The sequence below is a fragment of the Caballeronia sp. Sq4a genome, assembly GCF_023170545.1.
Classification (GTDB): domain Bacteria; phylum Pseudomonadota; class Gammaproteobacteria; order Burkholderiales; family Burkholderiaceae; genus Caballeronia.
Genome location: NZ_CP084252.1, coordinates 172611 through 629546 on the forward strand (window position 1 = coordinate 172611; position 456936 = coordinate 629546).

A 456936-nucleotide genomic window follows, 5' to 3' on the forward strand; every position below is an offset into this window, starting at 1 on the left:
CCTCGGCCACTCGACGGCCGAGGCGCGTTCCGGCGAAGAAGCGCTGGAGCTCTTGCGCGGGCGCGCGGCGCCCGCCTGCATCTTTCTCGACTTCCGCTTGCCGGGCGCGGACGGCGTCGCCGTGCTGGAGACGCTGCGCGCGACGCCCGGTTTGCAGACCGTGCCGGTGGTGATGCTCACCGCGCACGCAACGAGCGACAACACCATCAGCGCCATGCGTCTCGGCGCGTTCGAGCATCTCGCCAAGCCGGTCGGACGCGACCAGATCGCCGCGCTGCTCGATCGCGTCCTGTCGGCGCAGATGGACGCGCCGGCCACGCGCGCGTTCGCGGACGAAGTCACGTCCGACGAGCCGCAATTGCTCGGCGTGAGCGAGGCCATGCGCGAGGTGCAGAAGCGCCTCGGCCGCGCCGCCGGCACGAACTCGACCGTGCTGATCACCGGCGAAACGGGAACCGGTAAGGAAATCGCCGCTCGCGTGCTGCATCGCGCGTCGGCTCGCGCGAGCGGTCCGTTCGTCGCCGTGAACTGCGCGGCCATTCCCGAAGATCTGCTCGAAAGCGAATTGTTCGGACACGGGAAGGGCGCGTTCACCGGCGCGCAGCGCGACAGGCGCGGGCGAGTCGAAGAGGCGCATGGCGGCACGCTCTTTCTCGACGAAGTCGGCGACATGCCGCTCGCCATGCAGGCCAAGCTGCTGCGCGTGCTGCAGGAAAGGCAGGTCACGCCGCTCGGCACGAACCGCGTCGTCACGGTCGATGTACGCGTGGTCGCCGCCACGCATCGCAACCTCGCTTCGATGGTCGAGGCGGGCACGTTCCGGCAGGACTTGCTGTTTCGTCTGAACGTGATTCCGTTGCACATGCCGCCGCTGCGCGAGCGCGTGGCCGATATCCTGCCGCTCGCCGAACACTTCCTCGCGGCGGCATCGAAGAATGTCGCGCGCAAGCATCTGTCAGCCGATGCTCAACGCCTGCTCGCCACGTTCGCCTGGCCGGGCAATGTGCGCGAGCTTGCCAACGCGATCGAACGGGCGAGCGCGCTCGGCGCCGGACAGGTGCTCACGCGCGACGACTTCGCGTTTCTGACCGCGACCGCGCCGCGAAACAACGCGGACGACGCGATTCCGCAGGCTTTGCTCGAGCTTCCGCTGCCGCAAGCGGTCGCGCAACTGGAGCGCGCACTGATCGTCCACGCGTTGTCGGCGTCGGGCGGCAATCGCGCCGAGGCGGCGAGGCGGCTCGGCATCAGCCGGCAGTCGCTCTATACGCGCATGTCGGCGCTCGGCATGTCCGAGGCTTCGGCTGGCGTCTGAAGTCGTCAAGGAACCGGACATGCGCTGTCGGGTTCCTTGACACATCGAGCCGCTTATTGGCCGCAGCGCATTGAATTCTCGGCGTTTGTCGATTGGCATAGGCCTTGCAGATCTCTCCTCGTCAAGCGTAAGGAGTGAATCATGCAATCGACTCGATACCCCAGCCCGAGAAGCGCCGTGCTCGCGGTCTTGCTCGCGGCGAGCGCCGGCTGCGCAGCGCAAGTTCCGCCGCCGTCCGCGGGAATGCCGGCGCCGCGACCGGTAGCGTCCGACGCTCCGCCGCCTCCTGTCGCCGGCGCGCCGATGCCTCCGCCTCCGCCTGCGCCGCCACGTCCGGGCGCAGCGCCGGTTCCGCTTGCCGACGCCGCTTCGATGGCGACCACGCAAGGCACGGTCGCGCGCTTCCTGACCAATCCTGACGGCGATGCCGACGGCTTCTTGACCGACGACGGGACACTGGTGCGCTTTCCTCCGCATATGAGCACGCAACTGACTTCGGCCGTTCGCCGAGGCGATGCCGTACAGGTGACCGGCCGGCGCGACGAAGACGGCAGCTTCGCGGCGCAACGCATCGTCGATACACGGAGCGGCCGGCAAGTGATTGACGAGCCGCCGATGCGCGGCGCGCCGGCGTGGCCCCGCGACGCACGCGCGGAAGGACTGTCGCGCCTGAGCGCGCAAGGACAGGTGGCGCGCGTCACGAGCGCGCCGCGCGGCGAACCCGATGGCGTAATCCTGTCCGACGGCACGGTCATCAAACTCACGCCACCCGTGGCTCAACGGTTCCCGGCGCTGGTTCGCGCCGGCGCGACCGTATCGGCGCAAGGCTACGGCACGCGCAATCAATACGGCACCGCGCTTCAGGCGACGGCATTCGGCACGCCGGGCAATCTGACGCCGCTCTACGACCGCGCGTCGCCCATGCCTTGACGCGGGCTATCGCAAGCGCCTATCACTCATACACATTAAGGACAACGAACATGCATTGGATCGACCCAGCAAGCCTTCCCGAAACACGCGGACACGTCACGCACTTTCTATTGAATGCTCACGGTGAAATCGACGGCCTCGTCATAGGCTCACGTCAGGTTCACTTTCCTCCGCATTTGTCGAAGCAACTCGCGCGGCATGTCGCGCTGGGCGATGAAGTGCGCGTGCGCGGCGTCAAGCCTCGCCATGCAGACATGATCGCCGCCGTTTCGCTGACGACGCGCCGCGGCGTGGTGATTCTCGACGACAGTCCGCATGCGGGCGGCGAGACGCATCACAAACCACACGTCGAACGCAAACCGATGGAAGCCTTCGGCGAAGTGGTGCTTTCCCTGTTCGGTCCGAAAGGCGAATTACGCGGGGCCTTGCTGGACGATGGCACGTCGCTGCGCATGCCGCCTCATGCCGCAGCGGAGCTGGCGGCTTACCTGAGTCCGGGCGCGCACGTTCACGCCTGGGGACTCGGCGTGAAGAACCGGCGCGGCCGCACGATCGAAGTCGATGAAATAGCCGAACTCATCGACGCGCCCGAAGCGGCCTGACGAGCTTTCCATTCGTTCAAGGAGCATGTGTCATGTTGAGCTGGGTGCACTTCGGGGACCTTCATGCCTCGGGCGACGACCAGTACGAGAGTCTCGATCATCTGAAGTCGATGATCCGCGTGATCAACCGCCACTTGTCCGACCGGGTGGACTTCGCGTTTCTTCCGGGCGACAACGCGAACAACGGCACGCCCGAACAGTACCGCAAGATAGCCGACGAAGTGGCCCGCCTGACGCTGCCGCTTCATGCGATACCCGGCGATCACGATTACGAGCCCGGCCACCTCGACGCCTTCAACGCCTTTGCGAACGCCGCGTTGCCGATGTCGCGCATCGTGAAGGGCCACCGGTGCGTCTTTCTGGACGTCGTATCCGCCGGACGCGGCGGGCCGGACTTCAGGCTGTCGGGTCCTGATTTTCAGTGGCTCGAGCAAGAACTCGCGCTATCCGCTCGCGACCCGGAGCCGCCCGTCGTCTTCATGCACGCCTATCCCGGCGATATCGCCGATGGACACGCGCTGGCTTCGGCGTTCGCGCGCGCGAACGTCGCGATGGTCGACACCGGGCACACCCACTACAACGAGTTGCTAAACGACGGCTGGGTCGTCTACGCGGCGACCCGTTCGACCGGACAGGTCGAAGAAGACGATGGTCGCCCGGGATTCTCGGTCGCGGCGGTGGATAGCGGTGTCGTCAGCTGGAAGTTCCACCCGCTCGATGCCTCGTGGCCCTTCGTCATGATCACGCGTCCGTCCGACAGGAGGCTGCATCGCAGCCGCTCCGCGCCGAGAAACGTGGACGCGACGCGCGTGCGCGTGCTGGTTTCCAATGACGACGTCGTGTCCGTCACCGGCCATCTCGACGGCATGCCGATTCCGTTCTCCCGGAGCGCCGACGAAACCGGCATCTGGCAAGCGGTTCTTCCGGCTGCCGCAACAGGTTACCGAGCGCGCCTGACGGTGACTGCCCGCACCGCTGACGGGCGAAGCGGCGAGGACGCGATCACGCTGCAACCGGCAGGGCATGCGGAGAAGCACCTCAGGCACTACGCCGCGCTCGGCACGGATGCGCACGCCGTGGAACCCTGGCCCGAGCACGGCATCCTCGGCTCGCAGCTCGGCCCCAACAAGAACGGTCGTCATTGGTGAACCATGAATCCCCAGTACGCGCTCGAAGGACTGAACTTCTTCATGGCCGATGTGCAGGCGGGCATCGGGCCGTTTCTCGGCGTCTTTCTGCAGGCGCAGGGCTGGCATCCCGAGGCCATCGGCACGGTCATGACGCTCGGCGGCATCGCGGGCATGCTCGCGACCTCGCCAGCCGGCGCGCTCGTCGATGCCACGCATCACAAGCGCGGCATCATCGTGGTCGCCGGGGTGATGACCACGCTCGCGTCGCTCGTGCTGTGGCTGTCGCATGGTTACTGGATCGTGGCGGCCTCGCAGATTTGCACGGCCGTGACGGGGGCCGCGCTCGGTCCGGCCGTGGCCGGCGTGACCTTGGGCATCGTGCGCGAAAAGGGCTTCGACCGGCAGTTCGGCCGCAATCAGGTGGCCAATCATGCGGGCAACGTGGTGGGCGCCGCGCTCTCGGGCTGGCTCGGATGGCGATACGGCTTCGGCGCGGTGTTCGTGCTTGCCGGCGTGTTCGGCATCCTGACGATCATCGCGACGCTGCTCATTCGACGCGACGCGATCGATCACGACAGCGCACGTGGTCTCGGCGGCGCGGCATCGAACGAGCATGAACGCGCGCATCAGCATGAGCATGCAAGCGGCTTTCGCGTCTTGTTGACCTGCCGGCCCTTGCTGCTGCTCGCGGCGGCGCTCGCCATGTTCCATCTGGGCAATGCCGCGATGCTGCCGCTCTACGGCCTCGCGGTCGTCGCGGCGCATCAGGGCGATCCGAGCGCGTTCACCGCGCAGACCATCGTCGTCGCTCAGCTCGTGATGGTGGCCGCCGCGTATTTCGCGAACCGCCTGATCCAGAGAATCGGCTACTGGGGCGTGATGCTCATCACGTTTCTCGCGCTGCCGGTGCGCGGCGTGGTCGCCGCGATGTTCATCACCGCGTGGGGCGTCTGGCCGGTGCAGGCGCTCGACGGCATCGGCGCGGGGCTGCAAAGCGTCGCGGTGCCCGCGCTGGTCGTGCGGCTCTTGCAGGGCACGGGACGGGTGAATGTCGGGCAGGGCGTCGTGATGACGGTGCAGGGTCTCGGTGCCGCGCTGAGTCCCGCGCTCGGCGGCGTGCTCGCGCAACACTTCGGCTACGCGAGCGCTTTTCTGGTGCTGGGCGCGGTATCGACGGGATCGCTCGCGCTGTGGCTCCTCTTCAGCAAAACGCTCAAGAAAGCGTGCGGCGTTCGCCGCGACGTCACTCACGAATCTCGTCTCGCCATATGAATCCGACCTTTCTCTCCTGGGGCATTGCGTTCGCCGCCACTGCCGGCGTGATCTTGCGGCCTTTCCGCTGGCCCGAGGCGATCTGGGCGGTGGCGGGCGCCGTCGTGCTCGTCGCGCTCGGGCTGCTTCCCGCGCAGCTCGCGTGGCAAGCGGTCGGCAAGGGCTCGGACGTTTATCTGTTTCTCATCGGCATGATGCTGCTGTCGGAACTCGGCCGTCGCGAAGGCCTTTTCGACTGGGTTGCGGCGCATGCCGTGAACTATGCCCACGGATCGCCTCGTAAGCTCTTCCTGCTCGTCTATCTCGTCGGTGTCGTGGTGACGACGTTCCTCTCGAACGACGCGGCCGCCGTCGTGCTCACGCCCGCCGTGTTCGCCGCCGCGAAGAAAGCGCGATCGAAGCCGCTTCCGATGCTCTATGTCTGCGCGTTCATCGCCAACGCAGCGAGCTTCGTCTTGCCGATCTCGAACCCAGCCAACCTCGTGCTCTATGCGAACCACACACCGGCGCTCGGTCTCTGGGTGGCGCGCTTCGCGTTGCCGTCGGTGATGTCGATCGTCGCCACGTTCGTCATGTTGCGCTGGACGCAGCGTAAGGCCCTGAACGGAGAATGCGCGCGCGACCTGCCCGTCGAAAGACTCAGCGCGAACGGCAAGGTCACGCTGGCGAGCATCGGCGTGACGGCGGTCGCGCTGCTCATCGTGTCGGCGTTCGACCTGCAACTCGGTTTGCCGACGGCGATTCTCGGCGTCCTGACGGCGCTCATCGTGCTGATCAAAGAGCGCGAGTCACCGGTCAAGCTCGTCAGCGACCTATCGTGGAGCGTGTTGCCGCTCGTCGCGGGCCTTTTCGTGCTGGTCGAAGTGCTCGATCACACGGGCGTCATACGCGAGATCTCGGCGCTGCTGAGACAGTCGACGCAACACGATCAGTCGATGACAGCGGCGGTATCGGGACTCGTCATCGCCTTCGGCAGCAACGCGATCAACAACCTGCCCGCCGGGCTCATCGCGAGCGCGACGGCCTTGCAGGCGCACAGTCCGGAGCGCGTCATCGATGCCCTGCTGATCGGCGTGGACCTCGGCCCGAATCTCTCGATCACCGGCTCGCTCGCGACAATTCTCTGGCTGTCGTCGATTCGGCGCGAAGGCGAGGAAGTGAGCTTCATGCAGTTTCTGAAAGTCGGCATCGTCGTCATGCCTCCCGCGCTCGTGCTGGCGCTGGGCTGCCGCCTGCTGACCGGGCATTGATCTTCACAGACGGAGGACGAGAATGAGCAGCGCGTGGATCTATCCCTTCATCATCGTGGGCGGCATTCTTCAGGCTGCGGGCGCGCCGATCAATGGCGAGCTCAAGGCCGCGCTCGTCAATCCGTGGCTTGCGTCGAGCGTGTCGTTCCTGCTCGTCACGTTCCTCGCCATCGCCCTGTTCTGCATCCAGCCGACGCCGTTGCCGACGCTCGACGCGTTGCGCGGCATGAAGTGGTGGGCGCCGCTCGGGGGCATCGTAGGCGCCGTCGCGGTGTTTGCCGGTCTGACGCTCGTGCAGAAAGTGGGCGTCGGCACGCTCAATGGCCTGACCATCTGCGCGAATCTGGTCGCATCTGTCGCGATCGACCACTTCGGATGGATCGGCGTGGCCGAGCATCCGCTGAGCGGGCTGCGCGCGCTCGGCACCGTGTTGATGATCGCGGGCGTCGCGCTCGTCATGCGATTCTGAGGCTTCTCGACTGGCCGCTTCCTGGATGGTGCCAGCGCGCGCGCTCGTACTGCGCATTCGCTTCATGAAGCGTTCGAAAGGCGACCGCCTGCGGCGCGTTCAGCGGGACCGGGCGGCGCGCACCTGCTCTCGTTTCACTAGGTGGCGAGGACGGCGCTCTCGATCGCGCGGTTGAGTTGACCTACATCCACTGGTTTCGTGAAGTGGAAATCGAATCCGGCGTCCGCGGTGCTTGCCCGGTCTTGCGGCTGACCCCATCCGGTGATGGCGATGAGCGTCACGTCGTTCGTCGAAGGCGTTGCCCGGATGTGGCGAGCCACGTCGATTCCGCTGATGCCGGGCAAGCCGAGGTCGAGCAGAATCACCTTCGGGCTGTAGTGGCCGAGAAGCGCGACGGCTTCCTCGCCGGAATAGGCGGTCCGTACTTCGTGCCCCTCCATTTGCAGGAATGCCGTCATTGCGTCTGCTGCGTCGACATTGTCGTCGACGACCAGAATGCGATGCGTCGGAACCGACGAACGATCGGCAGCCGGGACGCGCGGCGAAGCCGGCGGTGACAACACCCGCGACGCGGCCGGAAGATGAATGGAGAAGCGGCTCCCCCGATCTTTTCCACCGCTCGACGCGGTCAGTCGGCCTCCATGCAGCTCGATCAGCGATTTCGACAGCGCCAGCCCGATACCAAGACCGCCCTGGCGGTGCTGATCGCGATTCACCTGCGAGAACATGGCGAAGATGGCGGACAACTTGTCCGGCTCGATACCGATGCCGTTATCCTCGACCGACAGGACGATTTCCGCGTCGTTTGCCGTCGCCGTGAGTTCGACGCGCCCGCCCGGCGGCGTGTATTTCGCGGCGTTCGTCAGCAGGTTGGCGAGCACCTGCGCGAGTCGAAGGCGGTCCGCCTTGATATGCAATGGCCGGGCGGGAGGCTTGATAACGAGCTCGTGCCCTTTGCCCGCGAGAATCGGCCGCGCGACCTCGAGCGCTTCGTCGACCACCTCCCGCAGCGCAACCGTTTCTCGGCGCAATTCCAGCGCCCCGCGCGTGATGCGCGACACGTCCAGCAGGTCGTCGAGTAAAAGCGCCATGGCGGCCGACTGGCGGCGCAGCACGTCGATGCACCAGCTTCTTCGTTCTTCGCTTAAGCTCGGCTGTTCGAGGATCTCGGCAACCTGCCTGATCGGCGCCAATGGATTGCGCAACTCATGCGCGAGCGTCGCAAGAAACTCGTCCTTGCGGCGGTCGGCCTCCGAAAGCGCCCGTTCGGCGCGCACGCGCGGCGTCACGTCGACAAACCAGGCGACGACGGAACCTTCCAGCGACGCCGCGACCACATGAAACCACTGCTCGCCGTTTTCACCCTCAACGCGTACGTCGAAGGCCTCGCGTCCCGGACGCTCGGCAAGCGGCGCGAGTCGCTCGAGCAGAACATCGGCGTCCCAGCCAGCCGGACGCACGAACGAAGTCGAACTGCCGATCACCACCGCAGTGTTCTGATTGAATAGCGCTGCGGCCGCCTCGTTGAGGTAGTCCCATCGAAGTTCGGCGATACGGCGTTCGCGCACGACGGGCGTGAGGATGCAAAACGGCACGCCGGCGCTGTCCAGCGCCACGTCGAACCGGTGCCGGGCGTCGCGCTCGACTTGCAAGAGGCGATTGGCGGCATCGCGGGTCGCTGCTTCTGCTTTTCCTGCGCGCCGGGCCACCTTGGCCAATTGCTGCCCGGCCGTGACCAGAAATGCGCCGACCACCGAGTACGCGAGCAGCACGATCTGATCGTCCTGCTGCGGGACCGCGAAACTGCCGAGAGGTTGCATCCAGAGCGCGCCGAACGCGATGCCGCTTACGAGAAGCAGCAGCCCCGACAACGCCCCGAACAGCACCGTGATGAGCGGAAGGGTGGCGCTGATGAAGAGGAAAGTCAGCCGTCCGTGCGCCACGAGCGTCAGCGCCTGCTGAGCCAGCAACACGACGGCAGTGGATGCAGCGCCGAACAAGAGGCGCTGCTTCAGGGGATGCTGTGCGATGCGAACGATCATCGCTTCGACTCCGGTTGTTTCAAGGTCTTTCGTTTCATGCTGGATGTCGTCGTCATACCTGTCGGTATCGTGCTGAGCGATGCTGATCGCTACGTTCGGACTCCGTGGAGTGATGACCGCTTGGTCATCCGCGCGGCAGACAAAAAAAAGCGCCGACTCCGTTGCGGGAGCAGCGCGGAAAGTTCGTCAAAAATCCGAGGGCCGTTGACGAACCTGAGAGAAATGCAATTGTAAGGACAACCCGGATTGAGGTCTAATACGGTGTGCTGATGCGTGCGATCACTGATTCTTATAGGCGGATCTTCTTACTACCCGCGTTCGATCCGGGTCTTTTACCAGTTCGCTCTGCGCATCCGACAAGACGATTCCGGCTTACCATGACGGGCATGAGCGAGTCAGGCGGGACGCTCGGAAAGGAAGGATCACTCATCATGCAGACACGAAACGCGGGTCAAGGCCGGCGCAATTTTCTTCGCAACTCTGCGGCGCTGCCGTCGACGTTCCTGCTGCTGGCGCTCGGCGATGCCTATGGACGGCCCGGCGAAGTCCCGGCGACGCCCGCCTGCGCAGGCGAAGACGCGCCGACGCGGCAGCAGACGGCAGGTCCGTTTTTCCTGCCGCACTCGCCGCAACGGGCATCGCTGCTCGAACCGGGCATCGATGGAACGAGGATCGTCCTCACTGGACGGGTGGTTTCGACGCAGTGCAGGGCAGTTTCCGGGGCTTTGCTCGATTTCTGGCATGCCGACGACGCCGGCGAGTACGACGTCAAAGGGTTCCGGCTCCGCGGCCATCAATTCGCGGACAGCGAAGGGCGCTACCGGCTGGAGACGATTCTTCCCGGGCTATACCCCGGACGAACACGACATATCCATGTGACGGTGCAACCGCGCAACGGGGCCATTCTGACCACGCAACTGTACTTTCCCGGCGAGCAGCGCAACGCGCAGGATTCCCTGTTCGATCGCCGGCTATTGGTGACGATTGACAAGGCCGGCGAGCGAAAAGCGGCCCGCTTCGATTTCGTCCTCGCTTAAGTAACGCGTGCGGCTTGCGAAGGCGCGGCGGTCCGCGCATGCACGCGTCACTGCGAGGCCCCGGAACGCTCGATGCGCCACAGTTGCGTCTGGAGGCGCGGGCCGTTTTCGGGCTTGAACCAGCTCATGTCCTGTATGTGGGAGCTCGTGATATAGACCGTGCCGTCGGGTCCTTCGGAAAACGTGTCGGGCCAGCGTAGCCGCTTGTCCTGAACGACGGTTGCGATGCGATCCCCGTCACGAACCTTGACCGCGTCCTGTTCGATAGCGCTCAAGTAGATCCGCCCATGGGCATCCATCCAGAGACCGTCCGTCGGCTCCGTCTGCGCGACAGGCTCCACGCGAGCTTCGAGGTCCTTCTCCGCGAGACGCGGGTTCTGCAATGCGTTCGTCGCGATCCGATAAAGCGTGCGGCCGGTCAAGGCTTTCCAGTAGAGCGTGCCGCCATCGGGCGAAAGCGCAAGGCTGTCGGCGGCGAATTCGACGCCACGTCCGTCGGGCCGGCGCAACTCGTGCCCATCGGTGCGTACCACGACGTCTTTCTCCGGCTGCGTGCTCGGGTGGCCGTCCAGAACCCGTCGAGCTTTGCCGCTCTGCAAGTCCACGACGACGAGCGCTCCCTTGGCCCCGGCATCGGTCAGATAGGCATACCGTCCGTCCGACGAGAAACGCACATCGTTCAGATAGCTCCCCTGAGGCGCGACGGTCTCGTCGAAGCGAATCACCTGCGCGACCTTGTTCGCCTTCAAATCGATCTTCACCAGCTTGGGGCCGCCCTTCACGACCAGTGCCGTCGCTGGCGCAGCCGGGTCGACGACCCAAAGATTCCCGCGCGCATCCGCCACGACGCTCTGAACGCACACGAAGTGATCACCGGCTGACACCTGGTTCTTCTTGGCGTTGCGCCACGAATTCCATTCTTCGTCCGGGTAAGGCTTGATCTGGCCGTCGGGCGTCAGTTCGGCAACCGAGATCGGCGCATCTTCTGTCCAGCGTGGGAAATTGACGAAGATGCGCCCATCCTTGGAAACGGTCACGCCTGTGACCTGATGCTCGAAGCTGGCGACCTGTTGCAGCCGGGCCGTGTCTGGCGAAGCGCCAGATTGCTCCTGAGCGAAGGATGCGTTCGCAACAAGTGTTATCGCCAGAATGGCGGATGCGGCTGTGAATCGGGTCATGGTTTATCTCCTCGGGCGGCACTTATGACAAGCGTCGAACTCACGGCGCGAACACGGCACGGACGCAGCCGTCGGTCTTGTGCTTGAACATGTCGTAGCCGCGTGGCGCATCTTCCAGCGAGAAGCGGTGCGTGGCGAGATATGCGGGATTCAATTCGCCTTTCTGTGCGTGCGAGAGCAGGCGATCCATATAGGCCTGCCCGTGCTGCTGGGCGCTGCGCACCGTCATGCCCTTGTTCATGATGGCGCCCATCGGAAACTTGTCGATCAGCCCGTAGACGCCGAGCACCGACAGCGTGCCGCCTTTGCGGCAGGCCATCACGGCCTCGCGCAACGCCTGGCCTCGGTCCGTTTCCAGACGCAAAGCCTGCTTGACGCGGTCATACGCGTATTGCGGCCCGGTGCCGTGCGCCTCCATCCCTACGGCGTCGATGCAAGCGTCGGGTCCGCGGCCGCCCGTCATTTCCATGAGCGTGTCGAGAACGCTGTCGACTTGCGTATAGTCGATCGTTTCCGAGCCGGCATGCTCGCGCGCCATCTGCAAGCGCTCGGGGAAGCGGTCGATCGCGATGACCCGCTCGGCGCCCATCAGACGCGCGCTTTGCTGCGCCATCAGCCCGACGCCGCCGCAGCCCCACACCGCGACGGTATCGCCCGGCTGGATGTTGCAGAAGTCGGCGCCCATGTAGCCGGTCGGGGCGGCATCCGAAAGAAACAGCGCGGTCTCGTCCGCGACGCCGTCGGGGATCTCGAAGCAGTCGTTGTCGGCAAACGGCACCCGCACGTATTGCGCGTGCGCGCCCGCATAGCCGCCGAAGGCGTGGGTGTAGCCGTAGATGCCGGCCGTCGTATGTCCGCCCAAAAGCGGTGCCTGTAGTTCGGGCTTCGGGTGCGTGTTGTCGCACAACGAGTAGAGCGAATGCTGGCAATACCAGCACTGTCCGCACACGATGAAGGAAGGCACCACGACGCGGTCGCCCTTCGCGACACGCTTCACCTCGGAGCCGATGTCCTCGATCACGCCCATGAACTCGTGGCCGATGACATCGCCGGACTTCATCGTCGGGATGTAGCCATCGATGAAGTGGAGATCCGAGCCGCAGGTGGTCGACAAGCTGACGCGCAGGATCGCGTCGTGAGGGTTGATGATCTCCGGGTCCTTGACCGTCCCGACGCGCAAGTCATTGACCCCGTTCCAGTACAGTGCTCGCATGCTCGTTCTCCTTAGCGCTTCGTTGCGCGAGCAGCGGGCTGCCGCTCAGTGGTAGGAATCTCGCCGGTTTCGACGAGGCTCTTGAAGCGCCGCAGCGCGTTGTCGGCGATCATGTTCAGCGGCGTGTCGCCCAACAGTTGGATCAGGCCTTGGCCGAGCGCGCCGCCGGGCGGATCGAAGCGAACATGCAGTGTCGCTACCGTGCCGCGGTCGTTCGGGGCGGCGTCGAAGCGGATGGAGCCCTCGTTCGGAATGGCGGCGCCGGGCAGCGAGCGCCAGCCGATGCTCCCGCCGGGTTCATCGACGATCTCCGATTCCCATTCATAGAGGCGACCGAGGGGCGTCTTTATCTCCCAGCGCATGCGGTTCTCGCCGATCGGGCGCAACGTCGCGAAGCCTGACAGGAGTTGCGGGAGCGTGCGGGGATCGAGCCAGCGTTGACGGAGCGCGTCCGCCGGCTTGCCGATGGTGATGGCACGCCTGGCCTCGGGCTCGGCGCGAGCACGCCCACTTTTCGCCTCGTCATGTGCTCTGCCGCGTTGGAGCGGGACACCGCGCCCCGCGCTCCACACGGCCGTGCCCGCGCAAGCCGTGAGCGCGAGAGCCACGGCACTGTTCTTCCGGCCTGCGAGTCCTGAAACGATGAGCGCCGCGCCTAGCGCCACCGGAATCCAACCCATGCTTTGCATGAGCTCGCCGGGCGAGACGCCCGACGAAATGTGGCCGCGCCCCGACGATCCGTGCGATCGGATAGCAACGATGTTGCTTGCCATGACTAATGCTCCTGGGAGTTCACTGCCTCGCTACGCGGAAGGGCTCCGTGCAGCGAGATCGCTGACAGGTAGCGCGACGTGCGTGCTCACGCCACGCGTGGCCATGAATCGCGGAACTGCGCCGTGGGCTGCATCGCCCAAGGTGTAGCGGGCCGGTTCGCGGTTTCATGGACCTCGACAAGTGCTTTTACTCCGTCGCCGCTACGATCGCGGCGGCGCTTGGCTAGCCTCCGGGATGCAGGACAACCTTGGTCCAGCCATGCTCGCGCACGTCGAAGTGTTGATAGGCGTCGGGCGCCTGGTCGAGCTTCAACTCATGGGAAACGATGAACGACGGCTTCGCGCGTCCCACCGAGATGAGGTCGCGCAATTGCCGGTTGTACGCCTTGACGTTGCATTGGCCCGTGGCGATGTGCTGGCCTTTGAACCAGCACTTGCCCCAATCGAACGCGATCTTCCCCTGCTTCGCCAGTTCGTCCTGCGCGCCCGGGTCCTCGGGAACGAACACGCCCACCACGCCGATCCCGCCAGTGAATTTGACCGACGACACCAGATTGTTCATCGTCAGATTGGGATGCTCATGGCGTTGCGGAGCCGGATCGTGACACTGGTAGCCGACGCATTCGCAACCCACATCCGCACCGATTCCGTGCGTCAGGTCCATGACGCGCTGCACCGGGTCTTCCTTGGAATAATCGATTGCAATGGCGCCGATCGATTCGGCCAGCTTCAGCCGGTCGGGATGGCAGTCCACCACCATGACGCTGCGCGCGCCCTTGATCATGGCCGAGTGCGCGGCCATGAGACCCACTGGTCCCGAGCCATAGATCACGACCGAATCGCCGGGCCGCATGCCGGCTAGTTCAGTGGCGTGCCAGCCGGTGGGGAAGATGTCGGAGCACATCACGTAGTCGGTCTGTTTCTCCTCGGCGCCCGGCGGCAGCTTCAAAGACATGAAATCCGCCCACGGCACTCTGAGATACTCGGCTTGTCCGCCCGGCCACGGTCCCATGTCCGCGAAGCCGAACGCACCGCCTGCGATACCCGGCCCGTTCGCGTGCAGGCAGAACGCGGTGAGGCCGCGCTCGCAGTTCACGCAGTGGCCGCAACTCACATTGAATGGCAGGCACACCCAGTCGCCGGGCTTGATGCGCTCCACGGCCGGTCCTACTTCTTCGACGACGCCCAGATTCTCGTGACCGAAGATGCGCCCTTGCTCGAAGTCGGTTCGGCCTTCGTACATGTGCAGGTCGGACCCGCAGATGTTGGTACTGGTAATTCTGACGATGGCATCGGTCGGGCGCTCGATCTTCGGGTCAGGCACGTCTTCTACGGCGACCTGGCGAGGACCGCGATATACAACTGCTTTCATAGTTATCTCCTGAAAAGGCGACTGCAAAGAGCCTGAGCCGCACAGAACTTGTGCGGCTACCGGCGTCGAACACCCGCAGGCGTACCTGTCGGACGGTTGGTCTCCTGATTCATCGGCACGTTGCTTTCGGCACTAACGTCCCTGTGGGCGAGCACATGAAGAAGTCTTTCGGACAGTACGGCAGCTCCATTTAAATTGTTCAATAGGAGTACTAAGTGCATAACGAAGCGCTATCTGATCGATGTCGCCTGTGCGAATAGGGCAGCGATCCGCGTGCCCGCCGGCTATCCGTGCCTTGTTGACTCACTAGTTCGGTACCATTGACTTCGGCAACTTACATCGAAGTTAGGCCTTGCCGCAGAATTACTGCGTCGGTCAATTGACGTGGTCGCGCGTGGTTAAAGTTTCCGTTACGGACCCGCCATGCACGGCTTGCCTTTAAGCGCGTGACGAAGCGTCGTGCCGCGTGGAGAATTGATGCGCCGGTCGCTTTGCAGGTTTTGCTAGACTGCTTGAAGGAAGTGGTTCGCGGACACGCCGTGCTTGCGTGGTGCGCGATCATTCTCGGCGACGCGAGGCATCTCGTCGCTCAGTAGTGCCGAATAATGAATGCGTGTGATGTCGACGGCGGCCCGGCTTGCTTGCCCTGCGGGCTGCCGCTGATGCGCCAATGGCGGTTCGGCGCATGGCCGCCGCTGCGCTATGGGCGCTTGCAAGCGACTCGTGAACGAGGGTTCTAATCAATCGCCAAGCAGTGCATGACGCAGCGCCGGTCGTCAGTGAACCCGAAATCTCGATCGAAAGATGTGTTGGCTGTGCAGTGCTTCTCTCGATCGCTTCAATGCGATGAGGCTGGATTGATAACTGGACAATAGCTTCTGGGAGTGTGTCGGGTCGTTGCCGGCCTCTATCTGCCTCAACAAGCGGTCCGCTTGCAATCGGACCTGTTCTTCGCAGTGTGCGATCGCCTTCTCGATTGCGCTGAGGCCAGGGGTTTCGCTATGTCGCAGGGCCGGCGCGCGCGCTTCGTTCTGTTCGTCGTTCGATTCGCGGACCGTTGGCGTGGCGCCGAGCTCGTTGATGGTTGGCTTTGCATCGAGTTCGGACGTCGCTTCGCCGTGAAAGTCAATCATGGCAATCTCTCAGGTATGCACGGACCAGCGCTCATGGGCGCCAGCCTTATTGGTAGTCGTCACGCCTCCGCCGCGTAAAAAGCGCTTGGCGAGAGGGGGCGCCGGTCAGTTCTTCGTCTGATATCGAGCCGCCGCTTACATTTGAATGATGTTAGCCGCCGAACTTTTGTCTGCGCAGACATTTAACATCTTTTACAAATCTTCAGGAGGCGCTTAAGCGCGGACGGCCTGTGTGCGACATCGCGTGGACTCGACAAGTGGCGAGCAGTCGGGCGGTCGCTTGCCCGTGGTTGATCAGAACGGTCGGCCTCGTTCACGGCATGCTGTCTGTCTATGCACGCCCGCGCCGCAAACCGCGAACGCAGTGTCCACGCAATGGAACTAGCGTTCGCCACTTCTCCCGAAGGGCGAACGATCATGCGGCGTCGACAGGACGTGCAGCCGACGCATGACGCTTGCGCCGGGCGCGTCCGTTCCGATGCCGGGTCGTCGGCTTCGCAGATCGATACGAGCAACGACGCGCTGGCGACCTGCGTTCGCAGCTTTCAATAGCGGCGAGCATCGGATTGCTGGCGGATGCCTTCAACGCCCCTTCCACGGCACGAGCCGCCGCTCCAGCGTGCGCATGCCGTAGTCGAAGATCCACGCAATCGCTCCGATCAGCATGATCCCCATGACGACCACGTCCGTGCGCAGAAAGCTCGACGCGTTGAGCACCATCTGGCCGAGGCCGGCCGTCGCGGCGACCATCTCGGCCGCGACGAGCGTCGTCCAGCCGAAGCCCACGGCGATGCGCAAGCCCGTCAGTATCTCAGGCAGCGCCGCGGGCAATACGACGTGCCACACCACCTGCCGGAAGTTCGCGCCGAGCGACCAGGCCGCGTTCACCTGCTCGGCGCTCGCGCTGCGCACGCCGGCACGGGCGGCCATCGCGATGGGCGCGAAGCACGCGAGCCAGATGACGACGATCTTCGCGGTCTCGTCGATGCCGAACCAGATGACGACGAGCGGCAGATACGCGAGCGGCGGCAGCGGCCGATAAAACTCCAGCGGCGGGTCCAGCACCCCGCGCGCAATGCGGCTCACGCCCATCGCGATGCCGACGGGCACGGCGGTGACGACCGCCAGCGCGAATGCGCCGAACACGCGGATCGCGCTCCAGAGCAGATGGTCGGAGAGCGGCAGGCCGCCCTGAAGACGGCCATGCCAGGCGTCGACGAATGCGCGCCATACCGCTTCCGGGGAAGGCAAAAAGAGCGGCGGCAACCACCCGAAATGCGTGGCGGACCACCAGAGCAGCGCGAGCGCAGCGACGCACAGCGTGCTCGGCACCGCTGTCGGTCCCGCGCCGGGCATGCCTCGATAGCGCGCGCGGCGTCTTGCGCGGGCGGCGCGCCGCGCCGGGTGCGACGCGGCCGTTGCGCCGGAGAACGACGCATCCGAAGCGGGCCGGTTCACGCCGCCTCCTTTTCCGTTCGATGCAAGCGACGCGTCAGCCGCTCGCGCCATTCGATGAACGCGGGCGACGACTTCACCGCGCGCGCATCGCGACTGCGAACGTACTCGCGCGCGAAAGGAAGCTCGTGCACCTCTTCGATGCGTCCCGGGCCGGGCGTCATCAGCACGAGCCGCGTCGCGAGAAAGAGCGCCTCTTCGACGCTGTGCGTGATGAAGAACACGGTCTTGCCGGTGCGCGCCCACACGTCGAGTATCAGCTCCTGCACGCTTTCGCGCGTGAGCGCGTCGAGCGCGCCCATCGGTTCATCCATCAGCAGCACTTCGGGATCGCTTGCGAGCGCGCGCGCGATGCCGACGCGTTGCTGCATGCCGCCCGACAGCGCATACACCTTCGCGTGTTCATGCTGCGCGAGGCCGACGAGCGCGAGCGTGCGCCGCGCGATCTCGTGGCGCTCGGCGCGCTTCATGCCGCGAAAACGCAGGCCGAGCGCCACGTTGTCGAGCACGTCGAGCCACGGCATCAACGCATGCTTCTGGAACACCACGCCGCGGTCCGCGCCCGGTCCGGTGATCGGCTCGCCATTGAGCGATGCCTCGCCTTCGGTCGGATCGAGAAAGCCGGCCAGGCAGTTGAGCAGCGTGGTCTTGCCGCAGCCGGACGCGCCGAGCGCCACGACGAACTCGCCGCTGCCGATGTGCAGATCGACGCCCATGAGCGCCGGCGTGCTCGCGCCTTCGTAAGTGACGCCGAGGTTGCGGATGGCGAGCGCCGTCATTTCGCGGCCTGTTGCGCGTAGCGTGGATCGACGCCGGCGGAGTAGTCGGCCAGCACGTTCTGGATGGTGCCCTGCTGCTTGAGGAACTGCGCGGTCGCGGCGAGCGACTTCGCTGCGCCGGACTGTTGCCCGCCGCCGAGCCAGGTCGGCGACGCCTGCTCGCTCGCGGTCGGGAACGCGTAGAGCGCGAGGCTCGCGGGCACGTCCGCCGCGTTCGCGCCGGACTCCTCGGCCACGGCCTTCACCTGTGCGGAGCCCGCGCTCCAGTCGGCTTTGTGATCGCGATATTGGGCGTCGGTATCGGCGAGCACTTTGACGAGGCCGGTCATGAACGCGGCGTTGTCCTGTGCGAACTTGCGCGACGCGACGAAGCCGTCGAAGGTCGCCTTGCCGGTCTCCTTTGCCACTTCGCCCGACGTGACGAGCACCTTGCCGTTCTGCTTGACGCGGGCGAGCACCGGGTCCCAGATGTAGGTCGCGTCGATGTTGCCACGCTCCCACGCGGCCGCCACTTCGGGCGGACGCAGGTTGACGATCTTCACCGCCGACGGATCGACGCCCGCCTGCTGCAATGCGACGAGCGCATGGAAATGCGAGGTCGACACGTACGGCACGCCGAGCGTCTTGCCCTTGAGATCGGCAAGCTTGCTCACGCCCGAGCCGTTGCGCGCGACGAGCGCCTCGGCGTCGTTGATGTTGTCGAGAATCCAGAAGAGCGACAGGTCGACGCCTTGCGAAAGCCCGGCCGCGATGGGACTCGATCCCGCCTCGCCGAGCTGTATGGAACCCGAAGCCAGCGCGCGGATAACGTCCGCGCCGCTGCCGAGCTTGCGATAGGTCACCTTGTAGCCCGTCGCCTTCTCCACGGCGCCGCTTGCCTGCGCATAGCGCCACGGCACGACCATATCCTGATAGCCGATAACGACTTCGCGTGTCTCGGCTCGCGTCGAAAGGGGCGAGAGGGCGGCAGCGGAGAGCAGAAAAGAAAGGGCGGTCGCGATCAGCCGGCGACGATGGAGCGTGTGTGTCATGGAGCGGGGAAGTGAAGTGATGTGATCGAGCCATCGACTATAGGCACTTCCCGTACCGCGGCTACCAATCTTTCATGCATAGGAAGGAAGCGCCGACGGCATAAGCGTTGTCCCGTTCTCGTGCTAGCCATATTCGTTGCGGGTTGAAGAGCAAAGTAGCAGCCGGTCCGAGCACGTTTTCGTGAGTTGCAGTACCGTGGCGCGAATTCACTTTCTGCCGAACCACGCGATGCCGCACTCAAGACAACTCCATCTCGGCGCGTTCATGCGCCCGGTCAGCCTGCATACCGGCGCGTGGCGCTACCCCGGCGCTTTCCCCGACGCCAACTTCAACTTCCGTCACTTGAAGCGCTTCGTACAGACGCTCGAGGCGGCCTGCTTCGACGCGTTCTTCATGGCCGATCATCTGGCCGTGCTCAACATGCCGGTGGATGCGTTGAAGCGCAGCCATACCGCCACTTCGTTCGAACCGTTCACGCTGCTTTCCGCGCTCGCCGCCGTGACCGAACGCATCGGGCTGGTGGCGACGGCATCGACCACGTTCGACGAGCCCTATCACATCGCGCGCCGTTTCGCGTCCCTCGATCACTTGAGCGATGGCCGCGCCGGGTGGAATCTCGTCACCACGTCCAATCCCGATGCAGCGCGCAACTTCGGCCGCGAGGAGCACATGGAACATGACGAGCGCTATCGGCGCGCGCGCGAGTTCTACGATGTCGTCACGGGCCTCTGGGATAGCTGGGCCGACGACGCCTTCGTGCGCGATACCGAAAGCGGCCTCTTCTTCGACCCGGAGAAGTTGCACGTGCTCGACCACAAGGGACCGTATCTGTCGGTGCGCGGGCCGCTCAACATCGCGCGGCCGGTGCAGGGCTGGCCGGTCGTGGTGCAGGCGGGATCGTCGGAAGCCGGCAAGCAGCTGGCCGCCGAAACCGCCGACGCCGTGTTCACCGCGCAGCCGAGCCTCGCAGCGGGCAAGCGGTTCTATGCCGATGTGAAGGGCCGCGTGGAGCGCGCCGGCCGCGCGCGCGAGCATCTGAAGATTCTGCCGGGCGCGTTCGTCGTCGTCGGCGACTCGCGGGACGAAGCGCAGGAGAAGCGCGCGTTGCTCGATACCTTCGTGCACGACGACAGCGGCTTCGCTTCGCTATCGATCGCGCTGGGACACGATGTCTCGTCGTTCGATCCCGATGGCCCTTTGCCCGAGATACCCGAGACCAACGCGAGCCGGAGCGCGCGGGAACGCGTCATCGACATGGCGCGCGCGGAAGGGCTGACTGTTCGCGAACTCGCGCGGCGCGTGGGCGGCTATTCGGGCTTGCAGATGGTCGGCACCGCGACGGATATCGCCGACGAAATGGAGCAGTGGCTCGTCGAGGAGGGCAGCGACGGCTTCAACGTCATGTTCCCGACCTTGCCCGCCGGACTCGATGACTTCGTCACGAAGGTCGTGCCGGAGTTGCAGCGGCGGGGCATCTTCCGGCGCGCCTACGAAGGAACGACCCTGCGAGAGCATCTGGGGCTGCCGAGGCCGGGGAATCGGTTCTTCGAGGCGCGGTGATTGGGCGAGGCTTCGGGGCGGGACGGCGGATGTTCGCCGCGTTGGTGCGGGCATCGGGCGGATGTCGGTTTCAAGGAACCGCAACGAGTTCATACGCCGACGGTTATTCAGCACCGTCGCTCGGAACGTCCGTCGTACTGCCGCGCGTGACTGACCATCCAGCGCCGCCATGCGCTTCGCTCTGAAGATCCTCCGCAATGAAGTCGACGAACGCGCGAATGCGATTCGACAGCTGATGCCGTTGCGAATACACCGCGAAGATATCGGCGTTCGGCGTATCGTGATCGGGAAGGACGGCGATTAATGAACCATCGGCAAGATACTGCCTGATGTCCCACTCGGCCCGCATCAGAATGCCGTGTCCCTCCAGTGCCCACTTCACGGCGATCTCGCCGTCGTTCGTCGTGAGCGTGCCTTTGATCCGCACGGCCTCGGTCTTGCGCGACGCGCCCCGGCCGGAAGTCAGACGCCACACGCCATACGCTTCGTCCCCCTGCCGAATCCCGATGCAGTTGTGGCGCGTCAGATCGTGCGCGGTAGTCGGCAGTCCGTGCTTCGCGATGTACGACGGCGCGGCACACAGCAAGCGTCGATTGCCAGCGAGACGCCGCGCGACCACTCTCGTGTCGGGCGGCTCGCCGAAGCGGATACAGACATCGAAGGTGTCGTCGGTCAGCGGCGGAGGCGTGACCGATAGCTGAAGCTGCACCGAGACCTGCGGATATTTCCCGACGAACCGCGAAATCGCCGGCGCGACATGACTGCGCCCGAAGCCGAGCGTCGCGTTCACTCGCAGCAAGCCTCTCGGGTGATGTTTAGCCGTGCCAAGCAATTCGGCGAGCTCGTCGATCTCATCGAGGATCCGGCGCGCATGTTCGAGATAGAGCTCGCCCTCCGGGGTCAGCATCATCCGGCGAGTCGTGCGATTGATCAGCGCCACGCCCGACCGGTTCTCCATCTGCGTGAGGCGCTTGCTGATTGCCGCTGGCGTCAGCCCTAATTCGCGAGCCGCGGCGCTTAAGCTGCCCGAGGCGGCGAGTGTCGCGAAGAAGCTCAGATCGGACGGCTGGACGGCGTCGCTCAAGCGTTCACCTGTGAATGCACGTTAAAGATGCTTTGAGTTTAGCACCGGTTTTTGCGTCCCGAGCGGGGTAAAGTTCAGCTACACACGACACCTGAAGGACGCAGACATGAAGACGTATCGCATCGCGACCATCCCCGGCGACGGCATCGGCAAGGAGGTCGTACCCGCTGGCGCAGAAGTGCTCGAAGCGCTTGCCAGGACCACGAAGTCATTCGCGTTCGAGTTCGAAAACTTCGACTGGGGCGGCGACTACTACCGCAAGCACGGCGTCATGATGCCGGCGGACGGTCTCGATGCGATCCGCGACAAAGATGCGATTCTGTTCGGCTCGGCGGGCGACCCGCACATTCCCGATCACATCACGCTGTGGGGCCTGCGCCTGAAAATCTGTCAGGGCTTCGATCAGTACGCCAACGTGCGTCCAACCCGCATTCTGCCGGGCATCGACGCGCCGCTGAAACGCTGCAAGCCGGAAGACCTCGACTGGGTCATCGTGCGCGAGAACTCGGAAGGCGAATATTCCGGCGTCGGCGGGCGTGTGCATCACGGTCATCCGATCGAGGCTGCGACGGACGTGTCGATCATGACACGCGCGGGCGTCGAGCGAATCATGCGTTTCGCGTTCCGCCTCGCGCAATCCCGTCCGCGCAAGCTGCTGACCGTCATCACCAAGAGCAACGCGCAGCGTCACGCGATGGTGATGTGGGACGAGATCGCACTCGAAGTCTCGAAGGAGTTTCCGGACGTGAAATGGGACAAGGAACTGGTCGACGCAGCGACGGCCCGCATGGTCAACCGCCCGGCGTCGCTCGACACGATCGTGGCCACGAATCTGCACGCCGACATTCTCAGCGATCTCGCCGCCGCGCTCGCCGGCAGTCTGGGCATCGCGCCGACGGGCAACATCGATCCTGAGCGCCGCTATCCGTCGATGTTCGAGCCCATCCACGGTTCCGCGTTCGACATCATGGGCAAGGGTCTCGCCAATCCGGTCGGCACGTTCTGGTCGGTCGTCATGATGCTGGAACATCTCGGCGAATTCGAGGCCGCGCAGCGCGTAATGCAGGCGATCGAAGCGGTGACCGCGGACACGTCGCTGCATACCGGCGACCTCGGCGGCACGGCAACGACCGCGCAGGTGACGGCAGCCGTCTGCGCCTTCATCGAGAACGCGGCCGCGCCGGCGGCCAATGCGGCGTAGATCGCGGCAGCGGCTTCGGCAAAAGCCTGTCCTCGTCTTCGCCCGACTGGCGGCGGTGGCCGTCAGACATCGCGGCGGTGAAAGTGACTGTCCAGCAGATCCGTCACGCGCCATACCGAACAGGGCCGCCGCACGTGGCCATCGAAACCGGCTTCTTTCAAGGTCGAGATCGAATCCAGCGGAAAGATGTTGCTCATCGCGAGAATGAGCAGTCTGCCGGCATGATCGTCCCTGCGCACGCTGCGAACGAACGCATAGTGAGAATCCGCGTCCAGCCGGGTGTCCAGAATGAGCGCATGCGGGCGCCAACTCTCCATGTAGCGCCGTAACTCGGTGATTCTGCTCGCGTGAACGACCTGATACTTCTTCAGTGCCAGCAGCAACGTGAGCGATGCACCGATCGTTTCATCCCGGTGACCGATGAGGATCCGCCAATCCTCGGTCGGCCCATCGGTTTGCGCACCTGTTCTCCAGAACGCACACTCCTGCTCATCCTCCAACGGTACGCGGCGCGTCATAAGTCCCCCTGCCTGCTTCGCCCTGTCCTAGTGCTTGCGCAATCCGCGCACCACGACCGGGCTGTGAGCGTCACGCTCGTTGGCTTGGGACCCGGGGTACCAGTTCGGCATGCAGCCAGCACGCGAACTGCAAAAAGCACTCCAATCGGAGACCGCTGAGTCGGTGATGTAGACACTCGTTTGCCATGCGATCGTCGCGTTCGACTGTGGCTGACAGAGTCGTTTCCTGCGGACGTCCGTGCGGCTTCTTTGGGCGTGGTTTGCAATGCCACGAGCGACTGAGCGTTTTGCGAGCGTTTGAGAGCGCGCGATTGGCGGGCTCGCGAACGGTCATTACCTCGGCGAAGTCGGAGCGGTGCCAATAAGATCTATCGCGTGTCACGTGCCTTCGTCGTGGACAATAGCGCCGACTATTAGACGACGAGAGGCGCAGTGACAAGACCGAAGCCGACGCTTCAGCGAGCCACGCATTCATCGATCACGGTCGAGAGCAGCGTGCGCCGTCCCGTAGCCTGCATCGAAAAGCGGTGTGAAAGACTTGCAGCTCTTGCAAACGCGGCAGCCAGCGTGATTCTGCGCGCGTCCAGCCGATAACCGGCATGAACGTTGCGGAGCAAGTCCGCATCTGAAGACCAGTCCACGTATGAGGAAACGGATGAGCGAACTTACGTTGAACGACCTTGCAACCAGAATGGCCGAGATCGATTTCGCGATGCTGTCGACCCGTTCGCTGAACGGCAAGATCGCCGCGAGGCCGATGAGCAACAACCGGGACGTGAAGTTCGACGGAGACAGCTACTACTTCACGCTCGAAAAGACGCATATGGTCCAGGAGATCGAGGCCGATCCTGTCGTTGCACTGACCTTCACCGGCAGTTCGAAGCCGGACGGTGCGCCGCCGTTCTTCGTGGCCGCGGAGGGCCGCGCTGAACTCATCCGCGAGAAGCCGGCAATGAAAAGCCACTGGAACGAAGATATCGAGAAGTGGTTCGCAGAGGGCTTTCAGACGCCCGGTATCGTTCTCATCAAGGTGAGCGCCGAGCGCATCCACTATCGGGCGGGCGAAGACGAGGGCGAACTCACTCTCTGATGTGAGCGCATGGCTGCCTCCCGTAACGCATAAAGCCGGACCGAACTACGGGCCACCGTTGCGCGCGGCGGCTCGTGCTCGACGTGGGAGTTGGATCCGTTCTCCAGTGTTAGCGCATCGAATGCGAACTCGCTCTCGAGTCCTGATCGAGCCGGATAAACACCCGCGCACGAGTCTCTTCGAACCGGCCGTCTAGTGCCGCGTCATGTCCCTTGATGATCGCATTGGCGATATACAGACCCAGTCCCAGCCCTCCTCGATTGTTGGCTTTATCGATGGACCCGCTCTTGAAAGGATCGAGCAGCTTTTCGAACGAGACGCTGGGACGTTCGCGCAGGCAATTGCTCACCTCGACGACCTGAGTGGTCCCGTGCACCGACGTGGTCACTTCGATCGGCTGCGAGATGTCCCCGTGCTGGCGGGCATTGCTGATGAGATTGGTAAGTGCCTGGCTGAATCGGTCCGGATCGATAAAGGCGTCGCCGCCAATGTCGGTCAGCCGGGTCGATATCGTCACGCCCGGATGAGCCAACTGGTTCTGCTCCACGGTGGTCTCGATCACGTCGCGCAAGGAGACGAACTGTCGTTTGAGTCCGAGCCCAAGACCGGAGCGAATGCGGCTCACATCCAGAATGTAGTTGATGAGGGATTGCATCCGTTGCGTCGAGCCTTCGACACGACGGGCCGTATCGACCGATGACGCCAGGCCACGGCCCATCAGCAACATGGCCATGTTGATTGCCTGCAAGGGATTGCGCAAATCGTGGCCGAGCGTCGCAAGCAAGGTGGTCTTGGCGCGTTCGGCTTCTCGCATGCGCTGCAGCGCGACGTCCTGAAGAATCGCCCGCAATTCACGCGCAGCACGCAGATTCGATTCGGTCCAGGGGCGGCAGGAGCCTGTGACGACCTGCTTCCATACTTCGAAGGAACCGCGAGGCGTGAGCCTCGGTCCGTTCGGACCCTGCGCCACGACCTTCTCGGTCGGGCCGGCCCAATTGATGGTCTCGACGAGTTCGTGGCGAACCCACACGATCGCCACCGGAACGTCGCCTCCGACGTGGATGACGAGGCATCCGGCGGCCGCGCCGCCTTCTGTGCGAATGGGTTCGAGGTCGTTCAGATCGCGCGTCCAGGAGGCTGTCGCGAGCATGTCCTGTCGGGCGTCGACGACGCGCGCGACGAGCGACACGATCGACTCGCGATGCGCGACTTCCATTCCTTTGAGCGGTACGACTTCCTGATCGACGACGGCGAAGGCATCGTCACAATCCACGAGCGCGACAATCGCGGGCGCGGCCGCGGTGAGACCGGCGATGAGATCGTCGGCTCGCGTCAGATCGAAGGCGACGCGCTGCCCCAACTCCTGCGTCTGGTGGTCGTGCGAAAGGCGCAAGCGCGCTTGCGTCTGCGAGACGAGGATCGAGACGACCTGCGTGAGGACCGTGCATGAGAGCCGTACTGCGTGCGAAGCCCTGTACGGTCGCATATGGTGACACGCGAACAATCCCCACAGCTTGCCGTCGACAATGATCGAGACGCTCATGGACGCGCAGACGCCCATGTTGCGAAGATACTCGATGTGAATCGTCGACACGCTCCTGAGCACGGAATGGCTCAGATCGAAAGGCGCGTTGGTGTCCGGATTGACACCCGGAACGATAGGAACGGGCTTGGCTGCGACTGACGCGATCTGCCGGATCGGATTGAGCGTATAGAGACGACGCGCTTGTGCTGGAATGTCGCTCGCGGGATAACGTTGGTGCAAGTAGGGCGTCAGGTCCTCGCGCTTGGCTTCTGCAATCACTTCTCCGCTTCCGTCATCCATGAAGCGATAGCCCATGACGCGGTCGAAGCCGGTCATCGCACGAATAGCCTGCGCCGTCTCTTGAAGCAGGTCCGCGACATCGTCGTACTGTTTGGCCTGCAGGCGCTGGATCGCCCTCTGGCAATAAAGCGCGAACTGCGAGGCGCTCGGGGTGTCCGGGGGCACTCGCTCGAACTCGACCACCAGCACGCCGGCCGAGCAATGAATGACGAGGTCGAAGCAATCGCCGAGCGGAGACTGCCATTGCGAACTCTCTGCTGCAAGAGGCGGGTGCTCGAGTGCGTTTCGAATGGCTTCACGTGCGCCATCGTCGAGATGCGTTGCGGTCAAAGCGCATCCCACAGCGGGAAGCGGACCGAGGAGCGACGGCGCGTTCTCGCTCAAAGCGACGAGCTTGCCGTCTTTCCCGAAGCACAGAAGGGCGCCGTGCGGCTGGATATGGCCTAGGGCGTGAATAGGTTCTTGATCGCAGTTCGCAACGTTCTCTGGAAGCGTCGCGTTTTCCAACGGAAGGGATGTTGTCATTGGACATTGAAAGGGGCGAACGAATGGCCATTCGTTCGTCAGCGCTCAGCTGATCGCTTTTCGAAAAGGTCGGCATCGCAACTTTTGTTCCGCATCTAAAGATATCGTGAATGCTTTCAGAGAACGGCGGGATGAAGTGCGTTCGAAAGCTACCAGCATTGTTCCGTCGCATTTTTGTCGACAGGCTGATGACGCCGCCAACCAAAGAATCTGCTCGCGAAACCGTTTGCGCTCAATGAACGCAACCCGACCAGTCCCGAACGAAGTGTTATTTCCCTTTCCAATAGACGCTTAGTGCAACTGCTTCAGGGCGAGTACGTTCGTGCCGTTATGAGAGGTTAGAAAACATTTCTCTCTCATGATTCAGTGCTTGCCAATGATTTTTAGCGACCAGCGGCTTGTTCGCACCACGCGCATAGCCGTTTTCGGCTTAAGCATGCTGGCTTCGTTGCCCGCTTGCGCCGACGACTCACGCAGCATGTTTACGCTGAGCGGCTTCGGCACGCTCGGCATGGCGCATTCGACGCTCGACACGGCCGATTACATCGACAGCTCGCTTCAGCCGAACGGCGCTGGCGCCACGCGGAAGTACGATTTCCAGAGCGATTCGAAGCTGGGCGTGCAACTGTCCGCGCATTTCACCGACAAGCTGTCCGCTGTCATTCAGGTGCTCGCGCAGCACGAGTACGACAACTCATTCAAGCCGCGTCTGGAATGGGCGAACGTCAAATACGCCTTCACGCCGGACTTCAGCGTGCGCGTGGGGCGCATCGAGCTGCCGACTTTCCTCAACTCGGAGTATCGCAACGTCGGCTATGCGTTTCCCTGGGTCCGCCTGCCGGTCGAGCTGTACAACACGCAGCCGCTCACCAACAGCGACGGCGCGGACGTTTCGTACCGCTTCGGCGCGCGCGGCGTGTCGAATACCGTGCGCGTGGCGTACGGCTACACGGTCTTGCATGTGAATCCCGGAGCATCCCGGACTGAGGGAAAGGGCATTCTGAGTCTCGACGACACCGTGGAGTTCGGCAACTTCACCGGACACGCGGGCTACCAGCACGCGACCGTCAAGTTGTCGGTGCTGCCCGACGAGCCGGTCAACGTCTACACAGTCGCCGCAAGCTACGACCCCGGCCGATGGTTCATGCAGGCAGAGCTTGCCCGCGTGACGACCGCGCAGGTCACTCCCGGCTACGTCAGCGGGTATTTGACGGGCGGCGTGCGCTATGCGAAAGCGACGTTCTACGCGACCTACGCCGAGGAACACAGCCTCGATCACACGGTCGCGATTCCGAATTACAACAACGGTCAGCGCGACGTCTCCGTCGGCGTGCGCTGGGACTTCGTCAAGAACGTGGACCTGAAGGTGCAGTTCGACCATGTCTGGCTGCCCTCGAACTCGACGGGCACTTACATCAACCAGCAGCCGGGCTACACACTGGGAAGCGGAAGCAACGTGTTCTCAGCCGCGCTCGACTTTGTGTTCTGAGGAGCCGACATGTCGCTGCTCGCACACGCTAAGTCAACCGCGATGGCCGTCGTGCTCGGTCTGTCCGCGTCTGCCGCAATGGCCGATGTGGTCGTCGTCGTTTCGGCGAAAAACGCGGTGACGTCGCTCACCGAGAACCAGGTCGCCGATATCTTCCTGGGCCGCACCGGCTACTTTCCATCGGGCGAGGAAGCCGTCCCGCTCGACCAGCCGGAAGATTCGGCGTTGCGGGCGGACTTCTATCGCGACTGCACGGGCAAGTCGGCATCGCAACTGCGCGCTTACTGGTCGAAGCTGATCTTCACCGGACGCGCGCAGCCGCCGCGCGAACTCGCCGATGCCGCCGCGATCAAGCGCTACCTTCAATCGCGACCGCAAGCCATCGCGTACATCGACAAGAAAGATGTCGATGCGAGCGTGAAGGTCGTGCTGGCTCCGCGTCCCTGAGCCGCCGTTCATGATCGATCTCGACAAGACCCGCGTAGTTGCATCGCTCGTCGAAGGCGTCGGCGGACGGGCTTCGTTCGCTCCGTCGCCCGGTCCCACGGGTCGCGGCGAACGCAAGCCGCGCCGCGCGCTCGAAGCGCACGTGCTGATCCCGGTCTTCGCAGGCTTCCTGCTCGCGATCATCTGGACGCTCGTGCTGCAATTCCTCCACACGCAGCATCAGGCCGCCGAAGTGGCGGCAGCCGAGTTGAGCCGCGAACTCGCCGATACGTACGAGGCGCAGCTCGTGCGCAACCTCGCGACCATCGACCAGACGCTGCGCACCGTGCAGTTCGCGTACGGCGCGAACGGCGCGAGCAGTCTCGCGCGGCTGGAAGAGCAGGGGCTGCTGCCGTCGTCGATCGTATTTCGCATCGCCATCGCCGATGCCAACGGGCGGCTCGTCGCGACGAATCGGCCAGGCATGCCGAGCGATGCATCGAACGAAGCGTGGTTCTCCGCCCAGCGCGATCGCCCGTACGACGCCCGCGCGCCGTTCATGAGCCGCGTGGCGCAATCGGGCAAGGACGGCGCGCCCGAAGTGACGTTCAGCCGGCGCCTGCGCGACACGAGCGGCCGCTTCGGCGGGGCGGTCATGCTGTCGTTCGATCCGGCGTATCTGACGAGCAACTACGATGCGGCGCGCATGGGCAAGCGCGGGCTGCTCGCCGTGCTCGGCGCGGACGGTGTCGCGCGCGCGGAGCAGATCGGCGAATCGTCGTCGTGGGGCACGGCCTATGCGGGCGACGCGCTCGCCACGGTGCGCGACGCGTCGCAGCAGGCTATCGCGCGTCCGTGGGACCGGGGCGCACGCCGCTATACGAGCGTGCGCGAGTTGCCCGGCTATGCGCTCACCGCCGTGGTCGGTCTCGATCAGAACGAGCAACTCGCCGAATTCGGCCAACGGCGGCGCGCAGACTTTCTATGGACGGGCGCGCTGACTCTCGCCGTGATCGCGATTGCCGCCGCACTCAGCCGGTCGAGCTGGCAACTGGCGTTGAGCCGGCGGCGCGAACGGCAAGCCCAGCAGACGTACTTCGCGGCCTCCGAGGCGAGCATCGACGCGTTCCTCGTGTTCAGCGCGGTGCAAGGTCAGGGCGACGTCATCGACGATTTCGTCTTGCAGGCGACCAACCGGCGTGGCGTCGAAATTCTCGGCGTGCCGCGCGAGAAGCTGATCGGCAGCGCGCTCGACGAAGCCTTCGCCGGCGCGCGCGCCGATGGCGTGCTGGACGAGTTCGTCGCGGTGGCGAGCACGCTCGAAGTGCGCGAGCACGAGTGGCAGCAGCGCCGCGCCGACGGGCAGACGCTGTGGCTGTATCGGCAGGTCGTGCCGGTCGACGGCGGCGTGGTGGCGATCGTGCGCGATGTCAGTGCTCGCAAGTCGTCCGAGGCGCGGCGCGTCGAGCAGAGCCGCATTCTGGAGATGATCGCGAAGAGCGTGCCGCTCGATGAAGTGCTGGATCGCATCGTGCGCGGGCTTGAATCGCAGATTCCGGGCGCGCGCTGCGCGGTGTTGCTGCGCGAAGGCGGCAGCCATCTGCTGCGCGTCGGGGCGGCGCCGAGTCTGCCCGAGACGTTCCACGAGGCCGTGGGACAAACGCGCATCAACGCCGACGCGCGTCTGAGCGGCAAGGCAATCTACACGCGTCAGCCGGTGTGCGTGGTGGACGTCGCGCGCGATGCTGCCGTGGCGAGCGAACTGGCGATCGCCGGTCTCGCGGACGTGCGTTCGAGCTGGGCGTTCCCGGTGCTGTCGGCGGACGGCGCGGCCGTCGGCGAGGTGACGGTCTACACGCACGGCATGCTTCGCCCGAGCGAAGCCGAATCGCAGGCCATCGCGCTCGCCACGCGCATCGCGGGCATCGCCATTCAGCGAAGCCTGGCCGAGGAGCGCATCCGCCACATGGCGAACCACGACTCGCTGACCGGACTGCCGAACCGCACGCTGCTGTCGGATCGGTTGAAACAGGCGCTCTTGCAGGCGCAGCGCTACGGGCGCGGCGTGACGACGATCTTCATCGATCTCGACAACTTCAAGCTCATCAACGACAGCCTCGGACATCGCGCAGGCGATGAACTGCTGCAGACGGTCGCCGAGCGCATGTCTCAGACGGTGCGCAGCACGGATACCGTCGTGCGGCTCGGAGGCGACGAGTTCGTGATCGTTCTGCTCGAAGACGATCAGAGCGGCACGGGCGTCGTCGAAACCGTCGAGCGGCTGCGCGAGGCGATTCTTCAGCCCGCGAAGCTGCAAGGGCAGAACTATCAGGTCAGCTGCAGCGTCGGCTATGCGAGCTACCCGAACGACGGTCGGGACGCCGACACGTTGCTGATGAACGCCGACGCCGCGATGTATCACGCGAAGGAACAGGGGCGCAACAACTGCCAGGCATACACCGCCGACATGAACCAGAAGGTTCACGAGCGCCTGCGATATCAGGAACAGTTGCGTCACGCGCTCAGCAATGGCGAGTTCCGTCTCGTCTATCAGCCGCAGGTCGATCTGGACTTGCGCGTGATCAACGGCATCGAGACCTTGCTGCGCTGGGATCATCCGACCGATGGCGTCGTCTCGCCCACGACGTTCATTCCGATCGCGGAGGAAACGGGGCTGATCCTGCCCATCGGCGACTGGGTGCTGCGCGAGGCGTGCCGGCAGAACAAGGCGTGGCAGGACGAAGGACTGCCGCCCGTGACCGTGGCCGTCAACGTGTCGGCGCGACAGTTTCTGCAAAAGGGACTCGCGCAGCAGGTGCAACATGCGCTCGATGAAAGCGGCCTCGCGCCTGAATATCTGGAACTGGAGATCACCGAGAGCGTCATCATGCAGGACCTCGACGGCGCGATAGGGACGATGTGCGATCTCCAGGCGATGGGCGTGAAGCTTTCCATCGACGACTTCGGCACGGGCTATTCGAGCCTCTCGGCGCTCAAGCACTTTCCGATCGCGCGCCTGAAGATCGACCAGTCGTTCGTGCGCGAACTGCCGGGCAGGGCCGACGACCAGGCAATCGTCATGGCGGTGATTTCGCTCGGGCGTCAGCTCGATCTCAAGGTCATTGCCGAAGGCGTCGAAAGCGATCAGCAGCTCGCGTTCCTTCGCGAGAGTGCCTGCACGGAAATACAGGGCTACCGATACAGTCGCCCGCTCACGCCCGATGCGATGAAAGCGCTGTTGCAGCAGCCGTTCTCGTGGCCGGAAGCGCAGCCGGAATCTCAGTCAGAAATATGCGAAGCAGCGACGGTTGCGCATTCATAGCCGTTATAAGCGAAAGACTCGCGATCGGTTCGCTTCGCGCAGCGACGCACGGTGATCGCGCAGTCTTTCGATGACCGTCATCGCTGAGCACACGGGCGTGCAATCAAAGTCGGGCGAGTTCAACGAGTCGCGGCCCTTGCAGCGCAACGTATGCCCGATCTCGAAGCGACGACGGAGAGCACGGCGGAAACGGCCAGACTGCCGCCGATGCACATCATGGCGACGACGAGCGCCCTCGCCAGGGTCGACGAATCCGGCGAATTCCCCGCGACACTGAAGAACACGCCGCCGATGACCGCGACGCCCAGTGCCGCGCTGATTTGCAACGCCGAATTCGTGATGCCCGCGATCATCCCGGAACCGGTCGCCGGCGCGCGATTGATGACCGAGCGCACGAGCGTCGGCAGCGCCCAGCCTTGACCGAATCCCAGCAGCGCGACCGCCGCGATCAGCGGAACCTGAGCCGGCATCTGTCCGGGCGCGCCGCCCACGAGCGCGGCAAGGAGCAGGCACCCGGCGACTTCGAGCATCATGCCGATGGCAGGGACGCGGTCGCCGAAGAGGCGAATGGCGAGCGGGGTCGTGAGCGGCCCGATGAACGCGCCGACCCCGAACGGCAGGAAAACCAGCCCGGTCTCGAATGGGCTCATGCCGAGTCCGGCCTGAAGGTAGACGGAGAACGTCAGAAAGAAGGCCGAGACGACGTAGAAGAAGAGCACGCCTGTGAGCCCGCTCATCAGGCCCGGTCTGCGGACGAGCTCCATGCTCACGAGGGGCACGCCGCCTCGACGGGCGTAAGTCACCTCATACCGGCAGAAGCCTGCCCCGGCCACGGGGCACGCGATCAACATTGCGCAGGCCCACCACGGCCAATTCAGCTCGCGCCCTTCGACCAGCGGCACGATAAGCAAGCCCAGGGTGAGCGCGCAAAGCAGCACGCCGATGCGGTCGACAGGTGCGGGGCTGTCACCGCGGACGTCGGGGAGCAAGGGCAATCCAAAGAACAGGACGGCGACGACGACGGGCAAGTTGATCAAAAAGACGACGCGCCATTCCAGGTGAAAGACGTTCGCGGAGATCAACGCACCGCCGAGCGCCTGCGCGGCGACGGCAGCGAGTCCCACCGCCGCGCCGTAGAGGCCCAGCGCGCGCGGGCGTTCTTTCTCCGGGAACAGGGCGTGAATGGAGGCCAGTCCTTGCGGCGCCATCGCGGCGGCGCTCAGGCCCTGCGCCACGCGGCCGAGGATCAGCATGGCGGGCGACGATGCGAGGCCGCAGATCACCGATGTTAGCCCGAAGCCCAAGACGCCGATCAGGAAGATGCGCCGTCGGCCGAAGAGATCGCCTAGCCGTCCTCCGGTGATCAGGAAGACCGCGTAGGCCGCGGCGTATCCGGAGATGACGAGTTGCAGTTCAGCAGCGTTCGTGTGGAGCGTGCTTTGAATGGAGGGCAGCGCGACGTTCACGATGAAGAAATCGAGCGGAGGCAGAAACGCGCCCACCAGCAAGACCGCGAACGCCGACCATCGACGCGTGGAGGAGGTTGTCGTATGCATGAAGTTGGCTCCGCGGACCGCGTCAGGCCGGACGGCCGAAGCGTTCCGTTCCCATGACCGGATGCCAGTTCTGAAGCGGCGTGGCGTAGTGCATGGTGAAGGTGCGTTCGAGAAATGCCCAGCGGCCTTCGCGCCGTTGATAGACGTCGCGGTACTGGCCGCTCACCTGGAGCGGGCCCTGATCGACGTCATAGAAAAGACAGTCCGCCGCTACCACGCCGTGGCCGTTGTCACCGTCTACCGTAATCAGGGCGTTCGCCATCCAGTGATGCATGTGAGGCATGCGCTTCATGTTGATGCGTGCTTGCGCCAGGATCGCCTCCAGGCCCTCGGAGTTGCCGTTCGCGCCCAGGAGCAGTTTGGAATCGGGATGCCAGAGCGTGGCCAGCAGGTCGATGTTCATGGTGTCGAACGCCTCGGCGTAGCTGGCGATCAGCGCGTCGATGGCAAAGCGGCTTTCGATGGCGTCAAGGCGTGCTTCGAGTTCTTTGGACATGGGATAATTTAGATACCGAGTGGTATAAAAATAAAGAAAAAAATGCGGGGTTCGTGTGGTGACCCCGCGCTGCTTCGGATTAGATACCGAGTGGTACAAATATAGAGGCGCGCCGAAGGGCGTGTCAACCGCATTTTTTTCGGCGCTGCCATGCTCAAGCGCTCTCAAGCCGCGACTTGATCGAACATTGTGTATCGACTAGTATGTATATTTTCACTCACGGGGATGTTCATGGTTCAGCGGGGCCGGCCACGCACGTTCGACCGCGATGCGGCGATCATTTCGGCGATGCACCTGTTCTGGGAACATGGCTATGAATCGACGTCTTTATCGCAATTGAAGGCGGCGATGGGCGGGGGCATCTCGGCTCCGAGCTTCTATGCGGCCTTCGAGTCCAAGGAGGCGCTGTACAAGGAGGCGCTGGAGCGATACATGGAGATTTACGGCAAGGTGACCCGGAGTCTCCATGACACGTCGCTTCCGCCACGGGAGGCCGTGTTCCTGGCGCTGCTCCGGTCGGCAAAGATGCAGACTGAAAGCGGCCACCCGAAAGGCTGCATGGTCGCGCTGGGTGTCGTCGGAGCCAGCTCCGTCGGCAGCGAAGCCGTCACCCAGTTGCTTCGCGAGGTGCGCAGTCGCACGCGCGCCGGCTTTCGCGCCTGCGTGGCGCGCGGCATCAAGAGCGGGGAACTGCGCAGCAGCACCGATGCGGCATCGCTGTCCATCGCGTTCGACTGCTTTTTCCAGGGACTCTCTGTGCTCGCCCGCGATCGCGTTCGGTACGCCGTCATCGAGAAGGCCGTGAACGACGCGATGGGAATGTGGGATGCCGCACGCGACCGGCCGATGCCTAAGGACATCGGCGCAACGTAGTACGGACCCATTGTGCCTGAGCCCCCCGCCTTGCAAGCCCTCACGTCGTCACGCGGGAGACTGACAGGACTCCGCCGCGAGCAGGCTCAGCACGAGCAGAATGGCGTTCTGATTGTCCGCGCTGATCGCAATGCCCAGCACGCCGCATATCCATCGTCCGATCTTGGTCTGCGCGAAGTCTTCGCTGTGCGCGGACTTCTTCAGCGTGACGCCGAGCTTCACCGCACGATAGTGGTACGAAGGAATGTGATGCCGCGATGCGATGCCGAACAGGCCGCCCTTGCCGCCCGAACACCAGCCGAGCGTGCCCGCGAGCACGAGCTGTTCGTACTTGTCCAGTCCGCCGATGAACTGGCGCGCAAGCTGCCGCACGCGCGCTTCGTCGAGCCCGTGCTGCATCAGTACTGACTGAACGGGATCGTCGACTGCGTGCGCGTGCTCGTCCACCTGCTCGCCGATGCCTTCCACTTCCATCGACACATCGCGCTGATTGCTCGCGCTGCGCAGGCAGTCGATCAGAAAGCGCCTGAAGTAGGCACACACCGCATAGCCGCTCGACGGCGCGCTCTGGTCGCTCGCGTGCGATTCGGTATGGCCGGGTTCGAGGCGCAGCACTTTCGAATAGATGAATTGCGCAATGAGTTCTTCCTTGTCCTCGCGCAGCGCTTGCAGCTCGGGCGGGTAATAAGAGCGCAACGCGCTCTTCACGAGGGTGTAGATCGACACCATCTCATCGTGGGAGAGATGCGTGCGCCGCCGCCACAGGTCGGTGAGCATCGAGCTTGCGCCGCTCTCCTGGACGGCGTTCATGGTCAGAGTCTCCATCTCGTCAATCCCCCAATAACGGTGGCAACGTGATGAGTATGGTTTTCTCCGGCAAAGCGACCAATATGTATTAAGTAATAGCCGTCGTCTAAACCCTCGGGTAAACCGGTTCAGCCAGCGGACCAGCCGGATCATGCGTGTGGCCACGCCATCGCAAACTTCGGATCGTCCGCCCGCTTTTCGATGTCACCCGGGACGGCAACGTGAGAAGGGGATGACAGAATGCATGGCGATCAACAGCAACGCGAGATCGACAACGATCTCGCCAGGGCGCTCTATGCTGCCGACCCCGTCTCCTTCCTCACGCACGGTTGCGCGATCGCGCTTCTCGGCGCGGTGTATCTCGCTCGACCCGACGCCGGGCGGCTGCCCGCGCTTTGCATCCTGTTCTACGGGATGGCGAACTGTCTCGCGATCGGCCTCTGGGCGATGCGGCGCTACCGGCCGTCGTTCTGCGACGCGCGCCGTTGGATCGACCTGCACGCGCTGAGGAACGTCGCGCTGCACGTCGCGCCGGGCTTGTCCATATGGTTCGCATTCCATGACGATTCGGTCGAGCTTGCCGCCGCTCACACGGTGCTGCTCGTCGCGCTCGCGGCGCTCGCCTTCGTGGCGAACGGCCTCAGCCGGCTCAACCTCTTGAGCGCCGTGCCGATACTGCTGGTGCCCGCCGCCGCGCTTCATCTCGCGCAGCCGTCTTCCGGCCGGCCCGAACTGGCGGCCGTGCTGCTTGTCTTCATGTTTGCGTTGCATCTGTTCGCCGCGCAGTACCGCGCGTTCTTCCGCGGCATCGTCGAGGCGCGCGTCGATCAGCAGCGCCTCGCGGAAACGATCGCCCGCCAGAAAGGCGTGATCGAGGAAGCGAGCCTCGCCAAGACGCGCTTCTTCGCGGCGGCGAGCCATGACTTGCGCCAACCGCTTCATGCGATCGGACTGCTCGCGCAAGCGCTCGCCGATGGCCACGCGAGCGAAGCGGAGCGCGATGAAACGGCGCAGCACATTATTTGCAATGTCGAAGCGCTGAATCAGCTCTTCAATCAGGTACTGGACCTCGCGCGCATCGAAAGCGGCGTAACGCAGATGATTTCCCAGCACTTTCGCATGGACGAACTGCTCGCGCGCATCGAGCGGCAGTTCCGCCCGGCCGCCGCCGCGAAGGGCCTGTCGTTGCGCATCGCGCCGACCACGCGCATCGCGTTCACGGATCCCGTGCTGCTCGAACGCGTGATTGCGAATCTCGTGTCGAACGCGGTGCGCTACACGGAGCGCGGGTCCGTCTGGATCGGCGTGCGCAACGGCGCGAGCCGCGAACGTTGCTTCGTCGAGGTGCGCGATTCGGGCATCGGCATCGCGCCGCATGAGCACGAACTCGTATTCGAGGACTTCTATCAGGTGCCGCAGCCGCATCACGTCTTGCGTCAGGGTCATGGCCTCGGGCTTGCCACCGTGCGGCGGCTCACGCGTCTTCTGGGCGAGGAGTTGACATTGCGGTCGGACCTCGGCCGCGGAACGACGGTTCGGGTGCCCGTCAGGACCGGAGATGCGGCTCTCGTGAACGTGAGCCTCGCTGCGCCGCTCGCGACCAGCGCGTTCGTCGAGGGTCGCCGCGTGCTGTGCGTCGACGACGATCCCGCCAATCTCGACGCGCTCGGCACCTTGCTCACGCGCTGGGGCTGCGTCGTGCGCGGTTGCCGCGACGAACTCGCCGCGGTGCGCGCGATTTCCGACGGTTTCGTGCCGGAACTGCTCCTGTGCGATTACCAGATCGGCCGCTTGCAAACCGGCGTCGGCGTGCTGCAGGCCGTGCGCGAGGCATTGCGCCGGCGCGGACACGAGGAGCCCGCATGCGTCGTCATCACCGGCGACATGGCGTCTCCCGAACTCGTGGCGCTGGCGGCCGGTGGCTTGCCGGTGCTGCACAAGCCCGTCACGCCGACGCGCCTGCGCCGCACGCTCGAGGCGATGCTGCAGCCGCGCGGCCGCGAGAACGAGGCGGCGTGAAGCGCGTGCGCGAGCCTGCGCCGGAGCGTGCGTGCCGAGTCGTCAGCCGAGGTTGCCGCGCATGCCGAGCGCGCGCAGATATTGACCGGCGACCTCGGACGCACCGTAGTGCACGACCGTCTGGTCGACCAGCGCCCACACGGAACCGCCGCCGAGCCGCACGCGCCGGCAGAAAGAGAGGTCTTCGGACAAATAGGCCCCGTGTTCTTCGATGGTGTCGAAGAAGCCGTAGAAGCGGCCGTCGGGCAGCGCGCCGCGATACTGTTCGGGCGGCGCATAACATCGCGTGAACGGCAGGGCGATGTCGAAAGCATCCCGCCGCGCGAGGAAGATGCCCGTGCCCACGTGCTCCGCCTCGACGAAGCCGTCCGTCACCCGCGCGCGGCCATCGTCCGTCGTCTTGATCCGCACCGTGTAGTCGGCGTGCTTTTCGAGGAACTCGCGCAGCGACAAGCCCTGGTCCGTTTCGCCGATCCGCTTGTCCAGATTCACGCGCCGGTACGGATACGCGACGCCCGCCACGCACTTGCCCGCGTCAAGCAGCTTCATGACGGCTTGCGGCGGAAACTGCATGTCGGTGTCGAGGAAGAGCAGATGCGAGAACTCCGCGTGCGCGACGAAGTAGCTCGCGAACAAGTTGCGCGCGCGAATGATGTGCGACGAGCCGACGTGCATCGTCTGAAAGCCGCAGCCGGCATCGGTCAGCGCGCGGGCCGCTTGCATCAGCGAGAAGGCGAAGTTGACGTGAACCTCGTCGTGATGCGTCGGCAGCGCAATGAGCACATTCGGCGCGCTCACAGGTCGCGCCCCGTCTGCAGCCAGCCGTTGATGAGCGCGATCGCCGAAGAGCGGTTGCGCACGCCGAGCGCCCGGAAAATCACCGAGAGGTGCACTTTGACCGTGCCTTCGGCCACCTGCAATTCCCTCGCGATCATCTTGTTCGTGCAGCCGCGATGCACGAGCCGCATGATCTCGCGCTGGCGCGGCGAGAGGTTTTCCATCAGATGCACGTGATGCGGCTCCAGCGGCGCGGCGGGCGTGCTCCGGATGGGCCGCGACGTCTCGGCGGGCGCGGGCCGCGCCGCGCCGGAACCGTTCGGCGCGCCGGTGTTGATGAGGCTCAGCGCTTCGATGGGCACATACGCGCCGCCCGAGAGGACGAGCTCGATGGCCTTGACCATCACATTGGCCGGCTCGCGCTTGGGCACGAACCCGAGCGCGCCCGCGGCGAGCACCGCGCGCATTTCATCGACCGACTCTTCCGCCGACAGCACGACGAGCGGCAGCGCGGGATTGGCCTTCAGGAGCGCCGCCAGCGACGACGCGCTCGCCATGCCGGACATATGCAGGTCGACGATCGCCAGATCGTGATTCGCCTCCGGGTGAGCGGCGGCGGCGAGCGTCTCCCAGTTGTCGGCCTCGTCGAACTGCGCATCCGGGTCGATGCTGCGCAACAGCGACTTGACGGCCTGGCGGATCAGCTCATGGTCGTCGGCGACGAGAAACCTCATGTTTTCTCCCGCGAATGTCGTGTTTCAGGGTGAATCGTCGACACACAGATCAGGATCGCTGACCACGCAATCGGCGCCCGGCATGGCCGGGCCGCCGCGCACGCGCACCGCCGACTCCCTCGCGGAGATGCGCAGGCCTTTGGGCAGCAGCACCCACATCTGCGTCGCCTGCTTCATTGTGCTCGCCTTCTGCTGCGCCTTCTCGCCTGTGCCGAAGAAATAATCGGCACGCACCGCGCCGCGTATCGCGCCGCCCGCGTCCTGCGCCATCAGAAGCCGCGCGAGCGGCGACGCGCCCTCGCTCGCGTCGATGAAAACCGGCGCGCCGAGCGGCGTCGTGCGCGGATCGACGGCCGCCGACCGTTCCGGCGACAGCGGCACGCCGAGCGCGCCGATCGGCCCGGCGGACGAATCGGGGATGGTCCGAAAGAACACGTAGCTCGGGTCCGAGGACGCGAAGGCATAGCCGAGCGGAGCCGCGCCCGATAGCGGCGGCGCTGCGGGCACGGTCGGCAGATTGGCCGTATGAGCGGATAAGGTCTCGGCGTGCGCTGAACCGGCCGCCGTCATTACAGGCGAAGTGCTCACGCGCGCCGGCCGGACCGCGGGCGTCGCGCTCTTAGCCAGATTGAAGCCGCGCAAGAGCGGCGAATCGGGCGGGTTGTCGGCGCGGGCGGCGTCGGGTGGATCGGCATAGGCATCGGCATCGGCGGCGCCACGCAGCAGTTGCGACTGCGGCGCGTCGTCGGAGGCGAGGGCATCGACGTGATCCGGCGCGTTCTGCATGCTCACGCTCCCTTCGTCCAGGTCGATTTCGACGCCGCGCACCAGCACCTTGCGGCCCTTGGTCGACGCACTCGCCACGGGCGGATTGAACGCGAAGCCGTTCTGCTCGGCATAGGCGAGCCGGATGACGCTCACGCCGTCCGGCAGCACGATCTTGCCGGCGCCCTGCAATTGCATCGCGTAGAGCATCGCCGGATCGGCGACATAGGCGAGCACCGGCGCGTCGATCCTGCCACGCTCGATCTGCGCGCGCGAGTAATACGGCACGATGCGGTTTCCTTCGAGACGCAGCCGCAGCTTCTTGTCGCGGATATCGGGCACGCTGTTGCCGAGCTGGAGCGCATAGACGCCTTTCGCGTTGCCGGGCGAGACGGCCGCGAGCGGCACGACCGTGCGCCCCTCGATGCGCGCCATGACCGGCTCGGTGCGCGCATTGGGCGGCAGACGACGCGAATCGAGGAACAGCATGTCGCGCGGCACGCCATAGACCGGATACACATACGGCGCGCCGTACTTGCGGCTGCCGCGCAGCACAGGCTCGTAGTAGCCCGTCAGCACGCCGCGCGAGGACTTGTCGACGTTGCGGATCTGATAAACCGTGAAGTTGTCTTCGAAGAAGCGGCGCACCGCGGCGGTGTTCTTCGAATCGACGCTGCGCGAAGCCGAGCATGGCGCGGCCCACGCCGGCTTGCCGCTCAGCACCGCGCAGCCGCGGCGGAATGCATCCCAGGATTGCGCGACGTCATCGCTCGTCCAGCCCGGCACGCTGGCGAACGGCACCGGCGTGTAGAGCGCGTTTCTCGTGGCGAAGGGCGCGGCGGCGGCGGAATACGATGCCGACGGACTCGCGGGAAGCGGATTCACGATGCCCGGCTCCGGCCCCGATCCCGCCGCGCTGACGATGCGTGTCTCCTCCGCCGGCCCGGCAAGCGCGGGCGCGCGGTCGCGGGCCTCCAGAATTTGCTCGGACTGCGTAGCTTGCGGCCGGGGCGGGTTCGCGCATCCCGCCAGAACGCCCGCGATCATCGCGATGAAGACCGGCAGGCTCGCGCGCGATCCCGCGCCTGCATCGACAGCGGAACGCTCAGGCGCGGCTTCGGGAGATGCGCCGGGCGCGCCGCCCGACTCCGCGGCCGCGCCGCGCGCTCTTGATGTCATGATGCCCTCGTCCTGCCGTGAACGGCTTTCGCATGCCGCGCCGCGCGTCATCGGGCGGGCGGCGCGAATCGCTATTTAGACGAACGGACGACATCGATTTTGAAGGCTGCGGCGCCATACGCGACAGGACACGACGGCGCCGCGCTGCCGCATGACGGCACGCCCGCGAACGGCGAGGCGGTGATGGTGCGCTGCGCCGCCGCAGCCTGCTGCGCTTCCGTTGAGAGACTCGCGAACACGGAATCGTGCGTCAGGTTGAGCGCGGAAAAATCTCGCGGCGCGGCCGACACGATGACGACGAAGTGATTCGCGCCGACGGGCTCGCCCGCTTCCATCGGCCAGCTCGGGCGCGGCAGCGTGAGGCGCTTTCCCGCGTTGATGCGGTTGTCGCGGTCCAGTTCGTTGGGGAAGAGCTGCAAGTACTGATTCCCCGGATCGACGACGAACACGTAGACATAGCCGTCGCGGCTGCTGGTAAGCGAGAAGCGCAGCCGGTCACGGCCGATGACGGCGCGCGCGAGCGGCACGTCGACCTTCACGGCTATCGACGGATCGGCGAGCGACACGATGCGAGCGAACTCGCCGGCGGGCGAGTACGGCGGAACGGCTGGCGGCGGCGCGGGGGGATTCGGCGCGGCGCGCCCGCCCCCGTCTTCGGCGGATCGAGCCGCTACGACTGTCGATGCGGGCGGCGGCGCGTTCGCCGAAGCCGGAGCGGAGGCCGGCGCAGCCGCGCCGCTCGCGATGCGACCCGCGCCGCCCGCACCGGCGCCAAACGGCGCGTGCGCAGGCGGCTTGAGCGCCAGAAAACCCAGCACGGCTGCCGCCACCAACCCGATCCCGCCGAGCGCCCAGCCGATGCGCCTGCGCACGCCGCCCCGCGCGAGAGCCTTGCCGCTGGCCGTCTGCCTGACCGAAGAATCATCCAGCGTGATGCCGAGCTCGGCGGCGAACTGCCGGTCCGTCTGCGGCCGGTTGCCCGGCTGGACGGCGAGAGCATGATCGATCGCCTTCAGGAAAGCGGGCGAGTAGCGCCCGGCGGCGATGCGCGCGAGCGGCTGGTAGCTGTCCTTCACCATGCGGCCGACGGACGGCGGCGGCGTCCTGCCGGTGATCGCAAAGTAGACGAGCGCGGCGAGCGCGTAGTGATCGGTCCACGGTCCCTGCCTGAGCGACGGTATTTCGGCGTACTGTTCGATCGGCGCGTAGCCCGGCTTGAGAATCACCGTGAGCGCCTGCGTCATGTCGCCGATCACGCGCCGCGCCGCGCCGAAGTCGAGCAGCACGGGCCGGTTGCTCTCTTCGAGCAGGATGATGTTGTCGGGGGCGATGTCGCGGTGAAAGCAGTCGGCTGCGTGGAGCACCGCGAGCGCATCGAGGAGCGGCGTGAGCAGCGCGCGCAGCCACGCCTCGTCGGGCGGCTGCTTCATGGCCTGAAGCGCCGCTTTGAGCGTCACGCCCTTGTAGTACGGCATGACCATGTAAGCCGTGCCGTTCGCTTCCCAGAAGCGGTACACCTTCACGAGCGACTGATGATCGAAGCGCGCGAGCAGCCGCGCCTCGTCGTTGATGAAGCTCTTGAGCCCCGCGCGGAACATGCTTTCGTGACGCTCGGACTTCACCTTCACCTGCGTCGAGCCGACGCGCGCGGCGAGCGCGGACGGCATGTATTCCTTCAGCGCGACATGGCGGCCGAGCGAGGTGTCGAACGCCAGATAGACGATGCCGAAGCCGCCTTCGCCGATCAGCCCGACGATCTCGAACTCGCCGAGCCGCGTGCCGGGCGGCAGGACGTTGTGGGTGGCCCGCGCATCCGGCGCATTCGACGCATTCGGCGCATTCGGCGCGCCCGAGAACGACGCGCGCGCGCCGCCGACGATCACCGTCTTGTCGTCCTCGTCGTTGCGTTCGGTCTTGCTGCCGTTTTGCTCGTCGTCCGGAAGCCTGCCGGTCGCATTCATGGTCCGCAGTCCCGCAACATCGTGGTGAAAAGCGCCGTGTCCGGCAGGCCGTACACCGGCCACACGGTGAACGGGCGCGGCGGGCGGTCCGGGGCTTCGGGGGCTTCGGGCGCATCGTCCGGTTCGCCTTGCGCCGAGGTCCACATGCTCATGCCGTAGACCTCGGTTTCCCAGACCGACGCGAAGATGCGGGCGAGCGCGTCGGGCAACGCCTGCGCCGACTGCACGGTCCACGGCTCGTTCAGGACGGCGGCGCGCGAGGCCGGGCGCGGCGGCGATGTCACCGGCACGGGCAAGAGAGCGAGTTGTTCGTCGAGATGCTCGATGCTGTGGTCGAAATCGAGCGCCGCGAGCGCCACGCGCTCGATCGCCGAGAGCCATTGCCAGAGCGCGGCGATTTCGGCGCCCGTCGCGGGCGCGGAAGGCAGCGGCGTCGCGATCGTCAGCGGGAAATGCCGCCCGACGCGGTCCACCGACGCCATCACCACGCCCGTCCAGCACGACGGAAGCGTCGGCGCGATGGCGCCCGGCATCGCGAAGAAGCGCCACACCGGGCACGTCAGATAGAGATCGAGCCAGTCCTGCCCGAGCGCGAGCTGCGTTTCGGCGACGCGCTGCGCGAGCCACGCGTCCCACGGCGCGACGAACGCGTCGGAGAGGCGGCGCGCGGTGAAATCGCCGAGCGAGGGCAGCTTGCCGTACCAGCCGGCGATGTTCGCGGCGGCGTCCGGGAGCGCATTGCCGAGATCGTTGCTCATAGGCGTTCGGGACAGGAAAAGGCGCGCAGGTCCGCGAACCGGAACGGATTCTCGACGCTGTTGGCCGTCACCTCGAAGCGCGCCTTGCGGCCTTCGACATCGAAGGTCACGATGAACCGCTCGGGCTGCCCGGTCGGCTGGACGTCGAGCCGGTCGAACATGCGAAAGAGCGCCCACGGGCCCTCGAACATCAGGTTGCCGGCACCGCTCGAAGGCGGCGGCGTCAGTTGCAGGCTCACGCGGCCGGAGCCGCGCGCGCCGGGCCACTGGATCGTCGTCGCGATCTGCGGGCCGTGGGCGTACGTGAGCACTTGCCCGTCGACGTCGAGCGTGAAGGAGAGAATCGTCGGGTCCATGTCGAGCGGCTTGAACTGCAGCGCGAGCGCGGGCGTCTTGCCGCCCGCGCGGAAAAAGACGCTGCGGATGGTCGCGGCGCGCTCGAACTGCGCGAGCCCGGCGGGGCTGATCTGCATCGCCGACGAATCGGATTTCTTGAACGCCCACGGTTTCGCGGAGACGTCGACGTCCTGCGCGAGGTTCTTCTGAAAGAAGTCGTCGAACTTGCCGCCCGGCGCGAAAAGCGCGCCGAAGTCTTCCGGCAGCACGTCGTTGGCGGAACCGGGGTTGAACGGATAGCGCCCGCCCACCGCGCGGGTGCAGAAGGCCGAGATCGACTCCTTCAGGTCTGCCGACAGATTCACGCGGCGCGCCTGCTGCGTCTGCGCCGCGCCCTGGCTGCCGAGATCGAGCAGCGCCGTGCGGATGGGCTCGGGCAGGCGCGCGGCCTGCGTGCGCAGCTTCGCGGGCGCGTCCGAGGGCGGCGGCGCGGTCTTCTGCTGCAACGCTTCGTCGGTCGTCGCGAGGTAGGTGTAGACGTCGTTGATCAGGGCGAGCGTCTGCGTGATGGGCGCGGGCTGCCCGGCGCCCGGGCTCGTCACCAGCGCGCGCAGGCCGGCGAAGCGGTCATCGACGATGCTCTCCAGCCGCGTGCCCGGCGCGACCGGCGCGATGCGCGTCGGGTCCGGGCCGCCGATGATCTTGAGCAACTGCTCGCGGGCGGCCGTGATCTTGTCGTTGGCCTTGTCGACGACGGTCGTTTCGCCCTCCGGCCTCGCCCCGAGCGTCGTTTCGCGCGATGCGGCCTTCACCAGCATCGCGAGCGGCGAATCCGCCGCGGACAGGATGCGCGCGATCTGCACCGACTGCGAGAGATTGTCCGAGCGGACGATGCGCACGTCGTTCAGAAACTCGGTCCAGGTCCGGGCGTAGTCTTCCAGATAGAGCAGCCGCACGTCTTCCGTCAGGCGCTGCATCGCCGCGGGATCGCCGCGCGGCAGGCCGCTCTCGTCGCGGATGCCGAGCACCCACGGCTGCTCCGCGGCGAGCTGCGCCGAGACCTGATCGACGGCCTTGAGAAACGCCTTGTGATAGCCGTCGAACGAATACAGGCCCGGCACGCCGCTCGTGAGCGGCTTGCCGCTCGCGCGCACGAACACGAGCGAAGCGTTCGGGCCGCCCGCGCGCGCCACGGTGAATTCGGGATAGTCCGCGCCGACGCCCTGCTGCTTCACGCGCCCGTACACGCGCTGCGCGAGCGTGCTGGTGGCGAGCATCGCGCGCAGGTGCGCGACGAGGCGCTCGTCGAACGGCAGATTGGGATGCACCACGCCGCGCGCGAACAGGGTGTCGAGATGCGCGGCGAGCGCCGCGCGCTGCGCGTTGCCGACCTCGCGGGGCAGCGTGCGGTCCCAGTCGGTGACGATCCACGTCTTGAGTGCATCGGCATCCTGATGATCGGGCTGGTTGAGCATCAGATACGCCTTCAGCGACTCGTACGCGTAGCCGGGGTTCGACGGACTCGCGCCGCGCGCCTGTTCCTCGATGCGCGCCGCGAGCTTCGGCAGGAACAGGTCGGTCAGCAGCCGTTCGTAGGCGCTGTTCGCGGCGGCGTCGAGCTTCGCGCCTTGCCACAGGCCGAGTTGCATCGCGAGCGGCGGGTGCGCCGCGTCGACCTGCGGCGTCGAAGCGAGATTGTGCACCGCCGTAAGCAACGGCAGCAGCGCGACGAGACTTTCGTTTGCCGCCGACGTGCCCGCCGCCGCCTGTTTTGCCGCATGCGCGGCCTGATCGACATAGGCGACGTACGCCCGGTTGCGCAGATAGCTCGCGCCCCAGAACGCGAGCACGCACGCGCACACGGCGGCGATCGCCGCATAGGCCGTGAGCCGCAGCACGTGCCGCCGCCGCGCCCATTGCAGGTTCGATCCGGCGAGGCCCTGTTCCGCGAACACGACCTGCGTGAGCAGCCGTTCGATGAAATAGCTGCGCCCGCTCGACGGACGCGGCGGCTGCACGCCGCGCTCGATGCCGAACGCGCGCGCGAGCGAGCCCATCACGCGGTCGATGGGCGTGCCTTCCTGCGTGCCGCTCGTGAAATAGACGCCGCGCGCGAGCGGAAACTCGCCGTGCTTCGACTGAAGGAAGATCGCGCGCAGGGCGTCGGCCAGAACCGGCTTCAGCGCCGCGAACTGCTGCGGAAAGCCCATGATCGCCGCGCGCTGCGCGAGGCCGGTTTCGGCGTTCAGCCGCTCGGGCAGGCGAGCGACGAGGCGCGCTTCGAGCGCGTTGAGTTCGGCGTCGACGTGCGCGGAAAAGCCGGCCACGCCTTCCGGGTGCTTGGCATCGTATGGAAACGTGAAGCCGAAAACCTGCGCGCGCTCGTCCTTCGTCAGGTCCGCGAAGAACTCCGTGAAGCCCGCGAGCAGGTCCGTCTTGGTGACGAGCACGTACACCGGAAAGCGCGTGCCGAGCGCCTGCATCAGCTCGCGCATGCGCGCCCTTAAAGTCGCGGCCATGTCCTCGATGCCCGCGGGCGTCGCGGCGAGCAAATCGGGCACGGCGAGCGTGAGCAGCACGCCGTTGATCGGCTGACGCGGGCGCGTCTTGCGCAAGAGCGCGAGAAAGCCTTGCCACGCCGTCTGATCCGTCTCGCGGTCGCTTTCGTGCGTCGTGTAGCGGCCGGCCGTGTCGATCAGCACCGCGTCGTCGGTGAACCACCAGTCGCAGTTGCGCGTGCCGCCCACGCCGCGAATCTTGTCGGTGCCGAAGCGCTCGGCGAGCGGAAAGCGCAGGCCCGAGTGCAGCAGCGCGGTCGTCTTGCCCGCGCCCGGCGCGCCGATGAACATGTACCACGGCAACTGATACAGATACTGCCGGCCCGAGAGCGTGATCCAGTCGCGCCAGCCCGGCTTGCCGCCCGATGCCGCGACGCGCGCCTCGCGCAGCGCGGCGAGCGCCTCGTCGAAGCGCGCCGCGAGCGTCGCGACTTCTGCTTCGCCCGGCGTCGGCGCGGCGGCGGACGCGCGCGGCGGCTCGGGCCGCGCGGCCAGTCCCGAGACGAGCGCCGCCTGCGTGCGGCGCGCGCGCCATGCCGCCCACGCGTGCCGCAGCACGAGCAGCAACGCCACGCCGCCGATCGCGATGAAGCGCGCCTCGCGCGATTCGAGCGGATAGCTGCCCGCGAACGACACGAGCGGTCCGGCAATCCAGATCGCGCCGCTCACGAGCAGCAGGCCGACCGCGAGCAGCACCAGCGGATGGAAGATGATCGAGAAGAGCTTTTTCATGTCAGGCCCCGGGCTTCGCGAACAGCGTCACCTCGACGCGCCGGTTGCGCGCGCGGCCGGCCGGCGAATCGTTGGGCGCGACGGGATCGGCGTCGCCCTTGCCTTCGGCCTTGAGTCGCGTCGCGGGCACGGTGGACGCGAGCAGGTCGCGGACGTTCGCGGCGCGCTCCTGCGAAAGCTCCCAGTTCGACGGATAGCGCGCCGAGCGGATCGGGCGGTCGTCCGTATGGCCCGTGACGAGCACGTTTCCCGGCACGGCGTTCAGGGCCGCCGCGATGCGTCCGATGAGCGGCCGCACCTGCGCCGACACTTCCGCGCTGCCGGGCTGAAAGACGTTGTCGCCGCGCAGCGTCACCACCGACCGATCGACGCGGTCATCGACGGAAACGAGTCCGTCGCGGATTTCCGGCGCGAGCAGTTCGGCGAGACGCGGCCTGGCGGCCTGCGTGACCACAAGCGGCCGCTGCGCGCCTGCCCGGATCGACGAGATGGTGTCGAACGCGGGATCGGAGAGGCGGCCGAGGCGGAAGCTCATCGTCAGATACGCGGCCGCGAGCACCAGCAGCGCGAACGCGCCGACCACCCACACCGGCAGCACGTCGGTGGCGCGCCGCCGCGCGGTCGGCACGCCTTCCCAGTGCGGCGAGAGCGCGCGCTCCGGCTCCCCGCGCTCCTTGCGAATGAGCTGATAGAGCCGCGCGCGGATCGCATCGAGCGTCTGCTTGCCTTGCGCCGCCACGCGATAGCGTCCCTCGAAGCCGAGCGCGAGGATCATGCTCGCCAGTTCCAGCAAATGCAGATGCTGCGCCGGTTTCTGCGCGAGCCGGCCGAGCAGTTGAAAGACCTTCTCGCCGCCCCACGCCTCGTTATGGAATGTCACGAGCAGGCTCTGGCGCGCCCATACGCCGGCGCCCCACGGCGTGCCCGAGGCGGCTTCGTCGAGCATCGTGCAGACCATGTAGCGCGCCGCCGTCAGTTGCTCGGTCGTGACGCCGTTGGCGCGGGCCTGCGCCTCGAAGCGCCGCACGCCCTCCGCGAGCGAATCGCGCAGCGCGGCGGGATCGGCGCACGCGCTCATCGCGCGAATGCGCGGCGCGAGTTGCAGCAGCGGCGCGCAAGCGGCGACCAGCGGATTGACCGCGCCGCCCTGCGCGAACGCGGCATCGAAGGCATGCGTGCCCATATCGGGCGCGGCGCTCGCCGTGAACGGCCCTTGCGTGCTCCCGCTCGTTCCCGCGCGGCGGCGCGCGCCGGGATTGGGCTTGATCTTCGTCTGGTCGGACTCGAATCCGGCGAAGGGGTCGTCGTCGTTCGTCATGTCGTTCGTCATGTCGCGCGTCATGTCGCTCGATCGCCTCCGTGATCGCGTTGACCTCGGCTCGGTCAGTGGCGGATCGCCCAGAACTCCAGCTCCAGCGCCGGAAACTCGCCCGCGATGTACATCGCCAGATTGCCGGTCTGCTCCAGCTCCTTCCACAGCTCGCCGCCGCGATCCAGTTCGAAGTACGAATAACCGGCGTGAAACGGAATCTGGCGCGGCGCGACCGGCATCGCGCGCAGTCCGATGCCGGGCAGCGCCAGATTCACGAGATCGCGCAGCTTTTCGGCCGGCGCGACCTTGACCTGCGTCGGGAACCGCGTGCGCAGCGCCTCGCCCGGCATCTGCGCGCTGGCGGCGAGCACGAAGCCGGCCGTGCGCACCAGATCGAGGTCGTTGATGACCGCGACGCGCACGCCCGGCTTGCGGCTCTGCAACTCGATGGCGATGGCGTTCGGCTCCGGCACTTGCGCGAGCAGCTGGCGCAGGTCGCGCATGAGCGGCTCGAAGGAACTGGCGAGATCGTCGTGCCGGTACGGCGGATAGGCGAGCACGCGGCGGCGCTCGTCGAACGCGGCGAGATCGCCCGCCATCGCGAGCATCGTCTGATACAACCGCTCGGGATGCAGCAGCGGCACCTGAAGCAGATGCGCGAACTGCGGCTCGAAACGGTTCAGCGTCTGCAAGAGCAGGAAGTCGGCGATTTCGGAGACGCCGCCTCGTCCCGGATTCGCGATATGTCGCGCGAGCCGGTCCGCATGCTGATGCAGCAGCCCCGCGATTTCCTGCGCGTAGCCGAGGAGACGGGCGTCGGCGAGCGCGTGCAGCATCGGCGGGATGTAGCTCGGGTCGAGCATCACGCGGTTGTCCGCGCGCCGCTCCAGCACGCGCGCGACGCCGATGGTCACGAACGCGTCGGTGCGGTCGCGCGCCAGCATGAGCCGCACGTTCGGCGCGCCGACGCGGATCTGCGCCACGCGGTCGGTGCTGGTCGTGACGTCGGCGACGGAGGTGTCGGTCGTGCGGTAGCGCAGCGCGTCGGCGTGGCCGTTCACGAGCGAGGCCGTCCCGTCCGGGTCGAACTCCTTTGCGCCGGCGCGCGCCACCGGCAGCGCGAGCAGCACCGTTTCGTCGCGCGCGCCGGGCGGAATGTCGAGCGGCAGCGGCGCGCTGGCATCGTCGGGAAAGGAGAACGCCGTGCCGTCGGGCAGCACGCCGAACGCGGAGGCGAGCGCGACCTTGCCGAGCCCGAGCGCGACTTCATCGAGCATCATCGACGCCCAGCCCCACGACCACGCTTCGGTCGCGCGCGCGTGCGAGCGAATGAGATGCTCGACGAAGCGGTCGTGCTGCTGAAAGTGCTGAGGTTCGAGGAACAGCCCCTCGGACCAGATCGTGCGTTGATGCCAGGTCATGGTGGCTCGTGTCCGCTTCGCTGGTTTCGATGCCGCGCCGCCGCCGACGTCCGCCCGGAACACCCGGCGGCCGGCGGCCGGCGCAGACGCGACAGCTCTCTTCGGAGAACGATCGAGCGGTGCGGATTTGCAAGTGGCGCGCGGCCAGAATCATTTGCCGGGCTTGGGCGCAGGCGCGCTGGCTTGCTGCGCGGCGACCGAGACATCGGCGCGGTCTACGCGCACGCTGACCACCGTCGTCTGGTTCGGCGGCACGGGAACGGTCGCCCGCCAGCGCGAGTGCTCGATGTCGCGATAGGCCGACATGACCGCCACGAACTTCGTGCCCGGCTGCACCGCCAGTTCGACGCTTTGGCGCTCGCCGGGCTTGAGCAGAAATTCGTTCTTCGCGTTGAGATCGGCGCCGAGCGTCGCCTGATCCTTGCCGTAGAGCGTGAAGAAGTCGGCGCTGTCGAAGGCGGCCGTCGCCTTGAGTTCGTAGACGCGAACCAGCACCGGCGATGGCCGCCCCGTGTGGTCCGGGTTGACCTGGTCGAGGGCATGCACGTCGACGCGCACGACAGTCGGCGGCGGGGGAGCCGGCGGTGGCGACTTGCACGCCGCGACGCCGAGCGCGCACAGCGCGGCAATGCCGAGTAAAAGCATGCCGCGCGTGCTCGCGAGGACGGCGAGGCGCGCGCATCGGTCCCGGCCTTCGTCGCGCGAAATCGGATCGACGTTTCGCATGAGTCGCTCTGTGTGCCTGCAAACACAGCACCAGACGAACCATGCCGCCGCTTTTTTCAAATCGGGCGCGGTGGTTCGTCTAGTCGTGGCATCGCGGCGGCTGCCTGCCGCTTCTCGCCGGTGCCACGTCAGGGTCGCGGAGGAGCGCATTCGTGATAGCGATCGATGAAAACGCGTCGGCTCGTGTCGAGGCCGATGCAGGCGCGCCCGCACGCGGCACGCCACAGCGGGCTTGCGTCGCGCTCGCGTTCTTCGCGGCGCTCGCGCTGGCATCGCTCGCCGCGCACGCGCAACGCGCGCCGGGCGCTCGGGATTCTGGCTGCGCGCCGGATGCGGCGGGCATGCAACTCGCCTTCAACGATTTGCGCGAGCCGGGCGTGCAGATCGCGCAGGGCATCTCGACGCGGACGGACGCGCCGGCTGCGCCGGCGTCGGTCGCCGCGCGCGAACCCGCAAAGAGCGGCGCGGGCGATGCGATCAGTACAGCGAATCAGGCGCCCGACGCGCCGGCCGCCAGCGGCGCGCGCAAGGCGCCGGCGCCGGCCGCCGCGCGCAAAACCACCAAGAACGACGCGGGCGCTACGCTCAGTACAGCGAATCAGGCGCCGGACGCGCCGCTCACGCCCGCCGCCCGCGCCGCCGAAGCCCGCGTGCGCGACGCCGAAACCATCGCCACGCTGTCGCAGGAAGGGCAACTGCTGCTCGCGCGCGATCAGGTGAAACTCGACGGCTATGCGTACTGCAGCATGTCGGTCGCGGCCGCCGAGCGCGGCGATTTCCGCGAGAGCATCGAGGCGGCTTCGCGGGCGCTCGTCGTCGCGCGGCAGACGGACAACGCGAATCTCGCCGCGCTTTCGCGGCGCGACCTCGCTATCGCCTACAGCTACGCCGGCGATCTCGACGATGCCGAGCGCTACGCGAAAGAAGCCATCGCTGCCGGCGCGAAGAATCCCGAACAGGTGCTCGCGCCCGCTCACAAGGTGCTCGGCGACATCGCGGCGCGGCGCGGCGATCCGCAAGCCGCGCTTGTGGAGTATCGCGCGGCGCTTGCGACGGCATCGCCCCGTTATCGGCCGATGGTGCTGCTCTCGATCACCAACGGGCAGATCGCCGCGGGCGATCCGACAGGCGCGCGGGCCACGTTCGAACAGACGGCCGCGGTCAGCGGCACCTTGCTCGGGCCGTTGCGCAAGCGCATCGAAGGCAATCTGCTGCTGGCCGAAAACAAGCCCGAAGCGGCGCTCGCCGCATTTGCCGCGAGCGCGACGAAGACCGGCACCGACGCCAACTACGACAACCTGTGGGCGCACGAAGGCATGGGCCGGGCGTATCTCGCGCTCGGCCAGCGCAAGGCGGCGCGCGCCGCGTGGCTCGCCGCGCTCGACGATTCGGAATCGATCCGCGCCCGCTTTCGCAGCGACGAGTTCAAGACCGGACTCTTTTCCGACACGCAGACGGTGTTCGAGGAAACCATCGCGCTCGTGGTCGACGACGGCGACTATCCGCTCGCGTGGACGCTCTCGGAACGGAGCCGCGGGCGGGCGCTGCTCGATGTCGTTCGCAACCGGCTCGCCAGCCAGGTCGATGAGACCCAGTTGAACGGCCGCACGCTCTCGCTCGACGAGGTGCGCGGCGCGCTGCATCCCGGCGAGGCGATCGTCGAATATCACGGCCTGCCGGATCGGCTGATCGCGTGGGTCGTGCGCGCGGACGGCATACAGGGTTTTACGCTGCCGATCCCGCGCAACGACATGTCGCTCGCCGTCGGCGACTTCCGCAACGCGATCATCCGCGGGCGGCCGCAAGCGATCACCTACGGCACGAAGCTCGACGCGCTGCTGATCCGGCCACTCGGCCTGCGAGGGGACGAGCGGCTCGTCATCGTGCCCAACGGCGCGCTGCACTACATGCCGTTTCAGGCGCTGAAGAACGAGCAGGGCTTTCTGATTCAGCGTCACGCGATGGCGCTCGCGCCGTCGGCGAGCATCGCGGTGCAACTCGTGCGGCGTCAGCAGCGAGTCGCGAGCAACCTCGTCGCGTTCGGCAATCCGCGCATCTCGCCGCAATTCGACCTGCCGGGCGCCGAGGCCGAAGTCCGCGCGATCGGGCCGCTTTTCGCAGAGCGCGACACCTTCCTGCAAAGCGACGTCACGCGCAAGACGTTCAGCGAGAACGCGCCGGGAGGCCGCATCGTCCATGTGGCGACGCACGCTCAGGCCGACACCATCGATCCGCTGCATTCGCGGGTGCTGCTCGCGCCCTCGACACAGCCCGCCGACGGCCCCGATCCGCTGCTCGCCGCCGACATCTACAACCTCAGGTTCGATTCGGTCGCGCTCGTCACGCTGTCCGCGTGCGAGACGGCGCTCGGGCGCATCGAGCGCGGCGACGAGATCATGGGCTTCACGCGCGCGTTCTTCTATGCGGGCGCGTCCGCGCTGCTCGTCTCGATGTGGCCGGTCGCCGACGAATCGACGGCGCTCACGATGAGCACGTTCTACGGCGCCCTCACGAAAGGCGAGCAGGCGATCGACGCGATGCGCGCCGCGCAGCTCGCGGTGCTGGCCGACAGCCGGTTCGCCCATCCGTTCTATTGGGCGCCCTTCGACCTGATGGGCGACTGGCGGCTTTCGGTCGCCCGCTGACCTGCCGTTGGCGGGCAAGACATGCCGGCGCCGCGCGCGGTGCCGGTCCGACAAGGATGCTGTGGTCAACGACGCTATGAAGAACCAACTTCTCGCATCGGGCCGGCGCTACCGGCCGCGCCTGCATTCGCCGCGTGCATGCGCACTCGCACGCGCGGCCGGCGTGAGTCTCGCCTGCGCGGGCGCCGTGTCAGCATGGGCGCAGCAAGTGCCGCTGCCGGGCACGGGACAGGTGCCCAGCGCGGGCACGCTGCTCAACGAGCAGCCGCGTCCGCCGGTGGCCGCTCCCGCGCCCGGCGGCGCGAGCGCGTTGCCCGCGCCGGTCACGGCGCCGCCCGGCGTGCCCGAGGGCAGAAAGTTCACGCTCGCAAGCATCCGGCTGGCGGGCAACGAGACGCTGCCCTCGGATCTGCTGCTTCCGCTCGTGTCCGACAAGATCGGCCAGGAAGTGTCGATCAACGACCTGAACGCGATGGCCGCGCGCATCGCGCAGGCTTACCGCGATCGCGGTTATCCGCTCGCGCAGGTGGTGATTCCGCCGCAGGACGTGACCCATGGCGATGTCACCTTCACCGTGCTCGAAGGCAAGATCGGGCGGGTGCGGCTCAACCTCGCGCCCGGCGCGCCGATCAAGGAATCGCTCGTGCGCGCCCGGCTCGCCGCGATCGAGCCCGGCAAGCCGCTCCGGCAAGGCGAGCTCGAACGCACCATGCTGCTGCTCTCGGACGTGCCCGGCATTCGCGTGAGCTCGGCGCTGGAGTCGGGCAGCGCGCCGGGCACCGTCGATCTGGCGGTGAACGTCGAGGCCGCGCGCCGCTGGGATTTCGCGCTCGCCACGGACAACTACGGCGCCGCGCCCGCCGGACGCTGGCGGCTCGGCGCAGTGGGGCGGCTCGCGTCGCCGTTCGGCATCGGCGACAACCTCGACATCAACCTGCTTGCCGCCGAGCGCGCCGACACGCTGTACGGGCGCATCGGCTACGACGCGCCGGTCAACGCTTACGGCACGCGGGCGGGGATCGCGTATTCGCATCTGTACTACTACCTCGGGCAGAACTTCTCGTCGCTGCACGCGCACGGCGATGCCGATGTCGTTACCGCGTCGGTTTCGCATCCGCTCATCCGCTCGCGCGACCAGAACCTGCTGTTGCGCGGCGCGCTGGAGTATCGGTCGCTCACGGACAAGATCGACACGGTGAGCTTCGACAACCCGCAGAAGCTGTATCTCGCGAGCCTCGGGCTGTCGTACGAGAGCCGCGACAGTTTTCTCGGCGGCGGCTTCAATAGCGCCGACGTTCAGCTTGCATTCGGGCACCTGAACATCGACTCGGCGCTCGCCAGGAGCATCGATCAGGGGCCGGCGGGCCGCAACACGCAGGGCAACAGCCTGCGCCTGACGTTCCAGGCGAACCGCCTCAACGCGATCACCGAAAAGACGAGCGTGTTCGTCGGCATGTCGGGGCAGTGGGCCAATCAGAACCTGGACAGTTCGTCACGCATCACGCTCGGCGGGCCGCGCGCGGTGCGCGCTTATTCGCCGTCGGAGGCGGTCGTCGACGAAGGGCTGATCGCGACGGCTTCGTTGCGCTACGCGGTCCTCCCGAAGCTGACGGTCTCCGCGTTCTTCGATATCGGCGTCGGGCGGTACAACGCCCGCTCGATTCCCGGGCAGGGTGCCAACACCGTGACGCGCAGCGGCGCGGGGCTCGGCGTGTTCTGGAGCGGGCCGTACGGCATCACGGTGGACGGCAGCATCGCGTGGCGCACGACCGGCCCCGACACCACCGGCGACGACAAGGTTCCGCGCGTGTACGTGCAAGTGTCGAAGTCGTTCTAGCGCGGGCCGCATCCGCGCAGTGAAGAAAGGAGTTCCAAATGAGCGACATCACCAGTTTTCGGACCCGCAGGCATCGCCGGGCATGGGAGCGCGCGATCAGGCGTCTCGCGAAGCGCGCCGCGCGGCATGCCGGCATCGAGCTTAAGCCGGCCGCGCTGCTGCCGCTGCTCGCGCTCGTCGTCGCGCCGGGCGCGCTCGCGCTGCCGGCGGGCGGACAGGTCGTCAACGGCAACGTGAGCATCAACACGCCCGCGCCGAACACGATGTCGATCAACCAGGGTTCGCAGAAGGGCATCGTCAACTGGAACTCGTTTTCGATCGGCGCGGGCGAGGCGGTCAACATCTCGCAGCCGTCGGCGCAGGCGGTGCTGCTCAATCGCGTGGTGGGCAGTCAGGCGAGCAGCATCGCCGGACAGATCAATGCCAACGGACAGGTGTTTCTGGTCAACCCGGCGGGCGTGCTGTTCGCGCGCGGCGCGTCGGTGAACGTGGGGTCGCTCGTCGCGTCGACGCTCGGCATCTCGGATGCGGACTTCCTCGCCGGCAAATATCGCTTCATGAGCGCCGCGCCGAACGCGGGCGGGCGAGTCGTCAATCAAGGCGCCATCACGGCGGGCGAGCGCGGCACGGTCGCGTTGCTCGGCGCGCAGGTCGACAACAGCGGCACGGTGAGCGCGAAGCTCGGCACGGTCGCGATCGGCGCGGGCAGCGACATCACGCTCGATTTCGCGGGCGACGGCCTCACGATGATCAAGGTCGACGGCGCGGCGGCGCAGGCGCTCGCGAGCAATTCGGGCGTGCTGGCGGCGGACGGCGGGCAGGTGCTGATGTCGGTGCAGACCGCCGACGCGCTCGCCGGAACCGTGCTCAATCAGACCGGCACGGTGCGGGCGCGGAGCGTGGTGGAGCGCAACGGGCGCATCGTGCTGGATGGCGGCGCGGCGGGCGTCACCTCCGTCGCCGGAAACGTCGATGTGACCGGCGGCGCGGGTCTCGCGGGCGGGCAGGCGGATGTGACCGGCTATCACGTCGCGGTGAACGACGGCGCGCGCATCGACGCGAGCGGCGCGACAGGCGGCGGGCGGGTGCGCGTGGGCGGCGGCGCGGCCGGCCGGGAGACCGACATCCACAATGCCGATGCCGTGTGGATGGGCCCGGCCGCGCAGGCGCGCGCGGATGCGCTGGTGAACGGCGACGGCGGCAACGTCGTGATCTATGGCGCCAACGCGGCGCGCGTGTACGGCACGCTGACGGCGAAGGGCGGCGCGAACTCGGGCAACGGCGGGTTGATCGAGACGTCGGCGCGCTTTTTGGACGTGGCCGGCGCGAACATCGATGCGTCGGCGCTGCACGGGGTGGGCGGGACGTGGGTGCTCGATCCGTTCAATGTGACGATCACGAACAGCACGAGCGTCGACAGCGTCGGCGGGCCGAATTTCGTCGCCTCGACGGACAACACCGTCATCTCGGCGGGCACGATCAACGACCGGCTGAACGCGGGCACCTCGGTCTCGGTCGATACCGGCGCGGGCGGCACGCAGGACGGCGACATCAGTCTGCAAGGCCAGATCAGCAAGACCGGCGGCGCTGCAACGACGCTCACGCTGCAAGCCGCGCGCTCGATCGTCGCCGACCGGACGCTCGACGGCGGCGGCGCGGCGGCGATCGTCGCGTCGCAGTTGACCGGCGCTCCGGCCAGTCCGCTGTCCGTGGTGCTGATCGCAAACACGGCCGGACACACCGACGGCACCGCCGAAATCCGGCTGCGCGGATCGCCCGGAAACGCGCAGTTACCGTTTTTCACCAATGGCGGGGACGTCAGGATCGGCGGGCCTGCGAACGGCGTCGCGCCGCGCGTGGTGATCGACAGCGTGAACATGGATACGCGCACGCGCACCGGCCCGGCGGGAACGATCCCGACTTTCGACGCGAACGCGCCAAGCGGCGCGATCACGATCAACGGCCACGGGCCGGTCGATGTGATCGGCGGCGTCGCGGGCCTGGGCTTCGGCGTCGACGTTCAGAACGGCTCTGTCCTGCAAACGACGACCGGCGCGCTCTCGATAACCGGTGACGGCGTGACGGGCGGCGTGCGCATCGGCGGCGGGGGTGGCGTGGGCTCGAACAGCGTTTCCTCGACTTCGGGCGGGATTACGCTGAACGGCACGTCGTCGGGGGGAACCGGCCTCCGCATCGTCGCCGCGACACTCAGCACGACCGCCGGCGCGACGATCAGCACGACCGCCGGCGCGCTTTCGCTGACCGGCGACGGCGCGCAGGGCGGCGTGGCGGCCGTCGGCGCCAGCCTGAGCACCGTGTCCGGCAATATGTCGCTCAGCGGCACATCTTCAGGCGGAGTCGGCCTCTCGCTGAGCACGAGCGTGTTGCGCTCGGACAGCGGTGCGCTCACGTTGACCGGCGAAGGCGGAGGCGGCGGCGTGTCGTCGGATTTCGGCAGCATCGCGGCGGGCACCGGCAACATCACGGTGGACGGCACTGCGCGCGCGACCGGCTCGGGCTCGCGCGCCGACGGCGTCGCGATCACCGCGACGCCTTTCACGACTTCGGGCGGCATCACCATTCGAGGCCAGGCCGCATTGAACGGCGTGCAAGGCGGCGGCGTGACCATCGCGGCAGCGGGCGAGGGCACGGTCACGCTGACTGCGGGCCTGCCGGGCATCCGGGTCTACGGCAGTGGCAACGGCTACGAAGGCGTGCTGACCACGTCGATTGCATCGGATACCGGACGGAGCGTGTCGTTCGTCGCTTCCGACGAAGCCGGGTCCGGCCCGATCGAGATTCTCGGCGTGACCAACGGCGCACCCGTTACCGCATCCGGTGCCGATACGGGCTTTCATTCCGGCCTGAAGCTCGGCAACGCCAGCGTCGACGGCTCGAACATCACGCTCGCCGGCTCCATTGCGGGCGGCGGCACGGTGGACCAGGCCGGGTTGCAGATCACCGATTCGACCGTGACGGCGTCTCCCGGCAGCACGCTCACGCTGCGCGCGTCGAACACCAGCGCCAACACGTCGTCCGTTGCGCTCGACGCGGGATCGACCTCGCTCGACACGCGCTCGGCTTTGAACGCGTCGGGCGGGGCGCTCGTGCTTGCACCGGGCATCGTCACGCCGGGCACCACGTTCACAGTCGCAGCCGATGATTCCGCGCCGATCAGCATCGGCGTGACCGGCGCGACCGGCCCCGGCTTGGTGCTCGACAGCACCTTCGGGCAACGGTTCACATCGAGCATCGACACGGTCTATATCGGCTCGAACACGCACACCGGCCCGATCACCCTCGGCCCGATGACATGCCTTGCCGCGCCCTGCGCGGGCCTGCCATTCTTCCGTAACCTGAGCGCAGCCAACGGCGGCCCGAACAGCAAGGGCATCGCGCTGACGTCCGACATCTCCACGGTCGGCCAGATCACGCTCGATTCCGCCGGACCCGTGACGCAGGGCGCGGCCAGCCTGTTCGCGGGGAACCTGCTTCTGGCGGGCCCGGGCGCCTTCACGCTGACGAACGCGGCGAACGACTTCGGCGCTGTGTCGCTGGCCGGCATCGGCAACAGCGCGCTCACCGCGCAGTCGCTGCCGATCGGCTCATTCAACGGCCGCGTGTTCGATACCGCGAGCAACGCGCTCGCGACGATCGGCGGCGGAGGCGACGCCACGCTCGCGGGCAATCTGACGCTGACGGCCACGGACGGCAACGTAAGCAGCAGCGTGCCGATCGTCAACACGTCGGGCCACGACATCACGCTCGGCATGCACGCGGCGGGCAGCATCCGCATCGGAGCGGACGTGCGATCCCCGAGCGGCGCGATCAATATCGACGGCGACGCGACGAGCCAGGTCATCGTCGGCGGCGTCGCGAATCAAAGCGGCAATCCGCGCATCGCAGTCTCGACCAACGGCGGCCGCGTGAACTTGAGCGCGGCGGGGCGCGACGTGTTCGGCTCGTCGGAATCGACCGGCGTGACCGGCCCGGCGATCTCGATCGACGCCGCCGACATCGATACGCGCGGGCGCGCGCCGAACGGCGCGTTGTCGGGCACGGACGGCGCCGTCACGCTTCAGGGGCTCACGCCCGCCACGACGAGCTTCGCGGAGACGGGCACGGGAACGCCCGTCGCCATCGAGGTGAACAGCGCAACGATTTCCACCGGAAGCGGCGCCATTACGCTCGTCGGGCAGAGCCTGAATCCGGTGGCGAATCCGGGCAACGGCGTCATCCTGCGCGGCACGCCGGCGAACCCGACGCAACTCACGACCACCACCGGACCCGTGCGCATTCACGGCACAGGCAGCGGCTTCGGCGCATACGGCGTGGCGCTCGTCGACGGCTCGCAGATCAGCACTTCAGGCGGCCCGATCGAATTGCTCGGCGCCATCGCCGGCACGGGAACAGGCGCGCCTTCGCCGACCTACGGTTTGTTGCTCTTGAGCGGCTCCATCAACGCGAGCGCCCCGGGCGGCGCCATATCGCTTGCCGGCTCGACCACCACCGCCGATGCCGGCATCGCCTACGGCGCCGTGCCGCCCGCGAACTCGGAGTTTGCCGCCGGGCCGCTTACGGTCAGTACGGGCGCAGGCGGCTTCATCAAGATGAATGCGTCGAACAACGGCACCGCCACGAGCCTGCTCGGGCGCACCACACCGAATTCGATCTCGCCGAACGGCGGTTCGCTCTACGTTTTCCCCGGATCAGTCGATCCGACGACTTTCGCCGTCACCGCACAGAATTCCGTGCCCATCACGCTGTTCGGCACGAGCGCGACGCCGGGCCTCTCCATCGACAGCGAAACGTACGCGACCTTCGCGACGAACCTGCATACGCTCGTGCTCGGCTCATCGACGCAGACCGGCAAGATCACCGTCGACGGTCCGTGCGCGGGCGGCGCGAACTGCGCGTCGCGGCCGAGTGTGTCGACCAGTCTCACGCTGGAGAACACCGGCGCGGGCAGTCAGGGCATCGACCTGCCCTCGGGCATCGCGATGCCGGCCAACGCCACGCTCGCGCTCGACTCCGCCGGGACCGTGACCGACCCCGGCGGCATCCAGGCGGGCGCGCTGCTGTTGGCCGGCGGCGGCGACTTCGCCCTGACCGATCCGAAGAACGACGTGACGACGCTCGCCATCGCCGGGGCGCGCAACGTGAACTTTGCCAACGCGCATGGCTTCACCATCGGCCCTGTCTCTGCGACCGCCTACGATGCGTCGAGCGGAGCAGGCGCCGCCATCGACGGCTCGCAGTCGACCCTGAGCGGCAGGCTGGTCGCCGTCGCGCTGACCGGCGGCGTCACGCTGGGCGCGGCAGGCACGCCGACCAGCGTGAGCGCGGGCGGCAGCATCGATCTCGCGATGGACAACGGCGTGTTCACCAACGCCGGCGGCGGCAGGCTGAACACGAACGATGTCTGGCGCGTATGGGCATCGACGTGGCAGGGCGAGAACCGCAACGGCATCGATCCGGGCAACAAATGGCCGAACTTCTATGGCTGCGCCTTTGGCGGCCTCTGTAGCTGGAACGGCCAGTCGTCGATGCAGACGGTGTCGGGCAACGGCAATCACTTCGTCTACGCGCAGCAGCCGACGCTCACGGTGACGCTGGGCAAGCACAAGCGTCCTGTCGGGACTGCCAACGGGCCGCTCGACCCCACGGTGACCGGCCTGCAAAACGGCGATCAGCGCGGCAACGTGCTCGCCGGGACGGTCAGCACGCCGGCCCGCCCGGACTCGCCGCCCGGAACCTATCCGCTCACGGGCAGCTTCACGTCGTCGGTGGGTTATCGAGTCGAGGTGATTCCGGGAACGATCACGGTCACGCCGCAGGACCTCACGTCGGTGCAGGGCGCCGTCTTCAACCGCAGCGGCCTGCAGCCGCTCTTTACCGCGCAGGAAGACAGCTTCGTGTACGAAAGCAATCTCGGCGGCATCAATGTCTGCGTGGGCACGAACGAGCCGATACTCGCGCTGCAACAGTCCGAAGGCCCGGCCGACCAGCTCGCGTCCGAGTGGAAACGCGTGCGCTCGCGGCCGAACCTGAACAACTGTCTCGTAGTGAACGGCCAGCATGGCTGCGGCGAGTTCTAAGGAGGCCAAATGATCGACGTCGAACCGCTGCTGGAGCCGACTCGTACGATGCCGCCCGCCGGCGTCGATCTCGAATACGACCCGGCGTTCCTCGCATTCGAGGCGCTCTCGCGCGGCAATCCCGAGCGCCAGTTCGATTCGCTCTCCGAGCCGACGGCGTGGCCCGACGTGCTCGAAGAAGCGCAGGCGCTGCTCGCGACCTCGAAAGACCTGCGCATCGCGGTGGTCTACACGCGCGCGGCGGCGCGGGTCCACGGCCTCGCCGGGTTTCATGCGGGCGTGCGTCTGCTCACCGGCCTGTTCGAGCGCTACTGGGACACGCTCTACCCGCCGCTCGACGCCGACGACGACAACGACAACGGCAACGACAACGATGCCGCGCTGCGCGTCAACGCGCTGGCCCCGCTCGCCGATGCCTACACGCCGTTCGCCGAGGCCGACACGCTGTTGCACGACCTGCGCGAATCGGAAGTGTGTCGCGCGCGCGGCGAACGTCTCACGGTGCGCGACATGCTGATCGCGCAGGGCAGGCTGACGGCAGCCGAGGGCGAGAGCCCCGCGACGCCCGCGCGCGTCGAAGGCATGCTCGCCGATGCGCTCGCCGAGAACCCCGATCTTCTCGCGGAAGGCCTCGATCTTCCGCGCGCCGTGCAGGCGCTCGGCGAGGCGATGATCGCGAGGCTCGGCGCAGAGCGGGCGCCGCTCATCGACAAGCTGATGGAAACCGCGCGCTTCGTGGCGGCGCAATTCCGCGCGGCGATGCCGTCCGCGCCGGTGGCGCAGGCATCGGCGGAGCAGGCTGCGCAGGCGCGCGCGGGCGCGTCCGTCGCGCAGCGCGTGGCCGCGCGCCCCGGCGAGATCGCGACGCGCGAGGACGCCATCGCCTTGCTCGACGCCGTCTGCGCGTTCCTCGAACGCACCGAGCCGGCTCATCCCGCGCCGCTCCTGATACGCCGCGCCCGCGGGCTGCTGGGCAAGGACTTCCTGGCGGTGATGCAGGACCTCGCGCCCGACAGCCTCGCGCAGATTCATCTGATCGCCGGAACGAAGCCGCAGTGAGGCGTTGAAAACGCTGTCGCGTCGTTCGTCTTTGAAGCGTCAGGCCAGGGAGGGCGCGATGAGCGGACGAGATCTTCTGCAACCGGCGGCGACGCCGGTCATCGATGGCGTGCGCATCGGCGAATTGATCGGATTCACGGGCGATGGCGCGCGTCCGCTCGTCGTCTACGTGGGGCAGCCGGGCGGGGCGGCGTTGCCTGCGAGGACGATTCCGGATGTGCGCGGCGCGCATATCGGCTGTGAAGTGCTGCTGATGTTCGATAGCGGCGATCCTGCGCGGCCGGTCATCATCGGCTGTCTGCGCGAAGACCGCGCCTGGCCGCTCGACGAAGCGCCGGCACAGGTCGAAGCCGATGCGGATGGCGAGCGGCTCGTCGTCACGGCGAAGGAGGAAATCGTGCTGCGCTGCGGGCAGGCGAGCATCACGCTGACGAAGGCGGGCAAGGTGCTGATACGCGGAACGTACGTGTCGAGCCGGTCATCGGGCGTGAACCGCATCAAGGGCGGATCGGTGCAACTCAACTAACGGTCACCGAGACATGCAACTGATCAACGCTACGCGCATGACCGCAGGCTACACGATGGGCACCGAGCCGAGCGGCCGAGAATCGCTCGTGGTCGTCGTCAAGGGCACGTTTCGTTTGCCCGCGACGGGCGGCACGGCGCAACTCGCCGATGAGCAACTGCCGCTCGTCATGGCCGACACGTTCACGGGCCAGCCCGGCTTTTCCGCGCCGTACCACGAGGTGGACTACGCGCCGCACAAGCCGCGCTGCGACGTGCTGCTGCTCGGAAGCGCGCACGCGCCGGGCGGCGCGCCGGCGACGCGCGTGCCGGTCGGGCTGCGCGTCGGAAGCATGACGAAGCAGTTCGCGGTCGTCGGCGATCGCGTGTGGCAGGCGGGCGCGACGCGCATCGAGCCGAGCGCACCGGTGCCGTTCGTGACGAAGCCGATTACCTACGATGTCGCGTTCGGCGGCGTTGATCAGGAGCACGACGATCCGATGCAGCATGCGGCGTTCATGGCGAATCCGGTCGGGCGCGGGTTTCGGCGGCATCTGCGGCGGGAGTGGGTCGATGGGCGTTTGCTGCCGAATACCGAGGAGCTGGATCGACCGGTCACGCGTCCGGACGAGACGTATCGGCCGATGTCGTTCGGCGTGCTCGGGCGCGGGTGGGCGCCGCGACTGTCGTACGCGGGCACCTATGACGACGAGTGGCTCGACAAGCACTTTCCGTTTTTGCCGCCGGATTTCGATGAGCGGTATTACCAGGCGGCGCCTGAGGATCAGCAACTGGCGATGCCGGTGGGCGGCGCGGAGGTCACGCTGATCAACCTGACGCCGGACGGGAAGCGCAGTTTCGTGCTGCCGGATTTCGAAGCGCCGGTGCTCGTGGTGCCGAAGCACGGAGAGCCGGAGGATTACCGGGCGGGCGTGGATACGATCGTGTTCGAGCCGGATCAGGAGAGATTCACGATGAGCTGGCGGGTGAGGCGACCGCTCCGGAAGAACATGTTCGAGATCGCGCGGGTGCTGGTGGGGCGGAAGGGAAGGGAGTGGTGGCAGCAACGCGAGGCGGTGGCGTTCCCGATTCCGGTTGTCATGGTGCCGATGAACGGGAGATGAGCGAGCCATGAACGATCGGTCCATCGCGATTCTCAGCACCGGGCTCGTGACGAGCGTGGGCTTGTCGGCGCCGGCGTCGTGCGCGGCGATACGCGCGAAGATCAGTAGTCCGACGGAGACCCGGTTCATCGATTCGAACGGCGAGTGGATCATGGCGCATCAGGTGCAACTGGACAAGCCGTGGAGAGGACGCGCGAAGCTCGCGAAGATGGCGGCGATGGCGATCGAGGAATGTCTCGAGGGGGTCGAGCGGAGCGAGTGGAGCAGGATTCCGCTGCTCTTGTGTGTCGCGGAGAAGGACAGGCCGGGGAGGATGGAGGGGCTGGATGATCGGTTGTTGGGGGAGGTGGAAGAAGCGCTGGAAGTGCGGTTGGGCGCGGGGTCGGCCGTGATCGCGTGGGGGCGAGTCAGCGTGTTGGTCGCGCACGTTGCAGGTCAAAAGATCGTTTCTGATAATCGGTCTCCATCCGTGCTGATCGTTGCGACCGACAGCCTTTCGAACTGGTCAACGCTCAGCGCCTATGTCGAAGATGACAGGCTGCTGACGTCGCAGCAATCAAATGGCTTCTTGCCCGGCGAGGCTAGCGGCGCGCTCCTTATCGGACAGTCGAACGAGTCCGCGAGCATCGTTTGCGAGGCTGTTGACTTCGGCGCGGAGCCAGCGAATGTGCATGCCGAGTTGCCGTTGCGGGCACAAGGACTAACGACCGCGATCAAACGAGCTCTCGCCAAGAGCGGTCGCGGGATGCAAGATATTTCCTTCGGCATGGCCGACGCTTCGGGTGAGTCATATTACTTCAAGGAGGCCGCCCTTGCCCTGACTCGCACGCTTAGGCAACGCAGAGAATCGTTCGACATCTGGCACCCGGCGGAGTGTGTCGGTGAGACCGGCGCTGCCATTGGTGCCGTCGTGATCGCAGTCGCCTTCGCCGCCACCGAAAAAAGCTACGCGCCGGGTGATGTGGTTCTCGCTCACCTGAGCAACGACGCAGGTCAGCGTGCTGCGACGGTCTTGTATCGCCAAGGAAGACGCCAGTGAGTAACGGAGTCTACGCAAACTCGAATGAGGTATCTTGCAAAGCGGGTTCCGGAAAGTCCATCTGCGCCGCTCCCGATGTGTGCTTCACCCCTCCGCAAACGCCCGCAACGCCACCGGGCGTTCCGGTTCCCTACCCGAACAGCGGTTCATCGTCTGACTGTTCGGATGGCACCCGCAGCGTCGCCATCTCGCAGGAGGAGGTGATGTTGCGCGACAAGTCCTTCTTCAGGAAAAGCAGCGGCGATGAGGCCGGAAACGCCCCGAAAAAGAATGTTATTACCTCGACGAACCGGGGCGAGATCTACTTCTGTGCGTGGTCCATGGATGTAAAGTTCGAGGGCGAGAATGCCGTTCGACATCTCGACCTGACCACGAACAATCACGCGTCGGCTCCCGGAGCAACACCGCCTCACCCGGAGAGCGAGGCTGCTAGCTCGGGCGTCGTCGTCATTCACTGCGACAAGACTTGGTCCGATTGCCAGAAAAAGCAGGCACGGGCTAAGGTCGATGCAATGAACAAAATGTGCCCATTGACGCGCCGTCCGGGCGTGTCGAAACCAGACGGCCTTGCATCTAGCTGGCGTGAACTTGGAAACGCAGGAGCCAAAGCATTCAAGGACCTGGTGAAAGCAAGAGTTGATGGGAAAACCATTAAGCGAGATTGGCTTCCAGCGAAGTCCGTCCCTAAGGGTAATGCGTCCGACCTGATGCATCCATGCATGGAGAAGCAACTCGCCGAGAAGCCCGATATTGTTAAGGACTGGAGCGCAGATCACGTGCAGGACCTGCAGTTCGGAGGAGCCTGGCACGGGCCGCTAAAAATGTTGGACAAGAACGTGAATGAGTCCCTCGGCAGGCAGATGAGCAACGGACCAAGCGTGGTGACCCGGTTCGACTTGCAAGGGTGCGATTGAGGACGTTGTTGAGTGAGCTTGGCGGAGCGCTCCCATGCGAGAACTGATAGCTACGCTTGTGGCCCAGCAGGGTCGGATCTTCGAGATGTTGCAGTTCGACGAACGACCACGGCTTCGCCGCCCGGTCCACCCGACGCGCTTGTCGAAACTCGAAGCGTGGTTTGCTAGTCTCGACTGCGAATTGCCACAGTCCTACCGAGCGTTCCTCAGCGAGTGCGATGGAATCGAAAACTTCTGTTTGTCGTACCACTTGTTCGGTTCGCCCGAGCTTCTGGCGCCGGACTACCCAGAGACTTGCAGACGGGCCGCAAGAGCGTTTCCGCGCGACGATGCGGGCGCAAATAACGCACTCGTTCTAATAGGCAGCGACCCGGAAACAACGAACCGACTGTTTTTCGATACCCAGCATGAACTTCTGCTACCGAACGAACTGGTTGTATTCGACGGACAACCTGGACAGTGGGAATTCCATACGTCTTTTGAGTCGTTCCTCGAGTTCCGAGTAACAGTCAACGAAATCACCATCGCGCGCATCGCCCATTTGCGGGACGGGACGCAGAGCGAATAAGAGAGGCTATCACCGTTGAAGTCCGCAGGCAGTCTCCTCCCCATCCTCACCCAACACCTCGAAGACGCCGCCTGCCTTCGCACCACGCGCTCGTACCTCGTCCGCGCGCCTCACGTGAAGCTCAAGCACCTTGCCCGTCTCGACGAGCGCATTGCCGCGCATCTCGACGGCATCGCGGTAGCGGGTCGCGTCGGCGCGCAGATGAGCATGCAGGCGCTCGACCGCACCGGCAAGGGCGAGCTCTTCACCGCTGCGGTCGGCTGCATCGAGGCGCACTCGGAGCCGGGCCTCATGCAACTGATCGCGCTCGGACAGGCGGTTCCCGCAGCGCGCCGGGGCCTGCATTCCGCTTTCGGCTGGGTTTCCGCGAACCGCCTTCAGGACACCGCCGCCATGTTGCTCGGCCACACGGATCCCGCCGCGCAACTCGCCGGTCTCGCAGCCTGCGCCCAGCATCGCGTCGACCCGAAGCGCTTCCTCGATACGGCCATCGATTCCCCCGACCCCGCCGTCCGCGCCCGCGCCCTGCAATGCGCCGGCGAAATCGGCCGCGTCGATCTGCTCGCATCTTGCCTCGCGCACATCGAAGACGAAGACGCCGCCTGTCGCTTTCATGCCGCACAAGCCGCGCTGCTGTTAGGCGATCGAACCGCCTCGCTGAATGCGCTCGCGGAACTCGCCCTTAGCGATACCGATATCGATGCCGATGCCGCCGCGCTAACCGCAAGCGCGCTGCCGCCGGCCGAAGCCCGGGGCCTGCTCGAAGTCATCGCCGCGCGGCCGAAAAGCAGACGCCTGCTGATTCGCACGATCGCTCACGCGGGCGATCCGCGCTACATCCCCTGGCTCATCAGCCAGATGTCCGACGATACAACCGCCCGCATCGCCGGCGAGAGCTTCAGCTTTATCACGGGCGCCGATCTCGCGTGGCTCGATCTCGACCGCAAGCCGCCGGAGCACCCGCCCGCCGGCCCGACCGACGACCCGGACGATGACGACGTCGCCATGGACGAAGACGACGGCGCCCCGTGGCCCGATGCGGAAAAGATCGCGCGCTGGTGGCATGAGAACGGCACGCGGTTTCGCTCCGGCGAACGCTACCTGTGCGGCGCGCCGCCGTCGAAGCAGCATTGCATCGGCATACTGAAGGACGGCTATCAGCGTCAGCGCATGGCCGCGGCGCGTCATCTGTGTCTGCTCGATCCGGGCGCGGCGCTCTTCAACTGCGCCGCGCCGTCATGGCGACAGCAACGCCATCTCGCGATGCTTTGAATCTGCGCGCGCTGGATCGTCTTCATAACGTGATCTCATGCTCACGCGAAGGAGGCGTCATGGCAACCAGCAGTCAGAAGTTCATCGGCCGCAATCGCGCGCCGCGCGTGCAGATCGAATACGACGTCGAAACCTACGGCAGCGAAAAGAAAATCCAGCTTCCGTTCGTGATGGGCGTCATGGCCGATCTTTCCGGCAAGCCCGCCGAACCGCTGCCGCCCGCCGATCAACGCAAGTTCCAGGAGATCGACATCGACAACTTCGACAGCCGCATGAAGGCGATGCATCCGCGCGTCGCGTTTCAGGTGCCCAACAAGCTGACGGGCGAAGGCAACTTGAGCGTCGACATCACGTTCGACAACATGGGCGATTTCTCGCCCGCCGCCGTCGCGCGCAAGGTCGATGCCCTCGCCAGGCTGCTCGAGGCGCGCACGCAGCTCGCCAACCTCGTCATCTTCATGGACGGCAAGACGGGCGCCGAGGAACTGATCGCCCGCGTGCTCGACGATCCCACGCTGCTCAAGACGCTCGCCACCGCGTCAACCGAACAGCCCGCGCCCGCCGCTGAATAAACGCCGAACGAGCGACGCGCGAGCAAAAGCGAATGAGCCCTGAAAGGAAACGACCATGTCCGATATTCCTCAATCGTCCGAAGCGAAGCCCGAGATGCAGGGCGCGATCTTCGAAGGCAGCGATCTCGCGTCGCTGCTGAACAAGGAGTTCCGCCCGAAAAGCGACGAAGCCAAGACGGCGGTGCAGACGGCGGTGCAGACGCTCGCCCAGCAGGCGCTCTCGCAGACGAAGATCATCTCCGGCGACGCCATCCGCTCGATTCAGGCGATGATCGCCGAGATCGACGCGAAGCTCACCGAGCAGGTGAACGAGATCATGCATCACCCGGACTTCCAGAAGCTGGAGGGCTCGTGGCGCGGATTGCACTATCTCATCAACAACACCGAAACCGACGAGATGCTCAAGATTCGCGTGATGAACGTCTCGAAGAAGGAACTCGGCAAGACGCTCAAGCGCTTCAAGGGCGTCGCGTGGGACCAGAGTCCACTATTCAAGCAGATCTACGAGCACGAATATGGGCAGCTTGGCGGCGAGCCCTTCGGTTGTCTGATCGGTGATTACTATTTCAACCAGACGCCGCCCGATGTCGAGTTGCTCGGCGAGATGTCGAAGATCGCGGCGGCTGCGCATGCGCCGTTCATCGCCGCCGCCGACCCGAGCCTTCTGCAGATGGACTCGTGGCAGGAACTCGCCAATCCGCGCGATCTCACCAAGATCTTCGGCACGCCCGAATACGCGAGCTGGCGCTCGCTGCGTGAATCGGAGGATGCGCGCTATCTGGCTCTCGCGATGCCGCGCTTTCTCGCGCGCGTGCCGTACGGCGCGCGCACGGAACCGGTCGACGAGTTCGACTTCGAGGAAGACACCGGCTCGGCCGATCATTCCAAGTACACGTGGGCCAATTCCGCGTACGCGATGGCCGTGAACATCAACCGCTCGTTCAAGCTGTATAGCTGGTGCTCGCGCATTCGCGGCGTGGAGTCGGGCGGCGCGGTCGAAGGCTTGCCCGTGCACAGCTTCCCGACCGACGACGGCGGCGTCGACATGAAGTGCCCGACGGAGATCGCGATCTCCGACCGCCGCGAGGCCGAACTGGCGAAGAACGGCTTCATGCCGCTGATTCATCGCAAGAACTCGGATTTCGCGGCGTTCATCGGCGCGCAGTCGTTGCAAAAGCCCTTCGAATACGAAGACCCCGACGCCACGGCCAATGCCGCGCTCGCCGCGCGCCTGCCGTATCTGTTCGCGTGCAACCGCTTCGCGCATTATCTGAAGTGCATCGTGCGCGACAAGGTAGGCAGCTTCAAGGAACGCTCCGACATGGAGACGTGGCTCAACAAGTGGATCACGCAATATGTGGACGGTGATCCGGCCAATTCATCCGAGTACACGAAAGCGCAGAAGCCGCTCGCGGCCGCCGAGGTGAAGGTGCAGGAAGTGCCGGGCGCGCCGGGCTACTACACGTCGACGTTCTATCTGCGTCCGCATTATCAATTGGAAGGCCTGACCGTCTCGCTGCGGCTCGTGTCGAGATTGCCGTCGGCGAAACAGGCGGCGTGAGCGTGTAGGCGTTTGCGCGCGATTCGCTCGCGCGACGGATGCCCGCATCAGGGCGCGGGCATCCGCAACACCGTCGCCTGCGAGGCGTCCCCGATCCATACCGCGCTCGCCGTGAAGTTGTCCTGATTCGGCCGCGCCGCCTCCCGCAAGTGCGCCACCATCAGATCGAGCCATGCGGCGGGCGTCGGCGCGTGGCCGATCGCCTCGATCATCGCGCATTCGTCGAGATGCTCCCAGAAGCCGTCGGTGCAGAGCAGAAACGCATCGCCGTCGGCGATCGGGAACGGCTCCGTGGACGCCGCGATCGCCAGATCCTCCGCCGTGCCGAGCGCCGAGAAGAGGATGTTGCGGCGCGGATAGCTGCGCACGTCGCGTGCTTCGAGCAGGTTCGCGTCGATCATGCTTTGCACGAGGCTGTGATCCTGCGTCTGCACGACCGTCGCGCCGCGCCGGAAACAGTAAAGGCGCGTGTCGCCGCAATGCGCCCATGCCGCGAGCCCCGTCGCTTCGTCGATGCCGAGCACCACGGCCGTCGAACGCATCTGCGCGAGTTCGCGGTCGTGCTCCTGCGCATCGATGATGGCGTCGTTCGCGCGCAGAAGCACGCGCAGCAGGTTCGGCCCGGTCAGCGCGACACCCGCTTGCGCCACCCGCGACAACTCCGCGAGCACGGTATCGACCGCGATGCGCGATGCGATATCGCCGCCGCCATGCCCGCCCGCGCCGTCCGCCACCACGCTCGCGAAAAGCGAGGCCTGCCGCCATTCGCCGAGCGCATCCTCGTTGCGCGAGCGGCCGCCGACCTCACTCACGCTTGCGGTTTGCAGTTGCATGTCGTGTCTCCGGCGCGGCTCAGGTGCGACGGCTGCGCTTCAGTGCGTCGACCTGCGCTTCGTAGGCGGCGACGAACGCGCGGCCGAACAGCATGTGGAAGTCATCCGCCGCCTCGCTGGATAGCTGGCCGTAGATCTCATTGAAGAGGTCCCAGCAGCGCGCGCGGCGGTTTGCCGCGATGAGGCCGTCGAGCATGGAGCGCCCGGACAGCCGCGCCTCGATGCGGCGTGGCTCGAAGCGCTCGAACACGCCGTCGAGCGCCGCGCGCATGCCCGCGACCATGCCGACCTGATGCGCCCGCAGGTCGGCGTAGGCGTCGGCGAGGGCGGCGGCCGGCGGCATGAAGCCGCGCACCGGCGGGCTCAGCAGATGCGCGAGCGCCGCGTCCGCGTTCGGCGAGAACTTCAGCGGATTGTTGTCCGCCGCCGCGATGATGGTCGCGTCCGTGCGCATCTCGCGCTTGAACGCGGCGCGCGCGGCGAGCAGATCGAGCGTGCCTTGCGTGGCTTCGCGCAGCAGTTCGCCGAGAAGCTGCATCAGCGCGGGCGTGAGCGCGTCGAGCCGCACCCCGGGCGCGGCGAGTCCGCGCAGGAAGGCGTCGATCAGCGCGCGGTCGTCGTTCGCGGGCGCGGACGGCGCGGGCTTCGCTGCTGGCTTGGTCGCGGGCGAGGGCGAAGGCGTCGGCGCGGCGCGCGGCTTCGGCGGCGTGAAGGCGCTGTGCAGCTCCGATCCGGCGTCGGACAGCGTGGCGGGCGGCGCGGCGGACCGCGCGTTGCCGGTCAGGCTCGCGAACGGATCGGCGTCTTGCGCGGTGTTGGGCTGCGTGAGGGGATCGATAAGAGGATCAATGAGCGGATCAATGAGCGGACCCATCGGCTGATTTATCGAAGGTCCAATGCCCGGCGCGAGATCGAACAGCTCGTCGATGGAAGGCTTCGCGGCCGGATCGTCGAAGCCGAAGTCGAAGTCGTCGCGCGGCGCGGCAGCGGGCGCGGACGCCGGCGGCCGAGCGCCGAGAAGGTCGTCGAATTGCGCGTCGGAATCGGACGCCTGCGGCGCGGGTGCTTCGAAGAGGCCGGCGAACGGATCGTCGGGCGCCGAGATGAACGTGCGGTCCGGCGTCACGGTGTCGTCCTCGGCGGATGGTTCGCCAGATACTTCGGCTCGCAGCTGATACCCGCCGATCTGCACCTCGTCGCCGTTTCCGAGCGGCACTTCCTGGCCCGGATCGAGCGGCGCGCCGTTGACGAGCGCGGGATTGCTGCCGCGGTCGATCAGCCAGTACCTGCCGTCGCGCCAGACGATCTGCGCATGCAGGCGCGACACGGTGCGCTCGGCATCGTCCAGCACGAGCCGGTTCGTGACCGCGCGCCCGATGGTGCCGCCCTCGGCGTCGAAGTTCGCCGCGAGCGGCGCGCGCGGCGGCTCTCCGTTGTGACATGTCACCGTGAGTTTCAGCATCGGCTGCGGCTCCGCTCTCGCGCGTGCGTTCAGTCGAACGCGTAGATGAAGTCGTCCGCGCTCGCCGACAGACGAATACGCCCGAGCGCGCCGCCTTCGGTAAGCCGCGTCAGATACTCCGTGGAAATGCGCGGCAGCACGGTGTTGGTCAGCAGCGCATCGATCACGCGCCCGCCCGACTCCGCCTCCGTGCAGCGCGACACGATCAGCCGCACGGCGTCGTCGTCGTAATCGAACGGAATGCCGTGATTGTCCGCGACGCGCCTACGAATGCGCTCCAGCTGCAGGCGCACGATGTCGGCCATCATCGCGTCGGAGAGCGGGTAGTACGGCACCGTGACGAGCCGTCCGAGCAGCGCGGCGGGAAAGACGTCGAGCAACGGTCCGCGCAACGCGGCCGTGAGCGCTTCGGGCGAGGGCGCCGCCGCAGAGTCGCGGCACATCGACATGATGACATCCGAGCCGACGTTCGAAGTCAGCAGAATGATCGTGTTCTTGAAGTCGATGTAGCGTCCCTCGCCGTCCTCCATCCAGCCCTTGTCGAACACCTGAAAGAAGATCTCGTGCACGTCGGGATGCGCCTTCTCCACTTCGTCGAGCAGCACGACGCTGTACGGCCGGCGGCGCACCGCCTCCGTGAGGATGCCGCCCTCGCCGTAGCCCACATAGCCGGGCGGCGCGCCCTTGAGCGTGGAGACGGTATGCGCTTCCTGGAATTCGCTCATGTTGATGGTGATGACGTTCTGCTCGCCGCCATACAGCGTTTCCGCGAGCGCGAGTGCGGTCTCCGTCTTGCCGACGCCCGAGGTGCCCGCGAGCAGGAACACGCCGATCGGCTTGTCCGGATTGTCGAGGCGCGCGCGCGACGTTTGAATGCGCTTGGCGATCATGTCGAGCGCATGGCGCTGGCCGATCACGCGGCGCTCCAGCGAGTCGGCGAGCCCGAGCACGGCGGCCAGTTCGTTTCTCATCATCTTGCCGACGGGAATGCCGGTCCAGTCCGCGACCACGCCCGCGACCACGCCCGCATCGACGCTCGGCAGAATGAGCGGCGCGTCGCCTTGCAGTTCGGCGAGACGCGCGTTGAGCTGCGAAAGACGCGCGAGCCGATCGTTGCGTGTCGACAGCGGCGTATCGACGGCTTCGCCTTCTTCGCGCAACGACGCGCGCAGCGCGAGCAGTTCATCGACGATGCGCTTCTCTTCGTTCCAGCGCGCCTCCAGTCCGCCGAGCGCATCGCGTTCGCGGGCGAGCGCCGCCTCGACATCCGCCGCGCGCGTGCCGACATCCACGCCGACAGTCGCCTCGCGCGCGATGATCTGCGCCTCCACTTCGAGCGATTCGATGCGGCGGCGGCAATCGTCCACTTGCGGCGGCGTCGCGTGCTGGCTGACCGCGACGCGCGCGCACGCGGTGTCGAGCAGCGACACGGCCTTGTCGGGCAACTGGCGGGCCGGAATATAGCGATGCGACAGCCGCACGGCCGCCTCGATGGCTTCGTCGAGCAACTGCACGCGATGATGCCCTTCGAGCACGGCCGCCACGCCGCGCAGCATGCGCACGGCTTTGTGCTCGTCGGGTTCGAGCACCTGCACGACCTGAAAGCGCCGCGTGAGCGCCGGATCTTTCTCGATGTGCTTCTTGTACTCCGCCCACGTCGTCGCGCCGATGGTGCGCAAGTCGCCGCGCGCGAGCGCCGGTTTGAGCAGATTGGCCGCGTCGCCAGTGCCGGCCGCGCCGCCCGCACCGACGATCGTATGCACTTCGTCGATGAAGAGAATCACCGGCTTCGGACTCGCCTGTACGTCCTCGACGACCTGGCGCAGCCGCTGCTCGAACTCGCCCCTCATGCTCGCGCCCGCCTGCAAGAGACCGAGATCGAGCGACCAGAGCGCGACCTCGCGCAAGGGCGGCGGCACGTCGCCGCGCGCGAGGCGTTGCGCGAAGCCTTCCACTACGGCGGTCTTGCCCACGCCGGCCTCGCCCGTGAGAAGCGGATTGTTCTGCCGCCGTCGCATCAGGATATCGACGAGCTGGCGGATCTCCTCGTCGCGGCCGGTGACCGGATCGAGCTCGCCCTGACGCGCCTTCGCGGTGAGATCGGTGGCGTACTTGTGCAAGGCTTCCTGACGGCCCATGCTCGCGGGCGCGGTCTCGTCGCCGGCTGCGGGCGCCTGCGCATGCGGCTCGTCTTCCGCTTCCTCGACCGAATCCGCGACGATGCGCGCGAAGTTGTCCGACAGATCTTCCGGCTTGATGCGCTCGAACTGCCGGGAGATGCCGATGAGCACATTGCGCAGCCGCTGTGTCTTGAGCATGCCGACGAGCAGATGGCCGGTGCGCACTTTCGTCGCGCCGTAGAGCAGCGTGCCGTACACCCAGCCGCGCTCGATCGCGTCGGTGATGTGCTCGGAGAGATCGGAGATCGCGGTGGCGCCGCGCGGCAGGCGATCGAGCGACGCGGTGAGATCGCGCGCGAGCGTGGCCGCGTCCACGCCGTAATGCGCGACGATGCGTTCCATGTCCGACCGCGGCGTTTCCAGTATCTGCATGAGCCAGTGCGAAAGCTCGACATACGGGTTGCCGCGCATCTTGCAGTAGACCGTCGCGCTTTCCACGGTCTTGTAGCCGAGCCTGTCCAGCTTGCCGAACAGCGCCACACGACTGATTTCCGCCATCGTCCGACTCCCTATTCAACGGGCGCGCGCCGACCGCAGGCGCGTCTTCATGCTCATTCGATAAGACGGCGCTCGCGCGAGGTTTTTTCAAAGCGCTTGCTCGAAGGAAGCTCACGCGCAATGCGTGTCCGCGTCGAGCGCGAGGTCGGCGCGATTGGCGCCATGCGTGGCGAGACCCAGCCACGCCGAATAGCCGAGACGTCCGTAGCGGCCGGGTTGCGCGGTCGGCACTTCATCGGCGACGAGCACGAGTTGCGCATCCCACGCAAGCTCGCCGTTCAGATGCTGGCGCACCAGCGCGAGGAGGGTCGGCAGCGCGGCGCCGCCCGGCAGCAGCGCTTCGTATTGCGCGAGCGTGAGCGGCCCGATCACGAGCCGGAACGCATGCTGGCGGTCCCACACGCGCGCGCCGAGCAGCGCGCCGCGTCCGAGTTGCGCCGCGCTCGCGGCGCGCGCGGAGAATCGCGCCGACAGCGAACGCAGAGCGGTGCGCTCGTCGAGCGGCAGCGTCATCCAGTGGCCGCGAAACGGTTCGAGCCGCACCGGCACGCGCAAGAGCGCCGACGCAATGCTTTCGAGCACGTCCGCAGGGCGCGTCTGCATGTTCCAGAGGCCCGCGAAATGCAGCTTGGCGTGACCGGAGACGGCATCGCGCGCGCGGCTCGTCCGGTCGGCGAGACCCATCAGCGCGCCGGTATAGAACGCGAAACGGTCGTCGTCCGGCCGGTCGAGCGCGTTGACCGGCCGCCCCTGCGCCCACGCGCGATAGAACAGCAGCACGAAGCGATGCAGCAACGCATCGAGCAGGCGCGCGAAGCACGTGTCGCCATGATGCAGCGCGCGCTGCCGGGCGAAGTCGGTCAGATGCAGCGGCATCGGGCCGTTCGGACCGAGAAAGCCGAAGAAGCGTTGTTCGAGACGGGGCGCATGGCCGCCCGGTTCGCGCGTGAGCGCGGCGAGCGGCGCGGGCGCGAAGGCGAGCGAGACGTCCTGCGCGAGCCGCACGGCTTCGTCCGCCGGACGCGCGCCTGTGCCGAGACGCGGCAGGTCGGGCGTGAGCGCCTCGATGCGCCGCATCACCTGATAGAAGTCGAAGCGATGCGGCTCGGCGGCGACGGCGTCGAACAGTTCGATGAGCGCGTGCATCCGTTCGCCCGGCGCTTGCTCGATGCGCGCGGCCACCGGCGCTTGCCGCGCCGCGCCTAGAAGATCGCTCTCGTGCCGCATCGCGGTTCGAGGCGCAGGATTTCGCCGCGCGCGCTGGTGCGCAGCGTCGTCTGCACGAAAGAATTGATCGACACGTAGCGCGCGAAAAAGCGGTCCAGCACGCAGCCGAAGAGCCACGCGCTGCCGCCCTGAAACGCGAGGTCGTCGACGAGAACGTCGATCGCGAGGCCGCGTCCGAAAGCGATCGGGCCGGGCATCGGCAGGCGTCGCGCGACGGGTTTCGCATCGACGGAGGCGACGCCCGCGACTTGCGCCCGGCCGGCGTGGTCCGCGGGCGCGACGTGCAGCATCAGCAGCGCGCGCAACGCAGCGGCAGCCTCGCGCGGGCCGTTGCACAGCGACAGATAGTGCAGCGATAACTGGTCGATGAGCCGCCAGCTCTGCGCGGCGTCGAGGGTCGCGGGCGCGGGCCGCGACGGGCCGCTCACGCATCGCGCGGTGGCGACGGGCGCGGCGATGTCGAGCGAGAAGTCGCTGCCCGTCGCGTCTCGCGCCATCATCAGCGGCAAGTCGCGGTTGCTGCACAGCGTGGCGAACGACAACTGCCGCAGCGAGCCGCGATAGGGCGCGGCACGCGGATCGACGATCGACACGTAGGTTTCGCTGCCGATGTATTCGGTGCGCGCGCCGCTCTTGCGCCGGGCAGCGGGCACGAGGCGCGGCTCGCGCTCCGTGGTGAAGAACGCGGCGTCGCCGGGCCGGTCGGCAAGGAAGTCGGCGTAGAACGGATGAAACACCTGCTCGCTGTCGTCGTTCGCGCCGTAGCCCGCCACGCCCGTGACCGAATGGACCTCGAAATCGAGCGGACGCGTGCGATCGGGCACGACGTGAAAGCGCGCGGTGGCGTCGGTGACGAGCGCGCGGTCGGCCTGCTTCGGAAAGAGATTGATGGCGGGCACGCAGTCGAGCAGCACATGGTCTTTCGTGACGATGCGCTCGAGCGACGCATCGCCCGCCGCGAGCAGGAACGTCAGTTCGATCTCGCGCGCGGCGAATGCGGGCAGCACGCGCGCGAGTCCTTCGACACGCGCAAAGCGAAAGCGCTCGGGCAACGCGAAGTACTCACGCAGCACGCGATAGCCCTGAAACGCGTTGGGCGTGACCGGCAGCAGCGCCTCGTCGTCGCCGAAGCCTGCGGGCGAAACCGCATCGCCGGGCAAGGCGGCGAGCGCTCGGCTCGGGCGATCGGGCGTCGACACGACGATGGCGAGTGTGCCGCCCATCACGAGTTCGTAGAGCCGGTACGCCGTTTCGTCGCCTCCCGCGAAGAAGAGGCTTAGGGCGTCGAGCCGCAACGCGTCGAACGAAAGGCCCTCCGGCGTCGCGAGCCGGATGCGCAGCGCGCCGTTCACGCGATGCGCGAGCGCCCGGGTTTCCGGCAGCGTGGCGAGCGGCAGGTCCGGCGCCTGCGCGAGATAGCGCGCCTCGGTCATCTCGATGGGCCAGAGCGTGAGCGCCGCGCTCGTGCGGAACTCGCAGGGCGTCGTCTGCGCGGGCGCGCGCGTCGAGAAAAGCTCGGTATCGCGCGGGACCGTGAAGCCGTCCGCGAGATTCGGATTGGCGAGATCGGGCGCGAGACGCGCGATCAGCATGGCCGGCGTCGGACAGGCGGACTGCGGCAGCACGACGTGCGTGAGCTGCTGCGTGAAGCGCGGAAACTCTTCTTCGAGCGTCAGCTGAACCCGCGCGGCGAGAAACGCCGTGCCTTCGAGCAGCCGCTCGACATACGGATCGGCCACGTCGATGCCGCTCATGCCGAGACGCGCCGCGATCTTCGGGAACTGCTCGGCGAACTCCGCGCCCATCTCGCGAAGATGGCCGAGCTCGGTGTTGTAGTGACGCAAGAGGCGCGGGTCCATGTTGTCCGTATGCGATGTCAGCGCGGCAGTTCCATGACCGTGATGCCGCCTTCTTCCAGATCGATTTGCGTGCGCAGCGCGAATTCGAGCGGCACCGGCTGCGCCCACAGCAGGCCGCGGATCACGAGCGCGATCTGGTTGTGCATGTCGAGCACCGCGCGGTCGAGCACCGGCTCGATCTCGAGCGTCGACGGATCGATGCGCGGCTCGAAGCGCTCCACCGCCTGACGGATCGCCTGTTCCAGCAGCACCGTGTCGATGGTCGATGCGTAGCGACCCGAGAGGCACGGCAGGCCGTAATTGAGCACCGACGTGAAGGCGTGGGCGAAGCGTTCCTCGGAGATCGCATCGCCGAGGTTCGTCGTGTTGAAGAGCCACGACAGATCGCGCAGGACCGCCGCGCGCAGGCTGCGATGCGACATGAAGCGCTCGCCGGCAGCTTCGGCGCGCGAGGCGGGATTGTCGTCGATCAGGCGATCGAGCAGGGAAGGCTGCAGACGGTCGCTGGCGCTGGGCTCGTTCATCGCTTCCTTCGAAGGTCAGCCGCCGCGCCGCGCGGATACGTCGAGCGCGAAGGTCACTTCCGCGCCGCGGCTGCCGGTCGCGGATTGCGGCGCGCAGGTCATCGTGAATTGCTGCGCCGACAGCTCGAAGATCTCGCACGGCCGCGCGAGACGCGGGCTCGTGTAGATCTGATAGTTGCGGATATACGCCTGCTCCAGTTTCATGGACAGGAATTCGATCTGCACGCCGTGATCGCTGCCGGCCGACTTGTAGCAGCGAATGTGCGCGAGCGTGAGGAGTTCCGCCTGAGCGCATAGCTTCGCGAGCACGGGCGACGCCGAATCCACCGATTTGATGACGCCGAGCGCCGTCACGCGCATGTCGTTGGCGTTGAGCGCGGCGGCGAGCGGCGCGGCTTCGTAGCCTTGCGCCCAGCGCCAGCCGTGGATCTGCATCGGCGTGTCCCAGTCGCCGCGCTTCGCGGCTTCCCCTTTCACGGGCGCGTTGCTGCGCTTGGGCACCACTTGCAGGAACATGTCGCCGGAATCGGCGAGCGCGAGCGAATCGAACTGGCGCGCGGCGTCGATCGTGAGCATGCTTTCCGGGCGCATATCGCGCAAGTCCTGAGTGGGCATCGGGCTGATCCATTTAATGGCCTGTCGGATGTAAAACGGCGCGCGTCGCGCGATTTTGAAGTTCAAAAACTGGCAGCGTGGTTCGTTTAACCGGTGGATTGCATTGCGCGGGGCGCGCGCAACGATGCAACGGATGCCGATCACGACGGAGGATCACATGGCTACGACCGACTGCTATCTGAAGATCGACGGAATCGACGGCGAGTCGAAGCACAAAGGGGCGGAAGGACAGATCGAAGTGCAGAGCTTCAACTGGGGCGTGACCAACGCCAGCAATCCGATGACGGGAAGCGGCAGCGGCATCGGCAAGGCGTGTCCGGGCGTGTTCCAGTTCGTGCATCAATACGACAAGTCCGCGCCGACGCTAAAGAAGAGTTGCGCGAGCGGCAAGCACATCCCGACCGCGAAGCTCACCGTCAGCAAGGCGGGCGAAGGGCAAAAGGAATTTCTCACCGTGACGATGAAGCAGGTGACGGTGACGAAGGTTGCGCTGGTGTGCGAGCCGGGCGGCCATCCCGAGCAGACTGTCGATCTGAGCTACGCGGACATCGAGTTCGAATACAAGCCGCAGGACGACAAGGGCGCGCTCGGCGGCGCGGTGAAATTCGGCTGGGACGTGCGCAGCACCGAAGTTCGCTGACCGACGACACGGTGCGCCCATGCCCAACGATGCCGCCGCGCAAGCGCCGCTCGTCAACGTCGATACACCGCTCGGCGACGACTTGCGCATACTGGCCGTGCGCGCGCACGCGGAACTCGGGCGCATGCCGCGCGTCGAGTTGACGCTGGTATCTAAGCGCGCCGATATCGACTTCGGGCGCATTCTCGGCAAGCGCGCGAGCGTATCGCTCGCGGTGCCCGGCGCGAAGCCGCGCGTCTTTGGCGGCTATGTCGTCGGCTTCCGGCAGACGGGCATGCGCGGACGGCTGCACGTCTATGAAGCCGCGGTGCGGCCGTGGCTCTGGCTGCTCGCGCGGCGCAGCAACTGTCGCATCTTCCAGAACAAGACGGTCGAAGAGATCGTCAAAACCGTATTCGCCGATCCGCTCTATAAAGGTCTGGAAACCGGCGAGATCAAGTGGAAGGCCAATGCGCGCGCGCACCCGCCGCGCGAGTATTGCGTGCAGTACCGCGAGTCGGATTTCAACTTCGTGAGCCGCCTGCTGGAAGACGAAGGCATCTACTATTGGTTTCAGGACAGGGACGGCAAGGAATCGCTGATTCTGACCGATACGCTCGCCGCGCACGAAAGCGTCGCGGGCTGCGAGTCGCTGCCGTATGGCGCGGTCATGGCCGCCGGGGCGGGCATCGAATATGTCAGCGAATGGCGCACGAATCACGCGATCGAAACGCGCAACTGGCTCCTCACCGATTACGACTTCAAGCATCCATCGCGGCCGCTGCAAAAGCAGGCCGTGAAGCACATGCAAGGCTTCGACGCGTTCACCTCGCTCGAAAACTTCGATTATCCCGGCGGCTATGTCGACGGCGATCACGGCGAGAGCCGCGCGAAGGCGCGCGCGGCCGAGTGGCGCGTGGAAGGCAGCGTGCCCGACGATTTCGACATCAACTGGCATCAGGTCGACGCGCGCACCAACAGCCGCAGCGTGCGCGCGGGGGCGCTCATCAAGCTGACTCGGCATCCGCGCGCGGATCAGAACGCGCAGTATCTCGTCACGCGCACGCGCTATGAAATCGATATTGCGGACTACGAAGCATTCGATGGCGCGCAAGAAAACCGCTGCGAATGCTGGTTTTCCGCCATCGAAGCGAAGCAGGCCTTCGCGCCCGCGCGCAGCGCGCGCAAGCCGTTCGTGCAAGGGCCGCAGACGGCGGTCGTCGTCGGTCCGGGCGGCGACGAGATCTACACGGACCAATACGGCCGCGTCAAAGTGCAGTTCTTCTGGGACCGGCAAGGCAAGCGCGACGAAAACAGTTCGTGCTGGATGCGCGTGTCGCAGCCGTGGGCGGGCAAGGGCTGGGGCGCGATTGCGATACCGCGCGTGGGGCAGGAAGTAATCGTCGATTTTCTGGAAGGCGATCCCGACCGGCCGATCATCACGGGTCGCGTGTACAACGCCGAGCAGATGCCGCCTTACGACCTGCCGGCGAACATGACGCAGACCGGCATCAAGAGCCGCTCGACCAAGGGCGGCAGCGGCGCGAACTGCAACGAACTGCGCTTCGAGGACAAGAAGGGCGCCGAGCAGGTGTTGATTCATGCCGAGCGCAATCAGGACATCGAGGTCGAAAAGGACGAGACGCACTGGGTCGGACACGACCGGAAGAAGAATATCGACCACGACGAGACGACTGTCGTCAAGCATGACCGCACGGAAACGGTCGGCAACAACGAGACCATTTCGATCGGCGTCGATCGGAAAGAAACAGTCGGCAACAACGAGACCATTGCGATCGTCGCGAACCGCACGGAAACCGTCGGCGGGCACGAGAACATCACGATCGACAAGACGCGCACGATCCTCGTCAAGATGATGGAGACCGCGAGCGTGCTGTTGCAGCGCACGCATATGGTGGGCCTTAACGAGACGATCACGGTCGGGCTCGCGCAGGAAATCGCGATCGGCGCGTACCAGCTCGTGAAGATCGTCGCGTACCAGAAAGTGAGCGTGGGCGCGAATCAGAGCATCGATGTCACCGGCAATCAGGCGACCACGGTCGGCGGCGATCAGACGCTCGGCGTCACTGGCGCGCAAACCGTCACGGTCGGCAAGGACATGGGCGAGACCATCGACGGCGCGCAGTCGAGCACCGTCAAGAAGGCGCGCACGACATCGATCACGGAAGACGACACGTTGACGGTCGGAAAGAACCTCAAGGTGAGCGCGACGGATTCGATCTCTCTCGTTACCGGCGACGCGAGCATCACGATGAAGAAGGACGGCACGATCCAGATCAAGGGCAAGGACATCAGCGTGACGGGCAGCGGCAAGATCAACGTCAAGGCCGACAGCGACATCGTGATGAAAGGCTCGAAGATCTTGCAGAACTGAAGTCTGATTCCGATCGATCGACACCATGCACGCCCGGACCATTGCCATCGAACGCACCGGCCTCGTTACCAGCGTCGGACTCAGTGCGCCGGCCGCTTGCGCTGCCATTCGCGCAAAGATCAGCAACCCTTCTCGAACGTGCTTCATGGATTCAGGCGGCGCCTGGATCATGGCGCATCAGGTGCCGCTGGAAAAGCCGTGGCGTGGCCTGCCGAGGCTCGCGAAGCTGGCTGCGATGGCAGTCGCCGAATGCCTCGAATGCGTTCCGCGCGCGGACTGGGCAAGCATTCCGCTGTTACTCTGCGTGGCCGAGCGCGAGCGCCCCGGTCGGCTCGACGGCCTCGACGAGCAATTGCTTCACGACGTTGAAAGGGAACTCGGCGTGCGCTTCGCGGCCGAATCCGCCGTCATCGCGCAGGGCCGCGTGAGCGCGATGTTGGCGCTGACCGTTGCGCGCGAGCTCATTTACGAGGCGCAATGCCGCCATGTGCTGATTGCCGCGACCGACAGCCTGCTCACCTGGCCCACGCTCAGCGCATACGAGCATGAAGACAGGCTGCTCACGCCGCGTCATTCCGACGGCTTCATGCCGGGCGAGGCGGCCGGCGGGCTGCTCGTCGGCAAACCGGGTGACGATGATGCGCTGCTGTGCACGGGCATCGGCTTTGGCGTGGAGAAGGCTCACATCGACTCCGGCGAGCCACTGCGCGCGGACGGCCTGACTTGCGCGATCAGGAGCGCGCTCTCGGATGCCGGTTGCGAACTCCATGATCTCGATTACCGCATTACCGATCTCGCAGGAGAGCAGTACTATTTCAAGGAAGCGACGCTTGCGCTGTCACGCATCCTGCGCGCTCGCAAGGAGGTATTCGATATCTGGCACCCGGCCGAGTCTCTGGGCCGCACCGGCGCGGCAGACGGAATTGCCCTCTTCGCCGTCGCGGACGCGGCTTGCCGCAAGGGTTACACCGCAGGCCTCGACATCCTCGCTCACTGCGCGAACGACGCCGGCGCGCGCACCGCCGCCGTGCTGCGCTACGGAGTCGCGCGATGAGCAACGAGGTCTATGCCAACACAAGGGAAGTGTCGTGCAAGCAGGGCGCTGGCAAGTCGATCTGCGCATTTCCGGATGTGTGCTTCACGCCTCCGCAGACGCCCGCGACGCCGCCCGGCGTGCCGGTTCCGTACCCGAATACCGGGGTCGACGGTGACACCGCTGACGGATCGACAACCGTGGCCATTTCCGGCCAGGAGGTCATGCTCAAGAACAAGAGTTACTTCAAGAAGAGCACGGGCGACGAAGCCGGCAGCGCGCCGAAGAAAGGCGTCGTGACCAGCACCAATCAGGGCAAGGTCTATTTCAACGCATGGTCGATGGATGTCAAGGTGGAGGGCGAGAACGTCGTTCGTCATCTCGACCTGACGACCCACAACCACAATCCACCGCCCGGCCAAACGCCGCCGTGGCCGTTCGCCGATTCGATGGCCGTCGGATCGGGCGATCCCTGCGAGGACGAAAAAAAAGCCGAGCGCGGCGCTTGCGCCAAACATGGGACGGATCGCGACGCGCAGTGCGCCGACGACAAGTGCCAGAAGGCTCAGGTCTGCATGCTGGTGCGCTATGGCGGCAGCGGGTCGCCGAATTGTTGCGAGGGAGTGACCGGCGATCACCTGGTGGAGGCGTCGTCTTTTGCGACCGGGCGACAGGGCGGCGTCCCCATCGCGGGCTGCGAGAAATACAACCTTAATCGGGCGCCTGTGTGTTGTGCGAAAGGCGGCGCCTATTCGAAAGATCATGGCTTCATGAGCGCCCTGCGAGGCGACGCGGCGTCGCGGTGCCCCGACAACCAGACTCTCCACCTGTCCGACGGAAGCAAGCTCGAAGGGCAGCGGGCGACCACCTATGGCGAGGCCAAGGAGAACGGGGCGCGCTCGGTGCGCAGCGTGTTCACGCAGTGCGACGAGAAGTGCATTCGTGCTCAACTCGATGCTTACGACAACGAGTGCGGAATCAGCGACACGACCAAAATACGGGCCATTACTTACGGTGACCCGATGAAGTGGATACTACGGCTGATGTATTGATTGGAGAGTGAGGTGATCGCACCATGAACTTCCTCGAAAATTGCTCGATTCTCCGCGGTGCGGCCGTCTCAGACGAAGCGTGCCTGATCGTCGCGCTGAATGACCGGCTTGCCGAGGAGCGCACGCAGCATTCGATTCCCCTTTCGTGCAAGGGGCGCGCATGGTCGGCGATCGCGGATGAACCGATCCTGCCCTGGATTGCCGCGGACATTGCTCGAACGGACGATGCCTCCGGCGCACTGGTGATTGCGGGATGGGGCGGTCAGGTGCTCGTCATCGAGGGTCGCGCCTGTCGCCGGGAGGCCATGTCGAGACGCGACGCGCTCGCTGTTTCCGTTATCCGATCGCTCTGCTCGATCGGGAACGCGGTCTATGCGGCCGGAATGAGTCGTCAGGTGTACGAAAGAACCGACGCGGATGGCTGGCGCCAGCTCGATGACAACATGGTGAACGACTCCGGCGCGTTCGGCGTCGGCTTCAACGCCATAGACGGATTCGACCGGACGGAGATCTACGCCGCTGGTCTGGACGGCGAGATCTGGAGCTACGACGGCACGACGTGGCGCAAGATCGATGCACCGACGAATGTGCACTTGCATTGCATCTGCTGTGCGGCGGATGGCGTCGCGCATATCGGAGGGAGAGGCGGGATTCTCGTTTCCGGGCGGCACGACCATTGGGACGCCTCGCACATCGGCACGGATGCGACCATTTGGGACGTGCATTGGTTCAAAGGCGTCCTGTACCTGATTCTGGATGATGGCATCTGGAGCTATGTCGATGGAGCAGCCGAGCAGATCGAAGGCAAGCTTTGCCAGGGCGACTTCCTGAACTTCTCTTCCGCGGGGAACAGACTGTGGGCCTTCGGCCGAAAGAAGATCGCGTGTTTCGACGGTTCGACGTGGACCGGGCAGCGAACGGATATCGCACGGGATGGAGTGCAGAAGAGCGTGCTCGATGTGTTGGACACGCGCGCGTGAGAGCAGTCGCCCGCTTCGGCATCGACAGCGGTGCTTCGGCGCGCTCGCCTGTCGCCGACCGCCGGGCAGACGGTCGGCGAAGACTTCGACGGTTTTTCGATGACTATCGTCGACGCGCGATGCCTACTCTGGCCGGAGCCGCATGCGCAATCGCGGCGGTTCGGCGCGCGGCATCTGCCTGCATTCGACATGCATGCCTTTGGCGGGCGCATCGGCAATGAACTTGTCGATGATCTCGCGCACGTCCCCATCGACATGATCGGCGCGCGTGGCATCGATGATGACTGTCGCGCCATTCGGAATCGCGCGCAGATGGTGCTTCAGCGTCACCTTGCTCAGAAACGACACATCCTTGCGGAACGACAGAAGATAGTGATCGTCGTGCTGCGCCATCGTGATGGGCCGTCTGAGATTCGCGCGCAACGCGAGCAGCAGGCTGCATGCTATGCCGAGCAGGATGCCCATCAGCAAGTCGGTCAGTAACACGCCTGCAATCGTGACGATGAACGGCAGGAAGCGCTCCATGCCTTGTCGGGCTATGGCGGCAAACAACGAAGGCTTCGCCAGTTTGAGGCCCGTGAAGATCAGAATCGCTGCGAGACACGCGAGAGGAATCAGGTTGATGACGCTCGTGAGCGCAAACACGCTCACCAGCAGCAGCGCGCCATGAATGAACGATGCCCAGCGGCTTTGCGCGCCCGCATGCACGTTGGCCGAACTGCGCACGATGACCGATGTGATCGGCAACGCGCCTATCGCGCCCGCCATCATGTTGCCGATGCCCTGCGCCTTCAACTCGCGGTCGGGATGCGCGGCGCGCTTCTTCGGATCCAGTTGCTCAACGGCTTCGAGGCTGAGCAAGGTCTCCAGACTCGCGACGATGGCAAGCGTCACTGCGAGACGCCATACGTTCGGATTGACGAGCTCGGCGAAGTTGGGGAGTTCGAGCGCAGCGGCGAACGCGCCGAACGATTCGAGCGCGGGCAACGCAACGCGATGCTGCGCGGGCGGCGCAAAGCCGGGCGCGAACATATCCAGCAGCAAGGTCATGCCGATGCCCAGTGCCACCACTGCGAGCGGCGCCGGGACCGCGCGCACCATCGCAAAGCGGCGCCACGCGCGCGTTTCCCAGGCCGCGAGCATGGCAAGCGACACGATGGCGACGACACTCGCGGCAATCGATACAGGACCGAACGGCGTGTTCAGCATGCCGGCACCGCTTGCTGCCGGCGCGCCTTCATTGGCGAGACCTGCGGCCAGCGGGATCTGCTTGATGACGAGCAAGAGGCCGATGGCCGCCAGCATGCCCTTGATGACCGAGGACGGCACATAGGCCGCAAAGCGCCCCGCCTTCAGCAGGCCGAAGCCGAACTGGATCGCGCCCGACAGCAATACCGCAAGCAGGAATGCAGAAAAGCTGCCGAGGCCCGCGATGCCATCTACGACGATGACGATGAGTCCCGCTGCGGGCCCGCTCACGCTGAGTTGCGAACCGCTCAGCAACGCGACGACGAGCCCGCCGATGATCCCCGACAGGAGCCCCGCAAACGGCTCGACGCCCGACGCATTGGCGATGCCTAGACATAGCGGCATCGCGACCAGAAAAACGACTGTGCCCGCGAACAGATCGCGCGGGAAGTCGGCTAAACGATTGGCTGGTTTCATGTTCTCGAATGACTTTTAGGGCGAAGTTGTGGTCTGCGGCGTCGCGAAACGCTCAGCGGACGGCGAGTTCCGCTGTCCTGAGCGCTTCGGAAGCCGCGTGTTCTACGCGTCGCGTTGCATCATCGTCATAAGCGGATGCGAGCTCCTTGATGAGGCCGTCGTGCAGGCCGAAGATCCAGCCGTGCACGAGGGGCGGCGTCTCGCGCGTGCGAACGACAGGCTCGGCACGCAGCAGGCGCACTTGTTCGAGCACGTTGAGTTCGGCGAGCCGGTTCGTGCGCGCATCGAGATCGGAGAGAGCTTCGAGTTCATGCCGATGCGCATCGGCGAGGGCGCACAGCGGCGCGATGCGTCGGTTCACATGCGGCAGATCGCGCGAAAGCGGCAGCAAGGACGCGCGCACGCCGCCGCAGCCGTAGTGCCCGCAGACGATGATGTGATCGACCTTCAGCACTTTGACCGCGTATTCGATGACGCTCATGGTGTTGTCATCGGAAGGATTGAACACATTCGCGATGTTGCGATGGACGAACAGATCGCCGGGATTGCACTGCGTGACAGTCTCGGCGGGCACGCGGCTGTCCGCGCAGCCGATCCACAAAACCTTCGGACTTTGCCCTTGCGCGAGTTGGGGGAAGAATTGCGGATCGGTTTCGGCCGTTTCACGGGCCCAGGCAACGTTTGCTACCAACATCCGTTTCGGTCGGTTCATACATTTCCTCCGGAGTGCACGACATAAGATATTACGAAATGCTTTCAGGAGAAAAGTTTCGAAAGGTAAGAAAATAATTCGGGGCTTGCGGCATCTTTCGTTTCGAGGTCTGCGCCGTTCATTGGCTAAACACTCAAGTAATCGGTAATCTTGCCGTAAACGAGGGTTTTCCCTAAGTATCGAATAATGAAAAATATTCCGTTACGCGTCCGCATGTGGATTCCCCTCGCGATCAGCCTCGTTTGCCTCACCGCACTTTCGATCTTCGATGCCTTCGAAATGCGCGCCATCCGATTCGAGGAACGTCGCGCCACGCTCGGCGCGGTCACGGATGCGGCTCTGAATACGATCAAAGACTACGCGGCGAAAGTGCAGGCGGGGCAGCTCACGGACGCCGAAGCGCGCAAGCAGGCAGCCGAGCGCGTGCGCGTGATGCGTTACAGCGGCGATGGCTATTTCGCCATCATCGATCCCGATGTCACGCTGGTGATGCACTCCACGAAGCCGGAGATGGAAGGCAAGAGTGCCAAAGACGTTCAGGACAAGGACGGCATTCACATGTGGTCCGATGCGGTAGCGCTCGCGCAGCGCGACGGGCAGGGCTTTCTTCGGTACAGCTGGCCGAAGCCGGGCGCGAGCAAGAGCGTGCCCAAGCTCAGCCGCGTTGTCGCCTATGCGCCGTGGCAATGGACGATCTTGACGGGCGTCTACCTCGATGACCTTCAGGCGGACTTCATGCGGTCGGTCTATCGCGCGCTTCTGGTCTTCGCTGGCATGGCTGCGCTGCTTGCATTGACGACAGTTCTGTTGAACCGTTCCCTGCGACGCACGCTCGGCGGCGAGCCCGAATATGCGGTTCGAATCGCAGACGGGATCGCGAGCAACGACTTATCGACGTCGGTCGTGACCGAAGCGGGTGATCGCACGAGCCTTCTCTATTCCATCAGCCGCATGCAGGACCAACTCAAGCAGACCGTCACGGCCATCAAGACGTCCGCGGATTCGATCGCCACTGCGTCCAAGCAAATCGCGGCCGGCAACCTCGATCTTTCCCAGCGTACGGAAGAACAGGCTGCATCGCTCCAGCAGACTGCAGCGAGCATGGAAGAATTGACGTCGACGGTGACTAACAATGCGACTTACGCGCACGAAGGGAATCGTCTCGCTTCCGCAGCGGCAGACGTCGCGCACCGTGGCGCAAGTGTGGTCTCCGATGTCGTGGCGACGATGGAAGCGATCAACGGCGACTCCAGGCAGATCGCGGAGATCGCCGGCATCATCGAGGGCATAGCGTTTCAGACGAACATCCTGGCGCTGAATGCTGCCGTCGAAGCCGCGCGCGCGGGCGAGCACGGCCGCGGCTTTGCCGTGGTGGCTTCGGAAGTGCGCTCCCTCGCGCAACGGTCGTCAGCGGCATCGAAAGAAGTGCGGGAACTGATCGACAGGTCCGTCGAACGCGTGCGCGCTGGAACGACGCACGTCGAGGACGCTGGCGCGACGATGACGGAGATGACAGAAGCCATCAAGCGAGTCACTGTGCTGATGAGCCAGATCGCCGCAGCATCTGAAGAGCAAAGCAAAGGCATCGGACAGGTCAACCAGGCGGTATCGCAGATGGACCAGGTGACGCAACAGAACGCGGCGCTCGTTGAAGAAGCCGCGGCTGCGACGAATGCGCTCGAAGCCCAAGCCGGCGAGTTGCGCGCGTCGACGGCGGTTTTCGTCGTCTGACGCATGACTGCCGCTCGCTATCGCACCGCGACTTCATATTCCGGCACGACGGTCACTGCGGTGAGCTCGGCGATCTGCCCTTCGACGCATGGCCGCGGATCGAACCGCGAGTCGAGATAGATCGGGGCGTCGGCGCGAAGCGGGAGTATCGTGAGCACGAGCGGTGCATGCGGATCAATGGCCACATGGCGCGCGCTCACGCGCCACGGCAAGCCGTTATAGAAGTGATCGTCGATGAGATGGTTAGCGGAGAACAGCCTGCTGATATCGCCCAGATAGTCATCGAAGATCGGATTCCAGATTCTCTCGAAACCAAGGGCGGCATCGCGCAATTCCATGACCGCGACATGACCAAGGAAATGGCCGACGACGGCAGATCAACGCGAGACGCCGATAACATCCGACTTCCAACGCCAGTCACCAAGCAGGCGCTACGAAACCCGGCACGACGGTTGCGCGTTCACTGGATCCAGTTCAGGACGAAAGACGGTCATGGGAACGCGATCCGGCCGCAAGGCGTCGGGCACGCCGCGCGCGGTCTATTACGCGCTGGCCTCGAACATCGTCGTCGCAGCGTGCAAGTACGGCGTCGCCCTTTTTACCAATTCCGGCGCCGCACTCGCGGAAGCTGTTCATTCGAGCGCGGACTCTCTCAATCAGATCGTCCTGCTGGTCGGCTATCGCTCCGCGCGCGCGAAGCCCGATGAGCAGCATCCGTTCGGCTTCGGGCGCGAGACCTATGTGTACAGCATGCTCGTCGCCATGCAGTTGTTCGTCCTGGGCGGCGTCGCATCGGCTGCGCTCGGGACGTATCGCGTGGTGCACGGCTCGTCGCTGGATCATCCGTGGCTCGCGATCGCGGTGATGTGCGTGTCCGGCGTCGTCGAGGGCATGGCGTTGCGCGCATCCATACGCAGCATCGAGCCTCGGCATCGCGCGCGCGGACTCTTGCACTGGTTCCGCGAAAGCGGGCGTCCTGCAGTGATGCTCGCGGTCAGCGAGGACCTCGCCGCGCTCGCCGGCGTCATCGTGTCGCTGATCGCCGTCGGCCTGTCGATGTTCACCGACGATCCCGTCTACGATTCGCTCGGCAGCATCGGTGTCGGCATCGTGTTGATGGCAACCGCGCTATTTTCGATGCGCGAAATCAAGTCGCTGCTGGTGGGCGAGTCGGCGCACCGGCAAACGCGCGAAGCGATGCGTCAGTGGCTCGAAGCGCGGCCGGAACTGCGGCGCATCGTGAGTCTCATCGTGCTGAAATGGTCGGACGATCTGGTCGTCGCCGTTCAGGCGGAACTGGGACCGCACGAGAGCGCGGATGAGCTCGTACGGACCATCGACCGCCTGGAGAATGAACTGCGGGCTCAATTCCCGGCCGCGCGCTGGATTTTCTTCGAGCCTGAATTGCGGGAGCACGGGCGAGATCCGCTTTAGCGTACGCAAGCGGGGACCTTCCACGACGCGTCCTTCTCCCGTGCCAATGATTGCAGTCGGCGCGACGGCCGCGACTCGCGCCAAAAAGTCAACTCCCGACAGTGCACCCGCAGAGGGATCGCACGCACCATCGCTGGCCGCAGCGTGACCCCGAATGGGTCGGCTGGCGTCGGCGTCATCCGCTTCATTGGATCAAGTCTCTGAAACCAAAGCAGAAATCTCGCTTGGCATGGACAGTGCATTGCGAGTTCCAACTTGTATTCAAGATTGAACTCATGGAAGCACCTGTGGCTGATATGCCCATCGCTGTCCGTTCGCTCGTCGAAGGCTTGGCCTGCCGCGCGCTACGCCGCGCGCGGCGATGTTCGCGCCGCTCGGCATCGGCACGATCACGACACGACCTCACTTCATTCGGCGGCTGGCGCGCGTACCGGCACAGCGTCGCATCCCCACACTGACCATCCATTCACACAGGAAGCCACACCATGACCAATCGCCGCCAGTTCATCAAAGGCGCGGGCGCGCTCGCGCTCGGCAGCGCCTTGCCGTTCGATCTCGCATTCGGCGCGAGCAACCTCACCGTCGGCGTGATCTACGTCGGCGCCAAGGGCGATTACGGGTACAACCAGGCGCAGGCGCAGGCCACGGCGGTCATCCGCAAAATGCCGGGCGTGAAGGTGGTCGAGGAAGAGAACGTGCCCGAGACCGTCGCCGTGCAAAAGACGATGGAAGCGATGATCGAGCAGGACGGCGCGACGCTGATCTTCGCGACCTCGTTCGGCTATTTCGACCCGCACGTGCTCAAGATGGCCGCGAAGTATCCGAAGGTCCGGTTCGCGCATTGCGGCGGTCTGTGGAAGCAGGGCGACCCGGCGAATATCGCGAGTTACTTCGGCTATATCGATGAGTGCCAGTACCTCAACGGCGTCGTGGCCGGTCACGCGAGCAAGAGCAAGAAGCTCGGCTTCGTCGCCGCCAAGCCGATTCCTCAAGTACTGCGAAACATCAACGCGTTCACGCTCGGCGCGCAATCGGTCGATCCGTCGATCACGACGCATGTCATCTTCACCGGCGACTGGTCGATGCCGGTCAAGGAGGCCGAAGCGGCCAACAGTCTCGTCGATCAGGGGTGCGACGTGCTCACCTGTCACGTCGATGGCCCGAAGGTCGTCATCGAAACAGCGGAGAAACGCGGCGCGATGAGCTGCGGTTATCACGCGAGCCAGGCCGCGCTTGCGCCGAAAGGTTATCTGACCGGAGCGGAGTGGGACTGGCAGACGCCGTTCAAGGAAATTGTTACTGATGCGCAGACCGGCAAGCCGCAACCGAACATCCTGCGTGGCGGCCTCAAGCAAGGCTTCGTGAAGATGTCGCCGTATGGCGCGAAGGTCACGCCGGACGCCAGAGCCAACGCCGATGCGATCAAGTCGAAGATGGCGGCGGGCGAATACGTCATCTTCAAAGGCCCGTTGAAGGACAACAAGGGCGGCAGCGCCATCGCGTCCGGCACCGCTTACGCGCAGACGGATATCAAGCTGGAGAGCATGAACTATCTCGTCTCGGGCGTCGTCGGGCAGATCTGACTGGATTCGCTAAGCGGAGCTGAGATGCCATCCTCTTCCTTGTTATCGCGCGCTGCCGTCGGCGCATTGCCCGCGTTGCCGACGCTGAGCGCGCTCGCCGGCACGCTGGCGCTGTTCTCGTTGTTTCTGCTCGTGCAGGGCCAACCCGCTTACGATGCGCTTCTGCTCATCGGACAGGGCGCGTTCGGCTCGTCGTTCGCATGGCAGAGCACGTTATTGCGCGCCGCTCCGTTGATGCTCACGGCGTTGTGCGTCGCGTTGCCCGCGCAGGTCGGGCTGATCGTGATCGGCGGCGAAGGCGCGCTCGCGCTGGGCGGACTGGCGTCGGCCGTCGTGGCGGCGCACGTGCCGGCCGCGATGCCGTGGTTCGCCGCCGCGCCGCTGATGGCGCTCGCCGGCATGCTCGCGGGCGGCGTGTGGATCGGCGCGGTCGGCGCGATGCGGCAGCTGCGCGGCGTCAACGAGACCATCAGCAGCCTGTTGATGTCGTATATCGCGATTGCCTTGTTCAAACATCTCGTCGAAGGCCCGTTGCGCGATCCCGCGAGCCTCAACAAGCCATCGACGCCACCGGTCCCCGATGCGCTCGCGATCGGTTCGCTGCCCGGCCTCGACGTGCACTGGGGCCTGCTGTGGGGCGCGCTCGCGTGCATCGCGGCATGGGTCTTCGTGCGTCACAGCACCCGGGGCTTCGCGATGCGCGTCGCGGGCGGCAACAATCATGCGGCGAAGCTCGTCGGCCTGCCGGTGAACCGGCTCGCCATCGCCGCATGCGCGATGGGCGGCGCAGCGGCGGGCCTCGCCGGCATGTTCGAAGTCGCGGCGGTGCAGGGCAGCGCGAACGCCTCGCTGCTCGCGGGCTATGGCTATGCAGGCATCCTCGTCGCGTTCGCGGCGCGCCAGAATCCGCTCGCCATCGTGTTGTGCGCGGTCCTCGTCGGCGGCATCGAAGCGAGTGGCTCGCTCTTGCAGCGCCGTCTGGGCTTGCCCGACGCCACCACGCTCGTCTTGCAGGGCCTTCTGTTCGCCAATCTGCTCGCGTGGGAAGCAATGGGCGGCCGTCTCGCGGCATGGCGCATCCGCTTGCAGGCGATGTCGGCAGCGCGTTCTGCCGCAGGACTGGAGGGCACGCATGTTTGATGCACAATCACCCGTCGCCGTGCTCTTGCTGTCGCTCTTCGCGGGCGCTATTCGCGTCAGCACGCCGTATCTGTTCGTGAGCATCGGCGAATGCCTGACGGAGAAGGGCGGCCGCGTCAATCTCGGGCTCGAAGGCATTCTCGTTTCCGGCGCGATGACCGGTTACGCCGCCGCGTACCTGTCCGGTTCGCCGTGGCTCGGCGTGCTCGCCGCCGGATGCGCGGGACTGCTGCTCGGCTGCCTGCACGGTCTCGTGTGCTCGCTGCCGCGCGTGTCCGATATTGCCTTCGGCATTGCGCTGATGCTCGCCGGCACCGGCCTCGCGTTCTACCTCGGCAAGCCGTTCATCGAGCCGCAGGCGCCGATGTTGCCGTCGATCGACCTCGGCGCATGGGCGTCGTCGCCGCAGTTGCACAACGCGCTGCATGTGAATCCGCTGTTCATCGCCGGGGTGCTGCTGGCGTTCGCCTTGCAATGGGGCTTGCGTCATACGCGCTGGGGTTTGGCCCTGCGTCTCGTCGGCGAGAACGCGGAAAGCGCCCGCGCGATGGGCTATCCGATCACGCGCGTGCGCATTCTCGCGACGACCGCCGGCGGCTTCTTCGCGGGTGTCGGCGGCGCGTATCTGTCGCTGGTGTATCCCGGCAGCTGGAACGAAGGGCTGTCGAGCGGACAAGGCCTGATGGCCGTCGCGCTCGTCATCTTCGCGCGCTGGCAGCCGTTGCGGTGCCTGTGGGCCGCGTTGATCTTCGGGGCCGCGGGCGCGCTCGGTCCGGCGCTTCAGGCTATCGGCGTCACGACCGGCTATTACCTCTTCAACGCCGCGCCGTATGTGCTGACGCTCGCGATCATGCTCGTCAACTGCCGACCGGACCGCACGCTCGCCGGCGCGCCCGGCGAACTCAGCCTTACTCGTTGATTCACTCGTCGATTTAATCCCGGAGCGAACCCAATGACCCGCTTCATCGAAGCACGGCCCTATCCGTGGCCTTACGACGGCAACCTGCTCCCTGAGAACACCGCGCTCGTCATCATCGACATGCAGACGGATTTCTGCGGCGTCGGCGGTTATGTCGACAAGATGGGCTACGACCTCTCGATGACGCGCGCGCCCATCGAGCCGATCAGGAACGTCCTCACGCTGATGCGCGAGCAGGGCTTCACGATCATCCATACGCGCGAAGGGCATCGGCCCGATCTCTCGGACCTGCCCGCCAACAAGCGATGGAGAAGCCGCCGCGCGGGAACGCAGGGCGTGGGCATCGGCGATGAAGGACCGTGCGGCAGGATTCTCGTGCGCGGGGAGCCGGGCTGGGAAATCATCGACGAACTGAAGCCGCTAGATGGCGAGATCGTCATCGACAAGCCGGGCAAAGGCTCGTTCTGCGCCACCGACCTCGAGATGGTGCTGCGCACGCGCGGCATCGTCAATCTGGTGCTGACGGGCATCACGACAGACGTCTGCGTCCACACGACGATGCGCGAAGCGAACGACCGCGGCTTCGAGTGCACCATTCTCGCGGACTGCTGCGGCGCGACCGACCGCGGCAACCACGACGCTGCGCTCAACATGGTGCTGATGCAGGGCGGCGTGTTCGGCACGGTGTCCGATTCGAAGGCGCTGCTCGCCGCGCTGGGAAGCCGGCCATGAATGCTTCGATCAAGGCGATGAGCGTCGAAGTGCTCGGCGCGACCAAACGCTTCGGCGCCTTTACCGCGCTCGACGGCGTGACGCTCAGGGTGCGCGCGGGCACCGTCCATGCGCTGCTCGGCGAGAACGGCGCGGGCAAGAGCACGCTCGTGAAAGGGCTCGTCGGCTATGGCGTGCTCGACGACGGCGAGATCATCGCGGATGCGCGGCAGGTCAGGATCGCGTCGCCGCGCGATGCGCAGGCGCTCGGCATCGGCATGGTCTATCAGCATTTCACGCTGGCGGCGGGCTTGTCGGTGGAAGAGAATCTGCTGCTCGCGCGAGGACGTCTGCCGTGGAAGATCGACTGGACAAAGGAACGCGCCGCGCTTCGAGCCTTCATGCGGTCGATGCCCTTCCGTCTGCCGCTCGACGCCCCTGTCGCCGGCCTTGCCGCCGGCGAAAAGCAGAAGCTCGAAATCCTGAAGCAGCTGTATCTACAGCAGCGTTTTCTGATTCTCGACGAACCGACTTCCGTGCTGACGCCGCAGGAAGCAGACGAAGTGCTCGGCCTGATGCGCGATCTCGCCGCGCGCGGCGAACTGACGGTGCTGATGATCACGCACAAGTTCCGGGAAGTGATGGCCTATGCCGATGATGTCACGGTGCTGCGCAAAGGCAGGCTCGTCGGCACCAGCGCCGTGGCGGACACGACCCGCGACCGGCTCGCCGCATGGATGATGGGCGGCCAAGCGCCATCGGACGATCCGGAACTGGCGCAAACGCGCCCTGCGCGCAGGCCTTGTCCGTCGGATGCGCCGGTGCGCCTCGCGTTGCGAAACCTGAGCGTGATCGACGATCGCGGGCATGCGGCCGTGCGCGAAGTCTCGCTCGCGGTGAAGTCGGGCGAGATCCTCGGTATCGCGGGCGTATCGGGCAACGGACAGAAGGAACTGATCGAGGCGCTCGTCGGACAGCGGCGCGTCGAGGCGGGCGAGATGCGCATGCACGGCGAGCCGTATCGCGCGACGCGGGAGGAAATGACGCGGCTGCGCGTGTTCGCGCTGCCCGAGGAACCGTTGCGCAACGCATGCGTCGCGAACATGAGCATTGCCGAGAACCTCGCGTTGCGCGACTTCGATCGCCCGCCGATGAAGCGCCACGGCTGGCGGCTCGATCGCCGCGCGATGCGCGAGCGGGCCGAACGGCTCATCGCCGAATTCAACGTCAGGCCGCCGGTGCCTGCTCGCGCCATCGGCACGCTGTCGGGCGGCAACGTGCAACGCGCGGTGCTCGCGCGCGAACTCGGCCAGGCGGTCGATGTGCTGATCGTCGCAAATCCGGTGTTCGGGCTGGACTTCGCATCGGTGGCGGACATTCATGCGCGCATCCTCGCCGCACGCGATAGCGGCGCGGCCGTGCTGCTCGTCAGCGAGGACCTCGATGAACTACTGGAACTGGCAGACCGCATCGCGGTGATCGCGGAAGGCCGGATCGTCCATGAAACGGCTGCGAGCGGCGCGGATCGCGTCGCGTTGGGAAGACATATGGCGGGCCACGTCGAAAGCGCCACGCGCGATACGTCCGAGCCGGTCACCGTCCACGCATAAAGAAAGGAGCAAGGAAGAATGAGTTCGAGCGGTCTCGGTGGGTTGAACAAGTCGCCGCAAGGCATCGTCGTGGGACTCGTGCAGTTGCAGAATCCGGATGTGACGACGCCGGAGCAGCTCGCCGCGCAGACGCGCCGCATTGTCGACATGGTGGGCAAGGCGCGCCGCAACAATCCGGCGATGGATCTCGTCGTGTTCCCGGAATACATGCTGCACGGCCTGTCGATGAGTACCGACGACGCCATCATGTGCTCGCTCGACGGCCCCGAAGTGGCGGCATTCAAGGCGGCCTGCATCGAGCATCGCATCTGGGGATGCTTCTCCATCATGGAGCGCAATCCGGGCGGCAATCCGTACAACAGCGGCATCATCATCGACGATCGGGGCGAGATTGCGCTCTACTACCGCAAGATGCATCCCTGGGTGCCGGTCGAGCCGTGGGAGCCGGGCAATGTCGGGGTGCCGGTGTGCATCGGGCCGAAGGGCGCGAAGCTCTCGCTCATCATCTGTCACGACGGCATGTTTCCGGAGATGGCGCGCGAAGCCGCCTACAAGGGCGCGGAGATCATCCTGCGCACGGCCGGTTATACCGCGCCGATCCGGCATGCATGGAAGATCACCAATCAGTCGAACGCGTTCCAGAATCTCGCGCAGACCGCGAGCGTGTGTCTCTGCGGCAGCGACGGCACGTTCGACTCGATGGGCGAGGGCATGTTCTGCGACTTCGACGGCGCGGTGATGGTGGAAGGCAGCCATCGTCCCGACGAAATCATCACCTGCGAAATGCGGCCCGATCTCGTGCGCGAAGCGCGCATTCACTGGGGCGTCGAGAACAACATCTACCAGTTCGGGCATCGCGGCTACGTGGCTGTGAAGGGCGGCGCGCAGGATTGCCCGTACACGTTCATGCAGGACATGGTGCGCGGAGAGTATCGCTTGCCGTGGGAAGCGGATGTCGTCGTCAAAGACGGTACGTCGTGCGGGTTTCCGGCGCCCGATCGCCGCTACAAGGGATGAGGCGATGCCGGCCATCACGCGCGCGCGGCCGTCGCCGTTCATCTTCGAGGCATCGCATACGGCGTTGATCGTCATCGACATGCAGCGCGATTTCATCGAACCCGGCGGCTTCGGCGAAAGCCTCGGCAACGACGTGTCGCTGCTCGCGTCGATCGTGCCGACGGTAGCGCGGCTCATCGATCACGCGCGCAACGAACGCTGGCTTGTCGTGCATACGCGCGAGTCGCATGCGCCGGATCTTTCGGATTGTCCCGCTGCGAAGCGGCTGCGCGGCGCACCGCAAGCGCGCATCGGCGATATGGGACCGATGGGCCGCATTCTCGTGCGCGGCGAGCCGGGCAACGCGATCGTCGATGAACTCGCGCCCATTGCGGGCGAGCTCGTGATCGACAAGCCGGGCAAGGGCGCTTTCTACGCGACGGGTCTCGGCGAAAAGTTGGCGCAACGCGGCATCACGCATCTGGTCTTCGCGGGCGTGACGACCGAAGTGTGCGTGCAGACGAGCATGCGGGAAGCGAACGACCGCGGCTACGAATGCGTGCTGATCGAGGACGCGTCCGCGAGCTACATTCCAGCGTTCAAGACCGCGACCATCGAGATGATTCGCTCGCAGGGCGGTATCGTCGGATGGACGGCGACGCTCGCCGATCTACAGGAAGCCTGACCCATGACGATGGAAGTGAACCGCCCGGATATCGTGGCTGAAGTGGAGCGCGCGTTCGTTGCGTATGAACGGGCGCTCGTCGATAACGATATCGCCACCATGAACGCGCTCTTCTGGCACGCGCCGCAAACCGTGCGCTACGGCATCGCCGAAGTGCAACATGGCGGCGATGCCATTCGCCGGTGGCGCGAGACCTGCGCGCCGGTGCCTCGTTCGAGGCGGCTGCATCGCACGGTCGTGACGACATTCGGCGCGGATCATGCCACGGTCAGCACCGAGTTCACGAGCGACGCGACGCACTTGCTCGGTCGCCAGATGCAGACATGGGCGCGGCTTTCCGACAGCATGAACGCATTCGCGGGATGGACGATCGTCGCCGCGCACGTGAGCCTGATTGAAAGACCCTGAGGAAGGCCCTGAGAAAGCCCTTTGAGCCGCTTTGCAGGAGACACCGAATCGACTCGCCCAAACTCATGGAGCGCGCGGCCGTGCGCGCCATTCAGGCAGCGAATCCGCTCGCCGAACAGGTGTATCAGCAACTGAAGCAGGACATCTTCAGCTTTAGTCTCTTTCCCGGCGACCGCTTCTCCGAAACGGACATCGCGCAATACTACGGCGTGTCCCGCACGCCGATGCGCGATGCGCTCTTTCGGCTGTTGCGCGAAGGCTATCTGGAAGTGGGTTTCAGGCGTGGCTGGAAGGTGTCCGAGATCGACTTCGCGCAGCTCGACCAGCTCTATGACTTGCGCATCGTGCTCGAGACCGCATCGCTCGACAAGCTCGGGTCGACCGCGCCGCCACATCCGCACATCAGTGCCCTCAAAGCCGTCTGGTGCGTGCCGCCGGAGGCGCGCGAAACGGACCCGGTCGCGATGTTCAGCATGGACGAGGACTTTCATCGCGGACTCGTTCGCGCAAGCGGCAACGGCGAGATGCTGCGCGTGCACGACGAGGTGACGGAGCGCATCCGCATCGTGCGGCGGTTGGATTTTCTGAAGCCGCATCGGACCAGCGCCACGTATGAGGAACACGCGAAGATGCTCCGCTGCATCGATCGTGGCAAGTGCGGTGAAGCGGCCATGCTACTGCGTTCGCATATCACGCAAAGCAAGCTGGAGGTACGCAAGATCACCGTATCGATGCTGGCGGAAGCGCGCGAGCGCAAGCTGCCGTTCGTGGGCTGATGCGTTTGCGGCTCCTCGACGAGCCGATAGCAGCCTCGTCCTCGTGCTTTCAACTATGCAATACTGATGCAGAAGACAATGTTCGTGCTTCTGCAATCGCTTTCCCCGTTGACAAGCGGTGTCGGTGTTCGGTTGAAACGCATCGGGAGTTCATGCATGTCGCTGACTCGGCTTCTCGTTCCCTCATTCACACAGATGCTGCGCGCGCTGTCGACCTGGCTCGAAAAAGCAGCGGCTCATGAGCGCGCATCGGGCGGTGACCCAAATGCACTGTTATCACTACGGCTCGCTTCGGACATGTATCCGCTTGCTTCGCAGGTAAGGTTTGCGTGCTTTCAGGCGCTAGAGCCTGCTCATCGTCTGCGCGGTGAGCCGCTTCCCGAGGCGCTCGGGAAGTTGCAGCGCGAAGGGTGGAACGCGGACACCCAGTCGGGTTCGTTGCAGGATGCCCAAGCGCGAATCGCCGACTCGATATCGTTTCTCAGCGGGCTCGCGTCCGACGCATTAGATGCAGGCGCCACACTGCCCATTGCGCTCGAATTGCCCGATGGCATCGTCTTCGACATGACCGGCGACCAGTACGCGCGCGATTGGTCGCTGCCGCAGTTTTACTTTCACCTCACGACCGCGTACGCCATACTGCGGCACCACGGTGTCCAACTCGGAAAGGCGGATTACGTATCGCACATGTTTGCGTACGTTCGCCCCGGGTCGTTACCACAAAGCTGAAGCGACTAGTTAGCGAAGCTAAGCTGTGTGCATACGGCGAAACGGAAGGAACATCGACATGAAGTTCGACGCAATGGTTCTCGGCGCCGGTATCGTCGGCACGTCCGTCGCTTTGCAATTGCAGCGTAGACGCCTCAACGTGGCGCTCATCGACCGCAAAGCACCGGGCAAGGAAACCTCACTCGGCAATGCCGGCCTTATCCAGCGCGAAGGCGTCTATCCGTACGCCTTGCCTCGCGACTTCGCGTCCCTTGCGCACTACGCAGGCAATCGCGCGACGGACGTGCGCTATCACCCTATGGCGATGCCAAGGCTGGCGCCGTTCCTGGTGAAGTATTGGCAGCACTCGCGAGCCGACCGTCACGCACGCATCGCGAGAGCCTATTCGACGCTCATCGAGCATTGCGTTTCGGAACACCGCGAGCTTATCGACGCGGCGGGCGCACAGGCGCTATTGAGAAAGAACGGGTGGATGAAGGCGTTCCGTACAGGCAAGGCTTTCGAAGCGGCCGTCGCCGAGGCGGCGCGCTGGAGAGAGGAATACGGAATCGAATTCGACGTGTTCGAAGGAAACGCTCTGCATCGAAGTGAGCCGTCGTTGAGTCCGGTTCTTCGAGCCGCAGTACGTTACTCGTCGTCTGATTCAGTCAGTGACCCAGCCGGCCTTGTCGGTGCCTATGCGAAGCTCTTCGAAAAACTCGGCGGCGTGGTGCTCGCCGGAGACGCTTCGACGCTCAGTGAGGGTTGGCGCGTGAGAACCGACTCGGGCGACGTCGAGGCGAATGTCGGGGTCATTGCCCTGGGCCCATGGTCGGGCGACCTGACCACGAAGCTGGGGTATCGTCTGCCGCTCCAGGTGAAACGCGGCTACCACATGCATTATGCGAGCAAGCCCGGCGCGACGCTGAATCAGCCGGTTCTCGATGCGGAAATCGGCTACATGATTACGCCGATGGTGAGAGGCATTCGCTTGACCACGGGCGTGGAACTTGGCTTCAGGGACTCGCCCAAGACGCCGGTGCAACTGGAAGCTATCGAGCCTCTGGCCCGCGAAGTCTTTCCATTGGGGGAACGAGTCGACTCCGAACCCTGGCTCGGGTGTCGTCCCTGTACTCCCGACATGATGCCCGTCATTGGGCCCGCGCCGCATCACCGGAATCTGTGGTTTGCCTTTGGCCATGCGCACCATGGCCTGACGCTTGGACCGATCACCGGGCGTTTGATTGCGGAGGCGATTACAGGCAGCCGTCCGGTGGTCGACCTGACACCGTTTCGTGCGGATCGGTTCTGAGCGTCGCAAGGGTCTCATGATCGAGGCCGAAACGAATTGCGTATCGAAAGAAGAGGGCGCCAACGCTGGATCACTCTCTACTCCGCTTGCTTTAACAAGTACGACGGTCGGCGCGTTATTCCCCCAGGTGGCGATACAACGTCATTTGTTCCCAGGCCAAGGCATAATCTGGAGAGAAGACAAGGCTCGCAGGTTGAACAAACGGGAGGAGAATCTCGATGACTGATGTGCCGGGCGTTTCGCTCGAGAGAGAGGCAGCAGATCGACGTAAATGGCGCATCATACTTGCGGCATCCATCGGCAATGCGTTGGAATGGTTCGACCTGGTCATCTATGGGTTTTTCGCCGTTACCATTTCCAAGCTGTTCTTTCCCAACGGCAACGAGACCATCTCGCTGTTGCTGACGCTTGGAACCTTCGGCGTATCGTTCTTCATGCGTCCGCTCGGCGCCGTCGTGCTGGGCGTCTATGCGGACAAGGCAGGCCGCAAAGCCGCGCTGACGCTGTCCATCCTTTTGATGATGATCGGCACGTCGCTCATCGCGATCATGCCAACGTACGCGACGATCGGCGTTCTGGCGCCAGTGGGAATCGTGGTCGCCAGAATGATTCAGGGCTTCTCGGCGGGCGGCGAGTTCGGCAGCGCGACTGCGTTTCTCGCGGAACACGGCGGTCAGCGTCGCGGATTTTTCGCGAGTTGGCAGGCCGCCAGTCAGGGCCTCACGACGCTGCTTGCTGCACTCGCGGGCACCTGGTTGACGACCGCTCTTACCCCGGCGCAAGTGCTCGGCTGGGGATGGCGACTCCCATTCTTTCTCGGGTTGTTGATTGGGCCCGTGGCTTACTACATCAGGCGCAACGTCGACGAAACGCCCGAATTCGTGATTACGGAGACCGAGGGCAATCCTTTAGCAGACACGTTCAGGAATCAAGGACAGCGCCTCATCCTGGCCATAGGCGCGGTCGTTCTCGGGACAGTGGCGACGTATCTGATCCTGTACATGCCCACGTATGCGGTCAAGCAACTCCGATTGCCTGCCGCCGCTGCCTTTACTGCGACTATTGCGACTGGCGTCATTCAAATGATCGGCGCGCCTGTATTCGGCCATCTGTCCGACCGCGTGGGCAGAACCAAAGTCATGATGGTGGCCGGAGCCTTCTTTCTGGTCGCCGCGTACCCGGCGTTTCGACTACTGCACGATCACCCGACGTTCCCCGCGCTCGTCTGGGTGCAGGTCTTCTTCGGCGTGGCGAACGCGGCGTACTTCGGTGCGCTACCCGCATTGCTTAGCGACCTCTTTCCGACACGGAATCGCACGACCGGCATGTCCGTCGGATATAACGTGTCGGTCACCGTCTTCGGCGGCTTTGCTCCATTCATTATCACGTCGCTGATCGGTCTGTCGGGAAACCAGCTTGCGCCCAGCTTCTACTTGATTGCGGCCGCCGTTGTCAGTTTGGTCGCACTGGTTCGCATCAGAAAGTTGGCGATGCTGTGAGTGAGCGAATAAAGGCAATGGCGCCCGCCGCGAGGGGCGTCGTTGCGGTTCCTGATTGCATTGTCTCAGCGCCCCGATGTACTGAACGCTCAGTGATTGCTTGAACGAAGCAGTGAGCGACGACTATCGGTTGAACAGTACGCGCGTTCGTGAATGCACCGATCGCGCGCCCGGCAATTTCGAGAAATTACTTCTCACCGGCTTCCGAGTTCTTCTCGGAGGCGCGAACCGCCGACTTCTGGCGTGGCCTCGCGGCAGCCTGCAAATGCCGCGCGCGCCCCGCGTCTGCTGACGTGACTTGTCCAGTCGGATTACCCGCCAAGTCGACCCGAGGCGCACCTTCGACAAGGCTGCTCCAGTAACGCGTTCCTCGGCACCAAACCTTGATTGCGTCCTTGAGTTCCTGCTCGGATAGGGACAGGTCCGCTTTCTGCGCCAGAAGGTCGTGCAAGATACCCACCTTCAGCGGGACTTTCGGCGCAGGGTTTTTGGGGAAGGCGTTCGGGAAACGCTTCTGTAGCTTGCCGATGGTATGCACCGCCGGGTCGACCGGCCCGGTATCGGTGGTCCGCGGCGGTCGCTTCGACTGCGTAGCCTGCTTCTTTGCGGCCGGCTTACCGGCGTTCTTAGTCTGTTGCGCGAGCTGCTTCTTGAGAGCAGCGAGTTGTTCGAATCCCATGTCCGTGTACCTAGAATGCAAGCGCCGATTCTAGCAGTCGTCCGAGCAATTGGCCTTTCTGGTGTTCGCCGAGACGGATCGAGCACGCTTTGGCGACCGCTGGAGATGTCGGTGAGTCTTGCAACTCGAGCGGAATTACATCCCTGCAAATGGCCATCAGAGCTCGGCAATTCTGGCTTCGATAAGGCCGCAGATGGCATTGCCGAGGTGCGCAAAACGTAGATGGCCTTGGCGTAGGCAAGGATCGACGATTCGTGCACCCGTTGTGCCGGAGTTTCAGTAGGGCTCAGGTATGACGATTGCGAAAGAGGCGTGTCTCCTCCGCGTCCTTCCCCTCTCTCTCGGACGTGGACCTCAGCCCGCCCATGCCCCGCGCGGGCTTTTTTTCGCTCGCCGATTGGCCGTCGTTGCTGGCTAAGGCGTTCAACCTCGAGCATGTCCGCGTTAGGGCAGGTTCTAGCCACTGCCTGCGCTGATCCCATCCAAGGGCGGCTGATCATCACGGCGCTGCCATGAACTGAATGGCCTCGGCATGCAACTCCGGTGTGGACGCCGCGAGAATCGTTCCATCAAATCCGGCATCGACTGCGGCGCCCGACCATGTGCTGATGACACCGCCCGCGCCACGTACGACTGGAACCAGCGCCATCACGTCAAACACTTCCAACTCCGTTTCCACCACGAGGTCGACGTGTCCCGATGCAAGCAGCGCATAGCCGTAGCAGTCCGTACCGTAGCGAGTGAGGATCGCCGACCGGGCAAGGGACTCGAATGCAGTAGCGGCGTGGTCCCGGAACGTATAGGGGTCAGTGGTGCAAAGTCTCGCTTCACGCAACCGTCCACATGAACTCGTCTTGCAGACCTGACCGTTGAGTAACGTCTGCCTCCCATCTCCTATCCAGCGCTCCCGCAACGCAGGCATTTCGATCATTCCGCACGTTGGAAGGCCGTCTTCGACCATCGCGACCAGCGTGCCGAAGAGTGGCACGCCGGCGATAAAGCCCTTCGTGCCATCGATGGGGTCAATGACCCAGTTCGTCCCTGCCGCAATCACTCCGCCTTCCTCCTCGCCGAAGATGCTGTGACAGGGAAATCGCCTGGCGATGATTTCGCGTACCCTCCGCTCGATGGCGCGGTCTGCGTCCGTTACGGGACTGCTGTCGGGCTTCGTCGCAACATCGAATCGAGCTCTGAAATACTTCAGCGCGAGAGTTCGGGCTTCGTCGCCGAGTTCATTGAGAAAAGCGAATAGCTCTTCGGAGGGCAGAGAGTTTTGCATAGCCCATGTCAAGAAAGTCCAAGCGGCGCCAGTCGGTTCGGCGTATCTTGGAGCCTCGATGCAAGGCTTCTTTCCTGTCCCGCCGCAGCCTCATGGCGCGTATGTGAAGTACGCTCCCTCCGTACAGGCCCATGCGTTGCCGCGCTTAGTGATGTCGCGAGCGAGCGAGTGTATGGCACCGTTCCCGTTTCAAGGCAGGCGTAACGACTTAAGCGGACGTACCAGCAAATACAACGCATGCATTACGGTCAACCTCTACAGGCACCGCGTCCAGAGCGGCACCCTTGCACGGCCCATCGATACACTTGCCATCATCGAACCTGAACAGCGCACTATGATGAGCGCACATCAAGACCTGCGATCGATAACACGAAACACTCCCAGGCACGAAGTCCAAGGATACCGAAAAATGCGGGCAGCGATTGACATACGCCCAGGCCTTGTCGCCACGCCGGACCACGACGATGGAGGGCCCCACTGACTCTTTCGGAACGACGAGAGCACCGCCATCCGGCACTTCGTCGAGACGACACAACTGACTCCCGTTCATCGTTCAAGCCCGTTGTTCGGGATTTCCGAGGCTCCAGTCCCACGGACGGACCTCGACGCGGGAAAACAATCCTTCTTTCATGTACGGATCCTCGCCTACGAAGCGCATCACAGCATCGATGTCATCGGCCTCGACAACCAGAAGCGTGCCATTCATCTTGTTGCACAGCGGCGCGAGGGTGGGGCCCCCGAGACGGACGTGAACGCCATGCTCGGACGCGCTGCGCAAATAGCTTCGATGGCTGGGTCGCACGCGCTCGCGGACTTCGCGCATGTCCGGCTTGTCAGTGGCAAACACTGCGAAATAGCGGCGCATCTCGTTAGCTCCGGTCAAGAACGAAGTCGTAGTTCGCCTCGCGATACGGGCCTCGGACATTGAAACGACGAGCGAGTTCATCACCGGCCGCTCGCTCACGGTAGGAAACCGTCAGTGACGTCTTCACACCGAAGACCGCATCGGACTCGAGATATTTGTCGTCTTTATCGAAGATATGAGTCACGAGTCTTCGGTGCCCCACGGCGTCAATCATGAAGTGCAAATGCGCAGGCCGCCACGGGTGCCTTCCTGTCGCACTCAGCATCTTGCCGACCGGACCATCGGTCGGGATCGGATAGCTGACCGGCAGAATGGTGGTGATCGCGTAGCGGCCTTCCGCATCCGTGCGATAGCGGCCGCGCAGGTTGTCGAGCGGCTGGTCGGCGTCCTGGCCGGAGTACATGCCGTTTTCAGCGGTTTGCCAGACGTCGAGCACTGCGCCGGCAATCGGCGTGCCGTCGGTGCTGCGTACTTGCCCATGCACGACAGCTGGCGTGCCGGGCGTCGAGGCCATGTTCTCGCCATAGGCACGCTCCGGCATGCCCTCGATATAGAACGGACCAAACACTGTCGTGTCCGTTGCTCCGCTCGCGAACCGATGATTGATCGCGTCGACTAGCATCGAGACGCCCAAGGTGTCCGACAGGAGGATGAATTCTTGACGCACGACGCCATCGCACATTTTCCCGGTCTCGGTGAGAAAGCGAATGGCGGACATCCACTCCTGCTCGGTAAGCTGCGTTTCGCGGACAAAGGCGTGCATGTGTCGCACGAGGCTTTGCATCAATGTTCGCAGGCGCACATCCGGTGTGTTGGCGAAGCTGGCAACGACCTGATCGGTCAGCTTCGCATCGCTGTCGTCGAGTTCTGTTGTCACGTTTGTCTCCATGTCTATTCGGCGACCGCTCAATGCGGTGACCGTCCTTCCCACGCGTCCTGAAGCAGCGCACGAATCGCCGCGCGTTCAATCGGCCGCGGATTCGCATACGGGTTCTTGCAGGCGATATCCGCTGCTTCGTCGAGTCCGGCATACGGCATGCCGATATCGGCCAGCGCCGCGGAAATGCTGAGCTTCTCGTTCAACTCGAACAGCAGCGGGCCCGCCTCCGCGGCTTCGTTTCCGCCGAGCGCCCGGGCGACGCGAAGCAACGCCTCGGGCGCAGCAACGTGGTTATAGTGCGCCGTATGAGGCAACATTGCCGCGTGAGTCTGTGCGTGAGGAAGATTGAACGTGCCGCCTAGCGTGTGACATAGCTTGTGATGAACGGCCATGCTGACCGCGCCGAGGCAGGTGCCTGCGAGCCACGCGCCATATAACGCACGGCTGCGCATGTCGCGATCGCCCGGCGTTTTGACTATCACCGGCAACGCTTCGCTGAGCGCGCGTATTGACTCCTCGGCCATCAAGCTTATGACAGGATTGGCGTCGTCGGCGTAAAGCGCCTCTACCGCATGCGCCAGAGCGTTGACGCCGGAAGCGGCCGAGATGCCGGCAGGAAGCGACAGGGTTAGCGACGGGTCATACAAGACGGTGCGCGGCAACACGCGCACATCGCGGCCAGTGCGCTTCAGACGGCCTTCGGTGAGTCCATATATCGGCGTCATCTCCGAGCCTGCGTACGTGGTCGGCACCGCGAGGATGGGCAAGGACGACTCGAGTGCTATCGCCTTGCCTAGTCCGATGGTGGAGCCGCCGCCAATCGCAATGCAGCAGTCCGCATCCATGTCGCGAGCCGTGTCGCAAGCCGCGCGGGCGACCTCCATTGGAACGTGCATGACCGCCTCGGCACAGACGCCTGCGGCGCGCTCGCCGAGGACGTCCGCCACGTGGTCAGCGAGATGCCGTTGCTCAGGCGTCGACAAAATAAGCGCTCGCCGCGCGCTGAGCTTCGTCAGTTCGTCGGGCAGCTTACCGAGTGCGCCCCATTCGAAGACGACTCGCGTAGGGGTTCCCTGATAGACAAAGCGCTCCATGAAGACCTCAACGCTTGAAGTGCGGCGGCACGTTACCGTCGACATTGACCCACACCGAGCGCGCTTCCGTGTAGTCGTGCATCGCTTCGAAGCCCATCTCGCGACCGTAGCCCGACTTGCCCACACCGCCGAACGGGCTGCCTGGATTCACCCGCTTGTAGCAGTTGATCCAGCACATGCCGGCATTAATTCGCGACGCGGTCTTGTGCGCGCGAGACAGGTCGCGAGTCCAGAGGCCGCTGCCCAATCCATATTCGGTCGAGTTTGCGATAGCGAGCGCTTCCTCGTCACTGCCGAAGCGCAGAACCGTGACAAACGGACCGAACACTTCTTCTTGAGCGATACGGTCGGACGCGCTTTTCGCCTCGATGACAGTTGGACGGACGTAATAGCCATTCGCCAAGGCACTGTCTTGCGGGGCGCTACCGCCCGTGAGTACGCGACCGCCTTGTTCTCGCGCCACGTCGACGAACGTCAGCACGCGGTCCAGATGCTGCTTCGATGTGAGCGGCCCCATTTCCGTATCGTCGTCCAGAGGGTTGCCGACACGAATAGACGAAGCCAGCGAAACGAATCGCTCGAGAAACTCGTCCGCGATGCGTTCATGCAGAATTAGACGTGAACCCGCGATACATGCCTGCCCCTGGTTGTGAAAGATGGCCCACGCGGCGCCGTTGATGGCGGCATCGAGATCCGCGTCGTCGAACACGATGTTCGCGCCTTTGCCGCCGAGTTCCAGTTGCACACGCTTGAGGTTGCCCTGCGAGGCGTCGACGATTCGGCGACCAGTCGCCGTCGACCCGGTAAATGCAATTTTTCCCACGCCCGGGTGTTCGGCGAGCCGCTGGCCGGCCGTGTGTCCATAGCCCGGTACGATGTTGACGACGCCTGCGGGGAAGCCGACCTCGGCCATGATTTCGACGATGCGCAACGTCGATAGAGGCGTGATCTCCGAAGGCTTCAATACCACCGTATTGCCCGCAGCGAGCGCCGGCCCCATCTTCCAGCTCGTGAACATCAGCGGGAAATTCCACGGAACAATCTGGCCGACTACGCCGATAGGCGCGCGCTGCACGTAGTTGAGGAACCCGGTTTCCACGGGAACCACGGAGCCTTGCAGCTTATCGGCCATGCCGCCGAAGTAACGGAAGCACGCGGCTGTACGCGGTACGTCGAGCGCGCGGGAATCGCGAATCGGGTGGCCGGTATCGAGCGATTCGAGCTGCGCGAGCTCCTCGGCGTTCGCCTCGATGGCGTCGGCAAGGCGCAGCAGGAGCCGGCCACGTTCGGCCGCCGCCATGGCCGACCACTTCGGGAATGCGCGAGTGGCTGCGTCGACGGCGAGATCGACATCTGCGGCAGTCGCCGCCGCGATCTTTGTAATGAGCGAGCCGTCGTGCGGATTGAGCACGTCGATGGTGCCGCGATCGACGGCATCGACAAAGCGGCCGTCAATGAAGAGTTGGTTCTGCATGAGTCTTCCTCGATTCGATGCTTCGTTCTGCTTAGAACGCAATGGGATACGGGGCAAGTTCACCGCTCTCATAGCGCTGTGGCAGATCAGGCGTGGCGTTCTCCCAAACCAGCAGCATCGAGCGCTTCGTCGAGTAGCCTTGATGCCGGATGTCGGCCGGCATCGCGCAGATGTCGCCGGCGCGCATGGTGATTCGAGCGCGCGGTGCGCCGGTGTTCTTGTCGCCGATATCCCAGACGATTTCGTCGGAGAGCTGCAGGAACCACTCGACGCGGTCGTTTCCGTGGAACACGGGCAAGATGAACTCTTCGGTGGTCGGACAGAACAGGCTAAGGCCGCAGACGGAGGTCACCGACGGGTTCCACGTCACATCTGAACGGGAAAGATATTTGAAGAGGTTGAACGCGTGAAGCTCGCCTTCGAATCCCGGCTCGACATGGACTTCCGGCTCATCCTGCGCGACGTCGAGGAACGCGCGATTGACCGGTAGATCGTTGCGCAGCGGCGAGTCGCCCGCAAGGCCCGGCATGCGGCGCGTCGCAATGCGCGTGCGTTCGATCGCCGCGTCGTTCTCGCCATGCTTGCGCCCGAACGCCGTTCCGGTTTCTTCCGGCGCTGCGAACGGGTCGAAGCCTTCGTTGGTCCAGTCGTGTAGGATGGCCTTGAACGTCGCCATGATAGTCGGCGTTTCGAAGGTCTCCGTATAGTCGACGCCCGCTTCCTTCATGATGCCGTTGAACGTGCCGGCGTACACATCCACCTTGCCGTAATGATTGCGCGTGCCGAACACATGGTCGAAGTTGACCCAGCCGTAGAAGAAGCCCCATGCCACATCGCGCATCATTGCGCGCAGGAATGCGTCTGCCGGCACGGCGTGCGTACGCGTCTGACCTTTTGCGGGCCAACTGATTTTCACGAAATACTCGTCGCGCTGGAACTCGAATTCACCGAGCTGAAAGCGGCGGTAGCCCGTGATGGCGTCCGGTTCCGTCGAGCGCACGGTGTCGGCTGCGAAGTCTGCGGGATGGTCGAGCGTGTCGAGGGTGGCCATGACTTGTCTCCTGAAACGTTGGATATCGCTGGTCGGGCTTTTAGTGCAGACAGATATCTGCCCACTTCTCTACGGACAGCGCGCCGAGTACGGTCTGCACGAGCGCGACCCCCGGTTTGCTCGCGGTAAAGCGGTATGCGCAGCCCGCGGGGAGCAGTGCCTGATGCCCTTTGCGCAGCACCACGTGGCCCATCTTTCGCCCGACGGGCTCGGTGCCTGCGCTCACGGTTCCGCGCCCGGACGTCGGCGGGTTTTCGAGCTTGATGAATTCGATGCGGACTTCGCCGTCCATCTGAATAGTGAATTCGTCGTGCGCGCATGTGTACCACGGCGATGTGCCCTCGGTACGCAGTACTTCGATCACGTATTCGAGGTTCTTGCCGGCGACGACCTTCTCGTAGGGTGCCGATTTCGATGCGACCTCGAACACGTTCGAAAACGCGTAGTGGCGAGCGCTCCCGCTCGTGATTTCGACGCCACCTTTCTTGAAGTTATCGAGGGAGCCAAAGACGGTATGGAATGCAGTGTCGGTCATTGCTGTCTCCTGTGTTGAACTGCTCGTTACGTTCAACTCTAGGGGCAACAACTGGCCGCAACAACCTGCGAGTCACCGACTACGGCATTTGCGATTCGCGAATAATCGGCCGGCGACGACGCGGCTTACCGCACCCAGCCGCGCTCGAGCAACGGCAGGTCCCACGACGGCTCAGGACCCAGATATTCGATGAGGAATTCGACAAGCGCCTTGACCTTCAATGCCTGGCGCTGGGTCGCCGGATAGACGGCTGCGAAGTTCAACGTCGAGAGTTCATAGTCCGTCAAGATGGGCACCAGTGTCCCGCTCACGAGCGCCTCGCTGGCGACCAAGGTCGGCAAACATACGATGCCTCCGCCTGTCAGCGCATAGTCCTTCAGTAAGTGCACAGAATTCGAACGAATCATGCCCGGCAATTCCATTTCCACGACCTCCGTACCGTGGATCATCGTCCAGCGGTTTCGTGAGGGATATCCCGAATACAGCGCGGTGATGTGATGCAGCAAGTCACGCGGATGCTGCGGAGCACCATGCTTTTCAAGGTAAGCAGGCGATGCACAAAACAGGCGGCGAACGTTGAATAGTCGACGCTCGATGAGCGACTCCGAGATGGGAGGGAAAATCTGGAACGCGATATCGAAGCCTTCTTCGACTGGGTCGACAACCCGGTCATTCACGATGATATCGAGTTGAATCCCCGGATAGCGTCTGTTGAATTCGGCGAGCGGCGCGCCGAAATGTCCAAGAGCAAAGCCGGGAAGCATCTGAATGCGCAAGCGCCCCGTCGGCGTCGCGCGGAGCTCGCGCATCTGGTCGGTCAGTTCATTCACGCGGCCCACGACCTCGGCGCATTCGCGATAGAACGCTTCGCCGACTTCCGAAAGTCGGACGTGGCGCGTGCTGCGGTGGAAGAGCGGCGCATTGACGAACTTCTCCAACTGCTGGATGCGGTTGGTCACGACCGAACTCGTCACACCGAGCTGTCTCGCCGCTTCGGCGAAGCTGCTTGTTTCCGCCACTCTCACGAATGCCTCAATGCTGAGAAACCGGTCCATATGGCGCTTTCCCTGTGCAAAACACCAGTTTAAATGGACCGGACGACTCAGACTGCGAAAGAATGGTTGGCTCGTGTTCCTTGTTTAACTGCGGAAAGGGTGCAGGCGGTCGACTTCGAGAAAAGGCCAACGTCTATTGTCGAAGCCAACGAGTGAATAACCGTCATGCCTTCCGAGGCGGCATAGCAGACGCATCGAATCGTGCTTGAGTTACCTCGGCTGCTCGCCTGCAGTGAGTTCAGGCCGAAGGACCGCGCGACGCTGAACGACTGCCGGCGCGGTCTCCTTCAGAAGCAAGCTGACCAGAATGCCGAGGATGACAGCGCACATCGGCAGCCAGAGGATGTTCGCGATACCGAAGTGGGTGGCGACATAGCCGCCCATCGCCGGCGCAATCCCGCCGCCGAAAATCTCGCCTACGCCCACCACTGCGCCAATGGATGTCGAGACAAGTCCGACCGGTGCAGCCTCTGTCGCCACGGGTCCGGACAGCAGCGAGACGAGGCCCAGCGTAAAGAAGGACGCGACAAATAGCACAGCAAAAAGCGCGAGCGGCTGAGCGCCGAGACCGCGGAAGATATAGAGCATCACGGCCGTTCCGGCGAAGCCCACGATGCTCGCCAGTCGGCGCCCGACGAGGTCCGAGAGGCCAGGCAAACCGAACTGGCCTAGAAAACCGCCAAAGCCGATAGCCGAGACGACGAGGCCCATCTTTTGTGTATCGAGCGAGAGGTAGTCAGTGAGATAAAGGGGCAGCAGGGCGCCGAGCACGAACACCCCCGTCATTGCGCAGCACAACGCCAGCATGGCGACAAGAATGTTTCGACTCTTGAGGACATGGCCTAGCGATGCCGGCGCATGTTCCGAAGCAACCTCCTTAACGACTTTCGGCTCGCGAATGACAAAGAACATGAGCGCTCCGAGAATTAGGCCCGGAATCGCAACTAAAGCAAAGACCCAACGCCACGTAACGAAAGCGAGCAACTGCGTGGCGATGATGGGCGACAACGCCAAGCCGAAGAGCGCAAAACCACTCTGCTGTAGACCGAGGTTCAGGCCGCGACGGCGCGGAAGCGATGCATCAGCTGTCGCCGCGAAGCTGGTCGGGCAAAAGGAGCCCTCTGCGACACCCATCAGCCCACGAATCGCGATGAGACTGAAGAGCCCGCCAGCGAGACCAGAGAAGCCCGAAAGCAGCGAGAACGCGATGATCGCCGGAATAAGCACCTTCCTGCGGCCCACCTTGTCCGAGATGCCTCCCATCAGCGCCGCGAATACGCCCCACGACAGGCCAAGGACTCCGATGCAGTTTCCTACGTCCTGCGCCGTCAGTCCGAGGTCCTTCATCATCGACGGAAACAGCGGCGCGATGAGCCATCTGTCCAATCCCACCAGCCCGAAGCCCAATGCCAGCAGCGTGACTGCCTTCCATTCGTACGAAGTGTCCCAGTCAGTTTCTTTCATTTCCGTCTCCGAGAGAGTCAGTTGTTGCAGGTGCGCAATGAGCGCAGTTGCACGTACCGACTCTGTTGCAGTTGTGCGCGGTGAAATCCGCGAGTGTGGTCGTCCGCCTTTGAGAGAGCACGATTCGATACAAAGGGGCAACGACCGAAAGATAGGGTGCGGGCGCGAGTCCTTGGTATGGAACAATCAGCGAACGCGCCATTTGCGAAATACGAATAATTGGGTCAGCGTGGTGGCGAACGTGTCGGCAGAAGGCTGCCGCGACCTACTGCAGCACCGAGGCGCCGTCTTCAGGAACGCATTAGGGGATTCCCCTGTAGACAGTCGCGCGGCGAGTGTGACGGAGCCTTGCTCTACGAGTGGGCAAACCCGCCTCGGCACCGTCTCAACGTTGCATAACCGACGTCGTCTCTGAGCACGCTGAGCAACAGGTGGTCGAAGGTTGAAGCAGCGCGCTCGACAGGAACGAGGCGAAGGGAAAGTGCCGAATTAAGGTATGCCAACAGATAGCGTTGCAAGACTGCACTGGACCTTTTCGCTGGCGTTAGCCGTGTGAGAAGGGAAAAGCATCGTCTTACAATGCCGACGAAGTTGCCCGGCTTAGCTACCGCCCGTCGCTCCCGTGCGGCGTCTGTATAGCCCGCTCGCTTCGAGCTTTTGTCGTCAGCAGGAGATCCAAGCCAAAAGGGTGCTTAGGACGTGAAATTGTCGTGTCCCTACGAGCAGCACCTCGAAACAGGCCATTTGATATTCGCGGCGAAACCCTCTATAACCTTGGAGAAGCCTTTCGAACGAGTTACGCGAGAATCATTCGTTTTGTCAGACGCGTTAATAGCATAGGAATGCGAAGCATATCGACGCGTTTTCGGCTCGTTCGCCAAAGCGATTCAACGGCAGGGGACGACAATGAACAGATCATTCGGACGTGTTAGCAGAGGTCAACTAGCTCTTTGCTTGCTCACGATTGTCGCGGCGTCTAACGGTGCCGCTCAGACCATCCCGAAGAAAGGAGTCATCGACGCGACGTACACCGCTGCGGGGACGGGCGTGAAAGAGGTCGCCGTCAGCGGGGATGATGTTGTGTACTTGTTCGAGTCGACTCTGTTGATGGGAAATGACAACAAGACGCCGTTCATGCGCAACGTGTCGGCCCACTGTCTAGAAGCCGGCTTCACTGCACAAAGCGGGACCGGCTACTGCGTGTACACCGATAAGGATGGGGACAAGTTCGTCGAGGCATTCAGCTATGCTTCGGGCTCAACGTCCGGAAAGGGGACGTTGAGTTCCGGCACGGGTAAGTTCAAGGGCATACAAGGCCAGTTCGACTGGCAACAAGTCCAAGTGCTGCCCGCCGAGAAAGGGTCCTACCATTACATCGGGAAGAAAACCGGTAGCTATCTTTTGCCCTGAGCCGTTTCATCCGTATCGTTGCACGCGCTAGCGGAGCATGGATCAGTACTTGAGATGCGCTGTGTCGCCACGTCGATTCAGCAAAGGCGTTGCGCATTCTCTCGCGCAGCAAGCGCAGGTGCATCCACATGCGCTTACGGAAAACCCTCAGCGCTTGCTCTCCAACGCCTTCTGAGTATTGCGACGAAGCTCTGCCGGCTTTCGACTGCGAACCCGCCGAACAGTGAGTGACTGACGGTCGGCCCGACAAGGTGCTGCGTTTCGTTGCATCTCTGCAAGCGGTCGCGGCGGCTGTGTTCCGCATCGCTGTCCAAGTCGGACTGTACAACCCCGCTAGCCCATGACTTTCCTGTAGCGTCTGTCTTTCTGCATTGCCACCTTGCTGACGCGCACGACGCCCGCCAGCGAGAACCCGAGACCCGCCCCTCCCGCCCACGTCCGCGTGATCCCGCCTGTCCACGACATTGAAAAATGATCGTGCGTATGACGAGCCCAACTGTCCCTTCGGCCGCCCACCGTCGCCTCCCTTTCTTCCTGTCGTAAGGTTTACCCCGATTTAAACGAAATCCAACAAAAGGGACATTCTGGCTGCTGCACGTAATCCAAGCGAAATCCAATCGACGCCTTGAAGCCCCGCCTCTGCGACTGGCGTCGCGCACGCCGCAAAGGAGAGCGATTTGGTCCTGGAACTGGAGCGAGTCAGTGTCGTTTCTGGCGGGCAACCGCATCTGTACGGCGTGGATTTGCGCCTCGTCCCAGGCGCTATCAATGTGCTCCTCGGACCCACGCAGGCCGGTAAAACCACGCTGATGCGCGTCATGGCGGGTCTCGACAGGCCGAGTGAGGGCCGAGTGCTCGTCGACGGTCACGATGTGACAGGCGTCAGCGTGCGTCAGCGCAATCTCGCGATGGTCTATCAGCAGTTCATCAACTACCCGGCGATGACGGTATTCGAGAACATCGCCTCGCCTTTGCGCCTGCAAAAGACCGACGCCGCCGAGATCCGCCGGCGCGTGCAGGAAGTCGCAGGCAAATTGCATATCGATCATTTGTTGGAGCGGCGGCCCGGCGAACTGTCAGGCGGACAACAGCAGCGCTGCGCGCTCGCGCGTGCACTCGTGAAGCGTACGTCGCTGGTGCTGCTCGACGAGCCGCTCGTCAATCTCGATTACAAGCTGCGCGAGGAACTGCGCATGGAACTGACTACGCTCTTCGCCGACGGCAATACCACCGTCGTGTACGCGACCACCGAACCTCTCGAAGCGCTACTGCTGGGCGGCTATACGGCGATCGTCGATAAAGGCCGGGTCCTGCAGTTCGGCCCCACGCTCGACGTCTATAACGCTCCGGTCAACGTCGCGGCTGCGGCTGTGTTCAACGACCCGCCGATGAACATGCTGTCGAGCGACTGCGGCAACGGCCGCGCGCGTCTGCCGATCGGCGTGGAGGTGCCGGTCCAGCACGCGGACGCTGTGAACGGCGCGTGCCGCATCGGCATCCGGCCGGGGCATCTGCGTCTTCAGGCAAAGGCCTCTCATGCGATCGCCGTTCCGTGCCGGCTCGAACTCGCTGAACTGAGCGGCTCCGAAACGTACCTGCATCTGCGCACGCTGACCGGCGCGGTCAATCTGGTTGCGCAGTTGCAGGGCGTGCATCAGATCGAGCTCGGCGCGCAGCTCGACGTTTTCATCGACCCGCGAGAACTGTTCGTGTTCGGTGCGGATACCCGACTGGTGTCCAGCCCGGAGGCAGCTCATGGCGCGCATTGAGTTCACGAATCTCGGGCACGCTTATGGACCAGGTCCCGCGACGCGCGACGACTACGCGCTTCAACCTATGAGCATGGTCTGGGATGACGGCGGCGCTTATGCGTTGCTCGGTCCATCGGGGTGCGGCAAGACCACGCTACTGAACATCGTGTCGGGGCTCGTGAGGCCGTCCGAGGGCAAGGTGTTGTTCGACGGACGCGATGTGACGGCGCTCGGCGCACGTCAGCGCAACATCGCGCAGGTGTTCCAGTTCCCCGTGGTCTACGACACGATGACCGTCTACGAGAACCTCGCGTTTCCGCTCCGTAATCGCAAGCTGCCGGACGCCGAGGTCAAAAAGCGCGTGCACGAAGTCGCGGACATCCTCGATATGACGCGCGACCTGCCGCTCAGGGCGAGCAATCTGGCCGCCGACGCCAAACAGAAAATCTCGCTCGGGCGCGGCCTCGTGCGCAAGGACGTCGCGGCGATTCTCTTCGACGAACCGTTGACCGTGATCGACCCGGCGATGAAGTGGATGTTGCGCCGCCAGTTGAAGAAGATTCATCAGCAACTCAAGCTCACACTGATCTACGTGACGCACGATCAGGTAGAAGCGCTGACTTTCGCCGATGAAGTCGTGGTCATGACGAATGGCCGCGTCGTTCAGAAGGGAGGAGCCGATGCGCTCTTTCTGCGGCCGGATCACGCTTTTGTAGGCTACTTCATCGGCAGTCCGGGCATGAATCTTTGTCCGATCGAGCTCGACGGCGACGGCGCAAGAATCGGCTCGCAGCGTTTGCCGCTCGACGCCGGCACGCTCGCGACGCTACGGGCCGCGCATCAGCAGTCAAGCGGCGCGCTCAAGCTGGGGATTCGCCCTGAGTTCGTCCGCCTCTCGCAGGAAGGAGAAGCCGGCGCGGTCGCCGCGCAAGTGCTGCGCGCGCAACAGCTCGGCAACTATCAACTGGTCACCTTGCAATGCGACGGCCATGTTTTCAATGCGAAGCTCGAGCCGCATCTAAGAGTTGTCGACGGCCCTGCCTGGCTGCATCTCATCGCGCCTGAAACCGTGTTCTTCTGCAACGACGAGAGAATCGAAACCCGCATTCTGGAAGGGGCCGCGCGATGAACAAGCCCGTCAATCAAAAGGCATGGTTGCTGGTCATTCCGGTGTTCATCTGCGTCGCGTTCTCCGCGATCCTGCCGCTGATGACGGTGGTCAATTATTCGGTGCAGGACATCATCGGGCCGACCCAGCACGTGTTCGTCGGTACGGAATGGTTTCGCAACATCATGACCGACCCGGATCTGCGCGAGGCGCTCGGCAGACAGGTCATCTTCTCCGCGTGCGTTCTGCTGTTCGAGATTCCATTGGGCGTGGGTCTCGCATTGTCGATGCCGGCTTCCGGATGGCGGGCATCGGCCACGCTCATCGTGCTTGCCATGCCGTTGCTGATTCCGTGGAACGTGGTGGGCACGATCTGGCAGATCTTCGGGCGCCCGGATATCGGACTGCTCGGCTACTGGCTGAATAGTCTCGGCTTCGACTATAACTATACGGCGAGTCCCACGGCCGCATGGATCACCGTGCTCGTGATGGACATCTGGCACTGGACGCCGCTCGTCGCGCTGCTGTGCTATGCGGGATTGCGCGCGATTCCGGACGCCTTCTATCAGGCCGCGGAAATAGATGGCGCGAGCCGCTTCGCGGTATTCCGCTACATCGAATTGCCGAAGATGCGCGGCGTGCTGATGATCGCCGTGTTGCTGCGCTTCATGGACAGCTTCATGATCTACACCGAGCCGTTCGTGCTGACAGGCGGCGGTCCCGGCAATTCCACGACATTCCTCAGTCAGTATCTGACTCAGAAAGCGGTCGGTCAGTTCGACCTGGGACCGGCGGCGGCTTTCTCGCTGATTTATTTCCTGATCATTCTGCTGCTTTGCTTCATTCTCTATAGCTGGATGAGCCGCGTAGGCAAAGGCGAATCCGCCGCGCAAGGAGCCGACCATGCAGGATAAGCGCCGCTGGATGCGGACGTCGATGCTCGTCGTCTATGTGCTGTTCGCGCTCATTCCGCTTTACTGGATGGTTTCCATCTCACTGCGCACGAACGAGGAGACCATGTCGACGTTCGCCACGCTGCCGCAGCACGCGACGCTAGCGAACTACAAGGTGATCTTCACCGATCCCTCGTGGTACTGGGGCTACATCAATTCGATCATCTACGTGCTCATGAACACGGTGATGTCGGTGTTGGTCGCATTGCCTGCCGCGTACGCGTTCTCGCGATATCGCTTTCTCGGCGACAAGCATATGTTCTTCTGGCTGCTGACCAACCGCATGACGCCGCCCGCCGTATTCCTGCTTCCATTCTTCCAGCTGTATTCGAGCGTCGGCCTGACCGACACGTACATTGCCGTCGCACTCGCGCACATGCTGTTCAACGTGCCGCTTGCCGTGTGGATTCTCGAAGGTTTCATGTCGGGCGTCTCCCGAGAGATAGACGAAACCGCGTACATCGACGGTTATTCGTTTCCCGCATTCTTCGTGAAGATCTTTCTCCCGCTCATCAAGTCGGGCGTCGGCGTCACGGCTTTTTTCTGCTTCATGTTCAGCTGGGTCGAACTGCTGCTCGCGCGCACGCTGACTTCTGTCAACGCGAAACCTATCGCTGCGGTGATGACGCGGACCGTGTCGGCGGCCGGCATGGATTGGGGCGTGCTGTCGGCGGCGGGCGTGCTGACCATCGTTCCCGGCGCGCTGGTGATCTACTTCGTGCGCAACTACATCGCGAAAGGCTTCGCGATGGGGAGAGTGTGATGTTCACCTGGATGTACTGGACCCCCGAGGTGGCGATCTTCTTCGCCTGCATCGTCGTGATGCTGGGCGGCATGACCGTATGGGAACTGCGCTCGCCCACTCATGAACGCAAGGGCTTTTTGCCTATTCCGACGACGCGCGGTGACCGGCTGTTCATCGGCCTGTTGACTGCCGCGTATATCAATCTCGCGTGGCTCGCAATCAGCGACGAGGGCGCCAGTTCCTGGCCGGGGTTCGCGGCCTCCGTGCTGATACTGCTCGCGATCATGTGGAAGGGCTAGCAATCGGACGCATGGACGCATGCAATGGAGACGGGCAACTGCCGGTTCCGCTGATGCCCCCAGCGGGCGCCGACACGGTCGAAGGGGCACGGAAGAAACAGGAGAACACCATGCATCAGAGGAGACGGATCGTCACGCTGGCATTGGCGAGCATCGTGTCAGGTGCCTTCGCGAATCAGGCGCTCGCGGGCACGCCCGAGGCGCAGAAATGGGTGGACAGCGAGTTTCAACCGAGCACGCTTTCGAAACAGCAGCAGATGGACGAGATGAAATGGTTCATCGACACCGCTGCGAAACTCAAATCGCAGGGCGTCAAGGAGATTCATGTCGTGTCGGAAACCATCGACACGCATACCTACGAATCAAAGACGCTCGCTGCCGCGTTCAGTGAAATCACCGGCATTCAGGTGAAGCACGACATCATTCAGGAAGGCGACGTCGTCGAGAAATTGCAGACCTCGATGCAATCCGGGCAAAGCATCTACGACGGCTGGATCTCGGACTCCGATCTGATCGGAACGCACTATCGCTATGGCGTGATTGTTCCGCTGTCCGATTACATGGCAGGGGAGGGCAAGGAATACACGAACCCCGGGCTCGACCTGAAAGACTTCATCGGCACGAGCTTTACCACCGCGCCCGACAAGAAGCTCTATCAGCTTCCCGACCAACAGTTCGCGAATCTCTACTGGTTCCGCGCGGACTGGTTCGCACGCAAGGATCTGCAGGACAAGTTCAAGGCGAAGTATGGCTACGATCTCGGCGTGCCGGTCAACTGGTCCGCGTACGAAGACATCGCCGAGTTCTTCACGAACGATGTGAAGAACATCGACGGAGAGAAAGTTTACGGCCATATGGATTACGGCAAGAAGGACCCATCGCTCGGCTGGCGCTTCACGGACGCATGGCTCTCGATGGCGGGCGCAGCCGACAAGGGCATTCCGAACGGCATGCCCGTCGACGAATGGGGCATTCGCGTGACGCCCGACGGCTGTCATCCGGTGGGTGCGTCGGTATCGCGCGGCGGCGGCACCAACAGCCCGGCAGCAGTGTATGCGACGACCAAGTACATCGACTGGCTCAAGAAATACGCGCCGCCGGAAGCGTCGGGCATGACCTTCAGCGAGGCTGGCCCGGTGCCCGCGCAAGGCCGTATTGCGCAACAGGTGTTCTGGTACACGGCGTTCACGGCGTCGATGCTCAAGCCGGGCAACGTCACGAATGCGGACGGCACGCCGAAGTGGCGCATGGCGCCGTCGCCGCACGGCGCTTACTGGAAAGACGGCATGCAGAACGGCTATCAGGATGTCGGCTCGTGGACGTTCTTCAAGTCGACGCCGCCGAAGCAGCGAGCCGCCGCATGGCTGTACGCGCAGTTCGTCACGTCGAAGAGCGTGTCGCTCAAGAAGTCGATTGTCGGTCTCACGTTCATTCGCGACTCCGATATTCATAGCGACTACTTCACGAAAAACGCGGACAAATACGGCGGCTTGATCGAGTTCTATCGCAGTCCGGCGCGCGTCGCGTGGACGCCGACCGGCAACAACGTGCCCGATTATCCGAAGATGGCGCAACTCTGGTGGAAGAACGTGGGCACCGCGGTCGCGGGTGAGAAGACTCCGCAGGCTGCAATGGACAACCTCGCGAAAGAAATGGATCAGGTGTTGGCCCGTTTGCAGCGAGCCGGAATGAAGGTTTGCGCGCCGGAACTCAATCCGCAAAGCGATCCGTCCAAGTGGCTGTCAGACCAGCATGCGCCTTGGAAGCGCCTTGACAACGAAAAACCCAAGGGCGAAACAGTGAAGTATGAGCAACTGCTGTCAGCCTGGAAGGCGGGCAAGGTACGGTAGTGATTCGCGGGTGCTCGGCGGTCTCAACGCACAGGGCCGCTGGCAAGCCGCGCTCCAGCGCCTATCGACAAACGCGATGCGCCGGCCTCGCAACCGGCGCATCGCGTTCTGCTTCAGAAGCTATCGGTCAGAGTAGGGAAGTCCGAGGCGGAAGCCTACGACGTGATCGACCGCAAACGAGGTGGTCATGCCCGGCTGGAGAAGCAGGGCGTCACGCTGGACACTGCTTGGTTTTACTGCATTCGTCGACAGGCGAGCGCACAAGGTGTCTCTCTGCTGCACTGAGCACCCCCCTAAAAAAAAAAACCCCGACCATTGGTCGGGGTTTTTTTTCTCGTCGTTCCGACGACTATTTGAAGCGCACAACGTAGTTGAGACGCCACTTCAACACAAAGAAAAGGATCTTGAGGAAGGGGATCAAGATACCCACTGCCCAGAGCAGAGTGAGCCCCGCCGCGAACAACAACGATTCGCTGAATCCGTTCTTCGGCAGATGGACAATCACGAACATGGAGAAAAACGACGCGGTGGCGATAATGGTGCGTCGCGTGTAAAACGGCAGCGCCATGAACCTAGCGTACATCATCGGCTCCTTCAGCTGAGCGGAGCCAGGCACGATGAAACAGATAAGCTGCCTCCCACGCAGCCAGCGCGGCGGCCACCAAAATCCACATGCGAACGCCGCGCGTCCAGTCGGCTTGCGCCAAGGTTTCTAAAAAGCCCATTTCTTCCTCCGTCGCCTATGCAGGCCTGAACTATACGTTCCTATCTTGTCAGCATTCTCGCATTGTCAAGCGGGCGCGAAGTGCACTGACGCCCCCTTCCATCGCGGCGTCAACCGAAGTTCAGGTTTTCAGCCAGAAACGCGTAGTCGAAGTCCGGTTCACCGTCGCGGTCGGTTTTGCTCGCAGCTGTAACGACCGCGTCGCCCGCGGATGTAACGATCGTTGGTCCGGCGATTGGCTGACCGGTCGCAGCCGGCGCATCGCGCGTCCCCGGCTGGTGGCTGACCGAAACGCTGCCTCGCAGCGCATCTTCGGCAAGGCGCTTCAACAGCGCCGCACGCTGCCTCGGGTTGGAGATCGCAACCAGAGCATCGAACAGCGCGGGCGTCACTACTTCGCTGATTGTTACCTTGATCTCCAAAGCGCCTGTCATGCGGGCACTCCTTCCTTGCGCTTCTTATCGCGCAGCAGCGTTGCCTCGCCAGCAGCAAGGAACCCCTTGACGTTCGTGAAACACGGATCTGCCATATGGTCGATCCTCAAATGGGGGAAACGCGCTTGTATCTCGGACTTGTAGAGAGCCGCACCTCCACCGGTAAGAACGATTGAGCGAATGTCGACGGTGTTTTTCACACCAGCTTGGATCGCTTTAACCGCCGCGTCTATGACCGTTTGCGCTCCAGGCAGGAACTCGCGAAGGTCGTAGTCGTTCCCGTTGAGCAGCAATGTGGACCCGGTGCGCAACGCCTTATCGATCCGCTCAATCCCCTGCGTGTCGATATGCAGTTTCTCCTTGATGACAGCCGCGATAGCCTCGTAATAGTGAGATGCGCCGCTGTGATGACCTCCGCTGCGCTCCTCGTCGATCGTGAGCCCCGTTGCCACAACCCAGTCCGTAGTGAAGTAGCCAACGTCAATAATAAGGTGAGGATCCTCTTTGTCGAACTCGTGATAGCGCGAGAAGTTCACCAATGCGCCCAGAGGCTGCGGCAGCACGATGACGCTCCCGACATCGAACTCGACTTCGCCGTAGGCATTCTTGCCGGCGAAGGCACTGCGCAAATGCGCGACGTGGGTGTGGAAGTTCCGCATCGGCAGACCGAGGACCAAGCGGTCGACCGATGCAATGTTGGCGAAATGGAACGCGCCTGCCAGCAATGCGGCATAGCTCGAAGTGGTGCAGTAGTCGTCGTTCAGCGTCGCGCCCGCATCGCCGTTGCGCGAACTCAACAGGACGCCCGGGCCGACCTGATAGCGCTTCCCTTCTACCTCCACGGCGATCGTCTTCGGCGTCGTGATCAATCCGGCGCTTTCCTTGGCGATCGTATGTGCTTTGTACGGCGGCGTCAGCGATGGGAACATAAACGTTGAGACGTCAGATCCATTGCGAAAGGCAACCTTCGTGTTGCCATAACCGACGTCGACAGCAAGGACGGGCGCATTTACTTTCATTGCGTTCATTCTCTCTCCAGAGCATTTCAATAGGCCACACTCATCTGCCCGTTATCTGACAGAAAAGTGGCAGATGGGCGGTGATGACGCGTTCTCTCTTCCAACGTCCGGATAACTGTCAGTTATCTCCACCTTAACGGTGAGAAGCAAGAGTGGGTGCCGGGCCTTGCTTCAATCCGTTAGTTATCTGGACGAATTCGGTGAGAAAAGTCCACTTCACACGCGTCCAACTCTACAGATCGGCACGGAAAGTCAAGGAAGCAAAAGCTCACTACATTTAGGCAGCTTTCGAAAATTGCGTTGTCTTCCGAGCGGCTAATATTCCAATCACCAACCGCGCGACCAGCGCATCGAACCTCCTATACGGACCATCGAGGGGACCGCTTTGCCTAGCGAAAATCCCCTCTGTCACAGGCCGCAAAATCATGCGGCCTTTTTCTGAATCAAATCAAACGCACCGTGAGCCAAGTTGAGGAACACGGACACGCGATATCCATTGGGTTTGCGGGCAGTTCAGCCCGAGAAAGCAAGTTGAGTCGAGGTGCGAGCGGACACGGACACAGTCTGCTGCTGCTAACACCGACGCATTCGACGGCATGGACGCATCCTTACAGCACACGAAGCTGGGTACGTTGCATGAGGCCCGACACACCGCGGCGGATTCAACGCGCTTGGGGATGGGGGAGCGAGCAAGCCAGAGAGGCGACTGCTCCCTGTACGGAAGACGAACGGTCGGCGCAACCGGAACAAGACAGCGCAAAAGCAATTACCGAGCAATTGGCCTCAGCGCATCAGTGCTAAGGCCGGCGCGGTAGCCGTAGCAGCGGCATAGCCGAGTCGCGCAGCGAAAAGCGCGCGACAGGACTGTCGGCAGTAGCAGGGAAAGCAATCAACGGCGAGAGGTTCCGCGAAGCGGGCCCGCGTTGATGCCTACCAGGAGCTAGTCGGCGGCGGTCAACACGCGAAGCGTGAGACCGGCAGCACGCAGCAAAACGGACGGTCGATGCACGTTTCTTCCACGTGCGGGGCTGATCGAATGGAATCGCTAAAGGCGAGGAAGGCTGGACCCGGCGGGGTTACGCGGCGCGCAGCGCGAAGAGACGAGGGGATAGGCTCCCTGCGGTCCTCGCCCGGCGACAACGGGATCGGGCACATGTCAGTGTCCGCGTACCAAGCGCAAAACAACGAGGAAACGATGCAGGAGCCGTTGGAGGTGTTCGTGCTTCGAAAGGCAGTAACGGGCTCATATGTTGTCGGCTCGTACCACCGCGTCTTGGGGCCTGTTTTCCTAGACGTATTCCGTTCGGTCGGACGGCATCATGGGCTGACGCTAGACCTGGACCGCGCTCATCGCTTCGAGCGCAATGCGGTCGACATGGATGGGTTTCTAGCGAAGCTCGACAAATGTAACTACAAGTCCGGCGGGCATGCCGGCGACTTCGCCTCCCTGTGCGAGCAAACTTCAGTCACCCCTGAGAGCTTGGTTGCGTGGGCAAAAGCCACACCTTGAATAGAGGTTTTAGCGCCTGCGCCGCCGCTGTATTTGCGCGCTTTCGGACCGGCCGTCGAGCGCTATTCGCCCTGGACGCCAGACGTTTCTAAAGCACTCCGCTTCAGTGCTCGAGAAATCCTGCTTGAGCCATCGCTCAGGCGAGTCGAGCCGCACGGGCGTTTCGTCTCGCTGGCGGCGGGTCATGCCACCACTACAAATTCGCAGAAATCCGCCCAGGAGCCGTGGGTCAATCATCCGCTTGAGGCAGACCTAGCGTGGTCCATGTGGCAGTTGTCCGTGCGATACGGCTTTGACGATGTGAATGCTCGACGAGCTGCGCTTAGGCATGCGGCGGCGGCCGGCTGGGAATCCGCGGCGGCAGGTGTGATTGAGATATCCGGCCACATTGCACGGTCGCCCGAGCTGCGCCAATCGTTCGAGACGGGACGGGCGCTCTGCTACTCAACTAATCACTTGATCAAGAAAGCACTGGGGAATCGCTAATGTCGGTCACCGTAAACGTCCGCTCGGAACTTCGTCGCTACAACTTGCCAGAGGACTTCAAGGTTGCACTCGAACGGCTACTGGAGGACAACGTCGCTCGCGTGCACAGCCGGACTCGCGTGAGTAAGAACCCGCTGTCATTAAAGACACAGGCATATCGGATCCAGAAGATCTGCCACGCATTCGTGGAACTTCGCGAGAACGGATACGCTTTGAAATCTCCGTGGGCCTTGAAGCAGAAGCACGTCGAGGCACTTGTGGACATCTGGGTTCGTAAGAAGCTGACGGGCGGAACAATCGAAAACAAGCTGACCTATCTTCGCGCACTCGCCCAGTGGATGCATAAGCCGAACCTGATTGGCCCGTTGGAAAGCTACGTTGACCGCAGAGAGCAAGGTCTTGTTCGCTCGTACATCGCCACCGAGGACAAGTCGTGGGAGGGCAATGGAGTCGATTCGATCGAGAAGATGACCGAGTATTCGGCGATGGAAGTTCGAAGCGAATACAAAGTCGAGCGCGAGCTCAACACGTTCTGCCGACGGCTGCTCTCGCGGCTTGTGATGGAGGCGAGCCGCAAGTTCGCGCCCGCAGGCGGCAGAATCGAGATTGACCAGAGTCGCGAACTCGACCGATGCGGCCTCGATATCGAAGAAGAGCTGCGGAAGCACAACGTCCCTGACCTGAACGGCTTCTGGCAACACTTGGAGCGAACGTTCGGCGGCGAAGCTGGCGAGCGCGTTGCGTTCGAGCAAGCAGCCAAGGCCATCATCGACGGCTTCTGGTTGAAGCCCGACACCGAGATCAAGCGCACCAGCAGCGCGGTGATTCTCGAAAAGCGCGTCACCTCTCAAGGTTCGTATCAGTCGAAGGGGCAGCGCGAGGTCTATTACTCGTCGCAGCAAACCGTTGTCTCGACCTTCGACGGTCTGGCGACCTTCGCGAAGAAGCACCAGTTCACCGCGCTCGCGATGCAACTGCGCAACTTCAACATTCACCGCCTCACTTTTTCCACCCGCGACAAGTTGAGCTTCCCGGGTCTGGAAATAGTGATGTTCAACGACAAGTGGCAGTTCAAGTTTGCCCACGACGTGGGCGACGCTTTGTCCCTCTTCATCAGCGAGTTCGGCGCGCAGTACCTCGCCTCGCGCGACCGGTATTGATCCGCGACCGTTCCTCATTCTGACCCGCTTCGGCGGGTCTTTTCATTTTTAGGAGCAAATCCGTGCAGAGAGATCTGTTTTCGTTCGAGCGCGACTGGTATGAACCGTTGCGTGCGATCCGAAGTCTAGGGTCGCAGGCGCCGTCGATCGCTCATCAGGGCGAGCTGGCAGCGGCACGCCGGCAGCACCTTGGGCAGTTCTTCACCCCGGACGCGATCGCCGCGTTCATGTGGAGCTTCGTGAGCGGCTGGCGAATCGATCGGCGCATCCGCATCCTGGATAACTCGGTAGGCTCGGGCAGGCTGTTGCAGTACGCTGACCCGGAACGCCATGCCGTGTACGGCATCGACGTCCATGCCGAGGTTATCGAGCAATGTCAGAAGGTATTCGAAGAGGCCGGGTTCCACTGCGAGTTCCGGCGAGCCGGCATGGAAGAGATCCATCCCGCGCGCTTCGATATCGCGTTGATCAATCCGCCGTTCTCGATTCACCTCGAGTCGCCGCATCTTCAGCCGCTCGGATGCACCACGTGGGGCCGGTATGGCGCGTACACCAGCGCGCTGAGCCACGACTACGCGGTACATCAGGCGTTGGAAGCGGCGAACATCGTGGTTGCGCTGTTGCCGCTCACGACGGCCGAGGCGATGGCCGCCGGCGAGCAGGGTGACAGTCTGAAGCGTCGCGCCGCGGGCTTGTTCGAGCTGCCGGGCGACGCGTTCAAGCTGGAAGGTGCGAACGTGCGCACGGCGGTGGTCGTGTTCGACCGCTACCGCGATCGCCCGTCCGACTTCGTGCGCGCGGTAGTTCAGGACCTCGCGGAGCCGGGCCCGAATCTCGGCCTGCATTTCGAGGAACGGTCCTATGGCGAAGCGCGGCTGCGACTGCAGAAGCTCGATGACAGCGTGCCGTTCATCACGCGTGCCGTCACCGGCGACAAGTCGGTCAAGGTATCGCACGATGGTCGGTGCATTCGCCTGTCCTTCGCTTGCGGCTTCAACGAGGCGATGGTGCTCAATGCGGTGCTCGTAAAGCGCATCTACTCGAGCGACGGTCACCGCCTGCCCCGTGGCTTTCGCTATTCCGGGCAGGGCATGCTGGATATGGAAGCGTATCTTGTGCAGGACGACCCGGTGCGAGCGTTCGGGCAGTTGCTTGATCGGATCCGCAGCGTAGGCGGGGAGCCGCAACTCGCACCCGGTTTCATGGAGCACTTTCGCAGACGCATGCGACGCAGCCAGCGACAGTCAGTACCGTTGCGGCACGTTGCCTGGACCACTGGTGCGGGATCGCAAGATCACGTGTCGGGGGTCGCGAAGGAGACCCACAAGGTCGACGCGACGCGCTGGGCCAGTCCGCTCATCAAGGCGGGCGCCGAAGTTCAGTTCGACCGCGAGGCTGACGGCCGATACCAATACGCGGTGCATGGCGTTTCGTATCACCTGTCGGTCGACGAGCTCAATGCGCGGTTTGTGGTCGAGAACGTGAGCGAGGGGTGGGAAGTCGTGCACGAAGGTCTGTGCGTGCGCTTTCCGGACCAATGCTCGACGGCAAGTACGGCGAGCAATTCCCGAAAGACGCGCTCGTCCCTATGGACCTTACCCTCGCTGAGCTGATCGCCGGCAAACAAGGAGTTCGATGATGAATGCTGGTGCTTTGAATCCTGCCGATGCCGCGCTTCAACGCTCATTTCCGACTGTCATGGTGCCCCGGCGTGAGCCGGTCGCGCCAATGCAGGCGGCAGGTGAGCGGCTGCTGATCGGCGAGAACGGTGTCTTCCTAGAAATCGATCTGCCGTGGCTCTCGGTCGTTCGCCGCATTGCGCACTACACGGTCCCGACCGCGATCCCGTACGGGAAAGTGGTCGAGTCGACAGAGTTGCGCTGTGGTGCGGTGCCGCCCGAGTTGATCGGCGAGTTCGTCACGATGGCGCGCGCCGCGCATCCGCTGGAAACCGGTGCGTGGGTCGTCTGGAACGTCGAGACGAAGCAGTTTCGCCTCGCACCTGTGAAGGTGCTGTCACAGGGGACCGGGTCGCTGAAGTACGAGCGACCAGATCTTCTGCCAAGCGAACTGCGGGTCATCGACTGCCATTCGCATGGCGCGCATCCCGCGTACTTCTCGCCGACAGACAACGAAGATGACCGTCACGAGACGAAGTTCGCTTTCGTCGTCGGGAACTGCGCGTCGTCGGTGCCGAGTATGGCGATGCGCTTGTGCGCTAAAGGCATCTTCGAGAACGTCGAGCGCGTGCCGAGCAGTTGGTACGCGGCGGCTCGCGCTCAGGAGGTTGCATGAACGGGATCATCCGACATCAACTTCCTTCGCGGATGCTCGAGCGAAGCTGGAATGTGGTCGTAGTCGGCGCGGGCGGTACCGGAAGTGCGGTGCTCCCGAGCTTGGCGCGGCTGCACCACGCGATGCTGGAACTGGGCCATCCGGGCGGCATCGACTGCACCGTCTTTGATGACGACACCGTCAGCCCGACCAACGTCGGCCGGCAGGGCTTCTATCCGAACGACGTGGGCGAGTACAAAGCATCGCTTATCGTCAATCGGCTAAACGCACTGATGGGCACGAACTGGCGGGCGGAAACCCGGCGCTTCGGTCCGGGCGAGCCGCTCTACAACGTCGATCTCGTGATCGGCTGCGTCGATACGCGAGCCGCTCGTGCTGCGATTGTTGGCGCCGCCCAGCACACGGGGGCGTATTACCTCGACTGCGGCAACGACACGGATCGCGGACAAGTTGTCATCGGTCAAGTCTGTAGCAAGAGCTACGCGCTGAAACATCCGGAACGGCTGCCCCATGTGGGCGAGTTGTTTCCGGAACTGATTGACGCGAAGCTCGATGCGAAAGACGAGACCCCGTCCTGTTCGATGGCCGAGGCGCTGCGCAAGCAGTCGCTGGTCATCAATCAGGCCATCGCGGTTCAAGCGTTCAACATGCTCTGGACCATGTTTCGAACTGGCGCGGTGCCGTTCTCGGGCGTGTTTGTGAACCTCGCAACGGGGCGCACGAATCCGATTCCGTTGGATGCGGCCGCGTGGGCGCGCTTTGGGTACGAAGTCCCGAAGCCGCCTGTGAAGAAGGCGAGGAAAAGCCGAAAGGCCAAGCTCGCTGCCTAGTAAGTCGTTGTTCCATCACTGCCGACCCCCGCAAAGGGGTCGGCATTTTTCTTTCGTGCTCAACAAGCACGACAACCTCATAGGAGTATCCGAAATGTCGGAAGACATTGAAATCGTAGTTTCGGCACCGCTCAAAGTGGCGGCGGCGTTGTGGCAAGAGCGCTGGTGGTGCTGTGCGGCCTTTCTTGCCGCAACGGCCGCAAATACGCTCCCGCCGGCGGGCTACCTCGGCATGGCCGTCAGGTTCGCGTACGAGCACTTGTTGCACGACGCATCGGGAGTTGGCCGAGTCATGGCCGGGCTGCTCGGCGTTCTCGCGGCCTCGTTCGCATGGCAGGTCGCCTGTCAGCGAGACCGCGCCCGCCCAGGACTCTTCGCCCGTGTGTGCGACTGGGTCGTCAACCGCTTCCTGATGTCGCACCTTGCGCGCGGCGTCGCGGTGGTTATCGGCGCAAGTGCCGCGTGCGGCGCACACGGCGTTGTATTCGGTGCGGCATTCGGCGTCTGGCTCGCCCTGGTCATGTGCTGCATGCAGTGCCTGACCGCCTTCTCGGTTATGCCGCGTCTGCGCTAACAGCATTAGCCGCTCCCTCGTGGAGCGGTTCTCTTTTACCTCAGCGGGTACGCAGCCCGTTGGGGCTGCTCCGCGTACCAATGGAGCAAAACATGGGTTCTTCGATTTTGACGGGCAAGCGCGCAGGCGCAATGCAAAAGGCCGACGGCGAGTGGATCTACGCGTTGTTCGAGCGCGGCTATGAGTCAAACGTCTATCCGCACACCGACCACTGGTCGGCCGTGGCACTGGGCAACTATGCGCAGGTCATGCGCCGCATCTTTTCGCACGCGACCAGTTGCGAAGGCGGGATGCTCCGCAGCCGCAATGGATCGATACGGCCTGAAAACTACATCGCCAGCTGGAGAAGTGAGCTTGCCAAGCCTACGCTGCTCCGGGATCGGTCGATCGATTTGTCGGTCGGCTCCTCGTGCTACTCGGCGGTGCCTGAGTCGCAGTTGGATGATGTCCGGCTGTCGTTGATCCGGGCGGGGTTTGAGTCTCGTATCGATGAATTGGTCGGCGGCAGCCTTAGCGTTTCGCTGCACGCGGACATCGACCTACTGCTCTCAATCTATGGGAACAGCGGCCCGCTCAGCGTCTGGCGAGTGCTCAAGGAGTACGACTGTGGGACCGCGCAGATCGAGGTGCCGGTGCCGTCGGCAGCGAAGACCGCGATGGAGCGGATGCCCGAGGTGCGGTGTCATTCGATCGACCAGCACAATGTGTTGGTCGCAATGGGCGCGGCGCCGTGGCGTCACGCTGGCTGGCAATACAGCGCGGTCGGCTCCTTCATCACCGAAGTCGCTTATCCGGTTGAAATGGAAACGCCGGGGTTCGCCAAGAAGGCAATTCCAGCGTTCCGCGACGCCTTGACCGACGCTCCGCAAGTGCCCGCGGCGACGCGCATCACGGTGACGCGCGCGCCCGAGGGCACCGAGGAGTGGCGGGCTCGCCGCGCCGACGAGCTTGCGCAAACGCTCGGGCTCGTGACGGAGGGCGCATGCGCCCCTGCGGTCTATAGCTTCGCGTTCGGCGACTTGCTCAATCGCGAAGACACGGACCGGCTGCTGTACGGTCTCGGTTCGTTCAGCGATGCGCAACTCCAGTGGGAGGTGCCGCTCGCGCGAGAGGGTGCTCAGCCGGACCCGGCTTTCTTCTCGGCGGACGTTCAGCTCTCGCTTTGTCTCGCCTAATGCTGTTCTGATCAACGCCACGCTCCCGGTTTCCGGGGCGTGGTTTTTTTTCGCCCGTTAGAAGGCGAAGCTCGCTTGCGCCGGGACTGACACGGCTGCGGGTGCGATGGCGTCTGCGTCGGCAACCGAGGGCGCGCCTTGCCGCTGTGCCAGCAGCTCGTCGTACCGGCGCATAACCTCGGTCGCGCTGGTGTAGCCGACCTCGATGCCGACTGTTTGGGCGACGCGGCGGCGCACGCTCGCGAGCAATTCCGCTTCGTCGGGCGTCGGTCGGGCGGTCGGCCACCCCGACGAGAAGAGCAGGTGTGCAGGGATCTCCGCCTCAATGGCTTGGCGCTCGACGGCGGCAGCCTTCGCACGTGCAACGTCCGTGGCCAGCTTAGGCGGCAGAAGATGGGGCGCGACGTCGGCCAGCCACCGTTGCCCTTGGAAGGCGAACGTCGAGTCGGCTTCTAGCTGCACCATCTCACGATAGACATCGTGGTTGTCGGCGCAGCTTGCCGCGGCTCGCAGGTCGTCGAGGGAACTCATGATGCAGTAGGCGCACGATACGCGCGACGCGCCATACACCGTGTACGCCTCATGCAGCGCAAGTCCGGCCGCAGCGATCTCGGTGAAGACCTCGTCCACGGTCCATTCGATGACAGCATTCCACGTCATACCGCTGCGACCCTTGGTCGACAGCGGAGCGAGCGGGGCCGCAACAGCCATCTTGCTGCGCGCGCTGCTTTCCTGGCGCCGCACGCCTGTCACGTTGATCACGTTCTGCGTCGGAAAACGCTTGTTGAGCGCGCTCGAAACAACCGAGGACTTGAGCTCACTGGTAGAAACGAAGAGCCGGCGTGCTCCACGGCAAGATCAGTCGGACGCACGATAGGTTGCTATACCGCTCCACGTTGTTTGTCCATCGCTTTTCCCATCTGGCCAGCATGTCGCCAGCTTGCCGCCGCACCGTCAAAAGCTCCCAACCCAGATGTGCGGCGAGACGCTCGCACGCAGGACCGCTGTCCTTCCATTCGACGCGGCCAAGGTCCGAGTGTACGAGGATGCGCGGGCCATTATGGCCGATGGCGTCTAGGTGCCGGGAGACCGCAAGGGCGCATGCAACGCTGTCCTTGCCGCCACTCACTCCGATAGCGACGACCGCGTCGCTGGCAAGCAGCGCAGAGACTTCGGGCGTGAGCGCGACGTCACGCGCACGCGCCGCGTCGAAGGTGGGGCGGGTGGGGCGCAGCGAGGACAGGTCGATGGTTTGGAACATGGCGAAGAGAATCGAGTGAGCTTGATCCATCTTCGCAGTTACAGCGCAAAGTCAAGGCGCTAGGCCCATGCGGGCTGCGCGGCCGCCATTCTCGCCACCCTGCAGCATCTATGCCGCTATCTGGAGGCGATCGCGCGACGGTGCTGCTGCGGCCAGTGCGGTTTCGAGGTCATCGATCGAGCGAATGAGAGTTGCAAGGCGCGCCCGTTGGGTGACTAGCAGCATGTATTGACGATCCAGCGCGGACACGCGCGAACGCCAGTAGGCTGGACCGAGAACGGCCGGAATCGACCCGGGAGACAGTGAACGGAACACTGACTCCAGGTGCGACAGTTCAACTTCGGCATCCCGCGCCGTACGTTTGGGCAAGTCACTCCGCGCGGCCGCCGCGTTCCCCGAGACGTGCTTCTTCATGATTGGTCTGATTCATTTTCGTTGTGAAGGCGCCGTCTTTGCAAAGCTCGTGCCGCTGGGGCAGGCCGGGCGGGCGCTGGCTGACCGGCGCTACCAAATGTCTGAGCAAACGTTTGCGCGCAGCGGTATAGTGAAAGCTCTCTCTCGTGTTCCGCTGCCCCGGCGGACGCGTCTTCGGGCCGATGCGCTGCATCGGCTTTCTTTTTTGAGAGGTTCCTAGGTTTTGCTCGGTAGAATCGCGCAACTTTTGCTCAGCTTTACGCGTTCAACCGACCCGAGTCGATTGGTAAATTACCGGTTCTCTCAGGTTCGTCACTGGCCCCTCGGAGGCTGACGGATCATTCAGCGCCACTCCAGCGATGGAGCTGGCGTTTTTTTTTCGCTTGTGACGGCACGGAAGCCGGCAGTTTCAGACATACGGATGAATTTGTGATTGCGAAGCGAGCGAAGGTCTATGGCTGATGACATTTATCGAGCACCAACGCGCCTATCGCTGCTGCTTTGCATCGTCTGCGGTGCCGCCGTGCTGCTTGTGTGCATCGTGGTCGGGGAGCAGCTCGCGACGAAAAGAATGGCGGACCATGAGCAACTGATTGGCCGCGATCTGGTTGCATCAGTCGACCGAATCCTCGACAGCGTCAGTACGCGACGCCGCGAACAACTCGCCGGGCTGCCCGGTGAAGCGTGCAGCCGGGCTTGGCCGTCACTGTCGGTCCTCCAAACGTATGTGCGCTACGTGCGCGCGATTGCACTGGTATCCGGCGATCGCGCCTACTGCTCCTCCGCGTTCGGAGCCATCGACTTCTCGCTGTCCGACTACCCGCTCTCTTCGGGCATACGCGACAGCATCGGTCTTCTTCCGCAAACGCAGTTTCAGCCGGGAGTGCCGGTTCTGGCCATGTTCCATCGGACGGCGCCCGGTCGAGGTGTGCTGTCGATCGTTGAGGCGGAGTACCTCACCGATGCCCTCGCGCATGGTCTCAGGTATGGCGCGCATACAGCCGTGATCTCGGTCTCGGGAACCGGGACTATCAGTGCTCGTGGCGTCTTTATGCCGGCGTCCGCACCGCTCGCTGAATACACGACGCGGGTCGCATCGCAGAAATGGCCATTTGCAATCTTGGTGTCGTCATCCGCAGGTTTTGTTTCCGGCATGCACTGGGAATACAGAATTGCGGGCTTTGCGGTCGGGCTCCTCGTCGACGGCTTGATCGCCGCGATCTACCTGCTTACGTTCGCCCCCCGGCGACTGGTGCTGACCGCCGTGCGTCACGCGCTTCGGCGCAATGAGTTCCATGTCGTCTACCAGCCAATCATTGATACCGCCACGCGGTCAATGGTCGGCGTTGAGGCTTTGCTCCGGTGGGACCACCCGAAACTAGGCGCGATCAATCCGGCGTCGTTCATGGCGGAGGTCGAGTCGAGCGAAATGCTTGGACCCGTTACGCAGTATGTGATGCGGACGGCAGTGGCCGAAATGGCCCAGCAGTCGGCAACGGTCCCGTTGCGCATCGCGGTCAACGTTGCGCCGCGTGATCTCGAACGACGAGGCTTCGTCGCTCAGGTCGAAGCCCTTACCGCTGAGTTGCCGGCGAGCGCCTGTCTCGTTCTGGAACTGACCGAGCGGTTCCTGCTTAGCAAAAGCACACATACAGCGGCTACGTTCAACGCATTAAAAGCGAAGGGAGTGAAGTTCGCGATCGACGATTTTGGGACCGAGCACAGCAATCTCGATCTGCTTGGCCGGTTCCCGTTCGACTTTGTGAAGATCGATCGGCAGTTCGTGAGCGAGGTGGACAAAGGCGGCGCCGAGCTCATCCGGGGCATCGTCTCAGTCGCGAGGCATTACGGACTGGAGGTCATCGCCGAAGGCGTCGAGACCGAATCCCAGCACGCCGCGCTGTCCGCAGCTGGAGTCCCATTCGCGCAAGGCTACCTATATCAGCGGCCGGTGAGGGCGGAGCAACTGGCGCAGCTGCGCGAGGTAGCCACAACCTTCTGAATCGTGGCTCGCACGGTGCAGAGTGGTCGAAAAACCGGAAGGCATAGCGAAATCCGTAGCTTTCGAGCTTTGGCCTCGTCCTCGGCTCCGTAGACTAGCGTCATTCCCCGCGCTTTTGCGCATCGAACCTAACCCTCCAGCGTGCTGGAAGGCCACTTCTTTCCCGCCGTCTGATGACGGCAATCTTCTGGCGACCCTTGTTGGTCGCCTTTTTTCGTCCCCTTGGGAGCCAATCCCAACGGGAGACGGCTCCCTTTTCATTTAGGAGCTGTCTATGTCTCGCACTCTCGCACCTGTCGTCAAAGTCTCCAGCATGAACGGTTTCATGGCGAATCAGCGTGTGGTCGGTCAGGACGTCGAGGCCAGTCCGCCGCAGCTTTACACCGGTCGTATCAGTTCGGTGTGGAGCGACGGTACGGCAATGGTCGATTGGGACTATTCGCTCAATCACCAAGCCGAACGGCATCTCGTGCAAAGCGGTCGCATCAGACTGCATCACCTGAGCCGCAGCGCCTCGTAGTTCTTCGTAAATGACGCGTCCAGTGCAGTGCGCTGGACGCCGTTTCTTGGTCCAAACCTTTCCTTGATGGGAGCCTCCCATCGCGGGCGGCTCTTACTTTTCTCAGGAGTTGCCCTTGTTTCCGATCATTAAACACGCTCTGAACAGTCTCGCCTGGTACGCCAAGCAGGACGCAGAAGCTTGGAAGATGCTGTCGTTTCTCGTTGTCGTCGTGTCGCTCTCGACGGCAATCGCCTCGGTCACCCACTGACCCGCGCAGCTCAACGCTGCGTATAGCTCATTTCTCTTCCCTTTGGGGCAAACCAGCCCTTCGGGAATGGATTGCCCCGCTTTCATTTCAGGTGATCCATGTTCAAGTTTCTCTGCTCCGTGTTGCTTCTTTCGGTTCTGACTGGCTGCGCTACTGCAGACTTCGGTTCGCCGAACACCTATCAGCGCTACGACGTTCAACGCATCGGGCAGTTCGAGCAGGCAACCATCCTGCGCGTGCGTCCGATCACAATCGAGAGCAATTCCGACTCGTCGGGCATTTCCTCGATCGTCAGTGCGGCAGCGGGTGCCTTCCTGGGCTCGCAAGTCATCGGCAATGGTCGCGGCCGCTACATCGCAGGTGCGTTGTCCGGCTCCGCTTCGGGACTTATCGCGCAGCGCGTCAGTTCCGTGATGTCGCGCCACACCGGCGTGGAAGTCTTCCTTCGACGCGCCAACGGCCAAACAGTTGTCGTGACGCAGGTCGATGACCAGCAGTTCGCCCCGGGACAGCAGGTTTTCCTCGTCTCAAACGGGTCCGGCTACCGGATCACCCACTAACCGGCGAATCGACGCAACCATCTGACGAGTTATCAATGAACCACTATCAGTTGATCGCCCACGGGCAGACCAGCGGCTGGAATCCCTCCGCCAACGAGGTGAACGGCAAAAACTTCTACGGGATGCTCCCGGTGGAAGTCGCTGCACAGGCAGGTGACGTCGATGAGTTCGAGGCGATCGTGTCGCACCCTGAGTTCAACGCGTCCGGCGCCAGGCCGCACCGATTCGCTGCAGTTGGGCGGCTCAGTGACTGCGGTCCGGGTTTCGTTGCGCACGGAGACGCTCTTTGTCGATGTGCTTGAGCATCGTGCAGGTTCCGGCGTCGCGCTTAGCTTCAGAACTCGTCGCGGCCGTTCGGACCTGACGGGCGGAGGTGAAAACCACGTCGCCCTGACTCAACTCGAAACGCCCTCGGGCTATCGAGCGATGCTGGACGGCTTGCGTTTGGCCGGCGGAATCGACTCTAAGTGCGGAGGTCGTCGATGAAGCTGGCGAAAGTAAAGATCGAGTACAGCTCCGGAACCACGATCATGGACCGGGTTACACTCGATCCAGCAACTGGCCGAGTTCATCTGGCGCCGCGTGTTCTCGGGCTGCTCGCCAAGATGGAGGAGTCTGAGTGCTCACCGTCTTTCACGCTCGAATACATGGGCTACATACTGCCTGTGTCGAACGTCAGCGGGGGGTACGTAGTCTCGCTCCCTGCGGGCCCGGGTCCGGGATGGCGCCAGGTGTTTCATGCAATCAAAACGCCGACGAAGGATCAACGCCAGCAGAACGGGCGTCTGCTCCACACGCTCTCAGCGGCTTCGATAGTTGGCGCGGTCGGTTATGCTCATTCCGCGTCATCCTGGGACTTCTTGACCGCAGCAAACACGATCGCTCTTGCCTTGGTTGGGTTAGTATTGTGGTACTGCGGCTATTTCAATATGAAAGGAGAGTGAAATGGGTGCAACGATTTTCACGCTGGTCCTGGGCCTCTCCATTGCAGGTTTCTTTCTGTGGACCGGGCACAACGGGCAAAAAGCCGATCGCGAACGCGATTGGGGCAAATGATTCGACGCAGCGCCAGCTGAGTCCAAAAGACGAAACCGCACCTCTCGGGGGTGCGGTTTTTTTTTCGCCTTCATTTTTTGCGCGCCTTCGGGCGCGCTCTTCGTTTTAGGAGCTTCACCTATGAATCAAACCAACACGGCTGCGCTGCCGGCCGGCGTTGCGGCGACCGGCGAAGTCGATATCAAGTCGGTCGCTCGGCTGACCACGGACGGCAAGACGGTCGATCAGGTGTTCACGGAACTGTGCCGCTTCTTGCGCGGGACCGAGATCGAACCGGAATGGCTCTGCCACGCGAACCTGCAGGACGACGCGAACGAGGCCATGTACGGGGCGCGCCACAGCAGACCGTGGCCTGAGCCTTCCTCATACGACCGGGTCTCCGTTTCTGTTTGCATCGGAAACTGCGAGGGCTGGATTGTGCATGTCGACTACGTCAGCCGACCGCAGCTTAGCGATTCGCTTGATCGGACCTACGCCGTGATGCCCTTGCTTCGCGCGAAGGTGTTATCCAGTGACCACGCGTGGTCGCTGGCACGTCTGATCGCGCGTCTCCTCGACGCGGCTTAACCCCTCAGTCTTCTTCTGCGCCATCTGGCGCACTCAACCCTTGCGGGCATCGACCCGACAGGGACCGATTGTCCGCAATTTTCCGAGGCAATCGATCATGTACCAGCTTTCCTTCAAGGGCTTCGCCCAGTCGTTCCGCTCCATGCTCGAGGTGCTGGGCTTTCTGCGCACCGGCTCTCATGCCGATGGCATCGACGCAGCAGACATCTCCCTTACTTTCTTCGGCCACCCGGTCGCCGTGACCCGCTACAACGGCAGGCTGACAGTTCGCCAGCCGGGAACGGCGGTGAGCCTGTTCCTGTCGCTCATCGACGAAATCGACGCTGCGTACTTCAGACCGTCGTTTTCCGCGCTCGAGCCCTGGCAGATTCGGCGCGAGCACTGGAATCTGCTGTATCTCGCGTTCGACCTGGCTCGCGAACCGCTCTATCTCTTCTCGTCCGATCAGGTGGCCCTAGCCAACGAAGAGGCGGCCAAGGCCGGACGTCGTGGTCTGGATCTATTCGAGCTGCTGCAACAGGAGTCGCAACGCCGCTTCGGGTTCCGCTATGCAGGCCCGATGCTGGATGATCGGCAGTGCAACGGCCGGCACGAAGTTCATGTCGCCTATGCGCTGGCTGCTGGCAAGCCCGTTCCGCAAGAGGTGATCGACGACTACACATCGTTGTCGAAATTCGACTCGGACCTGCAATGGGCCAAGCCACTTCTGGCTGTGCCGGAGTTGCGGGGCGCACTGCCGCTTTCGAAGCTCGTGCCGCTCGCATCCGTGATGCGTCGTTCGAAGCAACCAATCACCTCGGCCAACGCAGCGTTGCTGGTGATGGTGATGGGCCTTGCCCCGAAGGAACCGACGACCGTCGAAGTCGATGACCTGCTGTACGCAAAGGGCATCCTCGAGGCGCATCCGTTGCCTGACTCGTATCTGAAACCGGTCGATATCGGCCTGCCGGCGTGCAAGTTCGCCGAAGTTCTCAGGCGCACGCTTGCCGACGGCATCAGGGACAGACGCTTGGCCGAACTGGAGAAGGCGCGCGAGGAGGGCAACCTCAGCCTGCGCGACCTCCAACTCGGCAAGCAACTGGCCATTCTCGATCACGGCAGGCACACGCACACGTACGCCAACGAGTTCGCGAAAGCGGTTCAGACGGCGGACGTGTCGTATCTGCTCGGCATGCTGGACCGGCCCGACGACGCCAACCGAACGACCAAGCAAGCTGTGCGTGAAGTGTTCGGCATCAAGCTCATCGGCGTGCGCGCCGCGGCTCGGCGCCGTGCGATCTTCGAGCTGGCAGGCATGGACGCGGCGCAACAGGCGGAATGGGAGTCGCTCTCGGTGTCGCAGCGTGAGGCTCGCCGACACGTCAACGAGAACGGTCTGTTCCTCGGCGATCGATACCTGCGGGCTGAATTGCATCAAGGCCGTAGCGACATCGGCGACGGCCTGCTGCTCTTTGATTTCGTCCTTGTCGTGGATGCGCGCGTGCGGCGCGAGCGTGAGGACGCCGCCCTTGCGCATGCCAACGCGAACCCCGGCCTCATGCGCCGCATGATCGAGCGCAACGACACGCTCATGGTCAAGCACGACTAGACCTGTGTCACTCGTGGATGACCAGTTCGGCTGGAAGACTTCTCGGCTGAGGTGCGGCAGATATACGCCGATCCACACTTGCATGGCGATTCAACAGGATAGGCGAATGGGTTAATCCAACGACGAGCGGCTCATCGCGGGCGGGGCCGCGCCGCTTCACAAACTGCAACGACACGCTGTCGCGCGCCGGGCGCACCGCGACTCGAAGCGGAGCCGGGCTGGTATCGCTCGCGGCGGCAAGCGGCCGGATCATGAAAAACAGCGACTCGCCGGTTTGCGCGGCGAGGTGCAGGCGCCGGAGCGCCTCGGGACGAACGTGGGTCTGCCAGAAAAGCAAAGCGCCGAACGTACCGGACCGAAGGATCTGCTCCGCCGCCCACAGTGCATCAGCCGTCTTTTGCGCGCGCACCACGTTGACCGACGTCTCGGGCAGGCCCCAATAGGCTGCGGCTTCGGGCTGAAACCGGTGCGGCGGTTGGAGAAGGGCGATACGCCGTTGGGCGACAGCTTTCAGCGCCGGCAACAACAATCGCAATTCACCGACGCCCGGCTGCTGCACCAGCAAGTCGGTCAGTGCGCCCTTGGGCCAGCCGCCGCCCGGCAGTTCTGCGGCGAGCGTCTCAGATCCACACGGAATGACGTTCAGACGAGCTGAGGCCAGTTGAGAGCCGCGCCAGATCGATGGATGAATGTCTTCGAGGGCTAACGCTCCCATGTCGAACCCCGTACTGTACGTTTGTACAGTAGTCTACATGAATGATCGTCATGTGGTCGTCCAACCAATCGAGTCCTTGCTAGCAGCCGACAAGAGGCTGTCGTTTAATTACGCCAGTAAAAGATGCCGAGCCGTAGAACTTACTTGTGCTGAGCCTTGTCGAAATTGCCGAATAACACGCACGTTCGAATCACGCGCAGCGCAAAAAATATCGCAAAAAGCGTTGAATCGAGCGTGAAACCGCAGAGATTTACGGCAGAAGGTGCTTACGGATAAAACAGCGGATTCTCGCGCGAACGATTGCGGACAGTTAGCTTTAACTGTAAGCGACGTTTACCCGATGTAACTATTTGTTGCAGAGCATCGATGTTGGATCAGACAATTCGTTCCCGCTTCGACTGACGGCGCAATGAGCAAGTCGAACTAATTACTGGTCTGCCGCTATGAACACCGCTTCTGATCTCAGTGCTATCCGCGAATTGAACATGTCGTATCTGATGCTCGCGCAACGCGTTCTGGCATCAGACCGGGAAGCGGCACAGTCGCATCTGGGCCTCTCGAGGGAGATGGCAGACCTGCTGCTGAAGCTTTCGCCGGAGCAAACGCAGAAGCTCGCGTCGTCCTCGCAAGTGCTGTGCTTCTTCCGCATGAGCACTGATGCGATGGTCGTTGAGCTCGCTGGTCGCAGCATTGGTGTGGCAGCGAAGTCGGCGGTTTCGAACGACGCTCTGCTGGCAGCATGACCATTACCACGCACACCGCCTCGAAAAGCTCGCCAACGAAGGGGCTCTGGTAACCCGCGCGATACTCGACATGAGCGGGCGATCGATCAGCGACTATCCTTACGTCGTTACCACGAGAAGCCGCAGGAGCCGCAATGCAAGCCTCCGTCGTTCGAAGATCCGTCGATCTCAGTGCGTACCCGAATCTCGTGGTCGTGTTATTAGGCTTTCGCGTGCGCCGACTGAGGGGCATCGCAGCGATACTTGGCATCGGTAAAGGGCTTCGACAGATCGAATTGAACCCGCCCGATGGCTTGCTTTCGAGTGAGCAAGTATTCTTCTCGCTCAACCATATCGGTATCCGGCAGTATTGGCGCGACCTCGACAGCCTCGAAGCATTTACCCGCAGCGAGCCGCATTCGCGCTGGTGGCGCGACTTCCTGCGCGATAGCCGCGGCGCAGGCTTCTGGCATGAAACGTATAGCCGGCAGGGTATGGAAGCCGTCTATATTGACATGCCCGGGCCGGTGGGCTTCGATCGCTTTGCGCCCGAACGCAAACCGACCGGTCCGTTCATGAGCGCGCGGCAGCGGATGGGCGCGAATTAGTGGATAGGGTCTGACGTACGCATGACCGATCGTCGCCCGGCCATGCCGTTTGGTCAGTCCATCGTGGAATGAATGATGAGGCGCGAAGCTACACGCGCAGGTTGAATAGCCGCAGCAGCTCCTCACGAAGCTCCGAGATGTCGAGCACGTGTTGGGCGCGCGTGAGCGCGACATACAGCAGCCGCATCTCGTCCTCGTCCAACGTCAGCCGCCCATCGACCATCTTGAAGCGGAAGTCATTGACGATACGCACGCGTTTCCACTCCAGTCCCTTCGCTCGGTGAATGGTCGAGATGACATAGTCGGCTTGCGCTTCGGGCGTCTGACGTTGAGCGAGCGCACGCAGGTAGCCGGTGCCGCGGTCGTCAACGATCTCGACAACCGGCAGCAAGTCGCGCCCGACCGCGCCGCGGGCGAATGCCTGCGCCTCTTTCCAGTTTTCGAACAGCGACAGTGCTGTCGGCCGAAACGCTCGCCGGCCGCTAAGCAACTGGTCGGCGCCGTCGGCAAATGCGATGATCTCGCTCGGGTTCATGCGCAACGCGGGGCGATGGCCCATCTCGACACCCGCCGCGAACTGCCAGATGGCCGTGGCGTTCTTTCGGCAAAGCACCGCGTCCACCGGCGGCTGTACCGACGGATCTTCGACCATGATGGAGCCGATGCTCGGCTGGCCTCGGATCGGGGTGCTCTCTCCAAGTAGCGCAAGCACGCAACTCGCGAGTCCCGCGAAGGTGGGCCCAAAGCGGAACGATTCGGTCAGCGGCCGCTCCGGTGCATCGATTTGCGCCATTGCGTTGATAGCACCGCGCCACTCATAGATTTGCTGATACGGGTCGCCCACGTAGATGGTCTGCGCGTGCCGTTGCTTCGCGAGGACCGACAGCATGATGCCGTCGCTGTCCTGCGCCTCATCGAACAAGATGAAGTCGGCGTTGATACGTGGATTGGACTGGCCCCACACCTTCAGATAAACGTCCGGCTGTATCGCCTTCAGGCCGCGCGGGTTAATGCTTTCCGCCCATAGCCGTCCAATGCTCGGTGCGAGCTGCTCGCGCAGCCAGTCGGCGGCATCGTCGCGGATCTTTTCATCGACCGGTATGTGGAAGGGCTGCGGCGTATCGTCGGCGGACCGACAGAAGCGGCCGAGACCGTCTGCAATCATACGGCCGATTTCGAAGGGCGCGACCTCCGCGTTCTTTCCCGTGATGGTCGGCACTTCAATAGGCCCGAAGCCGTATCGGGCAGCCAGTTCGTGCGGCGGCTCGGACGGCAGATTGATGCGTGCGGTCAGCCACGCGGGGGCGCTCGCGTAGGCGAGCGAATGGACGGTGCGCGCTGAGACGTTGGCTGGAAAGCCGCGGCGCGCCGAGTCCGCGATTTCCTTGTTGAATGCCAGGTAGCTGCCGCGCTGGCCGGTAAGCTGCTGAGCGACGAGCCGCAGCGTCGAAGTCTTGCCTGCGCCCGCATACGCCTTGACCTTCAGATCGCCGCCGCCTTTTGCGGCTTCGACGACGGCTTCCTGTTCCACCGTGGGTTTGTATGCCTTGGCCACCGAACGTCCATCCAACGAAAAGAAGCAGTGTGCCGCAAGTTCGACTGGCGGGCAGCCGTGCTGCTGTCTGCCGCTACTTCCGTCGGTCGGCGACAAAGCGGGGCGGAAAGATGATGCAGCCGGATTCGTCGCGTTCTAGCGGGACGTCGGAATTGTCGAGCATCTTCTCGACCTCTTCAACCTCGGGCAACGGCGGCCACGGCCATGCTTTAGTCGCCCATGACGGTATCTCGTCCTGACGAACAAAGCCGAACTCCTCGGGCTCGTCCCAAATCAAGTCGAATGTCTCGTTCAGAATTTGCTGCATATAGGCGACGTGCTCAGGACGCATCGACCACCAGTGACGGCGAATGCGGTCTTCGCCGGCGATGACCGTGCGCGACTCGGGATCGAGCACGAACCGGTGCTTCATGTACGGGTCGCTGGCCCATAACGAATCCCACTCGCCGACCGCATATCGTTGCTTCACTCCTGCCAATAGTGTCCCCATTGGTGGCGTTCGCGCGCCTCGATGGCTACCGCCATGATCTCGCCTAGGCCGAAAGCTGGATTGTCACGTTTTACCGCGATGAACCGGTCGACAAGCGACGGCGCAACTCGGAGCATGCACAACGCCTTCAACTCAACAAAGTCGAAGAGGCTAGTCATGATTGGCCGGTTCGCAACTAGGGCGCTAATCTCGTGGCATAGCACCGCTTCCCGACGGTCTCGCAAGCCGCGCTTCGCCATCACGTCGGCAAACACTGCTCGTTGCGCGAGATTGCGGTCGCCGGCAGTAGCGAATTCTCTGGAATCGATCTCCAGCAGCGCGAGGTTGATCTCGTCACCGGCAGCGAGGAATTCGGAAAGCACTGGTTCTTCTTGGTACATGGCGATGAGCGTCGTCTTACGGTAGACCCTATTAGCGGCTGCAAACGGGCGTTCTTAAGAGGGTGCCTAACAATGCAAAGCCTCTTGTCAATCGCGTAATAGGCCCGTGAGCCACGGTTCCGCGGACTGTCCCGCACCAAGGTCCACGAAAAGGGCGACGCTGCCGCCTACGATGTCGCGTGATTCGAGAGCAACGACAGGCGGCTTCCATGGCTCCTCGGGCGAGACGCGAGACGGAAACTCGGCGGCGTTGAAGTTCAGTGGATATTCGGTGAACGCCCCTTCTGACTCCACCACGAGGCGCGTTCGGTCGACGCGAATCCCACGAAGCTCCTTATCGACAATGCGCCCAGCGACCACGTCGAACTCGCGATCACGCTCGAACAGATAGGTCTGACCCTCCGCCTCACGACGCAAATGAATTACGACCGAGACCTCGGATTCGCGCTCGATCAGAACAAGTCGATATTGGGCGACCCGTGCTTCCCGTTTTCCGTTGGGGTAGATGATGTCTTTGAACTCGCCTCGATAGGCCATGCTCGCTCCGCAAGCGGCCGAGACACCATTGTCTCGACGCTCTACCGAGCCTACGGATTGACGGAGGAAGTCAAGGAGCTTTGGTCGAGGGGAGAAAGCAACAAAACTGAGTGGTCTAACGACGATTGAGCCAGCCAGCGCGGCGGGCAACGCGATCTGCGTTTCTTGTTCCGCGCGTCCGAAGTTTCGGGCCCGTTGCCCTCAACCCAACCGAGATTTATCTACTGGGTGTCGGTCGACGAGGCTTCGGCTTCCACGACGCGCAGAACGTCAGCGGCACAGCCGGCGAGGTCCTCGAACAACCGCCGCTGAACGGGCGAGAGCGCTCGGGGGGCTTTGTCGATAACGCACAAGGTCCCGAGACGGTGGCCGCCGGTTCCGGTGAGCGCGATACCTGCATAAAAACGAATCCCGGGGTCACCCGTCACCAGCGAATTCGTGCGAAATCGATCATCTTTTGTAGCATCTTCGACCACAAAGATGCCGGGCTCGACGAGTGCATAGTTGCAGAAGGCGAGATCACGAGGGGTTTGCTTGGCCACGAGTCCGTGCCGCGACTTGAACCACTGCCGGTGTGCGGCAACGATTGAGACCAGGGCGATCGGGCAGGCCGTCACGTACGCGGCGAGCCTCGTGATGCGATCGAGTCGGGGATCGTCGGGCGTGTCGAGCAAGCCGCATTGCGCGACCGCATCAAGTCTGTCTTCTTCGTTGTATAGAACCGGATACTCGGACATCGTCGCTCGCTAAGAAAGGGGAAAAAAGGTCGGGACCCATGTCTTGTCGGCAGATTGCGATCAACACTTGAGCGCCTTGTCTTCGCTGAGGACCGTCTAAAGATTGTTCGCCTCGCGCCGCTAACTGTGCATGAGCCCTGACAGTCCATCAGGGGCGATGCACTTCAAAGACGAGAACCATGAACGCGAACGCCGAGACCTCCTTCACCATGCAGAGCGCATCTATCGCGGCATCAGCCGGCCAGAAGTCGCTCGACGAATTGCGCTCCTTGTGGGCCACCACGGAAAAGGAGCGGGCCGTCGTTGAGTTCTCGCCCGACGGCGTGATCCTGCGCGCGAACGCCAACTTCCTGACCTTGATGGGCTATCGGGCTGATGAGGTGGTCGGATCGCACCACCGCATCTTTTGCGACACCGCATACGCCAACAGTCAGGCATATCAGGATTTCTGGATCATGCTCGCGTCCGGACGCGAAGCGAGCGGCGAGTTCAGACGCCTGAACAAGACGCGCTCAGAAGTCTGGATTCGCGGCTCCTATACGCCTGTCCTGGACGAAAGCGGCAATGTCCAGAAGATCGTGAAAGTTGCCAGCGACATTACTGGCGCGCGAACCCTCGCCGACGATCACGCCGGCAAGGTGCGGGCGATGGAACGGGCACAGGCTGTCATCGAGTTCGATTTGCACGGCCACGTCCTTGCGGCGAACGACCTGTTCCTTCATCTGATGGGCTACAGCCTCGAAGAAGTGAAGGGTCAGCATCATCGGATGTTCTGTGATCCGTCGTACCTAAACACGGACGCTTATCGCTCGTTCTGGGAAAAGCTCGGGCGCGGCGAGTATGACGCCGGGCAGTACAAGCGCATCGCGAAGGGCGGCCGCGAGGTGTGGATTCAGGCGACGTACAACCCGATTTACAGCGCGGACGGCCGGCTCATCAAGATCGTGAAGTTCGCCTCCGACATCACCGAGTTCAAACGCGGCGTCGCTGAACGAGATGGCCGGTTGGCCGCCATCGACCGGGCTAATGCTGTGATCGAGTTCGACCTCGAAGGCAACGTTCTGGCCGCCAATCAGAACTTCACGGATGCGATCGGCTATACGCTGCGCGAGATCGTCGGCAAGCATCACAGGATGTTCTGCGATCCCGAAACGACAGCGACGGCCGAATACCGTGACTTCTGGGCGCGACTGAGCCGCGGCGACTATCATGCCGGGCGCTTCGAGCGCGTATCCAAGCACGGATACCGCGTGTGGCTTCAGGCGACGTACAACCCGGTGCTCGACGAGTCCGGCCGGCCCTACAAGATCGTGAAGTACGCGAGCGACATTACCGCGCAAGTGGAGCGCGAGCGCCGGATGCAGGCCAGTCTGATCGCGATGAGCGAGAAGATCGACGAGTTGTCCCAGTCCATCGACGGCATCGCCACGCGCACGCGCGAGGCAACGGCAGTCGCGACCGAGACGCAGGCCGAGGCGGATACGGGCGGCCGTACGCTGGCTGAATCGATGTCGGCGATCAAGGAGATCGAGCAGTCCTCCGCCGGTATCAGCGAGGTGGTGAAGGTCATCAGCGAGATCGCCACGCAGACCAACATGCTCGCCTTCAACGCAGCCATCGAAGCGGCGCGCGCGGGCGAGCATGGACTGGGGTTCTCCGTCGTCGCGAGCGAAGTGCGTCGGCTGGCCGAGCGCTGCTCGCAGGCGACCAACGAGATTCGTCGCCATATCGACGAGTCCGTGCATCGGATCAAGACCGGAAGCGAGACGTCCGGACGCGCAGCCAATGGCTTCGACCGTATCCGCGCCGGTGTGAACCGTACAACGGAGACCATCGCCGGAATACACCAGGTAACCGAGAAGCAGGCAACCGCTACGCGTACTGTCTCCGAGCTGTTGCGCGAGCTCACGCTGGTAACAGGCGGCGAAGCAGCGGTTCGTTCATCTTCCACCGTGGCCGCGCTGTCCCGCCAAACGCAATGATGGATTCGTCAGCCCTTGTTGTCGGCGTCGTGCAGGTCGGCTCGATCCGCTTCGGGATCCCTGTCGAGCACATCGTTGAGGCGGTGGAAGCGCCATCCGCCTACCAGCAGATTCCGGGTCAGCCGGCCAGCATGAAGGGATACTTCCTGCTGCGCGGCGACGCCGTCGCCACGCTCGATACATATGGGCTTATTTGCCCCGATGAGACCGCGCCTGCGCAAGCGAGACATGTCATCGTCCTGCGCCAAGGCGATGCGGTGTTTGGCATCGAAGTCGATGCAGTCGGCAAAACCGAAGCGATCGACCGAGATAGCCTGATTACCCTGGCGCCGGACGACGAATCCGCGGCGGGCCTCTTTCCTGTGCTGGCCGCACTCGGAGAGCCGTCTTCGCTCATCGGCATTTCAAATGTCGGGAAGCTCTATGAAGCAACGGCGGGAAGGGCTGCTCGCAAGGCGATTCGGCCGCGCGACATGGCAGAAAACATCGAGAGCGCGGGAGATTGTTCGAACGACGAAGCGAAGTCGCGACGTAGGCAGCACGCGATCGTACGGTGCGGTGAGCATCTGCTCGGCGTCGACGCGCTCAGCGTCCGATGTGTCATTCCAATGCCCGAGCTTCAGCAGCCGAGTCCGGGCAACACGACGTTTCTGGGAGTCGCGCATTGGCTCGGTGCAGACCTTGCCGTCATGGACCTTCCTGCGGTACTGGGCCTTCCCCAGCGCGAAACGGGGCAAGGCAAGTATCTGCTCGTCCTCGCGCACGGTGACCGTGTGACCGGTTTCGCCGTTGACGAGCTTTCAGAACTGGTACTGCTGGCGCCGAAGGACATACGGCCGGTGTCGCCCGCTGCCTTTGCCGAACCCGGCTTCTTCTTCGGCGCAATCGGTACCTCTCGAAGCAGAACGGCGCTGGTTATGAACCCGGGAGCGCTTTCCAGCAGCGGACGCTTGATGTATCTAGCGCGCGCCGCAGCGGCGCAGAACGGCTCGGCTACGGGCGCTTCGACAGCGGCATACACCGGTTCGTACCTCGTCTTCTCGGTGGCGGGACGTCCGTACGCGACGAACATCGAACACGTGGCCGGGATCGTGACAATGCCTAAGGTCGAGATGCGCGGGCGCGCAGACAAAGCGAGCCTCGGACTAATCACCTGGCGCGACGACTACGTCGAGCTCGTCAGCTTGCACTTGGCAGCGGGCAGCGACGTTGAAAGTTTTGAGCCGCGGCAGGCGCTGGTGGTCGTGGTGGGCGGCCTGACGCTTGCGTTTGCGGTGGACGCTGTGCTGACTATGTCGGGGCCGACCGAAGCCACACAGATCTCCCGAGCCGTCGACCGAGAAACGGGGGGAACGTACCAGATCGTAACGATGACGGAACCCAGCCGGATCAGCTATCGGCTCGTCGACCTCGCGGGAAAAGTGTCTGCGCGGTTTCATTCCCTCAATGGAAGGAATGAAGAGGCTGCGTAGCTCGCTGCGCATGGTCGCGGAACGTGAATCTGTGACGGCGGGAATATTCTCCCATGCAGATCGCCGCCCCATAATGGTGTTGTACGACCATTCATTCCGCGAGAGGTCACAGCCAAAATGGACAGCAACCCGTCTAAGCCAGTCAAGCGCGATCCGGAGGGGACTCGCCGCCGCATTCTCGAAGCCGCAACTGACCAGTTCTCGAAGTTCGGACTCGCCGGCGCACGCGTTGACGCCATCTCAGAACTCGCGGGCTCCAACGAGCGGATGCTCTACTACTATTTCGGCAGCAAGGAGCTGCTCTACGTCGCCGTACTGGAGTCGATGTACAAGGGCTTCGCTCAGAAAGAAAGCAGCTTAGACCTGACCGGGTTGGAGCCTTCGGAAGCGATAGCAGCCCTAGCTCAGTCGATATGGACATACCTATGGGACAGTCCGCAGTGGCTGAACCTGATTAACAACGAAAACCTGCATCAAGGGCGGTACCTGAAGGAGTTCGAAAAGCTGGACGAGGCCATTTTGCCCGTGGTGGAAGTGATTAAAGCAATCCTCGAGCGCGGTGCCGATGCGGGCCAGTTTCGAAAGGGCGTCGATCCTCTGGACTTCTATGTCACGCTGATTGGGATGGGCTATTACATCGCATCGAACCGCTTCACACTAAATGCGTTCACCGGCAGGGACTATGTGAACGTGGAGAATAGAGAGCGAATTTCCGCAATGCATGTGGAGATGTTGCTTGGATTCCTTCGCCCGCCGGTTGGTGCCTAAGTCAGCGATCGCAGGGCGGTTCCCGCGGCGCTGATCATGGGTCCGTAGTCGACTCATTACCGACGATCGCATCGCCTGCAATCCAATGACAGGTAACAGAGCGGTCCGGTCATCGAAACGAGTTCCGGAACGCGGAGGCTATCGCGCCTTATCCGAGGCACTGAGCATCCTGGGCTCCGGGCCGTACATTGACAATCGCTGCGGTTCAGCCGCCCGCCATCTGACGACGGGTTTGTCGGCTGGCGATCCCTCCCAAAAATCCCAGCGCCAGCTGGGATCGATGAGTCGTTTCATCGGTGGGCGCGTCTGGTTCCCGAACTCAGTAATTTCCACGCAGACGTAGAGCGGAACGGTCCAATGATTGTTCGCCCGTAAGACCGTGGTGTAAGCGTCTCCGTACTCCGTCACGTCGAGCTTATTAAGCCCGACCAGTGATCCGTCAGGCGGTGCACCGACAACGCTTACCAGCTCGATACTTCCAGTGTCGGTTCCCGCGCACCATTCGATCTGAGCGCTCACGCCGTCTTCATGATGGGAACCGTTCTTGTCGCTCCAATTGCGAGCCGCCTGCACGACGAAAGTGTGCGTGTCAACAGTTGGGTGCCCGTGCAGAGCGCGCCGCACCTCGCATGCGAGGACGTCAGTGCTGGAATTGTTGAGTGTAAAAAAGGTTTTGCTGTATCGGAGTGTCACAAAATTCATCTGTTCTTGTTCGCACCACCCAGGCGCTAAGCCGTTTGGCCATGCTTGCTGCGATTCGTTGCAATCGTGTCTAGGCATGGCGCCCCCCGTGCAGTGGTGGAACTGTCGTTGCTGAGGCGGAATATAGGATGTAAAGCGACCGAAACCAAGTTGAATGCTTCGCCGCCGATTATGAACGGGCAATCCCTCGGATTTCACTCGCCGGATATTAACCGTTGCTGCAAGCCCGTTCGTTCAGGATCCGTCGCAGTTCATCAATTCTGGAGTCGTTGTCGCACCGTCGGCTCGTCAGCGATTTACATGCAGCGGCCGAGTGGGCGGAAACAACATATCGTTTGTCGGGTTCACAGTTTCGGCCGGGGCCCAATTCTTTGCGCGTTTCAAAGTGGCAACTCCAGTAGCAAGCTTTGCCAACGGCTGTTCTCACGGTGGAGGCGCCGCCTGGAGGGCTTAGAAAGAGTCAACATCTATGTCCGATGTTTGCCGATCACGGTCTGAGACAGCGCGCGCCCTTTACGTTTCCAACTTCTCAGCCTCGCTCGGCTCCTCTCTTGGGTTGTAGCGCGGCGTGGGCTGGGGCACCAGAAAGAAGGCCACGGACAGCAGCGCTATGGCCACTCCGATGCGGCACGCAGCGATCGCGACGGGAACCGCAGCGATCTGGACCAGGGTAGCAACGCCGTAGCGGCGCTTCATCTGCTGAATGAAACCGGGCGTGAGCCGTTCATCCATCAGCCGGCGGCCTTGCATTGCATAGAACCACTCGGCCATCCACGCGCAGGCGGTCAGGGCAAGACTGGCTACCAGAGTCACTGACGCGACGGGCTCAAAGTCCGTGCCGAGGTGGAAGCACCAGACGCGGATCGGGTACGGAATAATGACGATCGCTAGGAGGAATAGTAGCTTGATCGCGCCGAACCAGTGATCACTCTTAGCATAAATGCGACCCAGGTAATGGTGTTGCAGCCAGTAGGCACCGATCACGATATAGCAGAGAAGGAGCGCGAGATATTCGCGCCACTGCGCCACCATCGCGTGTATTAGGTCGCTGTAGCCATGCGGGCCGTCTGGAGATCCGGGAACCTTGATCTCGACGATCAGAAGGGTCAGCGCGATTGCGAAGACCGCGTCGCTGAACCCCTCGAGGCGGTCAAGTCCGCGCTCCGCACCATGCGTTCCCGCGACGGTAGATTTACGCCTATTACGCAGCATCATCTGAGTCCTTTGGCGGAAGGATGAAAGCATTCAGTGTGCCGCCCACGCGTTAGCGCATGGGGTAACAAGACGCTAGATGGATGCGTTGACGACAGCGGGATTAGTAGTGCGGTCGTGAATGCAGAAAGCCACTCAAAGGAAGTCGTGACTGGCCTCGACCGTTTGGCGAAGGCGAGTAGCAGTGCGGTGGCTCGACAAGCCCATAAGATTGCTCACCTGCTCGTTGCTCTTGCCCGCGAGCAGGTGGCGTCGTCCGAATGTATTCCTAAGCAGTCTGGGGCTTTCGTCAGCGGCGGAAAGATTGGCCGCGTGTAAAGCAGAGCGCACGCATTTGAGCATCGTGTCGGGCTGCATCGGTTTGCCGGCCGCCGTCGTAATGAACAGCCACTGAGTGGGGCAGAGTATCGAGCGCCGCCCGTCGGCGTATGCGCGGAGTACGTCGACTGCAAACGCATCTATCGGTACTCGACGCGCGATGCGAGGTCCGTGCTTATCGACGAAGATGGTCGGACGGTCGTTGTCAGCATCGAGGTCGTCGACCCTCAGTTGCCGAAGCTCGGCCGCAGTCACCCCAGAGGCAAGAAAAAGGGCGACGATCGCAACGTTCCGCAGTTGCTTGAACGACTCGGGCTTCGCTGAGGCGATGAGATCCTGCAACCGCGCGTCGTCCTCCGCAGACAGGTAGATAGGCGTCGGCTCGTCCTCTGGCCAACTCTCGTTGTTCAGCATCGCGGCAGCCGGGTTATCTGCCCGTAGCTCCATGTTCACCAAGTGCCGGGTGAAGCGGTCGATCAACTTCAGGTAGCGCAGCGTCGTGGTCGTGCCGGGCGAGCAATCCCGGGCGAGGTCGACGAAGAAGCCCTCAAGGTGATCGGCGCCGTAAGTGGTGACGTTCTGCCGATGCGCGATGAGGAAATCGTTGAACCGCGAGAACATGGAGCGATGCTGGACGATTGATTGATCGGCGAACGCGCGGCGATCAGCACCAGTCGCTTGTTCGCGTTGCCATTGCGCGTAGGCTTCTTCGGGATCGGACAGCCACAGTTCGATAGTCATAAAGTCGATATACTGAAATTTCCAAACCTAACGCGAAGCTACCGCTTCGCCAACCCCGAGCCACCAAGAGGGGGGCCGCCGCCATCCAATGCACCCTTGATCGCGTCGAGACAAACGTCCGGTCCGCCGACGACGATCTGCGCGGAGCAGGCGAGCATCAGATTCACGGTCAGCCCAAAGTCCTCGATGAGATAGCCGGCTCGGCACACGCCCCCGGCACTGCTCACGGACGTAGCCTCGACGCGCTTTGCGAGCGTCACGGCGTTGGACCGATAGCCCCAAACCGGCTTTGCAAGCGCCGCCGCAAACCCGACCTCAAACGCCGTCCCGCTGTCCGGCTCGCCCGGGCCTCGAAAATCATCCAGGTTCGCCATGACGACGTCGGCAGAGCGGATCAGGTCAACGTTCGCTTGATAGATCCATTGGGCGGCGTCCTGGCCTTGGAGGGACGAGGGCAACTGGCCGTCGAGCGGATAGAGCCCAACGAAGCCGCGATCGCGGCAGAGCTGCTTGAGATGCTCGCCGTGCTCTTTCGCGTCCTGCCGGAAGACATCGAAGCCAGCGAGGTAGATGCGTGGCTCCTTGGCCGCGCGTTCAATCGGCAACGGGGAGGGGTCGAACCTCCCTTCGCGGACTCTGCGTTTGATGCGGTTGAGTTGCCGCTTCACAGCAAGGACGCTTTTGCCGAGGCTCGACGCGATCTGGTCGATCGGCAAACCCTGGTCAAGCAACTCCATCAAATCCCGCTGCGACCTCGTCGGACTTCTTCTCTGCATCGGTTCGGGGCTGACGGTTCTGGTTATTGACGCGTATGAGCTTACCAATATCCCGGCGGAGTCAAGTCAGCCGCGCACCAGCCGACGTTGATTGCCCGCTGGTGCCATATGCGGCTCGCGCCGCGTTGGACGATTAAAGGCCACGCCGCGAACGCCGTTAAACATCTTGATTTCGCCGCGAGGGCCGCTATTATGTACATATCATGTGCATGTACATAGGGGTGTGCGATGGCAGCAGCAACCGATCGGATCGTCGTGCAGGTTACGCCCGACCAGAAACAGGCGATCGCGCGTACCGCGAAGCGTCTGGGGTTGAACGTCAGCGAACTGATGCGACAGGCAGCGCAGGGCTTCACCCCCTCTGAAGACGAGCAGGAAATTCTCGCGCTTGTTGAGCGCGTGAACATCTCGACCAAAGAGGCGAGCGACGCTCTGGACGAAGCACTCGCGTTCGTTGCGGAGTCGAACAAGCGCATCGCGGCAATGACCGAGAGCGAGCAGTAATGGGTGTGACAGACAAGGTATGGGACGCCCTCACCACCGTGATCAAAATGAATGACAAGGTGGTCTCTCTCGCGGGCACGGTCAAAGAGCAGCAAGCGAAGATCGAAGGCCTCACGGAGCGCGTCATCCGCTTAGAAGCGACGCTTGAGCTTTTGATGCGCTCGGGCAGCGATAACAAGAAGCTGCCGCGCTCTTAAACAGGAAATTGTAGGCATCGATGGACCCATATACGCTCGCACGAGCCACGAACGCGGAAGATACGGTGCGGAAGTGGGCCTATGCGGAAAGTTTGGAACGCGACCTTCTGGCCGTAAAGGCCAATCTCGAAGGTATGGAAGCCCTGAAGGACGCCGCGATGAAGCAACTGGCCAAGGCTAACCCTAACGACTACCTCATGACGCAGGCAAATCGCCAAGCGGTTTTCGATGCAGCGTATGACAAGTTCGTTGCCGCCGCGCGACGGTGAACGGATCGGAAAACAGCGCGCAAGGACGTGTATGGCCATCGTGGTGAAACTGTTCGGTAACGGGAACATTGGAGTTACCTTCGCGCTTAACCTTGTGGCCTCAAGCGCCAAATAGTTGACTCATGCGCGACGGGGGAACGCTTCGCGTACTCTATCGCTTTGTTAATCTTCATTCGCCACAACGGCGGCTCAATAATGCTCGTGACATACACTGAATACGCCACCGACCGGGACCTCCTGGTTAGCACGACCTACTCCGACACGGCAGACAACTGCTATGTGCCACGTATCGGAGAGCAAGTTCTCATCAACAACAAGTACTATGAAGTGCTGATGAACGTCTCGACGCCATTCGCACTCTCCAAGAACAACAAAGTGGTCTGCTTCCTGAAAGCCGTCTAGATTTATTATTCAACGAGAAGCATGGAAGATTCGCCGTCGCGCGCCGCATTGGAAAACAGGAAGCTGATGGACGCATATGCGCTGATGAAGGCGCGCGAAGCGCAACGCGTGGCCGCAGACTGGAAGGCTTACGCTGCTCGCGTAGAGAAAGTGCTACACGGCACCGAAGCGAACTATCAAGCAAGGTATGACGGCATTGAAGGACGCGCTCCTAGCGGAATTGGCCCGCGTCGATCCGCAGAATCGCCTGCTGGCCCAAGAAAACCGGCAAGCGATTTTCGATGCAGCGTATGACAAGTTCATCGCCGCGCCGCGACGGTGAACGGATCGGGAAAACAGAACATGCATAACTATTGGGTAGTAGGCGCGACATGGGGCGGCCAAAAGGACCAGTCGGAAGTTTTTATCCGGCGGGGGTATTGGTTCATGGGATGGGCCGACGAAGAACAGCCATCGCAAGCCTCGCTGCGCGATGAGATTCGTGAAGGTGACCGGATCGCCATTAAGCGAATGCTTGGGCAAGGTTCCAAGGAGATTGAGATCCGCGCACTTGGTGTCGTGAAGGAAGTAGACTCAAAGGACAAGCGCGTCTACGTCCATTGGGCAGCCAAGGACCTCAATCGGCGAGTGGCAGCCAAGGGATGTTTCGCATCAATCCATGGACCATTCAATGCGGATGACCAATGGACGCGACAGGTCTTCCAACTTTAGGCCCAACGGATACTTGGCGCGAAATCGGAAAACATGCCCGTAACATCTTCAACTACTAGGATTTAAGCATTGTGCGCGGATTGGCTGGGATCGGGGTTGTTTGCTTGGTAGTCGCTGGATGCACGGCGACGCCGCCTGGAAAGCTTTCTGACGATGCATATGTGCTTTCGCAGAAGCATTACGCGTCTTCTCCAACCATTACTCTCGCCCGCTTTCGGCAAGGTCTGCGCCAGTGCGGCCCAACAAGCGATGGATTGGTGTTCGTTCGTCACTTTGGCGTCGCGGATTGCTTAACCGCCGAGGACGGCCACGCGGTTTGCGACCTGTATGTCGGTGGCGCGGCGGGCGGAGCTTCAAATTTCGTGCTGGGGCGTGCCGACTTTTACCGCGACAACGTTTCGGGAACGAACGCGGAGTACCGCGTTCGTAAGATGGCCGCGCACAATGAAGCCACTCTCGAGGCTTGGGACAACTTCTCTAGCGGTAACGCCAGCAACACCTGTGAATAGGAGCATTCGGAAGCCCGCCATGCCCTGCCGGATGGAAGCCGTTAGTTCGCCGCAGGTACCTGCACCAGTAGCGCGTCAACCGCTAAACATCTTGGCCGCTGAGCCGTTATTACGCGAAGGCGGGCGCATCAGCCTTCAACGGATGGAAGAAACAGCGAGCTTCACAAGCAATGACGATAGGCGAAGAAACGACAATCTACGTTCAATTACAGATCGACGTGTACGGCGGTTGCATTGAGCTAATGAGCAGAGATGTCCCCGAGGCAGAGGCGCGTCGCATGTTCGGCAAGGTGGTGGCCGACCCTCGATCGGTGAAAGAAGATATCGCTGCACTGCTTGCGACGGAAACTCGCGGCGACACCCTGCTATTGGGTTACTCGGCGCCCGGACTTCGCGGTCGTCACGGCACGGTTGAGTTTGCCCTTGAGCATGCAGTCGATGCTGCCGAGAAGTATTTCGGCTTTCCAGCCGATGAACTGCGCGCAGCGCTCCAACCTGCTAACGTCTCCGCGCTGATCGATGAGCGTGAACGCGGCATGGCGACTCTGCAAGACGAATTTCCCGAACTGGCCGAACTGTATGAGGCGTTCGTCGATGCCGTCGACGACTTAAGGGAAGACCCACCGCACGAAGTGACGCGAGAGATTGCGCTCAACCGTGGAGCGCTGCACTAAAGAGCTGCGTCACTAGCGTGAGGCAAGGCGCGACACCCGATCGCGCCGTCTCATCATCGCGCCTAGTTAGGCTACGCAAATGCATCCGCCTGACGCGTCCCCGGCAGCATTCGATCGAACTCGCGCTTGACGATGCCATAGCATTCGCACGAGCGCGCTTCGAGTGCCGCCCGGTCAAGCAGCCTGATGCATCCGCGCGTGTTGTGAAGAACCCCGGCCTCGTGCAGTTTCCCAACCGCTTCTGTTACCCCTTCGCGACGCACACCGAGCATGTCAGCGATCGATTGCTGCGTCACCCGCATCTCGTCCGAGCGTACACGGTCCGCTTGAAGCAGGAGCCACCGGCACACCTGCTTGCTCAACGCGTGATGACGATTGCACGCGGCGGTTTGTGCGACCTGCGTGAGCAGCGCTTGCATGTACAGGAGCGTGATGCGCCGGAGCAGGTCGGAGCGGCCGAAGTGCGCCCTCAGAGCGCTGGCGGTCATGCGATACGCCGACCCCGCTACCTGGACCTGCACGCGCGTGGGCATGGTATCGCCGCCGGTCAACACCGGCACGCCAGTCATACCTTCGCGTCCGATTGCCGCCACCTCGACGCTGCCGCCGTCTTCCATCGTGTGCAACAGCGTGATGACTGCCGTCGTCGGGAAGTACACGTGATGGATGCGTTTGCCCGAGTCGCATAGAAGCTGCCCCGCGCGCAGTTGAACCAGTTCAAGGTCGGCGGCGACCAGTTCCCATTCGTTCGAGGGAAGGGCGCCCAGCAAATGATTGCCGTGAAGGTCGGACTTGAATGTCAGCATTGGTCTCTCGTCTTGTCGCTGTCGTTTCCTGCGGCCGCTTTTCGTGTCCGGATCGGTAGTCCGATCCGCCGAACTCTTGCGGCCGACCCCGTAGCACCGTGGCGCTGTCTGCTGAAGAACAGAACACGCTATTTTTTAAGTGCTTCGTCGTACATAAGCGAGAGCCATGCCATAGCGCGGTAAAGCTCATACCAGCAGGGGAAAGGGCGGCGGCTCGGCCAAAACGTCGCGAGGCTGCGACGTCTTTTTGATTCATCCATGAGGAGGCGGTAGCTTACCCATGATCGCCACCCGGACCTAAGACAGTTACGTTCAGAAAACCTTTTAACGTTTGCGAGGGTTGAAAAGCCCAATGAAACACGTTGAGCCTTCCACCTGCGGGGGACTTGAGTCGCCTTTCAAAAACGTTTCAAGACTGAGTCAAGGCCGCCCGCTGTCGTTACGGCCGCTGGCTACGAGCTAGTCCACGCTTGAGCGAGAAACGTTGCACTTTTGCGCGACCGTTGCCATTTGCTACCGGTTGATCGCCGCCCTTCATCCTTCCTGCAGCCGCCACGTCTTGTTCGGCGAACCGTCGATCGACTTCTCGAAGCCACTGTCGAACACCCAGGTCCAGGACCGCTCGCCAACGCCTGCTTACGCTTCGGTCTTAAACACGGCCATCGTCGCGCGCAGCGTTTCGGCTTGATCTTGAAGCGAACCGGCAGCGGCGGCGGCCTGTTCGACGAGCGCTGCATTTTGCTGGGTGACCTCGTCCATCTGGGCAATCGCCGTATTCACCTGCTCGATGCCGCGACTCTGTTCGTTCGAAGCAGACGCGATCTCGTCCATGATGTCGGTGACCTTCTGAATCGCTGCGCCGATCTTGGTCATCGTCTCCCCGGCTTGCCCGACAAGGGTGGTGCCGGTGTTGACACGCGAAGTGGACGCTTCGATCAACTCGCGGATTTCCTTGGCGGCTGTGGAGGAACGTTGCGCCAGACTACGCACTTCACCAGCGACCACTGCGAAACCACGTCCTTGTTCGCCGGCGCGTGCCGCTTCAACCGCAGCGTTGAGCGCAAGGATGTTGGTCTGAAACGCGATGCCCTCAATCATCCCGATGATCTCGGCGATCTTGTGCGAGCTTTGCTCGATCTCTGCCATTGTTCCGACGACGTTCGTGACGATTGTCGCGCCTTCCTTCGCAACGTCGCGCGCGTTGCCAGCCAAGCCGCTAGCCTGGCGGGCGTTCTCCGAATTGTGCTTCACGGCCGCCGTCAGTTCTTCCATGCTCGCCGCTGTCTCTTCGAGCGATGCTGCCTGCTGCTCAGTGCGCGACGACAGGTCCGTGTTGCCCACAGCGATTTCACGGCTCGCATTGGCGATCGCATTAGCGGACGTCTTCACGCTGTCAACAGCTGAGAGCAATTGCGTGCGCATGCGGGCCATCGAATACATGAGGCTTGAGCGGTCGTCCGCAGCAGTGGCTACTTCGACTGCGAGATTGTTGTCAGCGATCTGGTTCGCGACCTCAGCGGCGTATGCCGGCTCACCGCCCATCGAGCGGAGAATGCCGCGATTCAGGCGCGCCACGACAACGCTCAGCACAACCGCGATCACCACAAGGATACCGATGCTCCATTCGAGCGACGTGTAGAACGCGGCATCAATGTCGTCGATATAGACGCCTGTCACGACGAGCCAGTCCCAGGGCTGATACAGCGACACGTAGGACATCTTCGGCAGGATCTTGCTGCTTCCGGGCTTCGCGAACGAATAGTAGGTGTAGCCCGCGCCCTGGCGCTTCGCTACGTCAATCAGGTCGCGGTACAGATAGACGCCGTTTGGGTCCTTGAAGTCCATCATCATCTTGCCGACAAAATCTGGCTTCATCGGATGCACCAGCACCTTTGCCTGCGAATCGAAGACGCTGAAGTAGCCGTTGTCACCGAATCGGATATCGCGGATCGCGCTGAGCGCGCCTTGCTTGGCTTGCTCTTGCGTGATCACGCCGGTACTGGCTTGCTGGGCGAACTCACGAATGATGCTGTTCGCGACTTCCGTCGCGTGCTTAATGTCCAACTGCGTCTGTTCCGTGCGAATCGAGCGCATGCGGAACGCGTCGGCAACGGAGATTCCTGCGAGGCACACAAGGCTGAGCAGTAAAGGCAGCCAGAGCTTTCTAGAGAAGGTCATGTCGCGGGCGTCTATGTTCGTTGGTGTGGTCAGGCGGTGACGCCTTCGATGAGCGCCATTTCCTCGCTCGTGACGAGCTTCTCAATGTCCATCAGGATGAGCATGCGGTCGTCAATCGTGCCGATGCCGGTGATGTAGTCGGTGTTGAGCGTCGAATTGAACTGCGGCGCTGGCCGGATTTGGTCGGGCGTGAGCGTCTGCACATCGGAAACGCCGTCCACGACGATGCCGACAATGCGGCCCGCCACGTTAAGCACGACAACAACCGTCTGGTCGTCGTAGGTGGCGCTCTCCAACTCGAACTTCAGGCGCATATCGGCAATCGGCACGATCACGCCGCGCAGGTTGATAACGCCTTTGATGAACACGGGCGCGTTGGCAACGCGCGTCACGGCGTCGTACCCACGGAGTTCCTGGACCTTAAGGATATCGATGCCGTACTGCTCTTGGCCCAGGTTGAAGATTAGAAATTCTTGGCCGCCCGCCTCGGGCGCACCGTGTCTTTGATCGCTGTTCATTTCCGCAAGTGCCGTTTCGAATTTTCTGCTGCGCCCGTTGTAGCGGACGGCTACCTATGCCAGCGAGCGCCCCTTTCATATCGTCCATGAAGCGGAACGGTCCACAGAGATAGATGTCCGCGTCGCGCGTGATACCGGCCTCGCTCAGAACCGCTTGCGACAGGCGCCCCGTCGCGTCGAAATCCACGCCCTCGCGGTCGCCCGCAGCGGGCTTGCTGTAACAGACGTGGCTGCGTCCGTGAGCGAGCGTGGACACCAGAGCGCGAACTTCGGCGGCGAACGGATGATGCTTCCCATCGCGCGCGGTGTGCATCCACAAGACCGGCCGCGTCGAGCGCGCCGCCGACAGCGCATGCAGCATCGAAAGAACCGGCGTCGCGCCGATGCCCGCGCTGAGCAGCACCACGGGTCCGTCGCCCGGCTGCAGAACGAAGCTGCCGCGCGGCGCGCTGACGTCGATCGTATCGCCCACGTGCACATGTTGCTGGAGATAGGACCCGGCTGCGCCATCCGGCTCGATCTTCACGCTGATCCGGTAGCTCTCCGGCGAAGGCCCGCCTGAAATCGAATAACTGCGGTAAAGCGGCGGTCCGCCGGCCGTTGCGTGCAGACGCAGCACCAGGTATTGCCCCGGCAGAGCGGGGCGCAGCGGCCTACCATCCGCGCTTGTGAAGCGGAGCGAGAGGACGTCGGCAGACTCCGGTTTGACTGCGGAGACCTTGAGTGGCCCGAAACCCGGTGCGGCGGCATTCGCTGCCGCTGCCGCCGCGAGCCCGGGATTTCCGCCCTTCGCGCCGTCCTTCAGAAGCGCCTCGAAAGACCGCCGCCAACCCGGCGACAGCGCTTCGATCCGCAACGCTCGCTCCAGTTGATCGCGTGGATGATGAGCCGAGTAAAGCAGCGCATTAACTTGCGTGACGCTCATGAGCTCTTCGGCTTCGCCGACCTTCACGATCTCGTCGCCCGCGCCCACGTCGCCTTCCTGCAGGACGCGCAAGTAGAAGCCGGGTCGTCCGCTCGATGTGAGCAGGGCGGGCATACGCGGTTCGTTCATGCGGATGCCGACGCGATAGCAGGTCACGCGGGGCTGCGTCACCTCGAACAGCGCGCTGCCGATTCGATAGCGGTCGCCGATGCACACATCGGAATCGGGCAGTCCTTCGATCGTGAAATTTTCGCCGAACTGTCCGCAGGCGAGGTCGTTGCGTTTCAGTTCCGTCTGCCAGTAGCGCGACGATTCGATCTGGTAGACGAAAACGGCGCGCTGCTCGCCGCCGTGGCCCGCGAGATCGCCCTGGCCGTCGCCATCGAGGTTCAGCCGTCCGACGCGGCATCGGCCGCGCACAGGTTGTTTCCAGATGCCGGTATGCACCGTGCGGCCTTTCCACTCGATGTCGCGCGGAAGCCCGACATTCACCGATAGTAGTCGCGCCATGGTCGTCACCGCTCGATGTGTTCGCACGGCACCTGCCCGCGCGGAGTAAAGCCCGATTCGCAGAGCCACATTTCGTTTCATCGCGGCTGCGAGGATTTGACCCTTTCGAAGATCAGAATGCCGACGCCCTCGCGCCCGTCCACTGGACTCTTGTTCTCTTCCGTCTTGATCGTGAGTGTGTCGCCATCGACGGTGAAGAAGCGCAATTGGTTAGTTCCAATACGTCTGCCATCCCATTCTATGTCGATGTGATGGACGACCTGACCTGGAGAAACGTCGTACGTACCGCCGTAGGCCAGCATCGATTTATGGAGTTGCACTCGCTCTTCGTCGGTGGGCTCCGCCCGCGGGCGCGGCTGATCGCCAGAAACAAAAAATGCAACCATCCGCCCGTCCGGCAAATAGCTAAGATAGCCCTCAGGATGTTCGCCCAGCTGGTTGTATCGCTCGCGCGTTCCCATGTCTTCGCGCACAAACGAGATTAGACGCCATGTCCCTAATAAAGGATTTGAATCCGACAGCGCATGTGTAGAGAGGCACAGCATGCTCGCGGTCAGGAAAAGCAACACCAGTCGTTTTTCCACCGAACGTTCCCTCCGCTCCTCACTGCTAGCGACAAGAGACATTACCCGGGCTGGCATCGTGGGCAGAGTCACCCCCGCTGCCGCGTAGGGTCTGGCCATTGAATCAAGACGCCCTGGCAGGCGCGGCGACGCTAACCATACTAGGCCATTTTTTCGCGGCTTTTAAAGCATTTGGCTCACGCGATCGTGAATGCCAGCAAGCAAATTGCCTCGGAGAACACTGACTTGTCATCGCGCACGGAGGAGCAGGGCGCCTCGCTTAAGGAAACGGGTGCAAGCATGGAGGGAAGTGACCCCTTCCGGTGCGCAAGATTCCAAGATGCGCGGCAGGCCAGCGTCCTCACGGGCAATTGGTCAGCCTTGTATGCTTATCTGGATTGCTGACACCCAGCTACTCCCGAGGGGTGAGTCAAGCCCGCCGACGCTATGTGTTCAAACCACACGGCGTCGGACGATATCGTGGGCGACTGGTCGCAGGATTCGGTTAAGAGACGCTCGGCGCGCCGAGCGGCGAACGCCTGGATCGGGTCGGTTTGATGCGTTCGCCGGCGGCCACGTCCCGGCCAGTACCGGAAATCGCTCGGCTCGGCGAAAGCAGATCAACCAGGCCGTCACGCATATTGACACTGCGACTCAACGGAACGCGGCGCTCGTGGAGCAAGTCGCTGACCGCACACTCGATGAAGTTCCAGGCGGACGATTTGATTTCGAAGGCAAATCATTCAAAGTGGTCAAACGGACGCGCGCAGGATCGCAACCGCTGTTTTTTTCCCCTTGTCGCGCGCCTGGCGCGAAGATAGGCCTGGCGAGGTGGCGAGGAGCTCGTCACCTAGTCGCGGCGCTGAAGTGAAGTCGCCGGCGACCAGATCGAACGACGGAAGCATCAGAGCACAGCGATCACCAAAAAAATTCGCCAAGGCGATGGCTGCCTTGGCGCAGCTTCTGCGCCGTCGCGTGGTCGGACTTGATCGTTGCCAGACTTAGCCCGACGTTCTGTCGTGGCACTCGATGGTTTCTGTATAAATTTACTGACGCGCGCGGCCGTTTTAGAACTCGATATCCAGCTCGTCGATTTCTTCGGCTTCCTGTTGCGCATCGGCGATCCAGCGGCGCATCTCCGGCATCGCGAGAATGCGCGCGCCATAGCCGACGATATCGGCGTCGAGTTTCACGTCGTAGGTGACGAAGCGGGTGACGACCGGCGCGAACATCGCGTCCGCGCACGTTCGTTCGCCGAACAGATACGGTCCGCCATACTGGGCGAGGCATTCATGCCAGATCGTCACGATCCGTTCGATGTCGGTCTGCGCGCGCGCCCATACCTTGAAGCCGGGAAAGTGCGCTTTCAGGTTCATCGGCAGGGCGGAGCGCAATGCGGCAAAGCCAGAATGCATTTCGCCGCAGATCGCTCGGCAGTGCGCGCGCTCGGCGCGTTCCTTCGGCAAGAGACCGGCATCGGGGCAGACTTCGTTCAGATATTCCGCGATGGCGAGCGTGTCCCAGACCTTGATGCCGTCGTGAAAGAGACGCGGCACGAGAATCGACGGCGACAGCAGAAGCAGTTCGGCGCGCGCGCCGGGATCGTCGGCGGGCATCACGACTTCCTCGAATGGCAGTCCGCTGAACTTCGTCAGCAGCCAGCCGCGCAGCGACCACGACGAATAGTTTTTGCTGCTGATGGTGAGCGTGGCGTTCGCCATAAGTCTTCCTCGCGCGTCGTGCACCAAGACGGATCGAGCGCGGTGCTCTTACGCACCGAAGCGCGGCAAAACGCGCTCGTAGATGGCATCGGTGCAAAGCCTATGCCAATCGCATGACCGCGGGCGTGTCGCCGGGACATCGAATGGCATGGCTATTGCCTTCCTTTGCGGCCATGAATCCGTACACCTACGCGGGCTATCAGCTCTGGTCCGACGCGATGCTGCCGATGCGCCATGCCGCCGAGCTGGTCGGAGGCGCGCTGCGCGGCTGGCGAGAGATGGGCGAGACGCCGCAAGGCCGCGGTCTTGGCGCGTTCTGCGAACAGATCGCGCTCGCCGGGCTCACGCACGCGCGTCCGCCTTTCGATATCGCGCCGGTGAAAGTCGAAGGAAGAACGATGCGCATCGTGGAGGACGTCGCGGCATCGACGCCATTCTGCGGTCTGCTTCATTTCCGCAAGGACGATGCGTCCGTCGCTCAGCCGCGCGTACTCGTCATCGCGCCGATGTCCGGCCACTTCGCGACGCTCCTGCGCGGCACCGTGCAGACGATGCTCGCCGATCACGACGTCTACATCACCGACTGGCGCAATCCGCGCGATGTTTCGCTGATGCATGGCCGCTTCGGCTTCGACGAATACGTGCAGCACATCATCAATTTCATCGGAACGATCGGGCCGGGCGCGCATCTACTCGCCGTGTGCCAGCCGACGGTCGCGGCGCTCTCGGCCGTCGCGCTGATGGCCGAGGACCGGAATCCCGCCGAGCCGGCGAGCATGACGCTGATGGCCGGTCCCATCGATACGCGCGTGAATCCGACGCGTGTGAACGAGCTCGCGAAAAGCAAGCCGATCGACTGGTTCGAGCGCAATCTCATCAGCATGGTGCCGTTCGGCTTCGCGGGCGCGATGCGGCGCGTCTATCCCGGCTTCGTGCAGCTGGGCGCATTCATGTCGATGAATCTCGCGCGGCACATCGAATCGTTCGAGGAGATGCATCATCAGCGTGCGAAGGGCGATGTCGCGAAGGCGGACGCGATTCGCGTTTTCTACGAGGAATATTTCGCAACGATGGATCTCACTGAGGAGTTCTATCTGGAAACCGTCGATACCGTGTTTCAGCGGCACGCGCTGCCGTTGAAGCAACTCGAGGTGCGCGGCCGCAAGGTCGATCCCTCGGCGATCCGGCGCACGGCGCTTTTTACCGTCGAAGGCGAGCGCGACGATATCTGCGCCGTCGGGCAGACGCTAGCGGCGCAGGATTTGTGCGACAAGCTGCGGCCCTATCTGAAGGCGCATCACGTTCAAACGGGCGTCGGGCATTACGGCGTATTCAACGGCAAGCGCTGGGAACGGCAGATTTATCCGCGTATTCGCGCGTTGATTCACGACAACGAGCCGAGTCCGGCCGGCGTCAACGCGCGCACCCAGCCGATGGTCCCGTTGCACGCCATCGCGCCGCTCGCGCGCGAATCGACGGTTGCCGAGGATCAGGCGCAGACGGCGAACCAGGGCGATAACAAACAGGCGATAGCCGATCCCGAATAACGCTAGTCGCCAGCGGCAGAACGTCGCCGCCGCCGCGCTTGAACGGGTGCTTGAGCACTTCGAGATCCTGATCGTCGAGCCTTTGCTGCGATCCACGATTACGACGCATGCCGTGTTCGGCTCGCGTTCTGGCGCTTCCGCACTTCCAGCCCGACGACGCAGTAGAGCACCGCGTTCTGCATCAGGTTGATGAGCATCCGCATCATGCCGATCGGGCGAAACGGGGAAGGTTCGATATCGCCAAGATCAACCGCGAATTGGTGGCCCAGTCCGGCGAAATCGGCGGCGAGATTGGCGATAAGTGCATTGAGTTCGCCGACCACGCGCGTTTCGTTCGCGCCGCTGCCCGCGCAGTCCGTGAACCGCCAAAGAATTGCTTCGATGGTGCCCAGATAGCCTTCCGTCGATGCCGCGAAGCCGCGTCCGTCGACGGCACCGAGGACATCGCACGTCGGCGAGAACCGCGCGTTGACTGGCCGTTGCACTTCATCAACAGACGCTCGGCGTGCCCAGGGCCGAACGGCCGAGGTGGGTCGAGTACGAAGCTAGGTGGCGTGGTCGGCGCGAATGCAGGGCGCTCGAACTACCATCTTCGGCAACCGGCCAATTTCGGACTTCCGATGGTGCCGTCATCCTGTCACTCGATTGGCAGCTTCACGCCGCTCAACGGCCGTAACGTCTCCCGTCCCGAGACGCCAGGGCAAACCAGCAGCGATTCGTCGTTCTAGCGATATGAATAACACGTGCGGCGTCAGTTCGCGCCCGCGGATCCTTCACGTGTCTCGCCGGTGACCCCGCGTCTATAAGAGCCGACTCTTCGCTGAATCCACTCATCTACCGCATTGACGTCAGTCAGCGGCTTGAGAAAAGCCGTCACCCCTAGCCTTCGCAGACGTTCCGCCTGGTCTACGAAGCCTGTCACCATGAGCAGCGGGAGATCGGGCTGCGTATCGTGCAGATACTCCGCTAGCTCAATGCCCGTCATGTTGCCCGGCATCTGAACGTCGGAAATAACAACGTGGAATGCATGGGGAGGTTGCAGGCGAACATGCGCGTCGTCTGCGCTCGGGCAGCGAGTCACGTCATACCCGAACGCAGAGAACATCGCTGCCTGTGCTTCCGCGACTAGTTCATCGTCCTCCACCAGAAGCATTCGCACGGCTCCGGGCTTCGTAATCGGCGCTTGGAACGCGCTTAGCGCAATCGGATCGACGCTTGATATCGTCCCTCGTGGAATAAACAGGGTCACCACCGTACCGCTTGGCGCCGCCGTCGCGATACTGCAATGACCGCCCGCAAGTTCGCAAAAGGATCGGACTTGAGACAGACCCAGCCCGGTACCCTGCCCGGGTGGCTTGGTCGAAAAGAAGGGTTCGAATGCGTGCTTGGCCGTCTCCCGGTCAATGCCCACCCCGGTATCCGTGATCTCTATCCTGACATATTCTCCAGGCGCCAGATCGCGGTTACCGGGTACCGCCTCGAAGTTCGAGAATGCGATCGTGAGTCGGCCTCGTCCGTTCATGGCGTCCCGGCCGTTGATCGCGACGTTGAGAAGAGCGAGCTCGAATTCAGCCAGATCAACCCGGATGTCCCACAAGCCGTCCGTCGCGGAAGTTTCGATGACCACGCCTTCGCCAACGGCTGACGGAAGCAAACCCATTTGCTTGCTCCACTCGACCAAACTGATGGACTGCGGCCGTAGCGGCTGCTTCTTGCTCACCGATAGCAGTCGTCGGGTGAGGTTCTGGCCGCGCTGCACAACTGTCAGAATGCCTTCCAGTGACTGCTTACGCTGCTGGGAGGTCTGCCGCGATGCAGCTTGGGTGAATCCAAGGATAGCCATCAATAGATTGTTGAAGTCGTGCGCCACCAACGCAACCATATTGCCGACTGCCTCGACGCGCTGATTTTCTTTGGCGGTCGCTTCCACGGCGGTACGCTTTGAGGTCTCTTCTTCCGCGTGCAGCCAGAGCCGCGCTTCGTGGTTCAGTCTTCTGAGAGAAAAGAGAATGAGGATGAAGAGCGCTAAGCACGGAACAGTAGTCGCTATGGCCACGACAGAGAAGCGAGCGAGCCACGCGGACCGTATCACGCGAATGGGGATTCCTGCCGTCACGTAGGCGTTGTAGTTGCCCACCTTTCGAAACGCCAAAATCTTTTCTTCTCGATCAACGCTAGACTTCATCGTTACGAGCCCGGCTTCGCGCCCGCTAGTCAATAAAGCGAAGAACGGTGTGGTCGTCGAGATGCGTTTGGGACGGTCCGATTCGAACGGATACCAGGCCAACACAGCGCCATCCCCGCGGACCATGCCGATCGTGATGGGATCCGCGTCGACTACACGACGATAGAAGTTCTCAAAATAGATCGGTGACATCGCGATTGAGACCAGCCCGCCAAACTTGCCGTCTGTGTCGACGTGTCCCTTCATGACGTTGAACGTCGCGTTGCCCGTCACCCGTCCTACCGTGGGTCCTGAGATGTAAAGTTCGGCGGGGCGTGCCTTTGCGTCTCGAAAGTCGGCCCTGTCGGCGATGTTGATACGAGGCGCCGGATAGCGCAGGCTGGTTTCTGTAAGGCTGCCATCGGCGTAAAACACTGACAACGCGTCAACCTGAGCATATCCATGCACGAGCCGCTCCAGCCGGTCGTACAATGCTCGGCCGGCAGAGACAGCCACGCCGTCGCCCTCGAAGTCATCCAGAACTCGGTCCGCGAGTGCGGTGTCGATGTCGAAAATCTTCTGGGCGTGTTCTTCTGCGATGTATGTTGAGCGTTGTGTTGCGTCCTGGGCAGCTGCCAGCCGATCGTGCCAGTCTACCGAGCCGTATAGCGCTAAAAAGACTGCGGGGGCGAGTCCGGTGAATATCAGGGCGAGCAGAAAGGCTTTCCGCGTTCGGGAGAAATGCGAGCGCGCGATGGTTTCCGCTGGGCCGCCGGTAATCAAGGATAGGTGTCGAAGTGGCATATCGTCGCCACCTCCGGACAGTGAGAGACGGCTCGCCATTTTAGCGATAAGCGTCGCTGTTGCGAGAGGTAGGCGACGCGATCGATCCGGGAAGGCGAGCGTCCGCGGGAAACCATCGGCGTCACCGTGGTGCTCGGTTTAGGGGTGTCGGCGGGCGGTTGAAAATGGGCCGGCTATCGACGATGACGAGGCATCGTGGTACTGACCTCTGGTAGCGTCAACCATGGATCCTAGACAAGCTCGTGGAGCCTATTCTCGAGAGAATGTCGTCGAGCGATCTCGTCGAGTTGTGCCTCCCACCTTTGGACTTCTGCAGCATCATGCAGGTCTTCGAGGTCCTGCAGCAGCGCCGCGACTCGCGGTTCGTAAGCGCTCACGCCCGACTTGGCCAGCGCCTGTAGGAGCGGACCTTCCTGTCCGACCTTGTAGTAGCTGATCCCCAGACCCTCCAGCCCTTCGCTGTAATGGTTTTCGTCGATGAGTACGCCGATCGCGCATCGGCGGCCGTCGCGCCCGTGCAGGCGGCAACTTCCGGCATCGTCCTCTGAAATGGCGCGCTGCGAAAGTAGGTGAGAGCGCACCGTAACGAAGATCTCTTCCGCACTTCTCATGTCACTTCCGCTCCACACGGTCAAGCAGTTTGCTGGAGGCGTTGCGTCGACAACCCAAACTGCCTCGCAATGGAGCGAAGGCGGTCGTGCCATTCCCAGACGCCGAAGACATCGTGCACATTCTGAAGGCAACTCAGAAGGTCGACCGTTTCCTGGGAGAAGACGTTGATCTTTGCTCGCAACAGCGCGCGCTTGAGCGCGGCGACGCCCGCGTCCATGTAGCGCGGAACACTCGTTTGTTCGGCCAGGATAAAGCGGACGGGCACGCCTTCCATAGCGGTGCGGTAGTCGTTCGGACGCACCGGTGCGCCGACAGGGCAGCCGCCGCATTTGCCGCGATAAGCACCGCCGCCGCGCGCCAGGAGCGCTGCACTGCCTTGGTTCAAGAGATGACTGATGCTTCGGTCGAAGATCTGCTGTTGGGTAAGAAAGGCCTGCGACATCGTTTGCTCCGGCGAATAGTCTGTGCAATGAGTATCGTCGGAAGGAACAACGCACCGCATCCATGAAAACCCTGTTTTACCGAATTGCGCGTGCACGATAGGCAATTCTTCCCTAACGTCGCGCAGTTGAGCCAAAGAACCGCCGTCTCCGGTATTCAGCTAATGCGACAACCAGCCGATATCTGGTAAGGCGGGATGGCCCTCGTTCCGTAGGTCTTCGGCGTTGGGGCAGCCCGATCCATGTTCAGCCGAAGCAACGGTCTTGCACATTGACTCACGAAAACAGCCATCGCAGCCCCGCGACAATACAAACACAGGTGTTCGACGAAGTGGCAATGGTAAGAGACGTCCGACGGTTCCTGCAGCGGCTTAGCGGCTCAAGAGAAGGCGCTTGCTTGGTACGGCGACTTTTCTGTTTGCCGTTGTGCTTTGCGCCGCATTGACGTGCAACTCCGCAGCGAGATCTCGGTCCGCCGAGGAAGAAGCGCTGAGACAGGCGCTCACCATAACGCAGCTGGAGTTGGTTGCTAACTTGCATATCGACGCAAACGCGGACTTTGGAACGGCCCCTGAATCACCGGACACAGTCTCCCACTTAAAATAGCGGGTAACGAGTGCCACCGCATAGCTGGTGGCCATGCATGCGCGTGGACGTGGAACCGCTACGTGCCGCGCCGATGCCTAGTTTGTAAGGCCGCACTGCGCTTGACCTTCCACTGTCAGGACTGGATGCGCATCTACGCCGAACGATTGCTGTGGCCGACTATGCATTACCGGGACGCAGCGCAGCGCGGAACCTTCCGGTGCTTGGCAACGCCTCCTGATTGCACTTACCTCCCGTCGACTCGTCGCCAGTGCGGACAGGCGCTGCTAGCGATTCGTATTTGCAAAACGCGAGGAACGTATCGTGCGGGCAAAAGTACAACGAGAAGAATAGGTCCCTATCATGATTGTTCGAATCGCACAGTACTCGCTCGGAATGCGCCTCTTGACCGGAAGTGCGTCGATAGCCGCCGTGCTAGCTGCTCAACAGGCGTTGACGATGCTTGCCCACGGGCGGTTGACTTTCATTTTGATCAGCGCATCGCTTCCCTTGATTACGGTGCTCTTCGGCGCTTGGTGTGGCGCATTGCTTCTGGCGGCTGGGCTAGCTTATGGCGCACTGTGGATGCCACCGATCGGAAGTTTGACGGTTCCTGAGCTCTCCGATCAGATCGTCCTCCTGGCTTACGTGGTCGTCGGCGTAATACTAGTGGCCGCCGGCCACCAATTGGTCAAGGTGGCAAGACGCGCAGGAACGGCGGAATCCACTTCGCAGGACGCAGCGCAGCGACTGTTGCGTATGGAGCGCGACGCGCGTCACCGTTTCGACGTAGCGTTGAACAGCGCGGGCGTACCGTTCTTCATCCTCACGCCAGTCGTGGTCGGCGGCAAAATTTCAGGGCTGCGATGGGACTATATGAACGAGGCGGCCGCGGAGTTGTTTGACCAAGCCACAACGGTTGTAATCGGCAGTTCGACTTCCTTCGTGCGCCCGCACGGGTGGGATGCGAGTGTCCTTCTTGAGCGACTTGCGCCATTGGCGGAAGGCGAAGGGCGAGACGCCTTTGACGTACGAGTTCGAGGCGAGCACGGCGAGCAGTGGTTTCATGTCGTCGCTGCCTCGCTCGACGGTTCGGTCGTGGCATGGTTCGGAGATGTGACTCCGCGGGTGCGAGCCGAGAAAGCGCTTTCTGAAGCGGACCGGCGCAAGGACGAGTTTCTTGCGACACTTGCCCACGAGTTGCGCAACCCGTTGGCCCCGATCCGACAGGTCGCGGAGATACTGGAGCAGCCGCAGTTGACGGACGAGCGCCGCAAGTGGTGCATCACCGTGCTGCGCCGACAGTCGGCGGCGATGGCGCTTTTACTGGACGACCTGCTCGATGTGTCGCGCATCACACGTGGGGCGTTGACGCTTCGTAAAGAGGCCGTTGCACTCAAAGACGTTGTTGAGGATGCGGTCGACACCGCAAGACCGATGTTTGAGGGCAAGCATCACGAGCTTGTCGTGAAACTTCCGTCGCGGCCGATTCACATCCAGGCGGATCGCTTGCGAATCGCACAGGTATTGGCCAACCTGCTAACGAACGCTGCGAAATATACGCCTACGGGCGGGCGCATCGAACTGATGGCGAGAGCAGACAACGCGGAGTTGATTGTGTCGGTTGCGGATAACGGTATCGGCATCGAACCCGATAGATTGTCGGCCATCTTTTCCATGTTCTCCCAAGTGAACCCCGATCATCACCGACAGGGCGGCCTTGGCATCGGACTCGCGTTGTCGAAATCTCTCGTTGAGTTGCATGGCGGCAGGCTCACCGCATCAAGCGACGGAAAAGATCTCGGAAGCTGCTTTTCGGTTCATCTTCCAGCGGAGTGCCGGGTTGTGCCGCCGCCAGCCCCGCTGCGTGAGTTGCCCGTCAGTCCAGCCGAGATCGAGAAGCATCGCCTCCTCGTCGTTGATGACAACGTCGATGCGGCTGACGCGCTCACTGCCCTTCTGGAATTGGAGGGACACGACGTGCGGACGGTCTATTCCGGCGAGGAGGCGATCGACGTCCTCAGTTACTACAGCCCAGATGTGGTCCTTCTCGACCTCGGATTGCCCGGCATGAACGGCATCGATGTTGCTCGGCGGATTAGGGCGACACCCGCGACAACGGACGTCACGCTTGTTGCCATCACTGGGTGGGGGCAGCCTCAGGACCGGGCGCACACAGCAGACGCCGGATTTGACTTTCACTTCACGAAGCCTGTCGATGTCGTGCAGCTTAACCACGCGATTGAGAGTGTAATCGCTGCGCCATAGCCGACTGCACGCAGGCGGACAAAAGCGCGCTGCCCGGTGATCTGTCCCTCTTGTATCGTGAGGGAACAGGGAAGGCACTGCACGGCGACGTAGTAAGCCGCATAATGCGGGACTTCGGGGACTATCAGGAACAGCATCACACCCCCCGAAGCCACCGCGGAGCGCGGCTGCGTCGCGACGCGGAAAGCGCTGGCGAATGCAAGCGGAAATGCGATAAATGGAACCACAGATTGACCCCCGTCCTACCCACCTGAGAGATGCCGGCGCCCAACAGCCTCGACCAGCTCACCTCGGTGACATGCTGGATAGCCTGAGCGACGGATTCATGTCGATAGATCGGGCGTGGCGCTTCACCTATCTTAACCATACAGCTGAACGATATTTGCAGCAGGACCGGCGAAACCTGCTCGGGCGCGACATTTGGCAATGCTATCCGGACCTTGTGGACTCCGGCTACTATCGCGCTTATCAGCAGACGGCGGCAACTGGACGCCCTAGTCAGCACACGGACTTCTACGCGCCGCTCGGCAAGTGGTTTGAGGCTCGCTCATTCGCCCACGACGATGGCATTACGGTCCTCTTGCGCGATGTCACGCGTGAGTACGAGAACGCGGCGCAGTTGAAACGCAAAGAGGTAGAACTCGCCGACTTGGCCGATGACTCTGAGCGGCGCCGCCGACTTTATGAAACTTTCCTCGATAACTCTCCCGACTTGGCGTATGTATTCGACCTGAACCACCGGTTCACTTATGCCAATAAAGTCTTGCTCGAAATGTGGAATCGCACATGGGAAGAGGCGATCGGCAAGAACTGCCTGGAGTTGGGTTACGAGCCCTGGCATGCGGAGATGCACGACCGCGAGATCGAGCAGGTTATAGCTACGAAACAACCTGTCCGCGGCGAGGTGCCGTTCGAAGGAGCATTTGGCCGACGCATTTACGACTATATTTTTGTACCTGTGCTGGGCCGTGATGGCGAGGTCGAAGCCGTAGCCGGTACAACCCGCGATGTGACCGAGCGTAAGCGGGCAGAAGAAGCCCTGCTCGACGCAAGCCGCCGGAAAGATGAATTTCTCGCGATGCTTTCGCATGAATTGCGGAACCCGCTCGCGCCGATTCAGAACTCTCTCTTTATCCTTGACCGGGTCGACCCTTCAGGACAGGAGGCGCGCAACGCCAGAGAAGTGATTTGTCGACAGGTCACGCATCTGACTAAGCTGGTGGACGACCTCCTCGACGTCACGCGGATTGCGCAAGGCAAGATCGAACTGCAGCGTAAGAACGTCGACTTGGCCGCATGGGTCAGGCGCACGGCGGAGGATTACCGCACCCTGGCCCAGGGGCGTGGCCTCGAACTTTTAGTCGCCGTCGATGACGAAACCCTTGTCGTCGAAGGTGATGAGACAAGGCTCGCGCAGGCGATTGGTAACTTGCTCGGGAACGCGGTGAAGTTCACGCCGGCTGGTGGTCAGATAACAGTGACGGCCCGCCACTGTGCGGAACGCGCGCTTATTCATGTCACCGATAACGGAATTGGCATCGCGCCCGACCTACTGCCGATCATCTTCGACCCATTCACGCAGTCGACGCAAGGTCTGGCTCGCACAGAGGGCGGACTCGGCCTCGGACTTGCCCTTGTGAAGAGCGTGATCGAGCTCCACGGCGGCAAGGTCGGGGCGATTAGCTCCCTCGGCGCTGGCGCGGAGTTCATCATAGAGCTTCCGCTGGCTCAGACTGCTGGATATGCGACGTCCGAATTTGCTGCATCCAGGAACGAAGGAAACACCCGCTCATGCCGCGTACTCGTTGTTGATGACAATGTCGACTCCGCCGATTCGCTGGCGGCGATTGTCGAGATGTTAGGGCATACGGTTGAGGTACGTTACGACGGGCGCAGCGCGCTCTCACTGGCGAAAGCCACGCAGCTTGATGTGGTGCTGTGCGACATCGGGCTTCCAGATATCGACGGATATGAGGTCGCGAAGACACTTCGTCAGACAACCCCTGAGAAGATGAGACTGGTTGCGGTCAGTGGCTACGCCCAACCCGAGGACGTGCAAAAGGCGCTCGATTCCGGCTTTGACGCGCATTTCACGAAGCCAGTCGATATGCTTCGAATAGCCCAGCTTTTTACCGGCGACGATTTTTGCGATGGCTAACCGTGTGCTCACTGCGTCATAGCCCTCGAGGCGGCGGCGTGAGCTGGGCATCACGCTGTTTGACGTCGATTTCTCCCGTTGCACACGCGCTTCGTCGACGACGCCATACCTGACTGAGCGTCGGATGTTCTCGCGCTGCAGAACGTCACAATTGCCCGTCTATTGGCTGCACTACCCCAGACCAGCGACATTCATCGATGGAGCGCGCTTGGGTCCATGGCAGTCGCCACTGACCCACAAGCAAGTGTTTGAGCGCCGGCACCCTCGGGAAAAATTACCATCCCTTGGCTTCCGGGGGGAAATTAACAGCTTCCTCGTCCTGTAGTCGCTGGTTCTTGTCATTAGAATCCTCGCCTATGCAAGTTCTTTCTGCGCACTGCGCTCCGCAATGTCTGGTTCCTTCAGCCTTCCTTTAGTCGGTCTGTCCATTCTCTTGGCGACCGCACTATCTTTCGTCGCCTTGCTAATGGTCGGCGCTCGGTTCCAGAATCGGGGCGCGAACTCGGTATGGGTGGCCGCGACCGCGCTGGTGCTCGGGACCGGAATATGGTCGATGCATTTCGTCGGCATGTTGGCTTTTAGCCTGCCCGTGCCCATCGGTTTTGATTTCGCAACGACCCTATCCTCCTGGGCCGCTGCGGTGCTCGTTTGTTGGCTGGGACTAACCTTCGTAATGACGCCCAGGCCGGCTCAGAGTGCGGTTTTGCTCGGATCGTTGCTGATGGGCGCTGGAATCGCGGTGATGCATTACGCCGGCATGTCGGCCATGCAAATGACGCCGGCGATCGCATATATGCTCCCGCGTACCGTGCTGTCGGTGCTGATTGGTATCGGCGCGTCATATGCCGCGCTACGCATAGTAATAGGTCTGCGAGCCCTCGAAAAAGCGCAAATCGCCAAGCAAGCTGCCGCTGCGTGCCTGATGGGCGTAGCCGTTTCCGGTTTGCACTATACGGCGATGGCTGCGGCCGTGTTTGCGCCCAACTGCGTGAGCCGAGCGGCGACAGATTTCAATCAACGCGATTTCGTTCTGGAGATCTTCATCGCGGTTCTAGCGGTGCTCGGCATCGCTCTCATCGCAGCACTGCTTCAGACGCGTAAGGAAGCGCGAGTCCGGGAGGAGGAGAATTCGCGCCAGCTTTCCGTGACCACCGGCGAATTGATCGCCAGCGAGCAACGTTTCAGGGCAGCGCAAGAGGTCGCGATCGATCCGTTCCTGATACTGAAAGCTCTTCGGACCGGGGCGACGATCACGGACTTCATCTTTGAATACGCCAACCCAGCTGCACTGCGGTTTCTCGGCGCGACCGAGAGCGACGTCATTGGGCAGCGGTTTCTGACGCGATTCCCCACTGCATCGATGAACGGGTTGTTCGCAGTTCATGCTCGCGTATGCATGGGCGATGGGCCTGCCACCATCGAGCAGGAATACGTGGGCGACGGCATGTCGGCCTGGCTTCGCATCAACAGCGTCAAACTTTTTGATGGCGTTGCGATAACGTTTGCCGATATCACCGAGCGAAAAGCCTTAGAACAGCTTGCCGAAGTCATGCTCGAAGATCGAAGCAAGGCCCTCGCACTCGCTGAAAAGAAGAGCGTGGTCATAGACGCATTTATCGCCGCCGTGAGTCACGAACTGCGCAATCCTGTCAATGCGGTCTTGTCATGGGTTGAGGTGCTCAAGCGCACCTCGGCGACAACTGCTTCGACGACCGGCAATGCGCTTCGGAGGATCGAAGACAGTGCCAAAGCGCAGGCGCGCCTGGTGAACGACCTCTTGGACGCATCAGCGGTGGCCAGTGGCAAGGTGCGCTTGGCGATGGAAAACGTTCAACTAGCTGAACTTGTAGCCTCGACCGTATCGGATTCGGCAATCGTCGCGTCAAAGGGCGGAGTCGAAGTCTGTCTGGGAGCGGCGGAGGACTGCGTCGTGGTGGCCGATGAGCACCGCCTCCGACAAGTCTTGGCAAACGTGCTGCAGAACGCCGTCAAATTTTCGAACCCCGGCGGCACGGTGACCGCAAATCTTGTCCGTAGTGTGGATTCGGCCACGATTGAGGTTCGGGACACCGGCATCGGGATAGAACCGGCCATGCTCCCGCACGTATTTGAGCGCTTTGCTCAGGAAGGATCCAAGGACCGCAGCCGCCTCCGTGGCGGCGTAGGGTTAGGGTTGGCGATTTCCAGGCAACTGATAGAAGCGCATGGCGGCAAGATCGAAGCCTTCAGCGACGGGCCCGGGACGGGCACGACGGTCAGTATTTCGTTGCCCATGTCCGGACCGATCTCAAAGCAAGAAGACGTGCGCACGACGGACTATTTCTAGCGCTCAGCCACCCCTCACGAATGGCCGAACGTCTTCCGGAAGCGGCCCGTCAATGCGGTTGCGAGTGGATGGCTGAAGTGGGTCGGCTCGGGCCGACCGCATTGGGCAGCACGCGGCCATGAAGCGCCATTCGATGGCAGCCCTAAGGCGCCGTTCGAATGTCCCATCGACCTTCGAAAGCGGCCCCAAGGTTTCAATTCGCCACGTGTGAGCGCCGTTAGCTGCCTACAAAGATGGCGTTACGCCGTTCCTCCCTGTTTAGGCAGATGCTCGCCGAGAAAGTCGACGAATGTCCTGAGCTTGACCGAAAGCTGGTTGCGCTCCAGATAAATCGCATGGATATTGGCATCCGGCAAGGCCCAGTCCGAAAGCAGTGGCACGAGTTCACCGCGCGCGAGATGGCCTTCGATCTCCCACTGCGAGCGCACCACGATCCCTCGGCCTTCGAGCGCCCAATGAAGCACGACGCTGCCGTCGTTGCTGGCCAACGCGCCGTCGACTTTGACCGTCTCCGTTCGCTTGCCGCGAGCGAAATGCCATGTGCCGTATGCCGACTCGTTCTCGCGCAAAACGATGCACGCATGCCCCGTCAGATCGTGCGGCACCGAAGGCGCGCCGTGCCGCGCCACGTAATCGGGCGATGCGCAGACCACGCGCCTGTTCTCGAGCAGCAGTCGCGCGTTGATGCGCGCATCCGGCACCGTGCCGAAGCGAATGCCGAGATCGAAGCCCTCGTCCTGCAGATTCATAGGCCGCTCCGTCAGATGCAGCAGGATTTTCATTGCGGGGTAGCGCGCGACGAACTCCGACACCGCCGGGGCAATGCGCGCCCGGCCGAATCCGAACGACGCATTCACGCGCAGCAAGCCCGTCGGTTCGCCGCGGCTTTGCATGACGAGATGCTCTAGTTCCGACAGCTCGTCCAAGATGCGCGAGCCGTTCGACAGGTAAAGCTCGCCTTCGGGCGTGAGGCTCAGACGCCGCGTCGTGCGGTTCATCAGGCGCACGCCGAGGCGCCGTTCAAGTAGCGCAAGCCGCTTGCTGACCGCGGGCGGCGTTACCCCCAACTCGCGCGCCGCAGCCGCCAGATTTCGGTGCCGCGCCACGAGCGCGAACAGATCCAGGTCCGAGAAACCATCCATCTTGATGCTCCGAGAGAGTGTCGTGATTCGTTCCTTGAAGTTACGACCGGAATGTGTATCAGGAAACCAAATACCGCGATTCATCAATTACACTCGTCTCACGCTCAGGAGGCAATCATGTTCGGCGACTTCAGCGACGTATCGACCACCGTCGACGGCATACGCATACACGCAATCCAGGGCGGGCGCGGCCCCGCGCTTTTGCTCTTGCACGGGCATCCGCAGACGCACGCGATCTGGCACAAGGTCGCGCCGTCGCTGGCGGAGAATTTCTCGGTGGTCGCGGCAGACTTGCGCGGCTATGGCGACAGCGGCAAGCCGCCAGGCGCCGCCGGTCACGCGAACTACGCAAAGCGCCGCATGGCGCTCGATCAGGTCGAACTGATGCGCGCGCTCGGTCATGAGACCTTCGCGGTGATCGGCCACGATCGCGGCGGGCGCGTCGCGGCGCGCATGGCGCTCGATCATCCGGATGTCGTGACGCGCCTCGTGACGCTCGATGTCGCGCCGACGCTCGCGATGTATGAACAAACCTCGTTCGACTTCGCGCGCGCCTACTGGCACTGGTTCATGCTCGTGCGTCCCACGCCGTTTCCCGAGACACTGATTCGCGCGGACCCCGATCTCTACCTCAAGCAGACCATCGGCGCGCGCAGTGCGGGCCTCGCGCCGTTCACGGCGCAAGCATATGCCGAATATCTGCGCTGTCTGTCCGATCCCGACACGGCGCACGGTATCTGCGAGGACTACCGCGCGAGCGTGACCATCGACCTCGAACACGACCGCGCGACGCTCGCTTCGCATCAGCGCATCCGCTGTCCGTTCATGGCGTTATGGGGCGCGCAGGGCGTCATCGAACAATGCTTCGATCCGCTTGTCGACTGGCGCGCGTATGCGCCGGACGTGCAGGGCGAAGCGCTGCCTTGCGGCCACTACATCCCCGAAGAAGCGCCCGGGCAATTGCTCGAACGCGTGATGCCTTTCCTGAGCGAGTAATCCGATGTACAACCAAACCCTTTACCAGAAGCTCGTCGATTCCCACACGGTGATGCGTATCGACGAACAAAACGTGCTGCTGTACGCCGATCTGCATCTGATGAACGAATACACCAGCCCGCAGGCGTTCAGCTCACTCGATGCACGCGGCCGCGCAGTGCGCCGTCCGCGGCAGCAACTCGCCGTCGTGAGCCACATCATTCCGACGCACGCGGAGTCGCCCCGTGTGATTCGCGATGCAGCATCGCTGTTGCAGGCGCAGAACCTAAAGCGCAACTGCGAACGCGCCGGCATCCAGCTCTTCGCCGCGAATGATCCGCTGCAAGGGATCGAGCATATCGTCGCGCCCGAGCTCGGACTGATTCGCCCCGGCATGGTCGTCTTGTGCGGCGACAGCCACACGACGACGTATGGCGCGCTCGGCGCGTTGGGCTTCGGCATCGGCACGTCGGAAGTCGAGCACGTGCTCGCGACGCAAACGCTCGTGTACCGGCTCGCGCGCACCATGCGCATCACGATCGATGGCGAGCTGCCGTACGGCACATCGTCGAAGGATCTCGTCATCTGGATCATCAGCAAAATCGGCGCACAAGGCGCGCGCGGTTATGCCGTGGAATTCGCCGGTTCGACGATCGCATTGATGTCGGCCGAGGCGCGGATGACCTTGTGCAACATGACCGTCGAGGCTGGCGCGCGCGCCGCGCTGATCTCGCCGGACGCGACCACGTTCGACTACGTGCGCGCCCACACGCCCTCACTCGTCGACACGGCATGGCAAGCCGCGCTCGAAGACTGGCGCGACCTGCATTCCGATGCAGATGCTCGCTTCGACGCCGAGCATCGCTTCGATGCGCGCAACATCGCGCCGTTCGTCACGTGGGGCACGAGTCCCGATCAGGCCGTCGCCATCGATCAGCCGATTCCCGACGAAGCCGCGCAAGCGACGCCCGAAGCCGCCGCATCGCTGCGCCGCGCGCTCGACTACATGGGACTCGTGGCCAATCGGCCGATTGCCGGCACGCGCATCGACCGCGTGTTCATCGGCTCGTGCACCAACGGGCGCCTCGAGGATTTGCGCACGGTGGCTGCGATCGTGCGCGGCAGGCGCGTCGCGGCGGGCGTGCGCGCGATGGTCGTGCCGGGATCGGGCAGCGTGCGCCGCGAGGCTGAACGCGAAGGCATCGCGCAGACGCTGATCGACGCGGGCTTCGAATGGCGCGAGCCGGGTTGCTCGATGTGCCTCGCGATGAACGACGACGTGCTCGCCGCCGGAGAGCGCTGTGCGTCCACCACCAACCGCAATTTCGAAGGCCGGCAGGGACGCGGCGGCCGCACGCATCTGATGAGTCCGGCGATGGCGGCTGCGTCGGCAATGACCGGCTGCATCACCGATGTCCGCACGCTGGAGGTACACGCATCATGACCCGACTCACGACCATTCGAGGCAGCGCCGCGCCGTTGCCAATCGACAATCTCGACACCGATCAGATCATGCCCAAGCAGTTCCTGCGCATCATCGACAAAGCGGGTCTCGCCGATGGTCTGTTGTATGACCTGCGCTTCGACGAGCGCGGTGCGCCGCGTGCGGATTGCGTGCTGAACCAAGGCGCTTACGGGGACGCGTGCATCCTGATTGGTGGCGCGAACTTCGGCTGCGGATCGAGCCGCGAACATGCGGTGTGGGGTTTGCAGCGATACGGCTTCGAGGCGGTGATCGCGCCGAGCTTCGCCGAAATCTTCTATTCGAACGCGATGAACAACCGCCTGCTGCTCGTGCAACTCGAACGCGACGCGATCGACGCGCTGATACGCGAGGCGACCGAATCGCCGGGCGCCGAGATCTCGATCGATCTCGAAGCGCAGACGGTAACGTCGGCGTCGGGCGAGCGGCACGCGTATCCGATCGGCGCGCGTCACAAGCGCATGGTGATGGAAGGCATGGATACCGTCGATCTGACGCTCGACTCTCTCGCCGCCATCGAAGCATTCGAACGGCTGCACTCCGTGCGACATCCTTGGGCGCACGTGATGTAAGCACCCCTTCCCGTATCAACGAGTCCGAATCCCTTCCGCCCGAAGAAGGGAAGGGCATTGCTTTGCCTCGAAAAAGGAGGAGACACATGAAACGCAAACCGTTCTACACGATTCTCTATGTGCAAGTGCTCACGGCGATCGTCGCGGGCGTGCTGCTCGGCCATTTCGCGCCGCAAGCCGCGGTCGCGTTGAAGCCGCTCGGCGACCTGTTTATCAAGCTCGTACGGATGATCATCGGGCCGGTGATCTTCTGCACGGTCGTGACCGGCATCGCGGGCATGCAGGACATGAAGAAGGTCGGGCGCGTCGGGGGCAAGGCGCTGCTATATTTTGAAGCGGCATCCACGCTCGCGCTCGCGATCGGCTTACTGGCCGCGCATGTGCTTGCGCCGGGCAAGGGCTTCAATGTCGATCCGTCGACGCTCGATGCACGCGCCGTGTCGGGCTATGCGGCTCAGGCGGCGCATGGCGACGGCATCGCCGGATTCATCGCGCATGTGATACCTGACACGTTCGTGGGCGCGCTGGTTCAGGGCGACATCCTGCCCGTGCTGCTGATCGCGATGCTGTTCGGCACGGCACTCGCGCTGATGGGTGAACCCGCCGCGCCCGTCACGCGTTCGATCGAGACCTTGTCCAAAGCGTTTTTCCGCATCGTGCGGATGGTGACGAGTGTCGCGCCGATCGGCGCCTTCGGAGCCATGGCCTTCACTATAGGCCGCTACGGCATCGTCTCGCTGCTGCCGATGCTCAAGCTCATCGGCGCGTTCTATGTCACCGCGTTTCTGTTCGTGGCTGTGGTGCTCGGCATCGTCGCGCGTCTGTGCGGGTTCAGTCTCTGGCGCTTCCTCGCGTATATTCGCGACGAATTGCTGATCGTGCTCGGCACATCGACGTCGGAAGCGGCCTTGCCGCAACTGATGAACAAGCTCGAACGCCTCGGCTGTCCGCGCGGCGTCGTGGGACTCGTGGTGCCGACCGGCTACTCGTTCAATCTAGACGGCACCAACATCTACATGACGCTCGCCGTGCTGTTTCTCGCACAGGCGACCAACACGCACTTGTCGTTCGCGCAGGAGATGACGCTCTTGTTCGTCACGATGCTGACATCGAAGGGATCGACGGGCGTCACGGGCGCCGGCTTCATGACGCTCGCCGCAAGCCTGTCAGTCGTGCCGACCGTTCCCGTCAGCGCGATGGTGCTGATTCTCGGCATCGATCGCTTCATGTCCGAATGCCGTGCGCTGACGAATATCGTGGGCAATGGCGTGGCGACGATCGTGGTATCGGCGTGGGAAGGCGGGCTCGATCGATTGAAGCTCGCGATCGCGTTGAGCAATGAGGAGCAGGTCCGAAGCGATTCGCGGCCCCCGGACATGCGTGAAACGGCCGCTATTGATCGCGAACGGCCTTTTAGGGATGATTTGATCCGGTGATCGCTTCGGGTCGGCTAGGGCCGACCGCATCGGGCGGCACGCGGCCATGAAGGGACATTCGTCGGTTGCGGCGCGTCGCCATTCAAAGGTCGGCTCCCTGTTCGATACCCGCCACTCAATGCGGATCTGGTCGGAAGGCAACTCGGGGTCGGCAAGCGAAAGCGGTCTGGGTAATCGCGGCGTTCGCCTGCTTTCGCGACCCCGCCACACGTTAGAATGCGGCTTTAAGTGCCTTGAGATCATGATGCTCGCGCTCAAGCTGACGCTGGTCCCGCTGTTTCTGCTTGTCGTTTCGATGTCAGGGAAGTGGTGGGGACCGTCGGTCGCTGGCTGGTTGGCTGGATTGCCGGTTGTTGCTGGGCCGATTTTGTACCTCTTAACGCTTTCCCACGGGCCTGCCTTCGGAGCCCGCGCGGCCAACTTATCGCTGGCGGCAATCCTAGCGTCCGAGGCGTTCAATTTCGCTTATGCTTGGACGTGCCGATCGCGCAGTTGGCCAATCGCGTTAATTGCAGGCCTCGTCGTCTGGTTCCTGTCCGCATGCGGTCTCTCGCTCCTGCCGACCTCGCCTTTCTGGGCCTCGATCGATGCAGTCACAGCAGTTTGCTGTGGGCAGTCGTTCTTGCCGAGGACTTCGGCCGTTACGGCCGGTGCGCCTCTTTCTCGGTTCGATCTGCTCGGCAGAATGACCGCCGGGGCTCTTCTGACTTTGTCTGTCACATCGGTGTCGGCCTGGGTCGGCCCAACGTGGAGCGGGTTGCTTGCGGTCTTCCCGCTGCTCGGGATCATCCTTTCCGTTTCGTCCCATCGCGCGTACGGTCCGGCTTTCGTGATTTCGCTATTGCGAGGTATCGTGCTAGTGCGTTCCTCATTCGCCGCGTTTTGTCTTGTTCTGACGTTCGCGCTTCCCTTCCAACGACCCATCGTGGCATTCCTCGAAGCGGCGTTGCTCGCGATGATTGTTCAATGGTGCACGAGGCGCATTGCAGCGAGGCAAGAACGGGCGTCAGTCGTCGTTGCCGCTGAATGACACATTGCATCCCGCGCCAGTTGAGCGTGGCGGATCAAGGAGGCGGGCACCGGCCACCTTCAGACGCTCGACATAGCCTTAAAGATCGCTGACAATTTTCTCAGCAATCGCTTAGCAACATCACTTTAGGGAGCGGCAGCATGAAAATGGACGCGTTTGCGTTTGGCACCACAAACTGGGCCGAAGTGGAACGGACAGAATACAAAGGCGAGACAGGCGCAGCGTATTGGCGCACACGTTTTTTTGGCGAGAGTCCTAATCAAATCCGTGTACGGATGGTGGAATACACCCCGGGCTACCTCGCGGACCATTGGTGCCAGAAAGGACATGTTCTCTTTTGCATGGAAGGCGAGCTTGAAACGACCCTCGAAGACGGACGGAAGTTCGTTTTAACTGCCGGGATGAGCTATCAAGTTGGCGACAACGCAGAGCCGCATCAGTCTTACACCAAGACGGGTGCGAAGCTTTTTATTGTTGACTGACCCGCCCCTTGTTTGAGCTTCCCATGTAATTTCGCCTTCCATCTGGTCGTGTATAAACTCGACGGAAAGGAAGGAAACAGGGATGTTCAAAGTACCGAAGCAATCGTACACGGCGGAGTTCAGGCGGCTGCCGTCCAGCGGGTGAAGGATGGCCAGGGCATTGCCGTGGTGTCCCGGGAGTTGGGCGTGTCGGACCAGACGCTGCGCAACTGGGTTAAACGCGCGGCCGACCGTTTCGTAAGCCCAAGGTTATCTACGCCGACCGTGGTTACGATTCCGAGGCCCATCGCCGCCGACTTCGCGAGCGCGGCATCCGACCGGTTATCGCTAGGCGTCGGACCGAGCACGGCAGCGGTCTCGGGAAATTCCGTTGGGTCGTCGAACGAACTCATTCGTGGCTCCATGGTTTCCGTCGCCTTCGTACTCGCTTCGAACGCCGCTGCGACATTCACGAGGCATTCTTAAAACTGGCCTGCGCGCTCGTCTGCTGGGATATCTTCAGCCGAACGGAGCGGTCTTTTTGAACTGGCCTTCAAGGACGATGGATGCAAAGGGGGGCCAATGAACCGGTATCGTGACAAAATCGAACACGGTCGAAGGCGCGCGTTCCATCTGGGCCACGCTGACGATCCGCGTATCCGGCAACGCACCGCGCGGCAACGCAGTGAATAGCACCCCAACGGCGACGAGCAGCGCCGCCAGAACTACGAAGAAGGACCGCACGCGCGTCCTCATGATCGTTCGTGCTCGGCACGGGGCAACACAACTTGATTTTACGGCGTTGGGGATGCAGCAGACTTTCAAAGGTCGGCGACGCGAGGCCTGGGCGCTCGTCGCAAGCGGGCTGCCACGCGGATAAGACCAACAGGGACATGGGCTAAGGTTAAACGTACCATCGGTCTAGATGGCATGCCGATTGATTGCAGTGGTAAGCTCGGCCCAATTCAAGGTCCTGCATCAGCGTGGATTTCCACGGTCAGAACCCGCAAATGCTCCAGCGAGCGCAGATACGTCGTGAAAGACGCCAATACATGTTGCGCCAATTCGCGATCCGCGATTCTGCCGTCCGCCAAACGACACTCTTGCTCCGCAATGCACCTGAGCGTCGCTCTAACCCTTGCCTCGATGGTTGCAAGACGCTCGGCGTACACCTGATCCTCGTCCTTGTTCATGGTTTCCACCCACCGTGGTCCTCTACCGCAGCATTGCACATGCCGAGCTAAAGGGTGGATGCGCAGCGCAGATCAACGAAGCGAGTACAGAAACATGGCTTCCCGTGCTGCTCGAAGCGGAGGAATCTGAACCGTATCGTGGTGACCATCCGCCGACGGCGGGTGGCCGCTTGCCGCGACGCAAATAGTCGAGAAGCTACGTGCGAAAGGGGCACTTGCCGCACGCGCCAATAACCGGCCGTCGAGCCGCTCTCGTACAGAGCGTGAAGCGAGCATCATTGCCGGCGCGGGGGCGGTTTAGCAGGTTCCGGCCGGCCACCAAGAGCCTTTGCTGCACATGAACTTGCCTGACGGAGTACAGATGAAGGCTCCGCCCGAATATACCTTTCCGTTCCAGATACACTCCAACTTGAACGGGGTCGATCCGAGGGGGTCATTTTTACATCGGCGCTAACACCTTGTCGGATAAACCGTCACGCCACTCGCTTAGTCGCCGCTGCCTAGCTCGCTGCGCTTTGCGAGCGCTTGGCCGTGGGAACGAGTTCGTAATGAGCGGCTCTGCCGCTTCGGATCGGCGGCAAACGCTCGCCCCCGACGCACGTCGCTTCGAAAGCTAGGCTCGCCATCGCCTTCCTTCACGATCTCGTAGATGCCCGAGGTTTGCACCTTCTCGTGATACCTGTGATTGAGCAAGCGTTATTCCGGCGTGGACTATCGCTTTTTCGGGCAACGGTTGATTCGAACTGCGGCTTCGGCCAGTCGGGGATGCCGTTACGACCGCGTTAGGCGCCGAGCTCGTCGACCTGCTCCCACGCGCGTGGGTACGTAAGCGGCCAGCGAACCCGTCTTGACGAACGATGGATTACTCGTAAGCGATCCACGAACGACGCCGCTCAGAGTAAGGTGGTAGAGCGCCGTGATACGTGATAGCGAAGTGGGTCAGCGGAGATCTGCGGGCATCTTCCAGGGAAGCAGCGCGTCGTAGTCGTCGACGGTCTTCGCCAGCGGAAGGCGCTGGAATAACCAGTGGAGGTAACGATAAGGATCGATGCCGCCGGCTTTGCACGTTTCGATGAGGCTGTAGAGGTTTGCACTAGCGTTTGCCCCTGCAACCGTGTCGCTAAAAAGCCATGAACGGCGCCCAACGACGAAGGGGCGAATCGCGTTCTCACAAGGGTTGTTCGAGATAGGCCAACTGCCGTTCTCGACATAGCGGATCAGCTTCGGCCACTGCTCGCGTAGATAGGTCAGTGCCTTTCCAAGCAGACTTTTTGGCACGATGCCGGGCGACTGCGCGAGCGCCAAGGCGTAGATGGCGTCGAGGATGCGCGTGCTGTATCGCCGTCGCAATCGCTGTCGTCGCTCAGGCTTCCATTTCTTAGAGCGGGCCTCTGCAGCGAACAGCTTGCCGATCAGCGTGATGAAGCGTGTCGCGAGCAGATCGGGCGAACGGGCGACTTTGGGCACGTTGTCCTCCGCTTTGATGAAGTACCGCCTCAGGTGCGCCCAACATCCGAGGTGCACGAGGTCGTAGCGTTGAGCGATGTCGTTGTAGGGCTCGTAGCCGTCAGTTACTAGAACGGCGCCCTTGCGGATGCCCGTGAACAGCTTGTCGGCCAGCTTGGCGCCGCGTCCAGGTGTATAGCTGAAGCAGCGGATAGGGACGCCCGAGCCGGTCATCTGCGCCCAGAGGTAGCTCTTCGTTTGTGGTTTTCTCCCTTTCTCTTTCAGTACCTGGAACGTTGTTTCGTCGCAGTAGATCAGCTCTGCCTCGAGCAACGCATCGCGCATCAAGTTGATCACGGGCTGGGTCGCGAGGCCAACGCGAACCATGCTGGCGGCGATCGTGTTCGACGAGATGTCACCGCCGAAGCGACACAGCAAACCAGCCTGACGATACAGCGGCATGCCGAACTGATACTTGCCGGTGGCGATCCATGCAAGCGCTGATTCGCTGAACAGTCCGCGCGCGATGATGCGCGGCGGCGCCGGCGTGACCTTGATGCCGAGGTCACAGCATGGGCACGCATATTTGATGCGCTGGTGTTGGATCACCCGAAGCTGCTCGGGGATCACATCGAGCTGCTCACTGATCTCCGCGCCTATCTCGACGAGCGCGTGCCCATCGTTCGTGCAGAAGCGTTCGGCTTCGGGCAGTTCGTGTCGCACGACCTCGCGCGGCAGATTCGGATCAAGCGGCTTGCGATGACCGCGCTTCTTGCGCTTGTGCGCGGCGACCGTCGTCTCCGGCGTGTCTTCCTGCGCGGGCGCGCTGTTCGCGCCGAGCGTCTCGGCTTCGTTGAACAAGCTAGGTTGATCAGAATCTCGTGCTTCACTCTTCGCGCCGAACAGTTCGCGACGATAGGCTCGAAGGCGCTCCTCAGCGAGATCGCGCTCGGCCGTCACGAGCCGCAAGGCGCCGCGTAATGCCTCCTGTTGCTCTCGCAATGCACGTGCAGCATCGCGCTCGGCAAGCAACGCCTTCAGTTCCTCGGCGGTGATCGTGACGTTGATCGGCATGGCGGTTAGACCTGCACGCCGCCTCACTGTTCAGCTCACGCGATGATATTCCTGCTTGGGATGCCGTCGAATCGCGGTGATGTCATCGCCGTCGAGTAGCGCGTGCAGCACGTTGGTGGTCATCGTCACGATCTCAGCCTTGTTGTCGGGCCAGATGAAGTGGCTTCTCTCCAATCGCTTTATGAGAAGCCAGAAACCACTGCCATCCCAGCCAAGGATTTTTATCCGATCGCGACGCCGGTTTCCGAAGATGTATAGGGAAGTGTCCATCGGATTCAGGCGCATCGACTGCTCGACGAGAATCGACAGGCTATTCATGCCGTAGCGGAAATCAACGGGATCGCGGTGCAGATAGACCTTCAGATCGTCGTCGAACCGGAACACGGCATCCTCCCCAGAATCTGAACCATGGTCGTCAATTCGTCGATGGTCGCGATTGCCCCGCCAAGTTCAAGCTCGACGCCGTTCGACAGACGCACATGCAAGGCAAGTGTCATCGATGGCGGTGTGGACGGTTGTGTCGGCGACGCTGAAACGACCGACACGAACGCAGACGGCTTTACCGCGACCGGGACGGGTTGGTGCGACCCTGGCAGATCGACGGCCACGTCATTAATCGACTTGTCGGGCTGAGGCGGGTTGTATTCGTCGTTGCCATTATGCTGCGACGCTGGCGAAATGCCATTCTCGCGCTCCACCAGGTACTTCGCGATCCACTTGCGCAGCAGATTGGCGTTGATGCCGTGCTGCTGAGCCAGACCGGCGACTGATACTCCGGGACGAAGTGCTGCTTCAATCAAGGCGCGTTTACTTTTTTCGTCATAGCGGCGACGGCCATCGCTGCTGCGACGCACTACTGCCAACTCTGAGTCCATGCCAGTCATAGGTGTCCACCTCCAAGATAGGTGGACACCTATGGTCCTCGCTACTGTCGCTCACTGCCAGACGTCGAAGATGGACCGCTTACGATTACTCGACAGGCGCGAGAGGCTGCCAGTTATGCGGCAGCAAAGTTGCGATGTCGCTTGCTTTGTGGGCCGGGAGGCGGGTCAGGATGTCCTTGAGATATGCATGAGGTTCGTGCCCGTTGAGTTGCGCCGATCGGAGGAGGCTCATGATCGCAGCGGCGCGTTGGCCAGCGCGCAGCGACCCTGCGAACAACCAGTTGGACCTGCCGATGGCCCATGGACGTATCTGATTTTCGACCCAATTGTTGTCGATTGGTACATGCCCGTCTTCGAGATAACGCGTGAGCGCTTGCCAGCGCTTTAGGCTGTAATCCAAAGCCCTAGCAATGGCGGAGCCGTCGGATACGAGTTTGCGCTGCTTAGCCAACCACTCGTAAAGCGCGTCGCTTACTGGCTTGGCCCGGCTCTGTCGAAGCCGGTGGCGGGCATCAGCATCGAGATTCGCGGCATCCCGCTCGATGGCATAGAGCTCAGTGAAGAATGGTAGCGCTTGCCCAGCGAGCTGGCTGCTGTGATTGGCGTGCAGCTCGAAGAATTTGCGCCTCGCGTGAGCTGTGCAGCCGATCTCGGTGACGCCCTGAAGGAAGGAGGCCTTGTAACCGCCGTAGTCGTCACATACTAGCTTGCCGTGCCAGCGGGTCAAGAAGGTGCGGGCATGCTCGCCGGCTCGGCTGCCGGCGAAGTCGTACACCACCGCGCGAAGGTTGCTGAACTGCGTAGGCGTATACGCCCACAGATAAGCCCGATGGGTCTTCCCCTTACCGGGGCTGAGCATTTGCACCGGGGTCTCGTCCGCGTGCAACACGCCTTCCTTCAAGATCTCTCGACGGAGGGCATCGACCAATGGCTGCAACTGCGCACCGCAGATGCCCACCCACGCGCCTAGCGTAGATCTCGGTATCGCCAGGCCCGCACGCGCAAAGATCTGCTCCTGGCGATATAGGGGCAGGTGATCTGCGAATTTGTTGACGAGGACCGATGCCAGAAGTCCGGTGGTTGGGATCCCCTTATCGATGACGTGCGAGGGTACGGGTGCCTGGATCAGCGTCTCACAGTTACGACAAACCCATTTGCCGCGAATGTGCCGCTCCACCGTAAACACGCCCGGTGCGTAATCCAGCTTCTCGCTGATGTCTTCGCCGATACGAACACGTTCGCATCCGCACTGGCACACCGTGTTGTGCGGTTCATGACGGACGTCGACACGCGGCAAGTGCGGCGGTAAGGGTGCGCGTTTCGGCTGCTCGTGTCGGCGCTTGCGTGCGGGCTCAAGCTCTTCGAGCTCTATCTCGATAGCGGCCAGGTCGCCATCTATCGCCTCGTCAAGCAGGCTCATTGCTCGTTGTTGAGCTGCTCGCGGCGACGGCCAAACTGCTGGCGCCTGAGCACGGAGATCTCGTGAGTCAGTTGGTCGATGCGGGTTTGCCGGTAATGCAGCTCCCGTTCCAACGCATCGACTTCTCTGCGTTTCTCCGTCACCTCTTGATCCTTCGCGCGGACCTCAGCGAGCAGTTGCGTGGCAAGGGCACGCAACTGCTCTGGACTGAGGTCGTCGAGGTCGGCCGGCGGGTTCATGCAGACCAGTCTGCCAGAACCCCGCATACGCGAGAAGGAGAACTGTATACGTCACCGCCGACGCGTCAGATGATGCGGATCACGCCATCCTGGCCGATGCGTTGCCACGGCAGCCCCAGCACCAAGCCCGCCAATTGTTCGTGCGTGAGCACCTGCTGCTTGGGTTCGATGCCAGCGTGAGGCCAGACGAACTGCCCCTGATTCAGCCGCCGGGCTGCCAACCAGATGCCGATGCCGTCGTGGACCAGGACCTTCAGTCGGTTGGCGCGGCGGTTGGTGAACAGATAAGCGTGGTGCGGATGCGCGGCGCCGAACACCTTCACCACGCGCCCCAACGCCGTGTCGAAGCCGGCCCGCATGTCCAGCGGATCAACTGCTAACCAGATCTTGTCGACACGAATCACCGCAGCCACTCGCGCAACCATGTCGCGCATTGCGCGGCTTCGGAGACCGGCCAGCTCACTGTTATCGACTGATTGCCCCGGCGAACTTCGACACGGATCTCCGTCGAGCCTACCTCCTTTGCCCCCACGGCAACGGGCACGAACGCTGGTAGTGGCGTCGATTGAGCTTCTACCGGGCGTTCAGCCAACCGCTTCGGAAGTCTGCCTTCTGCCTGATCAAGCCAGCGGCGCAGTAAGTTCGCGTTGAGCCGATGTTCCAGCGCGACCGCCGACACCGACACGCCGGTACCCTGGCAAGCGGCAACAACGCGTGCCTTGAAGTCTTCGGTGTAGCGCCGACGACGGCGACGGGTCGGCAACGCCTCTTCTTCGATAGTGTTCACGTGTCCGCTTATTCGCTTTAGTGGACACGATACTCCCAAGCGCTTCGCCGACAATCAAGGTGAGTTGGCCAGCCGCTTACGTGGGTACTTGTGGCTGCCGATAAAGGTCCGCTCGGGCGCGGGCCCAATGCGGTTGGCCGTGTGGGCGTTGTGCATCATTCCGTCTATTACGGGTTTTTGGTTAGGTGGGGTTCACTCAGCGCGATGAGAGCGTGGCGACGTCCTGCCAGTCGACGAGGAAAGTTTTCAGCGCCGCAAGTTGCGACGGATCGACGCTCTGGGATTCGGCCGGCGAAAGCGTGACGCCGTCGTCGCGCCGGGGGCCGGCTTGGACGTTCGGAGTAGATTAATCGGGCTTCTCACGGTCGCGCGAGGCACACTCGGCAATCGCCGCATCGACGGGGTCGTCTCGTTGCCGCATTAACCAATAGACGCCCCCTAGCGCGATCAACGCCGCCGCGAGGGCGGCAATGCGCGCGGGGTCCGTCGCGGGGTCAAGGATGATGAACTTCCGCGCTATTGCCAACATCGCGACAAGAATCACTGTCTTGACCTGGACGATGTGGTCGCGTCTCGACATGACCCGGGTGATCGAATGCTTGAATTCCATCGCGATCAACAACGTCATCACCATCCCGAAGACCGCCTGAAAAATCGCATGGTCGAGCGGATCGAGCGCCCCCGACAGCGATAGCGCGATCACCGCCCGAATCAACTGCCACAGCGATACGACGATGATCACCGAGATCACGACGCTCAAGACATGGGCGATGATCTGCTCGAAGCGCTCGTAGAACGTCAGCACGCGCCATTGCAGCCGAAACTCGTCGAACTTCATGCGAACTTGGGTTGGCTTGCTCACGGATGGGTGAAAGGTCGCTCTATGGAAAACACTGATTAATGAAGCTCGACGGTTATCGCTCACGTAGCTGCAGACGTATTAGAGGGCCGGTCGCTAAACGGGTCCCACTGGGGCCGGACCGCCGTCCGCGCCAGGTCGAATAGAGGCTAGTCGATCCGATTGGACGGACGACCGTCCATCATTGAACCGGCCATGAATTCGCGTGGATCGACCGTCGGCTGAGCGGTTTGATGCATTCGCGGCGGCCGCCGGTCCCGGGCCAGTTGCCGCCGTTCGCGTATTGTCGTTCACGTGGCCCTTTCAAAACAGACGTTGGACGATAGACGGGCGAACGCCCAAACGGTGCCGGAGGAAATCAACGTCGAGATAACGCATCCCGCCGCCCGCGTGCGGTGCTGAACAGCTCGAGCATTTCCGGGTTGAATGCGGGAATATCGTCGGGCTTGCGGCTCGTGACGAGATTTTGATCGACGACCACTGCCTGATCCACCCAGTCCGCTCCCGCATTCTTTAGGTCGGTTTTCAGCGACGGCCACGAGGTCATGCGCCGGCCGTGCGCCGCGCCGGTCTCGATGATGGTCCACGGGCCGTGGCAGATAGATGCCACGGGCTTGCCGTCATCGAAAAACGCCTTCGCGAAAGCCACCGCCTTCGCCTCCGCCCGGAGCGTATCCGGGTTCAAGACGCCGCCCGGCAGGAGAAGCGCGTCGAAATCTTTCGGCTGAGCATGGTCAAGGGCGACGTCGACCGGGAACTCGTCTCCCCATTCCGTGAAGTTCCAAGCGCGTACGTGCGCATTCTTGGGCGAGACGATGCACGTCTCCGCGCCGGCTGCGTCAAGCGCCTTGCGGGGCTCGACCAACTCGACTTGCTCAAATCCTTCCTCGACTAAGATCGCAACCTTTAGTCCCTTAAGAGTTTCAGTCATCATGTTTCGATCTCCTGGATCAGATTCGCTTGGAATACCGTTTGTCTGCGGCTAACGTCTGGCCCTCACTGCAGCCGTGATCGCGCCGTGCGAGCCGGTCGGCAAGATGCATTGGCTCGCAGGTCGCAGGGGCCGAATGATCCGCTCCGTTGGATGCGTTACCGCCCGCTACGCGAACTTGCACGGTGCTTTGCGGCACCCTGATTCAACTGGCCGGTTCGCGATGGTAATTGCGAAGTCGCCGCGTTACCTCGCTGAACTCCAGGGTGCAAGACAACCTTGGTCCAGCCATGTTCGCGCACGTCGAAGTGTTGATAGGCGTCAGGCGCCTCGTCGAGTTTCAACTCGTGCGAGACAATGAACGAGGGGTTGGCACGGCCCGCGTGGATCAGGTCACGCAACTGCCGGTTGTATGCCTTGACGTTGCACTGGCCCGTGGCGATGTGCTGACCTTTGAACCAGCACTTGCCCCAATCGAACGCGAGCTTTCCCTGCTTTGCTAGTTCGTCCCCGGCGCCTGGGTCTTCCGGCACGAACACGCCGACCACGCCAATGCCGCCCGTGAACTTGACCGACGACACGAGATTGTTCATCGTCAGATGTGGGTTTTCATGGCGGTGCGGGGACGGATCGTGGCACTGGTAGCCGACGCATTCGCAACCCACGTCCGCACCTACTCCGTGCGTCAGGTCCATGACACGCTGAACCGGGTCTTCTTTCGAATAATCGATTGCAGTTGCGCCAATGGAGTCAGCAAGCTTGAGCCGGTCGGGGTGGCAGTCGACGACCATGACGCTGCAGGCTCCCTTGATCATGGCCGAGTGCGCGGCCATTAGACCCACCGGTCCGGAGCCGTAGATCACGACGGCGTCGCCGGGCTTCATACCGGCCAGTTCTGTGGCGTGCCAACCGGTCGGGAAAATGTCGGCGCACATTACGTAGTCGGTCTGCTTCTGCTCTGCGTCCGGCGGTAGCTTCAAGGCCATGAAGTCCGCCCAAGGTACCCGAAGAAATTCGGCCTGGCCGCCCGGCCACGGTCCCATGTCCGCGAAGCCAAACGCGCCGCCGGCGATTCCGGGCTGGTTGGCGTTCAGGCAAAACGCAGTGAGGCCGCGCTCGCAGTTCTTACAATGACCGCAGCTTATATTGAAGGGTAGACATACCCAGTCCCCGGGCTTGAGCCGCTCCACGGCAGGTCCGACCTCCACAACCACGCCGAGATTCTCGTGACCGAAGATGCGACCTTGCTCGAAGTCCGTTCGACCTTCGTACATGTGCAGGTCGGATCCGCAGATGTTGGTGCTGGTGATTTTGACGATGGCATCGGTGGGGCGCTCGATCGCGGGATCCGGAACATTCTCAACTGCGACCTGACGAGGACCGCGATATACAACCGCTTTCATGATTAGCTTCCTGAAAAAGGCGACTGCAAAGAACCCAAGCCGAGAAATAGCTGGCGGCTACGGCGTCGACAAGCCGGCAGGCGCACCTGTGAAATGGTCGGTTTCCACTATCTGCATTTTGTCTTTGGCGCTGCGTCGCATCGTCCGCACCGATCACATCCATTCTGGTCGAGCACATAAACAGACTCCGGCCATGCTGTCAGCCTCGGAACCACGAATAGGATAACTAAACGCATAACGAGATATATGTGGCTTATTGTTTCGGTGGCCTTCGGGATTGGGCAGCTATCCTCGTGCCAGCGGCACGGTTGAACAGACTTCTTCCTGTATTGGTGCATGGTTGGCGCAACATGCCGTTCCGTCGACCTTCGCAGCAGAGGCACCCCCTAGCGCCCCCGCCGCCATGCCTTTTGTCCTAGCTTTTCAGGAACGAGGTGGACCGTCTCATCGACTCTCGGAAGCGGCCGTTACCTCGACACTCCTGCCGCGAAGGCAACAGTATTTGACGGCACGCACATTGCCCGTTGACCTTCCCGCTTTTATGGAACAGTGGCCCTTCACAGGAGGCCTCGCGTGGCCTGTAGCATCGACGAGTACGCATCGACGTAGTTCCGCGCCATCGCTTTTGCACTAAAGCGGCGCTCGAATTGCGCGCGAACCCGGGCGCGCGACAGATCGTCGATTCGATGAAGTGCGGTCACCGCGCCTTGCACGTCTTCGCAGATGAAGCCAGTCACGCCATCATCTATCACTTCCGGCACCGCCCCCCGATTGAACGCAATCACCGGCGTCCCGCACGCCATTGCCTCGATCATCACTAAGCCAAACGGCTCGTTCCAGTCGATCGGGAATAACAGCGCCTTCGCCCCCGAAAGAAATTTCGACTTCTGGGTCTGGTCAATCTCGCCGATGAATTCGACGTCCGCCTGCGACAGTAGCGGGGCGATCGTCGACGCGAAATACGCTTGATCGACCGTGTCGACCTTCGCCGCGATCTTAATTGGAATCCCGCTTTGGGCGGCGATTTGGATGGCGAGGTCGGGACGCTTTTGTGGGCTGATGCGGCCGAGGAACGCGAGATAGTCGGGTTTCCTGGTCGGCTGCGGCGCGAGAAGGTCTTCCGGCAGCCCGTGATAGACCGTCTTCAGCCAGTTTGCTTGCGGCAAGGGGACGCGCTGGTCGTCTGAAATGGAAACGATGCTCATGTCCGGGAACGTCTCGAAGATCGGCTTCAGTTCGGGCAGATCGAGACGGCCGTGCAGCGTCGTGAGGCACGGTGTATCAAACCGCGAGAACAGAGGGAAAGACAGGTATTCAAGGTGAAAGTGGAGAACGTCGAATTCATGTGCGCACCGCCGAACCGTTTCAAGCAGCACCATGTGCGGGGCGACCGGATCGCTGATGTTCGGATCCAGCCGCAGCGCGCGCGGCCACGCTGAATGGAGCGTTGCACGAGTCTTCGAATCGCCGCTTGCAAACAAGGTTACATCGTGGCCAAGGTCGACGAGCGCATCCGTCAGATAGGACACCACGCGCTCAGTGCCGCCATACAACTTCGGGGGAACTGCTTCGTGCAGCGGTGCGATTTGCGCGATTCGCATAGGTTTCTTCTCCAGGGCGGCCCCGGCCTAGGGAACCATTGGCGGCTAACGGCATCGACAACGCGCAGGCACTCGCGCGAGAAGTCCCCGAAAAGAGACCCGCTGTTTGCAAACAGCGCGAGGTGTAGCGTGAAATGTACGTGGGAATACTAACGAACGTTCAGAGGATGACCCGCGGTTTCGTGGCGGTGTCTCCAAAGCTGACAGCTATTAGCGTGCCAAACATCTGTCGAAAGTGACGAGCGCTGCTCGCACTGATCGCGGGCGTTCTTTCCGTGCTGGCGCAACGAGAATCGCGGTGGTCGGGGAGAAGCTGCGCGAGCTCCGAAGCTTACGGGAGCGGCCCGTGTCCGAACGCGATTGATTGGCGGGAACCGGACCGCTCGGACTCTTCGGCATCGGCGAGCACATTCAGCAGTACATGTCTAGGACGAAGAATCACGCCACCCGGCTATAGCCTGCGGGCGTAGCGGCATCCCTTGGGGCCGTCTCAGCAAGAACTGAGATCACCCCGTGAAAGCTCTTCTTTGGTATAGACACCGATGCAGCGCGCGGTCTCAGAGGTCACCGCGACCGCGATGACTTAGCCCAAGACGAGGGGCGCAGCTAGAAAAGAGGCGTTGGACGGAACGGCTAATGCTGTTCGCATTGCCATTGCCGCGTTGCTGAGCACCGAACCCGATCGCGAGCGATACAACCGCTCACTCGCAACGGTGGCTGCTGATGAGAACGCACATCTCGGCCTGACTTTGAGCACAGCATGGGTTCTGTGTTGAGGTAGCTTTGAGGACAGCCCCGTGCCAGAGAAGCTAGCGGAAAGCGGCGATACGCGAATGAGCTCAAGGCCCAGAGCCTTGATTCGGAGAGCGTTATCGATGATCCGGTGGAACGATCGTGGACCCGGCGGCTGGGTCCAGGGCTTATCACAGGGGCTGCGGACGATGACCCGTCGGGCATAGGCACATATTCGCAAGCTGGCGCCCAGTTCGGCTACAACCTGCTGTGGACGCTCTTGCTGACGTATCCGCTCATGACCGCTATACAGCTAGTCAGTGCGCGGATTGGCCGCGTGACAGGCAAGGGCTTGGCGTCCAACATGCGCGTGCACTACTCCAAGTGGCTCGCATACGCCGTTACCGTTCTTCTCATGGTGGCCAATGTGATCAACATTGCCGCCGACCTCTCTGCAATGGGCGCCGCTTTCGGACTGCTGGTTCATGGTCCGCAGCAAGTCTTCATTGTTTTGCTCGGCGGCCTGTCGGCCGTCCTTCAGATATTCGTTTCATACGACCGGTATGCGCGACTTCTCAAATGGGCAGCCCTTGTGCTTTTTGCGTATGTCATCGTTGCACTCATCGTGCCGATGCAGTGGCGGGACGTGGTGCAGGCGATCGTACTGCCCCGTGTGTCGATGACATCGGGCTACCTGACGACGGTGGTCGCCGTGCTAGGCACAACCATTAGTCCCTATCTATTTTTCTGGCAGGCGTCGCAAGAAGTGGAGGAAGTGCGCGCTAGGCCGTCTCAAGGGCCACTGCGCCGTGTGCCGCGTCAGGCGCCGTCGCAGCTGCGCCGGATCGCATTTGATACCTGGATCGGCATGGGTGTATCGAATCTCATCGCGTTCTTCATCATGCTGACCGCGGCTGCGACGCTTCACGTTCATCAGATCGACGTCAAAACCTCGGCGGACGCTGCGCGAGCACTTGAGCCTATTGCCGGGCGTTTCGCCTACGTCCTTTTCGCGGTAGGCATCATCGGTACGGGGCTGCTGGCGCTTCCTGTGCTTGCCGGATCGGCCGCTTATGCCGCGGCAGGCAGTTTTCGCTGGCGCAGCAGCCTTGCATTGCATCTTACGCTCGCTCGCGAGTTCTATGCGGTGATCGCGCTTTCGATCGTCGGCGGCGTGGCGATCACCTTCATGCACTTCGATCCGATCCAGGCGCTCTACTGGAGTGCGGTGGTCAATGGATTAACCGCCGTGCCGATCATGATCATCATGATGATCATGGCAGGGAACCGCCGCATCATGGGCGAGTTTGCCGTCAGTGGCGTGCTGGCCTGGGGTGGATGGCTCGCGACCATCGCGATGGTGATAGCCGCAGTAGGTATGTTTGTGCTGCGATAAACGCCGAGGGAATCAGCGAGCACAAGTATGGACCTATAGGCTCCGCAATTGACGTGTCAACTAGACCTTCTCTTACCGAACGGGGCGCCCATTGCCTGCGTGCGCCGACATCTCGTACCTACAAGGCACGTCTCGGTTTGGCGCCGTCGGACGGTTTGCAGGAATTCCCTTTGCTCCGACGGATTGACCCGTTCACGCACAGTAGGAGCCGCTAATGGAGCACCGAGAGTCAGAATTGATTTTGGAACAATTTGAGACGCTGCCTGCGCCGCCCGTTTCGCAATCAATAAACGGGGGCGGCGTTGACTCGCCTCGTTGTCAGTCTGAACAGCCGGTCCCGAGTGTCTGGGATCTGGGACCGAAATGAGGGCCGCAACTGGCGATCTTTAGCTCTTTTCAGGAGGTCAAAGCGCATGTTCGTTGAAGTGATCGCAATATTCCGATGCAGCCGCGATGCCCACGATGCTGTTGAGGCGCTGAAGACGGACGGCATCAACACGGATCGTGTGCACGTCGGAAGTCGGGGCAAGTCAGTAGCTACCCGGGCGGAATCGGGCGGTGCTCCAGTTGAAGCACACAGCCTTGAAGAGGCCGAATACGTAGCGCACGGCGAGCACCTGGGAAGCCACTTTCCGGCCGCCGGTTTGTTGCTGCAAGAGGCGCCGCAGTCAGTAAGGCTGAGCCGCGTCGTGGTGACCGTCCGCGACGGCGGGTGCCCGCTTGCCGCCATGCAAATAGTCGAGACGCTATGTGCTCATGGGGCGCTTGCAGCACGCGCTGAAAAAGGGCGGTGGATCCGTTCTCCGTACAGAGCGTTGAGGCACGCATGACCGCTTCCGGCTGGAATCGGCGAAGCGCGCAAACCAGTCGCCGCTGAGTTCGTGGGGCTTTACCGCGCCCGCATACTCGGCGTCCGCGTTAGCTGCGGTGACTCGTTGCCCAGTTCGAACGGAGCAGGCATTAGCTCTCTGTTGGCAAAGTGAGCATCATCCCAACAAGGGGCGGTTTAACAGCTTCCGGCCGGCCACCACGAGCCTTTGTTGCACATCAATCTGCCTGACGGAGTACAGATAAAGGCACCGCTCGAATAAACCTGTCCGTTCCAAAAACATTGGCCCTCTAACGGGGTCGATTCGACCGCGAACGGGGACAGTTCTATTGGCGAATTTTCTTTGCTTTGATCCTGCGCCTCTACGTTCGGAGTTTCTTGCATGTTAGTCACCTTGTCCGTTTGGTTGTTGCCTCAGTCGGCTTCGAGCAAAGCGTATTCCGGGCTGGACTGCGGTCCGGTCGCCGGAGTCGCGGTTGGGATCGACGCCTTTTTCATAGGATGCGTCGGCATCAGATTGTTTTAGGCGCTTTACGCTAGTTGAAGCATGTTGCACTGAGCAGTGCAAGCGCATCGACGCTTGGGGTCGCAGGAAAATGAAGACGGTGGCAGCGGTGGTGATGGTAGGCGATCAAGAAGTCGCGGCTGACTTCGACGTGTCGTCGGGTCGAATCCGGATCACGAGCGACGCAGCAGTCGTCGAAGATATTGATCCTCCTGACTCATGGATCGCTTTGAACTCGGTGGCGGAAGGCAGTGAATGGGGCACGCATCCAACGCCTGATGACCTTCAGCGCTTCTTGGAAAGATACGTGGCCGAGCGACGGGCCTGCGTTGTTGCGCGACCGAGCGAACGGGGGACGGGAAAGCATCGCCGAATGCGCTTGTTAAACGCGGTACACCGGTGGCTTACGTCTCGAAAGTGCGACACGCATTGAAGTGGTGAGATGGATGCCCGTCTAACCGACGCATTGGGCCGCGTGCGACTGAAGCAATCATCGGCAAGCGGGCTGATGCCCCCCGCTCTGGCGGCTCCAGGACTGCATCAAGGTCATGTAGTCAACATGAGAAGAGGCTTCAAGGACGGCACGACGAATGCGGGAACGTCCGCGTCATGCGAGCCGTGGCCGGCAGCGAGATACCGCAGGCACCAACACACCGCAGGCACCAACCTAAACGCATGACCGGTAGGATTTCGGCTTTGGCGCCCGCGAGTACGTAGCTGGAGCACGGTCCTTGGCATAACGAAGAGCGCACGCGACGGTACGACGAACGCTCGTGCGGGACCGTGGAAATCCTGAAAGGAGGTTTTATGTTAGCCACAAACTTTCGCGGACCGTACCGCATCCGGGTATCGCATAAGTCGGATCCCCTGATCGAGCATCCAGGCGACGCCATCGTCCGCGTGACGCGCGCCTGCATCTGCGGCTCGGATCTGCACCTGTACCATGGACTAGTGCCCGACACGCGCATTGGACATACCTTCGGCCATGAGATCGTCGGCATTGTCGAAGAAGTGGGCTCTGCGGTCGAGACCCTCAAGCCGGGCGATCGTGTGCTGGTGCCATTCAACCTGTTCTGCGGCTCGTGTTTTTTCTGCCAGCGTGAGTTATACAGTAACTGCCACAACACCAACCCGGAAGCGACTGCGGTGGGCGGCATCTACGGTTACTCGCACACCACCGGCGGTTACGACGGCGGCCAAGCGGAATTCGTGCGCGTGCCAATGGCCGACGTGGGACCGTACAAGGTGCCCGACGATATCGACGACGACAACGCGGTGCTGCTGACGGACGCGCTGCCGACCGGCTATCAGGCCGCCGAGATGGGCGACATTCATGAGGGCGATACCGTGGTCGTGTTCGGCGCCGGGCCGGTAGGCATCTTCGCCGCCAGATCGGCCTGGCTGTTCGGCGCCGGGCGCGTGATCGTGGTCGACCATATCGACTACCGGCTCGACTTCGTGCGCCGCTACGCTCCCTGCGAAGTCATCAATTTCCGCGAGATGAGCGACGTGGCCTTGCACATTAAGAAGATGACGGACTGGCTGGGCGCGGACGTATGCATCGATGCGGTCGGCTGCGAGGCGGCGGGCAGCCTGACGCAAACTTTAACCGGACGCTGGACTATGATGCAGGCGGGTTCGGCGACCGCGCTGTTCTGGGCCATCAACTCGGTGCGCAAGGCCGGTAACGTGTCGATCATCGGGGTCTACGGACCGACCTTCAACGCGGTCCCAATCGGCAACGCGCTAAACAAGGGCATCACGATGCGGATGAACCAGGCGGCAGTCAAGCGCCATGTACCGCACCTCATCGAGCACATCCGCCAAGGGCATTTGAACCCGAAAGAGATCATTACCCACCGGGTGCCGCTGGAAGAGGCCTCGGACGCGTACCACGTCTTCGCGAGCAAGTACGACAACTGCATCAAACCTGTGCTGATTCCTCCGCGTGCCGGCTCGGCGCGCTCGATGGTGACCAGCGTCGCTCACCGAAGGAGCAGCCATGGATAACGAAATCGCGCGCCGCGATCTTGCCGAGCAGCGGCGCAACCCGCAACACCACGGACACGTCGACTGCGAGCGCCAGATGGACTACGACCTTAACCGGCACAGTCCGCCCCGCGATGAGCTGCAGCGCATCCCCGGCTGGGGCGCGGACCTCGACCACAAGAACCGTCCAGCCATCCCGATGGAGCGCACGCCGCCACGCTTCATTCACGTGCCGCAGGGACAGCCGGTGCAGCAGGCGCAGACCGTCGAGGTGTTCTATTCGCCGGAGCGGCCGGGCATTACGCCGCTATTCGGTACAGCCCAGCCGCCGAAATGGCTGTCGGGCGCGATAAGGCGCGTTGCGTACAAGCTGCCGGAGAACGATCTCCGCCACTGGCTGATGCTAATCGCCGCCGACCGCGTCAACGTGGTTGAAGGCATCGTCGACGACCTGCGGCACGGCTACGCACCCAATGTGCTCGGCGAAATGGGCATCCGTTCCGAACTGCGCTACAACCCGGCCGGCCTGGTGCGCAAGGCGCTTATCGCCACCGCGGTTGTCGGCGGAATTGTGCTGCTGCGGAAACGCCGCACGCGTTACTAACCCCGCGGGCCGGTTCGCATTCTGCTTTCGTCGCTTAGGTCATGGCACACGCGGTCCGGGAGGGCATCTGCGCAGCAGCCGGCCAGTTTGTCGGCTATGCCGATGACCGAGCGGTGAGCGGTGCCGCCGCCACAAAGACGGCGTCCAGCGGAATGCCCATTGCTGCCCGCATAGCCGTTGGAGTGGTCAGGATCACGCACAAAAAGGCACCCTGCTACGTTCCTTTGGGCACTCGACTGCGCCTTTCTGGAGCGACAGGCTCGACCAACACGCATGAGAAGATGACCCTCGACACCAGGCGGTTCGAAAGAAGTCAGCACTGCGCCATATGTATCGGATCGCCCGGAACCGGAGACGAATGATATGCCAGCTCTTTGCGAGATTTGCCATGCCCGTCCGGCGGTTGCGCAGGTGACTGTCGTGCAGAACGGCCGACGCAAATCCATGTCGATTTGCGAGTACGACTACCGTCAGTTGATGCGGCATCAAACCATGCTGAATCCGTTCGACTCTCTATTGGGCGGCGGAGGCCTGTCGCGTCTGATAGGCGACATGGACGGCGCGGGCGACGAAGACAACGAAGATATGGTCGCTTCGGTGCCGCGCGAGTCCGTCGACGTGACCGACGCCTTCAGCGAGCAGACGATGGAGCTCTTGCAACGCGCTGCCGAAAAGGCGCACGAATTGCGGAAAACCGAGCTCGACACGGAACAGGTCCTATACGTGCTCGCCGCCATGGATGTCGTGCAGGCACTCTTCAAGGAACTAAAGCTCTCGGCCGACGACATTCGTCGCTATATCGACGAGCACGCACAAAGGGGGAAAGCCGATCCCGATACACCGGTCGAAAAGATGACCATTTCGCCGCGCTTGAAGAAGGCCTTTCAGCATGCGTTCCAAGCCTCGCGCGAACTGGGGCACTCCTACGTCGGCCCCGAGCATGTGCTGATCGGGCTTGCGGCTGTCCCCGATAGCATCGCGGGCACGCTTCTCGGTAAATACGGCGTCACGCCCGAAGCCCTTCGCCAGAAAGTGGTGAAGATCGTGGGTAAGGGCGCGGAAGATGGCCGGGTCAATACGCCAACCGGCACGCCGACGCTCGACAAGTTCGGCCGCGATCTCACCGCGATGGCGCGCGAGGGCAAGCTCGACCCGGTGCTCGGGCGTGCGCAGGAAATAGAAAGCACTATCGAAGTGCTCGCGAGGCGCAAGAAGAATAATCCGGTGCTGATCGGCGAGCCGGGCGTGGGCAAGACGGCGATCGTCGAAGGGCTGGCACAGCGCATCGTGAACGACGACGTGCCGGAAGATTTGCGCAATAAGCGGCTCATCGAGATAAACATCAATTCGATGGTCGCGGGTGCGAAGTATCGCGGCGAATTCGAAGAGCGTGCGAAGCAGCTGATCGACGAGATCACGGCCAAGCAAGACGAACTCGTCGTGTTCATCGACGAGTTGCACACCATAGTCGGCGCAGGGCAGGGCGGCGGCGAGGGCGGGCTCGACATCGCAAACGTGCTGAAACCGGCACTCGCGCGCGGCGAATTGAGCCTGATAGGCGCGACGACACTCAACGAATACCAGAAGTACATCGAGAAGGATGCGGCGCTCGAGCGGCGCTTTCAACCGGTGCTCGTGCCGGAGCCGACGGTCGAGCAGACCATCGTGATTCTGCGCGGCTTGCGCGACAAGCTCGAAGCACACCATCAGGTCACGTTTGCCGACGACGCGTTCGTCGCGGCGGCCGAGTTGTCCGATCGTTATGTCACATCGCGCTATTTGCCCGACAAGGCTATCGATCTCATCGATCAAGCCGCTGCACGCGTGCGAATCGGCTCGAAGTCGCGTCCGCCCGAGATCCAGGAACTGGAAGCCGAAATGGCGCAATTGAAGCGGGAGCAGGACTACGCCTCGTCGCGCAAGCGTTTCGATGAAGCGAAGAACTTCGAGGAGCGCATCAACGAGAAGCAGTCGAAGCTCGAGGAACTCACCGAGGCATGGCAGCGCAAGACCGGATCCGAGACGCTCGAAGTGACGGTGGCAGCGGTCGCGGAAGTGGTGTCGCGTCTCACCGGCATTCCAGTGACTGAACTCACGCAGGAAGAACGCGAACGGCTGCTCGAAATGGAGAGCAAGCTGCGTGAACGCGTGATCGGACAAGACGAAGCGGTGGTCGCGGTAAGCGATGCGGTGCGACTGTCGCGCGCGGGCATGGGACAGGCGCACCGGCCCATCGCGACCTTCCTGTTTCTCGGACCGACCGGCGTCGGCAAGACCGAGCTCGCGAAGGCGCTGGCGGAGACCGTGTTCGGCGACGAGCAGGCGGTGATCCGCATCGACATGTCCGAATACATGGAGCGGCACGCGGTCGCGCGGCTGATCGGTGCGCCCCCCGGATACGTCGGTTATGACGAAGGGGGGCAACTGACCGAGCGCGTGCGCCGCCGTCCGTACTGCGTGATACTGCTCGACGAAATCGAGAAGGCGCATCCCGACGTGAACAACGTGCTGCTGCAAGTGTTCGACGATGGCCGTCTGACCGATGGCAAGGGCCGCGTCGTCGACTTCAGCAACACGATCCTCATCTCGACGAGCAATCTCGGCGCGTCCATCATCATGGACAACCTTCAGCGCACCGAAAAGGACCGTGACACCGAGAGCGCAATGCGCGCGCAGCTCATGGACGTGCTGAAAGGCCACTTCCGCCCCGAGTTCCTGAATCGCATCGACGAAGTCATTGTGTTCCATGGGCTCTCGCGCGCGAACATTCGCGCGATCGTGCAGATACAGATCGATCGCGTCGCGCGCACGGCCGCGGCTCAGGGCATCACGCTCAGGGTGCAGGACCCCGTCATCGATCATCTTGCCGATGTGGGTTATCGGCCCGAGTTCGGCGCACGTGAACTCAAACGCCAGATCCGCCAGCAACTGGAGACCCGGCTCGCGAAGGAGTTGCTCAGCGGCAGACTGAAGCCGGGTGACGCGGTAGACGTGAACTACGACGAGGACACGGACACGATCACGTTCGCGAAGGTCCAGGACGAAGCGAAGCCGAAGCAAAAGAAGGCCGGCTCGGCGAGCAAGAAGAGCGGGGCCAGGCCGGCGGAACCCGCGAAAGATTCGGCCGGCGACGAACCCTGAACGCGGCCTGTCCCAGCGTTGTCGTCAAGGAGCCGGGCCGTAAAGCCCGTCGACGCCTTGTGATCGAAGCGCACAGCGTCGGTGGGCATCGCGGGCGACTGGCCGCAGGACCGCGTTAAGAGACGCTCGGCGTGTCTAGCGTCGAACGGCGGGATCGGGTCGTTTGATGCGTTCTCCGGCGGCCGCGTCCCGGCCAGTACGGGAAACCGCTCGACTCGGCGAAGCAGATCAACAGTAAGCGATCCACGAACGACGCCGCTCAGAGTAAGGTGGTAGAGCGCCGTGATACGTGATAGCGAAGTGGGTCAGCGGAGATCTGCGGGCATCTTCCAGGGAAGCAGCGCGTCGTAGTCGTCGACGGTCTTCGCCAGCGGAAGGCGCTGGAATAACCAGTGGAGGTAACGATAAGGATCGATGCCGCCGGCTTTGCACGTTTCGATGAGGCTGTAGAGGTTTGCACTAGCGTTTGCCCCTGCAACCGTGTCGCTAAAAAGCCATGAACGGCGCCCAACGACGAAGGGGCGAATCGCGTTCTCACAAGGGTTGTTCGAGATAGGCCAACTGCCGTTCTCGACATAGCGGATCAGCTTCGGCCACTGCTCGCGTAGATAGGTCAGTGCCTTTCCAAGCAGACTTTTTGGCACGATGCCGGGCGACTGCGCGAGCGCCAAGGCGTAGATGGCGTCGAGGATGCGCGTGCTGTATCGCCGTCGCAATCGCTGTCGTCGCTCAGGCTTCCATTTCTTAGAGCGGGCCTCTGCAGCGAACAGCTTGCCGATCAGCGTGATGAAGCGTGTCGCGAGCAGATCGGGCGAACGGGCGACTTTGGGCACGTTGTCCTCCGCTTTGATGAAGTACCGCCTCAGGTGCGCCCAACATCCGAGGTGCACGAGGTCGTAGCGTTGAGCGATGTCGTTGTAGGGCTCGTAGCCGTCAGTTACTAGAACGGCGCCCTTGCGGATGCCCGTGAACAGCTTGTCGGCCAGCTTGGCGCCGCGTCCAGGTGTATAGCTGAAGCAGCGGATAGGGACGCCCGAGCCGGTCATCTGCGCCCAGAGGTAGCTCTTCGTTTGTGGTTTTCTCCCTTTCTCTTTCAGTACCTGGAACGTTGTTTCGTCGCAGTAGATCAGCTCTGCCTCGAGCAACGCATCGCGCATCAAGTTGATCACGGGCTGGGTCGCGAGGCCAACGCGAACCATGCTGGCGGCGATCGTGTTCGACGAGATGTCACCGCCGAAGCGACACAGCAAACCAGCCTGACGATACAGCGGCATGCCGAACTGATACTTGCCGGTGGCGATCCATGCAAGCGCTGATTCGCTGAACAGTCCGCGCGCGATGATGCGCGGCGGCGCCGGCGTGACCTTGATGCCGAGGTCACAGCATGGGCACGCATATTTGATGCGCTGGTGTTGGATCACCCGAAGCTGCTCGGGGATCACATCGAGCTGCTCACTGATCTCCGCGCCTATCTCGACGAGCGCGTGCCCATCGTTCGTGCAGAAGCGTTCGGCTTCGGGCAGTTCGTGTCGCACGACCTCGCGCGGCAGATTCGGATCAAGCGGCTTGCGATGACCGCGCTTCTTGCGCTTGTGCGCGGCGACCGTCGTCTCCGGCGTGTCTTCCTGCGCGGGCGCGCTGTTCGCGCCGAGCGTCTCGGCTTCGTTGAACAAGCTAGGTTGATCAGAATCTCGTGCTTCACTCTTCGCGCCGAACAGTTCGCGACGATAGGCTCGAAGGCGCTCCTCAGCGAGATCGCGCTCGGCCGTCACGAGCCGCAAGGCGCCGCGTAATGCCTCCTGTTGCTCTCGCAATGCACGTGCAGCATCGCGCTCGGCAAGCAACGCCTTCAGTTCCTCGGCGGTGATCGTGACGTTGATCGGCATGGCGGTTAGACCTGCACGCCGCCTCACTGTTCAGCTCACGCGATGATATTCCTGCTTGGGATGCCGTCGAATCGCGGTGATGTCATCGCCGTCGAGTAGCGCGTGCAGCACGTTGGTGGTCATCGTCACGATCTCAGCCTTGTTGTCGGGCCAGATGAAGTGGCTTCTCTCCAATCGCTTTATGAGAAGCCAGAAACCACTGCCATCCCAGCCAAGGATTTTTATCCGATCGCGACGCCGGTTTCCGAAGATGTATAGGGAAGTGTCCATCGGATTCAGGCGCATCGACTGCTCGACGAGAATCGACAGGCTATTCATGCCGTAGCGGAAATCAACGGGATCGCGGTGCAGATAGACCTTCAGATCGTCGTCGAACCGGAACACGGCATCCTCCCCAGAATCTGAACCATGGTCGTCAATTCGTCGATGGTCGCGATTGCCCCGCCAAGTTCAAGCTCGACGCCGTTCGACAGACGCACATGCAAGGCAAGTGTCATCGATGGCGGTGTGGACGGTTGTGTCGGCGACGCTGAAACGACCGACACGAACGCAGACGGCTTTACCGCGACCGGGACGGGTTGGTGCGACCCTGGCAGATCGACGGCCACGTCATTAATCGACTTGTCGGGCTGAGGCGGGTTGTATTCGTCGTTGCCATTATGCTGCGACGCTGGCGAAATGCCATTCTCGCGCTCCACCAGGTACTTCGCGATCCACTTGCGCAGCAGATTGGCGTTGATGCCGTGCTGCTGAGCCAGACCGGCGACTGATACTCCGGGACGAAGTGCTGCTTCAATCAAGGCGCGTTTACTTTTTTCGTCATAGCGGCGACGGCCATCGCTGCTGCGACGCACTACTGCCAACTCTGAGTCCATGCCAGTCATAGGTGTCCACCTCCAAGATAGGTGGACACCTATGGTCCTCGCTACTGTCGCTCACTGCCAGACGTCGAAGATGGACCGCTTACGATCAACAAGGCCGTCTAGCATATTGACAACTGCCACTTGACGGAACGCGCCGCGTGAGGAGCACGTTGCTGACCCCACACTCGATGAAGTTCGAGGCGGACCATCTGAGTTCGAATGCAAAGCAGTTGAAAGTGGTTGAACGGACGCGCGCGGGATCGCAACCGCTGTTTTTTCCTTGTCCCGCGCGCGGCGCGAAGATGGGCCGGGGAGGTGGCGAAGAGCTCGTGACATAGTCGCGGCGCTGAAGTGAAGTCGCCGGCGACCAGATCGAACGACGGAAGCTGCAGAGCACAGCGATCACCAATAAATTTTCGCTAAGGCCTGGCTGCCCCGGCCAGCTTCTGCCCCCTCGCGTGGTCGGACTTGCTGGTTACCAGACCTAGCCCGACGTTCTGTCGTGGCATTCGATGGTTTCTGTATAACGTTACTCACGCGCGCGGCCGATTTAAAACTCGATATCTAACTCGTCGATTTCTTCGGCTTCCCGTTGCGCATCGGCGATCCAGCGGCGCATCTCCGGCATCGCGAGAATGCGCTCGCCATACGCGACGATATCGGCGTCGAGTCTCACGTCGTAGGTGACGAAGCGGGTGACGACCGGTGCGAACATCGCGTCCGCGCACGTTCGTTCGCCGAACAGATACGGTCCGCCATACTGGGCGAGGCATTCGTGCCAGATCGTCACGATCCGTTCGATGTCGGTCTGCGCGCGCGCCCATACCTTAAAGCCGGGAAAGTGCGCTTTAAGGTTCATCGGCAGAGCGGAGCGCAATGCGGCAAAGCCGGAATGCATTTCGCCGCAGATCGCGCGGCAGTGCGCCCGCTCGGCGCGTTCCTTCGGCAAGAGACCGGCATCGGGGCACACTTCATTCAGGTATTCCGCAATGGCGAGCGTGTCCCAGACCTTGATGCCGTCATGAAAGAGACACGGCACGAGGATCGATGGCGACAGCAGAAGCAGTTCCGCGCGCGCGCCGGGATCGTCGGCGGGCATCGCCACTTCCTCGAATGGCAGTCCGCTGAACTTCGTCAGCAGCCAGCCACGCAGCGACCACGACGAATAGTTCTTGCTGCTGATCGTGAGCGTGGCGTTCGCCATGACTGTTCCTCGAGCGTCGTGCACCAAGATGGATCGAGCGCGGCGCGCGCAAGCACCGATGTGCGTCCAAGCGCGCTCATGGATGGCATCGGTGCAAAGCCTATGCCACCTGCACGACCGCGCAATGGTCGTAGGTAGGTCGAATGGCATGGCTATTGCCTTCCTTTGTGACCATGAATCCGTACACCTACGCGGGCTACCAGCTCTGGTCCGACTCCACGCAGCCCATGCGCCACGCCGCCTCGCTCATCGAAGGCGCGCTGCGTGGCTGGACGGAGGTGGGGGAGGCGCCGCAAGGCCGCGGCCTTGGCGCGTTCTGCGAACAGATCGCGCTTGCCGGGCTTACGCACGCGCGGCCGCCTTTCGATATCGCGCCGGTGGAAGTCGAAGGAAGAACGATGCGCATCGTGGAGGACGTAGCGGCATCGACGCCGTTCTGCGATCTACTCCATTTCCGCAAGGACGATGCGTCCGTTGCACAACCGCGCGTACTCGTCATCGCGCCGATGTCCGGCCATTTCGCGACGCTCTTGCGCGGCACCGTGCAGACGATGCTCGCCGATCACGACGTCTATATCACCGACTGGCGCAATCCGCGCGACGTCTCGCTGATGCATGGTCGCTTCGGCTTCGACGAGTACGTGCAGCACATCATCGATTTCATTGGGACGATCGGGCCGGGCGCGCATCTGCTCGCCGTATGCCAGCCGACGGTCGCGGCGCTCTCGGCAGTTGCGCTGATGGCCGAGGACCGGCATCCCGCCGAGCCGGCGAGCATGACCCTGATGGCCGGTCCCATCGATACGCGCGTGAATCCGACACGCGTGAACGAGCTCGCGAAAAGCAAGCCGATCGACTGGTTCGAACGCAATCTCATCAGCATGGTGCCGTTCGGCTTCGCGGGCGCGATGCGGCGCGTCTATCCCGGTTTCGTGCAGTTGGGCGCATTCATGTCGATGAATCTCGCGCGGCACATCGAATCGTTCGAGGAGATGCATCATCAGCGTGCGAGGGGCGATGTCGCGAAGGCCGACGCGATTCGCGTTTTCTACGAGGAATATTTCGCAACGATGGATCTCACAGCGGAGTTCTATCTGGAAACCGTCGATAACGTGTTTCAGCGGCACGCGCTGCCCTTGAAGCAACTCGAAGTGCGCGGCCGCCAGGTCGATCCGTCGGCGATCCGGCGCACGGCGCTTTTTACCGTCGAAGGCGAGCGCGACGATATCTGCGCCGTCGGGCAGACGCTAGCGGCGCAGGATTTGTGCGACAAGCTGCGGCCCTATCTGAAGGCGCATCACGTTCAAACGGGCGTCGGGCATTACGGCGTATTTAACGGCAAGCGCTGGGAACGGCAAATTTATCCGCGTATTCGCGCGTTGATTCACGACAACGAGCCGAGTCCGGCCGGCGTCAACGCGCGCACCCAGCCGATCGTCTCGTTGCACGCCATCGCGCCGCTCGCGCGCGAATCGTCGGTCGCCGACGATCAGGTGCAGACGGCGAACAAGGGCGATAACAAACAGGCGATCGCCGATCCCGAATAACGCCAGTCGCCAGCGGCGGAACGTCGCCGCCGCCACGCTTGAACGGGTGCTTGAGCACCTCGAGATCCTGGTCAACGAGCCCCTCGCTGCGATCCTCGATCACGACGCATGCCGTGTTCGGCTCGCGTTCCGTGCGCTTCCGCACTTCCAGCCGGACGACCCAGTAGAGCACCGCGCGCTGAATCAGTTCATGAGCATCCGCATCATGCGGATCGGGAGAAACGGGGAAGGTTCGATAGTTCGATATCGCCAACATCAACCACGAATGGGTGGCCCGGTGCGGCGAAATGGGCGGCGAGATAGGCGATCAGTGTATTGAGTTCGCCGACTACAGTGCGATTCGTTCGCGCCGCTGCCCGCGCAGCTCCTGAATTGCCAAAGAATCGCCTTGATGGTGTCCAGATGCCTTCCATCGACGCCGCGAGAGCCGCGCCCGTCGACGGCACCGAGGACATCGCACGTCGGCGAGAGCCGCGCGTTGACTGGCCGTTGCACTTCATCAAGAGACGCTCGGCGTGCCCAGGGCCGAACGGCCTAGGCGGGTTGAGTGCGGCGGTTCGAGGAAAATCGCGTCGGGGTGCTCAGCGCCCCGGTCTCCATCTTCGGTAACCGGCCAAAAGCGGTCATCAACCCGGCTCCGCTTGCAGACTTTCCATCGTCGCATGTTCGTTCCGAACCGGACTGTCAAGAGAACGGATCGCGGCAATTCGGTTTTCACGAAGCGGCACTGAAGAGCGCTCGAACATTCGATGTAATGCCAGTCGATCCGATGGACTAATTCACGACACGATTTTTGGCTCTTATGACTAAGCCATCGCTCCGATATCGTGTGCGGTATGTACTGTGGAGAAAAGCCCATGAATACGCCGCCCGATTTCAAGCATCTCGATTCGCCCGACGAATGGACACAAGCCTTTCCGGTCATGCAGGAACTGCGGCCGCATCTGCAAGACGCCGCGTCCTTCGCCAGACAAATGCGACGCCAGCGCGAAGAACACTATCGCCTGTTGGCCGCTCGCGACGCGTCGGGCGCCGTCCTCGGCCTCGCTGGCTACCGTCTTCAGACGAATACGCTATACGGTCGTTTCCTCTATGTGGACGACCTGGTGGTTACTGCGCGGCAGCAACGCAGCGGCATTGGTGCGGGGCTGCTCGACCAGGTCCGCGACATCGCGCGTCGTTCTGATTGCGCGCATCTCGTACTCGATACCGGCCTGCACATGCCGTTCGCGCAGCGCTTCTACTTCCGCAACGGCCTGCTTGCAAAAGGCATGCATTTCGTCGAGTCGCTTCAGACGATCCACAAGGAGGCCGCGCAATGAAGGTGCTGTTTATTAATGCCAGCCCGCATCGGGAAGCCAGCCATGGCTATCAGCTTGCGCTTGACATGATCAAGAAGCTCGGCGCACCCGCGCAAAGCAACATGGTTAGCCGGGACCTTGCTGCATATCCTTTGCCGCCGATCACCAGCGACTACGCGCGCGCTATCACGTCGCGCGAGCCGGATGAGCGCCACTTCGCACTTTCTGAACAACTGATCCGCGAGATCGAAATCACGGACGTGCTCATCATCAACACGCCGATGCACAACTTCACGGTGCCCGCCGCGCTCAAGCTGTGGATCGATTACGTGTTGCGCATTCATCGCACTTTCGCCAGCACGCCGGAAGGCAAGATAGGACTGGTGCGCGACCGGCCGGCATTCGTCATCGTTGGCTCGGGCGGTCATCACAGCGGCGAGCATGCGTTGCAGCGTGATTTCCTCTCGCCGTATCTGCGTTATGCGCTAGGTTGCATCGGCGTAACGGATGTGCATTTCCTGCTTCTGCAAGGTCTCGTGCGCGGCGAAGCAGCCGTGACCGAAGCACTGAAGGCGGCGCGCGAAACGCTCGCGCAACACGATCTCTTTAACGCTCAGGACGCCACCGTGACGCTCTAGGCGGCATACGCGCGCCGCAACTGGCCCGCGAGCCGGGTCGCTTCGGCTTCGTCCGCTACGTTTGCGAAGCCGAGCACCACGCCGCGCAAGGTGCGCTTCGTGCGCGCGCCGATATGCCACGACGACAGCGCGCTCACCGCCAGCCCGGCTTCCTGCGCACGCGCGGCGATGGCGAGATCGTCGACGGGGACGCCGCTGACGTTGTTGAACAGCATCACGAGATGCATGCCGCCCGACGGCCGCTCGATGCGTACCTTCTCCCCGAACGCTTTTTCCAATGCCCGGGCGCAGATCTCGCGGCGCTCCGCGTAGAGCGCGCGCATGCGCTTCAGATGCCGCGCAAAATGCCCTTGTGCGATGAAGTCCGCGACTGCCGCCTGTAACAGGTAAGGCGGTCCGGCGTTCATGCTCGCCGTGAGTTGCGCGAAGCGTGCAATGGCCCGCTCGGGAACGACTACATATGAGAGCCGCAGCCCGGGAAACAAAACCTTGCTGAAGGTGCCGCAGTAGATCACGCGGTCGTCGACATCGAGGCTTTTCAGCGCGGGCAGCGGCCGCCCGGCGTAACGAAACTCACTGTCATAGTCGTCCTCGACGATCCAGCTTCCCGTGCGTGCCGCCCAGTCGAGCAGCTTCATGCGCCGCGCCAGCGAAAGCGTCGCACCGAGCGGACTTTGATGCGACGGCGTCACGATGGCGAAGCGCGCGTGCGGCGCGTGCGCCTGCCCGGCATCGACGTCGATTCCGTCGTGATCGACCGGCACCGGCGCGAGCTTCAGCCCCGCCTGATTGAGAAAGTCGCGCGCCAGAAAATAGCCCGGCTCTTCGAACCAGGCGCTGTCGTTCGGTTTCGCGAGACTGCGCAGAATGAGTTCAAGCGACGCGCGATAGCCGCTCGTCACGATTACCTGTTCTGGCGCGCACTCGACACCGCGCGACAGGCCCAGATAAGTCGCAACGCGTTCGCGAAGCGGCCCGAAGCCGGCAGGCTCGGGATAGGTGAGCGAGGCTAGATCTACGCTGCGCGCCCGATGCGCGATGATGCGGCTCCACACTTTGCGCGGAAAAGCATCCAGCGCGGGCAATCCGGGACGCAGCGGGCGGGCTTCATGGCCGAGTCCTATTGCCGGTGCCGGTTTCGCGCGCGGCACATCAGCGCATTCTAAGACTCGAGGCGCTGCCAAGTTCAAAACCGATGCCGGCAGCGACGACGACACAAAAGTGCCCGCCGCGCCGCGCATCTGGAGATAGCCCTCGTCGACGAGTATGTCGTAGGCCAACTCCACCGTGCCGCGCGCCGTGTTGAGCTGCGTTGCAAGCGCGCGCAGCGCGGGAACACGGTCGCCGGGCTTGAGGTGTCTCGCGCCGATCGCGGCCTTGAAGCGCTCGCAGATCTGCAAATAGATCGGCAGTGCGTGCCGCCGGTCGATATCAATCTTCAGTGCGTGTTGCGGGTTCCGCATGAGTGATCCTTGGACTAGTCAAATCGACGATTCTTGTCTCTTCTAACCAAGACATGATTCTCACACAATGATTTCACTTTCATCAATTCAACGAGGTGTGTCATGAAGATCGTCGTCGTCGGAGGGACCGGACTGATCGGTGCGAAGGCTGTGGCCTTGTTGCGCGAGAAGGGACACGAGGCGGTCGCCGCATCGCCGAGCACGGGCGTCAACGCGATCACCGGCGCGGGCCTGGACGACGCACTGCACGGCGCGCATGTCGTGATCGACGTGACTAATCCGCCGACGTACGAAGGCGATGCCGTTACGTGTTTCTTCCGCGATGCGACGCGCAATCTCCTTGAGGCCGAGCGCAAATCCGGCGTGCAGCACCATGTGGCGCTGTCGATCGTCGGCGTGGATCGAATGGAGGGCAATGCATACTTCGCGGCGAAGTGCGTGCAGGAACGGCTGATTGCGGCATCGCCCGTGCCTTATTCGATCGTGCGTGCCACGCAGTTCATGGAGTTTCTCGGCACCATCGCCGATCTGAGCACCGCCGACGGCACTGTGCGTCTTTCACCGCATCAGTTCCAGCCCATCGCCGCCGATGATGTCGCGGCCATCATCGTCGAGATCGCCCTGGGCGTGCCGCTCGACGGCATCGTGGATATCGCCGGTCCCGAACGCGGCGCGATGCATGCGTTCATCGGCACCTATCTGCGCGCCACGCGTGACGCACGCAGGGTGGTCGCCGACGACAAGGCAACCTACTTCGGCGGCTCAATGGCCGAAACTTCGCTCGTGCCGACAGGCGGGATGCGGCAGGGCCGCATGAGTCTCGGCGACTGGCTGGACCGTATGCGCTTGACGGATACGGCAACGGCCTGATGCGTCACTGACATTCACCGCTTGATTTGGAACGTGCGCGACCATGCGGCGCTGTCGGACGGCTTCGTCGGCAGAACGACTCCGCTGAGCATCGCCGGTGTAGCGTCACGAGCCGTGCGCAAAGGTGAAGTAACCGACCTGCGCCTGTAAGGGCAGGAGACATTTTTTCCAACGAACGAAAGGTAAAGGACGAAGATGACCCGCTTGAACTGGCACGAGATCTCCCCGGACGGCGCAAAGGCGCTTATGGGCGTTCATCACTATGTGACGAAAAGCACCAACCTGCCCGAGGAGCTTATTCATCTTGTGTTCCTCCGTGTTTCCCAGATCAATGGATGCGCTCATTGCATCGACAAGCATAGTCGTGATCTCAGAAAGACGATGTCCATCGACAAGATCTCGCTGGTACCGGTGTGGGACGAGGTCTCGCACCTGTTCTCCGATCAGGAACGCGCAGCTCTCGCCTGGGCCGAAGAAGTGACGCGCGTCAGCGAAACGCACGCTTCGGATGAAGCCTATGCAGCGGCTTCAGCGGCATTCACGCCGAAGGATCTCGTCGATCTCACGATAACGATTGCGGCGATGAACGCTTTCAACCGTCTTGGTGCGCCATTCCGACTCCCGGTCGCTGCCAAGGCTTAAGTACATGCGGCGTCTGACGGCGCGCGTCGGACAAGGCCCGGGCAATATCTTTACGCGAACGGATATATTTCAATGCTTCGGCTGCTAGTAAAGATGCATTTGTTCGTCTCTAGTTGGCGTACAAGGGCCTTGCAGATCCGGGATGTAAAAGTTGACAGGTCTGACCGCGCGCTGGCGCGGCGTTGTTGGATTAGCCGCTGCACAGGGTCTGCCAAAATTCAGCTCGTCGCTCGAAGCCGTTCCCAAAAGCCCGGCGCTTCGTCGTATCATGGAACGGACGTTCCAGTCCTTGCTGGTACGTGTGTCGATGAAACAGACCGGCCGACGAGCGAGATTTCTTCCATGAGTGGCAAACCCCAATACGACGAGACCGCTGCAGTCGAAGCTGCGATGAAAGTATTCTGGCGTAACGGCTACGCCGCTGCGTCGATCAACGACCTCACAGCGGCGACCGGGCTGTCGCGGTCCAGCATCTACCAACGTTTCGAAGACAAGGACGGCTTGTTCCGCGAAGCGCTCAACCACTACACGGATCGAGTGCTCCGCCGGATGAACGCGGTCGGCGGTGCAACGCCGCGCGAGCGTATGGAGGCGTTGCTGCGCGATTTTTTGCACAAGCGAGCCGCGGCTCCCGACGGTTGCATGCTGGCTCGCAGTTGCGTTGAGAAGGCAAACCTGCCGAAGGCGTCGCAATCGGCGGTCACGTTCAGTGTCGGACGCCAGCGGGCAGTGCTGGCGGAGATCATCGACGAAGGAGTGGCGCGTGGGAAGTTGTCGTCCGACGTGGACCGCGAGGCTCTTGCCTGGCATTACCTCGGTGTTCTCCATGCCGTCATGAATCTGCCGCAAGCCGGCGCAACGCCTGCCGCGCTGTCCGCCATGGTCGACCTAGCTATGTCGGCATGGCCGCCCGGCGTCGCGTCGCAGGCCGATTAGTGCGCCGTACCCTTGAACAGAGACAGATTTTCTTCAAGCCATTGCGGCAAGCCCCTTGGCGCATGACCGGTCAGCAACTGGACAGTAGCGGTCTGCTCTTGGAGCGACGATTCACGCACCGTGCGGTCGAGCCCGGTCAGTACATCCACCACAAATTCGCTCACGCCCGATGCCAGAAGACGCTCGCGCTCCTCGGCCGGAGTGCGCTGCTCGTAGGCAACAGGCCTGCCGAGAAGCCGCGTGAGTTGTGCAGCGACGTCGTCCATGGTCCAGGCGCGCGGCCCCGTCAGATGAAAGGCGCGCTGCCAGGTTTCGCTCGCTGGATCGAGCAACACCGCTTTCGCGGCATCAGCGACATCGCGCGTGTCGATAAGATTGACGATGCCATACCCCGCTGCGCCACCCCAGATTCCTTCCTGAACAGGCTTTCCGGCTCGTGTCAGCGTGTCGAAAAAGGTTGTTGGCCGCAGCATCGTATGACCGATATCGCGCGAAATCAGATGCGCCTCGATGCGCGCGTGCCAGTCGAATGGGTGCAGCTTCGCGGGCAGACTGGCTGCCGACAGTTTCACGATATGCCTGACGCCCGCGCCGACGGCGGCGTCGATCAACGCAATCTCGTTCTCCACCTGGCGCGGCGACGTGCCCTGCGCAAGGAACAAGCGATCTACACCCTGCATCGCGGCTGCAAGCGTGGCGGGCGCGTCAAAATCGACCGGCGCCTGGCCGACGTGGGCCGGGAAACGCGACGGATCCGGCTTGCGGCTAAGCGCAATGAGGTCGACAGGCTCACTGGCGAGACCCGCAATGAGAGTAGCCCCGACTCGGCCGGTAGCGCCGGCGATGGCGATGCGAGGCGACAAATTGCGACTGGAAGACTGGGACACGACGGACTCCTTCAAGTTGGAACGATCGGTACACGAATACTGGAATGATCGTTCCAACTTGTCAAGGAAAATGTGTTTTCTGTCGCGATGCGCTGCCTTATTGGCGGGTTAGTCTTCGCGGAGGCGCCCGTCAGACTCTGTCGACATGCAGTCTCACTGCTCGAAGCCAGGCAGCCTTCATAGCCGATTCCGGGCGGTACGAGTCTTTTCACATCGACATGCCTGCCGCGATCGTTGACGCCATGGGACGGGAACAGCAAATCGTGTCCCGCGCTCGGGAGTCGCTCGACGTGCTCCGTGCTCCGTCTAGGGACACGGGGGCGTCGTCGCTACTTCATGGCAGTAGCTTCCAGGCGATCGTTCATCCAGGAATCGCGTGCCTGAATTTGTTCCAGTACTCGGCTATCGTGCCGCGATTAAGGAGATGGCTCAGTTCCGGGGACACATCTTTTCTCATCTGCGTAATCGAACCGTTATCCGTGAGCAAGCGAATAGTCGCGTGCCGTGGGACGTTCCCGAAGTCCTCCGGAAGGCCTCCCACCGCAGATCACGCGGCACGCATCACTACTGTCGCCGCCGGGCGTCCCAGCTGCGGCAGACCCTTTGAGGGCGAATCAAGCTTTACAGTGTGAACGGCTGTTCCACTTCTGAAGCGGTCATGTGGACTGCGGGAGCTCTAACGACAGAGAAGGGTCGGCTAGCGCCGACCGCATCGGGCGGCACGCGGCCAATTCCTGTCGGTCAGTCTCGCCTCACCGACGCCGTTCGAATGACTGGTTCTCTCTCGGACTTGCCAAATCACAGCACTCAACGATAGAGGCGACGCGGGAATGCAGGACGGTAGATCAGCGTGGTTCGAGAAGCGCTCTCCGACGAGAGAATCGGTTAGCCCGCGTCGATACGCCAACACGATCGTGATCATTTCGTTCATGCTGTCGCGCCAGCCGCCAGCCGCCAGCCGCCAGCCGCCAGCCGCCAGCCGCCAGCCGCCAGCGCCAGCGCCAGCCGCCAGCGCTCCAGCGTCTCTTTGCCAGCCGCAATATAGCTTCCATCTTCATCCATATGGCTCTCGGGCATCTGCGATCAAGACGGCGAACATAAGTGATGCTCTCCGAAGCGACTTAAAGCGTGTTCCGAACGTGGCAGATCCGATTCCGCGTCAACGGCGATCCTAGTTGCGCCCCGATGATAAAACGCAAGGTCGATCCAAAATTTAATATAGCCAACGTATCGATCCGTCGTGCGCTGGCGTGCTTCACCGTCAATTGGGGAAACACTGCCCATTGGGCCCGACCGGGCTGGTGCAGTCTTACGGCGCAACGATTTGAAACTGGTTGGTCTAGTGCACCGTTTAGGTTCGTTGGTTACTCCGCTTCATTGGTGAGCTTAGCTAGGGACGGACCCGTCAGAACAGCTGCATTCATACGCGCGCCTAGGCTGCGCAATACGAGAAGGGAACATGTGGGGCAAGATTTAGCGCGAGCAACACCTCTCCGGGACGTTGTCTCCAGGACGCCGAATTCCTGCGCGTGCGGTGTCGAGGGCATCCGTGTCTAGTGTCATTCATGCTCGACCGGCACGACGTCAGGGCGCGGATGCGCGTGGAGCCTTCTGACCCGCCGTGACAGGCGCCGTCTCGGACATTGCAGCAAAAATCACGCGCCCTCGAACAGGGGGCGCATAATGAGCTCTGCGCATGCTCAAGGAAGTTCGATGAACGAAAATAAAAAAGGTGCCGTGCTCCGTGGGCTTCGGGGCTTTACGCACTTGATCGAAGAAATGGGCGCGTATCGCTCGAAGCAAAAAGCGCGCGAAACGGTGCGGACGCTTCGATCCGTCGCCGGTGTCAAAGGTTGTCGTGAGCGGAGCGAAAAAACAAGTGCACTACCGCCGAGCGCCTAGGTGGTAACCAGCCTATGGGGCCTGCGACGTTTCTCACTACCGCGGCATCGAGCGTGTTCTGTTCCAGCGAGCGGCGGCGAAAAGCATTAAGGCGCCATCAAAATGTTCGTGTGGGACACGACGACGTGGAATTGCGTGTCGCAGTCGCAGTCCTAGCGCTCATTGTCCCAATGCCAGCCCATCGGCTTGGCTTTGTGGAATGCCACGGAAACAAGCGAGACCAAAGCTGCGGACGGCATTGGGAGGTGCCTCGCATCATGTTTTGACTTGGCGTTGCTGAGAGGCCTGTTGGTGCCACGGCTCTCAGCGTGTGGGAGTGCGACGCCAGCGCGGCAACTACTCAAAGGTGAATCAATGATAGCGATGACGGTCATTATGATTGGAGGTACAACTATCATGCTGTTCGGCAGGACGACTGCCGCGACGATACGTGCGTCGGTGTTACGGCTTGGGGGGCTGCAACGGCTCACGGCCGGCTTCCGCCTGTCAAGAGCCGATCGATAACCGCTTCGTCATTAGGGCGCAATTACCCCGCCACATTTCCGTTGGGAATCGGCCAGAAAAGCATTGACAAGGCCACGCCGCCACTATACTGTGAACAACGAAATATTCAAGAAGCTCGATTGCTGATCACCACTATTCGCGTCGTCGGCGCGGTACTCGCTGTCCTCTCTTCTTCCTTGAAGTTTTTGTCGCTCGGCACGCGGGCTCTTATTTTTTTCAAGGAATTATCATGGATACCGGTACAGTTAAGTGGTTCAACGATAGCAAGGGCTTCGGTTTCATCACCCCTGATGCTGGCGGGGACGATCTCTTTGCTCACTTCTCAGAAGTTAAAGGCGACGGCTTCAAGACGCTCGCAGAAAATCAGAAAGTAAGCTACGAGACAAAGCGCGGCCCGAAAGGCATGCAAGCCGCGAATATCTCGCTGCTGTAACGCAATACAAGGGCCGGTCTACCGGCCCTTCTTCGGTCGGTACAATCGACAACGGCGGGGCGCGACAGGCCGTGATCGCATCGGCGCGTTTAAACGGAACCTCCCTGTCCGATGCGCCAGACCATTTAGTCAGCTCGTCCTGCTAGTCCTCTCTTCCCGAAATCGGGGGTCGACTACCGGTGATGGGATCGTCGGATCATAGCTCTTGGCGGGCAAGGTGACGCGCAGCGCTGCCGCGGTCTGCTATAAGTCGATATACGCAACCGTTTCAGCGCCTGAAAAGAGCCAGCGCGAGCCACATGTCATCGCTAGCGATCAAGTAAGCGTGCTGTGAGCGGGTCCGCGGCAGTCTGCGACCGCATCAACGATTGCCTTTCGGCCCTCGCAACGGATTAAAGCAGAGCGACTCCTGCAAAGCGGGCAATAGCGTCGCATGGAAAACGTCTGTACTCCTAGCGATTGCATGATCGGTGTATCCGCCGTTGCAACGCGCTGGATGATCCCCAACCTATCGCAGGAACACGCCCCGGAGGGCAAATGTATCCTCTACTGGAGTTTCTTTCGACACTTCCGCAGTTCCACGCAGATCGTGCTCGGAGCGAAGTGGTCCACATTGGCACCGGGTGCACTTTGTCGCGTAGGGTCAGCTGCGGACCCGAGGTCGATCCAGTACTTCTCGCTCGGTGGCCGGGGCAGCCGCTAGGCGATGCCTGCATTATTGACGGACTCGACGCTGTGAACTTCTATATGCGTGAAGCGCGTACCATGGGCGCCGAGATCGGCCTGCTGAACCGAGCGATCGGTGTACTCGACCGATCGATGGGCGGTGAGACGCTTTTTTCGAAATCGATCTACGTTTCGCCGGCGCGTGCGACCGACGATGGCAGTTGAGGGTCGGCGCTATCGACGTCATATGCGTCGCTCGCGCTCGTGCCCCGTGGCAATGACCACACTGGACTGCATCCGTGATAGGCCCGTGCAGCAAAGCCTGTAAGAAGGCGTGCGAGAAGTGCGCCGCGGACAGTCGTGTATATATTTCAGGCAACTCGCGGCTATGCTCGTCGAGTGGGAACACACCCTGGGGATTGACATGGCGACAGAAGAAAACGTACTTGCTACCTTTGAGCAGTTCAACGTTGAGGGAAGAGACTACGTCACGTTGAATGACGCATGCAACGGACTGGCGCAGTGGCTGGCGTCGGCCTGGGATCGTCTAGAGGAAGGAGACGCCCAAGTTCTGGTGGCCGTCGGCGCCACGTTGTGGCGAGAGGGCTATTCCCAGAGGTAGCTTCCGTAGTCGTTGGGCAGTTGCGACGACGACCACGAAGGCAAGGCCTGGCCTGCGGATGCCCACATGGCGAAATCGTGCCCGTTCCGCAAGCCTCTTACCGCGCTATCTCGGCCCTCCTGCAGCTTTAAGATGCAGCGCCGCCTCGGAAAGGCAGTGAGTTTGTGCGTCCGTCGTCATGGTGAGCCGAACCGCTCAAGGACTGTTGTCGGAAGGTAGCTGCCGGCGCCGGGAGAAACGACTACCTTGGTGTTCCGTGAGTGTCATCAGAATGTCGGCGTACCATGCATTGTTTAGGCCGAGCGTCTCGTCGACTTGGAAGTCGCGACTGCCGATGTCAATGGTGGACGAGTGAACGCCAAGAAGCGTCCATGGCAAGCTCTCACCCATCGCCGACCCTTCCTTTAACGGTTTGCTCATCACCACAGGTGCGCCGCTTACCCCTCGATGCGTTCGCGCATCCGTAATGAAGCATCCGGGGAACGTCTACCGGTACAGTCGAGCAGGCGCCTGCGATCGGGAAGGCAAGTCGGCTGAGCAGTCGGAGCAGCGCATCTTGCTGGGGCGTTGCGTCGTTGGCGGAAAGAAAGGCCGACAGGGACAAATCTGATGAGCACCCCCCCGAAGCGGTGCTGGGAACGTGCCGAACGAAGGGATGATCGTTGGCTGCGGCAACCAACAGCCAGCGATCGCCATTCGGGCTTACATACAGTTCGACAAGGTTAGCGTTCATTGATTGGCCAATGCAACGTAGGTTATGTGGATCGACGTGAAGCTCGATGTCGAGGCTATCGGGGAAGTGCTTGCTAGATTCGTCGTTGACCACATGACGGCTTGTGACGAGAAAGAGGCGCTCGTCACGGGCAAAGAAGAATGCGCTTGCATTGGTGAGATGCTGTGCGCTGGCGAAAGTCCTCACACGGGCCGCCGTGAGAAGCAAGTCATCTCCGGTCGGTCGGTGTAGTGTTGGAGGGCGTGCAACCCGATCAATCCGTCAGTACTACCGAATCTGCTTTGCACACAGTCTTACTTTGGCGCCTGAACGGCGCGAGGGCTCACTCATGACAGTCAGTTTCCGCTTATATCGTGGGCTGGAAATCTATCCGCTCGTCTTTCCACGCCAATCGACCTTGTCCGGTCACGGTCACAACTATGAGGACGGATTCGATGCCGCCGTGCGTATCAAAGAGCCAGAAACGGAAGACGGTCAGGCGCGCAGTTCCGTGTTAAGGCTGCCCGCCCAAAACGGGTATCAGAGCGCGGGCGATGCACGGCGCGCCTGCACAGCGTATGCAGAGGAAGTGATCGACACTTGCTCAATGAGCCGCGCGTTTTTCGGCGAGCAAACGAACCATCGCGTGCGGGAAGCAGCGACCCAGCACGATGCAACGACCGAAGCGCGCCCGCCCTCCAAACAGGTCGATAGAAAAGTTGAACATCATGCAAACGAGTCCGACGAGCTTTCGCATTGACCCGACGCCCCGAAGGGCAGACGGAGAATACATGGCGCACGCACGCATCAGCGGTAACGCCGCGGACGGCAGCCTGACCGACGTGTTTATTAGCGGTGACCTCGGGGGCTTCGACCTTCGCGCAGATGCCGTCGAATTTGCCACGAAGTGGGCGCAAGAGTGGCTTGCAACACGCTTCGGTTGATGCGTGCGGCCCCGTCGCTGCTCGCGCGCGCGAGATCCGTCCGGGTGGTCAAGAAGCATGCACGAAATCAATAGTTGCGGTCCTGAAGATTTCGGTACCTAGATATTTGTGTACGCGTGGTGGCGCATGCATGACTATCCGAAGGTTGCTTAGACCGTCCGATGCTGACTCATGTTAGTCTCCGAAGACAAAAGGGAGGCTTTCATGCACCGAACGATCCCATACCGCGGCTTCGAGATTCAGATCGAACTGACTTCTGCTGCTGACGAGAACACCTTTGACGTGACCTTTCAGATAAGAGGCGCGACGAACCTCGAAGTGCTCGGTGCGCGGGGAGGCCGCATCCCGTTGCGCAACGGTCCTTTTACTGAGCGTTGGGCCTATCTGGTAGCCGAAATTGCCGGCCAAGCCGCAATCGACGTGTTACTCGGTCCCGTCGATTGACTGCATGTTTGTTTCCCGACCCACTACACTCAGTAATTGTTGGCGTACGTCGCCTTCCGGCGTACGGTTGGATTGACGATCAGCCGCGTACGCAAACAAACGCGGTCAGCCCCGATTTTTTAAACCGGCAAGAAAGCGTCCTTCCAAGATTGTGCTCGGCAGCACAGTAGGCAACTATTTTTTGCCGAGAGCATGAGCCCAGCAGTTGGAAGCATCGCTTGTTGCCTTCTGCCGCAATGCATCTGCGAATACCTGAATCAACAGCACCTGCAATGAGGGAACCACGGAGGATCCGGGATCCATGAAACTTCGCGTCGGATACGAACTGTCGTACGAATGCCTGCAGCCTACCCCGATGATGCTGATGCTGAATACGCATTTTTCGCATGCCAAAGATGTAGTGGTGGCCGATCTCCTCGTCACAGATCCGTCGGTGCCGATAAGGCAATATCGTGATTTGTTCGGCAACCTATGCAGTCGAATCGTGGCACCTGTCGGACGTGTGGCATTGAGCACCACAGCGCTGTTGAATGTGTCAGATTCTATGGAGACGCGGCCCATCGAGGGGTGGGCCCATCCGGTTGAGCAGTTGCCCGACGATACGCTGACTTTTCTATTGGGCAGCCGCTATTGCGAGACCGATCTACTGGTCGAGATCGCGTGGCAAATTTTCGGTCAGTGCACGCCGGGCCGCGACACTGCTCTGGCAGTCTGCGACTTCGTGCACGAACACATCGAATTTGATTCCGGCTATGCGCGGCCGACCAAAACTGCGTGGGACGTGTACCGCGAACGCAAAGGCGTCTGTCGCGACTTCGCGCACCTGGGCGTCACCCTATGCCGGGCAATGAATATCCCGGCGCGCTATTGTACGGGCTATATCAGCGATGTCGGCTTGCCGCCCGTTACCGCGCCGATGGATTTTGCGGGATGGTTTGAAGCTTACGTGGGCGGTAGCTGGCAGACGTTCGATCCGCGAAACAACGCGCCGCGTATTGGACGTGTTTTGATGGCATACGGGCGCGATGCCGCCGATGTCGCAATCAGCAATGCATTCGGGGCCGCCGTGCTAACGCACTTCAAGGTGCACTGCGACCAGGAATGACCGGGCCACGCCCCTCCGACACTAAGCCGGCGCGGTAATATACGGATAAGATGCGTCGCGCTGCAATGTGCAGTTTGAAGCGAACGGTCTGTTGCGCGGAGCTGAGCGTTGTGGCGCGACGCGTGAGACTGTCCAAAGCATTGACGTCTTTCCAGCGGCCGCTTTGGAGAAGGCTGAGTGCCCGTTGCGGGTCGGAAATCCGACTCACTGACTGCAATCTGCTGACCGGCCGATCTGGGACGCACCTTGACCATTTCCGAAAGCGCAGAATCGATCTCCCTTCATTGAAGAGGAGGTTATCATGGAAACGCTTAATTCCTCCAACGCACACTGGGTGCCTTGGAACAAGGGAAGGCTGACCGGTCAGAAGCCGCCATTGAAGCTCCGTGAGATCTGGGCGATTCGGACGAGGCTCCAGATGTCGTCCAACACTCGCGAGTTGGCGCTGTTCAACTTGGCAATCGACAGCAAGCTTCGAGCGTGCGATCTGACGCGACTGCAAGTGCAGGACGTCTTCGTCGGAGGTCATGTCCTAGCTCGCGCGACTTTCATGCAGCAAAAGACGCATAGACCAGTGCAGTTTGAGATCACGGAGCAGACTCGTCAAAGCGTCTCTGCCTGGATATCAACGCGGGGATTGAAGCCTGCCGATTATTTGTTTCCGAGTCGGCTGCATGCTTCGGCACATGTATCGACGCGCCAGTATGCGCGCATCGTTCATCGTTGGATCGCGTCGATCGGACTCGATGACAGTGCTTATGGTACGCACACCATGCGTCGTACGAAAGCGTCGTTGATCTATCGACGCACCAAGAATCTGCGCGCTGTCCAATTGCTTTTGGGCCACACAAAAATTGAGAGCACCGTGCGATACCTCGGGATCGAAGTGGACGATGCGCTCGAGATGGCTGAACAGACGGAGATTTGATAGCCGGCCGGCGAGCGTGCGCTTGTCGGGCCAGGAGGCGACGCTCGCCAGGAGATATCAGCGGACGAGCGCCAGTCTGAATAACCTCTTCGAAGTTCGCCAATTCTCGGTCGCTGAGAATCGAAATGTCTCCTTGTCACGGTTTCTCCCCCACCGCTTCGCTGTCCGAATGTCTAATTATCGGCATAGTCGGGCCGGAAAGCCGCCATGCACGTGCTCGCGAGTCGTTTTCGCTCACATGTGCCTATTTACCAGTCATTCGACGTCGACAGAGCAGCGGGCTTCTTAAACTGTCTTTTCGTGGCCCAGAAAGTGCGCACAATGACTACCTCCTTGTGTTTCGCTACCGATGGAATTCGCCATGTCGCGCTTGATTAAGGTTGGAAATCATGAGTACCACGTCGTGGTACACCCGCTGGTTGCGGGCGGCTTCGCCTTCACCGTTGTCGACATAGACCTGACAGGACCCAAAATCACCGAGGCTCGCCACGACAGCGCAGTTATGTTCCCTACCGAAGAAGACGCGTACAGCCGCGGTTCAGCCTACGCACGTCGGCGCGCTCGGCTCTATAGACGTTGACTTGTCGCAGCAGCGGTGCGGCGCAAACCAGTGAACCTCGCGGGTAAGTGCTTCAGTAGTTCGCATGGCTATAAAGGACGTTCCTTCATGACTGCACCACCTCAACTACCTGTGCTGCGCTTGGATGGAGATATCTTCTTCAAGCAGCGAATTGTCAACAAGACGTTTCGAATTCAAGTCACACACGAGTGCTTGATCGACATTTTTGGATCGGACGGCTCAGTAGAAGGGGACAACAAAGCGTTGCACGTCAATCACCAAAGGATCGTTTCGATCGCAACCCGGAAGGTGATGACAGGCACAATTTCGCCGGTTAAAGTCCTCCGTGACGACTTCAGGACGTTCTCTACGGTCGGCGGCGATAGGGGCCATCGACCGAGGTAGGCGTTGCCCTTTTGAAGAGCTTCGCGTTCTGTCTAGCGACAGCTTCGCGGTTCGGTGCGAGTGGCATTGTCGCGGGCGACCGTTGAAGCCTCGGAAGCAGCCGTTCAAATGGCTACGGTCCAGCGGCTGCAACGGGTCGGGTGCCGAAGTTCGGGCCGCGGCCGCCGTCGTTGTACGGTGGTCGTCGAGCGCGATCTTCGGCAACCGGCCAGTTCCAGTCGTTCGCTGCGGGCCTTGCACGGTCATTCGTGCGGCGGATTGCCATAGGTAAGAGACATTCAGAAGGTCGAGCATCGAGCGGCTCCGAAAGGGACGATCCGCTAAACACCTATGGCGGACTGCAGACGTGGTTAACGCATCAATAGATGCAGGTTCAGCCGGGCGTGCTTAAGCGTTTCTTCAGGTTTCGTCGATGGGCCCCGTGCGCGGCTGGGCACATCCTGACGGCTAGGCGCGCGAAGTCACAGTCAATCGCAGGCTTCTTCTGCACGCCGACGTCCGCGGCTGGTTTCTCACAGCTGCGCCCAAATCCGGAAACCGGAGTAAACCGAAATGAAAATGACCCAGGTTGTAGCGGTTGTCGCAGCGATGGTCGTCTCGTGCCACGTTTGGGCGCAAGACAGACCGTCGGACCAGCAGCCGCAATCAGCGCAGTCTGCAAAGGATATCGGCGGCGTCGCGGATACGTCCGTCACGAGCGCAGGTTCGCTTTCGTCCTCTATGCGAAGTCATTCCAGTCCTGGCGATTCGACCCAGTCCAGTGAAATGCGTATGCGGTCCGACACGTTTCGCCATCACTGAACGGTCGCAGCGGAAGTCAGTGGCCGATGCGCCGTTCGACATTGCGGAAACGCCCCATCGAGCGGAAGCGACTGAACCACGCGTTCGTACGAAGCTCGCAAAGCCGGGGTGAGCGTTCCGCGAGCGCGACTTCAAGCCAGTGGAACATCTCGTCCGGCCTGTCGAGTCGGGCGTAGATCTCGGCGAGCAGGAAAGGCGAGGTGTAGCGCCGTCGTCGTCTTGCCATCAGATCTTGCAGGTACCATTCGAGAACTTTTTTATAGCCGCCCGAACACCACACTGTCCGAATCGCCTCTGCACGGGCAAATTCGTTGCAGCGCGTGAGCGCGTCGATGGTTGCGTCTATCGCTTCCTCGAAATGCTCCTCGACCTCAAAAGCGGTCGCCAGCAATTGATAAATGAGCGGCGATCTCGGGCCGGGCCCCGCGTTGAGACATTCGCGAATCACTTCCTCATACTGGCCCGACTGCACGAGCCCGAAGACGCGCGAACCTTCAAATCCGAGGGGATCGACTCTTTCTGCGAGTTCAAATTGGGCTCGTCCTTCCGCCTCCCGGCCGAGCACGAGCAACAGTCGCGCATAGAGGCGGCTGGTTTCGGCGTGGCTCGGATTCAGGCGCAGCGCCGCGAGAAACTCCTCTTCCGCGCGACGCCAGTCCCAGTCGTAGAAGTAATGGACGCCCGCGAGGGCCTGATGCGCCTCGGGAAGGCTTGGGTCCAGTTCCAATGCGCGCAGTGCCGCTTCGCGCGCTCTCGGATAGCCCTGCGACGGCGCGTAGAAGCCATGCGTCGCCGTGGAGCCGTAGATGTTCGACAACCCCACGTAGCCCAGTGCATAGGTGGGGTCGAGATCGAGGGCGGTCTCGAAGTAGCTGTGGGCGCGGATGAAATCCTCGTCATTCAGCGCGTGATGTGCGGCGAAGCCGGCATCGAAATGCACGCGGCGCGTCCAGTAGTAGCGCCCGCGCAGATACGCGTCGTGTGCGGCCGGATCGATCGGCAGCCGCCGTGACAACCTGTGTTGCTGCCGCTCGGCGAGGGCGGGCGAGACTTCTCGCGCGAGCGCCGCGCCCACTTCCTTTTGAATTTCGAGCGCGCCTTTCGCCATTGGCTCGTGCGCGCAGCTCAGGAGCTGCACCTGATCGAAGGAGCGAATCAGTTGCGCGAGAATGCGAACCCGTCCGCCTTCGCGCATTAGGGAACCTTCCAGCACATAGTCGACATCGAGCTCGTGGGCGATTTGGGCGATGGTCTTGTTGGCTCGCTGATAACGCGCAGCCGTGGTGCGTGCGATCACCAGGATCCGCTGTGGATCGAGCATGCCGACATTCGCGGAGGTCTCGTCAGCGAGCGCGACGCAAAAGCTGTCAAGGCCGATATCGTCGCTATTGTTCTCGAACGGCAAAACCAGAACGCGGATCGGTGCAGAGGGCGTACCAGGCGCGGCTTGAGAGGCCGGCTCCGCGGCCACTGTTCGAATGCCTTCCAGGCGGTACCCCTTGCCCTTGACTGTAATTAGATAGCGCGGGACATCGGGGTCTTCGTCGAGTGCGACGCGGATCTTACGGATGGCCGTGTTGATGCTGGTGTCGGTCTCCCGGTATGCATTCGCGCCCCACAGCGCCCGCACGATGTCCGCGCGGGTGACGAGTTGCCCATTGCGCGATGCCATCAAGATCAGCAGCTCCATGGGCAGACGTTCGAGCTTGACCGGTTCGCCGCGGCGTCGCAACTCGTAGCGGCTCGTGTCCAGCTCGACGTCTTCCATATTCGCAGGGCCAGGCGTGTTCATGGGCGCTCTCTCAGAGGCGATCGTATGTTCACATCCGTTGCGCTGGCCGGCCGGGCGTTGCGCGCTATCCCGAACGATGCGGCGAAAGACAGCAGCGCGCACGCCACCAGAACGAGCGCGGGTGAAGCGCGCAGTCGTGCATCCAGGAAATGCGCGGCGAGGGGTGTCAGCCCGAGCGCCAAAGTGAGCCCGAGATTCATCGCGGTGGCGACGCCGCTGAACCGGACGTCGAGCGGAAACGACTCGGCGATTGCGCAAGCGTAAGTGCCGTTCGCCAGTGATGCAACAACCCCGGCCATTACATATAACGCGGCCAGGCTGCACAAACGATTCGTCACCGCGATGAAAAAGATGGGCGCGAAGAGTGCGGAGAAAACTGTGCCGAGTCTGAACATAAAACGGCGGGACACGCGGTCGCCGAGATGCGATGTAACGAGGATGCACGCCGCGACGACGATGAGATATCTGATCTGCGCGTCGATGATCTGGGCCTGCTCATAGTGGAATCCGCGCAGATAGGACGGCAGATAACCGATCAAGATGCCGCTCGACGCACCGACCAGAAGGCACGCGCCGGTGCCCGTCACCAGGCGCATGGAGTGTCGACGGCAGAGCATGCTGAAGGGCGCACGATGGCGCGCGCAGACGGCGCGCGCGTACTCGTCGGTTTCGGCGAGACGCCTGCGTATCGCGAAGCTCAAAAGACCGATCATGCCGCCGATGAGAAAGCCGAGCCGCCAGCCGTACTCGTCCATCTGGACTGGAGTGAACGATCTTTGCACAACGAGATTGACGCAGGTCGCGAGGAGCAGGGCGAGGTTGACGGCGAAGAACACGATGCCGCACAGGAACCCCGGTCGGGCGCGGGCGGTTTCCACCGCATAGACGACGGCACCGGGGAGTTCTCCACCAAGACACAATCCCTGAATCACACGCAGCAGCACGAGAAGCACGGGCGCGGCGATGCCCCAGTCGGAATATGTAGGAAGCGCTCCAATGAAGAAGGTCGCCACGGACGCAATCATCGCGGACGACAGGAATGCAATGCGCCGGCCATACAGATCGCCCAGGCGGCCAAACAAGATGCCGCCGATAGGTCGCGACAGATAGCCGATGGCAAGCACCATGAAAGACGGCATTTCGCCGGATGTGCCCGCGTGCAGGGAGAAAAATGCAGCGCCAATGTTGGGGGCGAAGAAACCATAGATCACGAAATCGAAGACTTCGAGTGCGCCACCTGTGCTCGCCACCAGTACCGTCCAGCGTTGGCGGGCAGTCATGGCCGCCGTGGGTCGTGAACGGTTGTTTGGTTTTTTTGACACGAGGCGCCTCCGTGAATGCCGGCGATCCGTTTCGATAAAGAGTAGGGCAGTTTCGTTACTTGCGAAGCGTTCAAAGCGCTCGCGATTCATGATTTCTTTACGTCGTCTCCATTGTTCGCCGCCCGCAGCCGCCGCATTATCGAGGAATGGCGACGACAAAGGGGACTCAGATGAAACACCAATTCTGGAGTGGTTGCACCGCCTTGGCGGGCGCTTTGTTGCTTTTCGGTGGCACCGCACATGCCGATGAACATCAGTGCTCGAACGCTACCCTGCGAGGCACCTACGCCTTCGCCGCTCACGGTTCACTCATCGGCATCATCGTTGGCGGAACGATCTATCCTTACGCGAGTCCGCAGCTGATCGACGGTGTAGCCGTACAGACGTTCGATGGCACAGGGTCGTTCACCCGTCGAGACTTCCTGATGAACACCGGCATGGCGCGGCCCGGCGCGGTCAATTCCGCCGGTTTTGCAACAGGCCAGACCGGCACGTATCAGGTGAATGCCGACTGCACGGGCTCCATGCATATCGAGTTTCCGGGAGCGCCGCAGGCGGGAGCGATACTCGATGTGCAGATTGTGGTCGAGCGCGACGGTCGCCTCGTCAGAGGGGTGCTTAGCCGCGAGCAGGTGCCCAGCTCGATGCCATCCGGGAACGGCACGCCGTGCGGCTCACCATGCCTGCTGGCGCCGCAGATCAGTTTAGAAGGCACCCGCGGAGACTACGAAGGACGGAGATGAGGCTAGCTCATCCGGACGCTGCGGGTAGTTATACTCATTTTCATTGCGAGAACGCCCCAACTTGTTGCTTCCAATCGTACTACTGACCGCATATTGCGTCGGGCACCGCCCGCTTGCCAACGTCGCATGGCATCGTCGGGAACTGGAGGATCGGGGCACGTGAACGATCTGGCCGCTACGGGATCGCGTCACGCGCCCTGAGTGAAGGGTCAGTCCAATGCCGGGCCCCGGTGATGCGGGATCGCAGCTATAGCTTGACCTGTTCGCGGAATCGGCGATGCCGACACGAAAACCGGATCGTGCGCAGCAAAGCAGTAGTTCGAGGCAAGATGTCAGGTCGAGCGGCACGATGGCGCCGGTCGAGCGCGGATATGGATAGAATCGGCGCTAAGAACTGACGATCCGAAGCGCTTGTCGAGTGAAACTTAAAGGTCCGCTCCTTCTCGCAAGTGGCCGTTGATGGCCTGCAGACGTGAGCGTCACTTGCGGGTCGGGAGTACGCACCGCCGACTGGCCGCTTCCGGGAGCTCAATCCCTCTGGCCGCTGTCCAGCCATTAGTTCGAAGCGAGGACTGACGCAGCCCGACCACAAGAGACGTCCTAAACCGCGGAAAACGGGCCTTTACACTGAGTGCGGGGCGTACTTGCAGCCCCCCAACTACCGCTGCCTTCGCAAGCCGCTCTGTTGAGCGTTCTTACCGCCACAGCACAGGGCGGCATCGAGCCTCCCGGTATCTGAACAGATGCCTTCTCTAGCGAAATGCGGCAACGTGACGGCGATGTGGCCGAAGGCATCCGCACTATGCGGCCTTCGCCTAAAAAGACGAGATGCCCCCGGGTGAGAGTCGGGGGCATCTCAGTGAGATGGAAGCGATTGACGTTGGCGTCAGCGATTCACAACCTTTCTCGGCATCGTCAGAACGACGGCCGCTGCAGCGATCAACGACGCTGCCACGCAGTACAGACCCACATCGGTGCTGTGCGTCATGTCCTTGATCCAGCCGACCAGATACGGACTGACGAAGCCTGCAAGATTGCCGACCGAATTGATCAGTGCGATGCCCGCCGCTGCCGCCACGCCGCCGAGGAACGCCGGAGGAATCGCCCAGAACTGACACAGCGCGCCGAGAATGCCTGCAGCGAATCTCCCCCGGTACGTATCCGTCACCGGATGTGGAGTGACGCCTCGATCCAGCGGTTAGGGCGCACGCAATGCAATGACGGGTAGCTCCTGCACGGTCGTACCTGGTGCCGCGAGTGCCGATTCGATGCGGTGTTGCGCGAACGGATCGGCGGCATCGATGTAGCGCATCGCGGAACGCACGTCGTTCCAGCCAACGTACTGCATCAGCATCTTCAGATCCCAGCCGTTCGAGTTGGCCCACGTTGCGAAGCCCCGCCGTAGCAAATGGCTGCTGTAGCTGTCCGGCGCGGCCAGGCTTGCCGCCTGGAAAAGCGCACGCAACAGCGGCACGAAGCTGCCCGCATGCAGTCCCTCGTCGCTGATGTTTCCCCTGCGGTCTATGCTCCGGAACACGGGGCCTTCCGTCAGGCCGGACACCGCAATCCACGCCTCGCAGGCCGCCAGCCACCGGACACAGGCGTGAAAGTGCCGGGGCCTTGAAGGTCGTGCCCAACTGCGCGCGGTCCCCTTTCGTGCGCGCCAGGTACAACGTCATGCCGCGGCCCGCCTCGACGGCTACGTGCTCGATTCGCAGCCGGCTGAGTTCGTCCGAGCGAAAACCGCGCCAGAAACCCAGCAGCACCAGCGCCCGGTTGCGAATGCACGCGAGGCGCTCGCGCCCGTCGGCTTCCCTGGCGATCTGCTGATCGACCCAGGCCGTGAGCTTTTCGAGCTGCGCGAGCTGCATGGGTTTCGCCCGCTTCTCGGTTGCGGGATGCAGCGCGACGATGCCTCTGAGGACCTTGCGCACGTGCGGTGCCTTCGTCGGATCCGGAAAACCCTGCGTCTGATGCCATTGCGCGAGCGCTGCAAGCCGCGAGCGCAGGGTATTGATAGACAGGGATTCTGCGTGATCGGCAAGGTACCGCGCGATCATGTCAGCGCTCGCTGGCAGAAAGCCGCCCCATTCGACCTCGAAATGCCGGAGTGCCGACTGGTAACTGCGCCGGGCTGTGTTTTCGCGCGTCGCGGCTTCGACGTAGCGATCGATGGCAGACATGGCTCGTGGGTAAAATCAGGTGATCTGTATCGGAGACGATGATATGCAACAACGAACGTGTGCGCCAGCTGGCGTGCTCAATGAGAGCCAGGGTTTCGGCCGGTGAAGCAATGAACGAAGGAAGGGTGTTACAGGCAGACTGGGAAAACTTCACGCGCGAGGAGCTGCTCGCGGAGCTCACCCGCCTGCAGGCCGAAATCGCGCGGCTCACCGCCTTGCTGCCGGCAACGCTGCAGGCGCAGGCAAAGCCCGTGCGGGTGACCCGGAACGAACCATCGCCAGCAGTGCGAAACACGGGCGCCCTCGTACTTTCGCCCGAGCAGAAGGTACAGCTCTTCCGGCGGCTGTTTCGCGGCCGCACGGATGTCTATCCGCTACGCTGGGAAAGCCGCAATTCCGGAAAATCCGGCTACGCGCCGGCGTGCGCCAACGAATGGCGCGCCGGGATCTGCGAAAAGCCCCGCATCCGGTGTGCCGACTGCGGGCATCGTGTACTGCTGACGCTGGACGACCAGGTCGTCTATACGCACCTGGCCGGCGATCGCACAGTGGGCATCTATCCACTAATGCCGGACGGCACCTGCTACCTGCTCGCTTGTCGACTTCGACGAGGAAGGCTGGCGTGAAGATGCGCAGGCATTCCGGCAATCCTGCCTCGAGATGGACGTGCCCGTATCGCTCGAAATCTCGCGTTCAGGCAACGGCGCTCACGCGTGGATCTTCTTCTCGTCGGCCGTTGCTGCACGTGACGCGCGACGGATGGGCTCAGCCATCATCAGCCACACCTGTACCCGGACCCGTCAGCTCGAACTGACGTCCTATGACCGGCTCTTCCCGAACCAGGATGTGCTGCCCAAAGGCGGCTTCGGTAACCTCATTGCCCTGCCGCTGCAGAAGCACCCGCGCGAGCATGGTTGGAGCGTGTTTGTCGATGACGGCTTTCAGCCGTACGCTGATCAGTGGTCGTATCTCGCGTCCGTGCAAACCATGGACAGCCGCGACATCGAGGGGGTGATCTTTCGCGCCACGGGCGGTGCGCACCCGCTAGACGTCGCGTTCATCGCCGAAGAGGACCAGGCCGAACCGTGGAAGCCAGCACCCCCGCAGCTGAAGCGGCTGGCCGGAACGATGCCGGCGTCGCTCACGCTGACGCTCGCGAACCAGCTTTATCTTGAAAAGGCGCAGCTTCCGCAGGCGCTGCTCAACCGGCTCATCCGGCTGGCCGCCTTCCAGAATCCGGAGTTCTACCGGGCCCAGGCGCGCGGCTTCAGCGTATGGGACAAGCCACGCATCGTTGGGCGCGCCGAGAACTGCCCGCGCCACATTGCATTGCCGCGCGGATGCCTTGACGACGTCATGATGCTACTGCGCGACAACGACATCGCCTGCGACGTCCGCGACGAGCGCTGCACCGGCCAGCCGCTTGCAGTTCCGTTTGCCGGCACGTTGCGCGATGACCAGCAAGCGGCCGTCACCGACCTGCTGCGACACGACACCGGCATCCTGCATGCGCCGACGGCGTTCGGCAAGACCGTGACGGCGGCCGCGATGATCGCGCAGCGAGGCGTCAACACGCTCGTGCTTGTGCACCGCCGGGAGCTGCTTGACCAGTGGCGCGAGCGCCTGCAGTCGTTTCTCGCACTCGACGCGCGCGAGATCGGCACGATCGGCGGCGGCAAGTCGAAGGCGACGGGCCGGATCGATGTCGCGATGCTGCAATCCGTGGCACCCGATGGTGCTCGCGGCGAGCTGTTGCGGCGTTACGGCCATGTCATCGTCGATGAATGCCATCACATCTCCGCGGATTCCTTCGAGGCCGTGCTAAAGGGCGTCAATGCACGCTACGTGCTCGGCCTGACGGCGACGCCGGTGCGGCGCGACAGCCAGCAACCGGTGATGTTCATGCTGTGTGGACCGATCCGGCATGCGGCGAAATCGCCCGCTGGCGCGCCGCAGGTGCTTGAGGTCTTCCCGCAAAGGCTCACCTCCGCAGTGGACGTCGCGGCCGACGCGCCAATCCAGGCGGTGTTCGCTCAGCTCGCGCAGGACACCCCGCGCACGCAGATGATCGCGGCGGCTGTACGTGAACAGTACGGGCAAGGGCGGAACGTGCTGGTACTCACCGAACGGACGGACCATGTCGAAAGCCTGCAGCAGATGCTGCAAGACACGGTACAACCGCTGTTCGTGCTGCACGGTCGCCTCGGCCGGAAAGCGCGGGTGGCACAGCTGGCTGCCCTTGACGCGCTGGCCGGTGACACGCCCCGCGTGGTGCTGGCGACTGGCAGGCTCGTAGGTGAAGGCTTCGACCATCCGGCGCTGGACACGCTGGTGCTGGCCATGCCGGTTGCGTGGAGGGGCACGCTGCAGCAGTACGCCGGCCGGCTGCACCGCGAGCATGCGGGCAAGACCGGCGTACGGGTGATCGATTATGTGGATGGCGGCCATCCGGTGTTGCAGCGCATGTGGGAGAAACGCCAGCGCGGCTACCGGGCAATGGGCTATCAGGTCCGCACGCCCGGAGAAGATATCCAGCTCCAGTTGGCCTGAAACCGGTGGTGAATTCGTATTCCGTATCGTTTCTTGCTGTTTGCTGTCACCGGCACGTTAGTCGTCGCGCATTGCAGACTGAAGACCAAGATGCTCGACGAACGGATCGAAATCCCGGTCGCTGAAGAGCAGCGGCGCACCGTTTTCAATGCACCACGTCGCGATCAGCGTATCGATGGTTTTGCGGACCGTTACGCCCTGCGCTCGCAAGATGCGGTAATTGCGGGCCGCCTGAATGGCGTTATCCGGCCCCACCAGCGAGACGACATCGAATCGCGTCGTCATCAGCTGCCGGGCAGTATTGAACGCCGACTCGGCGGCAAATCCCTGTAGCACCTCGGCGACGATCAGGTCGCCGGTGACCAGCACCTCCCGGCCCAGCAGGGCATCCAGTCGGCTGGCTTGGGGTGAAGCCAGCCCCCGGAAGTAGTCGATCCACACGCTCGAATCGACGAGTATCACTGGTCGCGCCTCATGGCATCCAGGTCGCCTTCCCACGGTAATTTGCCGCGGAACTGGCGCATCTGCTCCTGCTGCTTGAGCCGGATGATCGTTTTCAAGCCAAGCTCGACCGCTTCACGTTTGGTCCGGATGCCCGTTGCGGCAAGCGCTTCGGCCATCAACCGGTCGTCGATCTCGATATTGGTACGCATGGCGCGCCTTGTAAATGTGTATAAACCAATTGAATTATACACATCAAAACGCTTGTGGTCCACGCTCCGGGTTGCGACATCCCAATTTGACCAGCAATCCCCCGGATATCGTCAATTTCCATATTTCGTACCGGTTGTGCGGCGGACAAGCCGGATTCGGACCATCACACTGGATGATCCTCCTTTATCGCAGGCCAGTAATGCCCACATCAGGCCGCTCTTGACCGCGTGCAGTGATACGTACGTACATGGTAGGTAATACAGTACGATATTCGAGCGAGGAAGCAGATGGCCCGCACGCACCGGTCTTACGCCCATGGACGTAGAGCGCGCCCGCGAGGCGTTGCTCGCGCAGGGGCAGCACACATCGATCGACGCGATACGTATCGCGCTTGGCAACACGGGCTCGAAAACCACGATCCACCGGTACCTGAAGGAACTGGAGGAAGATGAGGGCGCGTCACTCACACGCGCCGGGTCGCTCTCGGACGCGATCCAGGATCTGGTGGCCCGGCTCGCGGCCCGCCTGCATGAAGAAGCAGACGCCCTCGTCGACCAGCAGGCCGCCGCTGCGGCCGCGCAGCGCCAGCAGGCGCAGTCCGAAATCGCAAGGCTCGGCGTTGAGCTGGCCACGGTGCGGGAGCAACTCTCTGGCGCGATCGCCGCCCTATCGGCGGAGCAGGAGGCGCACGCCGGGACTCGCGTGGCGCTGCATCAGCGCGACCGGGACGTCGAGCGGCTCACCCAGCAGGTACGCGACCAGACCGAGCGCCTTGCCGAGCAGGAAGGCTTCCGCCTGTCGCTTGAGGCCAAGCTCGTGCATGCGCGATTCCCTTGAGCACTTCCGTACGGCCGCGCGCGAGCAGCGCGAACAGGAAGCGCACCGACATGAGCAGCAGGTCCAGCAGGTGCAGGCTGAGCTACGCCAGGCGAACCAGACGGCCATCGTCCGGCAGAACGAGATCACACAGCTGAACCGGGACAACGCGCGGCTCGTCGCAGAAGCGACGGCCACGACCAGGCTCGCACGCGATCAGCAGGCACATGGCGAGGCGCTGCAGTCCGCCCTCAATCGTGCGCTCACCGAGCGGGCGCGCGCCGAGGCCGAGCGCGACGCAGCGCACTCGGCAGCCGATGCGCGGGCAGCCGAGCTGCTCCAGGTACGCGAGGCTCGCGACTCGCTCCGGGCGGACCTCACGAAGCTGGCCGCGCCAGCTCGAAGCACAGCAGCAGCTCATGGTGGACTACCGGACGCGGCTGGGCGGCGCAAGCCCGTCGACCCGGCCGGCCTCGTTGAACTGCTCGATCGGCTGAACGGCGAGAAACCGAATATTTTCAGTATCGACGACGAGGTCGCCGCCGCAACGAAACGGGCAGCGCGGCCTGCGGCGAACGCGAACGCGAATGGCTGCGCTCGCGCTATCCGCCGTGGCGTCGAACTGATGGGCGAACAGCACCATCGCCTGGACGCCATTCGCAAGACAGGCGCCGACGCTCGAGACGCCCTTATCCTTTACGAGAGTCTGGCCGCGAGCGTGTTGACCCTCGTGCGTTTATGCGGCGCCATCCGCGATGGGCGAGGCACGAGTCGTTGATGTGGCGCGAAGCAGAGCATGTCCACGCGCGGGCGTTACACGCACACGCTGGCCCACACGGGGAAGCGTCACCGTTTGAGGCACTTCGACCTCCCCTGAAGAAGCCGGGCGATGCGGCAATGCAATCGTAGACATATACGTTCAGGCGGAGCCAAACCGCCGCGGTTCTTGTTTCGGCTGCGCGCCCATTAAGCGTTAGAGTTAGCTTTCGTGTGCATCAATGCTCCTCCATGCAAGCGGTCCTAAGGGCCGTTACGCTCCGTGACGGGCATCGCACCGCGCCGCTTCGACGTGCAGAAACGGGTCGGCGTGGGCCGATCACATCGGGTCAGGTCCGGCAGTTCGGGCGAGGGTCGCCGCAGACGAACGACGCTGAAACTTCGAATTTCGGCAACCGGCCAGTCTCGGCCGTTCGTGAACACTTCTGCGTAGACAGCCCAACGTCTCATGCTCGTCGGACACCGGTCATTCTCGCCGAAGTGAAACGGACGGACTTTGGAATAGGAACCCGCAGAGGCGCAGCTACGCCAGCCTAGTGATGACGAGGCGCGATTCGAGCAGCGGATGCGAGATCAGGAAGAGGTCATCTTCGATCTTCGGACAGATGACCAGGATACTTCGATGGCCCTCTAGAGGCTTTGATCAAACTGGTCGACATGAGGAGACTCCTTTCCCTCCTGCCACAAAGCATCGGAGAGTCGAGTTCCCCGGATGGCAGCGCATATCGACGCCAGGGAGATTTCCTGCGGCTGGCGCTAAAGTTAATCGGGAGCAAGCGACGCCGGCGCCGATGCAGGAGCTCGAGTGCTTTCTGGGCGACACTGTTCGGTCATCGGTGCACCTGCGCGGCAAGCGGACGATCAGCGAATTGCTTCGGTATCCCCGTAACGCGTGTTATTGTTTCGCGTCGTCCGAAACACGTCCTTCGGAATCCGCGCGGTTCCGTGCAACAACGCGACCGACCTTATGTAGAGCGGCGCGTGTCTATGCAGCACATCGCACGTCGGCCTTGTGCTTACCCCTGCAGTCAGGCGTGACCCAAAGCGGATTTCGACTTGACAGACCGTCAAAATGAAGAAAATGTTGATTAGGCTGAAAAGTAATGTTCCAGGGCTCGACGACGTCTTAGGCGGTGGGCTCGTGGCCGGTTCCTCGTACATCATCCAAGGGCAGCCGGGGTCCGGTAAGACGATACTAGCGAACCAGATAGCGTTCTCGCACATGAAGCAGGGCCAGAGGGTCCTGTATGTCACTCTGCTCGCCGAGTCGCATGAACGGTTATTCCAGTCGCTATCCACGCTGGAATTCTTTGAAGCCGGTCATATTGGAGCAGAAGCCAGCTATATCAGCCTGCTGAAAGTCTTTCGCGAAAAAGGCCTGCAAGCTCTAGTCGACGCGCTCCGTTTGGAATTGAAACGCCAGAGCGCATCGCTCTTGATTCTTGATGGCCTATTGAACGCTCGCGAACGTTCGTCGGATGCCCTTGATGTCAAGTCATTTGTCGCTGAACTGCAAGGGCACGCATCGTTTACCGGCTGCACGGTCCTTTTTCTGACAAGCGCCGACGCGGAGAACGCAAGCCCGGAACACACCATGGTTGATGGCGTGATTCAATTGCGCGAGGAGCTGTTCGGTTCACGCACGGTTCGTCGGCTGCGAGTGGCTAAATCGAGGGGGAGTGCGTCTCTCGGGGGTTTGCATGCGTACGAGATCGCTGATCGGGGCGTTACTGTCTACCCGCGCCTCGAGGCTCTTCTGGCCCTCCCGTCCAAGATGGGGGGTGTAGCAGCCAGGCGGGTAACAACGGGGGTGGCCGATTTCGACGAGCGGATCCAAGGCGGCCTGCCGGCCGATTCCGTGACATTGATCACGGGCCCGGCAGGCAGCGGAAAAACCACCTTCGGGTTGAACTTCCTGCAAGCCAGTACTGTGCAAGAGCCAGCGCTGCATTTTGGCTTCTATGAGACGCCAGAAAGGCTCAAGGCAAAAGCGTCGGCGTTAGGGATAGAGCTACAGCCGTTGGTCGAGGCCGGTGCGGTCCACGTCATGTGGACGCCGCTCACGGAAAACATTCTGGACAAGCTCGCTAGCCAGCTCCTGGAGGCGATTCATAAGCATGGCATCAAGCGCTTGTTTATCGACGGAATGGGCGGATTCCAAAGTGCGGCAGTCGTTCCCGACCGACTCATCGAGTTCTTTGCCGCTCTGACGAATCAGCTGAGAGCCATCGAAGTTACAACCGTCTGCACTTGGGAAACGCGTCAGATGCTCGGTGCCGCAATGACCAACCCGTCCCCCAGGCTGATCAGTATGCTTGACGGCCTGATAAGCATGCATCATGCGTTGGACGGGTCGACGGTTCGTCGCGGCATGGTAGTGGTCAAGCTCCGCGATAGCACATTCGATCCGTCGATAGCGGAAATTGAAATCTCGACGGGCGGCATCCGTATTGTAGGTCAGATGTCTCCCACCGCCTCCTCTCCGTCAGCGCGTCTTGCACTGAACAGCGACGACGCAGCAGCAGAATAACGAGAGGCGAGGAGAATGACCACAATTGTCGTCGTCGATGATGAAACTACTATTACTGACTTCCTATGCTACCTGTTAAAGGAAGAAGGCTTCGACGTATTTGCGGCAAGTGATGGCAGGGCAGCTCTGGAACTGATCCAATCGACCAAGCCTGATCTCATCGTGACTGACTTCATGATGCCAATCATGTCGGGATTAGACCTAGCACGCGCTTTGAAGTCGGATAACGCGTTTTCGAAAGTTCCTATCATCCTTGCGACGGCTGCTCAGGGTGCGATTGCGCGATCAAACGCAACCTTGTTCGCTGCGATTTTGGATAAGCCGTATCCTCTGGACGAGCTTCTACGCCTAATCAAGGAGTTATCATCAAGTCAATGAAGGCGATCGAATCTGAGGTGACGACCGCAGCGACTTTTTGTGATGCGATGCGCAGTTTGCGCCTTGCTTTTGAGCCCCGGGAATGGATGCAGGGACGCTAGGCTTGGCCGACTAGTTCAAGCACCGAAGTGGCCAGCTTCCTGCCTCGCGGCCCTGCGTTATGCGAGTGGCAGCGTTGGGTCCGCTGCTGCTAGGGGCTCGAATTCGTCGGGGGCGCGCTTTCGGTACCGATATATCGACGTGGCACACGAAGATTTCCTGCCAATTTCAGAAAGAATGTCGTCGATAATTGCTTTGGCGAGGCGGTCGAGAGCTCGATGCGGCTGTCGCATTTGATTCAGCGATCGGGCGACGGCGAAGCATGTCTGGTGCAGCACATCGTGCGCCATTACAGGCTCCAAGCCGTCGATGAAGAGAGCTACTTCCGCGCACATCACTCCAGCAGGTTCGTTCCGATCCTGACTCGACAGACGTTGGCGCAGATTGTCGAGCGTCGTTAGTTTATCGCGCAGTCGCTCCTCTGCGTCTCGCTCGGAGTGCATTCCCATTCCGGTACCTAGCAGGCAAGTAGGATGGTGCAGCAAGTGAAGTGCCACTTCCCGTCGACCAGACCCGTCGGTCGAATCCTGTTGGCCACGACCCGCTCGAGGTGAGCAGAAAGCCTGCTTAAACCAGCGCTTACAAATAACCCAAATGGGAACGTACGCGCGCGACCGCAGCCGTTGTTGCGTCAGCGCCTACGAGCTTCCTTGCCCGCTGTGGAATGTCGAGCGTCCTGCAATCCGAATGTGATCAACGCACCGTCGACACGTTGCTCAGGGTCCAAGGGTCTTCAACAAGCGCCGCTCTCTTTCAAGCTCTTCCTCAATCTGGCGCCGATGGTCCATAAACGAGCAGAGGACATCCCGCATGATGGACAGAAGCTTTTCTCCTTGCGACGAATCTTGGCCGCGTTCCTGCTGTTCGGTAACGCGTTTTTCCTGCAGGGCGATTCGCTGCAGCGCTTCGCTGATATGGCGATCCGCAAGCACTAGCGCGGATTCTTCCCTCGCCAGCAGAGTCATGGTGACCTCATGTCTGAAGTCGCAGCAGGGTATCGATACGGCGACTATCTGAGCATACACCCAGAAACAGAGGACAGCGGCCGGCGTTGCGTATCCGAAGAGTATCTGAGCCAAACCGTCACAGAAGTCCACAGTCGCGTGCAAACGTTATCCGTTCTTACACGGGCAGGTAGTATGTAGTTCGACGCCGGAGGCCGATACAGGTTACCTGCTCGGCCAAGGTAGCGTCTTCGTTTGCAAACTGCCTTTGTCGTCTAACAACTCGCAGCGGGTGTCCAGCGGACCCGCGAAACTTGGCGAATCGACTGATGACTGATCTCCTTTCGGCACCGGTCATTGATATGATGCAGCAGCGAACGGCCGAGTAGGGTCGTGAAGGGAAATTCCCGGACTGCATGCAATGCCTATCGCCGGTATTTTTTCGACAGAACGCCAGCGGCGCTTCTCTGGTTGGTCAAAACCCTCTAGACGCTCCACGTTATTACTGGGCTTAAACATAGGATCAAACTGCATACGCAGATCTCCCGCGTCCAACTCTCGGACAAGACCGTACGCGTTCTTACTGGGCGCATGAAGCAGATCCGCGAGCTGCAGTGATTGCTGGGAAAAAAGACGGCGGAGGTGGTGGAAATCCTTCGGGAAGCAGTGGAGTGTGGTCGAGCAAAAATCGTCGACCGGCGCAAGATGCCCGCCGTCGAGACGATATGGCGCTTGTCGCTGGACTTCATGGGCTATTAGGCGGTGTGCCGACTGCGTGGTATAGCTCTGCGTGCCTGGCCGTCACTTTGCCGTAGCCGGCAGTACCCGACCCACGAAAAAGTAAGCAGTGAGCGCGAAAGCGACGCTCTTTGTCCCTATCGCCTAGTAAGCTCAGCACCCGGTGCAGCGAAAAAGGAAGGACCCGATGCGCATTATTTCGAGATTCCACGATCATTACGACGGTTCGTCTCGATGGGATGAAAGCGAATGCGTGTACAACCGCGAGTTTCGCGAAACGCAGTTTGCGCCGGGAGGCCTGCCGCAGCCCTGGGCGGAACTTGTTGACCACGAACTTTCGACGTTAGAGCGGCTTCCGCTATTGGGAGAGGCTGAGTCCTTGCGCTCGTTCTTCGTCATGGTCGCTGGCGACATCTACCCCGCCTTACAGATGCTCCAGTGGCGGCGTACGCTCAAAGGCGAATTAACAACTAGCTTAGAGTCGTTCTACGACGCCGGTAGCGCGCTGGCAGCGATTCGTGCACACCCGGATCCCGTCCTACGCGGTGGCCCAATGGCCATCTGGACAATTGTTTTGACCGGTCGTTGACGATCGTTTTGGCCGGTGGTGAGGAGTCGAAGGGCGGCGCAGTCGCCGTAGACGATGAGAACCGGCGGCGCCGGTTGATTGCGGCGGTGGCGAGCACGATAGACCCGAAGAGGATGGCATGTCTCCCCTGCCAGATGCAGTATTCGAACAAGCCGTGTACATCACCTCCACACGTAAGCTCAATCTTTAACTGACCGCTCTGGTTTGGAGGAAGGTGACATGCTTCAGGACGAACGGCGCGCGGCGCTGTCTGCGGTACCCGTAATCGAGCGCGCGGGCCGCGCGTATTACGTCCGTATGGCTGACATTCCGCCGCCGTGGGAGGCAGCGTTTCGCGCGGCGCTGCGCGGCTCGGCCTGCCCCGCGATCGACGGTGAAGGCGAATGCGCGTATGCGTGGGATTGGCACGACTGGCTGAACGGGAGCTTCCCGCGCCAACCGTTGAAAATATGCGCCCGGGAGGGCGTGATGGTAGACACAGATAAAGGGAGGTCCGCTCATGCGTCTTTTCGTTGATACCGAGTTCACTGATTTCATCGACTGCGATCTGATTTCGATTGCGCTCGTTGCCGAGGATGGCCGGGAATTCTATGGAGAGCGCTCCGACTACGACGATTCGACCTGTACTGCGTTCGTGCGCGAGGCAGTGATACCGCAACTCGGGCAGCATCCGGGTCGGGTCTTCACGCGCGATGGGTTGCGCGCCGATCTGCTCGCCTAGCTAGCGCTGTTCGACGGCGAGCAAGAGCGCATGCTGTGCTTCGACTATGCAGTCGGCGACGTGCCGGCTGGCTGGTTGGCCTGTCACATCGGCAAAGCGCTGCGCCCGGAACGCGCCGAAATGTACTTTCGCGAGCATGGCGGCCGGCATCACGCACTGCACGATGTGCGAGCAAATCGATACGCGATGCCGGATTGACCTACATGGCCCGGATTGATGCAGATACCGAATGGGCGGTCTGTTCGCCAATTTATGGCGTTCATCGCTGACCGTTACGATGCGGCTGGTGCAATCTTTTTAGAAGCGGTGCTCGCGGCACGCATCGTCCTGGTAGCGACGCGGACGTTGCGGTGCTGTTGCGAGGAGAACATCAGCGCTTTCTAGAGACGAAGCTCGATATGGCGGACGTTGCTTTGGATGTAATGCTGGATACCGGCATCCGCATTTCTCCGCTGCCAATCTGGGTCGATGAGTGGGAGCACCCCGAGAACTATTCGAATCCCGCTTTGCTCCGAAACATCGATCGTGAGGGCGTCCGGCTGTGAGCAATTCGAAATCGACCAAGGCTCTCATGGCGGGACCCAGCTAGACCATGAGAGGCGCTGCAGGCTCGACATTCTTCGCCCCACCTCCCCGACATCGCGACGGTTGACGCACGCCGCGCGAAATCGTGCTTTCGCCACGTCTGCGCGGCGCGTATCCTTGTATCAACGGGGCAAGGAGAGAGCGATGGACTTCGCCAAGATGATTGAATACATGCGGAGCGCGGAATTCAAAGAGCGCTTTGAAGCGGCCGTAGCGGCAGATGATCGCGACTTCGGGGATTGCGCCGAAGAGGTCGCTGACGAAACGCGCGAAGCCCTTGATGGCGTCGCGTTCAGGCCGCTCGATGAAGAACTCTCATCAGCGACAGCCGTTCTCAACGAGATCCGCGCTAGCGGTCGGCACCAAGCGCTTTGCACGGAGTTAGACGAAGTGTCGCGGTTCCTATCTGGTTCGCTTCAGGTATATGCGGCGACGATCGCAACGGCCACCGCGCTGCTGCTTGCAAAGACCGCGATGCCAGGCGAGGAAGCCAAGTTTCCGGCCGAAGTTCACAGGAAGTTCGCGCCAGTACGCGCATTACCTGTCTTGGTCGAATTGGCGTCTTGCCTGATCGACGGCGAGCTAGCTAGTCGCGACTCAATACGCGACCAAGCCATCATTGACGATGCGCTGTTCAGCCGGCGCATCCGCGCAATTCGGCAGGTTATCGATGGAATCGATGTGAGGCAGCTATGACGGAAGATGAGCGGATCATGAGTGAAGAGACTGCGAAATGCCCGTTAACGCAGGCAAAGCGGGCGCGGCAGAAGCGCAGCCGCGAACTGGTGGAAAGCGGGCAATGCACGCCCGAATCGATGTTTCTCATCGCGCCCGAGATCGCTCGCACGCTTGTTTTGACGCGGCGCACGGACGACTTTTGATCGAGGCAACGAACGATGACGGGAGACGAAGGCCGATCGATGACAGATGCCGAGGCAGAAGAGGCCGAGAAATGTCCTTTGATGCAGGCGAAGCGGGCAAGGCAGAACCAGAATCGTGATGATGTGCGGGCCGGACGCCGGACGCCGGAATCGATGACCTTCGATCCCGAAGAGGCGCGAAGAACTTTCGTTCTCAAACGGCGATCAGGGGACTACTGAGCCGAGCAACAAACGATGAAAAACGAAGACCATGCAATGACGGCCGCCGAGGCCGATCCGCTATTGCAAACAAAGCGCGAGCGGCAAAAACAGGATCGTGATGATGTGCGGAGCGGCCGACACACACAGGCATCGTTATTGTTCGATGCTGATGACGTTCGTAGAAATTGGGTGATCAAACGCCGATCGCAAAATTATTGAGCCCTTTCGTCAGATGCGGACGCGCCTAGTGTTGATGGCTGAGAGGCGCCAACGGGCCGGTCAATTTCACCCATTGGTCAACGCAGAATGCTGTCGTTCAGTGATGTTCTGGGTCAGGATGGTGGAGGACGGTGACGGTCCGTCGTCGCGCCAATGCATTACCGGTTCGCACCGTTGCTGTATCCCAAGGGAAGTCGGCGAAGCCGATTCCGACTTGATCGTTTTTTTCCCAGCGCTATGCAACTAATCGTCTCCGCCGCCATCCATCCAAGGATCGCTTCGCCATTAGTGCGCGACCAGAAGAAGACGTCGAGATCGCGGTGTTTGACGTGCCCGGCGGCGTCGCGGGCGAATTTTTAGATGACCGCTGTAATCTCTAGCCGCCGTAGACGTCCCACCGGGTCGATGGGCGACAATGGGTCGCCAAGCGCCGGTCGCGCACGCGCGAAGACCTACGCCTTAGCAGAAGTTCTTGCTAACCGCCGTCAGTCCACCAAGAAGATGCGACATGTCGACAAGTCGCTGTGCGACCAGGTGGCGGACTTCACCCTCGCATTGCCATGTGCCATACACCGCGAGCAATGACGCGCCCAACGCTTCACGCCGCTGCTTTTCAAGCAGGGAGGGCCACACAATGACGTTGATGTTGCCCGTCTCATCTTCCAGCGTCACGAACATGACGCCCTTCGCGGTGCCGGGCCGCTGCCGGACGGTCACGAGCCCGCATCCTCGCGCAAGACGCCCGTTCCGGTAGGTACGTAGCGTCGACGCCGGCACGAGCCGCTGTTCGAGCAGCACCGGCCGCAGCAGCGACAACGGATGACGCCCGAGCGTCAGGCCTGCGGAGTTGTAGTCGCTCACGATGTCTTGCGCTTCCGACGGTGCCCCCAGCGTCGGCGTTTCATCGTCGACGCGCGTATCGGCGAGCATGTCCTGGTCGGGCACCGCGGCAGCCGACTGCCATAGTGCTTCCCGACGATTGCCTGCAAGCGACTGCAAAGCATTGGCCGCGGCAAGGACCTGCAGGTCGCGGCGGTCGAGTTGTGCGCGTCGCGCGAGGTCGCTCACGCTTTCGAACGGCTTCACCGCTCTGGCCGTTTCGATTCGCTCGGCCGCGCCTTCTCGCATGCCCTTAAGCAACGACAACCCAAGCCTCACGACAGGCTTCTGCCGACCGGGGCGCTTTTCGAGCACCGAGTCCCACCCGCTGATGTTGACGTCGATCGGCGCCATCTCGACTCCGTGACGACGCGCATCCTGCACGAGCTGAGAGGGCGAATAAAAGCCCATCGGCTGCGAGTTGAGCATCGCGGCCAGAAAGGCGGCCGGCTCGTGACATTTTAGCCAGCTGCTCGCATAGACGAGCAGAGCGAAGCTCGCCGCATGACTTTCCGGAAAGCCATATTCGCCGAAGCCCTTGATTTGCTCGAAGATGGCTTCGGCAAAGGCTTTGTCGTAGCCGCGCTGCTGCATGCCGTTGACGATGCGGTCGTAATACTGCTGCAGGCCGCCCTTGCGCTTCCAGGCTGCCATCGCGCGCCGCAACTGGTCGGCTTCGCCCGGCGTGAAGCCTGCTGCGAGAATCGCCACCTGCATCACTTGCTCCTGGAAGATCGGCACGCCGAGCGTGCGCCCCAATGCGGTGTCCAGCGCCTCGCTCGGATACGTGACCGGCTCGAGCTTCTGCCGTCGCCGCAGGTAAGGGTGAACCGCGCCGCCTTGAATGGGCCCCGGACGCACGATGGCCACCTCGATCACGAGATCGTAGAACTCTCTTGGCTGCATGCGCGGCAGCATGCTCATCTGCGCACGCGACTCGATCTGGAAGACGCCGACCGTGTCCGCACGACAAATCATCTCGTAGGTGGCCGCGTCCTCCGCCGGAATGTCCTGCATCTCGAAGCGCTCGCCGCGTTGCTCCGAGACGATATCGAGCGTGCGTCGAATCGCCGACAACATGCCGAGCGCGAGCACGTCGATCTTCAACAATCCCAGTGCTTCGAGATCGTCCTTGTCCCACTGAATGGCGCTCCGATCCGGCATCGCCGCGTTTTCGACCGGCACAAGACGCGTGAGCTTGCCACGGCTAATCACAAAGCCGCCCGAGTGCTGCGATAGATGTCGCGGAAAATTCAGTATCTGCGCGGCAAGATTCGCCCACATGGCGATGAGCGGATTGGCCGGATCGAGCCCGGATTCTTCGAAGCGACGCAGCAGGTCTTGCGAGTGATCGAACCACTGGTGGCTCTTGGCGACCTTGTCGACGATCTGGGGATCGATGCCGAGCGCCTTGCCCGTCTCTCGCAGCGCGCCTCGCGGACGGTAGGTCGACACCGCCGCTGCAATGGCTGCGCGGTCCCGCCCGTACTTGCGGTAGATGTACTGGATGACCTCTTCCCGCCGCTGATGCTCGAAGTCGACGTCGATATCGGGCGGCTCGCCGCGCTCCTTGCTGATGAAGCGCTCAAACAGCATGTTGCCGCGCGAGGGATCCACCTCCGTGACGCCCAGGCAATAACAGACCGCGCTGTTCGCCGCCGACCCGCGCCCCTGACAAAGGATGTGCTGGCTGCGGGCAAAGCGCACGATGTCATAGACGGTCAGGAAGTACGCCTCGTAGCGCATCTCCCGGATCAGTTGCAGTTCGTGCTCGACTTGCTGCTGCACATTGTGCGGAATGCCGGCAGGGAAACGGCGGTGCGCGCCAATGTAGGTCTCTTGCCGGAGATACGCCTCATGTGTGTAGCCCTCGGGAACCAGCTCGTCCGGATACTCGTAACGCAATTCATCCAGCGAGAAGGTACAGCGCGCCAGTACCTTCAAGGTCTCGGCGAGCGCGTGCGGCGGGTAGAGATTGGCAAGCCGCAACCGCGAACGCAGATGCTGCTCCGCGTTGGGCGCGAGCTCGTAGCCGCATTCGGAGACAGGCTTGCCCAGGCGGATGGCGGTCATCGTGTCCTGCAGGGGCTTTCGTGAGCGCACGTGCATCACGACATTGCCGGTGGCCACGACAGGCACGTCGCTGCGCGAGGCGACGTATTCGACTACGCCGCGATGGATGTCATCCATCGCGCGCTGATGCAGCGTAAGCCCGACCCACGCACGAGCGGGGAACGTCTGGCGCAACCAATCGAGTTGCGCGGCGAGCGCTTCTTCCTTCGCCGGAAAGTCCGGCACCAGAATCGCCAGGCAGTCGGGCATGCCTTTCAAATGCGCGTACTCCGGGTCAGGCCGCGCGAGATCGTCGGGCGTAAGGAGATAGCTGCCTTTGGCCGCCCGCATGCGGGCCAGCGTAATCAACTCGCACAGGTTGCCGTAGCCCTCGCGGTTCTGTGCGAGCAGGATGAGACCGAAGGCGGGCCGCTTCTCTGCGCCATGACTTGCATGAACCAGGCGAAAGTACGAGCCGATGATCAGCGGGAGCTTCTCTTCCTTGGCCTGCACATGCGCGCGCACGACGCCCGCGACCGAGCACTCGTCGGTGACGGCCAGTCCCGCGTATCCGAGTTGTGACGCACGCAGCACGAGCTCTTCACCGTGCGAGGCGCCATGCAGAAACGAGAAGTTGGTGAACGCGAAAAGCTCAGCGTAGTCGGGCAGGGCCGACGAGGGAAAGTCCACAATGCCACCTGCTTATCCGCTTATCCAAAGAGCCCGTGAAGAAACCAGCGCGTTTCTTCACTCGTGACGCTCGGCCGCTCACGGTAGATCCAATAGCAGCTTTTATCGTCTGCTTCGGCGACGAAATAGTCGCGCGTGACGAGCGCCCCGTCATGCCAGCCGGCTTCGATCCGCTCGCCGGTCGAAACGAGCTTGAGCGGCGAGCCATAGAACGGGCGATGGTTCTTGACCATCAAGCGCAGGGGCACATGCAGCAGCCAGGTCGGTCGCGGAAGATCATCGGGCGCGGACACGGTTTTGGGGCGGCCATTCGGCCCGTTCTTCGAACCGTTCTGGACCGGCACCCACTGGTTGGCGTGCTCGGGACGATGGTCAGGCGCAGGCGCTGGCCGCAAGACGTTCTCGGCGCCCAGGCGGGCGGCCAATAGTTCAAGCAGCCGGTTATGGTCCTGCGCCGATCCGCCGGGCTCCGGAAAGAGCGTATCGCTGGGCGGCTCGGCCGCCTGCACGTCGGCGGCAGTCAGGCGCACGGCGATGACCGCGGCTTGCAATTCCGTGCGTCCGAGCCGTTCCTTAAGAAGACGAACCAGATGCTCTTCGTGCCAGGTTGGCTCGGCCAGCGCAAGATCGATGAGCGTCGGCTCGATGGCCTGTCGTCCGCGCTCGTGCTCCAGCGTGACGGTCGCGTGCGTGAGCGCGAGTTGCTGGGCGGCGAGCCACCCGCACAATTGCACGACGAGCCGCCGCGCCGAGAAAAGGATGGCTTCGGCGTGCTCGACGCGGTCGGGCAACTCGACGCGCGCGCTGAAAGTCGGTGGCAATTCAAGCCACTCGTGTAGTTCGGGAGCCAGCCCATAGGCCCGGTCAAGGGAATCGAGTAGGTCCACGCCACACCTCTTCTTCAGACCTGCTCGAGGCAGGCGTTGGATATCGCTCAGCACACGGCAGCCGAGCCCGTTGAACCAGTCGGCGAAGCGGCGCAGCTCCGGCACGACCATGAAGGGCAAGCCGCCTAGCTGACGTTCGAGCGACTGCACCTTCAGCACGCGCCGGCGGCCGGCCTTGGCAAGCAGCCAGGCGCCGCGTCCCGTGGGGGCGACGCTCATACCCGCCGTCACGCCAATCGCACTGACGACTTCCCGGATTTCCTTGCATACACGCAGGATGCCGCCAAAGAGGCGCAGGCTCGCGGTGACTTCCACGACGATGGTCTCTTCTTCGCACACGGCCACCTGCGGCGAGAAGCGCAGCAGCGCAATCGCAACGTCGCGCTGCATGTCTTGCTCGCGTTCCGCGCTGCGGTCAAACATGAGCGCATCAGGCGCGAGCGTCACAACTCCGCCACGCTTCATCCCGACTCGCACACCCGCGTCTCTGGCTACCGCATCGAGCACGATGACCTTGTCGCGCTCGAGCACCACGCGCCCGTGCTCAGACGGAGGCGACCACCTCGGTCGAAATACCTCCAGCGAAAGCCGGGGCAAGTGAATGGCGACGAACACGGCCATAGGAACTCAGCAGGATCGGCGACGGTTGTAGGGTGACGGACAGTTGCTCAGTCTGGGCGGGACCGCGTCGTTTAATGATGTCGACCGCGATCCCGCCCTCTGCCGGCCTCACACCGAGACGTAGCGTCGCCGGTGACGCGTCCTGGGCGCTGGCAAGCGGTCGCACCAGGACCAGCAACGTCTCGGTCGCTTGGGCCACCAGATGCAAGCGTCGCAGTGCCTCCGAGCGGATGTGCTGTTGCCAGAGGAGCAGCGCGCCGCAGGTGCCGGCCTGCAATACGCGCTCGGCGCACCACAAGGCGTCGGCGGCCTTCGACGCACGCAGCCACATCAGCTTGTCCACCGGCACACCGAGATAAGAGAACGCCAGCGCATTGGGCACATGGGGCGCCTGCAGCAGCACGACAGGCCGCTGACTCAGACGGGTGAGTGCCGGGCGCATCAAGCGCATTTCGCCGATCCCGGGTTGCTGGACTAACAGCTCCACGAGCGCACCGAGTGGCCAGCCGCCGCCGGGAAGTTCCGCCGACAAAGCTGCGTAGCCGGTGTCGACGGTTTTTCCGTAGGCGCGCGCGAGCTGCGAGCCGCGCCACAGCGCGGGGTGGATGGACTCGACGTGTTTGGGCAGGGCGGCCATTTTGCATAAGTACTGTATGGATGTACAGTACTTTACATCGAAAACGGCAACATGGCATTGCGCCCTTTTTGTGGCCGCGAGACGGCAGGGTGGCTATCCTCTAGCTCATTGCGGTGAGGGGCCGCGCATCGTCGGTGTGGTATCCCCGACAGAGTCCCGGGCCGTGCCCGCCGGTGGAAGCGAGCGACCCCCGTTGATTCCGGCGCATGTGTCCGCAGTTGCTGGTGACGACGGGTGCGTCCGATGTGGACCACAATGAATTAAAGGATGAGAGACTCGACGTATGTCTGAACCGGATAACCACGAAGTATCGGAAGCTAGGGCGGAACTGCTGTGCTTTCTAGTCGCAACTGTCGCGGCCTCGTATTCGCTGACGCACGAGTGGCGAGTCGACCACGTGGTGGAAAGTTGCCGAATCTGGCTTCGACGCAATCAGCTTCACATGGACTGGCTTGAACGTGTGCGTCTCGGACAATTGGCGCTCAAGATCGCGAGGCGAGACCTAAAAGGCGCCGGCATTGCGGTGCGGCAGTCGAATGTCCAGGCGCTCTTCACGGGCGACATGCAACTCAACTATTCCTGCACCGTCATCAAGAAGATGCTGGCGTTGTGCAAAGAGGCCCTGTGAAGGGCCGGCCGGCCTGAACCAATACCGCGAACATTGAACGAGGAACTTCCCGCATGTGCTACTCCGCGCAGATCCAGGCCGACTATCGTCGCTATGTGAAGATGTTCGGCGCACAGATGGACATCCGCGAGTTCGCGCGCCTCTTCTGGGAGCGCGCGGAGGGCAGCAAGGCCAGAATTCCTAAAGCGGTGGAAGATGCGTTCCGTGAGCCCGCGACCGACGACGAGCGTCAGATCAAGGCGTTCATCGACCGGTACAACACGGAACAGACGACGAAGCTGGAGCAGGAGGTCTTCAAGCAGCGCACCCGACTCGCAGATGCGGAGCGCACATTGCAGACGAAGACCACTAAGGCAGCAACCGAGAGCAAGCGCATCGCGACCGACAAGATCGAAGCTGCGTTGCGTCGCCTGGCAGATATCAACCGCATTGAGCAAGAGCCGCGTGATTCACGCATCTTCCCCGGCTACTACGCGCCCGTCCTCGTGGTCGAAGATGGGCAGTACGTGGTCAAGCCGATGCGCTACCAGTGTCGCATTGCAGGTAAGCCCGCGAACTATGACATCAAGTACCCGGGCACGTACAACGCGCGGCGCGACAGTCTCGACAAGTTCTGGAAGCCGTGCTTCGGCTACACGCACGGCTTGCTGCTGGTCGACGTCTTCTATGAGAACGTCACGCGCGCGAAGTGTGAGAACACCTTGTTTGAGAAGCACGACGGACCGCAGGCGCCGGGCGAGAACGTCGTCCTGGAGTTTCGACCCGATAACGGCCAACTGCTGATGGTCGCCTGCCTGTGGTCGAAGTGGACGGCGCCGGGTCAGCCGGATCTTTTGTCGTTTGCTGCGATTACGGACGAGCCGCCTGCTGAAGTCGAAGCCGCCGGTCACGACCGCTGCATCGTGCCGATCAAGCAGGAGAACGTGGACGCTTGGCTGAATCCCCAAGCCTCCAATCTTGCCGCGCTTGATGCGATTCTGGAAGATCGCGACCGACCGTACTACGAGCACCGGCTAGCAGCATAAATCGCCGCAAGCGGGCGATACGTGCATCCCTCGGAACACCTCTTGCTCGTCCATCGTTATTCTTTACTGAGGAGGCAGCGATGGCAGGCGACAATTCGTATAAGCCCGGTGAAATCGTCAAGGTGTCGGGCATTTACTCCGTGGTCCATGAAGATGGGAAGGATACGTTCGAAGTCACGTGTGTCGAAGGCGAGCACTTTCCTCCGACGCGCAGCGGCAAGGGTGCCCACTATGAACTGAAGTACGGCGCTACCCACTCGCACAAGCACAGCGACTTGAAGGGCACCGAGGCGCGTAGCTAATGTCAGAGCCGCTGAGTGAGACTGCGACCCGTCTAGCGCTTTAGGCCGACTGCCCGGCGCATCGCGGCGGTAATGCCTTGCCGCGTGCGCCAGTAGCCTTCCCAGGGGTCTGCTGCGAGCGTGCGTTGCCGATGTATGGCTTGCGCCATTGTCCACTGGTCGCCGCTCTTGACGTCGTTCAACTCATCCCATGAGATCGGCATCGACACGGCCATGCCGGGGCGAGCCCGCACTGAGAATGCGGCGACCGTGCTGGCGCTTCGCCCGTTGCGCAAATAGTCGATAAAGATCTTGCCGACGCGATTCTTCGGGCCCAGCACCGCTGAAAAGCGTTGCGGTACCACGCGGGTCATGTGCTGCGCCACCGCCTGTGAGAAGAGCTTAACCTCATCCCATCGTTGTCGGCGGGTGAGCGGCACGACGATGTGAAAGCCTTTGCCGCCGCTCGTCTTGGCGAATGAGCGCAAACCCAGCTCATCCAGTACCACCTTGACGAGCGAGGCGGCTTCGAGCATCGCCGACCACGGCAAAGCTGGGTCGGGATCCAGATCAAAAATGACACGGTCAGGATGTTCGAGATCGGGCGCCACGCCATTCCATGACTGAATCTCCACGACGCTCATCTGCGCGAGTCCGACCAGCGCGTCGGCGGTGTTTGCGACCAGCAGCGGCTTGTGACCCGGATACAGACTGACGGGCAACTCTTCAATGCCGGGGATGCGCGCGCGCTCGGAGTGCTTCTGGAAAAACAGCTCGCCGGCAATGCCGTCGGGCGCACGCACGAGGGCAAGCGGTCGGTTATGCAGGTAGGGCAGCGCCCATTCGGCGATGGCGTCGTAGTAACGCACCATGTCAAGCTTGGTGCGGCCTGAGGCCTGATCCATCACGCGCTGTGGGTTGCTAATCTTGATGTCGCCGACGACGACCGTGCCGCGCGGACCTGGACGTTCGCGCGTCGATCCGATCGCCTTGGGGGCATCAACCAGCGGATCGGCGATCACCTTCTCTTCTGTCACCGCGCGGGCCGGCTTGTCTTCGCACAGCGCATGAAAGACAGGATGGCGAATTTCGCCGTTGGGCGTCCATTCGAGAAACGCGACCTCCGCCACGATCTCAGGCTTAAGCCAGTAAAATTCGCGGTCGCGCTCGGGTTGGGGCGCGTTATAGAAGGCAGGTTGAGCCTGCTGCAAAGCCTGGGCGCGCCTGCTGAATGCAGCACTTCGCGCGGGCGCGAGGTGAGGCGCCACATGGCCGGCATACCGGAAAGCGCCATCTGGCTCGTAGACGCCGAGCAACAAGGAACGCACGCCTGATTTCGCGCCTCTCAACCGCGAGAAGCCGCCGATCACGAACTCTTGTCTGAGGTTGCACTTCAGCTTTATCCAGTCGTTTGAACGTCCGGACCGGTACGGCGCGTCTGCCCGCTTGCCGATGATGCCTTCCAGCTGCATCTTGCAGGCGGAGGCTACGAGTGAGGCTGGATCTGCCGCAAAATCGTCGGAATAGCGAAGGAGCGGACTCTCGACGCTTTGCATCAATTTCTGAAGGATGGCCCGCCGAGCCCGCAACGGCTGCTCCCGGAGATCGGTGCCGTTGAGCCACAGCAGGTCGAAGACGTACAGAACAATGTCCGCCGTGCTTCGTCGGTCAAAGGCGTTCTGGAGGGAATTGAAGTCGGGCTTGCCGGCAGCGTCGAGCACCACCGCCTCACCGTCGATCCACGCGCTTTCGACGGGCAGCGCCTCAAGTGCGGCACGCAACCGCGGCATGCGGTCCGTCCAGTCGTGCCCGTTTCGGGTAATCAGCTGGACCTCTGTCCGCTCGATGCGCGCGAGCATCCGGTAGCCGTCGAACTTGATCTCGTAAGACCAGTCGCCTTCCGCAGGATGACGTTCAACCAGCGTCGCGAGCTGCGGCTCGATTAGCGCAGGCATTTCGCCCGGCGGTGTGTCCGGCGCGCGCACGCGCGTCGCGCGCGAACCGCCCCAGCGCCCCATCTCAGTCCTCCGAGCCCGGTGGCAAGTTACCGCCGCCATCGTCATCATCGCCGCTCAAGAAGAGATTCGGCGGATGAAGCGCCTGCGTCGTGTCAATCCCAGCCATCTGAAGGGCTGCATCGATGCATTGAAGTTCGCGATGGAAGCGCATCTGCCAGCGCGACGGCGGTTCATCATCGCCTAGCACCGTCATGCCGTTGTGTATGACAAGGGCATATCGTGCAACCAGCAGCGCATCGACGAGCTGCGCTTCGCGTTTGGCTTGTTCTAAGAATGTAGTCGCTTTCATGGCGTCGCATCCTCCGGACTCCATGGCGCAAGCGCTGCGCCCGGGTTGCTGTTGAGCGCCAAGGGTCCATAACGGGCCATGCACCGTTATCGGCTCTGCCCGCTCAACGGAGCGGGCCTCATTTGAGCGTCGGTTTGCGTCTACGAGTCGCAGTTGCCGTCCCGCAGCTAGGCATCGCCGCATAGGGACGACTTCAGCGCCCGTTCCGCCGGGCAGCGCGATCTTCAGCGACTGCGACAACCGGCAAGTTTCTACCATTCACCTGCGCATTGCCGCGTTGGTCTCTAGTGGGCTAGCGGTCCAAGTCCAGGACCAGCCGGTTGAGCCGACGACCAGCGCTCAAGCAAAGTCGCTTCGCAATAGAAAGGCGGCCGGATGGGTATGCGATCTGCTCTTTGCCCCACAACGCTTCCAGGGAACGCCCATGCTGACCTCAGTGGTTTTGAAAGGTATTCGCCTCTACCAGCGCTACGTTTCTCCTCGCAAGGGCTTCGCATGTGCGTACCGCATCCACACCGGTGGGCAGAGTTGTTCGAACTTTGGCTTTCGGGCGATTGAACGGCACGGGCTGACGCGGGGCCTTAAGCTCCTCCGGCGGCGCCTTGATCTCTGTGCGTGGCATCACTACGGAGAGCGCAACGTCGGACTCGCAGGTCGCCCGGCCGTTGTACGCCAAGCTGGATTCGTCTACATAGGTGGCGATGACGGCTGCGCGCCTGGTTGTTCGCTTGGCGAATGCGGCTTCGCCGAGAACTGTGCATGTGACGTCTGCGAGATCGGTGCGTGTTGGGTCGCGCTCAGTACATGCTCCGGCGGAGCCTGCGGAGGCGGTCGCCAGCGCGAAGCTTGGCGGCGAGATGCACGCGCCCAGCGCCGCAGCCGCTACGGTCCAGGTCGGCATTGGTAATTCGACAGCCGTTCAACTGAAGACTGCCGAGAGTCGCTAACGGCGGATCAGCCGGCAAGGGCGTGGGGCGGCTCGCGGCCATGAAGCGACAACCGCTGCGGTGTGCTGCACAGCCGTTGTGACCTCCATACCGGACACCTATTTCGGGTGAACGTGTCACACCACTTTAGTCGACATTCGCGCAGCCTGCGTCTGGGAAGACGCATCACGCGTGTCCCTTCGTGCGCGCAATTTTTCCACACGCGGAAAAGTCATTCCATTCATACCGGTCTAATCAAACCTCCCCGTGACGCCGATATTTCTCTCCAATGAATTTCGTTTCATATCCATCACGAATCACGGAGAAAAGTCATGAACAACGTCACGAACCAGCAGTTCAAACGCGTGTGGTTCATCACCGGCGCGTCGCGCGGTCTGGGCTCGCTCATCGCGCAAGCCGCTCTCGACGACGGTAATGCTGTCGTCGCCACCGGCCGCAACGCCGCCGCGATCGCCGAGCGGCTTGGAGAGTCGCCCGCGCTGCTCACCTTTGCGCTCGACGTGACAAACGAGGCACAGGCGAAGGCGGCGGTCGAAGCCGCGGTCGATAAGTTCGGCCGCATCGACGTACTGGTCAATAACGCGGGCTTCGGGCTGCTCGCGGCCGTCGAGGAATCGAGCGATGCTGAAGTTCGCCGCATCTACGAGACGAACGTGCTCGGGTTGCTCAACGTGACACGCGCCGTGTTGCCGGTGATGCGCAAGCAGCGTTCGGGGCATGTGATCAACACGTCGTCCATCGTCGGTTATCAGGCGGCGGCAGGCGTCGGCGTCTACAGTTCGACTAAATTCGCTGTGGAAGGCATCACCGAAGCGCTGCATGCCGAACTCAAGCCGCTTGGCATTCACGCAACCATGATCGAGCCCGGGTTCTTCCGCACGGACTTTCTGGATGCGTCGTCGCTAGCCGTCGGCAGTACGATCATTGGCGACTATGAAGAGACGTCGGGCAAACTGCGGCAACTCGCAGGCGAGATCAATGATAATCAGCCAGGCGATCCCGCAAAACTGGCAACCGCGATGGTCAGGCTCGTCGACGCAGAGACGCCGCCTATGCGTTTGCCGCTCGGCACGGACACGCTTAAGGCAGTAGCGGAAAAGAATGCATATGTGACGGCGGAAACGGAAACTTGGAAGGCGCTTTCCGCATCCACCGACTTCCCGGCCTGAGCCGCAAGGAACGAACGGGCAGACCGCGCGCATGCAAGCGCCGTCTGACCAATTCACACGATGCGGTCATTTCCTTTCGGGCTTGCGCAACACTGACATGAAGAAAATCGGCTTTCTATCGTTTGGCCACTGGTCTGCTTCGTCGCACTCGCTTACGCGTTCGGCGTCCGACGTCCTGCTCCAATCCATCGACCTCGCGATCACCGCCGAGCAACTCGGCGCGGATGGCGCATATTTTCGCGTGCACCATTTCGCGCGCCAGCTCGCGTCACCGTTTCCGTTGCTGGCGGCTGTGGGGGCGAGAACCAGTCGAATCGAAATCGGTACAGCCGTCATCGACATGAGGTATGAGAACCCGCTGTACATGGCAGAAGATGCGGGCGCAGCCGACCTCATCGCCGGTGGACGCCTGCAACTCGGCATCAGCCGCGGCTCGGGCGAACAGGTGGTCGACGGCTGGCGCTATTTCGGCTATGCGCCGGAAGAGGGTGAGACGCACGTTGATCTGGCACGTCGGCACACCGAAGTGTTTTACGAGGTGCTGCGTGGCGAAGGTTTCGCTGAGCCAAATCCCCGCCCGATGTTTGCCAACCCGCCGGGCCTGCTACGCGTCGAGCCCCATTCCGAAGGATTGCGCGATCGCATCTGGTGGGGCTCGGGATCGGATGCCACCGCGGTATGGGCGGCCGGGATGGGCATGAACCTGCAATGCTCGACACTGAAGAACGACGAGTCGGGCCGTCCGCTCCATGTCCAGCAGGCGGAGCAGATTCGTGCTTACCGGCAGGCGTGGAAGGAAGCCGGCCACGCGCGCGAACCGCGCGTGTCGGTGAGTCGCAGCATCTTCGCGGTGGTGAACGATCGCGACCGCAGGTACTTTGGACGTGCCGCGAATAGCGACGACACGATCGGACTGCTGGACGGCAACATCAGGACGATCTTCGGCCGTAGTTATGTGGCAGAGCCGGACGCGCTCGTCAGGCAACTCGCAGCCGACGAGGCGATTGCGGAAGCCGACACGCTACTGTTGACCGTGCCGAACCAGCTCGGCGTGGAGTACTGCGCACACGTGATCGAATCGATCCTCACCCACGTCGCTCCGGCGCTCGGCTGGCGTTAGTACTAAAGCCCTTCACCGCAACGGCAGCCAAAGCGGCCCGTCCCATGCTTTGAGTGCATCAAGGAACGCCTTGAGTTTTGACGGCATGAAGCGCCGCGTCGGATAGACAGCATGCACGGATAGATCCGGCGACGCCCAGTCAGGCAGCACCCGCACCAGTTCTCCGCTGGCAATATGCGGGTCGCAATAGCTCGACGGAAGCAGCGCAATGCCGTGCCCGCGGAGGGCGAATGCATGGACGATGTGAAAGTCGCGCGCGGCGACGGGGCCGCTTACGTGCACCTTCGCCGCTTTTCGCCCGCTGATCAGCTGCCATTCCGTTTCGTTGTTGCGGGCGTTGATCAGCACGCAGGGATGCTGGCTCAGCTCGTCGGGCCTCGAGGGGAGGACATGGTTACGCCCATAGTCGGACGACGCGACGAGGTGCCGCACGCTTCGTCCCACGCGCTGTGCGACGAGGCTTGAGTCCTGCAATTCACCAAAACGGATAGCAACGTCGACGTTTTCGGCAATCAGATCGATGAACGCATTCGTGAAGTACAGGTCCACCCGGATCTGCGGATAGTTATTTAAAAATGCCGACAGGAAGGCATAAAACGGTTCCTGTTCGAGCATCACAGGACCGGAGATGCGTAGCACGCCCTCCGGTTTCTTCTGCGCCTGGGTGATCACGCGCTCGGCGTCATACAGATGACCTAGCGGCTCGCTGCATTGATCGAAGTAGGCGCGACCCTGTGACGTCAGGCTGAGCCTGCGCGTCGTGCGTTGCAACAACGTGACGCCAAGCCGTTCTTCGAGCGCGGTCACCTTGCGGCTAACGGTTGAGACAGGCATGCCGAGTGCCCGCGCGGCCCGGCTGAAGCTCTCGAACTGCGCTACGCGCACGAAAACGGCGATGTCGTTGAGGTCGGCGAGTGCGGTCATGGATGGCGTCGTGGGGATTTTTGCAGCCATGGAAAAGACATTCCACATATTTCAGTCTAATAAAAAATGCTGACCAGGACGAGACTTCTCTTCAAGCAGTTCAACTTCCTGGAGAGAAATCATGGCAAATAAAGTCGTCGTCGTTACGGGTGCTTCCAGCGGAATCGGTGAAGCCACCGCCAAACTTCTTGCCTCCAAAGGCGCCACTGTCGCGCTGGCCGCTCGGCGCATCGACAGGCTGCAACGCGTTGCCGCGGAAATCCTGGCGAAAGGCGGGCGAGTCTCGATCCACCAGGTGGACGTGACGGATCAGGAGCAGGTCAACCGCCTGATCAGCGACGTCGTATCGCAACATGGCCGCCTCGACGTCATGGTGAATAACGCTGGCCTGATGGCGATCGCGCCCCTGTCGCTGCGCAAGACCGACGAGTGGGACCGGATGATCGACATCAACATTAAGGGCCTCCTGTACGGAGTTGCTGCGGCGCTGCCGGTTTTCGAAAAACAGCAGTCGGGCCATTTCGTCAATATCGCGTCGGTCGTGGGCCTGAAGGTCTTCAGCCCCGGAGGCACGGTTTATTCGGGAACGAAGTTCGCGGTGCGCGCGATTTCTGAGGGTCTGCGTCACGAAGTGGGCGGCAACATCCGCACGACCGTCATATCGCCGGGTGCGATCGACACAGAACTGAAGTTCGGTTCGGGCCACGACGACAGCCGCAATTTTGTCGTCGACTTCTACAAGATGGCGATTCCCGCCGACGCGATCGCGCAAGCCATCGCTTACGCAATCGAGCAGCCCGGTTCGGTCGACGTCAACGAAATCGTGATTCGTCCCACCGTTCAGGACTTCTGAAGCGTGGCGCTGCGGTGGCTAAGCGCCGGCGGGCCAGAGAGGGATTCTGACCCGTTCGCGTGCCAGTCACCGCGAAGCCAGCCCAAAGCCTTCATCGAGGAGTTCATCATGCCCGCAGCCGTGTTTTCTCTCGCATTCGCCGCGTTCGCAATCGGAACGACGGAATTCGTCATCGTCGGCTTGTTGCCCGACATCGGAAGAGCGTTCGGCATCTCGGTGTCGACAGCCGGTTTGTTGGTGAGTTTCTACGCACTGGCCATTACGGTCGGCACGCCTGTGGTCTCGGCCATGACTGCGCGCTTGCCGCGCCGCGCATTGCTGCTTGCGCTGATGGCGTTCTTTACGCTGTGCAATCTGGCGGCCGGACTTTCGACAGACTTCCCAGCGCTGCTCGCGATCCGGATCGTGATGGCGGTCGCGCACGGCGTGTTCTTCGGCCTCGGTACAACCGTTGCCATGGCGCTGGTGCCGCCCGATAAGTCAGGCAGAGCTGTGGCGATCATGGTCAGCGGCCTGACGGTCGCGATGGTGACCGGCGTCCCTGGCGGAACGTGGCTCGGCGATCTGATGAGCTGGCGGCTGCCGTTCCTGGTGGTGGCTGCCATGGGCGCGCTGGCGACCATCGGTCTTTGGCGGCTTTTGCCCGCGTTTGCGGTCCAGCGCAGCGCCGGGACGGTTCTCTCGCAGCTCGCTTTGCTGAGGAGCCGGGCATTGATGCCGCTCTACGCGATCGCTGCGCTGGGCATGGGGGCGACGTTCGCGGTGTTCACTTACTTGTCGCCGCTATTAATTCATACCACGAGGTCCACAAGCGAAGGCGTAACCCTCGGGCTGATGGTATTCGGACTTGGCTCTGTAGTGGGGACGATCGGCGGAGGGCGTCTGTCCGACCGATATGGCCCGAAGGTCAGCATGAACATCGCGCTGGCCGGCATCGCGGCATCTGTTGCTGCCCTCTGGCTCACCGCACACCAGCCGGTGCTGGTGTTGGTCAACCTGTTCGTCTGGGGCGCGTTCGCCTTCGCCGTTCCTCCCGTGATGCAGGCTACTGTCGTGCTCGTGTCTCGGCGCGTGGCGCCGGACGCGGTCGGTACGGCGGCGGGGCTCAACGTCGCTGCGTTTAACCTCGGCATCTCTGGCGGGTCATTCATCGGCGGACTGACGCTGGCAGGCGTCAACGTCCTCACGACGGTGTACGCCGGCGTGGCTCTGGCGGCGGTCGGGCTCGTCGTCGTCGCGACATATCGATGGTCGGAGCGTACAGCGGCCATGCCTGCACGAGACGCACTAGCGCGGTGCTGAGCGTCAGACCAAATCGACGACACCGGACTATGCAACGAGAAACATTATGAATCTCTCGAAACCTCATGTACTGCAGCCCGGACGACGACGTTTCGTGCAGATCCTCGCATCGCTGCCGCTCGTTTCTGCCGCCTCACTCGCTCACGGGCTGTCACCCTCGCCGTCAGGAACTGAAATGACAACTGCACACGACACCATTCGACCCAAGGCCCTTGTCTTCGATATGCAAGGCACCGTCTTCAACTTCTACGATCCGATGTTGCATGAACTGGCCCGGCTTCCCGCTGTGGAGCCGCGGCTTCAGGACTGGTTAACTTTTCCGGGACGGTGGAGCGCTGCGGCACACGACGTTATCGTCGAGATCGCCGCGGGGCGCAAGGCATGGCAGCCCAACCGCGCCGTGTATGCCGGCGTGTTGCCTGCGTTGCTTTCGCGCTATCGAGGCGGCAATGCGCTTTCCCACGAGGACAAGACCCGCTTGCTCGACGTCTGGGCAGCGATGACACCGTGGAGCGATTCGCAGCCAGGACTGACAGCGCTGCGCAAGGCCTTCGTCGTTGCAACGCTGACCAATGCGTCGATGGCGGGAATGATCAACCTCGTCAAACGCGAAGGACTGCCCTTTGACGCGATCCTCACCGGCGAATTGGTGCACGCGTTCAAGCCTGATCTGCGTGTCTACCAGCTCGCGTCCGAGTATCTCGGCTTTGTGCCGGGCGAGATCATGCTGGTGTCTGCCCACAAGTGGGATCTGATGGCGGCCAAGCGGAGCGGCCTGCTCACAGCATTCGTTCCGCGTCCCTTTGAGAACGGTCCAGGGACGGAGGTCGACACCTTGCCGGAGCCATACATCGACCTTATCGCCTCCGACTTGCCACAACTCGCGTCGCTCCTGGATCGCGGTTAAACAGATCAGCCGGGCAACGATCACAAGCCTTGATACGCTAGTCACGCGGCCTACGGACGTCCGCTGTGGGTCGCCTTGCAGACATCGACCGGCGTTGGGCAGATGACGGCAACGGGTCGGGTACGGTCCTCCCTCGTGAGACGGCTCCCGGCCAATGATGCGACGCTCGTTCAGCGTCGGAATATGGCTGGAAGTTGGCGCCTCTGGGTCATCGGCCGTGCGGGAATAGGGCAACGCCGAAAGGCTTAGCCGGTGCGATCCAGCCTTCAGGCCTCGGAGTGTCGCATCGGGTCGACTTCGGCGCATCCCCTCGGGCGCCGTCTGGATCGTCTATGATGACTGTCCTGCACACGTACGCCGGGAATACATGAAGTACGCCTGCCCGGCCGCGTGTCTTCGCCCTGCCTCCTTAAGCGGACCGCGGACAGCGGCGAGCCGCTCGCAGATTACTTCGCCGCGTTCTGCCCCACCCGACCTACGATCGTCAACAGACGACGACTCTTTCATGCACGCTCATCAATCGCCTAGCAACGCGCTAGAACAAACTCTTCGAAAAAGTGGCATTGATGCGATAGGCCATGCCGGCTGGGGAACGCACTTTTGCCACTTTTACGAAACGCGGCAGGATCTGATCGACATGCTGGTCCCGTATTTCGAGGCAGGACTGCGCGACAACGAAAGCTGTCTGTGGGTTGCGTCCGATCCGATTGGCGTGGACGAAGCAGAGACCGCACTGGTCGAGGCGCTACCCGATTTCAAGGATTACGTGATGCGCGGACAGATCGCTTTCAAGCCGGCGTCCGACTGGTACTACCCAGACGGCACGTTTCGCGCCGACCATGTCATCGCCGAATGGGTGCGGCACGAGCGTGAGTCGCGCGCGCATGGCTTCGAGGGACTACGGGTGACCGGCGACACGTTCTGGCTGGAGCGCACCCGCTGGCACGACTTCGCCGACTACGAGGCCCACCTGAACCGAACGCTGGGGCAGTACCGCATTATCTGCGTTTGTTCTTACTGCATGGACCGGTGCACCGCGTCGGATGTACTGGATGTATGCAACACGCATCAGTTCGCACTTACACGGCGAAAAGGCGTCTGGCAGCTCGTGCAAAGCGATTCGCTTGCCGCGGCGCGCTCGGAGCTCGAGCGCACGAATGCGGAACTCGAAGCTCGCGTCGACGCCCGCACGCGCGACCTGGAAGTCTTGCTGAGAGAGCGAGATGAGTTCCTATCGATGCTGAGCCACGAACTGCGCAATCCACTCGCGCCGATTGAGAGCGCGATCGAGGTGATTCGCCGTTCAGTACCCGAACAAAGTCCGGCCGCGGCGGCGAGCAATATCGTCAAGCGCCAGGTGCGCAACCTTTCGGTCATTCTCAACGATCTGCTCGAGGCGGACCGAACGGTGCGTGGAATGTTTTCAATCGACCCAGTGCCGGTCGAACTGTCGGCGATCATCGATGAGGCTGTCGATGCAATACGTCCTGCGGCCGCGCAGAACGGGCAGACCGTGACAATCGATGGACTCGACCGTTCGGCGACGATTGCCGGGGACCCCGTGCGCCTTAACCAGGTGTTCGTCAACTTGCTGAACAATGCGACGACTTATGCGCCGCCGCACGGCCACATCGATATTTCGATGGTCGTGGGCGACGGTGAGGTGAGGGTCTGCGTCAGCGACGACGGCCCTGGCGTGGCGGAGCCGCTGCGCGATCGGGTGTTTTCGTTATTCGTGCAGGGGCCGCGCGAACTTGACCGCTCCCAGGGTGGGTTCGGCATCGGGCTGGCGGTATCGCGGCAGATCGTCGAGAGGCATGGCGGCTCGTTGACGCTCGAGCGGGCCCGCAGTGGCCGCTGGTCCCGCTTCGTTGTGACGCTGCCGTGCACGCCGCACCCTATGTCGGCGCAGCCTGCGGCCGATCAAACGCTCGCCCGGCCGGCAATCGTCAGCCGCCGCATCCTGATCGTGGATGACGAACCGGACATCGCATCTGCGTTGCTGACGCTTTTCCAGATGGAAGGGCACGAGGTCCGTACAGCTTTTGACGGAGAAACCGCGCTGGAGATCGCCAAGACCTTCGCGCCTCAGGTCGTGTTCGCGGACATAGGCATGCCGCGCATGGATGGCTACCAGTTGGCGCGCAGGCTGCGCGCATTACCCGCGACCGCGAAGGCCACGATAGTCGCCGTCACTGGCTACGGGACGAAGGGCGACCGCGAGCGTTCGGAACAGGCGGGCTTCGACCTGCATCTGGTGAAACCGGTGGCCCCGCCCGCGTTGCTTGAGGCGATCTCTGCCGCAGGCGACCAACTCGCGAATAAAAGCTCATGCTGACCATGTGGCAAAGCCGAATGGCTCGTATTGTCCAGTCATCTGCCGCTCGGCGATACAAAGGGCAAGCGGCGCCTAGGGGTCGTCAAGCGCCAATGGTGTCGGCCGGACAGCCACAGTTCAGGATTGCGACGACCTGCCCAAGTATCGATACGGTTACAGATGCGTATGCAGACCGCGCTATTGCGATAAGTTTTCTTATCGCAATAGTCGCTTCTCCGGCCGCAACTGCGTCGGTGCGAATCGCACCTTGCTCTCGGTCGCGGGGGCCGCGCAATTGCCTGACTCTCCGCCACGTCCATTCCAGCAACAAATCAATAGGATAGAGACGAATTTAGGGTTCGCGATGCGAAGTGACAGATTCAATCCGGACTGAGGCGAATTGACACTTTCATTGCGCTCGAAGCTGAAGCAAAGGTGTCACCGCAACGCCGCTTTCCCGCATCCTGCCGTTCCGCGAGTGGTGACAGTTTCATTGCGTTCTACGACATCGTGGATCTTGCCCACGCGCTTCTGATCGTCGGAAACGATGAAAGCGACAGCGTTGACGCCCCGGCGAGTTTGAATGAAGGCAATGCTTGGAGCATCGATGCTGAAGGCCATATTTGCGACTCCTGAGCTAAGCCGAGCGGCTGCTCGGACAATCACTTTAGGCTATCGCTCAATGGGCGTAGTCAAGCATGGACGCGACGTCGCGGTGAGGGCGGCGGCACATCAGGCGTGTGTTTCTCGGCTAAAGACGCACGCCTCGGATGGCTGCGCGTCTGCGCGCCTTGTCGCATGAGACGCGAAGGTGCGGCAGGAGGTGGTCGCTGATCTTCTCCGAGGGGCACGCCGCAGCCCCGGCATAGGGGAAAGGCAGCGCGAGCGGGGGCGGCACTATGCCACGGATCACCAAGTTAGACTTCGGTCCGGTCTGTTGTAAGCACGCAATATCCTCGGACGTTACAAAATCTTACACTGAGCGTCGGCCAAACGTCAGGCCAGACACAGGAGAATAAGCAATGAAGGGCCAAATCATTACAGCCGCAGCAGCGGCGGTCATCCTCACGGCATGTGGCGGCGGCGGTGGCGGCGGTGGCGGCAGCAACTCGACGCCTGCATCGACGAACCAATCGGCAGCCGGACTCTACACGGGCTCGACCGATACGAACCGTCAGACCTCGGTTCTCGTGCTCGACAACGGACGTGTGTACTCGCTGTACTCGGTCGTCGGCCAGCCCAGCGTCATCGCTGGCGGAGTGGTCGGAACGTTCACGTCTAGTAGCAATGGCACGTCCATTGGCACCGGGTTCGACTACAACCTTGAAGGCCAAGGCACGGAATCAGTGGGCGTCAACGCCACGTACACCCCGAGGTCCTCTCTGACGGCGACCATCGGATACCCGAACGGCGCGAAGACAGTCTTCAACGGCAAGTACGACAGCAGCTACGACACGACGCCGACCCAAGCGACCGTCACTGGCACCTTCAAGGGCACCAGCGTCACGAACCTCGGGTCGGATTCCAACGTCGCGATCACGGCGGATGCCAACGGCTCGATCACCGGCACGGGCACGGGTTGCTCGTTCACGGGCACGATCAAGCCGCACGCTTCGGGCAACGTCTACGACGTGAACTTGAACTTCGGTGCCTACCCCTGCGCATACCCGAACACGTCGGCGTCGGGCGTGGCCGTCGTCAATAACTCGGTGATGCACGCGATCCTTCAAACGGGGTCGTATGCGGGCGTCCTGTTCCTCGGGACGAAGCAGTAAATGCCTCGCAACGGCGGGACAGCTACGGGACAGGAGAGGGACAACAATCCGGTCTTTGGGTGGTTGAGCGAGCCCTGAGAGCCTTATGAAATAGAGCCCGTTCGAGCGATCAGCGGTAGAGCACTGCCTTCACACGGCGGGTCACTGGTTCGATCCCAACACTACCCACTAGAATTCTGGTGCTGGTAACGCCAAGACACCGAAGACTACTAGAAGGCCCAAGTCTAGCGACTTGGGCTTTTTTCATTTCCCGCCACGTTTCTACCTTCGACTGAAAACCCTTATTGCCGGCGTCCGCGCATTGCCGACGCCGGCAAGGCTGATCTCACGCGACGCGGAACTGACCAACGGCGGCTGAGAGCTCATTAGCCTGCGTTTGGAGCGAGGATGCGGCTGCCGCCGACTGTTCGACGAGCGCTGCATTTTGCTGAACCATTTCGTCGAGTTGCGAGACGGCGCGGTTGATCTCCTGGATTCCGCGCGTCTGTTCGTCCGCTGCGTTCGTGATCTCGCCGATGATCGTGGTGACGCTCGACACACGTCCGACGATATCGTTCATCGTCTCGCCTGCTTGCTGCACCAGCGACGCACCCGCCGACACACTGGTCAAGCTCGAATCGATCAGTTCCTTGATCTCCTTGGCTGCTTGGGCGCTGCGCTGAGCGAGCGTGCGCACTTCGCCCGCCACAACGGCGAACCCCCGGCCGTCTTCGCCTGCGCGTGCGGCCTCAACCGCAGCGTTAAGCGCAAGAATGTTTGTCTGAAAGGCGATCCCTTCGATTACGCCGATGATGTCGCTGATCTTCCCGGACGCGCCTTCGATTTCCTGCATCGTCGAGACGACGTCGGACACTACCGGGCCGCCACGGGATGCTGCGCTCGCTGCGGTGGCCGCGGTCTGGTCGGCCTGTCGAGCGGCGCTGGCCGATTGCGACACCGTCGAAGTGATTTCTTCCATGGAAGCAGCGTAAGCGGCTCGCGTGGGCCGTTCTCGACGTTACGCGGGCAATTCGCCAAAGTCGGCGTTCGTGGGCAGGATCTGTGATCTACCAGGCAATCAGGAGGTTGAGGCAGGAGGGCCGCCCTTGTCGCGAAGCTTTGGGGCCACATTCCAGGGCAGTAGCTCTTCGATGCGGTTGACTTTGTGATCGGCGATATGGGTCAACACGTATTCGAGATAGGTACGCGGATTGATACCGTTGAGCTTGCAACTGCCGATCAGACCATACATCGCGGCGGCCCTCTCGCCACCGCTGTCGGAACCGGCGAACATGAAGTTTTTGCGACCGAGGCTTACGCAGCGCAGGGCATTTTCGGCCAGGATATTGCTGATCTCGGCCTGACCGTCTTCGCAGAACAGCATCAATTCGGCCCAGCGATTCAACGAGTAGTTGATTGCGCCGGCCAGCTCCGACTTGCGCGACAGCGTCGCAACCTTGGCCCTGATCTTCGTCTCGAATGCGATGAGCAGAGGCTTGCTCTTCTCTTGCCGCACTCGCAGCCGTTCGGTGGCTGGTTTGCCGCGGATATCGGCCTCGATGCTGTAGAGCTCGCCGAGCATATCGAGCAGTTCCTGCGTGTCGTCGGTCGGCGTGCTGGCGTGAATTTCGTAGTACCGTCTGCTGGCATGGTCCCAGCACGCTGCCTGACGAACTTTGCCGCTGGCGTACAGCTCGTTGAAGCCATCGTAGCCGTCCGCTTGCAGGATTCTTTGAATCCGGCGAGACGGGTCTGGGGATGGATGCCTTTGCGGTCGGACGAGTAGTCGAACCACACTGCGGCCGGTTCGTTCGAACCCGAGCGACGATCGTCACGGACGTAGACCCACAGGCGACCGGTCCTGGTCTTCTTGTTGCCCGGCGCGAGCACGGGAATCGGTGTGTCGTCCGCATGCAGCTTCGTGCCGGCCATCGTATAGCGGCGCAGTGCCTCGGTCAGCGGGCGGCAGAGCTCCTCGCACTGACCAACCCAGCGCCCCATGCTCGCGCGGTCGAGCGTGACGCCGTCGCGTGCGGCGATCTCCGACTGACGGTACAACGGGGTATGGTCCGCGTACTTGGCAACGAGGATGTCAGCCAACAGGCTCGGGTGGGCAATGCTGCGCTCGATCGGCAGACCAGGCATCGGCGGCTGCGAGAAGTGATTGCAGCAGGTGCAGACGCCCTTGCGTCGGATCGTGCGGATCACCTTGAAGGCGGCCGAGACGCGAGCGAGCTGCTCGGAAATGTCTTCGCCGATCAACTGCATGGCGTTTCCGCACAGTGGGCAGCCCGGATCGAGTTCGAGCACATGCTCTTCGCGCGGCAGATGGGGCGGCAGCGCCTCCTTCGGCGACAGGTTACCGCCGGACGTGCTTGCGGGCGACGCGCGGGCACGGCGCACATCCGCAACGCCGCGCCCGGCAGCCAGTTCCTCCAGCTCGGTCTCGAGCCGGGCGATCTGACGGTCAAGCTGCTCGGACTTGCGACCAAAGTGCATCCGCTTGAGCTTGTCGATCTGCGCCTTCAGCCGCTCGATCTCGAGATCCTGCTCGGCCATGTCCCGCCGCAGCCGCTCGATCTCGCCACTTTGTTCGGCAAGCGACGCGCGTTGCGCAAGCACCAACGCTTGCAGCGCGTGGACATCCTCAGGGAGATCGGCGCCGTTCGACATGAGGCGCAGTTTACGAGCCTTCCGCGCGGTTTACAACATCGACAGTGCAGCGGTGCGGCGTGGTTGCCTCCAGTCAATGCCCTCAAGCAACATCGAGAGCTGAGCAGAGGTCAGGGAGACCTTGCCGCCATCGGCCTGTGGCCAGACGAAACGCCCTCGCTCCAATCGTTTCGCGAGAAGCCAGATCCCGTCCTCAGTAGTCCAAAGCACCTTTACGAGATCACCGCGGCGCCCGCGAAAAATGAAGACGTTCCCGCCCAGGGGGTTCTCTTCAAGCGCCGTTTGCACCTTGGCGGCCAGACCCTGGAAGCCGCAACGCATATCAGTGATACCCGCTACAAGCCAGACGCGCGCGCCTGAAGGCAGGCCGATCATCGGGTAAGCTCGCGAATGAGTAGCCGCAGTATCGCCGGTGAAACGTCACCGGCAATGCGAACGCGTGCACGATCAAATTCGATCTCGCAGACGTTCTCGGGTGGCGAGTTAGTCTCGTGGCTATTGGGCGCGACCTCCGACGTCTCCGTCACAATGCTCACCGGCAGTAGTACCGGCGCACCGGTCTCAGGATTTGCGACTGCAGCCGCATGCTCGGGATGTGGTGTACCGAAAATGCCCTGAAGATACTGCCGTCGCCACCTGAACAGCAGATTGGTGTTGATGTCGTTACGCCGCGCAACCAGCGATACAGAAGCCCCGGGCTCGAAGGTCTGCTCGGCCAAGTGCCGCTTGGTAGCGACGGGAAAGTTCGGTCGTTTGAACTTCGGGCTACGACTCAATGTCTCGTCCACTTTAGTTCCCATCAAATCGTTTAGTGGGAACCAAACTACCGACCATCTCAATCAGCCGTCGAGAACGGCCCTCGCGAGCCGCTTACGAAGCAGCAGTCTCCTCGAGGCTTGCGGCAGCCGATTCGGTGCGACGCGACAGGTCGTGGTTGCCCGATGCGATCTCGTTGGCGGCATGGCGAACGGCCTCGCTCGTGTCGCGGATCTGCACCATCACGCTGTTGATCTTGCCGACGAACGCGTTGAAAGAGCGAGCGATCTGCGCGACTTCATCGTTGCCGGCGGCAGGCAGGCGTTGCGTGAGGTCTCCGCTGCCCGAGCCGATACCTTCCATAGCGCCACGCACCCTCGCAAGACCTCTGAACGCCGCTCCGGTTACGGCGCCAATAATGGCGGCGGCGATCGCAGCAAGCACGGCGAGCGAAGCGATCGAGCCAGCCAGCAGCGAACGCATCCCGGCAGTCGCTTCAGACTTGTCGAGCGCAACGAGAGTCAGCCAATCGGTGCCCGGGACCGCGCGGGTACGCACGAGCTTCCGATCATCTGCGTTTTCGATGTGACCCATTCCTCGATACCGGCCTCGTGGCCGGTAAGAACCGCCGTTAGGCTGTTTTCGATAGATTCGCTGTTATAGCGATGAGCGACTGTGTAGTTGACGCCCGTATTGACGGCCAAGCCTGCAACGACGATGGCGACCGAAGCAGCAAGAACGCGACTGCGAATAGAAGAGAACGTGTGAGCCGTGGAAGATTCGCGATGGCTCAGTTAACGGCACGCGCGGCGCGCACTTGACAGGGTAGGTGTGCTGAGTTTTCCGACAGCCTTTCCGCTACATGCACTACCTAGAAAAGCTCTCTCTGGGCGAGAGCTAGGCTCAGCGCCTCGTTCTGCTCCGGTGTCAGGTGCCGCGGCTCAACAAATTCTTGCTGGTGAAAAATCATCGAGCCATAGACGTCAGCGAGCACGCGACCGCGCGGGCAGATGGAGAAATCGTCCGTCGAAGCTTGGCGCGCCCGCCAATAGTTGATGGCCTGCTCAACGTCAGTTATCGAGTACATCTTTCGCAGTCGTCGATTTCAGATAGGCTCTCAGTTTTTCGCGGCCAGCGCCGGGGTTTGCGAGCCTAAACCTGAGAGCGTCAGCGACCTCTTCGTCTGTCCTTCCCGCCAGTATGGTCAACTCGCTGGTGGTAAAAGCACGTTCAAGGTCGTCTCTCATAGATGACGCGCCGAACCGTTCGTAGTTCCTGATCAGGTGACGCGCCGTTCCCTTTCCTATTTTGTGGGTAACCTCGGCGAAGTCATAGAAGAGTTGAGCAGCGCGCCTTTCGCGGTAAATGGAGTCACCCGGGTACGCGGCTCGCACTTGCTTCTTGTAGGCCAGTAGCTCCCGGCCGATTTCCATCCAGTCAGACGTGTTCAGCTTCTTATACGATTCCAGCATCGTTGCGTGATCTTTCCGATTGAGGGGTCCGTTCGACCGTGCCTGCCGCACGGTCACCGAGGGTCTAGTGCATCGACAGACGGCTCAGCAGTTCATGGCGCGTAATCTGGGGATCGGCTTTCTTCAGCGTCAGCGCAAGCTTCACCTCCTCGTCGCTTTTCGAAGTGAGCGCAGAAATGTCCGTAAGTCCGAACAGTCGCGTAAGTTCGGGCCTCATCTCCGACTGCCCAAAGCGCTCATAAATACCGACAGTCTGGCGAAGTACGACGCTGCTCAAATTCATCTCTGCCTTCGCAAGGTCGAGAAACATCCCATAGGCCTTGCGCCTCGCTTGCAGGTCGTTCATTCCGGCAGCGACTGACGACTCTACGATTTTGCCAGTGACGTCGCGCTGAATCTCTGTCAGTTGTCGAGCGTCTTCCCACCATTGGGGCGTAGTGAAATACATTTTTCCTCTGTCACTTGTTGAATTTGTCGCGATTTAAGCGGTTGCGACGGCCCGCACATGGGCAGGCACAACTGTGCATAACGGCAACCCGTTGAAATTGTTTAGGCAGCGCAGTGCAAGTGACAGATTACGGTCCGCGTGGCAAAGTCAAGCCGCGCCAGCGACGGACGGCAGACATCCTAAAGGGAGTGACGATCGGGCGCAGCTTCGTCGAGCTGCATTCGCTCTCCGATCCTACGATCGCATAACTGGATTGGTAACGGAGGCGGAGCACTTCGTGCAGGCCCCATGCTACGGGAGATTCAGGGGTAACGACGCCGCGCGTGAAGCACGTTCACGATCTGGATACGATCGCGCTTCACGCGATACACAATGATGTAGTTCGGCATCACGACCATCTCCCGGGTGTTTGGCTTGCGGCCTTCGCGGTAGACGTAGGGGTGATCGGGCAAAGAAGCGGCCGCCGCGATGAGAGCTTCGAATACGAAGTCTGCGGCGGCCGGATTGTCTTCTTCAATGTGATCGTAAATGCTCTGGAAGTCTGCGCCGAGCGCGCGGGCGCCAGTCAGCGACCATTGCGTGCCCGTCGTTTCGCCTCGATGTGCGCGCGCATCTCCGCGACGACCTGATCGTGCGGAATGTCTTCGCCTTTCTCATCGAGCGCGAGTTGGACTTCCTTTCGGAACCAATCGTCGTAGGCTTCGGCTTCTTCCTTCGTGTCGTGCCCGCTCACTGCCGGTTCGGTCCAAATATTTCCCATGAGACACCTCGCTCAGATACCCCTCATGATACCGCGGGCACCTTGGGGCGTCAGGGTGGATCCGGGCCAGAGGACAGGCGCGCCCTGCTGACGACTACGTTAGTTTCGGTATGCGGTGGCTCCGCCTTTGACTGGTAGGCTTGAGGAAGAAGGTGACCTCAACCATGTGTTCCGGTTTTCGCTAGTGGGTCTCGCCAGCGGACGGTTTCGACGAGCCATCTCGATAGTTAGTCCAGACGTGCTAATACGCGTTGCCTGCACGGGGAGCGTGATTCCAACCTGCGCGGAGTAGTTGGTCGACGGAGCCTAAGGTTCGCCAGGTCGCTGTCAGGGAGGAAAGCTGTGGGAATTTTCCGTTTCCACGTGGAAACCGCATCAAGAACAGCGCCGATTGTTAATGGCACGATCGTGCGATAAACGTTGCCCCCGACGCTGCTGTAGAAAGCATAACCACCAGTGCGCCGAAAACGGCGTCTCACCACCTTTTTCCTATCCCTGATCAATACGGCAACCGCCACGAGCGCAGCAACTGGCAGTGCGAACTTCATTGCCGGGGCGTGCGTGACAGCACCTCGCGAACGACAGTGATGGGTTCCACGGCGATTCTCGGTCGGCGGCTCAGTATTCAGATCGAACTTAGTGCCAGCCGCTTGGAACATTCACCAAACAGCGAATAGCCAAGAGTTACCGCCCGCCGTGTCGATTCTAATCCTGATAACTCGTATTATCAGGATTAAGGTTAATGGGTAAAATAAGGGGGTAGGGCGTCTACGCCCCGTCCCAACGGGCCTCTCACAACGATAAAAAGCGCCGCCATGGCCAACAAGCCGCAAACCGTCACCAAAAGCCGCGCGGCGTACACGCGCAATCATTTCGCCGCGCTCCGTGCGTTCGTACAGCGGATACCCGCCGCCCAACGTTGAAGCCCACGCCCGACAGCACCGCGAGATTCGGCTTCTTCGTGGCGCTCGCAATATCGGTCGGCCGGGCGAAAGACGTGATCTGGCATTTATGGGGAGGACGAGCTCGTCGATGTGCACGTCCTTCCGGTTCCAGAAGGTCGAATTGGCGTCGTAGCGAATCGTCAAGGCTTTCTGATAATCGCGGAAAACGAAAGCGCCGGTGCCAACGGGCTTCTGATTGAAGTCCTCCACCTTGCCCGACTTGAGCAGCTGCGCGGCATATTCCGCCGAAACGATCGATGCGAACTCCATTGCCACGTTGGCGCACGAACACGACGTCCGGCGTCTTGAGCGCGAAGCGCACGGTGTAATCGTCCAGCTTGTGACAGACGCGATGTTCTTGTCGTAGCCGAGGTCAGTCAGATACGGAAAGCTGACCGGATGCGCTTTCTGAAAGGGCTCGTTCACGTTCAGGCGCATGATCGACCCGTTTTCGAGCCGCGGCAACGTTTCCAGACGCAGCAGAGCCTTGGCAATTCAGTTAGCGCAGTTTCAGCTGCTTGACGCTCGGCTGGATTCTTCCATTGCGGCGTTGCGTTCCCGCCAGCACCTGCTTAAGGCGGCCGGTGATCTCCGCCTTCTCCCGTACACCGTTTCGAGCGTGCTGGTTAGATTTTCAATCATGAGCGCCCGCCGCTCCGATTCCAGAATGAGGTCGGCGTTTGCCTAAGTCGCGACTTCCATCTCGGCCGCTGAATAAGGTTTGGCAGACTCCACTGCAGACGTGACGAAATCCAGCAACCCTTTCTGAAGCGCCGGCGGCACCGGCGCTTCTGCCACCTTCACTTGCGCGTCACGCCACGCCTGAAAGAACTTGAGGACAGTTGCCATCGACCCTTTTCCGACGCGCTCTCGGATCGCGCCCGCGGTGGGCCGCGTCCCCGAGTCTATGATTGCCTCGGCGGCTCGACTGACCTGATCCTGAGTGATCGTCGCATCGCCTGCCATAACGCGCCCCCGTTACGTTATCGGCGACGTTACGTTATATATGGATTCCGTTATTTTGCGAGGGGAGAAGGAGGGAAAGTCGGGCGGGGCGGGGCAGCGGACCTTTTGGATGCATAGCAGGGCCCCGGTCGTGCGCGAGCGACGGCTGTGGACGGCGGGTGCCGCCCCGAGGCGTCCAGCTTGGGCCCACGTTGGTTCAACGGTCTTGTCGAGTGTCCCAGACGCGAAGGATCGCAATGGCCTTCGGCTCTTCCGCGTAGGCTGGAAGCACCTCGTAGTGCAGTTCTAAACGACCAGCAAGGCAGACCCAGCGATGTACTTCTCGCGCCGGGGGTCCATCGTAGCCGTCCAATTCCTCGCCGAGACGATGAAAATGCTCTTGGCCCAAGCGCTCCGCCTCATCGAGCAGCGCGTTGACGACCTTCCGGGCAGCCGCGGCATCGTTATGTTTCTTCACGTGCGCCGCGATGACGCTCAGGTCGGACATTGCCTTGCTGGTCGGCAGGATTTTGATGCTCACGCCTTCGGTACCGATAATTCGTTGTCGGTGCCCAAACTGTTCGCCCACGCACGAGCTTGCTCCATTGACGTCAAGCGACCCGCGGTAACGTCATCGAGACCTTCCTGAATTAGGCGTCGCTTCTCTGCCTCGCGCGCTAGAAACTGCACCAGCGCCTTCTTGATGATCCACTGGCGTGGCCGTTCAAGAAGCTCGGAAAGAGCATCTACTTCTCGGGCTAGTTCGACGGGGACCTGCGCCGTCAACGTTCTAGTTTCCGTGACCATTTGCTGACCCTCGGCATGTTTTCAGTAAGTCTATTGTATAGCAATAATTTCCAATATTGTTCAATCGCCGACTTGCCGCATACGCACGTCGTCCGTAGCTGTCGCCGGTAGCGAGGCAACCGTTCGGTGGTCGCGGTTTGCTTACTTCGGAACTCCTGGCGGGGACGATGACGCGTCTGTATTTCTCGCGCTACATGCGATCGTTTTCCTTCAGCCAGTCGATGAACGCGCGCAGCGGCGCGGGCACATGCCGGCGTCCTGGATAGTACAAAAACGGCCCGGGAAACGGCTGTTTCCAGTCGTCGAGTATCGGCACGAGCGCGCCGCTTTTGACGTGCGGCTGCAACATTTCCTCGAAGAGATGAATGACGCCAAGCCCCGCGATCGCGGCGTCGATCATCAAGCCCAATGCCGCGCCGGGACGCACCACGAGACGCGACGGCGGATCGACGCGTACAACTTCGCCATCGCGTTCGAACTGCCACACTGGCCGCGCACCGCCCGAGAACTGCCCACGCACAGTGATATGAGAGAGCAAATCGCGCGGATGGCCTGGCATGCCGTGCGCCTGCAGATAGCCGGGCGAAGCGGCCGTCGTGAAGTGCTGAACGCGCGGGCCAATCGGCATCGCGATCATGTCCTGTTCGAGCTTGTCGTCGTAGCGGATGCCTGCATCGCAGCCGATCGACAGGACATCGACGAAGCCGTCTTCCACCATCACTTCGACGCGAATGTCGGGATACGCCTGCATGAACCCGGCGAGCAGCGCCGGTAGCAGCGTGCGCGCAGCGCTCGCCGGAACGTTGAGCTTTAGCGTGCCGCTCGGCGAATCGCGATAGCCGTTCAGCACATCGAGCGCTGCTTCCATCTCGCCGAACAAGGGCGTCAGCGTTTCGATCAACCGCTGACCCGCCTCCGTCGGGGACACGCTGCGCGTCGTGCGGTTCAGCAAGCGCAATCCCAGCTTCGTTTCGAGCCTGCGCACCGCAATCGAGAGACTGGACGCCGATACCCCATTCGTGCGGGCCGCGTCGCGAAAGCCGCCTGCACGGGCAACAGAAATAAAAGCAGCGAGATCGTTCAGCTCCACGTTCGTATCGTTTCAAATTTTGAACAACCCGTGCAAGTTAGCGTCATTTATTCAACGCGGCAAGCTGGAGATAATGAGCGCCATCGAATCAGCCACCGGAGTCAAGCGATGAAGAAGACTTATGAGTTTGCGGGACGCGAAGTGAACCGAATGGGTTATGGGGCAATGCAGCTTGCGGGGCCGGGCGTCTTCGGCCCGCCGAAGGATCGCGCTGCCGCCGTCGCTGTGTTAAGGGAAGCCGTCGCTGCGGGCGTGAATCATATTGATACGAGCGATTTCTACGGTCCGCACGTCACTAACCAAATCATCCGGGAGGCGCTGCATCCGTACCCGTCGAATTTGACGATCGTGACCAAGGTCGGCGCCGTGCGTGACGACAAGGGCGGCTGGCTGCCCGCGTTCGGGCCCGACGATCTGCGCCGCGGCGTCGAAGACAATCTTCGCAATCTCGCTGTCGATGCCATCGACGTGGTCAACCTTCGCATCATGGGCGACATTCATCGGCCGACGGAAGGCTCGATCGAACCGCAGTTGCACGCGCTCGCCACGATGCGGCAGGAGGGTAAGATCCGTCACATCGGCTTGTCGAATGCCACGTCGACGCAGGTGCGCGACGCGCGAAAGATTGCGCCGATCGTATGCGTGCAGAATCACTACAACCTCGTGAATCGCGATGACGACGCGCTCGTCGATGAGCTGGCGCGGGAACACCTTGCGTATGTGCCGTTCTTTCCGCTCGGCGGCTTCTCGCCGATTCAATCGGATGCGCTGTCGCATATCGCAGCGCGTCTGAACGCAACGGCGATGCAGATTGCGCTTGCGTGGCTGCTGCATCGATCCCCGAACATGCTGCTCATTCCGGGCACGTCGTCGGTGACGCATTTGCGCGAGAACTTGAAGGCTGCCGATATCGCGTTGAGTGACGAAGTGTTGAGGGAACTGGACGCGATTGGGGTTGCTGGCGCGCGGTGAGCAGAGCGATGCGCGCGAGGTCATCGGCCTGACTCGCGTGGCATCCGCGCAGGCGAGTTACGTGACAGCGCAGGTCTAATGGCGCATCGGGCGGCTAAGGCTTTCCGCGAGCGGCCGCTCGCGTGACCACAGCGGCCGCGAGCGCATACCGACGCGATCATCAAGCACTTCGAGCGGATGTCTGGACGCGCATGGCTTCCGCGAAGAAAATTGCATACCGGCGAACCCATGCAGTGACGTGCCCACACGCTCGTCACCCACGCGGTTTAGTTGCGTATACCGGGGTGACCTAGTGTAGCGTGTATATCGCCAAGGCCTATTCAAAGGAGCCGTGATGACCGCTACCGATGTCCCGTTTCGTCCTTTCCGTATCGGCGCGATGAAGCTGGCGAACCGCATCGTTAGGGCACCGATGACTCGCACTGCGTTCTTCCATGGCGACCCGGCATTGGCGGGTTGGAAAAGATACACATCTGTTTTTCTTTTGCAGTAAATGTGAGGACATATGAGCAACCTTCATGGAAAGATCGCCGTTGTGGTCGGCGGCTGTGGCGGCATCGGTGGAGCAATCGCCGAGCGGTTCGCGGCGGAAGGCGCCACAGTGTACGCCAGCAGTCGTCGCGTCGAAGAGAGAGAGGTCGCGCTCGGGGCCGGAAGGCTGCGTACGCGCCGCGCCGATGCATCCGATCTGACGTCGCTCGCTGCCTTCTTTGACGCGGTGACGAGCGAGGCCGGACGAGTGGACGTGCTCGCCGTCAACGCCGGCATCTCCGAGTTCGCGACTCTCGAAGACATCAGCGAAGAACATTTCGACCGGACCTTCGACGTCAACGTCCGCGCGCTGCTGTTCGCCGTCAAGGCGGCGACGGCCATCATGCCGGACGGCGGCTCGCTCGTGCTCGTAGGCTCCATCGCGGATGAGCTCGGCACCAAAGGCTACGGCGTCTACGGGGCAACGAAGGCTGCTGTCCGCTCGTTCGCGCGGACGATGGCCAATGAACTGGCGCACCGCAACATCCGCGTCAACGTCGTAGCACCAGGACCAATCGACACCGCGATGATGGCTGCGGTGTCCGACGACGTGCGCAAGACGCTGATGGAACGGATCCCGCTTGCGCGTCTTGGCCGTGCCGAGGAAGTCGCATCGGCGGCGTTGTTCCTCGCCAGCGACCAAAGCAGCTTTATCACTGGAGCCGAGCTACCGGTCGATGGCGGCATGGCGCAGGTCTAACCTGCGCCGCTTTCCGAAGGACATGGCGCTGCCACTCAACAGCGAGCAGCTTCGTCGCCGATCAAGTCGGACGGCAGAGCGCGCGTCTCAACTCGCAAAAAGGCACTATATGGTCTTCAGATATTGACACGCACACCATGTCCAAAGACGTTCTCGACCTGCCGCTCGATGTCACCACGACGCGGCCCATCCTGGAACATATTGCCAACAAGTGGACCGTGCTGATTCTGAGCGTCCTCTGCACGCAGCCGGCACGGTTCAACGACCTCAAGCGCCGCCTGGACGGCATCACGCCCAAGGCCTTGTCCGAGGCGTTGAGGCGTTTGGAGCGCAACGGCCTTATCTATCGCAAAGTCCTGCCGACGCAGCCGATTGGTGTCGAGTATACGATTTCCGCTCTTGGCTGCTCGCTACGCGAACCCTTTGCTGCACTTTACAACTGGTCGCTGGCCAACGGCTCTGCACTAAAACGAGCACAGTGTACCTATGACGCTTACAGCAGGAACGAAGAGTTAAGGAAGAAGATTTAGAACATGCTTGTCGTCCCCTACGCGGGACGGCAGCGCGCATCGAGCCGTCCTCAACTGATGCGCCGTTCAGTCCCTGGCGTCATATCGATAGCATCATCTGGATTATTCGTTGTAGCCGAGGAGTGTGTTCGTCGCCACCTACTATCTCTCGCGATGCACCGCCCCTATAGTCGCTTCAACATCACGCAACCGATGTTGACGGTCGAACATCCAATCAAGGACTGAGATGACGAAACTACCGGGAAAGATCGCCGTAATCACGGGCGGAAACAGCGGCATGGGCTTGGCAACGGCCCGACTCTTCGCTAAGGAAGGAGCGAAGGTCATCATCACGGGGCGCCGTCAGAAGGAGCTCGACGAAGCGGTGAAAAGCATCGGTGCCGAGGCGGAAGGCGTGCTGGGCGATGTCTCCAAGCTGTCGGATCTGGACAAGCTTCACGACCACGTGAAAGCGAAATACGGCCGCGTGGACATCATCTTCGCGAACGCAGGTTTGGGTTCGTTCGCACCGATCGATCAGGTTACGGAAGCGCACTTCGATGAAACATTCAACGTCAACGTGAAGGGTACTTACTTCACGGTGCAGAAGCTTGTTCCGCTGGTGCCGGACGGTGGATCGATCATTCTGAACGCGTCGATTGCATCGTCCACCGGTATGGAAGCGTTCAGCGTTTATTCGGCCACTAAAGCTGCGGTGCGTTCGTTGGCGCGCACGTTGACGGCTGATCTCAAGGCACGCAAGATACGTGTGAATGCGATCAGCCCAGGTCCTATAGATACACCGATCTTCGGCAAGGCCGGCCTAACCGACGAACAGATTGAAGGCTTCAAGTCGGGGATTGCTGCGCAGGTGCCACTGGGCCGCATTGGTCTCTCGGAAGAAATCGCCAAGCCGGCGTTGTTCCTGGCATCCGACGATAGCAGCTATATCTCGGGCATTGAACTCACCGTTGATGGCGGGATGGCACAAGTCTAAGAGAACGCGGCTGGCGGGCGGCATCGGCCCTAGTCAGCGATGCCGCTTATTGCGTTGGCGCTGAGATCGTAAAGATGCAATAGACGTTGCATCCGATATGACGAGCAGTCGGACGATAAATTCGACGCAATGGCACTTTACTGGAGCCGGTCCCAGGTCCGCAGAAGAGCATCGCACTCAGACGTTCGCTAGCGAATCCATCGTTGCATCCACGAGTGCGCGCAGCCGTGCGACGCGACGTAAATCGCGATGATAGCCGAGCCAGACATCGCGGCCCGGCGGCGCTTCGCCCAGATCGACTCGTCGGATGCCCGGCGTCGCATCACCGAGCGGACAAGGCAGCACTGCGAACCCAGAACCTTCGGCACACATGCGCGCCTGTGCTCCACGATTATTGCTGCCGAAGACGATCCGGGCCCGGGGCAACATGCGTGTGACCCACTCAACGTCGGGCAGGGAGCCGAACTCGCTGTTCATACTGATCAGCGTGTAGCCTTCGCCCGACCCGCGTGTCGGCGGAACGAGATCGACGTGCCCATACAACGCGTAGTCGATGTGCATCAGTTTGCGCTGTATGACATCGGGTTCGTCGAACGGCGTGATGCGAAACAGCAGATCCGCATCGCGGCGCGCGAGGTTGTACAGGCGCGAATCCGTGACGAGTTCCAACGAGATGCCCGGGTACTTCGCGAGAAAGCGCGCGAACACTGGCGTGAGTATGTGCACGCCGAACCAGTCCGATGAGGAAACGCGGAGGAGACCTGTCAATTGAGTCTCCTTCCCGGTGAGCGCGCGCGCGAAGCCGAGCGCTTCCTCCTCCATTCGCTCGGCATAGGCGAGCACCGCAACGCCCTCATCCGTCAGCAAGAAGCCATCGCTTGTGCGCTGGAACAGCGCGTGACCGAGCGCCTCTTCGAGTGCGCGCAACCGGCGCCCCATCGTCGGCTGGGTCTGGCCTACGCGCTTCGCTGCCGCCCCCAGCGTGCCGCATCGGGCAATGGCCAGAAAGATCGGGACATCACCCCAATCGAGGCGGGGGTCATTCACTTTTGCATGGCGCATATGCGAAGACGTCGTTTTACATGCGTTTCAGCATAAACCAGAATAAAGCCATTGGCTCGTTCTCGAGCAAGCAACCCGATAGGAAGCCACATGACCATGAAGGCGCTCGTCCTGACCCGCTACAACGGCCCCCTCGAATTAACTGAAATTCCGATGCCCGAACCGTCACAGCGCCAGGTCCGTGTGCGCATTGCCGCAAGCGGCCTTAATCCGCTCGACACCAAGATCCGCGCCGGCAGCGCAGCACATGCGAAGCATCCGCTCCCGCTGGTGCTCGGCATCGATATGGCTGGCGTGGTCGATGCCGTTGGACCGGGGGTAACCTCTTTCCATGTCGGCGACGAGGTCTATGGCATGACGGGTGGCGTCGGCGGCATTCAGGGCTCGCTGGCCCAGTATGCGGCGGTCGATGCCGATCTGCTAGCGATGAAGCCGGCCAACCTGTCGATGCGTGAATCCGCGGCGCTGCCTCTTGCGTTCATCACCTCGTATTCCGGCATAGTCGACCGCGCCCATCTTGAAGCGGGGCAAACTGTTCTGGTGCAAGGCGGAGCAGGCGGTGTCGGGCATGTCGCCGTGCAACTGGCACGCGCACTTGGAGCGCAGGTCTTCGCAACAGCGAGTTCACGTGATCACGGTCTCATTGCGCGTCTCGGCGCTACGCCCATCGACTACCGGTCGCAATCGGTCGAGCAGTACGTCGCCTCGTTGACGCAGGGTGCAGGCTTCGACGTTGTGGTTGACACCGTCGGGGGCCCTTCGCTCGACGCGTCGTTCGCCGCAGTCAAGCATTATGGTCATGTCGTCAGCGCGTTGGGCTGGGGCACGCATGCGCTGGCTCCGCTATCGTTTCGAGAAGCGACGTACTCGGGAGTCTTTACCCTCTATCCGCTCCTGACCGGCATGCATCGCGCGCATCATGGAGAGATGCTGCGCGAGGCCACACAGATGATCGAAGCCGGCAAGCTCACGTCGCATCTCGATCCTCGCCGGTTCGACCTGCAGTCCGCGGAACTCGCCTACCATGCCATCGCAAACGCGACCGCACGCGGAAAAATCGTGGTGGACGTCGCGTGACGTCGAACACCTCGAGTGCGAAGCGGCCGCTGGTTCGGTGTGGGGAAAGGGGTCTGCGTTGCGCGCGGCGCGGAAGATCGGCGCGACGACGACTCGTGTCACGTCGAGTCACGTCGAGTCGCGTCACAACGTCGGCCAGAGAAGCCCGATTTCCCCGCTTACTCACTTCAGCGATGCCGCAGCCGTCGACTGTGCGTAGTCCTCGGGCAGCGAACTGGACCTCAGCACGTTGGCCGGCAAATGCTCCGCGTCATCCTTCGATACGGCTCCCACGAACTTCCAGCCTGACGGCATCTTCACGAACGTGTAACCCGTCGGTTGATCCACGAACACGGAATAAACAGGGCTCGCTGGTGAGGCGACAGGCGCAGCACTGCTTGCGAAAGTTGTGATAGGCGCAGCAATAACGAGCGCGGCAGACAAGGCGGCAATAGACGTTCTCATGGAAAGCTCCAAAGCTCTGGTTTATGTAACGATCGACACATATATTAAATGACGATCGCGCGATAAGGTCCAGACATTTTGTTACGCTCGACATATAATTGTGATTTCCATGCACGTCATTAATGCCGCCGCGTGCAGTGGGGCCGGGAGACAATATGACGCTAGACAGACAGCGCCCCATGGAAGAGCCCCAAAGATCGCGTGGCCGGCCGCGCGCTTTCGATCGCGATGCGGCGCTCAGGCGGGCAATGGAGGTGTTCTGGGCCAAAGGCTTCGACACCTGCTCGATGTCCGACCTCGTCAATGCCATGCGCATCAATTCGCCAAGCATCTATGCCGCCTTCGGCAGCAAGCAGGAGTTGTATCGCGAGGCGCTTGCCCTCTACGCACGCGAGGAAGGCGGCGCAGCGGTTCGACAGTTGCGCGCGCATGAATCTGTGCGCGACGCGCTACGCGCGATGTTCCGCGCGAGCGTCGTACTGTTCACGAGCGGTCAGGCCCCACGTGGCTGCATGATTTTTCTCGGTGGCATGTCGGTTGGAATCGAGCACGCCGAACTACGCGACGAATTGCGCGCGGAACGCCGCAACGTGGCGCGAGCGATTGCCGCACGGCTCAAACAGGCGCGCGAGGAAGGCGAACTCGATGCCAACGCCAACGTTCAAGCGATCGCCGCGCTCTGCATGACGCTGATGGGAGGTTTGTCGATAGAGGCTCAGGACGGCGTGCGCCGCGCGTCGCTGTTCGCCGCGATCGATGAATTCATCGCCGGCTTGCCGGTCGCCTCGGCATAGCGATATGGGTGTGTCATCGGCTAACGATCATGTGCTTGCGCGCTGAACTTAACCGTCCGCGCCACTGATCTTACCCGAAGCATGCTGATAAGCCGCGAAATTGGACGTCGATGAAGACGACAATTCCATCACTTGCGCGGCTGAATGGTTGCCGCCGCAATTCCCGCTCCGGCGAAAGCGCACGCGGCCGCCACCAGCGCGACGGCGCGCAGCGCGTCAGCGATGGCGTCGGCGTCTGCCCGTGCGACCGGTAGCGCACGTCCATCGCCCGCCGCTGTCGCAGACTCAATACCCGGCTGCAACGACGTCGCGGTCACGCGTGCATTCTGCGGCACGTGCAACGCGTCGAGCCGCGCCGACAACGCCGCATGGTGCGACCAGACGAACACAATGCCGAGCACGGCAAACACCAGCAGGCTAGCCACGCGCGCAACAGCGTTGTTGATGCCCGACGCAATGCCCGCGCGGTCGGCCGGCACCGAATTCATGACCGTCGTGGTCAACGGCGCGACGGTGATCGTCATCCCGAGGCCGGGCACGGGAAGCGCAGGGAAGAATCCGGCCGAATAGCTGCCGCCCGCAAACGGCAGCGCCCGCAGTGCGAAACCGACTCTAACTGCAACTCGGACTGAAACCGGGGGCAGGTCGATTCATTCAAGCGTTATGCCATCGAAACGATGGCCGCCCAGCGGACTAATCAAGTATCCGTGCACTCGCTTGGAGATGGGCTGGAACGTGTTAGCGTGGGCGATCGGCGTGTAAGGAACCTGGTCCTTGAACACGACCTGCGCTTCTTCATAGAGCTTTGTGCGCGCGCTCTGATCGGTGACGAGCCGGGCTCTCGAGAGCAGATCGTCGAACTGCTTGTTGCACCATTTCGCCATGTTGCTGCCGTGCACAGCGTCGCAGCCGAGCGTCGTGCCAAGCCAGTTGTCGGGATCGCCGTTGTCACCGAGCCAGCCGTAGAGGATGGCGTCATGTTCGCCATTGGTCTTCGCGCGCTTGTTGTACTCGGCCCATTCGTAAGTCACGATGTTCGCCTTCACGCCGATCTTCGCCCAGTCGGACTGAATGAGTTGCGCCATCAGCCGGGCGTTCGGGTTGTAGCCGCGCTGCACAGGCATGGCCCAGAGCGTGATGGCGAAGCCGTCGGGAAAGCCTGCCTCTTTCAGTAACGCTCGCGCGCGTGCCGGATCATACGGCGCGTCCTTCAACGCCTTGTTATACGACCATTGCGATGGCGGCATCGGGTTGGTGGCGACCGTCGCGGCGCCTTCGTACACGGACTTGATGATCGCCTGTTTGTCGATCGCCATGTCGAGCGCGCGACGCACCTGCACGTTGTCGAGCGGCTTGTGCGTTGTGTTGTATCCGACGTAAGCGACGTTGAAGCCCACGCCAGACAGCACGGCGAGATTCGGCTTCTTCTTCGCGCTCGCAATATCGGCCGGCCGTGCGAAAGACGTGACCTGGCATTCGCCGCTCTCGAGTTTCTGTTCGCGCACGGCGGCGTCCGGTGTGATGGAGAAGACGAGCTTGTCGATGTGCACGTCCTTCCTGTTCCAGAAGGTCGGATTGGCGTCGTAGCGAATCGTCGAGTCTTTCTGATAATCGCGGAAAACGAAAGCGCCGGTGCCAACAGGCTTCTGGTTGAAGTCCTCGACCTTGCCCGACTTGAGCAGCTGCGCGGCATATTCCGCCGACGCGATGGATGCAAACTCCATCGCCACATTACGCACGAACACGACGTCCGGCGTCCTGAGCGTAAAGCGCACCGTGTAATCGTCCAGCTTGTCGACGGACGCGATGTTCTTGTCGTAGCCGAGGTCGGTCAGATACGGAAAGCTGACCGGATGCGCTTTCTGAAAAGGCTCGTTCGGGTCGATCATGCGCCTGAACGTGAACACGACATCGTCCGCATTGAAGTCGCGCGTCGGCTTGAAGTAGGACGTCGATTGAAACTTCACGCCATGACGCAGATGGAACGTGAACGTCTTCGCATCCGGTGACGCGTCCCAGGTCTCGGCGAGACCCGGCGTGAGATCCAGCGTGCCGCGCTTGAACTCGACCAATGTGTCGAAGACGGCGTGCGCGCCGGCATCGAAGTCCGTGCTCGTCGTGTATTGCGCGGAATCGAATCCGGCGGGACTGCCTTCGGAGCAGAACACGAGCGTCTTGCTTGCTGCTTGCGCGGATTGCGGCGCGGCGCTGAATGCAGCAAGTGCGGTAAGCGCGGAGAGGGCGACGGAACGCATCGGCGCGGCCCATGCACTGCGTGTTGCGGCGATTGTTGTCATTGTCGCTTTGGCACGAGAAGGGTTGTCATCCCGCGTGAGAGCGGGGTCGATCGCGTACTTTACCAACAGAAGCAATGACGCACATATTCCGTCGCTGCAAAAGAGGTTGACGCGTGGCTCCCCGTCGATCATCCACGCAGACATGGATCGTCAACGCGATAACGATTCGCTCAGAACCTCACCCGCACGCCGCCGAACGCCGCCACTTGCCGGTTCGTCGACGATGCGGCTCCGGCGTCGGCGATAGCAGCGATCGCTCGATAGCCGGTGCCGACGCGTGTCGATGCATCCTCGGCGGCAAGCTGATAGACGCCCGACAGATACACGTCGGTACGCTTCGACAATGCGTAATCGACGCCCAGCGTGAACTGATGCCAGCGAGGCTTGAGCGTCGCGCCATTCGTGCCGGGCAGGCTGTAAGCGCGGCCGTCGGTGAACGTGTAGACGCCTACGAGCGTCGTCGCCGGCGTGATGCTGTAACGTCCGTTGACGTCGTAGTTATTGAACTTGCGCGAGGAGCCGTCGTTGTAGTCGAGTTGCGTGTGACTCCACGCAAAGCCGATGGTCGCCAGCGATCCGATCGCATAATTGCCGCCCGCCACGGTGATCTGCTGACGCGCGACGCCACCGTTGAGGCCATAGAAGAGCGCGCCGCTGTAGTCATCGCCGGATGTCGTCGATGCACCGCCGATTGCGCCGCTCGTGTTCGTCGTCGCATTCGGATGATCGAGCCGTACATAGCCCGCGCCGAGCGACAACGGCCCGCGCCCGTAGCTTGCCGATACGCCCCACGCGCGGTTATTGCCGAAGCCCGCGCCTGCGCCGTTACTGGCCTGATTGCTGAAGGCATACAGGGCATCGACGGTTACGCCCGCGATGGTATCGCTCTTGAACTTGACTGCGTTGTTGATGCGGAACGTCTGGTTCAGATTGTCGTTATCGCCGACATGCGTGGCGGGCGACCAGAACCCCGGCCCTGCGAAGAGGGCGACGAGATCGGTGTTCGGATCGTATTGACGCCCGAGCGTCAGCGTGCCGATGCCTTTCTTTCCCACGCCCGCATATGCTTGCCGCCCGAACTCGCGTCCGCCTTGCGCAAGCGTGCCGTCGTTGACGCGATAGCCGTTTTCCAGCGTGAAGAGCGCGGTATAGCCGCCGCCCAGATCTTCGACGCCCTTGATGCCCCAGCGGCTGCCGTTGAGCTTGCCGCTGGTCGCCTGCACGTTCGATGCCCCGCGCTGGTTGTTCGTGTAGGCGATGCCGGCATCGATGAGCCCGTAAAGCGTCACCGAGCTTTGCGCCTGCGCGATGCCGGGAAGGGCGACCATCAGGCCAGCGGCGCTGGCGAGTCCGACTCGTTTCACTCGCTTCCTTTTTGTACGTGTTAACCAGGAGTTTCTGGCGGAAGGCGATCTTACGGTCGCGCTTACCAATGCCGAACAAACGAATTCTGATTTGTAATGTCGCGGCAAGGCGATTTGCAATGCGAAGCATCTGTCGAACAGAAGCGATGCGCAAACGGAAGCCATCGTGCCGGCAAGGCCCGCGTGATATCGATATGAAACCTCATTGGTTATCGCTTGGAAAAGGCTGCACTAGAATCGGCCGCCCAATCTTGCGCAACGGTTGCAAGGCTAGGCGTCAACTATGTTTATGAACTTTGCTTCGTTGCCTCGAATGTCATGTCGACCGTAAGCTTTTCGATCTATCGCGATGCCGCCCGCCTGTCTGCACGCTGCGCCGGACCACGCTAAGGGCTGCGGGCATCGCGTCTTTTTGTCTGCTCGGGGAATTCCATTCGATGAACGTAAAACGACCGGCGCTCACACGCGCTTTGGCCATAGTCATGACGATCGCCTCGAACGCGGCGATCACCGCCTGCAGCAAATCGGAGTCCACAACAACCACGCACGCGGCCGCAAAACAACCGGCGACGGGCGGCGATCTCATCTGGGGCGTGACGACCGAACCCGCTTGCTTCGATCCACATCGTTCATCGCAGCAAAACTCGTTCTGGGTCATCCGCAATTACATCGATTCCCTCGTCTCGAAGCGCACCGACGGCACCTACGCGCCGTGGCTCGCGAAGTCGTGGAGCATTGCCGACGACGGCAAGAGCTACACATTCCAGCTGCGCGACGACGTGAAGTTCACTGACGGCTCGCCGTTCAATGCTGACGCGGTGAAAGCCAACTTCGACTACATCCTGAGGAACGTCAGCACGACATCGGCGTCCGCGTCGCTGCTCGTCGCGTTCGATCACGTCGAAGTGGTGTCGCCTTACGTTGCCAGGCTCGTGATGAAGCAGGCCGATTCCACGACGCTCGAATCGCTCTCGAGCGTCAAGCTCGGCTTCATCTCGCCGAAGGCGCTCGCCGAGAACAAGGACCTGTGCGGCGGGGGACCGGGCATCGTCGGGACCGGGCCTTTCGTGTTCAAGTCGTATCAGCGCGGACAGCAGGCGACCTTCGAACGCAATCCCGATTATCGATGGGCGCCCGACAACGCAGCGCATCGCGGACCGGCCTATCTCTATCGCGTCACTTATCGGTTCTTGCCTGAGGCGGCCGTGCGAACCGGCGCGCTGAGTTCGGGGCAGGTCGATCTGATCGAAGGCGTCCAGCCGACCGACATCGCCGCGTTCGACAAGGTCGATGGCTTCCAGTACGTGCACGGTCCGTCCGCGACCACATCGTTCACGCTGAACATCAACTACACGGTGCCGCCCGCGAACGACGTCCGCGTGCGGCGCGCGCTGCGCGACGGCTTCGACCTCGACGCCATGGTGAAGAGCGTGTATCTCGGCACGGTGCGGCGCGCATGGTCGAACATCGGTCCGGACAATCCGGACTACGCGAAACAACTCGAGGGTTCATGGGGCAACAAGATCGCCGACGCGAACCGTCTGCTCGACGAAGCCGGATGGACCGCGCGCGACAAGGACGGGTTTCGGACCAAGGAGGGAAAGCGACTAACGATCGAAGTCGGCTATCCCCAACCCTACGTCCGCGACAGCCGTGACGTGCTTATCCGTGCAGTGCAGTCGGCGCTGCGGCAGAACATCGGGCTCAATCTGGACCTGCGCATCACGACTGCAGGCGACTTCGCCAATCAGAAGGCGACCGGCGTGTGGTTCATCTATCCGAACACGGACAACCCGTCCGATGTCGCGATGGAACTGTGGGACATGCTCGGCGACAAGGGCTTCCTCTATAGCGCCATTCCTGCCTCCGACAAGAAGATCACCGGCGACATCGACCGCGCGCGCCTGATGCCGATCGGCGATGAACGGCGCAAGCTGCTCGGCGAGATCCAGGCACGCGCCGTCGATCAGGCGTTCATCGTGCCGCTGTTCGCGCCGGTGTATCACCTCGCGTCGAAGTCGAACGTGCATGGCATCGGTTTCGAGCCGCAACTGGACGGCCCGGCGAGCGCTTACGACATCTGGATCGACAAACAGGGAGCGTGAGATGCGCAGACAGATTGCGACGCGCCTGATGACAGGATTGCTCGTGCTGTGGCTCGCGGCGTCGGTGGCTTTCGTCGCGATACACGCTCTGCCGGGACGCATCGAGGACGTGCTCGCGGGCGATCTCGCGTATCCCGGCTTGCGCGAGGCGATCGCCGCGCAGTGGGGCCTCGATCACAGTCTGCCGTGGCAATACGGGCAATTCCTGCTGCGGCTCGCGCATGGCGACCTGGGCACGTCGTTCGTGATGCAGCAGCCGGTGCGCGACGTGCTGCGCAGCCAGCTTTGGCCGACGATGCTACTCGCGTTGTCTGCCGGCGCGCTCGCGCTCGTGCTCGCCATTGTGGTGGCGACGGTGACGGCGGGCGGGGAGGGCACGCGCGGGGCGTGGGGCGCGCTCGGTGCGCGATGCGCGTCGCTGATCGAGCTCACGTTTACGTCCACGCCGGTGTTCTGGCTCGGCATGTTGCTGCTGATCGCGTTCTCCTTCCAGTTGCGGCTCTTTCCCGTATCGGGCGCGAACGGCTGGCGCGCGCTCGTCCTGCCCGCCGTGACGCTGGCGCTGCCGACCGCCGGGATTCTTTCGCAGGTGATGCGTGAATCGATTGAAGCGGCACTGGCGAAACCATTCGTCACGACGATACGCGCGCGTGGCGTGTCCGAACTTGTCCTGCGCGCGCGCCATGTGCTGCGCCATGCGTTGCTGCCGGTCGTGACGCTCGGCGGCTGGCTAGTCGGCAGCCTGCTCGGCGGCGCGGTCATCACCGAGAAAATGTTCGGCAGGCCGGGCATCGGCAGCGTGACGCTCTACGCGGTGACATCGCAAGACGTGCCGGTGGTGCTGGCCGTCGTGCTGCTCGCGGCGTTCGTGCACGTCGTCATGTCGACGTTGCTCGACATCGCCTATCTCTTCATCGATCCGAGGTTGCGCAGACAATGAGCACCGTGATACGTACCGCATTCGCGCGGGGGCGCGCACCGCTACCCGCGAGCGTGATGATCGCCGTGGCGTTTGTCGTCGCGCTCGGCATGGCAATGGCCTTTCCACGCATCGTGACGCCGTTCGATCCGCTCGCGAGCGACGTCGCCGCGACGCTGCAGCCGCCCGACGCGCAGCACTGGTTCGGCACCGATCGCATCGGGCGCGACGTGCTTTCGCGCGTGATACACGGCGCGCGCTATTCGTTGCTGATCGGACTCGCGAGCATGATCGTGAGCCTTGCGATCGGGCTCGTCGTCGGCCTCTTTGCGGGCTTGTCGAACCGTCTCGCCGATGAAGCCGCGTCGCGCGTCTTCGACGTGCTTTCCGCGTTTCCGCCAATCCTGTTGTCGCTCTTCGTCGTGACCTTCCTCGGACAGGGCATTGTCAATATCGCCATTGCCGTGGGCATCGCGGGCATTCCGAAGTTCGGGCGCGTGCTGCGTTCGCAGGCGCTCGTCGTGCGCCACGCGGACTACGTCACGCACGCGGTGAGCTTCGGCCTCTCGCGCACGCAGATTTTCTTTCGCCATGTGCTGCCGAACGTGCTCGTCGCGGTGCCGGCCATCGCGACGATCGATATCGGCAGCGCGATCATCGCCGTGTCAGGACTGAGCTTTCTCGGGCTGGGTCCGCAACCGCCGACGCCCGAGTGGGGCGTGATGCTCGCCGAAGGGCGCGACGTGTTGCGCGTCGCGTGGTGGCCGAGCGTGTTTTCGGGCATGGGGATCACGTTGACCGTCTTGTCATTCGCGGTCATCGGCCGCTTCCTGCAACGCAAGTTCGAGGTACGCGCATGAACGCGCAGGCATCGGTGACGGATCGGCCGCTGGTGAAGATTCGCGGGCTGTCCATCGGTTTCGCGAATGGGCACGGCGGCACGCCGCTCGTGCAGGGCGTCGATCTGACGATCCGGCCCGGCGAGTGCGTCGCGCTCGTGGGCGAGTCCGGCTCGGGCAAAAGTCTCACGGCGCGCAGTCTGATCGGTTTGGCGGGGCGCGGGGCGCGGATTACCGCGGAACGCTTCGAGATCGCCGGACGCGATGCGCTCGCGTTCACCGAGCGCGACTGGCGTGGCTTGCGGGGTCCCTTCGCCGGACTGGTGATGCAGGACGCGCTCGTCTCGCTCGATCCGCTGCGCACGATCGGCGCGGAGATCGAGGAGGTGCTCGCGCATCATCGCGTGCTGCGCTCGCGCGCCGATAGACGTGCGCGGGTGCACGACGTGATGACGGACGTGGGCATTCCCGAACCGGCGATGCGTGCCCGGCAATACGCGCACGAACTCTCGGGCGGCCTGCGGCAGCGCGCGCTGATCGCGTCGGCGATTGCGGCCGGCCCGGCGCTCGTCATCGCGGACGAACCGACCACCGCGCTCGATGTGACCGTGCAGGCGCAAGTGCTCGCGGTGCTCGGCGAGCGTCTCGCGCAGGGCGTCGGCGTCTTGCTGATCAGCCACAATCTTGCGGTAGTCGCGGGCATCGCGAATCGCGTGCTCGTCATGCACGGCGGCAAGGTCGTCGACAGCGGCGCAACGCGGGACGTGCTGCAGCATCCGTCGCACGACTACACGCGGCAGTTGCTGGCCGCGCAGCCATCGCTGGAGTCGCGCGGGCATCGGCTCAGTTCGGCGCGCATGGCGGTCACGACGCGCGGAGCGATGCCGGCGATCGTGCGCGATCAACTGCCGCCTCGGGCGGCCCCGTCAGATCGCGCGGTGCTCGATGTGGCAGGCATCGGCAAGACCTATGCACGGCGCGGCGGGGGTCGCGACCAACGCTTCACCGCGCTCGACGATGTGTCGTTTCGCGTGCGCGAGGGCGAGGTGCTTGGCATCATCGGCGAATCGGGATCGGGCAAGAGCACTTGCGGGAATATCGTGCTGGGGCTGCTTACGCCGGATCGCGGGGCCGTGCGTTTTCTGGGGCGTGAATGGAACGGCGCCGGTATCGGCGAGACGGCGCGTAGCGCGCTGCGCTCGCGCATGCAATATATCCCGCAGGATCCGTTAAGTTCGTTCGACCCGCGGCATGCCGTGCGCGAATTGCTGTTCGAGGGGCTGCATTCGCGAGGTCTTTCGAAGGCCGCGGTCCTTGCTCGCAGCGTCGAATTACTGGAGCAGGTCGGGCTGAGTGCGGCGTATCTGGACCGACGGCCGGCGTCGCTTTCTGGCGGGCAGCGGCAGCGCGTGGCGATCGCGCGGGCGCTTGCGCCGGAACCGGCGCTGATCGTCTGCGACGAGCCGGTTTCTGCGCTCGATGTTTATGTGCAGGCGCAGGTGCTCGATCTGCTGGTGTCCCTGCAAGCCCGGCATGCGACCGCGCTGCTCTTTATCTCCCATGACCTCGATGTCGTGGGGCATCTGTGCGATCGAGTGCTCGTCCTCAAGTCGGGGCGCGTCGTCGAAGAGGGCGACGTGGAGGCGGTGTTCGCGCATCCACGGCACGCCTATACACGATTGCTGTCGGCATCGGCGCCGACTTTGCGGCATGAGCGTGATGAAAGACACTATGAGGCGGCGTCCCTCGCGCGAGAACCGATTCCTTGATGGGGCGCGTCATCGGTGGTTCGTTTCAATCACGGTTTCGACAATCGAGCCGGAATTACGAACGGCCAGGTCGATTCGGGATCGGGTGGTGCCATACGAAATCCGCTTACCGAAAAGCGGTCATTCGCCGGAGCAGGCAGCTCTGACACCGTACAGCCAACGCAGGCGGCTGGGGTTCCAAGCTATGTACAAACAGCGAAGGCCCGCAGCGCCGCGAAGTCATTGCGGGTGTCCGGCGCCCCGCTCTTAGTGACAGTCTGCGGCTTGTTTGGCACGCGTCTCAGTACTGGCTGCGGCGACATGCGCCTGTGATCTCTTGAGGACGACGACCATGGCAACCAGGAGACGCCCCCGGTGAGTCGAGTCCTTCCTGTGACCGTCCGCGTCTCACCGTTAGTTGTCGACGACGAGCCAGCGCACTTCATCTTCAATAGCAGCGAGCTTAGAACGCCATCCGCTTGCGGTGGCGCTTGACATACGCGCCTTACCCCGCTTCGCGCTTCCCGACGGGGGCTATAAAAAAAGGATTCCGGCAATGTCCCGCGCGCTGTTTATAACGTGGATTACGTCGATGCGCTCAGGGTTTCCGGTGACCCGATAGAAGATTTGATAGCTACCGTGGACCCGATGCCGGACACCGCGATCCTCGTATCGCGGCACCAGCGGGTAGGCGCGTGGCATGTCTGCAAGGCTCGTGCACTTGTCACGCAGTTCGCGAGCGAAGCTCAAGGCGCGCTGCGGATTGGCGCGTGCGATGTAATCGCCAATCGCTTCTAGTTCCGCCTGAGCGTCAGGCAGGATGCGGACGATCATGCTTTTCGACTAGCCATCGCCTTATACTTTGCTTCGAGCCGGTCGAATACTTCATCGGCGGCCTTGCCTCGGCCCGCGTCTGAATCAGCAATTCCGCGTTCGATGACGGCGTCCAGGGCCGCTAGCTGGGTCTCGCGGTCCTGAATGAGTCGCACCCCCTCGCGCAACACTTCGCTTTTTGAGCCATAGCGGCCCGTCTCGACAAGCTTTGTAATGTATCCCTCGAGCTGCTGTCCCAAGTCCGCACTAATCATGTTTCGCTCCTCCGGTCGACATAGCGCTATTATACCGCTTATCAACTATTATCAAGCGCGATGCCGGACTGAAGCCGTCCGTGATTGTTTCAGGGGAGACCCCTCAGCGTCATAAGCATTAAGAATGCGCATAGCTAAATGACGATAACTTCTATTATGTCAATTCAACCATCCTTCACCGCGCCGTATACCCCCCATCGACCGCCAACGAAACCCCGCTGATCATCGACGCCGCATCACTCAGCAAGAACAACACAGGCGCCACGACTTCCTCTGGCTCCGCGAACCGTCCGAGCGGAATCGCCTGAAGCATCGGCTCGCTCTTGATCGGATCGCTCCAGGCAAAGCGTGCCATGGGCGTGAGCGTGACCGTCGGATTGACGCTGTTGACGCGGATGCCGTGCCGTCCGAGCTCGATGCAAAGCACGCGAGTAATCGAATCCAATGCCGCTTTCGACGCGCAATAGCTGAGATGGTCCGGCAAGCCGACGAGCGACGCCTGACTCGACACGTTCACGATGCTGCCGCCGCGCCCGACCATCTTCAGCGCGGTGGCTCGGGCGACCAGCGCGGCGCCTCGCGCATTGACGGCCATCACGCGGTCGAATGCGTCGGCGTCGAATTCGAGCGCCGGTTCGAGCGATGCAATGCCCGCGCAGTTCACGAGACCATCGAACGCATCGAACGGCTCCAGCGCCGCATCGATGACCGAACGATGCGCGCCCACATCGAGCCGCAGCGTCGCGCAGCCCGTTTCGTTCGCGAGCGTGTCGAGCGCGGCGGCATCGCGCCCCGCCGCGACGACATGTGCGCCGCAACGCGCCAGCGTCTGCGCGCAGGCACGCCCGATCCCACTCGATGCGCCCGTCACCAGAACGCGCTTGCCGCTAAAGTCGAACTCGGTTTTCATATCGATTGCAACCTGTGCATGGATGGCATGAGCGCCGGATAAAGCGCCGTGTAGACATCGAAATAATCGGCATAACGGGCCGCGCTCTCAGCGTCCGGCCGCGCGCGCTCGATGAGCGTCGACCAGCCGGTTTGCGCGGTATCGTGCGTCACGAGTCCGGTGCCGACTGCCGCGAGCAGCGCCGCGCCCAACGCGGCTTCCACTTCCTCGCCGATCGTCCAGACAGGAAAGCCCGTGACGTCCGCGATGATCTGCATCCACAGCGGCGAATGCGCGGCGCCGCCCACGACGATCAGCTTGTCGTCGAGCGATTCCGAGCCCTTTCGTCCGGCCTCGATGTTGTGCCTGAGCGCGAAGGAAACGCCTTCGAGCACGGCCCGGTAGAGATGCGCGCGCGTATGCGCGAGGCTCAGGCCGATGAACGCGCCGCTCGCCTTCGCATCCCAGACCGGACTGCGCTCGCCCATCAGATACGGCAGGAACATCGCGCCTTGCGCGCCGGCCGGCACGCGCGCGGCAGCTTCCTCCAGCAGCACGTGCGGATCGCCGTGCGGCAACGCGCGCGCCGCCGCGACCTCCGCCTGACAGAACTGCTCGCGATACCACGTCACCGACGCGCCCGCCGTGATCGCGCCGCCGAACACGTATAGATCGCGCGTGCCGTTGAGTACATGCGGCATCGACACGAGCCCATGACGCGCATCGACGTGCTGGTTGATGTAGCCCCAGCACATGCTCGTGCCGATCATCGCGACGTGCTGTCCCGCGCGCGCCGCGCCGGCCGCGAAGGTCGCCACGGCCGCATCGACGCCGCCCGCGACCACCGGCGTGCCCGCCGCCAGGCCCCATCGCGCGGCCCATTGCGGCAGCAACCCGCCGACGATATCCGTCGATTCGACGAGCCGCTGCGGCATCATGCGCGCGGGAATGCCGAGCGCGTCCAGCATCTCGGCGGACCAGCCGCGCCGCGCGACGTCGTACAGGCCGCCGATGTTTCCCGCCGAACTGTGATCGACCGCGATCTCCCCGGTGAGACGATGAATGACGTACGCGTTCGGCGGCAGGAAATAGCGCGTCTTCGCCCACACGTCCGGACGATGCTCGCGCAGCCACAGCATCTTCGTGAAACCGTAATAGCTGTCGACGCCATTGCCGGTGATCGCCTGCAATCGATCGAGATCGACCTGCTCGCGCACGCGATCGGCTTCTCCGGTCGCGCGCCGGTCCATCCAGATGAGACAGGGATGCAGCGGTTCGATCGCTTCATCCACCGGAATGCCCGAGCCGCCGTACAGACTGCTCACGCACACGCCGCGAATGGATGCCGCATCGATGCCCTGCGCCACAGCCTGCGCCACGCAATGCGCGATGCATTCGTCGACGGCATCGAACCACACCGACGGCCATTGCTCGGCCCAAAGCGGCTTCGGCGTATCCGGCTGATAGCTGCTCGAATGCTTCGCGACGATCGCGCCATCGCGCCCGACGAGCAGCGCCTTGGTGCTCTGCGTGCCTATGTCCACGCCAATCACGTATTCCATCGCTTCTCCGCGCGTGATCAGCGCTCGCCGGCGGGCTTGAGCAGCACCTTGATGGAATCGGTCGAATTCGCGACCTTGATCGCCTCGTCCCATTCCTCCAGCGAGAACCCATGCGTGACGATGCCTTTCGACGTGACGAGCCCGCGCGCGAGCAGATCGATCGCGATCGGATAGCAGTACGGTCCCAGATGCGCGCCGCGCACGTCCAGTTCCTTGCGGTCGCCGATGATCGACCAGTCCACCGTGGCATCCGCGCCGAACACGCTGAACTCGACGAAGCGCCCGAGCTTGCGGATGAGATCGAGACCTTGCGTCACGCCGATCGGCGCGCCGGTCGTTTCGATATATACGTCGCAGCCGTAGCCATCGGTCAGCGACTTGATCACGTCGAGCGCGTTGTCCTTCGTCGGATTGATGACCACGTCCGCGCCGTACTGTTTCGCAAGTTCGAGGCGCTCGTCGATGAGATCGATCACGACGAGTTTCTTCGGCGTCTTCAGATGCGCGACCTGCGTCATCATCAGACCGAGCGGACCCGCCCCGGCGATGACCACGACATCGTCCAGTTGAACGTCGCCACGATTGACCGTGTGGATCGCGCACGACAGCGGCTCGATGATCGCCGCGTCTTCGAGCGACACGCCGAGCGGAATCTTGTGGACGATCGCCGTCGGCGGAATACGCATGTACTCGGCCATGCCGCCATCGGCCACTTCGCGCTGGAAGCCGAAGATGTTGTGGACCTCGCACATCCAGTACTGGCCCGACTTGCAATAGCGGCATTTCCCGCAGGGCACGATCTGTTCCGCGATCACGCGATCGCCGACCTGCACGCCGAAATGCTCGGCCGCGCCCTCGCCCGCTTCCTCGACGTAGCCGAAGAATTCGTGGCCCGGAATCACCGGCGCCTTCACCCACGGGCTCGGGCCGCCCCAGAACATTTTCGCGCCGGTGTAGCACTTGCAGTCGCTCGCGCAGATGCCGCAGGCAGCGATCCGGATCACGAGTTCGTTGCGGCCGGCGCGCGGCTTCGTCACCTGTTCGACGCGGTAATCCTCGGGCGCGTGGCACACGATGGCGGTCATCCGGGACTCGGTGTTCTGTGTCGTCATATGTCTCTCGTTGAAGGTTTGCAGCTTGAGGAGATCAGCGCGAGCGTTCGCGGCTGATATAGATCGCGAGCAGGATGATTCCGCCCTTGATCACGTTCTGTACGTATGGATTCACGCCGATCATGTTGAGGCCATTGTTCAGCACGCCTAGCAAGAGCGCGCCGACCAGCGTGCCGAGGATCGATCCCCGTCCGCCGGATATCGACGTGCCGCCGAGCACCACCGCCGCGATCGCGTCGAGTTCGAAGCCGACGCCCGCGTTCGGCTGGCCGCTCATCAGACGCCCGGTCAGCACGATCGCGGCGAACGCGGACGTGAGCCCGGACAGCGTATAGACGATCAGCTTCACGCGCGCCACGCGCACGCCCGACAAGCGCGTGGCCTGCTCGTTGCCGCCGATCGCGTAGACGTAACGGCCGAACGGCATGCGGTCGAGCAGCAGCCAGGCAATCAGATAGACGGCGAGCATGATGAGAACCGGCGCCTGGATGCCGAGCACCTTGCCGCTGCCGAAGAAGCTGACCCAGTCGGGCAGGCCGTCGATCGGATAGCCGCCGGTGTAGATGAGACCGAGGCCCCGCGCGATGCCCATCGTCGCGAGCGTGACGATGATCGGCGGCATGCGCGCGAACGCCACGAAGAAGCCGTTGGCGACGCCGAAGCCGAGTCCGACGGCGACGCCCGTCAGCAAGGCAGCGACCGCGTTCAGGCCCGAGACCATCAATCCGGCCGCGATCGTGCCCGACAGCGCCATGACCGAACCGACCGACAGATCGATACCGCCCGTGAGAATCACGCAGGTCATGCCGACCGCGATGATCGCGTTGATCGACACTTGCCGCAGCACGTTTTCGAGGTTCGCGGCGGACAGGAAACTCGAACTCGCCACCATCATCACGATACAGACGACGATCAGCCCGATGAGCGGATAGAAGAGCGTCGAGCGTCTGAAGCTCGCGAAGCGCGAGCTCGCGCTGCCGTGCGCGCTGGCGGCCGCGACGTCACGTGAGTTCGGAGAAGATGTGTCAGGCGTGTTCATGTGTCGCTCCGCGTGCCCCGGCTGTTGCATAGGTCATGACCGTGTTCGAATCGATCTCGTCGCCGCTCAAAATCGCCTCGATGCGTCCCTGCCGGAACACACAGACGCGGTCGCACATGCCGACGATTTCCGGCAGCTCCGACGAGATCATGATGATCGAGTAGCCGCGCGCGGTGAGTTCGCGCATCAGCCCGTAGATTTCCGCTTTCGCGCCGACGTCGATGCCGCGCGTCGGTTCGTCGAAAACGAGGATGCGTGTGTGATGATTCAGCCAGCGCGCGATCACCACTTTCTGCTGGTTTCCGCCCGACAGCGTCGCGACTTCGGTGTGCATCGACGGCGCCTTCACACCGACGCGTTTCATGATCTCCGCCGTCGTGCGCGCTTCGATGCGATGGTTCAAAAACCAGCGCAGCGAGCGATACTTGCCGAGGTTGTTCAGCGAGATGTTGTCGCGGATCGAGAAGGAAGTGACGAGCCCTTCCGTCTTGCGGCTCTCGGGCAGAATGCCGATGCCTGAACGGAGCGCATCCGCGGGGTCCGACAGTTTCGCCATTGCGCCGTGCACGCGAATCTCCTTCGCATGAACCGGCTCCGCGCCGATCACGGCAAGCGCAGTCTCCGTGCGGCCCGAACCCACGAGCCCCGCGAAGCCGAGAATCTCGCCCTCGCGCAGCGTGAACGCGTTGACAGGACCGTCCTTCGTGATCTGCAGCGAGCTCACGTCGAGCACGGTCTTGGCATCGTCGCGTAACGCGGGCTTCGGCGGAAAGCTGCTCTCGATGCGCCGTCCGACCATCATCTCCACGAGCCGCTCGACATCGGTCTTCGCCACGTCCGTCATGCCGACATACTGGCCGTCGCGCAGCACGGTGATGCGGTCGCAGACATCGAAGATCTCTTCTAGATGATGCGAGATGAAGATCATCGCCACGCCCTGCTGCTTCAACTGCCGCATGATCGTGAACAGATGATCGGCCTCGGCGGGCGTCAGCGTGGCGGTGGGCTCGTCGAGAATCAGAATGCGCGCGTTGAGCGACAACGCCTTGCCGATCTCGACGAACTGCTGCTGCGCCACCGACAGCGTGCGGATAGGCACGTCCAGATCGATGCCGACGCCGAGGCGCGCGAAGATATCCGCGGCTTCGCGGCGCATCGCGGCGCGGTCGCGCGTGCGCCACACCGTGCGGCGCTCGCGGCCCAGGAAGATGTTATCGACCGCGTTGAGGTAGGGAATCAGGCTGAATTCCTGAAACACGATACCCACGCCCGCCGAGACCGCATCGTGATAGTTGTGGAACTGACGCGTCTGCCCGTCGATCTCGATCTCGCCCGAGTCGGGCTGATAGATCCCGCAAAGGATCTTCATCAACGTCGATTTTCCCGCGCCGTTCTCGCCGAGCAGCGCGTGAATCTCGCCACGCGCGATCTCGATGTGGATGTCCTGCAGCGCCTTCACGCCGGGAAAGCTCTTCGTGATGTGCTTGAGCCTGAGAATCATGTCCATCTGCGCCTCTTTCGGGCGGACGGCGAGCCGTCCGCCGACATCGCGTTTTACCAGGTGAAGCCCTTGGCGTTGTCCTTGTCGACCACCTTCACGTCGACCGGCACGGCCTTCGGCACCGTCGCGCCCCACTTCTTGGCCAGTGCGACGCCGAGCGCGATGCGAACCTGATCGGCCGGGAACTGCGCCGTCGTTTCGATGAACTTCGAGTTCGGCTTCTGGATCGCATCCACCGCTTCGGGCGCGCCATCGACGCTCGTCAGCTTGATGTCCTTGCCCGACGACGTGATGGCCGAGAGCGAACCCATTGCGCCGCCGTCGTTGACGCTGAAGATGCCCTTCAGGTTCGGATGCGCGGAGATCATGTTCTCCGTCACCGACAATGCGGTCGCGCGCTCCTGCTTGCCGTTCTGCGTATCGACGAGCTTCACGTTCGGGAACTTCGCGAGCCCCGCCTTGCAGCCGCGCACGCGTTCGAGAATCGGCACGACCGGAATGCCGTCGAGGATCGCCACTTCGCCGCTGCCGCCGATCGCTTTCGCCAGGTATTCGCACGACATCACGCCGGCGTCGTAGTTTTTCGAGCCGACGAAGGAGTCGACGGGACCGTTGGCGTTCGCATCGACTGCAACGACGACCGCGCCCGCTTTCTTCGCCGCCGTGACGGCCGATTGAATGCCGGTCGAATCGGTGGGATTGACGAGCAGAATGTCGATCTTCTTCTGCAGCATGTCTTCGACGTCGCTGACCTGCTTGCTGACGTCATGGTGTGCGTCGGTGACGACGACCTTCGCGCCGATCGAATTCGCCGCTTCGTTCAGCGCCTTTTGCATCGTGACGAAATACGGGTTGTTCATTTCCTGGAAGGTCATGCCGATCGTGAGCGGTGCCGCCGCGTGCGCGACACCGCAAAGCGCGCCCCCAAAAGCAAGCGTGCCGATCAACGCGCCCCGGCGCAGCGACGAAACGGACATGCGGTTCATAGTTGTGTCTCCTAATTAACTTGCACTTCTTCAGGGTGAATGAAGCCCTCGCGCGAGCGAAGGGCGAATCTCGACAAGACGGCTGCTTTACGGCGAAAAGAGCGCGAGCGCCTTGGGCGTTGGGCGTTGGTCGTTACGTGGGCGACGATCGCATTCGTCGATCGACGGACGACGCGTAGCCGGCGGCCGTGTGTCCCGGCGACACATGCTCCGGGCTGCCTTCCGACGGCGCGTTCAAGTTGACTTCCCGGCTGCGCGCATTGATCCGCTGCAGCGCGCGGAACTCGGACGGCGTCATGCCTTTTGCCGCCCGGAACTGCCGATTGAAGTTCGACACGTTATTGAAGCCGGCCTGAAAACAGATCTGCGTGATGTTGATTTCGTCGGCGAGCAGCATGTGACACGCCGCTTCGATACGCAGGCGGTTCACGTACTGAACGAACGTCGCGCCCGTATGGCGATGAAACGCGCGCGAGAATGCGCTGACGCTCTGTCCGGCGAGGCCGGCGAGATCCGACTCGCGCAGATCCGAGGCCAGATTCTTGCCGATGTGCGCAAGCACATGACCGAACCGCTTGGACGAAGCGACGTTCTGCTCGTAAGCGATGCTCGCGAGGAGCGTCTGTTCCTTCGCATCGCAAAGGCATTCGAGAATACGAAGGAACAGCGAAATGCGCCGGATGCCGCGCGCCGTCAACAGTTCTTCGAACAGCGGCGCGACGACCGCGCTCGTCTGCGAGTCGAACAGGATCCCGCGACGTGCGTTGTCGAGCAACGGCTGGGCGTCGCGGCACTCGGGGAATGCTTCCATGCAGCGCTTGACGAAGTCCGTGCCGAACTGGATCACGAGATTGCGCCGCTCCACGAATTCGCCGTCCGGCACTTCGCTGACCCAGTTGTGCGGAAGATTCTCTCCCATCAGAACGAGGTTGCCTGGGCCGAACGAGCCGACATGATCGCCGACGAAGAACTTGCCGTGCGTGGCGACGATCAACTGCAACTCGAATTCCGGATGGAAGTGCCAGCGCACCGTCTTGTACGGATAGCCGTGCGACCAGGCCTTGAAGGACTCGCCGTGTCGAACGTCGACCACCTCTAGATCGGGGTGCCTCATGAAGCCGTCTCCAGTTTCTTTTATTGCCGGCTGCTTGTTGCCATTTTCGGGGCGCCGGCTATTGACGCCAATTTAGATCGGTCAGTGTCGCGCTTCTACCAACTTTTCGCCTCTTTTTATGTACTTTTTTGCATGCACAGAGGGTCATTGCGTCTCGACAGCAAATTGTGCGACGCAAAAATGTTCAGCTCCAGTATTTTCTTGATCGGCGGCGTAGCGGGTTTCCCCCGATTCGAAGGGACCCGGGTTCAAGACCGTCCGATACGAGGCAAGCGAGTTTCGTGAGACGCGCAGTTGTCTTGTCGAGCATGAAACCTCCAAAGGCGAAGGCATCGCGAATTACAGCGGAACCGTGGGGTTATTCCGGTGAGCGATAACGTGCCCTCGCCGGTGCGTCCACCCTGCCCTGCCTCAACGCGACCGGCCGGATGAAATCATGCCTCGGTGCAAAGTTTGCCGGACCTGGAGACTGCTCATTCTTCGACGCGCGGGGTAGGAGCTTGAGCCCGACGCGTAGCCTGCAGCTTCACCAAAAAATTGCCGACGGATCAGCAGACTGCCCCGGCGCTTGTTTCTTGAAAGCCGATGAATGGCGTTGGCCCGGGCCGGCGCCCTGATTCTCGTGCAGGTACCGAATAGGCGCGTCCCCCCATCCGGATATGCGACTTATGCAGGATGGTGCATCGCGCATTACGAGCCGAGAATGTATTCCATCGGTGGATGCAGCAAAATCCGCGCGCCACCCACGCGAAAGACAAAAAGCGTTTCGCCCATCTCCCGACCCAAACGGAAGTACGCCTGACTATCATTCGATGCCCGGTCGCCGCCCGCCTGGCATCGATGCGACAGCGCACGGAGGCGGCGTCTCTTAGGAGCAGTCAGACATGGCAATCCATCCACTCAACGGAAGCGAGCGCGCGCCCCCTCAAGGCGCGAAGCCCGTCGGCAAGGCAGACCCGGACGAACGCCTCGAGGTCACCCTGCTGGTGCGGCGGCGGTCGAGCGACGCATTCGCGAAGCATATGGCCGAACTCGCGGCGCAAGGGACATCGGCGAGGCATATCGGTCACGATGACTTCACCAGGGACTTCGGCGCAGACGACTCGGACCTGTCGGCGGTTCGGTCGTTCGCACAGAGGCACGGTCTCGCGGTGGTCGAGTGTCATGCGGCACGGCGCGCGGTGGTGCTGTCCGGCACCGTCTCCCAGTTCGAAGCGGCCTTCAACGTGAGCCTCGAACAGTATGAGCATGCGGGCGGCACGTATCGCGGGCGCGTCGGAGCGGTCCATCTTCCCGACGAACTGAACGGCGTGGTCAGTGCCGTCATGGGTCTCGACAACCGCCCGCAGGCGCGGCCAAACTTCCGCGCACGCGCGCCGCACGGCAATGTGCGCTGGGCGGCCGCAGCGGCGGGGCCGTCTGCGTTCACGCCGGTGCAGATCGCGTCGCTGTATGACTTCCCTGCAGGCGACGGAAAGGGTCAGTGCATCGCGCTGATCGAGCTTGGCGGAGGATTCAGACCCGCCGATCTGAAGACCTATTTCGCCTCGCTGCGGGTGGCCGCGCCTTCCGTGACCGCGGTCTCCGTCGATCACGCTCGGAACCATCCGACCGGCGATCCGAACGGCCCCGATGGCGAAGTGATGCTCGATATCGAGGTTGCGGGCGCCGTCGCGCCGGGCGCGAAGATTGTCGTGTATTTCGCGCCCAACACCGACGCAGGCTTTCTCGATGCCATCAGCACGGCGATTCATGACACGAAGAACAGGCCGTCGGTCATCTCGATCAGTTGGGGTGGTCCCGAATCGGAATGGACGCCGCAGGCCCTAAGCGCTTTCGATCAGGCGTTCCAGTCGGCTGCAGCGCTCGGCATCACGGTCTGCGTCGCATCGGGCGACAACGGTTCGGGCGACGGCGTGAACGACGGCGCCGATCATGTCGATTTTCCCGCCTCCAGCACGTATGCACTGGGTTGCGGCGGCACGTCGCTGCGGGCGAACGGCAATCAGTCGAGCAGCGAGACCGTCTGGAACAATGGCGCGGGCGGCGGTGCGAGCGGCGGCGGGGTGAGCGCGACCTTCGCGTTGCCGGCGTGGCAGGAAGGGCTTCACGTCACGCGCGCGGGTGGTCAGCACAGTCCGCTCACGAAGCGCGGCGTGCCCGACGTCGCGGGGGATGCCGATCCCGAGACCGGCTACGAAGTGCGTGTCGACGGTCACAACATGGTGATCGGCGGAACGAGCGCGGTCGCACCGCTATGGGCCGGGCTCATCGCGCGCATCAATGCGATCAAGGGCGCGCCGGTGGGATACATCAATCCGCAGCTCTACAAAAACCCGTCGCTGCTCGTGGATATCACGCAGGGCAATAACGGGGATTTTGCGGCGTCGGCCGGATGGGATGCGTGTACCGGGCTCGGACGGCCTGATGGCAAGAAGGTGCAGGCTGCCGTGAGTTGAAGCGGGCACGGCGTGCTCGTGATGCAACAAGTCATGCTTGGCGAGCACGCCGGCGGCCGGAGGGATCGTTGGAGCATTCACGGCGAGACGCGCGAAGTAATCTACCGCAACAAGACGCACGCCCGACACGGCGGTCTCAGCGACCGGCCTCATTGGCGCCTGGCAGCCATACCGACGAAGCCCGATGCCTTTCGAGGCACATACTTCGTGTGCTGCTGAAGAATATCGCGCTGCTGGTTCCCTCTGGTCGCCTCTGCGCCGACTGGAGCACAATGAATGCGGAAGTCGACGCGCGGGCGGCGGGCTGGCACCGCCGAGCGCTGCTAATCACGACGCGTGGAGGTTGCTATGAAAAGCCTCAAGGGTAGCTGCTTAACGCTTGCGGCCTTGTCGCTCCTACAGGCCGGAAACGCTGCTGCCGCCGACGTCTCACAAGGCGGACGACATTTGACAGCGACGGAGTGCCGTGACCTGTCCGCGATGAAAAACAAGCAGCCCCCGACAAAGACGCAACACCGCAGCGAGCTCTCGGCGTTGAGAAAAGCCGGCTACAACCCTGCACCGTGGCACGACGACCCCCACTACCCCGCGAACCTGCACGCAGCGCAGCGCTTGGTCGACCAGTGGTTCGAGACGGAGTGCAAGTAAGTGGCGACGGCCGGCAATGGCCGATTAAGCGATTGCGAGCCCGCCGCGCGACCGCAGATCGGGACTGCCTGAAAGTCCCGGAAGGAGAAATGACATGATTGGTGTTTTCGTCAGATTTCGCTACGGCGACGACTTCGATGAGCAAGCCGTTCGGCACATCGCTCAGACCGCGCGCGCGAAGTTCGAAGGAATGGCGGGCTTACACTCGAAAGCGTTCACGGTCGATTCCGCGCGGCGCGAGGCGACGAACTTCTATGTGTGGGACTCGGACGACGTCGCCAATGCATTCTTCTGCAATGAAAATCTGGATCGAATAGCGGGCCTGTATGGCGTGCGCCCCGACGTTAAGTTCGTGCAGATTGCCGCGCTGGTGGAGAACAAGGGCGCGTGACGCCGCGGTCAATGAGGACGGCCCGAGGTGTCCGGTGTCAACGTTATATGCAGGGGTTCGGGGCGCAATTCATGGCTTCGTCATCGAAGAAGAGCCACGCGGGCCACTTCGCGCCGAGTCGCCTTGCGAGCGCTTCGCCGCCTTGCTCCATGACGTAAATATCGTTGCAGAGATATGGGAGGAGGCGCGACTTCACCGGCTTTCACAGCGCGTCGCATATCGCCCGTATCATCCGTGGACACGCGCTGTTCCCGCTTTCATTCCAGCGTGAGCACGACGCGACCGTCCACCTTCCCGCTTTTCAGATCGGCGATCACCGAGTTGATGTTCTCCAGCCGGTCTCGACGGATGTGCGCGCGCACTTTGCCTTCGGCGGCGAAGTCGAGTGCTTCCTGGAGGTCGCGCCGCGTGCCGACGATGGAACCCCGCACGGTGATGCCGTTGAGGACGGTCGAGAAGATGGGCAGCGGAAAGTCGCCCGGCGGCAGGCCGTTCAGAGACACTGTGCCGCCTCGGCGCACCATGCCGAGCGCCTGCGCGAACGCGCTGCGCGACACGGCCGTGACCAGCACGCCATGCACCCCGCCGATCTCCTTTTGGATGACGGCGGCGGGATCGCCGAGCGATGCATCGATTGCCAGCTTCGCCCCGAGATCGCGGGCGAGCGCGAGCTTGGCCGGATCGACATCCACCGCGACCACATGCAGGCCCATCGCGATGGCGTATTGGACTGCAACGTGCCCGAGCCCGCCGATGCCGGAAATGGCGAGCCATTGTCCGGGCCGCGTGTCCGTGACGCGAATGCCCTTGTAGACGGTCACGCCCGCGCACAGAATCGGCGCGATCTGGTCGAAGGCGACCTGCTTCGGCAGGTGGCCCACATAGTCGGGGTCGGCGAGTACGTATTCCGCATAGCCGCCGTTGACCGAATAGCCCGTGTTCTTCTGCGCATGGCAAAGCGTTTCCCATCCCGAGAGGCAATGCTCGCAGTGGCCGCACGCCGTGTAGAGCCACGGCACGCCGACGCGATCGCCTTCCTTCACCTGCGTAACGTCCGCTCCAACGGCGGCGACGTAACCGACGCCTTCATGACCGGGAATGAACGGCAGCGTGGGCTTCACGGGCCAGTCGCCGTCGGCTGCGTGGATATCCGTGTGACAGACACCCGACGCCGCGATCTTCACGAGTATCTCGTTGCGGCCCGGCGTCGGAACCGGCACTTCTTCGATGCGCAAAGGTTCGCCGAACGCATGAACGACAGCGCCTTTCATCGATGTACTCATGAGAAACTCCCGTGGACGAAAGACGGCGACTCGTGTGGTGAGGCACCGGACGTGCGGTCAGTATGCGCGGCAACATTACGGGGCCTTTGACTCAGGTCAAGCGAAGCACGAGACCACATGTCCTTCTGTCATCGCGTCTTTGATCCGGCGTTGTTGCGATAACGAGGCGTAAATCCGTGAAGATGAGCGGCATCGGATACGCAGCCAGGGCCCTCGCGTGAGCGTGGCCAAAGCGGCGAGTCCTTCACGGATTCGACGACGAAGCGACGAACGCCGCAGCGACTAACCCCTGTCGGCCAAGAGTCGCGCGAGGCGCGAACGTTGAGCCGTGTACTCAGGCAGCGACGTCGCAGAGGCGGGCCAACATCAATCCGGTCGCTTGCTGTGTTGCGCGGATCGGTCGCACCATTCCGGAAGACGTCGGCCACATGGAAAGCGACTCTCTGCACTGTCTGACGCAACGCCAGGAAGGCTCCGACGACTCGACGACTATTTCACTCCGGCCGGTCCTTCACGACCTGTACCACGATTCTTCGATTCTTCCAGAACAGGTCGTGCACGCGCGGCTGCAGGCGCCGCAGCAGCTCCGGATCAGCCCTTTCGAATATCAGCACGGCCGCTGGCGCCGAGCCGTCCCCAGGAACACGCTCGATTCCGTCGCACGGAGGAAAGCCATACTTGGCCAAGAACTGTTTGATCTCGTCGTCAGAGCTTTCCGCTTCGATATTGTTCACTAGCACGAATGTCATGATGTTGCCCTCGAACCCGTCGAGTCCTCGCTGTCGGACTGCCTTCGATTTGCACGGCATGGCATTAGAACCTTCAAACGGCACCTGCCGATCGCTATCAATCCGACGCTAGGATTGCGCCATCGCCACGCTTCGCCGTTCGCGCTCAGAGTCGCGTTTCAACACGTTTCGAATGCGCGCGAGCATCGCCGTCTGCGCCTCTGTGGGGCGGATCTGGCGAACCCGCTCATCGGCCAAAATCTTGTCGAGCAGCGCGAGCAGCTTCCCGCACTGGGCGCGCTCGGCCAGAAGCACGGGCAGCGTGAGAAGCGCCTGTTCCGGCTCGAATTGCACGATGATTTCCTGCTCACCCCCTATCCGGCGCCACTGTTCGATCGGAAGCGCCGGAAGGTAGCCGCCATAGTCCTTCAGCATCTCCTGGCCCAGTGTGAGTTCGGCCAGCGAGACGGGCTCTCCCTTGGGCGACAACAGATGCCAGATGCGTGCGAATGCTTCGGCGAAGCCGCCGTGCGTGACGGATGCCAGCGCGTTCTTGACCACTGCGAGACTGCGCAGGTCCGGCTCTGCTTCCGTTTGAGGCCCCGCCGCCTTCTGTTTGTCGGCGAGATAGAGCGAGAACATGTTCCCGTATATGTAGAAGAACGCCGACTCAGTGAGCGCGTCGCGCATCGCTCGGTAGTAATCGAGTGAGGCGCTCACCAGGTCCGAAGCCTTGCTCTCGGCCGTGCGTAGCGGATCGTCCGGGCCGACCGCTTCCCGGTGCGCCTTGACGGTCTGCGCGGCCGGACCGAGCCACCATAGCCACGGGTTGGCATCCGAAATCACCCAGCGCTGAAGGCGCAAGGGATGCAATTCGCGCAGCATCTTGGCGCTCATTTCGTTCGACATGAACTGCACGAGCGGCTGCGCGAACAGTTCATAGGCATGCTGATTGAAGTCCGAGACCGCAGCAACAATCTCGAATGGCTTCTCGTCGACACGCTTGAAGCGATTGAGCCGCGCACGGATGTCCTCGAGCTGGTGTTCGCGGAACTCGACATCGTATTGAGTCCGCTCCGCATCGCCCGGGCGCTCGGTGATGACCATCTCATACAGGCCCGGCGTCAACAGCTCGATCGCCTCCAGCACGGAGACGATCTGCGAATACTCCTTTTTCGCGACCTTGCCTGATACGAAGATACCAAGATGGCCGATGTCCTGATGCACGAGCCCAACAATCACCTGTCCCCGCGCCTTGATCTCCTCGGTGCTGCCATACACGTCCGCAACCCAGTTGAAGGCTTGCTGAGGCGGCGTGATGTTGTCGCCCATCGACGCAAAGAGGATGATCGGCGAATGTATTTCTCGCAAGTCGAAGGTTTTTCCATTATCTGACTGCACACCGCCGGACCATAGCTTGTTGCCGACGAAGAGATTGCGGGTGATCCACTCGATCTCGTCGCGGTTCAACAGGTAGTAACCGCCCCACCAGCGTTCGAACTCGAGAAAGCGCGGCGGCTCGGTGTCGATGTTGGAATACACCTTGTAGTACTTGTCCCAAAGGCTGTTTGCGGGGTTCAGGTTCTCGAAGTTCTGCACGAGATGGGCGCCGTCGAACTTTCCGTTGCCCACATCAGCGGCGAACGATGACATCCAGGTGCCGCCGAGCATGCCGCCGGCATAACGCATCGGGTTGTCGCCTTCCCCTTCGCGCCATGCGCCGCCCCAATAGGACATCGGCGCGCCGTTGATGACGATGGGTCCGGTGTCCTCCGGATCGGCGGCTGCGAGCATCATCGCCGCCCAGCCGCCCTGGCAGTTTCCGACGATCGCAGGCTTCGGACTGTCGGGATGCAGTTCACGCACTTTCTTGACGAACTGCTGCTCGGCTGCGCACACGTCGAGCATCGTTTGCCCGGGCTCGGGGTCGACGAAGAATATGACGAAGTACACAGGATGTCCGCCACGCAATGCAACGCCCACCTGTGAGTCGTCCTTGAAAGCGCCAATACCGGGACCATGTCCGCCACGCGGGTCGATGATCACGTAAGGCCGCTTCTTCATATCGATTCTGACGCCGTCGGGCGGAATGATTTTCAGCAGTGCATAGTTCACCGGTCGTTCGAAGCTGCGGCCGTCGAGAAGCGTCTCATGTTGAAAGTGCAATACGGGCGTGGGCCCACCCTCGAGTTCCATGTGCACGAAGTTGTTGCCGCGTTCGCGCATCGTGTCCCAGAAGAGTATCGACCGCTGCACAGAATCGACTGCATAGCGCCAGCCATTCTGCGCGCCCGTCGGCGTTGCGAGCGTGGCAGGCCACGCCGCTGAACTGCCACCGAGCGATTCGCGCATACGCGCCTGGAAAGACTCGCAAGCGAGCTGACTGCGCTTCTGAAAAAGCAACCCGACTTTGAGGGCAATGTCGTGGCTGCGGGACAGTTGCGTTCCTGCATCCATGGGGGAGACTCGCAGATAGAGTGAATGGGCAATCGTCGCGCTAGCGGTTGCGACGTTTGCAGCATGTTGCTCGTAGCCGCGAGACGCTGGCTTGATACAGATCAACCGGGCCGTCGGCTGCGACGCATCCATATCTGCACATGTCGATGGTCGGCACGTCGAGCAAAGCGATCGAGAAGCAGCGCTAACTTGGAGGATGAAAACTTACGCCGTCGCAGTCATTGCGCGACGATCTTTCGGGTAGACGGCACGTTGATGTGCATCAAAGAAATCCCGTCGCGGCGCGGATAGGTTGAATACCGACAAAGACGAACCATCCCCCACGGCACGCATCGACTGAGGCATTCGGCTCACGTCCAGGTCGGTCGGGGCAACGATGCTCACTTGTCATGGCCACCCTATGTTCATCGTCGAGTATTGGATCATGAGCGAGAGTAGCTACTGCGCGCCTCACATGGCAAAGCGGTCACGGCGTGCGCTCGCGGCCACGCTTGCAGTGGCGCTTTCGCTCGTACTGGCGAGTTGCGCGGCCCCCGACATGCACCCTTCCGTCGACATGCCCGGCCGATTCGCTGCGGCGCCGGCATCCGTCGATGAACCCGAGACCGCCTGGTGGGACAGCTACGGTGACCCGGTGCTGGGGGACCTGGTTCGTCGGGCGGCGCAGGAGAACCGCGACATCAAGGTTGCAATGGAGCACGTGCGCGCGGCGCGGGCCGGCGAGACGATCAGCCGGTCATGGCTGTTTCCCAGCGTCGGGATTTATGGCGCAGCCTTCGATCACAAGACCGGTTTCGATTCGTTCTTCAAGCAGACCGTGCCAGAGGCCGCCGACACGAAGGGTTGGCAAGCCGGCGTCGACGTCTCCTGGGAAATCGACATCGCTGGCCGACTGCGCGCGGGCGCCGCAGCGGCCGCCGCGGACACGCGCACGGCGGAGGACGTCGCGAGAGGCGTGCGTCTGCTGGTCGTGTCGGACGTGGCCACGAACTACTTCACGCTCGTCGGCGCGTTGCGGCAACTCGATACGGTCCGCGCGATCTCGGCCGCGCGTGACGAGACGCTACGGCTCGTGACGGCTCGCCAGCGCGTCGGCCTCGCCACGCCGTTCGACGTCGAGCGAGCGCAGACCGAAGCGGCGACGGCCCACGCCGCAATACCGCCGCTGGAAACGCTGGCCGCGGTGTCGCGTCATCGCATCGCCGTGCTCATCGGCGATCAGGCGTTCGCCGCGTCGAGTATCGCGCCGTCGCGCGTCGATATTGCCGCTCCGACCGCGCGCGCCGGACAGCCAGCCGCACTCTTGCAACGCCGGCCGGATCTGCTCGCCGCGCAGGCGCAACTCGACGCAGCCAATGCGCGTCGGCAACAGGCGAAGGCCGAATGGTTCCCCCGTCTCTTCCTCGGGGCCCTGTTCGGCCGCGAGGGGCTCGACGTCAACGGCATGGCGCTCGGCGCGGCGCGCTTCACCAATGTAGCCGCATTACTCGCGATGCCGATCTTCAACGCGGGACGGACGCAAGCCCTGAACGACATCGCCGAGAGCGGGCAGAAGGAAGCGGTGCTTCGCTACGAGAACGCGATCGTGCGCGCACTCGAAGATGTCGAGAATTCGCTCGTCGCACTCGACGACGAGCGGCAACGCGCGCAACTGCTGGATGGCGCCGCCAGTTCGGCCGAGGCGGCCCTGCGACGCGCCCAGTCGCTGTACGACCGCGGGCAGACCGATCTTTTGCCGCTCCTCGATGCAGAGCGCTCGCGCTTGTCAGTGCGAGTCAGCGCCAACGACGCCAACACCCAACTGCTGCTCGACAGCGTGCAACTGTACAAGGCACTCGGTGGCGGGTGGGAAGTGTTCGAGCCCTCCGCGACATCGAGCGGTGCGGATGCAGCACATTCCCCGAAATCCTGAACCATCGTCCGAAACGAGGAACTGTCGTGAGAACCCATGTCTGCCGGGCGCTTCCAGTCATATGCTTCGCCGCGATCTTGTCAGGCTGCTCGGAAAAGCCGCCACCTGAAGCGTTGCGTGTCGTTCGCACAGCGGAGATCCGCTACGACAAGACTCAGGAGACGGATCGATACTTCGGCTCCGTGCAATCGCGCTATGAAGTCGATCAGGGTTTCCGCGTCGGCGGGAAGATCGTGAGCCGCAAGGTGGACGTGGGCATGAAAGTGCATCGAGGCGACGTCCTCGCCGTCCTGGACGGCACAGATTACAGGCTTGCGGTGCAGGCCGCGCAGGAGAAGTTGACCGCGTCGCAAGCGCAGGCCCGGCAAGCCGAGTCGGATCGAAAGCGGCTGGAAGCGCTCAAGGCCGATGGTTCGGTCAGTCCGTCCGACGACGAAAAAGCGCAGACGAACGCGCGCACGACGCGTTCCGCCGCCGAAGCCGACGCGCGCAATCTCGAACTCGCCCGCAATCGTCTCGAATACACCACGCTGCGCGCGGAGCAGGACGGGGTCGTCACGAGCGTGAAGTTCGAGACCGGCCAGGTGGTGGCCGAAGGGCAGCCCATTGTCTCGATCGCGAAGGACGCCGAGCCCGAGATCGTCGTCAATGTGCCGGAGGACCATGTGCAGTCGTTCAAGACGTCGCGATACAAGGCATGGCTTGCCAGCGCATCCGCCGACACGTTCGATGTCGTATTGCGTGAACTATCGCCCCAGGCTGCGGCGCAAACCCGCACCTTCCGCGCGCGCCTGAAGCCCGCGGTGCCCCGATCTCTGCCGCTTGGCGCAACCGCGACGCTCGTGGTCGAGCGCCCGGCGGCGCAAAACGACGTGGCCGCTATCCCGGCTGGTTCGATCACTCAGAATAATGGCCGGCCCGCAGTCTGGGTGGTTCGTCAAGAAGGGACCAACGCAACCGGAAAGGTCGATCTCATGCCCGTCGAGCTGCGCGGGTATCGCAACGACGACGTGCTTGTCTCCGGGCTGCCGGCCGGCGAGTTGGTGGTCACCGCGGGCGTGCACAAGATGGCACCGGGCCTGAAGGTGGCACTTGGCGGCGTTCGGAGCGAAGTCGAAACGAAGAAGGTTTCACATGAAGTCGCTCAATCTCACTGAATGGGCGCTGAACCATCGCGCCATCGTCCTGTTCCTGATCCTCTCGATCACGATCGGAGGCGTGCTGGGCTTCACCAGGCTCGGTCAGCTGGAAGATCCTAACTTTTCGGTGCCTTCGATGACGGCGGTGGTGATCTGGCCCGGCGCGACCGCGCAACAGATGCAGGACGAGGTAGTCAACCGCATGGAGAAGAAGTTCGAGCAGCTCGACCACTTCGACAAGGTCAAGACCTACGCCCGGCAGGGATACGCCGGCATGCTGATCTCGGTCAAGGGCGGTACGTCGCATGCGGACCAGCGCGAAGCCTGGTATCAGGCGCGCAAGAAGTTCAGCGACATCAAGCTCGAGCTGCCTGACGGCGTCATCGGTCCGATCTTCAACGACGAGTTCAGCGACGTCACCGGCCTGCTATACGCGGTCAAGGGCGACGGCATCAGTCAATGGGAGCTGAGCGACATCGCCGAGGACATCAAGCGGCGCCTGCTCAGGGTGCCGATGGTCAAGAAGGTCGACGTCTACGGCAAGCAGGCCAAGAAGGTCTATGTCGAGTTTTCCAACGAGCGCCTCGCCGCGCTCGGCATCACGCCCCTCCAGATTGCGGAAAGCGTGCGCAATCAGAACGCGGTGGAAGCAAGCGGCCAGATCGATACCAGAACTGACCGCCTGATGGTGCGGGTCAGTGGTCAGTTCAACGACCTGGACGACATCCGCAACGTTCCGATCGCTGCCGCCGGGCGCGTCATCAAGCTCGGCGACTTCACTACCGTCACGCGAGGCTACGAGGACCCGCCGCAGTACACGATCCGCCACAACGGGCAACAGGTGCTCATGCTCGGCATCGTGATGACCGACGACGGCAACATCGTCGAACTCGGCAAAACGCTTCAAGGCACGATCGCCAGGGTGCAGTCGGAGCTGCCGTACGGCGTCGAGCTCGAGCGCGTGGCCGACCAGCCGACCGTGGTCGGCGAATCGGTCTGGGAGTTCGAGCGCTCACTGCTGGAAGCGCTGGCGATCGTGCTGGTCGTGAGCCTTCTGAGCCTCGGCTGGCGTACCGGCATCGTCGTGGGCCTTTCGGTGCCCATCGTGCTCGGCGTGGTCGCGCTGGTGATGCTCTGCATGGGCTGGAATCTCGAGCGCGTGTCGCTCGGCTCGCTCATCATCGCCCTCGGTTTGCTGGTCGATGACGGAATCATCGCCGTCGAGATGATGGTGGTGAAGATGGAGGAAGGCTGGGACCGCGTGAAAGCCGCCGCGTTCTCTTATTCGTCCACTGCACTGCCGCGGCTTACCGGCGCGCTGATCACCACTGCGGCTTTCATGCCCATCGGCTTGTCCAGATCGACGACGGGCGAGTACGCGGGCGGCATCTTTTGGATCGTGGGCACCGCCGTGCTGTTCTCGTGGTTCGTGTCCGGGATCATCACGCCGTATCTCGCGGTGAAGATTCTGCCGGACATCAAAAAGCACGACCACGGCGGCGACCCCTACCGCACGCCGTTCTACAACAAGCTGCGTGGAATGATCGAGCTCGCCATCGCCAGGCGATGGTGGGTCATCGGCGCGACGGTCGCAGCATTCGCTTTGGCCGTCGCAGGCAGTCAACTCGTGCCGCAGCAGTTCTTCCCGAACAGCGACCGGCCGGAATTGATCGTCGAACTGCGCTTGAAGGAAGGCGCTTCGTTTGCTGCGACCACCGAGCAAGTCAAGAACATGGAGGCGGTGCTCGCGAAGGACGCGGATGTCAAGTTCTACACGGCATACACCGGTGCCGGCCAGCCCCGCTTCTACCTGGCGCTCGACCCCGAACTGCCGAACCCCGGCTACGCCGTCTTCGTGGTGATGACCAAAGGCCTGGAAGCGCGCGAACGCGTGCGCTCGCGCCTGATGTCGATCGCCAACGACACGTTCCCCGCGGCGTGGGTCCGCGTCACGCGCCTGGAACTGGGTCCGCCGGTTGGCTTCCCGGTGCAGTTCCGCGTCGTCGGCTCGGACAAGCAGAAGGTTCGCGAGATCGCGCGCGAGGTCGAGGCGGTGGTGGCGTCGAGCCCGAAGGTCCGCGACGTACAACTCGACTGGAACGACCCGGTGCGCACGCTGCGCGTCGATCTCGACCAGGACAAGGCGCGTGCGCTCGGCCTGGCGCCTGCGGACGTCGCCTTCGTGACGCAGGTTTTCATGAATGGCGCGGCCCTGTCGCAGTTGCGCGAGCACGAAGACCTGGTCGACATCGTCACGCGCGCCGTGCCTTCCGAGCGCCTCGATCTCGACACGCTGAAGAACGTCAATGTGTACACACGCGACGGAACGGTCGTACCGCTGTCTCAGGTCGCGCGTGTGCGCGACGTGCTCGAAGAGCCGGTATTGTGGCGGCGCAACCGCGACATGGCCATCACGGTGCGCGCCGACGTCAAGGATGGCGAGCAGGGCGTCTCGGCCACGCAGTCGATCGTGCCGCGGCTCGCGGGCATCGAGGCGAAGCTGCCGTCTGGCTATCGGATCGACGTGGGCGGCGCCGTCGAGGAAAGCGACAAGGCGAACAAGGCTCTGGCGGCGGTGTTTCCGGTGATGCTGATCACGATCCTGTCAATCCTGATGCTGCAGTTGCAGAGCTTCTCCAAGATGTTCATGGTGCTTCTGACCGCACCGCTCGGGCTCATCGGGGTCGTGGCCGCGCTGCTGATCTTCCGGGCGCCCCTCGGCTTCGTGGCGATCCTCGGCATCACCGCTTTGTCCGGCATGATCATGCGCAATGCGGTCATCCTCGTCGATCAGGTCAGCAAGGAGACCGAACAGGGCCTCGATCCCTGGAATGCGGTGCTGGAAGCCGCGATCCATCGGACGCGTCCCGTCATGCTGACCGCCGCGGCCACGGTGCTTGCAATGATCCCGTTGGCGCGCAGCGTCTTCTGGGGCCCAATGGCAATCGCCATCATGGGAGGCCTCACGGTGGCGACGGTGCTGACGATCTTTTTCGTGCCGGCGTTATATGCCGCGTGGTTCAAAGTCCAGCGCGGGCAGCGCCCCCCGGGCCGTCGATGCAGCGCCTCCGGCGGGGCGGCAAACGGCTGCGGCCGAATGAAGACGTGAGCACGGCCGAAAGAACATGGACGCATCAGGCGGGGAGCATGGATGCGTTGCTCACTTCGCTGCGCGCAGCAGGACTCGTCAGCACCTGTTCGAAGCTTCCTCAGAAAGGTTCTACAGCGGAGCATGCGGACGTGTCGTTGCTGGCGGTTATACGATGATGCGGAGTTCAGATCACCCCTCGAAGGATGAGGAACACCCGGAAGGCTCTTGAGCAACGCCGAGCGGGTCCAGTGCGCGACTTCACATGCCGGGGCTACGCGGCCTCGGTTCTGCTTCGGCGCCCTATCGACCGGCTGTGGTCTGAGCAGGCAATCGCGAGTTGCATGGCTTCGGGTCTTAGCTATTCCGCCCACGATGACCAATGCTCACCAGCTTCGCGCCGAGTCGCCTTGCGAGCGCTTCGCCGCCTTGCTGCATGACGTAATCGTGATTCCATTCGAAGAGCGGGCGCGCCACGGGAGCGAGCAGATTCATCCAGCCACGGCCGGTGCGCACGCGCCATTCGTATCGGACGGCGGTGAGCTCATCGCTCGATGAGAACGTCCAGCGCCCGATCCCCTCCACATCGCCGCTCGCCACGCCTTCGAGCAACACGAGCGGCTTAACCTGCGTGACGCGCATATCGAAGCGCACGCGATACGGCAGGCGACCCCTCCACACGTAACGATGCAATGCGCCCACGCCATCGGCCGCGCCGCTTTCCACTTCGCTCACGCGCTCGACGCAGGTCCACCATTGCGGCCACGCAGCCGGATCGTGAACGGCGTCCCATACCGCCTGAATTGGCGCCCCGATCTTCCAGACGGTAACGAACCGATATTCGCTCGCGTGCACGATTGCCTCCAGAGCGCTCACTCCCCGTTCGGAATCGGCTCAATGGCCTCGTCGGTTACTGGCCGCCGCCGAGCGCGTTAATCGCGACTTGCAGCATCGGTGCGGCCTGTTCTCGCGGCTAACCTTTCTAGTACGTCGCTTTATCTTTCATCGACCAAGCCACTCGAGGAGGATAGTAGATCATATCCGGGTCTCCGCAACCCGCGGTCGAGTCGGGGGGAATAGACGTGCAGTGTCCTGACGCACACTGGCGGCCATGCGTTACACGGCAACTCGCCAGTCTGCGACGCCCAACAACCGTGCCCCGATGTGTCGTGGGCCAACCGACAGTTCGCCCCGACGAGCCATTCGGACGGCAGTTTCCCGCGTCGACGTTTCCTTTAACTTCAATGACTTACGCGCCGGCCGCTGTGTCGCGCATCGCATGGCACGGAACCTGTGATGAAGAGGGCGAGCGACGCCATACGCGCTCAATTCTCCCGGCCTTCGGGCCTTACTGAAATAGGTGACCAAAATGTGCGCACTGAACATTGTCGACCTTCGCCACGAAGAGGAGCTTTCCCGGACCGAGATGGCACAGGTCATCGGAGGGCATGACGTGGAGAAGGAAAAAGCACTTGTCGAGCTATGGGGTGTCATTCACTCAATGACTGCTCTGGAGAACGAGCCCGAGCCCGCTCCCCCGCATGTGCCCATGAAGCTCTGACCGTCGAGATGCGGGTCTGGTCCTCGGGGTCGAACGGCAAGCGAAAGAGGAAGACCGCAAGGGCTGCTTTCCGGCCGTTGCGGTATCGGCTGAAGCGGCTGGGAAACGAGATTGATGCGCCTGGAGACGAAGCCGCTCGCAAGAAGCGGCGCTAAAACTCGACAACGTGCGCGATATTGATTCGTCGAAGGTCGCCTCGAGCAGAGCCAAGTGCTCCGCTGCATGCAGGCGCTGCTTTTTTCCGCCGCGCTGGCTCGTCGGCGAGACACCTACCGCACTAAGAATCGACGATTCACTGGCATGGGCTTTATGAGTCGTACTAAACCAAGGGTTCTGGAAGCTGTCATTAGAGACTTTGCGGCGATGACCCAATGCGTATTGGTTTGCGGCGGAAACTGACTGACTCTTAGCGGAAGTGAGTCAGTTCTTGCTCGACTGTCAGTTGGACCGCAACGGCAATTACATTGAAATTAGGCGGGAATTCTAGTGGCCGTCGCGGCGCCGTTCTTCATGGCGCAACGCATTTATCCGGTCTTTTGTATTCCAGCAATGAAGGCTCCCTGACGAGTCCCGCCCCCGCTCCCTCATCCCTTGCCCAGAGGTGGCCGGCTCGGAAACCCAGCCATATTGCTGAGCTGAGCGAGTTCATTGGCGGCCTCGCGCAGCAGTTCCGAGTACTCGTGGATCTTCTCTGCGGTCAGCCGCTTGCGCGGGCCCGCCAGGCTAATGACGCCGACGCAACGCGAGCCGCTGACCACCGGTGCCGCGACCGCCGACATCCTCGGCGCAAACACCTCGTCGATCATTGCGTAGCCGCGCACGCGCGCGGCGTGCAGGAAACCGAACAATGCCTTCAGCGTCGTCGGCGCGTTAGGGCCGAATTCCTTCGGCTGACCGAAGCCCTGCTTCAAGACGAGCGCGGCCGCTTGTTCATCCGACATCGTCATGAGCCACGCGTGACCGGTCGACGTGCACGAAAGCCGCGCGGCCTGACCCATGTCGGGATCATAGCGAAAGCCCGTGCGCTGTCCGTCCGCCTTGCCGACCCAGATGATGGCGTCGCCATCCACCAGCGACAGCCGCGCCAGTTCGCCGGTCTGCGCCGCGACACGTTCGATGATCGGCTGCGCGATGTCCGCGATGCCGGTCAGGCTCAGAAACTCGAGGCCGTTCGACGTCATGCGCATCGTGAGGATGTAGCGGCTGTTGTCGGCGAACTGACGCACATAACCGCTTTCGACCAGCTCGGCGAGCACGCGATGACATGAACTCCGCGGCATGCCTAACGCATCGGCGATCTCCAGCAGCCCCGTGCCTTCGCCCTGCGACGCGAGGAAATCCAGAATTCTCAGGCCGTTCTTCAGCGACATGGATCGTCGAGCTTTCGCGATATGAAACGCAGTTCCGGTCCGGAACATGTGGCGTTGGTGGAGCCAACAATAACACTTGTTCGTCCGAGAAACGAACGCCAACATCCGAGAACCAGGAGACATCCATGTCAGTTACCGCTGACCCCAACATGGCCGCGGGCGAACGATCCGCGCAGGCCCACTTGATGGCGCGTCGCGCAGTGGCGGGCGCGACCGTCGGCACGGCGCTGGAGTGGTTCGATTTCGCGCTCTACGGCGTGGTCGCAGCCACGATCTTTCCGAAGCTGTTCTTTCCATCGCTCGACCCGACTGCGTCGCTGCTTGCGTCGCTCGCCAGCTTCTGGGCGGGGCTCGCGGCGCGTCCGCTCGGCGCGGTGATCTGCGGCATGCTCGGCGACCGCTGGGGACGGCGCAACCTCATGCTCGTCACGGTTTCGGTGATGGGCGCGTCCTCGTTCATGATGGGCCTGCTGCCCACTTATCAGCAGGTCGGCATTCTTGCGCCGACCTTGCTGGTGTCGCTGCGCATCATCCAGGGGTTCGCGCTCGGGGGAGAATCGACCGGCGCGCAACTGATGGCCGTCGAACACGCGGCCGCGACGAAACGCGGATGGTATTCCGGCCTGCTCGGCATCTGCTCGCCGCTCAGCCAGATCCTGGCGAATTTCTCGCTCTTCGCACTGTCCGCCCTGCTTTCGGCCGATGACTTCGAATCCTTCGGATGGAGAGTCCCGTTTCTCGCGAGTTTCGTGCTCGTGCTGCTCGGAATCTATATCCGCATGAAGGTCAGCGAGACGCCGGCGTTCGAGGCGCTGAAGAAAAAGGGCGAAGGCGCGCGCGCCGCCAATCCGCTCGGCATCGTCTTCAAGTTTCACTGGCGGACCGCACTGCGTCTGACGCTGTTCTTCTGCGGCCCGGCGGCGCTGTTCTATCTGATCGTGGTCTTCTCGCTGAGCTATCTCACGAAGAACCTCGGCGTGCCCAAGCAGACCGGTTTCATGCTGCTGATGGTGGCCAATGTCTGCGCCATCGCGGGTGCGCTCGCGGGCGGCTATCTGAGCGACCGGATCGGGCGTAAGCGCGCGCTGATGATCGGCTCGTTCTGCACGCTCGTCTGCTGTCTGATTTACTTTCCGATCCTCAACCAGCACTCGGTCGCCATGACGATGGCCGTGATGGGCGCATTTCTCGGCTTCACGCAGTTCCAGAGCGGCATCCAGCCGGTATGGTTCGCCGAATCCTTCCCGACCGAAGCGCGTTACACGGGGTCCGCGCTGTCGTACTCGGGGGCCAATCTGCTCACCGGCGGGCCCATGCCGATCGTCGCGGTGGCCCTGCTCAATGGCTTTCACGGTTCACCGTGGGCCATCGTCGCTGTGTGTGGCTCGCTGAACCTGCTCTCCTTCCTCATGATCGCCACGTCGCGGGAAACCAAAGACACGGCCCTCGAACGCAGCGCCACCCATTGAAACCATGACTCGCAAACTGTATATCCTCAACGGTTCCAACCTGAACATGCTGGGGCTGCGGGAACCGCACCTTTACGGCCATACGACGCTGAAGGACATCGAACAAAACTGTCTCGCGCTTGCCGAGGATCTCAAGTTCGATTGCGTGTTCCGTCAGACCAACAGCGAGAGCCAACTGATCGACTGGATTCAGGAAGCATTCCTGCAGGACGCCGCGCTCGTCATCAACCCGGCCGGCTTTTCGTTCGGGCGAATTCCGGTGCTCGACGCAGTCAAGCTGATCCGCCAGCCGGTGGTGGAAGTGCATATCACGAACATTCACCGGCGCTCCGAGGAATACCGTCACTCGACAATCTCGGTGGCCGCGACCGCGGTGATCTGCGGGGCGGGCGCGAACGGGTACTTGCTCGCGATTCGCGCTGTCGATGACCTTTGGACCGCACAGAGCTAATGCTTGAGTGAATCATCGTCGCGGTAAGCGGCCGTTAGCAGAGGCGAACGAAAGCACCGAAATGCCGTCGATCGCCTCGCCCTCGGGCGCTTAACGACGCAGGCCCGAGAACCCTCAGGAACTGGCCCCCACCCTCGCCCCCTTCCGATCCACATCACGTCCCTCTCCGCAGGAATAGACGCGCCCGCTGCGTCATGCACAATATCGGCATCTAAGAACGCGGAGAATGGCCCGTGGGCGTCAACTTCGACCTCAACGACTTGCAGGCATTCAGAGCCGTGGTGGAACTGGGCAGCTTCCGAAAGGCAGCCGAGGCGGTGAACATCTCCCAGCCAGCGCTGAGCCGCCGGATCGACAAGCTGGAGGAAGCGCTCGGCGTGCGTCTCTTCGAACGCACCACGCGCAGCGTGACGCTCACGACTGTCGGCCGGGCATTCGCGCCGAGCGCGGAGCAGTTGCTGGACGATCTCGATGTCGCCCTGCTCGGCATCCGCGATGTCTCGTCGAGCCGATTGGGTCATGTCACCATTGCCTGCGTGCCATCCGTGGCCTACTACTTCCTGCCAAGCGCGGTTGCGAGCTTCCATCGCCGTTTTCCGCGCATCAGGGTGAAATTGTTCGATGCGAGCGCGAACGAGGTGCTCTCCGCCGTTCTCAGCGGCGAGGCTGATTTCGGCGTCAGCTTCATGGGAAGCCAGGAGTCCGAGGTCGACTTCAAAGTGCTGCTGCAGGAGCAGTTCGTCGCGGCTTGCCGTCGTGACCACCCGCTCGCGCGCAAGAAACGCGTGACCTGGAACGAACTCTACGAGCACGACTACGTTTCCGTGGACAAGACGTCGGGCAATCGTCTGTTGCTCGATCAGGCTCTTTCGGCCGTGTCGCCGCGCGCGCCCAGCGTATGCGAAACGCGTCACGTCACGACCATGCTGGGTCTGGTGGAAGCGGGCCTCGGCGTGGCTGCCGTACCGTCGATGGCCATGCCGGGACGCAATCATCACATCCTCACGAGTGTGCCGCTGGTGGACCCTGTCGTGAAGCGACGAGTAGGCATCGTGAGGCGCCGCGGACGCACGCTCACGCCAGCCGCGCAGGAGTTTCATCAAACGATTCTGGGTATGAGAGGCGATGTCAGGAGTAGCGGCACGTCAACCGACGACGTAGCCCGCAAAGCGCGCCCAAGCAGGAAGCCCGCGTCGTGAGGGTGGCGAGAACGCTCCGTCTGCTCTATGTGCAGGTCGTGCTGGGCATGGTGCTCGGCATGGCGCTCGGGCACTTCTGGCCGCAAGCCGGCTCGCATCTCAAGCCTGTCAGCGACGGCTTCGTGGGCCTCGTCAGGATGATGATCACGCCGATCGTCTTCTGCACGATCGTCTCCGGGATCACCTCGGTCGCGAGCGGCAAGGCAATCGGTCGCGTGATCTTCCGGGCGCTGGGACTCTTCTATTTTTTGACTGCGGTGGCCCTCGCGCTGGGACTCGTCACGGCCTTTCTGATGCGGCCCGGCGCGGGCATGCATATCGACCCGCGAAGCCTCGATACGACGAATCTCGCGCAGTATGTGAAGCAGGCGCATCCGGATGGCTTCGTCGCCTTCGCGCTGAACGTCATCCCCGATACGATGTATGGCGCCTTCGAAAAGGGCGAGGTGCTGCCGGTGCTGCTGCTCTCGCTGCTATTCGGCTTCGCGTTGAATCTGCATCCGGCTGCGAGCCGGCCCGTGCTCGCGCTCATCGAGGGCTTCGCGCAGGCGCTGTTTCGCATCCTCGCTATGATCATGCGGCTTGCGCCGCTCGGCGCATTCGGCGCGATGGCTTTCACGGTGGGTCGCTTCGGGATTCACTCGGTCGGCTCGCTCGGCATGTTGATGGTGTCGTTCTACGTGGCGTGCGTGCTGTTCGTCGCGCTCGTCCTCGCTCCGCTCGCGCGCCTGCACGGCTTCGCTCTGTGGCGGCTCTTGCGTTATCTGCGCGAGGAACTGCTCATCGTTCTGGCAACCTCATCGACGGAACCGGTGTTGCCGCGCCTGCTCACGAAGCTGGAGATGCTCGGCTGCGACAAGGGCGTCGTCGGACTCGTGCTGCCCGCGGGCTATTCGTTCAATCTCGACGGCACCGCGATCTATCTGACGCTGGCATCGATCTTCATCGCGCAGGCGTGCGATGTGTCGCTCTCGGCGTCGCAGATCGCGATGATGCTCGCGGTCATGCTGCTGACGTCGAAAGGAGCGGCGGGCGTGGCCGGAAGCGGCCTGGTGGCGCTCGTCGCAACGCTGGCCGTGATGCCGGATCTTCCTTTGGCGGGCGTGGCGCTGCTGGTGGGCATCGACCGCTTCATGTCCGAAGCGCGGGCGCTCACGAGCGTGGTCAGCAACGCGTGCGCGGTGATCTTCGTTTCGATGTGGGATGGCGCCTGCGATCGCGCGCGTCTTGCGCAAATGCTGCGCGCGCCGGCGCCGGTAGACGCCGACGGCGCAGAGGACCACGCGAGCAGTACCTCGGGAAGTTGACCGCGCAGGCTAGATCAATGCGCGGCGACGCTATCGAGCCCGGTCGATCTCACATCGGCCTGCACGCCGGGCGATGCGAGATAGTCGAGGAGCGCCTTCGCTTCCTTCGGATGCTGCGCGCTCACCGGAATGCCGGCGGCAAAACGCGTGACAGACTGCAAAGACTCCGGAATCTTTCCGACGAACGTCGCGCCCTTGACCGGCAGCAACTCGCTCACCTGCTGAAAGCCGATCTCATAATCGCCGTTCGCGACGACCGAAGCCACCGGTATGCGCGGAATCATCTTCGCCTTGGGCTTGACCTGGTCCTCGATACCGAGCTTCGTGAACAGCTCCCGCTCGATATAGACGCCGCTCGCGCTGTCGGAGTAGGCGATCGACTTGGCATGCAGCAGAGTCTGCCGCAGGCCTTCCGCCGAGCTGATATCGGGCTTCGCCGCGCCGTCGCGCACGACCATACCGATGCGCGAGTCCGCCAGTTCCACGCGCGAACCGGGCACGACCTTGCCCTGCTTGATCAACTCGTCGAGCGCATAACCGACCATGATGACGGCGTCGGCCGGCTCGCCCCGTTCGAGGCGGTTGGGAATGGCTTCGGGCGATTTGCCCATCGACGGACCGAGCGCGGTGTCGAGCGTGTTGCCCGTCTCCGACGCGAACTTCGGACCGAGCACCTTGTATGCCGCGGTGAAGCCACCCGAGCTCATGATGTGCAGGTCGGCGGCCTGTACGCTGGACGCAACGGCCGAGGCGGCGATGAGCGCCGCCGCGCAGAGTTTCGAAAGCAAATTCTTCATGATCGAAGTCGTGTAGGGTTCGATAGACGCTCGTCGCGACGAGCGTCGCATCAGTGCGCCGGAGTCAGCCTTGCCGCGCGCCGGCGATAGAGCGCGAACGTCGCCAGAAGCGCGCAGCCGGCGGCGAAGCTCATCCAGTATCCGGGTGCCGCCTTGTCGCCGGTCATGTGAATGAGCGCCGTCGAAATCGCGGGCGTGAAGCCGCCGAACACCGCCGTCGCCAGGCTATAAGCAAGCGAGAAGCCCGCCACGCGCACCTCGACCGGCATCACCTCGGTCAGCGCGACGACCATCGCGCCGTTATACATGCCGTACATGAATGAGAGCCAAAGCAGCACGAGCAGCATGTTGATGAAGCTCGGCGCGTGGGCGAGTATCGACAATGCGGGGTATGCGGTCGCGATAGCGAGCAGCGTCATGCCGACGAGCAGCGGCCTGCGGCCGACCTTGTCCGAGAGCGCCCCGCCGATCGGCAGCCACACGAAGTTCGACACGGCTACGCACAAGGTCACGAGCAGACTGTCCGCGGTGCTCAGGTGCAGGACGGTCTTTCCGAAAGTCGGCGCATACACCGTGATGAGATAGAAGCTCGACGTAGTCATCGCCACCAGCATCATGCCGGCGATCACGGCGGCCCAGTTGTGCGCCAGCGTGCGGAACACTTCCTTCATGCTCGGGCGATGCTGGCGTGCCTTGAACTCCTGCGTTTCTTCCAGATTGCGACGCAACATGAAGATGAACGGCACGATCATGCAGCCGACGAAGAACGGCACGCGCCATCCCCAGCTCGCGATAGCCGCGGTGTCGAGCGACTGATTGAGCAAGAAGCCAAGCGCCGCGGCAACGACGATCGCAACCTGCTGGCTCGCCGACTGCCAGCTCGTGAAGAAGCCCTTGCGGCCAGGCGTGGCCATCTCGGCGAGATAGACCGACACGCCGCCCAGTTCAGCGCCTGCCGAGAACCCCTGCAGCAAACGTCCGACGAGCACGAGCGCGGGCGCCAGAAGACCGATCGTCGCATAGCCCGGCACGAATGCGATCAGGATGGTGCCGCTCGCCATGATGGAAAGCGTGACGATGAGGCCCTTGCGGCGGCCGACATCGTCGATGTAGGCGCCGAGCACGATCGCGCCCAGCGGACGCATCAGAAAGCCGGCGCCGAAGACGGCGAACGTCATCATCAGCGAAGCGAATTCACTCGATGCCGGAAAGAACACGCCGGCGATTTGCGTCGCGTAGAAGCCGAACAGAAAGAAGTCGAACTGCTCGAGGAAATTGCCGGCCGTTACGCGGAAAACCGCCGCAGCCTTTGAATGTCCCGGCGAAAGGGTCGAAGGTGAGGGATGCATCGATGTGTCTCCTGAAGTCCCGAAATGTGCGGTCTGTCCGCTCTTGTATTTCGGGGATGATGGCCTGCCGCCATCAAAACGATAAGTGCAATGTTTTCAACGATTGATGTTCTGTGGTTATCAATCGCCGGAAACGGTCGGCTCGGCCGACCTCCCGGATGTCAGCGCTCAGGCCACGAAACGGCACTGTGAAGCGGGCGTGCGCGTGTCCATGTTGCGGCCGCGGTTCAGGTGATCGTCGATTTCCGCGGCGCAACCGAGCATGCGCGGATACAGAAAGATCGTGAACGCGGCGGTTTCGAGATCCGCCTCGCTGAACGCGCCGCGCTTGAGCGGCTGCCACAGCATTTTCAGCAGCAGCGCGGCGATCACGGCATCGACATTCACGCAGTAGACATTGCGCGAGACGCCCGCGTCGAACAAGGCCTGCACCAGCGCGCGGTAGTACGCATGAAACGCGTTGTACTCGCCTCGCGCCTCGTACAGCTGGGCGATGAACACCTCGCGCGGATCGTGATTCACCGGCTTGTCCTTGAAAACCGGGTGATTGACGCCCGGCAGCTTGGCGATGTCGAGGCTGCCGGCCTGCTTCTGGCTCGCCTTGTATCGCGCGTAATGCTCGACGGAACGGCGCGCGAGCGCTTCGAGATCGACGCCGTGATGCGGGTCCGCGGGATCGTCGAGGGCGCTGTCGCGAAACGCATCGTTGAGAAAGGCGATGCCTTCGTAGCCATTGCCGCCGTGCGTATAGCCGGTGTGCGTCAGAAAACCGGTCAGCGCCTTGTTCAATTGCACGCGTTCGGGCGATTCGGGTCCATCGGCGGATACCGCGCCCTTCGCGCCTTGCGCCGAGATCGCGCCCGGTCCGTTCGTGAGCAGCAAACCGGTCAGCGTCCTGAATGCGAACAGGTCGTCGGCGGACGGTTCGAGGCCGAGCAACGCCGCGAACGCGATTTCCGTCAGCGAGCGCTCGCCGAGCAGCGTCTCGGTGGAGAGGTCGCGGAAGCTGTCCGGACGATGGCGCGACGCGTCCGCCGACGCGCCGATCAGCGTGCCGAAGAGCGTCGTCCACCATGGCAGGCTCTCCGCCGTCAGACGCGAGATGCGCTTGCGCATGAGCGGGCCCCAGGCGAGTGTCGTCGTGATGGCCGCGAGCACGGCGTCCGCGCGCGGATGGCCCGGGCCGCCGGCAAGCCATCGCACGAACACGGAACTCACGCCACGGGCGGCGAGGCCGGCGAGCATGGCTTCGGCCTTCGGATCGCGCTCGTCGGAGAACAGCGTCGCGCTGCCTTCGGTGTCGATCGCGTCGATGTCGAAGTCGTCGTCGAACGCGTCGACGAGCTTTGCCGCGGCGAAGCGGTCGATCATCAGCCTGGCCGACTCGCGCGCCGCTCGCTGGCGATTCGGCCCGACGATCGCGGCGGCGGCGGCGAGCACCGCGTTGGGCGCATTGCCGGCCTCCCGCGCCGCCTGCGCGGCCGACAGTTCAGGCTTGCCATGCAGGTTCACCGCCGCGCCGACCGCGACGTTCATCAGTTTTTCGTCGTTCGCGCCGCCGAACTCGTGCAACAGCGCGAGGCAGACGTTCGCTTCGAAGGAATGCTTGGCCGCTTCGAGCATCGATACGCCGTGCAGGCTGCTCACCTGAGTCTTCGCATCCATCTGCGAGGCGCCCGACGCATCCTTCAATGGCTGGCGCGGGGCAATAGCGCCGATCTGGTCGTTCACGCGCGCGACCTGTTCGTCATAGGGCGCGACAGCTTTCACGACCGCGAGCGCGAGATCGTCGGGCAATTGAAGCCCCTGATCGGAGCCGAACCACGGCTTGAGCGCGAGACTGCCTTCGGGCTCGAAGTCGGGCAATGTGGCGTTCGCCCGCATCACCGCCGTGAGCGCGGCGGGAATATGCGCGATGTTCGTCACCACCGCGCCCTTCGCCGAGCAGCATGGATCGTCGGGCGTGAAAAGCCGTTCGACGCCGAACTTCTCCTTGAACCAGCGTTCCTTCGCCAGCGCATCGTCGGCGCCGCCCGCCATCGCGCCGGCATGTCCCACCGCGCGCGTCAGACGGCTTTTCCAGCGGCCCACCACGCACGCGACCATGGGTTTCGTGAAGTTCGCGTCGGCTTCGTAGTAACCGCCGGGCTCGCAGTACAACACGGCAGCCTTGCTGCGCGCGTCGTTTGCAAGCGCGAAGGCGAATTCCGGCGCGGCATAGTGGATGTAGACGTCCTTGCCGCTGGAGATGACCGTCGAGGTGCCCCAGCCGCTCATGCGCAGGTACTGCGCAATCGTGGTGCTGAAGCCGCCGGAGTTCGAGAAGATCGCGATCGATCCCTGGCGCAAGGTCGCGCCCGGATCGTCGCCGCCGAGCGCGCCGCCGATGCGCACGCGCTGCCACGAGTCCGCCACGCCCAGCCCGTTTGCGCCGAAGATGTCGATGCCCGCCTGCTGACCCATCGCGCGAATCTCACGGGCATCGTGCACGGCGATCTTCTCCGTGATGATGAAGATCTTGCGCAGATCAGAATTCACGCGAATCAGTTCGGCCACGCCGTCGCGCGCGGCCGAAGGCGGCAGATAGACCACGCCGCAGTTGAAGCGATGCCCGGCCTCCAGCCCTTCTCGCACGTTGTTGAAGACCGGAATGTCGCCTGTGGGCGTCGCAAGCACTTGTCCGCCTTTGCCGGGCGCCGTGCCGAAGACGACATTTCCGCCCGAAAAAGCGTGGCTCACCGGCGTCACGTCCGATGATTCGCCACCGAGAATATTCAGCACGCAGACGCGGTCTTCTCGCGTCGCGATATCCGCCAGCGACTGAATGCCGACGAAGTATTTGAAATGACTAATGCCTTGCTTGTGCATGTCCGATCTCCTCAAGCCGATGCCGTATGCGATTGCGCGTCGCGCGCGCCGATGCGCGCCGCCACTTGCGCGCGTCCGCCCGATTGCATCCATGTATCGGCCCGACGCGCGTACTGGATCACTTCGCTGATGTCCGAATCGAAGCCAAAAAGGCGATACGGCAGGCCGAGCGAATCGCAGGTGTCGCGTAGCGCCGACATGCCGCGCACGAGGTTGGGACCGCCGCGTCCGAGCACGACATAGAGCGGCGTCGGGCCGTGCGCGCTGAAGTGCTCGCGCAGCGCATCGGCCATCGCGCGCAGGGTCTCGAAGATGTCGGTGTTGTTGGACTTGCCGCCGATGATGAACAGCACATTCGACTGCTTCAGCCAGTGCCGGAAGCAGATGCGCGCCACTTCCTTCATCTTTTCGTACGGAGGATTGCCGCCGAAGTCCGACGAGATGATCGCCGCATCGCCGAGCATTTCCGTGACGAGCGAGTTCGCGCCGCCGCCGAAGGTAGGCGCGAGGATGGTGCCCTTGTCGTTGATCACGTAGACATCGCTTTGCCCCTGGTGCGTGCGCAGTTGATTGATCTCCTGTTCGAAATCCGAGTAGTCGGCGGCGAACAGATGCGGTGGCAGGCCGAGCCGCGAGAAGCGTGGATCGTCGCGATCGAATCCGCACTTGAAGTCGCAGGCGACGGGCGTGAGACGTCCCTTCTTGTCCTCGCGCATGCGGATGGGGTTGAGTTCCAGCGTCGTCATCCCGAAGTCGTGGAACAGCTCCCAGAGCTTCGGCAACTGCTGCACGAGCGGCGAGATGATTTCGCGCGGCGCGCCGATCTCGCTCAGCGCATTCGCGACGACGAACGCCTTCAAACCGGTCAGCGCATCGAACGGCACCATCGCGACGTGCTTCGGATCGACTTCCTCGATGTCCATGCCGCCCATGTGCGAAAGCGTCATCGTCGGCGCGCGGAAACGCGTGGAATCGGTGATCGAGAAATAGACTTCGTGCTTGGCCGGCACGCCCGCTTCGAACGTCACGCCGTTCGCCTTGGCTTTCACATGACCGATGGCGTGTTCGGCGAAGTACAGCCGTTCCTTTTCGGCGAGCGCCGTCTTCAGATCCGTTGCGCGGCCGAGCAGGCCCGCCTTGCCCTTCTTGCCCACGCCACCCTTGAACACCGGCTTGATGAATATCTGGCCGTGACGGTCGATGAGCGACTTGATCTCTTCTTCGCTGGCGCCCGGGCCGAGCACTTCGCTCGACGGAAAGCCGACGAATTGCAACAGGCGCGAGCCGTGCAACATTCCGGTGATCTGCATGTGACGTGTCTCCTGAATTTGACCTATGACGGATGAAGCGGATACGGAAGGTCCATCGACTCGCTGCGGCAGGCGCGAGATGCACCGCTGCCGCTGGATGCGCTCGGAAGCGGCGGCAGGACTCGAATAGCGAGATGGAATACGCGAGTTATGCGTCGATGACTGTTGGCGGCAGCCGCGAACGGGCGTGCCCTGGGATGCAGCGAAACGCTAGTCTGCGCTTCGTGCCTGTCTCCGACGCGTTCTCTTTTATGAACGTCTTGAGATCAGATACTTGCGCAAGAAGGTCGAAACAAAAAGTGCAATTTTCTGAAGCATTGATGTTCCGACGTTATCAATGCGAAGAAGCGGAAAAAGCGGTCTGCGTCGCGCGTGGCGTGGAAAATCAGTGCGACGACGACTCGAGTCAACGTCGAGTCGCGTCACAAGGTCGGCCCGCATGCACTCGCCGGCGCATAAAGTCCAGCGAAAACCGGGTTCCCCACTTACTCACTTCAGCGATGCCGCAGCCGTCGACTGTGCGTAGTCCTCGGGCAGCGAACTGGACCTCAGCACGTTGGCCGGCAGATGCTGCGCGTCATTCTTCGATACGGCCCCTACGAACTTCCAGCCTGACGGCATCTTCACGAACGCGAAACCCGTCGGTTGATCCACGAACACTGAATAAACAGGGCTCGCCGGTGAGGCGACAGGCGCAGCACTGCTTGCGAAAGTTGTGATAGGCGCAGCAATGAAAAGCGCGGCAGACAAAGCGGCAATAGACGTTCTCATGGAAAGCTCCAAAGATCTGGTTTATGTAACGATCGACACATATATTAAATAACGATCGCGCGATAAGGTCCAGACATTTTGTGACGCTCGACATATAATTGTGAATTCCATGCACGTCATTAATGCCGCCGCGTGCAGCGGGACCGGGAGACGATATGACGCTAGACAGGCAGCGCCCCATGGAAGAGGCTCAAAGACCGCGTGGCCGGCCGCGCGCTTTCGATCGCGATGCGGCGCTCAGGCGGGCAATGGAGGCGTTCTGGGCCAAAGGCTTCGACACCTGTTCGATGTCCGACCTCGTCAATGCCATGGGCATCAATTCGCCAAGCATCTATGCCGCCTTCGGCAGCAAGCAGGAGTTGTATCGCGAGGCGCTGGCCCTCTACGCGCGCGAGGAAGGCGGCGCAGCGGTTCGGCAGTTGCGCGCGCATGAATCGGTGCTGGACGCGCTACGCGCGATGTTCCGCGCGAGCGTCGTACTGTTCACGAGCGGCCAGGCCCCACGTGGCTGCATGATTTTTCTCGGCGGCATGTCGGTTGGAATGGAGCACGCCGAACTACGCGAGGAATTGCGCGCGGAACGCCGCAACGTGGCGCGAGCGATCGCCGCGCGGCTCAAACAGGCGCGCGAGGAAGGCGAACTCGATGCCAACGCCAACGTTCAAGCGATCGCCGCGCTCTGCATGACGCTGATGGGAGGTTTGTCGATAGAGGCTCAGGACGGCGTGCGCCGCGCGTCGCTGTTCGCCGCGATCGATGAATTCATCGCCGGCTTGCCGGTCGCCTCGGCATAGCGATATGGGTGCGTCATCGGCTAACGATCATGTGCTTGCGCGCTGAACTCAAACCGTCCGCGCCACTGATCTTACCCGGAGCATGCTGAAGAGCCGCTGAAAACGGACGTCGATGAAGACGACAATTCCATCACTTGCGCGGCTGAATAGTCGCCGCCGCAATTCCCGCTCCGGCGAACGCGCACGCGGCCGCGACCAGCGCGACGGCGTGCAGCGCGTCAGCGATAGCGTCGGCGTCTGCCCGTGCGACCGGTAGCGCACGTCCATCGCCCGCCGCTGTCGCAGACTCGATTCCCGGCTGCAACGACGTCGCAGTCACGCGTGCATTCTGCGGCACGTGCAACGCATCGAGCCGCGCCGACAACGCCGCGTGGTGCGACCAGACGAACACGATGCCGAGCACGGCAATCGCCAGCAGGCTAGCCACGCGCGCAATGGCGTTGTTGATGCCCGACGCAATGCCCGCGCGGTCGGCCGGCACCGAATTCATGACGGTCGTGGTCAACGGCGCGACGGTGATCGTCATCCCGAGGCCGAGCACGGCAAGCGCAGGGAAGAATCCGCTCCAATAGCTGCCGCCCGCAAACGGCAGCGCCAGCAATGCGAAACCGAGTCCGGCGACGCTTGGCCCCACTGTCAACAGCAAGCGCGAGCCGAAGCGGCTCGTCAGGCCGCCGGTCAATCGCGATAGCAAACCGATGATGACGGGCGCCGGAAGCAGCGCCGCTCCGGCTTGCGTCGCCGTGTAGCCATGTGCGCGGATCAGCGTGAAGGGCAGGAAGAAAAATACGCCACCGAGGCCGAAGTAAAGCAGCAGTGTCACGAGATTTGCGCCTGCAAAATCTCGCGAGCGAAAGACGTCGAGCGGCATCATCGGGTAACGGCTTTTCGCCTCGATCCGCACGAATGCGGCGAGCACGACGAGACCCGCGCCGAGCGCCGACAGTACCAGCGGATCGGCGAACCCGTGCGCGGCGGCGTCGGTCAGGCCGTATGTGAGCGCGGCAAGTCCTGCTGCCGCGCACAGCGCGCCGGGCCAGTCGACTTGTCGAGGTTCATCGAGCTTGTGGCTATCGGGCACCGACAAGACGGCGAGCGCGATCGTCACCGCTGCAAGCGGCACGTTGAGAAAGAAAATGGCTCGCCACGACAATGCATCGACGAGCCAGCCGCCTGCTACCGGCCCCACCGCCGATGTAATCGCGCCCACGCCGGCCCAGGTGCCGATTGCACGCCCGCGGGCTTCGCCTTCGAATACGGCGCCTATGATCGCGAGACTGCTCGGCACGAGCAATGCGGCGCCGATGCCCTGAAACGCGCGCGCCGCGATCAGCGCATGGACGCTCGGCGCAAACCGGCAAGCCGCCGACGCGAGCGTGAACAGCGCGATGCCCGCAATGAAGATCGTGCGGCGGCCGAAGTGATCGCCCATCGACCCGCCGACCAGCACGAGCGAGCCGAGAAAAAGCAGGTACGCGTTCACCACCCACTGCACCGCCTGCACGCTCGCGCTGAAGTCGCTTTGAATGGCGGGCAGCGCGACATTGACGACCGAGCCGTCGATGAACGCCATGCTCGACCCGAGAATCGTCGCGGCGAGCGCGAGACGCGCGCGACGGCACGGACGGTCCACGCTCGTTGGCTGCGAGCGAATGTAAAGCGCGTCGCACGGGCTTGCCTGCGCAGGCACGGCGCACGGCTGTTTCGGCTCGCTGTCGAGCAATTCCCGGTCGACCAAGTTGCCCCCGCTCTCATCGATGATGAGTAGCATAACAATGCAAGGCGCCGATCGCATCCATGAAGCGCTTGCTGTTACGCCAAGCTAGCGCGGGTTCTCATCCAGCACGAGAAGGTTGTCATGCGAAAACCCGAGTGCAACCGGCTGCCCGTATTCCGGCAGGGTCCTGTTCGGATCGTTGAACACATCGATTGAAACGACCGCGTCGCTCACGCGCGCGCGAATGCGCACCACGGCGCCGAGAAAGCTGATCTGCTCGACGGTGGCCGCGAGCGAATTGCGGCCGTTCGACGGCGGCTCCAGCACGATCGCTTCGGGACGCAGCGCCAGCAATCGCTCCTTGCCGGCATCATCCGGCGGCAGCGAGCGCGACGTCACGAGTTCCTGACCATCGACCGCGATGCGCCCGGTGCCGGGATCGATCACGCGTCCCGCCAGAATATTCAGCGTTCCCACGAACGATGCGACGAAGCGCGTGCGCGGAAAGTTGTAGATGTCGAGCGGCGAACCCACCTGCTCCACGCGCCCGTCGTTCATCACGACGATACGGTCGGAGATCGACAACGCCTCTTCCTGGTCATGCGTGACAAAGATCGATGTGATGCCGAGCTCACGCTGCAGCCCCCGAATGTCTTCGCGCAGCGACACGCGGATTTTCGCATCGAGCGCGGACAGCGGTTCGTCGAGCAGCAGCACCTGCGGTTTGCTCGCCAGCGCGCGAGCCAGCGCCACGCGCTGTTGCTGTCCGCCTGACAGTTGCCACGGATACCGCCCGGCGAGTTGCGGCAGCTTGATAAGTTCGAGCATCTCGGCGACGCGCGCATCGATCTCCTTTTGCGAACGCTTCGCAACCTTCAACGCGAAGCCGATGTTCTGCGCCACCGTCATGTTCGGAAAAAGCGCATACGCCTGGAACACCATGCCCACGGCGCGATCGCGCGTGCGCATATGCGTGACGTCGCGTCCATTCAGACGGATGGTGCCGCGCGTGGGCGTCTCGAATCCGGCGATCATGCGCAGCACCGTCGTCTTGCCGCAGCCCGAGGGACCGAGAAACGTGATGAATTCGCCCTGCTCGATCGTCATGTCGAACCGATGCAGGGCCACGTTCGGCCCGAAGGTTTTGTGAAGATCGTCGATTTCGAGAAATGGCATGCTTGCGGCCTCGTCGGCTCAGGTTTTACGGCCGGCCAGTGCGCGCGCCGATCCGAACACCTGGATCACGCCCATCGATGCCCATGTGACGATGAATGCGATAATCGCCAGCGCCGACGGTTCGTATGCGCGGTTCGCGCCGATCAATTGCAGATAAGGTCCGAACGCCGGACGGTCCAGCAGGCTCGCGATCGTGAATTCGCCGATCACGACGGCGAACGTCAGAAACGCGCCGGACAGAATCCCCGAGCGCACGTTGGGGAAGATCACGCGGAAGAGGATCGTCGTCCAGCCGGCGCCGAGACATTCGGCGGCCTCGGTCAGCGAGCGAACGTCCACGGCGCGCATGCCCGCATCGACGGCGCGATACATGTAGGGCAAAGACAGCGTGACGTAGCCGAAGACGAGCAGCAGATCGGTCGCGCGCTCGTTGCTGGTGAGCGGCAGGATCGAACTGCTGTTATAGATGCGCAGATAGCCGAAGACGATCACGATGGCCGGTATCACGAGCGGCAGCAGGGTGATGAATTCGACGACGGGCCGCAACTTCGGCAGACGCAGTTGCACCCAATACGCGGTGGGCACGACGAGCAGCACGCCGATCACGATGGTGAGCAGGCCCATCAGCACCGAATAGCCGAACGAAGCCTGAAAATGCGGATCGCCGAGCACGACTCGATAGGCGTCGAAGCTGTAGCCATCGCGGCGCATCCGCAGGCTGAACTCGAAGGTGGCGGCGAGCGGAATCAGAAAGTACAGGGTGCCGACGATCATCGCGACCCAGGCGCCCACGCGCGATTGCGTCTTCATCGGCGCCCTCTTTCGGCTCTCGCGCGCAACCAGATGTAGCCGCCGTTCGACAAGCCCGTGACCACGATCATGCCCAGCGCGAGCGCATAACCGAGGTTCTGATTATGCAGCACGTCGCCGCGAATCTGCGCGTACAGCAGGATCGGCACGATGTTGAGCGAACTGCCTGTCAGCGCATAGGCCGTGGCCACTGCGCCGAACGCGTTGGCAAAGAGCAGCAGCGCCGCGCCGAGCAGGCTCGGCCACAGGACCGGCAATCCGACGTAGCGCCAATACTGCGCGGCCGTGCCGCCGAGACAGTCGCATGCTTCGCGCCACTCACGTTTGAGACCGTCCAGCGCGGGCGTGATGATGAGGACCATCAACGGAATCTGGAAGTACAGGTAGGTGATGGTCAGCCCGAAGAAGCTGAGGATGCTGAAGCCCGTGGAATAGAGATTGACGCCGAGGTATTTGCGCGCCAGCACCGTCACGAGACCCACGCGTCCCAAGGTGCAGATGAATGCGAACGCGAGCGGCACGCCCGCGAAGTTCGAGGCGACTCCCGAAAACGTCATGAGCGTCGGACGGATCCACGCCGGTAGGCGGCCATGCACCGCGGCCCAGGCGAGCAACGCGCCGAAGAGCGTCCCGCCGGCGGACGATGCCACGCTCACTTTCACGCTGATCCAGTAGGCATCGAGCACGGCGGGCTGGGACAGTTCGCGAAGATTTGCCAGCGTGAAGTGTCCCTGCGCATCCTGGAAGGCGCCGATCATCAGAAAAGCGGTGGGCAGCAATAGAAACAGCAGCGCGAACGCAAAGAATGGCGCGACGCCGGCATAGCTGAGCCAGCCGGCGCCACGGCTAGCGCGAGCGGGGCCGGACTGCGGCGCGGGCGCGACCGGCGTCAGCAGATCCGGGCCCGAAGCGCCTGGCTGCGGAGATACGCTCATTGCAGCGAACTCGCGGCTACTTCACGTTCGCGCCGACGACGTGATCCCAGCCCTTGGTGACGGCGTCTTTCGTCGCGTTTTGCTGGTCGAGCGTCGGGAACACGGCGTTGCTGTAAGCCGATGCCGGCGGCAGCTTCGCGAGCAGCGCCTGCGGCACCTTCTTCTGCGCGACCAGTTCGTTATAGCGCATGGGATGGCAGTATCCGGCGAGCCAGCCGAGTTGCCCTTCGTCGGAGTAAAGGAACTCCATCCACAGTTTCGCCGCGTTCGGGTGCGGTGCATAAGCGCTGATTGCCTGCACATACACGCCTGCGACGACGCCCGTCTTCGGCACGATCACCTGCACTTTGGGATTGCCTTTGAGCGTGTCGCGGTCGGCAAGCGCGTTGTAGTCCCAGCGCACGATGATCGGCGTCGTGCCCTGCGCAAGCGACGCGGCCTTGCCGATCACCGGCACGAAGTTGCCGCTCTTGTTCAGATCGGCGAAGAACTTCAGGCCCGCCTGGTCGGCCTTGGACCCGTCACCCTTCGTCTGCGAAACGCCCGCTGCATAGACGGCCTGAATCGCCTGATTCGCCGAACGCGGGTCGCCCGCGAGCGAGACCGCGTTGCGATAGTCGGACTTGAGCAGATCGCCCCAATCGGACGGCGGCTTGTCGATCATGTCCGCGTTGACTTCGAACGCGAGCACGCCGTAGTAGTCGCCATACCAGTAGCCATCCGCATCCTTCGACGCAGCGGGGATCGAGTCCCACGTCGACACCTTGTAAGGCTGCAACAAGCCTTCTTTCTTCGCGGACGGACCGAACGACAGCCCGACGTCGATCACATCCGGCGCTTGCGGACCCTTGTTGCCTTTGTTCGCCTTGATTGCTTCGATCTCGTCACCCGAACCCGCATCCGGGTTGAGCTCGTTGACGTGAATGCCGTACTTCTTCTGGAACGCGTCGATCAGCGCGCCGTATCCGCACCAGTCGTGCGGCAACGCGATCGTGGTCAATTGCCCTTCCTGCTTCGCGGCGGTGACGAGCGCCTCGGATGGCGCGGCGGATACGGCGCCGCTGCCGCCCGCCCCGAGCGCCGTTGCCGTGGAGATCGAAAGAAAACGGCCCGCCCAGCTACGCTTCATCGTCATCGATGTTCCCGAAAGGAAGGTGGTGCGTTGAAGAGATCGTCCGATTGCTGGTGCAGGCTAGTTTCAAATACGTGAATTTGCAAGCCGCCAAAAAAGTACGACTGCGCTTATGGCGGATGGCGGCTGAATAGCGGCGTTAGCGCGATTCTTATTGGTGCTTTGACAAGCGAGCGTCCTTTATGTGGCAGAAAGGCCGTCATCAGCGCACACGGGCGGTTGTGTCGATGTGGGCCGTGTCTCGAACGAGAGGAATCATGGCGGAGCCAGCAATTGCTCGGCGCATCGCAGGTCGTTGTTGACGAACGCGTACAGTCCGAGCCGCAGGTTGCTGATGAGTCGCGCATGCGGGTCATCGCGGCGTCACGATGCCCGCATAGTCCAGAAACGATCGGGCAGCAAGCGCCGGCTGATCGCAGCGCTTCGATCGACGAGCGAGCGGCACGCGCAGCAGCGTACGGTGTTGTCGACCGCATTCAAGCCCGTGAATAGGCGATCAGAACCGGCAGCCCGCGTGCGAGCAAGGAGCTTCAGCCGAGCACTGGCGCCTTCCGCCTGCCCGCGGCTTGCTCATAGGCGTAGGCGAGGCCCAGCAGCGCTGCCTCGTCCCACTGGCGACCCACAAAGATAAGCCCGAACGGCGAGCCCGACTCGTAGTAACCGGCGGGAACCGCGATGCCTGGCACGCCCGCGATGTCGATCTCCCCGACCGTCGTCTCCTGAATGGTGTCCTTTCCGTGCAAGGGCGGAAGTTCGCATCTCATCTGCGGAAAGACGAGGGCATCGAGCCTCTGCTCGTCGAACACGCGCTCGAAGATTCGCAGATAACGCGCCTTCAGTTCGATGAATTCAGGCATCTCCGGCGGCTGCGACGGGTTCGCCCGCGCGGCCTCGAAATCCGCCAGGCTATGCATGAAGTTCAACACGCCGTTCGGTGCGAAAGCGTCTTCGTCTTTCGTGGCCTCCGCGAATTGCGCGAAGCTCTTGATCGACGCGTTCTTGCCGAGACGCTCCAGATATTTCTCGACGTCGTAGGGGATGGATTCGAGACCGCGCGCGTCGAAATTGCGCAGCGGCGGAGTCGTCCTGCGCAGTTCGGCAAAGCCGGAGCCTTGGAAAGGATCGTCGATCAGCGTCGCGCCGAGCGATACGAGCTCGCCCTTCACGCGCTCGTACAGCGCCGCGGCCTCGTCGGAAAGCGGCTGATCGCGCCAGCCGGGACCGTACAGACCGATGCGCTTGCCCTGCAGCGCGTCACGGTTCAGCGCCGACGCATAGCCGCCTTCCGGCTGCCGGCCGACGCCGGCGAGCGTCTTCGGGTCTTCGCTCGTGTAACCGGCGATCACGTCGAGACACAGCGCCGCATCTTTCACGTTGCGCGCAATCGGCCCGACCACGTCGCGATTGCCCGACAAGGGCATCACGCCCGCGTTCGGCACCAGCCCGATGGTCGGCTTGATGCCGACGAGGTCCTGCGCGGATGCAGGGTTCTGGATGGATCCACCGGTCTCCTCGGCGAGTCCGAGCACCGCCATGCCCGAAGCCACCGCCGACGCCGTGCCCGCGCTGCTGCCGCCCGGCACGCGGTCGGGCATCGCGACGTTGATCGTCGGGCCTGCCCAACTGTCGTTGGCATGCGATCCGGTATGACTCAGAATCGGGACGTTCGTCTTGCCGAGCAGAATCGCGCCCGCGCGGCGCATGCGCGCGACAACCGGCGCATCGCGCTCGGGCATCAGGTCGATGCCGCCCGTCTTGCTGTACAACTTCGACCATCCCGCGGTGGTCGGAAAGCCGACCATGTCCATCGGGTCCTTGATGACCACCGGCACGCCAGCGAGCGGCCCCAATGCTTCACCCGCGGCGCGCCGCTCATCGATCCTGCGCGCGTCGTCGATCGCGGCGGGATTCAGGAAGATCAGCGCGTTATACATCGTGTTATGACGTTCGATCCAGTCGAAGCAGGCACGCGCCAGTTCTTCCGCCGTGAACCGGCCGGTCCTGAATCCGTCCTGCACGGCATCCACCGTGAGGGTCGCGAGATCGACGTCGATTGCGCTGCGTTTTTCCATTCGATGCTCCCGTTGAGTTGATTGATTGCTCAGAGCTGGACGCCACGCGTGAGCGCGCCGTCGACGACGATGTTCGCGCCGCTCACGAAGCTCGCTGCCGGACTGGCGACGAACGCCACCGCATTGGCGATTTCCTGCGGCCTCGCCATGCGGCCGGTCGGATTCAACGCCAACGCCCGTTCGAACAGCGCCGGATCGTTGTGCTCGATCCAGTCCCATACGCCGCCTTCGAAGTACACGTTGCCCGGCGAAACCGTGTTCGCGCGAATGCCCTTCGAGGCCAATTGATTCGCGAGCCCCTGCGTGTAATGCACGATCGCGGCCTTGAAGACGCCATAAGGCCCGGCCGCGAAGTCGATCTCGCGTGCCGACACGCTCGATATGGCAACGATCGACGCCGCCTTGCTCGCGGTGAGAGAAGGCATGGCGGCATCGACGAGATTGACCGTGCCGAGCAGATCGGTTTCGAACTCCTTGCGCCACGACTCGAGGTCGTTGCCGATGGCCAGCGCGCTCACATTCGCCACGACGATATCTAGCCCGCCCCACTCCGCGCCGACACGCTCGACCCACGCCTTGAGCGCGGCGCCATCGGAGACATCGACGGCCGCACCCGACGCCCGCGCGCCGCTCAGTTCGGATAGCGCGCTCGCCGTCGCTGCGACGCTGGCTTTGTCGCGCGCGCAGATGGCCACATCGGCGCCCTCGGTAGCCAGCGTCCGCGCGATCGCGAGACCAATGCCCTTGGTCCCGCCGGTCACGATCGCTTTCAAGCCCTTCAGTTGCAGGTCCATATTCGCCGCTCCTTAAGTGTCGATGAATGGGCGGCGCGACGCGGTCACTCCCTGTCGCGCCCGTCGTCCGAATCCAGCCCGCGTGCGATCTGCAAGACTTCGCCTGCCTGAATGACGGAATGACAGATATCGTCGATCGTCACGCGCTTCTCCATTGCCTGCGCGCGCAGCATGTCGTAAGCCTCGCGCTCGCTCAAGCGATGCATGGTCATCAGGATGCTCTTGGCTTCCTGCAAGTGCCGGCTGTCGAGCAGCTTCTGTTCGAGCCTCGCGATGCGCTGCGTGTGTTGACGCGCGCGCCTCGCATGATAGAGCGCCATCACCACCGTGGACAGCAGCCCGGAGGCGCGAATCGGCGTGGTGACGATGCCGTCCGATCCCATCTTGATCGCCTGATCGATGAACGTCGGGTTCTCGTACGCCACCACGCAGATGACGGGCGGCGCATCCGGGCCGCACCACTCGCCCTTCGGCGCGCGCTCTTCGGGCAGCAACGCCCGGAACACGAGATCCGTCTTTTCCGGCAGCGTGTCCGTGGGCGGCCAGCATCGCTCGACCTGAAAGCCCATGCGCCTGAGATGGTTCGTGAGCGTCAGCCCGTCATCGTCGTCCGGATGAAAAACGACGACCCGTGCATTGCGCTCGAGAATCGAACCGGTGAGGCTTCGCTGACCTCTGTCTGTTCGCGCGCTCACGTCAGTACTCTCGCGTGCTCAGCTTCGTGACCCAGTCCCCCAGCTTCTGGCGCGTCATGTACGGGTCGGGACCGACGGCGAATTTCGACTCGCGCAGAATGGTGAACTGGCCATCGGCGTTTACACGGCCGATGCGCGGATAGAGCGCCATGTGATGATTGACGGGATCGATGCGCACCCGGCCCTGCGGCGCCGCGTATTCCGATCCGAGCAGATGCGGCATGATGACGCCGATCTCGTCGGAACCCGAACGTGCGTAGGCTTCGGCGAACATGTGCATTTGATAGTACGCGGCCTCCCAGTTCATGTCCGTCGGGGTGTCCGAACCGTAGCGCGACTGGTGATGCGCGACGGCGCGGTGATTCTCTTCGGTATCGACGCTCTGGAAATAAGGCGCTGCCGTGATGTGCCCTGCCGCGATGCCGCGCTGCATCGCGTGGATTTCGGTCTCCGACGTATTCAGGCTGCCGATGGGCATGCGCGACGGATCGAAGTCGGCGTGCGCGTACGCATCGTAGAGATACGGCACCGTCGCGCCGATGACCGTGCTGAAAATCCAGTCCGGAGACTTGCGCCGGATGTCCGCGACCACTTGCTCGAACTGCTCGCGCGTGGCGTCGAGCGAAAGATACCGTTCGCCGAGAATCGCGCCTTCGGGGTGCTGCAGCAGCAGCTCCTGCATGGTGCGGTTGCATTCGTACGGATAGACGTAGCTCGACCCGACGAAGTACACGCGCGCGCCGAAGGTCTCGGTCATGAAGTCCGCCAGTTGCACGCCGTTCTGATTGGGCGACGCGCCGCTGTAGATGATGTTGTCCGAATACTCGAAGCCCTCGTACATCTGCGCATAGATGAGAAGCCGGTTGTGCTTCTCGACGACGGGCAGCATCGCCTTGCGGCTCGTCGACGTGTATCCGCCGAAGATCGTATTGACGCCGTCCTTCACGATCAGCCGCTCGGCAAGCTCGCGGAACACGGCCGGATCGGACGCGGGGTCGTAGTGAATCGCGACGAGCTCGCGCCCGCCGATGCCGCCGCGCGCATTGATCTCCTCGACGGCGAGGCGCGCTCCGCGCCATTGCGACTGCTCGAGCAGAGCGGTCGAGCCGCTCGTCGAGCACAGCAGACCCACTCTGATGGGATCGGACAAAGCCATTTCGTGACACGCTCTGGAATGCGCGGAGAGAGGACGCCCCGCGCGTGATGCCGACTGCCTTGGACGCGCCAACTGGCGCGTTACTTGAGGTAATGCTTGGCGACCATTGCGCCAACCGTGTATTTTGGATCGACAAAATTGCCCAGTCGAACCTTGCCGACCTGGCTCAGCATCATGTACGCGTCCCACTTGTCGAAGCCGTATTCCGCGGCCATCCATAGCACCAGCTCGCGGTAGGCAATGCGCGTCGCGTCTTCCAGCGGCCGCGCGCTGCCGATGCTCATCAGCGCGTCTTCGTTCTCTAGCCGCGGCCAGTCGATCTGCCACTTCTTGATGAGATCGACGCGCACGGTCGTCGTGCTCTGATATTCGACCGCCGTGCCGCAGACTTCGCCGTCGCCCTGACAGGCGTGCGCATCGCCGATGAAGAGCCGCCCGCCCGGCGAGCGCACCGGCAAGTACGTGATGCTGCCCGGTCCCATGTCGGGCACGTCCATGTTGCCGCCGTGGTTGTCGGGCGTGAGCGAATTGATGGAGTCGATCTCCGGCGAAAGACTCAGCGTGCCGATATGCGGCTTGTACGGCAGCGTATTGCGCTTGCTCCAGTACACGTTTTCTTCGTCGATCCTGATCTTGCGCACCACTTCCGGCAGCGGCTCATTCAAGAGCGCTGTATAGTCCGTGCCCGTCAGTCCGCCGAAGTTGGGAATCATGCAGCAGAAGCCGTGCGGATCGTCACCGCGCGGCGCCATCTTCTCGATGTACACGGCGACAACATCGCCCTTCTCCGCGCCCTCGATCATGATCGGGCCGTTCTGCGGATTGAGGAACGGCACCTTCAGCACCTCGGACGGCTTGTCGGTCTCCTCTTTGATCTTGCCTTCGAACGCATCGCGCGTCTCCACCACCACGCGATCGCCGGGCTTCACATGCAACACCGGTTGCGAGTACGGCCCGATCGTGTAGTGATAGGTCTTCTGCATTTCCTCGGTCAGATGGTGCTCCACCGGTTCGCGATCCGCGCCGACGCCACGCTTCATCATGATCGAGTCTTCAAGCCATTTCATGTTTCGTCTCCGTCACAGTGCCAGATACTGGCGAATCAGTTGTTCGTCCGCGAGTTGCGCCGGGCTCAGCGTCTCGACGATACGGCCCTTGTCCATCACGCAGCAGCGCGTCGCGATGCGTTCGACCATTCCCATGTCCTGCTCGACCAGCACGACGCCGATCCCTGTTTCATGCGCGATTTGCTGAAGCGTTTCGCCGATCAGATCGACAATGGACGGCTGGATGCCCTCGGACGGCTCATCGAGCAATACCACCTTTGGCGAACTGATCAGCGCACGCGCGATCGCAAGCTGCTGCTGTTCGCCGCCGCTCATGGTTCCCGCTTTCTGCTGATACCGCTTCTTCAGAATCGGAAAGTAGCCGACGACCGTGTCCTTCATTCGCGCCGCCTGCGCGCGATTGGCCTGCGCGCCGACCTGCAGGTTCTCCGCAACGGTCAACGCGCCGAAGATCTCGCGGCCTTGCGGCACGTAGCCCATGCCCCGCTGCGCGCGGACATAGGGCTTCTCGTGGCCGATGGCTTCGCCATCCAGTGCGATCGTTCCCCCATCGAGACCGATCAGACCGATCAACGCGCGCATCAGCGTCGTCTTGCCGACACCGTTGCGGCCGATCAGCGCCAGCACTTCGCCCCGTCCGACGCCGAACGACACGCCGTTCAACACGCGGCCGCCGCCGTATCCCGCTTCTACACCCGACACCTGGAGCAACGCACTCATTTCTTCTTCCCCAGATAGACTTCGGCGACATCGTCGCGGGCGAGAATCTCGTCGAGCGGACCATCGGCGAGCAGGCTTCCTCCGTGGAGCACCGTCACGCGCGACGCGATCTGCTTGACGAAGGTCATGTCGTGTTCGACGACCATCATCGTGAGGCCGGCCGCCGAGAGACGCTTGATGAGCTCGCCGGTCGCATGCGTTTCCTCGACGGACATGCCCGCCACCGGTTCATCGAGAAAGAGCAGCTTCGGACGCAGCGACACCGCCATGGCGATTTCGAGCCATTGCTTCTTTCCGTGCGACAGATTGCGAGCGAGCACATGCTCCTCGTCTTCCAGCATGAAGCGCTGCAACAGCTCATCGAGGCTTTCGGGCCGGTCGTCCTTTGCGCGATGCAGCGACAACTGCAGATGCTGGCGCACGCTCAGATCCGGGAACACGCCGGGAATCTGGAACTTGATGCTCATGCCCATGCGAATGCGCTCGTGCGGCAGCACATGACTCATGTCCTGGCCGAGAAACATCACGCTGCCCTCGGACGGCCGGTGCTCGCCGGTGATGAGCTTGAAGAACGTGCTCTTGCCCGCGCCGTTGGGGCCGATCACGCAGCGGATCTCGCCTGCATCGATACTGAAGTCGATGCCGTTGATGACATGCGCGCCGCCGAAGTGCTTCTTAAGTCCGCGCGTTTCCAAGAGCTTGGTCATGACTTGCCCTCCCCCCGTTTGAGACATGCGCCGCCCAGACGCGCATCCTGATCCGCGCGGCGCCGAAGACGCCGCAAATGCCGTGTCACGAACGGCAGCAGACCTTCCGGCGCCGCCAGCACGACAATCAAAAGAATCGCGCCGAGCAGAATGAGCGCGTACTGGCTGCCGTACACCGCGAGGTTCTGTGAGAGCCACACCAGCAACGCGGTGCCGAGAACGGTTCCGCCGATGCTCTTCCTGCCCGACGTCGCCACCCAGATGACGGGCATGGCCGCGGAGGTGAGGCCCATGGTCGAAGGCGTGATGTACGAGCCCCAGATCGTGTACAGCGCGCCCGACAAGCCCCCAAGCGTGCACCCGAGCACGAAGACCAGAAGTTGATGCCGGCGGATGTCGACGCCCAGCATCTCGGCACGCTGCGGATTCTCGCGAATGGCGATGAGCGTGAGCCCGAACGTGCCGTCGAGCAGCTTGCGCATCCCGGCATAGACCACGATCAACAGGATCAGCACGAGGTAGTAGAAGCTCGCGTTTTCCAGCGTCAGCGGACCGCCTGGCCACGGGATCGTGAGCGGCGGCATGCCGCCCATGCCGTTGTAGCCGTTCAGACGCGCTTCGCCGATCGCCCATTGCGGACCTGCCGTCTGCGACATGAACGTTTCGAGCACGAGCGTCACCGACAAGGTGACGATACCGATGAACACGCCCTTGATACGGCCATAAAAGATCATGTAGCCGATCAGCGCCGCCACGACGACGCTCACCGCCAGTCCCGCGGCGAGTCCCAGCCACGAATCGAACCACGCATCGCCGTAGTTCAGCGTGAAGATGCCGTAGCTGTAGCCCGCCAATCCGAAGAAGGCCGTCTGCCCGAAGGACAGGATGCCGCCATAGCCCCACATCGCGGCGAGGCCGACCGCGCCAAAGGCCCACAACAGGCAGTATGCGAGATTGCCGCTCGTGGTGGCGTCCACGACGAGCGGCAGCGCGAGCCCCACCAGCCACGGCACGTACTGGACCGCGCGCGCGGCGCGGGCCGGGGACAGCCGCGAAGGCTCTTTCGTTTGCTTCACGGTTGCCTCCTAGCGCGCGCGGGAAAAGAGATTGCCGAGACCTTGCGGCATCAGCCGGATCACCACGATGACCGTCACCAGCAAGCCGATCTGTCCGAACAACTGACCATACGAGGCCGTGAGCGCGGTCTGGATCACGGCGAGCACGGCGGCAGCGGGCGTCGTCCCGGCAATCACGTTCGCGCCGCCGACCACCACCGACACGAAGGCCTGCACGATGAAGTTGCTGCCCATTGTCGGCACCGCGGTCATGGTCGGCGCATACAGCGCGCCGGTCAGCCCGGCGAGCCCCGCGCCGAGCGCGAAAGTCAGCGTGTAGAGCCGGTCCGTGCGCAGCCCGAGACATTGCGCGATGTTGGCGTTCTGAATCGTGGCGCGGGCGCAGACGCCGTAGTTCGTCTTGAAGAACAGCACATACAGCCCGAACAGGATGGCGAGCGCAATGCCCGGCAACAGCGCGCGATACGTCGAAAACGAATAGTCGCCGAGCGAGAACGACCCGAACGGCGTGCCGATGCCTTCTATCGAAGGACCGGCGACGAGCAGCATGGTCTGTTGCACGATGAGGCTGATGGCCCACGTCGCGACAACGGAATCGAACAAGCGGTCGTACAGATGACGAATGACGAGCCGTTCGATTACGACGCCCGCGAGCGCCGCCGCGAGCGCGCCGAGCAGCATGGCGAGAGGAAGCGGCAACCCGCGCTTGGCCGCGATGATCGTCACGTACGCGCCGCACATGATGAACTCTCCGTGCGCGAGATTGATCACGCCCATCATGCCGAAGATCACCGCGAGACCGAGCGCCGCGAGCACCAGATAGGCGAAGCTGTCGCCGAACTGATAGATAAGCGAGTAGAGAACCGAAAAGGTGGCCATGCATGCTCCACGTTCAGAAGGCAAACGCGCGTTCGCTATGTTCCGCGAGCGCGCGCCGGCCCGGATCAGGACTTCTTGGGCAGGTTAGACGGCGTGTACTGGCGATGATCCGGCTTGTTGGGCAGATCGCAGCCCACCTTGCCGAGCCAGTACGGCTGGACGTCGTTCCACACCTTCGGGATGTCGACCGAGTGATCGTCCTTCACATGCACGAGGTAAATGGTATGACTCGCGTGATGGCTCTTCGGGTCGATACAGACCTTGCCTTGCGCGCCTTCCGTGCAGATTCCGGTTTCGAGCGCCTTGCGCACCGCATCCTGATTCGTCGTCTTGGCCTTTTCGACGGCCGCCTTATACAGATAGATGGCGTCGTACGCGTTCGCCGCTTCCTGATTGATGTACGGCTCGTTCGGGAACTTCGCGTGGAAGCGCTTCTTGAAGTCGTTGCTGGCGGGCGAATCGACTTCTTCCACGTAGTTCGCGGTCACGTACATGTCCTTGAGCGCGGGCGGTTTGAAGCGCTTGTGTTCATACGCCTGACCGACGTTCACCGAACTCGCCATCGGCAGATTCAGATGGGCCGAAGCCTGCTGCTCGTAGTACGAAGCCTGATTCGCGCCGACCAGCAAGGTCACGACGAAGTCGGGCTTGGCCTTCTGAATGTTCTGGATCGTCTGGCCGAACTGCGATACGGACAGCGGAATAAACTCTTCGCCGACCATCGTGCCGCCGTTCTCCTTGACGATGTTGCGCACCCATTCGGCGGAAATCTGCCCGAAGTTGTAGTCGGCTGCGATGGTGTACACCTTCTTGCCGTACTTCTGCATCATCCACGGAATCAGTGTGGAGAATTGCTGTTCGGGGACCGCGCCCGTGACGAACGTGTTGGTATCGCACACGCCGCCTTCGTACTGATTGTCGTACCAGTAGAGCTGATGCGCGCGATCCATGATGGGTCGTATGGCCTCGCGCGATGCGCTGGAGAAGGCGCCGAAAATCACATCCGGCTTGTCGGTCTGCACGAGACGCCGTGCGAGTTCCTGGAACTTGGTGTTGTCTGACTGAGTGTCGTAGGCGATCAATGAAACCGGACGTCCGAGGATGCCGCCCTTGGCGTTGATTTCATCGACAGCGAGCTGCGTGGCGTGAATCTTCGGAATCGTCGCCAGTGCGAAGTTTCCCGAGGCATCTTCCAGCAGGCCGATCTTCACGGGATCGGCGGCACTCGATGCGAGCGATGTCAGTGCAAGTCCTGCGGTAAGGGCGAGACGCAACCAGCCCGACGGCTTCAGCAACATGCGGATTCTCCAGAAGTGGGCGCAGATACAAGGGAAAAATGCGAACAAAAAAAAGCCCCCTGACGAACCGTCGGTTCGTCAGGGGGCTTCTGTGCCGGGTCCTCGGGCGGACATCTTTGTCAGGCCGCGAGGGATGGGGCAAGTCTAATGCGTAGAATTTTTGCTTGTCAACGGCGGTCAAAAATAGGAGGACCACGAAACGCGTTGCGATCTCTCATTCGATGACAGGAGCCCGCGTCGTCGCCTGTCGATTGCGACTGGTCGGAATAGATCACGATCCGCACGGTCGTGCATGAATCATGCGCCGCGCGAATTGACGCGTTTGCGGATCTCCGAATCGAGAATGAGCCGCCCGCGCAACTTACCCTTCATACGCTTCACATAGCGCGGTGCTTCTGTCATGTGAATCACCATCAGCTCGCGCACCTTGTCCGCATCGCGGGCGCGCGCAGCCTGAGTTATCGCCTTGTGGATCTTCACATTCGCGCGGCCGAACTTCTCGTGTTCTGCTTGCGGCGTATCGTTTCTGAACTCGATGAGTTGCCGGATCATCTCGTTGATGAGTTCGCACGCGAAGCGCAAGAACGGATTCGGATTCGCGGCAGCAAGAATATCGTGAAAGTTCACGTCTTCCTGTCGTTGTCTCACGATGTCGCGACCCATATGCGCCGATGCCGGTTCATCGCAACACGCGATGCTGGCTTCCAGCGCATCGAAGTCCTCGTCGGTCAGATGCGGTACGGCGCCCGCCGCCAGTTCAGGTTCGAGCAGTTGACGCACCGTGTAGATATCGTCGATGGTCACGTCCTTGAAGAACAGATAGTTCTGCAAGAGTTGCAAGGTGCGATCCAGCGGCACTTCGACGATGGTGCCGCCGCCCGATGGTCCGGTCGTCACCTTGATGAGACCTTGCACCTCCAGCGATTTGAGCGCCTCGCGGATCGTGCTCTTGCTCACGGAAAAGAGTTGCTGCAATTCCACCTCACGCGGCAGCTTGTCGCCGGGCTTCAGGTCCTTCTCCGTGATCAGCCGCTTGATCTCCTCAGCGACAAGATCAGCGCGCTTCGGCTGCTTGATCGTCTGCTGCGCGATCTCGATTGCCGCGCCGGTGCGTTTGGCACGCTCCATCACCATGTCGATGCTCCCTTTCTTTCTGACGACTCATACGCGGGCGCACGGTGGCTCCGCAAACCGGAATTTTGCCGTATTGACACGCGAATTTATTGTTCCTAGCATCGGGTTCATTCTATTTATCATGATAAATGGGATGAACGAGCCGAGGCTTTCAACGTATCACGACAAAACGCGGGGCGGCTGCGCGGGTCATCTTCTCAGGGAGCGTCAATCTTGAATCGCCGAAACATGTTGAAGCTGGCCGCGCTGTCGGCCATTCCGGGATCGTTGGAAGCGCTCGTCGCAAGAAGCGCATTTGCGCAAGGCTCGCCCATTCAGTTCGCTTGCCCCGTGCCGATGTCCGGCCCGTTCGCGGCCAACGGCAAGTACGCCGATCTCGGCATGAAGCTCGCCATCGATCAATACGGGAAGGTGCTCGGTCAGCCGCTTGCCTATGCGACGCTCGACACCGAGGGAAAACCCGCAACGGCCGTGCGGCGCGTGCAGGAAATCGCGCAGCAAAAGAACGCGCGCTACTTCGCGGGCGGCATTCTTTCTTCCGAAGCGCTCGCAATGGGCAAGGAAGCCGAGAAAGCCGATGGCATCTTCATCACGACCGCGGGCGCGGACGAACTCACCGGCAAGGACTGCAACAGCGCGACGTTCCGCTGGTCGGTGCCGACTTTCGGCGCGATCGAACAGACGGTTCGCCCGCTGATCCAAACCATGCCCAAGGCGAAGCGCTGGTACACCATCACGCCGCAATACGTATTCGGCGACGGCCTGTTGTCGGCCGCAAAGGCGATCTTCAAGGAGAAGGGCATCGAGCATGTAGGCAACAGTTATCACTCGCTCAACGAGAAAGAATTCAGTGGTTATCTGACGAATGCGGTCGCGGCCAAACCGGATGTGCTGCTCATTCTGAACTTCGGTTCGCAATCGTCGGATACGTTGCGGCAGGCCGTGAGCTTCGGCATGAAGAACAATTGCACGATCCTCATGGCGTGGGCATCCGGTCTAGAACAGTTCGAAGCACTCGGCCCCGATATCTGCGAAGGCGTCTATTTCGGCGCGCAGTACTGGCATGCGATCGACACGCCGCTCAATCACGAACTGGTCAAGCGCGTGAATGCAACCTACAAGTCCAATCCCAACTACAGCCTCGCGGGCTCGTACATCTGCACGAAGATTCTGCTCGACGGCATCGTCAAGGCCGGCACGGCCGATCCGAAGAAAGTCGTCGCCGCGCTGGAAGGCATGAAGTACGCGGGCCTGACCGGTCCCGAAGAGATTCGCGCGGGCGACCATCAAGTGCTCAAGAACTACTACCTGCTGAAGGGCAAGGCCAAGAGCAAGATGAAGGACAAGGACGACTACGCGGACATCGTGAGTTCCGGCCAGTCTTTCCTGCCGCTCGACAAGACGCAATGCAAGCTCGCCTGAGGTCGTGAATCGCGTTGTGCTCATGCGAGTGCAGGCATCGCCCGCATTCGCGCCGTCACTCTTCTGACGCAAGACCATGAACGTTTATTTGTTGCAGGTCGTGAACGGCATCGGCGTAGGCATGCTGTACTTTCTGCTCGCGGTCGGCTTGTCGATCGTGTTCGGGCTGCTGCGCTTCGTGAACTTCGCGCACGGCGCGTTCTATCTGCTGGGCGCGTATTTCTGTTATCAGGCGATGCAGTGGTCGATGAACTTCTGGACCGCGCTCGTCGTCGTGCCGGTGGTCGTCGGAGCGCTCGCGTGGATCGTCGAAAAAGTGGTGCTGCGGCATGTGTATGCGCAGCAGCACGAGTTTCATATTCTCGCGACGGTCGGGCTCGCACTCGTGATACAGGAATGCGCGATCCTCATGTGGGGGCCGCTCGGCGATAACGTCGCCGTGCCCGATATGCTCAATGGCGTCGTGATGTGGGGCAGCTTCATTTACCCGAAGTATCGTCTCTTCGTGATCGCCTTCACGGCCGTGCTCGCGGGTATCCTCTGGTGGGTGCTCGAAGGCACGCGGCTCGGTAGCGCAGTGCGCGCGGGAAGCGAGTCGAGCGAGATGGTGTCCCTCCTCGGCCTCAATGTGACACGCATCTTCAGTCTCGTGTTCGCGCTCGGCGCGGGCACGGCGGCGCTCGCAGGCGTGCTCGCGGCGCCGATACGCGGGGTCGATCCGTTCATGGGCATCGAGGCGCTCGGCGTCGCGTTCGTCGTCGTTGTCGTCGGCGGCATGGGAAACTTTCTCGGCGCGCTCGTCGGTGGCTTGCTGGTCGGCATCGTGCAAAGCGTGATGAGCACGCTATGGCCCGAAGGCGCGCGTCTCATGATCTATGTCGCGATGGCGGCCGTGTTGTTGCTGCGTCCGAATGGCCTGCTCGGGAGGACCGCATGAATTCCAAGCTGAATTCGAATACGCTCGACGTGAGCGTACCGCGGCGATCCTTCAGGGACTCGCTGCATCGGTATCGGTTCTTGTTGCTCGCGGCGATCGTCGTTTGCATTCTGCCGATGACGATGCGCTCGGGATCGCTCGCAACCGAAGTGCTGGTCTATGCGCTCGCCGCGCTCGGCTGCAATCTTTTGCTCGGACATACGGGCTTGCTGTCCTTCGGGCAGGGCATTTTCTTCGGGCTGGGAAGTTATAGCGCGGGCCTGATCCTTTCGAAGGCGGGACTTCAGGTTCCGGCCGCGTTGTTCGGTGCGATCGTCACGGGCGCGCTTGCCGCCGCCGTCGTCGGATGGTTCTCGATACGTCAGCGCGGCGCGTACTTCGTGATGCTCACGCTCGCATTCGGGCAGATGTTCTACTTTCTCGCTTATACGACACCTGAACTCACCGGTGGCGATAACGGCCTGCTCGACATCCCGCGTCCTGCGTTATCGCTCCTCGGGCAGCCGCTCGTCTCCATAGCGTCGCCGTGGAAGTACTACGCGTTCGTCGCCGTCCTGTTCCTCATCGCGTTCTGGCTGATGCTGCGCGTATCGCATTCGATTTTCGGCCGCACGCTGCTCGCGATCCGCGACAACGAAGCGCGCGCCGCGGCAGTCGGCTATGACATCAGGCGCTTCAAGCTCGCAGCGTTCGTCGTGTCGGGCGCCGTCACGGGACTGGCCGGCGCGCTTCACGCGATGATGACGGGCATCGCGCCGCTCTCCAACATCGACTACCACACGAGCGAGATGATTCTCGTGATGACGGTGATCGGCGGCACGAGCAATCTCTTCTCATCCGTGCTCGGCGCTGCGTTTTATGTGCTTTTCGCCGACTGGCTTTCGACGCTCTGGCCGCGCTGGCTGCTGCTGCTCGGGCTCGTCCTGATCGCGGTGAGCCTCTTCATGCAGCGCGGCTTGTGGGGCCTGGGTGAACGCATATTTCGCGCGATGAAGCGGGATCGAGGAGAGCCGGCATGAGTGCGTCGATACTCGAAGCGAAGGGCGTCGCGAAACGCTATGGCAAGTTCGCGGCGCTCACCGATGTGAATCTGCGCATCGCCAGGAACACGGTGCATTCGGTGATCGGGCCGAACGGCGCAGGCAAGACGACGCTCTTTCATGTGCTGACCGGCACGCTGCCGATCACGGCGGGCAATATCGTATTCGATGGCCATGACGTGACGCATGAGCCCGATCATCGCCGGGTGAAACGCGGCATCGCTCGTTCGTTTCAGGTGACGAGCCTGTTCGCGAATCTTTCGGTGCGCGAGAACTTGCGCCTCGCCGCGCAAGGCGTGGACGCCAAACGCGCGCTCAATGCATGGACGCCGCCGCGTGGCGCGCTCGAACACCGCGATACCGTCGATGGCATTCTCGAACGCCTGGCATTGCAACGCTTCGCAGCGACGCAGGCCAGCGCGCTGTCGCACGGTCAGCAGCGTCGGCTCGAAGTCGGCATGGCGCTCGCGGCACGGCCCAAGGCGATCTTTCTCGACGAGCCGACGTCGGGCATGGGCATCGACGATCTCGGCGACATGAAGCAGTTGATCCGCAGCCTGCGCGACGACTACACGGTCGTACTGATCGAACACAACATGGATATCGTGATGGATATCTCCGACACGATCACGGTGATGCAACAGGGCCGCGTCCTCGTCGAAGGCAAGCCCGCCGACATACGCGGCGACGATCGCGTGCGCAGCGCCTATCTCGGCAACATGATCACCGGAGGCCGCGCATGATGCTCGATGTCGATAACATTCACGGGTATTACGGCAAGAGCCATATTCTTCAGGGCGTCTCGCTTGCTATCCGCGAAGGGGAGACCGTCACGCTGCTCGGACGCAATGGCGCGGGCAAGTCGACGACGCTCAAGAGCATTGCGGGCGTCGTGACTCCGCAAGGCAGCGTGAGATTCAAGGGCGCCGATCTCGCGAAACTGCCGCCTCACAAGATCGCGGCGCGCGGCGTGTGCTTCGTGCCGGAACATCGCGGCATCTTCAAGCTGTTGTCGGTCGAAGAGAATCTGCGGCTCGGCGCGCGCAAGGATTCGCCATGGCAACTCGCTGACATCTATCGTATCTTTCCGCGCCTGAGAGAGCGCCGCACGAACGGCGGCGGACAGCTTTCCGGCGGCGAGCAGCAGATGCTCGCGATCGGCCGCGCGCTGATGAATCATCCCCGTTTGCTGATGCTCGACGAACCGGTGGAAGGCCTCGCGCCTGTGATCGTCGAAGAGATCGTCGCGCAACTCAAGTTGATCCGCCAGGCGGGCGTGGCGATCCTGCTCGTCGAACAGAACCTCGAAGTGTGCACGCAACTGGCGGACCGGCATTACATCATCGAGCAGGGACGCATCGTGTACGAAGGGACGAACGATGCGTTCATCGCCGATGAATCGGTCAAGGATCGTTACCTCGGTGTCGGCGTCGTCTGAACGTCGCGCTCGGAACACACTCGCAACACTCAAGCGAAGGAACCTCGAATGCAAGCTCACGATATGCCGGCACGCGCCGCTTTGCGCGTCGACGGTGCGCGTCTCTGGGACAGTCTGATGGTGCTCGCCCGCATCGGCGCGACGCAAAAGGGCGGCGTGTGCCGGCTCGCCTTGACCGAGCTCGACAAGCAGGGCCGCGATCTTTTCGTTGCGTGGGCGAAGGAAATCGGCTGTACGGTGCGCGTCGATGCAATCGGCAATATCTTCGCGCGCCGTGCGGGCACACGCGACGATCTCCCGCCTGTCGTGACGGGCAGCCATATCGATACGCAGCCGACCGGCGGAAAGTTCGACGGCAACTATGGCGTGCTGGCCGGACTGGAAGTGCTGCGTACGCTCAACGACAACAACGTGCGCACGGCCGCGCCGATCGAAGTCGCGGTATGGACCAACGAGGAAGGCTCGCGCTTCGTCCCTGTGATGATGGGTTCGGGCGTCTTTGCGGGCGCGTTCACGCTCGACCATGCACTCGAACAGGTCGACCGCGCAGGCGTGTCCGTGCGCGATGCCCTCGCTGCCATCGGCTATGTGGGCGAGCGCGTCGCGGCGCACGACGTGGGCGCGTATTTCGAAGCGCATATCGAGCAGGGTCCGGTGCTCGAAGCGAACGACAAGGTGATCGGCGTCGTGCAGGGAGCGCTCGGTCAACGCTGGTACGACGTGACGATCGACGGCATGGAAGCGCATGCTGGCCCGACGCCGATGGAGCTACGCCGTGATGCCCTGCTCGTCGCGGCCGACGTGATTCGCGCGGTCAATCGCATTGCGCTGGACCATGCACCGCATGCGCGCGGCACCGTCGGCTGGGTGGACGTGCATCCGAACTCGCGCAACGTCATTCCGGGCCGCGTGAAGCTGACCGTCGATCTGCGCGCCGCCGACGACGCGACGCTTCTCGCAATGGACCGCGCACTGCGTGACGCATGCTCACAGGCGAGCCTGCCGGTGACGATAGACGAGGTTGTCTACTTCGCGCCGCAACCGTTCGATGCATCGCTGGTGGCATCGGTGCGCGAGAGCGCCGATGCCCTCGGTCTGACGTCGATGGACATCGTGAGCGGCGCGGGCCATGACGCCGTGTATCTCGCGCGCGTGGCCCCTGCCGCCATGATCTTCGTGCCATGCAAGGACGGCATCAGTCATAACGAAATCGAGGATGCGCGCGCCGATCATCTCGAAGCCGGGTGCAACGTGCTGCTGCAAGTAATGTTGCGCGCGGCGAACGCGTCTGTCGAAGGAGCATGCGCATGAAGATTCTCATCGCACGGATGAATCACGAGACCAACACGTTTTCGCCGGTCGCGACGCCGCTCGAGGCCTTCGGTCGCGACGGTCCCTGCTATGGCGAGGATGCCTATAAAGAGAACGCGGGCATGCGGACAGCGATGTCGGCATTCATCGATGCGGCACAACGTGAACATGCCCAGATCGTCACGCCGATATCGGCATCAGCGAATCCCAGCGGGCGCGTGGCAGCCGAGGCGTATGACGCGATATGTCAGTCGATCATCGAGGCGGCTCCGGGTTGCGATGCGGTCATGCTCGATCTGCATGGCGCGATGGTTGCCGAAAATTCGCCGGACGGTGAAGGCGATCTCCTGGAACGCGTGCGCCGCGCGTTACCGCATGCACCGATTGCGGTATCGCTCGATCTGCACGCGAACGTCACGCAGAAGATGATCGACAACGCGGATGTGATCGTGAGCTTCAAGACCTATCCGCACGTCGATATGTATGAAAGCGGCGAGCATGCAGCGCGCTCGTTGCTCGATCTCGTGCATGGCAGGGCGAAGCCGGTTATTGCATGGGCGCAGCCGCCGTTGCTCACGCATACGCTCAAGAGCGCGACCGCCGATGGCGCGATGAAGCGCGCCGTCGATGCCGCGCGCGCGGCCGAACGTGAAGACGGCGTGCTGTCCGTGTCGGTGTTATCGGGCTTCTCGCTCGCGGATATCGCTGCGCCATGCATCAGCGTCGTGGTGGTCGCGAACGGCGAGCGAGCGAAGGCGCAAGAGGTGGCGAATCGTATCGCCAGGCAGATATGGGACGCGCGCGAGGACTTCGTCTATCGCAGCGCGCCGCTTGCAGAGTCCGTGTCGGAGGGCGCGGCGCTTGCGCGCGAAGCGCACGGGCCTGTGCTTCTGCTCGATCACGGCGATAACTGCATGTCGGGCGGTACCTGCGATACGACCGATGTGTTCGAAGAAGCGTTGCGCCAGGGACTAGAAGGCATCGTCGTCGGACCGTTGTGTGATCCGGAAAGCGTTGCGCACCTTTTCGAAGCGGGCGTTGGCGCGACGGTCACCGTTCGCATCGGCAACAAGCTCGCGAGTGTCGCGTCGCGTGGCAAGCCGCCGCTCGAAGTGACCGGCATCGTGCGTGCGTTGAGCAACGGCGAGTACATCATCAGCGGCCCGACCTACACGGGACAGCGTGCATACATGGGGCGCGCGGCCGTCATCGAAACGCGGGCGGCACGCATCCTCGTCACCGAGCGCACGCATGAGCCGTGGGATCTGGGCGTGTTCGAAAGCGTCGGTATCGATCCACGCGGCGCCCGCTTCCTGATTCTGAAATCGCGGATGTATTGCAGGCCGGTATTCGTCCCCATTGCGGGCGGACTCGTCGAATGCGATAGCCGCGGCGTGACGAGTTCGGACTACGGGTTGTTCGCGTTCAGTAACCTGAAGCGGCCTGTCTATCCGATCGATACGAACGCGCACTATTGATCGAAGGCCGCCGGGCATCGAGCACTGCACCGTGCTGCCCGCCTCTACCCGCGAAAACGCCTAGTCAGAGGCGCTTTGCCCCGACTCGCCCGCTGTCGAAGGACCGGCTAGATCGAAACAGGCGAGCATCGCGCCCGGGCCGGGATAGACGACGCTGCAGCCCGCTTCGCGCAGACTCGACTCGGTGAACCCGCCCGACAGGAAGCCGATGCAACGCATGCCCGCCGCGCGCGCCGCCTGCGCATCGTATGGACTGTCGCCAATCGCAACCGCCTCCGAACCCTCGACGCCAAGCTTCTTTAGCACGGCTTCGAAAATATCGGGCGCGGGCTTCGAGGCCTCGGCGTCGTCGGATGATGTAGATGCATCGAGAAGGTCGGTGATGCCTGCGAGATCGAGATATACGTCGAGTTCCCGCTTCTTGGCAGATGACGCCACGGCTACCTTCAGCCCCGCTTTACGGACCCGCGCGATCAGGTCAGGTACGCATGAGAACGGCCGAACCATCGGCAGATAGTGCGGCCGAAAGTGGTCGCCGCGCCATTTCTCGAGCGCTTCGCCATGATCCTGCTGCTCGGCGTCCGTGAGAAACACCGGAATGAGCTTGTCGCCTCCCTTGCCGATCTGACTGCGGGCCTGCTCGAACGTCACCTGATGGCCGAAGTGTGCGAAAGCCTCCTGCCAGGCGCGCGCATGGAGATCGACGGAGTCGACCAGTGTGCCATCGATATCGAAAATCGCAGCTTTGAGCATGAAACGTTGTCTCCGACGTAAGTACGTTGAGTTTCGAGGCGTCGCCAGCGCCTCGCATCCGGTACCGCATGCCGACGCCCCGATCTTGCTCGCATCCATGCGGATGCTGTCATTGCCAACATCATGTGTCTTTCTGCCGCCTGCGAAGCCGAAAGCCTATTCGACGCCCCGCAATAACCCTGCACGCGCTTTCCACTTGAAGCAGTGATGGGCTCGTACATGGTCCAGTGACAACCGCATGCCGCCGTCGCGTGCGTCCTCGCCCACTGCTTTCAAGCGCTCGTCAAAGTAATAGACATACACGCTCGCGCATGAACTAGCTCAATGCCAAATCAGACGCCGAACGGAAACGTCTCCGGCGTTTCGGCACTCGCGGACTTGTCCGCCGACGCATCGGAAGACGATATGGCGCTCACCGCGCGTGTCGTGTCGAACCAGACGTAGGCATCGAATTGCCTGGACAGCTCGGCCTCAGCGTAATGACTGTATAGCTCGGTGTCCGGCCGATAGATCACGCCGATGAAACGCTCGAGGCGCGCTTCGCTCAGCGCATCGCGTAGCGCATCGTCAGCGCCGGCGCGCAGATCGACGAGACACGGGCTTACGCCCGCCGCATGGAACTGATACTCGTAGCTGTCTTCGCGCGAGGGCCGCACCTGCATGATCTGCATCGGCTCGTCCCAGTCGGAGGCCGCGGCGACCGTTCCGGTGTGCGTGCCGAAGCCGATCAGCGCCGCTTGCTCGCCGAAGCGTTCGCGGCACAGTTGCCCGACGTTGAGCTCGCCGCGCGTGCGGCCCATTTCCGTCGCCGATGCGTCGCCCAAATGCGAGTTGTGCGCCCACACGACGGCACGCGATTGCGCTCCGCGCGCATCCAGCAGGCTTTGCAGCGTGTCGAACATGTGCGTGTCCCGCAGGTTCCAGCTTTCGGCCGATCCGCTGTACATCGCGCGATAGTACTGCTCCGCCGCGGCGACCAGACGTGCATTGTGCGTCGCGTCGAGCAGCGCCGGATCGCTCGCGCCCGACGCGAAGCGCTTGTCGAGCAAGTCGCGCAACTGCGCAACGACTGCCTCCTCGCACTTGCCGAAGCCGGCCTGCCACGCAGCGCGGCCGTAGACGGAAGGATCTCTCTGCCACGGCGTGAGGCATCCATAGCGCACTCGGGCGACGCGCGCCGCCTCGGGATCATGCACGTCGAGGTACGCAAGCACGGCGGCAATGGATTCGGAGAGACTGTAGAGGTCCAGGCCATAGAACGCTGCGCGATTGTGTTCCTCGAGCGGGGCATTGTGCTGGCGTAGCCACGCGACGAAGGCGGCGAACTCCGCGTTGCGCCACATCCACGTCGGAAAGCGGCGGAACGGCTGCGCGTCGGGACGGGCGCGGGGACGTCCGCGCACATGTTCGTCGATCAGCGCTGCATCCGGCCAGTCGGCTTCGACCGCGACGAAATCGAATCCATGCCGCTCGATCAACCGCCGCGTGATTGCGGCGCGCGCTTCGTAGAACTCGGCCGTGCCGTGGCTCGCCTCGCCGAGCAGCACCACGCGCTTGTCCGCGAAGCGATCGAAGGCTTGCGCGAAATCGGGATCATCCAGCGCGGGCAGCCGCATCGCCGATGCGCGGATGAGCTCGGGCAACTCGCGCCGCCCCGGTTGCCCGTGCGCCGCGTTGGTGTTCCCGGTCTGCGCGAACGCATCCATAGTCGTTTCCAGGAAAGGGCGGACGACCGTCGGGGCAGCAAGCGCCACGCCCGGCGTCGGGTGTTGCTGCCGTGCTCAAGCACTTTGGTGGCACGCTCGCCGAGCGATGTTCTCGGATTGACGCCGTGAGCATGACGAGTTCGTACTGACTGGAAAAACGCATCGCTGTCTGACGAGGCGATGAACATAGGCAGACACAGTGCGAAGGTCGTCATGCTGGAACGGCGTGCTCAACCAGCGATTGATCGGCAAGGGGAAAGGAATATCAGCGAGTCTGAAGTGCTCGCAGGCGAAGAACGAGGCTCTCAGCAGATCTCCGTCGCAAACCAGATCCGGGCGCTCGCCCGCCTGACCCGACTCGTGCTTCTTCTTTACCCGCGCCCGATTCGGCTTTCGATTACCGTGAACGCAAAAAAGCCCGGGACGATCGGTGCCGGGCAAGCCATCGGCTTTGCCGGTGGCGGAGGTGTCGGAAAGGCGAACCGGCCGTCTGTCGCGTCCGACAGCGGCCGATCTTATTAGCGCGTCAGTCGCGCGTTTTTGCTGTCGCGGCCGGGATTAGTGGCCGAAATAGACAGGCGCGACGCTGTTGCCGGTGTGTGCCGGGCTGCCCGAAGCCGACGAGCCGTCAGCGACACCGCCGTAGCTGGTCTGCCCGTTCTCAGCCGCAACCTTTGCTTCGGCGGCCTGGATTTGCGCCGGATACGTCGCGCGATCCATGGCGGGGTTATAGCCAGCACGTTCGAGTTGAACCAGTTCGGCCTTCACTTGTGCGCGCGTCACCGGTTGGCTTTGAGCGAACGACGAAGCGGCCGGAATAGCCAGCGCAGCGGCGATGATGATAGTAGCGATTTTCATGATGCTTACCTCCAGTCTTGTTTTCGCAAGCAGCCCTGCTTGCGATTCAGTGACTTCAGCATAGGTAAGCGAATGCTTAAGATTAACGAGCGTTTCGACAAGTCATTCTTGCAAAATCAGGGATAACCCTAGGGACGAGTCCACTGACGTTCGGGCATCGATTGCGCGCAGGTCGATGAAAGCGCAGCGTCTCTACCGCGACGAGTAGCGCTTCGCGCGTCGTCTCTTCTTCGCGGTCTCGGGACTATTTGACAAGCGAGCGATGTCTCAGACCGCACCGCCCTAACCCACATCGACAAACACACTCCCTACCCTTGCCGCTTGCTCCGCCCATACAGCAACAGCATCGCCGCGATCACCACGCCGTAGATGATCTGGCGCCCCGCCTCCGGCATCTGCGCGACGGAGAGAATCGACTGTAGAAGCGTGATGAGAATCGCGCCGGCCACGGTGCCGAGGTACGATCCCCGGCCGCCCAGAATCGACGTGCCACCGAGCACGACCGCCGCGATGGCCGGCAACAGGTAGGCATCGCCCATCGACTGCGCGGCCTTCGATGCATACCCCGCCAGCAGCACGCCGCCGAAGGCCGCGAACCCGCTGCACACGGCGAACGCGGCCACCGTGACCAGTCGCGTGTTGATGCCCGAAAGATAAGCCGCGCGTTCCGTGTTGCCGATGGCGTACAGCGTCCGGCCGAAGGTCGTGCGCGACAGCAGGAACATCGTGGCGGCGCCGATCACGACCCACAGCGCCACCGCGTTCGGCACGCCCGGCACGAGCCATCCGGCCGCAAGCCATCGCATCACGTCCGGCGCGGAATCCTGCGGCGACGATCCCCCCGTGTAGACGATCATGATGCCCTGCGCGACGGCATTGGTCGCGAGCGTCGCGATCATCGACGGAATGCGTAGCAGCGCCACGAGCACGCCGTTGACGATGCCGATGAGCACGCCGCAACCGATGCCCGCGGGAATCGCGAGCACGCGTCCGAGTTCGCCGTGTCCCGCGACGGCGCACGCCATCATCGCGCCGACGGTGATCGTCCACGGAAGCGACAAGTCGATATGGCCGAGCAGAATCACCATCATGAGCCCGGTCGCAATGATGCCGAGAAACGCGCCGACCTTCAGTTGCAGCAGGATGTACTCCGGCGACGTGAAATTGCGCGAGAACATGCCGCCGACAAGAAGCAGCGCGACGATGCACCCGAACGCGATCAGGATCGGCTTGTCGATTCTGCGCGCGAGCCTCGACACGAACGTCGTCCGGCCGTTTGCGGGAACGTCGCTCATTGGAACCACTCCAGGCGGTTGCGGACTCTGAACAGCCCGCACGCGCCGATCGAAACGGCGAGCAACAGGATGATGCCCTGAAAGAGCGGCTGCCACAGTGCATCGACGTTGAACACGAACAGCAAGTCACCGATCGAGCGGAACGCGAATGCGCCGAAGATCGCGCCGATCGCGCTGCCCCGGCCGCCCAACAGCGACACGCCGCCGATCACCACGGCCGCAATCGAAAATAAGGTGTACGAATTAGCGCTGCCGAGGCTCGCTTCGCCGGTGTCCGTGAAGAACGTCAGAAAGAGGCCTCCGATCGCAGCGAGCAGTCCGGCGAGCGTGTAGCTGACCAGCTTCGCGCGGCGGATTGGCATGCCCGACAGAAAGGCCGCTGGCTCGGAGGAGCCGGTCGCGTAAGCCGCGCGTCCGACCGCCGAGCGCTTGAAAGGCACCCAGACGATCACCACGGCCGCGAGCAGGATCAGCAGGCTCGCCGGCACCACGCCCGCGACTTTGCCGGTGAGTACGTCGGCGAGATCCTCGTTGATCGATCCGCCGGGCACCGGGCGCAGCAGCAGCGCCAATCCGTAGTAGACGGCGCCCGTGGCAATGGTCGTGACGATCGGCTGCAGGCGGCCGAAGATGATGATGACGCCGTTGAGCGCGCCGCACAGCGCGCCCGCCGCGAGCACGCCAGCAATGCCGAGCGCGCTGTGCGACGCGTCGCCCGTCACCATCCACGATGCCAGGCAGTTCGTGAGCACGAGCATCATGCCGATCGAGAGGTCGATGCCCGCGGTCAGCACGACGAGCGTCTGGCCCATCGACACCAGCGCGAGCAACACCGCCTTGTTCGCGGCCGTCTGAATGACGTTAGCGGACAGGCTCGACGGATAGTTGATGAGGTAGATCGCGAACATCAGCACGAACAGGCCGAAGGCGAACGCCGACCCGCGATTCTCCGCATACCAGTAACGCAAGCCGCTCATGGCGCGACTCCTTCTGAAGCCGAAGTTTGACCGACCGGCAAGTCCAGCGCGCTCGCAATGAGGCTCTGCTCGGTGATGGCAGCACCGGCGAGTTCCTTCTTGATCCTGCCTTCGTAGAGCACGAGCACGCGGTCGCAGCAGCCGATCAGCTCGTCGTAGTCGGTCGAGTAGAACACGATCGCGGCGCCTTCGTCGGCGAGGCGCCGGAGCAACTGATAGATCTCCTGTTTCGTGCCGACGTCGATGCCGCGCGTCGGATCGCAGAGAAGCAGGATCCTCGGCTGCCGGATCAGCCACTTCGCGATGACCACCTTCTGCTGGTTGCCGCCCGATAGGGAGTCCACGGCGGCATCGAGGGTGAACGACTTGATCGCGAGCAGGCTCATCATCCGGTCGACAAAGGACTGCTGGCGGCCGCGATCGATCACGCCCGCCGTGGACATGCGATCGAGCGCGGCAAACGACAGGTTCTCGCGCAAGGACATCGGCAGCATGAGCCCTTCGGTCTTGCGATCCTCGGGAATCAGCGCCATGCCGATCCGGTCGGCGCGGGCCGCGCGAGGGCTCGCAACCGAGACCGCACGGCCATCGATCTCGATCTCGCCCGCGCAACCGCGCAGCACGCCGAACAACGCGAGCAACAGTTCACGCTGGCCTTGTCCGTCGAGGCCGCCCAGCCCGAGAATTTCGCCGCGCCTCAACGAGAAGCTGACGCCTCGGAGCGTGTCGTTCCACGCGAGGTCGCGGCAGGCGAGCACCGGTTTCGAGGCGCTGCTTTGCGTAGCTTCGTCGGCTTCGCGTTCGGGTTTGTCGGGGAAGACGTGCTGATACTTCCGCCCGATCATCATCTCGACGACCTCGTTGTCCGAGCGCGTGCCCGCCTCGAAGCTCATCACATGACGGCCGTTACGGTAGACGGTGCATTCGTCCGCGAGTGCTTTCACCTCGTGCATCCGGTGCGAGATGAAAAGCAGCGCGAGCCCTTCCTCGCGCAGACGCTTGAGCACTTCGATCACGCGCGCCACGTCGGCTGCGGTCAGCGCCGACGTCGCCTCGTCGAGAATCAGGATGCGCGGCTCGTGCGCGAGCCCCTTCGCGAGTTCGACCATTTGCTGGCGCGACAGCGGCAGGTCGCGGACTTTCGCGAGCGGATTGATGTCGTGCGCGCCCGCGCGAGCGAGCGCGGCCTCGGCCTGCCGGCGCTGCGCCCGGCGATCGATCATGCCGAAACGACGCGGCGGGTTCGACGCGAAGATGTTGTCCGCCACGCTGAGATCGGGGATCAGCGAGAGCTCCTGATACACGCAGACGATGCCCGCCGCGTTGGCCGCGGCCGGCGACGCGAACGACACTTCGCGGCCATCGAGATGCATCGTGCCCTTATCCGGCTGCACGACGCCGGACATCACCTTCAGCAGCGTGGACTTGCCCGCGCCATTCTCGCCGAGGACCGCGTGGATGCGTCCCCTGCGCACCGCGAGCTCCGCGTTATCCAGCGCGACGGCGCCGCCGTAGCTCTTCGAAATTCCGGACATCTGAAAGAACGGCCGCTCCTCATCCCGCCGCATGCTTCGTCTCCCCTCTTCTCGTCGGCCATGATCGCGTTACTGATTACCCTGAGTCTGCTTCATGATTTCCTGCGCCGAGAAGTTGATGCCGCACGTCGGAAACGAGTTGCCGACGAAGAAGTTGTCGGACTCGTTCGGGAAGTAGTTGACGCCCGCCTTCAGCTTCGAATCGTCCGTGATGTCGAGCGGCAGCTTGATCGCGACGGGTATCGTCTGGCCGTCGAGCGCGGCGAGCGCTGTCTTGATCGCGACGGCCACCTGCGCCGGACCGCTTCCCGCCGACGTGCATTTGAGGCCCTGACTGCCGTATTGCGCGCAGAACTTGCGAAAGCCGTTCTCCGTCTCGCCACCGAACGGCACGAACGGATGCTTCGCGTCGAGCATCGCGCGCACGACCCCGGTGTCGCCGCCCTGCGCCGAGATGCCATCGAAATGGCCTTGTACCGCGATGGCGTCGGCGGCGGCCTTCTGCGCGACGCCGTCGTCCCATTTGCCATAGACCTGGACGATGTTCCACTTCTTGCCTGTCTGGTCCAGCGTCTTCTGGAAGCCGTTGTGCCGGTCCGTGTCGACCGACGTGCCTGCCACGCCGCGAACCTCGAGCACCTTGCCGCCGTTCGGCACGTGATCCGCGAGCCACTTGGCCCATAGCACGCCGAGCCCGTACTGATCGACGTCGACGTTGATCGCGTCTTCGCTGTCGAGCGTGTTGTCGAATGCGATCAGCACGACGCCGGCCTTCTTCGCGCGGCGAATCGCCGGGCCGAACGAGGACGGGTTCTGCGCATCCACGATGATCGCGTCATAACCGGCATCGATGAAGTTGTTGACGGCCGAGATCTGCGCCGGCACGTCCTCGCCTGTCGAGACGACCTTGAACTCCTTCAGCTTCGCGGCGACTGCCGGTTGCGCGGTATAGGCCTTGGCCGTCTTGATCATCTGAATGCGCCACGTGTTCGCGATATAGCCATTCACGAGCGCGATGCGGTACGGCGCGTTCTTCTTCGGATACTTGATGAACTTGGTGTCGCTCTTCCACGGGACCATGCACGTGGGGTCGCTGGCAGGGCCCGAAACGATCGACGCCTGCGCGAAGGCCGCGCTTGCGCCTAGCGCGAGCGCCGCCGTGACTGCCACTCGAAGCACCTGGATTCCTGCAAGCATGGCGTCTCCTCTTTTGTTGGATTGAATTCACCGGATGCTCGCGCACATCGCGTCGCGGATGCGCGGCACGATGTGCGAGAAACACGACTCCTGCGGACTTGCGATACCGCCACTGAATCGGACTAGCAGAAGAATCTGTTCAAAGGTGCCCGTGCAAGACGCCAGAAGGGCACGCGCGTACGCGTTCGCGTTTGACAGTACTGGCATACAAACTCACGCGCGATAGTGGTTTACGCGCGGGCGTTAGCCTTGCCGAAAACCTAGTCCATTTACACTGGATATGAGCTCGACGATGCTGCGTTGCACAGCAATTGGCGTATTGGATTCGAGTTGCTTTCGAGGATGTGTGCTCAAGTGCTCAACAACGGTTAGGCGCTGAACGAGCGACGGCCTGTCTCGTATCTTTGTGTTCGATCAAGCGCGAGACATGGCGCACCGCTGTAGCATCGATCCGAGAAGACGTTGCATTGTCCGCGCACCGCTACCTTCCCTATACTTTCAGTTGGTTTCAGTCGACGCGTGTCAACATTGGCCCAGTGCTTGCTTATTTCGGCGCCACACTATCCGGCGATTCGACCGGCACTTGCACCAAGGAGGAGACGATGCAAGACGAGATCCGCGAGATCGCGGGCGTCCCCGATGAAAGGGAGAACGGCTGGCTCATCCCGGCGATCCGCAACGCGCATCAGCGATCGGAGACGTTCGGCCTCCACGCTTCGACGCGCCCCGACTACGACGTCCTCCCCCACGCCGACCTGCTGCTCAAGCTCGAGCAAAATCGCGTGCTATGCGCGCACGCGACTCCGGTCATGGAGAGCCTGCGCGAGCAGATCGTCAATACGCAAAGCATGATCGTCCTCACGGACGCGCAAGGCCTTATCCTCCATTCCACCGGAGACGACGACTTCCTCGCGCGGGCCGAGAAAGTCGCGCTCAGGCCCGGAGCGAACTGGGCGGAAGAGCGGCAAGGCACGAATGCGATCGGCACCGCGATCGCCGAGCGCTCGGCCACCGTCGTGCACGGCGACCAGCACTATCTTGCGGCCAACCGTTTCCTCACATGTTCGAGCGTGCCGATCCTCGATCCCTATGGCGATCTGATCGGCGTGCTCGACGTAACGGGCGATCATCGCAGCTACCATCGTCACACGATGGCGCTCGCGCGCATGTCGGTGCAGATGATCGAAAACCACCTGTTTTCCAGTACTTTTCAGGGCACGATGCAGCTCTCCTTTCATGGCCGGCCCGAATTCCTCGGCACGCTCATGGAAGGCATGATGGCGTTCACCTTCGATGGCCGCTTCCTGTCGGCCAACCGCAGCGCACAATTCCAGTTCGGCCTGCCGCTGTCGGCGTTGCGCGCGCATACGCTTTCCTCGCTTTTCGGCCTGACAAGCGCGCAATTGATCGATCGTTCGCAATCGAGCCGCGCGCCGCATATTTCGCTGAATCTCAACAACGGCACCGTCGTGTGCGCGCGCGTGCGCCTCGACCGCGCGCCCTTCGCCGACGCGACGACTCCCGCCGCGCGGCCTGCCCCGCGCGCGCTCGTTTCTCATGAGCCGTCATCCAAGCTCGCATCGCTCGAGACGGGCGATGCCAAAATCTCGGCCGTGATCGGCAAGGTCCGTAAGGTCATCGGCAAGGGCATTCCCATTCTCATCACCGGGGAAACGGGCACGGGAAAAGAAGTGCTCGCGCAAGCCATTCACAGCGATTCGCCGCGTCGCGGAGGGCCGTTCGTCGCGGTGAACTGCGCATCGATCCCGGAAAACCTGATCGAATCCGAACTGTTCGGGTACGAGGAAGGGGCATTCACGGGCGCGCGGCGCAAAGGCGCGGCCGGTAAGGTGCTTCAGGCGAACGGCGGGACGCTTTTCCTCGATGAAATCGGCGACATGCCTTATCACTTGCAGGTGCGGCTGCTGCGCGTGCTGCAGGAGCGCGTGATCGATCCGCTCGGCTCGAGCAAGTCGATACCGGTGGACGTGGCGATCATCTGCGCCACGCACCGCAATCTGCGCGAGATGATCGCTCAGAACACCTTTCGCGAAGATCTGTACTACCGGCTCAACGGGCTTGTCGTCAAATTGCCGCCCTTGCGCGAACGCACGGACCTCTCCGTGGTCATCACGAACATGATGCGGACGCTGAGCGCCGAGGAAGGATGCAACAGTCGTCTGTCCATCGATGACGACGTCATGGCGCTGTTCGAGCGCTACGCCTGGCCGGGAAACTTCAGGCAATTGTGCAACGTGCTACGCACCGCCGCCGCGATGGTCGACGACGATGGCTGCATTCGCCCCGAGCATCTTCCCGAAGATTTCTTCGATGACCTGAGCGCCCATACGCCGGCCATCAGCGAAGCAAGCACTGCACCGGCATTCGATTGCGAACGGCTTCAGGAGGTCACCGTGGCCGTCATCGCCGCGGCACTCGCGCGTCATCATGGCAATGTATCGGCTGCCGCGCGGGCGCTCGGGATTTCACGCAACACCATTTATCGCAAGATGCCCGGCTGTTCAATCATGGAGCGGTGAACTGTTCCATGGTGTTCCACTTTGGAACAACTCAGTCGCGGCGGGACAACGATTTCCGAAGGCATGGACTTTGCAAGATTGACGGCCGGTCGCGAAACGGTTCGTGACCTACGTCACGGAACATCCAAAGGAGACGCCATGCAATGGACTAAGCCTGCCTTCACCGATCTGCGCTTCGGCTTCGAAATCACGATGTATATCGCCACACGCTGAAGCCTCGATCATCACATGTCCGGATCACAGCGGCACCGATCCGGACATGTGCCGTTCTCCTTGTCTCCTCCACATGAACGCCTGACCGTGCGCGCGCGACGTTAGCACGTTCGACGTTCCGCAATCCTCGCTGCGTCGAATCAATATATCGCACTCCGAATGGTTCCCGGGCGCCTTTCGACGCACGGTTTATCGCTTGTTCGACTGATCCCGCCGCTGCCCCATCCGGCAACACTCACACGTTCCACTACTCCAGATTGCAACACCCGCTCATCTATGCGCTGCGGCTTCGACTCCGGTTGCATCGACCGCCGCATCCGCATGGGACAAGGCTTGCGCGCCATTTCTCGATCAATGGCACATGTGTTGCCTTGATGGTGGGGCAACCGTTGCGCATGTCGATCCACTAGAGACGCGCAATCAGAAAAGACGTTGCACTCAAATCCCCAGGAGACGACGATGATGAACCGACCGGTCCCGGCAATGCGCTTTGCGGCCCTTGCAGCAGGCGCCGCAGCGACATTCGCTTTTGCACAGCAGCAGGCCATCGCGGCGGACAGCCCGCCGGCGCAATACACCAGCGTGACCTATGAACGCCTGACCAGCGCGCAAGACGATCAGGGCTGGCTCACGTATTACCGCACCTACAACGGTCACGCTCACTCTCCGCTCAAGCAAATCGATACGAGCAACGTCAAGGACCTGAAGCAGGCATGGAGCTACAAGTTTCCCGCTGACTTGCAGCAAGGCTTCGAAGCGACGCCCATCGTCAATGGGCGCTTCCTGTTCGTGACGACGCCGAAGGACAACGTCTATGCATTCGATGCCGCGACGGGCAAGCAGCTTTGGAAGTACGAGCCGCATCTCGAAGCGACTTCGTTCAAGACCGCCTGTTGCGACGTAGTGAATCGCGGCGTCGCGCTCTACGGAAAGAACGTGTACGTCGCGATGCTGAGCGGCGAGGTCGCCGCACTGGATGCGCAGACCGGCGCGCTCGTATGGAAGAAGGCCATGTTCGATCCGGGCACGGGCTACGCATTCTCGCTCGCGCCGCTCGCTCTCGATGGCGCGCTGGTCGTCGGCAGTTCGGGTGGCGAGTATGGCGCGCGCGGTTTCATCGCCGCACTCGATCCCAACGATGGCAAGCTGCTATGGAAGCGCTTTACGGTGCCCGGCGCGAAGGAGCCGGGCGGCGACACGTGGCCCGACGGCATGCAGGAACATGGCGGCGCGCCCGCATGGCTCACCGGCACCTACGACGCGGCAAGCAAGACGCTCTACTGGGGCGTGGGCAACCCCGGGCCGTGGCTCGCCGACCTGCGTCCCGGCGATAACCTGTACTCGGATTCGCTGCTCGCGCTTGATCCCAAAACGGGCGATCTCAAGTGGCACTATCAGTACACGACGCACGACACGTGGGACTACGACGGCGTGAACACGCCGGTGCTCGCGAACGTCAAGTATCAGGGCAAGGACTACGACGCGATCATTCATGCAGACCGCAATGGCTTCTTCCATGCCATCGATCGCAGCAACGGCAAGCTGATCTACGCGCGGCCGTTCGTGAAGGCCACTTCGGTCACGGGCTACACCGCTGATGGCAAGCCGGTGCAGGATGCCGCGAGGTATCCGAAGACAGGCACGACCATCGAGACGTGCCCGAGCTTCCTTGGCGGCAAGAATTGGTGGTCCGTGTCGTACGATCCCGAGACGCATCTTGCCATCGTGCCCGCGCTGCATGCGTGCATGTCCTTGTCCGGCAAGTCGGTGAACTACATGGAAGGCCTGCCCTATCTCGGAGAGGGATTCGAGATCAAGCCCGAGCCCGGCAGCAAGGGCTATGGCGAATTGCAGGCGATCGATGTCGATACCGGCAAGAAGGTATGGAGCTACTGGACCAAACTGCCATGGAACGGCGGCGTGGCGACCACGGCGGGCGGCCTCGCATTCAGCGGCTCGCTCGACGGCCACTTGCTCGCGTTCGATGAAAAGACGGGCAAGGTCCTGTGGAAGAGCCCCAAGCTCGCGAGCGGCATCATCGCGCAGCCTTCGGTCTATGAGATCGACGGCAAGGAATATGTCGCGATTCTCGCGGGCTACGGCGGCGCCAATCCCATCTGGGGCGGTCCGATGGCCAAGGCCGCCGACAAGGTGCCGCGCGGCGGCACGCTCTATGTGTTCGCACTCAATCGTACTTAAAGCGCACTTGAAGCGCACTTGAAGCGCTGATCGGACCGCAAAGCGCCCTCTTCGCGCGCTTTGCGGCGCTCTCATACCACCGGATGCCTTGCCATGACTCATTCACTCCACACCTTTCGCGCGGCGGGGATGCTCGCGGCATTCATCGCGCTCGCGCCTTCGTTGTCGCATGCCGCGGTACGGATCTGCACGTTTCCCGGTAGCCCGTCGGCATCGCTGGATCGCGCCGTCGCACAAGCGGTCTTCGCGCGCGCCAATATTCCGTTCGAGTTCGTGCGCGGTATCGGCGAAGGCGATGACGACGGCGTTTCGCTGAGGGAACTCGACAAGATGCTCACGCGCGATTGCGACGTGATCGCGGGCTTTCCGCGCTCCACGGTCGCCGATGCTTCCGGCGGCAAGATGCGCTTCTCTAGCGGTTATCTGCGCGCGGGATATGTGAGCGTCGAGGCACCCGGCACCGTGTTACAGGGCGCAGCGAAGCGCACCGTCGCTGCCACCTATGCGAGTCCGGCGCAACTCATCGCTGTGCAACGGAGGAACGTGACGCTCGATCTGGAGAAGAGTTGTGCATCGACGGTCGACGCAGTGGCGACCGGACGCGCGCGAGAGGCCATCGTGTGGTATCCGGCCGTCGTCGCTTATCGCCTGGCGCACCCGCAACGCAGCTTCGATATCGCGCCTGCCGACTCGCCTTATGCCGAATGGCACCTGTCCTTCGCGTTCGGCGCCAAGGCCGCCGCATCGCGCGTGCTCATCGACGATACGCTCTCGGCCATGCGCAAGGACGGCGAGCTTCAGGCACTGACGAAGCAGTGGAGCCTGCCCGCGCAGAAGATATCGACCGGTTATCTCGACAAGCCGTCGCAGGCATCGCCCTCGTTCTCGGGCATCATGCTCGCGGACGCGAACGCCTCGCGCATGGGCCGCAACGTCAAGGTGTCGAACGAAGTCGGCGCAGAGGCGCCTTCGTTCGAACAGGCTCAGACCGCCCACGGCAAGACGCTGTATGGAAGCTCGTGCGCGAAGTGCCACGGCGCGCAACTCCAGGGCGTAACGGCGCCCGCATTGCAAGGGCCGTCGTTCGCGCCGGCGGCGAATTCACATCTGACGGTCGGCGGCATCTTCACTTACATGGCGACCAACATGCCCGCCGATCGTCCGGGCAAGATGAAGGATCAGGACTATGCGGACATCATGGCGTTCCTGCTCATGTCGAACGGATACAAGCCGGGGCCGAACAAGATGACCGCCGACATGGCGCGTGCCTCGAAGCTGCCCCTTAATGCGGGGCCCGGCCATTGAGTCGGCCTCTGCGGACGGCCACCGCGCTCTTTCGATCTCGACAGAGCGCGGTGGATTCGATATCGCTCAGCACTACCTGAACTGTGCGAGTCTCGGCGCCCAGCGAGACGCCCGTCATTCAGGCGACGCGCGCAGCGTTGCCATGCTCACGTCCGACAGCTGCCCCACACTGTCGCGTGTCCGTGTCCCCATTGACTCGCCTATCGGACGTCGCGAATGCGGCATCTCGCCCACGTGTGCCCTGCGCGTTATGCGTCGTTACCGCGAATCGGCATCAAGCGGCAGGCAAGAACCTAGCTCAACGCCGGTATCAGCGTTACGCGCCCACTTCAGGCGGTGGCGCGAAGACCCCAAGCGACACAGTTCAACTCTTCAAGAGTGCTACACGGCGATACACCTGTTGCGAATCTGAACAGCATCCGCTTGCGCCCGCAATGTACGGTCTTGCCGAAACGCACGCCGCTCATGGCGTACCCCGCGCGCGAGCTCAATGGCATGGAACTCGCAATGTAGTCGGGGCGGCGGCGTGCATCGCCAGCGCCGGGCCGCTTTATCGACATGCGAGGAGCACACTGATGAACCATGCGGAGATGCAGTTCCTGAGCACCGACTACCCATACAAGAAGCAGTATGGGAATTTCATCGGCGGCAAGTGGGTGCCGCCCGTCGGCGGCGAATACTTCGACGACATCTCGCCCATCACCGGCGAGCCGTTCACCTCGATTCCACGTTCGCGCGAAGCGGACATCGAGGCCGCTCTCGATGCGGCTCATGCCGCGAAGGCATCGTGGGGCAAGACGTCCACGACGGATCGGGCCAATCTGCTGATGAAGATGGCCGACCGCATGGAAGCGAACCTCGCGCGGCTCGCGGTAGCCGAATCGATCGACAACGGCAAGCCGTTGCGCGAGACGATGGCGGCCGATATCCCGCTCGCGATCGATCACTTCCGCTACTTCGCGAGTGCCGCGCGCGCACAGGAAGGCTCCATTTCACAGATCGACGAGGATACGGTCGCGTATCACTTCCATGAGCCGCTCGGCGTCGTCGGTCAGATCATCCCGTGGAACTTCCCCATTTTGATGGCCGTATGGAAGCTCGCGCCCGCGCTTGCGGCGGGAAACTGCGTGGTGCTGAAGCCCGCGGAACAGACGCCCGCGTCGCTGCTGGTGCTGCTCGAAGTCATCGAAGACTTGTTGCCGCCGGGCGTGGTGAATGTGGTGAACGGATTCGGGCTCGAAGCCGGCAAGCCGCTCGCATCGAGCAAGCGCATCGCGAAGATCGCGTTCACGGGCGAGACGTCGACAGGGCGTCTCATCATGCAATACGCCAGCCAGAACCTCATACCCGTGACACTGGAACTCGGCGGCAAGAGCCCGAACATCTTCTTCGCCGACGTGCTCGACGCGGACGACAGCTACTTCGACAAGGCGATCGAAGGCTTCGCCATGTTCGCGCTTAATCAGGGCGAAGTGTGTACGTGCCCGTCACGCGCGCTGATCGAAGAGTCCATCTATGACCGCTTTATGGAACGCGCGTTGAAGCGTGTCGCGGCGATTGCGCAAGGGCATCCGCTGGACACGAAGACCATGATCGGCGCGCAAGCCTCGCAGGAGCAGCTGGAGAAGATCCTGTCCTACATCGACCTCGGCAAGCAAGAGGGCGCGGACTGTCTGATCGGCGGCGAACGCAACGCGCTCGAGGGCGAGCTGGCCAAAGGCTTCTATGTGAAGCCGACTGTTTTTCGCGGCAACAACAAAATGCGCATCTTTCAGGAAGAGATCTTCGGACCGGTGCTTTCGGTGACGACCTTCAGAACCGAAGAAGAAGCGCTCGACATAGCGAACGACACGCTCTATGGCCTTGGCGCAGGCGTCTGGACGCGCGACGGCACGCGGGCGTATCGCTTCGGGCGCGCGATCCAGGCGGGTCGCGTATGGACCAACTGCTATCACGCGTATCCGGCGCACGCGGCGTTCGGCGGCTACAAGCAATCGGGCATCGGTCGAGAGAACCACAAGATGATGCTCGATCATTACCAGCAGACGAAGAACCTGCTCGTGAGCTATAGCGAAAAGCCGCTTGGCTTCTTCTGACCTTGGATCGTGCGGAGCCGCCGTATCGCGCGGCGACTCCTCTCGTTCAAGGGACGGCGATGAATGAAGCGCGTAGTCGCGCTTCTTAAGGCCATCGCGTTGATCGAAGAGATCAAGACCGCGCATGACGTGGTGCGCTTTCCGCTTTGTCACCGTCGACGAGTTCATCGTCGGCGTCCCCGATGTCAGGTTCGCTGATATCGCAAGGAAGCCCCGCGCATTCCAACGCAGGGCTTCTTTCATCGCGCCGGACTCAAGCCGTCTCGGCACGCTCCACGGGATGCGGTTCCTTCAGCTTGTTCGCCACGCGCGCGGCTTCGAAATACGATGCGTTCGGCGGACGCTTCAGATATTGCCCCGCGCCGCGCACTGCGCGCAGAGCGCCATCGGTCCATGCAAGCGCGCCGCGCGTGAGCGTGTGCGTCGCCACGCCCTGCACCGTCATGCCCTCGAAGACATTGAAGTCCACCTGCTGATGATGCGTCTTCACGGAAATCGTGCGCGACGCCTGCGGATCCCAGACGACCAGGTCCGCATCGGCGCCGACCTGCACCGCGCCCTTGCGCGGGTACAGATTGAAGATCTGCGCCGCGTTCGTCGATGTCACGCGCACGAACTCGTTGGGCGTGAGACGCCCCATGTTCACGCCGTGATGCCACAGCACGGCCATGCGATCTTCCACGCCGCCGCAACCGTTCGGAATTTTGGTGAAGTCTTCGCGTCCCATCGCTTTCTGCGACGCGCAGAAGACGCAGTGATCCGTCGCCGTGGTATGCAACTGGCCCGATTGCAGCCCGCGCCACAGCGCCTCGCGATGCTCGCTCGTGCGAAACGGCGGACTCATCACGTGCGCGGCGGCGCGCGTCCAGTCGGGATCGCGGTACACGGATTCATCGATCACGAGATGGCCCGGCAGCACTTCGCCGAACACGCGCAGGCCGTCGTTGCGCGCCTTCGCGATGACATCGACCGCATCTTTCGCCGACACATGCACGATGTAAAGCGGCACGCCCAGCACCTGTGCAATACGGATCGCGCGATTGGCCGCCTCGCCCTCCACTTCGGGCGGACGCGACAGCGGATGCGCCTCCGGTCCCTTGAAGCCCTTCGCGAGCAACTGCTTCTGCAACTGGAATACGAGTTCGCCGTTCTCCGCATGCACAGTCGGCAACGCGCCCAGTTCCAGCGAGCGCGTGAAGCTGTTCACGAGCACTTCGTCGTCGGCCATGATCGCGTTCTTGTAGGCCATGAAGTGCTTGAAGCTCGACACGCCGTGTTCGTGCACGAGCAGGCCCATGTCGCGATGCACGGACTCGTCCCACCACGTCACGGCAACATGAAAGCCGTAATCCGCCGATGCCTTCTCCGCCCAGCCGCGCCATTCCCTGAACGCGTCCATGAGCGGCTGTTTGGGGCTCGGAATCACGAAGTCGATGATGCTCGTCGTGCCGCCCGACAAACCCGCCGCGGTGCCGCTATAGAAGTCGTCGCTTGCGGTCGTGCCCATGAACGGCAGTTCCATGTGCGTATGCGGATCGATGCCGCCGGGCATCACGTACTGGCCGCCTGCATCGACGATCTGCGTGTCGGCGGGAATATCGATGTCCTGGCCGATGGCGAGTATCGTGCCGCCCGCCTGCGAATCGGCGCACAGCACATCGGCGCGATAACTGCGGTCCGCATCGATGACGGTGCCGCCGCGAATGAGAATAGGCATGTGTCGTCCTCCGTTGATGTTCAAGCGCTCAGCATGTCGGCACGCGGGCTGCCGCGCAGTTTCATCCACGATCCATACACGAGCGCGGCCAGCACGAGGCCGACGAACCACGCATACGTGTAGACCGTGTTGAAGAACGCGGGCACGTTGGGAAAGGATGCGGGAAACGCGGTATGCAGGAATCCGGGCAGATTCGGCAATACGCCGATGAGTAGCGCGACGACCGCGGCGATGTTCCAGCCGCCGTGATACGAGTACTCGCCGTCTTCTTCGAAGAGTTCGCGATGATCGAGCCGCGTGCCGCGAATAAAGAAGTAATCGACCATCATGATGCCCGCGACCGGCCCGAGCAACGCCGAGTAGCCGACGAGCCACGTGAAGATATAGCCTTGCGTGGTGGCGAGAATCTTCCACGGCATCATGACGATGGCGATGGTCGCCGTGATCATGCCGCCCGCGCGATACGAGATGCCCTTCGGCCACAGGCTCGAAAAGTCATAAGCGGGTCCGACGAGGTTGGCCGCGAGATTGCAGCACATCGTATCCAGCGTGAGAATGACGAGCGCCACACCCACGCCGATGCCCGTCATGCGGCTCGTGAGATCGATCGGGTCCCAGATCGCCTTGCCGTAGATCACCACCGTCGCGGACGTCACAACGACGGAGATCACGGAGAGCAGCGCCATCGGCAGCGGCAGGCCGATCGACTGTCCGACCATCTGATCGCGCTGCGTGCGTGCGAAGCGCGTGAAGTCCGGAATGTTGAGCGCGAGAGTTGCCCAGAATCCGACCATGGCGGTGAGGCCGGGCCAGAACGTCGCCCAGAACATGCCCTCCTTCTTGCCGCCGGCCACGAACTGCGACGGCGCCGAGAGCATCGAACCGATGCCGCCCGCCTTCGACGTTGCCCACCACACGAGCGCGACGCACATCACCACCTTGATCGGCGCGGACCAGCTTTCGAGCCAGCGAATCGAATCGGTGCCATGCCAGATGAAGTAGAGCTGCAGCGCCCAGAAGAGCAGAAAGCAGCCGAGTTGCTCGATGGAAATGTCGATCAGCGGCAAAGCCGCGCCGTGCAGCGCATTACCTGTGAGGATGTTCAGCAGCGTATAGATCGCGCTGCCGCCCAGCCACGTCTGAATGCCGTACCAGCCGCACGCGACGATCGCGCGCAACAGCGCCGGCAGCTTCGCGCCCTGCGTGCCGAAGGACGAACGCACGAGCACCGCGTAGGGAATGCCGTGCTTCGCGCCGGCATGACCGATCAGAAGCATCGGCACCAGCACGATCACGTTGCCGAGCAGCACGGTCATCACGGCCTGCCACGGCGACATGCCCTGATCGGTGAGTCCCGCCGCCAGCATGTACGACGCGATGTTCATCACCATGCCGACCCACAACGCCGCGAAGTGATACCACTTCCACGTGCGTTGCGCCGGGCCGGTCGGCGCCAGATCGTCGTTGTAAAGGCTGCTCGCTTCGACGTTACGCGCTGTCTGATTCATCGGATGCACTCCGCTTAAGTGTTCGCCGCGCTATCGCATCTGCGCGCGATGCGCGCGGCGGGGGTCAATGACGAGCGCTGCGTGTGATTCAGGCCGCTTTCGCGGGCTCCTCGACGTTCTCGCGAGCCGGATTGTTCGGATGCGTGGTCCAGTTCGCGTATTCGCCTGCATCGACGCGTTCCATCGTGATGCACTGCTCGACGGGACAGACGTGCATGCACAGGTTGCAGCCGACGCATTGCGCATCCACCACTTCGAAATGACGCTTGCCGTCCTTCTCCTTCAGGATCGCCTGATGCGACGTGTCCTCGCACGCGATATGACACAGTCCGCACTTGATGCACTTGTCCTGATCGATGCGCGCCTTGATGTCGTACTTGAGATTGAGGTACTTCCAGTCGGTGACGTTCTGCACGGCGCGGCCGCGAATGTCGTCGAGACTCGCGTAGCCCTTCTCGTCCATCCAGTTCGAGAGGCCATCGGCCAGATCACTGACGATGCGAAAGCCATAGTGCATCGCCGCCGTGCACACCTGCACGCTGCCTGCCCCGAGCACCATGAACTCGGCCGCGTCGCGCCACGACGAAATGCCGCCGATGCCCGAGATCGGCAGATCGGGAGTCTCGGGATCGCGCGCGATTTCCGCGACCATGTTGAGCGCGATCGGCTTCACGGCCGGTCCGCAATAGCCGCCGTGCGTGCCCTTGCCATCGACGGTCGGCATGGGCGCCATCTGGTCGAGGTCGACGGCGACGATCGAGTTGATCGTGTTGATGAGCGACACGCCGTCCGCGCCGCCTTTGAACGCGGCGCGCGAGCCCATGCGAATGTCGCTGATATTCGGCGTGAGCTTGACGAGGCACGGCAGCCTGGTGCCTTCCTTGACCCAGCGCGTCACCATCTCCACGTACTCGGGAACCTGCCCCACGGCTGCGCCCATTCCGCGTTCGCTCATGCCGTGCGGGCAGCCGAAGTTCAGTTCGACTGCGTCCGCGCCGGTGTCCTCCACTTGCGTCAGGACCCACTTCCAGTCTTTCTCGTTGCACGGAACCATCAATGAAACGATCAATGCGCGATCAGGCCAGTCACGTTTCACTTGCTCGATCTCGCGCAGGTTCACGTCGAGCGGCCGATCGGTGATCAACTCGATGTTGTTGAGCCCCGCGATGCGCTGCCCGTTCCATTGCACCGCGCCGTAGCGCGAGCTCACGTTCACCACATGCGGATCGAGCCCGAGCGTCTTCCACACGACGCCGCCCCAGCCCGCCTCGAACGCGCGGTTGACGTTGTAGGCTTTGTCGGTAGGCGGCGCCGAAGCGAGCCAGAAAGGATTCGGCGACGAGATGCCGGCGATGTTGCAGCGAAGATCGGCCATGTTCGTGTCTCCTCTTCGAATCAGGCGGCTTTGATTGCAGTCAGCTCGAACGACGCGTCGATCGACGCGGCCGCGAGCTTGCCGTCCTGCACGGCCTGCACGGTGAGATCGAGCCCTTCGTGGGTGGCGCAATCGCCCCCGGCCCACACTTTGGCGAGCGTTGTTTGCCGATTCTCGTCAGTCACGATGCGCCCGCCGTCGAGCGTCAGCAGTTCGCGCCCGATGCCCACGGGCACGAGCGTCTGACCGATCGCCTTCAGGACCATGTCGGCTTCGATCACGAAGCGCTCGGCGTCCCGTTGGAATTCGACGCCTGTCACCTGACCGTTCTCGCCGATCAGACGCACGGGCTGCGCATGCGTGACGATGTGCACGCCATGAGTCTGCGCGAACTCGCGCTCGGCCCATGTCGCGCTCATGTTCTCGACGCCGCGCCGGTACGCCATCGTCACGCTCGTCGCGCCGAGCTTGCGGCTTTGCACGCACGCATCGACGGCTGTGTTGCCGCCGCCGATCACGACCACCCGACGGCCGACCGGCACGCTCGCGAGGTCATCGGCCTGACGCACCTGCTCGATGAAATCGACCGCGTTCATCACGCCGTTCAGCGACTCGCCTTCGAGTGCGAGTTCGCGCACGCCTGCGAGCCCCAGCGCGATAAACACCGCGTCATATTGCTTGCGCAACTCGTCAAGCGCGAAGTCGCGTCCGAGCGCCTGACCGGTGCGGATTTCGATGCCGCCTATCGAATGAAGCCACTCGATCTCGCGCTGCGCGTAGTCGTCGACCGTCTTGTAGGCCGCGATGCCGAACTCGTTGAGACCGCCCGGCTTGTTGCGCGCATCGAAGATCACGGCGCGATGGCCCGCGAGCGCCAGTCGATAGGCGCATGCGAGCCCCGCCGGTCCGGCGCCGATAATCGCGATGCGCCTTCCGGTTTCCGGCGCGCGGCTGAACAACGCAACGTCATTCGACATCGCCCAGTCGGTCGCGTGACGTTGCAATGCGCCGATCTGCACGGGCTCGTCGCCCGGATGATTGCGCACGCAACTTCCTTCGCACAGGATCTCGGTCGGACACACGCGCGCGCACATGCCGCCGAGCGGATTGGCCGAGAGAATATCGGAGGCCGCGCCCTTCAGATTGCCGTTGCCGATCTTGCGGATAAAGCCCGGTATGTCGATGCGCGTAGGACACGCTTGCACGCATGGCGCGTCATAGCAGTAGTGGCAGCGGCTTGAAGCAGCGGCCGCAGCGGTCGCGTCGAGAAGCGGCGCGACGTCCGAGAATTCGCACGCGAGACGCTCGTGCGTCTGTCGATGACTCGCGATATCGCCGATGGTCTTCATGGTCATGCGCGTTCCTTGTCGAAGGCGTGACGGTGCCCTCCGTCCGCAAGAGAGCGGACGGCCGGACGTGATGATTGAAAAACGGCGCGGCTCAGGAAGCCGGTTCGGATGCGCGTTCGAGCATGGCGTGCAGCAACACGTTCGCGCCTGCTTCGATCCACTCCTGTGTGGCGTCTTCTATTTCGTTATGACTGATGCCGTCGACGCACGGCACGAATACCATCGATGTGGGCGCGACCTGCGCGAGATAGCACGCATCATGGCCCGCGCCCGAGACCATATGGCGGTGCGAGTAGCCGAAGCGCTGCGCTGCCGCGCGCACCGATGCCACGCAAGCCGCATCGAACTTGACGGGTTCGTAGTAGAAGATCTGTTCGAGCTCGGTTTGCAGGCCGATCTCGCCCGCGATGCGCTCGACGCCTTCGCGCAGCGCGGCATCCATGCGCGCGAGCACGGCATCGTCGGGATGACGGAAATCGACGGTGAAGAACACGCGGCCGGGAATCACGTTGCGCGAGTTCGGATGCACCTGCATCATGCCGACCGTCGCGCACGCGAGCGGCGCATGGTCGAGGCCGATGCGGTTGACGAGATCGACCACGCGCGAGGCGCCGAGCAGCGCGTCCTTGCGGCGCGGCATCGGCGTGGGGCCGGCGTGCGCTTCCTGGCCCGTCAGGGTGATCTCATACCAGCGCTGGCCCTGCGCATCGGTGACGACGCCGATCGTCTTGTCTTCGGCTTCGAGGATCGGCCCTTGTTCGATATGCAGTTCGAACGCCGCGTGCAGCTTGCGACCGCCGCACGGAACATCGCCCGCATAGCCGATACGCTTGAGTTCCTCGCCGATGGTCTTGCCGTCGACGTCCTTGCGCGACAGCCCGTACTCCAGTGCAAACACGCCCGCGAACACGCCGGATGCGACCATGGCGGGCGCGAAACGCGAGCCTTCTTCGTTGGTCCAGATGACGACTTCGATCGGATGCTCGGTCTCGATGCCGCGATCGTTCAGCGTGCGAATCACTTCAAGCCCGCCGAGCACGCCATAGGTGCCGTCGAAACGGCCGCCCGTAGGCTGCGAGTCGGCATGCGAGCCGGTCACGACCGGCAATGCATCGAGATTGCGGCCCGCCCGTCGCATGAACACGTTGCCCATCTGATCGACATGCACCGTGCAGCCCTCCGCCTTCGCCCAGCTGACGATGAGATCGCGGCCTTCGCGATCGAGATCGGTGAGCGCGAGACGGCAGACGCCGCCCTTCGGCGTCGCGCCGATCTTGGCCATCGTCATCAGGCTTTCCCACAGCCGCGCGCCGTTGACGCGGATGGACGTATCGAGACCGGCCTCTGTGACTGCATCCGTTAGGACGTTCATGCGCCTCGCTCCTGACGATGTGACTTCGTGTGTGAGTGACCCCGGTTCGTGCGTGCCGGTGCGCTTCTAGTGCGTTCGGGCACCCGTGCTGTGCACGTCTCTTCGTTCTGCGATGGGCGTTGCAAAGAGCGCGCTTTCCGGTGACCGGCGCGCGCTTCAAATCCTGTCCGGTTGGACAGGTTTTAGCCGATTAAAATAAGCAAATCAACGTATTTCGTGTGCGGGCAAACACGGAGCGGAAAAAGCGATAACCATGCCATTGCGTCGCAGCATCCATGCATGCGAGGTTTGCCGATGCTTTCGTCGCGATGCAGCGCGGCGTGCGCCCACGGCGCGATTCAGGCACGATGCAACACAGACGGCAAAGAGCGCGACGATGAGACACGACGAAGCCACCAACAGCATCACCGCGAACGAAGACGCGCCGCCGCCCGCGCGGCGACGCCGTGCGCAGATTCGCGAAAGCAACGAAGTGCATCTGCTCGCCTGTGCGGAAGCGGTGTTTGCCGAGAAAGGATTAGAAGGCGCGAGCACGGCGATGATCGCCGAGCGCGCCGGCTTGCCGAAGGCCAATCTGCATTACTACTTCCCGACGAAGCTCGCGCTCTATCGCCGCGTGTTGGAAGACATATTCGAGGACTGGCACCGCGCGGCAGATACGTTCGAGTGCAGCGACGACCCGGTGGAAGCGATCGGCGGTTATGTGCGCGCGAAAATGGAGTTGTCGAGAAGACGACCGCTCGGCTCGAAAGTGTGGGCGAGCGAGATCATTCACGGCGCGCATCACATGCAGGACATGCTCAGCGAGCGCGTGAAGCCGTGGCTGAATACGCGGGTGAAGGTTATCGAAAGCTGGATCGCGCGCGGCCTGCTCGCGCCGGTCGAAGCCGATACGTTCATGTTCATGATCTGGGCGATCACGCAGCATTACGCCGACTTCGATGCGCAGATTCGCGCGCTCAAGGGCAAGCGGGCGCTCACGCAAAAAGCCTTCGACGAACAGACGGAAGAAGTCGTGCGACTCGTCATTCGCGCGTGCGGGGCAGTGTCGCCGCGGGCCGTGGGAGCATCGCAAGCAGCGCATGCCTGATCGTCACACGCTGGTCGCGCATAACAGCCCTCACTTCGCGTCGACTACGGTCGTCCGGTCACGCGTCGCACCATCGCGTATAGCACGGACAACTGCGCGCCGCTCTTGAGCGCGTAGTTGGGATCGTACTGATTGGAGTAGCCCCACCAGTCGAAGCATCCGTTAGGGTTCGTCGGCCCCGGCGCGGACGACGCGACGGTGTCCGGATAGACGACGACCACTTTGTTCGTGTCGGCCCACTCGTTGATGCCTGCTTCGGTGACCCAACGGTTTCCGATCAGCGACGCCTGCTGCAAGCAGCCATGAAGCGCCAGCACCAATCCGCATTGCTGCCCTTGCGCGCAGGCTTTCGGGACAAACACGCTGCCCGTCGAACTCATCGAGAGGTTCGGCGACGCCCCGAACTCGGTCTGATCGAATGTAAGCAGCGAGCCGGACAGCTTGCCACCGTTGCGCGGCTTCAGCGGGCCGATGAACATGGTCAGCCAGGTCTTGACCGAGTCGTAGGTCGCTCCGTTGGCCGAGCAACGCACCATGTACGGGCTCCCGAGCGTGCCGCATGCAAGCTCGCCGTCGGGGGATTCCCAGCCATGCGCAGCGGGAAACGCGTTGTCGAAGTGAATCTTCGCGCCGTAATGCTGGTACTCGGATTTCAGGTCGGCCATCTCCAGTGGATTGACCACCTCGTCTTGCGTGCCGGACCAGAGGTAGACGGTTTGTCCGCGCAGATTCGTCGATGAGTCGATCGTGCCGAGGGCCGATTGCGCGTCGAGATAGGTTTCCGAAGCAACGAGCGTACTGTTATACGACGCCTGATTCGTCGGAAGCGTCAAGCCACCGCAGTTCGCTAGCGCTGTCGCAGCGCCGCCTAAGCCCGCGCACCAGTACACGCCGCCGGCATAGATGGCGGCCCCTTTGAACGTCGCGGAGTGGGCGACGTGCATTTGCACCGCAGCGAAGCCGCCCGATGAGATGCCCGCGACGAAGACCTTCGCGGGGTCGATCGTGTAGCGTTGCAGCCGGACGGGCGCGGCGTGTTGCGATTTGCCGTTCGGCGCTGCGTTATCGGTGGCGGATGAAGCGCTGCCGTGCGCCGACTCTTTCGCGACAGCAGTATCCGCAACAGCCGATTCTCCGCCCCCGCACCCGGCGATGCAGAGAGCCAGGCTGATTGCCGACGCAAACCGAACGCCTGAGGAGATAGCACGCATCGTCGTCCCCTGCTGAGTGGAAGAAACATCGAACGCTGATTGATACTTGAATACGAGACCCCTCACGCGCTGCGAGCGATCACAACGGTACAGTGCGCAAGGCCCGCTGAGCAACATCTGCGCCCGATGGCGCGGGAGCGGTCGTGAATTCTCTTGCTGTTCAACGACGTGAGCGCCACCGCGAACACGCTGATTCAAGAGTGCGCCTGTGCATCAATTTTGCTCCGTCTCGTCGGAGGGATCTTGCGGACGGGATGCATAGCGCGCAATTGCAGCGCGAAGCCGCAGCCCATAACGAGGACATGGACAAGCAAGTGCAAAGGCCGAACATTTACCCGATGATGCGAAAGACAATTTCTACCTTACTTCTTGCACTGCTTACGTCATGCGGCGGTGGCGGCGACAATTCGACGAGCGCCACCTCGACGAGCCCGGCAGGCGGCGTCAAACTGCAGGTCGTGGCATTCGGCGACAGTCTGTCCGATGTCGGCACCTATGCGCCGATAGCCAGTGCGGTGGGCGGCGGACGGTTCACGACGAACCCGGGCCAGGTCTGGTCGCAGGATGTCGCGCAGTACTATGGCGACACGCTGACTGCGGCCTATGTAGTCGATCCGGGCCATGAACTGAAGGCGCAAAGCGGTCTCGGCTACGCGCAGGGCGGATCGACCGTCGCGACGCCCGCCAATCAGGAGCAGTTCCTCACCGATCTGATCGGCGACATCGAGATGCCGGTCAGTCAGCAGATCTCGAGCTATCTGTCGGCGCATACGAGCTTCAATTCGAATCAGCTGGTGCTCGTCTGGGCGGGCTCGAACGACGTGCTTCGGGCAGGCTCGCCGCCCGCCGCCGACCAGACGGTGCAGACGGCGGCGACGACGCTCGCCGGGCTGGTCGGGCAGATCGTCGGGGCCGGCGCGACGCATGTCGTCGTGGTCAACGTGCCTAATGTCGGGCTGGCGCCGGATGGTATTCAGCAGGCCGATGGCGGCGGCAACCTGTCAAGGCTCTCGCAACTGTTCAATTCGACGCTGCTCACCGCGTTGCAGGCCAACAACCTGCAAAGCAAGGTTATTCTCGTCGATGCCTATACATGGACCACGCAGACCATCCAGAACTATCAGGCGAACGGGTTCACGGTATCCAACACGGCGCAGGCATGCGATCCCTCCAGGACCCCGCGCAACACTTCGCTGTTGTGCTCGCCGTCCACGTACGTCGCCGCGAACGCCGACCAGACTTACATGTTCGCTGACTACCTGCACCCGACGACGGCCATGCACGCGCTGTTTGCGAAGTATGTCGAGAAGCAGATCGCTGCGAGCGGAGTCGGGCGTTGACTTGTTTTGTAAGCGGGCATTCAGTGATCGCGTGGCGCCTCGAAATGCTCGCTGCTTGGACTCTGCCGATAGCTAGGTAGTGCAAAGTTCAACTCCGCGAGTTCGAGCTTGACCTCGCACCGCCGATGACATATCGGTGGCTCCGCCGCGAGCTATTCGTCCATTCGCGGCCCTCGGCTTTTCTCGACGATTCATCGCAAGACGTCGTTATCCATATACGTGAGCGCAGTCCATAGTCGGCGCGATTCGTGCTGACGATTGATCGAAGTGTTCAGTGACCGCATCGTGGCGCTCCAGATGGCCGACGATCACGCAGGCAATGCGCAGCCTGATCTAATGGCTACCGGGACACGCCCGAGCCGTCATCCGCTTCGAAACAGAACCGAAGAAGTTCCTCCGCCGATCCGAGCGGTGGAGGCTCGTGCGAAACAATGGTCACGCTCATGTCGATCGAACGAAGCTACCGTCGCCGGATACCGATAGCAACAGTTGCAACTACGGTTCTTCAAGAACCGTGGGCCGAGGCCGTTATAAAGGGCTCAGATTCCTTGGCCGAGGGGCTACAGCGGCAACGATCGCACTTACGCCTCCTCCTACGATGCAAACCACCCTACTTCACCTGCCATCCACGCCGCGCCATCGCGCCATGGCCGCTGCCGCGGCGGCCTTGTCGGTTATTGCCGCCGTGCTCGTCTGGCCGCACGCCAAGAATGCCGGACCGGTCATTCCCGCCTTCTTGCCGGTATTCGCCACCTGGGTCACGGTCACCGAAGGACTGACTGCGCTGCTGCTCTGGACACAGTACGCGGTCTCGGGGCGGCTGCTGTTCGCGGCGCTCAGCGGCGCTTATGCGTTTACCAGCGTGATCGCCGCCATTCAACTGCTCGTGTTTCCAGGGATTTTCTCGCCAACCGGCCTGCTTGGCGCAGGCCCCCAAACGGCGATCTGGATCTGGGTCTTCTGGCACGGCGGCTTCCCGGCCCTCGTGACGGCCTCGTTGATATCCCGCTCCATTCCATCGAGCTTGACGCAGCGGACGCGCGGCAGAGCGATCGCGCTGGGTGCCGTCGCCCTGGCGCTCGCGTTGTGCGCGCTCGCGACCGCCGGCCAATCGCATCTTCCGCCGTTTGTCGCGCAGTCCGGGTCCTATGCGCAGCTATCGAGCAGCCCCGCCGGACTCATTGTCGAAGCGATCAGTCTCGCCGCGCTCGGACTTCATGTCTCGACCACCCGCCTGCGGTCGCTGATGGATTTGTGGCTCGGGGTCGCGCTGCTCGGCGCGCTGATCGACGTGACGCTGACTCTGTCGGCGAGCGCGCGTTACAGCGTGGGCTGGTACGCCGCGCGCGGAGCCTCCATGGTGTCATCGAGCGCCGTGCTCGGGATGCTCATCTACGAGACGATGGGCCTCTATCAGCATCTGTCCGACACCCACCGGCGACTGGTCGAGACCTCCGCGCGAGACGGCCTCACGGGCGTCTTCAACCGCGCCTACTTCGATGAACGCTTCGCGCGCGAGTTTTCATTGGCTTCCGCGAGCAGCCAGCCCTTGTGCGTCCTGCTGATCGACGTGGACCACTTCAAGCAATACAACGACGCGTTCGGTCATCTCGCCGGCGATGAGTGCCTGAAACGCGTCGCGAGCGCGCTTGCGAGCGCCTTGCGCCGGCAAAGCGATTTCGTCGCGCGTTACGGCGGCGAAGAGTTCGTCGTGGTGCTGCCCGCCTGTGAACAGGCGGCGGCGCTGCGCGTCGGACAATCGCTCAGAACGGCGGTGGAGCAGCTCGGTATTCCCTCGGCATCGCCCGGTGGCGGCCCGGTCACCGTATCAATCGGCGTCGCTTGCACGCTCCCGAACGGGCCAGAGACGGCCACCGCGCTGCTGGGCCTCGCCGACGCCGCCCTGTACCGGGCCAAGGCGCGCGGCCGCAATCGAGTGGTCGATGCAGCCGAGCTTTCCGACCGGACGACTGCCTCGAAGAAAACCGCCGGCAGCGAGCGCTTCAGCCACTAGCTGCGCACGGGCCGCGCAACGCTTCGCAGCTTGATGTGCGTCGGCCAGTCAGGGACAGGCGGTTCCCTGCGATCCACCTCCGCCATGCCATGGGCAATGGCGAACTGCCTGGCCGACAAGGCGCACGGAAACTCGCCGAGCGCGCCGCTTGCGCGCACGTCGCCGTTGGGCGTATTGACCACGACCATCGCGGTATAGAACTCGCCATCGTCGATAACGATGGGCGACAGCGTGCACCCCTTGTACAGGATTTCGTATTCAGCTTCCATGACCGCCTTCTCTCAGTTATCTAGTGCTTTTCCCAGATCATAGAGCAAGGTCGGCAATTCGTACACAGTTCTTAAACTCGTTCAGCAATTTTTTCGGACGAATTGGCGAACCGTTGTGCCACCGTCATCGCGCTCGCCGGTCACCGGTGTTTCCCGCGAATGGCGCGACAGCTAGCGCGAAAGCTTCGTCGCGAGTAGTCCACGCGGCGCGGCCCGAATGCGCCGCCGGATAAGCCCACGTCAGGCAGCCGCGCCCGCGCTCTCGATCGCTTCACGCAGCTGGACGACATCGACGGGCTTCGTGAAATGGAAGTCGAATCCCGCCTGGCCAGTCCGCTCCCGGTCCTGCGGCTGTCCCCAGCCGGTGATGGCGATGATCGTCACGTCCTTCGTTGCCGACGTCGCGCGAATTCGCCGGGCGACGTCGCACCCGCTCATGCCGGGCAGGCCGAGGTCCAGCAGAATCACTTCCGGGCCGTAGTGCCTCAGGATGTCGATGGCTTCCTCGCCCGAATAGACTGTTCGCACCTCGTGCCCTTCAAGTTCGAGCAGCGCGCTCAGCGCATCCGCCGCATCGATATTGTCGTCAACGACCAGTATGCGATGCTTCGCCCCCGCCAGCGTGACGGCGGCCGGGTCGCGGACCGGTGCCGGCGCGGCCACCACGCGGGATTCGGCCGGAAGGTGAATGGAAAAGCAACTGCCTCGATTCTTTCCCGCGCTTGATGCGGTGAGTCGGCCGCCATGCAACTCCACCAGCGACTTCGACAGCGCAAGCCCGATCCCAAGCCCGCCCTGGCGGTGGTGATCGGGGTTCACCTGCGAGAACATCGAGAAGATGGCGGACAGCTTGTCGGGATCGATTCCGATTCCATTGTCGGCGACTGACAGCACGATCGCGTTATCGTCGGCAGTCGCGGTCAGTTCGATGCGCCCACCCGGCGGCGTGTATTTGGCGGCGTTCGTCAGCAGGTTGCCGAGTACTTGCGCGAGCCGCAGGCGGTCAGCCTCGACATGCAAGGGCCGGGCGGGCGGTTGGATGACAAGCTCGTGCGCCTTGGCTTCGAGAACCGGCCTCGCGATTTCGACTGCTTCGTCGATGACTTCCCTGAGCGCCACCGTTTCCTTGCGAAGCCTGAGCGCGCCACGCGTGATGCGCGACACATCGAGCAGATCGTCGAGCAGCAGCGCCATTGCAGCGGACTGCCGATGCAGCACCGCGACGCACCACTTCCTGCGCTCGTCGGTCAGATCGGCTTGCTCCAGAATCTCCGCGACCTGTCTGATCGGCGCGAGCGGGTTGCGCAGCTCATGCGCGAGCGTGGCGAGAAACTCGTCCTTGCGCCGGTCTGCGTCCGAGAGCGCGCGTTCTGCCCGCACGCGCGGCGTGACGTCGCCGAACCACGCCACGACGGAACCGCCCAGTGACGCGGCGACGACGTGAAACCATTGCTCGCCGTCAGCGCCATCGACGCGCACGTCGAAAGCGTCGCGCCCGTCGCGTTCGGCCAACGGCGCGAGACGGTCGAGCAGCAGGTCCGCGTCCCACCCCGCAGGCCGCACATACAAGGTGGAGCTGCCCACCACCACCCCTGCGGCCGGGTTGAAGAGCCGCGCGGCCGCCTCGTTGAGATAGTCCCAACGAAGCTCCGCGATGTGCCCCTCGCGCACGACCGGTGTGACGATGAAAAACGGAATGCCCGCGCTATTGAGCGCGACGTCGAACCGGTGCCGCGCATCGCGCTCGACTTGCAGAAGGCGATCTGCCGCGTCATGCGTCGCGGCTTCGGCCCGCCCCGCTCGACGGGCCAACTGGGACAGTTGTTGCCCGGCCATCACCAGCAATGCGCCGACGATCGCGTAGGCTAGCAACACGACGCGGTCTTCGGACTGCGGCACGGCGAGCGTGCCGACAGGCTGCATCCATAAGGCACCGAACGCGATGCCGCTCGCCCACAGCAAGGCTCCCGAGAAAGCGCCGAACAGCACCGTGACGATCGGCAGCGCGGCGCTGATGAGAAGGAACGGCAGCCGTCCGTGCGCGATCATGGTCAGGGCTTGCTGCGCGGCGAGGATGGAGGCGGTTGACGCAAGACCGAGCAGAAGTCGCTTCTTGAGCGGATATTGGGCGATTCGAACGATCATGTTTGCGGCCCGCTTGTCGAATATTTGTCCGCCGCATTATCCATTCCTCGCATGCGAAAAGACACCGCGACGTCCCGGCCGACGAAAAAAAAAGCTCCGGCGCGACCCGGAGCTTGAGGATAACAACGATGCGGCTAAGCCGCTTATGCACGAAGAGTCAAGTGCGACGGAGCGGAACGCGGCAGAACTTTTTGCGGCTTGCGCCACGCTTCAACCGGACGCCGGCAACACTGATGCACGTCTGTTACGCAACGCGATGCAATAAGAAGCCGCGCGTTCGTTGTATCGAATCTTGCGACTCGGTGGCACTTCTAGTTCGCCGAGCAAATCGACGATAACGCGGCATCGAGCTCTCTCTGCTTTTTGCCGTCGCGCGCCTCGACCCAACGCAGAGCCTGTCGCGATGTCGATGCAATCGGGTCGGTCATGCGCTGGAGTAACGCGGTCGCGGGCGAAACGACGGCCACGTTCGCCATCATTCCCTGGTCTTCATGATCCAGGATGTGGCAATGCATGACGAACTCGCCGGTGAAATCCTGATAGGCCGTGCGCATCACGAGTTTATAGCCGGGCTTGACGAAGAACGTGTCGCGGATCACGTCCTTCATGCCGCAGTATTCGGTGTCGCCGGTTGCCAGTTCCGCCGCCGTGCATCCGCCCGATGGATCGAAGATCGAATTGCCTGCCGGATTCCGGATGTCCATCACACGGAACGGATTGACGTGAATATGGAACACGTGCCCACCGGCGGCCGTCGCGTTGATGATCCATTGATCGACGTTCCCGAGCACGCCCTTGAAAGGAATCAGCGAAGGATCATACGTCTCGCCGTTGATGACGAAGCGGAATGCGCCGGGATTCGCGGCATTCGGCGTCACGTCGAATGTCACGGATACCTGATTATCTGGCGTCACATCGACGGGAATCCGCGGTGCGAACGCACGCAGATCGAGCGATGCGAGATCGGTCTTGGCGGGCTCCGGCAAGGCGGGATTCGCTTCGACAAGCTGGTTGCGAATGTACTGCCAGTACTTCGAGTGACTGCCGAGCGTGGTCGACGGGATCGTCACGCCCTGACCGACGCGCGCGATGCCCAGCAGGCGACGGTCCTTCACCGCTCCCGACTTCGGGCGGAAGCTGATGGTCGCGGCCGCTTGCCCCGCCTCATCCAGTATGCAGTACAGCCCCGGTGACGGAAACGCAACGAGCACGTCGCTGCGATAGCCGGGGTTGAGCGTGTTCACGTCCTTCTCGATCATCGACTGCATCGTCAGGCCGTCTTCGGCGAATTCCAGCTGCTTCACCGTCTCGCCGCCGCACACGGCGTCGAGCGTCGTTGTTTGTCCCAGCGCGGACTTGTTTCGTCCAAGCAGAGCGGTGAACGAACCGGCCGCCTTGTCGACCTGGGCTTGCGTGACAGACGGTGAATCCGCCTGACCCAATGCAGCGAGGTTGGCGCGCACGATCTTCACGTTGATCGTATCGCGGTTGCCGCCGTGAACCATGCGCCAGCGTCGCACTTCGCCGGCCGGGATGAAGCTCGTCGCGCTCGGATAGACAGGCTGGACCTCGCCGTTGATCTGCGTGTAACGGCCGGAAATGGCCCACGTCGTGTTGAATTGGCCAATATGCGCCGGGCGCGGGTCGGCCGCGAACGTGAGCTGCTTGTCGTAACCCCGAATCTCGCCGACTGCGCCCTTCGGACAGGTCCATTGATGCGTCAGCGGATCGACGAGCGGGACGTCGGATGTTGGACTGTCGAAGCAGCCGTATTCGATTTGCTGAAACAGCATCACGTGTTCGCGCATGGGCTGCTTTCCGCCCGCTCGCGTGAGGATGGTGTCGATATCCGCGCTGCCGTCGGCGACGCCCGCCCGCGCCGCCCGCGTGCCGCGCACGATCAGCACGCCGGCCATCCCGCTCGATACATCGATGGCGGTCGAGCCGTGCAGATGAGCGTGATACCAGAAGGTGCCCGACGGATGATTCGACGGCAGCTGGTACGCGTACTTCTGCGTGGCGCCCGGCGGCACCGAGAGCAGCACGTTGTCGGAAGAACCGGACGGCGACACATGCAGGCCGTGCGTATGCAGATTCGTATGGTTGAAGCAGTGCGGGGTCGTGTGGTCGGCGACACTCGCGCAGGTCGCTTCGGGATCCGCCGGCAATGCGTTGTTCAGCGTGACATTGAGCGTGGCGCCATGCTTCACACTGATCGTCGGTCCCGTCGGACAGCCGTTGTACGAGCGGAGATTGACGGTATCGAACGCGTTGGTGTCGGGGTTGAAGATGCGATAGCTGCCCATCTGCGCCTTGAGCATGACCGACGCGGAATTGCCTGTCGGATTGAGCCCTCGCAAGCACTGCTGCTGGATCGCTGGCGACGCGCCTCCGCCTGCTTTCGACGCTGCCGCGTTATCGGATGCCGCGTCGCTCGTATCGTCGAGATCGACGAAGGAGCGCGCGGCCGGCGCGCTTTGCGCCTGACAGGTCAAGGGCGCGAGCGTCGAGCAAAGCATCGCGGCGAGAAGCAGCGTAAGGGTATTCGGGCGGACCATATCCAGGCTAGGAGCAGTAAGCAAGAGGCGTGGCCCGTGCAACATGCAGGCTCGGCTGTTTCAAAGTGAGTTCGACGACGAGCCGCCCGGCGATGACGCATGCCGGCCGATGCTGACGGGCGCAGACAATGAGCAGGAAAAAAACGCCACGCAAAAGCGCAAGGCGCGGCCGACCGCAGACCTTACGGCAATACGGCTGACTCCTTCCGCCGAAAGTTCGATAGATTCCGCCGCGCGGCTAGGCCGCAGCGAGCTTTGCTGCTGGTAGCCCTCGTTCGAACGCGTGCGGAAAATGGTGGCTTCTGCGCTCTTTGCGGCTCAAAACGTGGCGAAGCCGTCGGCTTTCAGAGCCGGCTGAGGGAGAGCCGTTGGACTGATCGCAGCCTTGCGCCGCGAGCGTTTCTCTGTGGGTCCGTTCCAACGTTCTTGGCGAGCGTCTTGTGGATGGCGCGTCGATCACGCGCCTTCTCTACCGTCCGAATTCGAGCGATTCGACAGCCGTATCGCCGAACGCATCGTTCCGACAGAACATCGCGACGTCGCGCCTGTACTGCGCGATGTGCATGGCCGGCCGCATTTCAGATGGACGCGGAACCGCGCTGCGGTTCGGCGTCCACGTTTCGATGCTAACCCTAGAAGCGGTGTCGCACGCCCACGGTAGCCTCGACCTGATTCGATGTCGATGCGGGCGCGCTGATACCGTTGATCCAGGCGACCCCGAGAGGGTTGCCAGCCCTCGCGCTCACGCTTTGATAGGTGCTTTGAATGTACACGTCCGTGCGCTTGGAGAAGGCGTAATTGGCTAGCGCGCTCACCTGATTCCAGTGCGGCGCACCGCCACCCGCGTTGCCTCCGGCGCGTGAGTAAGTGTAGGCGGCCGCGAGCATGACTGCAGGCGTCAAGGCAAAGCGCACGTTTCCTTCATAGTTCTGGAAGTGTGTGTTGAAGCCAGTCAGAAACAGTTCGGTCAGGTTCGTTTGCGTATAGACCAGGCCCGCGACGAACGGCCCGATCGCATAATTCACGCCTCCGCCCCACGTCTGTTGCCGACGAGCGAGTGCGCCCAATGGCACGGACGTTGGCGTCAGCAGGCCTGACAACGAGGTTCCCAGGGTATCCGTGACCGCCCCGCTCGTGTTGAGTTGTGCCGGGGTCGCTGCCGAATTGTTCAGGTGCAGATATCCGGCGCCGACGTTCAACGGGCCCCACGCGTACGACATGCCGACACTGTACGCACGGTTATTCGCGAAGCCGCCGGCAAGGTTCGAGAACCCGTACAGCGCGCCGAGTTTGAAGCCCGCGAAATCGGGACTTTGATACTTCACCGAATTGTTGATCTGAAACGAGTCGTTCAAGTTGTCGATATCGAACGGATGGGCGAAGTGCGTGCCGCCATACTGCGTTCCGGTAAGCGAGAGCGGTCCGAGGAAGTCGACCATGTCGTCCGTTTGACGCCCCAGGGTCAGCGAGCCGAAGTCGCGACTGGAAACGCCCACGTAGGCCAAACGGTTGAAGATGCGATTGGCAGATGAGAACTGCCCGTTATTGATGTTGAAGCCGTTCTCCAGGTTGAAGATCGCCTGCAGTCCGCCGCCGAGATCTTCCGCACCGCGCAGCCCCCAACGACTGTACTGAACGCCGCCGCTCGTCATCTGCCAGTTGCTGTGACCACCGGCTCCTGTGCCGGTGATCTGGCTGTTCGTGTAAGTCAGGCCTGCGTCGATCAGGCCATAGAGCGTCACGCTGCTTTGCGCTTGCGCCGTACCGGCCAGGGTAGCCAGCGCCGCTCCGGCAATCAGAGTTCTCTTCATGTGCAACTCCACGGTTGAAGTGTTTTTCATTAAACGCTTCACGCCACCCCGTGCCGCAACGCCCTCTCTACGGAGAAGCTTCCGTCGTCCCAAAAGAATAGCGTCAATTTGGTCTGCGAAGCTATCGGACGCATGGTTCGTCGCTGAATCGCAACACGTGGCGTTGCGCTTTGTGGCTGATGACCGCTCGAATGAAACGGTTAAGTAGTCGTTGATTGGTTGTCCTGCCGTTGACGTTTGCGAGCCGAAAATTCGTGATCGAACACCCTTGTTTTCCGAGTCGAAATTACCGTCCACTTGTTCGCCTGTTACGCGACAAGCGACCGCAGTACCGGCCTCGAATCCCGCCGAGGAAACACCGTGCAGGCACATGCAATGCACATCAATAGTAAGTCCGGCCATGTTGCAGTCGGGAGATCGACTCTCCCGCCGAGGCGGCGCACTACCGTAATTGGGCGGCGTTTGGCACACCGGAATCATGAACGCTGACCCGGAGAAGACCATGAGCGAAATTGCTCGAGACCTCATCGAAATGCTTGCCTTTGCGGCGTCGCAGGCAGTGACGCAAGAAGCCATACGCCAGACGGCAATGAACATCATCGCGCCCGGCGTTGCCGACCTTCGAGGAGGCTGTTGACCATCCGAGGAGACGGGAAGGCATGCCTAATTCATGGCTCGCGTACGGACGGTGGCTGGATGCAACGTTGTTCGGAGCCAGGCGATCACCCGCTTTCGAAATAGGAACCATCGAATGCGCGGGCATCGCCTGTCCTGTGCAGGAAACGATCATCGATAGCGTGCCGTTCTGCGACTTGCGCCGCTTTGCGGCGAAGAAACACGCGACGCAGGTTTCGCGTTCCAGCACGCGAACCGCGATCCTGCTGTGCGCGCCGCTCGCGGGTCATCATGCGGTGATGCTGCGGGAAGCCGTCGAAACGCTGCTACACGACGGCGACGTCTACGTCACCGACTGGCAGGATGCCCGCGACGTTCCTCCCGATGCGGGCCCGTTGAGCCTCGACGACTATGTGATGACGCTCGAACGCTTCGTGCAACACGTGCAACGCGAGCATGACATCGTCCATATGCTCGCAATCTGCCAGGCGGCGCCCGCGGCCCTCGCCGCCGCCGCGCTTTTGGCGGATGCGGGCAAGTGTCGGCTTGCAAGCATCACGCTGATGGGCGGCCCGGTGGACGCGCGGCTCAATCCCACGGCACTCGAACGGTTCGCGAGCAACCACGATATCGCCTGGTTTCGCGACTTCACCATCGACACCGTGCCGCAACCCTATGCAGGCGCGACGAGGCGGGTTTATCCCGGCCATCTCCAGCGCGCTGCGCTATTCGCGGCACATCCCGAGCGGCAAAGCGCAATAGGCGTGCGCTACTGGCTAAGCGCCATGAATCTTTCGGCGGAACCCTTTGCAAACACGCGGCGCGAACTCGACGAATACGCAGCCGTGCTGGATATGCCAGAGGCCTATTTCCTGGACATCATTCGCGTCGTCTTTCAGGACGCGTTGCCTGCGCGCGGACTCTGGCACGTCGACTCAAGGAAAGTACGGCCCGAGACTTTGAGAGAAACGCCGCTCTGCACCATCGAAGGAGATCGCGACGACATCACCGGCGAGGGCCAGACTCACGCGGCGCATGCGTTATGCGCCGCGGATCGCACTCCGCAGTGGCGACTGACCATCGACGACTGCAACCACTACGATCTGTTCACCGGGCCTCGCTGGCGCGACGCTATTCATCCGGCGCTCGCGGAATTCTGGCAAGGCGTCAACGCGGACAAGAAGCAAGACGGGCGGCACCAGCACGGTCATTAATGGAGACCTGCACTCTTTCCCGTGCGTCCTGAAGCTCGGCGGTTATCGGTCCTTGCCCGCCCGACCTTCGGCAACACTGCATGCCCACGCTCCCTCTCACCCCCCTTTAACGGCGCAAACAAAGAAACCGCGCCCAAAAGCCGTGCATCGTGACGCGTTCCAGTGCAAGCCATCACCTGGACCGCGCATGTCTCGCCCGACATAGCGCGGAGAAGCCCAAATCTCCGCGCTTGGCACGCTTCCCGCTTTAACCGTTGTGCAAGGAGCCGGCGCGTCATCCGGTTCACCAAACAATCTGAAATGGACGGCTAGGGTTCCGGTCTGCTCGCAGACGCTGGTCCGAGAGCTGTCGACCTCGAACGAGGTTACACGGCGGGACAAAAGCCCGGGAGAGAACGCGATGTTTGCGCTGCTCCCTGCCGTCGCCAACCGTCTCCTCCGAGGTCAACCTCATGCGCAAGCTCGTCCGCTGTCTCGGCATCGCCGCCGTTTCCCTCGTCACGCTCGCCTCGAGCGCCGCGTTCGCCGCGCCCCGCAACGACTTCAAGGTGTGCTGGACCATCTATGCGGGCTGGATGCCCTGGGGTCAGGCCAAGACTCAAGGCATCGTGTCGAAGTGGGCGAAGAAGTACGGCATCAATGTCGATGTCGTGCAGTTGAACGACTACGTCGAGTCCATCAATCAATACACGGCCGGCAAGTTCGATGGCTGCGCCATGACCAACATGGACGCGCTCACCATTCCGGCCGCGGGCGGCGTCGATTCGACCGCGCTCATCGTGAGCGACTACTCCAACGGCAACGACGGCGTGCTCATGAAGGGCAAGGGCAAGCAGATCGCCGATCTGAAGGGCCAGCAAGTCAACCTCGTGCAGTTCTCCGTGTCGCATTATCTGCTCGCACGCGCGCTCGACAGCGCCCATATGAGCGAGCGCGATCTCAAGGTCGTCAATACATCCGATGCCGATATCTCAGGCGCATTCGCGACGCCGGCCGTTCACAACGCGGTGACATGGAACCCGATGCTCGCCGATCTCAAGGCACAGCCCAGCGTCACCGAAGTCTTCGATTCCAGCAAGATTCCCGGCGAAATCATGGACATGATGGTCGTCAACACGAAGACGCTGCAGGAGAACCCGGCGCTCGGCAAGGCGCTGACCGGCGCATGGTTCGAGATGGTCGCGCTGATGCACGGCAACTCCGCCGAGACCACGAACGCGCTCAGCGCAATGGCGAAGTCTTCCGGCACCGATCTCGCAAACTTCAAAGGCCAGCTGTCCACCACTGCGCTCTTCTACACGCCGAAAGCCGCGCTCGATTTCGTCACGAGCCCCGACATGCCGAAGATCATGACGCGCGTCGCGAAGTTCTCGTTCGATCACGGCCTGCTCGGTCAGGACGCGAAGAGCGCGGACGCGGTGGGCATGGCGTTCGACAAGGGCGTCGTGATCGGCAACAAGAGCAATGTCAAGCTGCGCTTCGATCCGACCTATGTCGAGATGGCCGCAGCGGGCAAGCTCTGATCATCTTCGAGTCTTCAACGAGGCGGTCACCATGCGACTCATCAATCGACATCCGAGCAGGACCGGCGGCCTGATGCTGCTGCTGTTGCCGTTCGTCGTGCTGTTTGCGGTCTATTTCACCGGATCGTCGATGCGGCTTTCGGTCAATCCCGACGACAAGCTGTTGCCGAGCGCGGCGCAAATGAGCGTTGCCGTGAAGTCGGTCGCCTTCACCGAGGACAAGCGCACGGGCGAGTATCTGTTGTGGGCCGACACGCTGTCGAGCTTGCGGCGTCTTTGCATCGGCCTCGTGGTGAGCGCGGCGATCGCGCTCGTCGTCGCCATCGCGACAGGCTCGTTCCCGCTCGTCAGCGCGACGCTCTCGCCGTTCATCACGGTCATTTCCATGGTCCCGCCGCTTACCGTGCTGCCCATTCTTTTCATCGTGTTCGGGCTCGACGAGTTGTCGAAGGTCGTGCTGATCGTCGTCGGCATCACGCCGATGATCATTCGCGACCTGCATGCGCGCACAAGCGAGATTCCCGCCGAGTTGTGGGTCAAGGCGCAGACGCTCGGCGCAAGCAGCTGGACGCTGATTCTGCGGCTCGTGCTGCCGCAACTGCTGCCGCGCTTGCTGGTGGCGCTGCGTCTTTCGCTCGGCGCCGCGTGGCTCTTTCTGATCGCGGCGGAAGCGATCGCGTCCACCGACGGCCTCGGCTACCGCATCTTTCTCGTGCGCCGCTATCTGTCGATGGACCTGATTCTGCCGTACGTCGCGTGGATCACGCTGCTCGCGTGGCTCACCGACGAGCTGCTCCGACGCATCACGCAATGGTGCTTCCCGTGGTACGGCGGGAGCGCGCGATGATCGAAGTCCGCAACGTATGGAAGGAATACGGCGATCAGGTCGTGCTGGAACGCCTGAATCTCACCATCAAGGAAGGCGAATTCTGCTCGATGGTCGGCGCTTCGGGCTGCGGCAAGTCGACGTTTCTGCGGCTCTTGCTCGGCCAGGAACGCCCGACGCGCGGCGAGATTCTGCTGGATGGCGCGCCGCTCCCGGGCGAGCCGGACGAGCATCGCGGCGTCGTGTTTCAACGCTATTCCGTGTTCGATCATCTTGACGCGCTGCATAACGTGATGCTCGGTCTCGAACTGCCGCGCGCGAAGTTCACGGGCCGGCTGTTCGGCGCGCAGCGCCGCGCCGCGCGTGACGAAGCGGCCGCGATGCTCGAACGCGTGGGTCTTGGCGCGGCGCTCAACAAATATCCGCAGCAGCTTTCGGGCGGCATGCAGCAACGGCTCGCCATCGCGCAGGCGCTGATGATGAAGCCGCGCGTGCTGTTGCTCGACGAGCCGTTCGGCGCGCTCGATCCGGGCATACGCAAGGACATGCACGCGCTCCTCTCCGAGCTATGGCGCGAATCGAAGCTCACCATCTTCATGGTCACGCACGACCTGAAAGAAGGCTTCACGCTGGGCAGCCGCGTGCTCGTGTTCGACAAGGTTCGCGTGGACCCGCAAGCGCCCGGCGCTTACGGCGCGCGCATCACATACAACATCCCGCTCGATCGCACCCGCGACTCCGCCTCGGCCGTTCATATCGCGCAGGCGGCAGTTCACGGTGCTTCGGACATCGAACTTGTTTCACTGGAGGGAATTCGTCCATGACATTGCTGCTCGAAGAAACCGTCCCCGGTGGCGGGCATACGTCGCTCATCGTGAAACGCGGACAGTCGCTGCGCGTGACGGACCTGCGCGGCGGCGCGAACGTCAGCGTGATGATGGTGAACGCGGCGGAGAAGAGCGAACGGCTGAACCTTCCCGATTCGCTGAAGTGCCAGCACACCGCGAAGCTCACGGCGGGCCATTGCCTCTACTCCGACATGGGGCGCGTGCTGGCCGCGATCGTCGCGGATACGTGCGGCTGGCACGACAGCATTGGCGGCGTATCGAACGCAGAGGAAGTGACCGAGCGCTACGGCGTGGGCCGCTATCAGGAATTGCGCAACGCGTTCTATCGCAACGGCACAGACAATCTGCTCGTGGAGATGGGCAAGTGGGGCCTCGGCATCTCCGATCTGATGATGACGCTGAATCTCTTCAGCCGCGTGGATGTGACCGACGAAGGCGCGCTGCGCTTCGTGCCCGGCAACTCGAAGGGGGGCGACTACGTGGAGCTTTACGCGCCGATGAACACGCTCGTCGTGCTCACGGCCATTCAGCATCCGCTCGACCCGAACCCCGAGTATTCGCCGAAACCCGTCAAGCTCGAACTGAGCACGGCGCAAGCGGATGTCGCCGAACTCTGCCGCACCGCGTGCGACGAGAACGTACGCGGCTTCATCAACACCGAACGCTTTTTTCTGTGAGCACGGACCCACTCATGACCAGCACGCTTACCGTCAGCGACAAACATCCCGAAAGCGCGGTGTATCGCGAAACGCTCGCCGCGGGCGAGCCCTGGCTGCACGAGGTGAAGGCCGGGCAGACGCTGCGCATCGTCGATCTGGAAGGCAATCAGGCCGTCGATACGCTGTTCTATAGCCTCGCCGATCCGCGCGAACGATTCGATCCGCAACGCACCCTGCGCCGCCAGCAGAGCCTTTATCTGACGTCCGGCACCGTGCTGTATTCGAATCTCGGCAATCCGATGCTCACCATCGTCGCCGATACCTGCGGCCGTCACGACACGCTCGGCGGCGCATGCGCGCAGGAAAGCAATACGGTGCGCTACGCGCTCGAAAAGCGCTACATGCATAGCTGCCGCGACAACTTCCTGCGCGCCTGCGCGCACGACGGGCGGCTTTCGAAGCGCGACATCGGCGCGAACGTCAACTTCTTCATGAACGTGCCGGTGACTGCGCAAGGCGGCCTGACCTTCGAAGACGGCATTTCAGCGCCGGGCAAGTACGTGGAGTTGCGCGCGGAAATGGACGTGATCGTGCTCATTTCCAACTGTCCACAACTGAATAACCCGTGCAACGCCTATAACCCGACGCCCGCGGAGCTCTTGATATGGAACTGAAGCGCATCCGTAGCTTCATCTATCACATCATGCTCGTTCGCTCGGGACGATGCTTCGCGCGCACGCGCGAGGAACTAACCCAAGCGCATCGCTGAACGCGTGTCGTGTCGGCCGTGGACGACCACGGCTCGCCATTCTCACGGCGGGACGGCCCGCCTCCGAATCAAGACTGCCTCCATGTTCGAGAAGATACTCATTGCCAACCGTGGCGCGATTGCGTGCCGCATTCTTCGAACGTTGCGCGAACTGAATGTCACCGGCGTCGCCGTCTACGCCGAAGCCGACCGCGCGAGCCGTCACGTCAGCGAAGCGCCCATCGCTCATGCGCTCGGCGACGGCCCCGCCGCCGTGACGTATCTCGACACGGCGAAGATTCTGGAGGTCGCGCGTCGCGAAGGCGTGCAGGCGATTCATCCGGGCTATGGCTTTCTGTCGGAGAACGCGGCGTTCGGCGAAGCATGCGAAGCGGCGGGCATCGCGTTTATCGGGCCGACGCCCGTGCAGTTGCGCGCCTTCGGCCTGAAGCACACGGCGCGCGAAATCGCCGCGAGTCAGGGCGTGCCGATGCTCGAGGGCACGGGACTGCTCGAAGGCGTGGCGGCGGCGCTGGAAGCGGCGCAGGCCATCGGCTATCCGGTGATGCTGAAGAGCACGGCGGGCGGCGGCGGAATCGGCATGCGCGTGTGCTGGAACGCCGACGAACTCGCCACGCATTTCGATGCCGTGAAGCGCCTCGGCGAGAACAATTTCAGCGATGCGGGCGTGTTTCTGGAGAAGTACATCGAGCGCGCGCGGCATCTCGAAGTGCAGGTGTTCGGCGACGGCCTCGGCGACGCGATCGCGCTCGGCGTGCGCGATTGTTCGGTGCAGCGGCGCAATCAGAAGGTGCTCGAAGAAACGCCCGCGCCGTGCCTGCCCGAAGGCATATCCGACGCACTCTGCGACGCCGCCGTGAAGCTCGCGAAGGCCGTCGATTACCGCTCGGCGGGCACGGTCGAATTCGTGTACGACAGCGCGGCGCGCCAGTTCTATTTTCTCGAAGTGAATACGCGCCTTCAGGTGGAACATGGCGTGACCGAGCAGGTATGGGGCGTCGATCTCGTGCGCTGGATGATCGAGCTCGCGGCCGGAACGCTCGCGCCTTTGAAGCAGCTCGCCGCTGGCCTCACGCCGCGCGGCCACGCGATACAGGCGCGGCTCTATGCCGAAGACCCGGGACGCGATTTCAAGCCGAGTCCGGGCCTGCTCACGGATGTATCGTTCCCGCCCGCCGATGGCCGCGCGCTGCGCATCGATACGTGGATCGAAGCGGGCTGCGAGGTGCCGCCCTACTTCGATCCGATGCTCGCAAAACTCATCGCGTGGTCGCCAACGCGCGACGAAGCCCGCCACGCGTTGGATGCGGCGCTCGACGAGACGCGCATCTACGGCGTCGAAACGAACCGCGACTATCTGCGCCAGATCGTGCAGGACACGCCGTTCGCATCGGGCGAACCGTGGACGCGCTGCCTGGAGGCGCTCGCCTATCGCGCGACGACCGTGGAAGTCGTGAGCGGCGGCACGCAGACGACCGTGCAGGACCATCCTGGACGGCTCGGCTATTGGGCGGTCGGCATTCCGCCGTCGGGACCGATGGACGACCGCGCGATGCGGCTCGGCAACCGGCTGCTCGGCAATGCGGCGGATGCCGCCGCACTCGAAATCACGATGAGCGGCCCGACGCTGCGCTTCAACACGGACGCGGTCGTCGCCATCACGGGCGCGCAGATTCCCGTGCATCTCAACGATGTCGAACAGCCGCTGAACACGAGCATCCATGTTCCGGCGGGTGCCACGCTCGCGCTCGGCACGATACGCGGCGCGGGCGCGCGCGCTTATCTGTGCGTGCGCGGCGGGCTCGATGTCGCGTCGTATCTCGGCAGCCGCAGCACGTTCACACTCGGCCAGTTCGGCGGGCACGGCGGCCGCGCGCTGCGCGCGGGCGACGTGCTGCATCTGTATCCGCTCGCGGATCAGCACGCGGGCGCGACGCTTTCCAACGTGCCGCCGCTCGACAGCGTGCGCACCATTCGCGTGATCTACGGACCGCACGGCGCGCCCGAGTATTTCACCGCGCCGTATATCGAGCGATTCTTCGACACCGAGTGGGAGATTCATTTCAACTCCAGCCGGACCGGCGTGCGCCTGATCGGGCCGAAACCGGAATGGGCGCGCGAGGACGGCGGCGAAGCGGGACTGCATCCGTCGAACATTCACGACAATCCGTATGCGGTCGGCGCGATCGACTTTACCGGCGACATGCCGGTGATTCTCGGCTCCGATGGCCCGAGCCTCGGCGGTTTCGTGTGCCCGGTGACGATCATCGAAGCGGACCTGTGGCACATCGGCCAGTTGAAGGCGGGCGACAAGGTGCGCTTCGTGCCGGTCGGTATCGACGCGGCACGCGAGGCCGCGCGCCAGCGCAGTCACGAGATCGACACGCTGACGATCGCGCCGCACGCTCTGCCTGAGCGAACCGCGCCGCTGACCTCGCCCATCGTTCTCGATACGGGCACGGACCGTGAAAGGCTCTTGGCGCGCGTTTCCGGCGACACGCATCTGCTGCTCGAAATCGGTCCGGCGGAACTCGATCTCGTCTCGCGCTTTCGCGGTCATGCGCTGATGCAGGCGCTTCAAGCGCAGGCGCTCGCCGGCGTGATCGACCTTACGCCGGGCATTCGCTCGCTACAGGTCCACTATCGGCCCGACGATCTGCCGCTCGCCCGCCTGCTCGCGATCGTCGACGAGGCGTGGCAGCAGGTGCTGCTGCAACGCGATTTGCGCGTGCCGTCGCGCGTGGTTCATCTGCCGCTTTCGTGGGACGATCCGGCGTGCCGGCTCGCCATCGAAAAGTACATGACCACCGTGCGCAAGGATGCGCCGTGGTGTCCGAGCAATCTGGAGTTCATCCGCCGCATCAACGATCTCGACTCCATCGATGCCGTGAAGCGCATTGTCTTCGACGCGAGCTATCTCGTGATGGGCCTGGGCGACGTGTATCTCGGCGCGCCCGTCGCGACGCCGCTCGATCCGCGTCATCGGCTCGTGACGACGAAGTACAACCCGGCGCGCACCTGGACGGCGGAGAACTCCGTCGGTATCGGCGGCGCGTATCTGTGCGTCTACGGCATGGAAGGGCCGGGTGGCTATCAGTTCGTCGGCCGCACGTTGCAGATGTGGAACCGCTATCGCAAGGTCGCGGATTTCGCGGGACAGCACTTCCTGCTGCGCTTCTTCGATCAGATCCGCTTCTACGAAGTCCCGGCGGACGAGCTGCTTCGCATCCGCGCGGATTTTCCGCTGGGCCGCTATCCGTTGCGCATCGAGCAGACGGAGTTGTCGCTGTCGGACTATCAGGCGTTTCTCGCGGAAGAATCCACGAGCATCGACGCTTTCCGCTCGCGGCAACAGGCAGCGTTCAACGCGGAGCGCGAACGCTGGCGCGAAGCGGGCGCGACCGAGGACGCGCTCGATGTGCCTGCCGTCGAAGAAGCGCAATTCGCCGCGCTCGAAGACGGCGAAGTCGCCGTGGACAGCGAGATCGCGGGCAGCCTCTGGCAAGTGAAGGTAGCGACCGGCGACGCGGTATCCGCGGGCGACGTGCTGCTCGTCATCGAATCGATGAAGATGGAGATCGCCGTTTGCGCGCCATGCGCGGGCAAGGTCGGCCCGATTCATGTCGCGCCGGGCTCGCCCGTGCGCGCCGGCCAGCGCGTCGCCGTCATCCAACGTCACTGAACACGGGATACACCACCATGCCGTCATTCGATCTGCGCCTATCCACGCTTCGGTCCGCGTACCGCGCGAAGACACTCACGCCGCGCGCGTTGATTGCGCAATTGCGCGACAAGGCCGCGACGCTGAATCCCGAGTTCAATCTCTTCATTCACCTTTTGAGCGAAGCGGAACTCGCGCCATATCTCGAACGGCTCGACGCGCAGGACTCCGAAGCGATGTCACTCTACGGCATTCCGTTCGCGATCAAGGACAACATCGACCTCGCGGGCATACAGACGACAGCCGCCTGCCCCGCGTTCGCCTACACGCCATCGGAGTCGGCGACCGTCGTCGCGCGCCTCATCGAACTCGGCGCGATACCGCTCGGCAAGACCAACCTCGATCAGTTCGCGACCGGTCTCAACGGCACGCGCTCGCCGTACGGCAAGTGCCGCAACAGCGTGCGCCCGGAGTATCCGTCGGGCGGATCGAGCGCGGGATCATCGCTCGCCGTCGCGCTCGGCGTGGCGAGCTTCGCGCTCGGCACGGACACGGCCGGTTCGGGCCGCGTGCCCGCCGCGCTGAACAACCTCGTCGGACTCAAGCCGACGAAGGGCCTGCTTTCGATGGCCGGCGTCGTGCCCGCCTGCCGCACGCTGGACTGCGTGACCTACTTCACGGCGACGGCGCAAGAAGCGAGCGAACTGCTCGCGCTCACCGCGCAAGCGGACGACCGCGATGCCTATAGCCGCAAGAATCCGCAGTGGAACACGACGCGTGCATTCGGCACGCCCGCCGCGTTTCGCTTCGGCGTGCCTGCGCAACTGGAATTCGCGGGATGCGCAGAAAGTCCCGCATTGTTCGATGAGGCTCGCGCGATGCTCGAAGCAGCCGGTGGCGAGGCCGTCGAGATCGACTTCGAGCCGTTCATCGAGGCGGCGCAGCTGCTTTATCAAGGTCCCTGGGTCGCGGAGCGTTACAGCGTGGTGCGCGACCTGATGCTCTCGCAGCCCGATGCGGTGCTGCCCGTCATCCGCGACGTGCTGGCGAAGGCGCCCGGCGCGACCGCTGTCGACCTGTTCCGCGCGCAGTACCGCTTGCAGGCGCTGAAGGCAATCTGCGATGCGTCGCTCGATTCACTCGACTTCGTTCTGACGCCGACGTATCCGCGTCCGGTCACGCTCGCCGAACTGGAAGCTGATCCTATCGGACCGAACTCCCTGCTCGGTCACTACACCAACTTCATGAACCTGCTCGACTACGCCGCCGTCGCGACGCCGACAGCTTTCATGCAGAACGGTCTGCCGTGGGGCGTCACCGTCTTCGGCCGCGCTTTCACGGACCAGTATCTGCTGGGCGTCGCCGACTTGCTGCAACGCGCGAGCGGCATCGCATGCGTCGGCGGCAACGTGATGTCGGCGGACGAGCGAAGCATCGCCACGAACGATCGCGTTCGCATCGCGGTGTGCGGCGCGCATATGCAGGGCTTGCCGCTCAACCGGGACCTGCTGGCGCGAGGCGCGCATCTCGTGCAGGCAACGCGCACCGCTGCGTCGTATCGGCTCGCGGCGCTGCCGGCGTCGGCCGATGGAACGCGTCGGCCGGGCATGTGGCGCGTGGCGGAAAACGGCGTCGAAATCGCGGTGGAAGTGTGGGAGATGCCGTTCGCCGAACTCGGCTCGTTCATCGCGACCGTTCCCTCGCCGCTTGCCTTGGGCAAGGTCGAACTCGCGGACGGGTCGTGGGTAATCGGCTTTCTCTGCGAACCGTATGGCGTGCAATCGGGCACGGACATCTCGGCGTTCGGGGGATGGCGAGCGTGGCTTGCCGAACAGCGGCGACGACCGGCGTTTTGCCGATCGTAGCCATTCGCGTTGGCCCGATCGGCATCGCTTCGTTTGACTCGTCGGCGGTCGATAGCGATCAGTGCCGGACGTTACGCTGCGTCGTTCATCCGATGTTCGCGATGCGGTCCCACACCCGTTGGCACGGCGAATGACGCGCACGCTTCCTCGTCCGCTTCGGCACCGACGACGCTCGACGAGGCATCGCTACCCGCGCGGCCCTGACTACGCCGCCAGCTCGCGGGCGGCATCCCGAACTGGCGCTTGAACGCCCGATTGAACGCCGCCTCCGATTCATAGCCCACGCGTTCCGCCACGGCCGCAATCGGTCGCGGCCCGGCGAGCAGGTCCTGCGCGGCCACTTGCAAGCGCCAGCACGCGAGGTATTGCATCGGCGCCTGACCGAGCAATTGCGTGAACCGCTGCGCGAGCGCGGAACGCGAGAGACCGACGCGGCGCGCCAGTTCATCGACGGTCCAGTCATGACCCGGCTGCGCGTGCAGCAACGCGAGCGCCTTGCCGACGAAACGGTCTTCGACGCCCGCGAGCCAGCCACGACGATCCTCGGGCATCGATGCAATGCAGCGCCGCACTGCTTCCACGAAGAGCAGTTCCGAGAGCCGCGCAAGCACGGTCGCGCTGCCGGGACGCCACTCGGCCGCCTCCGTCACCGCGAATCTCAGCGACGATTCGAGCCACGCGGATTGCGGATCGTTGCGCATGTCGATCTTGAAGAGACGCGGCAACGAAGAAAGCACTGGATTAACGAGCATATCGTCGCAAGCGAGAAAGCCGCACACGATCCGCGTGCGAACCGCTTCCTTTGCCCCTTCCTTTTCCGCGCCCTCTCCACCGACGCATAGGCGCATCACGTCGCCGGGGGAGGTCGCCAGATATCTCGCCACGAGTTCCTCGGCGGGCGTCGGCTCGAGATCGAGCGAACTGCCCATCAGATGCGCCTCGCCTCGTGGCACGACGAGCAGTTCCCCCGCATCGACGCGAATGGCCGACGCGGGGTCGTCGGTCAACGCCGCCCTGCAACTGCCTTCCAGAATGAGGTGATACGACACGACGCGCTCGGCGCGCGGCAGGAACGTCGCGCACATGGCGGGCGCGACTTGCCCGACCACGCACCACGGCGCCGTGAAATCGCCGTTCAGATACACGGCTCCGCTGAGACGCAGAAGACGAAGAACGTCGGAAAGCGCATCCATGGCCAGTCCCAAAGTTTCGGCGTCCCGCGCAAAACATCTGGACGCTCGGTCATTCAACGAAGCGGTCCGCGCGCCGATACTGGCATCCACGCGAAACACCACTGACGCAAGGTTAAGCCCAGTCGTAACGTTCGCCAACCCACACTAACGAGGGGTCTTCCGATGAATGACACAGCTACTTACCAAGGCAGTTGTTTTTGCGGCGCGGTGCAGTTCACGGTGAACGGGAAGCCGGAAGGCATGGGCTATTGCCATTGCGCGTCGTGCCGACGCTGGTCCGCGGGCCCCGTCAACGCGTTCACGCTCTGGAAGCCGGATGCGCTGCGCATCATTCGTGGCGCGGACCATATCGCCACTTACAACAATACTGAGCACAGCTATCGAAAATGGTGCACCAATTGCGGCGGGCATCTCTTCACCGAGCATCCGCATTGGGGGCTGACCGACGTTTATGCCGCCGTGATCGATGACTTCCCGTACGAACCAGGCCTGCATGTGCACTACATGGAATCGAAGCTGCCGATGAAGGACGGTCTGCCGAAGATGCAGGACTTGCCGAAGGAAATGGGCGGCTCTGGGTTAAGCGTCGCCGAGTAGTTCGTTGTTCAAGTAGTTCGGGTTGTTCGCGTTGTTCCGTAGCAATCCGCAAACAGGCAGCACGCGTGAGTGGTCTTGCGACGCTGCCATCTTGTCTATCAGGAGCCATGTCATGTCCGCAGTCGCTACCGCATTCTCGCCCGCCGCCGATCTCGCCGCCGTCAAGGTCCGTCAGCACGCTGCCTGGTCGACGGGCAACTACGCAGTCATCGGCACTACCTTGCAGATCGTCGGAGAGCATCTTTGCGAGGCGCTCGACCTGCGCTCGGGCAGTCGCGTGCTGGATGTCGCAGCGGGTAACGGCAATGCGACGCTCGCCGCCGCGCGCCGTTATTGCGATGTCATTTCCACCGACTATGTCGCTTCGCTGCTCGATGCGGGTCGCGCACGCGCCCAAGCGGAAGGCCTCGCGGTGCACTTTCAGGAAGCAGACGCCGAGGCCTTGCCTTTCCCGGATGCATCGTTCGATGTCGTGCTATCGACGTTCGGCGTCATGTTCACGCCGAACCAGCAACAGGCGGCGAGCGAACTGCTGCGCGTGTGCCGGCCGGGCGGAAAAATCGGCCTGGCGAACTGGACGCCAGAGAGCTTCATCGGACAGGTGTTCAAGACGATGGGCCAATACATCACGCCGCCCACTGGCGTGAAGTCGCCTGCGCAGTGGGGCACCGAGACGCGCATCGCCGAATTGCTCGGAAGCGGTGCGGCGCGCATCAGCGCGGCGAAGCGTGGTTTCGTGTTCCGTTACCGGTCGGCGGAGCATTTCGTCGACGTATTCCGCAGCTATTACGGCCCGATGAACAAGGCCTTCGCCGCGCTCGAAGGCGAGCGGCAAGCCGCGTTTCTCGCTGATCTGATGGCGCTCATCGAGAGTCGCAATCGTTCCGGCGACGAGACCCTCGTCTTGCCGAGTGAATACCTCGAAGTCGTGGTGGAAAGGAAATGATCCTGCTCAAACATATGCTCGACGAAGCGCTGGACTTCGGGTTGCGCCTGCACGTGCTCGTCTCTTCGACAGAGTTGCGGCGCGAGTCCTTATGCATGGGCATGCCGTTGTTGTCGTCCGTGTGCTTCTTCACACTTCGGCTTGCGCTATCGCGGATCGGCGTCGTGGTTTGAGCGCTGCTCGGTTCGGTCCTTCGCCTCGTATGTTCGATGCGAAGGACCGCGCAAGTCTGCGTGGTTGGAGGCGATCGTGTTCATCTATCTTTTCTTGTGGCTCAAGCGGGCGCTCGATCGAGCGGAGAACAGCCGTCGCGATGCTTATCTCGCATCGGCTTCGGATATCGTCGAACTGGAGCGCCGCATGCGTGCGCTCGATATGGAGAGGTAGATGAACGATATGCGCAACGCATTCTCGAAGGAGCCGATGTCGCCGGCATCGACTGTCATCGCGCTGCATTGCTCGGGCGCGGGCGCAGCACAGTGGCGCAAGTTGAGCGAGGCGCTCGGCTCGCGCGTATCGTTCATCGCGCCCGAGCACTACGGCTGCGACAGCACGGGACCGTGGAGCGGCGAGCACGCGTTCACGCTCGCCGATGAAGCCGAAAGAACCGTCGATCTCATCGATTCGACTTGCGGCAAGGTGCATCTCATCGGGCACTCGTACGGAGGCGGCGTGGCGCTTCGCGCCGCAATGGAACGGCCGCAGCGTATCGCGAGCTTATCGCTCTACGAGCCATCGGCGTTTTATCTGCTGAAGACGATGGGCCAGCATGGCGCGCGCGCGCTCGCCGAAATCAACGCGATATCGAAGCGCACGGCCGATGGCGTGAGTTGCGGCGACTATCGGGGAGCGGCGGCATCGTTCGTCGACTATTGGGGCGGCGCGGGTGCGTGGGAGGCGCTACGGCCCTCCGTGAAAGCCGCGCTCACGCGCTGGGTGCCAAAAGCGCCGCTCGACTTTCGCGCGCTGCTCGATGAACCCACGTCCGATGCGCCCTACGCTGACTTGCGCATGCCCGTTCTCGTCATGCGCGGCGAGCACGCGCCGCTACCCACGCGTGCATTGGCCGAGCGCTTGCCGCACATGTTGCCGCGTGCGCGGCTTGCGATCGTCGCGGGCGCGGGTCATATGGGGCCGCTCACGCACGCAGAGAAAGTCAACGACGCGATCATGCGGCATATCTTCGAACCGGGATCGAAGCGTTGCGAGCAAGCGCTCAGATACGGCTAGCAAGTCGGCGCGGACTTACGCCCGCGCATCCGTCACGCGAAGAGCGTGTCGAGCGTTATCGGCAAATCCCGCACGCGCTTGCCCGTCGCGTGCCAGATTGCGTTGGCGACAGCCGCCGCCACGCCCACCACGCCGATCTCTCCCACGCCCTTCGCGCCCAGCGGATTCACCACGTCGTCGTGCTCGTCGACGAAGATCACGTCGATGTCGTGTATATCCGCGTTCACCGGAACGTGATACTCCGACAGGTTGTGGTTCATCTGCCGGCCGAGTTCGTGATCGAATTGCCCGTGCTCGTGCAGCGCCATGCTGATGCCCCACACCACGCCGCCCGACACCTGACTCGCCGCCGTCTTCGGATTCACGATGCGACCCGCCGCCACCGCGTTGACCACGCGCGTCACGCGCACGGTGCCGAGCGCCGCATCGACGCGCGCTTCGACGAACACCGCGGAGTGCGTGGCGATCGAGTACGACTGCTGCTTGTCGTGCGGCGTCACGGTCACCTGCGCATCGAGCGAGTTCAGGCCCGCGCGCGTCAGCAGTTCGCGCAGCGATAGTCGTTGCTCGGTGCCTTCGCCGCACACGACGTAATCGCCGTCGAGCCGCACCGCGTCCGGCTGCGCGCGCGCGAACGCATCGCCGCCGTGTTCCTTCGCGAGCGACGCGAGCTTGCCGCGCAGCCGCGTGCACGCCGCATGCACCGCGCTTCCGACCGACGACACGGTCCACGATCCGCCTTCGAGCGGCGCCTTCGGCAGACGGCTGTCGCCCAGACGGAAATCGACGTGTTCGAGCGGCACGCCGAGCGCATCGGCGGCGAGCTGCGTCATCACCGTATAGGTGCCCGTGCCGATGTCCGCCGTCGCGCTCGCCACGACGACTCGCCCGTCCGCTCCGATCTCCGCGAGCGCGGACGCCTCGTTCTGCATTGCGTCCCAGATGCCTGTCGCCATGCCCCAGCCGACGAGTTCGTTTCCTTCGCGCATCGAGCGCGGCGCGAGCGGACGCTTGTCCCAGCCGAAGCGTGCCGCGCCCTCTTCGAAACACTCGCGCAACGCCTTGCTGGAAAACGGCAGGTTCTTGTTACCGTCCCGCTCCGCATAGTTGATGAGCCGCAGCTTCAGCGGGTCCATGCCGAGCGCCTCGGCGAGCTCGTCCATCGCCATTTCCAGCGGAAACAGCGCCTGCGCCGCGCCCGGCGCGCGCATGTCGGCGGGCGTCGGCACGTCGAGCTTGCTCACCTTGTAGTCGAGCCGCACGTTGTCGCACGCATAGAGCTGTCCGGCCCAGTTCACCATGACGTCGCAGTAGTCCTCGTATTGCGACGTCTCGGACACCGCCTCGTGGATGATCGCCTCAAGCTTGCCGTCACGGTTCGCGGCCAGCGCGACGCGTTGCAGACTCATCGGCCGGTGCGCGAACGTGAACATCTGCTGCCGCGTCAAGACCACGCGCACGGGGCGCTTCAGATCGCGCGCGGCCATGACGGCCAGCGGCAGATGATATTGCGGACGCAAGCCCGAGCCGAACGCGCCGCCGACGAACGGCGAGACGACTTCGAGCATGTCGTCGTCAAAGCCGAAGATTTTCGTCAGATACTGCTTGGTGTTGAGCACGCCCTGCGTCTTTTCATAGACGATGAACTTGCCGGACGGCTCGGGAATGACCGTGCAGCCGTGCAACTCGATCGGGTTGTGATACTCAGCCGGCGTCGAATAGCGGCAGTCGATCTTGAACGCGGCCGCGGCCAGCGCGCCGTCGGCATCGCCGCGCGGCGGTGGCGGCGGCTCGAAGCCGCCTTTTTCGGTCGATGGCGGATAGCTGTCCGCCTCGACTTCGCGCAGATCCGTGCAGTGGCTCGTGCGCTCGTAGGTCACTTCGATCAGCGACGCCGCATGACGCGCGAGCTCATAACTTTCCGCGACGACGAGCGCGACCGGCTGGCCGCTATACCAGATGCGATCGTCCCAGAGCGGCCGAAACGGCATGCCGCCCGGCGCGGACTGGTCTTTCCACGCGGCATCGTTGAGCGGCAACTCGGGGCGATTTTCATGCGTGAGCACCATCAGCACGCCGGGCAATTCGAGCGCGCGCCGCGATTCGATCGACACGATGCGCCCGCTCGCGATGCGACTCGGAAGAACGAAGCCATAGCTCATGTCATCCGCGAAGAATTCGCCTGCGTATCGCACCTCGCCCGTCACCTTCTTTCTGCCGTCGACGCGGTTGACGGGCTTGCCGCTGAAGTGCGCGCCCTGCCGCGCAATGCGTTCCAGTTCGTTCGGAGAATTCATGATGCGTCGTCCTCTCTGCTGGCGAGGCTGATACCCGATGCCTGTTCGAAAGCGCGCTCGATGGCGCGCGCGGTCAGTTCGATCTTGAATGCGTTGCCGGGACGGCCGCGCGCGTCGCGCACCATTGCGCTCGCAAAGTCGCGCACCGTGGCGGCGTCGAGCGTCTTGCCGCGCAACGCGGCTTCGGCGTCGCGGTTGCGCCACGGCATATGGGCCACGCCGCCGAGCGCGCAACGCACTTCTTCGATGCGATTGCCGTCGAGCTTGAGCGCGAGCGCGACCGACACCAGCGCGAACGCATACGACGCGCGATCACGCACTTTCACGTAGGCGTTGTGTTGAGCGAAGCCATCGGCGGGCAAGGTGATTCCGACGATGATCTCGTCGTCGCGCAGGTTCGTGTCGATGTGCGGGGTATCGCCGGGAAGCCGGTGAAACGCGTCGAACGGGATGACGCGCTCGCCGTCGTCGCTCGCGACGCGCACGGACGCGTCGAGCGCGGCGAGCGCTACGCACATGTCAGACGGATGAACGGCGATGCAATGCTCGCTCGCGCCGAGAATGGCGTGGATGCGGTTGACGCCATTCATCGCGCCGCAGCCGCTGCCCGGCTGGCGCTTGTTGCATGGCGTGGCGGTGTCGTAGAAATAATGGCAGCGCGTGCGTTGCAGCATGTTGCCGCCGACGGTCGCGACATTGCGAATCTGCGCGGACGCGCCGGCGAGAATCGCCTTCGACAGCAGCGGATAGCGCGACTCGATGCGTTCGTCGTAGGCCACGGCGCTGTTCGTGGCGAGCGCGCCGATGTCGATGCCGCCGTCCGCGTTCGGCTCGATGCCGGTCATCGGCAGCCGGCGGATATCGACGAGCCGTTCGGGGCGCGCGACGCCTTCCCTGATCAGATCGACGAGGTTCGTGCCGCCCGCGAGAAACGCCGCCGACGGCGCGCGGTGCGCTTCGAGCGCCGCGGATACGTCGTTCGCGCGCGTGTAGGAGAAGCGGTTCATGGGCGCGCCTCCTCGTTCTGAACGGCGGTTCCTTCGACGCCTTGCCCGCCCGACGCCTGCAGAATGGCCTGCACGATGTTCGGATACGCGCCGCAGCGACAGACGTTGCCGCTCATCGCTTCGCGCACCTCGGCGGCGTCGTGGGCGTGTCCTTCCGCGAGCATGCCGACGGCCGAGCAGATTTGCCCCGGCGTGCAGTAGCCGCACTGAAAGGCGTCGCAGTCGATGAACGCCTGCTGCATCGGATGCAACGTGTCGCCGTCAGCCAGCCCTTCGATCGTGGTGATGGCCGCGCCGTCGTACGAAACGGCGAGCGCGAGACACGTATTGATGCGCTGGCCATCGACGAGCGCGGTGCACGCGCCGCATTGTCCGTGGTCGCAGCCCTTCTTCGTGCCGGTAAGCTGGCAGTGTTCGCGCAGCAGGTCGAGCAGTGTGGTCCACGGCTCGATGTCGAAACTACGCGATTCGCCGTTGATCTTCAGCGTGCAGGCGACGCGCTGCGCGTGCGGCGCGTCCGCGTCCAGCGTGGTCGCGGTCGATGAGGTGTTCATGGGATCTCCTTGCGGGAATCCCGGTGCGCAGCACGCGCCGTGCCTTGTGCCGTGTTGGCGGCGACAAGGAGTCGACGGGTAACGCCAGACCACCTGACTCAAAATGCAAGAACCGCGAGAACCCGGGTACGATCAGGCAAGCGCAGCAAATGACCCGCGCCCCGCGAACAGAAAAAACGCCCAGACAGGAAGGAGCCAGACCGAAATGTCAAAGAGCCAGTACCGCATAGCCGTGATTCCCGGCGATGGAATCGGCAAGGAAGTGATGCCCGAAGCCTTGCGCGCGCTTGATGCAGTGAGCCAACGCTTCGGCATCGCGCTGGAGTACCAGCACATCGAATGGGCAAGCTGCGATTACTACGCCGCGCACGGCCAGATGATGCCCGACGACTGGAAGGCGCAACTCGAAACCGCCGACGCGATTCTGTTCGGCGCCGTCGGCTGGCCGCAAAGCGTTCCCGATCACATCTCGCTGTGGGGGTCGCTCCTGAAGTTCCGCCGCGAGTTCGATCAATACATCAACCTGCGGCCGGCGCGTCTCTTCGACGGCGTGCCTTCGCCGCTCGCCAACCGCAAGGCCGGCGACATCGACTTCATGATCGTGCGCGAGAACACCGAAGGCGAATACTCGTCCGTCGGCGGCGTCAGTTTCGAAGGCACCGAGCGCGAGTTCGTGTCGCAAACCTCCATCTTCACGCGTCATGGTGCGGAGCGCGTGCTCAAGTTCGCGTTCGATCTCGCGCAGCAACGCGCGAAGAAGATCACGGTGGCGACCAAGAGCAATGGCATCTCCATCAGCATGCCGTGGTGGGACGCCCGCGCCGCGGAAATCGCCGCGCAGTATCCGGACGTCGCATGGGACAAGCAGCATATCGACATCTTGTGCGCGCGCTTCGTGCTGAACCCGGGCCGCTTCGATGTCGTCGTCGCGACGAACCTCTTCGGCGACATTCTTTCGGACCTCGGGCCCGCGTGCACCGGCACGATCGGCATTGCGCCGTCCGCCAACATGAATCCCGAGCGCGCGTTTCCGTCGCTCTTCGAGCCCGTGCACGGCTCCGCGCCGGATATCGCGGGCAAAGGCATTGCCAATCCTATCGCGATGATCTGGTCCGCCGCGATGATGCTCGACTTCCTCGGCCAGCGCCCCGCGCACGATGCGATTCTGTCCGCCATCGAGGCCGTGCTGAAGGAAGGGCCGCACACGGGCGACCTGGGCGGCAAGGCCAGTACGAAGGAAGTCGGCGAAGCTATCGAGCAACGGCTCGGCTGACCAGGTATCGCTATTTCGTACGGGTTGCTAACTAATTCGAAACGCTTCATAGCGAACCGTTCGTTTTGTTCAGAACGGTTCGCTACGTCGCTCGATCTACGAGCTTAGCCGACCTTGGGATTCACGACCGACACCTTCGGGCCGTTGCTGTCCCACTGACTGAGATACCAGTTGCGCTTCCACACCGGGTTCGTGGTGGTGATCGCGCCCGTCACGACGCTGCCGTTCAGCCGGAGACCGCCGACCGCGAACGAATCGCTCGTGCAGGTGTCGGTATGGTTCGTGATCTGGATGTCGACGTTCTTCGCGACTGGTCCAGGGAACGCGCCGAGGTAGACCAGAATGCCGCCGCCGGTGCAACCCCGAGTCGTCGGGCTGACGATCTTGATGCCCTGGAGCACTGCGTTGTTGTCGTTCGGCTCGATGTCGAGACCATACGACGGCGCCGTGCCGGAGATGTTTTCCCACAGCGGATTCGTGAACGTGATGCCGCTGCCGGACACAATCGTCGCGCCTTGACGGCGGCAGCCGTTCGCGTGGTGGCCGCTGATCGACACGTTCGAGCTCGGCTTGTTCGAGCCGCTCTGGCTATTGCCGATGTAGATGCCGTCGCCCCAGCAGTTGATCGTAGTCGGGTTCGTGATCGTGACGCCAGTGGAGCCGTTGATCGAAATGCCCATGCCCCATTGGCCGGAGGTGGCCGAGTTCAATTCCTTACTGCCATCGAGGTACGGTGCTTCGATGTTCACGTTGCTCACGTCCCACACGCGCATCATCTGGTATCCGGTGCTGTTGTGCGACAGCAGCTTGATCGACGCGCCGGGCGCGAAGCGGATATGCGTGTTCGAGCGCAGCGTGAGGCCAGTCGCGTCGATGCGGCTCTTGCCCGTGATGAGGAGAATCTGACCGACTGAGCCGTCGATGGCAGCCTGAAGCGCCGCGCGGTCGTTGGTCGAGCCATCGCCCTTCACGCCGAACGACTTGTCTTGCAGCACGCCGGCCGTGCTGGTGTTGCTCGTGCCTTGCGAGCCGCTGCTTGCAGTGGTGCCACGCGGGTCTGCGGTGCCGAGGTTCTGCCACGGCGTCGTGCCGCTCTTGAACCAGTTGCCCGCCGTGTTGCGGCCGTAGATGGCGCCATTGAGGTAGACGAGCGTCGTGTACGCGACCGGGGAGCCGGTTCCCATCGCCGTGCCGTTGCGCACCGCATGGCCGCCGACGAGCGTCCAGACGGCGCCCGAGCTATCGGTGATGGATGCTGCGGGCGGAATAGTCGTTCCGTTCGACGACGCGGCCTTTGCGACGGCGGCGGTATCGCCCATCCCGTCGGCATTTGTTTCACTACCGCCGCCACAGGCGGCCAAGGCGGCGCTGCCTGCACCCGCCATCACGAATGACAGGAACTTTCTACGCGTAAGGGATGCGTGGAGATTGTTAGAGACGCTAATCAGGGAATTTTCGGTCTGTGCTTTGAGTAGACGATTCGACGACACGGGAAATTATTCATGTTTGCTCAAGGAGACCGGAGTGTACTGTCCGCAAACTACCGATCGGGTTTCCTGTTGTAACAGGAAGAAAGAGCAAAACCCGTTCTTTTATTCATACCGTAGGTAGAGAAAACTATTTCATTCGTCTGCTTTACGGCAAAGATCAGACCGTTTTGGCGAAATAATTCCCTTTTATTAATAAGCTTATTCAGAGTTGGTGTAACAGATTGCCCAAGTGATGTAGCTATTTCCGACTAAGAGCACAAGCGGTCGTTCTAACCCAGCGACGAGCCTTCGTTCACCGATATATCCCGTTGCCTGCCGCACGATGCGCGGGGCGATTGTTTTACCGCTTTGCACGACGAAGTAAGCGTTTGCTACAACGTCTCTCGGCATTCTGTTCCCTTGGCTAGGCGCTGAGGCGGCTAGTTACTTCTGAGCTTTGCGCGTGAATTAGGGCGTTATCGCTCGCGCACTGGCTGTTTCGATTCGTGTTCCTAACTACATGAAGCCGCTATGTGGTGCAAAACGACACCCTTCCGACCTCCGGCAAGGCGCACACACTAGCGGCACAACGCATCGGTATGCGATGCATTGAGGCGCACGAAAGCAAGAGTAGTTGGGACAGCTCGAAACGAGAAAGAGGAGAAAAGGCAGAGCTTGGGAGAAGATGGTCCGAGACGTGACTTGAAGACCGACGCGACGATAACGAATCGCAATGCGACTGCCGACATCGACGAAACGCATGCCGGAGTCAATGCCGATGCGAGCGCATCGGCACGATCTAGGACGTGAAGACTGCCGGTTGCGTTGTCGACACCGGCAGAGGTTATCGCGAGTGCGCCGTGACCGGTCGACCTGGTGGAACGAGCCAATCGGTCACTGCGGATGTGCGCTACACGCCTTCCACAAGAACGGCGCGATACCGCGCGCCTCGGAACCGATGCTGCGCAACCTCTTGATATGCCGGACTGTCGTACCATGCACGCGCGGCGTCGGTCGACGGGAACTCCACGATCACGACACCCTCGGGCGCATCGCCTTCGAGGGCTTGCTGAGGTCCGTAAGCGGCGAGAACTTTCACGGGATGACCTTGCAAGGTCTCGCCGACCTTGCTTTGATATACGTCGAGTTCCTGCTGATCTTGCGTGCTCTCTCTTGTAAAAACAATGTAAGTGGCCATGGCAATCGCTTTCGCAGTGGTGTGAAGGTGTGCACGATGATGCCATGAAAGGGGCAAAGACCTCGGTGCACAGAGCAATGTCGAGAAAGCTCGGCATGGCTCGCTTTCACGCTTCGCGCACTGCCGTGGAAACGATATGGACGCAATTAAGGCGATTGCGCGTACGTTACGGACGTCCCACGCGTTGAGCGGCCTCTTACGAAGCCGCTCTTTCCCCTGAATGCTCACGCACTGATCTCTTTCGACCAACCGGCATACCACTTCCGGAACAATTCGAATTGCGTTTCTGCATAGCGGCGTTGCGCTTCGCTGAGTGCATCGGTTTCATTGAAATGAAGCGTGTATTCCTTGTCGCCGTTGAGCACCATCAGGTATTTGTAGTACAGCACCAGATCCGTGCCTTCGTCGAATGATGAAAGCACTGCAAGCGCGCTTTCAAGTTCCCGTGCCTGGCGACGCGCCGTCACGTCACCATCGCTCGCTTTGCGGCACAGATCGACGAGGTGCAAGACTTCGCGCGGCAACGCATTGCCGATGCCGGTAATCGCGCCTCGCGCGCCGCAGTTGACGAAGCCGTGAAAGACCTGCGTGTCCACGCCCACCATCAACGTGACGTTCTCGTCCTGGCTGGTGATGTTCTCCGCTGCATAGCGCATGTCCGCTGCGCCGCCGAACTCCTTGAACCCGATCAGGTTCGGGTACTTGGCCCGCAGCTCGAAGAACAGATCGGCGCGCGTGGCGAAGCCGTAGTAAGGGCTGTTATAGATGACTGCGGGAAGCGCTGGCGCCGCTTCCAGAATGGCAGAGAAATGCGCCTTCTGCGCGGCAGGCGACGCACCGCGCGACAGCACCCGCGGAATGACCATCAGGCCGCTGGCGCCGACCTTCGCCGCGTGCGCTGCATGCGATACGGCTTCCTTCGAATTCACCGCACCGGTGCCGACGATAGTCGGGACGCCGGCCTCGACGAGCCGCGCCACGCCTTCCTGACGCTGCGCTTCGCTCAGAAGGGGCCAGTCGCCCATCGATCCGCAGTACACCACTGCGTTCATGCCGAGGCCGACGAGCTCGCGCCCTTTGGAGACGAGCGCGTCGTAGTCCGGCGTGCGATCGGCCGTGCACGGCGTCATGAGCGCCGGAATGGTGCCCGTGAAGATGTTGTTGCCCATGTTGTTGCCCTCGACATTCGGTGACTATGATTCGTTGATTGAACTCGCCGATGCGACTGGCGATATGCCGCAGTATCACAAGCCAGAAGCATTCAGGCTTGCGTCGATTCCTGAAAACCAGTGACGAAATTGGCACAGCGACGTAGGGTTTGCCGATTTGCGTGCTGACGCCCGGTCGGCGAACATTGCAGGTACGCATTCGCGTTGTCTCTCCTGCCGCATCGCTCATTGCGCGTGATCGACATCGAGAGACGACTCGACCTCCAGTAACGTTGCGATGCGCGCCGGCACGAACGGCGGACGCTGCGCATCCGTCCTCCAGCCGAAACAGAACGCAGCCGCTTCACCGCAGATCTTCCCTTGACACGGTCCCATGCCGCAGCGCGTGTGCAGCTTCGCGTCGCGCCACGAGCGATACTTCGAGGCATCGCCGAAAGCGACGTCTTCGCATCGGCACAAGATGGTGCCCGGTTGGGCTAACGTGCGAAGCTCAGGATGCAACTCGAACGCCTCGTGCATGCGTCGCGCGAATTGCCGATACGCGTCGCGCGCCGCGAAGAGCGCCCGAGCGTGCTCGCGATCGCCCATCGCCGCATGCGCGGCTATGCGGCCTTCGAGCGCGGCAAGCTCCATGCCGCCCACGCCCGCGCACTCGCCCGCAGCATAGACATCGGGCACGGAAGTGGCCTGCCATTCATCCACACGTAATGCTGTTTCGAATCGTGTCTCGACAACCTCACAGCCGAGCGCGATGCCGATCTGAACGTTCGGCACGAGTCCATATGCGCAAGCTAAACGATCGCAATCGATGTTCATGTCTTCGTCGCCATGACGCACGCGCACCCGCGTCATGTGCGTCTCGCCGTGCGCTTCCGCGACGTAAGCGCCGCGATAATAAGGCGTCGCGCGCAGAGCGAAGCGCATGCGCGCCGCCTGCAACAGCTTCGCGGGCGTCTTCAACAGGCCGCTGGCGAAGCGCCGAACATGGCTTGCCGAAGCCTGCTCGACGATAGCCGCCACCGTCGCGCCGTGTTGGCGCGCCGTGATGGCCGCGGCCCAAAGAAGCGGCCCGGTGCCCGCAATCACGATACGCTGTCCCTCGACCGGCATGCCGCCCTTGATCAACGCCTGCAAGCCGCCTGCGCCCGTCACGCCCGGCAACGTCCAGCCGGGATACGGCAGAAAGCGCTCGCGCGCGCCTGTCGCGACGATCAGATTCTCGTAGCCGATCTGATAGCCGCGCGCCGCATCTTCGACGAGCAAGGTCTTACCGGGCAGCGATTGCACCACGCGCGTACCACAGAGACGAGCGATGTTCTTATGCCGAGCTAGCGCGTCGATGGCGGCGCGCGCCGGGCCTTTCGGCGCGTGTTGCGGCCCTTGCCGCCAGATCTGACCGCCGGGCAGCGCGTTATCGTCGATGATGCCGACTTGCACGCCCGCTTCTGCCGCAATACGCGCCGCATGAAGTCCAGCGGGACCCGCGCCGATGATAAGGATATCGAACTTCATCGCGCTACGCTTCCCGTCTCAACCGACATACCGTGCGCGCACAACGTCTGACAAGCGAGCCGATGCCGCACGCCATCGATCGTCACTCTGCATTCCTGGCAGATGCCCATGCCGCACAACGGACCACGGACGTCACCGCTCACCGAGCGCCGCGTGACGAAGCCCGCGCCACCTGCGGCGAGCGCCACGGCCGCCAGCACCGAACTGCCGTTCGCCACGCTCAAGGGGCGTCCATCGATATGAAGCGTCAACGATCGCTCAGACATGCACGGCTCCGTTGCTGATGCCACCTGTCACGCGGCTCGTCTGAAATCGCGACGGCAGATACGGCGTCGCGTCGATCGGCAATTGTGACGACGCGCCCGTCATTTGCGCGGCAATCAGCTTCGCGGTGGCAAGCGCCGTCGTCACGCCGAGTCCTTCGTGTCCCGTCGCAATCCACACCGGAACGTGCGCCGCATCGTCGCTAACGAACTGGGCAGCCGGGCCGATGAGCGGCAAGCCGTCGAGCGTCGCGGGCCGGAATCCGGTCCACGCGCGAATTGCATTGAGCGTCGGCAGCCGGGGAAGATACTCGCTTGCTCGCCGAAGCATGCGCGCCATGATCTCGGGCTCGATGGCCGCATCCACGTTGTCGAACTGCCGTGACGAGCCGATCAACAATTGCCCGGTCGGACGCGGCTGCACGTTGAACGCCACCGACGTACCGCTCGCGTTGTGCGCGCTCTTGATATAGCCCAGTTCGAGAATCTGATGTCGGATGGTGCCCGGATAGCGATCCGTGATGAGCAGATGCCCCTTCTTCGCCTGCATTGGCAATTCGGGCATCAAGTCGATGGCCTGCAAGCCATTCGCGACGAGCACCGCGCCCGCCGCGATGACTTCGCCGCTCGCGAGCACGACGCCTTCGCGCGTCAATCGCGCGACCGGTGCGTCTAGCCTGCAACTCACGCGGCCTCCGCCCGATGCATCGGCGATCAGCCACGCAGCGGCGGCCGGCGCGTAGACAACGGCGTCATCGGGGACGATCATGCCGCCCCTGAAACCTTCGCGCAGTTCAGGCTCAGCTTCGCGCAACTGCTGAGTATCCAGCATGTCGCATGCGATATTTTCGCTTGCGAGCGAATCGCGGCGCTCACGCGCCAGATCGAATTCTTCGTCGTCGGCAGCGACCCAGAGCGTGCCGCAACGCACGAAAGCCTGACGCTTGTCGAGACGCGGCGCGAGGTCGAGCCATAGCTGACGCGACCACGACGACAGCGCAAATTCAGCGGGCGTATCGTCCATCACGACGACGTGGCCCATGCCCGCCGCTGTCACGCCCCCGCCGATTCCCGCGCGATCGAGCACGAGCACATGCATGCCCTTGCTTGCGAGTTCGCGCGCGCATGCCGCGCCGACAATGCCCGCGCCGATCACGATCACATCCGGGCAGGCATGTCCCGAGACGGCACGCGCGTTCACGTGCGAATGCCCCACGCGAACGGATCGTCGCTGGAAAAGACGAGCTTCGCTTCGGCGTTCACATGCGCGGTTCCGCGAATGCTCGGCCGCACGCGTCCCGCCGCGTGATCGTCCATGCTTTCATAACGCGCCTCGAACACGCTGCCGACGATGCTTTCCTGCCGCCAGAGCGCGCCCGGCGCAAGCAAGCCATCGGCCGCGAGACAGGCGATCTTCGCGCTCGTGCCCGTTCCGCACGGCGAGCGGTCGTACGCCTTGCCGGGACACAGCACGAAGTTGCGGCTATCGACATCGGGCGTCGTCGAATCGGCGAACAGTTCGATATGGTCGATGACCGCGCCGCCTTCACCCGTGATGCCGTTTGCTTCGAGCGCTTCGCGGATCGCCCATGCAACGTCCGTCAGCGATTCGACGCGCGCGAAGTCAAGTGCCTGGCCATGATCGGACACGAGAAAGAACCAGTTGCCGCCCCACGCGATATCCCCATGCACGCGCCCGCGATTCGGCACGTCGAGCGGCACTTGCGTACGGTAACGGTAGGCAGGAACGTTGTGCACGGTGACGCTGAGATCGCTGTGCAGTTCCGCTTCGACGATCCCGACAGGCGTTTCTATGCGATGCACGCCGGGCTGGATGCGCCCGAGATGCGCGAGCGAAACGACGAGCCCGATAGTGCCGTGACCGCACATGCCGAGAAAGCCGACGTTATTGAAGAAGATGGCGCCCGCCGAGCACGATGGATCGTGCGGTTCGCACAACAACGCGCCAACCATGACGTCCGAGCCGCGCGGCTCATTGACGATGCCCGCGCGCACACGATCGTAGTCGCGGCGAAAAATCTCGAGGCGTTCGGGCAGCGGACCGCGACCGAGATCGGGGCCGCCCGAGATGACGAGTCGAGTCGGCTCTCCGCCGGTATGGGAGTCGACGACTTCGATGTGAGTGAGTGTTTTCATGAGGCAATGGTAAGCGCGCGCACTGCCAGCGTCTTGGCCGAACGCGTCTGCGCGAGTGATGAAATCGGCATAGCTTCGCGTGTCGCAAACACGGGTACAAACCCGACTAGTCAACGCACATAGCGCCGCTGCCGCTCGAACGCCGCGCAACTATGCGGATTTCTGCATCGCCACTGATTATTTCCCGCAAGACGCGGCGATCTTCGGCTTCGTATATTTGTGCGCGCCGTGCTTGGACGGCGCCGATGAAGCCCACAAAGAACACCACACTACGACACACGATCAAACCAAAGAGGATGCCTGAGACAATGAAAGTCGCCACTTCGTACGTATCGGCCGCGCTGGTTGCGTGCTCCACCTTCGCCAGCGCACCGTACGCGCTGGCTGCGTCGGCATCGCCGCAGAACGTCCAGATCGGCTTTGCGGCGCCGCTCACCGGCGGCCAGGGGCACTACGGCGCGGATTTTCGGAGCGGCGTCGAGCTCGCGATTGCAGACATGAATGCGACCAAGCCGGTCATCGGCGGTCAGCCCGTTCAGTTCGTGCTCAACGCGCAGGACGATCAGGCCGATCCGCGTACCGGCACCACGGTCGCTCAAAAGCTCGTGGACGATGGCGTGGTCGCTGTCATCGGCCACTACAACTCGGGCACCAGCATTCCGGCCGCGCCGATCTATGCGAAAGCGGGCATTCCCGAAGTCGCGATGGCGACCGCGCCCTCCTACACGCGGCTCGGGTTGCCGACGACGTTTCGCCTGCTGACATCCGATACGCAACTCGGCAGCGTGCTCGGCGAATACGTCGCGAAGGGCCTCAAGTTCAAGCGGCTCGCCATTGTCGATGACCGCACCGCGTACGGCCAGGGCGTTGCCGAAGAGTTCGCGAAAGCAGCCAAGGCGGCGGGCGCGACGATTGTTGATCAGGAGTACACAACAGATAAGGCCGTCGATTTTCGCGCGATTCTCACGAAGATCAAGTCCGCTGACGTGGATGCGGTCTTCTACGGCGGCGCCGATACGCAAGCCGCGCCGATGCTGAAGCAAATGCGTTCGCTCGCGATCAAGGCGGTGTTGATCGGCCCGGACATGCTTCAGTCCGAGAACCTGATCAAGATCGCAGGCGGCGCGGCGGAAGGCACGCTGGCGGCATCCGAGGGAAGTCCGCTTGCGCAGATGCCGGGCGGCAACGCGTTCGCCGAGCACTACAAGGCGCACTTCAGCAAGCCGGTGGAGCTGTACGCGCCGTATGCGTACGACGGCACCATGGCCGTTTTCAACGCAATGAAGAAAGCGGATTCCACTGATCCGCGCGTGTTCCTTACTGCGCTCAAGAGCACGAACATGAAAGGCGTGACTACGAGCGAGCTGTCGTACGACAATTACGGCGATCTGAAATACGGCGGCGTGACGGTCTATAAAGTCGCCAATGGCAAGTGGGTGCCGTTGCAAACCGTCGGCACGAAGTAACGCAAACGCGGTGGCCGCGTGCTTGGATAAGCGCGGCCACCGTTGGGTGAATGTCAGTGGGCGCGATCAGTCAGTCGTGCGTTGACCGGCACCGATATGCGGCAACAGCGCCGCGAGCCACAGCGAGACCGCCACGGCGCCTGCGTCCGGCGAACCGACGGCGCGCGTGCCCAGATAGCTTGCGCGACCCGCCTTCGGCGTCATCTGCGCGGTGTTCTGCGCGCCCTGCTGCGCTGCCGACACTGCCACTTCCCACGCCCGATGCGCGGGACTACCGGAAGTCAGCGCCTCTTCATAGGCGGACACGGCGGGAAAGAGCGCATCCAGCATCGTTCGATCGCCCGCTTTCGCGCCACCCAGATCGCTGATCGCCTCGACTGCCGCTCTGAACGCATGCGCCCAATCGAGCGCCGATGCATCGCCGATCTCTGCCAGGTGCCGCGACGCGCGCATCAGCGCGGTTGCATAGAACGGCCCCGAACTGCCCGCAATCGCGCGGCGCAGCGCCACGCTCAGCGCTGCCAGGGCGCTCGCAGGCGTGCCGAGATCGCTTTCGCTTACTTCGAGCAGGGCATGCGCGGCGCGCTTCATGCTCGCGCCGAGGTCTCCATCTCCGGCGACGGAATCGAGTTCGGTGAGCCTCGGTTCGTTTTCGATCAACGTATCCGCTACGGATTGCAGCGCCGCTTTCATCGCGCGCGTCCATTGATTCGGTTCTGCCTGCGCGGCCGCTGCGGTCGGGGACGGCTGCGCGGGACCGTCGATGCGAATGTCGCGATTGACCATGCCACCACCGGGCCATGCACGCGCCTCGGTCGGTGCATCGAGGAGATTCAGCGTTGCGTCGTCCGCCCGCAGCAGCGAGATGGAGCAGCCCGGCATGTCCAGCGCCGAGAGCAACGTCCCGGCCCATGCGCGCTCTATTTGAATGCCTCGTGCAGCAAGATTCTCGTGAGCGGCTCGCAGCACGATATCGAGCTCCATCTGCGGCGTGCCGCCGAGCCCGTTGACCAGCAACGCGACTCGCTCGCCGCTCGCGAGCGCCAGTTCATCGACGATGCTTGAAATGAGCACGTCGCAAAGCGCATCGGCGGGCAGCATCGCGGTACGCTCGACGCCTTTCTCACCGTGGATGCCGAGCCCCAATTCGATCTCGTCATCGCCGAGCGTGAAGCCCGATTTCTCCGCGCCGGGAATGGTGCAGCCATCGAGCGCGACGCCCATCGTGCCGAGATTCGCCGCTGCGTTGCGCGCGACGGACGCGACTTCTTCGAGCGTCATTCCACGGGCAGCCGCCGCGCCCGTGACCTTGTGCACGAGCACCGTCCCAGCGATGCCGCGCCGACGATCGCGTGCCGTCTCATCGCGCAAGGCAACGTCGTCGGCCACGATGACGACCTCGACCGGGATGCCCTCTGCGCGCGCCAATTCCGCAGCGAGGCCGAAATTGAGGCGATCGCCCGTGTAGTTCTTGACGATCAGTACCGCGCCGCGCGAACCGGCGGTTGCGCGGATTGCGGCGAGCACGGCGTCTGTGGACGGTGACGTGAACACTTCGCCGCAGACCGCGGCGCTCAGCATGCCCGCGCCGACGTACCCGCCATGCGCGGGTTCGTGGCCGCTGCCGCCGCCCGATATCACCGACACGGGGCGATCCGTGGCTTCGTTCTGCTCCCGTCGCACGAGCACGTTTTCAGCGCCGAGAATCGCGACGTGGGGCGCTTGCCGCGCGACGCCTTCGAGCATTTCACGCACGACGTCATGCGGGCTGTTGATCAGTTTCTTCATGGCTTTCTCTTGTGGCAGTCAACGGTGGCTCACAGTTTGCCGCATCGGACAATCCGTTGCTGCGACCGCGCGCAGTCCGCGAGATTCCATGCTCGTATTCGAGAAGGCGGACGCGTGTCTCGTGGAGGCGACAACACGCGAAACGTTGCAACGCCCCTACCATAACCAAGGGTGGGCAACGTTATAATCCGTCGCTTTGCGGCGCATACGCGCAGTAAAATTTTCCAACCGGTCATATCTCCCTCGAGAGCAGGGATGGCCAGCAGTGTCCGACAGCCTCCGTAGCAATCGCAGGTGTTGTGCTGCATTCAGACTGCGATTGTCATGTTCTTCCCCAGTAAGTCAGTCGCTTATCGCCGCCGTGCATCGGCAGCGAGCGTGCTTGTCGTCTGCATCGTGCTTTCTCCCTGCGTTCATGCCGATGGAAACAGTCCGGCCGAACAGCAGTTGGAGCCCATCATCGTCAGGGCAGAGAAGCTGCCCGCGCCGGCACAGCGCACGCCTATCGCGATGAGCGTCTATGGCGGTGTCTTTCTCGACAGCACAGGCGTGAGCGATATCAAGTCGCTTGCCGCCATCGCGCCGGACCTCAACTATGCGCAGGTGCAGACGGTCGTGCCCGTGCTGACGATTCGCGGCATCTCCAGTCGCGACACGACTGAGATCGGCGACCCGTCCGTTGTCGTCGTGACCGATGGCAGCTCGAACAATCGCCCGTATGCATTGAGCGGCACGCTCTACGATGTCGACCACATCTCGGTGCTGCGCGGACCCCAGGGCACGCTCTACGGACGCAACGCAGTGGGCGGCATCATCGATATCGTGACCGCGAAGCCGTCGCGGATCGCGGAGGGCCGCGCATCGGTCGATCTCGGCAACTACGCGACGCGCAATCTGGAGGCGATGATCAACGTTCCCGTGAACGACGTCCTGCAGTTTCGCGTGGCCGCTATCTCGCGCCGGCACGACGGCTATCTGAACAATGCGCCGCAGGCAGACGGCGACGACGAGGACACGCGCTCGGGACGGCTTTCGGTCGCGCTCGAACCGACCTCGCATCTGCGCATGCTGTTTACTGCGCAACAGACGTCGATGAAAGGCGTCGGCCCCGTGTCGCTCGACATTCCGTATCGCTACGATGCGAACGGCAACCTCTCGCACGACAAGCCGCCCTTTCCTGCCGACCCGCGCACGTTCACGTATGCGACGCCGCAATCGCAAAGCATCGAGGATACGATCGCGCGATGGAATGTCGCCTACGACTTCCCGAGCGTCGAATTGAGTTATACCGGCAGCTACGACAATCTGACATGGCGTCACGCAGCCGACAGCAGCCCGAGTTTCGCCGAGCCGGTGTCGTACCGGCAGAATGAGTTTCCGAAGACGCTGAATCAGGAAGTGCGCGTGAGTTCGCTCGGCAACGGGCGATTGTCTTGGCAGGCGGGCGTGTCGTACTTTCGCGAGTCGTCGTCGCTGTCGAGCGCGAACGAGTCGCCGTTCGATGGCGGCATGTATCTGCCCACGCTTGCGTTCGCGTATGGCATTCGCACCACATCGACGGCGGCGTATGGCCAGTCGTCGTATTGGTTGACCGACAAGATCAGACTGACCGCGGGCATGCGCGTGACGCGCGACGAGAAGAGCCGCGATGGCGAGTACTACTTCGCCAATTCGAATGAACCGCCCTTCGTCTATACGCATGTGCCGCAAAACAACTCCGGTGCATGGTCGAAGCCGACGGTTCATCTCGCGGCCGAATATGCGCCCACGTCGGCATGGATGACCTACATTCGCTACGACACCGGCTATAAGTCGGGCGGGTTCTCATCCTCGGGATCGTATGCGCCGGAGACGCTGAAGGGCGTCGAGCTCGGCACGAAATCGCTCTGGAACGCGCAGCGCGTGCAGATCAACGCAAGCGTCTTCGACTACGACTATTCGGGCCAGCAGATTGCGCAACTCGTGCCGTTCGCGGACGGGCGAACGGGAACGAGCATCGTCAACGCGGGCCGCACGCGCATCTATGGCGCGGACGCGGATATCCGCGCTTTGGTCGATCCGGTTGGCTTGCTCACGCTGTCGGTCGCGTGGCTGCACGCGCGCTTTACGGATTTCGTCGTGAACGATGGCAGCGGACACAACGTCCAGCTCGCCGGCAACGCGCCGCCGCAAAGCCCCACGTTCACTGTCGGCTTCGGGCTCGAACATACGTGGATGACGGCAGCCGGGCGAATCGTCGGCCGCGTGGACGCGAAGTTTCAGACGGGTCAGCACTTCACGATCTATAACTACGCGGACGATTACCAGAAGCCCTATCTGACCGCTGATCTCTCTGCCACCTGGACGCCGGTCCATAAGGACTTCGAAATAATGGCGTACGTGCGAAACGTGACGAATCAGCGCGTCTTCACGGCCGCAGAGGAATATACGTTCGATGACTCTTACCGATATGCGTTCTCGGCCCCGCGCACCCTCGGCGTGAAGGCGACCTATCTCTGGTAACGGCTTTCGTCACCGAAACACAATGGCGAGTCGCTGATCGGCCATCAACGTTTGATCAGCGCCTTACTCCGACCTCGCTTCGCGCCGCCGCCGCATAGGCCGGTTCGTCGAAAAGCGTTGGCCGCGAATAGAAGTCCTCGGCCCACTCGACGGCATCGTTTCCCCAGAACAGCCGGTCTCGCAACACCAGCGTCGGCACACCGAATACGCCTAGATCGATTGCGCGCTGCGTCTTGTCCTTAAGTTGTCGTTTGACATCCGCCGAGCCGACGCGCTCGTCTGCATCGTCGACGCCGAACTGCTTAGCGAATGCTTGAAATTCGACTTCGGGATCGCGCCCGTCGGCGAAAACGAAGTCGAGTGCTTTACCGACATCGACAGTGCGCGCGCCCAGCGATACGAGCAGGCGCTGCGCTGCAAGCGGATTGAATGGATGACGCGGCGGCATCGCGAACGGTACGCGCTGGCGGCCGGCAAGCCAGACGCACATCTGATAGGTGTGAATGCGCTTCGGCGGAATCTCTGCCGGTCCCAGCGTTCCCCAATGCTTCAGGAGCGCAGCGAAAAGAATGGGCACGGGCTGAATGTCCAGGCGATCCCGCAACGCCTCCAGACGGTGAAAAGCCAGATAGGAAAACGGGGATACGACGTCGAAAAACCACTCGGCCTTTTCCATCTTCGCGCTTCCGGATTCGTCGAATGACGGTCATTATCGCCGGATCGGAATGAGGCTGCTATCCGCAGATTCCCGGCGCTTCGGGCGGGCTTTGGCGTTGCGAGCCAGCCCATGTGGGCGCGTGTTACGTCATTGATTAGCGCATCTCTGCGCCTTTCGCTTTAGTCATCGTGATGCCGTCGACAGCCGCTGTCGTATGCTACTCAGCATTCGATTCGCTATGGCCGCGGAATCGAGCCTGTAGGCACCGGCTTTCAGTAGCATCTTGATGAACCCGACTTTGGCTGTATTGACCTCCGAAGGCGTGGAGCTACTGTCGTTCGTTACGCACGGGACATTGATTCGACCGGGCTTGTCTGCGCTGTCGTTCGTTCGAGTCATTCTGATTTGGTCTCTCACTGGCTTGTGCTTTGCTTAACGGTGCCTGCGTCGAAACCTTTACCGTACAGACGGCCATCGCCCGAAAAGGCTGGAAAATGTCGTGGCAGTGTGATGCAAGCGCGTGAGAAGCGCCGGCTCTGATCAATCGCCAGTCTTGGGACGGTCCGACGTCTCGTCGTCGGCCAGGCCCAAGGCCCAGCGCAGATCACGCACGAATTCGAGTGAGACATGAGTCCACTCCTCGCTACCCGGGCGGCAGTCACGCGGATTCCTTCGTCCACGAGCCCGACGGATCACCTCGATGCTGAGGCTCAATGCCCGTGCCTCGTCTCTTAGCGAGTCGTCGTCGAAAGCCGAATGGTCGTCTACGGTATCCATAACTTGGTTGTCGCGCCGTTGAGAGTAGCGGCAGCCTTGGGGTCTTCGGATCTTCGCTAAGGCGATGCATCCGATCTGATACCTCCGACGCAACGGCCGGTTTCGTCAGCGACCCCAGGACACCCCGCGACCTTAGAACGTCGACCAGTCGCCGTCAGTCGCCGAACTGGACACTGCCGCAGCAGCGACCGCTGGCTTCACCATACGCGCTACGACCGGCGCTTTCTTGACAGGGGACGGTCGCGTCGCCGGCTTCTCATCGCGGTTCATGGATGCCGTCGTTGTCCCAGCGAGCGTATGCGCCGTGCGGAACACAGCAACGGCCGCCGTCAGTTGCTTCGCCTGACTGTCCATTGAGCCCGCTGCTGCTGCCGCTTCCTCGACGAGCGCAGCGTTCTGCTGCGTGACTTCGTCCATCTGCGAGATGGCCTGATTCACCTGCTCGATGCCGCGGCTCTGCTCGTGAGACGCAGATGCAATGTCGCCCATGATGTCGGTGACACGCTGAATCGCAGTGCCGACGCGCTGCATCGTGTCGCCCGCCCTCGCCACCAGTTGCGTCCCGGCTTGCACACGAGTGCCTGACGTCTCGATCAGCTCCTTGATGTCCTTCGCCGCGGCCGACGAGCGCTGCGCGAGGCTGCGGACTTCACTCGCCACCACCGCGAAGCCCCGGCCTTGCTCTCCCGCCCGCGCGGCTTCCACCGCAGCGTTCAGCGCAAGAATATTGGTCTGGAAAGCGATGCCCTCAATCATGCCGATGATTTCAGCGATCTTTGCCGAACTCTCTTCGATGCCCGCCATCGTCTCGACCACTTGACTGACGATAGCGCTACCCTCGTTGGCGACGGCATTGGCGTCGTCCGCCAGGCTACTCGCCTGCGTGGCGTTCTCCGAATTCTGCTTGACCGTGGTGGTCAGTTCTTCCATGCTCGCGGCGGTTTCCTGCAGCGATGCCGCTTGCTCTTCGGTACGCGACGATAGGTCCGTATTGCCTGCCGCGATCTGCTTGCTGGCGCTCGCAATGGCTTCGCAACTCGACCGAACCGTTCCGACAGTGGCGGCCAACTTGTCTTTCATGGTGGCAACGCCCGCAAGCAACTGCCCCATCTCGTCATGCGTCTTGATGGACACATCGTGCGTGAGATCGCCAGCGGAGATGTGTTCAAAGTGCTTCAGCGCTTCTGCAAGCGGCGTCATGATGGCCCGGCGCAGAACGAACCAGCCGAACGCTGCAGCAGCGATGCCAGCGAGCAGCGCCAGCACGCCGAGCATGCGCAATGTCGATGCATGCGCGTCGTTCTCCGCTTCCTGGCGCACGGCATCGGCAAGCTGGTAGGACTTCAGTTTGTCGAACGCATCGATACACCGGTTGTAGGCCGCAGGCAAATCTTTGAGCGCGAGGCGAGAGACGTTTTCCTTCTCGCCCGCTTCGATTGCCGCGCCGAACTTCTCGATGACTTCGCGCATCTGGGCGCGCGCAGCGACGACGTCCTTTGCGAGCGCGTCTTCGTCGGGTCCGCGAGGAATGGCGTTGTACTTGCTGAACCACTCGTCGGATTCGCGCATGAATCCATCCGCGCGGGCGCGCAGTCCGCTGGCGTCGGGAGCGGTGGGATCCAGCGCGTAACGGTCGAGCGACAGCCGGGCTCGCGCGGTGAAGTTGCTCGATATGCCGAGTGCATTGACGGCTGGAAGCGAATTCTCGGCGATGTCTCTCGCCGATGCATGAATTGCGCTAATACCGTACAGCCCGAAGCTCACCGAAAGAGTCAGCATCAAACCGAGGAAAGCCATGGTGAGCGCAAGCCGCGCCCGAATCGAGAGGTTTTTCATCGTGCTTTGGTTGTGGCGCGTGAAGAGTGCGATACGGCAGTCGCGCGTGCTGCCGCTGATCGAATATGAACGTCAATGCTTATCGGCAGCGCGGTCGGACAATTCAGTCAATTTGCTCGCGCCACTCTCTAATGCCGTGCTCGGAAGGTAGAAGTGACCGATCGGTCGTTTTTGTCGGGACTGTACTCGTTCGAGGCGTGAGCGCGGCACGGTCGACTAGCTAGTCAGTCTTTTGCTTGATCGCGGGAACCTGCTTCGCCGTGCTGCGCGTTCTAATCGGCTATCCAGCGAATGCTGCAAATCTCGACTCAAGTTCTCCCGCCGCTCACCGTTAACGCGTTCGACTGCGGCGAATGCCCAGGCCACGAACAACGCCAATTCCAACAACAAGGAGACTCAGTCATGAGCCGCAGTGCGCAGACGGGCGACAACAGCCTTGCAACGACATGCGTCGCGCGGCAACCCATCGTCGACCGGGCGGGCCGCCTGGCGGCCTATGAACTCCTGTTCAGGGATGGCGATAGCGGCGTGGCGAATATCAGCGATGGCTTCAGGTGCACGGCCGAGGTCGTCGAGCGCACGCTGGGCGCGCTGGGGCTTACTACGGTGCTGGATGGTCTCGACGGCTATCTCAACTGCACGGCCGATTTTCTGCATTCCGCGCTGCCGCAAATGCTTCCGAGCCAGCACTTCGTCCTCGAGGTGCTCGAGACATGCGAACTGGACGACGCGTTGAAGGAGCGTTGCATCGCGCTTCGCCGTGCCGGTTTCCGCGTCGCCATCGACGACGTCGTCGCGATCACCCCGCAGATCGAAGCGTTTCTGCCTGCCGTGGATATCGTGAAGCTGGAATGGCCCGCCCTCGATGCCGCTGCGGCGAAAGCGATGGTCCGCGATCTGAAGCGCGCGAGCAAGATAGTCGTGGCAGAGAAAGTGGACGATCATCAGCAGTTGCAGGCCGCCCTGGACGCGGGTTGCGATCTGGTTCAGGGCTTCTATTTCAGCCGGCCGCAGCTTCTGCGGGCCCGCCGTATCGTCCCCGATGTCTCACAGCTGCTCGCAGTGCTGAACCTTCTGATCAACGATGCGCCGGATCAGCGCATCGTCAATGCGCTGTCGGGCATGCCGGTGCTCGTCGCGCAACTGATGCGGCTCGCGAACTGCTCGGCGAGCGCCAATGTCAAGCAAGCCGCGATTACGTCTTTGCATCATGCGCTGGCGGTCACCGGCACGACGCGACTGTTCGAATGGTGCAGTCTGCTGCTTTACAACCATCCGGATTCCGGGGACCTCAGTCGCGACCCGGTGATCGCACTCGCCACTCAGCGCGCGTCTTTCATGATGCAAGCCGCTTTGCGACAACGCCCCTCGGAGACCGCATTCGCTCAGACGGCTTCGCTCACAGGCATGCTTTCACTGCTGCATGTGATCTATGGTCGTGAGCAAGCTCAATTCGCGCAGGAACTACCGCTTGCGCAGAGCATTAGAGATGCGCTCGCCGATCGCCGCGGTGAACTGGGGCAGTTGCTTGGCGCCGCAGAGGTATTCGAAAGCCGGCCGGAGAAAAACAGCGCGTCGATAGAGGTCGGAGACGCTGGGAAAGCGATGGACGACAGCGTTTGCGTGTGATCTCGCGGGATGACACGCGCGGTCACGTTGCGCCGTGAAGTAAGAACGCTTACAGCCTACGCAGCAAGCACCCTCCGCCAACGAATAGACGCTTGACGGACCGCGTCGATCCTTACTGCGGCGACCTCGCGGCTTGCCCGTTAGATTGATCCTGCGCCGCGGCCTGCGCCTGCGTGCGGGCAGCCGCGTCCTCCTTGGCCTTCTTGTTAGCCATGTGTCGACCGACAAGACAACCGCCGGCCGCGCCCAGCACCGCATGGCCCTTTCCTACGAAATGTCCGCCGACACCACCTACTGCTGCACCCTTCAGACATCCTGCTGCTTGCGCCTGGCCTACAGTTGCCGCTGCAAGAACGGCGGCGAGGAACATCGATGCTTTCGTTTTCATATCGTCTTTTCGTACCCGGTAGTGAGAGATCGAGCGTAGGCGACGCGAGGCTTTGCGTTGCATAGCGTTCAACGCTCGATGCATGTTCTCGGATGACTCGCCGCTACCGCCATCCAAGAAGCGTGGCTGAAGCTAGCGAACGCAAAGGTACGAAGCAAGACACGGACCCGCATACAGCCCCGATCCACCGAGCCGCTTCTAATTCGAAAGGTAATCGGCAAGGCGAAGCAGCATGGCATCGCAGTCGCGCAACTGCTCAACCGTCACGAACTCATCGGGCTTATGCCCCTGATCCATGCTGCCCGGGCCGCAAACGACGGTCGGAATGCCGGCTTGCTCGAAGAGGCCGCCTTCGGTGCCGAACGCGACCGTGCCGAATTCCGTCGATCCGGCGATTAGCGCAAGAAGCCGCGCGGCCTGGCTATCAGGCGGCGTGGCGAGGCCGGGGTAAGCCGACAACGAATGCAGACTGATACCGGTATCCGGTTTCACCGCGTGCATCTTCGGCAACAGTGTCGACTCGGCATAGCTTTGCAGACGTTGCGCGACCACGTTGGCATCGAAGCCGGGCAACGCGCGCACTTCGAAGTCGAAATCACATTCGGCCGGCACGATGTTGAGCGCGCGGCCGCCCTTGATGACGCCGGTCTGCACTGTCGAGTAAGGCGGATCGAACCGTTCGTCGCGATGCTCGGGCTGCGCGAGTTCTTCGCCGATCTCGTCGAGATGATTGATCAGACGCGCCGCGTATTGAATGGCGTTGACGCCGTACGGCGCGTACGCGGAATGACACGGCGCGCCCTTCACGCAGCAGCGCATGGCGAGCTTGCCCTTGTGTCCGAGTACCGGCTTGAGTTCCGTCGGCTCGCCGATGAGACACAGCACCGGCTTGTGTTCCCGATGCGCGAGTTGCGCGAGCATCGGACGCACGCCGAGGCATCCGACTTCCTCTTCATATGAAAATGCCAGATGCACGGGCATCTTGAGATCGCGTTCGATGAACGTCGGCACCGCTGCGAGCACCGACGCGAGATAGCCCTTCATGTCCGCCGTGCCGCGTCCATAGAGACGCCCTTCTTTCTCGACAAGCTTGAACGGATCGACAGTCCATGCCTGCCCATCGACGGGCACGACATCGGTATGTCCTGACAAAGCAATGCCGCCGCGATCGCGCGGGCCGATGGTGGCAAAGAGACTCGCCTTGGTGCGCTCGTCGTTATGAAAGAGCTCGCATTCGACGCCATGTTGCGCGAGATAATCGCGAACGAACTCGATGAGCGCGAGATTCGAGTCGCGGCTGACCGTCGCGAAACCGATCAGCTTTTCGAGTAGCACACGGCTTCGCATCTCATTCATCGCCCGGCACTCCATAGCTCGGCGCGGCGGTCGGATTCAGTGCGCGCGTCACGTAGTCGTTCATCTGCGGCGCGTAGGTGGTCCACAAGTCGCGGAGCTTGCCGATGGGGTCATCATCGGCCCAATCCACGCGCAAATCGACGAGCGGCCAGCTCAGATCGCTCACGATCTTCAGCGCGGCCGAATGCACAGGGCCCGCCTCGCCGCCTGCCGCCATGGCCGCTTGCATGGCCACCAGCAAGCGATCCGCGAGCAAGCCGTCGGCTTGCGCGAATGCAAGCGGCATCGCATCGATAACATGCGTGCCCGCCAGCATGTTGCCCGCCGCGACGCATTGATTGCCCGCCACGGCGTGATGCGTGCCGAGCGCTTCCTTGCCGCTGAAAAACGCCGTGCGCCCTTGAGCGTCGATGACCGTCACCTGCCGGTACTCGCGCCATTCGTTCGCACCGAGCGCCTGTTGCAGGGCCTCCGCTGGCGCAAGCCGCTTGTCCGCCAGAAGCTCCAGAATCTGCGGCCCGAGCGCGGGCAGCGTGACGTTCTGCGTGGCGACGGCGCCGACGCCCGCGCGCAGCCATGGGCAACGCGCGCCGACCGCGATGCTCGACGAACTGATCGCAATGCCGAGCTGCCCCGTTTTGTCACACCGACCGACGATAGAGAAAGTCATTAGGTGTCCTTTACGCTTCCGGTGTCCATCCATCGGGGATCACGGCGATCACGTCGATCTCCATGAGCCATTGCGGCTGGCCCAACGCAACGACGGTGAGCCCGGTCGAAATGGGAAACACGCCCTTGAGCCACTTGCCGACTTCCCTGTACACCGGCTCGCGATAACGCACGTCGGTGAGGTACGTCGTCGTTTTGACGATGTGCGAGAGGTCGCTGCCCGCTTCTTGGAGCAACTGCTTCACGTTCTTCATCGCCTGCTCGGCCTGCGCGCGCGCATCGCCGAGGCCGACGAGATTGCCTTCGAAATCGGTGCCCACTTGCCCGCGAACATAAACGGTATTGCCCGCTCGCACGGCCTGGCAGAGATCGTTGTCGAGTGTCTGATTCGGATACGTATCCTTCGTATTGAACATGCGGATACGGGTATGCGTCGGTTGGCTCATCGATTCACCTGATTCGGTTCAGTGGGCTTGCACGCTTTCTTCGCTGTGAGGCTTATTCGCGTGGCTATGCGGCGAGTCGTAATACGCCTGATATTTGCGTTGCGTGACGATGTGATCCGCGACGTGTTTCGCGTCGTGCCACACCCCCCAGATAAATGCCGAGCCGCGTCGCGAGAGCCACGGCAGGCCGAGAAAATAAATACCCGGCTCCTTCGATACCCCGCGCTGGTGCTTCGGCTTGCCGTTCTCGTCGAAGGCATCGACCTGCAGCCAGCTGAAATCGGTCGCATAACCCGTCGCCCAGATGATCGAGCTTACGCCTGCTTGCGCCAGATCGAGTTCGAGCAGCGGATTCATGAGGCAATCCGGATCGGGTGGAATCATGCGCGCTTCTGGTTCAGCGGGAAGGTCGAGGCCATTGCGGGCGGCGTACATGTCGGCGGCATCGAGCAGGGACAGATAGTTTTGATCGCCGCGTGCGATGTTTTCTGCGAGATCGTCATTGAAGCGAGCCACGCCGTTATCGAACGCTTTCGTCAGACCGACGAGCGTGATGCCCTGATGCGCCAGCCGGCGAAAGTCGATGGTCTGCCCGCCGCGCGCGCCGCTTACCGCAATCGTCACATGTTCACGGCCCGGCTTCATGACTTCCGCGTCCCACTCGCCGAGCACGCCGAGCCACCAGCAGAAGTCGCGGCCGCGATAGGCACGCGGCGGACGATCGTGCGCGCCCACCGACAGATAGACGCGGCGCCCCGCACGCTGCAATTCATCGGCGATCTGCACGCCCGACGATCCCGCGCCGACGATCAGCACCCCGCCTGCGGGCAATTGCTGCGGATTGCGGTAGTCGGCAGAATGAATCTGCGTGAGCGATGCGTCTTGCGGGGCGATCGGCGGAATCACGGGCTTCTGAAACGGCCCGGTCGCGACGACCACGCGCTTCGCATCGATCACGCCATCAGACGTCTCTACGGTGAAACCCGGACGCCCCGTGTTGCGCACGACCTTCTTCACTTCGACGCCGGTGCGAATGGGCGCATCGAATTTCTTCGCATAGGCGACGAAATAGTCCGCGATTTCCTCTTTCGGCGCAAAGCCGTCGGGCGCCGTCTGCGCGAACTCGAGATTGGGAAAGCGATCATGCCACGCAGGCCCGTTGGCCACGAGCGAGTCCCATCGGCCCGTGCGCCAGCGCTCCGCAATGCGCGCGCGTTCCAGCACCAGATGCGGCACGCCGTGCCGGCTCAGATGTTCGCTCATCGCGACGCCGGCCTGGCCCGCGCCGACCACGAGCGTGTCGATCGATGTAGTTTCCGCTGTCATGGCTGTGTCCTTCCGAGAGGCTCGTATGGCCGTTCCGATGCCGACTGAATCTACGCGCCGCGACCGGATCAATAAAATATTTTCAAAAAATGCATAGCATGGGATTTACCTATGCAGTGATTTTTGTCCACCGCACAATGCGATGCAGTTCGGCTCGAAAGAGGTCAGATCGTCGCAATGGAAAGTCATCCGTTACGGTATTCGCTGCGGCAGTTGCGCTACTTCGTGGTCGCGGCGGAGGCCCTGTCTTTCACTGCCGCGGCCAGAGAGTTGCATATCTCGCAGCCTTCTATTTCTACCGCGCTGGCGGACCTCGAAGTGTCCTTCGGGGTTCAGCTTTTCATCCGGCATCATGCCAGCGGTTTGTCGCTGACGCAGGCCGGACGCGATCTACTCGGGCAAGCCCGCAATCTGCTGAAGATCGCGGAAGAACTGCAAATGGCCGCCAAGGAACTCGATGGCGGCATGACCGGCTCCATCGCGCTCGGCTGCCTCGTCTCGCTCGCGCCGCCGCTGATGCCTGGTCTCATCAGCCGCTTCACGGCCGACCACGCGGGCATCGCGTTTCGCACGGTAGAAGGTCACCAGGACGCCCTGCTACGCGGATTGCACGACGGCTCGATCGATCTCGCACTGACCTATAGCCTCGACCTCACCGAGGACATCGCGTTCACGCCGCTGTTGTCGTTGCCGCCTTATGCGATCCTGCCGCGCACGCATCGCCTTGCGCGCGCCCGCAAGATCTCGCTGGCCGATCTGTTGCCCGAGCCTTACGTCATGCTGGACCTGCCGCATAGCCGGGAATATTTCGCCGCGCTCTTCGATGCGGTCGGCAACCGGCCGGTGCCGGCGTTTCGCTCGTCGCAGCCGGAAGTGGTGCGAGGCATGGTGGCAAATGGCCTCGGCTATAGCCTGCTTAACTTCCCGCTCAAGTCGAACCGCACCGTGGACGGCGAAGAGTTCGTCATTAAGCGTTTCAAAGACAACGTGAACGCGACGATGCTCGGCGTCGCGCAATCCCGCACCATGAAGCCGCGCCAGGTGGTGCACCGTTTCACCTCGTTCTGCGAGAACTACATACGGCGGCTGCGTATCGACACTTGATGCCGGTTGTATAGGAAAAAGCTTTGCGCTGTATCCGAAAACAATATTTTGACTGGCATATTGGCTTGATAGATTGAGTGCCTGCCGAGTGCCTATAACAGAAGAGGCGCTTGTGCTCACTGAACGAGGAGGAAATCGTCATGGCGCACCTGAACGAGCTGATGAACGCATTGCGCGATGGATGCGACCGCCCGTTCAGCGACGCCCATGCGATGCCGCCCGGCGTCTATACGTCGGCCGACTTTCTCGCGCTCGAAGACGAGCGCATCTTCTCGCGAGAATGGCAGTGCGTCGGGCGCGCGAGCGCGCTGAAAGCCCCGGGCGACTATCTCACCGCGCGCATTGCCGCGCAGCCGGTGGTCGTCTTGCGCGACGAGCAAATGCAGCTCAAGGCGATGTCCAATGTATGCCTGCATCGCATGTCGATCCTGCTTGAAGGACGCGGCAACGTGCGACGCATCGTGTGTCCTTATCACGCGTGGAACTATTCGCTCGATGGCGCGTTGAAAGGCGCGCCGCTGATGGACCGACAAGAAGGCTTCTGCAAGGAAAGCTACAAGCTGCCCGCCGTGCGATGCGAAGAATGGCAAGGCTGGATCTATGTGACGCTCGATGCGAACGCGTCACCCGTCGGTAAGCAACTCGCGGAGTTGGACACGTTGATCGAAGCGTACGGCATGACCGACTACATCGAAACGTTCTATGAAGAGCACGTGTGGGACACCAACTGGAAGATACTCGCCGAGAACTTCATGGAGAGCTATCACCTGCCGATGCTGCATCGCGCGACGGTAGGTCCGCACTCGCGGTTGGAAGAGATGGAATGTCCGCCGGGTCATGCAGCGTTCAACTATCACTGGATCACGAAAGAAGCTTCATTGCCCATTGGTAACGCGCATCCGGACAACACGCGCTTGTCGGGGCACTGGCGCAAGACCACTGCGCTGCTCGCCATCTATCCGACGCATCTCGTGACATTGACTCCCGGCTACTTCTGGTATCTCGTGCTGCAACCGGAGGGCGTCGGCCGCGTGCATATCCGCTTCGGCGGCGGACTCGCGCCGGAATTCATCGCCGATCCAGAAGCCAACGCGCACATGGCAACGCTCAAGAAACTGCTGGACGAAGTGAACGCCGAAGACAAGCGCGGCGTGCAGGCCGTGTTTCGCGGCGTGCATGCGCCGTTGGCGAAGCCGGGACATCTGAGCCATCTCGAACGGCCCAACTATGACTTCGCGCGATATCTCGCGGGCAAGCTGAAATCGCAGTAAGAACGACAGGACGCCATCACGATGTCGAACCCTTCCTTCATCTCATTCTCGGGCGTGAGCAAATCGTACGACGGCGCGAATTACGTCGTCGACGGCTTGAACCTCGACGTAAGCAAGGGAGAATTCCTGTCTTTGCTCGGGCCCTCCGGTTCGGGCAAGACCACCACGCTGATGATGCTCGCCGGTTTCGAATCGCCGACGCAGGGCGAGATCCGGCTCGATGGCAAGCGGCTCGACGACAAGCCGCCGCATCGGCGAGACATCGGCATGGTGTTCCAGAACTACGCGCTCTTTCCGCATCTGACGATTGCCGAGAACGTGGCGTTCCCGCTCTCGGTGCGGCGCGTGAGCCGTGCGGACCAGAAGACACGCGTGAAGCGCGCGCTCGAAATGGTGGAATTGCCGCATCTGGCTAACAGGCGGCCGGCACAGCTTTCGGGCGGGCAACAGCAGCGCGTGGCACTTGCGCGCGCGCTCGTATTCGAGCCGAGCGTCGTGCTGATGGACGAACCGCTCGGCGCGCTCGACAAGCGCCTTCGCGAGACCATGCAGTACGAAATCATGCGGCTGCATCGCGAGTTAGCGCTGACCATCGTCTATGTGACGCACGATCAGGCCGAGGCGCTGACCATGTCCGACCGCGTTGCCGTGTTCTCCGATGGACGCATTCAGCAAGTGGCCACGCCGAGCGAGCTTTATGAGAACGCGCAGAACGCGTTCGTCGCGAACTTCGTCGGCGAGAACAATGGCCTGACGGGACGCGTGATGACGTGCGACGGCTCATGGGCGACGTTCGCGCTTTCCGACGGCAGCATCATTCGCGGCCGATGCGAGTCCGGCCTGCGCGTCGGCGACGAAGCCATGCTCGCGCTGCGCCCCGAGCGCGCGCATATCCCGAGCGCGGAAGGCATGCATCTCGACGAGCATGACAATGTCGTTCGTGCCCGCGTGAACGAACTCGTGTATTGCGGCGATCATCATCGCGTGCATCTGACGCTCGGCTCGCGCGACGCGATCGTCGTGAAAGTGCCCAATACGCAGCGTCATGCGTTGCCGTCATCCGGCGACATGATCGATGTCGCATGGCGTCACGACGACTGCAAGATTCTCGCGATGAGCGCCCCGCCTCGCGCGAGCGCGACCACTTCCACCACCTCGCCAACCCCTTCCCTCATCACGACCGCACCCGCAGGAGCCAACTGACATGCGCACTCAAATCAAAGCACAATGCGCCGCACTCGCCCTACTCGCCTTCGGCGCCATGACTTCGCATGCGGCGGAAACGCTGCATGTGGTCACGTTCGGCGGCGCCTTCGAAGCCGCGGCCAAGAAGGCGTGGATGGACCCGTTCACGCAGGCCACCGGCACGCAGTTCTCGCTCGAATCGTATGACGGCGGCCTCGCCAAACTCTCCGCGATGGAGCAGGCCAAGAACACGACATGGGACCTGATCGACCTCGAAACGAACGATGCGATCACCGGGTGCGACGAAGGGCTGCTCCAGAAATTCGACAAGAAGTCCCTCGGCAATACCAGCGACTTCATTCCCGGATCGCTCAGCGATTGCGCGGTCGCGAGCATGGTCTGGTCGACGGTCTATGCGTATGACACGAGCAAGCTGAAGAGCGCGCCTTCCACCGTCAACGACTTCTTCGACACGCAGAAATTCCCCGGCAAGCGCGGCCTGCGCAAGTCGCCGAAGGTGACGCTGGAGTGGGCGCTGATCGCCGATGGCGTCGATCCCAAGGATGTGTACAAGGTGCTCGGCACGCCCGCGGGCGTCGATCGCGCGTTCAAGAAGCTCGACACCATCAAGAAGGACATCGTGTGGTGGGAGTCGGGCGCGCAGGCGCCGCAGCTGCTCGCCGATGGCGCCGTCGTGATGGTCCAAGCCTATAACGGCCGCATCGACGATGCGGTGAGGAAGGACCACAAGCCGTTCAAGTCCGTGTGGGACGCGCAGGTCTACGACTTCGAATGGTGGGCCATTCCGACCGGCGCGAAAAACGCCGACATGGCCGCGAAATTCATCGTGTCGCAGGCGCAGCCGAAGGCATCGGCGGATCTGTCGAAGTACATCGCCTATGCGCCGCCGCGCAAGGAAGCCGTCGCGCTCGTCGACAAGCAGCGTCTCGCCGACATGCCGACCGCGCCCGCGAACTTCAAGCGCGCCGTGCAGATCAACGCGAACTTCTGGGCCGACAACGCAGACGCCATCAACAAGCGCTTTCAGGTCTGGCTGACGCAATAAGCGGCCACGGCATACGAGAGGACCAAGAGAGGACGAACATGCCCGCATCGATTCACGCGACGACCGCCGGCTCGCACGCGAGCGCCGAAGGCCGCGCGTCGTACAACAAGGCGCAACGACGCGCCTCGATGCGGGCGCTTCTGCTCGCGTTGCCGTTGATCGTATTTCTGTTGTCTACGTTCATCGCGCCCATTGCGCTGCTGCTTGCGCGCAGCGCGCAGAACCACGAGGTGCCGGACGGCATGCCCGCGCTCGCGCGCGCATTGAACGCATGGGACGGTCAGGGCGTGCCGGATGAACATACGTTCGCCCTTCTCGCATCCGGATTGAAGGAAGCGCAGGAAAGCGGCCAGCTCGGCACCATCGCGCGGCGTCTCAACTTCGCGCAGCCCGAGTTCCGCAGCCTGTTGATGCGCACCGCCCGCAAGCTCCATGACGACACGCCGAAAGCATGGAAGCCCGCGTTGATCGATATCGACGAGCGCTGGAATTCACCGGAAGTGTGGCGTTTGCTCAAGCGTGCCGCTCAATCGCCGACGCCCGATTATCTGCTCGCCGCCGTCGATGCGCAGGTGACGCCGCAAGGCACGATCGCGTCGATGCCTGCGAATGCGTCCGTCTATCGCGAAGCCTTCGCCCGCACGGTATCCATCAGCGCGACCGTCACGCTGCTGTGCCTCGTGCTCGGCTATCCGGTTGCCTGGCTGCTCGCGAATCTGCCCGCGAAAACCAGCAACCGGCTGATGCTCTTCGTGATCGTGCCGTTCTGGACGTCGCTGCTCGTGCGCACCACCGCGTGGTATGTGCTGCTGCAACCGGGCGGCGTCATCAACAGCGTGCTGTCGGGCCTCGGACTCGCGACGCATCCGGTGCCGCTCATCTTTAATCGCACGGGCGTGCTGATCGGCATGACGCATGTCCTATTGCCCTACATGATCCTCGCGATCTACTCGGTGATGAAAAGCGTGTCGCCGGTTTATATGCGCGCCGCCAAGTCGCTCGGCGCGCATCCGTTCACGGCTTTCGTTCGCGTGTATGTGCCGCAGACATTGCCCGGCGTCGGCGCGGGATGCTTTCTCGTCTTCGTGCTCGCGCTCGGTTACTACATCACGCCCGCGCTGCTCGGCGGCGCCGGCGACGAGATGATCAGCCAGCTCATCGCCATTCAGACGAACACGCAACTGAACTGGGGTCTCGCGGGCGCGCTGTCGGCCTACCTCGTGATCTTCACGGCGGTGTTCTATTTCCTGTTCAACCGCATCGTCGGCATCGACCGGCTGCGCTTCGGTTGATTCGACCCATCCGGAGGAAAGCTCATGCAAGACAAACGCAACACGGTGCTGACGGAACGCATCGCGGCGGGCTGGGTGCGCCTGCACACCGCGCTTGTCCTGTTCTTTCTGATCGCGCCGATCCTCGCCATCATCCCGCTATCGTTTAATTCGGGCTCCTACTTTTCTTATCCGATGGAGGGCTTCTCGTTTCGTTGGTATGAAAAGGCGCTGACGAGCGGCGACTGGCAGCGCGCATTGTTGAACAGCATCGGCATCGGCGCGGCGTCGACGTTTATCGCCACGTGCTTAGGCACGCTCGCGGCGCTCGGCTTGTCGCGCTCGCAGTTTCCGCTGCGCTCGGTCGTCATGCCCATTTTGATCTCGCCGATGATCGTGCCTATCGTCGTGGTCGCGGCAGGCTTCTATCTGATTTTCGCGCCGTTGGGGCTGGTTAATTCGTATCCCGGCGTCGTGCTCGCGCATGCCGCGCTCGGCACGCCGTTCGTCGTCATCACGGTGACGGCGTCGTTGCTGTCCTTCGATCAAAGCTTGTTGCGGGCCGCATCCGGCCTCGGCGCGACGCCCTGGATCGCGTTTCGTCGCGTTACCTTGCCGCTCATCACGCCTGCCGTCGCGACCGGAAGCGTGTTCGCGTTCGCGACATCGTTCGACGAGGTCATCGTGATCCTGTTTATCGGCGGGCCGGATCAGAAGACAGTGCCGCGTCAAATGTGGAGCGGCATTCGCGACGCCATCGATCCCTCTATCCTCGCCGTCGCGACGATGCTGATCGTCTTCGCGGTGCTGCTGTTCGCAAGTATCAACCGCTTGAGAGCGCGGGCGTTGGCGGCGAATCAGGCGCTGACCTGATCTGCGTTGAAGTGGCGAGCCGGCCCTTGGTGCGGCGATTGCTGGGCAAACGCCAAGCACTTCACTCTCAGGGCCAGGCATGAAACGCTATAAAGCACTCGTGGCGGGCGGCGTCGGCGTGATCGGACGTCAACTCGTCGATCATCTCGCGTCGCTGCCGGATTGGGACGTCATCGGTCTGTCACGACGCACGCCCGATCAAGCGCAACCCGGCGAGCACATTGCCGTCGATCTGCTCGATGCCGAAGACGTGCGCGCGAAGCTCGGCGGGCTCGGCGACGTCACGCACATCTTTCACGCTGCGTATCAGGAAAAGCCCACGCCGCAAGCGCTCATCGACGTGAACCTCGGCATGTTGCGCAATCTGGTGAGCGTCGTATCCGACAGTTCGTCGGCGCTCCAGCGCGTCGTGTTATACGAGGGCGCGAAGTACTATGGCGCGCACCTCGGCCGCTTCAAGACGCCCGCGCGCGAAGATGATCCGCGACACATGCCGCCGAACTTCTACTACGACATGCAAGACTGGCTCGTCCACGAAGCGGCGGGCAAGGGCTGGGATGCGGTCGTGCTTCGCCCCGATGTGGTGTGCGGCTTCGCGCTCGGCAATCCGATGAATCTCTCGATGGTCATCGCCGTGTATGCCGCGATCAGCAAGGAGCTCGGACTGCCGCTGCGCTTTCCCGGCACCGCTACGTGCTACGGCAAGCTCGCGCAAGTCACCGATGCCGCGCAACTCGCGCGCGGGTCCGTGTGGGCCGCGACCGGCGCGCCCGGCGGCGAGAGCTATAACCTCACCAGCGGCGATGTATTCCGCTGGGACCAGTTATGGCCCGCCATCGCCGATCATCTCGACATGCCGCTCGCCGAACCGCAGACCATCAGCCTGCGCGACTATATGGCCGACAAGGGACCACTGTGGGAGCGCATGGTGAAGAAATACGATCTCGTCGATATTCCCTACGAGCATGTCGCCGCGTGGGGCTTCGGCGACTTCATCTTTCGCTGCGACTGGGACGTGATCTCCAGCACGACCAAGATCCGGCAGGCTGGCTTTCATGATGTCGTCGATAGCACCGACATGTTCCTGCGCCTCTTCGATGAGTTCCGCGAGCGCAAGGCGATTCCTTGAGCGCAATCGCCGCTAGTGCGACCCGATCTCCTCCAGCAGCCATTCCCTGAAGGCGATGACCGGCGCGCTCTTCGCGCTCTCTTTCCGGTGCACGAGGTAGTACTTCGGCTGAGCGACGTACTGCGCCTCGCGTTCGCCGTATTAGCGAATGGACGATGGATGACGCGCAAGCGGCGTCACCTGCATGGTCATATAAGGGAACAACGGCAATCCGGACAAGATGGTATGAAGCTCGTCGTGCGAGTCGACATCGAAGACGCTGTAATTCGCATACTCTCCGACCACGCGATGCAACTGCTGCCACTTCCCGGTCCGTTGCAGTTCTTGCGAATAGGCTTTCTCTCGCGCCTTGATTTCGTCGGCTTGTGCTGCGGGCATGTCGTGCGGCAAGTGAACGTCCATTCTGACGAGATAAAGCATGCTTGCTCCTGTGGATGGCGCTCGTTCGCTATGCAATGACGAACGCCGGTCGATATAATGTGCGGCGGGCGTTACGCCTTCTTGTCGCGACGATAAAACGCGAGCTTTTCTTCGTCGATCTGCAAACCCAGCCCCGGACCTTCCGGCAGATGCAGATCGAAATCGCGATACAGCGGACGCGCCGTCACGATGTCGTCCTTCAGCAGCAGCGGACCGAACAGTTCCGTGCCCCAGGCGAGTTGCGGCAACGCGCTGAAGCCGTGCGCCGAAGCGATAGACCCGATACTGCCTTCGAGCATCGTCCCGCCATAAAGCGACACGCCGGCCGCGTCCGCAACGGCTGCCGTGCGCATCATGCCGAAGATGCCGCCGGACTTCGCGATCTTCAGCGCGAAGACATCGGCGCACGCGTCGCGCACGAGTTCGAGCGCGTCTTCCGGCCCGGTGACGGCTTCATCCGCCATGATCGGGACGACGAACCGCGCGGCAAGACGCGCGAGCGCGCCCCGCTGCTCACGCGGCGTAGGTTGCTCGACGAGGTCGATGCCCGCGGCCTCCAGAGCCTGAATACCGAAGGCCGCATCGACCTCGTTCCACGCCTGATTCACGTCGACCGTCACCTTCGCGCGCTCGCCCAGTGCCGCCTTGATCTTCGCCACATGCGCGACGTCGTCGCGCACGCTACGGCGACCGATCTTCAGCTTGAACACGTTATGTCGGCGTTCGGCGAGCAGCATCTCCGCTTCCTCGATATCGCGGTTTGTGTCGCCGCTCGCGAGCGTCCATAGAACCGGAAGCGTCTTGCGCACGGCGCCGCCGACGAGCGTCGAGACGGGAACGCCGAGACGCTTGCCCTCTGCATCCAGCAACGCCGTTTCGATGCCCGACTTCGCGAACCGGTTGCCGCGCGCGACCTTGTTCAGCTTGAGCATGGCCGCGTTGATGTTCGTCGCGTCCTGCCCGATCAACGCCGGCGCGAGGTAAGTATCGATAGTGAGCTTGATGCCTTCGGGGCTTTCTTCGCCATACGACAGACCACCGATGGTCGTCGCTTCGCCGATGCCCTCTATGCCGTCGCTCGCATGCAGGCGGATGATGACCATGGTCTGATGCTGCATCGTCGCCATGGAAAGCTGGTGCGCGCGAATGGTCGGAAGGTCAACCAGAATGGCTTCGACGGAAGTAATGTGGGCGTTCATACCTGGAGTGACGGAAATGGATGGGTTGCTGAAGTATTGCCCGCGCAAACTCCGGCTGTCCAAGACCATCGACGTCTAGTGCCATACCGCGCAGGTATGACGCGCTACGGTGCCTTGTCGGCGGGCGCGACGTGCGAGATGTGCTCTTCGTCGTAGAGGCGATAAATCAGCGCCAGCATCTCCTTGATATCGCGCGATTCGTCCATCGCTCGCATGCTCATGATGATGGGCGACGTGAGAGTCGGGTCGTCGAGCTCTTTATAGCTGACATCGTCGCGCTTTAAGCCATACACGCTGCTCGGGACGATGGAAATGCCTTCGCCAGCGGCCACCAGCCCCAACGCAATCTGAATCTCGCGCACTTCGTAGATCTTGCGTGGCTTGAGTCCGCGGTCCTGAAACGCGGCGAGAACCTGGTCCGCATAGCTCGGACGCGGCGTCTTGGGGTAAATGATGAGCGTCTCGTTGACGAGGTCCCGCAACGCAGAGACCGGCTTGGCAAGCGCGAGCGGATGACCGAGCGGAAACGCGACGATCATCTTCTCTTCTCTCAGCACCACGCGCCGGATATTCGCGTCCTCCAGACGAATGCGGCCGAACCCGACGTCGATATTGCCTTCCTTGAGCGCCCTGATCTGGTCGGTCGTCGACATTTCCTGAAGGCTCAGTTCGACGGTGGGGTTCTCGTCCCTGAAGCGGCGAATGATTTTCGGCAAGAGCCCGTAAAGCGTCGATGCGACAAAACCCACCGACATGCTGCGCTCGATATTGCCGACGCGCCGTGTCATGGATTCGAGTTCCGCGGTCTTGGCGAGCAATTGCACCGCGTGTTCGTAGAAGAACTTGCCGGTCTCGGTCAGCTTCAGAGGACGCGAGTTTCGTTCGAACAGCTGCACGCCCAGCGTCTCTTCCAACTGCTGTATCTGCCGACTCAATGGCGGCTGCGCGATATGGAGCCGCTGCGCGGCGCGCGTGAAGTTGCGCTCCTCGGCCACCGCTACGAAGTAGCGGAGATGTCGCAGTTCCATACGATACCTCCGGGATATAGCGCGATACTAAATCAGTGTTGGACTATGCGTTTGGGCGTCCACTATTCTGCAACCACGCCTTGTTTCATCGACCGATTATACCTTTCGAGCATATCCAAAGCGGCGATAACAAGGGTTAACCCAATAGAGAGTCAGGAGCAGACATGAGCGCCAAAGTATTCGACACGAAGGAAGTGCAGGACCTGCTTAGGGCCGCTGCCAACCTCGGCACGCAGCAGGGCAATGCACGCGCGAAGCAGATCACGCATCGTCTGCTCGCGGACCTTTTCAAAGCCATCGACGACCTCGACATGACGCCGGATGAAATCTGGGCCGGCGTGCACTACTTCAACAAGCTCGGACAAGATGGCGAGGCGGCGCTTCTCGCAGCGGGCCTCGGCATCGAGAAGTATCTGGACATTCGCATGGACGCAGCGGATCGCGAAGCGGACATTCACGGCGGCACGCCGCGCACTATCGAAGGTCCGCTGTATGTCGCGGGCGCGCCGGTGCGTGATGGCGTATCGAAGATCGACATCAATCCGGACGCAGACGCCGGACCGCTCGTCATTCGCGGCACGGTGACGGGCGCCGACGGCAAGCCCGTGGCAGGCGCGGTCGTCGAATGCTGGCACGCGAATTCCAAGGGCTTCTACTCGCATTTCGACCCGACGGGCGCGCAGGACAAATTCAACCTGCGCGGCGCGGTGCGCACCGACGCGGACGGCAAGTACGAATTCCGCACCCTGATGCCAGTGGGTTATGGCTGCCCGCCGCAAGGCGCGACGCAGCAATTGCTCGACGCGCTCGCTCGCCACGGCAACCGTCCCGCGCACGTGCACTTCTTCGTCACGAGCGACAGAACGCGCAAGCTGACGACGCAAATCAACATCGAAGGCGACCCGCTGATCTGGGACGACTTCGCCTACGCGACGCGCGAAGAACTGGTGCCGCATGTCGTCGATAAGACCGGCGGCAAGGACCTCGGTCTCAAGACGGATGCCTACAAGGAAATCCAGTTCGACATCCGCCTGACTCCGATCGTCGATGGTAAGGACAACCAATTGGTTAATCGACCGCGCGTCGCGATCACCGCCTGACGACATCCCGGCGGCCCGCACCGGGGCCGCTTTCTACACCCACGAATCATTCGAACCGATGCCGATGGCTTTATTGCGAAGCCGGCATAGGAGACGACTCATGTCTGCAATTATCGACAAAGCGCGGCGCCTCGAGGACTTGCTCACCAACGCCGTTCAGGACGACAAGGAAAACGGCGTGTTCCGTTGCCGTCGCGACATCTTCACGAATCCGGATCTGTACGAACTCGAGATGAAGTACATCTTCGAGAGCAACTGGGTCTATCTGGCGCACGAAAGTCAGTTGCCGAACAATAACGATTACTACACCACGTGGATCGGCCGCCAGCCCATCGTCATTACGCGCGACAAGGCCGGCGAACTGCACGCGGTCATCAATGCCTGCGCCCACAAAGGCGCCATGTTGTGCCGCCGCAAGCACGGCAACAAGGGCAGCTTCACCTGTCCGTTTCACGGCTGGACGTTTTCGAACGCAGGCAAGCTGCTGAAGGTGAAAGACGAAAAGACCACCGAGTATCCCGTGCAGTTCAACAAGCAAGGCTCGCATGACCTGAAGAAAGTCGCGCGCTTCCAGAACTATCGCGGCTTCCTGTTCGGCAGCCTCAGCGACGACGTAATGCCGCTCGAAGACTATCTCGGCGAGACGAAGGTCATCATCGACCAGATCGTGTCGCAAGCGCCCGATGGTCTCGAAGTGCTGCGCGGAAATTCATCGTATATCTACGACGGCAACTGGAAGCTGCAAATGGAAAACGGCTGCGACGGCTATCACGTCAGCACCGTGCACTGGAACTATGCGGCAACCATGGGCCGCCGCAAGGTGGAAGGCACCAAGGCGGTCGATGCAAACGGCTGGAGCAAATCCGTTGCGGGCGTGTATGGCTTCGAGCATGGACACATCCTGCTGTGGACGAACACGGTGAACCCCGAAGTGCGCCCGGTCTATGAACACCGCGATGAGATCGCAGCGCGCGTGGGCGAGGACAAGGCCAAGGTCATCGTGAATCAGACGCGCAACCTGTGCCTCTATCCGAACGTGTTTTTGATGGACCAGTTCAGCACGCAGATTCGCGTGGTTCGGCCGATCAGCGTCGACAAGACCGAAGTGAGCATCTTCTGCTTCGCGCCGAAAGGCGAAAGCGCAGAGAGCCGCGCCATCCGCATTCGTCAATACGAAGACTTCTTCAACGTCTCGGGCATGGGCACGAGCGACGACCTCGAAGAGTTCCGTGCGTGTCAGGCCGGCTATGCGAGCGCGACCTCGATGTGGAACGACATGTCGCGCGGCGCGCCGCTGTGGATTCACGGACCCGATGCGAACGCGAAGAGCATGGGCCTGAACCCGCTCATCTCGGGCGAGCGCAGCGAAGACGAAGGCCTCTTCGTGGTTCAGCACGAATACTGGATGCGCGTCATGCGCGAGGCCCTGCGCAAAGAACAGACGGAGGCGACGGCATGAGCACCGACTACCAGAAGATATGCAGCGCGTTGTATCAGGAAGCGCGTTTTCTAGATGACCGTCAGTGGGACGAGTGGCTCGCCTGCTATACGGAAGGCGTCGAATACTGGATGCCCGCGTGGGACGACGACGACAAACTGACCGAAGACCCGCACAGCGAAATCTCGCTGATGTATTACGCGGACCGCGGTGGCCTCGAAGATCGCGTGTTTCGCATCAAGACCGAGCGCAGCGGCGCATCCATGCCCGAGCCGCGCACGAGCCACACCATCAGCAATGTGGAAGTGCTGGCCGACCGCGACACGGAGATCGACGTCCGCTACAACTTCAACACGCTGAGCCATCGCTACAAGGTGACGGACCTTTTCTTCGGAACGATGTTCGTCACATTGCGCAAGGTCGACGACCGCTTGCTCATCGCGCGCAAGAAGATCGTGTTGAAGAACGACTATATCCGCCAGGTGCTCGACGTCTATCACGTTTGAATTCACTCGCCGGAAAGCATCACGGAAACAGGAGGCAGTATGTCCAGCTACAACATCGCATTGAATTTCGAAGACGGCGTGACGCGCTTTGTCGAATGCAAGGCCGGCGAGAAGGTCCTCGATGCCGCATTTCGCGCGAAGATCAATCTGCCGATGGATTGTTCCGACGGCGTGTGCGGCACCTGTAAATGCCGCGCCGAGAGCGGCCGCTATGATCTGGGCGACGACTACATCGAAGACGCACTGAGCGACGACGAGAAGGACAGCGGGCTCGTGCTCACCTGCCAGATGGTGCCGCAAAGCGATTGCGTCATTGCAGTCCCGGCTTCGTCGACGGCATGCAAGACCGCGCAAAGCAAGTTCACCGCAACCGTTGCGAAGGTGGAGCAGCATAACGACGCGGCCGTGGTGCTCGAACTCGATGTGGACAACGCAGCGCCCGTGTTTCTCCCGGGCCAGTACGTCAATATCGACGTTCCCGGCAGCGGCGAACATCGCTCGTATTCGTTTTCTTCCGCGCCGGGTTCCTCGCAGATCAGCTTTCTCATCAAGAAGATTCCCGGCGGCGTGATGAGCACCTGGCTCGAATCGGCGAAAGCGGGCAACACGGTTGAATTCACCGGACCGCTCGGGAGTTTCTATCTCCGCGCAGTGGAGCGTCCGCTGCTGTTTCTCGCGGGCGGCACGGGTCTCGCGCCGTTTCTGTCCATGCTCGAAGTGCTCGCGCGCGCCGGCTCGCAGCAGAAGGTTCATCTCATCTACGGCGTCACGCGCGATCTGGACCTCGTGCAGGTCGAAGCCATCGAGGCCTATACGGCGAAGCTGCCGAACTTCACGTTCAGCACCGTCGTCGCGGAAGCGGCTTCGAGCCATCCGCGCAAGGGCTGGGTGACGCAGCACATGCCGGCCGAATATCTGAACGATGGCGACGTGGATGTGTATCTGTGCGGTCCTCCGCCGATGGTCGACGCGGTGCGCAAGCATTTCGACGATAACGGCGTGAAGCCCAACAGCTTCCACTACGAAAAATTCACTCCCAACGCAGCGCCGGTGACCGCATGAACGCGCAACGATTCGAAGGCAAGGTGATGGTCGTGACCGGCGCGGCGCAGGGCATCGGGCGCGGCGTCGCGTTGCGCGCGGCGGCTGAAGGAGCCAAGGTGCTCTTCGTGGACCGCGCCGACTTCGTTCGCGAAGTCGCGGCCGAAGCGACGGGCGCGGACACCGCAGGCTTCGTCGCGGATCTGGAGACTTATGACGGCGCGGCGTCCACCATGGCGTTCGCTGTGCAGAAGTTCGGCCGCATCGATGTTCTCGTCAACGGCGTGGGCGGCGCAATTCGCATGCGGCCGTACGCCGAGTTCGAGCCCGCACAGATCGATGCAGAGATAAGGCGGTCGCTCATGCCGACTCTTTACGCGTGTCATGCGGTGCTTCCGCACATGCTTGCGCAAGGCGGTGGGACCATCGTCAATGTGTCTTCGAATGCGACGCGCGGCATTCGACGCGTGCCCTATTCGGCGGCTAAAGGCGGCGTCAACGCGCTGACGCAGTCGCTCGCGATGGAGTATGGCGAACACCATATTCGCGTAGTCGCTGCGGCGCCCGGCGGCACCCAGGCACCTGCACGCCGCGTGCCGCGCAACGCCGCTGGAGACAGCGAACAAGAGAAGGCATGGATGAGCGAAGCGGTGAAGCAGGTCACGGACGCGACGTTCTTCAAGCGTTACGCCACGGTCGATGAGCAGATCGCCCCGATCCTCTTTCTCGCCTCGGACGAAGCCGGCTACATCACGGGTGCCGTGTTGCCCGTTGCAGGCGGCGACAACGGATAGCGCGTCGACAACGACGGCGCTAGCGAAACCGGCTCGCGATATGGTCGGGGATATTTTCCGGTGTCACCACGACGACCGAAGAAGACGGCGCAATCGCGGAAGCAGGAATGAGCCGATGGTAGTGCATGATGTGCTGGCAAGCCGAACGCATGTCCTGACGCAAGTCGTGGTGAAGGATGGCTTGCACCTTACGCTCGCGCAGCAAGCCAACGTTGTCGCGGTCGAGATCATGCCCGATGAAGCAAAGCGGGCGCTGATTCGCCGCCTCCAGCACTTTCAGCACGGCCGCATTGCCGCCGCCCATCGAGTACACCGCGGCAATCTTCGAACGCGTGGTAACGACTTTGCGCATGCGCTCTTCGGTTTGCATGTTGAGGCCGTGTCCGCCGCTCGCATCGAGCAGATCGAGGTTCGGATAACTCACGCGCAGCGCGCGTCGAAAGCTCGCCTCGCGCTCTTCTTCTCCTCTGAAGCCTTCGTCGCTCATGGTGACGAGCACCGTTCCGTTAAGACCGCGTAGCCACTGGCCGATGAGATACGCCGCCGTCGCGCCCGCCACGCGATTGTCCAGCCCGGCATACGCGATGCGTGCCGACAGCGGGATGTCCGTGAACGTGGTCACGACCGGTATGCCCATTGTCTTCAACGCGCCGATCGCCTCTGAAATCTCGGGGACGTCACGCGCTTTCAGCACCACACCGTGACTGCCCCGGCGCCCTATCGAGCGAAGCGTTTCGACGACCTCGGCGGTCCCCATGGTTTCCCGCATGAAGAAGCGCGGTCGTAGCACGACGGGATGGAATGCAGGCAACTCCGCTTCGAGTGCCTCCTGAATCTCGGTGGTAAAACGGGACGGGGCTTCGACCACGACATCGATGATGAGCTTGCGTCCCGTCGTCGCGAGTTGCAGCGCCTGCTTCTCCAGCTCGCGAATCGCCTGCTCGACGCGTCTGCGCGTGCCTTCGCGCACGTTGGGGCGCCCGTTCAACACGCGATCCACCGTGGCGACGCCGACGCCCGCCTGCAAGGCGATCTCCTTCACGAGGAACCGATGAGCCATCGAAACGCCCGGATTTTGATGGTTTTTTGATGCGTTTATGGTAACGCGCGCCGCGACGATGCGTCTATGCTAGGGAAAAAACCGGAGCGAGACATGGATGCCACGAATGAACGCCACGAGACGTTAGCCACGAACTGGTATCGCGAAAGCGACTGCTCGCTCGAAGCATTCGCGCAACAGCTGCAAAGAAAAAGCGATGTGGTCCTGCGATTCGCGGCCGAGACGCAACGCGATATTCCCATCTACGATTGCCGCGCGCTTGATGAAGCGTTGATCGATCCTGTCAGGCAACAGGCGTTGCAGGCAGAATGGGCGAACGTGCTGCTCGACGGCGCGGGCGTGCTCGTGCTCAAGCGCGCGTTTCGCGATACATCGCCCGTCGACGACGCGACGCATATCTTCGATTCGATTATCAGACAGGAACGGGAATCGGGCGCGCGCGGCGCTGACCACTTCGCCAAAGCAGGCGCGAACGATCGCATCTGGAACGCGCACGAAAAGCTGTGCCTCGCGGCGCCCTCGGTGTTCGCGCGTTATTTCTCGAACGCGTTCATCGCGAGCGTCGCGCAGGCGTGGCTCGGACCCGGCTTTCAGATGACAACGCAGGTCAACGTCGTTCGTCCTGGCGGCGCGGCGCAGCAGGCGCATCGGGACTATCATCTCGGCTTTCAGACGGTTGAAGAAGTGCAGCGTTTCCCGGCGCATGTCCATGCGATGTCGCCGTTGCTGACGCTTCAGGGCGCCGTCGCGCACAGCGACATGCCGATAGAAAGCGGGCCTACGAAACTGCTTCCATTTTCGCAGCGTTACGCGCCGGGTTATCTCGCGTGGCGACGTCCCGACTTTCGCGACTTCTTCGAAACGCATTGTGTGCAGTTGCCGCTCGCCAAGGGCGACGCGCTCTTCTTCAATCCGGCGCTATTCCATGCGGCCGGCGCTAACCGCACGCAAGACGTGCAGCGCATGGCGAATCTCTTGCAGATATCTTCGGCGTATGGACGCGCGATGGAAACGCTCGATCGCACGCGCATGTGCGAAGCCGTTTATCCCGTGCTGCTGGACTATCGGGCGAGAGGCCGGTTCACGGCGACTGACATCGATTGCGTGATTGCATCGACCGCTGAAGGCTATGCGTTCCCGACCAATCTCGATCGCGATCCGCCAGTGGGCGGTCTCGCGCCCGAGAGCCAGCAAGCGCTGATGCGCCGGGCGCTCGACGAAGCATGGAACGCATCCACGCTTCGCGAGGCCCTTCGACATCAGGCGTGGAAGCGACTCAGCTGAAGCAGGTCGCCGCATTAGCCGTCAGTGGATCGCGTGAGCGTTTCCCACTGGCTGATCTCGTCAGCGAGCGCGGTCAGCTTGTCGCGCACGAGACCGAGCGCGTCACTGCCGAGCAAGAGATGCACGGGTGGCGCGTCGCTCGCGATGACGGCCAGCATCGCGCGCGCCGCCTTCACCGGGTCGCCGAGCTGCTTGCCGCTCTTGTCCTCGCGCGCCCGGCGAATCGGATCGAAGAGCGCATCGTAATCGGCAATCGAACGAGGCGTGCGCGCCATCGAGCGGCCAGCCCAGTCGGTGCGGAACGAACCCGGCGCCACTGCCGTCACGGCAATGCCGAACGATTTCACTTCCTTCGCCAGCGTCTCGGAGATGCCTTCCAGCGCGAACTTGCTGCCGCAATAGTAGGCGATGCCGGGCATCGTGATGAAGCCGCCCATCGACGTGATGTTGAGAATGTGACCCTTGCGCCGCGCGCGCATGCCGGGCAGCACGGCCTTCATCATCGCGACCGCGCCGAACACGTTCACGTCGAACTGTCGACGCATCTCGGCGAGCGGCGATTCTTCCATCACGCCTTCGTGACCGTAGCCCGCGTTGTTGACGAGCACGTCGATGGGACCGATGGTCGACTCGATCCTGGCCACGACGCCTTCGATTGCGTCGAAGTCCGTCACATCGAGCAGGCGGCCCACGGCCCTGTCCGGCGCGAGGGCTTCGAAGTCCTGCTTCGCCTGCTCGCTTCGCACAGTGCCGATCACGCGATGGCCTGCCGCGAGCGCTTCCTGAGCGAGTGCCCGGCCGAAGCCGCTGCTGACGCCGGTGATGAGCAGAGTCCGGTTGGATGACATATGCACCTCTACGATGGAATTGAAAGAGAGTGCATAGTATTCTTTGCACCAACGCGCTTTAAGGCCGGATATTCTGCTTTTATTGCCTATTCTTATCGTCGCCTTCCATGTCATCGAGAAAGACCGCCGCCGCTTTCCGCCAGGTCGCGCAGTCCTCCGTGGACGAGCGCGAGCGTATCGTGGACCTGCTGCGCGCACTGGCGCCCAATGAAGGCTACAACCTGACGCCGCTACCCGACGTGCGCATCCTGCGTTCGGACCGCGCGTTGTCGCGCACGCCTGTGCTCTACGATCCGGGCATCGTGATCGTCTGTCAGGGACGCAAGCGCGGCTATTTCGGCGATCAGGTGTATCTGTACGACGAGCTGCATTATCTGGCCGTCGCAGTGCCCGTGCCCTTCACGATGGAAACCGACGCGACGCCCGAGCATCCGCTCTTGGCCATCTACATGCATCTGGATTTTCAGGTGGCGGCAGAGCT

Annotated in this window: 408 protein-coding genes, 11 pseudogenes and 1 riboswitch (2 of these 420 running past the window's edge); of the genes and pseudogenes, 213 read left to right on the forward strand and 206 right to left on the reverse strand. The window is 62.6% G+C overall.

The annotated features are described in order from the left end of the window. The 7 genes from LDZ24_RS20370 to LDZ24_RS20400 form a co-directional block, all read left to right on the forward strand. Positions 1–1315: the 3' portion of a sigma-54 dependent transcriptional regulator gene (locus LDZ24_RS20370; protein ID WP_248323923.1), read on the forward strand. Its footprint begins 68 nt before the window's first position; the window shows 1315 of its 1383 coding nt (coding positions 69–1383); its start codon lies off the left edge, out of view; it ends in the stop codon at positions 1313–1315. A gap of 141 nt (positions 1316–1456) precedes the next feature. Then, on the forward strand, positions 1457–2245 hold the full coding sequence (locus LDZ24_RS20375) for a hypothetical protein (protein WP_248323924.1): 789 nt from the start codon (positions 1457–1459) through the stop codon (positions 2243–2245). A 50-nt stretch (positions 2246–2295) separates the two neighbouring features. Continuing rightward, the gene (locus LDZ24_RS20380; protein ID WP_248323925.1) at positions 2296–2847 is read left to right on the forward strand and encodes a hypothetical protein; all 552 of its coding nucleotides are present in this window, start codon (positions 2296–2298) and stop codon (positions 2845–2847) included. Positions 2848–2879: 32 nt separating this feature from the next. Beyond that, on the forward strand, positions 2880–3995 hold the full coding sequence (locus tag LDZ24_RS20385) for a metallophosphoesterase (protein WP_250501235.1): 1116 nt from the start codon (positions 2880–2882) through the stop codon (positions 3993–3995). Between the two features lie 3 nt (positions 3996–3998). Then, complete coding sequence (locus LDZ24_RS20390; RefSeq protein ID WP_248323927.1) at positions 3999–5249, forward strand: MFS transporter; 1251 nt, start codon at positions 3999–4001, stop codon at positions 5247–5249. Further along, on the forward strand, positions 5246–6499 hold the full coding sequence (locus LDZ24_RS20395; RefSeq protein ID WP_248323928.1) for an arsenic transporter: 1254 nt from the start codon (positions 5246–5248) through the stop codon (positions 6497–6499). The genes LDZ24_RS20390 and LDZ24_RS20395 overlap by 4 nt, the downstream gene beginning before the upstream one ends. Before the next feature lie 22 nt (positions 6500–6521). Further along, on the forward strand, positions 6522–6968 hold the full coding sequence (locus LDZ24_RS20400) for a DMT family transporter (RefSeq protein ID WP_248323929.1): 447 nt from the start codon (positions 6522–6524) through the stop codon (positions 6966–6968). 137 nt (positions 6969–7105) lie between these two features. Here the strand turns inward: LDZ24_RS20400 and LDZ24_RS20405 are convergent, their stop codons facing one another. Continuing rightward, positions 7106–8740 carry an ATP-binding protein gene (locus LDZ24_RS20405; RefSeq protein WP_248323930.1) on the reverse strand — a complete coding sequence of 545 codons (1635 nt, stop codon included), beginning with the start codon at positions 8738–8740 and terminating at the stop codon, positions 7106–7108. 42 nt (positions 8741–8782) lie between these two features. Between LDZ24_RS20405 and LDZ24_RS20410 the strand changes: the two genes are divergently transcribed. Both LDZ24_RS20410 and LDZ24_RS20415 read left to right on the forward strand, forming a co-directional pair. Next, positions 8783–9244: a hypothetical protein gene (locus LDZ24_RS20410; protein ID WP_248323931.1), complete on the forward strand. Its 462-nt coding sequence runs from the start codon at positions 8783–8785 to the stop codon at positions 9242–9244. 197 nt (positions 9245–9441) lie between these two features. After that, positions 9442–10047, forward strand: coding sequence for an intradiol ring-cleavage dioxygenase (locus tag LDZ24_RS20415; protein ID WP_248323932.1), 606 nt, complete (start codon positions 9442–9444; stop codon positions 10045–10047). A gap of 47 nt (positions 10048–10094) precedes the next feature. Here LDZ24_RS20415 and LDZ24_RS20420 read toward each other — a convergent pair whose 3' ends face one another. The 8 genes from LDZ24_RS20420 to tauA form a co-directional block, all read right to left on the reverse strand. After that, complete coding sequence (locus LDZ24_RS20420) at positions 10095–11225, reverse strand: SMP-30/gluconolactonase/LRE family protein (RefSeq protein WP_248323933.1); 1131 nt, start codon at positions 11223–11225, stop codon at positions 10095–10097. 40 nt (positions 11226–11265) lie between these two features. After that, positions 11266–12438, reverse strand: coding sequence for a zinc-dependent alcohol dehydrogenase (locus LDZ24_RS20425; RefSeq protein WP_248323934.1), 1173 nt, complete (start codon positions 12436–12438; stop codon positions 11266–11268). A gap of 11 nt (positions 12439–12449) precedes the next feature. Then, the gene (locus tag LDZ24_RS20430; protein ID WP_248323935.1) at positions 12450–13211 is read right to left on the reverse strand and encodes an SRPBCC family protein; all 762 of its coding nucleotides are present in this window, start codon (positions 13209–13211) and stop codon (positions 12450–12452) included. A gap of 223 nt (positions 13212–13434) precedes the next feature. Next, positions 13435–14583, reverse strand: coding sequence for a glutathione-independent formaldehyde dehydrogenase (locus LDZ24_RS20435; RefSeq protein WP_248323936.1), 1149 nt, complete (start codon positions 14581–14583; stop codon positions 13435–13437). 776 nt (positions 14584–15359) lie between these two features. Next, complete coding sequence (locus LDZ24_RS20440; RefSeq protein ID WP_248323937.1) at positions 15360–15716, reverse strand: hypothetical protein; 357 nt, start codon at positions 15714–15716, stop codon at positions 15360–15362. A gap of 582 nt (positions 15717–16298) precedes the next feature. After that, positions 16299–17174 (reverse strand): ABC transporter permease subunit, encoded by an 876-nt coding sequence (locus LDZ24_RS20445; protein WP_248323938.1) that lies wholly within the window; start codon positions 17172–17174, stop codon positions 16299–16301. Continuing rightward, positions 17171–17950 carry a taurine ABC transporter ATP-binding protein gene (locus tag LDZ24_RS20450; protein WP_175942752.1) on the reverse strand — a complete coding sequence of 260 codons (780 nt, stop codon included), beginning with the start codon at positions 17948–17950 and terminating at the stop codon, positions 17171–17173. Before LDZ24_RS20450 ends, LDZ24_RS20445 begins: the two co-directional genes overlap by 4 nt. Then, positions 17947–18981, reverse strand: a complete 1035-nt coding sequence (gene tauA, locus LDZ24_RS20455) for a taurine ABC transporter substrate-binding protein (RefSeq protein ID WP_248323939.1) — start codon at positions 18979–18981, stop codon at positions 17947–17949. Before tauA ends, LDZ24_RS20450 begins: the two co-directional genes overlap by 4 nt. Positions 18982–19210: 229 nt before the next feature. Here tauA and LDZ24_RS20460 point away from each other — a divergent pair, with 229 nt between their 5' ends. Next, positions 19211–20542 carry an LLM class flavin-dependent oxidoreductase gene (locus LDZ24_RS20460; protein WP_248323940.1) on the forward strand — a complete coding sequence of 444 codons (1332 nt, stop codon included), beginning with the start codon at positions 19211–19213 and terminating at the stop codon, positions 20540–20542. A gap of 103 nt (positions 20543–20645) precedes the next feature. On the opposite strand, the gene LDZ24_RS20465 is transcribed toward LDZ24_RS20460, so the two are convergent. Continuing rightward, entirely contained in the window at positions 20646–21626 is a 981-nt protein-coding gene (locus LDZ24_RS20465) for a LysR substrate-binding domain-containing protein (RefSeq protein ID WP_248323941.1), read from the reverse strand. Positions 21627–21732: 106 nt separating this feature from the next. On the opposite strand from LDZ24_RS20465, the gene LDZ24_RS20470 reads away from it, so the two are divergent. Then, entirely contained in the window at positions 21733–22827 is a 1095-nt protein-coding gene (locus LDZ24_RS20470) for a tartrate dehydrogenase (protein ID WP_248323942.1), read from the forward strand. Positions 22828–22889: 62 nt separating this feature from the next. Here the strand turns inward: LDZ24_RS20470 and LDZ24_RS20475 are convergent, their stop codons facing one another. Next, positions 22890–23345 carry a histidine kinase gene (locus tag LDZ24_RS20475; RefSeq protein WP_248323943.1) on the reverse strand — a complete coding sequence of 152 codons (456 nt, stop codon included), beginning with the start codon at positions 23343–23345 and terminating at the stop codon, positions 22890–22892. Positions 23346–24036: 691 nt separating this feature from the next. Between LDZ24_RS20475 and LDZ24_RS20480 the strand changes: the two genes are divergently transcribed. Continuing rightward, a complete protein-coding gene (locus LDZ24_RS20480; protein ID WP_248323944.1) occupies positions 24037–24435 on the forward strand; it encodes a pyridoxamine 5'-phosphate oxidase family protein in 399 nt (132 codons plus the stop codon). A 109-nt stretch (positions 24436–24544) separates the two neighbouring features. Here LDZ24_RS20480 and LDZ24_RS20485 read toward each other — a convergent pair whose 3' ends face one another. Beyond that, positions 24545–26785 (reverse strand): GAF domain-containing protein, encoded by a 2241-nt coding sequence (locus tag LDZ24_RS20485; protein ID WP_248323945.1) that lies wholly within the window; start codon positions 26783–26785, stop codon positions 24545–24547. Between the two features lie 478 nt (positions 26786–27263). On the opposite strand from LDZ24_RS20485, the gene LDZ24_RS20490 reads away from it, so the two are divergent. From LDZ24_RS20490 to LDZ24_RS20500, 3 genes are read left to right on the forward strand one after another with little or no spacing between them, the layout of a single operon-like run. Then, positions 27264–28274, forward strand: a complete 1011-nt coding sequence (locus tag LDZ24_RS20490; protein WP_248323946.1) for a hypothetical protein — start codon at positions 27264–27266, stop codon at positions 28272–28274. 9 nt (positions 28275–28283) lie between these two features. Beyond that, positions 28284–28721 (forward strand): phosphate ABC transporter substrate-binding protein, encoded by a 438-nt coding sequence (locus LDZ24_RS20495; RefSeq protein ID WP_248323947.1) that lies wholly within the window; start codon positions 28284–28286, stop codon positions 28719–28721. 10 nt (positions 28722–28731) lie between these two features. Further along, positions 28732–32022, forward strand: coding sequence for an EAL domain-containing protein (locus LDZ24_RS20500; protein WP_248323948.1), 3291 nt, complete (start codon positions 28732–28734; stop codon positions 32020–32022). 119 nt (positions 32023–32141) lie between these two features. On the opposite strand, the gene LDZ24_RS20505 is transcribed toward LDZ24_RS20500, so the two are convergent. Further along, positions 32142–33578 carry an MFS transporter gene (locus LDZ24_RS20505; protein WP_248323949.1) on the reverse strand — a complete coding sequence of 479 codons (1437 nt, stop codon included), beginning with the start codon at positions 33576–33578 and terminating at the stop codon, positions 32142–32144. A 22-nt stretch (positions 33579–33600) separates the two neighbouring features. Then, entirely contained in the window at positions 33601–34074 is a 474-nt protein-coding gene (locus LDZ24_RS20510) for a nuclear transport factor 2 family protein (protein ID WP_248323950.1), read from the reverse strand. A 231-nt stretch (positions 34075–34305) separates the two neighbouring features. Between LDZ24_RS20510 and LDZ24_RS20515 the strand changes: the two genes are divergently transcribed. Then, positions 34306–34947, forward strand: a complete 642-nt coding sequence (locus LDZ24_RS20515; RefSeq protein ID WP_248323951.1) for a TetR/AcrR family transcriptional regulator — start codon at positions 34306–34308, stop codon at positions 34945–34947. A gap of 48 nt (positions 34948–34995) precedes the next feature. Here LDZ24_RS20515 and LDZ24_RS20520 read toward each other — a convergent pair whose 3' ends face one another. Then, positions 34996–35757: a hypothetical protein gene (locus LDZ24_RS20520; protein ID WP_248323952.1), complete on the reverse strand. Its 762-nt coding sequence runs from the start codon at positions 35755–35757 to the stop codon at positions 34996–34998. Positions 35758–35994: 237 nt separating this feature from the next. Between LDZ24_RS20520 and LDZ24_RS20525 the strand changes: the two genes are divergently transcribed. After that, on the forward strand, positions 35995–37773 hold the full coding sequence (locus tag LDZ24_RS20525) for a hybrid sensor histidine kinase/response regulator (protein WP_248323953.1): 1779 nt from the start codon (positions 35995–35997) through the stop codon (positions 37771–37773). 42 nt (positions 37774–37815) lie between these two features. Here the strand turns inward: LDZ24_RS20525 and LDZ24_RS20530 are convergent, their stop codons facing one another. The 9 genes from LDZ24_RS20530 to tssJ all read right to left on the reverse strand — a co-directional run bounded on the left by LDZ24_RS20530 (position 37816) and on the right by tssJ (position 51032). Next, entirely contained in the window at positions 37816–38571 is a 756-nt protein-coding gene (locus LDZ24_RS20530; protein ID WP_248323954.1) for a hypothetical protein, read from the reverse strand. Beyond that, entirely contained in the window at positions 38568–39284 is a 717-nt protein-coding gene (locus LDZ24_RS20535; protein ID WP_248323955.1) for a response regulator transcription factor, read from the reverse strand. The genes LDZ24_RS20530 and LDZ24_RS20535 overlap by 4 nt, the downstream gene beginning before the upstream one ends. Positions 39285–39308: 24 nt before the next feature. Then, the gene (locus LDZ24_RS20540) at positions 39309–41228 is read right to left on the reverse strand and encodes a murein transglycosylase A (protein ID WP_248323956.1); all 1920 of its coding nucleotides are present in this window, start codon (positions 41226–41228) and stop codon (positions 39309–39311) included. 71 nt (positions 41229–41299) lie between these two features. After that, complete coding sequence (locus LDZ24_RS20545) at positions 41300–43189, reverse strand: serine/threonine-protein kinase (protein ID WP_248323957.1); 1890 nt, start codon at positions 43187–43189, stop codon at positions 41300–41302. Beyond that, positions 43186–43947 (reverse strand): type VI secretion system-associated protein TagF, encoded by a 762-nt coding sequence (gene tagF / locus LDZ24_RS20550; RefSeq protein WP_248323958.1) that lies wholly within the window; start codon positions 43945–43947, stop codon positions 43186–43188. Before tagF ends, LDZ24_RS20545 begins: the two co-directional genes overlap by 4 nt. Beyond that, a complete protein-coding gene (tssM, locus tag LDZ24_RS20555; protein ID WP_248323959.1) occupies positions 43944–47573 on the reverse strand; it encodes a type VI secretion system membrane subunit TssM in 3630 nt (1209 codons plus the stop codon). The genes tagF and tssM overlap by 4 nt, the downstream gene beginning before the upstream one ends. 1 nt (position 47574) lies before the next feature. Continuing rightward, on the reverse strand, positions 47575–48915 hold the full coding sequence (locus tag LDZ24_RS20560) for a DotU family type VI secretion system protein (RefSeq protein WP_248323960.1): 1341 nt from the start codon (positions 48913–48915) through the stop codon (positions 47575–47577). Positions 48916–48956: 41 nt separating this feature from the next. Next, positions 48957–50306, reverse strand: a complete 1350-nt coding sequence (tssK, locus tag LDZ24_RS20565; RefSeq protein WP_248323961.1) for a type VI secretion system baseplate subunit TssK — start codon at positions 50304–50306, stop codon at positions 48957–48959. 150 nt (positions 50307–50456) lie between these two features. After that, on the reverse strand, positions 50457–51032 hold the full coding sequence (tssJ, locus tag LDZ24_RS20570; RefSeq protein WP_248323962.1) for a type VI secretion system lipoprotein TssJ: 576 nt from the start codon (positions 51030–51032) through the stop codon (positions 50457–50459). A 152-nt stretch (positions 51033–51184) separates the two neighbouring features. Here tssJ and LDZ24_RS20575 point away from each other — a divergent pair, with 152 nt between their 5' ends. The 12 genes from LDZ24_RS20575 to tssC all read left to right on the forward strand — a co-directional run bounded on the left by LDZ24_RS20575 (position 51185) and on the right by tssC (position 70225). After that, positions 51185–53677, forward strand: coding sequence for a CHAT domain-containing protein (locus LDZ24_RS20575; protein ID WP_248323963.1), 2493 nt, complete (start codon positions 51185–51187; stop codon positions 53675–53677). Between the two features lie 76 nt (positions 53678–53753). After that, positions 53754–55514 (forward strand): ShlB/FhaC/HecB family hemolysin secretion/activation protein, encoded by a 1761-nt coding sequence (locus LDZ24_RS20580; protein ID WP_248323964.1) that lies wholly within the window; start codon positions 53754–53756, stop codon positions 55512–55514. 38 nt (positions 55515–55552) lie between these two features. After that, positions 55553–61612, forward strand: a complete 6060-nt coding sequence (locus LDZ24_RS20585; RefSeq protein ID WP_248323965.1) for a filamentous hemagglutinin N-terminal domain-containing protein — start codon at positions 55553–55555, stop codon at positions 61610–61612. A gap of 9 nt (positions 61613–61621) precedes the next feature. Then, positions 61622–62671 (forward strand): type VI secretion system protein TssA, encoded by a 1050-nt coding sequence (tssA, locus tag LDZ24_RS20590; RefSeq protein ID WP_248323966.1) that lies wholly within the window; start codon positions 61622–61624, stop codon positions 62669–62671. A 58-nt stretch (positions 62672–62729) separates the two neighbouring features. Then, on the forward strand, positions 62730–63197 hold the full coding sequence (locus LDZ24_RS20595; protein WP_248323967.1) for a DUF6484 domain-containing protein: 468 nt from the start codon (positions 62730–62732) through the stop codon (positions 63195–63197). A gap of 13 nt (positions 63198–63210) precedes the next feature. Further along, positions 63211–64299, forward strand: coding sequence for a DUF2169 domain-containing protein (locus tag LDZ24_RS20600; RefSeq protein ID WP_248323968.1), 1089 nt, complete (start codon positions 63211–63213; stop codon positions 64297–64299). Between the two features lie 7 nt (positions 64300–64306). Further along, positions 64307–65338: a hypothetical protein gene (locus tag LDZ24_RS20605; protein WP_248323969.1), complete on the forward strand. Its 1032-nt coding sequence runs from the start codon at positions 64307–64309 to the stop codon at positions 65336–65338. 77 nt (positions 65339–65415) lie between these two features. Next, entirely contained in the window at positions 65416–66252 is an 837-nt protein-coding gene (locus LDZ24_RS28055; protein WP_305854733.1) for a DUF4150 domain-containing protein, read from the forward strand. Positions 66253–66286: 34 nt separating this feature from the next. Beyond that, positions 66287–66820: an SMI1/KNR4 family protein gene (locus tag LDZ24_RS20615; protein ID WP_248323970.1), complete on the forward strand. Its 534-nt coding sequence runs from the start codon at positions 66287–66289 to the stop codon at positions 66818–66820. A gap of 15 nt (positions 66821–66835) precedes the next feature. Then, the gene (locus tag LDZ24_RS20620; protein WP_248323971.1) at positions 66836–68092 is read left to right on the forward strand and encodes a TIGR02270 family protein; all 1257 of its coding nucleotides are present in this window, start codon (positions 66836–66838) and stop codon (positions 68090–68092) included. Positions 68093–68151: 59 nt separating this feature from the next. Continuing rightward, positions 68152–68664: a type VI secretion system contractile sheath small subunit gene (gene tssB / locus LDZ24_RS20625; protein ID WP_248323972.1), complete on the forward strand. Its 513-nt coding sequence runs from the start codon at positions 68152–68154 to the stop codon at positions 68662–68664. A gap of 55 nt (positions 68665–68719) precedes the next feature. Beyond that, positions 68720–70225, forward strand: a complete 1506-nt coding sequence (tssC, locus tag LDZ24_RS20630) for a type VI secretion system contractile sheath large subunit (protein ID WP_248323973.1) — start codon at positions 68720–68722, stop codon at positions 70223–70225. Between the two features lie 47 nt (positions 70226–70272). Here the strand turns inward: tssC and LDZ24_RS20635 are convergent, their stop codons facing one another. The 7 genes from LDZ24_RS20635 to LDZ24_RS20665 form a co-directional block, all read right to left on the reverse strand. Then, positions 70273–71058: a PP2C family serine/threonine-protein phosphatase gene (locus LDZ24_RS20635; RefSeq protein ID WP_248323974.1), complete on the reverse strand. Its 786-nt coding sequence runs from the start codon at positions 71056–71058 to the stop codon at positions 70273–70275. A 19-nt stretch (positions 71059–71077) separates the two neighbouring features. After that, positions 71078–72520, reverse strand: coding sequence for a type VI secretion system-associated FHA domain protein TagH (gene tagH, locus LDZ24_RS20640; protein ID WP_248323975.1), 1443 nt, complete (start codon positions 72518–72520; stop codon positions 71078–71080). A gap of 29 nt (positions 72521–72549) precedes the next feature. Beyond that, positions 72550–75198 carry a type VI secretion system ATPase TssH gene (gene tssH / locus LDZ24_RS20645; protein WP_248323976.1) on the reverse strand — a complete coding sequence of 883 codons (2649 nt, stop codon included), beginning with the start codon at positions 75196–75198 and terminating at the stop codon, positions 72550–72552. A gap of 111 nt (positions 75199–75309) precedes the next feature. After that, complete coding sequence (tssG, locus tag LDZ24_RS20650; protein WP_248323977.1) at positions 75310–76425, reverse strand: type VI secretion system baseplate subunit TssG; 1116 nt, start codon at positions 76423–76425, stop codon at positions 75310–75312. After that, positions 76401–78284, reverse strand: a complete 1884-nt coding sequence (tssF, locus tag LDZ24_RS20655; protein WP_248323978.1) for a type VI secretion system baseplate subunit TssF — start codon at positions 78282–78284, stop codon at positions 76401–76403. Before tssF ends, tssG begins: the two co-directional genes overlap by 25 nt. 17 nt (positions 78285–78301) lie before the next feature. After that, on the reverse strand, positions 78302–78808 hold the full coding sequence (gene tssE / locus LDZ24_RS20660) for a type VI secretion system baseplate subunit TssE (protein ID WP_248323979.1): 507 nt from the start codon (positions 78806–78808) through the stop codon (positions 78302–78304). A 15-nt stretch (positions 78809–78823) separates the two neighbouring features. Next, the gene (locus LDZ24_RS20665; protein WP_248323980.1) at positions 78824–79423 is read right to left on the reverse strand and encodes a type VI secretion system tube protein Hcp; all 600 of its coding nucleotides are present in this window, start codon (positions 79421–79423) and stop codon (positions 78824–78826) included. 157 nt (positions 79424–79580) lie between these two features. On the opposite strand from LDZ24_RS20665, the gene LDZ24_RS20670 reads away from it, so the two are divergent. Genes LDZ24_RS20670 through LDZ24_RS20690 form a run of 5 tightly spaced genes read left to right on the forward strand, consistent with a single transcriptional unit; the run spans position 79581 to position 85502 of the window. Continuing rightward, positions 79581–80063: a type VI secretion system tube protein Hcp gene (locus LDZ24_RS20670; protein ID WP_248323981.1), complete on the forward strand. Its 483-nt coding sequence runs from the start codon at positions 79581–79583 to the stop codon at positions 80061–80063. 19 nt (positions 80064–80082) lie between these two features. Beyond that, positions 80083–82437 (forward strand): type VI secretion system Vgr family protein, encoded by a 2355-nt coding sequence (locus LDZ24_RS20675; protein ID WP_248323982.1) that lies wholly within the window; start codon positions 80083–80085, stop codon positions 82435–82437. 25 nt (positions 82438–82462) lie between these two features. Beyond that, positions 82463–83491 (forward strand): hypothetical protein, encoded by a 1029-nt coding sequence (locus tag LDZ24_RS20680; protein WP_248323983.1) that lies wholly within the window; start codon positions 82463–82465, stop codon positions 83489–83491. Further along, positions 83488–84522, forward strand: coding sequence for a PAAR-like domain-containing protein (locus LDZ24_RS20685; RefSeq protein ID WP_248323984.1), 1035 nt, complete (start codon positions 83488–83490; stop codon positions 84520–84522). The genes LDZ24_RS20680 and LDZ24_RS20685 overlap by 4 nt, the downstream gene beginning before the upstream one ends. A 23-nt stretch (positions 84523–84545) precedes the next feature. Beyond that, a complete protein-coding gene (locus LDZ24_RS20690) occupies positions 84546–85502 on the forward strand; it encodes a hypothetical protein (protein WP_248323985.1) in 957 nt (318 codons plus the stop codon). A 123-nt stretch (positions 85503–85625) separates the two neighbouring features. Here the strand turns inward: LDZ24_RS20690 and LDZ24_RS20695 are convergent, their stop codons facing one another. Beyond that, positions 85626–87167 (reverse strand): SulP family inorganic anion transporter, encoded by a 1542-nt coding sequence (locus tag LDZ24_RS20695; RefSeq protein WP_248323986.1) that lies wholly within the window; start codon positions 87165–87167, stop codon positions 85626–85628. 52 nt (positions 87168–87219) lie between these two features. Further along, positions 87220–87879 (reverse strand): carbonic anhydrase, encoded by a 660-nt coding sequence (locus tag LDZ24_RS20700; protein ID WP_248323987.1) that lies wholly within the window; start codon positions 87877–87879, stop codon positions 87220–87222. 213 nt (positions 87880–88092) lie between these two features. Here LDZ24_RS20700 and LDZ24_RS20705 point away from each other — a divergent pair, with 213 nt between their 5' ends. Beyond that, positions 88093–89610, forward strand: a complete 1518-nt coding sequence (locus LDZ24_RS20705) for a methyl-accepting chemotaxis protein (protein WP_248323988.1) — start codon at positions 88093–88095, stop codon at positions 89608–89610. Between the two features lie 17 nt (positions 89611–89627). Here LDZ24_RS20705 and LDZ24_RS20710 read toward each other — a convergent pair whose 3' ends face one another. Then, positions 89628–89948 carry a hypothetical protein gene (locus tag LDZ24_RS20710; protein ID WP_248323989.1) on the reverse strand — a complete coding sequence of 107 codons (321 nt, stop codon included), beginning with the start codon at positions 89946–89948 and terminating at the stop codon, positions 89628–89630. Between the two features lie 154 nt (positions 89949–90102). Between LDZ24_RS20710 and LDZ24_RS20715 the strand changes: the two genes are divergently transcribed. The 13 genes from LDZ24_RS20715 to LDZ24_RS20775 all read left to right on the forward strand — a co-directional run bounded on the left by LDZ24_RS20715 (position 90103) and on the right by LDZ24_RS20775 (position 103391). Beyond that, the gene (locus LDZ24_RS20715; RefSeq protein ID WP_248323990.1) at positions 90103–91044 is read left to right on the forward strand and encodes a cation diffusion facilitator family transporter; all 942 of its coding nucleotides are present in this window, start codon (positions 90103–90105) and stop codon (positions 91042–91044) included. A gap of 485 nt (positions 91045–91529) precedes the next feature. After that, a complete protein-coding gene (locus tag LDZ24_RS20720) occupies positions 91530–92627 on the forward strand; it encodes a BMP family ABC transporter substrate-binding protein (protein WP_248323991.1) in 1098 nt (365 codons plus the stop codon). Between the two features lie 24 nt (positions 92628–92651). Beyond that, positions 92652–93767 carry an ABC transporter permease gene (locus tag LDZ24_RS20725; protein WP_248323992.1) on the forward strand — a complete coding sequence of 372 codons (1116 nt, stop codon included), beginning with the start codon at positions 92652–92654 and terminating at the stop codon, positions 93765–93767. Then, the gene (locus tag LDZ24_RS20730; protein ID WP_248323993.1) at positions 93760–94686 is read left to right on the forward strand and encodes an ABC transporter permease; all 927 of its coding nucleotides are present in this window, start codon (positions 93760–93762) and stop codon (positions 94684–94686) included. Before LDZ24_RS20725 ends, LDZ24_RS20730 begins: the two co-directional genes overlap by 8 nt. 33 nt (positions 94687–94719) lie before the next feature. Next, positions 94720–95418 carry a cysteine hydrolase family protein gene (locus LDZ24_RS20735; RefSeq protein ID WP_248323994.1) on the forward strand — a complete coding sequence of 233 codons (699 nt, stop codon included), beginning with the start codon at positions 94720–94722 and terminating at the stop codon, positions 95416–95418. After that, the gene (locus LDZ24_RS20740) at positions 95415–97007 is read left to right on the forward strand and encodes an ABC transporter ATP-binding protein (RefSeq protein WP_248323995.1); all 1593 of its coding nucleotides are present in this window, start codon (positions 95415–95417) and stop codon (positions 97005–97007) included. Before LDZ24_RS20735 ends, LDZ24_RS20740 begins: the two co-directional genes overlap by 4 nt. Before the next feature lie 18 nt (positions 97008–97025). After that, positions 97026–98024: a formamidase gene (locus tag LDZ24_RS20745; RefSeq protein ID WP_248323996.1), complete on the forward strand. Its 999-nt coding sequence runs from the start codon at positions 97026–97028 to the stop codon at positions 98022–98024. A gap of 4 nt (positions 98025–98028) precedes the next feature. Beyond that, positions 98029–98688 (forward strand): cysteine hydrolase family protein, encoded by a 660-nt coding sequence (locus LDZ24_RS20750; protein WP_248323997.1) that lies wholly within the window; start codon positions 98029–98031, stop codon positions 98686–98688. 9 nt (positions 98689–98697) lie between these two features. Further along, on the forward strand, positions 98698–99096 hold the full coding sequence (hpxZ, locus tag LDZ24_RS20755; RefSeq protein WP_248324233.1) for an oxalurate catabolism protein HpxZ: 399 nt from the start codon (positions 98698–98700) through the stop codon (positions 99094–99096). Between the two features lie 80 nt (positions 99097–99176). Continuing rightward, on the forward strand, positions 99177–99872 hold the full coding sequence (locus tag LDZ24_RS20760; RefSeq protein WP_248323998.1) for a GntR family transcriptional regulator: 696 nt from the start codon (positions 99177–99179) through the stop codon (positions 99870–99872). 156 nt (positions 99873–100028) lie between these two features. Further along, a complete protein-coding gene (locus tag LDZ24_RS20765; protein WP_248324234.1) occupies positions 100029–100601 on the forward strand; it encodes a DUF1993 family protein in 573 nt (190 codons plus the stop codon). Between the two features lie 58 nt (positions 100602–100659). Next, entirely contained in the window at positions 100660–101892 is a 1233-nt protein-coding gene (locus tag LDZ24_RS20770; RefSeq protein ID WP_248323999.1) for an FAD-binding oxidoreductase, read from the forward strand. A 218-nt stretch (positions 101893–102110) separates the two neighbouring features. Next, positions 102111–103391, forward strand: a complete 1281-nt coding sequence (locus LDZ24_RS20775) for an MFS transporter (RefSeq protein WP_248324000.1) — start codon at positions 102111–102113, stop codon at positions 103389–103391. A gap of 187 nt (positions 103392–103578) precedes the next feature. On the opposite strand, the gene LDZ24_RS20780 is transcribed toward LDZ24_RS20775, so the two are convergent. From LDZ24_RS20780 to LDZ24_RS20830, 11 genes are all read right to left on the reverse strand, one after another. Next, positions 103579–104070: a ProQ/FinO family protein gene (locus LDZ24_RS20780; RefSeq protein ID WP_248324001.1), complete on the reverse strand. Its 492-nt coding sequence runs from the start codon at positions 104068–104070 to the stop codon at positions 103579–103581. A 499-nt stretch (positions 104071–104569) separates the two neighbouring features. Continuing rightward, positions 104570–105349, reverse strand: coding sequence for an inositol monophosphatase family protein (locus LDZ24_RS20785; protein WP_248324002.1), 780 nt, complete (start codon positions 105347–105349; stop codon positions 104570–104572). Between the two features lie 208 nt (positions 105350–105557). Continuing rightward, positions 105558–105899 carry a Rieske 2Fe-2S domain-containing protein gene (locus LDZ24_RS20790; protein ID WP_248324003.1) on the reverse strand — a complete coding sequence of 114 codons (342 nt, stop codon included), beginning with the start codon at positions 105897–105899 and terminating at the stop codon, positions 105558–105560. 3 nt (positions 105900–105902) lie between these two features. After that, positions 105903–106214: a YciI family protein gene (locus LDZ24_RS20795; protein ID WP_248324004.1), complete on the reverse strand. Its 312-nt coding sequence runs from the start codon at positions 106212–106214 to the stop codon at positions 105903–105905. A 4-nt stretch (positions 106215–106218) separates the two neighbouring features. Further along, on the reverse strand, positions 106219–107091 hold the full coding sequence (locus LDZ24_RS20800; RefSeq protein WP_248324005.1) for an intradiol ring-cleavage dioxygenase: 873 nt from the start codon (positions 107089–107091) through the stop codon (positions 106219–106221). Positions 107092–107120: 29 nt separating this feature from the next. Continuing rightward, positions 107121–108188 carry a maleylacetate reductase gene (locus LDZ24_RS20805; RefSeq protein ID WP_248324006.1) on the reverse strand — a complete coding sequence of 356 codons (1068 nt, stop codon included), beginning with the start codon at positions 108186–108188 and terminating at the stop codon, positions 107121–107123. A gap of 7 nt (positions 108189–108195) precedes the next feature. Next, complete coding sequence (locus tag LDZ24_RS20810; RefSeq protein WP_248324007.1) at positions 108196–109662, reverse strand: aldehyde dehydrogenase family protein; 1467 nt, start codon at positions 109660–109662, stop codon at positions 108196–108198. A 31-nt stretch (positions 109663–109693) separates the two neighbouring features. Then, positions 109694–110713: a hydroxyquinol 1,2-dioxygenase gene (locus tag LDZ24_RS20815; protein WP_248324008.1), complete on the reverse strand. Its 1020-nt coding sequence runs from the start codon at positions 110711–110713 to the stop codon at positions 109694–109696. Between the two features lie 40 nt (positions 110714–110753). After that, positions 110754–111248: a hydroxyquinol 1,2-dioxygenase gene (locus LDZ24_RS20820; protein ID WP_248324009.1), complete on the reverse strand. Its 495-nt coding sequence runs from the start codon at positions 111246–111248 to the stop codon at positions 110754–110756. A 125-nt stretch (positions 111249–111373) separates the two neighbouring features. After that, a complete protein-coding gene (locus LDZ24_RS20825) occupies positions 111374–112303 on the reverse strand; it encodes a LysR family transcriptional regulator (RefSeq protein WP_248324010.1) in 930 nt (309 codons plus the stop codon). Between the two features lie 210 nt (positions 112304–112513). Then, positions 112514–113767, reverse strand: a complete 1254-nt coding sequence (locus LDZ24_RS20830; RefSeq protein WP_248324011.1) for an MFS transporter — start codon at positions 113765–113767, stop codon at positions 112514–112516. 954 nt (positions 113768–114721) lie between these two features. Here LDZ24_RS20830 and LDZ24_RS20835 point away from each other — a divergent pair. The 7 genes from LDZ24_RS20835 to LDZ24_RS20865 all read left to right on the forward strand — a co-directional run bounded on the left by LDZ24_RS20835 (position 114722) and on the right by LDZ24_RS20865 (position 121883). Then, positions 114722–115177, forward strand: a complete 456-nt coding sequence (locus LDZ24_RS20835; RefSeq protein ID WP_248324012.1) for a hypothetical protein — start codon at positions 114722–114724, stop codon at positions 115175–115177. Between the two features lie 677 nt (positions 115178–115854). Beyond that, positions 115855–116946, forward strand: a complete 1092-nt coding sequence (locus LDZ24_RS20840; protein WP_248324013.1) for an ABC transporter ATP-binding protein — start codon at positions 115855–115857, stop codon at positions 116944–116946. Continuing rightward, entirely contained in the window at positions 116933–118057 is a 1125-nt protein-coding gene (locus LDZ24_RS20845) for an ABC transporter ATP-binding protein (protein ID WP_248324014.1), read from the forward strand. Before LDZ24_RS20840 ends, LDZ24_RS20845 begins: the two co-directional genes overlap by 14 nt. Further along, complete coding sequence (locus LDZ24_RS20850; RefSeq protein ID WP_175942867.1) at positions 118054–118950, forward strand: carbohydrate ABC transporter permease; 897 nt, start codon at positions 118054–118056, stop codon at positions 118948–118950. The genes LDZ24_RS20845 and LDZ24_RS20850 overlap by 4 nt, the downstream gene beginning before the upstream one ends. After that, the gene (locus LDZ24_RS20855) at positions 118940–119752 is read left to right on the forward strand and encodes a carbohydrate ABC transporter permease (protein WP_175942869.1); all 813 of its coding nucleotides are present in this window, start codon (positions 118940–118942) and stop codon (positions 119750–119752) included. Before LDZ24_RS20850 ends, LDZ24_RS20855 begins: the two co-directional genes overlap by 11 nt. After that, positions 119752–120033, forward strand: a complete 282-nt coding sequence (locus LDZ24_RS20860; protein ID WP_175942871.1) for a DUF2160 domain-containing protein — start codon at positions 119752–119754, stop codon at positions 120031–120033. Before LDZ24_RS20855 ends, LDZ24_RS20860 begins: the two co-directional genes overlap by 1 nt. A gap of 110 nt (positions 120034–120143) precedes the next feature. Next, positions 120144–121883 carry an ABC transporter substrate-binding protein gene (locus LDZ24_RS20865; protein ID WP_248324015.1) on the forward strand — a complete coding sequence of 580 codons (1740 nt, stop codon included), beginning with the start codon at positions 120144–120146 and terminating at the stop codon, positions 121881–121883. 349 nt (positions 121884–122232) lie between these two features. On the opposite strand, the gene LDZ24_RS20870 is transcribed toward LDZ24_RS20865, so the two are convergent. From LDZ24_RS20870 to LDZ24_RS20885, 4 genes are all read right to left on the reverse strand, one after another. Then, the gene (locus tag LDZ24_RS20870; RefSeq protein WP_248324016.1) at positions 122233–122451 is read right to left on the reverse strand and encodes a hypothetical protein; all 219 of its coding nucleotides are present in this window, start codon (positions 122449–122451) and stop codon (positions 122233–122235) included. A 4-nt stretch (positions 122452–122455) separates the two neighbouring features. Next, positions 122456–122608, reverse strand: a complete 153-nt coding sequence (locus LDZ24_RS20875; RefSeq protein ID WP_248324017.1) for a hypothetical protein — start codon at positions 122606–122608, stop codon at positions 122456–122458. A gap of 109 nt (positions 122609–122717) precedes the next feature. Then, positions 122718–123041, reverse strand: coding sequence for a hypothetical protein (locus tag LDZ24_RS20880; protein ID WP_248324018.1), 324 nt, complete (start codon positions 123039–123041; stop codon positions 122718–122720). Further along, complete coding sequence (locus LDZ24_RS20885) at positions 123038–124069, reverse strand: PRTRC system protein D (protein WP_248324019.1); 1032 nt, start codon at positions 124067–124069, stop codon at positions 123038–123040. The genes LDZ24_RS20880 and LDZ24_RS20885 overlap by 4 nt, the downstream gene beginning before the upstream one ends. A gap of 1144 nt (positions 124070–125213) precedes the next feature. Between LDZ24_RS20885 and LDZ24_RS20890 the strand changes: the two genes are divergently transcribed. The 7 genes from LDZ24_RS20890 (at position 125214) to LDZ24_RS20920 (ending at position 132090) form a co-directional block, all read left to right on the forward strand. Beyond that, entirely contained in the window at positions 125214–125570 is a 357-nt protein-coding gene (locus tag LDZ24_RS20890) for a hypothetical protein (protein ID WP_248324020.1), read from the forward strand. 485 nt (positions 125571–126055) lie between these two features. Then, positions 126056–127216 carry a phage integrase N-terminal domain-containing protein gene (locus tag LDZ24_RS20895; RefSeq protein ID WP_248324021.1) on the forward strand — a complete coding sequence of 387 codons (1161 nt, stop codon included), beginning with the start codon at positions 126056–126058 and terminating at the stop codon, positions 127214–127216. A 62-nt stretch (positions 127217–127278) separates the two neighbouring features. Then, entirely contained in the window at positions 127279–128829 is a 1551-nt protein-coding gene (locus LDZ24_RS20900; RefSeq protein ID WP_248324022.1) for a class I SAM-dependent methyltransferase, read from the forward strand. Positions 128830–128854: 25 nt separating this feature from the next. Further along, positions 128855–129511, forward strand: a complete 657-nt coding sequence (locus tag LDZ24_RS20905) for a PRTRC system protein A (RefSeq protein WP_248324023.1) — start codon at positions 128855–128857, stop codon at positions 129509–129511. Further along, on the forward strand, positions 129508–130341 hold the full coding sequence (locus LDZ24_RS20910; RefSeq protein WP_248324235.1) for a PRTRC system ThiF family protein: 834 nt from the start codon (positions 129508–129510) through the stop codon (positions 130339–130341). Before LDZ24_RS20905 ends, LDZ24_RS20910 begins: the two co-directional genes overlap by 4 nt. 94 nt (positions 130342–130435) lie before the next feature. Next, a complete protein-coding gene (locus LDZ24_RS20915) occupies positions 130436–130915 on the forward strand; it encodes a hypothetical protein (protein WP_248324024.1) in 480 nt (159 codons plus the stop codon). 92 nt (positions 130916–131007) lie between these two features. Then, the gene (locus LDZ24_RS20920) at positions 131008–132090 is read left to right on the forward strand and encodes a hypothetical protein (protein ID WP_248324025.1); all 1083 of its coding nucleotides are present in this window, start codon (positions 131008–131010) and stop codon (positions 132088–132090) included. A gap of 57 nt (positions 132091–132147) precedes the next feature. Here the strand turns inward: LDZ24_RS20920 and LDZ24_RS20925 are convergent, their stop codons facing one another. The 3 genes from LDZ24_RS20925 to LDZ24_RS20935 all read right to left on the reverse strand — a co-directional run bounded on the left by LDZ24_RS20925 (position 132148) and on the right by LDZ24_RS20935 (position 133765). Beyond that, positions 132148–132852, reverse strand: a complete 705-nt coding sequence (locus LDZ24_RS20925) for a hypothetical protein (protein WP_248324026.1) — start codon at positions 132850–132852, stop codon at positions 132148–132150. A 55-nt stretch (positions 132853–132907) separates the two neighbouring features. Then, positions 132908–133351: a hypothetical protein gene (locus LDZ24_RS20930; RefSeq protein ID WP_248324027.1), complete on the reverse strand. Its 444-nt coding sequence runs from the start codon at positions 133349–133351 to the stop codon at positions 132908–132910. A gap of 108 nt (positions 133352–133459) precedes the next feature. Continuing rightward, positions 133460–133765: a hypothetical protein gene (locus tag LDZ24_RS20935; RefSeq protein WP_248324028.1), complete on the reverse strand. Its 306-nt coding sequence runs from the start codon at positions 133763–133765 to the stop codon at positions 133460–133462. A 454-nt stretch (positions 133766–134219) separates the two neighbouring features. Between LDZ24_RS20935 and LDZ24_RS20940 the strand changes: the two genes are divergently transcribed. The 8 genes from LDZ24_RS20940 to LDZ24_RS28165 all read left to right on the forward strand — a co-directional run bounded on the left by LDZ24_RS20940 (position 134220) and on the right by LDZ24_RS28165 (position 140308). Beyond that, complete coding sequence (locus tag LDZ24_RS20940) at positions 134220–135767, forward strand: EAL domain-containing protein (protein WP_248324029.1); 1548 nt, start codon at positions 134220–134222, stop codon at positions 135765–135767. Between the two features lie 274 nt (positions 135768–136041). Then, positions 136042–136287 (forward strand): hypothetical protein, encoded by a 246-nt coding sequence (locus LDZ24_RS20945; RefSeq protein ID WP_248324030.1) that lies wholly within the window; start codon positions 136042–136044, stop codon positions 136285–136287. Between the two features lie 115 nt (positions 136288–136402). Continuing rightward, positions 136403–136537 carry a hypothetical protein gene (locus tag LDZ24_RS28000; protein ID WP_256465428.1) on the forward strand — a complete coding sequence of 45 codons (135 nt, stop codon included), beginning with the start codon at positions 136403–136405 and terminating at the stop codon, positions 136535–136537. 98 nt (positions 136538–136635) lie between these two features. Then, a complete protein-coding gene (locus LDZ24_RS20950) occupies positions 136636–137097 on the forward strand; it encodes a glycine zipper 2TM domain-containing protein (protein ID WP_248324031.1) in 462 nt (153 codons plus the stop codon). Positions 137098–137132: 35 nt separating this feature from the next. Then, positions 137133–137399, forward strand: coding sequence for a hypothetical protein (locus LDZ24_RS20955; RefSeq protein ID WP_248324032.1), 267 nt, complete (start codon positions 137133–137135; stop codon positions 137397–137399). A gap of 180 nt (positions 137400–137579) precedes the next feature. Beyond that, the gene (locus LDZ24_RS20960; protein WP_248324033.1) at positions 137580–138041 is read left to right on the forward strand and encodes a hypothetical protein; all 462 of its coding nucleotides are present in this window, start codon (positions 137580–137582) and stop codon (positions 138039–138041) included. A 232-nt stretch (positions 138042–138273) separates the two neighbouring features. Further along, positions 138274–138720, forward strand: a complete 447-nt coding sequence (locus LDZ24_RS20965) for a hypothetical protein (RefSeq protein ID WP_248324034.1) — start codon at positions 138274–138276, stop codon at positions 138718–138720. A gap of 97 nt (positions 138721–138817) precedes the next feature. Further along, positions 138818–140308 carry a hypothetical protein gene (locus LDZ24_RS28165; RefSeq protein WP_371747483.1) on the forward strand — a complete coding sequence of 497 codons (1491 nt, stop codon included), beginning with the start codon at positions 138818–138820 and terminating at the stop codon, positions 140306–140308. 7 nt (positions 140309–140315) lie between these two features. Here LDZ24_RS28165 and imuA (LDZ24_RS20975) read toward each other — a convergent pair whose 3' ends face one another. Continuing rightward, positions 140316–141023, reverse strand: a complete 708-nt coding sequence (gene imuA / locus LDZ24_RS20975; RefSeq protein WP_248324035.1) for a translesion DNA synthesis-associated protein ImuA — start codon at positions 141021–141023, stop codon at positions 140316–140318. Between the two features lie 443 nt (positions 141024–141466). On the opposite strand from imuA (LDZ24_RS20975), the gene LDZ24_RS20980 reads away from it, so the two are divergent. Both LDZ24_RS20980 and LDZ24_RS20985 read left to right on the forward strand, forming a co-directional pair. Then, the gene (locus LDZ24_RS20980) at positions 141467–141766 is read left to right on the forward strand and encodes a flagellar transcriptional regulator FlhD (protein WP_248324036.1); all 300 of its coding nucleotides are present in this window, start codon (positions 141467–141469) and stop codon (positions 141764–141766) included. Positions 141767–141900: 134 nt separating this feature from the next. Then, entirely contained in the window at positions 141901–142353 is a 453-nt protein-coding gene (locus tag LDZ24_RS20985) for a monooxygenase family protein (RefSeq protein ID WP_248324037.1), read from the forward strand. Positions 142354–142441: 88 nt separating this feature from the next. Here LDZ24_RS20985 and LDZ24_RS20990 read toward each other — a convergent pair whose 3' ends face one another. The 5 genes from LDZ24_RS20990 to LDZ24_RS21010 form a co-directional block, all read right to left on the reverse strand. Next, the gene (locus LDZ24_RS20990; RefSeq protein WP_248324038.1) at positions 142442–143908 is read right to left on the reverse strand and encodes a 3'-5' exonuclease; all 1467 of its coding nucleotides are present in this window, start codon (positions 143906–143908) and stop codon (positions 142442–142444) included. A 73-nt stretch (positions 143909–143981) separates the two neighbouring features. Further along, the gene (locus LDZ24_RS20995; protein ID WP_248324039.1) at positions 143982–144320 is read right to left on the reverse strand and encodes a hypothetical protein; all 339 of its coding nucleotides are present in this window, start codon (positions 144318–144320) and stop codon (positions 143982–143984) included. 53 nt (positions 144321–144373) lie between these two features. Next, positions 144374–144778 carry a hypothetical protein gene (locus LDZ24_RS21000; RefSeq protein ID WP_248324040.1) on the reverse strand — a complete coding sequence of 135 codons (405 nt, stop codon included), beginning with the start codon at positions 144776–144778 and terminating at the stop codon, positions 144374–144376. 87 nt (positions 144779–144865) lie between these two features. Further along, a complete protein-coding gene (locus tag LDZ24_RS21005) occupies positions 144866–145315 on the reverse strand; it encodes a hypothetical protein (RefSeq protein ID WP_248324041.1) in 450 nt (149 codons plus the stop codon). A gap of 221 nt (positions 145316–145536) precedes the next feature. Continuing rightward, on the reverse strand, positions 145537–146052 hold the full coding sequence (locus LDZ24_RS21010; RefSeq protein WP_248324042.1) for a GAF domain-containing protein: 516 nt from the start codon (positions 146050–146052) through the stop codon (positions 145537–145539). 179 nt (positions 146053–146231) lie between these two features. Here LDZ24_RS21010 and LDZ24_RS21015 point away from each other — a divergent pair, with 179 nt between their 5' ends. The 3 genes from LDZ24_RS21015 (at position 146232) to LDZ24_RS21025 (ending at position 150274) form a co-directional block, all read left to right on the forward strand. After that, positions 146232–148034, forward strand: a complete 1803-nt coding sequence (locus LDZ24_RS21015; protein WP_248324043.1) for a PAS domain-containing methyl-accepting chemotaxis protein — start codon at positions 146232–146234, stop codon at positions 148032–148034. Next, positions 148031–149506 carry a chemotaxis protein CheW gene (locus LDZ24_RS21020; RefSeq protein WP_248324044.1) on the forward strand — a complete coding sequence of 492 codons (1476 nt, stop codon included), beginning with the start codon at positions 148031–148033 and terminating at the stop codon, positions 149504–149506. Before LDZ24_RS21015 ends, LDZ24_RS21020 begins: the two co-directional genes overlap by 4 nt. A 117-nt stretch (positions 149507–149623) precedes the next feature. Then, the gene (locus LDZ24_RS21025; protein ID WP_248324045.1) at positions 149624–150274 is read left to right on the forward strand and encodes a TetR family transcriptional regulator; all 651 of its coding nucleotides are present in this window, start codon (positions 149624–149626) and stop codon (positions 150272–150274) included. A 138-nt stretch (positions 150275–150412) separates the two neighbouring features. Here the strand turns inward: LDZ24_RS21025 and LDZ24_RS21030 are convergent, their stop codons facing one another. The 4 genes from LDZ24_RS21030 to LDZ24_RS21045 all read right to left on the reverse strand — a co-directional run bounded on the left by LDZ24_RS21030 (position 150413) and on the right by LDZ24_RS21045 (position 153984). After that, on the reverse strand, positions 150413–150976 hold the full coding sequence (locus LDZ24_RS21030) for a hypothetical protein (RefSeq protein WP_248324046.1): 564 nt from the start codon (positions 150974–150976) through the stop codon (positions 150413–150415). Between the two features lie 513 nt (positions 150977–151489). Continuing rightward, a complete protein-coding gene (locus LDZ24_RS21035; protein ID WP_248324047.1) occupies positions 151490–152191 on the reverse strand; it encodes a TMEM175 family protein in 702 nt (233 codons plus the stop codon). A gap of 132 nt (positions 152192–152323) precedes the next feature. After that, on the reverse strand, positions 152324–153247 hold the full coding sequence (locus LDZ24_RS21040) for a tyrosine-type recombinase/integrase (RefSeq protein WP_248324048.1): 924 nt from the start codon (positions 153245–153247) through the stop codon (positions 152324–152326). A gap of 38 nt (positions 153248–153285) precedes the next feature. Beyond that, positions 153286–153984, reverse strand: a complete 699-nt coding sequence (locus LDZ24_RS21045; protein WP_350029455.1) for a nucleoside 2-deoxyribosyltransferase — start codon at positions 153982–153984, stop codon at positions 153286–153288. 267 nt (positions 153985–154251) lie between these two features. Between LDZ24_RS21045 and LDZ24_RS21050 the strand changes: the two genes are divergently transcribed. From LDZ24_RS21050 to LDZ24_RS21075, 7 genes are all read left to right on the forward strand, one after another. Continuing rightward, complete coding sequence (locus LDZ24_RS21050; protein WP_248324049.1) at positions 154252–154527, forward strand: hypothetical protein; 276 nt, start codon at positions 154252–154254, stop codon at positions 154525–154527. Next, positions 154527–154724: a hypothetical protein gene (locus tag LDZ24_RS21055; protein ID WP_248324050.1), complete on the forward strand. Its 198-nt coding sequence runs from the start codon at positions 154527–154529 to the stop codon at positions 154722–154724. The genes LDZ24_RS21050 and LDZ24_RS21055 overlap by 1 nt, the downstream gene beginning before the upstream one ends. A 20-nt stretch (positions 154725–154744) precedes the next feature. Beyond that, positions 154745–154993, forward strand: a complete 249-nt coding sequence (locus tag LDZ24_RS21060) for a hypothetical protein (RefSeq protein WP_248324051.1) — start codon at positions 154745–154747, stop codon at positions 154991–154993. 589 nt (positions 154994–155582) lie between these two features. After that, positions 155583–155717, forward strand: coding sequence for a hypothetical protein (locus LDZ24_RS28005; RefSeq protein ID WP_256465429.1), 135 nt, complete (start codon positions 155583–155585; stop codon positions 155715–155717). Positions 155718–155737: 20 nt separating this feature from the next. Then, positions 155738–156106: a hypothetical protein gene (locus LDZ24_RS21065; RefSeq protein ID WP_248324052.1), complete on the forward strand. Its 369-nt coding sequence runs from the start codon at positions 155738–155740 to the stop codon at positions 156104–156106. A 161-nt stretch (positions 156107–156267) separates the two neighbouring features. Then, complete coding sequence (locus tag LDZ24_RS21070; RefSeq protein WP_248324053.1) at positions 156268–156615, forward strand: hypothetical protein; 348 nt, start codon at positions 156268–156270, stop codon at positions 156613–156615. A 170-nt stretch (positions 156616–156785) separates the two neighbouring features. Then, positions 156786–157289, forward strand: coding sequence for a hypothetical protein (locus tag LDZ24_RS21075; RefSeq protein ID WP_248324054.1), 504 nt, complete (start codon positions 156786–156788; stop codon positions 157287–157289). 71 nt (positions 157290–157360) lie between these two features. On the opposite strand, the gene LDZ24_RS21080 is transcribed toward LDZ24_RS21075, so the two are convergent. The 7 genes and pseudogenes from LDZ24_RS21080 to LDZ24_RS21110 all read right to left on the reverse strand — a co-directional run bounded on the left by LDZ24_RS21080 (position 157361) and on the right by LDZ24_RS21110 (position 164510). Beyond that, positions 157361–158095, reverse strand: coding sequence for a Crp/Fnr family transcriptional regulator (locus tag LDZ24_RS21080; protein ID WP_248324055.1), 735 nt, complete (start codon positions 158093–158095; stop codon positions 157361–157363). Between the two features lie 636 nt (positions 158096–158731). Then, positions 158732–160273 carry a methyl-accepting chemotaxis protein gene (locus tag LDZ24_RS21085; RefSeq protein WP_248324056.1) on the reverse strand — a complete coding sequence of 514 codons (1542 nt, stop codon included), beginning with the start codon at positions 160271–160273 and terminating at the stop codon, positions 158732–158734. Between the two features lie 29 nt (positions 160274–160302). Beyond that, positions 160303–160791, reverse strand: coding sequence for a chemotaxis protein CheW (locus tag LDZ24_RS21090; protein WP_248324057.1), 489 nt, complete (start codon positions 160789–160791; stop codon positions 160303–160305). Beyond that, positions 160694–161716 carry a 3-alpha domain-containing protein gene (locus tag LDZ24_RS21095; RefSeq protein WP_248324238.1) on the reverse strand — a complete coding sequence of 341 codons (1023 nt, stop codon included), beginning with the start codon at positions 161714–161716 and terminating at the stop codon, positions 160694–160696. The genes LDZ24_RS21090 and LDZ24_RS21095 overlap by 98 nt, the downstream gene beginning before the upstream one ends. Before the next feature lie 87 nt (positions 161717–161803). Beyond that, a pseudogene (locus LDZ24_RS21100) lies at positions 161804–162307 on the reverse strand (MOSC domain-containing protein); the annotation flags it as partial. Further along, the gene (locus LDZ24_RS21105) at positions 162304–162810 is read right to left on the reverse strand and encodes a lipocalin-like domain-containing protein (RefSeq protein ID WP_248324058.1); all 507 of its coding nucleotides are present in this window, start codon (positions 162808–162810) and stop codon (positions 162304–162306) included. The pseudogene LDZ24_RS21100 and the gene LDZ24_RS21105, both read right to left, overlap by 4 nt. 1046 nt (positions 162811–163856) lie before the next feature. Further along, the gene (locus LDZ24_RS21110) at positions 163857–164510 is read right to left on the reverse strand and encodes a glutathione S-transferase family protein (RefSeq protein WP_248324059.1); all 654 of its coding nucleotides are present in this window, start codon (positions 164508–164510) and stop codon (positions 163857–163859) included. Positions 164511–164683: 173 nt separating this feature from the next. Between LDZ24_RS21110 and LDZ24_RS21115 the strand changes: the two genes are divergently transcribed. After that, positions 164684–166057: a polyhydroxyalkanoate depolymerase gene (locus LDZ24_RS21115; protein WP_248324239.1), complete on the forward strand. Its 1374-nt coding sequence runs from the start codon at positions 164684–164686 to the stop codon at positions 166055–166057. 98 nt (positions 166058–166155) lie between these two features. Here LDZ24_RS21115 and LDZ24_RS21120 read toward each other — a convergent pair whose 3' ends face one another. The 4 genes from LDZ24_RS21120 to LDZ24_RS21135 all read right to left on the reverse strand — a co-directional run bounded on the left by LDZ24_RS21120 (position 166156) and on the right by LDZ24_RS21135 (position 170079). Continuing rightward, positions 166156–166542 (reverse strand): hypothetical protein, encoded by a 387-nt coding sequence (locus tag LDZ24_RS21120; RefSeq protein WP_248324060.1) that lies wholly within the window; start codon positions 166540–166542, stop codon positions 166156–166158. A gap of 266 nt (positions 166543–166808) precedes the next feature. Then, entirely contained in the window at positions 166809–169004 is a 2196-nt protein-coding gene (locus LDZ24_RS21125) for a hybrid sensor histidine kinase/response regulator (RefSeq protein WP_248324061.1), read from the reverse strand. A 251-nt stretch (positions 169005–169255) separates the two neighbouring features. Then, a complete protein-coding gene (locus LDZ24_RS21130; RefSeq protein ID WP_248324062.1) occupies positions 169256–169636 on the reverse strand; it encodes a hypothetical protein in 381 nt (126 codons plus the stop codon). 20 nt (positions 169637–169656) lie between these two features. Next, complete coding sequence (locus LDZ24_RS21135; RefSeq protein ID WP_248324240.1) at positions 169657–170079, reverse strand: hypothetical protein; 423 nt, start codon at positions 170077–170079, stop codon at positions 169657–169659. Between the two features lie 946 nt (positions 170080–171025). Between LDZ24_RS21135 and LDZ24_RS21140 the strand changes: the two genes are divergently transcribed. The 3 genes from LDZ24_RS21140 to LDZ24_RS21150 all read left to right on the forward strand — a co-directional run bounded on the left by LDZ24_RS21140 (position 171026) and on the right by LDZ24_RS21150 (position 177414). Further along, entirely contained in the window at positions 171026–172930 is a 1905-nt protein-coding gene (locus tag LDZ24_RS21140; protein ID WP_248324063.1) for an ATP-binding protein, read from the forward strand. A gap of 217 nt (positions 172931–173147) precedes the next feature. Continuing rightward, positions 173148–175088 (forward strand): ATP-binding protein, encoded by a 1941-nt coding sequence (locus tag LDZ24_RS21145; RefSeq protein WP_248324064.1) that lies wholly within the window; start codon positions 173148–173150, stop codon positions 175086–175088. A 388-nt stretch (positions 175089–175476) separates the two neighbouring features. After that, positions 175477–177414 (forward strand): MHYT domain-containing protein, encoded by a 1938-nt coding sequence (locus LDZ24_RS21150; protein ID WP_248324065.1) that lies wholly within the window; start codon positions 175477–175479, stop codon positions 177412–177414. A gap of 239 nt (positions 177415–177653) precedes the next feature. Here the strand turns inward: LDZ24_RS21150 and LDZ24_RS21155 are convergent, their stop codons facing one another. Next, the gene (locus LDZ24_RS21155; protein WP_248324066.1) at positions 177654–178556 is read right to left on the reverse strand and encodes a LysR family transcriptional regulator; all 903 of its coding nucleotides are present in this window, start codon (positions 178554–178556) and stop codon (positions 177654–177656) included. 117 nt (positions 178557–178673) lie between these two features. Here LDZ24_RS21155 and LDZ24_RS21160 point away from each other — a divergent pair, with 117 nt between their 5' ends. The 8 genes and pseudogenes from LDZ24_RS21160 to LDZ24_RS21195 form a co-directional block, all read left to right on the forward strand. Further along, positions 178674–179552 (forward strand): alpha/beta fold hydrolase, encoded by an 879-nt coding sequence (locus LDZ24_RS21160; RefSeq protein ID WP_248324067.1) that lies wholly within the window; start codon positions 178674–178676, stop codon positions 179550–179552. A 4-nt stretch (positions 179553–179556) separates the two neighbouring features. Further along, on the forward strand, positions 179557–180975 hold the full coding sequence (gene leuC / locus LDZ24_RS21165) for a 3-isopropylmalate dehydratase large subunit (RefSeq protein WP_248324068.1): 1419 nt from the start codon (positions 179557–179559) through the stop codon (positions 180973–180975). Further along, positions 180972–181586, forward strand: coding sequence for a 3-isopropylmalate dehydratase small subunit (leuD, locus tag LDZ24_RS21170; RefSeq protein WP_248324069.1), 615 nt, complete (start codon positions 180972–180974; stop codon positions 181584–181586). Before leuC ends, leuD begins: the two co-directional genes overlap by 4 nt. A gap of 86 nt (positions 181587–181672) precedes the next feature. Then, positions 181673–183022, forward strand: coding sequence for a dicarboxylate/amino acid:cation symporter (locus LDZ24_RS21175; RefSeq protein WP_248324070.1), 1350 nt, complete (start codon positions 181673–181675; stop codon positions 183020–183022). Positions 183023–183266: 244 nt separating this feature from the next. Further along, positions 183267–184052 (forward strand): hypothetical protein, encoded by a 786-nt coding sequence (locus tag LDZ24_RS21180; protein WP_248324241.1) that lies wholly within the window; start codon positions 183267–183269, stop codon positions 184050–184052. Positions 184053–184192: 140 nt separating this feature from the next. Continuing rightward, positions 184193–184534: a DHCW motif cupin fold protein gene (locus tag LDZ24_RS21185; protein WP_248324071.1), complete on the forward strand. Its 342-nt coding sequence runs from the start codon at positions 184193–184195 to the stop codon at positions 184532–184534. 82 nt (positions 184535–184616) lie between these two features. After that, a pseudogene (locus tag LDZ24_RS21190) lies at positions 184617–184762 on the forward strand (transposase); the annotation flags it as partial. Next, positions 184756–185058: pseudogene (locus LDZ24_RS21195) on the forward strand (transposase); the annotation flags it as partial. The pseudogenes LDZ24_RS21190 and LDZ24_RS21195, both read left to right, overlap by 7 nt. Here the strand turns inward: LDZ24_RS21195 and LDZ24_RS21200 are convergent. From LDZ24_RS21200 to LDZ24_RS21255, 12 genes and pseudogenes are all read right to left on the reverse strand, one after another. Next, positions 185033–185269: a hypothetical protein gene (locus tag LDZ24_RS21200; protein ID WP_248324072.1), complete on the reverse strand. Its 237-nt coding sequence runs from the start codon at positions 185267–185269 to the stop codon at positions 185033–185035. The pseudogene LDZ24_RS21195 and the gene LDZ24_RS21200 sit on opposite strands and share 26 nt — an antisense overlap. A gap of 209 nt (positions 185270–185478) precedes the next feature. Next, positions 185479–185706 (reverse strand): hypothetical protein, encoded by a 228-nt coding sequence (locus LDZ24_RS21205; protein WP_248324073.1) that lies wholly within the window; start codon positions 185704–185706, stop codon positions 185479–185481. Between the two features lie 939 nt (positions 185707–186645). After that, complete coding sequence (locus LDZ24_RS21210) at positions 186646–188226, reverse strand: IS66 family transposase (protein WP_248320381.1); 1581 nt, start codon at positions 188224–188226, stop codon at positions 186646–186648. Positions 188227–188256: 30 nt separating this feature from the next. Further along, the gene (gene tnpB / locus LDZ24_RS21215; RefSeq protein WP_045463971.1) at positions 188257–188610 is read right to left on the reverse strand and encodes an IS66 family insertion sequence element accessory protein TnpB; all 354 of its coding nucleotides are present in this window, start codon (positions 188608–188610) and stop codon (positions 188257–188259) included. Further along, positions 188586–189110: a transposase gene (locus LDZ24_RS21220; RefSeq protein ID WP_248320380.1), complete on the reverse strand. Its 525-nt coding sequence runs from the start codon at positions 189108–189110 to the stop codon at positions 188586–188588. The genes tnpB (LDZ24_RS21215) and LDZ24_RS21220 overlap by 25 nt, the downstream gene beginning before the upstream one ends. 85 nt (positions 189111–189195) lie before the next feature. Continuing rightward, positions 189196–190769 (reverse strand): annotated as a pseudogene (locus tag LDZ24_RS21225) (IS66 family transposase). A gap of 65 nt (positions 190770–190834) precedes the next feature. Beyond that, positions 190835–191203 carry an IS66 family insertion sequence element accessory protein TnpB gene (gene tnpB, locus LDZ24_RS21230; protein ID WP_248324074.1) on the reverse strand — a complete coding sequence of 123 codons (369 nt, stop codon included), beginning with the start codon at positions 191201–191203 and terminating at the stop codon, positions 190835–190837. Continuing rightward, on the reverse strand, positions 191170–191556 hold the full coding sequence (locus tag LDZ24_RS21235; RefSeq protein ID WP_248324075.1) for a transposase: 387 nt from the start codon (positions 191554–191556) through the stop codon (positions 191170–191172). The genes tnpB (LDZ24_RS21230) and LDZ24_RS21235 overlap by 34 nt, the downstream gene beginning before the upstream one ends. A 346-nt stretch (positions 191557–191902) precedes the next feature. Beyond that, positions 191903–192394 carry a phosphate-starvation-inducible PsiE family protein gene (locus LDZ24_RS21240; protein WP_248324076.1) on the reverse strand — a complete coding sequence of 164 codons (492 nt, stop codon included), beginning with the start codon at positions 192392–192394 and terminating at the stop codon, positions 191903–191905. A 379-nt stretch (positions 192395–192773) separates the two neighbouring features. Then, the gene (locus tag LDZ24_RS21245) at positions 192774–193349 is read right to left on the reverse strand and encodes a type 1 glutamine amidotransferase domain-containing protein (RefSeq protein WP_371747484.1); all 576 of its coding nucleotides are present in this window, start codon (positions 193347–193349) and stop codon (positions 192774–192776) included. A gap of 155 nt (positions 193350–193504) precedes the next feature. Then, positions 193505–194749: a glutathione-independent formaldehyde dehydrogenase gene (locus LDZ24_RS21250; protein ID WP_248324077.1), complete on the reverse strand. Its 1245-nt coding sequence runs from the start codon at positions 194747–194749 to the stop codon at positions 193505–193507. A 557-nt stretch (positions 194750–195306) separates the two neighbouring features. Next, a complete protein-coding gene (locus tag LDZ24_RS21255; RefSeq protein ID WP_248324078.1) occupies positions 195307–196350 on the reverse strand; it encodes a glycosyltransferase family 4 protein in 1044 nt (347 codons plus the stop codon). A gap of 871 nt (positions 196351–197221) precedes the next feature. Between LDZ24_RS21255 and LDZ24_RS21260 the strand changes: the two genes are divergently transcribed. The 5 genes from LDZ24_RS21260 (at position 197222) to LDZ24_RS21280 (ending at position 205546) form a co-directional block, all read left to right on the forward strand. Beyond that, a complete protein-coding gene (locus LDZ24_RS21260; RefSeq protein ID WP_248324243.1) occupies positions 197222–198478 on the forward strand; it encodes an NRAMP family divalent metal transporter in 1257 nt (418 codons plus the stop codon). 413 nt (positions 198479–198891) lie between these two features. Beyond that, positions 198892–199308, forward strand: coding sequence for a hypothetical protein (locus tag LDZ24_RS21265; protein ID WP_248324079.1), 417 nt, complete (start codon positions 198892–198894; stop codon positions 199306–199308). 1311 nt (positions 199309–200619) lie between these two features. Further along, positions 200620–201822 (forward strand): zinc-dependent alcohol dehydrogenase, encoded by a 1203-nt coding sequence (locus tag LDZ24_RS21270; protein ID WP_248324244.1) that lies wholly within the window; start codon positions 200620–200622, stop codon positions 201820–201822. Then, positions 201815–202405 (forward strand): hypothetical protein, encoded by a 591-nt coding sequence (locus LDZ24_RS21275; protein WP_248324080.1) that lies wholly within the window; start codon positions 201815–201817, stop codon positions 202403–202405. The genes LDZ24_RS21270 and LDZ24_RS21275 overlap by 8 nt, the downstream gene beginning before the upstream one ends. A 363-nt stretch (positions 202406–202768) precedes the next feature. Beyond that, positions 202769–205546: an ATP-dependent Clp protease ATP-binding subunit gene (locus LDZ24_RS21280; protein WP_248324081.1), complete on the forward strand. Its 2778-nt coding sequence runs from the start codon at positions 202769–202771 to the stop codon at positions 205544–205546. A 305-nt stretch (positions 205547–205851) separates the two neighbouring features. Here LDZ24_RS21280 and LDZ24_RS21285 read toward each other — a convergent pair whose 3' ends face one another. From LDZ24_RS21285 to LDZ24_RS21300, 4 genes are all read right to left on the reverse strand, one after another. Beyond that, the gene (locus tag LDZ24_RS21285) at positions 205852–207432 is read right to left on the reverse strand and encodes an IS66 family transposase (RefSeq protein WP_248320381.1); all 1581 of its coding nucleotides are present in this window, start codon (positions 207430–207432) and stop codon (positions 205852–205854) included. 30 nt (positions 207433–207462) lie between these two features. Then, positions 207463–207816 (reverse strand): IS66 family insertion sequence element accessory protein TnpB, encoded by a 354-nt coding sequence (tnpB, locus tag LDZ24_RS21290; protein ID WP_045463971.1) that lies wholly within the window; start codon positions 207814–207816, stop codon positions 207463–207465. After that, the gene (locus LDZ24_RS21295) at positions 207792–208316 is read right to left on the reverse strand and encodes a transposase (RefSeq protein WP_248320380.1); all 525 of its coding nucleotides are present in this window, start codon (positions 208314–208316) and stop codon (positions 207792–207794) included. The genes tnpB (LDZ24_RS21290) and LDZ24_RS21295 overlap by 25 nt, the downstream gene beginning before the upstream one ends. 529 nt (positions 208317–208845) lie before the next feature. Next, positions 208846–209499, reverse strand: a complete 654-nt coding sequence (locus tag LDZ24_RS21300; protein WP_248324082.1) for a glutathione S-transferase family protein — start codon at positions 209497–209499, stop codon at positions 208846–208848. 173 nt (positions 209500–209672) lie between these two features. Here LDZ24_RS21300 and LDZ24_RS21305 point away from each other — a divergent pair, with 173 nt between their 5' ends. Beyond that, on the forward strand, positions 209673–211046 hold the full coding sequence (locus LDZ24_RS21305) for a polyhydroxyalkanoate depolymerase (RefSeq protein ID WP_248324245.1): 1374 nt from the start codon (positions 209673–209675) through the stop codon (positions 211044–211046). Positions 211047–211249: 203 nt separating this feature from the next. On the opposite strand, the gene LDZ24_RS21310 is transcribed toward LDZ24_RS21305, so the two are convergent. Next, positions 211250–211459 carry a hypothetical protein gene (locus tag LDZ24_RS21310; protein ID WP_248324083.1) on the reverse strand — a complete coding sequence of 70 codons (210 nt, stop codon included), beginning with the start codon at positions 211457–211459 and terminating at the stop codon, positions 211250–211252. 444 nt (positions 211460–211903) lie between these two features. Here LDZ24_RS21310 and LDZ24_RS21315 point away from each other — a divergent pair, with 444 nt between their 5' ends. Next, the gene (locus LDZ24_RS21315) at positions 211904–212368 is read left to right on the forward strand and encodes a GNAT family N-acetyltransferase (protein ID WP_171800337.1); all 465 of its coding nucleotides are present in this window, start codon (positions 211904–211906) and stop codon (positions 212366–212368) included. Further along, positions 212365–212985 (forward strand): FMN-dependent NADH-azoreductase, encoded by a 621-nt coding sequence (locus LDZ24_RS21320; protein ID WP_248324084.1) that lies wholly within the window; start codon positions 212365–212367, stop codon positions 212983–212985. The genes LDZ24_RS21315 and LDZ24_RS21320 overlap by 4 nt, the downstream gene beginning before the upstream one ends. On the opposite strand, the gene LDZ24_RS21325 is transcribed toward LDZ24_RS21320, so the two are convergent. Beyond that, entirely contained in the window at positions 212982–214448 is a 1467-nt protein-coding gene (locus LDZ24_RS21325; protein WP_248324085.1) for a PLP-dependent aminotransferase family protein, read from the reverse strand. The genes LDZ24_RS21320 and LDZ24_RS21325 overlap by 4 nt on opposite strands. 102 nt (positions 214449–214550) lie before the next feature. On the opposite strand from LDZ24_RS21325, the gene LDZ24_RS21330 reads away from it, so the two are divergent. The 3 genes from LDZ24_RS21330 to LDZ24_RS21340 all read left to right on the forward strand — a co-directional run bounded on the left by LDZ24_RS21330 (position 214551) and on the right by LDZ24_RS21340 (position 216896). Then, the gene (locus LDZ24_RS21330) at positions 214551–215318 is read left to right on the forward strand and encodes an SDR family oxidoreductase (protein WP_248324086.1); all 768 of its coding nucleotides are present in this window, start codon (positions 214551–214553) and stop codon (positions 215316–215318) included. 195 nt (positions 215319–215513) lie between these two features. Further along, the gene (locus LDZ24_RS21335; RefSeq protein WP_248324087.1) at positions 215514–215960 is read left to right on the forward strand and encodes a carboxymuconolactone decarboxylase family protein; all 447 of its coding nucleotides are present in this window, start codon (positions 215514–215516) and stop codon (positions 215958–215960) included. A 342-nt stretch (positions 215961–216302) separates the two neighbouring features. Then, positions 216303–216896: a TetR/AcrR family transcriptional regulator gene (locus LDZ24_RS21340; protein ID WP_248324088.1), complete on the forward strand. Its 594-nt coding sequence runs from the start codon at positions 216303–216305 to the stop codon at positions 216894–216896. Here LDZ24_RS21340 and LDZ24_RS21345 read toward each other — a convergent pair. Together LDZ24_RS21345 and LDZ24_RS28010 are read right to left on the reverse strand one after the other, a co-directional pair. Beyond that, on the reverse strand, positions 216893–217783 hold the full coding sequence (locus tag LDZ24_RS21345; RefSeq protein ID WP_248324089.1) for an NAD(P)H-binding protein: 891 nt from the start codon (positions 217781–217783) through the stop codon (positions 216893–216895). The genes LDZ24_RS21340 and LDZ24_RS21345 overlap by 4 nt on opposite strands. Before the next feature lie 927 nt (positions 217784–218710). Beyond that, the gene (locus LDZ24_RS28010) at positions 218711–218845 is read right to left on the reverse strand and encodes a hypothetical protein (protein ID WP_256465430.1); all 135 of its coding nucleotides are present in this window, start codon (positions 218843–218845) and stop codon (positions 218711–218713) included. A gap of 651 nt (positions 218846–219496) precedes the next feature. Between LDZ24_RS28010 and LDZ24_RS21350 the strand changes: the two genes are divergently transcribed. The 4 genes from LDZ24_RS21350 to LDZ24_RS21365 all read left to right on the forward strand — a co-directional run bounded on the left by LDZ24_RS21350 (position 219497) and on the right by LDZ24_RS21365 (position 221910). Continuing rightward, entirely contained in the window at positions 219497–219685 is a 189-nt protein-coding gene (locus LDZ24_RS21350; protein WP_248324090.1) for a hypothetical protein, read from the forward strand. Between the two features lie 733 nt (positions 219686–220418). Further along, positions 220419–220622 carry a cold-shock protein gene (locus LDZ24_RS21355; RefSeq protein WP_248324091.1) on the forward strand — a complete coding sequence of 68 codons (204 nt, stop codon included), beginning with the start codon at positions 220419–220421 and terminating at the stop codon, positions 220620–220622. A gap of 735 nt (positions 220623–221357) precedes the next feature. Beyond that, positions 221358–221513 (forward strand): hypothetical protein, encoded by a 156-nt coding sequence (locus LDZ24_RS21360; RefSeq protein ID WP_248324092.1) that lies wholly within the window; start codon positions 221358–221360, stop codon positions 221511–221513. Between the two features lie 199 nt (positions 221514–221712). After that, positions 221713–221910 carry a hypothetical protein gene (locus LDZ24_RS21365; protein WP_063786808.1) on the forward strand — a complete coding sequence of 66 codons (198 nt, stop codon included), beginning with the start codon at positions 221713–221715 and terminating at the stop codon, positions 221908–221910. 382 nt (positions 221911–222292) lie between these two features. Here the strand turns inward: LDZ24_RS21365 and LDZ24_RS28170 are convergent, their stop codons facing one another. After that, positions 222293–222850 (reverse strand): hypothetical protein, encoded by a 558-nt coding sequence (locus LDZ24_RS28170; protein ID WP_371747485.1) that lies wholly within the window; start codon positions 222848–222850, stop codon positions 222293–222295. A 121-nt stretch (positions 222851–222971) separates the two neighbouring features. Between LDZ24_RS28170 and LDZ24_RS21380 the strand changes: the two genes are divergently transcribed. The 5 genes from LDZ24_RS21380 to LDZ24_RS21400 all read left to right on the forward strand — a co-directional run bounded on the left by LDZ24_RS21380 (position 222972) and on the right by LDZ24_RS21400 (position 226043). After that, positions 222972–223382, forward strand: a complete 411-nt coding sequence (locus LDZ24_RS21380; protein ID WP_248324093.1) for a hypothetical protein — start codon at positions 222972–222974, stop codon at positions 223380–223382. Then, positions 223351–223566, forward strand: a complete 216-nt coding sequence (locus LDZ24_RS21385; protein WP_244818733.1) for a hypothetical protein — start codon at positions 223351–223353, stop codon at positions 223564–223566. The genes LDZ24_RS21380 and LDZ24_RS21385 overlap by 32 nt, the downstream gene beginning before the upstream one ends. 204 nt (positions 223567–223770) lie before the next feature. Then, a complete protein-coding gene (locus LDZ24_RS21390; protein ID WP_248324094.1) occupies positions 223771–224010 on the forward strand; it encodes a hypothetical protein in 240 nt (79 codons plus the stop codon). A 301-nt stretch (positions 224011–224311) separates the two neighbouring features. Then, positions 224312–225115: a transglutaminase family protein gene (locus LDZ24_RS21395; protein WP_248324095.1), complete on the forward strand. Its 804-nt coding sequence runs from the start codon at positions 224312–224314 to the stop codon at positions 225113–225115. Positions 225116–225416: 301 nt separating this feature from the next. Further along, complete coding sequence (locus LDZ24_RS21400; RefSeq protein ID WP_248324096.1) at positions 225417–226043, forward strand: tyrosine-type recombinase/integrase; 627 nt, start codon at positions 225417–225419, stop codon at positions 226041–226043. Between the two features lie 1781 nt (positions 226044–227824). On the opposite strand, the gene LDZ24_RS21405 is transcribed toward LDZ24_RS21400, so the two are convergent. Then, positions 227825–229600, reverse strand: coding sequence for a winged helix-turn-helix domain-containing protein (locus tag LDZ24_RS21405; protein ID WP_248324097.1), 1776 nt, complete (start codon positions 229598–229600; stop codon positions 227825–227827). Continuing rightward, positions 229597–230922 (reverse strand): MFS transporter, encoded by a 1326-nt coding sequence (locus LDZ24_RS21410; RefSeq protein WP_248324098.1) that lies wholly within the window; start codon positions 230920–230922, stop codon positions 229597–229599. The genes LDZ24_RS21405 and LDZ24_RS21410 overlap by 4 nt, the downstream gene beginning before the upstream one ends. Positions 230923–231092: 170 nt before the next feature. Between LDZ24_RS21410 and LDZ24_RS21415 the strand changes: the two genes are divergently transcribed. Then, positions 231093–231665: a hypothetical protein gene (locus LDZ24_RS21415; RefSeq protein ID WP_248324099.1), complete on the forward strand. Its 573-nt coding sequence runs from the start codon at positions 231093–231095 to the stop codon at positions 231663–231665. Between the two features lie 886 nt (positions 231666–232551). On the opposite strand, the pseudogene LDZ24_RS21420 reads toward LDZ24_RS21415, so the two are convergent. Together LDZ24_RS21420 and LDZ24_RS21425 are read right to left on the reverse strand one after the other, a co-directional pair. Beyond that, positions 232552–232800: pseudogene (locus tag LDZ24_RS21420) on the reverse strand (MFS transporter); the annotation flags it as partial. Positions 232801–232863: 63 nt separating this feature from the next. Next, positions 232864–233226: a tyrosine-type recombinase/integrase gene (locus LDZ24_RS21425; RefSeq protein ID WP_248324100.1), complete on the reverse strand. Its 363-nt coding sequence runs from the start codon at positions 233224–233226 to the stop codon at positions 232864–232866. 142 nt (positions 233227–233368) lie between these two features. On the opposite strand from LDZ24_RS21425, the gene LDZ24_RS21430 reads away from it, so the two are divergent. The 4 genes and pseudogenes from LDZ24_RS21430 (at position 233369) to LDZ24_RS28185 (ending at position 236398) form a co-directional block, all read left to right on the forward strand. Then, entirely contained in the window at positions 233369–233890 is a 522-nt protein-coding gene (locus LDZ24_RS21430) for a hypothetical protein (RefSeq protein ID WP_248324101.1), read from the forward strand. 68 nt (positions 233891–233958) lie between these two features. Then, the gene (locus tag LDZ24_RS28175) at positions 233959–234474 is read left to right on the forward strand and encodes a hypothetical protein (protein WP_350029459.1); all 516 of its coding nucleotides are present in this window, start codon (positions 233959–233961) and stop codon (positions 234472–234474) included. 28 nt (positions 234475–234502) lie between these two features. After that, positions 234503–235663 (forward strand): annotated as a pseudogene (locus tag LDZ24_RS28180) (DEAD/DEAH box helicase family protein); the annotation flags it as partial. A gap of 249 nt (positions 235664–235912) precedes the next feature. Then, entirely contained in the window at positions 235913–236398 is a 486-nt protein-coding gene (locus LDZ24_RS28185) for a DEAD/DEAH box helicase (RefSeq protein WP_371747496.1), read from the forward strand. 57 nt (positions 236399–236455) lie between these two features. On the opposite strand, the gene LDZ24_RS21440 is transcribed toward LDZ24_RS28185, so the two are convergent. Then, positions 236456–236839: a PIN domain nuclease gene (locus tag LDZ24_RS21440; RefSeq protein ID WP_248324102.1), complete on the reverse strand. Its 384-nt coding sequence runs from the start codon at positions 236837–236839 to the stop codon at positions 236456–236458. A 17-nt stretch (positions 236840–236856) separates the two neighbouring features. Then, on the reverse strand, positions 236857–237051 hold the full coding sequence (locus LDZ24_RS21445; protein ID WP_248324103.1) for a type II toxin-antitoxin system VapB family antitoxin: 195 nt from the start codon (positions 237049–237051) through the stop codon (positions 236857–236859). A gap of 316 nt (positions 237052–237367) precedes the next feature. Here LDZ24_RS21445 and LDZ24_RS21450 point away from each other — a divergent pair, with 316 nt between their 5' ends. The 4 genes from LDZ24_RS21450 to LDZ24_RS21465 all read left to right on the forward strand — a co-directional run bounded on the left by LDZ24_RS21450 (position 237368) and on the right by LDZ24_RS21465 (position 241553). Continuing rightward, positions 237368–237889: a DNA-binding protein gene (locus tag LDZ24_RS21450; protein ID WP_248324104.1), complete on the forward strand. Its 522-nt coding sequence runs from the start codon at positions 237368–237370 to the stop codon at positions 237887–237889. Beyond that, a complete protein-coding gene (locus LDZ24_RS21455) occupies positions 237873–238646 on the forward strand; it encodes a hypothetical protein (protein ID WP_248324105.1) in 774 nt (257 codons plus the stop codon). The genes LDZ24_RS21450 and LDZ24_RS21455 overlap by 17 nt, the downstream gene beginning before the upstream one ends. Before the next feature lie 1071 nt (positions 238647–239717). Next, a complete protein-coding gene (locus LDZ24_RS21460) occupies positions 239718–241175 on the forward strand; it encodes an ATPase domain-containing protein (RefSeq protein ID WP_248324106.1) in 1458 nt (485 codons plus the stop codon). Between the two features lie 15 nt (positions 241176–241190). Further along, complete coding sequence (locus tag LDZ24_RS21465) at positions 241191–241553, forward strand: response regulator (protein ID WP_248324107.1); 363 nt, start codon at positions 241191–241193, stop codon at positions 241551–241553. 815 nt (positions 241554–242368) lie between these two features. Here the strand turns inward: LDZ24_RS21465 and LDZ24_RS21470 are convergent. Further along, positions 242369–242617, reverse strand: coding sequence for a hypothetical protein (locus tag LDZ24_RS21470; RefSeq protein WP_248324108.1), 249 nt, complete (start codon positions 242615–242617; stop codon positions 242369–242371). Positions 242618–243521: 904 nt separating this feature from the next. Here LDZ24_RS21470 and LDZ24_RS21475 point away from each other — a divergent pair. The 8 genes and pseudogenes from LDZ24_RS21475 to LDZ24_RS21510 all read left to right on the forward strand — a co-directional run bounded on the left by LDZ24_RS21475 (position 243522) and on the right by LDZ24_RS21510 (position 246530). Continuing rightward, a complete protein-coding gene (locus LDZ24_RS21475; protein WP_248324109.1) occupies positions 243522–243923 on the forward strand; it encodes a hypothetical protein in 402 nt (133 codons plus the stop codon). Between the two features lie 219 nt (positions 243924–244142). Beyond that, positions 244143–244439, forward strand: a complete 297-nt coding sequence (locus LDZ24_RS21480; RefSeq protein WP_248324110.1) for a hypothetical protein — start codon at positions 244143–244145, stop codon at positions 244437–244439. Continuing rightward, positions 244423–244644 (forward strand): 3'-5' exoribonuclease, encoded by a 222-nt coding sequence (locus tag LDZ24_RS21485; RefSeq protein ID WP_248324111.1) that lies wholly within the window; start codon positions 244423–244425, stop codon positions 244642–244644. Before LDZ24_RS21480 ends, LDZ24_RS21485 begins: the two co-directional genes overlap by 17 nt. Positions 244645–244991: 347 nt before the next feature. Next, positions 244992–245189: pseudogene (locus LDZ24_RS28190) on the forward strand (nucleotidyltransferase domain-containing protein); the annotation flags it as partial. A 184-nt stretch (positions 245190–245373) separates the two neighbouring features. Next, the gene (locus tag LDZ24_RS21495; RefSeq protein WP_248324112.1) at positions 245374–245925 is read left to right on the forward strand and encodes a hypothetical protein; all 552 of its coding nucleotides are present in this window, start codon (positions 245374–245376) and stop codon (positions 245923–245925) included. Further along, positions 245922–246110, forward strand: a complete 189-nt coding sequence (locus LDZ24_RS21500; RefSeq protein WP_248324113.1) for a hypothetical protein — start codon at positions 245922–245924, stop codon at positions 246108–246110. Before LDZ24_RS21495 ends, LDZ24_RS21500 begins: the two co-directional genes overlap by 4 nt. A 15-nt stretch (positions 246111–246125) precedes the next feature. Then, positions 246126–246329, forward strand: coding sequence for a hypothetical protein (locus LDZ24_RS21505; RefSeq protein ID WP_248324114.1), 204 nt, complete (start codon positions 246126–246128; stop codon positions 246327–246329). Between the two features lie 15 nt (positions 246330–246344). Then, a complete protein-coding gene (locus LDZ24_RS21510; RefSeq protein ID WP_248324115.1) occupies positions 246345–246530 on the forward strand; it encodes a hypothetical protein in 186 nt (61 codons plus the stop codon). A 459-nt stretch (positions 246531–246989) separates the two neighbouring features. On the opposite strand, the gene LDZ24_RS21515 is transcribed toward LDZ24_RS21510, so the two are convergent. The 3 genes from LDZ24_RS21515 to imuA (LDZ24_RS21525) are packed head-to-tail and all read right to left on the reverse strand — an operon-like array spanning position 246990 to position 252296. After that, positions 246990–250151 (reverse strand): error-prone DNA polymerase, encoded by a 3162-nt coding sequence (locus LDZ24_RS21515; RefSeq protein ID WP_248324116.1) that lies wholly within the window; start codon positions 250149–250151, stop codon positions 246990–246992. Between the two features lie 20 nt (positions 250152–250171). Then, positions 250172–251659 (reverse strand): DNA polymerase Y family protein, encoded by a 1488-nt coding sequence (locus tag LDZ24_RS21520; protein ID WP_248324117.1) that lies wholly within the window; start codon positions 251657–251659, stop codon positions 250172–250174. Beyond that, complete coding sequence (gene imuA / locus LDZ24_RS21525; protein ID WP_248324118.1) at positions 251583–252296, reverse strand: translesion DNA synthesis-associated protein ImuA; 714 nt, start codon at positions 252294–252296, stop codon at positions 251583–251585. Before imuA (LDZ24_RS21525) ends, LDZ24_RS21520 begins: the two co-directional genes overlap by 77 nt. 283 nt (positions 252297–252579) lie before the next feature. Between imuA (LDZ24_RS21525) and LDZ24_RS28195 the strand changes: the two genes are divergently transcribed. The 3 genes from LDZ24_RS28195 to LDZ24_RS21540 all read left to right on the forward strand — a co-directional run bounded on the left by LDZ24_RS28195 (position 252580) and on the right by LDZ24_RS21540 (position 254251). Then, positions 252580–252924, forward strand: a complete 345-nt coding sequence (locus LDZ24_RS28195) for a hypothetical protein (protein WP_350029463.1) — start codon at positions 252580–252582, stop codon at positions 252922–252924. A 53-nt stretch (positions 252925–252977) separates the two neighbouring features. Then, complete coding sequence (locus LDZ24_RS21535) at positions 252978–253949, forward strand: SOS response-associated peptidase family protein (RefSeq protein WP_248324120.1); 972 nt, start codon at positions 252978–252980, stop codon at positions 253947–253949. A gap of 80 nt (positions 253950–254029) precedes the next feature. Next, entirely contained in the window at positions 254030–254251 is a 222-nt protein-coding gene (locus tag LDZ24_RS21540) for a hypothetical protein (protein WP_206466678.1), read from the forward strand. Between the two features lie 32 nt (positions 254252–254283). On the opposite strand, the gene ligD is transcribed toward LDZ24_RS21540, so the two are convergent. Together ligD and LDZ24_RS21550 are read right to left on the reverse strand one after the other, a co-directional pair. Then, positions 254284–256248 carry a DNA ligase D gene (gene ligD, locus LDZ24_RS21545; protein WP_248324121.1) on the reverse strand — a complete coding sequence of 655 codons (1965 nt, stop codon included), beginning with the start codon at positions 256246–256248 and terminating at the stop codon, positions 254284–254286. Between the two features lies 1 nt (position 256249). Next, positions 256250–256537, reverse strand: coding sequence for a hypothetical protein (locus LDZ24_RS21550; protein ID WP_206466676.1), 288 nt, complete (start codon positions 256535–256537; stop codon positions 256250–256252). Positions 256538–256961: 424 nt separating this feature from the next. On the opposite strand from LDZ24_RS21550, the gene yidD reads away from it, so the two are divergent. From yidD to LDZ24_RS21565, 3 genes are all read left to right on the forward strand, one after another. Then, positions 256962–257444, forward strand: a complete 483-nt coding sequence (gene yidD / locus LDZ24_RS28200; RefSeq protein WP_350029464.1) for a membrane protein insertion efficiency factor YidD — start codon at positions 256962–256964, stop codon at positions 257442–257444. Positions 257445–257795: 351 nt separating this feature from the next. Then, positions 257796–258653, forward strand: a complete 858-nt coding sequence (locus tag LDZ24_RS21560) for an oxidoreductase (RefSeq protein ID WP_248324123.1) — start codon at positions 257796–257798, stop codon at positions 258651–258653. Positions 258654–258750: 97 nt separating this feature from the next. After that, complete coding sequence (locus LDZ24_RS21565; RefSeq protein ID WP_248324124.1) at positions 258751–259773, forward strand: LLM class flavin-dependent oxidoreductase; 1023 nt, start codon at positions 258751–258753, stop codon at positions 259771–259773. A 12-nt stretch (positions 259774–259785) separates the two neighbouring features. Here LDZ24_RS21565 and LDZ24_RS21570 read toward each other — a convergent pair whose 3' ends face one another. Further along, positions 259786–260697: a LysR family transcriptional regulator gene (locus tag LDZ24_RS21570; protein ID WP_248324125.1), complete on the reverse strand. Its 912-nt coding sequence runs from the start codon at positions 260695–260697 to the stop codon at positions 259786–259788. Between the two features lie 121 nt (positions 260698–260818). Here LDZ24_RS21570 and LDZ24_RS21575 point away from each other — a divergent pair, with 121 nt between their 5' ends. From LDZ24_RS21575 to LDZ24_RS21590, 4 genes are all read left to right on the forward strand, one after another. Next, positions 260819–261550 (forward strand): SDR family oxidoreductase, encoded by a 732-nt coding sequence (locus LDZ24_RS21575; RefSeq protein WP_248324126.1) that lies wholly within the window; start codon positions 260819–260821, stop codon positions 261548–261550. A gap of 108 nt (positions 261551–261658) precedes the next feature. Beyond that, the gene (locus LDZ24_RS21580) at positions 261659–262852 is read left to right on the forward strand and encodes an MFS transporter (protein ID WP_248324127.1); all 1194 of its coding nucleotides are present in this window, start codon (positions 261659–261661) and stop codon (positions 262850–262852) included. Between the two features lie 46 nt (positions 262853–262898). Further along, the gene (locus tag LDZ24_RS21585; RefSeq protein WP_248324128.1) at positions 262899–263759 is read left to right on the forward strand and encodes a haloacid dehalogenase type II; all 861 of its coding nucleotides are present in this window, start codon (positions 262899–262901) and stop codon (positions 263757–263759) included. Positions 263760–264264: 505 nt separating this feature from the next. After that, on the forward strand, positions 264265–266097 hold the full coding sequence (locus LDZ24_RS21590; RefSeq protein WP_248324129.1) for an MEDS domain-containing protein: 1833 nt from the start codon (positions 264265–264267) through the stop codon (positions 266095–266097). A gap of 417 nt (positions 266098–266514) precedes the next feature. Here the strand turns inward: LDZ24_RS21590 and LDZ24_RS21595 are convergent, their stop codons facing one another. Beyond that, on the reverse strand, positions 266515–266697 hold the full coding sequence (locus tag LDZ24_RS21595; RefSeq protein WP_248324130.1) for a hypothetical protein: 183 nt from the start codon (positions 266695–266697) through the stop codon (positions 266515–266517). 401 nt (positions 266698–267098) lie between these two features. On the opposite strand from LDZ24_RS21595, the gene LDZ24_RS21600 reads away from it, so the two are divergent. Next, complete coding sequence (locus tag LDZ24_RS21600) at positions 267099–267851, forward strand: hypothetical protein (RefSeq protein WP_248324131.1); 753 nt, start codon at positions 267099–267101, stop codon at positions 267849–267851. Between the two features lie 325 nt (positions 267852–268176). On the opposite strand, the pseudogene LDZ24_RS21605 reads toward LDZ24_RS21600, so the two are convergent. The 15 genes and pseudogenes from LDZ24_RS21605 to LDZ24_RS21675 all read right to left on the reverse strand — a co-directional run. Continuing rightward, positions 268177–268818, reverse strand: a pseudogene (locus LDZ24_RS21605) (methyl-accepting chemotaxis protein); the annotation flags it as partial. Between the two features lie 90 nt (positions 268819–268908). Continuing rightward, positions 268909–270503: pseudogene (locus LDZ24_RS21610) on the reverse strand (IS66 family transposase). Positions 270504–270533: 30 nt separating this feature from the next. Next, a complete protein-coding gene (gene tnpB / locus LDZ24_RS21615; RefSeq protein ID WP_248324132.1) occupies positions 270534–270878 on the reverse strand; it encodes an IS66 family insertion sequence element accessory protein TnpB in 345 nt (114 codons plus the stop codon). Beyond that, complete coding sequence (locus LDZ24_RS21620; RefSeq protein WP_241484933.1) at positions 270875–271222, reverse strand: transposase; 348 nt, start codon at positions 271220–271222, stop codon at positions 270875–270877. Before LDZ24_RS21620 ends, tnpB (LDZ24_RS21615) begins: the two co-directional genes overlap by 4 nt. 154 nt (positions 271223–271376) lie before the next feature. Beyond that, positions 271377–272053: pseudogene (locus tag LDZ24_RS21625) on the reverse strand (HAMP domain-containing protein); the annotation flags it as partial. A gap of 77 nt (positions 272054–272130) precedes the next feature. After that, positions 272131–272346 (reverse strand): DUF3717 domain-containing protein, encoded by a 216-nt coding sequence (locus LDZ24_RS21630; protein WP_248324133.1) that lies wholly within the window; start codon positions 272344–272346, stop codon positions 272131–272133. Then, positions 272330–272731, reverse strand: coding sequence for a hypothetical protein (locus tag LDZ24_RS21635; RefSeq protein WP_248324134.1), 402 nt, complete (start codon positions 272729–272731; stop codon positions 272330–272332). Before LDZ24_RS21635 ends, LDZ24_RS21630 begins: the two co-directional genes overlap by 17 nt. Before the next feature lie 64 nt (positions 272732–272795). Beyond that, the gene (locus LDZ24_RS21640) at positions 272796–273179 is read right to left on the reverse strand and encodes a hypothetical protein (protein WP_248324135.1); all 384 of its coding nucleotides are present in this window, start codon (positions 273177–273179) and stop codon (positions 272796–272798) included. 302 nt (positions 273180–273481) lie between these two features. Continuing rightward, entirely contained in the window at positions 273482–273748 is a 267-nt protein-coding gene (locus tag LDZ24_RS21645) for a type II toxin-antitoxin system RelE/ParE family toxin (RefSeq protein WP_284506682.1), read from the reverse strand. Next, positions 273745–273939: an antitoxin gene (locus LDZ24_RS21650; protein WP_248324136.1), complete on the reverse strand. Its 195-nt coding sequence runs from the start codon at positions 273937–273939 to the stop codon at positions 273745–273747. The genes LDZ24_RS21645 and LDZ24_RS21650 overlap by 4 nt, the downstream gene beginning before the upstream one ends. Positions 273940–274598: 659 nt before the next feature. Further along, the gene (locus LDZ24_RS21655) at positions 274599–275321 is read right to left on the reverse strand and encodes an ABC transporter substrate-binding protein (RefSeq protein WP_248324137.1); all 723 of its coding nucleotides are present in this window, start codon (positions 275319–275321) and stop codon (positions 274599–274601) included. A 246-nt stretch (positions 275322–275567) separates the two neighbouring features. Continuing rightward, a complete protein-coding gene (locus tag LDZ24_RS21660) occupies positions 275568–275849 on the reverse strand; it encodes a DNA-binding protein (RefSeq protein ID WP_248324138.1) in 282 nt (93 codons plus the stop codon). A 196-nt stretch (positions 275850–276045) separates the two neighbouring features. Further along, positions 276046–276417 (reverse strand): type II toxin-antitoxin system RelE/ParE family toxin, encoded by a 372-nt coding sequence (locus LDZ24_RS21665; protein ID WP_248324139.1) that lies wholly within the window; start codon positions 276415–276417, stop codon positions 276046–276048. Next, positions 276366–276635, reverse strand: a complete 270-nt coding sequence (locus LDZ24_RS21670) for a CopG family ribbon-helix-helix protein (protein WP_248324140.1) — start codon at positions 276633–276635, stop codon at positions 276366–276368. Before LDZ24_RS21670 ends, LDZ24_RS21665 begins: the two co-directional genes overlap by 52 nt. 190 nt (positions 276636–276825) lie before the next feature. Continuing rightward, entirely contained in the window at positions 276826–277725 is a 900-nt protein-coding gene (locus LDZ24_RS21675; RefSeq protein WP_248324141.1) for a LysR family transcriptional regulator, read from the reverse strand. Between the two features lie 108 nt (positions 277726–277833). Here LDZ24_RS21675 and LDZ24_RS21680 point away from each other — a divergent pair, with 108 nt between their 5' ends. From LDZ24_RS21680 to LDZ24_RS21700, 5 genes are all read left to right on the forward strand, one after another. Next, a complete protein-coding gene (locus LDZ24_RS21680; RefSeq protein ID WP_248324142.1) occupies positions 277834–278697 on the forward strand; it encodes an aldo/keto reductase family oxidoreductase in 864 nt (287 codons plus the stop codon). A gap of 334 nt (positions 278698–279031) precedes the next feature. Continuing rightward, positions 279032–279190 carry a hypothetical protein gene (locus LDZ24_RS21685; RefSeq protein WP_248324143.1) on the forward strand — a complete coding sequence of 53 codons (159 nt, stop codon included), beginning with the start codon at positions 279032–279034 and terminating at the stop codon, positions 279188–279190. A 12-nt stretch (positions 279191–279202) separates the two neighbouring features. Continuing rightward, the gene (locus tag LDZ24_RS21690) at positions 279203–279928 is read left to right on the forward strand and encodes an SDR family NAD(P)-dependent oxidoreductase (RefSeq protein WP_248324144.1); all 726 of its coding nucleotides are present in this window, start codon (positions 279203–279205) and stop codon (positions 279926–279928) included. Positions 279929–280065: 137 nt separating this feature from the next. Then, entirely contained in the window at positions 280066–280458 is a 393-nt protein-coding gene (locus LDZ24_RS21695; RefSeq protein ID WP_248324145.1) for a helix-turn-helix domain-containing protein, read from the forward strand. 226 nt (positions 280459–280684) lie between these two features. Next, positions 280685–281434: a glucose 1-dehydrogenase gene (locus tag LDZ24_RS21700; RefSeq protein WP_248324146.1), complete on the forward strand. Its 750-nt coding sequence runs from the start codon at positions 280685–280687 to the stop codon at positions 281432–281434. A gap of 177 nt (positions 281435–281611) precedes the next feature. Here the strand turns inward: LDZ24_RS21700 and LDZ24_RS21705 are convergent, their stop codons facing one another. Further along, positions 281612–282496: a LysR family transcriptional regulator gene (locus LDZ24_RS21705; protein ID WP_248324147.1), complete on the reverse strand. Its 885-nt coding sequence runs from the start codon at positions 282494–282496 to the stop codon at positions 281612–281614. A 90-nt stretch (positions 282497–282586) separates the two neighbouring features. Between LDZ24_RS21705 and LDZ24_RS21710 the strand changes: the two genes are divergently transcribed. Then, positions 282587–283573, forward strand: a complete 987-nt coding sequence (locus tag LDZ24_RS21710) for a zinc-dependent alcohol dehydrogenase family protein (protein ID WP_248324148.1) — start codon at positions 282587–282589, stop codon at positions 283571–283573. 162 nt (positions 283574–283735) lie between these two features. Here the strand turns inward: LDZ24_RS21710 and LDZ24_RS21715 are convergent, their stop codons facing one another. Continuing rightward, positions 283736–283900, reverse strand: coding sequence for a hypothetical protein (locus tag LDZ24_RS21715; RefSeq protein ID WP_248324149.1), 165 nt, complete (start codon positions 283898–283900; stop codon positions 283736–283738). A gap of 296 nt (positions 283901–284196) precedes the next feature. On the opposite strand from LDZ24_RS21715, the gene LDZ24_RS21720 reads away from it, so the two are divergent. Then, positions 284197–284811, forward strand: a complete 615-nt coding sequence (locus LDZ24_RS21720) for a TetR/AcrR family transcriptional regulator (RefSeq protein WP_248324150.1) — start codon at positions 284197–284199, stop codon at positions 284809–284811. Between the two features lie 128 nt (positions 284812–284939). Here LDZ24_RS21720 and LDZ24_RS21725 read toward each other — a convergent pair. The 3 genes and pseudogenes from LDZ24_RS21725 to LDZ24_RS21735 all read right to left on the reverse strand — a co-directional run. Further along, positions 284940–285422, reverse strand: a pseudogene (locus LDZ24_RS21725) (MFS transporter); the annotation flags it as partial. Between the two features lie 39 nt (positions 285423–285461). Next, positions 285462–287066 (reverse strand): ABC transporter substrate-binding protein, encoded by a 1605-nt coding sequence (locus LDZ24_RS21730; RefSeq protein WP_248324151.1) that lies wholly within the window; start codon positions 287064–287066, stop codon positions 285462–285464. 212 nt (positions 287067–287278) lie between these two features. Continuing rightward, a complete protein-coding gene (locus LDZ24_RS21735) occupies positions 287279–288436 on the reverse strand; it encodes a porin (protein ID WP_248324247.1) in 1158 nt (385 codons plus the stop codon). Between the two features lie 518 nt (positions 288437–288954). Here LDZ24_RS21735 and LDZ24_RS21740 point away from each other — a divergent pair. From LDZ24_RS21740 to nikE, 4 genes are read left to right on the forward strand one after another with little or no spacing between them, the layout of a single operon-like run. Next, the gene (locus LDZ24_RS21740) at positions 288955–290577 is read left to right on the forward strand and encodes an ABC transporter substrate-binding protein (RefSeq protein ID WP_248324152.1); all 1623 of its coding nucleotides are present in this window, start codon (positions 288955–288957) and stop codon (positions 290575–290577) included. 1 nt (position 290578) lies between these two features. Next, positions 290579–291517, forward strand: coding sequence for an ABC transporter permease (locus LDZ24_RS21745; protein ID WP_248324153.1), 939 nt, complete (start codon positions 290579–290581; stop codon positions 291515–291517). Continuing rightward, on the forward strand, positions 291514–292356 hold the full coding sequence (locus LDZ24_RS21750; protein WP_248324154.1) for an ABC transporter permease: 843 nt from the start codon (positions 291514–291516) through the stop codon (positions 292354–292356). The genes LDZ24_RS21745 and LDZ24_RS21750 overlap by 4 nt, the downstream gene beginning before the upstream one ends. Further along, entirely contained in the window at positions 292353–294104 is a 1752-nt protein-coding gene (gene nikE / locus LDZ24_RS21755; RefSeq protein WP_248324155.1) for an ABC transporter ATP-binding protein, read from the forward strand. The genes LDZ24_RS21750 and nikE overlap by 4 nt, the downstream gene beginning before the upstream one ends. Positions 294105–294617: 513 nt before the next feature. On the opposite strand, the gene LDZ24_RS21760 is transcribed toward nikE, so the two are convergent. The 9 genes from LDZ24_RS21760 to LDZ24_RS21800 all read right to left on the reverse strand — a co-directional run bounded on the left by LDZ24_RS21760 (position 294618) and on the right by LDZ24_RS21800 (position 303374). Then, complete coding sequence (locus LDZ24_RS21760) at positions 294618–294917, reverse strand: type II toxin-antitoxin system RelE/ParE family toxin (RefSeq protein ID WP_248324156.1); 300 nt, start codon at positions 294915–294917, stop codon at positions 294618–294620. Further along, on the reverse strand, positions 294914–295171 hold the full coding sequence (locus LDZ24_RS21765; protein WP_248324157.1) for a type II toxin-antitoxin system ParD family antitoxin: 258 nt from the start codon (positions 295169–295171) through the stop codon (positions 294914–294916). Before LDZ24_RS21765 ends, LDZ24_RS21760 begins: the two co-directional genes overlap by 4 nt. A gap of 175 nt (positions 295172–295346) precedes the next feature. Beyond that, positions 295347–296081, reverse strand: coding sequence for an SDR family oxidoreductase (locus tag LDZ24_RS21770; protein ID WP_248324158.1), 735 nt, complete (start codon positions 296079–296081; stop codon positions 295347–295349). After that, positions 296078–297622: an FGGY-family carbohydrate kinase gene (locus tag LDZ24_RS21775; RefSeq protein ID WP_248324159.1), complete on the reverse strand. Its 1545-nt coding sequence runs from the start codon at positions 297620–297622 to the stop codon at positions 296078–296080. Before LDZ24_RS21775 ends, LDZ24_RS21770 begins: the two co-directional genes overlap by 4 nt. Before the next feature lie 17 nt (positions 297623–297639). Then, a complete protein-coding gene (locus LDZ24_RS21780) occupies positions 297640–298734 on the reverse strand; it encodes an alcohol dehydrogenase catalytic domain-containing protein (RefSeq protein ID WP_248324160.1) in 1095 nt (364 codons plus the stop codon). A 34-nt stretch (positions 298735–298768) separates the two neighbouring features. Then, a complete protein-coding gene (locus tag LDZ24_RS21785; RefSeq protein WP_248324161.1) occupies positions 298769–299773 on the reverse strand; it encodes an ABC transporter permease in 1005 nt (334 codons plus the stop codon). Beyond that, positions 299760–301280 (reverse strand): sugar ABC transporter ATP-binding protein, encoded by a 1521-nt coding sequence (locus LDZ24_RS21790; protein ID WP_248324162.1) that lies wholly within the window; start codon positions 301278–301280, stop codon positions 299760–299762. Before LDZ24_RS21790 ends, LDZ24_RS21785 begins: the two co-directional genes overlap by 14 nt. A gap of 47 nt (positions 301281–301327) precedes the next feature. Next, a complete protein-coding gene (locus LDZ24_RS21795) occupies positions 301328–302260 on the reverse strand; it encodes a substrate-binding domain-containing protein (protein WP_371747487.1) in 933 nt (310 codons plus the stop codon). A gap of 133 nt (positions 302261–302393) precedes the next feature. Continuing rightward, a complete protein-coding gene (locus LDZ24_RS21800; protein ID WP_248324163.1) occupies positions 302394–303374 on the reverse strand; it encodes an AraC family transcriptional regulator in 981 nt (326 codons plus the stop codon). An 884-nt stretch (positions 303375–304258) separates the two neighbouring features. On the opposite strand from LDZ24_RS21800, the gene LDZ24_RS21805 reads away from it, so the two are divergent. The 3 genes from LDZ24_RS21805 (at position 304259) to LDZ24_RS21815 (ending at position 306872) form a co-directional block, all read left to right on the forward strand. Continuing rightward, positions 304259–305833 (forward strand): protease pro-enzyme activation domain-containing protein, encoded by a 1575-nt coding sequence (locus tag LDZ24_RS21805; RefSeq protein WP_248324164.1) that lies wholly within the window; start codon positions 304259–304261, stop codon positions 305831–305833. Positions 305834–306181: 348 nt separating this feature from the next. Further along, a complete protein-coding gene (locus tag LDZ24_RS21810; RefSeq protein ID WP_248324165.1) occupies positions 306182–306481 on the forward strand; it encodes a DUF4148 domain-containing protein in 300 nt (99 codons plus the stop codon). A gap of 94 nt (positions 306482–306575) precedes the next feature. Continuing rightward, a complete protein-coding gene (locus tag LDZ24_RS21815) occupies positions 306576–306872 on the forward strand; it encodes a hypothetical protein (RefSeq protein WP_248324166.1) in 297 nt (98 codons plus the stop codon). Between the two features lie 257 nt (positions 306873–307129). On the opposite strand, the gene adhP is transcribed toward LDZ24_RS21815, so the two are convergent. From adhP to LDZ24_RS21830, 3 genes are all read right to left on the reverse strand, one after another. Beyond that, positions 307130–308155, reverse strand: coding sequence for an alcohol dehydrogenase AdhP (gene adhP / locus LDZ24_RS21820; RefSeq protein WP_248324167.1), 1026 nt, complete (start codon positions 308153–308155; stop codon positions 307130–307132). A 494-nt stretch (positions 308156–308649) separates the two neighbouring features. After that, the gene (locus tag LDZ24_RS21825) at positions 308650–308904 is read right to left on the reverse strand and encodes an RNA-binding protein (protein ID WP_248324168.1); all 255 of its coding nucleotides are present in this window, start codon (positions 308902–308904) and stop codon (positions 308650–308652) included. A 108-nt stretch (positions 308905–309012) separates the two neighbouring features. Continuing rightward, on the reverse strand, positions 309013–311340 hold the full coding sequence (locus LDZ24_RS21830; RefSeq protein ID WP_248324169.1) for a DUF3141 domain-containing protein: 2328 nt from the start codon (positions 311338–311340) through the stop codon (positions 309013–309015). 454 nt (positions 311341–311794) lie between these two features. On the opposite strand from LDZ24_RS21830, the gene LDZ24_RS21835 reads away from it, so the two are divergent. The 3 genes from LDZ24_RS21835 to LDZ24_RS21845 are packed head-to-tail and all read left to right on the forward strand — an operon-like array spanning position 311795 to position 317500. After that, positions 311795–313252 (forward strand): efflux transporter outer membrane subunit, encoded by a 1458-nt coding sequence (locus LDZ24_RS21835; RefSeq protein ID WP_248324170.1) that lies wholly within the window; start codon positions 311795–311797, stop codon positions 313250–313252. Between the two features lie 26 nt (positions 313253–313278). Further along, positions 313279–314409 (forward strand): efflux RND transporter periplasmic adaptor subunit, encoded by a 1131-nt coding sequence (locus LDZ24_RS21840; protein WP_248324248.1) that lies wholly within the window; start codon positions 313279–313281, stop codon positions 314407–314409. Continuing rightward, positions 314387–317500, forward strand: coding sequence for an efflux RND transporter permease subunit (locus tag LDZ24_RS21845; RefSeq protein WP_248324171.1), 3114 nt, complete (start codon positions 314387–314389; stop codon positions 317498–317500). Before LDZ24_RS21840 ends, LDZ24_RS21845 begins: the two co-directional genes overlap by 23 nt. Positions 317501–317836: 336 nt before the next feature. Here LDZ24_RS21845 and LDZ24_RS21850 read toward each other — a convergent pair whose 3' ends face one another. Then, positions 317837–318334, reverse strand: a complete 498-nt coding sequence (locus LDZ24_RS21850) for an SRPBCC family protein (RefSeq protein WP_248324249.1) — start codon at positions 318332–318334, stop codon at positions 317837–317839. Positions 318335–318848: 514 nt separating this feature from the next. Here LDZ24_RS21850 and LDZ24_RS21855 point away from each other — a divergent pair. Continuing rightward, positions 318849–319040, forward strand: coding sequence for a hypothetical protein (locus LDZ24_RS21855; protein WP_248324172.1), 192 nt, complete (start codon positions 318849–318851; stop codon positions 319038–319040). 584 nt (positions 319041–319624) lie between these two features. Here the strand turns inward: LDZ24_RS21855 and LDZ24_RS21860 are convergent. After that, a complete protein-coding gene (locus tag LDZ24_RS21860; RefSeq protein ID WP_175943157.1) occupies positions 319625–320410 on the reverse strand; it encodes an IclR family transcriptional regulator in 786 nt (261 codons plus the stop codon). A 185-nt stretch (positions 320411–320595) separates the two neighbouring features. Between LDZ24_RS21860 and LDZ24_RS21865 the strand changes: the two genes are divergently transcribed. The 4 genes from LDZ24_RS21865 (at position 320596) to dctA (ending at position 324836) form a co-directional block, all read left to right on the forward strand. Beyond that, positions 320596–321879: an MFS transporter gene (locus LDZ24_RS21865; RefSeq protein ID WP_248324250.1), complete on the forward strand. Its 1284-nt coding sequence runs from the start codon at positions 320596–320598 to the stop codon at positions 321877–321879. A gap of 4 nt (positions 321880–321883) precedes the next feature. Continuing rightward, entirely contained in the window at positions 321884–322330 is a 447-nt protein-coding gene (locus LDZ24_RS21870; RefSeq protein WP_248324173.1) for a type II 3-dehydroquinate dehydratase, read from the forward strand. A 233-nt stretch (positions 322331–322563) separates the two neighbouring features. Further along, entirely contained in the window at positions 322564–323529 is a 966-nt protein-coding gene (locus LDZ24_RS21875; protein ID WP_248324174.1) for a LysR family transcriptional regulator, read from the forward strand. Continuing rightward, positions 323526–324836, forward strand: coding sequence for a C4-dicarboxylate transporter DctA (gene dctA / locus LDZ24_RS21880; protein ID WP_248324175.1), 1311 nt, complete (start codon positions 323526–323528; stop codon positions 324834–324836). The genes LDZ24_RS21875 and dctA overlap by 4 nt, the downstream gene beginning before the upstream one ends. A gap of 14 nt (positions 324837–324850) precedes the next feature. Here the strand turns inward: dctA and LDZ24_RS21885 are convergent, their stop codons facing one another. From LDZ24_RS21885 to LDZ24_RS21905, 5 genes are all read right to left on the reverse strand, one after another. Continuing rightward, the gene (locus tag LDZ24_RS21885; RefSeq protein WP_248324176.1) at positions 324851–325633 is read right to left on the reverse strand and encodes a substrate-binding domain-containing protein; all 783 of its coding nucleotides are present in this window, start codon (positions 325631–325633) and stop codon (positions 324851–324853) included. Between the two features lie 50 nt (positions 325634–325683). Beyond that, positions 325684–326982, reverse strand: a complete 1299-nt coding sequence (locus LDZ24_RS21890) for an MFS transporter (protein ID WP_248324177.1) — start codon at positions 326980–326982, stop codon at positions 325684–325686. Positions 326983–327150: 168 nt separating this feature from the next. Next, complete coding sequence (locus tag LDZ24_RS21895; RefSeq protein WP_248324178.1) at positions 327151–329850, reverse strand: CoA-binding protein; 2700 nt, start codon at positions 329848–329850, stop codon at positions 327151–327153. Between the two features lie 11 nt (positions 329851–329861). Beyond that, entirely contained in the window at positions 329862–331160 is a 1299-nt protein-coding gene (locus tag LDZ24_RS21900) for an ATP citrate lyase citrate-binding domain-containing protein (protein WP_248324179.1), read from the reverse strand. Between the two features lie 489 nt (positions 331161–331649). Next, positions 331650–331814: a hypothetical protein gene (locus LDZ24_RS21905; protein WP_248324180.1), complete on the reverse strand. Its 165-nt coding sequence runs from the start codon at positions 331812–331814 to the stop codon at positions 331650–331652. Positions 331815–332110: 296 nt separating this feature from the next. Here LDZ24_RS21905 and LDZ24_RS21910 point away from each other — a divergent pair, with 296 nt between their 5' ends. Next, on the forward strand, positions 332111–332725 hold the full coding sequence (locus LDZ24_RS21910; RefSeq protein WP_248324181.1) for a TetR/AcrR family transcriptional regulator: 615 nt from the start codon (positions 332111–332113) through the stop codon (positions 332723–332725). 130 nt (positions 332726–332855) lie between these two features. Here the strand turns inward: LDZ24_RS21910 and LDZ24_RS21915 are convergent, their stop codons facing one another. The 16 genes from LDZ24_RS21915 to LDZ24_RS21990 form a co-directional block, all read right to left on the reverse strand. Then, positions 332856–334496, reverse strand: coding sequence for an MFS transporter (locus LDZ24_RS21915; protein WP_248324182.1), 1641 nt, complete (start codon positions 334494–334496; stop codon positions 332856–332858). Positions 334497–334547: 51 nt separating this feature from the next. After that, positions 334548–335618, reverse strand: a complete 1071-nt coding sequence (locus tag LDZ24_RS21920; protein ID WP_248324183.1) for an ABC transporter ATP-binding protein — start codon at positions 335616–335618, stop codon at positions 334548–334550. A gap of 18 nt (positions 335619–335636) precedes the next feature. Further along, the gene (locus tag LDZ24_RS21925; RefSeq protein WP_248324184.1) at positions 335637–336428 is read right to left on the reverse strand and encodes an ABC transporter permease; all 792 of its coding nucleotides are present in this window, start codon (positions 336426–336428) and stop codon (positions 335637–335639) included. Further along, positions 336425–337363, reverse strand: coding sequence for an ABC transporter permease subunit (locus LDZ24_RS21930; RefSeq protein WP_248324185.1), 939 nt, complete (start codon positions 337361–337363; stop codon positions 336425–336427). The genes LDZ24_RS21925 and LDZ24_RS21930 overlap by 4 nt, the downstream gene beginning before the upstream one ends. Positions 337364–337379: 16 nt before the next feature. After that, complete coding sequence (locus LDZ24_RS21935) at positions 337380–338498, reverse strand: ABC transporter substrate-binding protein (RefSeq protein ID WP_248324186.1); 1119 nt, start codon at positions 338496–338498, stop codon at positions 337380–337382. Positions 338499–339025: 527 nt separating this feature from the next. Further along, entirely contained in the window at positions 339026–340567 is a 1542-nt protein-coding gene (locus tag LDZ24_RS21940) for an amidase (protein ID WP_248324187.1), read from the reverse strand. Positions 340568–340596: 29 nt separating this feature from the next. Beyond that, positions 340597–341361 carry an SDR family NAD(P)-dependent oxidoreductase gene (locus LDZ24_RS21945; RefSeq protein WP_248324188.1) on the reverse strand — a complete coding sequence of 255 codons (765 nt, stop codon included), beginning with the start codon at positions 341359–341361 and terminating at the stop codon, positions 340597–340599. 44 nt (positions 341362–341405) lie between these two features. Next, positions 341406–342056, reverse strand: coding sequence for an ANTAR domain-containing response regulator (locus LDZ24_RS21950; protein ID WP_248324189.1), 651 nt, complete (start codon positions 342054–342056; stop codon positions 341406–341408). 1 nt (position 342057) lies between these two features. After that, positions 342058–343212, reverse strand: coding sequence for a transporter substrate-binding domain-containing protein (locus LDZ24_RS21955; RefSeq protein ID WP_206470330.1), 1155 nt, complete (start codon positions 343210–343212; stop codon positions 342058–342060). 80 nt (positions 343213–343292) lie between these two features. Continuing rightward, complete coding sequence (locus LDZ24_RS21960; RefSeq protein WP_175943192.1) at positions 343293–344279, reverse strand: acetamidase/formamidase family protein; 987 nt, start codon at positions 344277–344279, stop codon at positions 343293–343295. Positions 344280–344291: 12 nt separating this feature from the next. Then, positions 344292–344999, reverse strand: a complete 708-nt coding sequence (locus tag LDZ24_RS21965) for an ABC transporter ATP-binding protein (protein WP_248324190.1) — start codon at positions 344997–344999, stop codon at positions 344292–344294. After that, entirely contained in the window at positions 344996–345706 is a 711-nt protein-coding gene (locus LDZ24_RS21970; protein ID WP_248324191.1) for an ABC transporter ATP-binding protein, read from the reverse strand. Before LDZ24_RS21970 ends, LDZ24_RS21965 begins: the two co-directional genes overlap by 4 nt. Beyond that, on the reverse strand, positions 345703–346782 hold the full coding sequence (locus LDZ24_RS21975; RefSeq protein ID WP_248324192.1) for an ABC transporter permease: 1080 nt from the start codon (positions 346780–346782) through the stop codon (positions 345703–345705). The genes LDZ24_RS21970 and LDZ24_RS21975 overlap by 4 nt, the downstream gene beginning before the upstream one ends. A 9-nt stretch (positions 346783–346791) precedes the next feature. Beyond that, the gene (locus LDZ24_RS21980) at positions 346792–347661 is read right to left on the reverse strand and encodes a branched-chain amino acid ABC transporter permease (protein WP_175943200.1); all 870 of its coding nucleotides are present in this window, start codon (positions 347659–347661) and stop codon (positions 346792–346794) included. Positions 347662–347726: 65 nt separating this feature from the next. Beyond that, the gene (locus LDZ24_RS21985; protein ID WP_206470334.1) at positions 347727–348959 is read right to left on the reverse strand and encodes an urea ABC transporter substrate-binding protein; all 1233 of its coding nucleotides are present in this window, start codon (positions 348957–348959) and stop codon (positions 347727–347729) included. 297 nt (positions 348960–349256) lie between these two features. Continuing rightward, a complete protein-coding gene (locus LDZ24_RS21990) occupies positions 349257–350093 on the reverse strand; it encodes a FadR/GntR family transcriptional regulator (protein ID WP_248324193.1) in 837 nt (278 codons plus the stop codon). A 213-nt stretch (positions 350094–350306) separates the two neighbouring features. Between LDZ24_RS21990 and LDZ24_RS21995 the strand changes: the two genes are divergently transcribed. From LDZ24_RS21995 to LDZ24_RS22025, 7 genes are all read left to right on the forward strand, one after another. Continuing rightward, on the forward strand, positions 350307–351515 hold the full coding sequence (locus tag LDZ24_RS21995; protein WP_248324194.1) for an ABC transporter substrate-binding protein: 1209 nt from the start codon (positions 350307–350309) through the stop codon (positions 351513–351515). A gap of 76 nt (positions 351516–351591) precedes the next feature. Next, a complete protein-coding gene (locus LDZ24_RS22000; protein ID WP_248324195.1) occupies positions 351592–352452 on the forward strand; it encodes a branched-chain amino acid ABC transporter permease in 861 nt (286 codons plus the stop codon). Next, positions 352449–353471 carry a branched-chain amino acid ABC transporter permease gene (locus LDZ24_RS22005; protein WP_248324196.1) on the forward strand — a complete coding sequence of 341 codons (1023 nt, stop codon included), beginning with the start codon at positions 352449–352451 and terminating at the stop codon, positions 353469–353471. Before LDZ24_RS22000 ends, LDZ24_RS22005 begins: the two co-directional genes overlap by 4 nt. Beyond that, positions 353468–354235, forward strand: a complete 768-nt coding sequence (locus tag LDZ24_RS22010; protein WP_175943212.1) for an ABC transporter ATP-binding protein — start codon at positions 353468–353470, stop codon at positions 354233–354235. Before LDZ24_RS22005 ends, LDZ24_RS22010 begins: the two co-directional genes overlap by 4 nt. Continuing rightward, the gene (locus LDZ24_RS22015; RefSeq protein ID WP_248324197.1) at positions 354232–354930 is read left to right on the forward strand and encodes an ABC transporter ATP-binding protein; all 699 of its coding nucleotides are present in this window, start codon (positions 354232–354234) and stop codon (positions 354928–354930) included. The genes LDZ24_RS22010 and LDZ24_RS22015 overlap by 4 nt, the downstream gene beginning before the upstream one ends. A gap of 48 nt (positions 354931–354978) precedes the next feature. Next, positions 354979–356241 (forward strand): Zn-dependent hydrolase, encoded by a 1263-nt coding sequence (locus tag LDZ24_RS22020; protein ID WP_248324198.1) that lies wholly within the window; start codon positions 354979–354981, stop codon positions 356239–356241. Then, positions 356238–357719, forward strand: a complete 1482-nt coding sequence (locus LDZ24_RS22025; protein WP_248324199.1) for a M81 family metallopeptidase — start codon at positions 356238–356240, stop codon at positions 357717–357719. Before LDZ24_RS22020 ends, LDZ24_RS22025 begins: the two co-directional genes overlap by 4 nt. A 60-nt stretch (positions 357720–357779) precedes the next feature. Here the strand turns inward: LDZ24_RS22025 and LDZ24_RS22030 are convergent, their stop codons facing one another. Together LDZ24_RS22030 and LDZ24_RS22035 are read right to left on the reverse strand one after the other, a co-directional pair. Beyond that, the gene (locus tag LDZ24_RS22030; RefSeq protein ID WP_248324200.1) at positions 357780–358571 is read right to left on the reverse strand and encodes an HAD family hydrolase; all 792 of its coding nucleotides are present in this window, start codon (positions 358569–358571) and stop codon (positions 357780–357782) included. Positions 358572–358804: 233 nt separating this feature from the next. After that, positions 358805–360178, reverse strand: a complete 1374-nt coding sequence (locus LDZ24_RS22035) for an erythromycin esterase family protein (protein WP_371747492.1) — start codon at positions 360176–360178, stop codon at positions 358805–358807. 180 nt (positions 360179–360358) lie between these two features. On the opposite strand from LDZ24_RS22035, the gene LDZ24_RS22040 reads away from it, so the two are divergent. Continuing rightward, positions 360359–360700 carry a hypothetical protein gene (locus LDZ24_RS22040; RefSeq protein ID WP_248324201.1) on the forward strand — a complete coding sequence of 114 codons (342 nt, stop codon included), beginning with the start codon at positions 360359–360361 and terminating at the stop codon, positions 360698–360700. A 36-nt stretch (positions 360701–360736) separates the two neighbouring features. Here the strand turns inward: LDZ24_RS22040 and LDZ24_RS22045 are convergent, their stop codons facing one another. The 5 genes from LDZ24_RS22045 to LDZ24_RS22065 form a co-directional block, all read right to left on the reverse strand. Further along, positions 360737–361036, reverse strand: a complete 300-nt coding sequence (locus LDZ24_RS22045; RefSeq protein WP_248324202.1) for a DUF4148 domain-containing protein — start codon at positions 361034–361036, stop codon at positions 360737–360739. 308 nt (positions 361037–361344) lie between these two features. Then, positions 361345–362331: an ABC transporter permease gene (locus LDZ24_RS22050; RefSeq protein WP_248324203.1), complete on the reverse strand. Its 987-nt coding sequence runs from the start codon at positions 362329–362331 to the stop codon at positions 361345–361347. Next, the gene (locus LDZ24_RS22055) at positions 362328–363308 is read right to left on the reverse strand and encodes an ABC transporter permease (RefSeq protein WP_248324204.1); all 981 of its coding nucleotides are present in this window, start codon (positions 363306–363308) and stop codon (positions 362328–362330) included. The genes LDZ24_RS22050 and LDZ24_RS22055 overlap by 4 nt, the downstream gene beginning before the upstream one ends. Continuing rightward, on the reverse strand, positions 363305–364876 hold the full coding sequence (locus LDZ24_RS22060) for a sugar ABC transporter ATP-binding protein (protein WP_248324205.1): 1572 nt from the start codon (positions 364874–364876) through the stop codon (positions 363305–363307). Before LDZ24_RS22060 ends, LDZ24_RS22055 begins: the two co-directional genes overlap by 4 nt. A gap of 36 nt (positions 364877–364912) precedes the next feature. Beyond that, the gene (locus tag LDZ24_RS22065; protein ID WP_248324206.1) at positions 364913–366040 is read right to left on the reverse strand and encodes a sugar ABC transporter substrate-binding protein; all 1128 of its coding nucleotides are present in this window, start codon (positions 366038–366040) and stop codon (positions 364913–364915) included. Between the two features lie 602 nt (positions 366041–366642). Between LDZ24_RS22065 and LDZ24_RS22070 the strand changes: the two genes are divergently transcribed. The 5 genes from LDZ24_RS22070 to adh all read left to right on the forward strand — a co-directional run bounded on the left by LDZ24_RS22070 (position 366643) and on the right by adh (position 374393). Further along, positions 366643–368580, forward strand: coding sequence for a sigma-54-dependent Fis family transcriptional regulator (locus tag LDZ24_RS22070; protein ID WP_248324207.1), 1938 nt, complete (start codon positions 366643–366645; stop codon positions 368578–368580). Between the two features lie 138 nt (positions 368581–368718). Continuing rightward, the gene (gene pqqA, locus LDZ24_RS22075; RefSeq protein ID WP_157695699.1) at positions 368719–368793 is read left to right on the forward strand and encodes a pyrroloquinoline quinone precursor peptide PqqA; all 75 of its coding nucleotides are present in this window, start codon (positions 368719–368721) and stop codon (positions 368791–368793) included. Positions 368794–369252: 459 nt separating this feature from the next. Beyond that, a complete protein-coding gene (locus LDZ24_RS22080; RefSeq protein ID WP_248324208.1) occupies positions 369253–370992 on the forward strand; it encodes a methanol/ethanol family PQQ-dependent dehydrogenase in 1740 nt (579 codons plus the stop codon). 93 nt (positions 370993–371085) lie between these two features. Beyond that, positions 371086–372297 carry a c-type cytochrome gene (locus tag LDZ24_RS22085; RefSeq protein ID WP_248324209.1) on the forward strand — a complete coding sequence of 404 codons (1212 nt, stop codon included), beginning with the start codon at positions 371086–371088 and terminating at the stop codon, positions 372295–372297. A gap of 575 nt (positions 372298–372872) precedes the next feature. After that, positions 372873–374393: an aldehyde dehydrogenase gene (gene adh / locus LDZ24_RS22090; RefSeq protein WP_248323360.1), complete on the forward strand. Its 1521-nt coding sequence runs from the start codon at positions 372873–372875 to the stop codon at positions 374391–374393. Positions 374394–374646: 253 nt separating this feature from the next. Here the strand turns inward: adh and hydA are convergent, their stop codons facing one another. The 5 genes from hydA to LDZ24_RS22115 all read right to left on the reverse strand — a co-directional run bounded on the left by hydA (position 374647) and on the right by LDZ24_RS22115 (position 381714). Next, on the reverse strand, positions 374647–376110 hold the full coding sequence (gene hydA, locus LDZ24_RS22095; protein WP_248323361.1) for a dihydropyrimidinase: 1464 nt from the start codon (positions 376108–376110) through the stop codon (positions 374647–374649). Between the two features lie 20 nt (positions 376111–376130). Continuing rightward, positions 376131–377618 (reverse strand): NCS1 family nucleobase:cation symporter-1, encoded by a 1488-nt coding sequence (locus tag LDZ24_RS22100; RefSeq protein ID WP_248323362.1) that lies wholly within the window; start codon positions 377616–377618, stop codon positions 376131–376133. Between the two features lie 88 nt (positions 377619–377706). Beyond that, positions 377707–378993 (reverse strand): NAD-dependent dihydropyrimidine dehydrogenase subunit PreA, encoded by a 1287-nt coding sequence (gene preA, locus LDZ24_RS22105; protein ID WP_248323363.1) that lies wholly within the window; start codon positions 378991–378993, stop codon positions 377707–377709. Between the two features lie 20 nt (positions 378994–379013). Next, the gene (locus tag LDZ24_RS22110; protein WP_248323364.1) at positions 379014–380348 is read right to left on the reverse strand and encodes an NAD(P)-dependent oxidoreductase; all 1335 of its coding nucleotides are present in this window, start codon (positions 380346–380348) and stop codon (positions 379014–379016) included. A gap of 85 nt (positions 380349–380433) precedes the next feature. Next, a complete protein-coding gene (locus tag LDZ24_RS22115; RefSeq protein ID WP_248323365.1) occupies positions 380434–381714 on the reverse strand; it encodes a Zn-dependent hydrolase in 1281 nt (426 codons plus the stop codon). Between the two features lie 376 nt (positions 381715–382090). Here LDZ24_RS22115 and LDZ24_RS22120 point away from each other — a divergent pair, with 376 nt between their 5' ends. Then, positions 382091–382804, forward strand: coding sequence for a TetR/AcrR family transcriptional regulator (locus tag LDZ24_RS22120; protein WP_248323366.1), 714 nt, complete (start codon positions 382091–382093; stop codon positions 382802–382804). Positions 382805–382848: 44 nt separating this feature from the next. Here LDZ24_RS22120 and LDZ24_RS22125 read toward each other — a convergent pair whose 3' ends face one another. Continuing rightward, on the reverse strand, positions 382849–384015 hold the full coding sequence (locus tag LDZ24_RS22125) for an alpha/beta hydrolase-fold protein (RefSeq protein ID WP_248323367.1): 1167 nt from the start codon (positions 384013–384015) through the stop codon (positions 382849–382851). A gap of 338 nt (positions 384016–384353) precedes the next feature. Here LDZ24_RS22125 and LDZ24_RS22130 point away from each other — a divergent pair, with 338 nt between their 5' ends. Together LDZ24_RS22130 and LDZ24_RS22135 are read left to right on the forward strand one after the other, a co-directional pair. Beyond that, on the forward strand, positions 384354–385355 hold the full coding sequence (locus LDZ24_RS22130) for an SGNH/GDSL hydrolase family protein (RefSeq protein ID WP_248323368.1): 1002 nt from the start codon (positions 384354–384356) through the stop codon (positions 385353–385355). 598 nt (positions 385356–385953) lie between these two features. Further along, a complete protein-coding gene (locus LDZ24_RS22135) occupies positions 385954–387369 on the forward strand; it encodes a sensor domain-containing diguanylate cyclase (protein ID WP_248323369.1) in 1416 nt (471 codons plus the stop codon). Here LDZ24_RS22135 and LDZ24_RS22140 read toward each other — a convergent pair. The 4 genes from LDZ24_RS22140 to LDZ24_RS22155 form a co-directional block, all read right to left on the reverse strand. Continuing rightward, positions 387366–387638, reverse strand: coding sequence for a hypothetical protein (locus LDZ24_RS22140; protein WP_248323370.1), 273 nt, complete (start codon positions 387636–387638; stop codon positions 387366–387368). The genes LDZ24_RS22135 and LDZ24_RS22140 overlap by 4 nt on opposite strands. 240 nt (positions 387639–387878) lie before the next feature. Continuing rightward, entirely contained in the window at positions 387879–389783 is a 1905-nt protein-coding gene (locus LDZ24_RS22145) for an ATP-binding protein (RefSeq protein ID WP_248323371.1), read from the reverse strand. A gap of 311 nt (positions 389784–390094) precedes the next feature. After that, on the reverse strand, positions 390095–392341 hold the full coding sequence (locus LDZ24_RS22150) for a multicopper oxidase family protein (RefSeq protein WP_248323372.1): 2247 nt from the start codon (positions 392339–392341) through the stop codon (positions 390095–390097). Positions 392342–392973: 632 nt separating this feature from the next. Next, positions 392974–394152, reverse strand: coding sequence for a porin (locus tag LDZ24_RS22155; RefSeq protein WP_248323373.1), 1179 nt, complete (start codon positions 394150–394152; stop codon positions 392974–392976). Positions 394153–394654: 502 nt separating this feature from the next. On the opposite strand from LDZ24_RS22155, the gene LDZ24_RS28015 reads away from it, so the two are divergent. From LDZ24_RS28015 to atzF, 9 genes are all read left to right on the forward strand, one after another. Next, positions 394655–394789 carry a hypothetical protein gene (locus LDZ24_RS28015; protein WP_256465417.1) on the forward strand — a complete coding sequence of 45 codons (135 nt, stop codon included), beginning with the start codon at positions 394655–394657 and terminating at the stop codon, positions 394787–394789. Between the two features lie 22 nt (positions 394790–394811). Beyond that, positions 394812–395981 (forward strand): polyhydroxyalkanoate depolymerase, encoded by a 1170-nt coding sequence (phaZ, locus tag LDZ24_RS22160; protein WP_248323374.1) that lies wholly within the window; start codon positions 394812–394814, stop codon positions 395979–395981. 297 nt (positions 395982–396278) lie between these two features. Next, positions 396279–396375, forward strand: a riboswitch (guanidine-I (ykkC/yxkD leader). Between the two features lie 58 nt (positions 396376–396433). Continuing rightward, entirely contained in the window at positions 396434–397504 is a 1071-nt protein-coding gene (locus LDZ24_RS22165) for a putative urea ABC transporter substrate-binding protein (protein WP_248323375.1), read from the forward strand. A 31-nt stretch (positions 397505–397535) separates the two neighbouring features. Continuing rightward, positions 397536–398351 (forward strand): ABC transporter permease, encoded by an 816-nt coding sequence (locus tag LDZ24_RS22170; RefSeq protein WP_248323376.1) that lies wholly within the window; start codon positions 397536–397538, stop codon positions 398349–398351. Beyond that, positions 398348–399154: an ABC transporter ATP-binding protein gene (locus tag LDZ24_RS22175; RefSeq protein ID WP_248323377.1), complete on the forward strand. Its 807-nt coding sequence runs from the start codon at positions 398348–398350 to the stop codon at positions 399152–399154. Before LDZ24_RS22170 ends, LDZ24_RS22175 begins: the two co-directional genes overlap by 4 nt. After that, positions 399151–399855 carry an urea amidolyase associated protein UAAP1 gene (locus LDZ24_RS22180; RefSeq protein ID WP_248323378.1) on the forward strand — a complete coding sequence of 235 codons (705 nt, stop codon included), beginning with the start codon at positions 399151–399153 and terminating at the stop codon, positions 399853–399855. Before LDZ24_RS22175 ends, LDZ24_RS22180 begins: the two co-directional genes overlap by 4 nt. Before the next feature lie 14 nt (positions 399856–399869). Next, positions 399870–400511 carry an urea amidolyase associated protein UAAP2 gene (locus tag LDZ24_RS22185; RefSeq protein WP_248323379.1) on the forward strand — a complete coding sequence of 214 codons (642 nt, stop codon included), beginning with the start codon at positions 399870–399872 and terminating at the stop codon, positions 400509–400511. A 177-nt stretch (positions 400512–400688) separates the two neighbouring features. After that, a complete protein-coding gene (uca, locus tag LDZ24_RS22190) occupies positions 400689–404288 on the forward strand; it encodes an urea carboxylase (protein WP_248323380.1) in 3600 nt (1199 codons plus the stop codon). 17 nt (positions 404289–404305) lie between these two features. After that, positions 404306–406132, forward strand: a complete 1827-nt coding sequence (gene atzF / locus LDZ24_RS22195) for an allophanate hydrolase (RefSeq protein ID WP_248323381.1) — start codon at positions 404306–404308, stop codon at positions 406130–406132. Between the two features lie 71 nt (positions 406133–406203). On the opposite strand, the gene LDZ24_RS22200 is transcribed toward atzF, so the two are convergent. Beyond that, entirely contained in the window at positions 406204–407325 is a 1122-nt protein-coding gene (locus LDZ24_RS22200) for an AraC family transcriptional regulator (RefSeq protein WP_248323382.1), read from the reverse strand. Between the two features lie 162 nt (positions 407326–407487). Here LDZ24_RS22200 and LDZ24_RS22205 point away from each other — a divergent pair, with 162 nt between their 5' ends. The 5 genes from LDZ24_RS22205 (at position 407488) to LDZ24_RS22225 (ending at position 410098) form a co-directional block, all read left to right on the forward strand. Further along, positions 407488–407922, forward strand: a complete 435-nt coding sequence (locus LDZ24_RS22205; RefSeq protein WP_248323383.1) for a GFA family protein — start codon at positions 407488–407490, stop codon at positions 407920–407922. A 112-nt stretch (positions 407923–408034) separates the two neighbouring features. Beyond that, entirely contained in the window at positions 408035–408868 is an 834-nt protein-coding gene (locus LDZ24_RS22210; protein WP_248323384.1) for a class I SAM-dependent methyltransferase, read from the forward strand. Then, positions 408865–409041 carry a hypothetical protein gene (locus LDZ24_RS22215; protein ID WP_248323385.1) on the forward strand — a complete coding sequence of 59 codons (177 nt, stop codon included), beginning with the start codon at positions 408865–408867 and terminating at the stop codon, positions 409039–409041. Before LDZ24_RS22210 ends, LDZ24_RS22215 begins: the two co-directional genes overlap by 4 nt. Before the next feature lie 76 nt (positions 409042–409117). Further along, entirely contained in the window at positions 409118–409255 is a 138-nt protein-coding gene (locus LDZ24_RS22220; RefSeq protein ID WP_248323386.1) for a DUF3563 family protein, read from the forward strand. Then, entirely contained in the window at positions 409256–410098 is an 843-nt protein-coding gene (locus LDZ24_RS22225) for an alpha/beta fold hydrolase (protein ID WP_248323387.1), read from the forward strand. 32 nt (positions 410099–410130) lie between these two features. Here LDZ24_RS22225 and LDZ24_RS22230 read toward each other — a convergent pair whose 3' ends face one another. From LDZ24_RS22230 to LDZ24_RS22240, 3 genes are read right to left on the reverse strand one after another with little or no spacing between them, the layout of a single operon-like run. Then, positions 410131–412395, reverse strand: a complete 2265-nt coding sequence (locus LDZ24_RS22230; RefSeq protein WP_248323388.1) for a xanthine dehydrogenase family protein molybdopterin-binding subunit — start codon at positions 412393–412395, stop codon at positions 410131–410133. Further along, positions 412392–413402, reverse strand: a complete 1011-nt coding sequence (locus LDZ24_RS22235; protein WP_248323389.1) for a xanthine dehydrogenase family protein subunit M — start codon at positions 413400–413402, stop codon at positions 412392–412394. The genes LDZ24_RS22230 and LDZ24_RS22235 overlap by 4 nt, the downstream gene beginning before the upstream one ends. After that, positions 413399–413956 carry a (2Fe-2S)-binding protein gene (locus tag LDZ24_RS22240; RefSeq protein ID WP_248323390.1) on the reverse strand — a complete coding sequence of 186 codons (558 nt, stop codon included), beginning with the start codon at positions 413954–413956 and terminating at the stop codon, positions 413399–413401. Before LDZ24_RS22240 ends, LDZ24_RS22235 begins: the two co-directional genes overlap by 4 nt. A gap of 205 nt (positions 413957–414161) precedes the next feature. On the opposite strand from LDZ24_RS22240, the gene LDZ24_RS22245 reads away from it, so the two are divergent. Then, a complete protein-coding gene (locus tag LDZ24_RS22245) occupies positions 414162–415229 on the forward strand; it encodes a tartrate dehydrogenase (protein WP_248323391.1) in 1068 nt (355 codons plus the stop codon). A 104-nt stretch (positions 415230–415333) separates the two neighbouring features. Here the strand turns inward: LDZ24_RS22245 and LDZ24_RS22250 are convergent, their stop codons facing one another. The 7 genes from LDZ24_RS22250 to LDZ24_RS22280 form a co-directional block, all read right to left on the reverse strand. Then, entirely contained in the window at positions 415334–416548 is a 1215-nt protein-coding gene (locus tag LDZ24_RS22250) for a right-handed parallel beta-helix repeat-containing protein (protein ID WP_248323392.1), read from the reverse strand. 1060 nt (positions 416549–417608) lie between these two features. Then, a complete protein-coding gene (locus LDZ24_RS22255; RefSeq protein ID WP_248323393.1) occupies positions 417609–417896 on the reverse strand; it encodes a DUF1330 domain-containing protein in 288 nt (95 codons plus the stop codon). Between the two features lie 224 nt (positions 417897–418120). Next, positions 418121–419065 carry a dihydrodipicolinate synthase family protein gene (locus LDZ24_RS22260; RefSeq protein ID WP_248323394.1) on the reverse strand — a complete coding sequence of 315 codons (945 nt, stop codon included), beginning with the start codon at positions 419063–419065 and terminating at the stop codon, positions 418121–418123. A gap of 225 nt (positions 419066–419290) precedes the next feature. Beyond that, complete coding sequence (locus LDZ24_RS22265; RefSeq protein WP_248323395.1) at positions 419291–420577, reverse strand: FAD-dependent oxidoreductase; 1287 nt, start codon at positions 420575–420577, stop codon at positions 419291–419293. Next, a complete protein-coding gene (locus LDZ24_RS22270) occupies positions 420574–420843 on the reverse strand; it encodes a 2Fe-2S iron-sulfur cluster-binding protein (protein WP_248323396.1) in 270 nt (89 codons plus the stop codon). Before LDZ24_RS22270 ends, LDZ24_RS22265 begins: the two co-directional genes overlap by 4 nt. Next, entirely contained in the window at positions 420836–422056 is a 1221-nt protein-coding gene (locus LDZ24_RS22275; RefSeq protein ID WP_248323397.1) for an FAD-binding oxidoreductase, read from the reverse strand. Before LDZ24_RS22275 ends, LDZ24_RS22270 begins: the two co-directional genes overlap by 8 nt. Further along, positions 422038–422997 carry a 4-hydroxyproline epimerase gene (locus LDZ24_RS22280; protein ID WP_305854729.1) on the reverse strand — a complete coding sequence of 320 codons (960 nt, stop codon included), beginning with the start codon at positions 422995–422997 and terminating at the stop codon, positions 422038–422040. The genes LDZ24_RS22275 and LDZ24_RS22280 overlap by 19 nt, the downstream gene beginning before the upstream one ends. Before the next feature lie 296 nt (positions 422998–423293). Here LDZ24_RS22280 and LDZ24_RS22285 point away from each other — a divergent pair, with 296 nt between their 5' ends. After that, entirely contained in the window at positions 423294–424463 is a 1170-nt protein-coding gene (locus LDZ24_RS22285) for a branched-chain amino acid ABC transporter substrate-binding protein (RefSeq protein ID WP_371747468.1), read from the forward strand. Positions 424464–424529: 66 nt separating this feature from the next. On the opposite strand, the gene LDZ24_RS22290 is transcribed toward LDZ24_RS22285, so the two are convergent. Then, complete coding sequence (locus LDZ24_RS22290) at positions 424530–426251, reverse strand: dihydroxyacetone kinase family protein (RefSeq protein ID WP_248323399.1); 1722 nt, start codon at positions 426249–426251, stop codon at positions 424530–424532. A 324-nt stretch (positions 426252–426575) separates the two neighbouring features. Here LDZ24_RS22290 and LDZ24_RS22295 point away from each other — a divergent pair, with 324 nt between their 5' ends. Continuing rightward, on the forward strand, positions 426576–428753 hold the full coding sequence (locus tag LDZ24_RS22295; RefSeq protein ID WP_248323400.1) for a TonB-dependent receptor: 2178 nt from the start codon (positions 426576–426578) through the stop codon (positions 428751–428753). Positions 428754–428808: 55 nt separating this feature from the next. On the opposite strand, the gene LDZ24_RS22300 is transcribed toward LDZ24_RS22295, so the two are convergent. The 3 genes from LDZ24_RS22300 to LDZ24_RS22305 form a co-directional block, all read right to left on the reverse strand. Beyond that, the gene (locus LDZ24_RS22300) at positions 428809–429429 is read right to left on the reverse strand and encodes a 2-hydroxychromene-2-carboxylate isomerase (protein ID WP_248323401.1); all 621 of its coding nucleotides are present in this window, start codon (positions 429427–429429) and stop codon (positions 428809–428811) included. Positions 429430–429594: 165 nt separating this feature from the next. Beyond that, positions 429595–429810, reverse strand: a complete 216-nt coding sequence (locus tag LDZ24_RS28205) for a flagellar biosynthesis anti-sigma factor FlgM (protein WP_371747469.1) — start codon at positions 429808–429810, stop codon at positions 429595–429597. 510 nt (positions 429811–430320) lie between these two features. Next, complete coding sequence (locus LDZ24_RS22305; protein ID WP_248323402.1) at positions 430321–432024, reverse strand: methyl-accepting chemotaxis protein; 1704 nt, start codon at positions 432022–432024, stop codon at positions 430321–430323. Between the two features lie 291 nt (positions 432025–432315). Here LDZ24_RS22305 and LDZ24_RS22310 point away from each other — a divergent pair, with 291 nt between their 5' ends. After that, entirely contained in the window at positions 432316–433653 is a 1338-nt protein-coding gene (locus tag LDZ24_RS22310) for an EAL and HDOD domain-containing protein (protein ID WP_248323403.1), read from the forward strand. Positions 433654–433765: 112 nt separating this feature from the next. Here the strand turns inward: LDZ24_RS22310 and LDZ24_RS22315 are convergent, their stop codons facing one another. The 5 genes from LDZ24_RS22315 to LDZ24_RS22335 form a co-directional block, all read right to left on the reverse strand. Beyond that, positions 433766–434041 (reverse strand): hypothetical protein, encoded by a 276-nt coding sequence (locus LDZ24_RS22315; RefSeq protein ID WP_248323404.1) that lies wholly within the window; start codon positions 434039–434041, stop codon positions 433766–433768. Positions 434042–434239: 198 nt separating this feature from the next. Then, on the reverse strand, positions 434240–435397 hold the full coding sequence (gene argE / locus LDZ24_RS22320; protein ID WP_248323405.1) for an acetylornithine deacetylase: 1158 nt from the start codon (positions 435395–435397) through the stop codon (positions 434240–434242). Beyond that, entirely contained in the window at positions 435390–436067 is a 678-nt protein-coding gene (locus tag LDZ24_RS22325) for a DUF1028 domain-containing protein (RefSeq protein ID WP_248323406.1), read from the reverse strand. The genes argE and LDZ24_RS22325 overlap by 8 nt, the downstream gene beginning before the upstream one ends. Before the next feature lie 10 nt (positions 436068–436077). Then, positions 436078–436512: a RidA family protein gene (locus LDZ24_RS22330; RefSeq protein ID WP_248323407.1), complete on the reverse strand. Its 435-nt coding sequence runs from the start codon at positions 436510–436512 to the stop codon at positions 436078–436080. Positions 436513–436530: 18 nt separating this feature from the next. Continuing rightward, a complete protein-coding gene (locus LDZ24_RS22335; RefSeq protein ID WP_248323408.1) occupies positions 436531–437838 on the reverse strand; it encodes an NAD(P)/FAD-dependent oxidoreductase in 1308 nt (435 codons plus the stop codon). A 177-nt stretch (positions 437839–438015) separates the two neighbouring features. Between LDZ24_RS22335 and LDZ24_RS22340 the strand changes: the two genes are divergently transcribed. From LDZ24_RS22340 to LDZ24_RS22370, 7 genes are all read left to right on the forward strand, one after another. Beyond that, positions 438016–438942: a LysR family transcriptional regulator gene (locus tag LDZ24_RS22340; RefSeq protein ID WP_248323409.1), complete on the forward strand. Its 927-nt coding sequence runs from the start codon at positions 438016–438018 to the stop codon at positions 438940–438942. A 140-nt stretch (positions 438943–439082) separates the two neighbouring features. Beyond that, a complete protein-coding gene (locus tag LDZ24_RS22345) occupies positions 439083–440213 on the forward strand; it encodes an SRPBCC family protein (RefSeq protein WP_248323410.1) in 1131 nt (376 codons plus the stop codon). A gap of 21 nt (positions 440214–440234) precedes the next feature. After that, a complete protein-coding gene (locus LDZ24_RS22350) occupies positions 440235–441416 on the forward strand; it encodes an ABC transporter ATP-binding protein (protein WP_248323411.1) in 1182 nt (393 codons plus the stop codon). A gap of 1 nt (position 441417) precedes the next feature. Then, the gene (locus LDZ24_RS22355; protein WP_248323412.1) at positions 441418–442464 is read left to right on the forward strand and encodes an ABC transporter substrate-binding protein; all 1047 of its coding nucleotides are present in this window, start codon (positions 441418–441420) and stop codon (positions 442462–442464) included. A gap of 38 nt (positions 442465–442502) precedes the next feature. Next, entirely contained in the window at positions 442503–443756 is a 1254-nt protein-coding gene (locus LDZ24_RS22360) for an ABC transporter permease (protein ID WP_248323413.1), read from the forward strand. Positions 443757–443780: 24 nt separating this feature from the next. Next, positions 443781–444608 (forward strand): ABC transporter permease, encoded by an 828-nt coding sequence (locus LDZ24_RS22365; protein WP_248323414.1) that lies wholly within the window; start codon positions 443781–443783, stop codon positions 444606–444608. A 79-nt stretch (positions 444609–444687) separates the two neighbouring features. Continuing rightward, a complete protein-coding gene (locus tag LDZ24_RS22370; protein WP_248323415.1) occupies positions 444688–445737 on the forward strand; it encodes an SDR family oxidoreductase in 1050 nt (349 codons plus the stop codon). A 141-nt stretch (positions 445738–445878) separates the two neighbouring features. Here LDZ24_RS22370 and catC read toward each other — a convergent pair whose 3' ends face one another. The 3 genes from catC to LDZ24_RS22385 all read right to left on the reverse strand — a co-directional run bounded on the left by catC (position 445879) and on the right by LDZ24_RS22385 (position 448384). Then, positions 445879–446157 carry a muconolactone Delta-isomerase gene (catC, locus tag LDZ24_RS22375; protein WP_248323416.1) on the reverse strand — a complete coding sequence of 93 codons (279 nt, stop codon included), beginning with the start codon at positions 446155–446157 and terminating at the stop codon, positions 445879–445881. Between the two features lie 71 nt (positions 446158–446228). Beyond that, complete coding sequence (locus tag LDZ24_RS22380; protein WP_248323417.1) at positions 446229–447356, reverse strand: muconate/chloromuconate family cycloisomerase; 1128 nt, start codon at positions 447354–447356, stop codon at positions 446229–446231. A 104-nt stretch (positions 447357–447460) separates the two neighbouring features. Next, positions 447461–448384, reverse strand: a complete 924-nt coding sequence (locus LDZ24_RS22385) for a LysR family transcriptional regulator (protein ID WP_248323418.1) — start codon at positions 448382–448384, stop codon at positions 447461–447463. A 164-nt stretch (positions 448385–448548) separates the two neighbouring features. Between LDZ24_RS22385 and catA the strand changes: the two genes are divergently transcribed. The 5 genes from catA to benD all read left to right on the forward strand — a co-directional run bounded on the left by catA (position 448549) and on the right by benD (position 453263). After that, complete coding sequence (gene catA / locus LDZ24_RS22390) at positions 448549–449484, forward strand: catechol 1,2-dioxygenase (RefSeq protein WP_248323419.1); 936 nt, start codon at positions 448549–448551, stop codon at positions 449482–449484. Between the two features lie 100 nt (positions 449485–449584). Beyond that, a complete protein-coding gene (locus tag LDZ24_RS22395) occupies positions 449585–450943 on the forward strand; it encodes a Rieske 2Fe-2S domain-containing protein (RefSeq protein WP_248323420.1) in 1359 nt (452 codons plus the stop codon). Beyond that, the gene (gene benB, locus LDZ24_RS22400) at positions 450940–451428 is read left to right on the forward strand and encodes a benzoate 1,2-dioxygenase small subunit (protein WP_248323421.1); all 489 of its coding nucleotides are present in this window, start codon (positions 450940–450942) and stop codon (positions 451426–451428) included. The genes LDZ24_RS22395 and benB overlap by 4 nt, the downstream gene beginning before the upstream one ends. A gap of 39 nt (positions 451429–451467) precedes the next feature. Further along, complete coding sequence (gene benC, locus LDZ24_RS22405) at positions 451468–452490, forward strand: benzoate 1,2-dioxygenase electron transfer component BenC (RefSeq protein ID WP_248323422.1); 1023 nt, start codon at positions 451468–451470, stop codon at positions 452488–452490. Next, on the forward strand, positions 452487–453263 hold the full coding sequence (gene benD, locus LDZ24_RS22410; RefSeq protein ID WP_248323423.1) for a benzoate diol dehydrogenase BenD: 777 nt from the start codon (positions 452487–452489) through the stop codon (positions 453261–453263). Before benC ends, benD begins: the two co-directional genes overlap by 4 nt. Positions 453264–453282: 19 nt before the next feature. Here benD and LDZ24_RS22415 read toward each other — a convergent pair whose 3' ends face one another. Beyond that, on the reverse strand, positions 453283–454323 hold the full coding sequence (locus LDZ24_RS22415; protein WP_248323424.1) for a LacI family DNA-binding transcriptional regulator: 1041 nt from the start codon (positions 454321–454323) through the stop codon (positions 453283–453285). Between the two features lie 93 nt (positions 454324–454416). On the opposite strand from LDZ24_RS22415, the gene LDZ24_RS22420 reads away from it, so the two are divergent. Next, positions 454417–455607 carry a phytanoyl-CoA dioxygenase family protein gene (locus LDZ24_RS22420; protein ID WP_248323425.1) on the forward strand — a complete coding sequence of 397 codons (1191 nt, stop codon included), beginning with the start codon at positions 454417–454419 and terminating at the stop codon, positions 455605–455607. 14 nt (positions 455608–455621) lie between these two features. Here LDZ24_RS22420 and LDZ24_RS22425 read toward each other — a convergent pair whose 3' ends face one another. Continuing rightward, entirely contained in the window at positions 455622–456455 is an 834-nt protein-coding gene (locus LDZ24_RS22425) for an oxidoreductase (RefSeq protein WP_248323426.1), read from the reverse strand. Positions 456456–456562: 107 nt separating this feature from the next. On the opposite strand from LDZ24_RS22425, the gene LDZ24_RS22430 reads away from it, so the two are divergent. Then, positions 456563–456936: the 5' portion of an AraC family transcriptional regulator gene (locus LDZ24_RS22430; RefSeq protein ID WP_248323427.1), read on the forward strand. Its footprint extends 607 nt past the window's final position; only the first 374 of its 981 coding nucleotides appear in the window; its start codon is at positions 456563–456565; its stop codon lies off the right edge, out of view.

What these genes read in the sequence shown, in the direction of transcription:
- LDZ24_RS20375 (WP_248323924.1), top strand. Translation starts at nt 1,457, where the DNA reads ATGCAATCGACTCGATACCCCAGCCCGAGAAGCGCCGTGCTCGCGGTC.
- LDZ24_RS20380 (WP_248323925.1), top strand. Translation starts at nt 2,296, where the DNA reads ATGCATTGGATCGACCCAGCAAGCCTTCCCGAAACACGCGGACACGTC.
- LDZ24_RS20385 (WP_250501235.1), top strand. Translation starts at nt 2,880, where the DNA reads ATGTTGAGCTGGGTGCACTTCGGGGACCTTCATGCCTCGGGCGACGAC.
- LDZ24_RS20390 (WP_248323927.1), top strand. Translation starts at nt 3,999, where the DNA reads ATGAATCCCCAGTACGCGCTCGAAGGACTGAACTTCTTCATGGCCGAT.
- LDZ24_RS20395 (WP_248323928.1), top strand. Translation starts at nt 5,246, where the DNA reads ATGAATCCGACCTTTCTCTCCTGGGGCATTGCGTTCGCCGCCACTGCC.
- LDZ24_RS20400 (WP_248323929.1), top strand. Translation starts at nt 6,522, where the DNA reads ATGAGCAGCGCGTGGATCTATCCCTTCATCATCGTGGGCGGCATTCTT.
- LDZ24_RS20415 (WP_248323932.1), top strand. Translation starts at nt 9,442, where the DNA reads ATGCAGACACGAAACGCGGGTCAAGGCCGGCGCAATTTTCTTCGCAAC.
- LDZ24_RS20420 (WP_248323933.1), bottom strand. Translation starts at nt 11,225, where the DNA reads ATGACCCGATTCACAGCCGCATCCGCCATTCTGGCGATAACACTTGTT.
- LDZ24_RS20425 (WP_248323934.1), bottom strand. Translation starts at nt 12,438, where the DNA reads ATGCGAGCACTGTACTGGAACGGGGTCAATGACTTGCGCGTCGGGACG.
- LDZ24_RS20430 (WP_248323935.1), bottom strand. Translation starts at nt 13,211, where the DNA reads ATGGCAAGCAACATCGTTGCTATCCGATCGCACGGATCGTCGGGGCGC.
- LDZ24_RS20435 (WP_248323936.1), bottom strand. Translation starts at nt 14,583, where the DNA reads ATGAAAGCAGTTGTATATCGCGGTCCTCGCCAGGTCGCCGTAGAAGAC.
- LDZ24_RS20440 (WP_248323937.1), bottom strand. Translation starts at nt 15,716, where the DNA reads ATGATTGACTTTCACGGCGAAGCGACGTCCGAACTCGATGCAAAGCCA.
- LDZ24_RS20450 (WP_175942752.1), bottom strand. Translation starts at nt 17,950, where the DNA reads ATGACGGCGCTCGCCATCCGCAACCTCGGCGTCACTTACGAAGGCGCG.
- tauA (WP_248323939.1), bottom strand. Translation starts at nt 18,981, where the DNA reads ATGACACACACGCTCCATCGTCGCCGGCTGATCGCGACCGCCCTTTCT.
- LDZ24_RS20460 (WP_248323940.1), top strand. Translation starts at nt 19,211, where the DNA reads ATGCCGCACTCAAGACAACTCCATCTCGGCGCGTTCATGCGCCCGGTC.
- LDZ24_RS20470 (WP_248323942.1), top strand. Translation starts at nt 21,733, where the DNA reads ATGAAGACGTATCGCATCGCGACCATCCCCGGCGACGGCATCGGCAAG.
- LDZ24_RS20475 (WP_248323943.1), bottom strand. Translation starts at nt 23,345, where the DNA reads ATGACGCGCCGCGTACCGTTGGAGGATGAGCAGGAGTGTGCGTTCTGG.
- LDZ24_RS20480 (WP_248323944.1), top strand. Translation starts at nt 24,037, where the DNA reads ATGGCCGAGATCGATTTCGCGATGCTGTCGACCCGTTCGCTGAACGGC.
- LDZ24_RS20485 (WP_248323945.1), bottom strand. Translation starts at nt 26,785, where the DNA reads ATGACAACATCCCTTCCGTTGGAAAACGCGACGCTTCCAGAGAACGTT.
- LDZ24_RS20490 (WP_248323946.1), top strand. Translation starts at nt 27,264, where the DNA reads ATGTTTACGCTGAGCGGCTTCGGCACGCTCGGCATGGCGCATTCGACG.
- LDZ24_RS20495 (WP_248323947.1), top strand. Translation starts at nt 28,284, where the DNA reads ATGTCGCTGCTCGCACACGCTAAGTCAACCGCGATGGCCGTCGTGCTC.
- LDZ24_RS20500 (WP_248323948.1), top strand. Translation starts at nt 28,732, where the DNA reads ATGATCGATCTCGACAAGACCCGCGTAGTTGCATCGCTCGTCGAAGGC.
- LDZ24_RS20505 (WP_248323949.1), bottom strand. Translation starts at nt 33,578, where the DNA reads ATGCATACGACAACCTCCTCCACGCGTCGATGGTCGGCGTTCGCGGTC.
- LDZ24_RS20510 (WP_248323950.1), bottom strand. Translation starts at nt 34,074, where the DNA reads ATGTCCAAAGAACTCGAAGCACGCCTTGACGCCATCGAAAGCCGCTTT.
- LDZ24_RS20515 (WP_248323951.1), top strand. Translation starts at nt 34,306, where the DNA reads ATGGTTCAGCGGGGCCGGCCACGCACGTTCGACCGCGATGCGGCGATC.
- LDZ24_RS20520 (WP_248323952.1), bottom strand. Translation starts at nt 35,757, where the DNA reads ATGAACGCCGTCCAGGAGAGCGGCGCAAGCTCGATGCTCACCGACCTG.
- LDZ24_RS20525 (WP_248323953.1), top strand. Translation starts at nt 35,995, where the DNA reads ATGCATGGCGATCAACAGCAACGCGAGATCGACAACGATCTCGCCAGG.
- LDZ24_RS20535 (WP_248323955.1), bottom strand. Translation starts at nt 39,284, where the DNA reads ATGAGGTTTCTCGTCGCCGACGACCATGAGCTGATCCGCCAGGCCGTC.
- LDZ24_RS20540 (WP_248323956.1), bottom strand. Translation starts at nt 41,228, where the DNA reads ATGACATCAAGAGCGCGCGGCGCGGCCGCGGAGTCGGGCGGCGCGCCC.
- LDZ24_RS20545 (WP_248323957.1), bottom strand. Translation starts at nt 43,189, where the DNA reads ATGAATGCGACCGGCAGGCTTCCGGACGACGAGCAAAACGGCAGCAAG.
- tagF (WP_248323958.1), bottom strand. Translation starts at nt 43,947, where the DNA reads ATGAGCAACGATCTCGGCAATGCGCTCCCGGACGCCGCCGCGAACATC.
- tssM (WP_248323959.1), bottom strand. Translation starts at nt 47,573, where the DNA reads ATGAAAAAGCTCTTCTCGATCATCTTCCATCCGCTGGTGCTGCTCGCG.
- LDZ24_RS20560 (WP_248323960.1), bottom strand. Translation starts at nt 48,915, where the DNA reads ATGACGCGCGACATGACGAACGACATGACGAACGACGACGACCCCTTC.
- tssK (WP_248323961.1), bottom strand. Translation starts at nt 50,306, where the DNA reads ATGACCTGGCATCAACGCACGATCTGGTCCGAGGGGCTGTTCCTCGAA.
- tssJ (WP_248323962.1), bottom strand. Translation starts at nt 51,032, where the DNA reads ATGCGAAACGTCGATCCGATTTCGCGCGACGAAGGCCGGGACCGATGC.
- LDZ24_RS20580 (WP_248323964.1), top strand. Translation starts at nt 53,754, where the DNA reads ATGAAGAACCAACTTCTCGCATCGGGCCGGCGCTACCGGCCGCGCCTG.
- LDZ24_RS20585 (WP_248323965.1), top strand. Translation starts at nt 55,553, where the DNA reads ATGAGCGACATCACCAGTTTTCGGACCCGCAGGCATCGCCGGGCATGG.
- tssA (WP_248323966.1), top strand. Translation starts at nt 61,622, where the DNA reads ATGATCGACGTCGAACCGCTGCTGGAGCCGACTCGTACGATGCCGCCC.
- LDZ24_RS20595 (WP_248323967.1), top strand. Translation starts at nt 62,730, where the DNA reads ATGAGCGGACGAGATCTTCTGCAACCGGCGGCGACGCCGGTCATCGAT.
- LDZ24_RS20600 (WP_248323968.1), top strand. Translation starts at nt 63,211, where the DNA reads ATGCAACTGATCAACGCTACGCGCATGACCGCAGGCTACACGATGGGC.
- LDZ24_RS20605 (WP_248323969.1), top strand. Translation starts at nt 64,307, where the DNA reads ATGAACGATCGGTCCATCGCGATTCTCAGCACCGGGCTCGTGACGAGC.
- LDZ24_RS20615 (WP_248323970.1), top strand. Translation starts at nt 66,287, where the DNA reads ATGCGAGAACTGATAGCTACGCTTGTGGCCCAGCAGGGTCGGATCTTC.
- tssB (WP_248323972.1), top strand. Translation starts at nt 68,152, where the DNA reads ATGGCAACCAGCAGTCAGAAGTTCATCGGCCGCAATCGCGCGCCGCGC.
- tssC (WP_248323973.1), top strand. Translation starts at nt 68,720, where the DNA reads ATGTCCGATATTCCTCAATCGTCCGAAGCGAAGCCCGAGATGCAGGGC.
- LDZ24_RS20635 (WP_248323974.1), bottom strand. Translation starts at nt 71,058, where the DNA reads ATGCAACTGCAAACCGCAAGCGTGAGTGAGGTCGGCGGCCGCTCGCGC.
- tagH (WP_248323975.1), bottom strand. Translation starts at nt 72,520, where the DNA reads ATGCTGAAACTCACGGTGACATGTCACAACGGAGAGCCGCCGCGCGCG.
- tssH (WP_248323976.1), bottom strand. Translation starts at nt 75,198, where the DNA reads ATGGCGGAAATCAGTCGTGTGGCGCTGTTCGGCAAGCTGGACAGGCTC.
- tssG (WP_248323977.1), bottom strand. Translation starts at nt 76,425, where the DNA reads ATGCGGCACGAGAGCGATCTTCTAGGCGCGGCGCGGCAAGCGCCGGTG.
- tssF (WP_248323978.1), bottom strand. Translation starts at nt 78,284, where the DNA reads ATGGACCCGCGCCTCTTGCGTCACTACAACACCGAGCTCGGCCATCTT.
- tssE (WP_248323979.1), bottom strand. Translation starts at nt 78,808, where the DNA reads ATGAACGAGCCCAGCGCCAGCGACCGTCTGCAGCCTTCCCTGCTCGAT.
- LDZ24_RS20665 (WP_248323980.1), bottom strand. Translation starts at nt 79,423, where the DNA reads ATGCCCACTCAGGACTTGCGCGATATGCGCCCGGAAAGCATGCTCACG.
- LDZ24_RS20670 (WP_248323981.1), top strand. Translation starts at nt 79,581, where the DNA reads ATGGCTACGACCGACTGCTATCTGAAGATCGACGGAATCGACGGCGAG.
- LDZ24_RS20675 (WP_248323982.1), top strand. Translation starts at nt 80,083, where the DNA reads ATGCCCAACGATGCCGCCGCGCAAGCGCCGCTCGTCAACGTCGATACA.
- LDZ24_RS20680 (WP_248323983.1), top strand. Translation starts at nt 82,463, where the DNA reads ATGCACGCCCGGACCATTGCCATCGAACGCACCGGCCTCGTTACCAGC.
- LDZ24_RS20685 (WP_248323984.1), top strand. Translation starts at nt 83,488, where the DNA reads ATGAGCAACGAGGTCTATGCCAACACAAGGGAAGTGTCGTGCAAGCAG.
- LDZ24_RS20690 (WP_248323985.1), top strand. Translation starts at nt 84,546, where the DNA reads ATGAACTTCCTCGAAAATTGCTCGATTCTCCGCGGTGCGGCCGTCTCA.
- LDZ24_RS20695 (WP_248323986.1), bottom strand. Translation starts at nt 87,167, where the DNA reads ATGAAACCAGCCAATCGTTTAGCCGACTTCCCGCGCGATCTGTTCGCG.
- LDZ24_RS20700 (WP_248323987.1), bottom strand. Translation starts at nt 87,879, where the DNA reads ATGAACCGACCGAAACGGATGTTGGTAGCAAACGTTGCCTGGGCCCGT.
- LDZ24_RS20705 (WP_248323988.1), top strand. Translation starts at nt 88,093, where the DNA reads ATGTGGATTCCCCTCGCGATCAGCCTCGTTTGCCTCACCGCACTTTCG.
- LDZ24_RS20710 (WP_248323989.1), bottom strand. Translation starts at nt 89,948, where the DNA reads ATGGAATTGCGCGATGCCGCCCTTGGTTTCGAGAGAATCTGGAATCCG.
- LDZ24_RS20715 (WP_248323990.1), top strand. Translation starts at nt 90,103, where the DNA reads ATGGGAACGCGATCCGGCCGCAAGGCGTCGGGCACGCCGCGCGCGGTC.
- LDZ24_RS20720 (WP_248323991.1), top strand. Translation starts at nt 91,530, where the DNA reads ATGACCAATCGCCGCCAGTTCATCAAAGGCGCGGGCGCGCTCGCGCTC.
- LDZ24_RS20725 (WP_248323992.1), top strand. Translation starts at nt 92,652, where the DNA reads ATGCCATCCTCTTCCTTGTTATCGCGCGCTGCCGTCGGCGCATTGCCC.
- LDZ24_RS20730 (WP_248323993.1), top strand. Translation starts at nt 93,760, where the DNA reads ATGTTTGATGCACAATCACCCGTCGCCGTGCTCTTGCTGTCGCTCTTC.
- LDZ24_RS20735 (WP_248323994.1), top strand. Translation starts at nt 94,720, where the DNA reads ATGACCCGCTTCATCGAAGCACGGCCCTATCCGTGGCCTTACGACGGC.
- LDZ24_RS20740 (WP_248323995.1), top strand. Translation starts at nt 95,415, where the DNA reads ATGAATGCTTCGATCAAGGCGATGAGCGTCGAAGTGCTCGGCGCGACC.
- LDZ24_RS20745 (WP_248323996.1), top strand. Translation starts at nt 97,026, where the DNA reads ATGAGTTCGAGCGGTCTCGGTGGGTTGAACAAGTCGCCGCAAGGCATC.
- LDZ24_RS20750 (WP_248323997.1), top strand. Translation starts at nt 98,029, where the DNA reads ATGCCGGCCATCACGCGCGCGCGGCCGTCGCCGTTCATCTTCGAGGCA.
- hpxZ (WP_248324233.1), top strand. Translation starts at nt 98,698, where the DNA reads ATGGAAGTGAACCGCCCGGATATCGTGGCTGAAGTGGAGCGCGCGTTC.
- LDZ24_RS20765 (WP_248324234.1), top strand. Translation starts at nt 100,029, where the DNA reads ATGTCGCTGACTCGGCTTCTCGTTCCCTCATTCACACAGATGCTGCGC.
- LDZ24_RS20770 (WP_248323999.1), top strand. Translation starts at nt 100,660, where the DNA reads ATGAAGTTCGACGCAATGGTTCTCGGCGCCGGTATCGTCGGCACGTCC.
- LDZ24_RS20775 (WP_248324000.1), top strand. Translation starts at nt 102,111, where the DNA reads ATGACTGATGTGCCGGGCGTTTCGCTCGAGAGAGAGGCAGCAGATCGA.
- LDZ24_RS20780 (WP_248324001.1), bottom strand. Translation starts at nt 104,070, where the DNA reads ATGGGATTCGAACAACTCGCTGCTCTCAAGAAGCAGCTCGCGCAACAG.
- LDZ24_RS20785 (WP_248324002.1), bottom strand. Translation starts at nt 105,349, where the DNA reads ATGCAAAACTCTCTGCCCTCCGAAGAGCTATTCGCTTTTCTCAATGAA.
- LDZ24_RS20790 (WP_248324003.1), bottom strand. Translation starts at nt 105,899, where the DNA reads ATGAACGGGAGTCAGTTGTGTCGTCTCGACGAAGTGCCGGATGGCGGT.
- LDZ24_RS20795 (WP_248324004.1), bottom strand. Translation starts at nt 106,214, where the DNA reads ATGCGCCGCTATTTCGCAGTGTTTGCCACTGACAAGCCGGACATGCGC.
- LDZ24_RS20805 (WP_248324006.1), bottom strand. Translation starts at nt 108,188, where the DNA reads ATGGAGCGCTTTGTCTATCAGGGAACCCCTACGCGAGTCGTCTTCGAA.
- LDZ24_RS20810 (WP_248324007.1), bottom strand. Translation starts at nt 109,662, where the DNA reads ATGCAGAACCAACTCTTCATTGACGGCCGCTTTGTCGATGCCGTCGAT.
- LDZ24_RS20815 (WP_248324008.1), bottom strand. Translation starts at nt 110,713, where the DNA reads ATGGCCACCCTCGACACGCTCGACCATCCCGCAGACTTCGCAGCCGAC.
- LDZ24_RS20820 (WP_248324009.1), bottom strand. Translation starts at nt 111,248, where the DNA reads ATGACCGACACTGCATTCCATACCGTCTTTGGCTCCCTCGATAACTTC.
- LDZ24_RS20825 (WP_248324010.1), bottom strand. Translation starts at nt 112,303, where the DNA reads ATGGACCGGTTTCTCAGCATTGAGGCATTCGTGAGAGTGGCGGAAACA.
- LDZ24_RS20830 (WP_248324011.1), bottom strand. Translation starts at nt 113,767, where the DNA reads ATGAAAGAAACTGACTGGGACACTTCGTACGAATGGAAGGCAGTCACG.
- LDZ24_RS20845 (WP_248324014.1), top strand. Translation starts at nt 116,933, where the DNA reads ATGGCGCGCATTGAGTTCACGAATCTCGGGCACGCTTATGGACCAGGT.
- LDZ24_RS20850 (WP_175942867.1), top strand. Translation starts at nt 118,054, where the DNA reads ATGAACAAGCCCGTCAATCAAAAGGCATGGTTGCTGGTCATTCCGGTG.
- LDZ24_RS20855 (WP_175942869.1), top strand. Translation starts at nt 118,940, where the DNA reads ATGCAGGATAAGCGCCGCTGGATGCGGACGTCGATGCTCGTCGTCTAT.
- LDZ24_RS20860 (WP_175942871.1), top strand. Translation starts at nt 119,752, where the DNA reads ATGTTCACCTGGATGTACTGGACCCCCGAGGTGGCGATCTTCTTCGCC.
- LDZ24_RS20865 (WP_248324015.1), top strand. Translation starts at nt 120,144, where the DNA reads ATGCATCAGAGGAGACGGATCGTCACGCTGGCATTGGCGAGCATCGTG.
- LDZ24_RS20870 (WP_248324016.1), bottom strand. Translation starts at nt 122,451, where the DNA reads ATGGCGCTGCCGTTTTACACGCGACGCACCATTATCGCCACCGCGTCG.
- LDZ24_RS20875 (WP_248324017.1), bottom strand. Translation starts at nt 122,608, where the DNA reads ATGGGCTTTTTAGAAACCTTGGCGCAAGCCGACTGGACGCGCGGCGTT.
- LDZ24_RS20880 (WP_248324018.1), bottom strand. Translation starts at nt 123,041, where the DNA reads ATGACAGGCGCTTTGGAGATCAAGGTAACAATCAGCGAAGTAGTGACG.
- LDZ24_RS20885 (WP_248324019.1), bottom strand. Translation starts at nt 124,069, where the DNA reads ATGAACGCAATGAAAGTAAATGCGCCCGTCCTTGCTGTCGACGTCGGT.
- LDZ24_RS20890 (WP_248324020.1), top strand. Translation starts at nt 125,214, where the DNA reads ATGTCAGTGTCCGCGTACCAAGCGCAAAACAACGAGGAAACGATGCAG.
- LDZ24_RS20895 (WP_248324021.1), top strand. Translation starts at nt 126,056, where the DNA reads ATGTCGGTCACCGTAAACGTCCGCTCGGAACTTCGTCGCTACAACTTG.
- LDZ24_RS20905 (WP_248324023.1), top strand. Translation starts at nt 128,855, where the DNA reads ATGAATGCTGGTGCTTTGAATCCTGCCGATGCCGCGCTTCAACGCTCA.
- LDZ24_RS20910 (WP_248324235.1), top strand. Translation starts at nt 129,508, where the DNA reads ATGAACGGGATCATCCGACATCAACTTCCTTCGCGGATGCTCGAGCGA.
- LDZ24_RS20915 (WP_248324024.1), top strand. Translation starts at nt 130,436, where the DNA reads ATGTCGGAAGACATTGAAATCGTAGTTTCGGCACCGCTCAAAGTGGCG.
- LDZ24_RS20920 (WP_248324025.1), top strand. Translation starts at nt 131,008, where the DNA reads ATGGGTTCTTCGATTTTGACGGGCAAGCGCGCAGGCGCAATGCAAAAG.
- LDZ24_RS20930 (WP_248324027.1), bottom strand. Translation starts at nt 133,351, where the DNA reads ATGTTCCAAACCATCGACCTGTCCTCGCTGCGCCCCACCCGCCCCACC.
- LDZ24_RS20935 (WP_248324028.1), bottom strand. Translation starts at nt 133,765, where the DNA reads ATGAAGAAGCACGTCTCGGGGAACGCGGCGGCCGCGCGGAGTGACTTG.
- LDZ24_RS20940 (WP_248324029.1), top strand. Translation starts at nt 134,220, where the DNA reads ATGGCTGATGACATTTATCGAGCACCAACGCGCCTATCGCTGCTGCTT.
- LDZ24_RS20945 (WP_248324030.1), top strand. Translation starts at nt 136,042, where the DNA reads ATGTCTCGCACTCTCGCACCTGTCGTCAAAGTCTCCAGCATGAACGGT.
- LDZ24_RS20950 (WP_248324031.1), top strand. Translation starts at nt 136,636, where the DNA reads ATGTTCAAGTTTCTCTGCTCCGTGTTGCTTCTTTCGGTTCTGACTGGC.
- LDZ24_RS20955 (WP_248324032.1), top strand. Translation starts at nt 137,133, where the DNA reads ATGAACCACTATCAGTTGATCGCCCACGGGCAGACCAGCGGCTGGAAT.
- LDZ24_RS20960 (WP_248324033.1), top strand. Translation starts at nt 137,580, where the DNA reads ATGAAGCTGGCGAAAGTAAAGATCGAGTACAGCTCCGGAACCACGATC.
- LDZ24_RS20965 (WP_248324034.1), top strand. Translation starts at nt 138,274, where the DNA reads ATGAATCAAACCAACACGGCTGCGCTGCCGGCCGGCGTTGCGGCGACC.
- LDZ24_RS28165 (WP_371747483.1), top strand. Translation starts at nt 138,818, where the DNA reads ATGTACCAGCTTTCCTTCAAGGGCTTCGCCCAGTCGTTCCGCTCCATG.
- imuA (WP_248324035.1), bottom strand. Translation starts at nt 141,023, where the DNA reads ATGGGAGCGTTAGCCCTCGAAGACATTCATCCATCGATCTGGCGCGGC.
- LDZ24_RS20980 (WP_248324036.1), top strand. Translation starts at nt 141,467, where the DNA reads ATGAACACCGCTTCTGATCTCAGTGCTATCCGCGAATTGAACATGTCG.
- LDZ24_RS20985 (WP_248324037.1), top strand. Translation starts at nt 141,901, where the DNA reads ATGCAAGCCTCCGTCGTTCGAAGATCCGTCGATCTCAGTGCGTACCCG.
- LDZ24_RS20995 (WP_248324039.1), bottom strand. Translation starts at nt 144,320, where the DNA reads ATGAAGCACCGGTTCGTGCTCGATCCCGAGTCGCGCACGGTCATCGCC.
- LDZ24_RS21000 (WP_248324040.1), bottom strand. Translation starts at nt 144,778, where the DNA reads ATGTACCAAGAAGAACCAGTGCTTTCCGAATTCCTCGCTGCCGGTGAC.
- LDZ24_RS21005 (WP_248324041.1), bottom strand. Translation starts at nt 145,315, where the DNA reads ATGGCCTATCGAGGCGAGTTCAAAGACATCATCTACCCCAACGGAAAA.
- LDZ24_RS21010 (WP_248324042.1), bottom strand. Translation starts at nt 146,052, where the DNA reads ATGTCCGAGTATCCGGTTCTATACAACGAAGAAGACAGACTTGATGCG.
- LDZ24_RS21015 (WP_248324043.1), top strand. Translation starts at nt 146,232, where the DNA reads ATGAACGCGAACGCCGAGACCTCCTTCACCATGCAGAGCGCATCTATC.
- LDZ24_RS21020 (WP_248324044.1), top strand. Translation starts at nt 148,031, where the DNA reads ATGATGGATTCGTCAGCCCTTGTTGTCGGCGTCGTGCAGGTCGGCTCG.
- LDZ24_RS21025 (WP_248324045.1), top strand. Translation starts at nt 149,624, where the DNA reads ATGGACAGCAACCCGTCTAAGCCAGTCAAGCGCGATCCGGAGGGGACT.
- LDZ24_RS21030 (WP_248324046.1), bottom strand. Translation starts at nt 150,976, where the DNA reads ATGAATTTTGTGACACTCCGATACAGCAAAACCTTTTTTACACTCAAC.
- LDZ24_RS21035 (WP_248324047.1), bottom strand. Translation starts at nt 152,191, where the DNA reads ATGATGCTGCGTAATAGGCGTAAATCTACCGTCGCGGGAACGCATGGT.
- LDZ24_RS21040 (WP_248324048.1), bottom strand. Translation starts at nt 153,247, where the DNA reads ATGACTATCGAACTGTGGCTGTCCGATCCCGAAGAAGCCTACGCGCAA.
- LDZ24_RS21045 (WP_350029455.1), bottom strand. Translation starts at nt 153,984, where the DNA reads ATGGAGTTGCTTGACCAGGGTTTGCCGATCGACCAGATCGCGTCGAGC.
- LDZ24_RS21050 (WP_248324049.1), top strand. Translation starts at nt 154,252, where the DNA reads ATGGCAGCAGCAACCGATCGGATCGTCGTGCAGGTTACGCCCGACCAG.
- LDZ24_RS21055 (WP_248324050.1), top strand. Translation starts at nt 154,527, where the DNA reads ATGGGTGTGACAGACAAGGTATGGGACGCCCTCACCACCGTGATCAAA.
- LDZ24_RS21060 (WP_248324051.1), top strand. Translation starts at nt 154,745, where the DNA reads ATGGACCCATATACGCTCGCACGAGCCACGAACGCGGAAGATACGGTG.
- LDZ24_RS28005 (WP_256465429.1), top strand. Translation starts at nt 155,583, where the DNA reads ATGACGGCATTGAAGGACGCGCTCCTAGCGGAATTGGCCCGCGTCGAT.
- LDZ24_RS21065 (WP_248324052.1), top strand. Translation starts at nt 155,738, where the DNA reads ATGCATAACTATTGGGTAGTAGGCGCGACATGGGGCGGCCAAAAGGAC.
- LDZ24_RS21075 (WP_248324054.1), top strand. Translation starts at nt 156,786, where the DNA reads ATGACGATAGGCGAAGAAACGACAATCTACGTTCAATTACAGATCGAC.
- LDZ24_RS21080 (WP_248324055.1), bottom strand. Translation starts at nt 158,095, where the DNA reads ATGCTGACATTCAAGTCCGACCTTCACGGCAATCATTTGCTGGGCGCC.
- LDZ24_RS21085 (WP_248324056.1), bottom strand. Translation starts at nt 160,273, where the DNA reads ATGACCTTCTCTAGAAAGCTCTGGCTGCCTTTACTGCTCAGCCTTGTG.
- LDZ24_RS21090 (WP_248324057.1), bottom strand. Translation starts at nt 160,791, where the DNA reads ATGAACAGCGATCAAAGACACGGTGCGCCCGAGGCGGGCGGCCAAGAA.
- LDZ24_RS21095 (WP_248324238.1), bottom strand. Translation starts at nt 161,716, where the DNA reads ATGAGCGTCACGCAAGTTAATGCGCTGCTTTACTCGGCTCATCATCCA.
- LDZ24_RS21110 (WP_248324059.1), bottom strand. Translation starts at nt 164,510, where the DNA reads ATGGCGAACGCCACGCTCACCATCAGCAGCAAAAACTATTCGTCGTGG.
- LDZ24_RS21115 (WP_248324239.1), top strand. Translation starts at nt 164,684, where the DNA reads ATGAATCCGTACACCTACGCGGGCTATCAGCTCTGGTCCGACGCGATG.
- LDZ24_RS21130 (WP_248324062.1), bottom strand. Translation starts at nt 169,636, where the DNA reads ATGAGAAGTGCGGAAGAGATCTTCGTTACGGTGCGCTCTCACCTACTT.
- LDZ24_RS21135 (WP_248324240.1), bottom strand. Translation starts at nt 170,079, where the DNA reads ATGTCGCAGGCCTTTCTTACCCAACAGCAGATCTTCGACCGAAGCATC.
- LDZ24_RS21140 (WP_248324063.1), top strand. Translation starts at nt 171,026, where the DNA reads ATGATTGTTCGAATCGCACAGTACTCGCTCGGAATGCGCCTCTTGACC.
- LDZ24_RS21145 (WP_248324064.1), top strand. Translation starts at nt 173,148, where the DNA reads ATGGAACCACAGATTGACCCCCGTCCTACCCACCTGAGAGATGCCGGC.
- LDZ24_RS21150 (WP_248324065.1), top strand. Translation starts at nt 175,477, where the DNA reads ATGTCTGGTTCCTTCAGCCTTCCTTTAGTCGGTCTGTCCATTCTCTTG.
- LDZ24_RS21155 (WP_248324066.1), bottom strand. Translation starts at nt 178,556, where the DNA reads ATGGATGGTTTCTCGGACCTGGATCTGTTCGCGCTCGTGGCGCGGCAC.
- LDZ24_RS21160 (WP_248324067.1), top strand. Translation starts at nt 178,674, where the DNA reads ATGTTCGGCGACTTCAGCGACGTATCGACCACCGTCGACGGCATACGC.
- leuC (WP_248324068.1), top strand. Translation starts at nt 179,557, where the DNA reads ATGTACAACCAAACCCTTTACCAGAAGCTCGTCGATTCCCACACGGTG.
- leuD (WP_248324069.1), top strand. Translation starts at nt 180,972, where the DNA reads ATGACCCGACTCACGACCATTCGAGGCAGCGCCGCGCCGTTGCCAATC.
- LDZ24_RS21175 (WP_248324070.1), top strand. Translation starts at nt 181,673, where the DNA reads ATGAAACGCAAACCGTTCTACACGATTCTCTATGTGCAAGTGCTCACG.
- LDZ24_RS21180 (WP_248324241.1), top strand. Translation starts at nt 183,267, where the DNA reads ATGCTCGCGCTCAAGCTGACGCTGGTCCCGCTGTTTCTGCTTGTCGTT.
- LDZ24_RS21185 (WP_248324071.1), top strand. Translation starts at nt 184,193, where the DNA reads ATGAAAATGGACGCGTTTGCGTTTGGCACCACAAACTGGGCCGAAGTG.
- LDZ24_RS21200 (WP_248324072.1), bottom strand. Translation starts at nt 185,269, where the DNA reads ATGAGGACGCGCGTGCGGTCCTTCTTCGTAGTTCTGGCGGCGCTGCTC.
- LDZ24_RS21205 (WP_248324073.1), bottom strand. Translation starts at nt 185,706, where the DNA reads ATGAACAAGGACGAGGATCAGGTGTACGCCGAGCGTCTTGCAACCATC.
- LDZ24_RS21210 (WP_248320381.1), bottom strand. Translation starts at nt 188,226, where the DNA reads ATGCCGATCAACGTCACGATCACCGCCGAGGAACTGAAGGCGTTGCTT.
- LDZ24_RS21220 (WP_248320380.1), bottom strand. Translation starts at nt 189,110, where the DNA reads ATGACTGGCATGGACTCAGAGTTGGCAGTAGTGCGTCGCAGCAGCGAT.
- tnpB (WP_248324074.1), bottom strand. Translation starts at nt 191,203, where the DNA reads ATGCGCGACATGGTTGCGCGAGTGGCTGCGGTGATTCGTGTCGACAAG.
- LDZ24_RS21240 (WP_248324076.1), bottom strand. Translation starts at nt 192,394, where the DNA reads ATGAAGTTCGACGAGTTTCGGCTGCAATGGCGCGTGCTGACGTTCTAC.
- LDZ24_RS21245 (WP_371747484.1), bottom strand. Translation starts at nt 193,349, where the DNA reads ATGATGACTGAAACTCTTAAGGGACTAAAGGTTGCGATCTTAGTCGAG.
- LDZ24_RS21250 (WP_248324077.1), bottom strand. Translation starts at nt 194,749, where the DNA reads ATGAAAGCGGTTGTATATCGCGGTCCTCGTCAGGTCGCAGTTGAGAAT.
- LDZ24_RS21255 (WP_248324078.1), bottom strand. Translation starts at nt 196,350, where the DNA reads ATGCGAATCGCGCAAATCGCACCGCTGCACGAAGCAGTTCCCCCGAAG.
- LDZ24_RS21265 (WP_248324079.1), top strand. Translation starts at nt 198,892, where the DNA reads ATGTTCGTTGAAGTGATCGCAATATTCCGATGCAGCCGCGATGCCCAC.
- LDZ24_RS21270 (WP_248324244.1), top strand. Translation starts at nt 200,620, where the DNA reads ATGTTAGCCACAAACTTTCGCGGACCGTACCGCATCCGGGTATCGCAT.
- LDZ24_RS21275 (WP_248324080.1), top strand. Translation starts at nt 201,815, where the DNA reads ATGGATAACGAAATCGCGCGCCGCGATCTTGCCGAGCAGCGGCGCAAC.
- LDZ24_RS21280 (WP_248324081.1), top strand. Translation starts at nt 202,769, where the DNA reads ATGCCAGCTCTTTGCGAGATTTGCCATGCCCGTCCGGCGGTTGCGCAG.
- LDZ24_RS21285 (WP_248320381.1), bottom strand. Translation starts at nt 207,432, where the DNA reads ATGCCGATCAACGTCACGATCACCGCCGAGGAACTGAAGGCGTTGCTT.
- LDZ24_RS21295 (WP_248320380.1), bottom strand. Translation starts at nt 208,316, where the DNA reads ATGACTGGCATGGACTCAGAGTTGGCAGTAGTGCGTCGCAGCAGCGAT.
- LDZ24_RS21300 (WP_248324082.1), bottom strand. Translation starts at nt 209,499, where the DNA reads ATGGCGAACGCCACGCTCACGATCAGCAGCAAGAACTATTCGTCGTGG.
- LDZ24_RS21305 (WP_248324245.1), top strand. Translation starts at nt 209,673, where the DNA reads ATGAATCCGTACACCTACGCGGGCTACCAGCTCTGGTCCGACTCCACG.
- LDZ24_RS21310 (WP_248324083.1), bottom strand. Translation starts at nt 211,459, where the DNA reads ATGGAAGGCATCTGGACACCATCAAGGCGATTCTTTGGCAATTCAGGA.
- LDZ24_RS21315 (WP_171800337.1), top strand. Translation starts at nt 211,904, where the DNA reads ATGAATACGCCGCCCGATTTCAAGCATCTCGATTCGCCCGACGAATGG.
- LDZ24_RS21320 (WP_248324084.1), top strand. Translation starts at nt 212,365, where the DNA reads ATGAAGGTGCTGTTTATTAATGCCAGCCCGCATCGGGAAGCCAGCCAT.
- LDZ24_RS21325 (WP_248324085.1), bottom strand. Translation starts at nt 214,448, where the DNA reads ATGCGGAACCCGCAACACGCACTGAAGATTGATATCGACCGGCGGCAC.
- LDZ24_RS21330 (WP_248324086.1), top strand. Translation starts at nt 214,551, where the DNA reads ATGAAGATCGTCGTCGTCGGAGGGACCGGACTGATCGGTGCGAAGGCT.
- LDZ24_RS21335 (WP_248324087.1), top strand. Translation starts at nt 215,514, where the DNA reads ATGACCCGCTTGAACTGGCACGAGATCTCCCCGGACGGCGCAAAGGCG.
- LDZ24_RS21340 (WP_248324088.1), top strand. Translation starts at nt 216,303, where the DNA reads ATGAGTGGCAAACCCCAATACGACGAGACCGCTGCAGTCGAAGCTGCG.
- LDZ24_RS28010 (WP_256465430.1), bottom strand. Translation starts at nt 218,845, where the DNA reads ATGGATGAAGATGGAAGCTATATTGCGGCTGGCAAAGAGACGCTGGAG.
- LDZ24_RS21350 (WP_248324090.1), top strand. Translation starts at nt 219,497, where the DNA reads ATGAACGAAAATAAAAAAGGTGCCGTGCTCCGTGGGCTTCGGGGCTTT.
- LDZ24_RS21355 (WP_248324091.1), top strand. Translation starts at nt 220,419, where the DNA reads ATGGATACCGGTACAGTTAAGTGGTTCAACGATAGCAAGGGCTTCGGT.
- LDZ24_RS21365 (WP_063786808.1), top strand. Translation starts at nt 221,713, where the DNA reads ATGGCGACAGAAGAAAACGTACTTGCTACCTTTGAGCAGTTCAACGTT.
- LDZ24_RS21380 (WP_248324093.1), top strand. Translation starts at nt 222,972, where the DNA reads ATGACAGTCAGTTTCCGCTTATATCGTGGGCTGGAAATCTATCCGCTC.
- LDZ24_RS21385 (WP_244818733.1), top strand. Translation starts at nt 223,351, where the DNA reads ATGCAAACGAGTCCGACGAGCTTTCGCATTGACCCGACGCCCCGAAGG.
- LDZ24_RS21390 (WP_248324094.1), top strand. Translation starts at nt 223,771, where the DNA reads ATGCACCGAACGATCCCATACCGCGGCTTCGAGATTCAGATCGAACTG.
- LDZ24_RS21395 (WP_248324095.1), top strand. Translation starts at nt 224,312, where the DNA reads ATGAAACTTCGCGTCGGATACGAACTGTCGTACGAATGCCTGCAGCCT.
- LDZ24_RS21400 (WP_248324096.1), top strand. Translation starts at nt 225,417, where the DNA reads ATGGAAACGCTTAATTCCTCCAACGCACACTGGGTGCCTTGGAACAAG.
- LDZ24_RS21405 (WP_248324097.1), bottom strand. Translation starts at nt 229,600, where the DNA reads ATGAACACGCCTGGCCCTGCGAATATGGAAGACGTCGAGCTGGACACG.
- LDZ24_RS21415 (WP_248324099.1), top strand. Translation starts at nt 231,093, where the DNA reads ATGAAACACCAATTCTGGAGTGGTTGCACCGCCTTGGCGGGCGCTTTG.
- LDZ24_RS28175 (WP_350029459.1), top strand. Translation starts at nt 233,959, where the DNA reads ATGAACGAAGGAAGGGTGTTACAGGCAGACTGGGAAAACTTCACGCGC.
- LDZ24_RS28185 (WP_371747496.1), top strand. Translation starts at nt 235,913, where the DNA reads ATGATCGCGGCGGCTGTACGTGAACAGTACGGGCAAGGGCGGAACGTG.
- LDZ24_RS21445 (WP_248324103.1), bottom strand. Translation starts at nt 237,051, where the DNA reads ATGCGTACCAATATCGAGATCGACGACCGGTTGATGGCCGAAGCGCTT.
- LDZ24_RS21450 (WP_248324104.1), top strand. Translation starts at nt 237,368, where the DNA reads ATGGACGTAGAGCGCGCCCGCGAGGCGTTGCTCGCGCAGGGGCAGCAC.
- LDZ24_RS21455 (WP_248324105.1), top strand. Translation starts at nt 237,873, where the DNA reads ATGCGCGATTCCCTTGAGCACTTCCGTACGGCCGCGCGCGAGCAGCGC.
- LDZ24_RS21460 (WP_248324106.1), top strand. Translation starts at nt 239,718, where the DNA reads ATGAAGAAAATGTTGATTAGGCTGAAAAGTAATGTTCCAGGGCTCGAC.
- LDZ24_RS21465 (WP_248324107.1), top strand. Translation starts at nt 241,191, where the DNA reads ATGACCACAATTGTCGTCGTCGATGATGAAACTACTATTACTGACTTC.
- LDZ24_RS21470 (WP_248324108.1), bottom strand. Translation starts at nt 242,617, where the DNA reads ATGACTCTGCTGGCGAGGGAAGAATCCGCGCTAGTGCTTGCGGATCGC.
- LDZ24_RS21475 (WP_248324109.1), top strand. Translation starts at nt 243,522, where the DNA reads ATGCGCATTATTTCGAGATTCCACGATCATTACGACGGTTCGTCTCGA.
- LDZ24_RS21480 (WP_248324110.1), top strand. Translation starts at nt 244,143, where the DNA reads ATGCTTCAGGACGAACGGCGCGCGGCGCTGTCTGCGGTACCCGTAATC.
- LDZ24_RS21485 (WP_248324111.1), top strand. Translation starts at nt 244,423, where the DNA reads ATGCGTCTTTTCGTTGATACCGAGTTCACTGATTTCATCGACTGCGAT.
- LDZ24_RS21495 (WP_248324112.1), top strand. Translation starts at nt 245,374, where the DNA reads ATGGACTTCGCCAAGATGATTGAATACATGCGGAGCGCGGAATTCAAA.
- LDZ24_RS21500 (WP_248324113.1), top strand. Translation starts at nt 245,922, where the DNA reads ATGACGGAAGATGAGCGGATCATGAGTGAAGAGACTGCGAAATGCCCG.
- LDZ24_RS21505 (WP_248324114.1), top strand. Translation starts at nt 246,126, where the DNA reads ATGACGGGAGACGAAGGCCGATCGATGACAGATGCCGAGGCAGAAGAG.
- LDZ24_RS21510 (WP_248324115.1), top strand. Translation starts at nt 246,345, where the DNA reads ATGAAAAACGAAGACCATGCAATGACGGCCGCCGAGGCCGATCCGCTA.
- LDZ24_RS21520 (WP_248324117.1), bottom strand. Translation starts at nt 251,659, where the DNA reads ATGGCCGTGTTCGTCGCCATTCACTTGCCCCGGCTTTCGCTGGAGGTA.
- imuA (WP_248324118.1), bottom strand. Translation starts at nt 252,296, where the DNA reads ATGGCCGCCCTGCCCAAACACGTCGAGTCCATCCACCCCGCGCTGTGG.
- LDZ24_RS28195 (WP_350029463.1), top strand. Translation starts at nt 252,580, where the DNA reads ATGTCTGAACCGGATAACCACGAAGTATCGGAAGCTAGGGCGGAACTG.
- LDZ24_RS21535 (WP_248324120.1), top strand. Translation starts at nt 252,978, where the DNA reads ATGTGCTACTCCGCGCAGATCCAGGCCGACTATCGTCGCTATGTGAAG.
- LDZ24_RS21540 (WP_206466678.1), top strand. Translation starts at nt 254,030, where the DNA reads ATGGCAGGCGACAATTCGTATAAGCCCGGTGAAATCGTCAAGGTGTCG.
- ligD (WP_248324121.1), bottom strand. Translation starts at nt 256,248, where the DNA reads ATGGGGCGCTGGGGCGGTTCGCGCGCGACGCGCGTGCGCGCGCCGGAC.
- LDZ24_RS21550 (WP_206466676.1), bottom strand. Translation starts at nt 256,537, where the DNA reads ATGAAAGCGACTACATTCTTAGAACAAGCCAAACGCGAAGCGCAGCTC.
- yidD (WP_350029464.1), top strand. Translation starts at nt 256,962, where the DNA reads ATGCTGACCTCAGTGGTTTTGAAAGGTATTCGCCTCTACCAGCGCTAC.
- LDZ24_RS21560 (WP_248324123.1), top strand. Translation starts at nt 257,796, where the DNA reads ATGAACAACGTCACGAACCAGCAGTTCAAACGCGTGTGGTTCATCACC.
- LDZ24_RS21565 (WP_248324124.1), top strand. Translation starts at nt 258,751, where the DNA reads ATGAAGAAAATCGGCTTTCTATCGTTTGGCCACTGGTCTGCTTCGTCG.
- LDZ24_RS21570 (WP_248324125.1), bottom strand. Translation starts at nt 260,697, where the DNA reads ATGACCGCACTCGCCGACCTCAACGACATCGCCGTTTTCGTGCGCGTA.
- LDZ24_RS21575 (WP_248324126.1), top strand. Translation starts at nt 260,819, where the DNA reads ATGGCAAATAAAGTCGTCGTCGTTACGGGTGCTTCCAGCGGAATCGGT.
- LDZ24_RS21580 (WP_248324127.1), top strand. Translation starts at nt 261,659, where the DNA reads ATGCCCGCAGCCGTGTTTTCTCTCGCATTCGCCGCGTTCGCAATCGGA.
- LDZ24_RS21585 (WP_248324128.1), top strand. Translation starts at nt 262,899, where the DNA reads ATGAATCTCTCGAAACCTCATGTACTGCAGCCCGGACGACGACGTTTC.
- LDZ24_RS21590 (WP_248324129.1), top strand. Translation starts at nt 264,265, where the DNA reads ATGCACGCTCATCAATCGCCTAGCAACGCGCTAGAACAAACTCTTCGA.
- LDZ24_RS21595 (WP_248324130.1), bottom strand. Translation starts at nt 266,697, where the DNA reads ATGGCCTTCAGCATCGATGCTCCAAGCATTGCCTTCATTCAAACTCGC.
- LDZ24_RS21600 (WP_248324131.1), top strand. Translation starts at nt 267,099, where the DNA reads ATGAAGGGCCAAATCATTACAGCCGCAGCAGCGGCGGTCATCCTCACG.
- tnpB (WP_248324132.1), bottom strand. Translation starts at nt 270,878, where the DNA reads ATGATCGGCCTGCCTTCAGGCGCGCGCGTCTGGCTTGTAGCGGGTATC.
- LDZ24_RS21630 (WP_248324133.1), bottom strand. Translation starts at nt 272,346, where the DNA reads ATGTACTCGATAACTGACGTTGAGCAGGCCATCAACTATTGGCGGGCG.
- LDZ24_RS21635 (WP_248324134.1), bottom strand. Translation starts at nt 272,731, where the DNA reads ATGCTGGAATCGTATAAGAAGCTGAACACGTCTGACTGGATGGAAATC.
- LDZ24_RS21640 (WP_248324135.1), bottom strand. Translation starts at nt 273,179, where the DNA reads ATGTATTTCACTACGCCCCAATGGTGGGAAGACGCTCGACAACTGACA.
- LDZ24_RS21650 (WP_248324136.1), bottom strand. Translation starts at nt 273,939, where the DNA reads ATGGGAAATATTTGGACCGAACCGGCAGTGAGCGGGCACGACACGAAG.
- LDZ24_RS21655 (WP_248324137.1), bottom strand. Translation starts at nt 275,321, where the DNA reads ATGCGCCTGAACGTGAACGAGCCCTTTCAGAAAGCGCATCCGGTCAGC.
- LDZ24_RS21660 (WP_248324138.1), bottom strand. Translation starts at nt 275,849, where the DNA reads ATGGCAGGCGATGCGACGATCACTCAGGATCAGGTCAGTCGAGCCGCC.
- LDZ24_RS21670 (WP_248324140.1), bottom strand. Translation starts at nt 276,635, where the DNA reads ATGGTCACGGAAACTAGAACGTTGACGGCGCAGGTCCCCGTCGAACTA.
- LDZ24_RS21680 (WP_248324142.1), top strand. Translation starts at nt 277,834, where the DNA reads ATGAAGAAGACTTATGAGTTTGCGGGACGCGAAGTGAACCGAATGGGT.
- LDZ24_RS21685 (WP_248324143.1), top strand. Translation starts at nt 279,032, where the DNA reads ATGACCGCTACCGATGTCCCGTTTCGTCCTTTCCGTATCGGCGCGATG.
- LDZ24_RS21690 (WP_248324144.1), top strand. Translation starts at nt 279,203, where the DNA reads ATGAGCAACCTTCATGGAAAGATCGCCGTTGTGGTCGGCGGCTGTGGC.
- LDZ24_RS21695 (WP_248324145.1), top strand. Translation starts at nt 280,066, where the DNA reads ATGTCCAAAGACGTTCTCGACCTGCCGCTCGATGTCACCACGACGCGG.
- LDZ24_RS21700 (WP_248324146.1), top strand. Translation starts at nt 280,685, where the DNA reads ATGACGAAACTACCGGGAAAGATCGCCGTAATCACGGGCGGAAACAGC.
- LDZ24_RS21705 (WP_248324147.1), bottom strand. Translation starts at nt 282,496, where the DNA reads ATGCGCCATGCAAAAGTGAATGACCCCCGCCTCGATTGGGGTGATGTC.
- LDZ24_RS21710 (WP_248324148.1), top strand. Translation starts at nt 282,587, where the DNA reads ATGACCATGAAGGCGCTCGTCCTGACCCGCTACAACGGCCCCCTCGAA.
- LDZ24_RS21720 (WP_248324150.1), top strand. Translation starts at nt 284,197, where the DNA reads ATGGAAGAGCCCCAAAGATCGCGTGGCCGGCCGCGCGCTTTCGATCGC.
- LDZ24_RS21730 (WP_248324151.1), bottom strand. Translation starts at nt 287,066, where the DNA reads ATGCGTTCCGTCGCCCTCTCCGCGCTTACCGCACTTGCTGCATTCAGC.
- LDZ24_RS21735 (WP_248324247.1), bottom strand. Translation starts at nt 288,436, where the DNA reads ATGGTCGCCCTTCCCGGCATCGCGCAGGCGCAAAGCTCGGTGACGCTT.
- LDZ24_RS21740 (WP_248324152.1), top strand. Translation starts at nt 288,955, where the DNA reads ATGACGATCGCCTCGAACGCGGCGATCACCGCCTGCAGCAAATCGGAG.
- LDZ24_RS21745 (WP_248324153.1), top strand. Translation starts at nt 290,579, where the DNA reads ATGCGCAGACAGATTGCGACGCGCCTGATGACAGGATTGCTCGTGCTG.
- LDZ24_RS21750 (WP_248324154.1), top strand. Translation starts at nt 291,514, where the DNA reads ATGAGCACCGTGATACGTACCGCATTCGCGCGGGGGCGCGCACCGCTA.
- nikE (WP_248324155.1), top strand. Translation starts at nt 292,353, where the DNA reads ATGAACGCGCAGGCATCGGTGACGGATCGGCCGCTGGTGAAGATTCGC.
- LDZ24_RS21760 (WP_248324156.1), bottom strand. Translation starts at nt 294,917, where the DNA reads ATGATCGTCCGCATCCTGCCTGACGCTCAGGCGGAACTAGAAGCGATT.
- LDZ24_RS21765 (WP_248324157.1), bottom strand. Translation starts at nt 295,171, where the DNA reads ATGATTAGTGCGGACTTGGGACAGCAGCTCGAGGGATACATTACAAAG.
- LDZ24_RS21770 (WP_248324158.1), bottom strand. Translation starts at nt 296,081, where the DNA reads ATGAAAACCGAGTTCGACTTTAGCGGCAAGCGCGTTCTGGTGACGGGC.
- LDZ24_RS21775 (WP_248324159.1), bottom strand. Translation starts at nt 297,622, where the DNA reads ATGGAATACGTGATTGGCGTGGACATAGGCACGCAGAGCACCAAGGCG.
- LDZ24_RS21780 (WP_248324160.1), bottom strand. Translation starts at nt 298,734, where the DNA reads ATGACGACACAGAACACCGAGTCCCGGATGACCGCCATCGTGTGCCAC.
- LDZ24_RS21785 (WP_248324161.1), bottom strand. Translation starts at nt 299,773, where the DNA reads ATGAACACGCCTGACACATCTTCTCCGAACTCACGTGACGTCGCGGCC.
- LDZ24_RS21790 (WP_248324162.1), bottom strand. Translation starts at nt 301,280, where the DNA reads ATGGACATGATTCTCAGGCTCAAGCACATCACGAAGAGCTTTCCCGGC.
- LDZ24_RS21795 (WP_371747487.1), bottom strand. Translation starts at nt 302,260, where the DNA reads ATGAACCGCATGTCCGTTTCGTCGCTGCGCCGGGGCGCGTTGATCGGC.
- LDZ24_RS21800 (WP_248324163.1), bottom strand. Translation starts at nt 303,374, where the DNA reads ATGAGGCACCCCGATCTAGAGGTGGTCGACGTTCGACACGGCGAGTCC.
- LDZ24_RS21805 (WP_248324164.1), top strand. Translation starts at nt 304,259, where the DNA reads ATGGCAATCCATCCACTCAACGGAAGCGAGCGCGCGCCCCCTCAAGGC.
- LDZ24_RS21810 (WP_248324165.1), top strand. Translation starts at nt 306,182, where the DNA reads ATGAAAAGCCTCAAGGGTAGCTGCTTAACGCTTGCGGCCTTGTCGCTC.
- LDZ24_RS21815 (WP_248324166.1), top strand. Translation starts at nt 306,576, where the DNA reads ATGATTGGTGTTTTCGTCAGATTTCGCTACGGCGACGACTTCGATGAG.
- adhP (WP_248324167.1), bottom strand. Translation starts at nt 308,155, where the DNA reads ATGAGTACATCGATGAAAGGCGCTGTCGTTCATGCGTTCGGCGAACCT.
- LDZ24_RS21825 (WP_248324168.1), bottom strand. Translation starts at nt 308,904, where the DNA reads ATGACATTCGTGCTAGTGAACAATATCGAAGCGGAAAGCTCTGACGAC.
- LDZ24_RS21830 (WP_248324169.1), bottom strand. Translation starts at nt 311,340, where the DNA reads ATGGATGCAGGAACGCAACTGTCCCGCAGCCACGACATTGCCCTCAAA.
- LDZ24_RS21835 (WP_248324170.1), top strand. Translation starts at nt 311,795, where the DNA reads ATGGCAAAGCGGTCACGGCGTGCGCTCGCGGCCACGCTTGCAGTGGCG.
- LDZ24_RS21845 (WP_248324171.1), top strand. Translation starts at nt 314,387, where the DNA reads ATGAAGTCGCTCAATCTCACTGAATGGGCGCTGAACCATCGCGCCATC.
- LDZ24_RS21855 (WP_248324172.1), top strand. Translation starts at nt 318,849, where the DNA reads ATGTGCGCACTGAACATTGTCGACCTTCGCCACGAAGAGGAGCTTTCC.
- LDZ24_RS21860 (WP_175943157.1), bottom strand. Translation starts at nt 320,410, where the DNA reads ATGTCGCTGAAGAACGGCCTGAGAATTCTGGATTTCCTCGCGTCGCAG.
- LDZ24_RS21865 (WP_248324250.1), top strand. Translation starts at nt 320,596, where the DNA reads ATGGCGCGTCGCGCAGTGGCGGGCGCGACCGTCGGCACGGCGCTGGAG.
- LDZ24_RS21870 (WP_248324173.1), top strand. Translation starts at nt 321,884, where the DNA reads ATGACTCGCAAACTGTATATCCTCAACGGTTCCAACCTGAACATGCTG.
- LDZ24_RS21885 (WP_248324176.1), bottom strand. Translation starts at nt 325,633, where the DNA reads ATGAAGAATTTGCTTTCGAAACTCTGCGCGGCGGCGCTCATCGCCGCC.
- LDZ24_RS21890 (WP_248324177.1), bottom strand. Translation starts at nt 326,982, where the DNA reads ATGCATCCCTCACCTTCGACCCTTTCGCCGGGACATTCAAAGGCTGCG.
- LDZ24_RS21895 (WP_248324178.1), bottom strand. Translation starts at nt 329,850, where the DNA reads ATGCACAAGCAAGGCATTAGTCATTTCAAATACTTCGTCGGCATTCAG.
- LDZ24_RS21900 (WP_248324179.1), bottom strand. Translation starts at nt 331,160, where the DNA reads ATGCAGATCACCGGAATGTTGCACGGCTCGCGCCTGTTGCAATTCGTC.
- LDZ24_RS21910 (WP_248324181.1), top strand. Translation starts at nt 332,111, where the DNA reads ATGGAAGAGGCTCAAAGACCGCGTGGCCGGCCGCGCGCTTTCGATCGC.
- LDZ24_RS21915 (WP_248324182.1), bottom strand. Translation starts at nt 334,496, where the DNA reads ATGCTACTCATCATCGATGAGAGCGGGGGCAACTTGGTCGACCGGGAA.
- LDZ24_RS21920 (WP_248324183.1), bottom strand. Translation starts at nt 335,618, where the DNA reads ATGCCATTTCTCGAAATCGACGATCTTCACAAAACCTTCGGGCCGAAC.
- LDZ24_RS21925 (WP_248324184.1), bottom strand. Translation starts at nt 336,428, where the DNA reads ATGAAGACGCAATCGCGCGTGGGCGCCTGGGTCGCGATGATCGTCGGC.
- LDZ24_RS21930 (WP_248324185.1), bottom strand. Translation starts at nt 337,363, where the DNA reads ATGAGCGTATCTCCGCAGCCAGGCGCTTCGGGCCCGGATCTGCTGACG.
- LDZ24_RS21935 (WP_248324186.1), bottom strand. Translation starts at nt 338,498, where the DNA reads ATGACGATGAAGCGTAGCTGGGCGGGCCGTTTTCTTTCGATCTCCACG.
- LDZ24_RS21940 (WP_248324187.1), bottom strand. Translation starts at nt 340,567, where the DNA reads ATGGAAAAACGCAGCGCAATCGACGTCGATCTCGCGACCCTCACGGTG.
- LDZ24_RS21945 (WP_248324188.1), bottom strand. Translation starts at nt 341,361, where the DNA reads ATGGACCTGCAACTGAAGGGCTTGAAAGCGATCGTGACCGGCGGGACC.
- LDZ24_RS21955 (WP_206470330.1), bottom strand. Translation starts at nt 343,212, where the DNA reads ATGGCTTTGTCCGATCCCATCAGAGTGGGTCTGCTGTGCTCGACGAGC.
- LDZ24_RS21960 (WP_175943192.1), bottom strand. Translation starts at nt 344,279, where the DNA reads ATGAAATGGCTTGAAGACTCGATCATGATGAAGCGTGGCGTCGGCGCG.
- LDZ24_RS21965 (WP_248324190.1), bottom strand. Translation starts at nt 344,999, where the DNA reads ATGAGTGCGTTGCTCCAGGTGTCGGGTGTAGAAGCGGGATACGGCGGC.
- LDZ24_RS21970 (WP_248324191.1), bottom strand. Translation starts at nt 345,706, where the DNA reads ATGACCAAGCTCTTGGAAACGCGCGGACTTAAGAAGCACTTCGGCGGC.
- LDZ24_RS21980 (WP_175943200.1), bottom strand. Translation starts at nt 347,661, where the DNA reads ATGGCCACCTTTTCGGTTCTCTACTCGCTTATCTATCAGTTCGGCGAC.
- LDZ24_RS21985 (WP_206470334.1), bottom strand. Translation starts at nt 348,959, where the DNA reads ATGTTGCTGAAGCCGTCGGGCTGGTTGCGTCTCGCCCTTACCGCAGGA.
- LDZ24_RS21990 (WP_248324193.1), bottom strand. Translation starts at nt 350,093, where the DNA reads ATGGTGATGGAGCGTGCCAAACGCACCGGCGCGGCAATCGAGATCGCG.
- LDZ24_RS22000 (WP_248324195.1), top strand. Translation starts at nt 351,592, where the DNA reads ATGAACGTTTATTTGTTGCAGGTCGTGAACGGCATCGGCGTAGGCATG.
- LDZ24_RS22005 (WP_248324196.1), top strand. Translation starts at nt 352,449, where the DNA reads ATGAATTCCAAGCTGAATTCGAATACGCTCGACGTGAGCGTACCGCGG.
- LDZ24_RS22010 (WP_175943212.1), top strand. Translation starts at nt 353,468, where the DNA reads ATGAGTGCGTCGATACTCGAAGCGAAGGGCGTCGCGAAACGCTATGGC.
- LDZ24_RS22015 (WP_248324197.1), top strand. Translation starts at nt 354,232, where the DNA reads ATGATGCTCGATGTCGATAACATTCACGGGTATTACGGCAAGAGCCAT.
- LDZ24_RS22020 (WP_248324198.1), top strand. Translation starts at nt 354,979, where the DNA reads ATGCAAGCTCACGATATGCCGGCACGCGCCGCTTTGCGCGTCGACGGT.
- LDZ24_RS22025 (WP_248324199.1), top strand. Translation starts at nt 356,238, where the DNA reads ATGAAGATTCTCATCGCACGGATGAATCACGAGACCAACACGTTTTCG.
- LDZ24_RS22030 (WP_248324200.1), bottom strand. Translation starts at nt 358,571, where the DNA reads ATGGATGCGAGCAAGATCGGGGCGTCGGCATGCGGTACCGGATGCGAG.
- LDZ24_RS22035 (WP_371747492.1), bottom strand. Translation starts at nt 360,178, where the DNA reads ATGGATGCGTTCGCGCAGACCGGGAACACCAACGCGGCGCACGGGCAA.
- LDZ24_RS22040 (WP_248324201.1), top strand. Translation starts at nt 360,359, where the DNA reads ATGAACATAGGCAGACACAGTGCGAAGGTCGTCATGCTGGAACGGCGT.
- LDZ24_RS22045 (WP_248324202.1), bottom strand. Translation starts at nt 361,036, where the DNA reads ATGAAAATCGCTACTATCATCATCGCCGCTGCGCTGGCTATTCCGGCC.
- LDZ24_RS22050 (WP_248324203.1), bottom strand. Translation starts at nt 362,331, where the DNA reads ATGAGCGACGTTCCCGCAAACGGCCGGACGACGTTCGTGTCGAGGCTC.
- LDZ24_RS22055 (WP_248324204.1), bottom strand. Translation starts at nt 363,308, where the DNA reads ATGAGCGGCTTGCGTTACTGGTATGCGGAGAATCGCGGGTCGGCGTTC.
- LDZ24_RS22060 (WP_248324205.1), bottom strand. Translation starts at nt 364,876, where the DNA reads ATGCGGCGGGATGAGGAGCGGCCGTTCTTTCAGATGTCCGGAATTTCG.
- LDZ24_RS22065 (WP_248324206.1), bottom strand. Translation starts at nt 366,040, where the DNA reads ATGCTTGCAGGAATCCAGGTGCTTCGAGTGGCAGTCACGGCGGCGCTC.
- LDZ24_RS22070 (WP_248324207.1), top strand. Translation starts at nt 366,643, where the DNA reads ATGCAAGACGAGATCCGCGAGATCGCGGGCGTCCCCGATGAAAGGGAG.
- LDZ24_RS22080 (WP_248324208.1), top strand. Translation starts at nt 369,253, where the DNA reads ATGATGAACCGACCGGTCCCGGCAATGCGCTTTGCGGCCCTTGCAGCA.
- LDZ24_RS22085 (WP_248324209.1), top strand. Translation starts at nt 371,086, where the DNA reads ATGACTCATTCACTCCACACCTTTCGCGCGGCGGGGATGCTCGCGGCA.
- adh (WP_248323360.1), top strand. Translation starts at nt 372,873, where the DNA reads ATGAACCATGCGGAGATGCAGTTCCTGAGCACCGACTACCCATACAAG.
- hydA (WP_248323361.1), bottom strand. Translation starts at nt 376,110, where the DNA reads ATGCCTATTCTCATTCGCGGCGGCACCGTCATCGATGCGGACCGCAGT.
- LDZ24_RS22100 (WP_248323362.1), bottom strand. Translation starts at nt 377,618, where the DNA reads ATGAATCAGACAGCGCGTAACGTCGAAGCGAGCAGCCTTTACAACGAC.
- preA (WP_248323363.1), bottom strand. Translation starts at nt 378,993, where the DNA reads ATGGCCGATCTTCGCTGCAACATCGCCGGCATCTCGTCGCCGAATCCT.
- LDZ24_RS22110 (WP_248323364.1), bottom strand. Translation starts at nt 380,348, where the DNA reads ATGACCATGAAGACCATCGGCGATATCGCGAGTCATCGACAGACGCAC.
- LDZ24_RS22115 (WP_248323365.1), bottom strand. Translation starts at nt 381,714, where the DNA reads ATGAACGTCCTAACGGATGCAGTCACAGAGGCCGGTCTCGATACGTCC.
- LDZ24_RS22120 (WP_248323366.1), top strand. Translation starts at nt 382,091, where the DNA reads ATGAGACACGACGAAGCCACCAACAGCATCACCGCGAACGAAGACGCG.
- LDZ24_RS22125 (WP_248323367.1), bottom strand. Translation starts at nt 384,015, where the DNA reads ATGCGTGCTATCTCCTCAGGCGTTCGGTTTGCGTCGGCAATCAGCCTG.
- LDZ24_RS22130 (WP_248323368.1), top strand. Translation starts at nt 384,354, where the DNA reads ATGATGCGAAAGACAATTTCTACCTTACTTCTTGCACTGCTTACGTCA.
- LDZ24_RS22135 (WP_248323369.1), top strand. Translation starts at nt 385,954, where the DNA reads ATGCAAACCACCCTACTTCACCTGCCATCCACGCCGCGCCATCGCGCC.
- LDZ24_RS22140 (WP_248323370.1), bottom strand. Translation starts at nt 387,638, where the DNA reads ATGGAAGCTGAATACGAAATCCTGTACAAGGGGTGCACGCTGTCGCCC.
- LDZ24_RS22145 (WP_248323371.1), bottom strand. Translation starts at nt 389,783, where the DNA reads ATGATCGTTCGAATCGCCCAATATCCGCTCAAGAAGCGACTTCTGCTC.
- LDZ24_RS22150 (WP_248323372.1), bottom strand. Translation starts at nt 392,341, where the DNA reads ATGGTCCGCCCGAATACCCTTACGCTGCTTCTCGCCGCGATGCTTTGC.
- LDZ24_RS22155 (WP_248323373.1), bottom strand. Translation starts at nt 394,152, where the DNA reads ATGAAGAGAACTCTGATTGCCGGAGCGGCGCTGGCTACCCTGGCCGGT.
- LDZ24_RS28015 (WP_256465417.1), top strand. Translation starts at nt 394,655, where the DNA reads ATGAGCGAAATTGCTCGAGACCTCATCGAAATGCTTGCCTTTGCGGCG.
- phaZ (WP_248323374.1), top strand. Translation starts at nt 394,812, where the DNA reads ATGCCTAATTCATGGCTCGCGTACGGACGGTGGCTGGATGCAACGTTG.
- LDZ24_RS22165 (WP_248323375.1), top strand. Translation starts at nt 396,434, where the DNA reads ATGCGCAAGCTCGTCCGCTGTCTCGGCATCGCCGCCGTTTCCCTCGTC.
- LDZ24_RS22170 (WP_248323376.1), top strand. Translation starts at nt 397,536, where the DNA reads ATGCGACTCATCAATCGACATCCGAGCAGGACCGGCGGCCTGATGCTG.
- LDZ24_RS22175 (WP_248323377.1), top strand. Translation starts at nt 398,348, where the DNA reads ATGATCGAAGTCCGCAACGTATGGAAGGAATACGGCGATCAGGTCGTG.
- LDZ24_RS22180 (WP_248323378.1), top strand. Translation starts at nt 399,151, where the DNA reads ATGACATTGCTGCTCGAAGAAACCGTCCCCGGTGGCGGGCATACGTCG.
- LDZ24_RS22185 (WP_248323379.1), top strand. Translation starts at nt 399,870, where the DNA reads ATGACCAGCACGCTTACCGTCAGCGACAAACATCCCGAAAGCGCGGTG.
- uca (WP_248323380.1), top strand. Translation starts at nt 400,689, where the DNA reads ATGTTCGAGAAGATACTCATTGCCAACCGTGGCGCGATTGCGTGCCGC.
- atzF (WP_248323381.1), top strand. Translation starts at nt 404,306, where the DNA reads ATGCCGTCATTCGATCTGCGCCTATCCACGCTTCGGTCCGCGTACCGC.
- LDZ24_RS22200 (WP_248323382.1), bottom strand. Translation starts at nt 407,325, where the DNA reads ATGGATGCGCTTTCCGACGTTCTTCGTCTTCTGCGTCTCAGCGGAGCC.
- LDZ24_RS22205 (WP_248323383.1), top strand. Translation starts at nt 407,488, where the DNA reads ATGAATGACACAGCTACTTACCAAGGCAGTTGTTTTTGCGGCGCGGTG.
- LDZ24_RS22210 (WP_248323384.1), top strand. Translation starts at nt 408,035, where the DNA reads ATGTCCGCAGTCGCTACCGCATTCTCGCCCGCCGCCGATCTCGCCGCC.
- LDZ24_RS22215 (WP_248323385.1), top strand. Translation starts at nt 408,865, where the DNA reads ATGATCCTGCTCAAACATATGCTCGACGAAGCGCTGGACTTCGGGTTG.
- LDZ24_RS22225 (WP_248323387.1), top strand. Translation starts at nt 409,256, where the DNA reads ATGAACGATATGCGCAACGCATTCTCGAAGGAGCCGATGTCGCCGGCA.
- LDZ24_RS22230 (WP_248323388.1), bottom strand. Translation starts at nt 412,395, where the DNA reads ATGAATTCTCCGAACGAACTGGAACGCATTGCGCGGCAGGGCGCGCAC.
- LDZ24_RS22235 (WP_248323389.1), bottom strand. Translation starts at nt 413,402, where the DNA reads ATGAACCGCTTCTCCTACACGCGCGCGAACGACGTATCCGCGGCGCTC.
- LDZ24_RS22240 (WP_248323390.1), bottom strand. Translation starts at nt 413,956, where the DNA reads ATGAACACCTCATCGACCGCGACCACGCTGGACGCGGACGCGCCGCAC.
- LDZ24_RS22245 (WP_248323391.1), top strand. Translation starts at nt 414,162, where the DNA reads ATGTCAAAGAGCCAGTACCGCATAGCCGTGATTCCCGGCGATGGAATC.
- LDZ24_RS22250 (WP_248323392.1), bottom strand. Translation starts at nt 416,548, where the DNA reads ATGGGCGATACCGCCGCCGTCGCAAAGGCCGCGTCGTCGAACGGAACG.
- LDZ24_RS22255 (WP_248323393.1), bottom strand. Translation starts at nt 417,896, where the DNA reads ATGGCCACTTACATTGTTTTTACAAGAGAGAGCACGCAAGATCAGCAG.
- LDZ24_RS22260 (WP_248323394.1), bottom strand. Translation starts at nt 419,065, where the DNA reads ATGGGCAACAACATCTTCACGGGCACCATTCCGGCGCTCATGACGCCG.
- LDZ24_RS22265 (WP_248323395.1), bottom strand. Translation starts at nt 420,577, where the DNA reads ATGAAGTTCGATATCCTTATCATCGGCGCGGGTCCCGCTGGACTTCAT.
- LDZ24_RS22270 (WP_248323396.1), bottom strand. Translation starts at nt 420,843, where the DNA reads ATGTCTGAGCGATCGTTGACGCTTCATATCGATGGACGCCCCTTGAGC.
- LDZ24_RS22280 (WP_305854729.1), bottom strand. Translation starts at nt 422,997, where the DNA reads ATGAAAACACTCACTCACATCGAAGTCGTCGACTCCCATACCGGCGGA.
- LDZ24_RS22285 (WP_371747468.1), top strand. Translation starts at nt 423,294, where the DNA reads ATGCCTGAGACAATGAAAGTCGCCACTTCGTACGTATCGGCCGCGCTG.
- LDZ24_RS22290 (WP_248323399.1), bottom strand. Translation starts at nt 426,251, where the DNA reads ATGAAGAAACTGATCAACAGCCCGCATGACGTCGTGCGTGAAATGCTC.
- LDZ24_RS22295 (WP_248323400.1), top strand. Translation starts at nt 426,576, where the DNA reads ATGTTCTTCCCCAGTAAGTCAGTCGCTTATCGCCGCCGTGCATCGGCA.
- LDZ24_RS22300 (WP_248323401.1), bottom strand. Translation starts at nt 429,429, where the DNA reads ATGGAAAAGGCCGAGTGGTTTTTCGACGTCGTATCCCCGTTTTCCTAT.
- LDZ24_RS28205 (WP_371747469.1), bottom strand. Translation starts at nt 429,810, where the DNA reads ATGACTCGAACGAACGACAGCGCAGACAAGCCCGGTCGAATCAATGTC.
- LDZ24_RS22305 (WP_248323402.1), bottom strand. Translation starts at nt 432,024, where the DNA reads ATGAAAAACCTCTCGATTCGGGCGCGGCTTGCGCTCACCATGGCTTTC.
- LDZ24_RS22310 (WP_248323403.1), top strand. Translation starts at nt 432,316, where the DNA reads ATGCTGCAAATCTCGACTCAAGTTCTCCCGCCGCTCACCGTTAACGCG.
- LDZ24_RS22315 (WP_248323404.1), bottom strand. Translation starts at nt 434,041, where the DNA reads ATGAAAACGAAAGCATCGATGTTCCTCGCCGCCGTTCTTGCAGCGGCA.
- argE (WP_248323405.1), bottom strand. Translation starts at nt 435,397, where the DNA reads ATGAATGAGATGCGAAGCCGTGTGCTACTCGAAAAGCTGATCGGTTTC.
- LDZ24_RS22325 (WP_248323406.1), bottom strand. Translation starts at nt 436,067, where the DNA reads ATGACTTTCTCTATCGTCGGTCGGTGTGACAAAACGGGGCAGCTCGGC.
- LDZ24_RS22330 (WP_248323407.1), bottom strand. Translation starts at nt 436,512, where the DNA reads ATGAGCCAACCGACGCATACCCGTATCCGCATGTTCAATACGAAGGAT.
- LDZ24_RS22335 (WP_248323408.1), bottom strand. Translation starts at nt 437,838, where the DNA reads ATGACAGCGGAAACTACATCGATCGACACGCTCGTGGTCGGCGCGGGC.
- LDZ24_RS22340 (WP_248323409.1), top strand. Translation starts at nt 438,016, where the DNA reads ATGGAAAGTCATCCGTTACGGTATTCGCTGCGGCAGTTGCGCTACTTC.
- LDZ24_RS22345 (WP_248323410.1), top strand. Translation starts at nt 439,083, where the DNA reads ATGGCGCACCTGAACGAGCTGATGAACGCATTGCGCGATGGATGCGAC.
- LDZ24_RS22350 (WP_248323411.1), top strand. Translation starts at nt 440,235, where the DNA reads ATGTCGAACCCTTCCTTCATCTCATTCTCGGGCGTGAGCAAATCGTAC.
- LDZ24_RS22355 (WP_248323412.1), top strand. Translation starts at nt 441,418, where the DNA reads ATGCGCACTCAAATCAAAGCACAATGCGCCGCACTCGCCCTACTCGCC.
- LDZ24_RS22360 (WP_248323413.1), top strand. Translation starts at nt 442,503, where the DNA reads ATGCCCGCATCGATTCACGCGACGACCGCCGGCTCGCACGCGAGCGCC.
- LDZ24_RS22365 (WP_248323414.1), top strand. Translation starts at nt 443,781, where the DNA reads ATGCAAGACAAACGCAACACGGTGCTGACGGAACGCATCGCGGCGGGC.
- LDZ24_RS22370 (WP_248323415.1), top strand. Translation starts at nt 444,688, where the DNA reads ATGAAACGCTATAAAGCACTCGTGGCGGGCGGCGTCGGCGTGATCGGA.
- catC (WP_248323416.1), bottom strand. Translation starts at nt 446,157, where the DNA reads ATGCTTTATCTCGTCAGAATGGACGTTCACTTGCCGCACGACATGCCC.
- LDZ24_RS22380 (WP_248323417.1), bottom strand. Translation starts at nt 447,356, where the DNA reads ATGAACGCCCACATTACTTCCGTCGAAGCCATTCTGGTTGACCTTCCG.
- LDZ24_RS22385 (WP_248323418.1), bottom strand. Translation starts at nt 448,384, where the DNA reads ATGGAACTGCGACATCTCCGCTACTTCGTAGCGGTGGCCGAGGAGCGC.
- catA (WP_248323419.1), top strand. Translation starts at nt 448,549, where the DNA reads ATGAGCGCCAAAGTATTCGACACGAAGGAAGTGCAGGACCTGCTTAGG.
- LDZ24_RS22395 (WP_248323420.1), top strand. Translation starts at nt 449,585, where the DNA reads ATGTCTGCAATTATCGACAAAGCGCGGCGCCTCGAGGACTTGCTCACC.
- benB (WP_248323421.1), top strand. Translation starts at nt 450,940, where the DNA reads ATGAGCACCGACTACCAGAAGATATGCAGCGCGTTGTATCAGGAAGCG.
- benC (WP_248323422.1), top strand. Translation starts at nt 451,468, where the DNA reads ATGTCCAGCTACAACATCGCATTGAATTTCGAAGACGGCGTGACGCGC.
- benD (WP_248323423.1), top strand. Translation starts at nt 452,487, where the DNA reads ATGAACGCGCAACGATTCGAAGGCAAGGTGATGGTCGTGACCGGCGCG.
- LDZ24_RS22415 (WP_248323424.1), bottom strand. Translation starts at nt 454,323, where the DNA reads ATGGCTCATCGGTTCCTCGTGAAGGAGATCGCCTTGCAGGCGGGCGTC.
- LDZ24_RS22420 (WP_248323425.1), top strand. Translation starts at nt 454,417, where the DNA reads ATGGATGCCACGAATGAACGCCACGAGACGTTAGCCACGAACTGGTAT.
- LDZ24_RS22425 (WP_248323426.1), bottom strand. Translation starts at nt 456,455, where the DNA reads ATGTCATCCAACCGGACTCTGCTCATCACCGGCGTCAGCAGCGGCTTC.